The organism is Lysobacter sp. TY2-98, assembly GCF_003367355.1.
Taxonomy (GTDB): domain Bacteria; phylum Pseudomonadota; class Gammaproteobacteria; order Xanthomonadales; family Xanthomonadaceae; genus Cognatilysobacter.
Genome location: NZ_CP031413.1, coordinates 171,349 through 625,155 on the forward strand (window position 1 = coordinate 171,349; position 453,807 = coordinate 625,155).

At 66.8% G+C, this 453,807-nt stretch carries 437 protein-coding genes, 2 tRNA genes, 7 pseudogenes and 4 riboswitches (2 of these 450 cut by a window edge); of the genes and pseudogenes, 169 read left to right on the plus strand and 277 right to left on the minus strand.

Translation table 11 applies throughout. The features are described from left to right. Positions 1 to 359: the 5' end (the start) of a type IV-A pilus assembly ATPase PilB gene (gene pilB, locus DWG18_RS00855; RefSeq protein ID WP_115647961.1), read on the minus strand. It extends 1,342 nt beyond the left edge of the window; 359 of the gene's 1,701 nt are visible here — the first part of the coding sequence; the start codon lies at positions 357 to 359; the stop codon falls past the left edge of the window. Positions 360 to 607: 248 nt separating this feature from the next. Here pilB and DWG18_RS00860 point away from each other — a divergent pair, with 248 nt between their 5' ends. Both DWG18_RS00860 and DWG18_RS00865 read left to right on the plus strand, forming a co-directional pair. Continuing rightward, positions 608 to 1,459, plus strand: a complete 852-nt coding sequence (locus DWG18_RS00860; protein WP_115644635.1) for a glycosyltransferase family 2 protein — start codon at positions 608 to 610, stop codon at positions 1,457 to 1,459. Positions 1,460 to 1,520: 61 nt separating this feature from the next. Continuing rightward, on the plus strand, positions 1,521 to 2,594 hold the full coding sequence (locus DWG18_RS00865) for a glycosyltransferase family 4 protein (RefSeq protein ID WP_162823628.1): 1,074 nt from the start codon (positions 1,521 to 1,523) through the stop codon (positions 2,592 to 2,594). 39 nt (positions 2,595 to 2,633) lie between these two features. Here the strand turns inward: DWG18_RS00865 and DWG18_RS00870 are convergent, their stop codons facing one another. The 13 genes and pseudogenes from DWG18_RS00870 to DWG18_RS00930 form a co-directional block, all read right to left on the minus strand. Further along, on the minus strand, positions 2,634 to 3,545 hold the full coding sequence (locus DWG18_RS00870; RefSeq protein WP_162823629.1) for a glycosyltransferase: 912 nt from the start codon (positions 3,543 to 3,545) through the stop codon (positions 2,634 to 2,636). Positions 3,546 to 3,719: 174 nt separating this feature from the next. Next, positions 3,720 to 4,460 carry a glycosyltransferase family 2 protein gene (locus DWG18_RS00875; protein WP_115644638.1) on the minus strand — a complete coding sequence of 247 codons (741 nt, stop codon included), beginning with the start codon at positions 4,458 to 4,460 and terminating at the stop codon, positions 3,720 to 3,722. Then, positions 4,457 to 5,665, minus strand: coding sequence for a glycosyltransferase (locus tag DWG18_RS00880; RefSeq protein WP_162823630.1), 1,209 nt, complete (start codon positions 5,663 to 5,665; stop codon positions 4,457 to 4,459). The genes DWG18_RS00875 and DWG18_RS00880 overlap by 4 nt, the downstream gene beginning before the upstream one ends. After that, positions 5,662 to 6,309 (minus strand): DapH/DapD/GlmU-related protein, encoded by a 648-nt coding sequence (locus DWG18_RS00885; protein ID WP_115644640.1) that lies wholly within the window; start codon positions 6,307 to 6,309, stop codon positions 5,662 to 5,664. The genes DWG18_RS00880 and DWG18_RS00885 overlap by 4 nt, the downstream gene beginning before the upstream one ends. Then, positions 6,306 to 7,403 carry an aminotransferase class I/II-fold pyridoxal phosphate-dependent enzyme gene (locus DWG18_RS00890; protein WP_115644641.1) on the minus strand — a complete coding sequence of 366 codons (1,098 nt, stop codon included), beginning with the start codon at positions 7,401 to 7,403 and terminating at the stop codon, positions 6,306 to 6,308. Before DWG18_RS00890 ends, DWG18_RS00885 begins: the two co-directional genes overlap by 4 nt. 9 nt (positions 7,404 to 7,412) lie before the next feature. Continuing rightward, the gene (locus tag DWG18_RS00895) at positions 7,413 to 8,762 is read right to left on the minus strand and encodes an oligosaccharide flippase family protein (protein ID WP_115644642.1); all 1,350 of its coding nucleotides are present in this window, start codon (positions 8,760 to 8,762) and stop codon (positions 7,413 to 7,415) included. Next, the gene (locus DWG18_RS00900) at positions 8,759 to 9,697 is read right to left on the minus strand and encodes a GDP-L-fucose synthase (protein WP_115644643.1); all 939 of its coding nucleotides are present in this window, start codon (positions 9,695 to 9,697) and stop codon (positions 8,759 to 8,761) included. The genes DWG18_RS00895 and DWG18_RS00900 overlap by 4 nt, the downstream gene beginning before the upstream one ends. Positions 9,698 to 9,701: 4 nt before the next feature. Further along, entirely contained in the window at positions 9,702 to 10,811 is a 1,110-nt protein-coding gene (gmd, locus tag DWG18_RS00905) for a GDP-mannose 4,6-dehydratase (protein ID WP_115644644.1), read from the minus strand. Between the two features lie 314 nt (positions 10,812 to 11,125). Continuing rightward, a pseudogene (locus tag DWG18_RS00910) lies at positions 11,126 to 11,206 on the minus strand (prepilin-type N-terminal cleavage/methylation domain-containing protein); the annotation flags it as partial. Positions 11,207 to 11,518: 312 nt separating this feature from the next. Then, a complete protein-coding gene (locus tag DWG18_RS00915; protein ID WP_115644645.1) occupies positions 11,519 to 13,324 on the minus strand; it encodes a hypothetical protein in 1,806 nt (601 codons plus the stop codon). 131 nt (positions 13,325 to 13,455) lie between these two features. After that, a complete protein-coding gene (locus DWG18_RS15635; RefSeq protein ID WP_115644646.1) occupies positions 13,456 to 13,809 on the minus strand; it encodes a prepilin-type N-terminal cleavage/methylation domain-containing protein in 354 nt (117 codons plus the stop codon). Between the two features lie 239 nt (positions 13,810 to 14,048). Further along, a complete protein-coding gene (locus DWG18_RS00925; RefSeq protein ID WP_115644647.1) occupies positions 14,049 to 15,479 on the minus strand; it encodes a sigma-54 dependent transcriptional regulator in 1,431 nt (476 codons plus the stop codon). A gap of 79 nt (positions 15,480 to 15,558) precedes the next feature. After that, the gene (locus tag DWG18_RS00930) at positions 15,559 to 17,154 is read right to left on the minus strand and encodes an ATP-binding protein (protein ID WP_240318560.1); all 1,596 of its coding nucleotides are present in this window, start codon (positions 17,152 to 17,154) and stop codon (positions 15,559 to 15,561) included. Between the two features lie 172 nt (positions 17,155 to 17,326). On the opposite strand from DWG18_RS00930, the gene sucC reads away from it, so the two are divergent. The 6 genes from sucC to DWG18_RS00960 all read left to right on the plus strand — a co-directional run bounded on the left by sucC (position 17,327) and on the right by DWG18_RS00960 (position 25,923). Further along, positions 17,327 to 18,496, plus strand: a complete 1,170-nt coding sequence (gene sucC / locus DWG18_RS00935; protein WP_115644649.1) for an ADP-forming succinate--CoA ligase subunit beta — start codon at positions 17,327 to 17,329, stop codon at positions 18,494 to 18,496. A gap of 55 nt (positions 18,497 to 18,551) precedes the next feature. Then, entirely contained in the window at positions 18,552 to 19,427 is an 876-nt protein-coding gene (gene sucD, locus DWG18_RS00940) for a succinate--CoA ligase subunit alpha (protein ID WP_115644650.1), read from the plus strand. Between the two features lie 479 nt (positions 19,428 to 19,906). Then, a riboswitch (cobalamin riboswitch) is annotated at positions 19,907 to 20,115 on the plus strand. Between the two features lie 170 nt (positions 20,116 to 20,285). Then, complete coding sequence (locus DWG18_RS00945; protein ID WP_115644651.1) at positions 20,286 to 22,682, plus strand: ribonucleoside-diphosphate reductase subunit alpha; 2,397 nt, start codon at positions 20,286 to 20,288, stop codon at positions 22,680 to 22,682. A gap of 186 nt (positions 22,683 to 22,868) precedes the next feature. Next, positions 22,869 to 23,876, plus strand: a complete 1,008-nt coding sequence (locus tag DWG18_RS00950; RefSeq protein ID WP_115647962.1) for a ribonucleotide-diphosphate reductase subunit beta — start codon at positions 22,869 to 22,871, stop codon at positions 23,874 to 23,876. Then, on the plus strand, positions 23,863 to 24,273 hold the full coding sequence (locus DWG18_RS00955) for an acyl-CoA thioesterase (protein ID WP_115644652.1): 411 nt from the start codon (positions 23,863 to 23,865) through the stop codon (positions 24,271 to 24,273). Before DWG18_RS00950 ends, DWG18_RS00955 begins: the two co-directional genes overlap by 14 nt. Positions 24,274 to 24,294: 21 nt before the next feature. Next, positions 24,295 to 25,923 carry an NAD+ synthase gene (locus tag DWG18_RS00960; RefSeq protein ID WP_205289381.1) on the plus strand — a complete coding sequence of 543 codons (1,629 nt, stop codon included), beginning with the start codon at positions 24,295 to 24,297 and terminating at the stop codon, positions 25,921 to 25,923. 9 nt (positions 25,924 to 25,932) lie between these two features. Here the strand turns inward: DWG18_RS00960 and DWG18_RS00965 are convergent, their stop codons facing one another. Further along, a complete protein-coding gene (locus DWG18_RS00965; RefSeq protein WP_115644654.1) occupies positions 25,933 to 26,205 on the minus strand; it encodes a DUF4242 domain-containing protein in 273 nt (90 codons plus the stop codon). Between the two features lie 124 nt (positions 26,206 to 26,329). Then, positions 26,330 to 27,151 carry an outer membrane protein assembly factor BamD gene (locus tag DWG18_RS00970; protein WP_115644655.1) on the minus strand — a complete coding sequence of 274 codons (822 nt, stop codon included), beginning with the start codon at positions 27,149 to 27,151 and terminating at the stop codon, positions 26,330 to 26,332. Positions 27,152 to 27,299: 148 nt separating this feature from the next. On the opposite strand from DWG18_RS00970, the gene rluD reads away from it, so the two are divergent. From rluD to DWG18_RS00990, 4 genes are read left to right on the plus strand one after another with little or no spacing between them, the layout of a single operon-like run. Continuing rightward, the gene (gene rluD, locus DWG18_RS00975; protein WP_115644656.1) at positions 27,300 to 28,271 is read left to right on the plus strand and encodes a 23S rRNA pseudouridine(1911/1915/1917) synthase RluD; all 972 of its coding nucleotides are present in this window, start codon (positions 27,300 to 27,302) and stop codon (positions 28,269 to 28,271) included. Next, the gene (gene pgeF, locus DWG18_RS00980; protein ID WP_115644657.1) at positions 28,268 to 29,029 is read left to right on the plus strand and encodes a peptidoglycan editing factor PgeF; all 762 of its coding nucleotides are present in this window, start codon (positions 28,268 to 28,270) and stop codon (positions 29,027 to 29,029) included. Before rluD ends, pgeF begins: the two co-directional genes overlap by 4 nt. Further along, positions 29,014 to 29,553, plus strand: a complete 540-nt coding sequence (locus DWG18_RS00985; RefSeq protein WP_115644658.1) for a DUF4166 domain-containing protein — start codon at positions 29,014 to 29,016, stop codon at positions 29,551 to 29,553. The genes pgeF and DWG18_RS00985 overlap by 16 nt, the downstream gene beginning before the upstream one ends. Continuing rightward, positions 29,543 to 29,950: a thiol-disulfide oxidoreductase DCC family protein gene (locus DWG18_RS00990; protein ID WP_115644659.1), complete on the plus strand. Its 408-nt coding sequence runs from the start codon at positions 29,543 to 29,545 to the stop codon at positions 29,948 to 29,950. The genes DWG18_RS00985 and DWG18_RS00990 overlap by 11 nt, the downstream gene beginning before the upstream one ends. On the opposite strand, the gene DWG18_RS00995 is transcribed toward DWG18_RS00990, so the two are convergent. After that, the gene (locus DWG18_RS00995) at positions 29,940 to 31,064 is read right to left on the minus strand and encodes a saccharopine dehydrogenase NADP-binding domain-containing protein (RefSeq protein ID WP_115644660.1); all 1,125 of its coding nucleotides are present in this window, start codon (positions 31,062 to 31,064) and stop codon (positions 29,940 to 29,942) included. The two genes, DWG18_RS00990 and DWG18_RS00995, sit on opposite strands and share 11 nt — an antisense overlap. A gap of 122 nt (positions 31,065 to 31,186) precedes the next feature. On the opposite strand from DWG18_RS00995, the gene DWG18_RS01000 reads away from it, so the two are divergent. Continuing rightward, positions 31,187 to 32,959: an AI-2E family transporter gene (locus tag DWG18_RS01000; protein WP_205289382.1), complete on the plus strand. Its 1,773-nt coding sequence runs from the start codon at positions 31,187 to 31,189 to the stop codon at positions 32,957 to 32,959. A 128-nt stretch (positions 32,960 to 33,087) separates the two neighbouring features. Here the strand turns inward: DWG18_RS01000 and otsA are convergent. The 3 genes and pseudogenes from otsA to otsB form a co-directional block, all read right to left on the minus strand. Continuing rightward, a pseudogene (gene otsA / locus DWG18_RS01005) lies at positions 33,088 to 34,443 on the minus strand (alpha,alpha-trehalose-phosphate synthase (UDP-forming)); the annotation flags it as partial. A 102-nt stretch (positions 34,444 to 34,545) separates the two neighbouring features. After that, entirely contained in the window at positions 34,546 to 36,318 is a 1,773-nt protein-coding gene (locus DWG18_RS01010; RefSeq protein WP_115644661.1) for a glycoside hydrolase family 15 protein, read from the minus strand. Then, positions 36,315 to 37,082, minus strand: coding sequence for a trehalose-phosphatase (gene otsB, locus DWG18_RS01015; protein ID WP_115644662.1), 768 nt, complete (start codon positions 37,080 to 37,082; stop codon positions 36,315 to 36,317). Before otsB ends, DWG18_RS01010 begins: the two co-directional genes overlap by 4 nt. A 157-nt stretch (positions 37,083 to 37,239) precedes the next feature. On the opposite strand from otsB, the pseudogene clpB reads away from it, so the two are divergent. Then, positions 37,240 to 39,813: pseudogene (gene clpB, locus DWG18_RS01020) on the plus strand (ATP-dependent chaperone ClpB); the annotation flags it as partial. 121 nt (positions 39,814 to 39,934) lie between these two features. Here clpB and DWG18_RS01025 read toward each other — a convergent pair. The 3 genes from DWG18_RS01025 to ybaL are packed head-to-tail and all read right to left on the minus strand — an operon-like array spanning position 39,935 to position 42,967. Next, positions 39,935 to 40,534 carry a hypothetical protein gene (locus DWG18_RS01025; protein ID WP_115644664.1) on the minus strand — a complete coding sequence of 200 codons (600 nt, stop codon included), beginning with the start codon at positions 40,532 to 40,534 and terminating at the stop codon, positions 39,935 to 39,937. Positions 40,535 to 40,575: 41 nt separating this feature from the next. Beyond that, positions 40,576 to 41,301: an NAD-dependent deacylase gene (locus tag DWG18_RS01030; RefSeq protein WP_205289383.1), complete on the minus strand. Its 726-nt coding sequence runs from the start codon at positions 41,299 to 41,301 to the stop codon at positions 40,576 to 40,578. A 1-nt stretch (position 41,302) separates the two neighbouring features. Continuing rightward, the gene (gene ybaL / locus DWG18_RS01035; RefSeq protein WP_115644665.1) at positions 41,303 to 42,967 is read right to left on the minus strand and encodes a YbaL family putative K(+) efflux transporter; all 1,665 of its coding nucleotides are present in this window, start codon (positions 42,965 to 42,967) and stop codon (positions 41,303 to 41,305) included. Positions 42,968 to 43,079: 112 nt separating this feature from the next. On the opposite strand from ybaL, the gene DWG18_RS01040 reads away from it, so the two are divergent. From DWG18_RS01040 to DWG18_RS01145, 21 genes are all read left to right on the plus strand, one after another. Beyond that, on the plus strand, positions 43,080 to 44,924 hold the full coding sequence (locus DWG18_RS01040; protein WP_115644666.1) for an ABC-F family ATP-binding cassette domain-containing protein: 1,845 nt from the start codon (positions 43,080 to 43,082) through the stop codon (positions 44,922 to 44,924). Between the two features lie 75 nt (positions 44,925 to 44,999). Continuing rightward, a complete protein-coding gene (locus tag DWG18_RS01045; RefSeq protein ID WP_115644667.1) occupies positions 45,000 to 45,359 on the plus strand; it encodes a zinc ribbon domain-containing protein in 360 nt (119 codons plus the stop codon). A gap of 110 nt (positions 45,360 to 45,469) precedes the next feature. Continuing rightward, complete coding sequence (aspS, locus tag DWG18_RS01050) at positions 45,470 to 47,242, plus strand: aspartate--tRNA ligase (RefSeq protein ID WP_115644668.1); 1,773 nt, start codon at positions 45,470 to 45,472, stop codon at positions 47,240 to 47,242. Continuing rightward, a complete protein-coding gene (locus tag DWG18_RS01055; protein ID WP_115644669.1) occupies positions 47,239 to 47,754 on the plus strand; it encodes a GNAT family N-acetyltransferase in 516 nt (171 codons plus the stop codon). The genes aspS and DWG18_RS01055 overlap by 4 nt, the downstream gene beginning before the upstream one ends. A 67-nt stretch (positions 47,755 to 47,821) precedes the next feature. Further along, positions 47,822 to 48,436: an alpha/beta fold hydrolase gene (locus DWG18_RS01060; protein ID WP_115644670.1), complete on the plus strand. Its 615-nt coding sequence runs from the start codon at positions 47,822 to 47,824 to the stop codon at positions 48,434 to 48,436. A gap of 79 nt (positions 48,437 to 48,515) precedes the next feature. Beyond that, positions 48,516 to 49,247, plus strand: coding sequence for a YebC/PmpR family DNA-binding transcriptional regulator (locus DWG18_RS01065; RefSeq protein ID WP_115644671.1), 732 nt, complete (start codon positions 48,516 to 48,518; stop codon positions 49,245 to 49,247). A 15-nt stretch (positions 49,248 to 49,262) separates the two neighbouring features. After that, complete coding sequence (gene ruvC, locus DWG18_RS01070) at positions 49,263 to 49,790, plus strand: crossover junction endodeoxyribonuclease RuvC (RefSeq protein ID WP_115644672.1); 528 nt, start codon at positions 49,263 to 49,265, stop codon at positions 49,788 to 49,790. Positions 49,791 to 49,929: 139 nt separating this feature from the next. After that, positions 49,930 to 50,526, plus strand: coding sequence for a Holliday junction branch migration protein RuvA (gene ruvA, locus DWG18_RS01075; protein WP_115647966.1), 597 nt, complete (start codon positions 49,930 to 49,932; stop codon positions 50,524 to 50,526). Positions 50,527 to 50,551: 25 nt separating this feature from the next. Beyond that, entirely contained in the window at positions 50,552 to 52,495 is a 1,944-nt protein-coding gene (locus DWG18_RS01080) for a potassium transporter Kup (RefSeq protein WP_115644673.1), read from the plus strand. 40 nt (positions 52,496 to 52,535) lie between these two features. Further along, positions 52,536 to 53,570 (plus strand): Holliday junction branch migration DNA helicase RuvB, encoded by a 1,035-nt coding sequence (gene ruvB, locus DWG18_RS01085; RefSeq protein ID WP_115644674.1) that lies wholly within the window; start codon positions 52,536 to 52,538, stop codon positions 53,568 to 53,570. Positions 53,571 to 53,830: 260 nt separating this feature from the next. Next, complete coding sequence (ybgC, locus tag DWG18_RS01095; RefSeq protein WP_115644676.1) at positions 53,831 to 54,235, plus strand: tol-pal system-associated acyl-CoA thioesterase; 405 nt, start codon at positions 53,831 to 53,833, stop codon at positions 54,233 to 54,235. 84 nt (positions 54,236 to 54,319) lie between these two features. Next, positions 54,320 to 55,117, plus strand: coding sequence for a protein TolQ (tolQ, locus tag DWG18_RS01100; protein ID WP_115644677.1), 798 nt, complete (start codon positions 54,320 to 54,322; stop codon positions 55,115 to 55,117). Between the two features lie 3 nt (positions 55,118 to 55,120). After that, positions 55,121 to 55,558, plus strand: coding sequence for a protein TolR (gene tolR, locus DWG18_RS01105; protein WP_115644678.1), 438 nt, complete (start codon positions 55,121 to 55,123; stop codon positions 55,556 to 55,558). A gap of 2 nt (positions 55,559 to 55,560) precedes the next feature. Beyond that, entirely contained in the window at positions 55,561 to 56,445 is an 885-nt protein-coding gene (locus tag DWG18_RS01110) for a cell envelope integrity protein TolA (protein WP_115644679.1), read from the plus strand. Between the two features lie 110 nt (positions 56,446 to 56,555). Beyond that, a complete protein-coding gene (gene tolB / locus DWG18_RS01115; protein ID WP_115644680.1) occupies positions 56,556 to 57,863 on the plus strand; it encodes a Tol-Pal system beta propeller repeat protein TolB in 1,308 nt (435 codons plus the stop codon). 52 nt (positions 57,864 to 57,915) lie between these two features. Beyond that, entirely contained in the window at positions 57,916 to 58,437 is a 522-nt protein-coding gene (pal, locus tag DWG18_RS01120; protein WP_115647967.1) for a peptidoglycan-associated lipoprotein Pal, read from the plus strand. Positions 58,438 to 58,577: 140 nt separating this feature from the next. Further along, entirely contained in the window at positions 58,578 to 59,402 is an 825-nt protein-coding gene (gene ybgF / locus DWG18_RS01125; protein WP_115647968.1) for a tol-pal system protein YbgF, read from the plus strand. 63 nt (positions 59,403 to 59,465) lie between these two features. After that, positions 59,466 to 60,140, plus strand: a complete 675-nt coding sequence (queE, locus tag DWG18_RS01130) for a 7-carboxy-7-deazaguanine synthase QueE (RefSeq protein WP_115644681.1) — start codon at positions 59,466 to 59,468, stop codon at positions 60,138 to 60,140. A gap of 114 nt (positions 60,141 to 60,254) precedes the next feature. Further along, positions 60,255 to 60,953 (plus strand): 7-cyano-7-deazaguanine synthase QueC, encoded by a 699-nt coding sequence (queC, locus tag DWG18_RS01135; protein ID WP_255417416.1) that lies wholly within the window; start codon positions 60,255 to 60,257, stop codon positions 60,951 to 60,953. Positions 60,954 to 61,200: 247 nt separating this feature from the next. Next, positions 61,201 to 61,276 (plus strand) — tRNA-Lys (locus DWG18_RS01140). Between the two features lie 152 nt (positions 61,277 to 61,428). Continuing rightward, positions 61,429 to 61,617 carry a hypothetical protein gene (locus DWG18_RS01145; RefSeq protein ID WP_115644682.1) on the plus strand — a complete coding sequence of 63 codons (189 nt, stop codon included), beginning with the start codon at positions 61,429 to 61,431 and terminating at the stop codon, positions 61,615 to 61,617. Positions 61,618 to 61,677: 60 nt separating this feature from the next. Here the strand turns inward: DWG18_RS01145 and cfa are convergent, their stop codons facing one another. The 4 genes from cfa to DWG18_RS01165 form a co-directional block, all read right to left on the minus strand. After that, a complete protein-coding gene (cfa, locus tag DWG18_RS01150) occupies positions 61,678 to 62,799 on the minus strand; it encodes a cyclopropane fatty acyl phospholipid synthase (RefSeq protein ID WP_115644683.1) in 1,122 nt (373 codons plus the stop codon). A gap of 442 nt (positions 62,800 to 63,241) precedes the next feature. After that, a complete protein-coding gene (locus DWG18_RS15070; RefSeq protein WP_162823631.1) occupies positions 63,242 to 63,409 on the minus strand; it encodes a hypothetical protein in 168 nt (55 codons plus the stop codon). 904 nt (positions 63,410 to 64,313) lie between these two features. Further along, on the minus strand, positions 64,314 to 65,522 hold the full coding sequence (locus tag DWG18_RS01160; protein WP_162823632.1) for a hypothetical protein: 1,209 nt from the start codon (positions 65,520 to 65,522) through the stop codon (positions 64,314 to 64,316). Next, complete coding sequence (locus DWG18_RS01165; RefSeq protein WP_115644686.1) at positions 65,497 to 66,912, minus strand: MBOAT family O-acyltransferase; 1,416 nt, start codon at positions 66,910 to 66,912, stop codon at positions 65,497 to 65,499. The genes DWG18_RS01160 and DWG18_RS01165 overlap by 26 nt, the downstream gene beginning before the upstream one ends. A 349-nt stretch (positions 66,913 to 67,261) precedes the next feature. On the opposite strand from DWG18_RS01165, the gene DWG18_RS01170 reads away from it, so the two are divergent. Together DWG18_RS01170 and DWG18_RS01175 are read left to right on the plus strand one after the other, a co-directional pair. Then, a complete protein-coding gene (locus DWG18_RS01170) occupies positions 67,262 to 67,855 on the plus strand; it encodes a DUF938 domain-containing protein (RefSeq protein WP_115644687.1) in 594 nt (197 codons plus the stop codon). An 847-nt stretch (positions 67,856 to 68,702) separates the two neighbouring features. Further along, entirely contained in the window at positions 68,703 to 69,083 is a 381-nt protein-coding gene (locus DWG18_RS01175; RefSeq protein WP_115644688.1) for a hypothetical protein, read from the plus strand. A gap of 57 nt (positions 69,084 to 69,140) precedes the next feature. Here the strand turns inward: DWG18_RS01175 and DWG18_RS01180 are convergent, their stop codons facing one another. Both DWG18_RS01180 and DWG18_RS01185 read right to left on the minus strand, forming a co-directional pair. Further along, the gene (locus DWG18_RS01180; protein WP_162823633.1) at positions 69,141 to 69,851 is read right to left on the minus strand and encodes an ABC transporter permease; all 711 of its coding nucleotides are present in this window, start codon (positions 69,849 to 69,851) and stop codon (positions 69,141 to 69,143) included. Positions 69,852 to 69,876: 25 nt separating this feature from the next. Continuing rightward, complete coding sequence (locus DWG18_RS01185; protein ID WP_115644690.1) at positions 69,877 to 70,797, minus strand: ABC transporter ATP-binding protein; 921 nt, start codon at positions 70,795 to 70,797, stop codon at positions 69,877 to 69,879. A gap of 65 nt (positions 70,798 to 70,862) precedes the next feature. Here DWG18_RS01185 and DWG18_RS01190 point away from each other — a divergent pair, with 65 nt between their 5' ends. Together DWG18_RS01190 and DWG18_RS01195 are read left to right on the plus strand one after the other, a co-directional pair. Next, positions 70,863 to 71,372, plus strand: coding sequence for a hypothetical protein (locus DWG18_RS01190; RefSeq protein ID WP_115644691.1), 510 nt, complete (start codon positions 70,863 to 70,865; stop codon positions 71,370 to 71,372). Then, positions 71,372 to 71,623: a helix-turn-helix transcriptional regulator gene (locus DWG18_RS01195; RefSeq protein WP_115644692.1), complete on the plus strand. Its 252-nt coding sequence runs from the start codon at positions 71,372 to 71,374 to the stop codon at positions 71,621 to 71,623. Before DWG18_RS01190 ends, DWG18_RS01195 begins: the two co-directional genes overlap by 1 nt. Before the next feature lie 306 nt (positions 71,624 to 71,929). Here DWG18_RS01195 and DWG18_RS01200 read toward each other — a convergent pair whose 3' ends face one another. After that, positions 71,930 to 73,336, minus strand: a complete 1,407-nt coding sequence (locus DWG18_RS01200) for a hypothetical protein (RefSeq protein WP_162823634.1) — start codon at positions 73,334 to 73,336, stop codon at positions 71,930 to 71,932. A gap of 85 nt (positions 73,337 to 73,421) precedes the next feature. Continuing rightward, positions 73,422 to 74,171, minus strand: coding sequence for a glutaredoxin family protein (locus tag DWG18_RS01205; protein WP_115644694.1), 750 nt, complete (start codon positions 74,169 to 74,171; stop codon positions 73,422 to 73,424). Between the two features lie 62 nt (positions 74,172 to 74,233). On the opposite strand from DWG18_RS01205, the gene DWG18_RS01210 reads away from it, so the two are divergent. Continuing rightward, on the plus strand, positions 74,234 to 74,632 hold the full coding sequence (locus DWG18_RS01210) for a MerR family transcriptional regulator (protein ID WP_115644695.1): 399 nt from the start codon (positions 74,234 to 74,236) through the stop codon (positions 74,630 to 74,632). 154 nt (positions 74,633 to 74,786) lie between these two features. Here the strand turns inward: DWG18_RS01210 and DWG18_RS01215 are convergent, their stop codons facing one another. Then, positions 74,787 to 76,022, minus strand: a complete 1,236-nt coding sequence (locus DWG18_RS01215) for a divalent metal cation transporter (RefSeq protein ID WP_205289384.1) — start codon at positions 76,020 to 76,022, stop codon at positions 74,787 to 74,789. Between the two features lie 363 nt (positions 76,023 to 76,385). Then, on the minus strand, positions 76,386 to 76,829 hold the full coding sequence (locus DWG18_RS01220) for a BON domain-containing protein (RefSeq protein ID WP_162823635.1): 444 nt from the start codon (positions 76,827 to 76,829) through the stop codon (positions 76,386 to 76,388). 135 nt (positions 76,830 to 76,964) lie between these two features. Here DWG18_RS01220 and DWG18_RS01225 point away from each other — a divergent pair, with 135 nt between their 5' ends. Next, a complete protein-coding gene (locus tag DWG18_RS01225) occupies positions 76,965 to 77,255 on the plus strand; it encodes a hypothetical protein (RefSeq protein ID WP_115644698.1) in 291 nt (96 codons plus the stop codon). Positions 77,256 to 77,368: 113 nt separating this feature from the next. Here the strand turns inward: DWG18_RS01225 and DWG18_RS01230 are convergent, their stop codons facing one another. Further along, entirely contained in the window at positions 77,369 to 78,202 is an 834-nt protein-coding gene (locus DWG18_RS01230; RefSeq protein WP_115644699.1) for a universal stress protein, read from the minus strand. Positions 78,203 to 78,584: 382 nt separating this feature from the next. Between DWG18_RS01230 and DWG18_RS01235 the strand changes: the two genes are divergently transcribed. The 3 genes from DWG18_RS01235 (at position 78,585) to DWG18_RS01240 (ending at position 82,080) form a co-directional block, all read left to right on the plus strand. Continuing rightward, positions 78,585 to 81,098, plus strand: a complete 2,514-nt coding sequence (locus tag DWG18_RS01235) for an HAD-IC family P-type ATPase (protein WP_115644700.1) — start codon at positions 78,585 to 78,587, stop codon at positions 81,096 to 81,098. Between the two features lie 170 nt (positions 81,099 to 81,268). Then, positions 81,269 to 81,430, plus strand: coding sequence for a hypothetical protein (locus DWG18_RS15075; protein WP_162823637.1), 162 nt, complete (start codon positions 81,269 to 81,271; stop codon positions 81,428 to 81,430). Beyond that, positions 81,427 to 82,080, plus strand: coding sequence for a BON domain-containing protein (locus DWG18_RS01240; RefSeq protein WP_115644701.1), 654 nt, complete (start codon positions 81,427 to 81,429; stop codon positions 82,078 to 82,080). Before DWG18_RS15075 ends, DWG18_RS01240 begins: the two co-directional genes overlap by 4 nt. 15 nt (positions 82,081 to 82,095) lie before the next feature. On the opposite strand, the gene DWG18_RS01245 is transcribed toward DWG18_RS01240, so the two are convergent. Together DWG18_RS01245 and DWG18_RS01250 are read right to left on the minus strand one after the other, a co-directional pair. Beyond that, positions 82,096 to 82,461, minus strand: coding sequence for a hypothetical protein (locus tag DWG18_RS01245; RefSeq protein ID WP_115644702.1), 366 nt, complete (start codon positions 82,459 to 82,461; stop codon positions 82,096 to 82,098). Beyond that, positions 82,458 to 83,828, minus strand: a complete 1,371-nt coding sequence (locus DWG18_RS01250) for an MBL fold metallo-hydrolase (protein WP_115644703.1) — start codon at positions 83,826 to 83,828, stop codon at positions 82,458 to 82,460. Before DWG18_RS01250 ends, DWG18_RS01245 begins: the two co-directional genes overlap by 4 nt. A gap of 250 nt (positions 83,829 to 84,078) precedes the next feature. Here DWG18_RS01250 and DWG18_RS01255 point away from each other — a divergent pair, with 250 nt between their 5' ends. Further along, positions 84,079 to 84,918, plus strand: a complete 840-nt coding sequence (locus DWG18_RS01255; protein WP_115644704.1) for a universal stress protein — start codon at positions 84,079 to 84,081, stop codon at positions 84,916 to 84,918. 49 nt (positions 84,919 to 84,967) lie between these two features. Next, on the plus strand, positions 84,968 to 85,243 hold the full coding sequence (locus tag DWG18_RS01260) for a hypothetical protein (protein WP_115644705.1): 276 nt from the start codon (positions 84,968 to 84,970) through the stop codon (positions 85,241 to 85,243). On the opposite strand, the gene DWG18_RS01265 is transcribed toward DWG18_RS01260, so the two are convergent. From DWG18_RS01265 to DWG18_RS01280, 4 genes are read right to left on the minus strand one after another with little or no spacing between them, the layout of a single operon-like run. After that, positions 85,222 to 85,761 (minus strand): GNAT family N-acetyltransferase, encoded by a 540-nt coding sequence (locus tag DWG18_RS01265; RefSeq protein ID WP_162823638.1) that lies wholly within the window; start codon positions 85,759 to 85,761, stop codon positions 85,222 to 85,224. The genes DWG18_RS01260 and DWG18_RS01265 overlap by 22 nt on opposite strands. 4 nt (positions 85,762 to 85,765) lie before the next feature. Further along, positions 85,766 to 85,969, minus strand: a complete 204-nt coding sequence (locus tag DWG18_RS01270; protein WP_115644707.1) for a dodecin family protein — start codon at positions 85,967 to 85,969, stop codon at positions 85,766 to 85,768. Between the two features lie 12 nt (positions 85,970 to 85,981). Then, complete coding sequence (locus DWG18_RS01275; protein ID WP_115644708.1) at positions 85,982 to 86,740, minus strand: glucose 1-dehydrogenase; 759 nt, start codon at positions 86,738 to 86,740, stop codon at positions 85,982 to 85,984. A 3-nt stretch (positions 86,741 to 86,743) separates the two neighbouring features. Continuing rightward, positions 86,744 to 87,403 carry a BON domain-containing protein gene (locus DWG18_RS01280; RefSeq protein ID WP_115644709.1) on the minus strand — a complete coding sequence of 220 codons (660 nt, stop codon included), beginning with the start codon at positions 87,401 to 87,403 and terminating at the stop codon, positions 86,744 to 86,746. A 30-nt stretch (positions 87,404 to 87,433) separates the two neighbouring features. Between DWG18_RS01280 and DWG18_RS01285 the strand changes: the two genes are divergently transcribed. After that, on the plus strand, positions 87,434 to 88,006 hold the full coding sequence (locus DWG18_RS01285) for an Hsp20/alpha crystallin family protein (protein ID WP_115644710.1): 573 nt from the start codon (positions 87,434 to 87,436) through the stop codon (positions 88,004 to 88,006). 72 nt (positions 88,007 to 88,078) lie between these two features. Here the strand turns inward: DWG18_RS01285 and DWG18_RS15080 are convergent, their stop codons facing one another. Further along, positions 88,079 to 88,618 (minus strand): flavodoxin, encoded by a 540-nt coding sequence (locus DWG18_RS15080; protein WP_162823639.1) that lies wholly within the window; start codon positions 88,616 to 88,618, stop codon positions 88,079 to 88,081. Between the two features lie 476 nt (positions 88,619 to 89,094). On the opposite strand from DWG18_RS15080, the gene DWG18_RS01295 reads away from it, so the two are divergent. Continuing rightward, positions 89,095 to 89,820, plus strand: coding sequence for a helix-turn-helix domain-containing protein (locus DWG18_RS01295; protein ID WP_115644712.1), 726 nt, complete (start codon positions 89,095 to 89,097; stop codon positions 89,818 to 89,820). On the opposite strand, the gene DWG18_RS01300 is transcribed toward DWG18_RS01295, so the two are convergent. The 3 genes from DWG18_RS01300 to DWG18_RS01310 all read right to left on the minus strand — a co-directional run bounded on the left by DWG18_RS01300 (position 89,786) and on the right by DWG18_RS01310 (position 92,889). After that, on the minus strand, positions 89,786 to 91,765 hold the full coding sequence (locus DWG18_RS01300; protein WP_115644713.1) for an ATP-binding protein: 1,980 nt from the start codon (positions 91,763 to 91,765) through the stop codon (positions 89,786 to 89,788). The two genes, DWG18_RS01295 and DWG18_RS01300, sit on opposite strands and share 35 nt — an antisense overlap. Further along, positions 91,765 to 92,487 (minus strand): response regulator transcription factor, encoded by a 723-nt coding sequence (locus DWG18_RS01305; protein ID WP_115644714.1) that lies wholly within the window; start codon positions 92,485 to 92,487, stop codon positions 91,765 to 91,767. The genes DWG18_RS01300 and DWG18_RS01305 overlap by 1 nt, the downstream gene beginning before the upstream one ends. An 81-nt stretch (positions 92,488 to 92,568) precedes the next feature. Further along, positions 92,569 to 92,889 carry a hypothetical protein gene (locus DWG18_RS01310; RefSeq protein ID WP_115644715.1) on the minus strand — a complete coding sequence of 107 codons (321 nt, stop codon included), beginning with the start codon at positions 92,887 to 92,889 and terminating at the stop codon, positions 92,569 to 92,571. A 49-nt stretch (positions 92,890 to 92,938) separates the two neighbouring features. On the opposite strand from DWG18_RS01310, the gene DWG18_RS01315 reads away from it, so the two are divergent. Continuing rightward, positions 92,939 to 94,042, plus strand: coding sequence for a CHAD domain-containing protein (locus tag DWG18_RS01315; protein WP_115644716.1), 1,104 nt, complete (start codon positions 92,939 to 92,941; stop codon positions 94,040 to 94,042). A gap of 190 nt (positions 94,043 to 94,232) precedes the next feature. Here the strand turns inward: DWG18_RS01315 and DWG18_RS01320 are convergent, their stop codons facing one another. The 3 genes from DWG18_RS01320 to DWG18_RS15445 all read right to left on the minus strand — a co-directional run bounded on the left by DWG18_RS01320 (position 94,233) and on the right by DWG18_RS15445 (position 96,389). Next, positions 94,233 to 95,000: a hypothetical protein gene (locus tag DWG18_RS01320; RefSeq protein WP_115644717.1), complete on the minus strand. Its 768-nt coding sequence runs from the start codon at positions 94,998 to 95,000 to the stop codon at positions 94,233 to 94,235. A gap of 391 nt (positions 95,001 to 95,391) precedes the next feature. After that, positions 95,392 to 95,688, minus strand: a complete 297-nt coding sequence (locus DWG18_RS15085) for a hypothetical protein (RefSeq protein WP_162823640.1) — start codon at positions 95,686 to 95,688, stop codon at positions 95,392 to 95,394. A 107-nt stretch (positions 95,689 to 95,795) separates the two neighbouring features. Beyond that, positions 95,796 to 96,389, minus strand: a complete 594-nt coding sequence (locus DWG18_RS15445; protein WP_240318561.1) for a hypothetical protein — start codon at positions 96,387 to 96,389, stop codon at positions 95,796 to 95,798. 339 nt (positions 96,390 to 96,728) lie between these two features. Between DWG18_RS15445 and DWG18_RS01330 the strand changes: the two genes are divergently transcribed. Then, positions 96,729 to 98,861, plus strand: coding sequence for a copper-translocating P-type ATPase (locus DWG18_RS01330; RefSeq protein ID WP_115647970.1), 2,133 nt, complete (start codon positions 96,729 to 96,731; stop codon positions 98,859 to 98,861). A 470-nt stretch (positions 98,862 to 99,331) separates the two neighbouring features. Here the strand turns inward: DWG18_RS01330 and DWG18_RS01335 are convergent, their stop codons facing one another. The 4 genes from DWG18_RS01335 to DWG18_RS15090 form a co-directional block, all read right to left on the minus strand. Further along, positions 99,332 to 99,532 carry a hypothetical protein gene (locus tag DWG18_RS01335; protein WP_115644719.1) on the minus strand — a complete coding sequence of 67 codons (201 nt, stop codon included), beginning with the start codon at positions 99,530 to 99,532 and terminating at the stop codon, positions 99,332 to 99,334. An 82-nt stretch (positions 99,533 to 99,614) separates the two neighbouring features. After that, on the minus strand, positions 99,615 to 99,974 hold the full coding sequence (locus tag DWG18_RS15640) for a prepilin-type N-terminal cleavage/methylation domain-containing protein (RefSeq protein ID WP_115644720.1): 360 nt from the start codon (positions 99,972 to 99,974) through the stop codon (positions 99,615 to 99,617). 335 nt (positions 99,975 to 100,309) lie between these two features. Then, positions 100,310 to 100,474, minus strand: coding sequence for a glycoside hydrolase family 47 protein (locus DWG18_RS01345; protein ID WP_205289385.1), 165 nt, complete (start codon positions 100,472 to 100,474; stop codon positions 100,310 to 100,312). Between the two features lie 131 nt (positions 100,475 to 100,605). Continuing rightward, positions 100,606 to 100,770 (minus strand): hypothetical protein, encoded by a 165-nt coding sequence (locus DWG18_RS15090; RefSeq protein ID WP_162823642.1) that lies wholly within the window; start codon positions 100,768 to 100,770, stop codon positions 100,606 to 100,608. A gap of 187 nt (positions 100,771 to 100,957) precedes the next feature. Between DWG18_RS15090 and DWG18_RS01350 the strand changes: the two genes are divergently transcribed. Further along, entirely contained in the window at positions 100,958 to 102,136 is a 1,179-nt protein-coding gene (locus DWG18_RS01350) for a sialidase family protein (protein WP_162823643.1), read from the plus strand. A gap of 200 nt (positions 102,137 to 102,336) precedes the next feature. On the opposite strand, the gene azu is transcribed toward DWG18_RS01350, so the two are convergent. From azu to rnk, 4 genes are all read right to left on the minus strand, one after another. Then, entirely contained in the window at positions 102,337 to 102,792 is a 456-nt protein-coding gene (azu, locus tag DWG18_RS01355; protein WP_115644722.1) for an azurin, read from the minus strand. Between the two features lie 195 nt (positions 102,793 to 102,987). Further along, positions 102,988 to 104,388 (minus strand): oxygen-independent coproporphyrinogen III oxidase, encoded by a 1,401-nt coding sequence (hemN, locus tag DWG18_RS01360; RefSeq protein ID WP_115644723.1) that lies wholly within the window; start codon positions 104,386 to 104,388, stop codon positions 102,988 to 102,990. A 59-nt stretch (positions 104,389 to 104,447) separates the two neighbouring features. Then, the gene (locus DWG18_RS01365; protein WP_115644724.1) at positions 104,448 to 104,756 is read right to left on the minus strand and encodes a hypothetical protein; all 309 of its coding nucleotides are present in this window, start codon (positions 104,754 to 104,756) and stop codon (positions 104,448 to 104,450) included. A gap of 2 nt (positions 104,757 to 104,758) precedes the next feature. Then, positions 104,759 to 105,166 carry a nucleoside diphosphate kinase regulator gene (gene rnk, locus DWG18_RS01370; protein ID WP_115644725.1) on the minus strand — a complete coding sequence of 136 codons (408 nt, stop codon included), beginning with the start codon at positions 105,164 to 105,166 and terminating at the stop codon, positions 104,759 to 104,761. A 363-nt stretch (positions 105,167 to 105,529) separates the two neighbouring features. Here rnk and DWG18_RS01375 point away from each other — a divergent pair, with 363 nt between their 5' ends. Both DWG18_RS01375 and DWG18_RS01380 read left to right on the plus strand, forming a co-directional pair. Then, on the plus strand, positions 105,530 to 105,919 hold the full coding sequence (locus DWG18_RS01375; protein ID WP_205289386.1) for a BlaI/MecI/CopY family transcriptional regulator: 390 nt from the start codon (positions 105,530 to 105,532) through the stop codon (positions 105,917 to 105,919). Further along, entirely contained in the window at positions 105,912 to 107,768 is a 1,857-nt protein-coding gene (locus DWG18_RS01380; RefSeq protein ID WP_162823644.1) for a M56 family metallopeptidase, read from the plus strand. Before DWG18_RS01375 ends, DWG18_RS01380 begins: the two co-directional genes overlap by 8 nt. Positions 107,769 to 107,775: 7 nt before the next feature. On the opposite strand, the gene DWG18_RS01385 is transcribed toward DWG18_RS01380, so the two are convergent. Then, entirely contained in the window at positions 107,776 to 108,372 is a 597-nt protein-coding gene (locus DWG18_RS01385; RefSeq protein ID WP_115644727.1) for an NAD(P)H-dependent oxidoreductase, read from the minus strand. A 266-nt stretch (positions 108,373 to 108,638) separates the two neighbouring features. Between DWG18_RS01385 and DWG18_RS01390 the strand changes: the two genes are divergently transcribed. Beyond that, the gene (locus DWG18_RS01390) at positions 108,639 to 108,881 is read left to right on the plus strand and encodes a hypothetical protein (RefSeq protein WP_115644728.1); all 243 of its coding nucleotides are present in this window, start codon (positions 108,639 to 108,641) and stop codon (positions 108,879 to 108,881) included. Positions 108,882 to 108,893: 12 nt separating this feature from the next. Here the strand turns inward: DWG18_RS01390 and recQ are convergent, their stop codons facing one another. Together recQ and DWG18_RS01400 are read right to left on the minus strand one after the other, a co-directional pair. Then, the gene (gene recQ / locus DWG18_RS01395; RefSeq protein ID WP_115647972.1) at positions 108,894 to 110,705 is read right to left on the minus strand and encodes a DNA helicase RecQ; all 1,812 of its coding nucleotides are present in this window, start codon (positions 110,703 to 110,705) and stop codon (positions 108,894 to 108,896) included. A gap of 223 nt (positions 110,706 to 110,928) precedes the next feature. Continuing rightward, entirely contained in the window at positions 110,929 to 111,462 is a 534-nt protein-coding gene (locus DWG18_RS01400; protein ID WP_115644729.1) for a Dps family protein, read from the minus strand. A 98-nt stretch (positions 111,463 to 111,560) separates the two neighbouring features. Here DWG18_RS01400 and hrpA point away from each other — a divergent pair, with 98 nt between their 5' ends. Beyond that, the gene (hrpA, locus tag DWG18_RS01405; RefSeq protein ID WP_255417417.1) at positions 111,561 to 115,712 is read left to right on the plus strand and encodes an ATP-dependent RNA helicase HrpA; all 4,152 of its coding nucleotides are present in this window, start codon (positions 111,561 to 111,563) and stop codon (positions 115,710 to 115,712) included. A gap of 19 nt (positions 115,713 to 115,731) precedes the next feature. Here the strand turns inward: hrpA and DWG18_RS01410 are convergent, their stop codons facing one another. Both DWG18_RS01410 and DWG18_RS01415 read right to left on the minus strand, forming a co-directional pair. Further along, the gene (locus DWG18_RS01410; RefSeq protein WP_115644730.1) at positions 115,732 to 116,142 is read right to left on the minus strand and encodes a hypothetical protein; all 411 of its coding nucleotides are present in this window, start codon (positions 116,140 to 116,142) and stop codon (positions 115,732 to 115,734) included. Between the two features lie 17 nt (positions 116,143 to 116,159). After that, on the minus strand, positions 116,160 to 116,636 hold the full coding sequence (locus DWG18_RS01415) for a hypothetical protein (protein WP_240318562.1): 477 nt from the start codon (positions 116,634 to 116,636) through the stop codon (positions 116,160 to 116,162). Positions 116,637 to 116,709: 73 nt separating this feature from the next. Here DWG18_RS01415 and DWG18_RS01420 point away from each other — a divergent pair, with 73 nt between their 5' ends. Further along, entirely contained in the window at positions 116,710 to 118,878 is a 2,169-nt protein-coding gene (locus tag DWG18_RS01420) for a bifunctional (p)ppGpp synthetase/guanosine-3',5'-bis(diphosphate) 3'-pyrophosphohydrolase (RefSeq protein ID WP_115644732.1), read from the plus strand. Here the strand turns inward: DWG18_RS01420 and DWG18_RS01425 are convergent, their stop codons facing one another. Beyond that, entirely contained in the window at positions 118,879 to 120,969 is a 2,091-nt protein-coding gene (locus DWG18_RS01425) for a glycosyltransferase (protein WP_115644733.1), read from the minus strand. It abuts the gene before it with no gap. A gap of 132 nt (positions 120,970 to 121,101) precedes the next feature. On the opposite strand from DWG18_RS01425, the gene mrcB reads away from it, so the two are divergent. From mrcB to tsaB, 4 genes are read left to right on the plus strand one after another with little or no spacing between them, the layout of a single operon-like run. Further along, positions 121,102 to 123,570: a penicillin-binding protein 1B gene (mrcB, locus tag DWG18_RS01430; RefSeq protein WP_115644734.1), complete on the plus strand. Its 2,469-nt coding sequence runs from the start codon at positions 121,102 to 121,104 to the stop codon at positions 123,568 to 123,570. Further along, a complete protein-coding gene (locus tag DWG18_RS01435) occupies positions 123,567 to 124,088 on the plus strand; it encodes a hypothetical protein (protein ID WP_115644735.1) in 522 nt (173 codons plus the stop codon). The genes mrcB and DWG18_RS01435 overlap by 4 nt, the downstream gene beginning before the upstream one ends. A gap of 1 nt (position 124,089) precedes the next feature. After that, positions 124,090 to 126,138 (plus strand): ATP-dependent DNA helicase, encoded by a 2,049-nt coding sequence (locus DWG18_RS01440; RefSeq protein ID WP_115644736.1) that lies wholly within the window; start codon positions 124,090 to 124,092, stop codon positions 126,136 to 126,138. A 19-nt stretch (positions 126,139 to 126,157) separates the two neighbouring features. Continuing rightward, positions 126,158 to 126,862 (plus strand): tRNA (adenosine(37)-N6)-threonylcarbamoyltransferase complex dimerization subunit type 1 TsaB, encoded by a 705-nt coding sequence (tsaB, locus tag DWG18_RS01445; protein ID WP_115644737.1) that lies wholly within the window; start codon positions 126,158 to 126,160, stop codon positions 126,860 to 126,862. 42 nt (positions 126,863 to 126,904) lie between these two features. On the opposite strand, the gene DWG18_RS01450 is transcribed toward tsaB, so the two are convergent. Next, complete coding sequence (locus DWG18_RS01450; protein ID WP_115644738.1) at positions 126,905 to 127,783, minus strand: TonB family protein; 879 nt, start codon at positions 127,781 to 127,783, stop codon at positions 126,905 to 126,907. Between the two features lie 4 nt (positions 127,784 to 127,787). Continuing rightward, entirely contained in the window at positions 127,788 to 128,735 is a 948-nt protein-coding gene (gshB, locus tag DWG18_RS01455) for a glutathione synthase (RefSeq protein WP_115644739.1), read from the minus strand. A 172-nt stretch (positions 128,736 to 128,907) separates the two neighbouring features. Here gshB and pilG point away from each other — a divergent pair, with 172 nt between their 5' ends. The 7 genes from pilG (at position 128,908) to DWG18_RS01490 (ending at position 141,048) form a co-directional block, all read left to right on the plus strand. Beyond that, on the plus strand, positions 128,908 to 129,306 hold the full coding sequence (gene pilG, locus DWG18_RS01460; RefSeq protein WP_115644740.1) for a twitching motility response regulator PilG: 399 nt from the start codon (positions 128,908 to 128,910) through the stop codon (positions 129,304 to 129,306). 19 nt (positions 129,307 to 129,325) lie between these two features. After that, positions 129,326 to 129,691, plus strand: coding sequence for a response regulator (locus tag DWG18_RS01465; protein WP_115644742.1), 366 nt, complete (start codon positions 129,326 to 129,328; stop codon positions 129,689 to 129,691). Between the two features lies 1 nt (position 129,692). Next, positions 129,693 to 130,241, plus strand: a complete 549-nt coding sequence (locus DWG18_RS01470) for a chemotaxis protein CheW (RefSeq protein ID WP_115644744.1) — start codon at positions 129,693 to 129,695, stop codon at positions 130,239 to 130,241. A 42-nt stretch (positions 130,242 to 130,283) separates the two neighbouring features. Beyond that, positions 130,284 to 132,293 (plus strand): methyl-accepting chemotaxis protein, encoded by a 2,010-nt coding sequence (locus tag DWG18_RS01475; RefSeq protein WP_240318623.1) that lies wholly within the window; start codon positions 130,284 to 130,286, stop codon positions 132,291 to 132,293. A 115-nt stretch (positions 132,294 to 132,408) separates the two neighbouring features. Continuing rightward, positions 132,409 to 138,681, plus strand: coding sequence for an Hpt domain-containing protein (locus DWG18_RS01480; RefSeq protein WP_115644748.1), 6,273 nt, complete (start codon positions 132,409 to 132,411; stop codon positions 138,679 to 138,681). After that, positions 138,674 to 140,290, plus strand: a complete 1,617-nt coding sequence (locus tag DWG18_RS01485; protein ID WP_162823645.1) for a chemotaxis protein CheB — start codon at positions 138,674 to 138,676, stop codon at positions 140,288 to 140,290. The genes DWG18_RS01480 and DWG18_RS01485 overlap by 8 nt, the downstream gene beginning before the upstream one ends. 11 nt (positions 140,291 to 140,301) lie before the next feature. Beyond that, complete coding sequence (locus DWG18_RS01490; RefSeq protein WP_240318563.1) at positions 140,302 to 141,048, plus strand: chemotaxis protein CheW; 747 nt, start codon at positions 140,302 to 140,304, stop codon at positions 141,046 to 141,048. Between the two features lie 66 nt (positions 141,049 to 141,114). Here the strand turns inward: DWG18_RS01490 and DWG18_RS01495 are convergent, their stop codons facing one another. After that, entirely contained in the window at positions 141,115 to 141,852 is a 738-nt protein-coding gene (locus tag DWG18_RS01495; protein ID WP_115644752.1) for a 16S rRNA (uracil(1498)-N(3))-methyltransferase, read from the minus strand. Next, positions 141,843 to 143,270: an adenosylmethionine--8-amino-7-oxononanoate transaminase gene (bioA, locus tag DWG18_RS01500; protein ID WP_115644754.1), complete on the minus strand. Its 1,428-nt coding sequence runs from the start codon at positions 143,268 to 143,270 to the stop codon at positions 141,843 to 141,845. The genes DWG18_RS01495 and bioA overlap by 10 nt, the downstream gene beginning before the upstream one ends. A gap of 44 nt (positions 143,271 to 143,314) precedes the next feature. Here bioA and nudE point away from each other — a divergent pair, with 44 nt between their 5' ends. The 3 genes from nudE to mazG are packed head-to-tail and all read left to right on the plus strand — an operon-like array spanning position 143,315 to position 145,513. Then, positions 143,315 to 143,863, plus strand: a complete 549-nt coding sequence (nudE, locus tag DWG18_RS01505) for an ADP compounds hydrolase NudE (RefSeq protein ID WP_115644756.1) — start codon at positions 143,315 to 143,317, stop codon at positions 143,861 to 143,863. Continuing rightward, a complete protein-coding gene (gene cysQ / locus DWG18_RS01510; RefSeq protein ID WP_115644758.1) occupies positions 143,856 to 144,689 on the plus strand; it encodes a 3'(2'),5'-bisphosphate nucleotidase CysQ in 834 nt (277 codons plus the stop codon). The genes nudE and cysQ overlap by 8 nt, the downstream gene beginning before the upstream one ends. 2 nt (positions 144,690 to 144,691) lie before the next feature. Next, on the plus strand, positions 144,692 to 145,513 hold the full coding sequence (gene mazG, locus DWG18_RS01515) for a nucleoside triphosphate pyrophosphohydrolase (protein ID WP_115647975.1): 822 nt from the start codon (positions 144,692 to 144,694) through the stop codon (positions 145,511 to 145,513). A gap of 1 nt (position 145,514) precedes the next feature. On the opposite strand, the gene DWG18_RS01520 is transcribed toward mazG, so the two are convergent. From DWG18_RS01520 to DWG18_RS01530, 3 genes are all read right to left on the minus strand, one after another. Further along, on the minus strand, positions 145,515 to 145,721 hold the full coding sequence (locus tag DWG18_RS01520; RefSeq protein WP_115644760.1) for a hypothetical protein: 207 nt from the start codon (positions 145,719 to 145,721) through the stop codon (positions 145,515 to 145,517). Positions 145,722 to 145,793: 72 nt separating this feature from the next. Continuing rightward, on the minus strand, positions 145,794 to 146,096 hold the full coding sequence (locus tag DWG18_RS01525; protein WP_115644762.1) for an Mpo1-like protein: 303 nt from the start codon (positions 146,094 to 146,096) through the stop codon (positions 145,794 to 145,796). 41 nt (positions 146,097 to 146,137) lie between these two features. After that, positions 146,138 to 146,476 carry a DMT family protein gene (locus DWG18_RS01530; protein ID WP_115644764.1) on the minus strand — a complete coding sequence of 113 codons (339 nt, stop codon included), beginning with the start codon at positions 146,474 to 146,476 and terminating at the stop codon, positions 146,138 to 146,140. A 95-nt stretch (positions 146,477 to 146,571) separates the two neighbouring features. Between DWG18_RS01530 and DWG18_RS01535 the strand changes: the two genes are divergently transcribed. From DWG18_RS01535 to DWG18_RS01555, 5 genes are all read left to right on the plus strand, one after another. Next, a complete protein-coding gene (locus DWG18_RS01535; RefSeq protein WP_027081995.1) occupies positions 146,572 to 147,282 on the plus strand; it encodes a response regulator transcription factor in 711 nt (236 codons plus the stop codon). 12 nt (positions 147,283 to 147,294) lie between these two features. After that, positions 147,295 to 148,569 (plus strand): HAMP domain-containing sensor histidine kinase, encoded by a 1,275-nt coding sequence (locus DWG18_RS01540; protein WP_115644766.1) that lies wholly within the window; start codon positions 147,295 to 147,297, stop codon positions 148,567 to 148,569. Positions 148,570 to 148,676: 107 nt separating this feature from the next. Then, the gene (locus tag DWG18_RS01545) at positions 148,677 to 150,212 is read left to right on the plus strand and encodes an efflux RND transporter periplasmic adaptor subunit (protein ID WP_240318564.1); all 1,536 of its coding nucleotides are present in this window, start codon (positions 148,677 to 148,679) and stop codon (positions 150,210 to 150,212) included. Further along, complete coding sequence (locus tag DWG18_RS01550) at positions 150,209 to 150,958, plus strand: ABC transporter ATP-binding protein (RefSeq protein ID WP_115644770.1); 750 nt, start codon at positions 150,209 to 150,211, stop codon at positions 150,956 to 150,958. Before DWG18_RS01545 ends, DWG18_RS01550 begins: the two co-directional genes overlap by 4 nt. Continuing rightward, positions 150,955 to 152,187 carry an ABC transporter permease gene (locus DWG18_RS01555; protein ID WP_115647976.1) on the plus strand — a complete coding sequence of 411 codons (1,233 nt, stop codon included), beginning with the start codon at positions 150,955 to 150,957 and terminating at the stop codon, positions 152,185 to 152,187. Before DWG18_RS01550 ends, DWG18_RS01555 begins: the two co-directional genes overlap by 4 nt. 50 nt (positions 152,188 to 152,237) lie before the next feature. On the opposite strand, the gene DWG18_RS01560 is transcribed toward DWG18_RS01555, so the two are convergent. After that, positions 152,238 to 153,425: a S8 family peptidase gene (locus DWG18_RS01560; protein ID WP_115644772.1), complete on the minus strand. Its 1,188-nt coding sequence runs from the start codon at positions 153,423 to 153,425 to the stop codon at positions 152,238 to 152,240. A 394-nt stretch (positions 153,426 to 153,819) separates the two neighbouring features. On the opposite strand from DWG18_RS01560, the gene DWG18_RS01565 reads away from it, so the two are divergent. The 9 genes and pseudogenes from DWG18_RS01565 (at position 153,820) to DWG18_RS01605 (ending at position 160,602) form a co-directional block, all read left to right on the plus strand. Beyond that, positions 153,820 to 154,797, plus strand: a complete 978-nt coding sequence (locus tag DWG18_RS01565) for an isoaspartyl peptidase/L-asparaginase (RefSeq protein WP_115644774.1) — start codon at positions 153,820 to 153,822, stop codon at positions 154,795 to 154,797. 180 nt (positions 154,798 to 154,977) lie between these two features. After that, entirely contained in the window at positions 154,978 to 155,370 is a 393-nt protein-coding gene (locus DWG18_RS01570) for a diacylglycerol kinase (RefSeq protein WP_115644776.1), read from the plus strand. Between the two features lie 33 nt (positions 155,371 to 155,403). Continuing rightward, positions 155,404 to 156,135 carry a TerC family protein gene (locus DWG18_RS01575; RefSeq protein WP_115644778.1) on the plus strand — a complete coding sequence of 244 codons (732 nt, stop codon included), beginning with the start codon at positions 155,404 to 155,406 and terminating at the stop codon, positions 156,133 to 156,135. A gap of 82 nt (positions 156,136 to 156,217) precedes the next feature. Further along, positions 156,218 to 156,793 (plus strand): annotated as a pseudogene (locus tag DWG18_RS01580) (LemA family protein); the annotation flags it as partial. A gap of 168 nt (positions 156,794 to 156,961) precedes the next feature. Further along, on the plus strand, positions 156,962 to 157,852 hold the full coding sequence (locus DWG18_RS15095; RefSeq protein WP_162823646.1) for a TPM domain-containing protein: 891 nt from the start codon (positions 156,962 to 156,964) through the stop codon (positions 157,850 to 157,852). Continuing rightward, positions 157,852 to 158,340, plus strand: a complete 489-nt coding sequence (locus DWG18_RS01590) for a TPM domain-containing protein (RefSeq protein ID WP_115644782.1) — start codon at positions 157,852 to 157,854, stop codon at positions 158,338 to 158,340. The genes DWG18_RS15095 and DWG18_RS01590 overlap by 1 nt, the downstream gene beginning before the upstream one ends. A gap of 81 nt (positions 158,341 to 158,421) precedes the next feature. Continuing rightward, positions 158,422 to 159,309, plus strand: coding sequence for a prolipoprotein diacylglyceryl transferase (lgt, locus tag DWG18_RS01595; protein WP_115644784.1), 888 nt, complete (start codon positions 158,422 to 158,424; stop codon positions 159,307 to 159,309). Positions 159,310 to 159,313: 4 nt separating this feature from the next. Then, entirely contained in the window at positions 159,314 to 160,108 is a 795-nt protein-coding gene (locus DWG18_RS01600; protein ID WP_115644786.1) for a thymidylate synthase, read from the plus strand. Then, complete coding sequence (locus DWG18_RS01605) at positions 160,108 to 160,602, plus strand: dihydrofolate reductase (RefSeq protein WP_115644788.1); 495 nt, start codon at positions 160,108 to 160,110, stop codon at positions 160,600 to 160,602. Before DWG18_RS01600 ends, DWG18_RS01605 begins: the two co-directional genes overlap by 1 nt. A gap of 47 nt (positions 160,603 to 160,649) precedes the next feature. On the opposite strand, the gene DWG18_RS01610 is transcribed toward DWG18_RS01605, so the two are convergent. The 6 genes from DWG18_RS01610 to lptD all read right to left on the minus strand — a co-directional run bounded on the left by DWG18_RS01610 (position 160,650) and on the right by lptD (position 167,870). After that, the gene (locus DWG18_RS01610; protein ID WP_115644790.1) at positions 160,650 to 161,591 is read right to left on the minus strand and encodes a symmetrical bis(5'-nucleosyl)-tetraphosphatase; all 942 of its coding nucleotides are present in this window, start codon (positions 161,589 to 161,591) and stop codon (positions 160,650 to 160,652) included. A gap of 8 nt (positions 161,592 to 161,599) precedes the next feature. Further along, positions 161,600 to 161,983, minus strand: coding sequence for a Co2+/Mg2+ efflux protein ApaG (apaG, locus tag DWG18_RS01615; protein ID WP_115644792.1), 384 nt, complete (start codon positions 161,981 to 161,983; stop codon positions 161,600 to 161,602). A gap of 47 nt (positions 161,984 to 162,030) precedes the next feature. Beyond that, on the minus strand, positions 162,031 to 162,831 hold the full coding sequence (rsmA, locus tag DWG18_RS01620; protein ID WP_115644794.1) for a 16S rRNA (adenine(1518)-N(6)/adenine(1519)-N(6))-dimethyltransferase RsmA: 801 nt from the start codon (positions 162,829 to 162,831) through the stop codon (positions 162,031 to 162,033). Between the two features lie 231 nt (positions 162,832 to 163,062). Beyond that, positions 163,063 to 164,043, minus strand: coding sequence for a 4-hydroxythreonine-4-phosphate dehydrogenase PdxA (pdxA, locus tag DWG18_RS01625; RefSeq protein ID WP_115644796.1), 981 nt, complete (start codon positions 164,041 to 164,043; stop codon positions 163,063 to 163,065). Next, positions 164,044 to 165,423 carry a peptidylprolyl isomerase gene (locus DWG18_RS01630; RefSeq protein WP_115644798.1) on the minus strand — a complete coding sequence of 460 codons (1,380 nt, stop codon included), beginning with the start codon at positions 165,421 to 165,423 and terminating at the stop codon, positions 164,044 to 164,046. Continuing rightward, positions 165,420 to 167,870, minus strand: coding sequence for an LPS assembly protein LptD (gene lptD / locus DWG18_RS01635; protein ID WP_115644800.1), 2,451 nt, complete (start codon positions 167,868 to 167,870; stop codon positions 165,420 to 165,422). Before lptD ends, DWG18_RS01630 begins: the two co-directional genes overlap by 4 nt. Before the next feature lie 101 nt (positions 167,871 to 167,971). Here lptD and msrB point away from each other — a divergent pair, with 101 nt between their 5' ends. Further along, entirely contained in the window at positions 167,972 to 168,397 is a 426-nt protein-coding gene (msrB, locus tag DWG18_RS01640; protein WP_115644802.1) for a peptide-methionine (R)-S-oxide reductase MsrB, read from the plus strand. 2 nt (positions 168,398 to 168,399) lie between these two features. Continuing rightward, a complete protein-coding gene (gene crcB / locus DWG18_RS01645; protein WP_115644804.1) occupies positions 168,400 to 168,780 on the plus strand; it encodes a fluoride efflux transporter CrcB in 381 nt (126 codons plus the stop codon). On the opposite strand, the gene pepQ is transcribed toward crcB, so the two are convergent. Next, positions 168,781 to 170,106, minus strand: coding sequence for a Xaa-Pro dipeptidase (pepQ, locus tag DWG18_RS01650; RefSeq protein ID WP_115644806.1), 1,326 nt, complete (start codon positions 170,104 to 170,106; stop codon positions 168,781 to 168,783). A 25-nt stretch (positions 170,107 to 170,131) separates the two neighbouring features. Here pepQ and DWG18_RS01655 point away from each other — a divergent pair, with 25 nt between their 5' ends. Continuing rightward, positions 170,132 to 172,774, plus strand: a complete 2,643-nt coding sequence (locus DWG18_RS01655; protein WP_240318565.1) for an EAL domain-containing protein — start codon at positions 170,132 to 170,134, stop codon at positions 172,772 to 172,774. Here DWG18_RS01655 and DWG18_RS01660 read toward each other — a convergent pair. Genes DWG18_RS01660 through rph form a run of 6 tightly spaced genes read right to left on the minus strand, consistent with a single transcriptional unit; the run spans position 172,765 to position 178,611 of the window. Further along, positions 172,765 to 173,124 (minus strand): PilZ domain-containing protein, encoded by a 360-nt coding sequence (locus DWG18_RS01660; protein WP_115644810.1) that lies wholly within the window; start codon positions 173,122 to 173,124, stop codon positions 172,765 to 172,767. The genes DWG18_RS01655 and DWG18_RS01660 overlap by 10 nt on opposite strands. Beyond that, complete coding sequence (locus DWG18_RS01665; RefSeq protein WP_115644812.1) at positions 173,121 to 175,517, minus strand: DUF1631 family protein; 2,397 nt, start codon at positions 175,515 to 175,517, stop codon at positions 173,121 to 173,123. Before DWG18_RS01665 ends, DWG18_RS01660 begins: the two co-directional genes overlap by 4 nt. 38 nt (positions 175,518 to 175,555) lie before the next feature. Then, the gene (gene hemW / locus DWG18_RS01670) at positions 175,556 to 176,737 is read right to left on the minus strand and encodes a radical SAM family heme chaperone HemW (RefSeq protein ID WP_115644814.1); all 1,182 of its coding nucleotides are present in this window, start codon (positions 176,735 to 176,737) and stop codon (positions 175,556 to 175,558) included. After that, positions 176,734 to 177,237: a hypothetical protein gene (locus DWG18_RS01675; RefSeq protein ID WP_115644816.1), complete on the minus strand. Its 504-nt coding sequence runs from the start codon at positions 177,235 to 177,237 to the stop codon at positions 176,734 to 176,736. Before DWG18_RS01675 ends, hemW begins: the two co-directional genes overlap by 4 nt. Beyond that, complete coding sequence (gene rdgB, locus DWG18_RS01680) at positions 177,234 to 177,833, minus strand: RdgB/HAM1 family non-canonical purine NTP pyrophosphatase (RefSeq protein WP_115647978.1); 600 nt, start codon at positions 177,831 to 177,833, stop codon at positions 177,234 to 177,236. The genes DWG18_RS01675 and rdgB overlap by 4 nt, the downstream gene beginning before the upstream one ends. A 40-nt stretch (positions 177,834 to 177,873) precedes the next feature. Further along, entirely contained in the window at positions 177,874 to 178,611 is a 738-nt protein-coding gene (gene rph, locus DWG18_RS01685) for a ribonuclease PH (protein WP_115647977.1), read from the minus strand. Between the two features lie 85 nt (positions 178,612 to 178,696). On the opposite strand from rph, the gene DWG18_RS01690 reads away from it, so the two are divergent. From DWG18_RS01690 to DWG18_RS01740, 11 genes are all read left to right on the plus strand, one after another. Further along, positions 178,697 to 179,545 carry a YicC/YloC family endoribonuclease gene (locus DWG18_RS01690; protein ID WP_115647979.1) on the plus strand — a complete coding sequence of 283 codons (849 nt, stop codon included), beginning with the start codon at positions 178,697 to 178,699 and terminating at the stop codon, positions 179,543 to 179,545. Between the two features lie 87 nt (positions 179,546 to 179,632). Next, entirely contained in the window at positions 179,633 to 180,256 is a 624-nt protein-coding gene (gene gmk / locus DWG18_RS01695) for a guanylate kinase (RefSeq protein ID WP_115644818.1), read from the plus strand. Positions 180,257 to 180,377: 121 nt separating this feature from the next. Then, positions 180,378 to 180,674, plus strand: coding sequence for a DNA-directed RNA polymerase subunit omega (gene rpoZ, locus DWG18_RS01700; protein WP_115644820.1), 297 nt, complete (start codon positions 180,378 to 180,380; stop codon positions 180,672 to 180,674). A gap of 155 nt (positions 180,675 to 180,829) precedes the next feature. Continuing rightward, entirely contained in the window at positions 180,830 to 183,019 is a 2,190-nt protein-coding gene (locus DWG18_RS01705) for a bifunctional (p)ppGpp synthetase/guanosine-3',5'-bis(diphosphate) 3'-pyrophosphohydrolase (RefSeq protein ID WP_115644822.1), read from the plus strand. A 1-nt stretch (position 183,020) separates the two neighbouring features. Continuing rightward, complete coding sequence (locus DWG18_RS01710; protein ID WP_115644824.1) at positions 183,021 to 183,284, plus strand: hypothetical protein; 264 nt, start codon at positions 183,021 to 183,023, stop codon at positions 183,282 to 183,284. Positions 183,285 to 183,346: 62 nt separating this feature from the next. Continuing rightward, positions 183,347 to 183,550 (plus strand): amino acid transport protein, encoded by a 204-nt coding sequence (locus DWG18_RS01715; protein ID WP_115644826.1) that lies wholly within the window; start codon positions 183,347 to 183,349, stop codon positions 183,548 to 183,550. Between the two features lie 103 nt (positions 183,551 to 183,653). Beyond that, on the plus strand, positions 183,654 to 184,034 hold the full coding sequence (locus DWG18_RS01720) for a RidA family protein (RefSeq protein ID WP_115644828.1): 381 nt from the start codon (positions 183,654 to 183,656) through the stop codon (positions 184,032 to 184,034). Between the two features lie 3 nt (positions 184,035 to 184,037). Further along, entirely contained in the window at positions 184,038 to 186,143 is a 2,106-nt protein-coding gene (recG, locus tag DWG18_RS01725) for an ATP-dependent DNA helicase RecG (protein WP_115644830.1), read from the plus strand. 30 nt (positions 186,144 to 186,173) lie between these two features. Beyond that, positions 186,174 to 187,106: a nucleoside hydrolase gene (locus tag DWG18_RS01730; RefSeq protein WP_115644832.1), complete on the plus strand. Its 933-nt coding sequence runs from the start codon at positions 186,174 to 186,176 to the stop codon at positions 187,104 to 187,106. Between the two features lie 95 nt (positions 187,107 to 187,201). Continuing rightward, complete coding sequence (locus tag DWG18_RS01735) at positions 187,202 to 187,447, plus strand: type B 50S ribosomal protein L31 (RefSeq protein WP_115647980.1); 246 nt, start codon at positions 187,202 to 187,204, stop codon at positions 187,445 to 187,447. A 244-nt stretch (positions 187,448 to 187,691) separates the two neighbouring features. Beyond that, a complete protein-coding gene (locus tag DWG18_RS01740) occupies positions 187,692 to 188,993 on the plus strand; it encodes a citrate synthase (protein WP_240318567.1) in 1,302 nt (433 codons plus the stop codon). 199 nt (positions 188,994 to 189,192) lie between these two features. On the opposite strand, the gene DWG18_RS01745 is transcribed toward DWG18_RS01740, so the two are convergent. Next, a complete protein-coding gene (locus tag DWG18_RS01745) occupies positions 189,193 to 189,852 on the minus strand; it encodes a hypothetical protein (RefSeq protein ID WP_115644836.1) in 660 nt (219 codons plus the stop codon). A gap of 116 nt (positions 189,853 to 189,968) precedes the next feature. After that, entirely contained in the window at positions 189,969 to 192,488 is a 2,520-nt protein-coding gene (locus tag DWG18_RS01750; protein ID WP_115644838.1) for a penicillin-binding protein 1A, read from the minus strand. Between the two features lie 244 nt (positions 192,489 to 192,732). Here DWG18_RS01750 and DWG18_RS01755 point away from each other — a divergent pair, with 244 nt between their 5' ends. From DWG18_RS01755 to tkt, 13 genes are all read left to right on the plus strand, one after another. Next, entirely contained in the window at positions 192,733 to 193,791 is a 1,059-nt protein-coding gene (locus DWG18_RS01755) for a pilus assembly protein PilM (protein WP_115644840.1), read from the plus strand. Continuing rightward, on the plus strand, positions 193,791 to 194,492 hold the full coding sequence (locus DWG18_RS01760; RefSeq protein ID WP_115644842.1) for a PilN domain-containing protein: 702 nt from the start codon (positions 193,791 to 193,793) through the stop codon (positions 194,490 to 194,492). Before DWG18_RS01755 ends, DWG18_RS01760 begins: the two co-directional genes overlap by 1 nt. Beyond that, the gene (gene pilO / locus DWG18_RS01765; RefSeq protein ID WP_115644844.1) at positions 194,489 to 195,175 is read left to right on the plus strand and encodes a type 4a pilus biogenesis protein PilO; all 687 of its coding nucleotides are present in this window, start codon (positions 194,489 to 194,491) and stop codon (positions 195,173 to 195,175) included. The genes DWG18_RS01760 and pilO overlap by 4 nt, the downstream gene beginning before the upstream one ends. 1 nt (position 195,176) lies before the next feature. Further along, positions 195,177 to 195,713: a pilus assembly protein PilP gene (locus tag DWG18_RS01770; RefSeq protein ID WP_115644846.1), complete on the plus strand. Its 537-nt coding sequence runs from the start codon at positions 195,177 to 195,179 to the stop codon at positions 195,711 to 195,713. Positions 195,714 to 195,732: 19 nt separating this feature from the next. Further along, positions 195,733 to 197,667 (plus strand): type IV pilus secretin PilQ family protein, encoded by a 1,935-nt coding sequence (locus DWG18_RS01775; protein ID WP_240318568.1) that lies wholly within the window; start codon positions 195,733 to 195,735, stop codon positions 197,665 to 197,667. Between the two features lie 141 nt (positions 197,668 to 197,808). After that, positions 197,809 to 198,810 carry a MoxR family ATPase gene (locus DWG18_RS01780; protein ID WP_240318569.1) on the plus strand — a complete coding sequence of 334 codons (1,002 nt, stop codon included), beginning with the start codon at positions 197,809 to 197,811 and terminating at the stop codon, positions 198,808 to 198,810. 10 nt (positions 198,811 to 198,820) lie between these two features. Next, a complete protein-coding gene (locus DWG18_RS01785; RefSeq protein WP_115644852.1) occupies positions 198,821 to 199,741 on the plus strand; it encodes a DUF58 domain-containing protein in 921 nt (306 codons plus the stop codon). Next, positions 199,741 to 200,190 carry a DUF4381 domain-containing protein gene (locus tag DWG18_RS01790; protein WP_115644854.1) on the plus strand — a complete coding sequence of 150 codons (450 nt, stop codon included), beginning with the start codon at positions 199,741 to 199,743 and terminating at the stop codon, positions 200,188 to 200,190. The genes DWG18_RS01785 and DWG18_RS01790 overlap by 1 nt, the downstream gene beginning before the upstream one ends. Positions 200,191 to 200,309: 119 nt before the next feature. Continuing rightward, the gene (locus DWG18_RS01795; RefSeq protein WP_343195082.1) at positions 200,310 to 201,185 is read left to right on the plus strand and encodes a VWA domain-containing protein; all 876 of its coding nucleotides are present in this window, start codon (positions 200,310 to 200,312) and stop codon (positions 201,183 to 201,185) included. Then, positions 201,182 to 202,867 (plus strand): VWA domain-containing protein, encoded by a 1,686-nt coding sequence (locus DWG18_RS01800; protein ID WP_115647982.1) that lies wholly within the window; start codon positions 201,182 to 201,184, stop codon positions 202,865 to 202,867. The genes DWG18_RS01795 and DWG18_RS01800 overlap by 4 nt, the downstream gene beginning before the upstream one ends. Further along, a complete protein-coding gene (locus tag DWG18_RS01805; RefSeq protein ID WP_115644856.1) occupies positions 202,864 to 204,585 on the plus strand; it encodes a BatD family protein in 1,722 nt (573 codons plus the stop codon). Before DWG18_RS01800 ends, DWG18_RS01805 begins: the two co-directional genes overlap by 4 nt. Positions 204,586 to 204,649: 64 nt before the next feature. Beyond that, positions 204,650 to 205,978 carry a dicarboxylate/amino acid:cation symporter gene (locus tag DWG18_RS01810; RefSeq protein WP_115644858.1) on the plus strand — a complete coding sequence of 443 codons (1,329 nt, stop codon included), beginning with the start codon at positions 204,650 to 204,652 and terminating at the stop codon, positions 205,976 to 205,978. Positions 205,979 to 206,062: 84 nt separating this feature from the next. Beyond that, on the plus strand, positions 206,063 to 208,054 hold the full coding sequence (gene tkt, locus DWG18_RS01815; protein ID WP_115644860.1) for a transketolase: 1,992 nt from the start codon (positions 206,063 to 206,065) through the stop codon (positions 208,052 to 208,054). An 86-nt stretch (positions 208,055 to 208,140) separates the two neighbouring features. Here tkt and DWG18_RS01820 read toward each other — a convergent pair whose 3' ends face one another. The 3 genes from DWG18_RS01820 to DWG18_RS01830 all read right to left on the minus strand — a co-directional run bounded on the left by DWG18_RS01820 (position 208,141) and on the right by DWG18_RS01830 (position 211,607). Next, positions 208,141 to 209,367: a GGDEF domain-containing phosphodiesterase gene (locus tag DWG18_RS01820; protein WP_115644862.1), complete on the minus strand. Its 1,227-nt coding sequence runs from the start codon at positions 209,365 to 209,367 to the stop codon at positions 208,141 to 208,143. Further along, on the minus strand, positions 209,364 to 210,635 hold the full coding sequence (locus tag DWG18_RS01825; RefSeq protein ID WP_162823647.1) for an HD-GYP domain-containing protein: 1,272 nt from the start codon (positions 210,633 to 210,635) through the stop codon (positions 209,364 to 209,366). Before DWG18_RS01825 ends, DWG18_RS01820 begins: the two co-directional genes overlap by 4 nt. A gap of 156 nt (positions 210,636 to 210,791) precedes the next feature. Then, positions 210,792 to 211,607, minus strand: a complete 816-nt coding sequence (locus tag DWG18_RS01830; RefSeq protein WP_115644866.1) for a S1/P1 nuclease — start codon at positions 211,605 to 211,607, stop codon at positions 210,792 to 210,794. Positions 211,608 to 211,724: 117 nt separating this feature from the next. On the opposite strand from DWG18_RS01830, the gene gap reads away from it, so the two are divergent. The 11 genes from gap to DWG18_RS01885 all read left to right on the plus strand — a co-directional run bounded on the left by gap (position 211,725) and on the right by DWG18_RS01885 (position 227,569). Beyond that, positions 211,725 to 212,726 (plus strand): type I glyceraldehyde-3-phosphate dehydrogenase, encoded by a 1,002-nt coding sequence (gene gap / locus DWG18_RS01835; protein WP_115644868.1) that lies wholly within the window; start codon positions 211,725 to 211,727, stop codon positions 212,724 to 212,726. A gap of 168 nt (positions 212,727 to 212,894) precedes the next feature. Continuing rightward, a complete protein-coding gene (locus DWG18_RS01840; RefSeq protein ID WP_240318570.1) occupies positions 212,895 to 213,323 on the plus strand; it encodes a hypothetical protein in 429 nt (142 codons plus the stop codon). 135 nt (positions 213,324 to 213,458) lie between these two features. Further along, a complete protein-coding gene (locus tag DWG18_RS01845) occupies positions 213,459 to 214,634 on the plus strand; it encodes a phosphoglycerate kinase (RefSeq protein ID WP_115644870.1) in 1,176 nt (391 codons plus the stop codon). 1 nt (position 214,635) lies between these two features. Then, positions 214,636 to 215,271: an HAD hydrolase-like protein gene (locus tag DWG18_RS01850; protein WP_115644872.1), complete on the plus strand. Its 636-nt coding sequence runs from the start codon at positions 214,636 to 214,638 to the stop codon at positions 215,269 to 215,271. Between the two features lie 50 nt (positions 215,272 to 215,321). Then, entirely contained in the window at positions 215,322 to 217,358 is a 2,037-nt protein-coding gene (locus tag DWG18_RS01855; RefSeq protein ID WP_115644874.1) for a DUF3857 domain-containing protein, read from the plus strand. Further along, a complete protein-coding gene (locus DWG18_RS01860) occupies positions 217,355 to 219,556 on the plus strand; it encodes a sel1 repeat family protein (protein ID WP_115644876.1) in 2,202 nt (733 codons plus the stop codon). The genes DWG18_RS01855 and DWG18_RS01860 overlap by 4 nt, the downstream gene beginning before the upstream one ends. Before the next feature lie 70 nt (positions 219,557 to 219,626). Further along, complete coding sequence (gene pyk / locus DWG18_RS01865) at positions 219,627 to 221,093, plus strand: pyruvate kinase (RefSeq protein ID WP_115644878.1); 1,467 nt, start codon at positions 219,627 to 219,629, stop codon at positions 221,091 to 221,093. Positions 221,094 to 221,201: 108 nt separating this feature from the next. After that, a complete protein-coding gene (locus DWG18_RS01870; RefSeq protein WP_115644880.1) occupies positions 221,202 to 222,212 on the plus strand; it encodes a class I fructose-bisphosphate aldolase in 1,011 nt (336 codons plus the stop codon). 193 nt (positions 222,213 to 222,405) lie between these two features. Beyond that, positions 222,406 to 223,467 (plus strand): efflux RND transporter periplasmic adaptor subunit, encoded by a 1,062-nt coding sequence (locus DWG18_RS01875; protein ID WP_115644882.1) that lies wholly within the window; start codon positions 222,406 to 222,408, stop codon positions 223,465 to 223,467. Positions 223,468 to 223,573: 106 nt separating this feature from the next. Continuing rightward, complete coding sequence (locus tag DWG18_RS01880; RefSeq protein ID WP_115644884.1) at positions 223,574 to 226,699, plus strand: efflux RND transporter permease subunit; 3,126 nt, start codon at positions 223,574 to 223,576, stop codon at positions 226,697 to 226,699. A 66-nt stretch (positions 226,700 to 226,765) separates the two neighbouring features. Next, a complete protein-coding gene (locus DWG18_RS01885; protein ID WP_115644885.1) occupies positions 226,766 to 227,569 on the plus strand; it encodes a TrmH family RNA methyltransferase in 804 nt (267 codons plus the stop codon). On the opposite strand, the gene DWG18_RS01890 is transcribed toward DWG18_RS01885, so the two are convergent. From DWG18_RS01890 to DWG18_RS15450, 7 genes are all read right to left on the minus strand, one after another. Next, the gene (locus tag DWG18_RS01890) at positions 227,558 to 228,790 is read right to left on the minus strand and encodes a sensor histidine kinase (protein WP_205289387.1); all 1,233 of its coding nucleotides are present in this window, start codon (positions 228,788 to 228,790) and stop codon (positions 227,558 to 227,560) included. The two genes, DWG18_RS01885 and DWG18_RS01890, sit on opposite strands and share 12 nt — an antisense overlap. Positions 228,791 to 228,964: 174 nt before the next feature. Further along, positions 228,965 to 230,134 carry a methyl-accepting chemotaxis protein gene (locus DWG18_RS01895; RefSeq protein WP_115644887.1) on the minus strand — a complete coding sequence of 390 codons (1,170 nt, stop codon included), beginning with the start codon at positions 230,132 to 230,134 and terminating at the stop codon, positions 228,965 to 228,967. A gap of 138 nt (positions 230,135 to 230,272) precedes the next feature. Continuing rightward, the gene (locus DWG18_RS01900) at positions 230,273 to 231,304 is read right to left on the minus strand and encodes a chemotaxis response regulator protein-glutamate methylesterase (RefSeq protein WP_255417418.1); all 1,032 of its coding nucleotides are present in this window, start codon (positions 231,302 to 231,304) and stop codon (positions 230,273 to 230,275) included. Positions 231,305 to 231,327: 23 nt separating this feature from the next. Beyond that, positions 231,328 to 231,939 (minus strand): chemoreceptor glutamine deamidase CheD, encoded by a 612-nt coding sequence (gene cheD / locus DWG18_RS01905; protein ID WP_115644889.1) that lies wholly within the window; start codon positions 231,937 to 231,939, stop codon positions 231,328 to 231,330. A 1-nt stretch (position 231,940) separates the two neighbouring features. Then, positions 231,941 to 232,825: a CheR family methyltransferase gene (locus DWG18_RS01910; RefSeq protein WP_115644891.1), complete on the minus strand. Its 885-nt coding sequence runs from the start codon at positions 232,823 to 232,825 to the stop codon at positions 231,941 to 231,943. After that, a complete protein-coding gene (locus DWG18_RS01915) occupies positions 232,818 to 235,052 on the minus strand; it encodes an EAL domain-containing protein (RefSeq protein WP_115644893.1) in 2,235 nt (744 codons plus the stop codon). Before DWG18_RS01915 ends, DWG18_RS01910 begins: the two co-directional genes overlap by 8 nt. 212 nt (positions 235,053 to 235,264) lie before the next feature. Next, on the minus strand, positions 235,265 to 237,919 hold the full coding sequence (locus DWG18_RS15450; protein ID WP_240318571.1) for a methyl-accepting chemotaxis protein: 2,655 nt from the start codon (positions 237,917 to 237,919) through the stop codon (positions 235,265 to 235,267). A 146-nt stretch (positions 237,920 to 238,065) separates the two neighbouring features. On the opposite strand from DWG18_RS15450, the gene DWG18_RS01925 reads away from it, so the two are divergent. Next, on the plus strand, positions 238,066 to 238,500 hold the full coding sequence (locus tag DWG18_RS01925) for an energy transducer TonB (protein WP_115644895.1): 435 nt from the start codon (positions 238,066 to 238,068) through the stop codon (positions 238,498 to 238,500). 729 nt (positions 238,501 to 239,229) lie between these two features. Here DWG18_RS01925 and DWG18_RS01930 read toward each other — a convergent pair. The 20 genes from DWG18_RS01930 to DWG18_RS02025 form a co-directional block, all read right to left on the minus strand. Continuing rightward, positions 239,230 to 239,718, minus strand: a complete 489-nt coding sequence (locus DWG18_RS01930; protein ID WP_115644897.1) for a chemotaxis protein CheW — start codon at positions 239,716 to 239,718, stop codon at positions 239,230 to 239,232. A gap of 24 nt (positions 239,719 to 239,742) precedes the next feature. Then, positions 239,743 to 241,716 (minus strand): chemotaxis protein CheA, encoded by a 1,974-nt coding sequence (locus tag DWG18_RS01935; protein ID WP_115644899.1) that lies wholly within the window; start codon positions 241,714 to 241,716, stop codon positions 239,743 to 239,745. A gap of 21 nt (positions 241,717 to 241,737) precedes the next feature. After that, positions 241,738 to 242,103, minus strand: coding sequence for a response regulator (locus tag DWG18_RS01940; RefSeq protein ID WP_115644901.1), 366 nt, complete (start codon positions 242,101 to 242,103; stop codon positions 241,738 to 241,740). Then, positions 242,100 to 242,399, minus strand: coding sequence for an STAS domain-containing protein (locus DWG18_RS01945; protein ID WP_115644903.1), 300 nt, complete (start codon positions 242,397 to 242,399; stop codon positions 242,100 to 242,102). Before DWG18_RS01945 ends, DWG18_RS01940 begins: the two co-directional genes overlap by 4 nt. Positions 242,400 to 242,936: 537 nt before the next feature. Further along, complete coding sequence (locus DWG18_RS01950; RefSeq protein WP_115644905.1) at positions 242,937 to 243,704, minus strand: chemotaxis protein CheW; 768 nt, start codon at positions 243,702 to 243,704, stop codon at positions 242,937 to 242,939. Between the two features lies 1 nt (position 243,705). Then, a complete protein-coding gene (locus DWG18_RS01955; RefSeq protein WP_115644907.1) occupies positions 243,706 to 244,476 on the minus strand; it encodes a ParA family protein in 771 nt (256 codons plus the stop codon). Continuing rightward, entirely contained in the window at positions 244,476 to 245,375 is a 900-nt protein-coding gene (gene motD, locus DWG18_RS01960; protein WP_115644909.1) for a flagellar motor protein MotD, read from the minus strand. The genes DWG18_RS01955 and motD overlap by 1 nt, the downstream gene beginning before the upstream one ends. Beyond that, the gene (locus DWG18_RS01965) at positions 245,375 to 246,115 is read right to left on the minus strand and encodes a flagellar motor protein (protein ID WP_115644911.1); all 741 of its coding nucleotides are present in this window, start codon (positions 246,113 to 246,115) and stop codon (positions 245,375 to 245,377) included. Before DWG18_RS01965 ends, motD begins: the two co-directional genes overlap by 1 nt. A gap of 403 nt (positions 246,116 to 246,518) precedes the next feature. Beyond that, a complete protein-coding gene (locus DWG18_RS01970; protein ID WP_240318572.1) occupies positions 246,519 to 247,166 on the minus strand; it encodes a hypothetical protein in 648 nt (215 codons plus the stop codon). Positions 247,167 to 247,359: 193 nt separating this feature from the next. Next, positions 247,360 to 247,629: a hypothetical protein gene (locus DWG18_RS01975; protein ID WP_115644913.1), complete on the minus strand. Its 270-nt coding sequence runs from the start codon at positions 247,627 to 247,629 to the stop codon at positions 247,360 to 247,362. Between the two features lie 755 nt (positions 247,630 to 248,384). Next, the gene (locus tag DWG18_RS01980; protein WP_115644915.1) at positions 248,385 to 249,539 is read right to left on the minus strand and encodes a serine hydrolase; all 1,155 of its coding nucleotides are present in this window, start codon (positions 249,537 to 249,539) and stop codon (positions 248,385 to 248,387) included. A 127-nt stretch (positions 249,540 to 249,666) separates the two neighbouring features. After that, on the minus strand, positions 249,667 to 250,269 hold the full coding sequence (locus DWG18_RS01985; protein WP_162823649.1) for a hypothetical protein: 603 nt from the start codon (positions 250,267 to 250,269) through the stop codon (positions 249,667 to 249,669). 112 nt (positions 250,270 to 250,381) lie between these two features. Beyond that, positions 250,382 to 250,942, minus strand: a complete 561-nt coding sequence (locus DWG18_RS01990; RefSeq protein ID WP_115644919.1) for a lipocalin family protein — start codon at positions 250,940 to 250,942, stop codon at positions 250,382 to 250,384. Between the two features lies 1 nt (position 250,943). Then, positions 250,944 to 252,014: a cyclopropane-fatty-acyl-phospholipid synthase family protein gene (locus tag DWG18_RS01995; RefSeq protein ID WP_115644921.1), complete on the minus strand. Its 1,071-nt coding sequence runs from the start codon at positions 252,012 to 252,014 to the stop codon at positions 250,944 to 250,946. Continuing rightward, positions 252,011 to 252,793 carry a DUF1295 domain-containing protein gene (locus DWG18_RS02000; protein WP_115644923.1) on the minus strand — a complete coding sequence of 261 codons (783 nt, stop codon included), beginning with the start codon at positions 252,791 to 252,793 and terminating at the stop codon, positions 252,011 to 252,013. Before DWG18_RS02000 ends, DWG18_RS01995 begins: the two co-directional genes overlap by 4 nt. Then, positions 252,790 to 253,329 carry a DUF2878 domain-containing protein gene (locus tag DWG18_RS02005; protein ID WP_115644925.1) on the minus strand — a complete coding sequence of 180 codons (540 nt, stop codon included), beginning with the start codon at positions 253,327 to 253,329 and terminating at the stop codon, positions 252,790 to 252,792. Before DWG18_RS02005 ends, DWG18_RS02000 begins: the two co-directional genes overlap by 4 nt. Beyond that, a complete protein-coding gene (locus DWG18_RS02010; RefSeq protein ID WP_115644927.1) occupies positions 253,329 to 254,597 on the minus strand; it encodes a cyclopropane-fatty-acyl-phospholipid synthase family protein in 1,269 nt (422 codons plus the stop codon). Before DWG18_RS02010 ends, DWG18_RS02005 begins: the two co-directional genes overlap by 1 nt. After that, positions 254,594 to 255,385, minus strand: coding sequence for a DUF1365 domain-containing protein (locus DWG18_RS02015; protein WP_115647988.1), 792 nt, complete (start codon positions 255,383 to 255,385; stop codon positions 254,594 to 254,596). Before DWG18_RS02015 ends, DWG18_RS02010 begins: the two co-directional genes overlap by 4 nt. Next, positions 255,382 to 256,695 (minus strand): FAD-dependent oxidoreductase, encoded by a 1,314-nt coding sequence (locus DWG18_RS02020; RefSeq protein ID WP_115644929.1) that lies wholly within the window; start codon positions 256,693 to 256,695, stop codon positions 255,382 to 255,384. Before DWG18_RS02020 ends, DWG18_RS02015 begins: the two co-directional genes overlap by 4 nt. A 1-nt stretch (position 256,696) precedes the next feature. Next, positions 256,697 to 257,641, minus strand: coding sequence for an acyl-CoA desaturase (locus DWG18_RS02025; RefSeq protein WP_115644931.1), 945 nt, complete (start codon positions 257,639 to 257,641; stop codon positions 256,697 to 256,699). Between the two features lie 220 nt (positions 257,642 to 257,861). On the opposite strand from DWG18_RS02025, the gene DWG18_RS02030 reads away from it, so the two are divergent. Continuing rightward, a complete protein-coding gene (locus DWG18_RS02030; RefSeq protein ID WP_115644933.1) occupies positions 257,862 to 258,644 on the plus strand; it encodes a hypothetical protein in 783 nt (260 codons plus the stop codon). Here DWG18_RS02030 and DWG18_RS02035 read toward each other — a convergent pair. After that, on the minus strand, positions 258,641 to 259,294 hold the full coding sequence (locus tag DWG18_RS02035; RefSeq protein ID WP_240318573.1) for a response regulator transcription factor: 654 nt from the start codon (positions 259,292 to 259,294) through the stop codon (positions 258,641 to 258,643). The genes DWG18_RS02030 and DWG18_RS02035 overlap by 4 nt on opposite strands. A 98-nt stretch (positions 259,295 to 259,392) precedes the next feature. Between DWG18_RS02035 and DWG18_RS02040 the strand changes: the two genes are divergently transcribed. Continuing rightward, a complete protein-coding gene (locus tag DWG18_RS02040) occupies positions 259,393 to 261,015 on the plus strand; it encodes an MASE1 domain-containing protein (RefSeq protein ID WP_115644937.1) in 1,623 nt (540 codons plus the stop codon). Positions 261,016 to 261,050: 35 nt separating this feature from the next. After that, entirely contained in the window at positions 261,051 to 262,529 is a 1,479-nt protein-coding gene (locus DWG18_RS02045) for a S41 family peptidase (protein WP_115644939.1), read from the plus strand. A gap of 220 nt (positions 262,530 to 262,749) precedes the next feature. Here the strand turns inward: DWG18_RS02045 and DWG18_RS02050 are convergent, their stop codons facing one another. The 3 genes and pseudogenes from DWG18_RS02050 to DWG18_RS02060 form a co-directional block, all read right to left on the minus strand. Further along, complete coding sequence (locus DWG18_RS02050; RefSeq protein WP_115644941.1) at positions 262,750 to 263,490, minus strand: isoprenylcysteine carboxylmethyltransferase family protein; 741 nt, start codon at positions 263,488 to 263,490, stop codon at positions 262,750 to 262,752. A gap of 175 nt (positions 263,491 to 263,665) precedes the next feature. Continuing rightward, a pseudogene (locus DWG18_RS02055) lies at positions 263,666 to 263,956 on the minus strand (lipid-A-disaccharide synthase N-terminal domain-containing protein); the annotation flags it as partial. A gap of 84 nt (positions 263,957 to 264,040) precedes the next feature. After that, entirely contained in the window at positions 264,041 to 265,993 is a 1,953-nt protein-coding gene (locus DWG18_RS02060) for an LTA synthase family protein (protein WP_115644943.1), read from the minus strand. Between the two features lie 150 nt (positions 265,994 to 266,143). Between DWG18_RS02060 and DWG18_RS02065 the strand changes: the two genes are divergently transcribed. From DWG18_RS02065 to DWG18_RS02100, 8 genes are all read left to right on the plus strand, one after another. Further along, entirely contained in the window at positions 266,144 to 266,848 is a 705-nt protein-coding gene (locus DWG18_RS02065) for a response regulator transcription factor (RefSeq protein WP_115644945.1), read from the plus strand. Between the two features lie 44 nt (positions 266,849 to 266,892). Continuing rightward, positions 266,893 to 268,056 carry a histidine kinase dimerization/phospho-acceptor domain-containing protein gene (locus DWG18_RS02070; RefSeq protein ID WP_162823650.1) on the plus strand — a complete coding sequence of 388 codons (1,164 nt, stop codon included), beginning with the start codon at positions 266,893 to 266,895 and terminating at the stop codon, positions 268,054 to 268,056. A gap of 212 nt (positions 268,057 to 268,268) precedes the next feature. Then, a complete protein-coding gene (locus DWG18_RS02075; RefSeq protein WP_162823651.1) occupies positions 268,269 to 268,997 on the plus strand; it encodes a phosphatase PAP2 family protein in 729 nt (242 codons plus the stop codon). A gap of 25 nt (positions 268,998 to 269,022) precedes the next feature. Then, a complete protein-coding gene (locus DWG18_RS02080; RefSeq protein ID WP_115644951.1) occupies positions 269,023 to 269,823 on the plus strand; it encodes a hypothetical protein in 801 nt (266 codons plus the stop codon). Position 269,824: 1 nt separating this feature from the next. After that, positions 269,825 to 270,556 carry a hypothetical protein gene (locus DWG18_RS02085; protein WP_115644953.1) on the plus strand — a complete coding sequence of 244 codons (732 nt, stop codon included), beginning with the start codon at positions 269,825 to 269,827 and terminating at the stop codon, positions 270,554 to 270,556. Positions 270,557 to 270,593: 37 nt separating this feature from the next. Further along, the gene (locus DWG18_RS02090) at positions 270,594 to 272,021 is read left to right on the plus strand and encodes a glycosyltransferase family 39 protein (protein ID WP_162823652.1); all 1,428 of its coding nucleotides are present in this window, start codon (positions 270,594 to 270,596) and stop codon (positions 272,019 to 272,021) included. 78 nt (positions 272,022 to 272,099) lie between these two features. Beyond that, positions 272,100 to 273,137 (plus strand): YncE family protein, encoded by a 1,038-nt coding sequence (locus DWG18_RS02095; RefSeq protein WP_115644957.1) that lies wholly within the window; start codon positions 272,100 to 272,102, stop codon positions 273,135 to 273,137. A 126-nt stretch (positions 273,138 to 273,263) separates the two neighbouring features. Continuing rightward, positions 273,264 to 273,572 carry a PepSY domain-containing protein gene (locus tag DWG18_RS02100; protein ID WP_162823653.1) on the plus strand — a complete coding sequence of 103 codons (309 nt, stop codon included), beginning with the start codon at positions 273,264 to 273,266 and terminating at the stop codon, positions 273,570 to 273,572. 160 nt (positions 273,573 to 273,732) lie between these two features. Here DWG18_RS02100 and DWG18_RS02105 read toward each other — a convergent pair whose 3' ends face one another. Then, a complete protein-coding gene (locus tag DWG18_RS02105; RefSeq protein WP_240318574.1) occupies positions 273,733 to 274,464 on the minus strand; it encodes a phosphatase PAP2 family protein in 732 nt (243 codons plus the stop codon). 146 nt (positions 274,465 to 274,610) lie between these two features. Here DWG18_RS02105 and DWG18_RS02110 point away from each other — a divergent pair, with 146 nt between their 5' ends. Then, entirely contained in the window at positions 274,611 to 274,904 is a 294-nt protein-coding gene (locus DWG18_RS02110) for a hypothetical protein (RefSeq protein ID WP_115644963.1), read from the plus strand. 6 nt (positions 274,905 to 274,910) lie between these two features. Here the strand turns inward: DWG18_RS02110 and DWG18_RS02115 are convergent, their stop codons facing one another. Beyond that, positions 274,911 to 275,354, minus strand: a complete 444-nt coding sequence (locus DWG18_RS02115) for a DUF1931 family protein (RefSeq protein ID WP_115647990.1) — start codon at positions 275,352 to 275,354, stop codon at positions 274,911 to 274,913. A 76-nt stretch (positions 275,355 to 275,430) separates the two neighbouring features. Continuing rightward, on the minus strand, positions 275,431 to 275,856 hold the full coding sequence (gene trxC, locus DWG18_RS02120; RefSeq protein WP_115647991.1) for a thioredoxin TrxC: 426 nt from the start codon (positions 275,854 to 275,856) through the stop codon (positions 275,431 to 275,433). Positions 275,857 to 275,957: 101 nt separating this feature from the next. Here trxC and DWG18_RS15100 point away from each other — a divergent pair, with 101 nt between their 5' ends. Next, on the plus strand, positions 275,958 to 276,287 hold the full coding sequence (locus tag DWG18_RS15100; protein ID WP_162823654.1) for a hypothetical protein: 330 nt from the start codon (positions 275,958 to 275,960) through the stop codon (positions 276,285 to 276,287). A 105-nt stretch (positions 276,288 to 276,392) separates the two neighbouring features. Here the strand turns inward: DWG18_RS15100 and DWG18_RS02125 are convergent, their stop codons facing one another. From DWG18_RS02125 to DWG18_RS02250, 26 genes and pseudogenes are all read right to left on the minus strand, one after another. After that, on the minus strand, positions 276,393 to 278,195 hold the full coding sequence (locus tag DWG18_RS02125) for a chemotaxis protein CheA (RefSeq protein WP_240318575.1): 1,803 nt from the start codon (positions 278,193 to 278,195) through the stop codon (positions 276,393 to 276,395). An 18-nt stretch (positions 278,196 to 278,213) separates the two neighbouring features. Continuing rightward, the gene (locus tag DWG18_RS02130; protein ID WP_115644965.1) at positions 278,214 to 278,831 is read right to left on the minus strand and encodes a protein phosphatase CheZ; all 618 of its coding nucleotides are present in this window, start codon (positions 278,829 to 278,831) and stop codon (positions 278,214 to 278,216) included. Then, entirely contained in the window at positions 278,828 to 279,220 is a 393-nt protein-coding gene (gene cheY, locus DWG18_RS02135) for a chemotaxis response regulator CheY (protein WP_115644967.1), read from the minus strand. The genes DWG18_RS02130 and cheY overlap by 4 nt, the downstream gene beginning before the upstream one ends. 182 nt (positions 279,221 to 279,402) lie before the next feature. Next, positions 279,403 to 280,176 carry an RNA polymerase sigma factor FliA gene (locus DWG18_RS02140; protein WP_115644969.1) on the minus strand — a complete coding sequence of 258 codons (774 nt, stop codon included), beginning with the start codon at positions 280,174 to 280,176 and terminating at the stop codon, positions 279,403 to 279,405. A 2-nt stretch (positions 280,177 to 280,178) separates the two neighbouring features. After that, positions 280,179 to 281,054, minus strand: coding sequence for a MinD/ParA family protein (locus DWG18_RS02145; RefSeq protein ID WP_115644971.1), 876 nt, complete (start codon positions 281,052 to 281,054; stop codon positions 280,179 to 280,181). After that, positions 281,041 to 282,951, minus strand: a complete 1,911-nt coding sequence (locus DWG18_RS02150; protein WP_115644973.1) for an AAA family ATPase — start codon at positions 282,949 to 282,951, stop codon at positions 281,041 to 281,043. Before DWG18_RS02150 ends, DWG18_RS02145 begins: the two co-directional genes overlap by 14 nt. Positions 282,952 to 283,340: 389 nt before the next feature. Next, positions 283,341 to 285,404 carry a flagellar biosynthesis protein FlhA gene (flhA, locus tag DWG18_RS02155; RefSeq protein WP_240318576.1) on the minus strand — a complete coding sequence of 688 codons (2,064 nt, stop codon included), beginning with the start codon at positions 285,402 to 285,404 and terminating at the stop codon, positions 283,341 to 283,343. Further along, positions 285,401 to 286,546, minus strand: a complete 1,146-nt coding sequence (gene flhB, locus DWG18_RS02160; RefSeq protein WP_115644977.1) for a flagellar biosynthesis protein FlhB — start codon at positions 286,544 to 286,546, stop codon at positions 285,401 to 285,403. The genes flhA and flhB overlap by 4 nt, the downstream gene beginning before the upstream one ends. 9 nt (positions 286,547 to 286,555) lie before the next feature. Next, positions 286,556 to 287,344: a flagellar biosynthetic protein FliR gene (gene fliR, locus DWG18_RS02165; RefSeq protein ID WP_115644979.1), complete on the minus strand. Its 789-nt coding sequence runs from the start codon at positions 287,342 to 287,344 to the stop codon at positions 286,556 to 286,558. A 67-nt stretch (positions 287,345 to 287,411) separates the two neighbouring features. Further along, positions 287,412 to 287,795, minus strand: a complete 384-nt coding sequence (locus DWG18_RS02170; RefSeq protein WP_115644981.1) for a hypothetical protein — start codon at positions 287,793 to 287,795, stop codon at positions 287,412 to 287,414. Positions 287,796 to 287,859: 64 nt separating this feature from the next. Further along, positions 287,860 to 288,129 carry a flagellar biosynthetic protein FliQ gene (locus DWG18_RS02175; RefSeq protein WP_115644983.1) on the minus strand — a complete coding sequence of 90 codons (270 nt, stop codon included), beginning with the start codon at positions 288,127 to 288,129 and terminating at the stop codon, positions 287,860 to 287,862. Positions 288,130 to 288,131: 2 nt separating this feature from the next. Next, entirely contained in the window at positions 288,132 to 288,992 is an 861-nt protein-coding gene (gene fliP, locus DWG18_RS02180) for a flagellar type III secretion system pore protein FliP (protein ID WP_240318577.1), read from the minus strand. Then, a pseudogene (gene fliO / locus DWG18_RS15670) lies at positions 288,989 to 289,303 on the minus strand (flagellar biosynthetic protein FliO); the annotation flags it as partial. The gene fliP and the pseudogene fliO, both read right to left, overlap by 4 nt. 290 nt (positions 289,304 to 289,593) lie before the next feature. After that, entirely contained in the window at positions 289,594 to 289,923 is a 330-nt protein-coding gene (fliN, locus tag DWG18_RS02190) for a flagellar motor switch protein FliN (RefSeq protein ID WP_115644987.1), read from the minus strand. 4 nt (positions 289,924 to 289,927) lie between these two features. Continuing rightward, positions 289,928 to 290,923 carry a flagellar motor switch protein FliM gene (gene fliM / locus DWG18_RS02195; RefSeq protein ID WP_115644989.1) on the minus strand — a complete coding sequence of 332 codons (996 nt, stop codon included), beginning with the start codon at positions 290,921 to 290,923 and terminating at the stop codon, positions 289,928 to 289,930. A gap of 11 nt (positions 290,924 to 290,934) precedes the next feature. Beyond that, on the minus strand, positions 290,935 to 291,435 hold the full coding sequence (locus DWG18_RS02200) for a flagellar basal body-associated FliL family protein (protein WP_240318578.1): 501 nt from the start codon (positions 291,433 to 291,435) through the stop codon (positions 290,935 to 290,937). Positions 291,436 to 291,674: 239 nt separating this feature from the next. Beyond that, positions 291,675 to 293,063 carry a flagellar hook-length control protein FliK gene (locus tag DWG18_RS02205; protein WP_115644993.1) on the minus strand — a complete coding sequence of 463 codons (1,389 nt, stop codon included), beginning with the start codon at positions 293,061 to 293,063 and terminating at the stop codon, positions 291,675 to 291,677. Beyond that, complete coding sequence (gene fliJ / locus DWG18_RS02210) at positions 293,060 to 293,521, minus strand: flagellar export protein FliJ (protein WP_115644995.1); 462 nt, start codon at positions 293,519 to 293,521, stop codon at positions 293,060 to 293,062. Before fliJ ends, DWG18_RS02205 begins: the two co-directional genes overlap by 4 nt. A 12-nt stretch (positions 293,522 to 293,533) precedes the next feature. Beyond that, positions 293,534 to 294,916: a flagellar protein export ATPase FliI gene (fliI, locus tag DWG18_RS02215; RefSeq protein WP_115644997.1), complete on the minus strand. Its 1,383-nt coding sequence runs from the start codon at positions 294,914 to 294,916 to the stop codon at positions 293,534 to 293,536. Further along, entirely contained in the window at positions 294,913 to 295,503 is a 591-nt protein-coding gene (locus DWG18_RS02220) for a FliH/SctL family protein (protein WP_115644999.1), read from the minus strand. Before DWG18_RS02220 ends, fliI begins: the two co-directional genes overlap by 4 nt. Next, entirely contained in the window at positions 295,500 to 296,507 is a 1,008-nt protein-coding gene (gene fliG / locus DWG18_RS02225; RefSeq protein ID WP_115645001.1) for a flagellar motor switch protein FliG, read from the minus strand. The genes DWG18_RS02220 and fliG overlap by 4 nt, the downstream gene beginning before the upstream one ends. Beyond that, entirely contained in the window at positions 296,500 to 298,179 is a 1,680-nt protein-coding gene (gene fliF / locus DWG18_RS02230; RefSeq protein ID WP_115645003.1) for a flagellar basal-body MS-ring/collar protein FliF, read from the minus strand. Before fliF ends, fliG begins: the two co-directional genes overlap by 8 nt. Positions 298,180 to 298,222: 43 nt before the next feature. Continuing rightward, the gene (gene fliE / locus DWG18_RS02235) at positions 298,223 to 298,585 is read right to left on the minus strand and encodes a flagellar hook-basal body complex protein FliE (RefSeq protein WP_115645005.1); all 363 of its coding nucleotides are present in this window, start codon (positions 298,583 to 298,585) and stop codon (positions 298,223 to 298,225) included. An 820-nt stretch (positions 298,586 to 299,405) separates the two neighbouring features. Next, positions 299,406 to 299,786: a VOC family protein gene (locus tag DWG18_RS02240; RefSeq protein WP_115645007.1), complete on the minus strand. Its 381-nt coding sequence runs from the start codon at positions 299,784 to 299,786 to the stop codon at positions 299,406 to 299,408. A 49-nt stretch (positions 299,787 to 299,835) separates the two neighbouring features. Continuing rightward, positions 299,836 to 300,255 carry a DUF3052 family protein gene (locus DWG18_RS02245; RefSeq protein WP_115645009.1) on the minus strand — a complete coding sequence of 140 codons (420 nt, stop codon included), beginning with the start codon at positions 300,253 to 300,255 and terminating at the stop codon, positions 299,836 to 299,838. Positions 300,256 to 300,496: 241 nt separating this feature from the next. Continuing rightward, entirely contained in the window at positions 300,497 to 300,862 is a 366-nt protein-coding gene (locus tag DWG18_RS02250) for a GNAT family N-acetyltransferase (protein ID WP_162823655.1), read from the minus strand. Between the two features lie 149 nt (positions 300,863 to 301,011). Between DWG18_RS02250 and DWG18_RS02255 the strand changes: the two genes are divergently transcribed. Beyond that, positions 301,012 to 302,142 (plus strand): low temperature requirement protein A, encoded by a 1,131-nt coding sequence (locus DWG18_RS02255; RefSeq protein ID WP_115645013.1) that lies wholly within the window; start codon positions 301,012 to 301,014, stop codon positions 302,140 to 302,142. 123 nt (positions 302,143 to 302,265) lie between these two features. Here the strand turns inward: DWG18_RS02255 and DWG18_RS02260 are convergent, their stop codons facing one another. The 36 genes from DWG18_RS02260 to DWG18_RS02415 all read right to left on the minus strand — a co-directional run bounded on the left by DWG18_RS02260 (position 302,266) and on the right by DWG18_RS02415 (position 327,690). Continuing rightward, the gene (locus DWG18_RS02260) at positions 302,266 to 302,589 is read right to left on the minus strand and encodes an Imm70 family immunity protein (protein ID WP_115645015.1); all 324 of its coding nucleotides are present in this window, start codon (positions 302,587 to 302,589) and stop codon (positions 302,266 to 302,268) included. A 237-nt stretch (positions 302,590 to 302,826) separates the two neighbouring features. Continuing rightward, entirely contained in the window at positions 302,827 to 303,168 is a 342-nt protein-coding gene (locus DWG18_RS15105; protein ID WP_162823656.1) for a hypothetical protein, read from the minus strand. 458 nt (positions 303,169 to 303,626) lie between these two features. Continuing rightward, on the minus strand, positions 303,627 to 304,010 hold the full coding sequence (locus tag DWG18_RS02270) for a hypothetical protein (RefSeq protein WP_115645019.1): 384 nt from the start codon (positions 304,008 to 304,010) through the stop codon (positions 303,627 to 303,629). Positions 304,011 to 304,653: 643 nt separating this feature from the next. Then, on the minus strand, positions 304,654 to 304,932 hold the full coding sequence (locus DWG18_RS15580; protein WP_115645023.1) for an excalibur calcium-binding domain-containing protein: 279 nt from the start codon (positions 304,930 to 304,932) through the stop codon (positions 304,654 to 304,656). A gap of 441 nt (positions 304,933 to 305,373) precedes the next feature. Beyond that, positions 305,374 to 305,814, minus strand: coding sequence for a hypothetical protein (locus DWG18_RS02285; protein WP_115645025.1), 441 nt, complete (start codon positions 305,812 to 305,814; stop codon positions 305,374 to 305,376). Positions 305,815 to 306,892: 1,078 nt separating this feature from the next. Beyond that, entirely contained in the window at positions 306,893 to 307,408 is a 516-nt protein-coding gene (locus DWG18_RS02295; protein WP_115645029.1) for a hypothetical protein, read from the minus strand. Positions 307,409 to 307,473: 65 nt separating this feature from the next. After that, positions 307,474 to 307,857 carry a DUF6869 domain-containing protein gene (locus DWG18_RS02300; protein WP_115645031.1) on the minus strand — a complete coding sequence of 128 codons (384 nt, stop codon included), beginning with the start codon at positions 307,855 to 307,857 and terminating at the stop codon, positions 307,474 to 307,476. Between the two features lie 350 nt (positions 307,858 to 308,207). Further along, a complete protein-coding gene (locus tag DWG18_RS15110; RefSeq protein WP_162823657.1) occupies positions 308,208 to 308,654 on the minus strand; it encodes a hypothetical protein in 447 nt (148 codons plus the stop codon). A 30-nt stretch (positions 308,655 to 308,684) separates the two neighbouring features. Next, positions 308,685 to 309,173, minus strand: a complete 489-nt coding sequence (locus tag DWG18_RS15115) for a hypothetical protein (protein ID WP_162823658.1) — start codon at positions 309,171 to 309,173, stop codon at positions 308,685 to 308,687. A 373-nt stretch (positions 309,174 to 309,546) separates the two neighbouring features. Then, positions 309,547 to 309,978, minus strand: coding sequence for a hypothetical protein (locus DWG18_RS02305; RefSeq protein ID WP_115645033.1), 432 nt, complete (start codon positions 309,976 to 309,978; stop codon positions 309,547 to 309,549). A 57-nt stretch (positions 309,979 to 310,035) separates the two neighbouring features. Then, the gene (locus DWG18_RS02310; RefSeq protein WP_115645035.1) at positions 310,036 to 310,581 is read right to left on the minus strand and encodes a hypothetical protein; all 546 of its coding nucleotides are present in this window, start codon (positions 310,579 to 310,581) and stop codon (positions 310,036 to 310,038) included. A 538-nt stretch (positions 310,582 to 311,119) separates the two neighbouring features. Further along, complete coding sequence (locus DWG18_RS02315) at positions 311,120 to 311,446, minus strand: nucleotide pyrophosphohydrolase (RefSeq protein WP_115645037.1); 327 nt, start codon at positions 311,444 to 311,446, stop codon at positions 311,120 to 311,122. A gap of 792 nt (positions 311,447 to 312,238) precedes the next feature. Further along, positions 312,239 to 312,583: a hypothetical protein gene (locus DWG18_RS02320; RefSeq protein ID WP_115645039.1), complete on the minus strand. Its 345-nt coding sequence runs from the start codon at positions 312,581 to 312,583 to the stop codon at positions 312,239 to 312,241. Positions 312,584 to 312,761: 178 nt separating this feature from the next. Next, a complete protein-coding gene (locus DWG18_RS02325) occupies positions 312,762 to 313,193 on the minus strand; it encodes an EamA family transporter (protein WP_115645041.1) in 432 nt (143 codons plus the stop codon). A gap of 81 nt (positions 313,194 to 313,274) precedes the next feature. Continuing rightward, the gene (locus DWG18_RS15120) at positions 313,275 to 313,886 is read right to left on the minus strand and encodes a hypothetical protein (protein ID WP_162823659.1); all 612 of its coding nucleotides are present in this window, start codon (positions 313,884 to 313,886) and stop codon (positions 313,275 to 313,277) included. 28 nt (positions 313,887 to 313,914) lie between these two features. Further along, positions 313,915 to 314,337 (minus strand): hypothetical protein, encoded by a 423-nt coding sequence (locus DWG18_RS15125; protein WP_162823660.1) that lies wholly within the window; start codon positions 314,335 to 314,337, stop codon positions 313,915 to 313,917. An 87-nt stretch (positions 314,338 to 314,424) separates the two neighbouring features. Continuing rightward, the gene (locus tag DWG18_RS02330; protein WP_115645043.1) at positions 314,425 to 314,808 is read right to left on the minus strand and encodes a hypothetical protein; all 384 of its coding nucleotides are present in this window, start codon (positions 314,806 to 314,808) and stop codon (positions 314,425 to 314,427) included. A gap of 31 nt (positions 314,809 to 314,839) precedes the next feature. Beyond that, a complete protein-coding gene (locus DWG18_RS02335; protein ID WP_115645045.1) occupies positions 314,840 to 315,451 on the minus strand; it encodes a hypothetical protein in 612 nt (203 codons plus the stop codon). Between the two features lie 88 nt (positions 315,452 to 315,539). Beyond that, the gene (locus DWG18_RS02340) at positions 315,540 to 315,806 is read right to left on the minus strand and encodes a hypothetical protein (RefSeq protein WP_162823661.1); all 267 of its coding nucleotides are present in this window, start codon (positions 315,804 to 315,806) and stop codon (positions 315,540 to 315,542) included. Positions 315,807 to 315,899: 93 nt separating this feature from the next. Further along, the gene (locus DWG18_RS02345; RefSeq protein ID WP_115645049.1) at positions 315,900 to 316,211 is read right to left on the minus strand and encodes a hypothetical protein; all 312 of its coding nucleotides are present in this window, start codon (positions 316,209 to 316,211) and stop codon (positions 315,900 to 315,902) included. A gap of 57 nt (positions 316,212 to 316,268) precedes the next feature. Beyond that, the gene (locus tag DWG18_RS15130; RefSeq protein WP_162823662.1) at positions 316,269 to 316,712 is read right to left on the minus strand and encodes a hypothetical protein; all 444 of its coding nucleotides are present in this window, start codon (positions 316,710 to 316,712) and stop codon (positions 316,269 to 316,271) included. Positions 316,713 to 318,128: 1,416 nt separating this feature from the next. Next, positions 318,129 to 318,560, minus strand: coding sequence for an EamA family transporter (locus DWG18_RS02360; protein WP_115645041.1), 432 nt, complete (start codon positions 318,558 to 318,560; stop codon positions 318,129 to 318,131). Between the two features lie 69 nt (positions 318,561 to 318,629). Next, on the minus strand, positions 318,630 to 318,947 hold the full coding sequence (locus tag DWG18_RS02365) for a hypothetical protein (RefSeq protein ID WP_115645055.1): 318 nt from the start codon (positions 318,945 to 318,947) through the stop codon (positions 318,630 to 318,632). A 72-nt stretch (positions 318,948 to 319,019) separates the two neighbouring features. Beyond that, a complete protein-coding gene (locus DWG18_RS15135) occupies positions 319,020 to 319,403 on the minus strand; it encodes a hypothetical protein (RefSeq protein WP_162823663.1) in 384 nt (127 codons plus the stop codon). 58 nt (positions 319,404 to 319,461) lie between these two features. After that, positions 319,462 to 319,968 (minus strand): YetF domain-containing protein, encoded by a 507-nt coding sequence (locus DWG18_RS02370; RefSeq protein WP_115645057.1) that lies wholly within the window; start codon positions 319,966 to 319,968, stop codon positions 319,462 to 319,464. Positions 319,969 to 320,063: 95 nt separating this feature from the next. Then, positions 320,064 to 320,573, minus strand: a complete 510-nt coding sequence (locus DWG18_RS02375; protein WP_115645059.1) for a hypothetical protein — start codon at positions 320,571 to 320,573, stop codon at positions 320,064 to 320,066. A gap of 411 nt (positions 320,574 to 320,984) precedes the next feature. Beyond that, entirely contained in the window at positions 320,985 to 321,425 is a 441-nt protein-coding gene (locus tag DWG18_RS02380; protein WP_115645061.1) for a hypothetical protein, read from the minus strand. A 61-nt stretch (positions 321,426 to 321,486) separates the two neighbouring features. Next, positions 321,487 to 321,732 (minus strand): hypothetical protein, encoded by a 246-nt coding sequence (locus DWG18_RS15140; protein WP_162823664.1) that lies wholly within the window; start codon positions 321,730 to 321,732, stop codon positions 321,487 to 321,489. Between the two features lie 212 nt (positions 321,733 to 321,944). Then, a complete protein-coding gene (locus DWG18_RS02385) occupies positions 321,945 to 322,325 on the minus strand; it encodes a GFA family protein (RefSeq protein ID WP_115645063.1) in 381 nt (126 codons plus the stop codon). 90 nt (positions 322,326 to 322,415) lie between these two features. After that, positions 322,416 to 322,847 carry a hypothetical protein gene (locus DWG18_RS02390; protein ID WP_115645065.1) on the minus strand — a complete coding sequence of 144 codons (432 nt, stop codon included), beginning with the start codon at positions 322,845 to 322,847 and terminating at the stop codon, positions 322,416 to 322,418. 906 nt (positions 322,848 to 323,753) lie between these two features. Further along, positions 323,754 to 324,275: a hypothetical protein gene (locus tag DWG18_RS15145; protein ID WP_162823665.1), complete on the minus strand. Its 522-nt coding sequence runs from the start codon at positions 324,273 to 324,275 to the stop codon at positions 323,754 to 323,756. Positions 324,276 to 324,397: 122 nt separating this feature from the next. After that, complete coding sequence (locus tag DWG18_RS02400; protein WP_115645067.1) at positions 324,398 to 324,772, minus strand: hypothetical protein; 375 nt, start codon at positions 324,770 to 324,772, stop codon at positions 324,398 to 324,400. 459 nt (positions 324,773 to 325,231) lie between these two features. After that, complete coding sequence (locus DWG18_RS15150) at positions 325,232 to 325,549, minus strand: hypothetical protein (RefSeq protein ID WP_162823666.1); 318 nt, start codon at positions 325,547 to 325,549, stop codon at positions 325,232 to 325,234. A gap of 520 nt (positions 325,550 to 326,069) precedes the next feature. Continuing rightward, entirely contained in the window at positions 326,070 to 326,597 is a 528-nt protein-coding gene (locus DWG18_RS15155) for a hypothetical protein (RefSeq protein WP_162823667.1), read from the minus strand. 17 nt (positions 326,598 to 326,614) lie between these two features. After that, positions 326,615 to 327,073: a GNAT family N-acetyltransferase gene (locus tag DWG18_RS02410; protein ID WP_162823668.1), complete on the minus strand. Its 459-nt coding sequence runs from the start codon at positions 327,071 to 327,073 to the stop codon at positions 326,615 to 326,617. An 86-nt stretch (positions 327,074 to 327,159) separates the two neighbouring features. Beyond that, positions 327,160 to 327,690, minus strand: coding sequence for a hypothetical protein (locus tag DWG18_RS02415; RefSeq protein ID WP_115645073.1), 531 nt, complete (start codon positions 327,688 to 327,690; stop codon positions 327,160 to 327,162). A gap of 166 nt (positions 327,691 to 327,856) precedes the next feature. On the opposite strand from DWG18_RS02415, the gene DWG18_RS02420 reads away from it, so the two are divergent. Beyond that, positions 327,857 to 328,573 (plus strand): hypothetical protein, encoded by a 717-nt coding sequence (locus DWG18_RS02420; RefSeq protein WP_115645075.1) that lies wholly within the window; start codon positions 327,857 to 327,859, stop codon positions 328,571 to 328,573. Positions 328,574 to 328,656: 83 nt separating this feature from the next. Here the strand turns inward: DWG18_RS02420 and DWG18_RS02425 are convergent, their stop codons facing one another. The 24 genes from DWG18_RS02425 to DWG18_RS15190 all read right to left on the minus strand — a co-directional run bounded on the left by DWG18_RS02425 (position 328,657) and on the right by DWG18_RS15190 (position 346,911). Further along, complete coding sequence (locus DWG18_RS02425) at positions 328,657 to 328,926, minus strand: hypothetical protein (RefSeq protein WP_115645077.1); 270 nt, start codon at positions 328,924 to 328,926, stop codon at positions 328,657 to 328,659. 71 nt (positions 328,927 to 328,997) lie between these two features. Beyond that, a complete protein-coding gene (locus DWG18_RS15160; protein WP_162823669.1) occupies positions 328,998 to 329,414 on the minus strand; it encodes a hypothetical protein in 417 nt (138 codons plus the stop codon). 58 nt (positions 329,415 to 329,472) lie between these two features. Then, complete coding sequence (locus DWG18_RS15165; protein WP_162823670.1) at positions 329,473 to 330,111, minus strand: hypothetical protein; 639 nt, start codon at positions 330,109 to 330,111, stop codon at positions 329,473 to 329,475. 19 nt (positions 330,112 to 330,130) lie between these two features. Further along, the gene (locus tag DWG18_RS02435) at positions 330,131 to 330,760 is read right to left on the minus strand and encodes a CPBP family intramembrane glutamic endopeptidase (RefSeq protein ID WP_205289388.1); all 630 of its coding nucleotides are present in this window, start codon (positions 330,758 to 330,760) and stop codon (positions 330,131 to 330,133) included. A gap of 74 nt (positions 330,761 to 330,834) precedes the next feature. After that, the gene (locus tag DWG18_RS02440) at positions 330,835 to 331,395 is read right to left on the minus strand and encodes a hypothetical protein (RefSeq protein ID WP_115645081.1); all 561 of its coding nucleotides are present in this window, start codon (positions 331,393 to 331,395) and stop codon (positions 330,835 to 330,837) included. A gap of 57 nt (positions 331,396 to 331,452) precedes the next feature. Continuing rightward, a complete protein-coding gene (locus DWG18_RS02445) occupies positions 331,453 to 331,911 on the minus strand; it encodes a hypothetical protein (RefSeq protein ID WP_162823671.1) in 459 nt (152 codons plus the stop codon). Between the two features lie 38 nt (positions 331,912 to 331,949). Further along, positions 331,950 to 332,402 carry a hypothetical protein gene (locus DWG18_RS15170; protein WP_162823672.1) on the minus strand — a complete coding sequence of 151 codons (453 nt, stop codon included), beginning with the start codon at positions 332,400 to 332,402 and terminating at the stop codon, positions 331,950 to 331,952. A gap of 86 nt (positions 332,403 to 332,488) precedes the next feature. Next, positions 332,489 to 332,878 carry a hypothetical protein gene (locus tag DWG18_RS15175; protein WP_162823673.1) on the minus strand — a complete coding sequence of 130 codons (390 nt, stop codon included), beginning with the start codon at positions 332,876 to 332,878 and terminating at the stop codon, positions 332,489 to 332,491. Between the two features lie 30 nt (positions 332,879 to 332,908). Next, positions 332,909 to 333,400 (minus strand): hypothetical protein, encoded by a 492-nt coding sequence (locus tag DWG18_RS02450; RefSeq protein ID WP_115645085.1) that lies wholly within the window; start codon positions 333,398 to 333,400, stop codon positions 332,909 to 332,911. Between the two features lie 406 nt (positions 333,401 to 333,806). Further along, on the minus strand, positions 333,807 to 334,337 hold the full coding sequence (locus DWG18_RS02455) for a hypothetical protein (protein WP_115645073.1): 531 nt from the start codon (positions 334,335 to 334,337) through the stop codon (positions 333,807 to 333,809). Positions 334,338 to 334,819: 482 nt separating this feature from the next. Continuing rightward, positions 334,820 to 335,257, minus strand: a complete 438-nt coding sequence (locus DWG18_RS02460) for a hypothetical protein (protein ID WP_115645087.1) — start codon at positions 335,255 to 335,257, stop codon at positions 334,820 to 334,822. A gap of 2,127 nt (positions 335,258 to 337,384) precedes the next feature. Further along, positions 337,385 to 337,774 (minus strand): Imm41 family immunity protein, encoded by a 390-nt coding sequence (locus tag DWG18_RS02470; protein WP_115645091.1) that lies wholly within the window; start codon positions 337,772 to 337,774, stop codon positions 337,385 to 337,387. Between the two features lie 450 nt (positions 337,775 to 338,224). Then, the gene (locus DWG18_RS02475) at positions 338,225 to 338,551 is read right to left on the minus strand and encodes a hypothetical protein (RefSeq protein ID WP_115645093.1); all 327 of its coding nucleotides are present in this window, start codon (positions 338,549 to 338,551) and stop codon (positions 338,225 to 338,227) included. Positions 338,552 to 338,658: 107 nt separating this feature from the next. Then, a complete protein-coding gene (locus DWG18_RS02480) occupies positions 338,659 to 339,237 on the minus strand; it encodes an isoprenylcysteine carboxylmethyltransferase family protein (RefSeq protein WP_115645095.1) in 579 nt (192 codons plus the stop codon). 424 nt (positions 339,238 to 339,661) lie between these two features. Then, positions 339,662 to 340,444 (minus strand): hypothetical protein, encoded by a 783-nt coding sequence (locus DWG18_RS02485; RefSeq protein WP_115645097.1) that lies wholly within the window; start codon positions 340,442 to 340,444, stop codon positions 339,662 to 339,664. A gap of 96 nt (positions 340,445 to 340,540) precedes the next feature. Next, on the minus strand, positions 340,541 to 340,921 hold the full coding sequence (locus tag DWG18_RS02490) for a hypothetical protein (RefSeq protein ID WP_115645099.1): 381 nt from the start codon (positions 340,919 to 340,921) through the stop codon (positions 340,541 to 340,543). Between the two features lie 477 nt (positions 340,922 to 341,398). After that, entirely contained in the window at positions 341,399 to 341,809 is a 411-nt protein-coding gene (locus DWG18_RS02495) for a hypothetical protein (protein WP_162823674.1), read from the minus strand. Positions 341,810 to 341,960: 151 nt separating this feature from the next. Then, positions 341,961 to 342,263 carry an Imm41 family immunity protein gene (locus DWG18_RS02500; RefSeq protein ID WP_115645103.1) on the minus strand — a complete coding sequence of 101 codons (303 nt, stop codon included), beginning with the start codon at positions 342,261 to 342,263 and terminating at the stop codon, positions 341,961 to 341,963. Between the two features lie 72 nt (positions 342,264 to 342,335). Continuing rightward, positions 342,336 to 342,755 (minus strand): hypothetical protein, encoded by a 420-nt coding sequence (locus DWG18_RS15180; RefSeq protein WP_162823675.1) that lies wholly within the window; start codon positions 342,753 to 342,755, stop codon positions 342,336 to 342,338. A gap of 444 nt (positions 342,756 to 343,199) precedes the next feature. Then, positions 343,200 to 343,493 carry a hypothetical protein gene (locus DWG18_RS15185; RefSeq protein WP_162823676.1) on the minus strand — a complete coding sequence of 98 codons (294 nt, stop codon included), beginning with the start codon at positions 343,491 to 343,493 and terminating at the stop codon, positions 343,200 to 343,202. 970 nt (positions 343,494 to 344,463) lie between these two features. Then, a complete protein-coding gene (locus DWG18_RS02515; protein WP_115645107.1) occupies positions 344,464 to 344,847 on the minus strand; it encodes a pentapeptide repeat-containing protein in 384 nt (127 codons plus the stop codon). Positions 344,848 to 344,864: 17 nt separating this feature from the next. Further along, on the minus strand, positions 344,865 to 345,596 hold the full coding sequence (locus tag DWG18_RS02520) for an alpha/beta hydrolase (RefSeq protein ID WP_115645109.1): 732 nt from the start codon (positions 345,594 to 345,596) through the stop codon (positions 344,865 to 344,867). A 67-nt stretch (positions 345,597 to 345,663) separates the two neighbouring features. Continuing rightward, on the minus strand, positions 345,664 to 346,104 hold the full coding sequence (locus tag DWG18_RS02525; protein WP_162823677.1) for an Hsp70 family protein: 441 nt from the start codon (positions 346,102 to 346,104) through the stop codon (positions 345,664 to 345,666). A gap of 432 nt (positions 346,105 to 346,536) precedes the next feature. Beyond that, a complete protein-coding gene (locus DWG18_RS15190) occupies positions 346,537 to 346,911 on the minus strand; it encodes a hypothetical protein (protein ID WP_162823678.1) in 375 nt (124 codons plus the stop codon). Between the two features lie 646 nt (positions 346,912 to 347,557). On the opposite strand from DWG18_RS15190, the gene DWG18_RS02535 reads away from it, so the two are divergent. Beyond that, positions 347,558 to 348,508 (plus strand): integron integrase, encoded by a 951-nt coding sequence (locus tag DWG18_RS02535; protein ID WP_240318626.1) that lies wholly within the window; start codon positions 347,558 to 347,560, stop codon positions 348,506 to 348,508. A gap of 150 nt (positions 348,509 to 348,658) precedes the next feature. Here DWG18_RS02535 and DWG18_RS02540 read toward each other — a convergent pair whose 3' ends face one another. From DWG18_RS02540 to DWG18_RS02650, 23 genes are all read right to left on the minus strand, one after another. After that, positions 348,659 to 350,125 carry a sigma-54 dependent transcriptional regulator gene (locus tag DWG18_RS02540; RefSeq protein ID WP_115645117.1) on the minus strand — a complete coding sequence of 489 codons (1,467 nt, stop codon included), beginning with the start codon at positions 350,123 to 350,125 and terminating at the stop codon, positions 348,659 to 348,661. Continuing rightward, positions 350,122 to 350,511: a response regulator transcription factor gene (locus DWG18_RS02545; protein ID WP_115645119.1), complete on the minus strand. Its 390-nt coding sequence runs from the start codon at positions 350,509 to 350,511 to the stop codon at positions 350,122 to 350,124. Before DWG18_RS02545 ends, DWG18_RS02540 begins: the two co-directional genes overlap by 4 nt. 19 nt (positions 350,512 to 350,530) lie before the next feature. After that, entirely contained in the window at positions 350,531 to 351,940 is a 1,410-nt protein-coding gene (gene rpoN, locus DWG18_RS02550; RefSeq protein ID WP_115645121.1) for an RNA polymerase factor sigma-54, read from the minus strand. 240 nt (positions 351,941 to 352,180) lie between these two features. Further along, positions 352,181 to 352,837, minus strand: a complete 657-nt coding sequence (locus tag DWG18_RS02555; protein WP_115645123.1) for a response regulator transcription factor — start codon at positions 352,835 to 352,837, stop codon at positions 352,181 to 352,183. Between the two features lie 66 nt (positions 352,838 to 352,903). Further along, entirely contained in the window at positions 352,904 to 353,470 is a 567-nt protein-coding gene (locus DWG18_RS02560; RefSeq protein ID WP_115645125.1) for a PilZ domain-containing protein, read from the minus strand. Further along, entirely contained in the window at positions 353,470 to 353,748 is a 279-nt protein-coding gene (locus DWG18_RS02565) for a hypothetical protein (RefSeq protein WP_115645127.1), read from the minus strand. Before DWG18_RS02565 ends, DWG18_RS02560 begins: the two co-directional genes overlap by 1 nt. Continuing rightward, entirely contained in the window at positions 353,745 to 354,167 is a 423-nt protein-coding gene (fliS, locus tag DWG18_RS02570; RefSeq protein WP_115645128.1) for a flagellar export chaperone FliS, read from the minus strand. Before fliS ends, DWG18_RS02565 begins: the two co-directional genes overlap by 4 nt. A gap of 20 nt (positions 354,168 to 354,187) precedes the next feature. Next, on the minus strand, positions 354,188 to 355,516 hold the full coding sequence (fliD, locus tag DWG18_RS02575; RefSeq protein WP_115645130.1) for a flagellar filament capping protein FliD: 1,329 nt from the start codon (positions 355,514 to 355,516) through the stop codon (positions 354,188 to 354,190). 83 nt (positions 355,517 to 355,599) lie between these two features. Then, entirely contained in the window at positions 355,600 to 355,920 is a 321-nt protein-coding gene (locus DWG18_RS02580; RefSeq protein WP_115645132.1) for a flagellar protein FlaG, read from the minus strand. A 68-nt stretch (positions 355,921 to 355,988) separates the two neighbouring features. Further along, a complete protein-coding gene (locus DWG18_RS02585; protein ID WP_115645134.1) occupies positions 355,989 to 357,134 on the minus strand; it encodes a flagellin in 1,146 nt (381 codons plus the stop codon). 482 nt (positions 357,135 to 357,616) lie between these two features. Then, positions 357,617 to 358,369, minus strand: coding sequence for a flagellar brake protein (locus tag DWG18_RS02590; RefSeq protein WP_115645136.1), 753 nt, complete (start codon positions 358,367 to 358,369; stop codon positions 357,617 to 357,619). Between the two features lie 63 nt (positions 358,370 to 358,432). Continuing rightward, positions 358,433 to 359,623: a flagellar hook-associated protein FlgL gene (gene flgL, locus DWG18_RS02595; RefSeq protein WP_115645138.1), complete on the minus strand. Its 1,191-nt coding sequence runs from the start codon at positions 359,621 to 359,623 to the stop codon at positions 358,433 to 358,435. Between the two features lie 17 nt (positions 359,624 to 359,640). Continuing rightward, positions 359,641 to 361,515 carry a flagellar hook-associated protein FlgK gene (flgK, locus tag DWG18_RS02600; protein ID WP_115645139.1) on the minus strand — a complete coding sequence of 625 codons (1,875 nt, stop codon included), beginning with the start codon at positions 361,513 to 361,515 and terminating at the stop codon, positions 359,641 to 359,643. Positions 361,516 to 361,518: 3 nt separating this feature from the next. After that, entirely contained in the window at positions 361,519 to 362,505 is a 987-nt protein-coding gene (gene flgJ, locus DWG18_RS02605; RefSeq protein WP_115645140.1) for a flagellar assembly peptidoglycan hydrolase FlgJ, read from the minus strand. A gap of 169 nt (positions 362,506 to 362,674) precedes the next feature. After that, a complete protein-coding gene (locus tag DWG18_RS02610; RefSeq protein WP_115647996.1) occupies positions 362,675 to 363,772 on the minus strand; it encodes a flagellar basal body P-ring protein FlgI in 1,098 nt (365 codons plus the stop codon). A 181-nt stretch (positions 363,773 to 363,953) separates the two neighbouring features. Next, complete coding sequence (locus DWG18_RS02615; RefSeq protein ID WP_240318579.1) at positions 363,954 to 364,733, minus strand: flagellar basal body L-ring protein FlgH; 780 nt, start codon at positions 364,731 to 364,733, stop codon at positions 363,954 to 363,956. A 9-nt stretch (positions 364,734 to 364,742) separates the two neighbouring features. After that, positions 364,743 to 365,528 (minus strand): flagellar basal-body rod protein FlgG, encoded by a 786-nt coding sequence (flgG, locus tag DWG18_RS02620; protein ID WP_115645141.1) that lies wholly within the window; start codon positions 365,526 to 365,528, stop codon positions 364,743 to 364,745. A 12-nt stretch (positions 365,529 to 365,540) separates the two neighbouring features. Next, the gene (locus tag DWG18_RS02625; RefSeq protein WP_115647998.1) at positions 365,541 to 366,287 is read right to left on the minus strand and encodes a flagellar basal body rod protein FlgF; all 747 of its coding nucleotides are present in this window, start codon (positions 366,285 to 366,287) and stop codon (positions 365,541 to 365,543) included. 187 nt (positions 366,288 to 366,474) lie between these two features. Next, the gene (gene flgE, locus DWG18_RS02630) at positions 366,475 to 367,698 is read right to left on the minus strand and encodes a flagellar hook protein FlgE (RefSeq protein WP_115645142.1); all 1,224 of its coding nucleotides are present in this window, start codon (positions 367,696 to 367,698) and stop codon (positions 366,475 to 366,477) included. 42 nt (positions 367,699 to 367,740) lie between these two features. After that, positions 367,741 to 368,397: a flagellar hook capping FlgD N-terminal domain-containing protein gene (locus DWG18_RS02635; protein ID WP_115645144.1), complete on the minus strand. Its 657-nt coding sequence runs from the start codon at positions 368,395 to 368,397 to the stop codon at positions 367,741 to 367,743. Between the two features lie 19 nt (positions 368,398 to 368,416). Beyond that, positions 368,417 to 368,824, minus strand: a complete 408-nt coding sequence (gene flgC / locus DWG18_RS02640; protein WP_115645146.1) for a flagellar basal body rod protein FlgC — start codon at positions 368,822 to 368,824, stop codon at positions 368,417 to 368,419. A gap of 14 nt (positions 368,825 to 368,838) precedes the next feature. Further along, complete coding sequence (gene flgB / locus DWG18_RS02645) at positions 368,839 to 369,210, minus strand: flagellar basal body rod protein FlgB (protein WP_115645148.1); 372 nt, start codon at positions 369,208 to 369,210, stop codon at positions 368,839 to 368,841. An 824-nt stretch (positions 369,211 to 370,034) separates the two neighbouring features. Next, positions 370,035 to 370,976 carry a chemotaxis protein gene (locus DWG18_RS02650; protein WP_115645150.1) on the minus strand — a complete coding sequence of 314 codons (942 nt, stop codon included), beginning with the start codon at positions 370,974 to 370,976 and terminating at the stop codon, positions 370,035 to 370,037. A 327-nt stretch (positions 370,977 to 371,303) separates the two neighbouring features. Here DWG18_RS02650 and flgA point away from each other — a divergent pair, with 327 nt between their 5' ends. The 4 genes from flgA (at position 371,304) to DWG18_RS02670 (ending at position 373,784) form a co-directional block, all read left to right on the plus strand. Next, positions 371,304 to 371,756 (plus strand): flagellar basal body P-ring formation chaperone FlgA, encoded by a 453-nt coding sequence (gene flgA, locus DWG18_RS02655; protein WP_240318628.1) that lies wholly within the window; start codon positions 371,304 to 371,306, stop codon positions 371,754 to 371,756. 100 nt (positions 371,757 to 371,856) lie between these two features. Further along, positions 371,857 to 372,171, plus strand: a complete 315-nt coding sequence (gene flgM, locus DWG18_RS15195) for a flagellar biosynthesis anti-sigma factor FlgM (RefSeq protein ID WP_162823679.1) — start codon at positions 371,857 to 371,859, stop codon at positions 372,169 to 372,171. Between the two features lie 3 nt (positions 372,172 to 372,174). After that, entirely contained in the window at positions 372,175 to 372,543 is a 369-nt protein-coding gene (locus DWG18_RS02665) for a flagellar protein FlgN (protein ID WP_240318580.1), read from the plus strand. Positions 372,544 to 372,620: 77 nt separating this feature from the next. After that, a complete protein-coding gene (locus DWG18_RS02670) occupies positions 372,621 to 373,784 on the plus strand; it encodes an ATP-binding protein (RefSeq protein ID WP_240318581.1) in 1,164 nt (387 codons plus the stop codon). Between the two features lie 60 nt (positions 373,785 to 373,844). Here DWG18_RS02670 and DWG18_RS02675 read toward each other — a convergent pair whose 3' ends face one another. The 5 genes from DWG18_RS02675 to DWG18_RS02695 form a co-directional block, all read right to left on the minus strand. Then, a complete protein-coding gene (locus tag DWG18_RS02675; RefSeq protein WP_115645156.1) occupies positions 373,845 to 375,584 on the minus strand; it encodes an EAL domain-containing protein in 1,740 nt (579 codons plus the stop codon). Positions 375,585 to 375,642: 58 nt separating this feature from the next. After that, the gene (locus tag DWG18_RS02680) at positions 375,643 to 377,076 is read right to left on the minus strand and encodes a M28 family peptidase (RefSeq protein WP_115645158.1); all 1,434 of its coding nucleotides are present in this window, start codon (positions 377,074 to 377,076) and stop codon (positions 375,643 to 375,645) included. Positions 377,077 to 377,144: 68 nt separating this feature from the next. After that, complete coding sequence (mscL, locus tag DWG18_RS02685) at positions 377,145 to 377,570, minus strand: large-conductance mechanosensitive channel protein MscL (RefSeq protein ID WP_115645160.1); 426 nt, start codon at positions 377,568 to 377,570, stop codon at positions 377,145 to 377,147. A 16-nt stretch (positions 377,571 to 377,586) separates the two neighbouring features. Continuing rightward, entirely contained in the window at positions 377,587 to 378,297 is a 711-nt protein-coding gene (locus DWG18_RS02690) for a fumarylacetoacetate hydrolase family protein (RefSeq protein ID WP_115645162.1), read from the minus strand. A 2-nt stretch (positions 378,298 to 378,299) separates the two neighbouring features. Further along, the gene (locus DWG18_RS02695) at positions 378,300 to 378,605 is read right to left on the minus strand and encodes a hypothetical protein (RefSeq protein ID WP_240318582.1); all 306 of its coding nucleotides are present in this window, start codon (positions 378,603 to 378,605) and stop codon (positions 378,300 to 378,302) included. Between the two features lie 77 nt (positions 378,606 to 378,682). Here DWG18_RS02695 and DWG18_RS02700 point away from each other — a divergent pair, with 77 nt between their 5' ends. Further along, complete coding sequence (locus tag DWG18_RS02700; protein ID WP_115645164.1) at positions 378,683 to 379,015, plus strand: Rieske (2Fe-2S) protein; 333 nt, start codon at positions 378,683 to 378,685, stop codon at positions 379,013 to 379,015. Here DWG18_RS02700 and DWG18_RS02705 read toward each other — a convergent pair. The 9 genes from DWG18_RS02705 to thiS all read right to left on the minus strand — a co-directional run bounded on the left by DWG18_RS02705 (position 379,012) and on the right by thiS (position 385,787). Beyond that, a complete protein-coding gene (locus DWG18_RS02705) occupies positions 379,012 to 379,386 on the minus strand; it encodes a YciI family protein (RefSeq protein WP_115645166.1) in 375 nt (124 codons plus the stop codon). The two genes, DWG18_RS02700 and DWG18_RS02705, sit on opposite strands and share 4 nt — an antisense overlap. Positions 379,387 to 379,438: 52 nt before the next feature. Next, positions 379,439 to 380,701, minus strand: a complete 1,263-nt coding sequence (locus DWG18_RS02710; protein WP_115645168.1) for an RNA polymerase sigma factor — start codon at positions 380,699 to 380,701, stop codon at positions 379,439 to 379,441. 4 nt (positions 380,702 to 380,705) lie between these two features. Then, on the minus strand, positions 380,706 to 381,116 hold the full coding sequence (locus DWG18_RS02715) for a VOC family protein (protein ID WP_115645170.1): 411 nt from the start codon (positions 381,114 to 381,116) through the stop codon (positions 380,706 to 380,708). 11 nt (positions 381,117 to 381,127) lie between these two features. Next, entirely contained in the window at positions 381,128 to 381,559 is a 432-nt protein-coding gene (locus tag DWG18_RS02720) for a VOC family protein (RefSeq protein ID WP_115645172.1), read from the minus strand. Positions 381,560 to 381,584: 25 nt separating this feature from the next. Beyond that, on the minus strand, positions 381,585 to 382,046 hold the full coding sequence (locus tag DWG18_RS02725) for a YciI family protein (RefSeq protein ID WP_343195074.1): 462 nt from the start codon (positions 382,044 to 382,046) through the stop codon (positions 381,585 to 381,587). A 72-nt stretch (positions 382,047 to 382,118) separates the two neighbouring features. Continuing rightward, complete coding sequence (locus DWG18_RS02730; protein WP_115645174.1) at positions 382,119 to 383,960, minus strand: SLC13 family permease; 1,842 nt, start codon at positions 383,958 to 383,960, stop codon at positions 382,119 to 382,121. 68 nt (positions 383,961 to 384,028) lie between these two features. Beyond that, positions 384,029 to 384,751: a tRNA (guanosine(46)-N7)-methyltransferase TrmB gene (trmB, locus tag DWG18_RS02735; RefSeq protein WP_115645176.1), complete on the minus strand. Its 723-nt coding sequence runs from the start codon at positions 384,749 to 384,751 to the stop codon at positions 384,029 to 384,031. After that, complete coding sequence (locus DWG18_RS02740; RefSeq protein WP_115645178.1) at positions 384,751 to 385,545, minus strand: thiazole synthase; 795 nt, start codon at positions 385,543 to 385,545, stop codon at positions 384,751 to 384,753. The genes trmB and DWG18_RS02740 overlap by 1 nt, the downstream gene beginning before the upstream one ends. A gap of 29 nt (positions 385,546 to 385,574) precedes the next feature. Beyond that, on the minus strand, positions 385,575 to 385,787 hold the full coding sequence (thiS, locus tag DWG18_RS02745; RefSeq protein ID WP_115645180.1) for a sulfur carrier protein ThiS: 213 nt from the start codon (positions 385,785 to 385,787) through the stop codon (positions 385,575 to 385,577). 156 nt (positions 385,788 to 385,943) lie between these two features. On the opposite strand from thiS, the gene DWG18_RS02750 reads away from it, so the two are divergent. The 6 genes from DWG18_RS02750 to DWG18_RS02775 all read left to right on the plus strand — a co-directional run bounded on the left by DWG18_RS02750 (position 385,944) and on the right by DWG18_RS02775 (position 391,798). Further along, complete coding sequence (locus tag DWG18_RS02750) at positions 385,944 to 387,836, plus strand: autotransporter domain-containing protein (protein ID WP_115645182.1); 1,893 nt, start codon at positions 385,944 to 385,946, stop codon at positions 387,834 to 387,836. Positions 387,837 to 387,892: 56 nt separating this feature from the next. Further along, a tRNA-Gly gene (locus DWG18_RS02755) sits at positions 387,893 to 387,966 on the plus strand. Positions 387,967 to 388,027: 61 nt separating this feature from the next. Continuing rightward, a complete protein-coding gene (locus tag DWG18_RS02760; RefSeq protein WP_205289389.1) occupies positions 388,028 to 388,489 on the plus strand; it encodes a RimK/LysX family protein in 462 nt (153 codons plus the stop codon). After that, positions 388,486 to 389,394, plus strand: a complete 909-nt coding sequence (gene rimK / locus DWG18_RS02765; protein WP_115645184.1) for a 30S ribosomal protein S6--L-glutamate ligase — start codon at positions 388,486 to 388,488, stop codon at positions 389,392 to 389,394. The genes DWG18_RS02760 and rimK overlap by 4 nt, the downstream gene beginning before the upstream one ends. Before the next feature lie 307 nt (positions 389,395 to 389,701). Then, positions 389,702 to 390,385, plus strand: coding sequence for a response regulator transcription factor (locus tag DWG18_RS02770; protein WP_115645186.1), 684 nt, complete (start codon positions 389,702 to 389,704; stop codon positions 390,383 to 390,385). Between the two features lie 87 nt (positions 390,386 to 390,472). Beyond that, on the plus strand, positions 390,473 to 391,798 hold the full coding sequence (locus DWG18_RS02775; RefSeq protein ID WP_115645188.1) for a HAMP domain-containing sensor histidine kinase: 1,326 nt from the start codon (positions 390,473 to 390,475) through the stop codon (positions 391,796 to 391,798). Positions 391,799 to 391,941: 143 nt separating this feature from the next. On the opposite strand, the gene DWG18_RS02780 is transcribed toward DWG18_RS02775, so the two are convergent. From DWG18_RS02780 to DWG18_RS02845, 14 genes are all read right to left on the minus strand, one after another. Beyond that, a complete protein-coding gene (locus DWG18_RS02780) occupies positions 391,942 to 392,859 on the minus strand; it encodes a branched-chain amino acid transaminase (protein ID WP_115645190.1) in 918 nt (305 codons plus the stop codon). A gap of 57 nt (positions 392,860 to 392,916) precedes the next feature. Further along, the gene (locus DWG18_RS02785) at positions 392,917 to 393,522 is read right to left on the minus strand and encodes a hypothetical protein (RefSeq protein ID WP_115645192.1); all 606 of its coding nucleotides are present in this window, start codon (positions 393,520 to 393,522) and stop codon (positions 392,917 to 392,919) included. 46 nt (positions 393,523 to 393,568) lie between these two features. Then, the gene (locus tag DWG18_RS02790) at positions 393,569 to 394,207 is read right to left on the minus strand and encodes a hypothetical protein (RefSeq protein WP_115645194.1); all 639 of its coding nucleotides are present in this window, start codon (positions 394,205 to 394,207) and stop codon (positions 393,569 to 393,571) included. A gap of 108 nt (positions 394,208 to 394,315) precedes the next feature. Continuing rightward, a complete protein-coding gene (gene metF, locus DWG18_RS02795; RefSeq protein ID WP_115645196.1) occupies positions 394,316 to 395,137 on the minus strand; it encodes a methylenetetrahydrofolate reductase [NAD(P)H] in 822 nt (273 codons plus the stop codon). Between the two features lie 142 nt (positions 395,138 to 395,279). Beyond that, the gene (locus tag DWG18_RS02800) at positions 395,280 to 395,957 is read right to left on the minus strand and encodes a hypothetical protein (protein WP_115645198.1); all 678 of its coding nucleotides are present in this window, start codon (positions 395,955 to 395,957) and stop codon (positions 395,280 to 395,282) included. 285 nt (positions 395,958 to 396,242) lie between these two features. Continuing rightward, the gene (ahcY, locus tag DWG18_RS02805; RefSeq protein WP_115645200.1) at positions 396,243 to 397,673 is read right to left on the minus strand and encodes an adenosylhomocysteinase; all 1,431 of its coding nucleotides are present in this window, start codon (positions 397,671 to 397,673) and stop codon (positions 396,243 to 396,245) included. Between the two features lie 35 nt (positions 397,674 to 397,708). Beyond that, positions 397,709 to 397,801, minus strand: a riboswitch (S-adenosyl-L-homocysteine riboswitch). Between the two features lie 149 nt (positions 397,802 to 397,950). Continuing rightward, positions 397,951 to 399,558, minus strand: coding sequence for an SDR family oxidoreductase (locus DWG18_RS02810; protein ID WP_115645202.1), 1,608 nt, complete (start codon positions 399,556 to 399,558; stop codon positions 397,951 to 397,953). A 221-nt stretch (positions 399,559 to 399,779) separates the two neighbouring features. Then, positions 399,780 to 400,991: a methionine adenosyltransferase gene (gene metK / locus DWG18_RS02815; RefSeq protein ID WP_115645204.1), complete on the minus strand. Its 1,212-nt coding sequence runs from the start codon at positions 400,989 to 400,991 to the stop codon at positions 399,780 to 399,782. Between the two features lie 110 nt (positions 400,992 to 401,101). Next, positions 401,102 to 401,932 carry a class I SAM-dependent methyltransferase gene (locus DWG18_RS02820; protein ID WP_115645206.1) on the minus strand — a complete coding sequence of 277 codons (831 nt, stop codon included), beginning with the start codon at positions 401,930 to 401,932 and terminating at the stop codon, positions 401,102 to 401,104. A 123-nt stretch (positions 401,933 to 402,055) separates the two neighbouring features. Next, positions 402,056 to 403,048, minus strand: a complete 993-nt coding sequence (gene dusB, locus DWG18_RS02825; protein ID WP_115645208.1) for a tRNA dihydrouridine synthase DusB — start codon at positions 403,046 to 403,048, stop codon at positions 402,056 to 402,058. Between the two features lie 21 nt (positions 403,049 to 403,069). Continuing rightward, positions 403,070 to 404,050, minus strand: a complete 981-nt coding sequence (locus tag DWG18_RS02830) for a ribokinase (RefSeq protein ID WP_115645210.1) — start codon at positions 404,048 to 404,050, stop codon at positions 403,070 to 403,072. Continuing rightward, entirely contained in the window at positions 404,047 to 404,427 is a 381-nt protein-coding gene (locus tag DWG18_RS02835; RefSeq protein ID WP_240318583.1) for a DUF4440 domain-containing protein, read from the minus strand. Before DWG18_RS02835 ends, DWG18_RS02830 begins: the two co-directional genes overlap by 4 nt. Further along, the gene (locus tag DWG18_RS02840) at positions 404,411 to 405,691 is read right to left on the minus strand and encodes a nucleoside permease (protein WP_115645214.1); all 1,281 of its coding nucleotides are present in this window, start codon (positions 405,689 to 405,691) and stop codon (positions 404,411 to 404,413) included. The genes DWG18_RS02835 and DWG18_RS02840 overlap by 17 nt, the downstream gene beginning before the upstream one ends. 82 nt (positions 405,692 to 405,773) lie before the next feature. Beyond that, positions 405,774 to 406,337, minus strand: a complete 564-nt coding sequence (locus DWG18_RS02845; protein WP_115645216.1) for a TMEM165/GDT1 family protein — start codon at positions 406,335 to 406,337, stop codon at positions 405,774 to 405,776. An 80-nt stretch (positions 406,338 to 406,417) separates the two neighbouring features. Further along, positions 406,418 to 406,511, minus strand: a riboswitch (yybP-ykoY riboswitch). A 118-nt stretch (positions 406,512 to 406,629) separates the two neighbouring features. Between DWG18_RS02845 and DWG18_RS02850 the strand changes: the two genes are divergently transcribed. Further along, complete coding sequence (locus tag DWG18_RS02850) at positions 406,630 to 407,604, plus strand: aldo/keto reductase (protein ID WP_115645218.1); 975 nt, start codon at positions 406,630 to 406,632, stop codon at positions 407,602 to 407,604. 51 nt (positions 407,605 to 407,655) lie between these two features. On the opposite strand, the gene DWG18_RS02855 is transcribed toward DWG18_RS02850, so the two are convergent. The 3 genes from DWG18_RS02855 to DWG18_RS02865 are packed head-to-tail and all read right to left on the minus strand — an operon-like array spanning position 407,656 to position 410,235. Beyond that, the gene (locus DWG18_RS02855) at positions 407,656 to 408,807 is read right to left on the minus strand and encodes a PDZ domain-containing protein (protein ID WP_115645220.1); all 1,152 of its coding nucleotides are present in this window, start codon (positions 408,805 to 408,807) and stop codon (positions 407,656 to 407,658) included. Positions 408,808 to 408,824: 17 nt separating this feature from the next. Next, a complete protein-coding gene (locus DWG18_RS02860) occupies positions 408,825 to 409,616 on the minus strand; it encodes a hypothetical protein (protein ID WP_115645222.1) in 792 nt (263 codons plus the stop codon). A 19-nt stretch (positions 409,617 to 409,635) separates the two neighbouring features. Continuing rightward, positions 409,636 to 410,235: an RNA polymerase sigma factor gene (locus DWG18_RS02865; RefSeq protein ID WP_240318584.1), complete on the minus strand. Its 600-nt coding sequence runs from the start codon at positions 410,233 to 410,235 to the stop codon at positions 409,636 to 409,638. A gap of 96 nt (positions 410,236 to 410,331) precedes the next feature. Between DWG18_RS02865 and DWG18_RS02870 the strand changes: the two genes are divergently transcribed. The 5 genes from DWG18_RS02870 to DWG18_RS02890 all read left to right on the plus strand — a co-directional run bounded on the left by DWG18_RS02870 (position 410,332) and on the right by DWG18_RS02890 (position 415,156). After that, positions 410,332 to 411,276 carry an SPFH domain-containing protein gene (locus tag DWG18_RS02870; RefSeq protein WP_115645226.1) on the plus strand — a complete coding sequence of 315 codons (945 nt, stop codon included), beginning with the start codon at positions 410,332 to 410,334 and terminating at the stop codon, positions 411,274 to 411,276. Between the two features lie 10 nt (positions 411,277 to 411,286). Continuing rightward, entirely contained in the window at positions 411,287 to 411,727 is a 441-nt protein-coding gene (locus DWG18_RS02875; protein WP_115645228.1) for an NfeD family protein, read from the plus strand. A 223-nt stretch (positions 411,728 to 411,950) separates the two neighbouring features. Further along, entirely contained in the window at positions 411,951 to 413,054 is a 1,104-nt protein-coding gene (gene gcvT, locus DWG18_RS02880) for a glycine cleavage system aminomethyltransferase GcvT (protein ID WP_115645230.1), read from the plus strand. Between the two features lie 103 nt (positions 413,055 to 413,157). Next, positions 413,158 to 413,550: a glycine cleavage system protein GcvH gene (gene gcvH / locus DWG18_RS02885; RefSeq protein ID WP_115645232.1), complete on the plus strand. Its 393-nt coding sequence runs from the start codon at positions 413,158 to 413,160 to the stop codon at positions 413,548 to 413,550. 1,105 nt (positions 413,551 to 414,655) lie between these two features. Next, complete coding sequence (locus DWG18_RS02890) at positions 414,656 to 415,156, plus strand: histone (RefSeq protein WP_115645234.1); 501 nt, start codon at positions 414,656 to 414,658, stop codon at positions 415,154 to 415,156. A gap of 864 nt (positions 415,157 to 416,020) precedes the next feature. On the opposite strand, the gene DWG18_RS02895 is transcribed toward DWG18_RS02890, so the two are convergent. Together DWG18_RS02895 and DWG18_RS02900 are read right to left on the minus strand one after the other, a co-directional pair. After that, a complete protein-coding gene (locus DWG18_RS02895; RefSeq protein WP_115645236.1) occupies positions 416,021 to 417,367 on the minus strand; it encodes a serine hydrolase domain-containing protein in 1,347 nt (448 codons plus the stop codon). A gap of 218 nt (positions 417,368 to 417,585) precedes the next feature. Beyond that, positions 417,586 to 419,180: pseudogene (locus DWG18_RS02900) on the minus strand (choline dehydrogenase). Positions 419,181 to 419,274: 94 nt separating this feature from the next. On the opposite strand from DWG18_RS02900, the gene DWG18_RS02905 reads away from it, so the two are divergent. Both DWG18_RS02905 and DWG18_RS02910 read left to right on the plus strand, forming a co-directional pair. Continuing rightward, a complete protein-coding gene (locus DWG18_RS02905) occupies positions 419,275 to 420,585 on the plus strand; it encodes an MFS transporter (RefSeq protein WP_115645238.1) in 1,311 nt (436 codons plus the stop codon). After that, positions 420,582 to 421,436, plus strand: a complete 855-nt coding sequence (locus DWG18_RS02910) for a metallophosphoesterase (RefSeq protein ID WP_115645240.1) — start codon at positions 420,582 to 420,584, stop codon at positions 421,434 to 421,436. The genes DWG18_RS02905 and DWG18_RS02910 overlap by 4 nt, the downstream gene beginning before the upstream one ends. 3 nt (positions 421,437 to 421,439) lie before the next feature. Here DWG18_RS02910 and DWG18_RS02915 read toward each other — a convergent pair whose 3' ends face one another. Both DWG18_RS02915 and DWG18_RS02920 read right to left on the minus strand, forming a co-directional pair. After that, positions 421,440 to 421,910, minus strand: a complete 471-nt coding sequence (locus tag DWG18_RS02915) for a hotdog fold domain-containing protein (protein WP_115645242.1) — start codon at positions 421,908 to 421,910, stop codon at positions 421,440 to 421,442. A 63-nt stretch (positions 421,911 to 421,973) separates the two neighbouring features. Then, positions 421,974 to 424,448: an acyl-CoA dehydrogenase gene (locus tag DWG18_RS02920; RefSeq protein ID WP_115645244.1), complete on the minus strand. Its 2,475-nt coding sequence runs from the start codon at positions 424,446 to 424,448 to the stop codon at positions 421,974 to 421,976. Between the two features lie 209 nt (positions 424,449 to 424,657). Here DWG18_RS02920 and DWG18_RS02925 point away from each other — a divergent pair, with 209 nt between their 5' ends. The 5 genes from DWG18_RS02925 to DWG18_RS02945 are packed head-to-tail and all read left to right on the plus strand — an operon-like array spanning position 424,658 to position 430,274. Continuing rightward, positions 424,658 to 425,242 (plus strand): TetR/AcrR family transcriptional regulator, encoded by a 585-nt coding sequence (locus tag DWG18_RS02925; RefSeq protein WP_115645246.1) that lies wholly within the window; start codon positions 424,658 to 424,660, stop codon positions 425,240 to 425,242. A gap of 48 nt (positions 425,243 to 425,290) precedes the next feature. Further along, the gene (locus DWG18_RS02930) at positions 425,291 to 427,093 is read left to right on the plus strand and encodes a phosphoenolpyruvate carboxykinase (GTP) (RefSeq protein WP_115645248.1); all 1,803 of its coding nucleotides are present in this window, start codon (positions 425,291 to 425,293) and stop codon (positions 427,091 to 427,093) included. After that, positions 427,090 to 427,668 (plus strand): 2OG-Fe(II) oxygenase, encoded by a 579-nt coding sequence (locus tag DWG18_RS02935; RefSeq protein ID WP_115645250.1) that lies wholly within the window; start codon positions 427,090 to 427,092, stop codon positions 427,666 to 427,668. Before DWG18_RS02930 ends, DWG18_RS02935 begins: the two co-directional genes overlap by 4 nt. Then, positions 427,665 to 428,687, plus strand: a complete 1,023-nt coding sequence (locus tag DWG18_RS02940; RefSeq protein WP_115645252.1) for a hypothetical protein — start codon at positions 427,665 to 427,667, stop codon at positions 428,685 to 428,687. Before DWG18_RS02935 ends, DWG18_RS02940 begins: the two co-directional genes overlap by 4 nt. A 12-nt stretch (positions 428,688 to 428,699) precedes the next feature. After that, positions 428,700 to 430,274 carry a sulfotransferase gene (locus DWG18_RS02945; protein WP_115645254.1) on the plus strand — a complete coding sequence of 525 codons (1,575 nt, stop codon included), beginning with the start codon at positions 428,700 to 428,702 and terminating at the stop codon, positions 430,272 to 430,274. Here the strand turns inward: DWG18_RS02945 and DWG18_RS02950 are convergent, their stop codons facing one another. The 5 genes from DWG18_RS02950 to DWG18_RS02970 form a co-directional block, all read right to left on the minus strand. Further along, positions 430,275 to 430,952, minus strand: coding sequence for a putative 2OG-Fe(II) oxygenase (locus DWG18_RS02950; protein ID WP_115645256.1), 678 nt, complete (start codon positions 430,950 to 430,952; stop codon positions 430,275 to 430,277). 99 nt (positions 430,953 to 431,051) lie between these two features. Beyond that, complete coding sequence (locus DWG18_RS02955; RefSeq protein ID WP_115645258.1) at positions 431,052 to 433,970, minus strand: TonB-dependent receptor; 2,919 nt, start codon at positions 433,968 to 433,970, stop codon at positions 431,052 to 431,054. A 226-nt stretch (positions 433,971 to 434,196) separates the two neighbouring features. Continuing rightward, positions 434,197 to 437,112: a TonB-dependent receptor gene (locus tag DWG18_RS02960; RefSeq protein ID WP_115645260.1), complete on the minus strand. Its 2,916-nt coding sequence runs from the start codon at positions 437,110 to 437,112 to the stop codon at positions 434,197 to 434,199. Between the two features lie 229 nt (positions 437,113 to 437,341). Continuing rightward, complete coding sequence (locus tag DWG18_RS02965) at positions 437,342 to 438,178, minus strand: hypothetical protein (RefSeq protein WP_115645262.1); 837 nt, start codon at positions 438,176 to 438,178, stop codon at positions 437,342 to 437,344. Positions 438,179 to 438,280: 102 nt separating this feature from the next. After that, positions 438,281 to 439,189 carry an Hsp33 family molecular chaperone HslO gene (locus tag DWG18_RS02970; RefSeq protein WP_115645264.1) on the minus strand — a complete coding sequence of 303 codons (909 nt, stop codon included), beginning with the start codon at positions 439,187 to 439,189 and terminating at the stop codon, positions 438,281 to 438,283. 74 nt (positions 439,190 to 439,263) lie between these two features. On the opposite strand from DWG18_RS02970, the gene mtgA reads away from it, so the two are divergent. Further along, positions 439,264 to 439,989 carry a monofunctional biosynthetic peptidoglycan transglycosylase gene (gene mtgA, locus DWG18_RS02975; protein WP_240318585.1) on the plus strand — a complete coding sequence of 242 codons (726 nt, stop codon included), beginning with the start codon at positions 439,264 to 439,266 and terminating at the stop codon, positions 439,987 to 439,989. A gap of 34 nt (positions 439,990 to 440,023) precedes the next feature. Next, positions 440,024 to 440,974: a glycosyltransferase family 2 protein gene (locus tag DWG18_RS02980; protein WP_115645268.1), complete on the plus strand. Its 951-nt coding sequence runs from the start codon at positions 440,024 to 440,026 to the stop codon at positions 440,972 to 440,974. Here DWG18_RS02980 and DWG18_RS02985 read toward each other — a convergent pair. The 4 genes from DWG18_RS02985 to DWG18_RS03000 form a co-directional block, all read right to left on the minus strand. Beyond that, the gene (locus DWG18_RS02985; protein ID WP_115645270.1) at positions 440,971 to 442,953 is read right to left on the minus strand and encodes an AsmA family protein; all 1,983 of its coding nucleotides are present in this window, start codon (positions 442,951 to 442,953) and stop codon (positions 440,971 to 440,973) included. The genes DWG18_RS02980 and DWG18_RS02985 overlap by 4 nt on opposite strands. Before the next feature lie 7 nt (positions 442,954 to 442,960). Then, on the minus strand, positions 442,961 to 443,380 hold the full coding sequence (locus DWG18_RS02990) for a hypothetical protein (protein ID WP_115645272.1): 420 nt from the start codon (positions 443,378 to 443,380) through the stop codon (positions 442,961 to 442,963). A gap of 73 nt (positions 443,381 to 443,453) precedes the next feature. Beyond that, entirely contained in the window at positions 443,454 to 444,134 is a 681-nt protein-coding gene (locus DWG18_RS02995) for a hemolysin III family protein (RefSeq protein WP_115645274.1), read from the minus strand. Between the two features lie 50 nt (positions 444,135 to 444,184). Next, positions 444,185 to 445,789: a peptide chain release factor 3 gene (locus tag DWG18_RS03000; RefSeq protein ID WP_115645276.1), complete on the minus strand. Its 1,605-nt coding sequence runs from the start codon at positions 445,787 to 445,789 to the stop codon at positions 444,185 to 444,187. Between the two features lie 177 nt (positions 445,790 to 445,966). On the opposite strand from DWG18_RS03000, the gene DWG18_RS03005 reads away from it, so the two are divergent. Next, the gene (locus tag DWG18_RS03005; protein ID WP_115645278.1) at positions 445,967 to 447,061 is read left to right on the plus strand and encodes an HDOD domain-containing protein; all 1,095 of its coding nucleotides are present in this window, start codon (positions 445,967 to 445,969) and stop codon (positions 447,059 to 447,061) included. A 6-nt stretch (positions 447,062 to 447,067) separates the two neighbouring features. On the opposite strand, the gene DWG18_RS03010 is transcribed toward DWG18_RS03005, so the two are convergent. Beyond that, entirely contained in the window at positions 447,068 to 447,985 is a 918-nt protein-coding gene (locus DWG18_RS03010; protein WP_240318586.1) for a M23 family metallopeptidase, read from the minus strand. Further along, entirely contained in the window at positions 447,982 to 449,079 is a 1,098-nt protein-coding gene (locus DWG18_RS03015) for a phytase (protein ID WP_115645280.1), read from the minus strand. Before DWG18_RS03015 ends, DWG18_RS03010 begins: the two co-directional genes overlap by 4 nt. Before the next feature lie 105 nt (positions 449,080 to 449,184). Beyond that, positions 449,185 to 449,285: riboswitch (SAM riboswitch) on the plus strand. Between the two features lie 69 nt (positions 449,286 to 449,354). On the opposite strand from DWG18_RS03015, the gene DWG18_RS03020 reads away from it, so the two are divergent. From DWG18_RS03020 to DWG18_RS03030, 3 genes are read left to right on the plus strand one after another with little or no spacing between them, the layout of a single operon-like run. Then, entirely contained in the window at positions 449,355 to 450,383 is a 1,029-nt protein-coding gene (locus DWG18_RS03020) for a homoserine O-succinyltransferase (RefSeq protein ID WP_115645282.1), read from the plus strand. Next, positions 450,380 to 451,576 (plus strand): cystathionine gamma-synthase, encoded by a 1,197-nt coding sequence (gene metB / locus DWG18_RS03025; protein WP_115645284.1) that lies wholly within the window; start codon positions 450,380 to 450,382, stop codon positions 451,574 to 451,576. Before DWG18_RS03020 ends, metB begins: the two co-directional genes overlap by 4 nt. Beyond that, positions 451,576 to 452,679: a homoserine dehydrogenase gene (locus DWG18_RS03030; RefSeq protein ID WP_115645286.1), complete on the plus strand. Its 1,104-nt coding sequence runs from the start codon at positions 451,576 to 451,578 to the stop codon at positions 452,677 to 452,679. The genes metB and DWG18_RS03030 overlap by 1 nt, the downstream gene beginning before the upstream one ends. Positions 452,680 to 452,688: 9 nt before the next feature. Here the strand turns inward: DWG18_RS03030 and DWG18_RS03035 are convergent, their stop codons facing one another. Next, positions 452,689 to 453,807, minus strand: partial view of a ligand-binding sensor domain-containing diguanylate cyclase gene (locus DWG18_RS03035; protein WP_115645288.1) — the final stretch only. The gene runs 1,947 nt beyond the window's last position; only the last 1,119 of its 3,066 coding nucleotides appear in the window; its start codon lies off the right edge, out of view — the gene reads right to left on this strand; its stop codon occupies positions 452,689 to 452,691.

Below are 453,807 nucleotides of genomic sequence, written 5' to 3' on the forward strand. Positions count from 1 at the left end.
AGATTGGTCTGGAATTTGATTTCATCGAGCGCGTGCGAATTCGTCGGATCGGTAACGCCCACGAATAACCGATTGCCGCGTTTGAACAGCGGCAGGACGCCGTGTTTGCGCAACAGCTCTTCGTTGACCAGCTTGATCGCCGACTGGCCGGGGTCGAACGCGTTCGCATCCAGCAGAGGAACGCCGAACTCGACGGAGTTGGCGGCGGCCATGCTCGCGGCCGAAACGAGCCGGCGATCCGACAGATAGGTCGCGAGCGGCTTCTTTTCGGCGGTCGCAGCGGCCATGGCCTCGCGGGCGACGCTCTCGTCGAGCGCGCCGTCGAGAACCAGACGACGGGCAATGCCCGTGATGCCCACCAGATTGGCGGCGACGGCGGTATTCATGTTGACCCTTTTCCAGCCCCTTTACCGACTCTAGCGCAAAAACAGCATGAAGCTGTGCGGACGCGTCCGCTTTTTGACGGTCCTGACGGGACGGCCTTCCGTCCCCAGAAGCGGGGTCGGTAGGCCAGTTGCCGGCTCCGCAGCTGCTGTCCAACCCTCACGCGTTGCGCACAGGCGCGTGACGCGCCACGCTAGCCGCCGGTCCCCCCTGCAGGTCGCCAATGCGCGTTTCTGTCGTTCTGCCAGCAAAAAACGAGGAACAGGGCTTGGCCCGCACCCTGCCGGGCCTGCGCGCGCTATGGCCGGATGCAGAACTTATCGTGTCCGATGACGGGTCGACCGACCGGACCGCAGTCATCGCCGCGGAACACGGCGCTCGTGTCGTCCGTGCGCCCTACTCAATGGGCAACGGCGCCGCAATAAAGCGCGGTGCCCGTGCCGCGACGGGCGAGGTCATCGTATTCATGGATGCCGACGGCCAGCACGACGGCGTCCATCTTGAGGCACTGCTCGCCAAGCTCAGCGACGGTTACGACATGGTGGTCGGGGCTCGGAATGCGACCGGGCAAGCCAGCCGGGGTCGAGGCCTGGCGAACGGTCTGTATAACAGGCTGGCCAGCTGGATGACCGGCCACCGTATCCTCGATCTCACCTCGGGATTCCGTGCGGTGCGCGCCGATCGCTTTCGCGAGTTCCTGCACCTGCTCCCTAACGGCTTCTCCTATCCGACGACCTGCACGATGGCCTTTTTCCGCAGCGGATATCCAGTGGCGTACGTGCCTGTCCCGGTAGCGCGACGGGTCGGCCGAAGCCACATTCGACCGCTGCGCGATGGCGTGCGCTTCCTGCTGATCATTTTCAAGATCGCGACGCTCTACTCGCCGTTGAAGCTGTTCGCACCGGTGTCCGTGGCGTTCGGAAGCGTGGGGCTTGCGTATTACGCCTATACGTTCAGCACGCAACATCGCTTTACGAATATGAGCGCCCTCCTGTTCAGTGCTGCGGTCATCGTGTTCCTTATTGGACTCGTGTCGGAGCAGATTACGAGCCTCACCTACCGGCGCGACGGCTAGGCATTTGTCGCGGCCACGCATCCTGCTGGTGACGCGAAACCTGCCGCCGTTGCTCGGTGGCATGGAGAAACTCAATCTCCGCATGGTCCGCGGACTGGCCGAGTGGGCCGACGTCGAGGTGGTAGGCCCCTCGGGTGCAGAGTCGTTGCTCGCGCCACTGCCGGTCTGTGAAGTCGCGCCGGCGCCGCTCCGCGCGTTCGTGCCGGCGGCAGCGGTTTCGGCGATCGCTACGGCGCGGCGCGTACGGCCGCAGCTCGTCGTTGCCGGCAGCGGCCTGACCGCACCGATGGTTTGGATGGCGGCCCGCGCCGTAGGCGCCCGAAGCGCAGCCTACGTACACGGCCTCGATTTGATCGCACCTCACGTTATCTACCGATCGCTATGGATTCCTGCGATCCGGGCGATGGACGTCGTGGTTGCCAATAGTCGGAATACGGCCAGCATCGCAATGGCGAACGGCGTGCAGGCCGCACGGTTGAGCGTGGTGAATCCGGGCACCGATCTCGCTTCGCCGCGACCCGGCGGACGGGAACGCTTCCGTTCCCAGTACGGTTTTGGTGATGCGCCCGTGCTGCTATCCGTCGGCCGCCTGACCGCACGCAAGGGCCTGTTGGAATTCGTCACGAACGCGTTGCCCGCGATCGCAGGCGCGCGGCCCGATGTTGTGTTGGCCGTGATCGGCAACGAAGCACCGGACGCGCTGCACCGCGTTGGCGGGGGAAGCGCGGCACTGCTGGAGGCCGCGTCTCGCGCCGGCGTTGCATCCGCTGTGCGACTGCTGGGCCCGTGCAGTGACGACGCTCTCGACGACGCTTATGCCGGTGCTGACCTTCACGTCTTTCCGGTACGTGCCGTCAAGAACGACGTCGAGGGATTCGGTATGGTCGCAATCGAGGCCGCAGCGCACGGCCTAGCGACCGTCGCGTTTGACGTCGGCGGTGTTGGCGATGCGATCACGCCTGACACCGGGGCACTTCTCCCGCCAGAGGACTACCCGCAGATGATTGCCGTGGTCCTGCGACATCTCGAGGGCCGCCACGACCGTGAGCGTTGCCGCAGCTCGGCCGTGGCCTTTGCATGGTCGCGCTTCGACAACGAGATTCGTCAGATTCTCGAACCCCAATGCGGACTTTGACGCAAGTTCGCCTCGACGAAGCACATCGTCAGGCCACGCTTACGACTCCGATGTCGCTGTGCCAACGCAGAAGCTCAATGCACTCACCAGCCGTACCGCGGCTGCTTTGAACGCGAAGGGCATCGGGATGCGTAGCATGTGATCGACGCTGGCGGCCAGCCACGAGAGCCGCGGTTCTGCGATGCGCGCAATCAGCCTTAAGGATGGGTGCCGCCGCGAATCAATCGCGGCATAACCAAGCGTGATGTATGCCTCTGGGAAGCGACGGGCGAATTCGGCCGCCGAAGGTCCACCCGCTTCGCGCATCTTAGCGCTGACACCAACGAGTGTAAGTTCGTCGAGGTGCCTCACACGCGCTCGTCCGGCCCACTCGACGCGGCCCCAGGTCGCGAGACGCAGCAGCAGATCGCGATCCTCGAAGCCGTAGCGTCGGTACCCCGTGTCGAAACCACCGACACGCTGAAACGCATCGCGCAGCACCGCAAGGTTCTGCGAACTTCCGGCGTGTGTAACGCCTTGCGCATGCTGCCGCGCGCGGCGCGCGGAGGCCATCGTCTGGTATCGCGACCAGAATCCCGAGTCGCGGCCGGTGACTTCACCTGTACTTGCAACGGCGCCAGCGGTGAGTACTGCGTAATGGGCTTCGATCATGTGCCTGTCGACAGGCACGCAGTCGCAATCCATGAACACGATGATGCTGCTTCGCACGGCAGCAGCTCCCGCATTGCGTGCTGCTGATCGGCCGGCATTGCGTGGCAGCGACAGCAGCCTCACGCGCTCGTCCGCGCAGCGCTTCAATAGTTCGGCGGTATCGTCATCCGATCCGTCATCAACGAGAACGACCTCGAGCTCGCAGCCGGCGGGAACCACCTGATCGAGTATGGCTTGGGCCGCCGAGACGCCACGTGCGCCGTCCCGATATACCGGAATGACGACGCTAATCATGTCCATCGGTGGTCGCGTCTTGCGCTGGGAGATCGGGCCGGGGACGGGTGATCTCCGGCATCGACGCGCCTCGACAGTCTGTTCCGAGTCGAGATTTCGGACGACCCAGAAATGCGGCCGCAGCATTCAGTCCCGGTGTCCGTGTTCGGACGGCGGCTCGTCTGACACAGGATGCGCATGTCAGTAATGCATCCTCAAAGCACGCGCAACATAGGGTCGCCACATGCGGTCAACAAATACCCAAGATGCCCACATCAGTCCAAGCCGCGGGCAGTCTTTCTGGATACGCCAATATTCCTTCATGGTGACGAGCTTTCTTTTGCGGCTGACGCCGCCGTCCTGGATCCTGACCAGCACCTCGTCCACAAACGTTGCCGTAGTCGACGGCGGCAGCCGTAGCATCCATTCGTAATCTGCCGCGACGCGATACCGCGGGTCGAATAGTCCGACTTGGCCGAAGAGGCGTCGCGCATGCAATGCGCCGGGGTGACAAATTCCCATGCGACGGGCGACACCGCGGTAGCTCCACTGTTTCCCGATCACGCCAAGTGAGCGCCCGTCCGCTGCAACCACTTTCCCCTTGAAGCTGATCAGGTCGCTTCCGCACGACGTGAGTTCGCACAGCCTCCGGACTGCGCCGGGCTCTAATGCATCGTCGGCACCTAGGAATGCAATGTAATCACCTTGGGCCCGCATGACGCCCTTGTTCCACGCGTCATACAGCCCCTTATCCGGCTCCGACAGCCAGAAGCCCAGTTCGCGCTGTCGCGCCGAAAGGACCTCAATCGTACCGTCGTGAGAACCACCGTCGATGACAATCACCTCGGCATCGGCGCCCAGTTGCGAGGTAATGGAATCGAGGCAACGCTCGAGCGTATCCGCCGCGTTATACGTGGCAATGACGATACTGATGCGCGTCATCGCGGCTGCTGCACTCGCGCCTGCAAATACGCGAGAAGCTGGTCGCAGAGGAGTCGTAAGCGACGTTTCCCCGCTTCGATTGCCGCTTCGCGATCAAGGGCGTGGGGTGACGTGGAGAGCAGGGTGGTTGTCTGCGCGACGAGGTCACTTGCCGACCCGGGTACGAAGTATGCGCAGGGGCCTTCCGTGATCTCGCGGTTGACGGGAATGTCGGAAAGAATGGTAGGGATTCCGAGCCCCATCGCCTCGTAACACGCGCCGCCGCCGGGGCCACCTTCATAAAGCGTTGGTTGCCAGAGCACACGGCAGCTGCGGAGCAACGCAAGTTGCTCCGGCTTCGGCACCAGTCCGAGGACATGGAGGCGATCAGCGATGCCGAGCTCGCTGGCGAGCGACACGAGGCCCCGGAAGTGCTCGGGATCGCGGAAGTCGACCGGGTCACCCGTGCACACGAGTTGCCACTCCCGAAACTCATCGATACGGATCAGGCTGGCAAACGCGCGTAGGGCGGTCGCGTGGTCTTTGTGCTTCCAGAAATGGTTACACACCAGCACGAAGTCATCACCGATGGCGTACTTGGCGCGGACGCTCGTTGGATCGCAGTCGAACCATTCCGGAAGCGCATAGGGCGTAAAGCGCATGGCGAGGATTCGCTCGCGCGGGACTCCCAGCAGCGCGACACACTGGTCCGCGACCGCCCTGGAGTTGACTACCAGCCCCCCGGTTGCCCGTGCGATGCGGCGGAACGCCCGGTCGCGACGTCGCCGGATTCTCGGCGAAAACAAGTCGGGCATATCGATGTGCTGAAAGTCGAACACGTAACCGGTCCAGGGCGGCGAACGCTGTGGAAGGGCAAGGAACGATGGGAAGACGATGTCGGCGCCGATACCGTTCGCGTGCCGCGCAATGTCGGCTGCGCCCGTTCCGATCCTTGCACAGTTCGTTGCCCCGATCATCTTCTCGGCGGTAACCAGCAGTGCATCCTGGCTGCCGCGCGCGAGAAGTGCGCGCTTCTGCGGGCTGGCGAAAATTCCGAGGTTGCGCGAAAGGCGGTCGAGCCAGCGCCGCTTCCATGAGGGCTTGGGAAGCGCGTAGTGGATTTCCACGGTGTCCGGGGCGTGGGCCAGTGCCGCCACGATCATGCGGATGAGGTCGAGCCCGCCATTCCATCGGACGAAACCGTGGAGCGGAACGAGTATCTTCATGCCCGAGGCGTCTGCCGCCGGGCAGGCACGCCGATCCACGTTCCCGCTTCGTCGATGTCGCGTGTCACGACGGCGCCGGCTCCGAGTACGCAGCCGGACGCGACACGAACGCCTTCGAGGATGACGCAGCCTGCGCCGACGAAGGTGCCTGCACCGATTCGTGCGTCTCCCGATATGTGCGCGCCCGGGCACGCCGTCACATAGTCGCCCACCTGCGCACCGTGGCCGATGGTGCTACCGGGATTGACCTGCACAAATTCACCGAGCTTGATGCCGGTCGTCAGCGACGCCATCGGATAGATGATGCTGCCGTCGCCCACGAGTGCCGCACCGGGCCTGCTATCCAGACTGGCGCGTGCGTGCGTTACCGCGGGAAAGCGCCAGCGCGCATGTCGGACGCGCTCATGGATACGTTGGCGAATCCGGCAGTCGCCCACCGCGATATATGCCTCAGCGTCCACGTCGGACAGCCGCGAGATAGCGTCGTCCTCGGCCATCCACTCGCCGAATTCCGCAGGGAGGCCGCGCTGGCTGGGTGAAGGTTCGCGTGTGACGAAGATGCACTCGCACGAGCGTGCCGATTCCTGCGCAAGCAGCCACATGAGTTCGCTTGGCACGCCGCCAGCGCCAAAGATCAGCTTCATCGGGCGGAGAAGAACTTGCGGATGTGGTCGCAGATCGTGTCAAGCGCGTCGTCTGGAAGACGGTGCCAGCTGGGCAGGTTGATTCCTCGTGCGGCGATGTCCGTTGCAATCGGAAATGCTTCCTCCCCCGACCGGTACATCGGCATGGTGTGTACGGGGTGGAAGATGGGGCGGGTTTCGACACCGGCTTCAGCGAGGTGGGTGCGAAGTGGATCGCGCAATTCCGCTGTTGGGGTCAACACGGTCACCATCCAGTAGGACGGCTCTTCACCGGTCGTCTGCGCCTGGAAGGTGAGGGGCGTATCCGCAAGGCGTTGGCGGTATGCGTCTGCAAGGCGCCGCTTCATCTCCAGGATCGAATCGATGCGCTCAAGCTGCGCGGCGCCGATCGCCGCGCAGATGTTCGTCATGCGGTAGTTGTAACCGACCACGTCGTGCCAATACTCGCGATCCGGGGCAAGTCCTTGGCCGCGGAGATGGCGCACACGCTCGTCCACGTCCGCCAAGCGCGAAAGCACCATGCCGCCTTCGCCCGTCGTGATCGTTTTATTGCCGAAAAAACTGAACGTGGAGAGCAGGCCGAAGGTTCCGACGTGGGCACCTTGGTATCGCGTTCCTATCGCCTCGGCGCAATCCTCGATCAGCACCAGGCCGTGCTGTTCGCAAACCGCTGCGAGCGCATGCAGGTCGCAACTCCCGCCGTACAGGTGCACCGCCAACACGGCGCGCGTCCGCGGGCCGACGTGGTCCAGAAGCGACGCGGACGATAGCTGCCACGTATCGGCAAGCGAGTCGACAAAGACCGGGGTTGCGCCGACATAGCGGATCGCATTGACGGACGCTACGTAGGTGAGCGTGGGGACGAGCACCTCATCGCCAGGGCCGATGCCAGCGGCGAGAAGCGCAAGGTGGAGGGCGACCGTTCCGTTCGAAACCGCCGCGGCGTGCGGACTTCCGGTCCAATTTGCGAAGGCTTGTTCAAACTCGCCCAGGAAGCGGCCTTTCGAAGAAATCCACGTGCTGTCGATGCAGTCGAGCACGTACTCACGTTCGCGCCCCGAAAGGTCCGGCTGGTAGACAGGTATGCGATACATGCGCAGCTCTTAATAGTGTTTCTTCAGGAAAGCGTTTCGGACAAGCCATCGGCCGAGCAGCGCCGTCGGGAACAGACTGATTGAAACGTAGACGAAAAAAGTTGCCCAGGGGGCCGCAGTCGCACCGAAACGACCGATCGCCCATGCCTTGGCGGCGAGGCACGCGGCAGCCAGCACGAGCGCGACGATGACTTGGTACCGCATGACGCTGGCCGCGTTGAAGAACGTGGAAATCGCCCCGCCCACTGCGTCGGCGACGGTCCAGAGTGCGAAGCCGAGGATCAGGCCTGTACTGGCCTGCTGCAGCACGGCGACTCCGTGTTCACGGCCTAACATCAGTCCCACGGCCAGGATGCTGCCAGCAACGACCGCATACAGCAGCGCGCCGATCACGGAGCGCCGAAGCGTAGTTGACACCCATTGCCGGTGGCCGGCTGCAAGAGCTTGTCGATACGTGGGCCAGAGCGGCGCCCACAGCAGGCCAAGTGACAGGGAAACGATCGAGAAGGCGCGTTGCACGACAGCGAAGCCGCCCGCGGCTTCGGGACCGGCCAAGCGGGTAATCAATGTGAGATCGAGGCCGAAAGCGACAGCGGCCGCCAGCTGCAACACGAAGAACAGCTGTCCCTCCCCGCGGATCCGTGTTTCCAGATCGTGCAGGTTGGCGGCGGAGTTCCATGGAGGCAGTCGCGTCGTCAATTCGATGGTGGACGCCACTGCTCCTAGCAATGGCCCAGCGACCGCCGCTGTTACCAGAAGCAGAAGACTCGAGGTGTGCTGCGCGATAAGTGCGATCAGTGCCAGTGAAGTGGCCTGCGCGAGCGCCTGCCAGCGAAACGCCCGCCCGCCCTCGCCAATGCCCAAAAGAACGCGAGTGGAGAGATTCAACGGAATGCCTACAACGATCGCGCTCGCAACAACGGCCACGCACAGTCGCAATTCGCGCTCCGGAATCTCCGGGAGGTGCAGCAGACGCCCCCATGGCAGCAGGAGCACCAACGCTGCCGAGACGATCGCGACCTTGGCAGCGATCCGTAACAGCGAGCGGCGCGCGGCATCTACGATCACTCCCACTTCTTCGTGTGCTTCTCGTCCGCGCGCGCCGGCAACGAGGTTCATCGCGCCGTTGCCGAAACCGAAGTCGAGAAAGCCGCCGAACGTAGTTAGTGAAACGAGAGTCGCCCAGACGCCGAATCGAAGGGGGCCGAGTGACGCGAGCGCGAGGGGCACCGAGAGCAGCAAATTCCCGGCGCTCGCAGCCTTGGCGACAGCGGACCACGCCCCGTCGCGGAGCAAGTGGCGACCACGGTGTCCGATGAGCGAGGACAGGATGTGCGCGGCGCTCGCTGTCGCTTTCATTCGAGCAACTGGCGGTAAGCCGCCACCGTACGGCGGAGGCCTGTGTCCAGGTCCGTCCGCGCGCGCCATCCCATTGCATCCAGCTTGGATGTGTCCAGCCGTTTGCGTGGCGTGCCGTCGGGACGGCTCGCGTCGAATGTGACCGTTCCCGTGAAGCCACACGCGGCGGCGATTCGCCGCGCAAGCTCATCGATGCTCAATTCCTGCCCGGTCCCGACATTGATGGGCTCGTCGGACTCGTAATGGTGCATCAGGTGGATGAGCGCATCCGCGAGGTCGTCCACGTACAGGAACTCGCGCAGAGGTGTTCCCGTCCCCCACACGACAACCTCGCGATCGCCTGTCTGTACCGCCGAGACGAAGCGACGGATCAGACCCGCGACGACGTGTGAGCCGTCGGCGTCGTAATTGTCGCCCGGACCGTACAGGTTGGTGGGCATGGGAACGATCGCATCGAATCCGTACTGGCGCCGATACGCTTGGCACATGGCGAGGCCGGCAATCTTCGCGATGGCATAGGCTTCGTTGGTCGCTTCGAGGGCGCCCGTCAAAAGCGCATCTTCCCGGATCGGCTGTGCTGCGAACTTTGGGTAGATGCAGGACGACCCCAGAAAAAGCAGCTTGCTTACGCCGTGCTTCCACGCCGAGTGGATCACGTTCGTCTGGATCGCAAGGTTGTTGCGAATGAACTCCGCGGGAAAGCTCGCGTTGGCCTGAATTCCGCCTACGTGCGCTGCGCACAGGAAGACATAGTCAGGACGCTCGTTGGAGAAGAAGTCGTCCACCGCAGCCTGATCGGCAAGGTCGAGCTCGTTGCGCCCCTTGACGATTGGCGGCCGCGCACCTTGCGCGTGGAGTGCGCGCACCACGGCACTCCCCACAAGGCCGCGGTGCCCGGCCACGAAAACCTTGCGTCCCAGGTCGAATGCCGTCATCCGCTCACTCCTGCGGCATGTTTGCCCGGAAGCCAGCGCCCGTCACAAGGGCGTCCCGCTGAGCCAGTTGCAGATCCGCAGCAACCATTTCATTGACGAGGGCCTCGAAACCGATCCGCGGCTGCCAACCCAACTGGATGCGTGCCTTGGTGGCGTCACCGAGAAGGGTGTCGACTTCGGTGGGACGGTAGTAGCGCGGATCGATCGCGACGATCACTTGTCCAACCTTCGCCTGCGAGTCGCTGGTGACGCGGCTGACGACGCCGCGTTCGTCGACGCCAGTACCCGTCCAGGCGACCGTGATGCCGAGCGCCGCCGCAGCCCGCTCCACGAACTCACGCACGGAGTGCTGCACCCCGCTGGCGATCACATAGTCCTCGGGCTGGGGCTGCTGCAGCATGAGCCACTGCATTTCGACGTAGTCCCGCGCGTGGCCCCAGTCGCGTCGCGCGTCGAGGTTGCCCAGATAGAGCTGATCCTGCTGGCCGAGATGAATCCGCGCGAGCGCGCGCGTGATCTTGCGTGTCACGAAAGTCTCGCCACGAATGGGCGATTCATGGTTGAACAAGATGCCGTTGCACGCATAGATGCCATACGCTTCGCGGTAGTTCACCGTGATCCAGTAGGCGTAGAGCTTGGCGACACCGTAGGGCGAGCGCGGGTAGAACGGCGTTGTTTCCGTTTGGGGTGTTTCAGCCACCTTGCCGTAAAGCTCGGACGTGGATGCTTGGTAAAACCTCGTCTTCGACTCGAGCCCCAGGATGCGAATCGCCTCTAGTAGGCGCAGAGCTCCCACACCGTCTGCGTTCGCGGTGTATTCGGGCGTCTCGAACGAAACCTGGACGTGGCTCTGGGCCCCGAGGTTGTAAACCTCGTCCGGCTGCACGTTCTGCAGAATGCGGATGAGATTGGTTGCGTCCGTGAGGTCGCCATAGTGCAGGACGAGGCGCCGGTCGGCGTCGTGGGGGTCCTGGTAAAGGTGATCGATGCGCTCGGTGTTGAACGACGACGCACGCCGCTTTAGCCCGTGGACCTCGTAGCCCTTTGCAAGTAGCAACTCCGCCAGGTAGGCACCGTCCTGGCCGGTGATGCCGGTAATCAAGGCTCGTTTCATATGCGCGCCTAGTAGGAGAGCGCGAGCGTAGCGCGAAGCTGACCGGCGCGCAGCTTGTTTTAGTGACGCCCCGCCCGCCCTAGTGCCCGTCAACAGGAACTGAGCGCGGCCGTTGCGGCACCCGCCGCTGCGCAGATTCCGGGATTTTCGGAGCACGCACGCGCCGCGTAGCGAATACGCTGCCGTGGTTTTGCAGACACCATGGTCGTTCGGCCCTTCCGCGCCTCAATCACCCAGGTAGGCCAAGCTCGCCGCACGCGCCGCCGCCGATCATAGCCATCGCCTTACCGACCGCACCTGTTGACTGCGACAGGAGGCAGCGCGATAGCTAACAAGAGGGCGATGATCGCGACGACGATCATCAACTCGATAAGGGTGAATCCGCGTTGGCGCATGAGCGTGGCCACGCCGAGATTGAGCGTCTTCCAGCAAGATCCGCTCCATCCATAACATGCGCCGCCGCTCGTCGGTGCCCTCCCGATCATCATTGAGCGAAGGCGCCGCTTGCTCCCTTCTGCAATCAAGTCGTCGTATTCGTGACTATTACCTGCACCGCAACTGCGTAGTGCCCTTGCACCGTGTTGGGCTCGTGTGCACTGCGCCCGCGGGCAAGCTCGACACACAGTCGACAGACTCGGCGGCGCTCATGCGGAGCCGGTTCGCCTGCCGCGCTCGAAGCCGCCGGCAGCCTTGTCCGCAGCCCATTGCTAGCGCTGCTTTCCCGTACGCGGTATCTGCCGCAAGCGGGCGACCCAGTCAGCGCTTCCCGCCTCGGTCAGCTCGCGGAACATTCTTTCGGTGTCCGCGTCTCCTTCAGGCGACAGTTCGACCGAAAGCTTCAGGTAGCGCAACGCGTCTGCTGGACTCTGACCGTTGTTATAGATGTATGCGCCGAACCGCCGGTAATCGTTCGCCCCAAAGGATCCGCGCGGAGCGATGGCGTTGATGAGAGCCGTCATGCCCTTGCTGTCTAGCGGAATGCCGTTGTCGGCGTCGTTGAGCATGGTGCTAAGCATGAATTGGACCTGCAGCGTGACCGGCTGCCTTTGCGCGCTCCGCACAAGGTTGTCCCAGTCGCGCGAGGTCACATCCCCTCGCCGCGTCTTGTAAATAACCACGTTCGAGTAGCCGGCGGGCGTACCGGTGCGCCGCGAGGCTGCTTCATTGGCATCGATAGCTTGCTGGTAAAGCGGGCTGCGCGGATCGCCGCGGGAAGCCTCGTAGTACGCGCCGGCAAGCGCGAGCCCAGCGCGTGGCGAGTCAGGTCGAATGGACACCGAATAGCGCGCGAAGCGGATCGGGTCGCCCCACTCGTAAGCACGCAGGATCGTGCAGCCTGTCGTGACGCACAGGGCTAGAGCCGCAAGAGCCCAATCGAGCCGCCGAGATTTGGCGTGCTGCCATCCTAAGGCCCAAAGGTCGCCAACGGCGAGCACTATGCCGATCAGCGGAAACTGGTTGCGGTGTTCGAATACCAGTTCGAGATTGAGTACGTTACTGGTGATCACGTGGCCAGCGAAGAAGAGCAGTATCCCTAGAGAGAACAGGGGGCGGCGGGCGCGCCAGGCCCACGCCCAGACGAGGAGTGCCGCCAAAACGAGCATCGACGCGGCTGTCGTCCACGGATCAAGCACGTTGTGGGACACCGGAAAGGTGTCGTAGTAGAAGGGGAGGTTGGCCGGGGCGGGGAACAGTGCCTGGCCGATGTACATCACTAAGACGCGGGCCTGCGTCAGCAGTCGCTCCACGCTGGAGAACTGCCGGCCTGGCACCGTCTGCTGATGCCAGTTGTGCGGCAGCACATATAGCGTGAACACGATCAGTGATATCGCGCCGAGCGCCAGAAAGCTCCAGCGCAGGACGCGCGATTGGACCGGGATGCGCGCTGTGAACCTCAGCAGCGTCACTTCCAAGGCAAGCGCGTAGAGCGGGTATAGGGCGGCGTCTTCCTTGCTGGCCACGCCGAGCACCATGAACAGTGCTGCGTAGACCGCGTAGCCACGGCTGCGCTCGCCGTTGATCTGCGCCTGACGCATTCGCACGTACGCGATGAGCGCAAGCACGGCAAATAGCGTCACCAACGTCTGCATCCGCTGGACGACGTAGAAGACGGACGACACCTGCAGCGGATGAAGTGCCCAAAAAGCGGCAAGCGCCAGTGCTGCGGCTGCGGCTCGCCGAGGTGGTCGTCCCGCCTGTATCAGCAAGAGGTAGATGAGCCACGCGAGCGCTATGGTGGTCGCCGCGTGGATCGCGAGGTTCGTGGCCTTGAAGGCGCGGGGATCCATTCCGCTCCGCCAACCGTCGAACGCGAACGTGGCCATCGACAGCATGCGCGACCCATGTCCGGGTTGGAAGCTGTAGACCGCGTACGGCACGTCGGCGAGCCTTAGACGTGATAGGTGCAGCGCCGCGTTCTGGACGATGTTCGGTTGGTCATCGAGGATGAAGCCGCCACCGAGGCCAAGCGACAGGGCAGCGATCGCTCCAAGGGCGACCAGCACCGCGCCCATTAGGACAAACCGACCAGGCTCCGTGTTACGCCAACCGTCGAGTCGGGCCATCCGCAGCTGCCTCCACGCACATCACAAAAAAGGAGAGCGCCAATTGGCGCTCTCCATCGAAACGCATGCTTGCGCGTACGTTACGGCAGCAAGCGGCATGTACCGCTGCCGGCCTCACACTTCGAGTCCTTCTTGATGCTGGAATTGCCCTTGACCTGGGCGACGAAGTCCACCGAAGCATTGGAGTTGTACATCGTCGTCGTCATGGTCGTGCCGCTTGCACAGGCCTTCGGGGTGAAGGTCGCCGGCGCACGATTGTCGGCAGCGTCGGCTACCGCGGTGCTCATGTAGGCCTTGCCCTCGGCCAAGCAGGCGCCGTTGGACGAACGCTGCGTGTAGTTGCGGTACTGCGGCAGCGCGATGGCGGCCAGGATGGCGATGATCGCGACGACGATCATCAGTTCGATGAGGGTAAAGCCCTGCTGCTTCTTCATGGTGTATCCCCTAGGAGTGGATTTGGAACTTCACGGACTACTACGGACGACTCGCCGGATCCTTGGTCTGCCGTGCGTGGGTCCGTGCATCCGGACATACGCATAACCCGTGCCAAGGGGGCGTGCCAATCGGGACGGAACGCTTTCGCGGCGCCGGTCACGTTTGGAATGGTTCAGCTGACAACCCCGGTGCCCCTATTTGTCAGCTTCCCGCCGGTGCATGACGCAGTGCGTCAGGCTTATTCGATCCCCAGTTTCTTCAACTTGTACCGCAGGGCCCGGAAGGTGATGCCAAGGGCCGCGGCGGTCCGAGTCTTGTTGTAGCGGTTTTCCTGCAGCGCGTGCTGGATCGCGGCGCGCTCGATTTCCTCGATGTACGACGGCAGCGCGCTGGTCGCGGTGTCGCGGGGATCGAGGTTGCGCGGATCGGCCGCCGCCGGGGCGGCCGGCGGCGGCGCGGCTGCGGGCGCGGCAGGAGTCGCCGGTGGCGCCGGCTTCGGGGCCGACTTGGGCAGGCTCAGGTCGTCGGACTCGATCGTCTCGCCTTCGGCCAGCGCGAGCGCGCGCTCCAGGATGTTCTCGAGTTCACGGACGTTGCCGGGGAACGGATAGGCGTGCAGCGCCTCGACCGCGTCGGACGACAGGTGCGGGATGACCCGATCCTGGGCGGCTGCAAGGCGGCGGAGGATGACGTCGGCCAGACCCGGCAGGTCTTCCGGGCGGTCGCGCAGCGGCGGGACGCGCAGCTCGATGACGTTGATGCGGTAGTAGAGGTCGTGGCGGAAGCGGCCCTCCTCCACCAGCGCCGCGAGGTCCTTGTGCGTCGCCGACAGGATGCGGACGTCGACCTTGACCTCGTTGTTCGAGCCGACCGGGCGGATCGACTTCTCCTGGATCGCGCGCAGCAGCTTGACCTGCATCGGCAGCGGCAGCTCGGCGACCTCGTCGAGGAAGAGGGTGCCACCGTCGGCCGCCTGGAACAGGCCGGGCTTGTCGGCATGGGCGCCGGTGAAGCTGCCCTTCTTATGGCCGAAGAACTCGCTCTCCATGAGTTCGGCGGGAATCGCGCCGCAATTCACCGGCACGAACGGCCCGGAGGCGCGTCCACCCTCCGCGTGGATCGTGCGCGCGACGAGCTCCTTGCCGACGCCCGATTCGCCGGAGATGTAGACCGGCGCCTGACTGCGGGCGACCTTGGTGAGCGTGGCGCGCAGCGAGGCCATGGCCGGTGATTCGCCGAACAGGCGCGACGAGATGCCGGCTTCGCTGGCGGCGCGGCGGCGTTCGTGGAGTTCCAGCGCCTGCTTGACCAGGTCGCGCAGCACGCCGAGGTCGACCGGCTTGCTGACGAAGTCGAACGCACCGGCCTTCAGCGCCTCGACCGCGGCCTCGACGTTGCCGAAGGCCGTGATCATGGCGACCGGCGTGGTCGGGTGCTTCGAATTGATCTCGGAAACGATCTCGAGCCCGGTGCCGTCGGGCAGCCGCATGTCGGTCAGGCAGAGGTCGTATTTGTTGCGGGAGAGCAGGGCGCGGGCGTCGGTGACGTTCGCCGCCGTATCGCAGCGCAGGCCCATACGGCCGAGGGTCATGACCAGCAATTCGCGGATGTCGCGCTCGTCATCCACGACAAGGGCGGTGCGGGCGGGTGCGCTACGGGGTTCGGCCATCGGTTCCTCCGCCGCGCACCTTAGCGGAAGTGACCGCCTGCGGCCACTTCGTCCCCTTTTTGTCAGGGCCGCGGCAGGTTCATCGGCCCAGCGCACTCATGCGGATGCGGAAGCAGCCGCCGACGCCCGGGGTCGGAACGTAGTCGAGGCTGGCCTGGTTGGCACGGCACAGCTCGCGCGCGATGTAGAGGCCGAGACCGGTGCCGTGGCTCGAGGTCGTGAAGAACGGTTTGAACAGGCGGTGGCGGATCGGCTCGGGAATGCCGGGGCCGCGATCGATGACGTCCAGCACCGGCTGGCCGCCGTCCATGGCCGCGCGCACCGTCACCCGCGCCGGCTCGCCGGGCATGCGGCCGTAGTTGAGCGCGTTCGCGACGAGCACGGTCACGGCCTGGTGCAGCTGGCGCGGATCGAACAGCGCATTGATCTCCGGTTGCGTCGACGCACTGATCAAAGTGTCGCTTTCGATGGGATGGCTGACGAGGTAGTCGTCGACGAACTGTCCGGCGAAGTGCACCAGTTCGATCACCACCGGTTTCGCCGGTTCGCGACGCGCCAGGCCAAGCACGTTCTCGACGATGCCGTTCATGCGCACGATGTGCTGGTGGATGATCTCCAGCAGCCGGCGATCCGCCGGGCGAATGTCGTCCGATTCCTCCAGCAGCTGCACTGCGTAACTCATCGCCGCGAGCGGATTGCGGATCTCGTGCGCCAGGCTCGCGGAAAAGCGGCCCAGCGTCGCCAGCGTGATCGATTCGGCGTGCTGCGACAGCAGCGACGTGTCGTCGAGGAACACGAGCGCCTGGTCGCTGTTGGCCTGGAGGCGTGCGAAGCGTGGAATGACGTCGGGCTGATCGGCGGCCACGCGCATCGGCGTCTCATCGACGGCGTTGGACGCGCGCCAGTGCGCGAGGCGACGACCCAGCTCGGGCACCGCCAGCGCGAGTTCGCGGAAACCGTGCAGTTCGTCGCCGACGTCGCCGACCAGTGCGGTCGCGGCTTCGTTCGCGAGGCGCATGCGTCCCATGCCGTCGACCAGCAGCACGCCGGTGCGCAGGCGGCGAATGATGAGTTCGTTGACCTGCGCGAGGTGTTCGTTCTCGGTCGTACGCAGCGCGGCAATCTCGTAGCTGTCGCGCATCTGCCGGCCCAGCACGTTCATCACCGTCGCGAGCGCGGCATAGCCGATCGCGAACATCACCGGCTCGGTGAACGAGCGTCGTGGCGCGCCGTCGATGACGCCCCAGGCGTACTCCGCGAACAGCAGTGCGATGGACACCATCGCGAAGGCGAAGGCGAAGCGCGACGGCAACAGGAGTGACGCCGCGCCGACGTTGAAGAGGATCATCACCGCGATGCCGCTACCGGCCGACGGAAGCGCGTGCATCGCGAGGATGCCGAAGAACAGGTCAGCGGCAACGCCGATGCCCGCGGACAGGCGCACGTCGATGCGGCGCCCGAGCCCCAGCATCACGAGGGACACGAACAGGTAGGTGATGACGACGGAGCGCGCGAGCAGCGCATAGCGCGGCGGATCGAGAAAGCCCGTCGTCGGCCCGAACACCAGCGCCACCAGCAGCGCCGCCTCGAGCACCCGGTAGAGGTTGAAGAGCCGCAGTTCGCGGTAGAGGACGTGGTCGGCGTCGAGCGGGGTCAGCGCAGGTTTGAAGGGCACGGCGCGCGTCCAGCGGTCGGTCGGCCGAGTATAGGTGCCTGATTCTCCGGACGTTCCCCCGGTCAGTCGGGGTGGCCCGGCCCCGCCCGATCGGCGACAATATGGCCCCCTCGCGCCCACCCCGGCCGCGCCGTCAGGCGCGCGAGGCCCCACGTCCATCCTTCGGTGACGCATGAATTTCCACGAATACCAGGCGAAGCAGCTCTTCGCCGACTACGGCATCGCCGTTCCCAAGGGCATCGTCGCCCGCTCGCCCGACGAGGCGGTGGCGGCGGCCAAGCAGATCCCGGGCGACCTCTGGGTCGTCAAGGCGCAGATCCACGCGGGCGGCCGCGGCAAGGCCGGCGGCGTGAAGCTCGCCCGGTCGTACGACGAAGTGCGCGAGTACGCCAAGGCGATGCTCGGCACCAAGATGGCGACCTACCAGACCGCCGGCGTCGAGCTGCCGATCGATGCGGTGCTGATCTCCGAAGGCACGGACATCGCGAAGGAGCTTTACCTATCGGTGCTCGTCGATCGTTCGACGAAGACGGTGACGTTCATCGCGTCGGCCGAAGGCGGCATGGACATCGAGCAGGTCGCCCACGAGAAGCCCGAGGCGATCCAGACGCTGCACATCAACTACGTCGAAGGTCTGCAGCCGTACCAGTGCCGCGACCTCGGCTTCGCGATGGGCCTCAACGCCAAGCAGGTCGGCCAGCTCACCAAGATCATGACGGGCCTGTTCAAGCTCTTCATGGACAAGGACCTCGCGCTGGTCGAGCTCAACCCGCTCGCGATCCTCACCAACGGCGATCTCGCCGTGCTCGACGGCAAGGTCGATTCGGACGACAACGCCTCGTTCCGTCATCCGGAACTCGTCGCCATGCGCGACACGCGCCAGGAAGACGAGACGGAAGTGCTCGCGTCGAAGTACGACCTCAACTACGTCACGATGGACGGCGACATCGGTTGCATGGTCAACGGTGCAGGCCTCGCCATGGCGACGATGGACGTCATCGCGCTCAACGGCGGTTCGCCGGCGAACTTCCTCGACGTCGGCGGCGGTGCGACGAAGGAGCGCGTCACCGAGGCGTTCAAGCTGATCCTGTCGAGCGACAAGGTGAAGGCGATCTTCGTAAACATCTTCGGCGGCATCGTCCGCTGCGACATGATCGCCGACGGCATCATCGCGGCGGTCAAGGAAGTCGACGTCAAGGTGCCGGTGATTGTGCGCCTCGAGGGCACGAACGTCGAAGCGGGCAAGGAGTTGCTGCGCAACTCCGGCCTCGCCATCACCCCGGCCGACGACATCAACGACGGTGCGAAGAAGGCCGTCGCGGCCGTCAAGCACGCCGCCTGAGACTTCCACGTCGCGCGGCCTTGATCCGCGCGACCGACACAGGAATAGAAATCCAATGTCCGTTCTGATCAACAAGGACACGAAGGTGCTGGTGCAGGGCTTCACCGGCTCGCAGGGCACCTTCCACGCGCAGCAGATGCTCGACTACGGCACCCAGGTCGTGGGCGGCGTCACCCCGGGCAAGGGCGGCACGACGCACCTCGGCCTGCCGGTGTTCAACACGATGGAAGAAGCCGTCGCCGCCACCGGCGCCGATGCGTCCGTCATCTATGTACCGCCGCCGTTCGCGGCCGACGCGATCATGGAAGCCGCGGCCGCCGGCATCCGCGTCATCGTCTGCATCACCGAAGGCATCCCGGTGCTCGACATGCTGCGCGCGAAGAACGTGCTGAACGGCTATCCGGAGACGGTGCTCGTCGGTCCGAACTGCCCGGGCGTGATCACGCCGGGCGAGTGCAAGATCGGCATCATGCCGGGCCACATCCACATGCCGGGCAAGATCGGCATCGTGTCGCGCTCGGGCACGCTCACGTATGAGGCGGTCAAGCAGACGACCGACGTCGGTCTCGGCCAGTCGACCTGTATTGGTATTGGCGGCGATCCCATCAACGGCACCAACTTCATCGATGCGCTGAAGTGGTTCCAGGACGACCCGCAGACCGAAGGCATCATCATGGTCGGCGAGATCGGTGGTTCGGCCGAGGAAGAAGCGGCGCAGTTCATCTCGCAGTACGTGACCAAGCCGGTGGTCGGCTTCATCGCCGGTGCGTCGGCGCCGAAGGGCAAGCGCATGGGCCACGCGGGCGCGATCGCCTCGGGCGGCTCGGGCACGGCGGAAGGCAAGTTCGCGGCGCTGGAGGAGGCGGGCGTCACCACGGTGAAGTCGCCGGGCGATCTCGGTGCGGCGATTGCCAAGAAGCTTGCGGGCTGATTGGTTCGCCGAGTTGTTGTTGGAGAGGCCGCCTTCGGGCGGCCTTTCTGCTTTCTGGGGTTGGTGTTGCGACGTGCTGCTGCTGCGGTTGCCTCGCGTGTCCCTGTTTCCTTGGAACGCGCGTCGTTGTTGGATGCGGTTGCGATGGTGCTTGTAGACGGAAGCAACAGCGTTCCGTGCGCTGGCGCGCGCGGGTCACTTTTCTTTGCTGGTGCAAAGAAAAGGTAACCAAAAGAAAGCACCTTCCCCGACGGATCTACAGCTCGCGATCGGGCGAGTTTGTCGCGATCGCCACACTCGGCTCCTGCCTCGGGTGGCGACGGCGCGCGTCCTGCGCGCCGCCCCTTCGGGTCTTCACGATTGGCGCCAGCTGTCGAAAAGAGTCCCCGCGTGGACGTGTTGCCTACAACCCGTCTCTGCGTTGGCGTCAAGAAGACCTGCCTACAAAATATTGTGTTGACGCGCTTGGACATGCCGCATATGTTGTGCCCGTCGAAGGTGCCGCGCCCGCCAGGGCCGGCTTAAAAGGGAATCCGGTTCAAAGCCGGAACTGCCCCGCAGCGGTGAGTGGAAACGACCCGCGTCATTGGCACTGGCCCCAGCGGCTGGGAAGCGACGCGCAGTAGGTGGCGACTCCGGTCGTCGTAGTCCACGAGTCCGAAGACCTGCCTCGATCGGCGGCCGCGTGCCGCCGTTGGCCAGGCGTCCTCGTGGGAGGGACGGGTCGGTCCGCGGAGCTCGTCCGCTACCTTCCGTCTCCAACATGTCGATGCCGGCTCGCCCGAGGGGGCGGGGGCCGGCGCAGGACGACGCGTGCGCCGCTTTCGCTTCCTCTCCATCGCCACCGGAGAGGAAAAAATGACGACCGAAACACTCACCGACGTCCAAGCCGACGCGCTCGACACCGACCAGCCGGGCTTCGCGCTGACGCCGCCGCATGCACCGGGGACCATGACCGTCACCAAGCGCGACGGCCGCCGCGAGCCGGTCGACGTCGCCAAGATCGTGCGCGCCGTGCAGCGCTGCAGTGCGGGACTCGCCGACATCGACCCCATGCGCGTCGCGCTCAAGACCATCGGCGGCATCTACGACGGCGCGACCACGCGCGAGCTCGACGAGCTGTCGATCCACACCGCCGCGGCGTTCACCGCGGAAGAACCGCAATACTCGCGCCTCGCCGCGCGCTTGCTCAGCGCGTACATCGACAAGGAAGTCGCCGGGCTCGGCGTGTATTCGTTCTCGCAGTCGATCGTGCTCGGCCACGACCTCGGTCTGATCAACGACCGCGTGCGCGACGCGGTCGAGGCCAACGCACGCAAGTTCAACGACGCGATCGATGCGACGCAGACGCAGCGCTTCGAGTACTTCGGCCTGCGCACGCTCTACGACCGCTACCTGCTCAAGCATCCGCACAAGCGCCACGTCATCGAGACCCCGCAGCACTTTTTCATGCGCATCGCGGTCGCGCTGACCGATAGCGCGGCCGGCGCACTGCAGCTGTATCGGCTGATGTCCTCGCTGGACTACGTGCCGAGCTCGCCGACCCTGTTCAACTCCGGCACACGGCACGAGCAGCTGTCGTCCTGCTTCCTGCTCGATTCGCCGCAGGATTCGCTGACCGACATCTACGAGCGCTACGGCGACGTCGCGCAGCTCTCGAAGTTCTCCGGCGGCATCGGGCAGGCTTACCACCGCATCCGCGCGCGCGGTTCGCTGATCCGTTCGACCAATGGCCGCAGCAACGGCATCGTGCCGTGGCTGAAGACGCTCGACGCGTCCGTCGCCGCGGTGAACCAGGGCGGCAAGCGCAAGGGCGCCGCGTGCATCTACCTCGAGACGTGGCACGCGGACATCGAGGAGTTCCTCGAGCTGCGCGACAACACCGGCGACGAGATGCGTCGCACCCACAACCTCAATCTCGCGAACTGGGTTCCGGACCTCTTCATGCGCCGCGTCGATGCGGACGGTGACTGGTCGCTGTTCGATCCGAAAGCGGTGCCGGAACTGCCGGACCTGTGGGGTGACGCGTTCGACCGCGCCTACGAGCAGGCTGAGCAGCAGGAACTCGCGAGTCGCACCGTCAAGGCGCGCGAACTCTACGCTCGCATGATGAAAGTGCTGGGCGAAACCGGGAACGGATGGATGACGTTCAAGGACGCGTCCAACCGCACTTGCAACCAGGTCGGACCGGGTCGCACCGTGCATCTGTCCAACCTTTGCACGGAAATCCTTGAAGTCACCAGCGCGGACGAGACCGCGGTCTGCAACCTCGGTTCGATCAATCTCGCGCAGCACGTCGGCGAACACGGGTTCGACTTCGACAAGCTGGCGGAGACGGTGCAGGTCGCCGTTCGCCAGCTCGACCGCGTGATCGATCTCAACTTCTATCCGATCGAATCTGCGCGTCGCTCGAACCTGCGCTGGCGTCCGGTCGGGCTCGGCGTGATGGGCCTGCAGGACGTGTTCTTCAAGCTGCGGATGCCGTTCGATTCGGCGGAAGCGCTGGGACTGTCGACGCGCATCGCCGAGCGCATCTACCTGCATGCGCTGGAGGCGTCGTGCGACCTCGCGGAACTGCACGGCGCGCATCCGTCGTTCGCGGAGACGCGTGCAGCGGCCGACGACCTGCAATTCGACCTGTGGAGCGTGACGCCGACACAGTCCGTCGCGTGGGAGGCGCTGAAGGCACGCATCGCGCAACACGGCCTGCGTAACTCGCTCCTCATCGCCATCGCGCCGACCGCGACCATCGCGTCGATCGCCGGCTGCTACGAATGCATCGAGCCGCAGGTGTCGAACCTGTTCAAGCGCGAGACGCTGTCGGGCGACTTCGTCCAGGTCAATCGTTATCTGGTCGACGAGCTGAAGAAGCTCGGGCTGTGGACGCAGACCGTGCGCGACGCGATCAAGCTCGGCGAAGGTTCGATCCAGTCGATCGAGGCGATCCCCGCCGCGCTGCGCGACGTCTATCGCACCGCGTGGGAGCTGCCGCAGAAGGCGCTGATCGATCTCGCCGCCGCGCGCGGGGCGTACATCGACCAGTCGCAGTCCCTCAATCTCTTCATGGAGAGCCCGAACATCGGGCGCCTGTCGTCGATGTACATGTACGCGTGGAAGTCGGGCCTGAAGACGACGTACTACCTGCGTTCCCGGCCGGCCACGCGCATCGCGAAGGCGACGGTGAGCACCGTCGCGCCGCAGGCCGCCGTCGCCTGTTCGCTCGAGAACCCCGAGGCCTGCGAGGCCTGCCAGTAAACGACTCATGCGCCGGCCGCGGTGACGCGCCGGCGTCTTCCCTATGCAGGGGCGCGCGGAAGACGGCAGGAGCCGTCGAGGGAACGCCGGCGCAATGGATCGCGCGCTTGGACGCGACGCAAGGACGTCGTCCGCCGCCCCTGCACCTTATTCATGCGACGCAGTGCGTCGCCGTCGGACATCACCATGACTGGACGCCTGCTCGACCCCGGCTTCGCCCTCACGCTGCGCCCCATGCGCTATCCCGCGTTCTACGACATGTACCGCGATGCGGTGCGCAACACGTGGACGGTGGAGGAGATCGACTTCGGCATCGACGTCAATGACCTGCGCGACAAGCTCACGCCGGCCGACCGGCATCTCATCGAGCGACTCGTCGCCTTCTTCGCCACCGGCGATTCGATCGTCGCCAATAACCTTGTGCTGAACCTCTACCAGCACGTCAACGCGCCCGAGGCGCGCATGTACCTGTCGCGCCAGCTCTACGAGGAAGCGCTGCACGTGCAGTTCTACCTGACGTTGCTCGACGCTTACGTGCCCGACGTAGAACGGCGCGCGGCAGCGTTCGACGCGATCGAGAACATCCCGTCGATCCGCGCCAAGGCCGACTTCTGCTTCCGCTGGATCGATTCGATCCAGGGCCTGCAGCGCCTCGAAACGCGCGGCGATCGTCGCACATTACTGCTCAACCTCATCTGCTTCGCCTGCTGCATCGAAGGCCTGTTCTTCTTCGCCGCGTTCGCCTACGTCTGGTTCCTGCGCTCGCGCGGGCTGCTGCCGGGTCTCGCGGCCGGCACCAACTGGGTCTTCCGCGACGAGTCCGGCCATATGGCATTCGCGCTCGAGGTGATTCGCACTGCACGCGACGAGGAGCCCGACCTGTTCGACGTCGCGATGGAGCGCGACGTCCGCGCCATGTTGCGCGAGGCGGTGGATGTCGAAGCCGCGTTCGCGCACGACGTGCTGGCCGGTGGCGTGAATGGCCTGTCGCCTCGCGAGATGCGCCAGTACCTCGAATACGTCGCCGACCTGCGTCTCGCGGCGCTGGGCATGACGCCCGAATTCGGCAGCCGCAATCCGTTCGCCTTCATGGACTTGCAGGACGTGCAGGAACTCACCAACTTCTTCGAGCGCCGCGTGTCGGCCTACCAGGTCGGCGTGAGCGGACAGGTCGCGTTCGATGACGCGTTCTGAGGCACCGCGCGAGGCGCGCCTCTGGGAAATCGTGTTTCCCGATCACGCCAACCATCTCGGCACGCTGTTCGGCGGACAGGCGCTGGCGTGGATGGACAAGGCGGCGTTCATCGCCGCCACGCGCTATGCACGCCGCACGGTGGTGACCGCCCGCTCGGAACAGGTCGATTTCCACGTGCCGGTGCGGCAGGGCCAGCTCGTCGAGCTGGTCTCGCGCGTGGCCGACGTCGGGCGGAGTTCGATGCGCATCGAGGTGGAGCTGCACACCGAGGACCCGCATGCCGGCACGCGGCATCTGTGCACGCGTGGCCACTTCACCATGATCGCGCTCGATGCCAGCGGCCGGCCGGCGCCGGTCGAACCGCTCGATGACGGGGCCGCGCACGCGCCTGCGTAAAATCGGCCGCTCTGGACAGGAGTGGCCATGGCCCTGCGAATCGCCCTCGCGCAGTTCGACTTCCCGGTCGGCGACATCGCCGGCAACACCACGCGCATCGAAGCCTTGATCGCTCAGGCGCGCGACACGCACGGCGCGCAGCTCGTGGTGTTCCCGGAGCTTGCGGTCTGCGGCTACTCGCCGGAAGACCTGCTGCTGCGGCCGAGTTTCCTCGCCGACAGCGAGAAGGCGATCCGGCAGATCGCGGCGTCGACGCGTGGCATCACCGCGGTCGTCGGCTGGCCCGAAACCGCGGGTGCGATCGTCTACAACGCCGCCAGCGTTCTGCGCGACGGGCGCATCGAACGCACCTATCGCAAGCGCGAGCTGCCGAACTACCAGGTGTTCGACGAACGCCGCTATTTCTCCGTCGACCCGAACGGCGAGACCTGCGTGGTGGACGTCGAGGGCGTGCAGGTCGGCGTGGTGATCTGCGAGGACCTCTGGTTTCCCGAACCGCTTGCGGCGACTGTCGCCGAAGGCGCGCAGCTGGTCGTCGTGCCGAACGCGTCACCCTACGAGCACGACAAGCACGCGACGCGCGATGCGTTGCTGGCCGAGCGCGCGACCGAATCGGGTGCGGCGATCGCGTATCTCAATGTCGTCGGCGGACAGGATCATGTCGTGTTCGACGGGGCATCGGTCGTGGCGGATGGCGATGGTCGCGTGCATCCGGCCGCAGGCGCGTTCGACGATCAATGGCTGCTGGTCGACTTCGACGTGGCGACGAAACGCTTCTCGCCCGTGCGCTGGATGATCGAAGACGACGAAAGCCGCGAAGGGCTCGCTTGGCGCGGCATCGTGCGGGGCACGCGTGACTACTGCCGCAAGAACGGCTTCGAGAAGGTCTGGCTCGGGCTCTCCGGTGGCATCGATTCCGCGCTGGTGCTCGCGATCGCCGTCGATGCGCTGGGTGCGGAGAACGTGACCGCCGTGCGCCTGCCGTCGCGCTACACCGCGGGTATGTCGAACGATCTCGCCGCCGAGCAGTGCGAGCGGCAGGGTGTGCGCCTGCTCACACTGCCGATCGAGAAGCCGTTCGAGGCCTACCTCGCGACGCTCGCCTCCACTTTCGAAGGGCGTGACGTCGACGTCACCGAAGAGAACCTGCAGTCGCGCATCCGCGGCGCCACGCTGATGGCGCTGTCCAACAAGTTCGGCGGTCTGCTGCTCACCACCGGCAACAAGAGCGAGTACGCGGTCGGCTACGCGACCATCTACGGCGACATGTGCGGTGGCTACGCGCCGATCAAGGACGTCTACAAGACCGACGTGTTCGCGCTCGCGCGCTGGCGCAATACGATCGATGCGGTAATCCCGCAGCAGGTGATCGACCGTCCGCCGTCGGCCGAATTGCGCGACAACCAGAAGGACCAGGATTCGTTGCCGCCCTACGACGTGCTCGACGCGATCCTGCAGCGGCATGTCGATGGCGAGCAGTCGCGCGACGAGATCGTCGCCGCCGGGTTCGACGCCGCGACCGTGGAGCGCGTGCTCAAGCTCGTGCGCACGTCCGAGTGGAAGCGCCATCAGGCGGCGCCCGGTCCGAAGATGACGCCGCGTGCGTTCGGCCGCGAACGCCGTTACCCGATCAGCAACGGCTATCGCTGACCGCGCCGTCTACTCGGCGGTGGTCGCGTCGATGACGTTGTGGACGCGCGACACGCGGTTGGCCGGGAAGCCGCCGCGACGCGCGTGTTCGCGCACGGTGTCTTCGTCCGGCGCCACGTAGATGCAGTAGACGCGGTCACCGGTCACGTAGCTTTCGACCCATTGGATCTGCGGGCCCATTGCCTGCAGGACGCCGCAGGACGTGGCCGAGATGTCTTTCAGCTGCTGCTGCGTGAGATCGCCCGCGCCGGGGATGTCCCGCTCGATGACGTAACGTGGCATGCGCCTTCTCCGTGGGTGGGGCGCTGCAGTCTCGCGCCGTCGCGGCCCAGGTCGGCGTCCGTCCGTCGTCGTAATGAAAACGCCGCCCGAAGGCGGCGTTTTTTGTGGAGCCTGGCGCGAAGCGTCAGTGGCCGACCGTCGAGGTGTCGCCACCGAACGGATTCAGGCGACGCAGGTGGCTCGGGTAGTCCGGCCACTGGCCCTTGAGGAAGGCGTGGTTCGGATCGGCCTTCTGCAGCTCGGCGCGCGCGCCGTTGGCGAGCTCGGTATTGCCGAGGTCGGTGTAGGCGGCAGCGAGCGTCGCGATCGCATCGGCCTGGTACGCCGACCGCGGGTAGTTCTCGAGCACGTACTTGGCGCGGTCGATCGCGGCGACGTCGGCACCGCGCTTCAGGTAGTACAGCGCCGTCTCCACCTCGTAGCGCGCGAACATGTCGCGCAGCTTGGCCATGCGGTCGCGCGCGTCGGCGGCGTAGCGGCTGTTGCCGTAGCGCTCGACGACGATGCCGAAGTCGTTATAGGCCTGCTGCGGCGTCGCGAGGTCGCGGCGCGCCGGATCGAGGTGCCACACGCGCTGCAGGAACACCGCATCGCGCGAGGAGTTCACCAGGCCGCGCAGGTAGTAGAGGTAGGCGATGTTGCGGTTGGTCGGATACGTGCGGATGAAGCGGTCGATGGTGCTGACCGCGTCGTCGTGCTGGCCGGCCTTGTATTGCGCGTAGGCCGTCTCGATCAGCGCCTGCTCGGTGTACGGCCCGTACGGGTACTGGGCGATCAGGCGCTTGTAGGTCTCTTCGGCCGACGACCAGTTGCCATTCGTCATCGACTTGTGGCCCTTCTGGTACAGCGTTTCCACCGGGACGCCCTCGTTCGAGTCGTCCTTCTTGCGGAACTTGGAGCAGCCGGTGCCGGCGAGGAGCGAGACCGCGAGGACGGCGACCGCCATGCCACGGAAGAGGGACACGTGCGACGGGCGGAAGGCGGAGCTTGAGCTCATGGGATCGACGGATGCCGGATCGGGAGACAGGAAGGCCGGATAATAGCAGGCCCGTCTTAACCGACCCGCGCTGCCGGGCCGTAGGAAAAAGCTCCCGATGCCCGACACGATCACCCTCGAAGCCCTCGTCCCCGATGCCAGCGCCGGGCGCCGCTTCGACGCCGTGCTGGCCGAGCTGTTCCCCGAGCATTCGCGCTCGCGGCTGGCCGGCTGGATCAAGGCGGGGCAGGCCCGCCTCGACGGCCGCGAGGTCCGCCCCCGGGATCCGGTGCGCGGCGGCGAGCGGGTGACGGTCGAGGCCGAGATCGGCATCCAGACCGACGCCCCGGCCGAGGACATCGCCCTCGACGTGCTCTACGAGGATGCGGACGTGATCGTGCTGAACAAGCCCGCCGGGCTGGTCGTGCACCCGGGCGCGGGCAATCCGGCGGGTACGCTGGTGAATGCGCTGCTGCATCGCGACCCCGCGCTCGCCGCGCTGCCGCGCGCCGGCATCGTGCACCGCCTCGACAAGGACACCTCGGGCGTGATGGTCGTCTCCCGCACGCTGCAGGCGCATACCGCGCTGGTCGACCAGCTCTCGGCGCGACAGGTGCATCGCCAGTACCTTGCCGTCGTGGTGGGGGCGCTGGTGTCGGGCGGCACCGCGAACGCACCGATCGACCGCCATCCGCGCGATCGCCTGCGCATGGCGGTGCGCGAAGACGGCAAGGACGCGATCACGCACTTCCGCCTGCGCGAACGCTTCCGCGCGCACACGCTGCTGGAATGCCGCCTCGAGACCGGGCGCACCCACCAGATCCGTGTGCACATGGCGCACCTCAAGCATCCGATCGTGGGCGATCCACTGTACGGCGGGCCGCTCAAGCTGCCGCGGGGCGCGTCGCCGGAAACCATCGAGGCGCTGCGCGGGTTCCGGCGCCAGGCGCTGCATGCGGAGACGCTCGAGTTCGTGCACCCGGTGTCCGGCGAGTCGATCCGCTGCACCGCGCCGGTGCCGGATGACCTGCGCGCGCTCGTCGACGCCCTGCGCGTCGATCAGCGCGAGCACGAGGACCGCGCACGGTGACGGCCTTCCTGCACGCCGACTGGCCCGCGCCACCTGGCGTGCAGGGGCTGACGACGCTGCGCTTCGGCGCCGGACGGTCGCAGGCCCCGTTCGACACCTTCAACCTCGGTAACCGTCATGCCGCGGACGGCGACGATGCGGCGACGGTCGACGCCAATCGCGCGGAACTGGTCGATCGACTTGCGCTGCCATCGCGCCCACGCTGGCTGCGGCAGGTGCACGGTATCGACGTGGTGCGTTTCGCATCGAGCGACATCGCGAGCGACGAGCCGCAGGCGGATGCATCGGTGACGTCCGACCCCGGCGTCGTGCTCGCCATCCTCACCGCCGACTGCCTGCCGGTGCTGTTCGCCGCGCGCGACGGCTCGGAAGTCGCGGGCGCGCACGCCGGCTGGCGCGGTCTTGCCGATGGCGTGCTCGAGGCGACGATCGCCGCGATGCGCACGTCACCCGATGGCGTCGTTGCGTGGCTCGGTCCTGCGGCGGGGCCTGCTGATTACGAGATCGGCGTCGATGTGCACGACGCGTTCGTCGATCGCGATCCCGGCGCGGCGACCGCGTTCGCTGCGACCCGCGCCGGCCACTGGCGCGTCGATCTGTATGCGCTCGCGCGTCGCCGTCTCGTCGCTGCCGGCATCTCTCCCGATGCCATCCACGGCGGCGAGCTGAGCACGATCGGCGAACCGGCGCGCTTCTTCTCGCACCGGCGCGACCGTCGCACCGGGCGCATGGCGTCGCTGGTGTGGATCACTCGCTGATTCCCGACACGCTGTTCGGTCGCCTGCTCGGCGAGGCGTACGTGCGCCTGCCCGCGACGGTGGCCGCCTTGCACGCTCGCGATGGCGCCCAGCGCTATACGGGCGAGGTCGACGTCGCGCGCGGCACGCGTCTGCTCGCGCGCGTGTGCGGGGCGGCAACGCGGCTGCCGCCCGCCGGCCGCGGCCGTATCGACGTCGACATCGTGGCCGACACGCAGGGTGAAACCTGGACCCGCCACGTCGCCGGCCACGCCATGCGGTCGCGCCTTCGCGCACACGACGGACGTCTGCGCGAAACATTGGGCCTGGTGACTTTCGATTTCCGCATCGGCTGCGACGACGGGCGCCTGCACTGGACCGTCGAGCGCGTGCGCGTTTTCGGCGTCGTGCTGCCGCGCACGTGGTTTCGCGATGTGGCGGCGGTCGAGTACGAAGAGGATGGACGCTACCGGTTCGATGTCCGCGCCGGCCTGCCGCTCGCCGGGCTGCTCGTGCACTACCGGGGCTGGCTCGATGTCGACTGAAACGCCGATCATCGTGTTCGATGGCGTCTGCGTGCTCTGCAATGGCTGGGTGCGTTTTCTCCTGCGCCACGATCGCGAGGCGCGCTTCCGGTTCGCGGCGATGCAGACCGATGCGGGGCACGCGCTGCTCGTCGCACATGGGCTGGATCCCGTTGATCCGGTCTCGTTCCTGCTCGTCGACACGGACCGCGCATGGACGGACACCGATGCGATCGCGCGCGTGCTCGCGACGCTGGGCGCGCCGTGGTCGATTGCCGCGCTGTTGATGCGGATGACGCCGCGCGTGCTGCGCGATCCGGCCTACCGGTTCCTCGCACGCCACCGCTATCGCGTGTTCGGCCGCCACACCGCCTGCGCCTTGCCGCCGCCCGACGCGGTCGCGCGCTTCATCCGTTGACGAGCACCTGCGTCGACGCTGCGATCGGCAGGTGATCGAGCGCCGCCATGAACTCGTGGAGATCGAAGAGGTCGACGCAGGCGCCTGCGCCCGGCGGCGGCGATGCATGCCGCCAGCAACGTGCGAGCACGACGGCTGCGGTCGCCGGAATGTGCGGCCCGCTGCCGTCGCGGGCGACGATCGTCCAGCGCAGCCGGAGCGGTTTGCCGTCGGGGCTAGTGCCCACGAGATCCACCGCCATCACCCCCGTATCGCTTCCGGCGTCGATCCAGCGATTGCTCAGCTTCAACAGCGCAGTTGCATGGCGTTCGAGGCCGCGCACGATGCGCGCGCGCACCGCCCACGACACCAGCCACAGACCGAAGTGCATGCGTCGCAGTTCGAGTCCGGCGCGGAAGTCGCAGTGGCGCAGGTCGGGATAGCGATGCGGTAGCACGTCGAGATCGGGAACATCGCAGCGCGCGAGCCAGCGTGTACCGGCGTCGTCGAAGCGCAGGCGTCGCAACGACTGCCAGCCATGCACCGCGCGGCGTTGCCCGTCGACGAGCGCGGGGAACGGCCGGCCGACATACCCCAGGATCGCGCGCGTGGTCGCCAGCCCGCGCTCGGTCCGGTTGCCTGGACTGATCGCGGACTCGACCGACTCCAGTCGCGCGAACCGCGGCGCATGCGCCGCGACGACCGCAGCCGACAGTCCCGGCACGCTGCTCGCACCGCTGACGAGTCGCACGCCGCGCGCGCGTGCCTGCGCGTCGAGGCGATCGATCCCGGTGACGAATTCGCGCCCGTCCGCCAGGTCGATGTAGTGCGCGCCCACCGCGATCGCGGCGTCGGCGACGCGGTAGTCGCGGCGCTGGAACGGGCCGGCGGTGTGGATCAGCAGCGTGGGCGCGAGCGCAGCGATGTCGTCGACGAGATGCGGTGACTCGACGTCGAGGCGCGTGGGGATCAGCCGCGCGCCCCCGGCCGCGCCGACTCGGTCGGCCAAGGCCTGCGCCCGCGCCAGATCGCGTCCCGCGAGCAGAAGGTCGACATCGTCGCGGGCCAGGGCTTCCGCGATGCGGGATCCGAATTGACCGTAGGCCCCGATGAGCAGGATGCGTTCGCGCGACATCCGCACAGCTTAGAACGCTGCCGGCGCGGGGTACGGATGGCGCACGATCAAGCGGCTGCATGCGCCGTTGACGCGGCGGGGTGCATAAGTGCGGCGCCGGATCGTCCGGTCAGGGGAACGCGTTGGCTGCCGAGACGTCCACCATCCACCGCGCGTTGCCCGTGCTCGTCGGCGCGGCGCTCGTCCTCGCCTTCCTCTACTGGGCGAAGGTGATCGTGATTCCGGTCGCGCTCGCGATCCTCTTCACGTTCCTGCTGACGCCGCCCGCGCATTACCTCGAGCGCCGGGGTGTGTCGCGCGTGGTGTCGAGCGTGCTGATGACCGTCCTCGCGCTGGCGCTCGCGATCGGCGCGGGCGTGGCGGTGACGCGGCAGATCGGCAGCCTACTGGATGCCTATCCGCGCTACGAACCGAACGTCACCGCGAAGATCGAGCAGTTGCGCGCGCGCGGGCGCACCGGACTGCTCGACAAGCTGCAGGTCGTCACCGAGCGCATCTCGGTGCAGCTCGACCGCCGCGGCCCCGCGCCGATGACGCAGGCCGAGCGCGAAGTCGCACGCGCGCAACCGGTTCGCATCGTGCAGCAGGAACCGGTGCGACTGTCGCAGCTGTGGGCCATCGCCAGCCCGCTGCTGGAGCCGCTCGCCGGCCTCGGCCTGGTCCTCGTGCTGGTGATATTCATGCTGATCCACCGCGAAGACCTGCGCGATCGCGTGATCTCGCTCGTCGGCGTCGACCAGCTCGCCGACACCACACGCGCGCTGGAGGACGCCGGTCAGCGGGTCAGCCGCTATCTGCTGATGCAGCTGATGGTCAACAGCGGCTACGGGGTGTCGGTGGCGATCGGGCTGTGGGCGATCGGCGTGCCGTATGCGCTGCTGTGGGGCTTCTTCGCGGCGGTGCTGCGCTACATCCCGTACCTCGGCTCGTGGCTCGCGGCGTTCATGCCGGTGGCACTGAGCCTGCTGATCACGCGCGAGTGGACGACGGCACTCCTGGTGGTCGGGCTGTTCGGCACGCTGGAACTGATCACCAACATGCTCGTCGAGCCCTGGGTCTATGGCCGCGGCATGGGCGTGTCGCAGGCCGCGCTGCTGATCGCGGTCGCGTTCTGGACGTGGCTTTGGGGACCGATCGGGCTGGTGCTCGCGTCGCCGCTGACGGTCTGCCTGGTGGTGCTCGGACGCTACGTGCCGTTTCTCAAGTTCCTCGACACGCTGCTCGGCGATACGCCGCCGCTCGCGCCCGCACATCGGTTCTACCAGCGCCTGCTCGCGCAGGACGAGACCGAGGCCGCCGACCTGCTCGACGACTACGCCGCACTGGACGGCCTCGATCGCGCCTACGACGAGATCGTGGTGCCGACGCTGGCGCATGCACGCGAGGACCTGCGTCAGCGCCGGCTGCAGACGCCCGACCACGGGCGTGTGGTCGACGAGATCCACGCATTGGTCGACGCGCATCGACGCCTGATTCGTCCGGACGACATGGTCGGCGGCGATCGCATGCGGGTTCTCGCCATTCCATTGCGCGACGCGGTGGACGACGTCGCCGTGGCGATGCTGGGCAAGCTGGTGGACATGGGACGCGTCGACTGGGTCGCCGCGTCGTCCGCGGTGCTCGCCTCGGACGTGGTGGAGTCCATCCGTTCGGCGCAGGTCGATGCGCTCGTGCTGGTGTCGGTGCCGCCGGGCGGGCTGGCGCACGTGCGTTACGTCATCAAACGTCTGGGGACGGAGCTCGGCAATCTCCCGCTGGTGGTGGTCCGTCCGGGCCTTGCCGACGACGCGCAGGTACGACTCCGGCGCGAGCTTTCCGAGCTCGGCGTCTCGCGTCTTGCCACCACGCTGGCAGGCGCGGCGTCGGAACTGCGCAAGATCGCCGCGCTGCGCTGAGGCGCGCGTGGCGTGGACGCTCAGTGGTGGCGCAGGTCGTGTGATGCGTCGGCCTTGCGACGACGCAACGAGCGGCGCTCGTGTGCGCGGGGCACGTTATCGTCGACGTCGACGCGGTCGTCCCCGCGTAGCGCCCGGAGATAACTCCGGCACCAGTGCGTGATGTCGTGCGTCTTCAGGCGCTGGAACATCCCCCGCCAGCGCTCGCGTCGCTCCTCGATCGGCATGGTCATCGCCTGCGCGATTGCATCGCCGGTGCCGTCGAGGTCGTAGGGATTCACGACGAGTGCGCCGTCCAGCTCACGCGCGGCGCCCGCGAACGGCGACAGCAGCAGCACGCCGGGATCCTCCGCATCCTGCGCAGCGACGAATTCCTTCGCGACGAGATTCATGCCGTCGCGCAGCGGCGTCACCAGTCCCACCTTCGCCAGCCGGTAGAAGCCGGTCAGCGTCGCGTGCGGGTAATTGCGATTGACGTAGCGCACCGGCGTCCAGTCGGGCTCGGCGAAGCGTCCGTTGATGTGGCCGGAGAGCTGTTCGAGTTCGCCGCGCAGCTGCCGGTACTCGGCGACGCCGCCGCGCGACACCGGCGCGATCTGCAGGAACGTCAGCTGCCCCCGCTGCTGCGGATAACGCTTGAGGTAGTTCGCGAACGCCTTGAAGCGTTCGGGCAGGCCCTTGGAATAGTCGAGGCGGTCGACGCCGATCGCGAGCGCGCGACCGGACAGGCTCGACATCAGGCGTTTGACGCCGGGCTTGGCCGCCGCTTCCCGCGCGAGCTCCGCGATGCGCGGCGTGTCGATGCTGATCGGGAACGCGCCGGCGCGGAAGCGGCGTCCGTTCGGTGCTTCCAGCAGGCCGCGTTCGATCACGCGGCCGCCGCCGAACAGGCGCACGTAGTCCTGGAAACGTTCGAGATCGCGTTCGGTCTGGAAGCCGACGAGGTCGCAGGACGAGAAGCCGTCGAAGAGACGCTGATGGCTCGGCAGGGCCGCGAGCAGATCCGACGACGGCATCGGCACGTGCAGGAAAAAACCGATGCGACACTTGACGCCGCGGTCGCGCAGCAGGCGCGCGAGCGGGATCAGGTGGTAGTCGTGGATCCAGACCAGGTCATCCTCGCGGAGCATCGGCGCGAGCTTGCCGGCGAACAGCGCGTTGACGACCTGGTAGCCCTCGTAGGTGTCGCGGTCGTAGTCCACGAGGTCCATGCGGAAGTGCAGTAACGGCCACAACGTGCGATTCGCGAAGCCGTTGTAGTAGTCCTCGTGGTCCTGCGCAGACAGGTCCATGGTGACGAATTCGATGTTGCCGTCCTGCTGTTCATGCAGACGGCCCGACGCATGCGGATCGATCTTTCCGCTCCAGCCGAACCACAGGCCGCCGTCCTCGCGCAGCGCGTCGAGCAGCGCGATCGCGAGTCCGCCGGCGCGGGATTCTTCCGGAAGTGCGACACGATTGCTGACGACGACGAGGCGACCCATGCGATACCTGCGCTGCTGCTCCAGCCGGCGATCGCCGGCGCGACGCAGCATGCACGGCGGCATTTCGAGAGTGCGTGATGGCCGCGACCCGCAGGCGGAACGCTAGGTTTCAGAGTCCCACGGTCGACTGAGCCGCATCGCGGCATTGATCAGGCCGACATGCGAATAGGTCTGCGGGAAGTTGCCCCAGAGCTCGTTGCCTTCGAGCGACAGGTCTTCCGACAGCAGCCCCAGCGGATTGCGTCGCGCGAGCACGCGTTCGAACATCTCTCGCGCTTCGTCGATGCGGCCGATCGCCGCAAGTGCGTCCACGTACCAGAACGTGCAGATGGTGAAGCTGGTTTCGGGCACGCCGAAATCGTCGGGCGCGACGTAGCGCAGCATGCCGTCGCCACGACGCAGCTCACGACCGACGACGTCGACCGTCGCGGCGAAGCGCGGGTCGTCGGCGCGGACGAAGCCGAGATCGACGAGCAGCAGCAGTACGGCGTCCATGCGACCGCTGCGCGTGCCTTCGACGAACACGCCGCGCGAAGGGTCGAACGCGAGCTCGCTGATGCGCGCGTGCATGCCGTCGGCGCGTTCGCGCCAGAAGCGGGCGCGTTCATCCAGTTTCAGGGCGACCGCGATCTTGGCGAGGCGGTCGCACGCCGCCCAGCACATCACCGCCGAGTAGGTATGCACCTCGACCCGGCCGCGGAATTCCCACAGGCCCGCATCCGGTTGATCGAAAAGTTCGAACGCACGTTCGCCCAGCCGCTCCAGGCGCCGGAAGTGCGTGCTGCCGCTCGGCAGGTTGAGGCGTCGGTCGAGATACATCTGCGTCGACGCGAGCACCACGCTGCCGTAGACGTCGTGCTGCGGCTGCACCCAGGCGAGGTTGCCGCGCCGCACCGGGCCCATGCCGCGGTAGCCGGTCAGTGCCGGCATCTCTTCCTCGTGCAGTTCGCGCTGCAGCCCGATTCCGTAGAGCGGCTGCAGGTGGCCGTCCTCCGGAATCAGGTTGGAGACGTAGCGCAGGTATTCCTCCATCGTGCGCGTCGCACCGAGGCGGTTCAGCGCACGCACCACGAACGCGGAATCGCGCAGCCAGCAGTAGCGGTAATCCCAGTTGCGCTGGGTGTCGGCCGCTTCGGGAATCGACGTCGTCATCGCGGCGACGATCGCGCCCGTTTCGTCGTACTGGCAGAGCTTCAGCGTGATCGCGCTGCGGATGACCGCGTCCTGCCACTCCAGCGGGACCGACAGCGCGCGCACCCACTCGCGCCAGTAGTCGACCGTCTTCTCCAGTGCCTCGTGCGCGTAGTCGTCGATGGCGCGGGTGAAGGTCTCGTCCGGGCCGAGGATGAAATTGATCTCGCGATCGAGGAGGAAGGGAATTTCCTCGCGGACCATGCGCACGGGCGCGTCGGTGTTGAGGCGCAGGGTGAAGCCGGGCAGCACGAAGCGCATGTGGTTGCTGCCCCACGTGCTCTCCGGCACGCGCGCGCCGTAGTCGGCGAGGGGGCGCAGTCGCACCCGCACGCGCGGTTCGCCCGAGAGCGGGCGCACGGTGCGGATGAGCATCACTGGACGGTAGAAGCGCTTGTACTGCTTCCAGCGCGGCGCGAGATCGATGATCTCGACGGCGCCGCCGCGCGCGTCGCGCAGCACCGTGCGCAGCACCGCAGTGTTCTCGATGTAGTGCTGTTCGCTCGACACCATGCCCTCGAGCTCGATCGCGAAGTCGCCGCCATCGATGCGCGGTGACAGCAACGAGCAGAAGGTCGGGTCGCCGTCGAAGGCCGGCACGCAGGCCCAGACCACGCGGGCCTGCGGGTCGATGAGTGCGCCGATGCTGCCGTTGCCGACCAGGCCCAGGGACAGCGTGCTCATGCGATCGTTCCGAGTCGCATCGCGCCGTCGGCGATCCACTGCCGCAGCGCGGAGGTGTCGGCCAGCGTATGCGTGGCCAGGCTCGGCACGCGGTCGCCGACGCGCACCGACAGGCCACCGAGGCGATTCGCCGCGGCGAAGCCGTCCTCGTCGGTCAGGTCGTCGCCGGCAAAGACGGGCGTGCGGCCGTCGAACGGCGCGACGCGCATCAGGCGGTGCACGGCATCGCCCTTGTCGGCGTGGGCCGGTCGGAGCTCGACCACGCAGTTGCCGTGCTGCAGGCGGTAGCCGGGAAGATTGGTGAGCGCTGCCGCGGCGATCGCCTGCAGCGGTGACGCCGCTGCAGGCGCCGCGCGCCAGTGCAGGGCGAGGGCGATGCCCTTGTCTTCGACGCGTGCGCCGGGGTGCGCGCTGGCGATCTGTTCGGCCGCTTCGCGCGCGCGCTGCAGATCCGGCGGCGGGTCGAGTGCAGGCGCGTGCTCGATCGCCTCGCGCAGTTCGAGCCCGTGCAGTCCGGCCGCCGGTGCGCGCAGGGCCGGGAATAGCCGATCGAGCTGCGCGATGCGGCGTCCGCTCACCAGCGCGAGCGCGCCGTCGAGCGCGCTCGACAGTCGCGACAGCGCGTCGCCCAGGCCGTCGGGAACGTGCACGTCGTCGGGGTCGTCGGCGAAATCGAGCAGGCAGCCGTCGACATCGAGGAACAGCGCCCAGTGCGGTTGCACGGGCGGCGGGGCGGGCAGGTCCAGCGGGGCGGTCGCACTCATCCGGCGGAGTCTGGTGGGCGGCGCGTAAGGAGCGGGTGGACGGCGCGCATTTGACGCGCTGCTGAGCGGTCGCGCGCGACGCTTGAATCACCGGGCATAGTCCGCATCTATCGGACATCGCGGTCGATGGCCGCCCCCGGTTTCCGAGGACTCTCCCATGCGGATGGACAAGCTCACATCCCGCTTCCAGCAGGCGCTCGGCGACGCGCAGTCGCTGGCAGTCGCGCGCGATCACAGCGTGATCGAGCCGGTGCATCTGATGGTGGCACTGCTGGACCAGCAGGGCGGCAGCACCCGCCCCTTGCTTGCGCAGGCGGGCGTGAACGTGGCGGCGCTGCGCGAGCGCCTCGGCGAAGCGCTGGACAAGCTGCCGAAGGTGACCGGGCAGGCGGGCAACGTGAGCCTCGGCAACGATCTTTCGCGCCTGCTCAACGTCACCGAGAAGCTCGCGACGCAGCGCGGCGATTCCTTCATCGCCAGCGAGCTGTTCGTGCTGGCGGCGCTGGAGGACAACGGGGACCTCGGCCGGGCGCTGAAAGCCACGGGCGCGACCAAGGAAAAGCTCGAAGCGGCCATCGACAAGCTGCGCGGTGGCGAGAAGGTGCAGGACGAGAACGCGGAAGACGCACGCCAGGCGCTGGAGAAGTACACCGTAGACCTGACCGCGCGCGCCGAGAGCGGCAAGCTCGATCCAGTGATCGGCCGCGACGAGGAGATCCGTCGCACGATCCAGGTGCTGCAGCGTCGTACCAAGAACAATCCGGTGCTGATCGGCGAGCCGGGCGTCGGCAAGACCGCGATCGTCGAAGGCCTCGCACAGCGCATCATCAACGGCGAGGTGCCGGAAGGCCTGCGCGGCAAGCGCGTGCTGTCGCTCGACATGGGCGCGCTGATCGCCGGTGCGAAGTACCGCGGCGAGTTCGAAGAGCGGCTCAAGGCTGTATTGAACGATCTCGCCAAGAACGAAGGCCAGATCATCCTCTTCATCGACGAGCTGCACACGATGGTCGGCGCGGGCAAGGCCGACGGTGCGATGGATGCCGGCAACATGCTCAAGCCGGCGCTGGCGCGCGGCGAACTGCACTGCATCGGCGCGACCACGCTCGACGAATACCGCAAGTACATCGAGAAGGACGCCGCGCTGGAACGTCGCTTCCAGAAGGTGTTCGTCGGTGAACCTTCGGTCGAGGACACCATCGCGATCCTGCGTGGCCTCAAGGAGCGCTACGCGGTCCACCACGGCGTGGAGATCACCGATCCCGCGATCGTCGCGGCCGCCACGCTCTCGCATCGCTACATCCCCGACCGCCAGCTGCCCGACAAGGCCATCGACCTGATGGACGAAGCGGCGTCGCGCATCCGCATGGAGATCGACTCCAAGCCGGAGGAACTCGATCGCAAGGAGCGTCGACTCATCCAGCTCAAGATCCAGCGCGAGGCGCTGAAGAAGGAGAAGGACGCGGCGTCGAAGCAGCGCTTGGCGGACCTTGAAAGCGAAATCGCCACGCTCGAGCGCGAGTTCAACGACCTCGAGGAAATCTGGAAGGCCGAGAAGGCCACCCTGCAGGGTGCGACGAAGATCAAGGAGCAGATCGAAGCGGCAAAGCTCGAACTCGAAGCCGCGCAGCGCCGGCAGGACTACGCGCGCATGTCGGAGATCCAGTACGGCCTCATTCCGGAACTCGAGAAGCAGCTGGCCGCTGCGCAGGAAGCCGAAACCAAGGGCTTCAGGCTGCTGCAGGACAAGGTCACCGCCGAGGAGATCGCGGAAGTCGTCTCGCGCTGGACCGGCATTCCGGTCAGCAAGATGCTCGAAGGCGAGCGCGAGAAGCTGCTGAGGATGGAAGAGCACCTGCACACCCGCGTGGTCGGGCAGGAGGAAGCGATCAAGGTCGTGTCGGACGCCGTGCGTCGTTCACGCGCCGGCTTGAGCGATCCGAATCGCCCGAGTGGCTCGTTCCTGTTCCTGGGCCCCACCGGCGTCGGCAAGACCGAGCTGTGCAAGGCGCTCGCCGAATTCCTGTTCGACTCGCAGGACGCGATGGTGCGCATCGACATGAGCGAGTTCATGGAGAAGCACGCCGTCAGCCGCCTGGTCGGCGCGCCTCCGGGCTATGTCGGTTACGAGGAGGGCGGTTACCTCACCGAAGCGGTGCGTCGCCGCCCGTACAGCGTGATCCTGCTCGACGAGGTGGAGAAGGCGCATCCGGATGTCTTCAACATCCTGCTGCAGGTGCTGGACGACGGCCGCCTCACCGACGGCCAGGGCCGCACGGTCGACTTCCGCAACACGGTCATCGTGATGACGTCCAACCTCGGCTCGCACCAGATCCAGGAACTTGCGGGCGACGACTCGCCGGAGGCCTACCTGCAGATCAAGGCGGCGGTGATGGGCGTGGTGCAGGCGCACTTCCGTCCGGAGTTCATTAACCGGCTCGACGACATCGTCGTCTTCCATCCGCTCGACAAGGCGCAGATCCGCGAGATCGCGAAGATCCAGCTGCGCGGGCTGGACAAGCGCCTGGGCGAACGCGGTCTGAAGCTCGAAGTCACCGAGGAAGCGCTGGCGCTGCTCGGCAATGTCGGCTTCGATCCGGTGTACGGCGCGCGTCCGCTAAAGCGTGCCATCCAGCAGCAGCTCGAAAACCCGCTCGCGCAACGCATTCTTGCCGGCGAGTTCGTGAGTGGCGACACGGTGCGCGTCCGCACCGAGGGCGGGCATCTCGTGTTCGACCGCGTGACGTCGGAGCTGCCTGGCATGCCGCCGTCGCGCGGCGCAGACGGGCCTGTTCCGCGCGCGCTGCATTGATCGGACCTGAAGAGGCCGCGGGACACCGCGGCCTCTTCGCTTGCTACTTCGACGCCTTGAACTTCAGCGCGCCGTCGTAGGCCGGCCATGCGATCGACGTGTCCCCGCGGACATTGATCGCGACCGGCGTGCTCGTGGCGCTATCGGTGGTCACCGACGTCATCAGCGCCGGCATGTACCACTCGACGAGGAACGTCATGTCGCGATCGATGATGGGAAGCATCGTCAGGGTCGTCGTCTTGCCGGGCTCGATCGTGAACTTCACGACGTCGGCGTTCACAAACGCGCCCTTGGCCAGCACCTTCTCCGGGCTGAAAGCCGTGTGCATTTCAAGGCCGATACCGGTGAGCGAGTACTCGCCGGGCGGAAGCGCGAGCGTCTCGCTGCGGCCGTAGCGCGTCATGTGCGCGATGTCGAAATCGATGAAGCGCTTGTTGACCATCGTCACCACCATCTGGTGATCCTTCAGGCCCCATTCGATGCCGCCGGATTCCAGCTGCGACTGGATCTTCGGTTTGAGCGTCACTTCCGACTGGAACGGCTTGACGTCGAGCACGAGCGTGCCGGTCACGTCCTGGGCGAACGCCGGCGCGGCGACGGCGAGCAATGCCGCGAGCGCGGCGGTCTTGAACAGACTGAGCATTCGATCCCCTGGTGATGCGCCTCCCCGGCGCCGCCGGGATTCTAGACGGCACCCAGCGAATCGACGAATCGCAGGAGGCCCATGCTTGCCGGCATCGCCCAGTAGTCGTCGACATCGTGCGTGAGCGCGCTTCGCGACGGATTGATCTCCAGCACCGGCACGCCGCGCCGTCGCGCCAGGGTGGGTAACGACGCCGCGGGCTGCACGAGTCCCGACGTGCCGACGACCACCACGCGATCCGCACCCGCGGTCGCCGATACGGCTGCATCCCACGCCCGCTCTGGAAGCGCTTCACCGAACCACACGACATCGGGGCGGAGCGGTCCGGTGCAACGCTCGCAGCGTGGAGGCGCCTCGCGCCGGCCGTCGTCCGGCCCGTCGTACGGCGCGACGATGGGGTCGGGTTCCCGCCAGGCGCCGCAGTCCGCGCAGCGCGAACGCAGCAGCCGTCCGTGCAGATGCTCGACCCGCGTGCTGCCTGCGCGCTCGTGGAGGTCATCGACGTTCTGGGTCACCACGTGCACATCGTGGCCGAGGCATTCGAGTGTCGCGAGCGCGTCGTGCCCGGCGTTCGGCCGCGCACGCAGTACCTGCGCGGCGCGCCAGCGGTACCAGCCCCAGACGAGGTCGGGGTCGCCCCGGAATGCTCCGGGCGTCGCGAGGCGCTCCGCGTCGAAACGCGACCACAGACCGGTGAGTGCATCGCGGAACGTCGGCACGCCGCTTTCCGCGGACATGCCGGCCCCGGTGAGCACGACGAGCTTCACGTCAGGCGGTGGCCGGCGGCAGCGAACGCTCGCCGCGGAACGCGGGCAACGCTCCGACCATCTCCGCAAGGCTGTGCGCGAGTTCGCGTTCGGCCATCACCGCGCCGTCGGCGCCGCGTTCGAGCAGGTACTTCACCCCCGCATCGGAATGCGCGCGGGCGATCACGCTGATCGTCGGATTCAGTTCGCGAAGGCGTTCGATGATCTCGCCCGACTCGAACGCGTTCGGAATCGCGACCAGCGCCATCTGCGCACGATCGGGGCGAGCTTCCGACAGCACCGCCGGGTTCGCCGCGTGACCGCGCACGGCCGGGATTCCGGCGGCACGCGCGCGTTCGACCAGTGGCAGATCGTCGTCGATGACCACGAGCGGAATGTCGTGTGCCTGCAGCAGCGGCCCGAGTTCGCTGCCCACGCGCCCGTAGCCGATCAGGATCACGTGCGGACGTTCGCCATCCGGCAGTGGCGGTGATATCACCTCGATCGCCTCCGGCTTGCCGCGCTCGCGGCGCGCCTCGATGCGGTCGTGCAGGGCGAACAGCAGCGGATTGACGATGATCGAGAGAATCGCTGCAGCGAGGATCAGGCTCTGGCCGTCCTTGGACAGCATGCCCAGCGACACCCCGAGGCCGGCGAGGATGAAGGAGAACTCGCCGATCTGCGACAGGCTGACCGCGAGCAGGCGCGCCGTGCCGCTCGGCTTGCCCAGCAGGCGCGCGACGGCCCACGCCGCGATGCCGTTGCCGACCACCACCACGAGAAACGTCGCGAGCACGTTCACGGGTTCGGTGACGAGGATCATCGGGTCGAACAGCATGCCGACGGAGACGAAGAACAGCACCGCGAACGCATCGCGCAGCGGCAGCGTTTCGTTCGCGGCCTGATGGCTGAATTCGGATTCGCTGAGGATGACGCCCGCGAAGAACGCGCCCAGCGCGAACGACACGCCGAACAGGTGCGCGGATCCGAACGCGACGCCGAGCGCGATCGTCAGCACGCACAGGGTGAACAACTCGCGCGAGCCGGTGGCGGCGACGCGTTCGAGGATCCACGGAATCACGCGCTTGCCGACCAGAAGCATGAACACCACGAAGCCGCCGACCTTCGCGATCGTCGTCAGCAGCGCGCCGCCGAGGCTGCCGCCTTCGCGGCCGCCCAACGCGGGCAGCAGCACCAGCGCCAGCACCATCGCGAGGTCCTCGACGATCAGCCAGCCCACCGCGATGCGCCCGCGCGAGGTGTCGAGCAGTCGTCGCTCTTCGAGGCCGCGCAGCACGACGACGGTACTCGCCACCGACAGCGCGAGCCCGAACACGATGCCGGTCACGTTCGGCCAGCCGATCAGGCGCGCCAGACCCCAGCCCAGCGCGGTGACCACAGCGATCTGCACCAGCGCGCCCGGCACCGCGATGTTCTTCACGTCCAGCAGGTCGCGCAGCGAGAAGTGCAGGCCGACGCCGAACATCAGCAGGATCACGCCGATCTCCGCCAGCTGCGGCGCCAGCGAGGCGTCGCCGATGAACCCGGGGGTGAACGGGCCCATGAGCACACCGGCGAGCAGGTAGCCGACGAGGGGCGACAGGCGCAGGCGGTGGGCGAGCCCGCCGAACAGAAAGGCGAGGGCGAAGCCCACGACGAGCAGGGCGATGAGCGAGGTGTGGTGCATGGGGTCGTCGGCAGTGGGGAAGTGGCGCGGCGGCCGTTCAGCACCTTAACCGTCGTGCGTCTCCGTGATGTGGGCGCCAGGTCGGGCTCGGACGCCCCGGTACAATGTCCGGATGATCGGATTTCGTGATTTCGCCCTGCGTCGCGGCGAGCGGCTGCTTTTGTCCAACGTCGACCTTTCGCTGCATGCCGGCTGGCGTGTGGGCGTGGTCGGCCGCAACGGCACGGGCAAGTCCTCGCTGTTCGCGGCGCTGCAGGGCGAGGTCGAGCCGGACAAGGGCGACATCGACATCCCCGGCCGCGCGCGCATCGCCAGCGTCGCGCAGGAAACGCCCGCGCTCGACGACACCGCCCTCGACTTCGTGCTGTCCGGGGACGCCAAGGTGCACGCCGCGATCGCCGCCGAGCGCGAGGCCGCTGCACGCGAAGACTGGGAAGCGGTCGCTGAAGCGCACCACGTCCTCGAGGAGGTCGGCGGTTACGACGCCGAAGCGCGTGCGGCGAAACTGCTGCACGGCCTCGGTTTCTCGTCGGAGACGCACGATCGCGCGGTGAAATCGTTCTCGGGTGGCTGGCGCGTGCGCCTGAACCTCGCGCGCGCGCTGATGACGCCCTCGGACCTGTTGCTGCTCGACGAGCCGACCAACCACCTCGACCTCGACGCCGTGTTGTGGCTCGAACAGTGGCTGCTGAAATATCCCGGCACGCTGTTCGTGATCTCGCACGACCGCGAATTCCTCGACGGCCTATGCAGCCACATGCTGCACCTGCATTCGGGCACCGCGAAGCTCTACACCGGCAACTACACCGACTTCGAGCGCCAGCGCGCCGAACAGCTGCGTCAGCAGCAGATCGCGCACGAGAAGGAGCAGGTCGAGCGCGCGCACCTGCAGAAGTTCATCGACCGCTTCAAGGCCAAGGCGTCGAAGGCCAAGCAGGCGCAGAGCCGCATGAAGCGCCTCGCCAAGCTCGCCGGCACCGAGGCCGTGCGCGCCGAGCGTTCGCTGCACATCGATTTCCCGGTGCCGGACAAACTGCCGCATTCGCTGCTCGGACTGACGCACGCGAACTGCGGCTATGGCGACAAGCAGATCCTGCACGACATCACCTTCCGCCTCGAAGCGGGTGATCGCATCGCGCTGCTCGGCCCGAACGGCGCGGGCAAGTCGACGCTGGTGAAGTCGCTGGTCGACGAGATTCCGCTGCTCGCCGGCGAGCGTGGCGGCCATCCCGACCTGCGTATCGGCTACTTCGCGCAGCACACGGTGGAATCGCTTCGCGAAGGCGAAACGCCGATCGAGCATCTGCAGAAGCTGGCGCCGGGTGTCGCCACGCAGCAGCTGCGCGACTTCCTCGGCAAGTGGCAGTTCCCCGGTGACCGCGCGTTCGAATCGGTCGACGGCTTCTCCGGCGGCGAACGCGCGCGCCTCGCGCTCGCGATGATCGCGTGGCGCAAGCCGAACGTGCTGCTGCTCGACGAACCGACCAACCACCTCGACCTCGACATGCGCGAGGCATTGGCCGAAGCGCTGGCGGATTTCGACGGCGCGATCGTGCTGGTCTCGCACGATCGCCATCTCATCGGCCTGGTCTGCGAAACGTTCTGGCGCGTCGCTGGCGGCGTCGCCCAGCCGTTCGATGGCGACCTCGACGAATACGCCGTGTGGCTGCGTACGCGGGAGAGCGAGCCGGCGAAGGCTGCGGCCCTCGCACCCGTCGCTGCAGCCGCACCGCAGCCCGCCACCGCGAAGGCCGCGAAGAAGGCCAACCCGGTCAAGCTGCAACAAGCCGAAGCGCGCGTCGCCGAGCTGGAGGCGAAGCTGCAGTCGATCGACGCGCAGCTCGCCGACCCCGCCAGGTTCGCCGAAGCCGGCAAGCTTGCGGCCGACCGCGCCGTGGCCGCGACGGCGCTCGCCGAAGCCGAAGCCGCCTTCCTCGCACTCTACGACGCGGCCTGACGCTCCCTTTCCGCTTGAAAACCCGCCTGCGGGCCCCATCGTCGGGCTCGAGGTTCCAACGAAACGACACCGCGCATGCCCATCTACGCCTTCGAATGCGCCGCCTGCGGCCATGACTTCGACCGCCTGCAGAAGCTCAGCGACGCGGACCCGGCCGACTGCCCGCAGTGCAGCGCGCCGCAGGTCCGCCGTCGACTGACCGCACCGCAGTTCCGCCTCGCCGGCGGCGGCTGGTACGAGACCGACTTCAAGAAGGATGGCGACAAGAAGCGGAACCTCGCGGGCGACGGCGGGTCGTCGTCCGGCAGCGCGTCCTCGGGCGGTGCGTCGTCGGGTGGCGGCGACGCCAAGCCGGCGGCTCCAGCGTCTGGCTCGTCGGCTAGCTGCGGTTCGACCTCAGGCAGCAGCTCGGGCGGCACGTCCGCGGCGAGCTGAATACGTCGGCATCGAACGGTCGACACGCGTCGGGCCGGGTCCGCAGCCCGCGCGGACGCTAAACTAGCCGGCTCATCCGCGCCCGCTTCCGGGGCGCCGCCGGAGTGTCCATGCGTACCCAGTTCTGCGGCCTCGTCGACGAGCGCCTGATCGGCCAGACCGTCACCCTCTGCGGGTGGGTCAACAGCGCCCGCGTCCAGAGCCACCAGACCTTCATCGACCTGCGCGACCACGAAGGCGTCGTGCAGGTGCTCGTCGAGAGCGACCAGCCCGAGCTGTTCAAGGCCGCGGCGGCACTCGGCAACGAGGACGCCGTGCGCGTCACCGGCACCGTGCGCGCGCGCTACGCCGCGAATGACAAGATCCGCACCGGCCGCGTCGAGATCATCCCGACGTCGATCGAAGTGCTGAACAAGGCCGACCCGCTGCCGTTCCACGCGCACGAGAACGCGGGCGAGGACATCCGCCTCAAGTACCGCTACCTCGACATGCGCCGTCCCGAGATGCAGCAGATGATGCGCACGCGCATCAAGCTTGTCGCGGCGCTGCGCCGCTACCTCGACGAGCGCGGCTTCCAGGACATCGAGACGCCGATCCTCACCAAGGCCACGCCCGAAGGCGCGCGCGACTTCCTCGTGCCGGCGCGCATGCATCCGGGCGAGTTCTACGCGCTGCCGCAGTCGCCGCAGCTGTTCAAGCAGATCCTGATGATGGCGGGCTTCGACCGCTACTACCAGATCGCGCGCTGCTTCCGCGACGAAGCGCTCCGTGCCGACCGCCAGCTCGAATTCACGCAGCTCGACATGGAGTTCGCGTGGGTGTCCGAGCGTGACGTGCAGGACATGGTCGAGGAGATGATCCGCAGCGTGTTCCGCGACGTCATTGGCGTCGAACTCGATGCGGAATTCCCGCGCATGACCTATGCCGAAGCGATGCGTCGCTACGGTTCGGACAAGCCGGACCTGCGCATCGCGATGGAGTTCACCGACATCGCGGAGCTGGTGAAGAACTGCGAGTTCAAGGTCTTCACCGACTGGGCGAACCACGCCGACGGTCGCGTCGTCGCGCTGTGCGCAACGGGCGGCGCGCAGCTGTCGCGCAAGCAGATCGACGAGCTCGGCGCGCATGCCGCAAAGTACGGCGCGAAGGGGGTCGCGTGGATGAAGGTCGAGGACGCGTCGAAGGGCCGCGACGGCATCAATTCGCCGATCGCGAAGTTCCTTGACGACGCCACGCTCGACGCGATCCTGCGCGCGACCAAGGCGAACACCGGCGACGCCATCTTCTTCGGCGCGGCGACCTACAAGTCGGCGTCCGATTTCATGGGCGCGCTGCGCCTGAAGCTCGGCAAGGATCTCGGCCTGGTGCAGGACGGCTGGAAGCCGCTGTGGGTCACCGACTTCCCGATGTTCGAGTGGGACGAAGAGGAGCAGCGCTACGTCGCGCTGCATCACCCGTTCACCGCGCCGAGCGTCGACGACGAGGCCGACCTGCGTGCGAACGCTGCGACGGCGGTGTCGCGTGGCTACGACATGGTGCTCAACGGCAACGAGATCGGCGGCGGTTCGATCCGCATCCATCGCTCGTCGATGCAGTCGGCCGTGTTCGACCTGCTCGGCATCGGCCGCGAGGAAGCCGAGCTCAAGTTCGGCTTCCTGCTCGAAGCGCTGCGCTACGGCGCGCCGCCGCACGGCGGCATCGCCTTCGGCATCGACCGCATCGCCGCGCTGATGGCCGGCACCGAGTCCATTCGCGACGTCATTCCGTTCCCGAAGACGACGTCCGCGCAGTGCCTGATGACCGGCGCGCCGTCGCCGATTCCGGACGCGCAGCTGAAGGAAGTGCACATCGCGGTGCGTCCGCGCGAGGCCAAGGCCGAGTGATCATCCGCCGCGCGACCGTCGACGATGCGGCGACGCTGTCATCGCTCGCGACGGCGACGTTCGTCGAGACGTTCGGCCATCTGTATCCGGCCGAAGACCTGCAGGCGTTCCTCGACGACGCCTACGACGTCGGCAAGCAGGCGGTGATCCTGTCGCATCCCGACTACGCGGTGTGGCTGCTCGAAGCCGACGGTCGTGCCGTCGGCCATTGCGCGGCGGGTCCGTGCGGACTGCCGCATGCGGAGGTCGCGCCAGGCGATCGCGAACTCAAGCGCCTCTACGTGCTGCGCGACTTCCAGAACGGCGGCGCCGGCCGTCGCCTGATGGACACCGCGATGGACTGGCTGGAACGCGACGGCCCGCACACGCTGTGGCTGGGCGTGTGGAGCGAGAACCTCGGCGCGCAGCGCTTCTATGCGCGCTACGGCTTCGAGAAGGCGGGCACGTACGAATTCCCGGTGGGCCGCGTGCGCGACCTGGAATTCATCTTGCGACGTCCTGCGCGCGCCTGAGCGTCGTCACTGCAAAGTTCGGCGTCGCCGGCTTGTGTCATCCCCGTGTCGCCCCGATGTGGTCGTCATGACGACTTCGCGCGTGCTTCTGGTCCACGGCCTGTGGATGCGCCCCGCGTCGATGGCGATGCTCGCGCGTCGACTCGCGCACCAGGGCTTCGACGTCGACTTCATCGGTTACGCGAGCACGCGCGACAGCCCCGCCCATGCGGTCGAGCGCCTCGCGACGGCTGCGGCGAAGTCGCCATGCCATGTCGTCGGCCACAGCCTCGGCGGGCTGGTGACGCTGACCGCGCTGGAGGCGGAGCCCGAGCTGCCCGTGGAACGCGTGGTCTGCCTGGGCTCGCCGCTCTGCGGCAGCGCCGCGGCGACGGGAATGGCGCGGCTGCCGGGTCTCCGGCGCTGGCTCGGCCACAGTCATGGCCTCCTGCGCGACGGTTGCCGGCCGTGGCGCGGGCGCGCGGCGGTCGGATCGATCGCGGGAACGCTTCCGCTGGGGCTCGGCCGCGTGGTGGGGCGGCTGCGCGGGCCCAACGACGGCACCGTCGCGGTTTCCGAAACCCGCCTCGAGGGGCTGGCCGACCATCTCGTCGTCCGCGCCACGCACAGCGGGCTGGTGCTGTCGCCCACCGCCGCCCGGCAGACGGCCGCCTTCCTGCGCGATGGTCATTTCGAGCACTGAACAGGCGCGGGCGCGGCCGATGGCGAGCGGCTGATCCGGTAAAATCTTCTCCCCGTTTCCTGTTGTCCGGACGTGCCCGATGGGTCGTGGTCCCTCGATCGAAGCCCGCAAGAACGCCGTGGACGCGGTCCGCGGAAAGATCTTCACCAAGGTGATCCGCGAGATCGGCGTCGCGGCGCGCATGGGCGGCGGCGATCCTTCGGGCAATCCGCGCCTGCGCGCGGCGATCGATCGCGGCCTGCAGGTCAACATGTCGAAGGACGTGATCGAGCGCGCGATCAAGAAGGCGACCGGCGAACTCGAAGGTGTCACCTATGAAGAGATCCGCTACGAAGGCTATGCGCCCGGCGGCGTCGCGGTGATCGTCGACTGCCTCACCGACAACAAGATTCGCACCGTCGCCGACGTCCGCCACGCGTTCTCGAAGTTCGGCGGCAACCTCGGCACCGACGGCTCGGTCGCCTTCATGTTCCACAAGCGTGGCGTGATCTGGTTCGGCGCCGGGGCGGACGAAGACCGCATCACCGAAGCCGCGATCGAGGCCGGCGCCGACGATGTCGTCGTGTATCCCGAAGACGGTTCGATCGACGTGCTCACCGCGCCCGAGTCGTTCGCCGAAGTGAAGGCCGCGCTCGAAGCCGCGGGCCTGGTGCCGGGCGAAGCGCAGGTGACGTTCCGCGCCGAAAACGACGTCAAGGTCGAGGGCGACACCGCGAAGCAGGTCGCGAAGCTGCTCGCCTGGCTCGAAGAGATGGACGACGTGCAGCACGTCTACTCCAACGCCGAACTGGGCGAGGACGCGTACGCCTGACCGGCGCGCATCGACGTGACTCGCATTCTTGGCATCGATCCGGGCTCGCAGCGCACCGGCGTCGGCTTCGTCGACGTGGACGCGCGCGGCAAGTGCACCTACGTGTCGGCGCACACGCTCAAGCTGCTCGACGCCGAGGATTTCCCCAAGCGCCTCGGCCTGCTGTGCGACGGCCTCGATGCGCTGATCGACGAATGGAAGCCGCAGCACGTCGCGATCGAAACCGTCTTCATGGACAAGTCGGCGACCAGTGCGCTCAAGCTCGGCCACGCGCGCGGGGCGGCGATCGCGACGGTGGTGCGTCGCGGCCTCGAAGTCAGCGAATACGCGCCGCGGCTGATCAAGCAGTCGCTGGTCGGGCGCGGCGCCGCCGACAAGCAGCAGGTGCAGCACATGGTCCGCCTGCTGCTGAACCTGCCTGAACAGAAGATCCAGGCGGACGCCGCCGACGCACTGGCCGTCGCGCTGACCCACGCCCACATGAGCGCGACGTCGGGGCGCACCGGCATCGATCTCGCCCAGCTGCGCCGGCGCGGCGCCTGAGACCGCGGCATGACACCGTCGACGTCGAAACGGGCGCACAATGCGCGCCGCCGCACAGCCGGCGCAGGGGATGGGGCATGACCGCACGGGTTCACGAGATCGGACGCATCGCGCGCTGCACGGCCGCGGGAGCGCGCGCGTGATCGGTCGTCTTCGCGGGGTGCTCGTCCAGAAGCAACCGCCGTGGCTGCTCGTCGAGGTGGCCGGCGGCATCGGCTACGAGCTCGAGGCGCCGATGAGCACGTTCTACGACCTGCCCGAAGCCGGGCGCGAGGTCGTGCTCTTCACCCACTACGCGCAGAAGGAAGACAGCGTCGCGCTGTACGGCTTTCTCCGTGAAGGCGAGCGTCGTCTCTTCCGCGACGTGCAGAAGGTCACCGGCATCGGCGCGAAGATCGCGCTGGCCATTCTTTCCGCGGTGAGCGTCGACGACTTCGCGCGGCTGGTGCAGGCCGGCGACGTCACCGCACTCACACGCATCCCGGGCATCGGCAAGAAGACCGCCGAGCGCATCGTCGTCGAACTGCGTGACCGCGCCGCCGATCTCGCCGGCCTCGGCGCGGCGCTTGGCGTGAACGCCGGCCTGCCGGCCGATCCGCAGTCCGAAGCCGTCGTCGCCCTGCAGCAGCTTGGCTACAAACCCGCCGAGGCCGCACGCATGGCGAAGGACGCCGCGCAGCCCGGCGACGACACCGCGACCATCATCCGCAAGGCGCTACAGTCCGCGCTCCGTTGAGCGAAGGACCGTTCGAGAACGCTCCATGACCGCTTCTGCTTCCACGGCTTCGCCTTCCAATGGCGTCGGCGACACCAGCCATTCGCATCACGGGCACGGGCATGCCGGACTGGCGACGCTCGTCGTCGGCGCGGTGGGCGTGGTGTTCGGCGACATCGGTACCAGCCCGCTCTACACGATGCAGGAAATGTTCCTGCCGCATTACGGCCTGGTGCCGGACGCGCACACCGTGAAGGGCCTGCTGTCGCTGGCGTTCTGGGCGCTGATGCTGGTCGTCACGCTGAAGTACGTCATCGTCATCATGCGCGCCGACAACGAAGGCGAGGGCGGCATCATGGCGCTCACCGCACTCGCACAGCGATCGCTGAAGCCGGGTTCGCGGCTCAACTACACGGTCGGCATTCTTGGCATCTTCGGCGCGTCGCTGTTCTTCGGCGACGGCATGATCACGCCGCCGGTCACCGTGTTGGGTGCGCTCGATGGTCTGCGCGTGATCTCGCCGGCGTTCTCGCACTTCGTGATGCCGGTCGGCCTGCTGATCCTGTTCGCGCTGTTCGCGTTCCAGCGCTTCGGCACAGAAGCCGTGGGCAAGGCCTTCGGCCCGGTGATGATCGCGTGGTTCATTGCACTCGCGGTCCTCGGCGCGCACAACATCGTTCGCTATCCGACGGTGCTGTCGGCGCTGAATCCGTACTGGGCGTTCGACTTCTTCACGACGCACGGCACCCATGCGCTCTTCATCCTCGGCGCGGTCGTGCTCGCGATCACCGGCGGTGAAGCGCTGTATGCCGACATGGGCCACTTCGGCAAGAAGCCCATCCGCTGGGGCTGGTTCGCCTTCGTGCTGCCGGCGCTCGTGCTGAACTATTTCGGCCAGGGCGCCGTGCTGCTGCAGAACCCGGCCGCGCGTTCGAATCCCTTCTACATGTCGATGCCGGACTGGGCGCAGATTCCGATGCTCGGCCTCGCCACCGTTGCCGCCGCGATCGCGTCGCAGGCGGTCATCACCGGCGCGTATTCGGTGACGCGCCAGGCGATCCAGCTCGGCTATCTGCCGCGCCTGTCGATCAAGCACACCTCGCGCCAGACCATCGGCCAGATCTACGTGCCGTCGATCAACTGGATGCTGCTCGGCGCGGTCGTGCTGCTCACGCTGTCGTTCCAGAGCGCCACGAATCTCGCCACGGCGTACGGCCTGTCGGTGACGGGCACGATGCTGATCGACACGCTGCTGCTCGCGGTCGTCGCCTACACGCGCTGGGAGCGTTCGCGCCGGTGGGTGCTGCCGCTGTGCGGCCTGTTCCTCATCATCGACGTCGCCTTCCTCATCGCGAACGGCGGCAAGCTGTTCACCGGCATCGGCGCGTGGGTGCCGCTGATCATCGGCATCGGCTCGTTCACGGTGATGCGCACCTGGCGTCGTGGCCGTGCGCTGCTGCACGAGGAGATCCGCAAGGAAGGCATCCAGCTCGACGTGTTCCTGCCGGGCCTGATGCTGTCGCCGCCGGTGCGCGTGCCCGGCACCGCGATCTTCCTCACCGCCGACCGCGGCGTCGTGCCGCAGGCGCTCCTGCACAACCTCAAGCACAACAAGGTGCTGCACGAGCGCAACGTGTTCCTGACGATCGAACCGATGACGGTGCCGACCGCGCCGAAGGACAAGCGCCTGAAGATCGAGTCGATCGGCGAGAACTTCTACCGCGTCACGCTCAAGTTCGGCTTCATGGAAACACCGGACGTGCCACTGGCGCTGATGCGCTCCTGCGACAAGGGTGGCATCCACTTCGACCCGATGGACACGACGTATTTCGCGAGCCGCGAGACGGTCGTCGCCAGCAAGCACCGTGGCATGCCGTTCTGGCGCGACAAACTCTTCGCGCTCATGCACCGCAATGCGGCGCCGGCGACGACGTTCTTCCGCATTCCGGGCAACCGCCTCGTCGAGCTGGGCGCGCAGGTCGAAATCTGAGCGTCGCACCGCGTGATCCGTGCCGGGCCATAATCCCGGCATGACCGACACCCGCCTCATCGCCGCCGGCGCCACGTCCGAAGACGCCGTCGCCGAAGCCTCGATCCGCCCCAAGCGCCTGGACGAGTATCTCGGCCAGGTGCCGGTGCGCGAGCAGATGAAGATCTACATCGAGGCGGCCAAGGGTCGTGGCGAGGCGCTCGACCATGTGCTGATCTTCGGGCCTCCCGGTCTCGGCAAGACCACGCTGAGCCAGGTCATCGCGAACGAACTCGGCGTCAACCTGCGACAGACGTCGGGCCCGGTGATCGAGAAGGCGGGCGACCTCGCCGCGCTGCTCACCAACCTGCAGCCGCACGACGTGCTGTTCGTCGACGAGATCCACCGTCTTTCGCCGCTGGTCGAGGAAGTGCTCTATCCGGCGATGGAGGATTTCCAGCTCGACATCATGATCGGCGAAGGCCCCGCGGCGCGCTCGATCAAGATCGACCTGCCGCCGTTCACTCTGATCGGCGCGACCACGCGCGCGGGCCTGCTGACCGCGCCGCTGCGCGACCGCTTCGGCATCGTGCAGCGCCTGGAGTTCTACAGCGCGGAGGAGCTGACCAAGATCGTGCAGCGCTCGGCGCAGATCCTCGGCATCGCCTGCACGCCGGACGGCGCGGCTGAAATCGCACGCCGCTCGCGCGGTACGCCGCGTATCGCGAACCGCCTGCTGCGCCGTGTGCGCGATTTCGCGCAGGTGCGCGGCGACGGCACGATCAGCCGCGACACCGCGTTCGATTCGATGTCGATGCTGAAGGTCGATCCGGAAGGTTTCGACGAACTCGACCGTCGCCTGCTCGGCATCATCATCGAATCGTTCGATGGCGGGCCGGTGGGCGTGGAATCGCTGGCCGCGGCGCTCAGCGAAGAACGCGGCACGCTCGAGGACGTGGTCGAGCCGTACCTGATCCAGCAGGGCTACGTGATACGCACCGCGCGGGGTCGCATGGCGACACCGAAGGCGTACCGGCACCTCGGATTCACGCCGCGCGCGAAGGCGAATGATCTGTTCGAGCCGCCCGCGGTCTGACGGCGGCGACGTGCCGGCTACGCCGGCGACTGATGCCCGATCGTGCGCTGCATCGACACAGCGCTGTCGAGCGCGAAGCGCCGCGCCACTGTGCGCCGGCGCGTCGAAAAGAGGCCGCGCACGCGATCTTTCGCGACGTGCCACCTGCGTAGCGGCGCGTCGATACCGTCGCTGGCTGAACCCGCCAAGAACCATGCGGTCGATCCCGTCGTCACACCGCGGGTAGACTGGCCCGCCCCCGCCCGCACCGCACGGAGCGCATGTTCAGCCTGCCGGTCCGCATCTACTGGGAAGACACCGACGCCGGTGGCGTCGTGTACCACGCGCGCTACGTCGCCTTCCTCGAGCGCGCTCGCTCGGAATGGATGCGTGCGAACGGGCACGGGCAGGCGTCGCTGCAGGCCGAAGGCCTCGTCTTCGCGGTGCGCGCGATGACCCTGGATTTCCTGAAACCGGCACGCCTCGACGACGCGCTCGACGTGACCTGCGAACTCGCCGAATGCCGCCGCGCCAGCCTGTCGTTCCGACAGACGATCGCGCGCGACGGCGAGTGTCTGCTGACGTCGACGGTCCGCATCGCCGCGCTCGACGCCGCGACGTTCCGTCCCGCACCGATCCCGTCCGGGCTGCACGCGCAGCTCGCCGCCCTCGAGTCCACGAACTGACATGGTCCGCCGCACGGACCGGAGAGCCCGCATGACCGCATCGCATCGCCCGCACGTTACCGGTTCGACGCCGGAGTCCGCCCGATGAGCGCGTTGTCGCTGATGCTGCAGTCGAGCCCGAGCGCGCTGCCCGACGCCGCGCCCGCCGCGTCGCAGCCGCTGGCCGATGTCGCGCAGGCCGCCACGGCTGCGGCGCCGGCAACGCCGTCGCTCGACTTGCTGCATCTGGTCACGGCGGCGAGCCTGCCGGTGCAGTTCATCATGCTGCTGCTGTTCGTCGCGTCGATCGCGTCGTGGATCATCATCTTCCGCAAGGCGGCGCTGCTGCGTCGCGCCAAGCGCGAAGCAGTGCAGTTCGAAGAGCGCTTCTGGTCCGGCGCCGAACTCAACAAGCTGTACGAGGGCGCGAGTGGCCACGGTCGCGATGTCGGCGGCATGGAAGCGATCTTCGAAGCCGGTTTCCGCGATTTCAACCGTCTTCGCCAGCGTCGCGGCGCCGACAACGACGCACAGCTCGAAGCCGCGCAGCGCGGCATGCGCGCGACGACGTCGCGCGAACTCGATTCGCTCGAGCACAACCTCGAATTGCTGGCCAACATCGGTTCGACGTCGCCGTACATCGGCCTGGTCGGCACCGTGTTCGGCATCATGGTGACGATGCATTCGCTGCTCGCGAGTTCGCAGCAGGTCGGCATCAAGGACGTCGCGCCGGGCATCTCCGAAGCCCTGCTCGCCACCGCGATGGGCCTGTTCGTCGCAATTCCGGCGGTGTGGGCCTACAACCGTTTCGCGACGGCCGTCGAACGCCTGGCGAGCCGCTACGAGGCCTTCTCCGAGGAGTTCTCGTCCATCCTGCAGCGGCAGGCGCACCTCGAGGGCTGATCCATGTCGCTCTCGATGAGGCGGCACCGCCGCCGCAAACTCAAGTCCGAGATCAACGTCGTGCCGTATATCGACGTCATGCTCGTGCTGCTCGTCATTTTTATGATCACCGCGCCGCTGTTGAACCTCGGTGTCGATGTCGACCTGCCGAAGTCGAACGCGAAATCGCTGCAGCAGAAGTCCGAGCCGGTCGTCGTGCAGGTCGATGCCGACGGCAACTACTTCCTCGCGGTGAAGGCGGGCAGCAACGAAGCGGTGACCGGTGCTCAGCTCACCGCGCGGCTGTCGACGATCGTCGCGCAGAACCGTGACGCACAGGTGCTGATCGGCGCCGATGCCAAAGCGAGCTACCAGACCGTCACCGATGCGATCGACCTGCTCAAGAAGGCCGGCGTCGAGAAGGTGTCGCTGATCAGCTCACCGAAGGGTTCGACGAAGTGAGGATGCGGCCGGCCGACGACGCCACCGCGGTCGCGCTGGCGATCGCGTTGCACGTCGCGCTCGCGCTGCTGCTTTGGTTCGCGATGCGACCGAGCGAGAACGTGCAGGCGAGCGCAGGTGGCATGGCCGCGGATGTGGTCGACGTCGGCCAGCTGTCGGCGGCGATGCAGCGCACGCTGCGTCATCGTCCCGAGCCCGTCGAAGAGCCGCTGCCCGAGCCGGTGCCGGAGGAACAACCGGAGCCCGTCCCGGAGCAACAGCCCAAGCCGCAGGAACAGCTCGCGCAGCCGGACGACGTCGATCAGCAAGCGGTCGTCGAGACGCCGACGCCGCAGAAGGCGATCGAGACCAAGCCGCAGGAAGAAAAGCATCGCCAGCAGCAGGCCGACCTGACCAATCCAGCGGACGCGCAGGCCGACGCACAGCAGAAGCTCAAGGCGGAGCGTGAGGCGCAGCTCGCCGAGATCCGCAGGCGTCGTGCGGCGGCGTCGCGCGAAGCGTTGGCGGCGGAGGAGCGTCTCGCGCAACTGACGGCGCCGCGCGGCGGCTCGGCCGCGCAGCAGGCGGCGCAGGCGGACGCGCAGGCCAGCGGCAGCGGACCGGCGGACGACGGCCTGCTCGGCCGCTATGCCGCCGCATTGCAGGAGGCCATCCGCGCGAAGTGGGTGCGGCCGGACAACATCCCGTCCGGCGCGATGTGCCGCCTCGTGATCCGCCAGCTGCCCGGCGGCGAGGTCATCGACGCGCAGGTCAGTTCGCCTTGCGTCTATGACGAGGCGGGACGGCGCTCGATCGAAGCGGCGGTCCTCAAGGCGCAGCCGCTGCCGTACGCGGGCTTCGAAAAAGTGTTCAAGCGCGAGCTCACGCTCAACTTCCGCGCACCCTGACGCGGCGGGCCCTGCGGCCGCTGTCAAGACGCTAAACGGTTCAGGTGTGAGCTAGGATTCACGAACGGGCTGGTACCTGTATGGCCCCCTGCCGAGCGTGAGGAATCGCGATGGGTCGTCTCGTGTGGTTGCTGGTCCTGTGTTTTGCCTGCCTGCTGCCCCTGGCTGCGGGCGCCCAGCAGCAGGGTCTCGAGATCGACATCGTCGGCGGCAATGCCGCGGCGCTGCCGATCGCCGTCGTCCCGTTCCAGAACGGCACCGGCGATACGGACGAGGCCGCCATCGTCGCCGCCGACCTCAACCGCTCCGGCCAGTTCAAGTCGCTGGCGGTCGACGCGCTGCCGGAGCGCCCGGCCCGCAGCGAAGAGGTGAACTACCCGGCCTGGCGCGCGATCAACCAGGACTACCTCGTCGTCGGCCGCGTGCTCGATGCCGGCGGCGGTGCGTACCGCGTCGAATACGAGCTGCTGGATGTCGCCAAGCAGACGCGCCTTCTCGGCTTCGCGCTGACCGCGCGCTCGGGCCAGATGCGCGACGTCGCGCACCAGATCGCCGATGCGATCTACGAGAAGATCACCGGCGTGCGCGGCGCGTTCTTCACCCGCATCGCGTACGTCACGCAGAGTGGCGCGGGCAACGGCGCGCGCTACGCGCTCGTCATCGCCGACAGCGACGGCTACAACCCGCAGACGGTCGTGCGCTCGGCCGAGCCGCTGATGTCGCCGTCGTGGAGCCCGGACGGGGCGCGTCTCGCGTACGTCGGTTTCGAAGGCGGCAACTCGGCGATCTACATCCAGACGATCGCGAGCGGCGCGCGCGAGATCGTCGCGCACTTCCGCGGCATCAACGGCTCGCCCGAATTCTCGCCGGACGGCCGTCGCCTGGCGATGACGCTGTCGCGCTCGGGCAATCCCGAGGTCTACGTGATGGATCTGGGCAGCCGCGCGCTGACACAGATCACCAACCACTATTCGATCGACACCGAGCCGACGTGGAGCGCGGATGGTTCGCGCCTGTACTTCACCTCCGACCGCGGCGGTCGCCCGCAGATCTACAGCGCGTCGGCTTCCGGCGGCAGCGCGACGCGCGTCAGCTTCCAGGGCTCGTACAACGCGAGCGCGACCGTGTCGTACGACAGCAAGAAGATCGCGACCGCCCAGGGCGCCGGCAACACCTACCGCATCGCACTGATGGATTCGAGCCTCGGCAGTGCGCGCTGGAGCCTGCTGTCGCCGGGCAACCTCGACGAATCCCCGAGCTTTGCGCCGAACGCGAGCATGCTCATCTACGCCGCGCGAGAAGGCGGCCGCGGCGTGCTCTACGCGGTGTCGGCCGATGCCCGCGTCCGCCAGCGCCTCGTGCTTGCCGATGGTGACGTCCGCGAGCCGGCGTGGGGCCCTTATCGCACGCCGCGTTGAGCGTCGTGAGCCGTAACCCCGATCGAACAACCACGAGGAACGACCCATGCACGTGAAATCCGCCAGCAAGCTCCTGATCGTCGCCGCGATGTGCACCCTCGCGATGGCGTGCTCGAAGAAGGTCAAGGAAACGCCGCCGACCGACACCGGCACCGTCGGCACGACGCAGCCGGCCGTCGACAACGGCCCGACGACCGCCGGCATGTACGGCCCGAACGATCTCGATACCGATTCGTGCCTGCGCCAGCGCGTCGTCTACTTCGACCTCGACCAGGACGCGCTGAAACCGGAATTCCAGGCCATCGTGAACTGCCATGCGAAGTACCTGCGCGATCGTCCGTCGTCGCGCATGACGCTGGACGGCCACGCCGACGAGCGCGGCAGCCGCGACTACAACCTCGCGCTGGGCGAGCGTCGCGCGAATGCGGTGTCGTCCGCGATGCAGGCCGCGGGTGGCCAGTCGTCGCAGCTCACGACGAACAGCTTCGGCGAAGAGAAGCCGGTCTGCACCGCGTCGGGCGAAGAGTGCTGGTCGAAGAACCGTCGCGTCGAGATCAGCTACAGCGCGCGTTGATCGACACGCATCGTGATACCGGACGGGCCGCCACGCGCGGCCCGTTCGCTTTCGGCGACCCGCGTTCATCGACGCGACAGTCGCAGCCTCGTTCCGCCGCGGCATACTCGGGCGGACGATCGGACACTGGGGACACCGTCATGACCGCACCGCGCGCACTCGCGCTCGCCATCGCCCTCGTGCTCGTCGCGCCGTTGCCGGCCGCGGCGCAGCGCGCCAGCCTCGCCGACCGCGTCGCGGCGCTCGAACTGCGTGCGGCGAATCCGCAGAACGTCGACCTGGTGAACCAGATCGCCCAGCTGCGTACCGAGATCCAGGCGCTGCGCGGACAGCTCGAGGAGGCGCAGCAGGCGAACGAGCAGCTGCGCAACTCGATGCGCACGCAGTACCTCGATGTCGACGGTCGACTGCAGCGTCTCGAGGGGTCGGCAACTCCCGCACCGGCTGCGCCGGCGGTGACCGCGCCCGCGCCGGCCAAACCGAAGCCCGCCGCAACGAGCGGCGCCAAGCCGGCCGCGTCGACCGCCAAACCCGCGAAGCCGGCCGCGCCGATCGCCGCCGCGGGCAGCGCCACGCCCACGGGTGGCGAACTCGCCGCCTACAACACCGCGTTCGATGCACTGAAGGCGGGCAGCTACGCCGATGCCTCGCGCCTGTTCGCTGACTTCCTCGACCGCTATCCGGGTGGGGTTTATGCGCCTAACGCCCTCTACTGGCTCGGCGAGAGCTACTACGCCACGCACAACTACGCAGAGGCGATCGGGCCGTTCACCCAGCTGCTCGACCGCTTTCCGACCCACGACAAGGCGCCGGGCGCCCTGCTCAAGCTCGGCCTGACCCGCCAGAACCTGCACGACGACGACGCGGCACGCGGCGCCTATGCCGACGTGGTCGCGCGGTATCCGGGCACAGACGCAGCCCGGTCCGCCGCCGATCGCCTGCGCGCGCTCGGCCCGGGCCGCTGAGCGCCTGAACGCCGCGCCGTGGCCGTCCGCCGGCGCGGTCAGGCAGGGCGGTAAAATCGCGGCATGAGCGCCCCCGTCACTGCGGTCGCTGCAGCCCCCGAACGGCTGCGGCTGACCGAGATTTTCCTGTCGCTGCAAGGCGAGTCGAATTCCGTCGGCTGGCCCACCGTCTTCGTGCGCCTCACCGGCTGCCCGCTGCGCTGCCAGTACTGCGACACCACCTATTCCTTCCACGGCGGCGACTGGTGGGAGATGGACGCCATCCTCGCCGAGGTCGCGCGCTACGGTGTGCGCCACGTCTGCGTCACCGGCGGCGAGCCGCTGGCACAGAAGCGCTGCATCACGTTGCTGCAGCGCCTGTGCGACGCCGGCTACACCGTGTCTCTGGAGACATCGGGTGCGCTCGACATCGGCGGTGTCGATCCGCGCGTCGTACGCGTCGTCGACATCAAGACGCCCGGATCTGCGGAAGTGCATCGCAACCGCTGGGAAAACATCCCGCTGCTGACGTCGCGCGACGAAGTGAAGTTCGTGATCTGCTCGCGCGAGGACTACGAGTGGTCACGCGGGATCGTTGCGGAGCATGCGCTGTCGTCGCGTTGCGAGGTGTTGTTCTCGCCGAGCTTCGCCCAGGTTTCGCCGCGCGAACTCGCGCAGTGGATCGTTGACGACCGTCTGCCGGTGCGCTTCCAGCTGCAGCTGCACAAAATCCTGTGGGGCGACGAACCCGGGCGCTGAGCGTCTGCGTTGTCGGCGCGCGATGCCGCCCAACGCATCGTCCAGGCTTTCGTCGACGTCGCAGATTCCGAAGCACTTCCGATCCACCTCGATCCACGCAGGTTGTCCGTGACCATTTCCGATTCCCGACCGGCTGACGCGAAGCGCGCCGTCGTCCTCCTTTCCGGCGGCATGGACTCCGCCGTCGTCGTCGCGATGGCGAAAGCGCAAGGTTTCGACGTGTACGCACTCAGCGTGCGCTACGGCCAGCGCCACACCTCCGAGCTCGACGCCGCCGCCCGCGTCGCCACGTCGCTCGGCGCGGCTGCGCACAAGACCGTGGTGGTCGACCTCGGCACGATCGGCGGCTCCGCGCTCACGGATGCCAGCATCGACGTGCCGACGGCGGGGGATACCGGCGACACGATTCCGGTGACCTACGTGCCGGCGCGCAACACCATCATGCTGTCGATCGCGCTGGGCTGGGCCGAGGTGCTGGGCGCGAACGACATCTTCTGCGGCGTCAATGCGGTGGACTATTCGGGTTATCCGGATTGCCGACCCGAATTCGTCGCTGCGTTCGAGCGCCTCGCGAACCTCGCGACCAAGGCGGGCGTCGAAGGCGCGGGTCTGCGCGTGCACGCGCCGCTGCAGTTCATGAGCAAGGCCGACATCGCGCGCGAAGGCATGCGCTTGGGCGTCGACTTCGGACTGACCGTTTCCTGCTACCAGGCCGACGCCGACGGCCGCGCCTGCGGCGCCTGCGACGCATGCCGCCTGCGTGCGCAGGGCTTCGAAGCGGCGGGTGTGCCGGATCCGACGCGTTACGCTTGAGGCGCTCGCCTCGAGTCGTTGGAGCGCGCCACGCATGAAGCTCATGGCTGTGTTGCCGGCGGCACACGGCCCCACGGAACTGTCGGACCAGCCGGTGCCCGCCCGGGTGCGATCAGAAGTCGCGCTGGATATATCCGTGCTCCCAGACCACACGGCTCGCGCTCGCGCTTTGCGAATCTCGCCGGGCGTTGAACGGGAGCCGAGCCGGGCTGTGGCACAATGCCGCCCCCGCTTGGTGCGGGCCCGTGGGTCGTTAGCTCAGTCGGTAGAGCATCGGACTTTTAATCCGCTGGTCGTTGGTTCGATTCCAACACGACCCACCATTTGGTCTCGTCTCTCACGGAGACAGATGCGGCTGGCCTCAGCCGTCGACGACCCGCCTTGATCAGCGGTAGGGCAGCGGGTCCCGGGTTGTTGCGCTGCTTGCGTACCGTGGACTGTTCGTTCTTCCTGCCCAATCCCCAGTCACGTCTCCGTGCGATGCATATCGCTCGAACCACTCGATGGTCATGCGCTCGAGGACATCGCCGTTGCGCGAATCGCGGTGGCGGGCGGCGCTGCCGTCGCACAGCGATTGCGAAAGCACCCGCTCGCCGCGCCGGCGGTGGCCAACGTTCCGCTCGCGCTGTTCTACCTGATGACGAATCCGCGTCGTAACGGCTAAGCGGTCCTCGCGTTGACGACACGGCGCGGCGTGACCATCCGGTCGGCGACGCCGCCGCCCTTACCGCACCGAGCGATAACCGCCCGGCACGCCGTTTGGCGACAGCACCAGCTGCCAGAGTTGCGCCTGGCGTACCCGGAACGCCGCCATGCTGGCCGACAGGTAGTAACGCCACATGCGGCGAAATCGCTCGTCATAGCGTGCAGGCAGGCACGACCACGCCTCTTCGATGTTCGCCCGCCATGCGCGGAGCGTGCGGTCGTAATCGGGGCCGAAGCTGTGCCAGTCCTCAAGGACGAAGCGCCCTTCGAACGCATGGGTGATCTGTGTGGCCGAGGGCAGCATCGAGTTCGGAAAGATGTAGCGCTCGATCCAGGGGTCGGTGCGATGCGTCGAGACGTTCGAACCGATCGAGTGCAGCAGGAGCAGGCCGTCGGGTTCCAGGCGATCGCGGACAGTCGCGAAGTATTCGGCGTAGTTTCGGTAGCCCACGTGCTCGAACATGCCAATGGAGAACACGCGATCGAACTTCGCACCGACCTCGCGGTAGTCGCAGAGTTTGATGGTGACCGGAAGCCCCTTGCAGATCTGTTCGCCGTACTCGGCCTGCTGGCGCGAAATCGTCACGCCGACGCCGGTGATGCCGTAGCGAACGGCAAAGTATTTCAGCGCTTCGCCCCAGCCGCACCCGACGTCGAGCACGCGCATGCCCGGCTGCAGGTCGAGCTTGCGGGCGATGAGGTCGAGTTTCGCCAGCTGCGCGTCATCGAGCGTCTCCGCTTGGGCCCAGTAACCACAGCTGTAGACCAGCCGGGCACCCAGCATGGCGGCGTAGAGATCGTTGCCCAGGTCATAGTGGACCTCAGCGACACGCATGCGACGCAGGCCGGCCTGTGCGTTCCGGAGGCGCGCCACGAACTCGCGCCGGACTCTCGCACTGAGTATCTCGACTTTCATGTCGAGTTCGGCGGCCAGTAGACGCGACAGGCAGTCATCGAGCTGGCGCGCATCCCACCAGCCGTCTACATATGTTTCACCAAACGCGAGCGAGCCACCGGCAAGAACGCGACGGAAGAACGCGGCGTTATGGACGTCGATGTCGTGCGGCGCGTACCCGCCGACGGCGACGCCGGCGGGGCGAAGTAGCGCCTCGACGCGTCGTCGAGCCCACGAATCGGGCAACGCAGAATTGGTCCGCAAAGTCACTTCGCGCGCGACGCCACTCACGGTGCCTCCAGGTCGAGCTGCTACGTCGGACGACACTTATGGTGTCGAAGTGTCCATGCTCCGACCGCGCGCACGTTGACGCCCATCAGTATTTGGACGGCAGCTGGAGACATGCCGGATGGCGTGGACATACGAACTGGTATGCGTGGAGCCGAGATTTTCACCGGCGCTTATCGAGCGGAACATGCAGGTTGGCGGTCAAGCCGCAGCCAGTACTGCATGAGAAGCAGCAGGCGCCGCGTGGAGAAGCTGGCGCATTACGCCGCCGAGCGCCATTTCGAGAGGCGCATGTGGCCGTAGGCACGGCAACCAGCAGGTCGGCGTTCTCCTCGTGCGCCGCCGCAGCAGAACAGCGCCGGTCGGCTCGCCGATATCGCCATCAGCCGCATCCTCGTGATCAAACTGTGCCGCGACATCCGCAGCGACAGGCCGACGGTCGGTCAGCCTTCGGCCGCGCGCGCACCATCGCCAGACTCGAACGCCCGCGGATGATCGACCACTCGACGTCGAAGACGTCCTGCCAGTCGTCGTAGTGGATGCCGGCGTTGTTGATCAGCACGTCCACCGGACGGATCGCCTTCCGGACGGGGGGGCCGCGTCCGGTTGTCCGACATCGAGTTGCACCGCTCGTGCGGAGTCGCCCGGTGCGGCCGCCCACTGGTTGACGTCGCGTTGGAAGTGGGCTTCAGCGACCACTCGCACTTCACGAAGGTGCTCGCGGCTGCGTTCGGGAACACACCCGCGCGGCTGGCAGCGCTTGGCGAGTCGGTGAGTGGCCGTATCGATTACGTCCGCTTTTGGCCGGAAGCGGACATCTCTCGGCTCCGAGCCGGTCCCCGCACCACCGCCATGCAAACCCCGACCGCCTGCAGCTTGAGCGCGCCCGTGCGGACTCGCGTGGCCTCCAGGCGCGGCTATCCGCCGCAGTCATCGAAGTAGCGGGGCTGTCCTTGTGTGCGATTTCGCACACAACGGCTTCACGCCGTCGTGACGAAGATTCGCGCGGACGACTTGTGGTGACCCTGTGGCCAGGCATTCCGACCAACTCATCGCAGATGCGCTGGCTGCACTTTGTGCCGGCGACATGGGCGGCGCCACATTGACGGTCGATGAGCTCGAAGCTCTCGGGCTCATTTCGCGTGCCGGAGACTCGCTGCAGTGCACAGCGGACGGACTTCTGATGCTTGCCCTGAAGGCGAAGGGCGCATCCGACGCGGCGGGAGCCGAGCTCGCTTAGGCCGTCGCGTCCGTCGGCCGCAAGTCGACGGGAAAGCCGCGCGGGTGGCCGTTTACGAGCCAAGGCGGACGTTCGCGTGCCCGAAGCTACGATGTTGACGAGGCCGTCTGGGTTTGGCCGACAGCAGACCTCGGCATTTGCGATCCCGTCTTTGAGAGGTGACCGCCGACCAGAGCCCACGCCGGTTCAGTAGGTCCTCCGATTGCCGATGGCCCTGGGTTGACGGGCTCCATCACTGGCCCGAAAGGCTTCCTGCATCTGCAGCGGTGTGCCCGGGCGACTTAGTCACGCAGTCGCGCGGCGTGAGCGGCCCGGGTGCGTCGGCACGGATCGCCACACGCGATGTTGCGGCTGCAAGCAGGCGCACATAGGCGTCGGTATAGACCGATGCGCATCGCTGCGACAGATGCGACCACTCGGGAATGTCGAGCCCCTGCAATTGCGGATGGTCGTCGACGTGGATGCCGACCGCTTGCGCGCGTGCAAGTAGCGCGTCCCAGCCGAGCCGCCGCGGAATGCGCTGTTCCTCGCGAACACGCAACGGGCCGGACGATGGCGGTCGCACGAACACGACGTCGCCGCCGCGCGCACGGATGCGCGCCACCGCGGCCTGCGTCTTCGCAAGCGTGGACTCGATCGTCTTCGCATCGACCGGCGGACGCGGCGGACGTCCGGGCATGTCGAGCCAGGCTTGGCGTGCTTGCGCACGAAGGTGGGAGTCAGTCTCGATCTTGGACCACAGCGACGCCTGTCCGCGCTCATCGACCTGGATCAGCTTCCACGGGCGGTAGTACCACGACGCGCCGCCGCGTCGCTGCCCGCGATCTGTGGTGTAGACGAGCGTGCTGAGCCGGTATGCCGGATCGATGAAGGCGAAGTTGCGCTCGAGCACCCGCGACAGCAGGTAACCGGTGCGTTGCGACGGCATCTCGCTGTGGGAGCGATCGAGCGCGCGCTCCCCGTTGCCAATGCCATCGCGGAAGTACGACATGTCGGCCAGGCCGACGATGAGCAGACCGTGGAAATGCGGGTCGTTGGCGACGTCCTCGAGGAACGGTCGCGCGTTGGAGCCCGGTAGAGCGAGCTGCAGTGGACGCACGCCGGTGAGTTGCTGGAAACGGTCGAGGTCGGTGTCGAACAGGATGCGCGAGTCGCCGACGATCGCCACCGGCAGATCGCCCATGTCGATCTGCCGGCGCGCCGCGGCCCAGCCGGACGGTTCGATCCCGTAGTCCCCGGCGCGCAAACCGACACGCCGCATCTGCCACTCCCAGCCGGCGATCGCGATGACCGCGAGCAAGACGGCCGTCGCGGCGATGCCACGCCACGGCCGGGGTGGCACGGGACGAACCGGTACCGGCTGCGCTTCGCCCGGGCGATCCGCAGCAGTGGCGCGCACCGCATCGGGCAGCGCTTCAAAACTGGAAATAGATGAAGGCATTGCCTTCTCCCTGTTCGACCACCACCGCGAACGCCATGGCCGCCCAGCCGACTGCGATGGCGGGCGCTGGGATGCGTGCGACCACCGCTTCGAGCGTGGTGTCGCGCATGCGCCAGTGCACGGCCACGATCGACGTCATGATCAGCGCGACGGCGACCAGCTCGCACGCCGACAGCAGCGGCATCGGATGCGGCGTTGCGCCGGCCATGCCACGCAGCATCGTGAACGCGCCTTCGAAGGTCTTCGAGCGGAAGAACACCCACGTCACGTTGATCAACGCGTACGTCAGCAACCCGAGTCCGAAGAAGGTAAGCGGCCCGGGTCGCCAGTGCCCGAATCGCGAACGCAGCATGCGTTCACCGGCGAGGTACAAACCATGCAGCCCGCCCCAGGCGACGAAGGTCCAGTTCGCGCCGTGCCACAGGCCACCTAGCAGCATCGTCAGCATCAGCGCGATATAAGTGCGCGCGGGACCGTGGCGGTTACCACCCAGTGGGATGTAGAGGTAGTCGCGAAGCCACGACGACAGGGTGATGTGCCAACGTCGCCAGAAGTCCGAGAACCCGATAGCCGCATAAGGGAACCGGAAGTTGTCGGGCATCGCAAAGCCGAGGCACATCGCCGCGCCGATCGCCGTCGTGGAATAGCCGGCGAAGTCGCAGAAGATCTGTCCGCTGAAGGCGAGCGTGCCGATCCAGGCATCGAGAGCGCCCGGCGCCGTCTTCGCGTCGAACACTCCTTCCGCGGGCGGTGCGAGGAAACCGTCTGCCAACACGACCTTCATGAAGAGACCGAGCGTCATCAGCGCCAGGCCGAAGCGGATCGCGTCGCCGCTCGCGCGGCGCGGCTGCTCGAACTGTGGCACCAGCTCGGTCGGCCGCATGATCGGGCCGGCAACGAGGTGCGGGAAGAACGTCACAAACAGCGCGTAGTCGAGGAAGTTGCGCGCGGGCATCGCGCGGCGCAGGTACACATCGAGCGTGTAGGACAACGTGGCGAACGTGTAGAACGAAATGCCGACCGGAAGCACGATGTCGGACTTCGGCGGCTGATAGGCGACGCCCAGCGAGTGCATCAACGCGGCGAAGTTGTCGAGCGCGAACTCGCCGTACTTGAACCATGCCAGCATGCCGAGGTTCACCACCACCGACAGCAGCATCCACGCCTTGCGCGCAAGGGGTCTCTGCGCGTGCACGAGGCCCTGCGCGGCGTACCAATCCACTACTGTGGAAATCCACAGCAGGATGATGAAAGGCGGGTTCCACGCGGCGTAGAACAGGTAGCTCGCGAGCAGCAGATTGACTTTCTTGGTCGTCCAGCCCAGCGGCAGCGAATGCATCGCCAGCACGAGCACGAAGAACACCGCGAAGGTGAGCGAGTTGAAGACCATGGGCGGGCTCCGGCGCGTGGCGCGCCGAGCCCTTATAGGGCAGCCACGTATCGCACAGCGGCCGCCCGTCGGGTGTCGGCGTTAGCGATTTGTTACACACCGCGCGCGAAACCGTCCAGGGAGCAGGCCACCCGGCACCTCGGCCGCACCTACAGCCTGGCACCGGATAGCGCGCGGCCTTACACCGACGCCGCCACGCCGCCACGCCGACCTCGGCGCATCGGGGTGGAGACTGCCGACGGCTGTTCTCGAGCCCACGAGCACGCAGGTGGCCCAGCGCAACGACCGCTCATGGCCGGGCGGACATTGGCGTACTCGCCGCACACGGGGGCTGCGGCATGCTGGCGACATGACGACCAAGCCTTTCGCGCCCGCCTGCGAGCGCAATCGTGATCCGATCCTCGATGTGCTGCGTACCCGCTTCTTGGACCGCCGCAGCGTGCTCGAGGTCGGCAGCGGCACCGGCCAACATGCCGTGCATTTCGCTGCGGCGATGCCATGGTTGTCGTGGCAGTGCGCCGATCTCCCTTCGCAGTTGCCTGGTATCCGGCAATGGTTGGACGAGGCGAAACTTTCCAATACGCCGACGCCGATCCCGCTCGATGTATCTGGGCCTTGGCCGACGGGGCCGTACGATGCGGTGTTCAGCGCCAACACGCTGCACATCGTCGACTGGCCAGGCGTCGAGAAGTTCTTCGACGGCGTTGAACGCGTACTCGACAATGGGGGTGTGCTCGTCGTGTACGGCCCCTTCAACGAAGACGGCATCTACACGAGCCCAAGTAACCGCGACTTCGATGCTTGGCTAAAAGCGCGTGATCCGCGCTCAGGGATCCGAGATGTTGAGTCGGTGCGGATCCTCGCGGGGAACGCTGGTCTGCGGCTTGTCGACGACGTGGCCATGCCGGCGAACAACCGCTGCCTTGTCTGGCAGCGCGGCTGATGTCTTTCCAACGCTGGTTTCGGCCCAGATGTTCGGGGGATCGCCTCTAGCCGTCCGTTCTCCTGCAGCGCCGCTGATTGTGGAATGCCGACGTCCGCTTCCGACCCAGAGCGGACGCCTACCGGGACCTGTCGCAGCAAGCTCCCCGCTATTGCTTGCCGCGGCAAGTCGACAACTGCCAGTTCTCGATTTGGACCACTTGGGAATTCCTTGGACACGCGCCGCGCGCCACGATGTCGACAGCTAGCGTCACGCACGGTCCAATGAGGGAAGCGTGTGCCGCGCACGCAGTGACTACCACACTACGGGTGCCTGCCGTTCTTTAAACGCCATGCGGACGGGAAGCGCGAACGCGGTCAACCGACAGGCAAGGATGAGCATGCCGGCTTGCTGAGGAGTGCTGTCGCGCTGGTCGCTTTCCCTCACCAATCACCTGAGCCAGCGCCTCGGCAGCGGCGGGACCCGCGGAGCATGTTGTCGCTCGCCCGGCCTAGACACGTGTCGAGCCGCAAACGCCTTCCTGATCACACTTTCGGATCTCCAGGGCGTAGAACTGACCTCGATCAAGCGGAGCACACCGTGCGGGGCGACACTGCGGGGAAACGCCGCCCACGAGCCAGCGCTGCCCTGCAGGACCATCGTGCGAAACAACCATCCCGTGAGCGGGCGTGAGATTTGGTTGCCCCACGGAACGCTCCAGGTGCCGCCCACGGATATGCGTGCCTGTATCACGTTCGTTAAACGGGCGTCCGGCGAGATCAGCGGTCGCCGAGCCTGAGCGACACGCGCGGCTCGTGCTTAGACCGCGCGCCGGGGCGTAGACAACATTTGGTTCGGGAAAATTGGCATGGCACATCAAATCGTCATCCATGACAGGTTCGTCGAGGTTATACACAGCGGCGACGTCGGCTATCCGGAGCGTCTCTCCGCGCTACAAGCTGCGAAAGCCTTGAAAGAAATCCGGCCGGGCATGCCATTGCTGATCAACTTTCTTGGCGCACAGTTGCGCGCACCGCTCACGAATGAAGAGCAAGAGGTGCGCGAACGCATCGATTACACGACTCGTGTCGCCATGGATTCTTTTTTTGCTCATCGACGCGTTGCCATCGTCGGAGGTGATGAGCCGAACGTGCGCCCGGCGTCGGTCGCGGCTCAGATTCGACGATTGACGTTCCGTGCCTTTAGCGAACGCCAGGAGGGTCTGTGGTGGCTGCTTGAACCGGCCTGAGCCACAACTCGCTCGAGCAACCGCTTCTGGCCGAAAGCGGACATAGCTCTGCGTCGGTCAGCGCAGCAGCCGCCTCTGCGTATCCAGGACCATCAGCACGCTGCACACCGCGCCGCCTAAGACGCCTACGATGAGTGCGGTTGTGGCCGCGTTTCCCGATCGCGCCAGCGCATTCGTTGGGATGAGCCATGGAAAGTATGGGCCTAGGTCCGAGCCGGTCGCGGCGACGGCGACGAATGTGCCGCCAATGCCGAGCACGAGCGGTGGCACGAAACTGCGCCAGCGCAGGGCGGCCCAGAGTTGAAGCGCGACGAGGAACCAGGCACTCGCGAACATTCGCGCCAGCAAGCCGGCGAACGCGCGGAAATCGGGCGACCCCGCAAGCGATCGACCGGGCGTAAGTGCGTCGGCGATCAGACCACTCACGGGGGCCAGCATGCCGAGTGCAAGCGTCATCGCCGCACACAGCAGCAGCGCAACGACGAGTTTGGCAAGCAGAACCGACGCGCGCGGCACGGGCAATGCGAGCAGGTGATTCCAGAAGCGCGGCCCGTGCTCCATTTGTGCGATGAGCACGGTCAGCGCGGTCACCGACATGGGCAGCATGAAGAATCCCCACGTCGCCGCGTTGCCGGTGAGGTACATCGACCACGGCAGGTCCTTTCCGCCCTGGCGATTGAAGATGATGGCCATCAATACCGCGACGAACAGCGGCGCCGCCGCGCACAGCAGCAGCGCGAGCGAGCGTCGGAGCTTGGCGAACTCCACGACGATGCAGTTCAACAGCGACAGGTCATGCATGGGCGGCGACCGGCGCGAGCGTGAGTTCATGGAACATCTCCTCGAGGCAGGCCGCGCGTGCGCCCAGGCCATGTACCGGAATGTCGTGGCGGACCAGCAACGCATTGAGCTTCGCGAGTTCCGATGCCTGCGCGGAGCCGTGCACGAGCACGCGGTCTCCATCGACACGCACGTCGAGCCCCGTCCTGTGAAGAAGTTCGCGGGCGATCTCGGGCTGGTCGGTCTGGATCTCGATGCGCGCGCCATGGCGCCGGCGCAAATCGTCCACGGTGCCTTGAAGGACAAGGGCGCCGCGATCCATGAGGCCGACGTGGGTCGCGATCTGGTCGATCTCGCCCAGCGCATGGCTGGAGACGAGGACCGTGACTCCCTCGCGCTCGGGCAGTTCGCGCAGCACCAGGCGCATGTCCCGCACGCCGTGCGGATCCAGCCCGTTGGTGGGCTCGTCCAGCACGAGCAGGCGCGGGCTGCCGAGCAGCGCCCGCGCCACGCCGAGCCTCTGGCGCATCCCCAGCGAGTACGCGCCGACCCGGCGACCGGCATCGCCCGACAGGGAGACGATGCCGAGCACGCGATCGATCGCACTGCGGGGAACGCCCAACAGGCGCGCAGTGATCGCGAGGTTCTCGCGGCCGGTCAGGTGGTCGTAATGGCACGGCGTCTCGACCATCGCGCCGGTGAGGCGCGCGGCCTGCAGGCGCTCGCGTTGCACGTCGTGGCCGAACAGCGAGATCGCGCCGGCCGTTGGGCGGAGCAACCCCAGGATCATCCGGATCGTGGTGGTCTTGCCCGCCCCGTTGGGGCCGAGGAATCCGTAGATGGCGCCGGTGGGCACGTCGAGGTCGAGGTCGCGGACCGCCTCGACGCCGCCGAAGCGGCAGCCGAGGCCCCGGGCGCGGATAGCGACTGTCATGCGGGGGCCTACCGGGCGTAGAATTTAAGTTAGAGCTTAATATATTTAAGTAGGACTTAAAGTCAATGACCAGCAAAGACCTCAAGCGGCTCCAACAGCAGAGCCGCTGGCTGAGCACGGTGGCCGGCCTGATGTTTCTCGGACTCGCGGCGTTGGTGGTACTGCCGCTGCTGGCGGTGATCCAACGGAACGACCTCACCCTCGATGAAGTCCTGGGCCGCGGCGTCTGGATGCAGTGGTTGCCCACCATTCCGTACCTGTTCGCCATCGTCGCCATCCGTCGGGGCTTCGCCGTGTTCGCTCGCGGCGGTCGGGTGGGCATTGCGATGGGTGTTGCCTGCCGGCGTGCGGGATGGGCCCTGGCGATCGGCGCGGGCTTCAGCGCCTTCGGCGTGCCGATGCTGGCGCGCGCGGGGGACGCGCATTCGCGAACGCTGATGAACTTCGACCCGGCCTACGTGGCGATCGGCGTCGTCGGGCTGGCGCTCGTGCTGTTGGGCGGTCTTCTGGATCGCGCCTCATCGGCGGAGGCGCGAGTGGAATCCCTCGAGCACGAGTTGCAGGAGTTCGTCTGATGCCGGTCGGGGTCACATTGGACGCGGTGCTCGCCGCGCGACGGATGACGGCCAAAGAGCTGGCGCGTCGCGTGGGACTGAGCGAAACGCAGCTCTCGATGCTGCGTACCGGAAAGGTTCGCGGCATGCGCTTTTCGACCATGGCGGCCCTGTGCGCCGTTCTCGAGTGCCAACCCGGTGATTTGCTGTCCTATACGTTCGATGCATCCGACGTCGGCGGTGCGGTCAACGACGGAGTTCAGCCGAAGTGATCCGCGGTTGTGCTGGTGGCTTTGGCTGGTCGTCACCGGTCAACGCTGTGCCACATGCCGAGCGTCCGTTTCCGACCCAAAGCGGACATCGGCGCTTATGCAGAGTGCGAAACAAAAAAGCCCCGCCGAAGCGGGGCTCTTCCGTCCAGAGGTGTCGTTAGCAGCAACCCATCGGGCAACCCGAGGCGGCCCAAGCGGCGAATGCGGCCGAGAACAGCGCAACACCGACCAGAATCTTCTGAAGCTTCACGGATCACCTCCTTTCGAGTGGACGTGGAGGGACGGTAACGGATGTGCGGCTAACCCTCAATCCAACTTCAGCCGCACAAACGTCATAGCTCCCGTCGGCCGACGGCTGCCGTACAGGTCGTTTAACTGTTCAGGTACGAAGTTGAGCGCGTACAGACCGCCGACGCCGAATAGAACGTGCTGCGCGACACGGAAGTCACGCACGGCACCGATCGAAACCTTGCCGACTTGGTACGCAGGGCCATGGCCATCATCCGCGTCCACGAGCTCGCGGTTTTCGGTGCTTTCCCCGCGCCCGAAGTACGTCCAGCCGCCATGCTTCAGCGACGCCTCTACCGCGTAGGCGTCATCGTTGAAGTGTTGGCCGTGATGTTCGATCGACTTGCGTCCCCACGCCGCGGTGCCAGCGAAGCGCCATCCGGTGGCGAACTCGCGAGCGTACAGCGCGCTCGCCGACCATCGATCCTGATCCACGCCAGGTTCAAGCTGTTCGGGATCCTTGAAGCGTCCCCAACTGACTTGCAACGCGAGTGAGTCAATCGGGTTCCACGACGCGCGGAGGGCGGTCGAATCGATCGCGCCGGTCTCGATGTTCCAGCGATGCTCGTCCGGCTCGCGCGCGTTGAATCGGCTGACCTCGAACTTGGCCTTGTCCACGACCACGCCCGCGGTCACTACGCCCATGCTGATGTGCGTAGAGTCCAACCAGTGGTGCGTTATCGGTGCTTCCGGTGATTCCATGATCGCTTCACGATGCATGAAGGCAGGCGGACCGAATGCGGGCTCGCCCGGAAGACCGCCGTAGACGAACACCGAACTGCGCGGACCGATGTTGTGCGAGACCGACGCAGCCAACTCCATGAAGAAGTCGTGCGGGTGCTGACGATCGACAAGCCGATCAACGCCGTTCGCTGTTTCACCGCTCGCGAGAAGAAGCGGATAGCCGCGCGCGCCCATGAGTGGGTCCGGGCTCAGCATCGCCCGCAATTGAAGCGTCCCGTCGCCCAGCGGGCGCTGCGCCATGCCCATCACCATTCCTGACGCGAACGAGCCGCTGTCACCGCGCGGTCCTGACTGATCGTCGTAGACGGCATTGACGACGCCATGCGCCATCAGCATCCAGTCGCCACGCATGGCGTGAAGTCCGCTGTGCCCGGACGCATCCGGCTGCCACGAGGTGCCCGACGCTTCGCGACTCGACGAGTACGGGCCAAGCGCCCCCGCCATACCGTGCATGGAGTGACCGGACGCACTCATACCCGGCATGTCGCCATCGGCCGTCATGTCGTGGCCCATAGCGGAATGGTCCATTGTTGAATGGTCCATGGACTGCGCCGTCGGTTGCGTTGGTGCAGGCACGGTCGTAGTCGTGGCTGGCGGCTCGCCGTGATGGTCGTGCTGCGCGAGCGAGGGAAATGCAGCGCTGGCAGCCATGGCCGCAGTGAGTACCGCAGTGATCTTCATGAGGGAATCTTCCGCTGGCGCGCAGTGGCGCATTTGTGAAGCCGGCGCTCGCTGTTGAGGCCGTCTGGGTTGCTGAAAGAAGGCGCTACATCAGGCGCGCGAGCATCCACATCGCCATGCCGACCATCATCAGGTTCTCGGCAAGCGACACCGCACCGAGCGGGACGCGACTGTCACCGCCTACGCAAGCGCACTTGATTTCGCGCTTGTCGATGTAGACCGCCTTGATGACGGACGCGGCACCGATGCCGCCAATGAGCAGCGCAACGGGAATGGACACGGCGTGCAGCACGCCCGCAACCATCAGCACGCCCGCCGCCGCCTCTGCGAACGGGTAGATGTACGCATAGGGCACCCACCGCTTCGCGAGTAGGTCATAGCCCAGAAACATGCTTGAAAAGCGCTCGACGTCCTGCAACTTCAGAAGCGCGAGCACACACATGGACAGGCCGACGAACCACTGCAACGCCTGCCAGGTCATCGGCTTTTCGTACGCGGCTTGGCTCACAGCCACTGCCATCAACGCCGTCATGGCGAAGACAGCCAATACTGGCTTGTAAGTGGTCGCTTTAGGATCGCGTACGGTCTTGCCGAAATGGCGGCGCAGGTCGTCGTATCCCCCGATGCGCTGGCCACCTGTGAACGCTTGCGGCGTGGTGGCTACGCCGTGCTCGGCCTTGAAGGCATCGACCTGCTCGCGCGTGGTCAACCAGCGATCGTCGACGGTGAAACCGCGCCGGCGAAGCAGGTCTAGCGCCTTGATGCCGAACGGGCACGTGTGGGTCGGCATCACCATCCGATAAAGGGTGGCGCGACGGCTGGTTGGTGCGTTCATCGAATGCCTCCATGAAGCTGTGCGGACAGGCTACAGTCCGTACCTTGGTACGGAGTCAAGCGATGGACGGAATGACGATTGCCGGGCTGGCGCGCGCCGGCGGTGTGGGCGTCGAAACGGTGCGCTACTACCAGCGACGCGGACTGCTCGGCGTACCGGAGCGCGGAATTGACTCCGGCATCCGTCGGTATGGCAGCGATGACGTACGCAAGCTCCGCTTCATCCGATCCGCACAATCGGCTGGCTTCACTTTGGAGGAGATCGCGTCACTCGTGGAAATGGATGCGGTTGCTGACCGCGGGCCCGCGCGAGCGTTGGCGCTGCAACGCATCGAGGCACTTGATGCCAAGATCGCGGAGCTAACCGAGGCGCGCAACGGTCTGGTTCGCTTGGCTGCGCGCTGCGGTGGCAAGGGTGCAGGGCCGTGCCCGATTCTTTCGGCGTTCGAGCCTGAGGGTTAGCGCGGGAGAGTCACGGCAACGTCGGCTTTCGACCCAAAGCGGACTTCCACCTGGGAACGCCGCCATTGGTGAACCCGGACATGTCCATGGCACGCCTGAGCGTGTCGGTTCGTCTGCCGCGAGCCACCGGGCGAAGCTGAGCCCCTGCAAGGTTTCACCGCGGGAGTACGTCCAACCAGTTCAGGCCCAAGGCCGCTACGCAGGCGACGATCAGGCCGACGCTCGTCCAGCCCGCCACCGCTGTCGCCGCTCCGGAGCGTCCGTTGCCCATGATTCGGCGGTCCTGCGTGAGCAACTGCAGTGCCACGACGTGGAACGGCAGCATCACGGCATTGACGACCTGGCTGCTGTAGATCAGCGGAATCAGCGGCAGGCCGGGTAGGGAAACGATGCTTGCCGCCGCGGCGACCAGGACCACGAACGCGACATAGAAGATGCGGAAATGGCGGGTGTCCAGGTCCAGCGACGCCGGTGAGCCGACGCCTTCTGCGATGGAATAGGCCGTGGCCAATGGCACCACGGCGGCTGCCAGCAATGCCGCGCCCAGCAGACCGGCGCCGAACAGCGCTTTCGCGAATGAACCGGCGAGCGGCCGCAGTGCGGCGGCGGCGTCACTGGCGTCGTTGATGTGGACGCCCGCGCGATGAAGCGTCGCAGCGCATGCGACAGCGATGGCGAGGCCGATCAGACCCGTCAGCAAGGAACCGATGACGACGTCGACACGCTCCCAGCGCAGCTGCGCGAGCGTGATCTTCTTGTCCACCGAATACGACTGGATGAAAGCCAGCCCCCACGGGGCGAGTGTCGTGCCGAGAGTTGCCGCGACGGCGATCCAGCCGGTGGAGTCGTTCGGCAGGGTCGGGGTCAGTGAGCCGTGCAGCACGCGCGACCAGTCCGGCTTCGCGAGAACCCCGTCGATCAGATAAAGACCGAGCGTCGCGGAGATCAGCAGCAGTACGCGCTCGACACGGTGGAACGATCCGAGGACGACGACCAGCGAAATCAGCAACGCGGAGACCGGCGTGCTGACCCATGTCGGAATGCCGACGAGCGAACACGCGGCGGAGATGCCCGCGTACTCGGCGCAGATCGTCCCGAAGTTCGCGAACACCAGGCCGACGAGTGCCGCATATCCGTATCGCCGCCCCCATCGTTCCCGGATGATGCCGACGAACCCTTTTCCCGTTGCGGCGCCGAGGCGCATGGCCATCATGTGGAACTGGATGAGAAGCACGGTCGAGGCCGGGATGATCCAGATCAAGCGATAGCCGTGATCGGTGCCGAGGACGGAATACGTGGTGATTCCGGCCGGGTCATCGTCGGAGAGCCCAGCCAGCAAGCCGGGGCCGAGTACCGCCATGAACGCCGCGAACGCGCTGGCACCCTGCATTCGAAAATGCGCGAAGCGCAGGGAGATGCCGCGACGATGGTGTGCTGTCGCATGCGGCGGCGTCCGCGCCGCGGCGTGCAGGCGGCGAATCAGGCCAGGCCGGTGCTTCGCAGTCCTCATCTCGGAACAAGTGGGCGTGTGCCGTTTCCTGACGTGTCGGATCGCGTTCGAACATTCACCGCGTGGCATCCATTCCTGGCGCGCGACGACCACTGACGTCGTCGTCCCGTGCGCCCGCGGCCTTGCCGGGTGGAACCCGCGCGGCCGCGACGCCGCCACGTATGCACCAGCGGCGGCATGGAGTTGAAGATGGTCCATCAACGGCGTTGAACCCGTCGAAGGCACCGGATCGGGCCGCTCGCGTCACCCAATGACGAGGCGATCGACGACATGCCTCACGCCCGGCGCCGACCACGCGGCGCGCTCGTCGGGCACGGTGCCGTCCCACCGCAGGAGTGCGAGGGCGCGATGGACGATGTCTTCGTCCGTCGGGCCGTCGGCCGGCCGATGCACGTCGACGGTGTCGACGATGGCCTTGGCGCCTTTGACGCGCCACGTGGCACGTTCGGCTGCCATCTTTTGTGCGTACGACTCCACATGCCCGCCCAAGGTGATGACGCGGGCGGCCGCCGCGACACCGATGCGGCTGCCGTCGACGCCAGGCTCGAAAGCCAGCTCGTCGAGCACGGCTTGCTGCTGGTCGGCATCGGCGAAGTGGTCTGACATGGCAGTGGTCGCTCGTGCGAGGAGACGCCTTGCGCCATTCCACGTCCAGCCGTCCCACTCGATGTTGACCGGCGTCAGCAACGGACCGCGACGGCTTCGAATGCGAATGCTGATTCGGTCAGCAACTCCACGAGCCGGGCCGTCCACATTGAGCGGCAACGCGCTCGGCCGAGGTCACGGCCTTTGCCCGCGCACCACCCGACAACGAGGCTTCAGATGACCACGGCAACGACACGACGCGGAAATACGGCAGGCGGCACGATCCGCACCACGCTGCGCGCCGGCTCGCGCGCCGCACGCGAGACGCTGCACGACGTGGAGGGTTCGCTGGATCGCGGCGCACGGCAGGCGAGAAAGATCGAGCGCGCCGCGTTCGACCGGGCGGAGAAGTTTGGCGGCACGGTCGTGCGGCGCGTTCGCGAGCGACCGCTGACCGCACTGTCACTGGCGGGTGTCTCCCTGGCGCTTTTCTACTTCATGACCAAGCCGCGTCGCACCGATCAGTAATCGGTGTGTGCGGCTTTGCGTCAACGGCATCGCGAGCGGGCCGCCGAGCACTACCGATCGGCAGCGGTGCGTAGCGCCTCACGGGTCGCGCTCCGCTCAACCGGGTTCTCGTGCTAATGCCGCATCACCATGGGAAGCGGAGCGTGCTCGAGCAGATGCCGGGTAACGCCGCCCAGAATCCATTCCGAAAAGCGCGTGTGGCCGTACGCGCCCGTGACGAGCAGGTCGGCTTGCTCCTCACGGGCGGCACTCAATAGGGCCGCGCCCGTCGGCTCACCACCGTCACCGATGTCACCAAGTTGCCGGATCCGCGCGTTGGGTCGGTGCCGCGCGAGCCACGGAGGGAGTGCAACGGTCGGCCAGACCTCCGCCGCTCGACGGTCGTTACCCACCAGCACGACGACGTCCCGAGCGTGCTCAACGAACGCGCGAGCGCCGTGCAGTGCGCGTGCGGCGCCGGGCGTTCCATTCCACGCCACGGCGACGGTGCCGGCCAGCCGGGCGGGGTCGGTGCCCGCAGGCACGATGAGCGTCGGCAGGCGGTTCGACAGGACGATTCGCGCGACACCGGCGGGCCGGGCCCACCAATCGTCGTCGCGGGACGACCGCTGTGTGACGTAAAGATCGTGCCAGGTCGCGATCCTCGACATGACGTGCGTCGCATCACCCGCTGAAGCCATCCATACCGCATTGCGCACGCCGAGGGACGACGCCCAGGCGCTGAATGCCGGTGCGTTTTTTTCGGCCTCCTCGACCAGGCGCTCGGCTTCGAGTGTCGCCGCGGCATCGAGCATGCCGGGGTCATAGGGCGCGAGCGGCAGCAGGCCCATCGGCACCACGTGAACCGCGGTCAGCGAGCCGCGGAACGATGCCGCGACTCGGGCGGCGATCTCGACGTCGAACCCTGAGCCATCCGCGCTCGTCGAGCGCACGAGCACATCGAGCATGGCCTTGCCCTCAGCGTAGGTCCGTCTGCACCTTCTGCAATGTGCCTTCGCGGCTTACTGACGCGCGTCAGTGAACGACACGTGCTCGAACTGCCCACGGACAGAAGCGAGAAGACCGGCCGCCGTGGCGGGTATCAATCCACCACACGGCGCAGATGCGAAAGAGCCGCACCGCGAGCAGCGGCGGGTGAGCGAACTGAGCCGGCATGGACGACGCCCGAAGGGATGATTCGCAGTGGGGTCAGCTCTGCGCAGACGGAACCTGATTCACGTCAGCTGTCGGACGGCGCGATGCGTCGAAAGTGGTGAGGCAAGCGGCCACGCACCCATTTCTCGCCACGCGTTCGCCGCACCGTCCTTCACGACAGCGGAGGTTGGGCGAATGTCCATTACCCAGCGCCCGTCGCCGCCGCTCGTGACGTCGAGCCCGGCGCAGTCGCGGTCGGGCCTTTCGACAGTCGAAGCCGCCCAACGGCGCGCTCGCGATGGCGCCAACGTGATCGAGGCCCACCAGTCGCGTCCCCTGGCGACGGCGATCCGCGCAGCGGTGGGCGAACCGATGCTGCTCGTGCTGATGGCAGCGGTCGCCATCTACGCGCTGCTTGGCGCCGCGGGAGACGCCGCGGTGCTCGCGGTGTCGGTGGTGCTGGTCGTCGCACTGACGGTGTACCAGAGCTGGCGTGCTGAGCGCGCTGTCAGCGCTCTGCAGGAGTTGGCCGCATTCGAGGCGGTGGTGCGGCGGGACGGGCGCGTCATGAAAATCCCGGCGCGCGACGTCGTCGTCGGCGACCTCGTGGAAGTGGCGGAGGGTACGCGCATCGCGGCGGACGGAACCTTGTTGCATGCCGTCGACCTGCAGGTCGACGAATCGCTGTTGACGGGTGAGTCGGCGCCGGTGTCCAAGACTGCCGGCGCGCCCGATGCCGCGGTCTTTTCCGGAACGTTCGCCGTTCGCGGGCAGGGGACCTTCGAGGTCACCGCGATCGGATCGGCAACGCGACTGGGCCAGATCGGCCGTCTGCTCGCGAAGCAGGAGCGCGAGCCCAGCCCGATGGAACGCACGATTCGCCGCCTCGTGCGGCGATTTGCGGTGCTCGGCCTTCTGTTGTCGGCCGTGCTGGTTGCCGTCCAAATGGCTCACGGCGTCGGCCTGTTGCGCGCGCTGCTCGCGGGGCTGACGCTGGCCATCGCCACGATTCCGGAAGAATTCCCCGTAGTCCTCAGTGTGTTTCTGGCCCTGGGGGGATGGCGGATGGCGCGACAGAACGCGATCGTTCGCCGGCCTTCGGCAATCGAAGCGATCGGGTCGACCACGGTTCTGTGCACGGACAAGACCGGCACGCTCACGGTCGGGCACATGGCGCTGCACTCCGTCTGGCTCGATGACCGCGAGCATGTTCTGCAGCCGGGCGTCGAACCGCCGCCTTCGGCTCGGGCCATCGTCGAAACCGCAGCACTCGCGACGGCCACGCCGACGCACGACCCGATGGACCGCGCGCTGCTCGATCGGGTGTCAGCGCAGCCTGCAATCGTGCTCCGGCACTATCCGTTCAACGCGGCCATCCGGCTCGCCGCGAGCGTCACCGCGCAGGGATCCGTGGCGTGCAAGGGCTCGCCCGAAGCGGTGTTGAGCCTGTGCGATCGCGATGATGCGTTGACGTCGTCCGTCAGTCAGGCGATGGAACGTTTGGGAGCGCACGGCCTCCGCATGCTTGGCGTCGCGGAAGGCTATGTGGCGCCCGGCGCCTTGCCGGACTCGCCTGCATCGATGTCACTTCATTGGCTCGGGCTGGTCGCGTTCGAGGATCCGTTGCGAGCCGAGGTGCCGGACGCGGTCCAGGCCGCACAGGCCGCCGGCGTCCGCATCCTCCTTGTGACCGGCGACAGCATCGCGACGGCGTGCGCCATCGCGCAGCAGGCAGGAATCAAGCCGTGCGACAACGCGCTCAGCGGCGCTGCGATGCGAACGCTGAGCGACGACGATCTGCTCGAACGGCTCCGACTGACCTCCGTCATCGCGCGCGTACAGCCCGAGGACAAGTTGCGGCTTGTGCGGGTGCTGGCGCGTTCCGGTGAAGTGGTGACCATGACGGGCGACGGCGTGAACGACGCGCCTGCGCTCAAAGCGGCCCATTCGGGCGTCTCCATGGGCAAGCGGGGCACGGACGTCGCGCGCGAGGCCGCGTCGATCGTGCTGGCCGACGACAACTTCGCAACGATCGTGGGTGCCATCGCTGCGGGACGTCGAATACAGCGGAATCTGCGAGGTGCGATCCGCTACATCATCGCCGTCCACGTGCCCATCGTCGGCGTTGCGCTGCTGCCGGTCATCGCGGGCGGGCCGATGCTGCTCACCCCGGTGCACGTGCTGATGCTCGAGATGTTGATCGATCCCGTGTCCAGCCTGATGTTCGAGCAGCTGCCGGCGGATGCCGCGATTCCACGCCGTGCGGGCGCTGCTGCGGAGAGCCCGATGATGTCGCTGCCCTCGCTGGTTCACGCGGTGCTGCTGGGTACGGGGTCGCTGGTGGGCGCTGCACTGGTCTATCGATGGGTGCACCACCTCGGGTCGGGCGTGGCCACAACGCTCGCGTTCTTCGCGATCGTGGCCGGCAACCTCAGCATCCTCGCCTGGAGCGGGCCGTGGTTGCGTACGAAACAGGCACGAAAGGTGTTCGTCCTCGTGACCGCCTCGGTCTTCGCGGTACTCGCACTACTCGTCGGGTACCTGCCGCTCGCTCATGTGCTCGGTTTCGCAACCGTGCCCATCGGCTGGGCGTTGCTGAGTGCGCTGGCTGCGGTCGCTGCAGTGGGTGCAGCGGGCATCGCGACGATGGCGTTTCGTTCGGCATTGCGGCGCGCGTCGGTTTGGCGTGCTCGCGCGTCTCTCTCGTAAGCGCGCAGAGCTGGCTTCTACACGGAGGCGACTGCAGTTCGTCGGCGAACCTCGCCACGGCGCAGCCTGCCTCGAGCGCGGTGGGCGACGGCGATGCACCAAGACGTCGAATCGGAAGCCGGTAGCCGCCGGCCAGGCCGGAACGAACAAGATTCGTGCAGTGAATTCGCATGCTCGTCGAGCGGGCCGTCGCCTTCGAAACCGATGCACTCCTGCACGGGCCGGTGCTTGCCGACGGCGACAGGGCGCTGCAAATGCTGCCGCAGGTCATGAAGCGGGCCCGCAGCGGAAACCTAATCAGAATCAGCCAACAAATGCAGGTGCTGCGATGACGACGCCGGCCGACCGGAGCATCCGGAAGCAGGTTCTCGACGAGCTCGACTATGCGCCCGACATTGATCAGGTGAATATCGGCGTCACCGTCGATGCGGGCGTCGTGACGCTGAGCGGATTCGCGCAGACATATGCCCAACTGCTGGCGGCGGAGGAGGCGGCCTGGCGCATTCGCGGCGTACAGGGTGTGGTGCAGAACATGCACGTCCGGCAACGCTTCGAGAGTCCCACCGATGCCGACATCGCGCTGCGCGCGATCGCAACACTCCGGCGGCAGTGCACAGTTCCCGAATCGGTACGCGTGCGCGTCAGCGAGGGGTGGGTGACCCTGCATGGCCAGGTCGACTGGCACTATCAGCGCGCGAACGCCGAAGCCGCCGTACGCACGCTTGCGGGCGTCCGCGGAGTGAGTAACCGGATCGGTCTACGAGCGCAGGGCGCCGATGCCTCGGTTCGCGACCGCATCGTCAGCGCCCTGCAGCGCAATGCGGAAGTCGAGGCGAGCCGGATCAAGGTGGACGTCGACGACAAGGCGACCTGCATCCTCGAAGGCACCGTGCACGATGTGTCGGAACGCATGGCCGCGGAGCACGCGGCGTGGGCGGCGCCGGGCATCAAGGCGGTGGTCGACCGCATCCAGATCGCCTGACGGCGCAACCGCGATTCATCGTGCTGCAGTCATGAAGTACGCATAGACGCCGAGATTCCATGCGACCAGCATCGCCAGCTGCACGCCGAATGCGGCGAACACCAGAAGGAACGCGTCCGGGAGGTGGAGCTCCTCGGTGTCGCGAGTGAGTGGCGTGACGAGCGCCGCGGCCGCTGCCAATGTCACGAGGTACACCGGATTCAGCGCGGAGCCGAGCGAGCCCGCCTCGGCGAGCCATGCGTCGATCGCGGTTGCGAACCAGAGCGTGAGCGCGACGACGAGGCCACGCAGGACCAGGCGCCTTGCCGGTCGCGTGACATGCGACCGCCACGGGCGTGTCGGCGATGAGGGCGCGTGCGACGCCAGCGACAGAACTCTCATAGTGGTATCTCCTCGCCGTGATCTGCCACGTGGATCGGCCAGCCCAGATCGCGCTGCACGCGCAGTCGCAGCGCATCGGATGCGCTCGGCTCCCCGTGCGTGAGGTAGATCGCGGCCGAAGGCCTCGGGCCATCGCGTAGCCACTGCGTGATTTCGTTCGAATCGGCGTGCGCCGAAAAACTCTTCAGCTGCACGACCTCGGCGTTGATTGGCACATCCCGACCGAAGATGCGCAACACGCTATCGCCGGCAACGAGTCGGGCGCCGCGTGTGCCGGCGGCCTGGTAGCCGGAAAGCACGATCGCATTGCGCGCGTCCGGCGCGAAGGCCGTGACGTGATGGAGTACGCGTCCGCCCGTCAGCATGCCGCTTGCCGAGAGAATGATCATCGGGCCGTGCTGTCGATTGAGCGCCTTGGATGCCTCCGCGCTACCCACGAACGTGACGCGATCGAAGGTCTGCCGGCAGGCCTCGGCATCGAGTTTGTGATCGGCCGGGTGTCGCCGATAGAGGCCGCTCGCCTGTTCGGCCATCGGGCTGTTGAGATACACCGGTACGGGGTGGATCGCGTCGCGCTGTCGCAAGCGTGCGATGTGCAGGAGCAGCTCCTGTGCCCGACCGACCGCAAAAGCCGGGATCACGACGACACCGCCGCGCCCGGTTACACGGTTGATGACCTCCGCGAGTTCGTCCTCCGCATCGACGAACGGATGCACGCGATCGCCGTATGTCGACTCGCAGACGAGTGTGTCGCAAGCCGGATGCGGCGCCGGCGGCGGCAGTAGCGCGTCGACCGGTCGACCGAGGTCGCCGGAAAAATGCACGCGTCGATGATCGAGCGTCAGCGTGATCTGTGCGGCGCCCAGGATGTGCCCTGCGCGGATGAAGCGTGCAGTCCCGCCGGGAATCTCGATGTCCTTGTCGAACGACACCGGCGACAGATGCCGGAGACTCCGGCGTGCATCGGCCTCGGTGTAGAGCGGAAGCGGCTGCGCATGCTTCGAATAGCCCTTCTTCGCGGCGAACCTCGCTTCTTCCTCCAGGAGGCGGCCGCTGTCGGGCAGCAGGAGTGCGCAGAGATCGCGCGTCGCTTCCGTGCACAGCACCTTGCCCTGGTAGCCCTCCTGGATGATGCGGGGCAAGTACCCGGAATGGTCGAGATGCGCGTGGGTCAGAAGGACGAGATCGATGCTCGACGGCGGCACGGGGAACGGCCGGCGATTACGCTCGCGCAAAACCTTGTAGCCCTGGAAGAGTCCGCAATCGACGAGCAGGCGGTGGGCGCCGACGTCGACCAGGAAACGGGATCCGGTGACCGTGCCCGCGGCACCGAGGAAGCGCAGCGTGGGAACCGACGGCGTCGACATGTGCGCTCCAGGTGGTGATGTCGACGCTGCGCGCAGACCGGTCACGGAATCCTGATCCAGGTCAGAGACGAGGCATCCCGCGCACGACGGCGTAGCGCCTTCCATTTGACGGGCGGCTCGTCCAAGCGGGCCCGAAGCTGACTGCGATCAGCTTTCGTGTCGGCACGCGCAACACACTGCAGGCAACCGCCCGCGCCGCGCGTACTGCGAGTGCGTCGGCCGGACGACACGCGTGCGAGGAGACGCCGCCATGATCCGCGACATCCTGCTTGCCCTCACCGATACCGCCTCGGACGAAGTCGCGCTGGAAGCCGCCGTGTCACTGGCGCAGTCCACCGACGCGCGGCTGACGGTGGCGGTGCCGCTCGACCGACCGCTCGCGACGGTGGCGTCCTATGGCGTCACTCCCGTCGTGCTGGAGCAGAGCCTGACCCTGCAGCGTGATACGGCGGAGGCACGCGCAGTGCGTTTTCGCGAGACGTTGAAGTCGCGCGACATCGTCTTCGACGTTCACGTGGCCGAAGCGCACACCGCGGCGGTGCCGCATCTCCTGGCGCTCGAGGCGCGCTACGCGGATCTCGTGGTCGTTGCCGCCGCAGGCCCCAAGACGGCCGACACGCCGGCGCTGCATGCCGCATTCGCCACGTTGCTCTTCGAATCCGGTCGGCCGGTCCTGACCATTCCGCACGACGGTGACGTGCGTTTCCCGATACGCCGCGCCGCAGTCGCGTGGCGGCCGACCCCCGAAGCCGCTCGCGCCGTCCATGACGCGCTGCCTTTGCTTCCGAAAGGCGCGCACGTCGACGTGCTGGTGATCGAGCCGATGCTGGGTGACCGCGACCACGGACAGGAGCCAGGCGCCGACATCGCTGCGCATCTGGCTCGACATGGGCTGGAGGTCAGTGTGCAGGTGCACCCGACCGCTCGGGGCGGTGTAGGCAACGACCTGCTTCTGACGGCGGTGGAGTCGCGATCGGACCTGATCATCTGCGGCGGCTACGGTCATTCCCGCGCACGTGAATGGGCATTCGGCGGTGCAACGCGCGAGCTGCTGTGGCGCAGCCATGTGCCTGTCCTCTTCTCCCACTGACGGACAACGCGCTCCGCCGGCGAGGTGGAATCTCCACGCGCGCGCAGCGATGCATCACGTCGACGGCGTGATCGTGCAAGCGCGCTTGCGTGCGGAACAGCTCACGCAGGGTCGTGATAGCCGGCTTCTGCACGAACACATGCTTGGCGAACTACTGCGCCACCAGGAGCATCTCGCAGAGCTGCATGAACGCATCGACGCGGCGGACGCCGAGGCGCGCGCCGGCCTGTGGCAGGCGTTCTTCCTGTGCTATGACGACTTCATCGCCGTACTCGAGCGCGACCGGCGCGAGACGCCGCACCGTCAGGACACGTCGAGTTCGTAGATCACCTGCCGGGCGTCATCGGGATCGGTTCGCGCGTGTGCGCCGACCGCACGAGCGAATTCGCGCATGTGCTCGTTCGAGACGGCATCGATCGAGTAGAGCCGGCGAATGCCCCGCTTGGCAGCCAGGCTGCGCAGTGCCTCAAGCAGGCGATGGCCCAGGCCGCGCCGCTGCCACGCGTCGGCTACGGTGATCGCGCATTCCGCCGCCCGCCCGCCCGACGGCGCGATACGCGCGACGCCGATGATCTCGAGGCCACGTTCGCCCGGCAGTGTGGCGACGACCGCAAGTGGTCCTTCCGCGTCCTCCGCCATCAGGAGTTGCAGCAGGCCTTCTCCGACGCCATTCATCGTCGTGAGAAAGCGTTCGCGCCGCGTCTGCGGCGACAGCCCTTCGATGAATCGCCGTTCCGCCGCGGCGTCGGTGGCCTGCAGGGTGCGGATGGTCGCGGCATGGCCGTTGCCGAGATCGACCGTGGCGAGAGTGGAAGGCCGCTCGATGCGTGTGGGCATGCTCATGACGTCACCGCAACAGGAAGCTGACACGCAGACGGACACGCCATTCTGTGATCTCGCCGCGCTCATTCGTTTGTACGTTGATGTCGCTCACCCACGCGCCCTGCACGCCGTCCAGCGTGTCGCTCGCGCGTTTGAGTCCTTGCGCGACGGCGTCCTCGATGCTCTGGTCCGAGGCGGCGTTGATCTCGATGACTTTCGTGACGGCCATGGCGCGTCTCCATCAGCGGGCGGTGTAGCCGCCGTCGATGACCAGCTGTGCGCCGGTCATGAAGGCGGATTCGTCGGAGGCGAGATAGACCACGCCCCAGGCGATGTCGTCCGGCTCCCCGACGCGCCCGATCGGATGCAGCTGCGCCAGATCGCGGCGCGCGGCGTCCATATCCGTCGCGCCGGTGTCGCGCATGTGCCCTTCGACCATCGGCGTCCAGATGTAACCGGGGTGGATCGAATTGACGCGGATGCCACGCGATGCGTAAAGCAGCGCGTCCGTCCGCGACATCAGGGCCACGGCACCTTTGGAGGCGTGGTAGGGCGGTACGTCGGGCGCACCGACGAGGCCATAGATCGATGAGAGGTTCACGATGCTGCCGCCTCGGTCCCACATGTGCGGGACGGCGTGCTTGGTGCAGAAGAACACCCCTTTGACGTTCACGGCCTGCACGCGGTCCCACTCGTCCTCGGTCACTTCATGCGTCGGCTTGTTGGTGCCTGCGATACCGGCGTTGTTGACCAGCACGTCGAGACTTCCAAAGTGTTCGACGACCTCCGCGATCGCGCGATGCACGGCGATCTCCGTGGCCACGTCGACCGACCAATAGCGTGCGCGGTCGGCCAGGCCACGCATGGCCGCGGGCGGAGTGATCGCGAGATCGAAGACCGCGACCCGCGCACCCTCGTCGACGAGCCGCTGCGCGCATGCCGTACCGATGCCGACCGCGCCCCCGGTGACGATGCACACCTTGTTCTCGACGCGCCGCATGACTCAGGCGATCGCGAGGCGATCGATGACGGCGCGCACGCCAGGTGCCGACCAGACCGCGCGCTCGACCGCGGCACGCTCCGCCCAGTTGTCCACGTGGCCCTCGAGGGTGACGGTCGTGCCGTCCTTCACCTCGACGCGGATCTCCTTGGCTTCGATCTCCGCGCTTCGCTTGAGGGCTTCGACGATCAGCGGCTTGATCGACGCCGCTTGCGCGGCCGGTTTCAGCTCGATCAGGTTGTTGATGCCGCGTAGGCCCCGGAGGTGGCGCAGGCAGCGCTCGGCATTGGTGCGCTGGTGCTGGGTTTGCACGTCGCCCTCCAGCGTGATCCATCCTTTGCTCACGCGAACATGGATGCCCTGCGGCACCGTGGTATCCCACTTCAGCTGCGCAACGGCGTGTTGCGCGATCTCCTCGTCGCTGGGCGCATCGCCAAGGTAGTGGACGTCGATATTCTGGACGACGGCCCTGACGCCCTTGACCCGCCACGTAGCGCGCTCGGCGTCGCACTTCTGTGCGTAGGTCTCGACGTGACCCGACAGGGTGACGACGCCCTGATCCGCTGCAACACCGATATTCGCGCTGTCGATGCTCGGCTCCCAATCGAGCTCTTCCATGACGGATTGCTGGATGTCCTTGTCGCTGTACAGAGGGGTCGTCATTGCTCGGCTCCCGCAACGGCGTGCGTGGTGATGAGCCTCATCCGATCACCCGACGCGCGTGCGGTGTTGACCCGCGTCAGCATTTCGCGGACGCCGTGCAAAGCTGATCGGGATCAACACGCACCACACGTCGGCGCGAATGCTCGTTGCACCTTCAGCCTGGGAGAACCTGCCATGCGCACTGCACTTGAGCCGATGCGGCACCTGCTCGAGCCGCTCGATGACGATCTCGACCGCCTGTACCGCCGTCTGGGGCGGCTGCTCGATCGGGACATGGGTTCGCTCGGACTCCGCAGCGACATTCGCGAAGAAGAAAGTCGCTATCTCGTCGATGTCGACATGCCGGGCGTCAGGAAGAGCGACATCGACATCTCGATTTCAGGCAACGCCGTCACTGTGCAGGCGGAGTTCAAGAACACCGAAGACGCGAACTCCAGCAAGCGACTGCAGCAGGAGCGGTTATCCGGCGAATGTTTCCGGTCGTACACATTCCCGGCCGAGATCGACGCCGCGCACGCCAGCGCGTCGTTCGATCATGGTGTCCTGAGCCTTACGCTGCCGAAGGCGACGCAGACCAAGGCACAGCACGTCCGCGTGAGTTGACGCACGGGAGCCTAGTCAGCAGCCTCCGCGCAATGACGCAGGCTGCGCGGAGCGCAAGTGGGCTGACCGATATCAGCCGGCGTGGGGCGTGGGGGCGTGCGACGGCTGACCGGCGCCGCGGTCGAACGTGCTGACATGCCCGCGTTGCGCGCGGCGCACGAAGCGCTGGACCTCGGCATGCCGGACGACATCGGGCACGGCACCGACGCGTTCGGAATACGCCGCCACTGCGCGTGCACCTGCCAGGCGTTCCAGGTCCTCGACCGCAGCCGATTCCGTCGCGCCACGCTGCGTGCAGAAGAACGCGAGTCGCGGCGCGCCACGACCGACGGTTGCGACGTAAGCACGCGCGACAGGTGCAAACCGGCCCATCCAGATGGGTGCGCCGACGAACACCAGGTCGTACTCGCTCGGGCGACGGGTCGCCGCCTGGAGCGACGGGCGCAGGCGCAGCGCCGCCTCCACGCCACAGCGGACCCATCCCGGCGGCCGCCCGCTGCGCGTTGCCTCGGCGAGCTCTTCGATGTCGGCGCCGGTCATGTCGCGGATCTCGTGCGCGAGTCGACGCGTATTGCCGGTGCGCGAGTAATAGACGACGAGCGAGCGGGCCATGGCTGTCCCCGGTGGAAGTGCCGGACGAGAGGCGGCCGACGGGGCGATCGCGCGCGGCCCGAATTCCCGACGGACCCGGCGTGACCGGGCCCCGGGGCGATCCGTCGCCGGGGCCGGTGACCCGACACCCGCGACGCCAGTCGCGGGTGGATCACGACCGGCCGACACAGGGCAAGCCTGGGCGGGCGGGTGATCCCTGCCGGTTCGGACGCCACCCCCTTGGCGGTGTACGTCCGCGGTGCCGGCGCGCCGAGCGTCACGACACGCGGGGAAGGGGCTGTCGGACCCGTCCACGCGGCCGGTCGCACGAGCGTCGGTGCCTCTCGTACCGACACGGCAAGCATCGCGTGCCGACGCCATCGAACGCTGACGTGCATCAGCAACTGCCCTGGTGTTACACGCTGTTACAACCCGCAAACGTTCGAATCGCTACTTGCGCGTCGACGCGCCTAGAGTCTGGCGTGGAGGTACAGGCCATGGCCGATGTCATCGCACTGCACGAACGCCGCGTCGAGCCGGTTGCACCCCGGACCCTCGACACGGACTGGGACACCGATCGCGCGACGCATCGTCGCGTACGGCGCAAGCACATGCTCTATCGCAGCGGGCAGGTCGCGAGGACTGCGTACGTCGTCCACGCGGGCATTTTCAAATGCACGGTGCTCGACGAACACGGGCGCGAACGTGTGACCGCCTTCGCGCTCAAGGGCGACGTCCTCGGCGTGGAGGCGCTCGCCAGCGGGCGTTACGCCGCGGATGTGATGGCACTCGACGTCGCCGACGTGATCGAGTTGCCCCAGTCCGACCTGCTCGATCCCGTGCGGGGACTGCTCCCGCAGGTTGCGGGAATGATGTCGACCGCGCTGGCCCGTGACTGGAGCTGGATGCTTGCGCTTCATGCGCTCGATGCCGAGCAGCGCGTCGCCTACTTCCTGCTTGACCTGAGTGCGCGTCTTTCGAAACGCGGCTACAGCGCGGACGAGCTGATGTTACGGATGACCCGCTACGACATCGGGAGCTTCCTCGACATCGCGTCGGAGAGCGTCGTACGCGCGCTGACGCGACTCGAAGGCGCCGGGTTGATCCGCGTCGACTGCAGGAACATCACGATCCTGGATCGAAACGCGCTCGTGCGCCTGCTCGCGCCGGACGACTACGCAACGCGGGCTACTCCGTCTCCTCGACGCGAATCTGTTCACTGAGTGCGGCGCGGACGGCCCGCGCAAGTTCCTCCCGACGGTAAGGCTTGGGCAGGAGCGTGAACCGGTCCAGGCCGTCACGCACCGCGGCGTCCGGATGGCCGGATGTCAGGAGCACGGCCACATCGGGTCGGACGCGGCGAGCCTCGTGGCCGAGCTGGGCGCCGGTCATCTCGTGCTCGAGCGTGAGGTCGCTGAAGAGCAGACGGATATCGCCGAGCGTCTCCACGCACTCGAGCGCCGCCTCGGGCGATGGCGTTGCGATGACGTGGTAGCCCAACGATTTGAGCATTCCCTCCACCGTCGCACGGACCGCGTCGTCGTCCTCCACGACCAAGACGATCTCGTTACCGCCGACCACGACCTCCGGGGCCGTAATTCCTGCCGCTTCCTGCTCGCTCGCGGCGGGCAGGTAGAGAGTGACTGTCGTGCCGCGGCCGGGGGCGCTTTGAAGATGGACGTGCCCACCGCTTTGCCGGATGAAGCCGTAGACCATGCTGAGGCCCAGTCCGGTGCCGTGACCGGACGCCTTGGTCGTGTAGAAGGGCTCCCACGCGTGGGCAAGAACCTCTTCGGTCATGCCGCATCCCGTGTCGCGCACGGCGAGCGCGATGTACCGGCCTTGGGGGAGCGGGCCGCGGCCGTCGCCAGCGATCCATTCGTCCGAAATGGTCACTGACACCTCACCCGCACCGTCGATGGCGTCGCGTGCGTTGAGGATGAGATTAAGCACGACGCTGTCGAGCATGGACGAATCGACGCGCACCGGCGGCAGATCGGCGGCAGCGTGAACCGTCAGCCGGATCCGCTCCCCGAGCGTCGCGCGTGCGAGTCGTTCCAGCTCGCGCATTTCACGTCCGAGCGATATCAGCATGGGACGCAACCGCTGCTTGCCGGCAAACGAGAGCAGCTTGCGCGTCAACGACGCGCCTTGGTCTGCCGCCCGCAAGGCGGCGGCCAGCAGTTCGCGCGGCTCGCCCTCGTCACTTACGTGGGCTTCGAGCATCTGCAGGTTGCCGGAGATCACCGTCAGCAGATTGTTGAAATCGTGCGCAACGCCGCCGGTCAGTTTGCCGATCGCTTCCAGTCGCTGCGCATGCGCCAACGCCTCCGCGGAACGTTGGCGCTGGAGCATCGACGACAGCATCGTCGCGGTGGTCTGCAGGAGCTGCTCGGCATCGCTGTCGAACGCCTCGATGTCGCGCGAGAACGCGGTCAGCGCCGCAGCGGCGGTGCCGTCGGCGAGGAGCAGGGGATAGGCCAGGCCGGAGCGCATGCCCTCCGGCGGCGTCGCCGCGCCCAGCCGATCGCCTTCGACGCGGACGACCTGACCCGGCTCGAGCGACGCGAAAAGCGCCTCGGACTGTGCCGCAAGCCAGTCGTCCGGCGGCGCGGTCAGGCCGATGCCCGTGCATCGACGGATGCCTCTCGAGTCCCGGGTCAATACCCAGACCGGCCCGACGCCCATCGCTTCGCTGAGTTCGCGCGCGACCTCGTTGAGGATCTGGCCCACCTCGCCCGTGCCGACGATCAGCGGGCCGATGACCGCGAGTGCCGCGTCGTGAATCGAACGCCGTTGCACGCGTTGCGCCATTGGCGTGTCCGACACGTCGCGGATCGACGCCAGCACCTGCATGTGTTCACCGAGATGCAGCGGATTCAGCGCGATCTGCACGGGAAACTGCGAGCCGTCCTGTCGGCACCCCATCAGCGCCATGTGCGCTTGGCCCATTGCACGCTCGCGTGGCTGTCTGCGGAAGCCCCGCCGGTGACGGCGATGCTGGTCGCTCAGCTCGGGGGGAATCAGCTGCTCCACCGATCGGCCGACAAGCGCGGGCGCTTCGTAACCGAACAGGCGGTACGCCATCCGGTTCGCCATCAGGATTCGCCCGTCGTCGTCGACGATGACCAGCGCATCGGGAATCGCATCGAACAGGGCGGTGTGCATCACGCCACCACGGACGTGGGTACTTCCGCCAGGCGATAACCGACGCCACGCACCGAACACACGAGCGCAGGCCTCGCGGGATCGCGCTCGACTTTCTGCCGCAGGCGCGCGACCTGCACATCGATGGCGCGGTCGAACGGGCCGGCCTGGCGTCCACGCGTCTGGCTCATCAATGCATCGCGGCTGACGGGTTGCAGCGGATGCCTCAGAAGCACGGCGAGAACGTCGAATTCGCCCTCCGTCAACGCCAGAGGGGCGCCGTCGCGTCCCGTCACCGTGCGTCGCGCGAGGTTGACGCGAAGCCCGTCAATCGACAGTTCGGCGTCGGTGCGCGGTGGGGCGCCACGTCTCAACGCAGCGTTCAGTCGCGCAAGAAGCTCCCGCAGGTCGAACGGCTTGTCGACGAAGTCGTCGGCACCGGACTCCAGGCCGAGTACATGTTCCACCGTTTCCGAGCGCCCGCTGAGGATGAGGACGGGCCCGGACCACACCGCGCGAACTTCGCTCAACGCGGTGAGTCCGTCGCCGTCCGGCAAGCCGAGATCCAGCAGCATGGCGTCGAAGGCCGAGGTCGCCAACGCGCGACGCAGTCCCGCCAACGACGATGCCACCTCGACACGCATGCCTCGGCCCCCGAGATACCGGGTGAGAAGCCCCGCCACCGCGGGGTCGTCATCGACGACCAGTACGGTCGGGGACGCTGGAGTGCACGAAGCGGCCATACGACATGACGAGCGACGTCTGCCGTTGACTCTAGGTCCGACCCGCCGTGCGCAGATGCCGCCTGTCGGCGGCGCTGCGATTTAGCCGCGCGTCGAGCGGCGCCGTGCCAGGAAGACGTTGTACAGCGGCACACCGACGAGCGCGATGTACCAGCCCCAGGCGAAGGCGAAGATCGCGCCCTCGAGCAACTCGCCCGGTGGTGGCGCCTGCGTGCCCGGGATGAATTCGTGGATGAGTGCCTGCGTCATCGGCATGTGCGGATCCAGCAGGTAGGCGACCGCGATGATTCCGTAGGTGATGAGGAAGAACACGCTCAGGGCGGCGCCCACCGCGATGACGTCGAATCGCTCATGTTCGCGCGATGCGAGTGGCCGCGCTTGTGATGTGATGGTCGCGCTCATTGGACAGCTCCCGAAGTAGGCCTGCGACCATCCTGGTCGCGAGATCCGAGTGGAACATGACGCTGGTCAGGATCGCGCGCGACTGCCGTTCGAGGCGCGAACGTCGAAGCTGATCCGTGTCAGTAACGTGGCTTGCATGCATGAGCCACTGGTCGACGCGCATTCCGCGTCCATCCGCGGAAGGGACGACGATGAAGCCATGTTCACGCTGGCCGCCGCCGCTGCGGGTCGGGCTGTCCTCGGCGCAGGCGGCGCCGCAATGCTGACCGCACCGTCTGCCGCGGCCACCTCATGCCGGAAGTTGACGCGTCCTTCCGGCAGTGGGGCCACCTTGTCCGACATGAGCGAGCATGACGCCCCGGTGGGTCGGCGCCTCCAGCGATACGTGGCCGAACAGTTGCATCTGGCCATGTCCGAGCTCGAGCTTCGCGGCCACGAATCGCGTCGAGGCATCCATCAAGGACGGAAGGCCGTGCGGCGCGCACGCGCTGCGCTGTTGCTCGCGTGGCCGCATCCGCAAGGCGGCGTCGCGCTTGCGCTCGATGAGCTGAAGTACGCCAACGACCGCACGTCCGACCTGCGCGACGCGCACGCGCTGCTGGGCGCATTGAAAAGTCTCGAACGAAGCGCCAGCGACAAGACGGCAAATGCCCTCGACGCCGCGCGCAAGTACCTGAAGCGCACCCGCGCTCGACTGGAAGCTGACGCCGACAGCGCCGCGCGGATGGCATCGGCTCGCGGCCAGATCGCGTCAGTCGCCGAGGTTATGGCCGACTGGCCATGGGAGGACGTCGCGATGGCCGACATCCGCACGGCGGTTGAAGCGACGACCACCCAGGTCGCGCTCGCGCGGGCTGCCGCAGTAGCGGACCCGTCGCCCAGAAAGATTCACAAGTGGCGGCGCCGATTGCGGCGACTCGTTCAACAACGTGATGCCTGTGTCGCACTTGGCATCGACATGCCTGCAGACCCGGTCTCGGAGTGCTGGGCCGAGCAACTTGGCCGCCTGCAGGACGACAACGTTCTCCTGGCGAGCACCGCGTGTGGAAGCAAGTTGAGTGACCGGAAGCGAAAACGCCTTCGACGCGTGCTGCGCAAGGCGCGTAACACGCAGCGGGATCGGCTGCTTTCCGTCAGCCGCCTCGTCGGCTAGCGCGACGTCGTCGCCAGCATGCGTGCTCGCGCGCTCCTCAGAATCGACCCGCAGCCCGCCGGTTGATCAGGCGAGTTCCCGCGCCGATGCGCCCGACGCGGTGGCGGGAAAATTCGAGGGATTTTTTTCCGCATGCACGACGCGACGAGACGATCCTGCGAGTCACGGTCGTCAGCGCCGATGTGCAAGCTCAGCTGGCTTTCAGCGCAGCGGCCAGCGCAAGCAGATCGTCGGGCGCGACCCGGATGATGCCGTGGCGTGCGCTGTCGATGTCGGCGATGAGAAAGAACGCGATCGAAATGACGAGAGGCAACGCGATCACCACGAAACGCTCCCGTTGCGGATTCTTCGCGCCCTCTCCAAGCAGAACATGCCCGCAGATCGCCATCGAAAGCATCAGGCCCCACGCTGCGCGAGGGATTCGGTTCGACCACGCGAACTGTGTGTATCCCCGCCGATTGATGACGTCGTTCATGCCGATCACCGCAGCCAACGCCGGCGGCGTCGGATTGTCGTTCGCGGCCGCTTCGACGATCGACCACATCGCGTTCTCGACGGTGGCGGTCCGTTCCCCCAAAGCCGCAAGTGATGCGTCGTCACGCGTCGAGTAGAACGCGATGCGCAGGTCGGTGTAGTCGCGAAGGCGCGCGCGCAGGCTCCGGGCGGCTGCGGGTCCGAGAAGACCCACCCGGAGGTATTCCGTCCCGATCGCATTCGCCTCTTCCTCCTCGAACATCTTGCGCTGGTCATATCGCGCTACGGCCATGGCGAAGGCGAAGCTGACGACAAGGCCGAGCAGTGTCAGCGTGCCGCCGATGACGATGGCGAAGTCTGCTTCCTCTGCGTGGGGCGATCGTCGCTTTCGACGACGACCGATCGCGACGCCCGCGTACAACGATCCCGCCAGCAGGGCGAGGCTTACGAAAAACACGAGCAGCGGGTAATCCGAAATTCGCATTCTCGAGGCAGACCGCGTTCCGCGTCGTCAAGCGGGCCGTTGGCGGTCGGGCCCGGTTTGCGGGTGCGCCCGGCGGTGTTCGCTTACGCCGCCGACGCAGCCCCGCAGTCCGTCGTTCGCACGGCGGGTATCGGCATTGTCGTTGGCGCATCCCGCCCGATGCTGATGCGGGTCAGCATCGGTCGTAGCGGTCGTTCGACGCCATGCATCGAAGCTGACGAGCGTCAACTAAGAACACTGCTGCCCTCGGCCAAATACGAGGCGGCAACATGATTCACTCGGGGCTGCAACGATGAAACCAGTGGAGTCGACGTCAGCGCCTGCGACTTTCCCTGCGGATTCCTGCGTACCGCCGTCGCGACATGAGCGTGTCGCCGTGACGGCGTTCGGCTCATTTGGATCGACCGTCGTTCTTCAGGCCGGTAAGGACGCCGGACCGATCGTATGCACAGACGCGAACCATCGACTCGGCAAGGTGGTCGTGCTCCACAGGTGTGCGTCGCCATCCGTTTCGCGACGGCGGAATTTTCGACACTTCAAACGTGGAGTAGAGGGCGCCGCGCGGCTGTGTCCCGGCGCGCGTCGGCCCGCGTCTGGCGGCCGGGAAATGGATATCTGTATTGCCCTCGGCCGCCCCTTGCCCGAGCGCCTCCACGCCGCATTGCGGGTTGCGGATGCAGTCGCGCATGCCGCGATCAGTCTGGCGTGCCACCGCGAATGACGATGGGTGCTGTCAATGCCGCCGTCGAACTGGCCGAAAACGCGGCCTACCTCACCCTCGACGGTGCGGGTCGGCTAGTCGACGACGTTGCGGACGCGAGCGCCGGCGCGGCGGGTGTCGTGCACGTCATCGACGCCGATGAGCCCGTGCGCATCTCGCTCGCGCGGCTGCTCACGGACTGCGGGTTTGAAGTGCGGTTGTATCCATCGGTGGGTCACTTCCTGCTGTCCTCGCCGGGATCTCAGGTACCGCAGTGCCTGATCGTTGAAATGCGCCTCCCTGGCCCGGGCGGCCTTGACCTGCAGCAGTCGCTTGCGCACGACCCGTGCGCGCCCCCATTCGTGTTCCTTACGGCGTCCGACGACATCGCCGCTGCGGTGCAGGCGATGCGCGGAGGCGCGGTCGATGTGCTTTCCAAGCCGGCCTCCAGAAGCGTTCTGCTGTCCGCGGTCGAAGCGGCCATGCGTCGCGATCTCGAACAACGCGACCGCGCGGCCCAAGTAGCGCGAGCGTTCGATCGTGCGTCTACGCTGACATCGTGCGAGTGGTCTGTGCTCGAGGCTGTCGTGTCCGGACGACTCAACAAGCAGATCGCGGACGACCTGCGAATGTGCGAGCGAACAGTGAAGGCCCACCGTGCGCGCCTCATGGCGAAGCTTGGCGTTCATAGCATCGCGGGCCTGGTTCGCATTGCGGCCGAGTTTGGCGTGGAGGGCGGCCGGAGTTGGCGTGTTCCCGCCGCGTGCCGGAGGGACGCCGCATCCAGAGGGTCGACGCTCCACGTCCGGCCATCGGTCCCCAGTGCCGCTAACGAAGACCGGAGCTCGTTGACGGTCGGCCGGAGGTGCGGGCCTCGCTGAGTGACCGGCTCACGTGCAGGCTCGCGTAAACGCAGCGCGTATATCGCGAAAGGGCGGTGCCATCCCATGCGCGGCGACACAACGTCGGTGAAGCATCAGGGGAGGCCCGTTGCCGACCTGGCGGTCGGCACGCTCTACATCTGCCCGATGCATCCGGAGATTCGGCGTGACGAGCCCGGCGTGTGTCCCATTTGCGGCATGGCGCTCGAGCCCGCCATGCCCTTGGCGAGCGATGCGCCGTCGCCGGAGCTCGTCGAGTTCACGCACCGCTTCTGGTGGACGCTGCCGCTTACCGTGGTTGTGCTGGTGCTTGCGATGGCAGGGCATCGGATTTCCGGCATGCCCCCGTCAGTGCGGAGCTGGATCGAACTGGTGCTGGCGACGCCCGTCGTCCTGTGGGCCGGCCGCCCGTTCTTCGTCCGCTGGGCCCAATCGATCCGCAATCGGGCGCCGAACATGTGGACGCTCATCGGCACCGGCGTGGGCGCCGCATTCGTCTACAGCCTGATCGCGACGGTCTCGCCGCAGCTGTTTCCGGAGGCCTTCCACGCGGAAGGACGCGTAGGCGTCTATTTCGAGGCAGCCGCTGCCATCGTGTCGCTGACGCTCTTGGGCCAGATACTCGAGTTGCGCGCGCGCTCGCAAACGTCCGGGGCGATTCGCGCCCTGTTGGGACTCGCACCCCGCACCGCCCGTCGCGTCATGGACGATGGGACCGAAAACGACGTGCCGCTTGAGGACGTGCGCGTCGGAGAGCGCGTGCGCGTACGGCCGGGCGAGAAGGTGCCGGTCGATGGCGTGGTCGTCGATGGTCACTCGAACGTCGACGAATCGATGCTGACCGGCGAACCGGTGCCGGTGGAGAAAGTCCGGGGCGCGACCGTGATCGGCGCGACGCTCAACACGACCGGCAGCCTGCTCATCGAGACGCGCGCGGTCGGGGCGGGCAGCGTGCTCGCACAGATCGTGCAACTGGTGGCGAACGCGCAACGCTCTCGCGCTCCGATGCAGCGGCTGGCCGACCGGGCCGCGCACTGGTTCGTACTCGCGGTTCTCGCGATCGCACTCGTGACACTGGTCGTGTGGGGACTTGTCGGGCCCGAGCCGTCGTGGACTTACGGGCTATTGAACGCCGTGTCCGTGCTCATCATTGCCTGCCCGTGTGCGCTTGGCCTCGCGACCCCAATGTCCGTGATGGTGGCAACGGGGCGCGCGGCGCGGGAAGGGGTGCTGTTTCGCGATGCCGAGGCGCTCGAGCGGCTGCGGGCGGTCGACACGCTGATCGTCGACAAGACCGGCACACTCACGGAAGGGCGGGCGCGGTTTGCCAACGTCCTCGCTTTCCCCGGCCAACGCGACGACGATCTCCTTCGCCTTGCGGCGTCACTCGATGCGGGCAGCGAACATCCGCTGGCGGCTGCGATCGTTGCCGAGGCCCGCGGTCGCGGGCTTTCGCTGCAGCCGGCCGACGGCTTCGAGGCCGTTGCGGGGTTAGGCGTGCGCGGGCGAGTCGACGGGCATGCGCTCCTGTTCGGCAACGCACAGCTGATGCTCGACAGCAACATCGAGATCTCCGCGCTCCTCGACGATGCCGAGCAACTGCGTGGACAAGGCGCGAGCGTCATGTTTCTGGCCGTTGATGGGCGCGCCTGGGGCCTCATCGCCGTGGCCGACCCGATCAAGCCGAGCGCCGGGCCGGCGCTGCACGAGCTGCGCAATGAGGGACTTCGCGTCGTCATGGCGACGGGCGATGGTCAGACGACTGCACAGGCGGTTGCGAGAACGCTGGGGATCGACGAGGTACACGGGGAGGTCCGGCCGGAGGACAAGGCGCGCCTGGTCGACGAGCTCAGGAAGAACGGCGCCACAGTCGCCATGGCCGGTGACGGCATCAACGACGCCCCCGCGCTTGCGGCGAGCGACGTCGGCATCGCGATGGGCACCGGCACCGACGTCGCGATGTCGAGCGCACACGTGACGCTCGTCCGCGGCGACCTTCGAGCAATCGCACGGGCCCGCCGGATTTCGCAGGCGACAGTTTCGAACATGCGCCAGAACCTCACGTTCGCACTCGCGTACAACGCCCTTGGCGTTCCGCTTGCGGCGGGCGTCCTCTATCCGTGGACCGGCTGGCTCCTGAGCCCCATGGTGGCGGCGCTCGCGATGAGTCTGTCGTCGTTCTCGGTGGTCGCGAACGCACTGAGGCTCGATCGTCTCGGAGAGACGACCACGACCGGCGCCCCGGCCACGCCGCTGGGAAAGGACGCGTCGTGCCACTGAGCGACGTACGTGCAATGCAGGCGCGAGGAACGAAAGGGTAGCTGCGCGATGCGGGCCGCGCGCTCGAATCGTCCAGCGCATTCCCCAGGCAGTTCCGCGCCAACGTTCACGGCGTGCGGGATGTGACTGATTGCGCTGGCGCCCATTCCTCTTACGGCGTCCCATAATCTTGCCGAACAACTGCGCACACAGATCCGCTCTTTCATCCGCTGGTCGACGGCTCGAATCCATTACGACCTACCACTTGTCGGCTGCCGCGGCGGGGCTGTCAACGCCGACTAGCGCGCTGACGACGGTCGACGGATGTCCGCTTCCGACCTGAAGCGCACCTGCCCCCCCCAAGGAGCGCCGCCATTGTTGAACTCGGAGATGTCCAAGGCACGCCTGAGCGTGTCGGTTCGACTGTTCGTCGGCCAACCAGCGAAGCTGAGCCACTGCAGGTCTTCACCGCGGGAGCACGTCCAACCAATTCAAGCCCAACGCTCGTCCAGGCCGCCACCGCTGTCGCAGCTCCGCAGCGTCCGTCCGCCCATGATTCGGCCGTTCTGCGTGAGCAACTGAAGTGCCACGACGTGGAATGGCAGCATCACGGCATTGACGGCCTGGCTGCTGTAGATCAACGGAATCAGCGGCAGGGCCGCATAGGTTTCCAATGCCCTGTCGTCGGGCATTCACCCTGCGCCGTCTCACTAGGCCGCGTCGACCGACGGCGCCCATCATGCGCCGGCATGGTCTACCGCAATGGAACGACCTTCAGTTGAGCGCGCAGCTGTCGCTACCTGATTCGCAGCTCGTCGTCCGGAGCGCCGTAGGCGCTCCCTTGTTCATTGGGGTAAAGGTTTTGACGACGTTGTTCGAGTAGTCGGTCGGACTAACGGTGATCCCGCTAGACACCGGACTACAGGCGATGGCGACGAACGCCGCGCCGGTACGACCATCTGCGGCTTCGGCCACTGCGGTGTTCATCCACACCTTCGCTTCGGCGAGACATGCGCCATTAGCGGTGTGCTGGGTGTAATTGCGGTACTGCGGAAGCGCAATCGAGGCGAGGATGGCGATGATCGCGACCACGATCATCAGCTCGATGAGTGTGAAGCCCTGCTGCTTCTTCATGACGGTGTCCCCCTTCTCGAACCGCGAGGCGTGGCTGGCGGTGCGGCGAGGAACAATCTAGGGGGCCCCAAACGCGATTGGACGCCCTTGGTCGGCGATTTTCGGTTGTGGGATCGCGGTCACGCACAGAACCGACAATGCCATGTCCGCGATTGTCAGGTTCTGACCCCGATTGTCGTTGGCTGACGCGCGCCGGGGCCCGGCGGTCGGCTCGGGAGTGCGGGTTGCGCGAAATGGATTCGACGGTGTGCGGGCAGGCGGCCGACCTCGCCCGACTCGTCCGCATCAGCGTTGGTGCGACCTGACCTCCCGCGTCGGCGGATGCGCCTCGGTATTCAACACCACCCGGTCCAGATCCAGCGTGCCAGGGGCGCGAACAGCAGGTAGAAGTACTTGAAGGTTTCGGCCAGCACGAAGCTCTCCATCTCGTCGGCCTGCTTCCTGGTGGTCAGTAGCTCATCCGCAAAAACAGGCGCGAGCTTGCGAGGTCGCTCGATCATCAAGAAGAACGCCGACGTCCCGACCAGCAAAGCCAAGTGGCAGCCGCGTGTGCCGCGGTGGCGGGCGAACCGGGTACCGTCCTACCATGGGGTTCAGACTGGAGCTTCACCGGGGCCGCGCGATACAGCGGTCAGCAGTTCAATACGCTGGACAACAGCGACGTGAACAGCCACACCTGCTTCGGCGCCAGCGGTTCCTCGTGGTCCACGCACGCGTGCACTGCCGGGCGAACGCGCACGGGAGCGGCGCGGTCGGCGTCGACAACCTCGGCGATCGCACGTACTGGAACGTCCATCCATACAACCGGCGCACGCTGACCCTGGAGATGCGATATGACGACTGATCTCCGCCGAGGCGCTTTCGCGCTCGCCGTCGCGTCGCTGCTGTCCGCGTGCGCGAAGCCGGGCGCCGATACGGCTGCGACGTCGACGCCCACCGCAACGACGCCGGCGACCAGGACAGCGCCGCGAAGCGCGGTCGCGATGTCGCCCTGGACCTTGCCGATCGACGCGGCGCAGCAACCCGACCTTGCCGTCACACCCGACGGCTCGTTGCTGATGTCATGGATCGAGCAGACCGGTGACATGCAACGGCTGTGGTTCTCGCGATGGCGCGACGGGCGCTGGAGCGCGCCGCAGTCGATCGCGCAGGGCGAGGGCATCGGCAACGGTGCCGACACGCCGCACCTGCGGCAGACACCGGATGGCGCGCTGTGGGCGACGTGGCTGCGCAAGCGCGGCAGCGGCCACGCGCGCGACATCGTGATCGCGCGGTCGGCCAACGGGGGCCTGACCTGGTCGGCGCCGGCACCGGTGAACACCGATGGCACCGCGACGGAACACGGTTTCGCGTCGTTGTGGGCGGACGGGCCGGCTTCGCTCGGGGTCGCATGGCTCGACGGGCGTGAAACCGGCGGCGAACACGCTCACGACATGCACGCGATGCACGGCAGCGGCGGACACGGCGGCATGCACGACGCCGGACCCGAGCACGCCACCATGCTGCGCACCGCGGTGTTCGACGCGCAGCTCGCGCGTCACGACGAGTCGGTCATCGACACGGCGACCTGCGACTGTTGCCAGACCGATGTCGCCGTGCTCGCCGATGGCCCGCGCCTGGTCTATCGCGATCGTGCGCCAGGCGAGATTCGCGACATCGCGCTGCTCACACACGCGGGAAAGCGCTGGTCGTCACCGACACTCGTGCACGTCGACAACTGGCGGATGCCGGCGTGTCCGGTGAATGGTCCGGCGATTGCGGGTGATGCGCGCGATGTTTCCGTTGCCTGGTACACGATGCGCGGCGACACCCCGACCGTGCGTTTCGCGCGCAGCGCGGATGGCGGCGCGACCTTCGGCGATTCGATCGACCTCGCGTCGGCCGCCGACGTGCAGGGCCGTGTCGACGTCGCGCTCGACGCGACCGGTGCATGGGTCGCGTGGCTGACCGAAGCATCGGAGGCGCAGGCGTTGCATCTCGCGCATGTGCCGACAGCTGCTGCGGCGCCCGATCGAACGATGATCGCAGCGACGCTCGCCGGACGCGGCCGCGCCACCGGTTGGCCGCGACTGGTTGTATCGGACGGCACGCTGCACGCGGTGTGGACGGACGTCCACGACGGTCATCCGGTATTGCACGGAGCGACGATGCCGGTGCAGTGACGCGCGAGCGACGCTGTCCAGGCTGCACACACACGCGCCGCGCGGGGCGAGAGAAAGCCGCGGATGCTCGCGTCCCACGACTGCACGGCGCGTAGTGCGGACGGAAGTGCGCGGCCACGCTTCGGCGAGGTGCATGCACGCAAAAAAAAAACGGCGAAGGAAGATCCTTCGCCGTCGAGTTTGCTGCGTGGAGGCGCGGCCTACTTCGTGACCGTCAGCGTGCCCTTCATGATCGCGCTGTGGCCGGGGAAGGAGCAGAAGAAGGAGTACGCACCGCCGGCGGTGAGCTTCTTGCCGGGGAAGGTCGTCTTGGTGCTCGCACCACCGCCGACCATCGGCGTCGCGGCGATGATGCGCGCGTCGCCCTTCGGCAGATAGTGAGCGGCGGCGCCTGCAGCCATGCCGGCGGCCGCGACGGCCGGCATGTCGGCCGTCTTGGTGATCACGACGTCGTGGCCCATCGAGGTGATGGGCAACGTGCCCGTGTGCTTCAACGTGATGGTGATGGTGGGGCAGGCGGCCGATACCGTGGCGGCTTTCTGGTCGAACTGCATTTGATCATTCGCCTTGAGCGCGATCGTGCAGTTCGGCGCCGCTGTGGCGGCGCCTGCAAGACCGACGAGCGTGGTCGCGAGCAGGACGTGCATGGTTTTCATGATGGACTCCGTGGGATTCGCAGGGAGGGCGCGTGCGCATGGTGCGCGCAAACGGCGCGTCGCATGTTGATTCGGGTCAAATCGGAAAGCGGCCTGGAGCATGATTCAGGATGCGACAACACGCCGCTGCGATGAGTTGCTGATCGTCTCGGCTGCGGCCTGCTTCGCGCGCGCATTAACGCGACGCCCCCCATGTCAAATCGCGCGCGAGAAGCGCGGGCGGGCAACGGCGGCCGCCTTGTCCAGATAGGCGTCGAAGCACATCGCGATGTTGCGCAGGAGCATGCGCCCCTGCGCGGTCGCGCGGATCCCATCGCTATCCAGCTTCACGAGCCCGTCGGCCTCCAGCGGCGCGAGCTTCGCCATGCTCGAGCGGAAGTAGTCGCCGAAGCGGATGCCATAGCGGCGCTCGAGGGCACCGATCTGAATCTTTCCCTGGCACATCAGTGTCTGGATGAGGTCGGCGCGCAGCCGGTCGTCGTCGGACAGATGCAGTCCGCGGAACACCGGCAGGCGGCCGTCGTCGAGTGCGATTTCCCAGCTCGCGAGATCGCGCGGGTTCTGGCTGAAGGTGTCGCCGATGTGGCTGATCGCGCTCACGCCAAGGCCAATGAGGTCGCTGTCGGCATGCGTGGTGTAACCCATGAAATTGCGATGCAAGCAGCCGCGCGCCTGCGCCTGCGCGAGGTCGTCGTCGGGCAGCGCGAAGTGATCCATGCCGATGTAGACGTAGCCGGCCTGCGTCAGGCGCTGGATGGCGAGCATCAGCAGCGAAAGCTTCGTGTCGGGCGACGGCAGATCGGTGGCGTTGACCTGGCGTTGCGGGCGGAACAGGTCGGGCAGGTGTGCGTAGCTGTACACCGCGAGTCGATCGGCCCGCATGGCAAGCACGTCGTCGAGCGTCTGGCCGAAGCCGTGCAGCGTCTGCCGGGGCAGGCCGTAGATCAGGTCGATGTTGACCGAGCGGACGCCGTTCTCGCGACAGGCCTCGACCACCGCGCGCGTCTCGTCGACGCCCTGGATGCGATTGACCGCGCGCTGCACGGCCGGATCGAAATCCTGCACGCCCAGACTCGCGCGATTGAAGCCCGCGCACGCGAGTTCGGCCACCTCCGCCGGCGTGATGAAACGCGGATCGAGTTCGATCGAAATGTCGCGATCGGGCGCGTCGGACACGCGGAACTGCCGCTGCAAGCGATCCACGCACTCGCGTAGCTGGTCGGTCGACAGGAAGTTGGGCGTGCCACCGCCGAAATGCAGCTGGATGACGTCGCGGTCGCGGTCGAACAGCTGAGCCACGAGCGTGATCTCGCGATACAGCCGCGCCAGGTAGACATCGCCGCGTGTGCGATCGCGCGTGATGACGCGGTTGCAGCCGCAGTAGAAGCACGGGCTCGTGCAGAACGGCACGTGCACATAGACCGACAGGCGACGAGGGATCGGATCGCCGTTGCTGGCGTCGATGGCGGCGCGCAGGTCGGATTCGCCGAAACCCTCGCGGAACTGCGGGGCCGTCGGGTAGGAGGTGTAGCGGGGGCCCGGGCGGTCGTAGCGCTCGAGCAGTTCGCGGTCGATGGAGGCGTCGTTCGTAGCCACGGACGACACGCTATCGAGCCGGCCCGCATGCGGACTTGATCCGGATCAATCGCGGCGCGTCAGCTGCTGACGCGTCGCACCAGCTCGCCCTGCAACGTGCCGCCGCGGATGCGCACGATGGCGTGCACCGCCGTGCCGGGTGCCCAGTCGCGCTGCAACTCCTGCAGCTCGTGCGGCGTGGTGGTCAGGGTGAGATGCAGCGCTTCGTGTGTCGGCGCGCAGCCGGGGCGCGACCACGGCGCCAGTCGCACGCGCGCGGTCCAGTGTGCATCGGGCATCGCGCGTTCGGCGCAGACGCCTTCGGCCGCGACCGTGCCAGTGACCCGCACCGTCGACGCATGCAGGTGATGCAGGAAACGGGGGAACACGCCTACTCCGGCAGGCCGGCGGCTTCGGGCTGGTAGAGCACTTCCTTGACGCGCAGACGCGACGTGCGGCCACCCGGCATCTGCCAGTCGATCGCATCGCCCGCGCGCAGGCCGAGCAGTGCGGCGCCGACCGGTGCGAGCACGGAGACGTAAAGCGGCGAGGCGGCGGCGACGTCGGGATACACCACGCGTACGGTGCGCGCGGTGCCGGTGCTTTCGTCCTCGACGACGACGCTCGAATTCATGGTGACGACGTCGGCCGGAACGTCCTGCGCTTCGCGCACGTCGGCCCGCGCGATCTCGTTCTCGAGACGCTCCGCACCATCAGTGCCGGCGAACATGGGCGATGCGAGCATCGCTTCCAGTCGCGTGGCGTCACGAACGGACATGATCAGGCGCGGCGTGTCCATGGCGGCTCCCGAGTGGTGCGCGGCGAACGACGAATGAGCGCGAACCGTAGGTGCGCATCGCGCGTGGGGTCAATCGATCGCGTGGCTCGGCGACAGCGGATGTTCAGATCGCGCACAACAACGCGTCGTGCATGCGGTGGGCGATGCGACAGCGCGCGCATCGGGCGTGAGGTTTTGCGACGCAGCACGAGGCAACGCGTGCGCGACAACACGCAACGGCCAGCAACCAAGCAGCTGTTGCCGACTGACCCGTCGAGCCCAACGGACCGCCCGTCGGCTCATGACCAATGACCTAGACAAGATGGTCTAGACAAGCCGGTCTAGTCGATGCAGCATCGCCGCACGATCCCCGCGAGTCCGCCCGTGTCCGAAGCCCGCCGCAAGCTGCCCAAGCCCACACCCGCCGAACTCGAGCTACTGCGCGTGCTGTGGACTCTCGGCCCGGCGACGGTGAAGAACGTGCACCGCGCGCGTCAGGCCGAGCGGCCGGACATCACCTACGCGACGGTGCTGCGGCTGATGCAGGTCATGCACGGCAAGGGCCTGCTGCTGCGCGACGAGAGCCAGCGCTCCCACGTCTACAGCGCGGTGCAGAAACCCGACGCGCTGCGCACCGGCCTCCTCGGAGACCTCATCCAGCGCGCGTTCGCCGGCTCCGGCAAGGATCTGGTGATGGCGGCTCTGAAGGTGCATGTATCCGCCGAAGAGCGCGAGGAAATCCGTCGTTACCTGCGGGAGACCGGTGATGAGTGAGGCCTGGATCGACGCCGTGCCGCTGCTCGGGCGCGCACTCGTGCATTTCCTCTGGCAGGGCGCGCTGATCGGCGTCGCCGCGGCGGTACTGCTCGCTGCCATGCGTCGCTCTCGACCGCAGGCGCGCTACCTCGTCGGCTGCATCGCGATGCTGGCCTGCGTGCTCGCGCCGATCGCGACCATGATGCGCGTGTCCGACGTGGCGCCGGTCGGCGATGTCGTTGTCCGTGCGATCGCCGCGCGGGGCGTCGATACCGTGTCGACCTCGCCGACGGCGATGTTCGATGCGCTGATGCCGTGGCTGGTCGCGATCTGGGCCGGCGGCGCGGTGATGTTCGGCGCGCGCACGCTGGCCGGCCTCGCGTGGATCGAACGCCTGCGCCGTCACGCGCAATGCGACCTGCACGGTGTCTGGCAGGACCGGGTCGATGCGCTCGCCGGCCGCATGCATCTGCCGCGGGGCGTGACGCTGCGATTCGTCGACGATCTCGCATCGCCCATCACCGCCGGCTGGTGGAAGCCGGCGGTGCTGATGCCGGCGGCGCTCGCGACGCGCATGCCGGTCGCGCTGGTCGAAGCGCTGCTCGCGCACGAACTCGCGCACATCCGTCGCCACGACTACCTGGTCAACCTGCTGCAGGCCGTCGTCGAGGCGCTGCTGTTCTATCACCCGGTCGTGTGGTGGCTGTCGCGCCGCGTGCGCGCCGAACGTGAACTCATCGCCGATGCGCTCGCCGCCGAAGCGATCGGCGAGCCGCGCCGTCTGGCGGTCGCGCTGTCCGAACTCTCCGAACTCCACGCGGCGCCCCTGCCACGTGCCGCTCTTGCCGCCCGAGGAGGCGAACTCATGCCGCGCATCCAGAACCTGCTGCGTCCCGCGACGCCCGCCGCTGGTGGTCGTCTCGCCATTCCCGTCATCGCGCTCGTCGGGCTCGGCCTTGCGGTGTATGCGCAGGCCAGCGTCGCGCCGCAGGGGGCTGCTCCTGCCACGTCGACAACGCCGATTGTTGCCACCGCGCCCGCCGCGCGTGCATTGCCTGCGCCCGTCGCGGTGTCCGGTCCCGTACTCGCGCCGGCAGCGAATGCACAGGCCGCAGCCGACGCGGCGAGCGCATCGATCGCGCGAGATCCGTCGCCGAGTCGCGACCACGACATCGTGACGCGCGACGACGAGCACGAGATCGAACGTACCGTCGAACACGCGATGCTCGCGCAGACTGACGCGATGAAAACGGTGGCCTCCGCGCACGTACCGGATCTCGGTTCGCTCAATGTGGGCGACGATGCGATGACGTTCGATCGCAACGGCCGGCGCTATCGTGTGACGGATCCAGGTCTCATCGCTCGCGTCAACGCGGCCTGGCGCGACACGCAGGCGATCGGCGAGCAGATGAGCGCGCTGGGTGATCGCATGAACCAGCAGGGCGAGGTCATGAACCGCATCGGCCAGTCCATGAGCGCCGAAGCGAACAATCCCGAACGCAGCCAGGCGATGGCCGATGCCGAAATCGCATTGAACAAGGCGGCGAACGAATACGGGCGTCTCGCGGCGCAGGCAGCGCTCGCGGACAGCGACGCCACGCTCGCCGCACGCCTGCAGAAGCTGCAGGGCGAGATGGATCGCCAGAGCGCGATCATTTCGACGCAGGCCAAGCTCGCCGCCGCGCCGATGGCGGATTACGAGCGCCGCATGGCCGAAGCGTCGAAGCCGATGCACGAACTCGAGCAGCAGATGAAGCCCCTCGAGCAGCGCATGCGCGTCGAGACCGCGGCCGCGCGGCGCAAGACCGACGCGCTGATCGACGAAGCGATGTCGCGCGGTCTCGCGCAGCCGATCGAAACGCGCTGACGAAGCGTTACGCCGGCGGGACGCGCGGCATGCGTGCTTCCGCAGCGGCGAGCAGGGCGGCGACCGTGCGTTCCAGGCTCTGCACGTGCGCGGGCGACAGCAGGTCGCCCGCCGCGTCGAAGGCTTCCATGGCGCGCGCGACTGACACCATCGATGGCAGCACGCTCGCGCCCAACCCGAGCTCGAGCGACTGCCGCAGCGCCATCAGCCCGCGATAGCCGCCCAGGCCGCCCGGCGACGCTGCCGCCAGCGCGAAAACCGGGCCGCCGAACGCGGCGGGGATGCCGCCGTCCTCGCGCACGCGCGAAATCCAGTCGATGGTGTTCTTGGTCAGCGGCGGAATGCTCGCGTTGTATTCCGGCGTGACGATGAACACGCCCGCGGCGGTGCGGAATAGCGCGTGCAGCCGGCGTGCGGGTTCCGGTACGCCGTGTTCGGCTTCGAGATCGCCGTCGTACAGCGGCATCGCGTAGTCGCGCAGGTCGACATCGACCACGTCCGCGCCCTTGGCACGCAGTTCGCGCACCACCAGCGCTTCGAGTCGACGGTTGAAGGAGCCGGTGCGGTTCGAGCCGGGCAGGACGACGATGCGAGGGGCAGGCATGAGCGGCTCCCGTGGTGAAACGTCGAGCGTGCCACGCCGTCGCAAGATGCGGCGCGCCTTACGAATCCACCGTCGCGCTGCGCGGCCGGTTGGCGTGCGGCTGCTTTCGTCGTGACGATGGCGCATGGGGTGCCGCCGACCGTCCGTCTGGCGGAGGTCGCCACCGGTCCCGTCCGCCATGACCGTTCAGCCGCACAGGGGTTTCCCCCGATAGCCTGCCGGGCCGGGATACCAGTACGGTCCCCTCGTCGCTCAAGGGAACGACCGTGAAGCTCGATCTGTACCGACGCAGCGATGGTGCGCTGGTCGTGGTGCCCGCACGGTTCGCGCCCGACGTGCCGGTGCTCGCGCCCGGCGGCCTGCGTTACATCCGCACCGTCGATCGCGAACTCGCGACGCTCGGTGACGCGCTCGTGCTCGACATCGGCCTCAACGGCTATGCGGTCGCGCGTGGCGCGGACGAGGCCTTGTTGCGCAGCTGGCCCGGTGTGGATCCGCTGACGGCGTGAGGTGACGTGGCGTCAGGCCGCGTCGAACAGCTGCTGCAGCACCGCCTCGCCGTAGCGGTCGAGCTTGCTGCTGCCGATGCCCGGGATGCGTGCGAGTTCGTCGAGATCGGCGGGGTCGCCCTCGGCGATCGCGCGCAACGTGGCGTCGTGGAAGATCACGTAGGCCGGCACGTTCTGCTCTCGCGCGGTCTGCGCGCGCCATTCGCGCAGCGCCTGGAAACGCGCCAGCGATGCGGGATCCAGGTCGAATGCTTCCGCTTCGGAGGTGCGGCGATCGCGACGCGAACGCACCGCCGCCTTCGGTTCGGTGCGAAAGCGCACCGTCGTCTCGCCGCGGAGCAGCGGACGCGCAGCTTCGGTCAGGCGCAGCGCGCCGAAATGCTCGACGTCCACATCGACGAACCCGCCCGCCATCAGCTGGCGGAACACGCTGCGCCACTGGCGGTCATCAAGGTCCTTGCCGACACCGAACACGCTCAACACGTCGTGGCGGAACTGCGCGACCTTGTCGGTACGGACTCCACGCAAGACATCGACGAGATGACCGACGCCGAAGCGCTGCCCGGTGCGGTAGATCGCCGACAGCGCCTTGCGCGAGGCTTCCGTGCCGTCCCAGCTCTCGGGTGGCGACAGGCAGTTATCGCAATTGCCGCAGCCGCCCGCGCGCTCTTCCCCGAACCAGCGCAGCAGCGCCTGGCGTCGGCAGTCGGTGCTTTCGCAGTAGCCGAGCAATGCGTCGAGCTTGCGCAGCTCGAGGCGCTTGCGCTCTTCGCCCGCCTCGCCCTGTTCGACCATCTGCCGCAGGCTGACGACGTCGCCGAGCCCGTAGCTCAACCACGCCTCCGACGCGCCGCCGTCGCGGCCCGCGCGGCCAGTCTCCTGGTAATAACCTTCAACCGACTTCGGCAGATCGACATGCGCGACGAAGCGCACGTCGGGTTTGTCGATGCCCATGCCGAATGCGATGGTCGCGACCATCACGATGCCGTCTTCCTGCAGGAAACGACGCTGGTTGGCCGCGCGGATGGAAGCGTCCATGCCGGCGTGGTACGCCAGCGCCTTCATGCCGGCCTTGCACAGCTGTTCCGCCACCGATTCGACACGCTTGCGCGAGAACGCGTAGACGATGCCGCTCTGGCCCGGATGCCGCGCGAGGAAGTCCAGCAACTGGCGCGTGCCGCCGCCGTCCTTGGGCACGACGGTGTAGCGGATGTTGGGCCGATCGAACGAACTGACGAACTGCTTCGCGTCCTCGAGTGCGAGGCGTTCGACGATCTCGCGCCGCGTCGGTGCATCGGCCGTCGCGGTGAGCGCGATGCGCGGCACGTCGGGCCAGCGCTCGTGCAGCACCGTGAGCTGGCGATATTCGGGGCGGAAGTCGTGGCCCCACTGCGAGACGCAGTGCGCCTCGTCGATGGCGAACAGCCCGAGTTGCGCGCGATCGAGCAGCGACAGGAAGCGCCCGGTGAGCAGGCGCTCCGGCGCGACGTACAGAAGATCGAGTTCCCCCTGCAGCAGCTGGCGCTCGATCATCGCTGCGGTCTCGGCGTCGAGCGTCGAATTGAGATACGCGGCGCGCACGCCGACCTGGCGCAGCGCCTCCACCTGGTCCTGCATCAGCGCGATCAGCGGCGAGACCACGATCGCCACGCCGTCGCGCAGAAGCGCGGGGATCTGGTAGCAGATCGACTTGCCGCCGCCGGTGGGCATCAGCACGAGTGCGTCGCCGCCCTGGGCGACGTGGTCGACGATGTGCGCCTGCTCACCGCGGAAGGCCGTGTGGCCGAAGATGCGGTGGAGGAGGTCGAGGGCGGTGTCGGGCATCGCGGGGGCGGCTTCGGTCGTGACGGAAAGATGGGGTCGCGACATCGAGCCGCCTAGCGGAGCGCGACGCGTTCCGGCGTGGGAATTATCCGGTCTTCGGGTCTCAGGGACTGAAGCGGCGCCGATAGGCAGGGCAGGTCGCACCGTCGCGACGCGGCCGCGACCATGCAAATAAAGAGGGGCCGGCATTGCGCCGGCCCCTCGCGTGATCCGTTCAGCTCGTTCACTGCAGCAGCGAACGCAGCATCCACGCGTACTTCTCGTGCGTCTGCAGGCGCTGGGTCATGAGGTCGACGGTCGGATCGTCGCCGGCATCATCGGCCCGCTTGAGCACGGTTCGCGCGGTGCGGCAGACGCCTTCGTTGCCGGTCACCAGCTGGCGCACCATCTCGCGCCAGTCCACTGTCTCCGTCAGGCCGGGCTCCTCCGGCAGCGAGCTCAGGCGGATGAACTCCGCGTACGAGCCCGGCGCGTTGAAGCCCAGGGCGCGGATGCGCTCGGCGATGTCGTCGAGCGCCGCCCACTGCTCGGTGTACTGCGTCTCGAACATCACGTGCAGCGCATTGAACATCTGGCCCGTCACGTTCCAGTGGAAGTTATGGGTCTTGAGGTACAGCGTGAACGCGTCGGACAGGTAGCGCGACAGGCCTTCGGCGACCGCCTTGCGATCGTCTTCCTCGATCCCGATATTCACTGCGGGCATGCTGCCGGCGACCTGCACGCCGCCATTGCCGTTCTTCCCGGTTTCCTTCTGCATCTGCCTTCTCCGACGTCTTGCCGTGACTCCCGCCAAAATAGGGAGCCGCCCGGCCGTTGTGAAATCGAAATTTCGTCTTGAACCGATCCACGCCCTCTATCGATCCGCGTGACCTCCCGCTCGCGCGCCGCCGCCTCGATGACGCGATGACGCGTGATCGCGGCCGTCTGCACGGCCTCTGGATGCGCTGGAACCAGTCACCTGGCGACATCGCCCGTCGCGATGCCTTCGAGCGTGCGCTCGCGGCGTCGGTAGCGCAACGCGAGGCCCGCGCGCGCAACCTGCCGACCGCGACCGTCGACGCGGCATTGCCGATCGCGGCGGAGGCCGAGCGCATTGTCGACCTGATCCGTGAACACCCGGTCGTGGTGATCGCTGGCGAGACCGGTTCGGGTAAGACCACGCAGATCCCGAAGCTCTGCATCGCGGCCGGGCGTGGCGTCGCCGGCATGATCGGTTGTACGCAGCCGCGCCGGATCGCCGCACGCGCAGTGGCGCGTCGCGTTGCCGAAGAACTGAAGGTGCCGATGGGTGGCGCGGTCGGCTACCAGGTGCGCTTCACCGACAACGTCGGCGAGGACACCGTGGTCAAGTTCATGACCGACGGCATCCTGCTCGCGGAAATCCAGTCCGACCGCTGGCTGTCGCGCTACGACACGCTGCTCATCGACGAAGCGCACGAGCGCTCGCTCAACATCGATTTCCTGCTCGGTTATCTGAAGCAGCTGCTGCAGCGTCGGAAAGACCTCAAGGTCATCATCACCTCCGCGACGATCGATACCGCACGCTTCGCCGCGCATTTCCAGAATGCGCCCGTGGTGAGCGTCGAAGGACGCGGCTATCCGGTGTCGGTTCGCTATCGCCCACTCGAAGGCGAGTCCGACGCCACGTCGCGGACGCGGCGCGCGCCGTTGGCGGACGAGTCCTCGCGCGATGGCGCGCGCACCGTCAACGAAGCCATCGTCGCGGCCTGCGACGAAATCAGCTCCGAGGATGCACGCGGCGACGTGCTGATCTTCCTTCCGGGCGAGCGTGAGATCCGGGACGCGCACCAGGCGCTGGAGCGTCGCAAGTACCGCCACACCGAAGTGCTGCCGCTGTATGCGCGTCTGAGTGCGCGCGACCAGGATCGCGTCTTTAATCCCGGCCCGCAGCGCCGCATCGTGCTCGCGACCAACGTCGCCGAGACGTCGCTGACGGTGCCGCGCATCCGCTACGTCGTCGATCCCGGCTTGGCGCGCGTCAAGCGCTACAGCCCGCGCGCCAAGCTCGACCGCCTGCACATCGAGCCGGTCAGTCAGGCCAGTGCGAACCAGCGCATGGGTCGATGCGGCCGCGTCTCGGAAGGCACCTGCTATCGCCTGTATGCCGAGGCCGATTTCCAGTCGCGCCCGGAGTTCACCGACCCCGAAATCCGTCGCGCCGCACTTGCGGGCGTGATCCTGCGCATGCTCGCGCTCGGCCTCGGGCGCATCGAGGATTTCCCGTTCCTCGAACCGCCGGACCCGCGCGCGATCGCGGATGGCTGGCAACAGCTCGCCGAGCTCGGTGCGGTCGACGTCGATCGCAAGCTGACCGAGATCGGTCGTCTGATGGCGCGCATGCCGGTCGACGTCAAGCTGGCGCGCATGCTCGTCGCCGCCAACGCGCACGGCGTGCTGCGCGAGTTGCTGGTGATCGCCGCGTTCCTCGGTATCCAGGATCCGCGCGAGCGTCCGTCGGACCAGCGCGCCGCCGCGGACAACGCGCATGCCGAATTCGCCGACACGCGTTCGGAGTTCGTCGGCATCCTCAAGCTGTGGGACGCGTACGAGACGGCGCATGCCGACCTCACCCAGTCCAAGCTGCGCGCGTGGTGCGAGAAGCACTTCCTCGGCTTTCTGCGCATGCGCGAATGGCGTGAGCTGCACCGTCAGCTGAAGCTGATGGCGGAGGAACTGGGCTGGTCGGCGGGCCGTGCCGATGCGCCGGTGACGAGTGCGGGGCTCGCGTCGCCGCGTGCAGCGAATCGTGACAAGGCGGCGCGGCCGACGCGCAGCCACGGGGGGTTGCCCGTCGCCGCGCGAAGCCAGCCAACTTCCGCGCCCGCAGCGGCAGCGGCAGCGGTCGGCGCCTCCTCGTCACCAGCGAGCGGCGACGCGGAGATGGCGGCCGACAGCGGCAAAGCGGCCGCACATCACTTCACCAAGTTGCACCGCGCAATCCTCGCCGGTCTGCCGACGCAAGTCGGCCAGCGCACCGATCGCGGCTACGACGGCCCACGCGGTCGCAAATTCCAGCTGTTTCCCGGGTCGTCGCTGGCGAAAAAACCGCCGCCGTGGGTACTGTCCGCCACGCTGCTCGACACCGAGCGCGTGTGGGCGCTGACGAACGCGTCGATCGAGCCGCAATGGGCCATCGACGAACTGCCGCACCTGCTTGCGCGCCGGCAGAGCGATCCGCGCTGGTCGCGCTCGCAGGGGCGCGTCATCGGCAGCGAACAGATCTCGCTGTTCGGTCTCGTGCTCGCGCCGAAACGACCGATCCACTACGGCGCGCTGTTCCCCGAGGAGAGCCGGGTGATCTTCGCGCGCGATGCGCTGGTCACCGGCGAGATCAATACACGTTCGGTGTTCCTGAAGAAGAACCTCGCGACGTACCAGAAGGCCAAGGAGGAGGAAGCGAAACAACGTCGCGCCGGCCTGGTCGTCGACGAGGAATGGATGGCACAGTGGTACCTCGATCGGCTTCCCGCACACGTGCACAACGCGCAGGCGCTGGACGCGTGGTACGCGAAGCTGCCGGCGAACGAGAAGGCCGCGCTGGAGTGGTCGCTCGATGACCTGATGATCGGCGAGGCGACCACCGCGTCGCGCTTCCCGCCGTTCCTGCGCATGGGCGACGTGCAGCTCGCGGTGAAGTACCGCTTCGAGCCGGGCGCGGACGATGACGGCATGACGATCGCGGTGCCGCTGCACCTGCTCAACGCACTCGATGCACCGCAGCTGTCGTGGCTTGCGCCGGGCTTCGTCGCCGACAAGGCCGCCGCGCTCATTCGCTCGCTGCCGAAAGCGCAGCGGCGCAACTTCGTGCCTGCACCGGATTTCGCCAAGGCGTTCGCGGAGGCGCACGGCGCGTGGGCGAACGGCCGTCCCACCGAACCCGACGACATCACCGGAACGCTCGCGCGTTTCCTGTCGAAACTCACTGGCGTGCAGGTGATGGCGATGGAGTTCGACGCGGCGTCGATCAAGGCACATCTGCGGACGAACCTGCGCCTGCTCGATCGTGACGGCCGGCGCGTGCTCGCGGAGTCGCGCGATCTCGACGATCTGCGCGATCGCTTCGGCGCGCTCGCCGCGGACGCGTTCGCGGAGAAGGCGTCCAGCGGCCTCGCGCAGGACGGGCTGGCGACCTTCCCGGCCACGCGCATTCCCGACAGCGTGCGGGGCGCCGGCGGCATTCCCGCGTTCCCCGCATTGCAGGACGACGGCGCGACCGCGTCGTTGCACGTGTTCGCCCAGCGCGTCGAAGCCGAGCGCGCGCATCCCGCTGGCGTGCGCCGCCTGCTGCGCCTCGCCTTCGTCGATCGCATGCGTCAGGCGCGCAAGCAGTTGCCGGTATCGCCGAAGACCGCGCTGCTGTACGCGGCGATCGAGTCGGCGGCACCGCGCACCGGCGAAGCGGCCACGCTCAAGGAAGGCGACAGACTGCGTCTCGATCTCGTGGAAGGTGCATTCGACGCGTTGACGGACGACGGACTCGGCGCGATCCGCGATCCCGATGCGTTCGATGCGCGCCGCGAGCAGGTCGCCAAGCGCCTGTTCGCCGAAGCAACCGACCGCCTGCGTCAGGCCGAGGCGATTCTCACCGCGGTGGCCGATGTGCGCGCCAGGCTCGAGGCACCGCTGATGGGCTGGGCCAGCGGCAATCTCGACGACATGCGCGCGCATCTCGCCTCGCTGACGCCGCCCGGCTTCCTGCGTGACACGCCCGCGGCGCTACTGCGCGAATACCCGCGCTATCTCAAGGCGCTCTCACTGCGTGCCGAGCGTGCGCTGCGCGATCCCGCACGCGACCAGGCGCGCATGCTCGAGCTTCGACCGTTCGTTCAGGCGCTCGAAGCGGCGAATGCCGACGACCTCGCATGGCAGGAGTTCCGCCAGGACCTCGAGGAACTGCGCGTCTCGCTGTTCGCGCAGGAACTCGGTGCGCGTGGCGGGGTGTCGCCCAAGAAGCTCGCGCAACGGCTGGCGCAGTTGGCGCGCTGACGTCAGCGTTAGTGCAGTCTCAGAGCGATGGCGTTGCGCGCACCGCGCCACGCACGGCGATTGCAAACATGATCACAAGGATCAGTGCCCCCGCACCGAAGGCGCCACGGCACACGACCTCAGACGTCGCGATCCGCGCGCCGAACGCCAGCGTCGTGCACTGACGCGGTCCACTGCCGAACGCGATCCAGCCGGGCACGATGATCATTGCGCCGAGCAGCACGCAGACCAGCCACCGCACCAGGCCCTCGAGCCGCAACGCCTGGCCGACCAGGCAGCGGCCGGCGAGTCCGAACAACCCGAGCGCGGTGAAGACCACCCAGGCGGGCGCCTTCAGTTGCTCGGGATGTCCGTGCACCAGCGCCGCCATGCCGGCGGCGACGATCACCAGTCCGATGCCCACCGCGATCGGCGGGCGCGTCGTGCCCATCGGATCGCAGCGCGCGCTTACTTGACGCGCATGACCTTGGCGCGCGTGCCATATCCCTGCACGGCCATGTACCACGCGTTGCCGATCACGCTCGGCGAAATCGTGACGTTGGGATGGGTCAGGCGAACGCCGGCGAGCGTCGCCGAATCGATCTGGCGCCAGACCTGTCCATTGTCGAGCGTGTAGGTGCGACCCTGCTCGAAGCCACGGAACTCACCCGTCACCGCGCTCTTGATCGGATCGGTCGAGCCGAAGTTGAAGAAGCCGCGGTTGTCGTCCTCGACCTTCTTCTTCGCGCCGGCCGCGGCCTTCGCCGTTTCTGTTTCGATCGTGCGGCCGAGCCAGGTGTTGAGGTGTGCGAGTTCGTCGGGCGAGAGCTTGTCGAGGCCTGCGGCCTTGAACTCCTCGGGCGACATCTGCTGCTGGATCGGTGGCTGCGCTGCGACGGCCGCGCCGGTGCAGGCGAGGGCGACGGCGAGGACGAGGGCACGCATGCGAGCTGGAGCCATGAACTGTTCCTCCGGGCGGATGCGGGCTAGTGTAGACCGCTCCGATTCCCGTCTCCGCATGAACGCGCCGTCGCCCCCGCCGACGCATCCGCTCGCCGACGCACTCGCGCACCCTGCCGCCACGGTGCTGGCGGCGCCGCTGCGGACGGCGCTCGAATCGGCGGCGGTGGCGCCCGTCGGCACCGCGGCGTGGGCGCTGATCGAATCCACGCTCGGCTCGCTGGCCACGCTGGGCGGCGACAGCGACATGGTCGCCGCCACATTGGTGCATGACTGGCCCGGGCTGGCCGACGCATTGGATGCAGGATTCGGCGCGCGTTTCCCCGCCGTCGCCGCGCTGGTCGAGAGCCAGCACGCCGCGGAGCCCGTATCGGACCTGCACGCGCGCCATCCCGACGGCCGCGGCAGTGAAGGTCTGCGACGCCTGCTGCTGGCCATGGTGCGCGACCTGCGCGTCGTGCCGATCCTGCTCGCGCGGCAGCTCGCCCGCCTGCGTCTGGCGAACACGCTGCCCGAGGACGAGCAGCGCGCGCTCGCCGCACTCACGCGCGACATCCACGCGCCGCTCGCGAACCGGCTCGGCATCTGGCAGCTGAAGTGGGAACTCGAGGACCTCGCGTTCCGCTTTCTGGAACCGGCGACGTACCAGCAGATCGCGCGTCTGCTCGACGAGAAGCGCGTCGCGCGCGAACGCTACATCGAGGACGTCAAGCAGACGCTGCGCAACGCGCTCGACGCGCAGGGCATTCGCGCCGATGTCGCAGGCCGGCCCAAGCACATCTATTCCATCTGGAAGAAGATGCAGCGCAAGAACGTGCCGATCAGCGAGCTTTACGACCTGCGCGCCGTGCGAATCCTGGTCGACGACCTGGCCGCCTGCTACGCCGCGCTCGGCATCGTGCACGCGACCTGGGCGCCGATTCCCAGCGAGTTCGATGACTACATCGCGCGTCCCAAGCGCAACGACTACCGCTCGCTGCACACCGCGGTCGTCGGACCGGAGGGCAAGACGCTCGAGGTGCAGATCCGCACGCACGACATGCATCGTCAGGCCGAGCTGGGCGTCGCTGCGCACTGGAAATACAAGGAGGGGGGCGGGCCGGGCGGTTCGAGCGCGAATGCCGCCGCCGCGTTCGAACGGAAGATCGCGTGGATGCGTCGCCTGCTCGACGCCGCGGGCGAGGAGGGCGCGCTTGCCGGCGAACTCGACAGCGAACTCGTCGAGGACCGCGTCTACGTGCTGACGCCGAAGGGCGAGGTCGTGGATCTGCCCGCGGGCGCGACGCCGCTCGATTTCGCCTACCACGTGCATACGGAGGTCGGGCATCGCTGCCGCGGCGCGAAGATCGACGGCCGCATCGTCCCGCTCGATCACAAACTGCGCAGCGGCGATCACGTCGAGATCCTCACCGGCAAGGTGTCGGAGCCCCGGCGCGACTGGCTGGTCGCATCGAACGGGTTTCTCGCGAGTGCGCGTTCGCGCGAGAAGGTGCGCACCTGGTTCAACCGCCTCGATCGCGAACGCAACGAGCAGGCCGGTCGCGACATGCTCGAAAAGGAACTGCGCCGGCTGTCGATGTTGAATGCCGACCTCGCGCCGGCACGTGAGCGCTTCCACGCAGAGAGCGACGACGACCTGTACGTGCTGGTCGCGCTCGGCGACGTCGGCCCGCATCAGGTCGGACGCGCGCTGCTTGAGCACGAACGCGCGGCGCGGGACGCGGCGATGCCGGTCGCCCCTTCCACGATCGTCGCACCGGAGCGTCACAAGCCGCGGAGTCGCGACGGCGAGTTTACGGTCGAAGGCGTGGGCAACCTGCTCGTGCAGCTTGCGCGCTGCTGCCAGCCGCTGCCGGGGGAGGGGATCGTCGGCTACCTCACCAAGGCGCGCGGCGTCAGCGTGCATCGGCCCGACTGTGCGGCGTTCGAGCGCCTCGCCGCGGCGCAACCGCAACGCGTGTTGCCGGTGGAGTGGCGGCGCGCCGGCAGTTCGTACGATGTCGATGTCGAACTCGTGGCGATCGACCGCAAGTGGCTGTTGAAGGAGGTCACGAACGTCGTCGCGCAGAACGGCGTCGGTGTCAGCAGCCTCAACACCGAACACGATCGCGGTGGCGCGCGGGTCACGCTGCGGCTTCGCCTGCGCGTTGCCGACTACGGCCAGCTGTCGACGGTGCTCGGCAAGCTTTCGGCGCTGCCGGGCGTGGAGCAGGCCCGCCGCGCCTGATCAGTCGAGCTTCAGCGCGCGACGCACCGCGTCGCGTGCGGCGTCGGCGGAAAAGTGGCGACGCACGTTCTCGAGACCATTTGTGGACAGGCGATTCCACAGCGCCTCGTCTTCGTAGGCGCGCAGCACGGCATCGGCGAACGCCTGCGGCGTATCGGCAACCAGGACGTCCTCGCCGTCGCGCAGGTGCATGCCTTCCACCGCGCAAGAGGTCGCGACCACCGGTTGGCCGTGCGCCATGCTCAGGTTGACCTTGCCCTTCACGCCGGCCCCGAAACGCAGGGGCGCGATCGACAGCCGCACGTTGTCCATGAACGGCGCGAGTTCCGGCACGTGACCGTGTAGCTGAATGCCGTCGATGCTGGCGAGCGCGGCAATTTCCGCGGGTGCATCGGCGCCAATGCAGTGGAAAACCAGATCTCCGCGTCGCGTGCGCAGCAGCGGCCACACCTCGCGCGCGAACCACATCACCGCGTCGACATTCGGCGGGTGTCGGAAGCCGCCGACGAACACGAGGTCGTGGCGCTCTGCGAACGACCCACCGGCGCCGGCCACGTCGTGCACGTTCGATACGACTTCGATGGTGGCGCCCGCGGCTTCCACGCGCAGCAGATCGCGCTCGACCGAGCTGACCACCAGCGTGACGTCGCTGCGGCCGATCACGTCGAGCTCCGCCGCACGCGTGCGTTCGGCGGCACGAAGTGCGATCGAGTCGTTCGCCAGTTCCGCCGCACGCTTTTCGCGCAGGAAGTGCAGGTCGACCGTGTCGAAGACGACGCGCGCACCCGGCATCGCCTTGCGCACGATCGGCAGCACGGACCGTGCGACCGGGTGGCGGCACAGCCATGCGGTGTCGAAGCGATGCCCATGACGACGCAGCCACGCCGCGATGCCGCCCGTGGACGCGGTATCCCACGCCTCGACACCAAGCGCGCGCAGTCGCGCCAAGGCAGTATCGTCATGACCGGGACCGATCTGCACGAACGCGACATGCGCGCCCGCGTCGAGCATCAGGCGCATGAGGTTCACGAGGCGCAGTGAACCCGAATCGCGCTGGGGATCCGGCAGGTATTCGTCGACGACGACCACCGCCCGTCCGCGACCGAATGCAGCAACGTCGGGATTGCCGCCCGGTGCCGGCTGCGACGCGAGCGCATTGCGCCACTTCTCCGCGAACTTCGATTGGTTTGCGATCTGGTACGCCTTCATGCCGCGCCGCAGGTCGGTGCCCGCGGTTACGCCCTCGCAGTGCAAGACGACCGATGCCGGCTGATAGCGCACCGCGCGGCCCTGCGCACGCACCGCGAAGGCGAGGTCGGTGTCTTCGAAATACGCAGGGCGATAGCGGACGTCGAAACCGCCGATGGCGGCGAACAGCGCGCGGGGGATCGACAGTGCTGCGCCGGATACGTAGTCGGTTTCGCGCATGACCTCGAAGCGCGGATCGCGAGGTTCCTCAAATCGCCCGTAGTTCCACGCGCTGCCGTCGGCGAACACGATTCCCCCGGCTTCCTGCAGGCGCCCGTCCGGATAAACCAGCTTCGCGCCCACGATGCCGGTGTCGGGATGGGTGTCGAACGTGGACAGCAATGCCTCGAGCCAGCCCGGCTGCGGAACAGTGTCGTTGTTGAGGAAGACGAGCACGTCGCCGCGCGCGACGGACGCGCCGTCGTTGCAGGCGTCGATGAAACCGCCGTTCGCCGCGCGTCGCACATGACGCAGGCCGGTGATCTGCGGCATCAGCGTCGCGGTGGCATCGCTCGACGCGTCGTCGACCACGACCACTTCGTGGGGTGTGGACGGCGGGTGTTCGGCGAGCGCGCGCAGGCAGGTGAGCGTGTGCTCGACCTGGTTGAAGACCGGGATGACGATGCTGGCCCGTGGGGCGTCGCTGGTGGCCAGCGCGAACGGCGCAAAGGGGCGGGACGCCGGGTAGTAGAGCGCTGTGGACCGCGGACGCGGCGTCGGCCGCACGTGGTCGCCGATGCGGCGAAGCGTCGAGGCGAGGCCGCGCTGGCGCAGGCTGGTGCTGGCGCGCCGTGCCAGCCCCATCGCGCGTACGAGCGAAAAGCGCAGTCCGTCCCAACTCATCGGCTTGCGCGATTCCTCATCCGGAGCAGGCTCCAACTGTGCGTGAACCGCGCCGCGGGCGCGAACGGTGGCGTCGGGCGCCTGCGCTAGACTCGCGGCAGGCGGGCGCCAGGCCCTTCATTCTCGCATTCCGTGGCCCGAATCGATTACGACGAAGACGACGACACCGCCGACACCGGCGGCCAGCCCGGCTGGCGCCGCCGCCTGTTCACCATCGCGCTGGTGCTCATCGGCCTCGCGCTGGGCTTCCTGATTCCCTACGTCACCTATCTGAACCACGAGGTGGGGCAGCGCTTCGGCCAGTTGCGCTGGCAGCTGCCGACGCGCGTGTATGCGCGACCGCTGGAAGTGGAGCCCGGCCTCGTCATGGACGCGGCCACGCTCAAGACCGAACTCGACGCCGCGGCCTATCGCCCCGGCGACGGCGTTCGCGAGGGCACGTACACCCAGCAGGGCGGGCGCTGGACGATCGCGTCGCGTGGCTTTGCGGACGTCGACGGCCAAGTGCCCGCGCGTCGCGTCGAGGTCATCCTGTCGGGCGGCAAGGTGATGAGCGTGCGCGACCCGGCGTTGCATCGCACGCTGCGCGCGCATCGCCTCGATCCCGCGCGCATCGCGACGCTGTACGGCCAGAAGCAGGAAGAGCGTCGCCTGGTCCGGATCAACGAAGTGCCGGACCTGCTCGTCACCGGGCTGCAGGCGGTCGAGGACCGCGACTTCAACCATCACATCGGCATCGACTTCACCGGCCTCGCGCGCGCGGTGCTGGTCAACCTGCGCAGCGGCGAGAAGCGCCAGGGTGCGAGCACGCTGACGCAGCAGCTTGCGCGATCGGGCCTGCTCGGCATCGGCCAGGAGCAGACGTTCACCCGCAAGTTCAAGGAAATCATCTACGCGCTGCTGATCGACGCGCGTTACGACAAGAGCGTGATCCTCGAGGCCTACTTCAATCAGGTCTACCTGGGCCAGCACGGCTCGCAGGCGATCCGCGGAGTGGCGGCGGGCTCGGAGTTCTGGTTCGGCCGCGACCTCAACGACCTCAGCACCGAGCAGATCGCGCTGCTGATCGGCATCGTGCGCGGCCCGTCGTATTACGACCCGCGCGTGCACGCCGATCGCGCGCTGGAACGCCGCAACTTCGTGCTCGACAAGATGCTCGAGACGCAACTGATCACGCAGGCCGAGCACGACCGCGCCTCGAAGGCGCCGCTCGGCGTCACGTCGAATCCGACAAGTCTTGCGCCCAATCGCTTCCCGGCCTATGTCGACCTGGTGCGTCGCCAGCTCGCGCGCGACTTCCCGTCGGAAGGCCTCGTCGGCGCGGGTCTCAGCGTCATGACGGCGATGTCGCCGTCTGCGCAGGCGTACGCCGAAGGCGCGGTGACGAAGACGTTGAAGAGCCTGCAGACGCCGAAGCGTCCGGAGCTCGAAGCGGGTGTCGTCGTCACCGACGTGCATCGCGGCGAAGTCGTCGCGGCGGTCGGTGCGCGCGAATTCACCGAACACGGCTTCAATCGTGCGGTGGAAGCGCAGCGTCCGGTCGGTTCGCTGCTCAAGCCGTTCGTGTACTTGCTCGCACTGGCCGAACCTTCGAAGTGGTCGCTGTCGAGTTATGTCGTGGACGCGCCGATCACGGTGAAGATCCCCGGCAGCAAACCGTGGTCGCCGGGCAATTCGGATGGTCGAAGCCATGGCACCGTGCGGGTGGTCGATGCGCTCGCGCTGTCGATGAACCAGGCGACGGTACGCGTCGGCATGCAGGTCGGGCCGCAGCGTCTGGCCGATCTCATTCGCACGCTGGCGGGCATCGAGATCGCGGGCAACGTCAATCCGTCGCTGATCCTCGGTGCGGTCGACGAGAGCCCGTATGCGATGGCGCAGCTCTACCAGTTCCTCGCTTCGGGGGGGCAGATCCAGCCCTTGCGCGCGGTGCGCGGCGTGCTCGACGCCAACGGTCGCGCGCTGAATCGCTACGACAAGCCGTCGGCGCCCGCGCAGCCGGGCGATGCGACTGCCGCGAAGCTGGTGACGTACGCGATGCAGCAGGTCGTCAATCGGGGCACGGCGCGTCCGCTGATCGCCGATGGCCGCGGCAATCTGTCGCCGGCGGGCAAGACCGGTACCTCGAACGACGGTCGCGACAGCTGGTTCGCCGGTTTCACGGGTGACCACCTCGCAGTGATCTGGGTCGGCAACGACCAGAACAAGATGACGGGCCTGTACGGTGCGACCGGCGCGATGCGCGTATGGTCGTCACTGTTCGCGCGCCTGCCGTCCGCGCCACTGCACGTGCCCGACGACGGCCTCGACTGGGAGTGGGTCGCGGGCAGCAACACCACCGACCCCGGTTGCCCGGGTTCGGAGCGTTTCCCGTTCGTGCCGGGTTACGCGCCAGGTCGCGTGCCTTGCCCCTACGGCTCGCCGAACGCGCCCTCGGACGTCAGCCAGGAAGCCACCGACGCGCAGCAGGACAGCGGTGGCGGCTTCTGGGATTCGCTGTTCGGTCGCAACAAGTCGAACGAACCCGATCCGGCTAAGCGTGTTCCGCCGCCGGCGGACGCCCCGCCCGCACCGCCGGCGCCGGCGGGCAACGGTCGATGAAGCGCGCGTCGCTCATTGCGGTGCTGATGCTGGTCGGCTGCGCGACGGCGCCACCGCCTGCGCCGCCCGCACCGTCGTACGACGCAGCAGCGATCGTCGCGGGCGTGCGTGCATCGGGCAAACCCGTCGCGACCGAAGTGGAAGTGCATCCGCCGCAGGATCCGCTGGTCGCCGACCTGCGCCAACAGGCGCAGCGCGACGAGCAGGCCGGGCGTATTGCGGAGGCCGCGGCGGCACTCGATCGAGCGCTTGCCGAGCGTCCACAGGATCCTGCGGTGTTGCAGGAGCGCGCGGAAGTCGCGCTGCTCGAACGTCATATCGACGCCGCTTTCGATTTCGCCCGGCGCGCGCATGCCGCTGGGCCCACGGTCGGCCCGCTGTGCCGTCGCACGCTGGAAATGCTGGTGCAGGTCGAAGGCCTGCGCGGTGCCGCGGGCGATGCCGGTGCCGGCCCGCGTGCCATGGACTTCGCGAAGCAGCGCGACGCCTGCACGGTGAAGCCGCCGCCGCGGTACTGAGATGACGTCCAACCGCCTGGCCGATGCGAGCCGCGCGGCGCTCGCCGATGGCGGGCTGCTGGCGTCGGAGATTGCGAGTTTCCGTGCGCGCCCCGCGCAGCAGGACCTCTCCGCGGCGATCGCCGAGGCGTTCGACGCGCGTGGGACGTTGCTGGCCGAAGCCGGTACCGGCACCGGCAAGACGTTCGCCTATCTCGTGCCCGCACTGCTGTCGGGCAAGAAGACCATCATCTCGACCGGCACGCGCGCGCTGCAGGACCAGCTTTATCACCGTGACCTTCCGCGCGTGCGCAATGCGCTCGGCGTTGGCCACACCAGCGCGCTGCTGAAGGGTCGTGCGAATTATCTTTGCCACTACCGTATGCGGCAGGCGCAGGGGGAGCCGCGTTTCAGCAGTCGCGAGCAGGTCGCGCAGTTCCAGCGCATCGTCGCCTGGTCCGGGCGCACGCGCATGGGCGATCTGGCCGAACTTGAGGATCTTCCCGAAGATTCGCCGCTGCATGCGCTGGTGACGAGTACCGCGGAAAACTGCCTCGGCACCGAATGCCCGTTCTATGCCGATTGCTTCGTCGTCGCGGCGCGCCAGCGCGCGCAGGCGGCGGACGTCGTGGTCGTGAATCACCACCTGCTGCTCGCCGATCTCGCGCTCAAGCAGGAAGGCTTCGGCGAAATCCTGCCGGGCGCCGAAGCGTTCGTGATCGACGAAGCCCATCAGCTGCCCGAACTCGCCGCGCAGTTCTTCGGCGAGTCGCTGAGCGCGCGCCCGCTGGTGGAACTCGCGCGCGATGCGCTGCTCGAGTGCCGGCAGGTGACGGGCGCGATCGCGACGATCCAGGCGCCGGCGAGCGATCTCGAATTGCGCGTGCGTCAACTGCGCAGCGCGATGGACGAGCTGCCCGTGCGCGGCACGCGCCGGCGCGCGCATGAAGTGCCGGCAGTCGAAGCGGCGTTCGACGCGTTGGACGATGCACTCGCCACGATGCAGGACGCGCTGCGCCCGCTGTGCGCGGGCTCGCCCGGTTTCGACAGTTGCCTCGCGCGTGCGAACGAGTTCCGCGAGCGCCTGTCGCGCTGGCGCAACGAGGCGGACCACGATGCGGTCGACGTCGACGCCGCGGATGACGAAGACTCGAACGACGAAGATCCGTCGAAGAAGCACCGCAACGACGGCAGCGTGCTCTGGTACGAACTGACCGCGCGCGGCTTCCGTCTGGCACGCACGCCGCTCGACGTCGCTGGCCCCCTCGCGCAGCACCGCGCACGCACGCAGGCCGCGTGGATTTTCACGTCCGCGACGCTCGCGGTCGGTGGTCGTTTCGAGCACTTCTCGATCAAGCTGGGCCTGTGGCAGCCGCAGACGATGCTGGCGCCGAGCCCGTTCGACTGGAACACGCGGGCACTCTGCTACGTACCGAAGAATCTGCCGGAACCGGCAGCGCGCGACTACACGAGCGCCGTGGTCGATGCCGTGCGGCCGGTACTTGAAGCCTCGGGTGGACGCGCGTTCCTGCTGTTCGCTTCGCATCGCGCGCTACGCGAGGCGGCCGAACTGTTGAAGGACGGTCCGTGGCCACTGTTCGTGCAGGGCGAGGCGCCGCGCTCGATCCTCCTCGAGCGTTTCCGCGCATCCGGCAACGGTGTGCTCCTCGGCGCTGCGAGTTTCCGCGAAGGCGTCGACGTCGCCGGCGACGCGCTCAGCGTGGTCGTCATCGACAAACTGCCGTTCGCCGCGCCGGATGATCCGGTGTTCGAAGCGCGCCTCGACGCGATCCGCCGCAACGGCGGCAATCCATTCCGCGACGAACAGCTGCCGCAGGCGGTAATCGCGCTGAAGCAGGGCGTCGGCCGGCTGATCCGCACCGAAACGGACCGCGGCGTCCTCGTGCTTTGCGATCCGCGCCTCGTGACCAAGCAGTACGGCGGCGTTTTCTTCAATTCGCTGCCGCCTTTCCCCAAGACCCGCAGCGTGGCCCACGTGCAGGCGTTCTTCGGGCCTTCCGAAGCCGGCGAGGGCGCGTCGTCGCAACACCCCCTGCTCGGCATCGCCTGAAGCTGCGACCATTCACGCCATGAAACTGCTCGCCTTCGAAACCGCTACCGAAGCCTGCTCCGTCGCGCTCGCGATCGACGGCGAGATCGTCGAGCGTTACGAGATTGCGCCGCGTCGTCATGCCGAGCTCGCGCTGCCGTGGGCGGATGCGCTGCTCGCCGAGGCCGGGATCGCGCGCGCGCAGCTCGATGCGATCGCGGTCGGTCGCGGCCCGGGTGCGTTCACCGGCGTGCGCCTTGCGATCGCGATCGCGCAGGGCGTCGCACTCGGACTCGATCGACCGCTGGTGCCGGTGTCGACCCTCGCTGCGCTCGCGTTGCCCGCAGTGCGCGCAAATCCCAGCGCGTGCGTGCTCGCGGCGATCGATGCGCGCATGAACGAACTGTACGTCGCACGGTATCGCGCGCTCGATGGTGATCTGGAGCTGCTCGGCGAAGAACAGTTGCTCACAGCCGCTGATGTCGTGATCGACGGCGCCGACTGGCGCGGTGTCGGTACCGGTTTCGCCGCGCAGGAACGCGCGCTGGCCACCCGCTTCGCGTCGCAACTCGTTGCGGTCGATGCTGCCGCACTTCCGCACGCCGCCGACATCGCACGCCTGGCGCTGCGCAGCTTCGAGCGTGGCGGCGCGATCGCACCCGAACGCGTCGAGCCCGCCTACCTGCGCAACAACGTGGCGCTGACGCTGCTCGAACAGCAGGCGCTCCGCGATTCGCGTAAATGACACGCGCACGTTCGCGTCGTTACGCGAACGCGCCGAGCGGACTCAGTCGTCGACCATTCGCCCTTCCGGACGGAACCACCACGTACGCGTGACGTGCAGGATGTCCGGATCTTCTTTGGTGCGCGGCAGCGGCGCATAGGGTTCGGCGAGGCGCGCGATGCGCGTGGCGGCCTGGTCGAGCGCGGGAATGCCGCTCGACTGCACGATGTCGGTGCGTTCGACGCTGCCGTTGCGACGGATCGCGATCGTGATGACGACCTGTCCCGACAGGTGATGACGGCGGATCTCGTCGGGGTAGTTGAGGTTGCCGACGCGCTCGACGCGATCCACCCAGTCGCGCAGATACGTCGCCCACACATATTCCTGCGTGCTCGCGGACACGAACTTTCGCTTCGGGCGCTTGGCGTAGCGCACCGAGCGCAGCTGGATTTCCGCGGCGAGCCGCGCCATGCGCTCGTCGCGTTCGATGCGTTCCGCCCCAACGGGTGCAGGCACTTCGGTCGGCGTCGGATTGATCTGCGCCTGCGGCATCACCGCCGGGCCGCGGGTGCTGCTGACGATGCGCGCCTTCGGCGGCGGTGCGGGTGCGGGCGACTGCGCGCGCAGTTCGCGCGGCGCGACACCGGGTTCGGGCTGTGGCGACGCACCGCTCTGCGCTTCGTGCGGTCGTGAAGTCTTCTCGTGCTCGCCGCCGCCCTGGTTGTTCGCCTGCGCGAGGAAGTCCGCCTGCTTCGGCGTCAGCGCGCTCTGCGTCTCGGTGAAGATGACATCGAGCGTGGGCACGACCGGTGCGGCCTTTTCCGGCGCGAACCCGATCGCGAAGATCACGAACAGGTGCACGCCCAGCGAGACCGCCATCGTCCAGCCGAGCCGATGCGTCTCGATCAGCGGCGGATCATGCGCAGGGCCGAGCGTGGTCATGCGCTCAGCGGACCTTCGCCTCGATGGCGTCGAACAGCAGGCCGGCGATGTTGACGCCGAACTGCGCATCGAGTTCGCGGATGCAGGTCGGGCTGGTCACGTTGACTTCGGTGAGGTAGTCGCCGATCACGTCGAGGCCGACGAACAGCATGCCGCGCGCCTTCATCTCCGGGCCGACCTGCGCCGCGATCCAGCGATCGCGGTCACTCAGTGGGCGGCCTTCACCACGACCGCCGGCCGCGAGGTTGCCGCGGAACTCGTCGCCCTGCGGGATACGCGCGAGGCAGTAGTCCACCGGCACGCCGTCGACCAGCAGGATGCGCTTGTCGCCGTCGGTGATCTCGGGGATGTAGCGCTGCGCCATCGCGAAATGCTGGCCGCTCTCGGTCAGCGTCTCGAGGATGACGTTGGTGTTCGGGTCGCCGTGGCGCGCGCGGAAGATCGAGCGTCCGCCCATGCCGTCCAGCGTCTTCAGCACCGCCTCGCCGTGGTGGGCGATGAAGGCCTTGAGCTCGGCGGCGTGGCGGCTGACCAGCGTCGGCGGGCAGCACTGCGGGAATTCCAGCGCGGTCAGCTTCTCGTTCATGTCGCGCAGGCCGCGCGGGTCGTTGACCACCAGCGCGCCCGCGCGCTGCGCCAGGCCGAGTACCTGGGTGTCGTGCAGGTAGTTGGCGTCGACCGGCGGGTCCTTGCGCATCAGGACGACGTGACCCGTACCCAGCTCAACCTGTGATGCATCTCCCAGTTCGAACCACCCGCGCGGATCGTCGACGACGTGCAACACCGAAACGCGCGCCATCGCGCGACCATCGTGGACCGACAGGCCGCCCGGCATCACGTACAACAGCCGGTGGCCGCGGCGCTGGGCTTCCAGCAGCATCGCGAAGGTCGAATCCTTGGCGATCTTGATGGAGCCGATCGGGTCCATCACGACGACGATGTCGAGGGGCATGGTTCAAGCCGCGGTCGGGACTGCCGATGGTAGCAGCGGGTCGGGCCGGGCCTGACCAAAAGTGTCCAGTTCGTCAGTTTCGTTGTGACGAAAATTGCCTGCTTGACAGCCCTCGCAGGGCTTGAAATAAAGGCTTTACGCGCCACCAGACGTGGCGCCGGGGGATTTACGAATGCAGGATGACGCCCGCAACGGCAGCCTGGGCGGCCTCAAGGTCATGGTCATCGACGACTCGAAGACCATTCGACGCACGGCCGAGACGCTGCTCAAGCGCGAGGGCTGTGACGTGGTGACCGCCTCGGACGGCTTTGAAGCGTTGGCGAAGATCGCCGACCAGAACCCGCAGATCATTTTCGTGGACGTGATGATGCCGCGCCTGGACGGTTACCAGACCTGCGCGCTCATCAAGAACAACCAGAGTTTCAAGTCGACGCCCGTGATCATGCTGTCCTCGAAGGACGGCCTGTTCGACAAGGCGCGCGGCCGCATCGTCGGTTCGGAGCAGTACCTGACCAAACCGTTCACCCGCGAAGAACTGCTCGACGCGATCCGCAAGCACGTCAACGCCTGACCGGGGGGGAAGGGCACCAATGGCACGTATTCTTCTGATCGAAGACTCGCCGACCGAGTCGGCGGTCATGACCCAGCTCCTCGAACGCAACGGCCACCAGGTGATGACTTCGGTCAGCGCCGAGGACGGCATCGAGACCTGCCGCCGCGAACGTCCGGACCTCGTCCTCATGGACGTGGTCCTGCCCGGCATGAACGGCTTCCAGGCCACGCGCGCGCTATCGCGCGACGCCGAGACCAAGACCATCCCGGTGCTGATCGTCAGCACCAAGGGCATGGACACCGATCGTGCCTGGGGCCTGCGTCAGGGCGCCAAGGACTACATCGTGAAGCCGCCGCGCGAGGATGAACTCATCGCGCGCATCAACGAACTGCTGGGCGCCTGACATGAACCTCGCGATGAGCCCGTTCGACGTGCTCGTCGACTACGAGCGCCGCTCGCTCGCGCACGTCGCGGGCCTGCCGGAACAGCTCGACGCGCCCGGTCTGTGGCGCGGGGTCGGCTATCGCATCGGCTCGCGCCGCCTCGCCTCCGAGTTCGGCGAGGTGCGCGAAATCCTGACCGTCCCGCAGATCACGCCGGTGCCCGGCACGCAGCCTTGGATGCTCGGCGTCGCCAACGTGCGCGGCCAGCTGCTGCCGATCGTCGACATGAAGCAGTTCCTCGAGGGCGAGCGCACCGTGCTGCACGAAAGCATGCGCGTGCTGCTCGTTCGCCAGGGCGGCGGCGACGTCGCCGTGCTGGTGGACGAACTGTTCGGCCAGCGTTCGTTCGTCGAAGAGCAGATGCTCGACGACGAGGCGCTCGAACCGTTCGCGCAGGGCCGCTACGCGCACTTCATCGACCGCGCCTACCACCTGGGCGAGCACGACTGGGCTGTCTTCAGCCTCGACCGCCTCGCCCGTACTCCCGAATTCCGACAAGCCGCCGCCTGACGGCCCAGCACGAAGACCTGAGGTTCAACCATGAGCACCACGATGGATAACGTCGCCGGCAAAGGCCGTGACATCAAAGTCAACACCTGGGTCACGGCGCTGATCGTCTCGCTGGTCGTGCTGGGCGCCAACGTCGGTTACGCGTCGTACAAGGCCGGTCGCCTCAGCGGCGCGAGCTCGTCGGCCTCGGAACTGCAGGTGCTCTCGCAGCAGCTCGCGGTGCGCGGCACCGAGGCCGTCGGTGGTAATGCGGAGGCGTTCAAGGCCTTCCGCGATACCAAGGCGCGCATCGAAGACGACATCAAGAACCTGCAGACCACCTACGGCGATGACAGCCGCGCCGGCAGCGCGATCAGCAACGTCGCGTCGACGTGGGCACCGATCGGCAAGAACGCGGACACGGTGCTGCAGTCGGAACAGGCGATCGTCGAACTGGCCGGCCACGCCGACAAGTTCAACCAGAGCCTGCCGAACTTCCAGGCCTCGCTCGACGAACTCGTCCGCGCGATGTCGGCCTCGGGCTCGCCCTCGTCGCAGGTCTACATCGCACTGCGCCAGGTCGTCGTTTCCGGAACCATGGCCCGCCGCATCGCGGAAATCCGCAGCGGCGGCCAGGGTGCGCAGGTCGCCGGTGACGCGCTCGGCCGCGACGCCAACCTCTTCTCGACGGTGCTCGCCGGCCTGCGCAAGGGCGACGACGCCAACCGCATCCTGCCGCTGACGTCGGGTCCGGCGGTGGCCCAGCTCGGCCAGGTCGAACAGCAGTGGGCGGTGATGAAGAAGGACCTCGACGCGATCACGGCGAGCTCCCGCAACCTCATCGGCGCGCAGCGCGCGGCCGACGAGATCACCAAGAATTCGGGCCAGATGCTCGATGCGTCGCAGAAGCTGTTCGGCGCGTTCACCTCGATCGGTTCGATCAAGGACACCAGCCTGCTGGGCAACATCTGGATCTCGATCGTCGCGGGTGTGCTGACGATCCTCTCGCTGCTCGGCCTGCTCTACGCCCTCAACAAGCAGCAGCAGAGCCGCTACCAGGCCACGAAGGAACTCAACGACCGTAACCAGGAGGCCATCATGCGCCTGCTGGACGAGATGGGTTCGCTCGCAGAAGGCGACCTGACGGTGAAGGCGACGGTCACGGAAGACATGACCGGCGCGATCGCGGACTCGATCAACTTTGCAGTCGAACAGCTGCGCAGCCTCGTGCAGACCATTACCGATACGTCGGTGCAGGTCGCGGCGAGCGCGCAGGAGACGCAGGCCACCGCCATGCAGCTCGCGGAAGCCGCGGAGCACCAGGCGCAGGAGATCGGCTCGGCCTCGGAACGCATCAACGAAATCGCGGCGAGCATCGACCAGGTTTCGAAGAACTCCGCGGAGTCCGCGGAGGTGGCGCAGCGCTCGGTGCAGATCGCGACGAAGGGCGCCGGCGTCGTGCGTCAGACGATTCAGGGCATGGACTCGATCCGTGACCAGATCCAGGAAACCTCGAAGCGAATCAAGCGCCTCGGCGAGTCGTCGCAGGAAATCGGCTCGATCGTTGAACTGATTAACGACATCTCGGAACAGACGAACATCCTCGCGCTGAACGCGGCAATTCAGGCGGCTTCGGCCGGTGAAGCGGGCCGCGGCTTCGCGGTCGTCGCCGACGAAGTGCAGCGCCTCGCAGAACGCGCATCGAACGCGACGAAGCGAATCGAAACGCTGGTCCAGACGATTCAGAGCGATACCAACGAAGCGGTGTCGTCGATGGAACAGACGACCTCGGAAGTCGTCGCCGGTGCACGCCTCGCGGAAGACGCGGGTACCGCGCTGGGCGAGATCGAAAAGGTTTCGACCGACCTGTCGAACCTCATTCAGGGCATCTCGACGGCGGCACAGCAGCAGTCGTTCGCCGCGTCGAGCATCACCCAGACGATGACCTCGATTCAGTCGATTACGGCGCAGACCTCGCAGGGTGCGAGTCAGACGGCGGCGTCGATTGGAAACCTCGCGCAGCTGGCGGCCGACCTGCGTCGTTCGGTCGCCGACTTCAAGCTCCCGGCCTGATCGCGAACGGACCACCCGAAGAAATGACTTTGCACGCACCTGACCGCCGCTGCCGCGCGACCGCGCTCCTTCGAGGGAGCGCGCCGCGCACGGACGCCCAGGCGCGAGGTGCACGATGATCGCGATGCGTGAAGTGATCGACACGACGACCCTCGGCTGGATCAAGCCGGAACTCGACGAAACCCTGCGCCTGGCGCGGCAGGAGATCGAAGCGTTCCTCGAAGATCCCACCGACTCCGCGCGCATGCGCGCCTGCGCCACCCACCTGCATCAGGTGCGCGGCACGCTGCACATGATCGAGCTCGACGCGCCCGCGATGGTCGCGACCGAGATGGAGAAGCTCGCTTACGCGCTGCAGTCGGGTGAAGTCGCCGACCGCGACGAAGCCTGCGCGGCGCTGCTGCGCGGCGTCGTCCAGCTGCCGGACTACCTCGAGCGCCTGCAGGGCGGCCATCGCGACATCCCGATCGTGCTGCTGCCGCTGCTCAACGAGCTGCGCGCCGCGCGTGGCGAAGCGGGCCTGAGCGAAAGCGTGTTGTTCGCACCGGACATCGACCGTCCGGTGCCGGCGGGCGGTGCGGCCGATGCTGCGGTCGATACACATGCCGCGGCCGAGCGTTTGTCCGCTGCGCTGGCGAATTGGCCGGAGACCGGCGACCCGTCCGACGCACGTGCTCTCGTCGACGCGATCGGCGAGCTGATGCGCGCCAGCGCCGATGAAGCCCATCAGCGCATGCTGTGGGTGGCCGAAGGCGTCGCCGTGTCGATCGCCGAAGGTGCGATGCCGACCAGCCGTGGCCTGCGTCAGGCGTTCAGTGCGCTCGAGCGTGCGGTGCGCGAGACCGCACAGGACGCAATGGCACTGCCGACCGAGGATCTCGCGGCCGACGCCACGCGCCAGCTGCTCTATCACGTTGCTCACAGCGGGGCCTCGCATCCGCGACTGGACGACATTCGCGAAACCTTCGATCTCGATGCGCAGCGTCCCAGCGAAAGCGAAATCGCGCACGCGCGCGGTTCGCTGAGCGGCCGCAACCGCGCGCTGCTCGACACGGTGTCGGCGGCGATCAAGGAAGACCTGATGCGCGTCAAGGACGCGCTCGACATCCACCTGCGCACCGGCCGCATCGACGTGGCCGAACTGCGCCCGCAGGTCGACGCGCTGACGCAGGTCGGCGACACGCTCGGCATGATGGGGCTGTCCACTGCGCGCGGCGTGGTGATGCAGCAGCGCGACGCGATGTCGGACGTCGTCAACGGCCGCCGTATCGCGGACGAGCACGCGCTGCTCGATATCGCGGGTGCACTGCTGTATGTCGATGCGTCGCTCGATGACCAGGTCTCGCGCCTGGGCCTCGAAGACCAGGACGACGGCGACAACGCGCTCGCGCGCGAGTCGCGCAAGGTGCTCGACATCGTCGTGCGCGAAGCGATCGCCAATTTCGGTGATGCGCGCCAGTCGTTCGTCGCGTTCGTCGAGACCGGCTGGGATCACGCCGAACTCGCGGAAGTACCGCGCCTGCTCGACGAAGTCGCCGGCGCCATGCGCATGGTGCAGCTGGCGACGCCGGCCGAATACCTCGATGCGATCGCGCGCTATTCGCAGCGCGAGCTGATCGATCGTCGCCACGTGCCGACCAGCGCCGAACTCGACGCGCTGGCCGACGCGCTCGCGAGTCTCGAATACTTCCTCGAAGCCCTGCGCGACCACCGTCCGAACCGCGACGGCATGCTCGACATCGCGCAGTCGAGCCTCGAGTCGCTGCACTACTGGCCGGTGCCCGCCGCGCCGGTGCAGGTCGAAGCCGCGCCGCCCGTGGCCGCCGAGCCGGCGGTGGACGCCGCGATCGCCGAGACGTTGCACCCGGAATCCGTCGATGCATCGGCTCAGCCGATCGTCGCCGAGAGCGAAGACGAGACGGTGCTCGCGCACATCGCCGAGACGTTCGCGGTCGTCGATCTGCAGGCACGCGAAGAAGAGACCCCGGTCGTGCACGAGCCGGTGGCGATCGATGCCTCGGCGATCGACGCGATCGAGCCGGTCGTGGTCGCGCCGATCGGCGCGGTTCACGGCGGCTTCGAAGCCAACGCCGACATCGACGATGACATCCGCGAGGTCTTCCTCGAAGAGCTGTCGGAGGAGATGGACAACCTCGCGTCGCTGCTTCCCGCGTGGAAGGCGATGCCCGAGGAGATGGAGCGCCTGCGCCCCATCCGCCGCGTCTTCCACACGCTCAAGGGCAGCGGCCGCCTCGTCGGCGCCAAGGTCCTCGGCGAGTTCAGCTGGAAGATCGAGAACATGCTCAACCGCGTGCTGGATGGCACGCGTCCGCCGAGCCCGGCGGTAGCATCCATCCTCGAACATGCGGTCGGCACGCTGCCGCAGTTCCACGCGGCGCTCGCCGGTACGGCGTCGGTGACAGCAGACCTCGCAGGCTTCGAAGCGATCGCCGATCGTCTCGAGAAGGGCGAGGAAGTGTTCTACACGGCCGGCGAGTTCGCGGCGCCGGTCGCCGCGCCGGTCGAGCCGGTGGTCGAAGTGGCTGTCCCGATCGCGGTCGCGCTGCCGGTCGAAGATCCGGGTGAGCCGGCGTACGTCGATCCGGTGCTGCTGGAAATCCTCGCGACGGAAGTCGACGGCCATCTCGCGACCATCGACGACTGGCTCGAGAACGCGCGTCGCCAGCCGCAGCGCGCGGAAGATCGCCTGCAGCGTTCGATCCACACGCTCAACGGCGCGTTCGCGATGACGGAGGTGCCGGTGATCCCGGCGATCACCGGTCCGACCGAGGCCTACATCAAGCGTCTGCTCGCGGCCGGTACGAGCGCGACGCAGGAAGGCGTCGAAGCGATCGCCGACGTCGCCGACGCGATCCGCACCACGCTCGCCCGTCTGCAGGCCGACCGCCCGCACGTGCCGCGTTTCGAAGGACTTGCCGAGCGCGTCGTCGCGCTGCGCGATAGCCTCCCGGACGCGCGCCAGGCGGCGCCGATCGATCCGCTCGACGCGTCGGCGGCAGAAGACTTCGAACAACTGGAAGCGGCGCAGGCGGAAGCCGAGCGCGTCGCCGCGGAGCAGGCCGAGCAGCGGCGCATCGCCGAGGAGATCGCGCGCGTCGATGCCGAGCGTCTCGCTGCGGAGCAGGCGGAGGCGGAATACGCGGAGCAGGCGCGTCTTGCCGCGCACGCCGAAGCCGAGCGGCTCGCGGCCGAGGAAGCGGAAGCGCAGCGCATCGCTGAAGAAACGGCGCGTGCGGAAGCGGAACGCATTGCTGCCGAAGCGGCCGAAGTGGAGCGTCTGGAGCAGGAGCGTCTCGCCGCCGAACAGGCAGAAGCCGAACGTGTCGCCGCGGAACAGGCGGAGGCGCAGCGTGTCGCCGCTGAAGCTGCGCAGGCCGAGGCCGAGCGTCTTGCCGCGACGCAGACCGAAGCAGAGCGGGAGGCTGCGGCCCAGGCTGAAGCCGAACGTGTCGAGCAGGAACGCATTGCCGCCGAGCTGGCCGAAGCAGAGCGTCTGGAGCAGGAGCGCGTCGCGGCCGAACAGGCCGAGGCCGAACGTCTCGAGCAGGAGCGCGTCGCGGCCGAGCAGGCCGAGATTGAGCGCCTCGCGGCGGAGCAGGCGGAAGCCCAGCGTCTCGAACAGGAACGCATCGCCGCCGAGCAGGCCGAAGCCGAACGCCTTGCGGCCGAAGAAGCCGCGCGCGCCGAAGCGGAGCGGATCGCGGCCGAACAGGCGGACGCGCGTCGCATCGAAGAAGAGCGTTTGGCCGCCGAGCGCGCCGAGCGCGAACGCATTGAAGCCGAGCGGGCGGAGGCCGAGCGTCTCGAACGCGAGCGCGTTGAAGCCGCCGAGCGCGAGCGGGCGCGCATGGAGTCGCAGCGTGCCGAAGCCGAGCGCCTGGAGCGCATGGCGGCCGAGCAGAAGATGGCGGAGCAGGTCCGCGCGGCGATCGCCGCGGCGTCCGCGGCCGCGCACTCCGGTGCGGCGATGCCGGCAAGCGTCGTCGACGAAGCCGACCCGAACACCGGGCTGGACCTCACCGGCCTCGATCCGGAACTCGTCGACATCTTCGTCGAGGAAGGCGCCGACCTGCTCGACCACTCCGACAGCCTGCTCGCGCAGCTTCGCCAGCAGCCGGATGACCGCGAAACGCTGGTCGGCCTGCAGCGCGACCTGCACACGCTCAAGGGCGGTGCGCGCATGGCCGGCATCATGGCCGTGGGCGAACTCGGCCACGTCATGGAGTCGCTGCTCGAGGCGGTCGTCGATCACCGCAGCGAACTCGGTCGCGACGGCGTGTCGCTGCTCGAGAAGGGCTTCGATCGCCTGCACGGTATGGTCACCCGCGTCGGCGAACGCCACGCGATCGGCATGCCGTTCGCGCTGATCGCACAGTTCGAAGCGCGTGCGCGCGGCGAGCGCCTGCCGATGCCGGCCTACGAGCCGCAGCACGAAGAGGCCACGCCGGAAGTACCGCTGCCGGTCGCGGAGCTCAAGCCGTTGTCGGCGCCGATCGGCGAACAGCCCGCGCTCACGGACGACGACGACATCGCCGTGCGTGCGCCGCAGGAACAGGTGCGTATCCGCGCCGACCTGCTCGATCGCCTCGTCAACTACGCCGGTGAGGTCGCGATCTATCGCGCCCGCCTGGAACAGCAGCTCGGCGCGTTCCGGTCGGCCATCGCGGAAATGGAAGCGACGAACACGCGTATGCGCGACCAGCTGCGCCGTCTCGAGATCGAGACGGAGGCGCAGATCGTCGCGCGCTATAAGCGCGAGGACGCCACCGAGGCGACGTTCGATCCGCTGGAGCTCGACCGCTTCTCGACGCTGCAGCAGCTGACCCGCGCACTGTCCGAGTCCGCGGCCGACCAGACCTCGCTTCAGGCGACGTTCGACGACCTCACGCGTCAGTACGACACGCTGCTGTTGCAGCAGTCGCGCGTGTCGTCCGAACTGCAGGAAGGCCTCATGCGCACGCGCATGGTGCCGTTCGACGGCCTGCTGCCGCGTCTGCGCCGCGTCGTCCGCCAGGCGTCGGGTGAAACGGGCAAGCACGTGCTGCTCAAGCTCGAAGGCACGCAGGGCGAGCTCGATCGCAACGTGCTGGAGCGCATGACCGCGCCGCTGGAGCACATGCTCCGCAACGCGGTCGCGCATGGCCTCGAGTCGCCGGAGAAGCGCGCGGCCGCAGGCAAGCAGGAAGAAGGCACCATCCGCATCGCGGTCCGTCGCGAAGGTTCGGAAGTCGTGCTGGAAGTCGGCGACGACGGCCGCGGCCTCGATCGCGAAGCGATCCGACGTCGCGGCATCGAACGCAACCTGATCCGCAGCGATGCGGTGATGGCCGAGTCCGACCTCGACATGCTGATCTTCGAGCCGGGTTTCTCGACCGCCGACGAGGTCAGCCGCCTCGCCGGTCGTGGCGTTGGCATGGACGTGGTCGCGTCCGAAGTGCGCCAGCTCGGCGGCACGATTGATATCCGCACGACGAAGGGCTCGGGCACGACGTTCACGCTGCGCCTGCCGCAGACGCTCGCGGTCACGCAGGCGGTCTTCGTGCGCATCGGCGAGACCGCGTTCGCGGTGCCGATCGCCTCGGTGCGCGGCGTCGGCCGTATCTCGCGCGAAGAACTCGCGCAGGCGATGCAGAACGAGGACGGTGGCACCTACCGCTACGGCGGCGAGGACTACGCGGTGCACGACCTCGGTCGCCTGCTCGGTCAGTCGTCGGCGAAGGCCGAGGGCCTGCTGCAGGTGCCGCTGCTGCTGATCCGCGCCGGTGAACTGCGCGCCGCCGTCACCGTCGACCAGGTCATCGGCAACCGCGAAATCGTGGTGAAGCCGGTCGGCCCGCAGGTCGCCTCGGTGCCGGGCATCTTCGGCGCGACGATCATGGGCGACGGTCGCGTGGTCGTGATCCTCGACATCGCGCCGCTGGTGCGCCGCCAGGCCACGCTGCCGCGCGACTTCCAGCCGGTGTTCGTTCCGGTCGAGAAGCGCGCCGTTCCGCTGGTCATGGTGGTCGACGACTCGGTCACGATGCGCAAGGTCACCGGCCGCGTACTCGAACGTCACGGCTACGAAGTCGCCACCGCGAAGGACGGCATCGACGCACTCGAACGCATGGCCGAGCGCGTGCCGGACCTGATGCTGCTCGACATTGAAATGCCGCGCATGGACGGCTACGAGCTTGCCGGCGCGATGAAGGGCGATTCGCGACTGCGCGACGTGCCGATCATCATGATCACGTCGCGTACCGGCGAGAAGCACCGCCAGCGTGCGTTCGAACTCGGCGTCAATCGCTACCTCGGCAAGCCGTACCAGGAACCCGAGCTGATGCGGAACGTCAACGAGCTGCTCGAGCAGGTGCATGCGCATGAGTGACACCAGCCGACGCGTCGCCCTCCTGGCGCGTCCCGGCGCCGCGCGCGACAGCGTGCGCGGCGCACTGCTGGAAATCGGCGCGGACATCGTCGCCGAGGAAGATCCGGGCGCATCCTCACCCGATGCGATCCGCAGCGTGTCGCCCGACGTGCTGATGATCGTGCTCGATCCCGTCAGCGAAGGCGCGCTCGACCGTTACGACAGCATGCTCGGCGATCCTTCGATCGAGGTGATGTTCGAAGAGGCCGACGTCGCCGCGTCGCGCGACGGCTGGGAGGCCGCGCGCTGGCGCCGCCACCTCGCCGCCAAGCTGCATCACCGCCAGGACGTGCTGCCGCCGGTCGCCGGCGCGGACCTCGTGCCCGCGGTGGATCCGCTGACGGTGCAGCTCGAGGAAATGATCTCGACCGACGACCCGGAGTTCCCGCCGGTCGCACAGATCGCGGTGCCCGAAGGCGCGACGGGCGGCGAAGACTTTTCCGTATTCGATCCCGCGGCTGCGGACGCGGACGAGATGAGTGTCGAGGAGTACGTGCTGTCCGTGCACGGACTCGAACTTGATCCGAGCGCGATCGATGCACCGCTTCCGGAAACGGCCGGCATCGAACTCGAAGCTGTCGGCTTCGACGGCGCTTCGCTCGACGCGCCGAACTTTGAAGGCGTGCAGCTCGAGGGCGTGGGGTTCGACGGCGGTTCGATCGAGGCCACCCGTTTCGAGGGCCTGCCACCGGTCACCGGCCCCGACTTCAGTGCCAGCGATTTCGATCCGCTGCTCGCAGAGCTCGATGCCGAACTCCCTGATCTCTCGCTGCCCGATGCGCCCGCGCTGCCGGAGTCCGACTGGCAGGGTGGGTTGGTCGATGACTTCGCCGTTGTCGAAGAGGTGTCGTTCGATGACGTTCAGGCTGAAACGGCTTCGCCTACGGCTGCCGTGCCGCCGCCGCTGCCGCCGATGGGTTTCGGTGAGCTGAGCCTCGCGGACGACGCCGCGCCGATCGCGACGGCGCCGACCGGCGCGCTGCGCTCGCACGATCTTGGCGAACTCGAGCGTCGCATCGCGTCGCTGGAACTGGTCGACGATACGAAAGCGACGTCGTCCGGCGCGGTGCTCGTACTCGCCGGTATCGGCGGCCCCGACGCGGTCCGTCAACTGCTCGGTGCCTTGCCGGCGCGCTTCAGTAAGCCCGTGCTGATCCGCCAGCGCCTCGATGGCGCCCGGTACGACAAGCTGGTTGCGCAGCTCCAGCGCGCCGCCGCGTTGCCCGTCGCGCTCGCGCAGGCGGGCGATCCGATCCAGAACGGCCAGATCTACGTCCTCGGCGACGACATGGGTGTGTCGGAGGACGCGACGGCGTTCGCGACCGGCGGCCTCGCCACCCTCGTCGCGCGCATCCCTGCCGAGAAGAGTGCCGTGCTCGTCTTCAGCGGTGCAGACGCCGAAATGGCCGACGCGATCGCCGACCTCGGCAAGCGCGGCGCCTTCATCGGCGCGCAATCCGCAGATGGCTGCTACGACGCCACCGCCGCCTCCGCGGTGGCCGCACGCGGCGCGGTCACCGCGCCGCCCTCCGAACTCGCTGCACAACTCGCCGGCCGCTGGAGCCGCTGAGAGGTCCCGTCGTGTCCAAGAAGAAAAACCGCCACCGCCGTCCGAACCCGCCGTCGCGCGGGCCAGTCGCCATCGCGCCGAATGGCCAGCCGGCCGATGCCGAGAGCGCGTCGGATTTCGACGAAGCCGACGAGATCGACGACGCCGATGAGGTCGACGCCGCGGAGGCGGATGTCGATTCGGTCGTCGACGTTGTGTTGTCGCAGGCCGCCGCGATGGGCAGCGTCGGCCCGGACGCGCACGCGAACGACCCGATCGCGCCTGCGCCGGTTGCGCCCTCGCCGAGCTGGGGTCAGCAGGAAACGGGCGACATCCGCGGCGTGCTCATCCAGGTGGCCGGTGGCCGTCTGCTGCTGCCGAACGCGACGATCGCCGAGGTGCTGTCGTACGCCGAGCCGGAAAGCGATCCGAGCGGCGTCGACTGGCTGCTGGGTCGTTTCCGCTGGCGCGGCTGGCAGATTCCGCTGATCGCGTTTGCGCGCCTTGCCGGGATCGGCGAGGACAAGCCGGGCCTCGGCTCGAAGGTCATCGTGCTGAAGGCGTTCGGTGGCGACCGCCGCATCCCGTTCTTCGCGATCGTGACGCAGGGCTTCCCGCGCCTCGTGACGGTGTCACGCGCTGCGCTGGAGGTCGAAGCGCAGGACGGCGACCTCCCGTTGGGCGTGCAGGCCTACGTGCGTCTCAACGACGAGCCGGCGCTGCTGCCGGATCTGCTGCAGATCGAGGAACGCCTGCGCGAGGTGCGCGAAGCGGCCTGACCGGCGCCCGCGCATTACGCAAGGAAAGGCCGCCTCCGGGGCGGCCTTTTTGCATACGGAGACGACTCAGACGAGATCGCCGAAGCGCGCCTGCAGAGCGGAAATCGCAGAGAGGCCGGCCGTTTCCGTGCGCAGGATGCGCGGGCCCAGACGCAGGCCGTCGAAGCGCGCGGCATGGAGCTGTTCGCGGTCGAGCGGCGACCAGCCGCCTTCCGGTCCCACTGCGATGCAGATCGACGCGGCATCGTCCAGCGTCATCGAGCGCAGGGAATGCGTGCCTTCCGGATCGAGCAGCAAACGCATCGCGTGCGGCTCCAGCGCCGCCAGCGCTGCTGCGAGCGACAGCGGTGGCGCGACTTCCGGGACCACCGCACGACCGCACTGCTCGCAGCCCGAGACCACCACATTGCGCCAGTGATCCAGGCGCTTCGCCGCACGCTCGCCGTCGAGCTTCACGTCACTGCGCTGCGACCATACGGGCAGGATCGCGTGCACGCCGAGCTCGGTCGCCTTCTGCAGGATCAGGTCCATCTTCTCGCCCTTGGCGACGCCCTGCAGCAGCGTGATGCGCAGCGGCGATTCGCGATCGACGCGTGTTGCTTCGCCGATGCGGAGCCGCGCGTCGCGCTTGCCCGCCGCAACGAGTGTCGCCGCGTAGTCCTGGCCATCACCGTTGAAGACGATGCAGGCGTCGCCCACGCCGAGTCTCAGCACGCGCGTGAGGTGCGCGGCGGCGCCTTCGGGCAGCGTGATCTCCGCGCCGGAAACCAGCGGTTGCGGGACGTGGACACGGGTCAAGCGCATGTCGGGCCTCCGAACGCGGCGTCGATGGCGTGGCGCGTGGTGTCGGCGAGCAGGTCCAGTGCGTCGTCGTCGATGCAGTAGGGCGGGAACCAGTACAGCACGTCGCCCAGCGGGCGCAGCAGCACACCGCGGGCGATTGCTTCCCGGTAAGCGCGCAGGCCGCGACCGCCCGCGATCTCGACGGCGGTACCGTCATGCGCGTCGACGTCCGCGGTCATTTCGATCGCGACGACCATGCCGGTCTGGCGCACGTCGACCACGCGCGGATGCGCGCGGAAAGCGTCGGCGCGCTCAGCGAGCTTGCTCGCGGTTCCGACGTTGCGCGCGATGACGTCGTCGCTTTCGAAGATGCGCAGCGATGCGAGCGCCGCCGCGCAGCCGAGCGGATTGCCCGTGTAGCTGTGCGAATGCAGGAAGGCCCGCTCACGGCTGTCGTCGAGGAAACCGTCATAGATGCGTTGCGTCGCCAGCACCGCCGCGAGGGGCAGGGAGCCGCCGGTGAGCCCCTTCGACAGGCAGAGCAGGTCGGGCGCGATGCCGGCCTGTTCGCACGCGAACATCGTGCCGGTGCGGCCGAAGCCCACCGCGATCTCGTCGGCAATGAGGAAGATGCCGTGCGCGTCGCAGAGCTCGCGTACGCGTCGCAGATAGGCCGGATGATGCATCCGCATGCCGCCCGCGCACTGGATCAGGGGCTCGAAGATCAGTGCGCAGACATCGTGGCCGTGTTCCGCGAGGAGCGTCGCCAACGCATCGGCCGCGCGATGCGCACGTTGTTCCGCCGTCTCGCCCGCGGTGGCGAGAAACGCATCCGGCGATGGCGCGAACAGCGCCTCGGCGAGCAGTGGCGCGTAGACGCGGCGGTACAACGGAATGTCACCCACCGCGAGCGCACCGAGCGTCTCGCCGTGGTAGCTGTTCTCGAGCGCGATGAACTTCGTGCGTCGCGTTTCGCCGGCGTTGCGGAACCAGTGGAACGCCATCTTCAGCGCGACTTCCACGCCGGCCGAGCCGTTGTCGGCGAAGAAGACCCTGCTGAGCGGCGCACGGCCGACCTGCTTCGGCGCGATCGCGATGAGGCGCTCGGCGAGTTCCACCGCTGGCGCGTGCGTGCAGCCCGCGAGGATCACGTGCTCCAGCGTGCGCGCCTGCTGTGCGATCGCCTCGGCGATGCGCGGCTCGGCGTGGCCGTGGACGCAGGTCCACCAGCTCGACACCGCATCGAGGTAGCGACGCCCGTCCATGCCGACCAGCCATTCGCGCTCGCCGCGTTCGATAGGGAGCAGTGGGAGCCGATCCGGGTGCTCGCGCATCTGCGTGCACGGATGCCAGACGACGTCGAGGTCGCGGCGGCGCCATGCGTCCGCCGGGCTTTCGCCCGCCCCTGCTAGGATCGTGTCGTGATCGAGCCTGTTCATCCCGCCATTATCCCGCGTCGCGCCGGCCCGTCGCCCACAGCCCCATGAAGACGCTGCCGACCATCCATCACGTCACCGAGCACGACGCCGGGCCCTATCGCATGGAGCGGCTCGACCTCGAGTTCAGCAACGGCGAGCGGCGTCAGTTCGAGCGCCTGCACGGGCGCGGACACGGCGCCGTGATCGTCGTGCCGATGCTCGACGCCGATACCGTGCTGCTGGTGCGCGAGTACGCCGCCGGCTTCCATCGCTACGAACTCGGTCTGGTGAAGGGCCGCATCGATGCCGGCGAGTCGCCGGAACAGGCGGCCGACCGCGAGCTCAAGGAAGAGATCGGCTACGGCGCGCGTTCGCTGCTGCGCCTGCGCGAGCTGTCGCTGGCGCCGACCTACATGAGTCACGCGACGCAGATGGTCATCGCGCGTGATCTCTACGAAGAGCGTTTGCCGGGTGATGAACCCGAGCCGCTCGATGTCGTGCCGTGGAGGCTCGATGCATTGCACGAGCTCATCCTCCGCGACGATTTCTCCGAAGGCCGCTCCATCGCGGCGCTGTTCATCGCCCGTGAGTGGCTGAGGTTGAACCATGCCTGATGCACCACTGCGCGAGGCCGTCATCGCGCTGGCCGTCGACGCTGCGCGCCAGATTCTCGCAGTCTACGAAGCCGACTTCGATGTCGAGAGCAAGAAGGATCATTCGCCGCTCACGGAGGCGGATCTGGCCTCGCATCGCGTGATCGCCGAGGGCCTCGCCCGCCTGACGCCCGACATTCCGGTGTTGTCGGAAGAAGCCGAGCACAAGGTCGACGCCGACATTCGTCGCGCATGGCGCCGCCTGTGGATCGTCGATCCGCTCGACGGCACACGCGAGTTCGTCAAGCGCAACGGCGAGTTCACCGTGAACATCGCCCTGGTCGAGGACGGTATCGCGACCTGGGGCGTGATCCAGGCGCCGGTGACCGGAGTGATCTGGCACGGTGGCGCGACGCATGGCGCCTTCCGCAGGGAGCGCCTCGATGGCGGCGATCACGCGATGCACGTCCAGTCGCCCCCGGGCATGCCCATGCGTGTCGCCGCGAGTCGTTCGCACAGGGACGGTCGCAGCGAGGCGTTCATCGACGCGATGCGCACGCGCGGTGACGTCGAGCAACTGAATCTCGGGTCGTCGCTCAAGTTCTGCCGCATCGCCGAGGGCGGCCTCGACCTTTACCCGCGCTTCGGCCCGACGTGCGAATGGGATACGGCCGCGGGGCAGGCGATTCTGGAAGGCGCGGGCGGGCAGGTGGTGGATCCGCGCGGTCGGCCGCTGCGCTACAACGTGCGGGACACGCTGCTCAACGGCGACTTCATCGCGATCGGCGATCCGCAACTGCCGTGGCGCGAGTGGACGGCCGCGGCACAGCAGGCGTCGTCGCCGTGACGATGCCGGGTGATGCGCGTGACGTCGCCACGCTGCTCGCGATCATGGCGAGGTTGCGTGATCCCGACGGTGGCTGCCCATGGGACGTGCAGCAGACGTTCGCGACCATCGCGCCGTACACGATCGAGGAGGCCTACGAAGTAGCCGATGCCATCGAGCGCCATGATCTGCACGAGCTGCGCGACGAACTGGGCGACCTTCTATTGCAGGTCATCTTCCATTCGCGCATGGCGGAAGAGCAGGGCGCGTTCGCGTTCGGCGACGTCGTCGAATCGATCAACGGGAAGATGGTGCGACGCCACCCGCATGTGTTCGGCGACGCCTCGTTCGAGGACGCCGAAGCGCAGACGGCCAACTGGGAAGCGATCAAGCGCGCGGAACGCGCGTCGAAAGGTCACGACGATCACTCTGTCCTCGCCGGCATCGCGCGCGGGCTGCCGGAATGGCAGCGTGCAGTGAAGCTGCAGAAGCGCGCGGCAACGATCGGCTTCGACTGGCCGGGCCCCGCACCGGTCATCGACAAGCTGCACGAGGAGATCGACGAGGTGCGCGTCGAATTCGCAGCGCTGGCGGGCGGCGACACGCAGGCCCACGACCGCCTCGAAGACGAGATCGGCGACCTGCTGTTCGTCGCGGCGAATCTGGCACGGCACGCCAAGGTCGATCCGGGCGTGGCATTGCGTCGCGCGAACGCGAAGTTCGAACGCCGCTTCCGCGCGATGGAGCGGATGGCGGCCGACGACGGCGTCGACCTCGCGTCGCTCGATCTCGACGCGCAGGACGGCTACTGGAATCGCGCGAAAGCGGAAGAACGCAACGCCTGAGTCAGTGCGGCGTGTGTTTCCAGCCGGCGCGCGACATGCAGGCTTCGAATGCCGTCGCGCGTGCATCCGCATCCGCGATGCCGGACGCCTCGCCCTTGCACTGGGCCTGGATCGACGCATCGGGCGAGTCGTGGAGCGAGGCCCAGTCGCCATCGCTGGCGCAGGCGCTGAGCAGCAGAACCGGTACGACGAGGACGACGCGCTTCATGTGCGACCTCCGGAGCGGACGGCCACAGCGTAGGTCGCGCGGTGCCGGTGTGTGGCGCCGTTCGGCGGCCGGTCAGAGCTTCACGCGCCCCGTGAGGATGTCCTTGAACATCACCCAGTCGCCCATCAGCGAATAGAGCGGATGCTTGAACGTGGCCGGCCGGTTCTTTTCGAACATGAAATGGCCGACCCACGCGAAACCGTAGCCGCACAGCGGTGCGCCGATGAACCAGCGCGCGTCGCGCGTGACGATCGCCGTGACGACGAACAGCAGCACGCCCAGGCTGCCGATGAAATGCAGCCGCCGGCTGACCGCGTTGGCGTGTTCGGTGAGATAGAACGGATAGAACTCGCGGAAGCTGGCGAAGCGGCGCATGGCGGACCTCCGGAACCCGTGTCGATCATGCGCCGGCGTCGTCATTCGAGGAAGATCAGCCAGCCGGCGACGACGATCAGCACGAAGCCCGCGATGTGGTTCCACCGAAGCGGCTGGCCGAGATACCAGATCGAGAAGACCGCGAAGACGACCAGCGTGATGATCTCCTGCATGCCCTTGAGCTGCGGTGCGCTGTAGACGTTGCTGCCGATGCGATTGGCCGGCACCTGCAGGCAGTACTCGAACAACGCGATACCCCAACTGGCCAGGATCACCCACTTCAGCGGCGCGCTCTTGAACTTGAGATGCCCGTACCAGGCGAAGGTCATGAAGATGTTGGAGCCGAGCAGCAGGAGCGGACTGAGGATGCGTGCGTTCATCGAGGTCAGGGGGAGTTGAGGGGATTGGCGGGTCTTCACAGCGTCTAGACTGGGCGGCGGGCACCTTTCACAAAACTGAAGGAGGGCTCCTCACCATGCAGACCAATCGCGACGGCGGCCTCGTCCTCATCATCGAGGACAACCGCAATATCTCCGAGATGATGGGCGAATACCTCGAAAGCCGTGGCTTCGAGGTGGACTACGCAGCCGACGGCCTCGACGGCTACCGGCTGGCGGCCGAGAACAGCTACGACGTGCTCGTGCTCGACCTGATGCTGCCGCGCCTGGACGGCGTGGAAGTGTGCAAGCGGCTGCGTGAGGAAGCGCGCAAGTCGACCCCGGTGCTGATGCTGACCTCGCGCGACACGCTCGACGAGAAGCTGACCGGCCTGTCCGCCGGCGCCGACGACTACCTGACCAAGCCCTTCGCGATCCAGGAGCTCGAGGCCCGTCTGCGCGCCCTGATCCGCCGCGAGCGCCGCCAGGTCGGTGGCGAAGTGTTGAAGGTCGCCGACCTCGTGCTCGACCCGGCCAGCCTGCGCGTCACCCGTGGCGGCGTCGAACTGCAGCTCTCGCCGATCGGCCTGCGTCTTCTGACCATCCTGATGCGCGAGTCGCCGCGCGTGGTGAGCCGCCAGGAAATCGAACGCGAGATCTGGGGCAATGGCCTGCCGGATTCCGACACGCTGCGCAGCCACCTCTACAACCTGCGCAAGACGATCGACAAGCCGTTCGACAAGCAGCTGCTGCACACCGTGCAGTCGGCCGGCTACCGCATCGCCGACATCTCGCAGCCGCCGGAGTAATCCGGCGACCGCATGGCGCACGGCCTACCCCGCAAGATCAAGGTCGCGTTCATCGTCCAGGCTCTCCTCGCGAGCCTGGTGATGGCGCTCGGCATCGCGTGTGCGGAGATCGGCGTTCGCCAGGTTCTCTTGCACGAGCGCTTGGCCGACGAGGCAGCGAACGCGTGGGAGCAAGTGGCCGCCGGGCCGCGCGGATCGCTGCCGCACAACGCGCGCATGGCGACCTACTTCGTGCCCGCAGGCCGGCCCGCAACGGGCGTGCCAGCCGACGTACTCGCGGCGCCACCGGGGTATCACATCCCCTACTGGGGCGCGCCCGCGTCCCTCGTGGAACAGCGGCGCGACGGCACGCTCTACGTCTACTTCGATCCGGAATTCAGCGACAGCGCGATTTTCTGGACCGGCGGCCTGAGCTTGCTGCTCGCGCTGCTGGTCACCTACGTCTCCGCGTGGCTGACCTACCGGACGTCCAAGCGCATGGTCGCGCCGGTGAGCTGGCTCGCCGGCGTGGTGGCGCGCTGGGAGCCGTCGTCGCCGAATGCCGGCGCCCTGTCGCCGCAGAACCTGCCGATCGATGCAGGCATGGAAGTGCGACGTCTCGCCCACGCGCTGCGCGGCATGTCGGGCCGCGTCGGCGAATTCGTCGAGCGTGAGCGCCAGTTCACGCGCGACGCCAGCCACGAGCTGCGCACGCCGCTCACCGTCATCCGGGTGGCGTCCGACATCATGGCCGCCGACAGCGAGCTGCCCGAGCGTTCGCGTCGCGCGGTCGGACGCATCCAGCGTGCCGGGCAGGACATGCAGACCGTCATCGATGCGTTCTTCATCCTCGCCCGCGACGCCGAAGTCGAATCCGAGAGCGAGCGTTTCGACGTGCACGAGGTGGTCGATGACGAAGTCGAAAATGCGCGTGCGCAGGTCGGGGACAAACCCGTCGAGGTCGTGGTCCGTGATGAAGGCGGCGGCGTGATCGATGCGCCGCGCCGCGTGCTGTCGCTGATGGTGGGCAACCTGCTGAGCAATGCGGTCCGCTTCACCGACGCGGGGCTGGTGGAAGTGGTGATCAGGCCGGACCGCATCGAAGTGCGCGATACGGGCGTCGGCATGACGCGCGAAACGCTGACCAAGGCATTCGACGCGTTCTATCGTCACGACCGCGACAGCGCCGATGGAATGGGGATCGGGCTGTCGATCGTTCGCCGACTTGGCGAGCGGTTCGGGTGGCCGGTCGAGCTGGACAGCACGCCGGGCGAAGGAACAGTCGCGACCATTCGGCTCCGTGGCTAATCCTCTCTATTGATGTCAACCGCGGGCGCGCGCGTGCGTTTCCGGTCGTTGACGCCCTTTTGCATTTCATCCCCGACATTCCCCGAATGAGTCGAAACGGTTCCGCTGTGCCCCGTCCCGCGCGTCGCCGCGGCCTCTTGGTCCTGATCACGCTGCTCGTGCTGGCTGCGGCCGGCGGATGGGCGTGGAAACATCACAAGGCGTCGGCCGGCGCGGCGGACAGCGGTTACCGCACGGCGAAGGTCGACCGTGGCGACATCCGCGTCGTCATCTCCTCGACGGGCCAGCTCAGCGCGATTTCGACGGTGGTGGTCGGCTCGGAAGTGTCGGGCAAGGTCACCGACGTCTACGTCGACTACAACGATCACGTGCGCAAGGGCCAGGTGCTCGCGCGTATCGATCCGAGTACGTACGAGGCGCAGATCGCGCAGGGCAGCGCACAGATCAGCGCGGCACAGGCGAATGCGACGGAAGCCGCGGCGGCCCTGCGTAACGCCGAGATCGATTACCAGCGCAAGGCGCAGCTCGGCAAGGACAAGCTCGTTGCGCAGTCGGACGTCGATCTCGCGCGCAGCACGCTGGAACGCGCACGCGCCACGCTCGCTGCCAGCCGCGCGCAGATCGCGCAGCAGCAGGCGGGCACGCGCACCGCGCGCGTGAACCTGGGCCGCACCGAAATCCGTTCGCCCGTCGATGGCGTGGTGCTGACGCGCAGCATCGAGCCCGGGCAGACGGTCGCCGCGAGCCTGCAGGCGCCCGAGCTGTTCAAGCTCGCGGAAGACCTGTCGAAGATGAAGATCGAGCTCGCCGTCGACGAAGCCGACATCGGGCAGGTCACGTCGGGCCTGCGTGCGACCTTCACCGTCGACGCGTATCCCGATCGCAAGTTCGTGGGCCAGGTGTCGCAGGTGCGGCTGTCGGCGACGACGACGAACAACGTCGTGACGTATCCGGTCGTCATCGACGTCGACAACAGCGACGGCAAGCTGCTGCCCGGCATGACGGCGAACGCGGAGATCGAGGTGAGCAGTCGCGACAACGTGCTGCGCGTGCCCAACGCGGCGCTGCGCTACAAGCCGACCGACGAAGAAGCCGCGGCGATGCAGGCGAGCGCGCAAGGCGGCGCACAGCAGCCCGGCGGTGGTCGCATGGGCATGACCGAGGATCTGCAGAAGCTCGCGACGTCGCTCGGTCTGAAGCCCGAACAGAAGGCCGCGTTTGATGCGGCGGTCGAGCAGATGCGCCAGCGCCAGCAGGCGCGTACGGCGCAGGTGCAGCAGCAGGGTGGCAGTGCGCTGTTCGGCGGCGGTCCCGGTGGCGGTCGCGGCGGCCCCGGCGGAAGCGGCGGGACTCCGCGAGGCGGCGACAGCGGGGCGATGCGTCAACGCATGGCCGAGCGCATGTCGCAGCAGTTCGCTTCGTTCCGCGTGACGCTCGACGACAGCCAGCAACAGCGGTGGGACCGCGGCATCGACCAGTTGCTCGCCGCGCGTCGCGCGCCGCTGTACCTGCTCGTCGACGGCAAGCCGAAGATGACGATGGCGCGCCTCGGTGCGAGCGACGGCTCGTACACCGAAGTCTCCGGCGGCGGCGTCAAGGAAGGCGATACCGTGATCACCGGCGCGGAGCGCAAGACGAAATGACCGATGCCGTCATCGAGACGCGCGGCCTCGGCAAGGTCTACTCCCCGGGCAGCGAGGCCGAAGTGGTGGCGCTCCACGGTGTGAACCTGGTGATCGGTCGCTGCGAATTCGTCGCAATCATGGGGCCGTCGGGGTCCGGCAAGTCCACGCTGATGAACCTGCTCGGCTGCCTCGACACGCCGAGCGACGGCGTCTATCTCTGCGACGGCGTCGACGTGTCGACGCTCGACGCCGAACAGCGCGCGCAACTGCGTCTGCGCACCATTGGCTTCGTGTTCCAGGGCTTCAACCTGCTGACGCGACTGGATGCGCTCGAGAACGTGGCGATGCCGCTCGGATACGCGGACATCGCCAAGGCCGAGCGCCAGCAGCGCGCACGGGAAGCGCTCGAAGCCGTCGGTCTCGGCGCGCGCATGCACCACAAGCCGACTGAACTGTCGGGCGGTCAGCAGCAGCGCGTCGCGATCGCGCGTGCGTTGATCAATCGCCCGCCCGTGCTGCTCGCCGATGAACCCACCGGTGCGCTCGACACCAGGACCGGCGAGGAGATCCTCGCGCTGTTCAAGACGCTGCGCGACGACGGCCATACCGTGGTGCTGATCACGCACGATCCGGAAGTCGCCGCGCACGCCGATCGCGTGTTCGTGATGCGCGACGGCGAACTGCACGCGCAGACCGATGAAACGCGCGTGCCCGACATCGCGCCACCGGCGCACGCCGGCCCGTGGACCGAGGGCGCGACATGAGGTTCGCTGAAACCCTTCGCACCGCGACATTCTCGCTGCGCGGCAACTGGCTCCGCAGCGCGCTGACCTCGCTGGGCGTGATCATCGGCATCGCCGCGGTCATCGTGATGGTGTCGGTCGGGCAAGGCACGCAGGCGGAGATCGACAAGCTGGTGTCCGGCCTCGGATCCAATCGCCTCGACGTCGGCCCGGGCGCGGGTCGCGGCTTCGGCGGCATCCGCATGTCATCGAGTTCCTTCTTTACGCTGAGCGAGCAGGACGCGGACGCGATCCGCCACGAGATTCCGGAAGTGCAGTACGTCGCCGGTTCACTGCGTGGCAACACGCAGGTGGTGTTCGCCGAGAACAACGCGTCGACGTCGTGGCAGGGCGTGCAGCCGGACTGGTTCTCGATCAACGACTGGCAGATGGCGAGCGGCGACGGTTTTTCGCAGGCCGATTACTCCGGCGGCAAGTCGGTGATCATCGGCGAGACCGTGCGTCGCGAACTCTTCGGCGACGAGGACGCGGTGGGGCAGACCATCCGCCTCGGTCGCGTGCCGTTCACCGTCGCCGGCGTGCTGAAGTCGAAGGGGCAGGGCGGGTTCGGCCAGGACCAGGACGACCTCGTCGTCGTGCCGCTCGAAACGGCGCGCCGTCGTCTGATGGGCGCGATGGGTCTGCCCGCGGGCGCGGTGATGCAGATCGCGGTCGGCGTCGGCGACGCCAAGGATCTCGACTACGCACAGGGCGAGATCGAAGGCCTGCTGCGCCAGCGCCACAAGATCCAGCCCGGCGACGAGGACGACTTCAACGTGCGTAACATCGCGGAAGTCGTGGCCACGCGCACGCAGACGACGAAGCTGATGTCGCTGCTGCTCGGTGCGGTCGCGAGCATTTCGCTGATCGTCGGCGGCATCGGCATCATGAACATCATGCTGGTGTCGGTGACGGAGCGTATTCGTGAGATCGGTCTGCGCATGGCGGTGGGCGCGGGCCCGCGCGACATCCAGCGCCAGTTCCTCGCCGAGGCGATGCTGATCTCGCTCATTGGCGGTGCGTTCGGTATCGCGATCGGCGTGCTCGGCGCACTCGCGGTCGGCAAGTTCGGGTCATTGCCGGTGAAGCTCGACAGCAGCGTGATCCTGCTCGCCGCGGGCTTCTCGATCGCGACCGGCCTGTTCTTCGGCTTCTATCCGGCGCGCAAGGCGTCGCGTCTGGATCCGATCGAAGCGCTGCGTTCGCAGTGACACGAAAAGGAAGGCGACCCGAAGGCCGCCTTCTGGTCACGCGATGACGCTCAACGCGAATACAGCAGGATGTTCGGCGAACCGCTGCCCGGGCTGGTGACCTTGCCCGTGGTGCCGTTCGTCGTCAGCCAGCTGCGCACCTGCGAGGGCGTCGCCGACGGCACGCGCTGCAGGTAGAGCGCGGCGGCGCCTGCCACGTGCGGCGACGCCATCGACGTGCCGCTGATCGTGTTGGTCGCCGTCGTGCTCGTGTACCACGCCGACTTGATCGAGCTGCCCGGTGCGAACAGGTCGACGCAGCCGCCGTAGTTCGAGTAAGACGCGCGTGCATCGGTCGAGGTGGTGGCGCCGATCGTGATCGCACCGGCCGCACGCGCCGGCGAGTAGTTGCACGCGCTCGCGCTGTCGTTGCCCGCGGCGACGACCACGGCCACGCCCGAGTTCGACAGATTGTTGACCGCGGTATCGACGGCCGACGACGCACCACCGCCGAGCGACATGTTCGCCACCGCCGGCTTGATCGCATGCGTGCGCACCCAGTCGATGCCGGCGATCACGCCCGAGTTGGTGCCCGAGCCGCTGCAGTCGAGCACGCGCACCGGAACGAGCGACACCGACTTCGCGACGCCGTAGGTCGAGCCACCGATCGTGCCGGACACGTGCGTGCCGTGGCCGTTGCAGTCGGTGGTGCCGCGACCGTCGCTGATCGCGGTGTAGCCGCTGCCGACGCGACCGCCGAACTGCGAATGCGACGACAGGATGCCGGTGTCGATCACGTAGGCGTGCACGCCCGAGCCGGTGTAGTCGTAGGTGTACGTGCCGCTGAGCGGGAGCGAGCGCTGGTCGATGCGATCGATGCCCCAAGTGGCGCCGCTCTGCGTGGCGGTCGCCGTCACCGTCGCGTCTTCCTCGATGAAGGCGACGCGCGGATCCTTCAGCATGCGGGCGACCACCGCTTCGGGTGCGTGCACCACGAAGCCTTGCACCGCATTGCGATAGACCATGCCGACATCGCCGCCGAACTTCGCAGCGAGATCGACGGTTGCGTTCTCAGCGGCCTTGGCAAGGCCCGCTTCGCGTGCAAGCCCGGCCTGCAGCGGCAGGCGCGACGGATTGAGTACGACGATGTACTGGTTGTCGATGCGGTTCTTTTCCGCACGGACGAGAGTGCCGGCGCTGGCGGCGGTGGACGTGAGGGCCAGCGAGATGGCTAACGCGAGGACGCACTTGCTGTTCATTGCTGCTCCATCAGAGGTGGGGGAAAGCCCGCATCGGCATGACGCGGGCCCGAGCGCCGGGGGCAGGTCCGGCGCGGCGCTGACAATCCGAATGCGGGTTGAACGCTGTCAACTCCCAGTGTCCGAAAAAGCTGAAGAACTGCGTTTCCAGCTTTCGCGATGGAGCTGTCGCGTAACGCAAACTGCCTTAAAACAGGTCATTTGCGTCAGAAAACGGTCATGAACGACTGCGCCGCGCGTCTTCAGCGACGTGATGTTCCCGTCAAGATTCGTGTTGCATTGCAACGCCGGGACCGACGCTCGCAAGCGGTGCCGAGCGGCCGTTATGCTCGGCCGATCCGATCGGAGCCCGACCATGCGTCGCTACGCCCCTCTTCTGTTGCTCGCACTCGCCATGAACGCCCACGCCCAGACAGCGCCTTCGACCGCGCGCACCGCCCTCGTCATCCACGGCGGCGCCGGTTTCGTCCCCAAAGAGACGCTGAGCGCGGCGGACGAGAAGGACTATCGCGACACGCTCAATCGCGCGCTCGATGCGGGCAATGCAGTGCTGCAGAAGGGCGGGGCAGCGATCGATGCGGTCGAGGCCGCGATCCTCGTCATGGAGGAGTCGCCGCGCTTCAACGCGGGCAAGGGCGCGGTGTTCAACGCCAAGGGCGGACACGAACTCGATGCGTCGATCATGGAAGGCCATACGCGTCGCGCAGGCGCGGTGGCGGGCGTCACCACCGTGCGCAATCCGATCAAGCTCGCGCGTGCGGTGATGGAGCGCAGTCCGCACGTGATGCTGGCCGGCGCCGGCGCCGAGGCGTTCGCCGATACGCAGAAGGACATCGAGCGCGTGCCGAACACGTGGTTCGACACGCCGATGCGCAGGAAGCAGCTCGAGGAAGCGCAGAAGAAGGAGGCCGCGCAGAAGGCCGCGGTCATCCAGGGCGACGACGGCAACGTGCGGCGGTATCTCGGCACGGTCGGCGCGGTGGCGCTCGACAAGGCCGGTCACATCGCCGCCGGCACGAGCACCGGCGGCATGACCAACAAGCGCTGGGGTCGCGTGGGTGACTCGCCGATCATCGGCGCCGGCACCTGGGCGGACGAACGTTGCGGTGTGTCGGGCACGGGCTGGGGCGAGTTCTACATCCGTGCGAATGCAGCCCGCGATATCTGCGCGCGCGTCGAGTACACGAACGTGCCGCTGCAGAAGGCGGCCGAGGAAGTCATCAACAAGATCATTCCGGCGATGGGCGGCGACGGCGGCGCGATCGCACTCGACCGCGACGGCAACATCGCGTTGCCGTTCAACAGCGGCAGCATGTTCCGCGGCTGGATCCGCCCGGACGGCAGCCGCGGCGTCGCCATCCACGAGGACTGAGCCGACCCGGGCGCAGCGTCGTGCCACAGCAGCGCCTGACCGCACGGCCAGGCAGCCCCGCCGGACGCCCGTGATCGCATGCGACAATCCGGACGGGCGCTGACCGGGGATCCGCGCCGCATCGTGCAGCCGCAGGGACGGGCGGTGCCCCGGCCCGACCGTCGACACGAGAGCATCTCCATGGCCGACACCGTCGGACACCTTCCGCGGCATCCGCTGCGCATCATGAAAGCCGCGAAGTGGTCCATCCAGGGCCTGTGCGCCGCCTGGACCCACGAATCCTCGTTCCGCCTGGAAGTCTGGCTGTTCGTCGTGCTCGCGCCGCTGGCGTGGTGGCTGGGCCAGAGCGGCGTCGAACGCGCGCTGATGATCGGCTCGATGCTCGCGGTCATCGCGGTCGAGCTGCTCAATTCATCGATCGAAGCGGTCATCGAGCGCTACGGCGCCGAGTTCCATGAGCTGGCCGGCCGCGCCAAGGACATGGGTTCGGCCGCGGTGTTCGTGATGATGCTCAATGTGTTCGTCACGTGGGGCGCGATCCTCGTGCCGCGCTTCTCCGCCCACGCCGCGTAAACTGCGCGGCCGCGCAAAGGACGGAAGCCCGTGATGGAGATGCTGCTCGACCCCCAGACCTGGATCACGCTGGTGACACTCAGCACCGTCGAGATCGTGCTGGGCATCGACAACCTGGTCTTCATCTCGATCGCGGTCAGCCGCCTGCCGTCCGTTTCGCGCGATCGCGCACGCCGTTTCGGCATCGCCGTCGCCTGCATCACCCGGATCGGCCTGCTGCTCACGCTGGCGTGGCTGGCCGGCCTGACCGATCCACTGTTCCCGCTGTTCGGTCGCGGCATCTCGGTGCGCGACCTGGTGTTGATCATCGGCGGCCTCTTCCTGCTGGTGAAGGGCACGGGGGAGATCCGCGACCTCATCGTCGGCGAAGGCGAGGAAGCGGACGTGCGCACCAAGCCGGCGGCGTCGTTCGGGCTGGTGATCGCGCAGATCGCCGTCATCGACATCGTGTTCTCGCTCGACTCGGTGATCGCCGCGGTCGGCATGGCCAGCCAGCGCATCGTCATGGTGTCGGCCATCCTGCTGGCGGTCGCGGTGATGCTGCTCGCGTCCAAGCCATTCGGGCGCTTCATCGACGAGAACCCGTCGATCAAGATGCTGGCGCTCGCCTTCATCGTACTGGTCGGCGCGTACCTCATCGCCGAAGGCTTCGGCATCCACATTCCGAAGGGCTACATCTATGGCGCGATGGCGTTCTCGGCCCTGGTCGAGAGCCTCAACCTCGCCGCACGTCGGCGCGCCAGCGCGCGCCAGCTCGAGCCCTAGCGCCGACGGCCGTCACGTCGTATTTATTGCCGCTGCCGGTAGTGTTGCCGCCGGTAGCGCCGATCCCACGACGAGGCCCCCCATGCGCAAGCTGATCTCCGCATTCCTGCTGCTCACGCTGACCGTGCTGCTCAGCGGTTGCGGCTACAACACGATCCAGCAGAAGGACGAAGCGGTGAACGCCGCCTGGTCGCAGGTGCTGAACGTCTACAAGCGCCGGGCCGACCTCGTGCCGAATCTCGTCGCGACGGTGAAGGGCTACGCGAGCCACGAAGAGCGCGTGCTGACGGAGGTCACCGAGGCGCGCTCGCGCGTCGGCAGCATCAACGTCAACGCGAACGATCCGAACTCCCTCGCGCAGTTCCAGGCCGCGCAGGCGCAGCTGCAGAGCGCGATCGGCCGCCTGCTGGTGGTCAGCGAGAACTATCCGCAGCTCAAGGCCGATCAGAACTTCCTGCAGCTGCAGGCGCAGCTCGAAGGCACGGAAAACCGCATCACCGTCGAGCGCCAGCGCTACATCCAGACGGTGCAGGACTACAACACCTACATCCGCCAGTTCCCGACCAACATCACCGCGAAGATGTTCGGTTACAAGCCGAAGCCGAACTTCACGGTCGAGAACGAAGCGCAGATCTCGAATGCACCGACGGTCGACTTTTCGACGCCGCCGCCGGTGAATACCGCGCCGGCACCCGCAGCGCCTGCGCCGGGTGCTCCGCAGGCCCTGCCGCCGGCGACGTCGCCGCAGCCGTCGACGCAGCCCAACCCTGCGCCGACGACGCCCACGACCACGCCTGGCCCGCAGACGCAGGGCTGATCGGCGCCGATGCGCGCGCGTGCGCTCCTCGCCGTCGCGATCGTCCTCTTCGCGACGGCGTTCGCCGCGATCGCGCAGCAACTCGCGGCGATTCCGCCGCTGACGTCGCCGGTGGTCGACACCACCGGCACGATCGACGCGACCACCCGCGCGCAGCTCGAACAGCAGGCGCTGGCGCTGCAGAAGCGCAAGGGCGCGCAGCTGCAGATCCTGATGATTCCGACGACGCAGCCGGAAGACATCGCGCAGTACGCGACGCGCGCGTTCGACCAGTACAGGCTCGGCCGTCAGAAGACCGATGACGGCGTGCTGGTGATCGTCGCCAAGGACGACCACCGCGCACGCATCGAAGTCGGCTACGGCCTGGAAGGCGCGATTCCCGACGCGATCGCCAGCCGCGTCATCAACGAATACATGGCGCCGCACTTCAAGCAGGACGACTACGCGGGCGGCCTGACCGAAGCGACGAAAGTGCTGACGCAGATCATCGATGGCGAACCGCTTCCAGCACCGATGGCAGGGCAGGACAACGCGGGCGATCGCGTCGCCCGCCACGGCAATCCGATGCTGGGACTGATCGTCGCGTTCTTCGTCGCCCAGTTCGTGCGCGGCCTGTTCGGCGGCACGCCGGCGGGCGTGCGCGGCCTGATTGGCGGGGGCGTGGCCGGCGGCGTGGCATGGCTGCTGTCGCATATCGCCTGGATCGGCGCGATCGGCGGCCTGCTCGGCTTCATCCTCTCGCTCGCCGGCGGACGACGGGTGCGTTATGCGCGCGACGCCGGCTTCGGCGGCTGGGGTGGCGGAGGATTCGGCGGGGGCGGTTTCGGCGGCGGCGGTGGAGGCGGCTGGGGCGGGGGCGGTGGCATGAGCGGAGGCGGCGGCGCCTCCGGGAGCTGGTGATGCGCGCGCTCCGCCATCTGTTCGCGCCGTCGTCGGCCCGCGTGTTTCCGCCCGACGCGCTGGAGCGCATCGCCGGTGCGATCGCCGCCAGTGAGTCGCGCCATACGGGCGAGATCTGTTTCGCGGTCGAAGCCGCGCTGCCGGTGCGCCTCGCGCTGGTCGACCACGCGCCGCGCGAACGCGCACACGACGTGTTCACCCGCCTGCGCGCCTGGGATACCGAGGCCAACAACGGCGTACTCGTCTACATCCTGCTCGCGGACCGCGCGATCGAGATCGTCGCCGACCGCGGCTTCAAGGGCCGCGTCTCCGACGAGGACTGGTCGACGATCTGTCGCGGTCTCGAGGCCGCCATGCGCGACGGCGATACCGAGGGCGGCGTGATGCGCGCGATCGAGGCGATCTCGGCGCAACTCGAACGCCATTTCCCCCGGCCCGCCGACTACGTCGACACCAACGAGCTGCCCGATCGCCCGCACATGCTGTGAGGCGCGGCGGGTCGATCGGCCCATGACGCGGCGGCGTTCAGCGGCGACAATGGCGGTCACTTCCGCCGTCGGCCCGACCTGATGACGTATCTGCACGACATCGACCCGATCGCCCTCCACCTCGGTCCGGTGCAGGTGCACTGGTACGGGGTGATGTACATGCTCGGCTTCATCGCTGCCTGGGTGCTCGGCCGTCGCCGCATCCGCGCGGGTCGCCTGCCGGGCGTGGACGACCAGGCGTTCGGCGACATGCTCTTCTACGGGATGCTCGGCGTCGTGCTCGGCGGACGCATCGGCTACATCCTGTTCTACGCGTTCGGCGACTTCGTCAAACACCCGCTGATGATCGTGCGCATCTGGGAAGGCGGCATGAGCTTCCACGGTGGCCTGCTCGGCGTCATGACCGGCGTGTGGCTGTGGTGTCGACGTCGCAACATCCACTTCATGGACGCGATGGATTTCCTCGCGCCGCTGGTGCCGCTGGGCCTCGGCTTCGGTCGCATCGGCAACTGGATCGGTGGCGAGCTGTGGGGCAAGCCGACCGGCGGAAGCTGGGGCGTGATCTTCCCGCGCAGCCTGCCGGAACCGTATCTGCACATGCCGATGCAGCAGCTGCGCGACCTGCACGCCAAGGGCGTGCTCGACGTATTCGCGCGCCATCCGTCGCAGCTGTACCAGGCGGTGCTCGAAGGCGTGGTCATGGCGTCGATCCTGTGGTGGTTCTCCAGCAAGCCGCGTCCGCGTTACGCCGTCGGCGGCCTGTTCGCGCTGCTCTACGGCACGTTCCGCTTCCTCGTCGAATTCGTGCGCGTGCCCGATGCGCAGCTCGGCTACCTCGCGTTCGGCTGGCTGACGATGGGGCAGGTGCTGGAACTCCCCGTGATCGCCTTCGGCCTGTGGTGCCTGTGGCGCGCGCGCCGTTCGCCGACGCTGCAGCCGCAGCCCGTCGTCGCGACCGACGCAGGCTGATCGCATGCGCGCCTACCTCGACCTGCTGCAGCACGTCCTCGAACACGGCACGGTCAAGGCCGACCGCACCGGCACCGGCACGCGCAGCGTGTTCGGCTGGCAGATGCGCTTCGACCTCAACGAAGGCTTTCCGCTCGTCACGACGAAGAAGCTGCACCTGCGCTCGATCATCCACGAGCTGCTGTGGTTCCTGAAGGGCGAAACCAACATCGCCTACCTGCGCGACAACAAGGTCAGCATCTGGGACGAGTGGGCGGATGCCGAGGGCGAACTCGGTCCCGTGTACGGCAAGCAGTGGCGGCGCTGGACCGGCAGCGACGGCAGCGAGATCGATCAGATCAAGTGGGTGGTCGAAGGAATCAAGCGCAATCCCGATTCGCGCCGCCTGATCGTCAGCGCGTGGAACGTCGCTGATCTGCCGCACATGGCGCTGATGCCCTGCCACACGATGTTCCAGTTCTACGTCGCCGAAGGCAAGCTCAGCTGCCAGCTCTACCAGCGCAGCGGCGACATCTTCCTCGGCGTGCCGTTCAACATCGCGAGTTATGCGCTGCTGACGCACATGGTCGCGCAGGTCTGCGGGCTCGGCGTCGGCGATTTCGTGCACACGCTGGGCGACGCGCACCTCTACTCGAACCACGTCGACCAGGCCCGCGAACAGCTCACGCGCACGCCGCGCGCATTGCCGAAGCTCGCGCTCAATCCCGACGTCACCGACCTGTTCGCCTTCACCTTCGACGACATCGCGATCGAAGGCTACGACCCGCATCCGGCGATCAAGGCGCCTGTCGCCGTCTGATGCGCATCTCGCTCGTCGTCGCCTACGACCGCAATCGCGCGATCGGCGTCGACAACGCGCTGCCGTGGCATCTGCCGGACGATCTCAAGCGCTTCAAGGCGCTGACGCTGGGCAAGCCGATCCTGATGGGGCGCCTCACGGCGGAGTCGTTGGGTCGCGCGTTGCCGGGGCGTCGCAACCTGGTGCTGACGCGCAGCGGCCGCGCGCCGTTCGACGGCATGGACGCGGTTTCGAGCATCGATGAAGCGATCGCGCTGGCGCGGGCGGATGGTGCAGCGGAGATCGCGGTCATCGGCGGAGGCGGCGTCTTTGAAGCCACGCTGCCCATCGCCACGACCTTGCATCTCACGCGCGTGGACACCGCCGTCCCGCGTGCGGACGCGTACTTCCCCGTGTTCGATGCGACGGAGTGGCGCGAAGTCGCGCGCCTGCACCACCCGGCGGACGCGAAGCACGTCTTCGCGTTCGATTTCGTGGATCTCGATCGGATCTGATCGCACTGCCGTCGTATGACCGCGGCACCGCTCATGCAAAGCGCGACTCAGTCGGTCTTCGGCGCCGCGTCGTTGCGGGGCGGACGCGGTCCGCGGTCACGATCGCGATTTCCGCCATGCCGATGCCGGCCATCACGCCCCGGCGAACGCGGCTTCGGCGGTTGCGCCGGCACGTCGCGACCCGGCACCTGCGCGAGTTGCAGTTCGTCCGTGTCGAGGCGGATCGCGGTCAGCTTGCCACCCCAGACCGCGCCGGTATCGATGGCATGCACGCCGTGGCCGATGAAGAGGCCGAGCGTCGACCAGTGGCCGCAGACGATCTTCAGATCACGCGGCGCGTGGCCCGGCACGGAGTACCACGGGTACAGGCCGACCGGCTGCGTCCCCGGCGCGCCCTTGTCCTCGAAGCTGATGCGTCCACGCGGGCTGCAGAAACGCATGCGCGTGAACACGTTGATGATCGCGCGCCAGCGGTCGATGCCCGCAAGGCGCGGATTCCACGCGGGCGCGTCGCCATAGATGTGCTTGAGCAGGCGCGTGTACTGCTCGCCGTGCAGCACCTTCTCGACTTCGCGCGCATGGCGCTCGGCCATCGGGATCGTCCACTTCGGCGCGATGCCGGCGTGCAGCATCGCCCAGCCGAGCGCGCGGTCGACGTGCATGAGTTTCTGCCTGCGCAGCCAGCCCAGCAGTTCGTCCCGATCGGGCGCGGTGACGATGCGCTGCAGGTCCGGATTGACCTTGCGCTGTTCCTCTTCGCGACGCTCGCCGATCGCGAGCAGCGAGAGATCGTGATTGCCGAGCACCACCACGCTCTGCTCGCGCAATGAATGCACGAGCCGCAACGTCTCCAGCGACTGCCCGCCGCGGTTGACGAGGTCGCCGCAGAACCACAGGCGGTCCTTCGCGGGATCGAAGGCGATGCGTTCGAGCAGGCGCTGCGTCGCGTCGTAGCAGCCCTGGAGATCGCCGATGGCCCAGACCGTCATGCCGTCGCTCAGTGCAGCGTGCGAGGCACGGTCAGGGTGAACGCGGGAATCGGCGCTTCGAACTGCGTGCCGTCGTCCGCCTGCATGCGATACGTGCCGTGCATGGTGCCGAGATCAGTCTCCAGCACCGCGCCCGAGGTGTACTCGAACGCCTCGCCGGGCTCGAGATGGGGCTGCTTGCCGACGACGCCGTCGCCATCGACTTCGCGCACCTGGCCATGGGCGTCGGTGATGATCCAGTGGCGACCGAGCAGCTTGGCCGCCACCGTGCCGCGGTTCTGCACGCGCACGGTGTAGGCGAAGACGTAGCGGTCCTGCTCGGGTTCGGATTCGCTTTCGACGTAGTGCGCCTGCACTTCGACGCCGATCGCGTGGGAATTTCCGTCGTTCATCCGCCCGAGTTTACGTGCCCGGGCGAGCGGGTGAAACCGCGCAGCCGTCACGCGCCGTTGCGCGCGAGCAAGTTGGCCAGCGCGATGAAGCCCTCGACCGGCACCTGCTCGGCGCGATGCTGCGGGTCGATGCCGGCCGCGGCGATCGCCTCCGCGTCGCAGACGTTGGAAAGCGCGTTGCGCAGCGTCTTGCGGCGCTGGCCGAACGCATCGCGCACCACGCGTGCGAACAGCGCGCGGTCGATGACGGTGATTTCCGAATCGGGACGCGGCACCAGCCGCACCACGGCCGAGTCGACCTTCGGCGGCGGATTGAACGCGCCCGGCGGCACGTTGAACAGCGGCGTCACCCGGCAATAGGCCTGCAGCATCACGCCGAGGCGCCCGTAGACCTTGCTGCCTGGTCCGGCGGCCATGCGGTCGACGACTTCCTTCTGCAGCATGAAATGCATGTCGCGCACGACGGCCGCGTGGTCGAGCGCATGGAACAGGATCGGCGACGACAGGTTGTAGGGCAGGTTGCCGACCAGTCGGATCGTGCCGCCCGCGGCGAGCGCGGTGAAGTCGACCTGCAGCACGTCGGAATGGATGACGTGCAGCGTGCCGCGGCTCTGCGCGGCCTCCGTCAACGGCGCGATCAGGTCGCGGTCGAACTCGATGACGGTGAGTTCGTGGTGGCGCTCGAGCAACGGAAAGGTGATCGCGCCCTGGCCGGGGCCGATCTCGACGAGGCGGTCGCCGGGCTGCGGATCCACGGCCTGCACGATCTTCGAGATGATCCCGCGCTCGTGCAGGAAGTGCTGGCCGAGGCGCTTCTTCGGCGGTTCGGTGAACGGGGTGGTCGTCATCGGGCGATTATCCCGTACTGGAGCGGCGGGTCAGGCCGATGCGCGTTTGGGTGGACGGCCGGGGTGGCAGACCAGGCACCGACTGGTCCTGCGGGCTCGTGGCGGTGGCTTCGCGTTTTCCGATCGGCGTGAGTGATCGTGGGTGCGAGCACCGTCGTCGTCACGACGCATTTCCGTCGTGCCCCGCCGCACCAGCGCTGCGTATCGACGTCGCAAGACGGCCTACAGCGATCAGCTGGCGCGGCGATGCGAGGCGAGCTTCGCGCAGAGATCCGCGGCTGCAAACAGACTCGCAGGGTCGGCGCGCCCGGTGCCGGCGAGATCGAGGGCGGTGCCGTGATCGACCGCGACACGCGGATAGGGCAGGCCCAGCGTGATGTTCACCGCGCGCTCGAAGCCGCTGAACTTGAGCACCGGCAGACCCTGGTCGTGATACATCGCCACCACCGCGTCGAAGTCCGCGAGCTTCTGCGGGAGGAAGGCGGTGTCCGCGGGCAGTGGACCGACGAGATGCAGACCCGCATCGCGCAGGCGCGTGATCACGGGCGCGATCACATCGGTCTCTTCGCGACCGAGGTGACCGTCTTCGCCCGCATGCGGATTGAGGCCGAGCACCGCCACGGTCGGCGCGGCGATGCCGAAATCGCGGCGCAGCGCGGTGTCGACGATGCGCAGCGTGCGTTCGAGACCTTCCTGCGTGATCGCATCCGGCACGGCGCGCAATGACAGATGCGTGGTCGCCAGCGCGACGCGCAGGGATTCGTGGCCGAGCATCATCACCACGTCGCAGCCCGCCTGATGCGCAAGCAACTCGGTGGTACCGGAGTAGGCGATGCCGGCCTCGTTGACGATCGCCTTGTGCACCGGGCCGGTGACGAGGCCATGCAACCTGCCGTCCAGAGACGCGCGAGCTGCTGCAGTGAGCGCGTCGATCACCGACGGCGCGTTCGCAACGTCGAGTCGCCCGGGCTCGACCGGCCGTGCCACTGGAATCGGCACGATGCCAAGCGCGCCGGCGCGCGAGGCGTCGGCGTCATCGGGATCGACAAGTCGGAGAGTGGTGCCGGCGCGTCGCGCGGCGGCTTCGAGCACGCCGGGATCGGCGTATGCGATCAGTGCGGCGTCGCGCGGCCTTTGAGCCAGCGCGACGCAGAGTTCGGGCCCGACGCCGGCCGGTTCACCCGGGACCAGCGCGAGCCGCGTCGAACTCACTCAGCCGCCGGACGCCGGCGCGGGGGGCGTGGCTGGCGCGGTAGCAGGCGCCGCGGCACCGACGCGCACGTCGACGTAGGCCTCGCCGCGCAGTTCGCGCAGGTAGAGGTTCCACTGGTCTTCGAGCTTGCGACGGCCGAGTGTTTCGGCGACCTGCGCACGGCGGTTCTGGTCGCCGACGTTCGACTCGCGCGAGCCCAGCCGCTGCAGGACGTGCCAGCCGGCCTGCGTACGGAACGGCTTGGAGATGCCGTTGTCGTTGAGCAGCGTGACCTGTGCGCGGAACTCCGGGCCGAACTCGTCGGCGGTGAACCAGCCGAGGTCGCCGCCCTTGCCGGCCGAGTTCTGGTCCTGAGAATTCGCCTTCGCGAGTTCGGCGAAGTCGGCGCCGCCGGCCAGACGCGCGGCGAGCGTGTCGGCTTCGGCATGCGCCTGGTCGTCGGTCTTGCCGCCGCCCACGCGGATCAGGATGTGGCGGCCGTGGTACTGCGTGACCATCTGCGCCGGGGCGCTGGAGGCGTCGCGCACTTCGACCAGCTGCAGCAGCTGGAAGCCGCTCGGGCCGCGAATCGGATCAGTGACCTGGCCCGGCTGCAGGCCGTTGACCAGCGCCGCGAACGCGCTCGGGATCTCATCCGCCGCGCGCCAGCCCAGGTCGCCGCCTTCCAGCGCGTTCGGGCTATCGGAATAGCGTACCGCCGCGGCCTTGAAGTCCATCTCGCCACGCCCGATCAAGGCCTTGATGCCGTCGACCTTCTTCTGCGCGGTCTCGATCTGCTCCGCCGTCGCGCCGTCGGGCAGCGACACGAGGATGTGCGCGAGGTGGTACTGCTTGCCCGACTTCGCCGACGCGGCGAGGGCGGATTCGATTTCGGCTTCGCTGACGTTGACGCGGCTCTGCGCGAAACGCTGGCGCAGGCGCTGCAGCAGGAGTTCCTCGCGGATCGAGGTGCGGAAATCGGCGTAGCTCGAACCGTCGGCGGTCACGCGCTGACGGAGCTGGTCGACGCTGACGCCGTTCTGCTGCGCGACCGCGGCGATCGCCTGGTCGACTTCCTCGTCATTGACGCGGATGCCGGTTTCCTGCGCGCGCGCGACCTGCAGCTTGGTGAGGATCAGGCGCTCGAGCACCTGGCGTTCCAGCACGTCCTGCGGCGGGAGCTGGTTTTCCTTGCCGGCGTACTGCGAGCGGATGTTGGCGACGGCGCGATCGAGTTCGCTGCGCAGCACGACGTCCTCGTTCACCACCGCGGCGATGCGATCGAGTTCCTGCGTCTGCGTCTGCGCGAACACCGGCAACGGTGCGACGGTGGGCGCCACCACCAGGGCGGACAGCAGGCACGCGAGCAGGGTCTTCACCGGGCGGGAGGATGTCGTCATGGGGTCGAGTCGGAAGTCGTGGAGGTGCCGTTTTGGACGGGCGGACTCACCGTCTGCGGCGGGACGAGATACAGGTCGTCGCGGTCGTAGCCGAGAATAGCACGGCGCAATACGCGGCTTGCCTTCTGTCCGGCCGAGCCCAGGCCCTTCAGTTCAACTTCCAGTTGGATTGAGTTGTTCAGGTCACCGGTGCGGTCGCGCAGGTAGCGGCGGCCGACGGCGCGGACCGCGAGGCAGCAGCTTTCCCACTGGACGCCCGCGATCTCCTCGAGCGGCTTGTGATCGAGGATCGAGTAGTAGTACCGGCCGACGACGCTCCAGTTGTCGGTGATCGGATACAGGAAGGACACGTCGGCCTGACGCACGAGATCCGGCTGGCTGCCCGCCACCGCAGGGTTGAACGTCGTGTTGCGGCGGTAGCGGTAACCGAAGTTGAGGATGCCGCGGTCGCCGACGAGGTAGCGCGCACGCAGCGACGCGAGATCCTGACCGCGGATCTTCGGATCCCACTGGTAGGCGCCGTTGATCAGCCAGCGATCGCTGGGCGAGAAGCTCGACTCCAGCACCCACGCCGACTTGCCCTGCGACACCGGCGACTCGGCGCCGTCGATGATGACGCGGCTGTCCTCGAAGTAGCGGATCTGGCCCAGGCTGACCGACAGGCGCTCGCGACCATCCGACTCGCTGATGAAGCGCGTGGTCGCCGCGACGGTGAGCTGGTTGGCGTCGGTCTGGCGATCCGGCCCGGTGTAGCGGTTGTCGCGGAACAACTGGCCCCAGCTGAACGTCATCGGCGCGGTGTCGAACAGCGGAATACCGTTCTGGTCGCGATACGGAACGTTGAGATAGAACAGGCGCGGTTCGAACGTCTGCAGATAGCGCGTGCCGAGTACCGAGGTGCTGCGGTCGAAGTACATGCCGGCATCAAGAGTGCTGATCGGCAGGCTGCGCGACGGCGAGAGATCGGTGAGCGGCTGGAGCGCGCGCGTCTGCCAATCGTTGTCGAGCTGCCAGCCCGTGTAGCGCCATGCCAGCTTGGGATGCACGAACCAGCTCGCACCGTCGAAGTTGGCGGCGACGTAGGGTTTGAGGTCGAGGCGCGAGCCGTCGAACTGGCCGTTCTGGCCGGAGTACGTGACGTGTTGGAAGCGCACCATCTCGCCGTCGACACCTGCTTCCAGCCAGCGCCCGAACGGCTGCGCCCAGTGACCGTACAGGCGCGGCAGGCGGTCGTAGGGCAGGTTGGCGTCGCTCAGCGTGTAGTCGGCGAGCTGGTAGTGGTCGGCGGCTAGGCCGGCATTCCAGTAGCGCCCGCGACCGAACACGCCGGTCTCGCTGTGCACGAAATAGCTCGAGACGCCGTACAGGCTGTTGCTGAAGTCCTCGAGGTAATGCGTGTCGCTGACCCAGCCGAGGTTCGCGCTCGCGTAGAACGTCGAGTTGATGTTGTGGATGGCGGTCAGACCGAACTGGCCGCGGTTGCTGTCGGGCAGCGTCGCGCCGGGAATCGGGTTGCCATTGAGATCTTCGAGGTAGCGTTCCGGACGACGACCGGGCAGGTCGTCCTTCGGCATCCACGCGCCGTAGACGCTGCCGCTGCCCTGCTCGTAGAGCCAGCGGAATTCGGCGCCCAGGTGCAGGCCGCGCTTGCTCATGTAGCGCGGATACAACGTCGCGTCGTAGTTCGGCGCGATGTTGATGTAGATGGGCTGCTTCCAGTCGAAACCGTTGCGGTTCGAGCTGGAGATCGACGGGTACAACAGGCCGGTCTGGCGACGGTCGTCCGTCGGGAACGCGAACCACGGCACGTACAGCACCGGCACCTTGCCGACGCGCAGCGTGGCGTTGTGCGCGACGCCGCGGCCCTTCGCGAGATCGATGTCGATCTCCTTCGCACGCAGCTCCCATGCACGCTGGCCGGGATCGCAGGTCGAATAGGTGCCGCCGTACAGCGCGCCGTTCTGGTCCTTGAGCGCGATCTTCTCGGCACCGCCGTTGCCGCGACGACGCATCAGCTGGTACTGCAGGTCGTTGATGGTGTGGGTGTCGGATTCCTGGTTGCCCTCGGCGCTCTTGGCGACGATGCGCATGCCCGAATCCTGGTACCGCACGCTGCCGTCGGCCTTGTAGTCGCCGGACGTCTGGTTGTAGATCAGGCGATCGGTGCCGAGGAACTGGTCGCCGCGACGCAGCTGCACGTTGCCCTGCACGAGCGTATCGGTCGACTCCGACCCCTGCAGCGTGTCGCCCTCGATGTCGGTGGGCTGGGTCACGCGGGTGGCGGTGTCGCCGGACGCCGGCGTCGCCACGCCTTCGAACGCGGGCACCGCGTCGCGCAACGGGCACAGGCTCCAGTCCTCCTTCTCCTCGGCGGCCATTGCGGGGAGCGCGATGGCGATGCACAGCGATAACGGGAGCAGGCGGAGAGTGGGTCGCACGCGGGGCATTCCGTCTAGGTGAATGGCGTTTCGGCCATCGGGCGGGTAGCTTGCCGTATCCCCGACGGGGCGGCAACGCGGCAGGATCGGGGTTTCCCGGTGGAGGCGACATGAGTTCGGATGACGCGCAGAGCGCAAACGCACCGGCACACACCGACGAGGAGTGGCGCGCCAAGCTGACGCCCGAGCAGTACGCGGTCTGCCGATGTTCGGCCACCGAGCGCGCGTTCACCGGCAAGTTCTGGAACCACAAGGCCGCGGGCAGCTACACCTGTGTGGCCTGCGGCGCGCACCTGTTCCTATCGGTCGACAAGTACGACTCGGGCAGCGGATGGCCGAGTTTCGTTCGGCCAGCCAAGCCCGACGCGGTGTCCGAGCACGCGGACGCGAGCCACGGCATGCGCCGTGTCGAAGTGAAGTGCGCGCATTGCGAGTCGCACCTCGGCCACGTGTTCCCGGACGGCCCGCCGCCCACCGGGCTGCGCTACTGCATCAATTCGGCCGCGCTCGATTTCGAGCCCGAGCCGACGGGCTGAGCATGCGCGAACTGCTCCTGGTCGGACTCGGCGGTGCGATCGGTGCGATGGCGCGTCATGCCGCCGGCGCCGCTCTGCTGGCGACATCGAGTGCGTGGAAGTTTCCGGTCGGCACGTTGGCCGTGAACGTGTCCGGCTGTCTTCTGATCGGCGTGTTCGCCGCGTTCGCCGAGATGCTGCCGGGACTCAACGGCCCCGCGCGGCTGTTCCTGGTGACGGGCGTGCTCGGCGGTTACACCACGTTCTCGGCGTTCGGCCTCGAGACCCTGCTGATGCTGCGCCGGGGCGACACGATGCTCGCGACGGGCTATGTCGCCGCGAGCATCGTGCTGGGCCTGGCCGCGGTGTGGCTCGGCATGAAGGCCGTCCTGCTTGTGCGCTGATCAGGCGGCGGCGAACGCGTCGCGCGTCAGGTTCAACGGGGCGCCGTCGGTGCAGGCCACGTCGTCCTCGATGCGGATGCCGCCGAACGGGCGGAATGCCTCGACACGCGACCAGTCCACGCTGTCGGCATGAGGCCCGGCGCGCAGGTCGTCGAGCAGCATGTCGATGAAGTACAGGCCGGGCTCGATCGTCACCACCATGCCTGGCGCCAGCGTGCGTGTCAGGCGCAAGTAGGGATGGCCTTCGGGTTTCGACAACGTCGCGCCGCCCGCGTCGTCCGAGGCGAAACCCGCGACATCGTGCACCTGCAGGCCGATGCCGTGGCCGATGCCGTGCGGGAAGAATGTGCCGCTGACGCCTGTTTCCACGGCAACCTCGGGCGACACACGCAGCACGCCGTGATCGCGCAGCACGCGGGCAAGCGCGAGGTGCGCGTCGAGATGCAGTTGGCGATAGTCGAAGCCCGAACGCACCTGCGCGCACATGCGCTGCTGGGCGGTGTCGACGTCGTTGATCAGCGCCTGGAATTCGCTCGCGTGGTCGCGCGCATAGGTGCGGGTGATGTCGCAGGCGTACCCGCCGAACGAGGCGCCGGCATCGATCAGGAAGCTGCGGATGTCGGCGGGTGCATCGCGATCGAGCTCGGTGTAGTGCAGCACAGCGCCGTGTTCGTTGAGCGCGACGATGTTGCCGTAGGGCAGGTCGTTGGCGTCCTGGCGCGCGGCCGCGCAATAGGCAAGGTGGATGTCGAATTCGGAGCGCCCTTCGCGGAACGCGGCTTCGGCGGCGCGGTGCGCGCGCACGCCGATGCGCGAGGCCTCGCGCATCATCGCGATCTCGTACGGCGTCTTGAATGCGCGGTGGTATTCAAGGTAGGCGACGACCGCCGGCGGATTGTTCGGGGCATACTCGCCCAGCGCGCTCTGCGGTTCGCCGACGATCGCGCACCTGCCAGGAGGGGGCAGGTGGGAGGCGGCTTCGTCCGCGGTCCGGATCACGACGATGTCGAAATGATCGACCCACCAGCCCTTCGGCGCCTGCGGAACGACATGCCAATAATCGCGGGGCTGCAGATAAATCAGTTTCGGCCGTTGACCCGGAGTAGCGACCAGCCAGCTTCCGGGGTTGCGCACGAGCGGCAGCCAGGCCTTGAACTGCGGGTTGACCGCATAGGGATAGTCACGGTCGTCGAACGCCTGGTAATGCAGGGTGCCGCTGGGCACGACGAGGTGGTCGAAGCCACCGCGTTCGAGCGCGATGGCAGTCCGGGCCTGCAGCACTTCGATGTGACGGGCGTACAGGGACGGGAGCGAAGGATCGGTCATGTCGACAGGATCAGGGGGCGACGACGTGGATTCTGACCCATCCGCCCGCCGGGCGCCGGGCGCCGGCACACGGCGGCCGCGGCGCGCGTGGGCGGCGAGCCTGCTGGCGTTCGGCGTCGGCATCGCGTTGACGATCGCGCTGCTGGGCGCGCAACTGCATCGCGCGCGCTTGCAGCGGGCGCAGCAGCTCGATGCGCTCGCCGATGGCGAGATCGGCGCGTTGCGGGAGCAGCTGCGGTCCTACGACCTCGCACTGCGTGCGCTGCAGGCCGGGTTCCTGGCGCGCGAGGTGGATTTCACCGGCTTCGACCGGCTCTATCGCACGCTCAATCTGCGCAAGCGCCTGCCGGGGCTGCAGGCCGTCGTGTATTCCGTGCCGCGTCCGGGCGCTGACGGCATCCATTACCCCACGCTCTACGTCGCACCGCTGGATGGCAACGAACGCGTGCTCGGCCTCGACGTGCGCACGCAGCCGGCCAATCTGGTGGCGCTGGAACAGTCACGCGACACCGATCGCCCGGTGCTGTCCGCACCGTTTCGCCTGGTTCAGGACCCACCGGGCCACGCGCCCGACGGTCTGCTGTTGCGCCTGCCCGCCTACAGCCCCGGTGACGTGCCGACCACGCTGGAGGCGCGTCGCGCACGCTTCGTCGGTTCGCTGGCGATGTCGTTCCGGATTTCGCGACTGACGCAGGACGCCTTCCGCCCCGAATGGCGCCGCGCGTTGCACCTGCGCGTGACCGATGTCGACGCGACGCCGAACGCGCTCGTGTTCGATTCGAGTCCGGGGCATGCTCCGGCGGGCGACGCCTGGCACCAGACGCACACGATCGCGTTCGCGGGCCGCCACTGGCGCGTCGAGATGCACGACGCGCTCGACGGCCATTTCGACGTTCGCGAAAGCCTGCCGCTGCTGATCGCGGGCATCGCCGGCAGCGTGCTGTTCGCGCTGTGGATCGCCGCGCTCGCCGGCGCCCGGCAGCGCGCGCTGGAAGTCGGCGAGGCGATGAGCCGTCGCTACCGCGAGAGCGAGGAACGCTTCCGCGTCGTCAACGAACTGCTTCCCGCGCTCGTGCTGCTCGTGCGCGAGGAAGACGGCAGCGTGATGTACGCGAACCAGGCGGCGCGCATCCGGCTCGGAGAAAACGTCGACGGTGCGCAGATCGAAGCCCTGTTCGAGGACGCACACCGCCGCGCGGAGGTGATGCAGGCGGAGGATCCGGGCTGGGATGGCGTCGAAGCGATGTTGCGCAGCACGAATGGCGATCGCTTCTGGGCCAGCGTGTCGATGTCGCGGGTGCGCATCAACGGACGCTGGAAGCGGCTGGTCGTCGCGTCGGACATCTCCCAGCAGCGTCAGCTCACCGAGCTGCTGAGTTACCAGGCCTCCCACGATGCGCTCACCGAACTGTTCAATCGTCGCGAGTTCGAGCGGCACGTCGAGCGCACCCTCGCGCATTCGGGGTCGGGGACGACGCGCTATGCACTGCTCTACGTCGACCTCGACCAGTTCAAGCTGATCAACGACACCTCCGGCCACGCCGCGGGTGACCAGCTGCTGTCGCAGCTCGCGCAGGTGATGCGTGAGCAGCTGCGCTCGGGTGACGTGCTGGCGCGTTTGGGCGGCGATGAATTCGGCGTGCTCGCCTGCGACGTGCAGGACGAAGCCGCCGCGCGCCTCGTGGCCGAGCGCCTGCGCCAACACATCGACGGCTATACCTTCGTGTGGGAGCAGTCGAGCTACGGCATCACGGCAAGCATCGGCGGCGTGCTGCTCGATCCGTCGAGCTCGCTGAAGGAGCTGTTCGCCCAAGCCGACAGCGCCTGCTACATGGCGAAGGAAGCGGGCCGCAACCGCGTGCACTTCTTCTCGACCGGCGACAACGCGATGGCGCAGCGTCGCACCGAAATGGAGTGGGCGCATCGCTTGCGCTGGGCGCTCGAGTCGCAGCGCTTTCGCCTGTATTTCCAGGAAGTGCATCCGCTGGCCAGCCTCGCCGGCGGCACGCGCATCGAACTGCTGCTGCGCCTGCTCGATGAGGACGACCGCATCGTGCCGCCGGGGGCGTTCATTCCCGCAGCAGAGCGTTACGGCCTGATGCCGAACATCGATCGCTGGGTGGTCGAAACCGCGCTGGCGAACATCGACCGCCTGCATCCGGAAGGACGCGGTCTGTCGATGGTGGCGATCAATCTCTCTGGCGCCACGATCGAGGACGAGTCGTTCGTCGAACGCATCCTCGAACTGATCACGCGCTACGACATCGATCCACGCAGGCTCTGCTTCGAGATCACCGAGACGCTCGCCGTGCGCAACCTCGCGCAGGTCTCGCGTTTCATGGGCCAGCTGCGCAAGGCCGGCTGCCGCATTTCGCTGGACGACTTCGGCGTCGGCATGTCGTCGTTCGGTTATCTCAAGAACCTGCCGGTCGACATGATCAAGATCGACGGCAGCTTCGTGCAGGATCTCGCCAGCGATCCGATGAGCCACGCGATCGTGCGTGCGGTGACGGACATCGGCCATCAGCGCGGCATGCAGGTCGTCGCCGAATGGGTCGACAGCGACGCCATCATCCGCGCGCTGACGGAGATCGGCGTCGACCACGCGCAGGGCTTCGCGCTGCACCGGCCCGAGCCGGCGCAACTGCATTACTCGGATCAGACGTAGGTCGCGCCGGGGGCGTCGATCCAATCGCGCAGGCGTTCGATCTGGCCGTCGTCGAGCGACAGGAAGCGGAAGCCGGTCCACGCCTGGCCCGGCGCCGACGCATCGTTCTGCCACAGCAGGTGCGCGCCGACTTCAAACGCGTGGCGGTTGCCGGCACGGTCGGAGAGCACGAAGCGCAGCTGGTAAAGGCAGTCCTCGTACAGCGGAGCGTTCGCGAGCAATAGCAGCCCGCTTTCGGAGACGTTGCCGAGCTGGCCGATCGCCTTTTCGGTCATGTCGTCGATGACGTCGACGCGATCGTCGACGCGACGACGGCGGGCGCGGCGAGCTTCGTCCGCAAGCGTGTTCATGCAGTGCGCTCCCGCGGACGGACCGGTGCCTGGCTGGTGCCGAGTGCCTGCAACGCGGCGCGCCAGGCGCGATCGATCAGGCGGCCTTCGCCGGCGGTAACGACCTGCGCGCCGCCTGCGGCGAGATCACGCGCTAGCGCATCGAGTCGGCCGTCGGCCACGCGCTGGCCACGCGGATTCACGAACAGCGTCTGGCCGGTGACCTCGCTAAGCCACGACAGGCGACGACGCATCACCGCGCCACGTTCGCCCGGCAGATCGAACCAGGCGCCCGGCGGCAACTCACGCACGCGACGTGCCTGCGCTTCCGCGTCGGCATCGAGTGGTTCGCCGCCGTCGCCGTCCATGTCGGTGTCCTCGCCGAGGCGAGCGCGTGACTTGAGGCGCATCGTCAGCTCGGTGCGCGTCGCCGCGTCGTCGCCGTTCGCATCTTCGGTGCCGGTGAGGATGCGCGCGATACGCGCGGCGTCATCGGCGTGATAGCCGACGGTCGACAACCACTGATCGACCAGCAGCACGAGATCGGGGCCTGCGCTGGCCTTGCCCGCGGCGGCTGCGACGAGCTCGTCGGTGGCTTCGATCAGCGACGTCCACTCCCCACTTTCTTCACCTCGGCGAAGGTGCGCGAGCGTGAGCACGTCGGCCCAGGCATGGCGCAGCATGCCGCGGTGGAAGGCGGGCAGTTTGGTGGATTTCAGCGCGGTGTCGATGACATCGCCGGCGCGGCGGCGCGCCACGGCGAGCTTGTCCTTGCCGCGCGCCGCCTCGACGTTGCGGCGTTCGGCGATCTCCGAGCGTCGCGCCACCGCCTGCTGTTGCTGTTCGAGAGCGTTGAGCCCGCTGCGGAACGCGCCGGCGACGTCGGAGGGCGCGCGCGCGATCGCGTCGACGATGCGTTCGAGGTGCAGCAGAAGCTGCGGATCGATGTCGTCCGGTGCGTACCAGCGCGCGCCGGATTCGGCGACCGCGTTGAGCACTTCGCGCGCGGGATGCGCGGCGCGCAGGAAGAAACCGGGATCCGCGAGCGCGAGGCGCAGCAGCGGAAGATGCAGGCGATCGAGCATCGCCTTCGCCGGCGAGTCCGGGCGCACCTCGCGTTCGAGGTGCGAATTCATCAACGACAGCAGCTCGAAAATGTCGGCGTCTTCGCGCGAAAGCGCGACCGCCTCGCCCTGGCGCTGCCGCGCGTGCAGCAGGAGCCACTGGCGAATTCCGTCGACATCGAGACCGGCGACGTCGTCGCCCGCGGACGCGAGCAGCTCGAGTGCGATCTGAGTCGGCAGTTCGGGGCGTGTGGAGAGCGGGCGGTTGCCGGCGCCACCCGCGACGGCATCGCCGCCACCGAAGCTGCCATCGCCACCCGCAAAGCCCGCCAGTGCGTTGCCGCCACCCGCGCCGCCACTGCCCGTAGCGCCGGCGAAACCGCCGCGACCGCCTGCGCCGGTATTCGAGCCTGCGTCGCTCGCGCCCGGTGCGCCCCCTTCTTCGCCGGGCATGAAGCCGGTGCGGAAGCGGTCCGCCATCGAGCGGCGCGAGGCGAGCAGGTCCTGCAGCATCTGGAACGTCGGTGCATCGGCATCGCTCGGTGCGGCGCCGGTCCAGCCCGTGTGCGGGCGTTCGCGCTCCGCGGCAAGCGACGCATCGCTCGGCGGCGCGACGCGTGCCCGCGGCCGCAACGGTACGAACGACAGGCCCGGCATGATGCGCTGGCGCATCAGCAGGTCGTTGATCGACTCGGCGACCGCGGGGTATTCGCCCAGCACCAGGCGGTCGAATTCGCGCAACAGCATGACGCGCAGCCCGAGCCCGAATCCGTTTGCTTCCGCGGCGGCGAGCATGAGCTCGCAGAGTCGACGCGGCCCCACGGGCAGGCGGCCCGGCTCGTAGGCCGGCGATTCTGCGAGCACGGCGAAGCGCTGGCAGAGCAGGTGGATGGGCAGCGGCGCGCGCGATTCCTGGCGCATCGCGATGGCCTTGAGTTCGGTCTCTTCGTTCGCCTCGTCGTGTTCGACCAGACGAAGTTCTTCGAACGTCGGCATCAATGGACGCGCGTCCGGCGTGCGATGCTGCTGGCGCGCGACGGTGCGCAGGCCGGCCAGTTCCACGTCGACGTTCCGCGCGAACTGCGCGATGAAGGTGGCCTGGCGGCGCGCGAGCAATTGCGTCTGCTCGATCAGGTCCGGCGTCAGCGCCGGTCGCGCGCCGGTGTCGCGCATGTTGTGGCCGAAGCGATTGTCGAGGTGCGGCAGGACGCGGTCGAGCGGGTCAACCACCAATTCGTAGACGGCGGCGTGCGTGGCTTCCAGGGCGTCCCTGACCCGACGCGGCAGCGACGCGGCGGCAATCGCCTCCGCGGACGGAATCCGCCGATGGGGTGGAAATGGGACCGACACCTAGGTTCTCCCCCTCGATTGAGACGATTCAAACACGCTCACGCGCCGATGTCAGCTGCCACCTCGACATCGAGGAACAATTCGAGCACGTCGTTCGTGAACCGCCGGCCTGCTTCGGTCGGCCATACGCGCTCGCCGTCGTGAGATAGCCAGCCTCGCGCGACGGCTTCGCCGATGGGGGCATCGATCGCGTTCCGCGGCAGGCCGGTGCGGGCTTCGAACTGGGTCCAGCTGAAACCTTCGTGCAGGCGCAGGGCGTTGAGCATGAATTCGAAGGGACGCCGCGCCGGCTCGATGCGCTCGTCGCCACCCAGCGCAGCCGCGGTGCCGGCGGTGGCCAGGTACTGCGTCGGGTGTTTGTGCTTCCAGCGACGCAGGATGGTCTGCTCGGCGCCGAGCGTGATCTTGGCGTGCGCCCCGGCGCCGATGCCGAGGTAGTCGCCGAATCGCCAGTAGTTGAGGTTGTGCTCGCAGCGATGGCCGGGGCGCGCGTAGGCGCTGGTCTCGTAGTGCGCGTAGCCGGCGTCGGCGAGCATGGCCTGGCAATGCTCCTGCATGTCCCAGGCGAGGTCGTCGTCGGGAATGTTCCTCGGCGGACGCGCGGCAAAGACGGTGTTGGGTTCGAGCGTGAGCTGGTAGTGCGAGATGTGCGTGGGCGCCAATGCGAGTGCACGTTCGACGTCGCGCTCGGCCATCGCCAGATCCTGCCCGGGCAGCGCGTACATCAGGTCGAGATTGACCTCGCCGAAACCGGCGTCCTGCGCCTGCCGGATCGCGGTGGCGGCCTGCGTCGAATCGTGGATGCGGCCCAGGCGTTCGAGGCAGCCGTCATCGAAGCTCTGCACGCCGAAGCTGAGGCGGTTGACGCCCGCGGCACGGTAGTCGGCGAGCTTGTCGTATTCCGATGTGCCGGGATTCGCCTCGAGCGTGATTTCGCAATCGGGAGCGAAGCGCAGGCGCGAACTCGCCTGTTGCAGGAAGCGGTCGATGAGCGCGGCCGGCATCAGGCTGGGCGTGCCGCCGCCGAAGAACACCGTGCGGATCGTGCGCCCCCAGACCAGTGGAAGGTCGAAGTCGAGGTCGGCGATCAGGGCGTCGACGTACTGCGTGAGCGGAAGCTCACCGCGACCCTGGTGGGAGTTGAAGTCGCAGTACGGGCACTTCTTCACGCACCACGGCACATGCACGTAGAGCGAGAGAGGCGGAGTGACGAGGGTCATGCGGGTGAGGCGTCGTGAGGTTGTCGCGTCGGCCCATGTTCGGGCATGCCCGCCAATGCGTCGAGCAACGAGGTGTCGATCCGTGTGCGGCGTCGCCCGTGCACGATCAACCACAGTGCCACCGCGCGCACGGTGGGGTGCGACGGCGACGGACCCATCAGCACCAGCCCGACGCCCGCGGCCTCGCGTTCGAGTCGTAGCCGGCACCATGGCAGCACGATCCGGTGATAGCGCACGCTGGCGACCTGCCGCGCGGGCAGCACGCGGAACGCGTAACCGGTGGTGGCGTCGCGCAGGGTCACGGTCGGGCCGTCGAGCACCGCCCACTGCACGCGCGACATCACCGCAAGCGCGAGGGCCAGCAGCACCATCATCGCCACCATCGGTCCGCCGAACGCACCCGCGCCGAGCGCGAGCCCGACGATCGCCGTGCACGCCCCTACGATCGCGCCGACACGCGACTGCCAGCCGACCACCAGCTCTTCGCGAAGTGCGCTCATGTCGCTCTCCAGTCCGCCAGTTGTGCGCGCAATGCGTCGACCGCGCGGCCGCGATGGCTCACGCGCGCCTTGATCGACGGGTCGAGTTCCGCGGCCGACACGCCGCGTTCGGGATCGAGAAATACCGGGTCGTAGCCGAATCCGCCGGCGCCGCGCGCCGCGTCGAGGATGTGCCCGTGCCAGCTGCCCTCGGCGATCAACGGACGCGGATCCTCCGCGTGCCGAAGCAGGACGATCACCGCATGGAAATAGGCGCCGCGCTCGCTGTCCGCGCGATCACGCAGTGCGTCGAGCAGCTTGGTGATGTTCGCGGTCGGGTCCGCCTGGGGGCCGGCGTAACGCGCGGAATAGAGACCCGGCGCGCCGCCGAGCGCATCAACGCACAAGCCCGAATCGTCGGCGAGTGCGGGCAGGCCGGTGACACGGGCGGCGTGGCGCGCCTTGATCAACGCGTTCTCGACGAAGGTCAGACCGGTTTCGTCGGCATCCTCGACGCCCAGCGCGGACTGCGGCACGCAGTCGAAACCCAGCGGCGCGAGCAGGCGCTCGAACTCGGCAAGCTTGCCGGAGTTGCTGCTGGCGACGACCACTTTCATGTGCGTCATCGTGACGCCCGGCGGGTGTACGCCGGGTGGATCAGCGACCCAATGCCGCGCGCTGGAACGCGACGAGTTCGGCGATGCCCGCTTCGGCGAGATCGGTCAGCGCGTTGAGCTCGTCGCGTCGGAACGCATGGCCTTCGGCCGTGCCCTGCAGCTCGATGAAACCGCCGCCGTCGTTCATCACGACATTCATGTCGGTGTCGCAGTCGCTGTCCTCGGCGTAGTCGAGATCGAGCACGGGCACGCCCCGGTACACGCCTACGGACACCGCCGCCACCGCGCCGACGAGCGGATCGCGCTTGATCTCGCCGCGGGCGAGCAGCCACTGCACGGCGTCGGCCAACGCGACATACGCGCCGGTGATCGCGGCCGTGCGCGTGCCGCCGTCGGCCTGGAGGACGTCGCAATCGAGGGTGATCGTGCGTTCGCCGAGCGCGCGGCGGTCGACGCAGGCGCGCAGCGAACGGCCGATCAGGCGCTGGATCTCGAGCGTGCGGCCGCCCTGCTTGCCGCGCGAGGCTTCGCGGTCGTTGCGGGTGTTGGTCGAGCGCGGAAGCATCCCGTACTCGGCGGTCACCCAGCCTTCGCCCTTGCCGCGCAGGAAACCGGGCACCTTGCCCTCGACGCTCGCCGTGCACAGCACGCGCGTCTCGCCGAACTCGATCAGGACCGAGCCTTCGGCGTGCTTCGTGAAGCCGCGGGTGATGCGGACGGGGCGCAGCTGGTGGGGCGCGCGGCCCGACGGGCGGGCGAAATCAGCGGTCGCGCTCATGGGCGGCGATATCCGGGCGACGGCGCGTGAGCGTACCATCCACGCCCCGCGGCCCTCGGCACCGAACTCCATGTCCATCCGCAGCATGACCGCCTTCGCGAGCGGCGAAGCCACCACGCCGTGGGGCACGCTCGCCTGCGAGCTGCGTTCGGTGAACCACCGCTTCCTCGAGATCGCCACCCGCTTGCCCGACGAGCTGCGCGCGCTCGAGCCCGCTCTGCGCGAACGCATCGGCGCGCGCATCAGTCGCGGCAAGGTTGACGTGACGATGCGTCTGCGCGCGGCCGAGGGCGGCGGCGCGCTGCAGGTCAATCGCGAGCGCCTCGCCGAACTCGCGCGGCTGTCGCGCGAACTCGAAACCGACTTTCCCGGCCTGCGTACCGATTTCTCGCAGCTGCTGCAGATCCCGGGCGTGGTGAAGGGCGAGGGCGTCGACACCGCTGCGCTGCACGCCGAGGCACTGGCGCTGCTGGACCGTACGCTCGATGAATTCGTCGCCTCGCGTGAACGCGAAGGCGCGAAGCTCGCGCAGGCGATCACCGATCGCCTCGACGGCATCGCGACCATCCGCGAAACCGTGCGCGAATGCATCCCGGCGATCCGCGAAGGCCAGCGCACGCGCCTGGAAACGCGCCTCGCCGACCTGCCGGTGCCGGTCGATCCGGGCCGCATCGAACAGGAGCTCGTGCTCGCGCTGCAGAAGCTCGACGTCGATGAAGAGCTCGATCGTCTCGACGCCCACCTGTCGGAAGCGCGCCGGGTGTTGAAGCTCAAGGAAGCGGTCGGCCGTCGCCTCGATTTCCTGCTGCAGGAGTTCAATCGAGAGGCGAACACGCTGGGCAGCAAGTCGGTCGACAGCCGCACGTCGTCCGCGGCGATCGATCTCAAAGTGCTGATCGACCAGATCCGCGAGCAGGTCCAGAACATCGAGTAGCCGACGCCGGCCCGGACCGCCGCTCCGTCGGAGCAGGTAGGATTCGGCAGCCCGGCCCCGCCGATACCCGCAGACCAGAACCGGCCCATGCGTGGAACCCTCTTCATCGTCGCGGCGCCTTCGGGCGCGGGCAAATCCAGCATCGTCAATGCGGTGCTCGCCCGCGATCCGAACATCTCGCTCTCGATCTCGTTCACCTCGCGCGCGCCGCGTCCGGGTGAGCGGCATGCCGAGCACTACCACTTCGTCGGCAAGCAGGAGTTCGAGGACATGGTCGCCGCGGGCGACTTCTTCGAGCACGCGCTGGTGCATGGCGACTGGAAGGGCACGGCGCGTCAGTCGGTCGAGCCGCAACTCAATTCCGGCCGCGACGTCCTGCTCGAGATCGACTGGCAGGGGGCCCGCCAGGTCCGCGCCCAGGTGCCGGACGCGATTTCCGTCTTCATCCTCCCACCCTCGCGCGCCGCGCTCGAGGAGCGGATGCGCAAGCGCGGGCAGGACAGCGAGGACGTCATCGCCCAGCGCCTCGCCGCCGCGCGCGAGGAGATGAGCCACTACGGCGAGTTCGACTACCTCATCGTCAACGAGGACTTCGAGACCGCGGTGGCCGAGATGTGCGCGATCTTCACCGCGAGCCGCCTGCGCCGCGATCCGCAGGTTGCGCGGCACCAGCGACTGATCACGGCGCTGCTGGTCGACGACCCGTCCTGAGCTGCCGTTTCTCGGCTAACTGACTGATTCCAAAGGAAAGGCTTGCCTCGACGGCGGGGCAGCCCTACACTGCGACCCCCTTTCGCATCACGTGGCGCGCCGTCCGGCCGCCGGGAGCCCCATGGCCCGCATCACCGTAGAAGACTGCCTGAAGGTCGTCGACAACCGCTTCGAGCTGGTCATGATGGCCTCCAAGCGCGCCCGCCAGCTGGCGAACGGCGTCGACGCACAGCTCGACAACGAAGCCAACGACAAGCCGACCGTGCTGGCGCTGCGCGAAATCGCCGCGCGCCGCATCGACAACGAATACATCGACGCCGTCGAGAAGGCCGAGCGCGAGCGCAAGGAGCGTGAAGCGCTCGAGTGGGCCGCCGCCGAGGTGGTCGCCGATGACGACATGTCGAAGGGCGACGACTGATCGTCGTCACTCGCATCGAGATGAACGGACCCCGCTTCGGCGGGGTTCGTCGTTTCTGCGCCTCGTCACGCTTCATGGCCCGCGCCGAAACCAGCGGCCGGTTGGGCGCGCGGGAAACGTTGCGCAGTGGGGACGCGGACGTATAGTCGGTCGTAATGAGTTCGTTCGATCGCGTCGCCAGCCCGAAGACCGTCGCGCCTCCGCCGGTATCCACCGACGAGGTGCCGGAGTACGTCCTCGAGCTCGAGCGCGCCGCGTCCTATCTCACCGACGAGCAGCGCGCACAGCTGCGCAAGGCCTGGCGGATTGGTGCCGCCGCGCATGCGGGGCAGACCCGCAAGTCCGGCGAACCGTACATCACGCATCCGGTCGCCGTGGCGAAGGTGCTGGCGGAGCAGGGGCTCGATGTCGAGACACTGATCGCCGCGATCCTGCACGACACGCTCGAGGACACCGAGCTCAGCCACGAGCAGCTGACGGAGGAATTCGGCCCGACGGTGGCGGAGCTGGTCGACGGCGTCACCAAGCTCGACAAGCTGCAGTTCCGCGATCGCCAGGAAGCCGCCGCCGAGAGCTTCCGCAAGATGCTGCTGGCGATGTCGCGCGACCTGCGCGTCATCCTGATCAAGCTCGCTGATCGTTTGCACAACATGCGCACTCTTGGGGCGCAGAACCCCGAGTCGCGCAAGCGCATTGCGCGCGAGACGCTGGAGATCTACGCGCCGATCGCGCAGCGCCTCGGCATGAACCTTTTCAAGGCCGAGCTGCAGGATCACGGTTTCCGTGCGCTGCATCCGTGGCGCCATGCCGTCATTTCCAAGCGCATCCGCACGCAGCCGGTGATGCGCCGCGAACTGCTCGCGCAGATCGAGGCGCAACTCGCCCAGAAGCTGGCCAAGGAAAAGCTCATCCACCGGCTGGTGAGCCGGGTGAAGTCGCCATGGAGCATCTACACCAAGATGCGCACGGAGCATAAGAGCTTCCGCCAGGTGATGGATGTCTTCGGCTTCCGCGTGGTGGTGCGCAATGTGGGCGACTGCTACCGCGCGCTCGGCGTGTCGCACGCGACGTACAAGCCGCTCGACTCGCGCTTCCGCGACTTCATCGCGATTCCCAAGGCGAACGGCTATCAGTCGCTGCACACCGTGCTGTTCGGGCCGTACGGCTCGCCGGTGGAAGTGCAGATCCGCACGGAAGAGATGGACCTCGTCGCCGAACGCGGCATCGCGGCGCACTGGTCGTACAAGTTCGGCGGTGACGGCTTCAACAGTGCGCAGAACCGTGCGCATCACTGGATCACGAATCTGGTCGAAAGCCAGCGGTCCGCCGGCTCGTCGCTCGAATTCCTCGAAAACGTCAAGGTCGACCTGTTCCCTGATGAGGTCTACGTCTTTACGCCGAAGGGCGACATCCTCTCGCTGCCACGCAATTCGACCGCGCTCGACTTCGCTTACGCCGTGCACACCGACATCGGCAACACATCGGTCGCGGCACGCGTCGACGGCAAGCTGGTGCCGCTGCGTACGAAGCTCGCGAGCGGTCAGCGCGTCGACATCATCACGGCGCGCTCGGCGACGCCGAAGCCGCAATGGCTGGAGTTCGTCGTCACCGGCAAGGCGCGCACGGCGATCCGCCAGCAACTCAAGCAGCTCGAGCACGAGGATGCGGTGCAGATCGGGCATCGCATGCTCGACCGCGCGCTCGAAGCGCTCGACACCTCGCTGGAGCGCGTGCCCGCCAATCGGCTCAACGCGTATCTCACCGAAAATCGTTATCCGCGCCTGGAAGCGCTGCTCGCCGACATCGCACTCGGCAATCGCATGCCGTCGCAGGTCGCACTTACGCTGGTGCGGGAGCGTGGCGCGAACCTCAAGCCGCGTGCCGAAGACCTGATCGACGGCGTGCAGGACAAGATCCTGATCACCGGCAACGAGAAGGGCGTCATCTCGTTCGCCAGCTGCTGCCTGCCGGTGCCGGGCGACGAGATCATGGGCTATCACACGGCGGGCCGCGGTATCGTCGTGCATCGCCTCGATTGCCCGAACGTTGCCGACTATCGCAAGTCGCCCGATCGGTGGGTGCCGATCGGCTGGGATCGCGAAGTGCACGGCGATTTCCACGCCGCGCTCAAGATCGAAGTCGACAACCGCCCCGGCGCGCTCGCGCAGATCGCGGCGGCGATCGCCGAGGCGAAGGCGAACATCGATCGCGTCGAATACATCGAGCGCGACGCGAACGTCGCAGTGCTGCGCTTCGGCATCGAAGTCAGCGACCGCCGCCACCTCGCGGACGTGATGCGCAAGGTGCGCAAGCTGGCCGTGGCGCTGGGCGTGCAGCGCATCTGACGTGTCGAACATTGCGCAGTTGCTGGAGCAGGCGGCAATCGAAGTCCGCCAGTGCGCGGCGTCGGCGACGCGCGTCGGGCTGGAGTCCGGCGAACTCGAACAGCTCGCCGATCGCCTGATGCAGGCCGCGAAGCTGCCGGCCGACCACGCGGCTGCGTCGCTGGCGGTGCTCGCGCGCGTGTTCGGCGATGACCGTGACGTCTGGGCATCGATATCGCCAGCGTTCGTCGCGCTGATGGATGCCGTGCGCGCAGGTGCCCAGTAGATGGATACATCGCGTGCTCGGACAGAGGGCAATCCACCGGTCGCCGCGCGCGACCCGTCCGCATGAACACGACGCTGCTGCTGCTCGGCGTGCTGCTGAGTTCCGTCGGACTCGGCTATTTCATCTACGGACGCAAGCAGGGCGCGCCCCCTCCGCTGGTCGCCGGCATCGTGCTCATGGTCGTCCCGTACTTCATTTCAAGTGCGCTGTTGCTGGTCGCGGTGGGTGTCATCGTCGCCGCGGTACCGTGGGTGATGCGCGGCTGACCCCGTCGTGCGTGCGCCGTCGCGCATGGTGCGACGCCCACGCCGACAATCGACGCCGCCGCACCGCGTACCATTCCGCGCACATCCCCACGTCACGACCGCCATGCGCCAGCCGATCCATACCGACCGTGCCCCCGCCGCCATCGGCCCGTATTCGCAGGCGGTGCGCGCCGGCGACACGGTGTTCCTGTCCGGCCAGATCCCGCTCGATCCGGCGACGGGTGAACTGGTCACTGGCGATATCGCCACCCAGGCGCGCCGCGCATTCGACAACTTGCGCGCGGTCTGTGAGGCCGCCGGTGGTTCGCTCGACGGCGTCGTGCGCCTCGGTCTCTACCTCACCGATCTCGGCGACTTCGCCGCGGTGAATGCGGTGATGGCGGAGTACTTCCAGGCGCCGTATCCGGCCCGCTCGACGATCCAGGTGTCCGGCCTGCCCAAGGGCGCGCACTTCGAGGTCGACGCCATCCTCGTCCTCGGCTGATCGATGCCCCGCGCGGCGCGACCGACGCCTGCTCTCGCGCCGGCCGGCGATGCGCCGCTGACGTCGCTGCGTGGCTGCGGGCCGGCCCTCGCGGAAAAACTCGCCTCACGCGGGCTCGCCACGCTGCAGGACCTGTGGTTGCAGTTGCCGCGTGGCTACGAGGACCGCACGAAAATCGTGCCTGTCCGTGACCTCCAAGCCGGCACCGCCGCGCAGGTCGAAGGCGTGGTCGAGGCGGTCGAGAAAGGCTTTCGCTACCGACCGATGTTGCGCGTCGCGATCTCGGACGAATCGCACGCGACGCTCGTCTTGCGCTTCTTCCATTTCCGCGCCACGCAGGTCGCGCAGTTCCAACCTGGCACGCGGCTACGTTGTTACGGCACGCCGCGCCTGGGTCCGCAGGGGCTGGAGATCGTGCATCCGAGCTATCGCGTAGTCGAAGCCGACGAAGTGCTCGGCAACGCGCTGGATCCGGTGTATCCGCAGATCGAAGGCGTTGCGCCGGCGACGCTGCGGCGCCTCATCGGGCTCGCGCTGGAGCGGCTGCCGTCGGACGATGCGCTGGAACTTCTGCCGGTGTCGTGGTGGTCGGACCTCGGCCTGCCGTCATTGCGCGAAGCACTGGTCACGGTGCACCGACCGTCGGCCGACGACGACATCGCCGCGCTGTTGTCGGGTCGCCATCCGGCGCAACGCCGGCTCGCGCTGGAAGAACTCCTTGCACATCACCTGAGCCTGCGCGGCCAGCGACGCGCGCATCGCGCACGCATCGCGCCTGCGCTCGATGAAGCGCGCGAAGCGATGCGTTTGCGCGATGCGCTGCCGTTCGCATTGACGAATGCGCAGGCGCGCGTGTTCGACGAAGTCGCCGTCGACCTCGCGCAGCCGGTGCCGATGCTCCGACTGGTGCAAGGCGACGTCGGATCCGGCAAGACGGTGGTCGCCGCGATGGCCGCATTGCTCGCCGTCGGCACCGGCAAGCAGGCCGCATTGATGGCGCCTACCGAGCTGCTCGCCGAGCAGCACCTCAACAACCTGCGCGGCTGGCTGGAGCCGCTCGGCGTGCGCGTGCAGTGGCTTGCGGGCAAGGTCACCGGCAAGGCGCGTGCAAACGTGCTGGCCGACGTCGCATCGGGCGCGGCGCAGGTCGTCGTCGGCACGCATGCGCTGATGCAGCAGGGTGTGACGTTCCGCGACCTCGCGCTCGCCATCGTCGACGAGCAGCATCGCTTCGGCGTGCACCAGCGGCTTGCACTGGTCGACAAGGGTTCGCTCGCGCACGGCACCGTGCCGCACCAGCTGGTCATGACGGCGACGCCGATCCCACGCACGCTCGCGATGGCGGCGTACGCCGATCTCGACGTGTCGACGATCGACGAATTGCCGCCGGGCCGTACGCCGGTCACGACGGTGGTGCTGGGCTCCGATCGTCGCCCCGAACTGGTCGAGCGCATCCGTCGTGCGTGCGCCGAAGGTCGGCAGGCGTACTGGGTCTGTACGTTGATCGACGAAAGCGACGAGGTCGTGGCCAAGGCCGCGCAGACGACGTTCGACGAGCTCACCGCACAGATTCCCGAGCTGCGACTCGGTCTCGTGCACGGGCGCATGCGGCCCGCCGAGAAGCAGGCGGCGATGCTCGCGTTCAAGAACGGCGAGACCGACCTGCTGGTGGCGACGACGGTGATCGAAGTCGGCGTCGACGTGCCGAACGCCTCGCTGATGATCATCGAGAACGCCGAGCGCCTCGGCCTGTCGCAGCTGCACCAGCTGCGTGGGCGAGTCGGGCGGGGCAGTGCGCAGTCGAGCTGCGTGCTGCTCTACCAGCCGCCGCTGTCGCAGATGGCGCGCGAGCGGTTGTCGACCATGCGTGAGACCAACGATGGGTTTGTCATCGCCGAACGCGATCTGGAACTGCGCGGACCGGGCGAACTGCTGGGCACGCGACAGACCGGTCTCGCCGAATTCCGTGTGGCGGACCTGCAGCGCGATGCCGACCTGCTGCCGCGCGTGCAGGCGCTCGGCGAACGCGTCGCCGAGCGTGCGCCTGATCTCGCCGCGCGGGTCGTGGCGCGTTGGGTCGGCGGTGCAGTGCGCTACGCATCCGCGTGACACGACGGCCGCCTTCTGCATAATCGGTCGATGAACGATCTGATTCCGCTTCTCATCGATACTGATCCCGGCGTGGACGACGCCCTGGCCCTGCTGATGGCCTTCAACGATCCGCGCCATCGTGTGGTCGGCCTGACCATCGCCGCGGGCAACGTGGGCCTCGAGCACACCGTTTCCAACGCGCTGAAGCTCTGCGAAGTCGCGAACGTCGACGTACCGGTGTTCGCCGGCTGCGACTCGCCTCTGCTGCATCCCGCGCGGGACGCCGCCTATGTGCACGGCCGCGACGGTTTCGGCGACACCGGCTATGCAAAGGCGACGAAGCAGGCCGAGGCCGAGCACGCGGCGCTCGCGATCCTGCGGCTCTCGCACGAGCACGCCGGTCGCCTGCTGTTGGTGGCGCTCGGACCGCTGACGAACATCGCCGTCGCGCTCAAGCTCGATCCGACGCTGCCATCGCGCATCGGGCGTTTCGTCGTGATGGGCGGCTCGGTCACCGCGCACGGCAACATCACGCCTGCGGCCGAATTCAACATCGCGTTCGATCCCGAAGCCGCACGCATCGTGTTCGAAGCCTTCCCGCACATCGACCTCGCGGACTGGGAGGCGACGATCGCCCACGGCTTCGCGCATGAGGAGATCGAGCGCTGGCTGCAGGCGGAGCATCCGAAGGCGCGCTTCTACGACGCGATCTCGAAGCAGACCCGGCTCTGGTCCAGCGATCGGCGAGGCGATCACTGGCACGCTGCGGACGCGCTGGCGATGGCCTATGCACTGGAGCCGGAGGCGGCTGCAGAACTGGTCGACCGCCCGGTCGTCATCGAGCTGGAAGGCCGCCACACCCGCGGCGCGACCGTCGTCGACTGGAACCGCCAGGACGGCGCGCCGGACAACTGCCGGATCCTGATGCGCTACGACCAGGCCCGGTTCGAGCGCCGCATGCGCGAGGCGCTGGGCGCCTGAAAGCCGTTCAGCCGACCCGGCCGTCACCTGGCTTGCACGGGCCGGGCGAGGTCTCTATACTGCGCGGCTCCCCGAATCCCTTAATGGTGCATGCCATGAAGACCGGCATCCATCCGGACTACCGCGAAGTCGTCTTCCAGGACGTCACCACGGACTTTTCGTTCCTCACCCGCTCGACGATGCCGACCAAGGAATCGATCAAGTGGGAAGACGGTAACGAGTACCCGCTGATCAAGGTCGATATCTCGTCGGCCTCGCACCCGTTCTATACGGGCAAGCACAAGATCGTGGATACCAGCGGTCGCGTGGACAAGTTCCGCAAGCGCTACGCCCAGAAGTAATCGCGTCGCGGGTCCGCCCGCACCGATGTCGCACAACGGCCGCCCTTGGGCGGCCGTTGGCGTTTCCGGTGTCCGCTGCCCGTCATCCGCCGGGGCTTTCGCGGCGGCGGCTTCACGCCATTGGACGAAGGACACAGCCTGCCGACGCAGGCGTATGTGCGATAATCCGCGGCTTGCGAATCGATCGCTAAAGAACCTTCTCCTCCGCGCGGCGACAGCGCCGCATGCCTCCCAGGAGCGCTCCGTGTCCGAGAACAAATCCGGCCTGCAGCAGGTCAGCGTGACCGCCGGCGATGCCACCGTGACCCTGCCCGTGCAGCACCCCGTTCTGGGCGCGCCGTGCATCGACATCGCCAAGCTGCCGAAGGAAACCGGCTGCTTCACCTACGACCCCGGCTTCACCGCCACCGCCAGCTGCAAGTCGGCGATCACGTACATCGACGGCGACGCCGGCGTGCTGCTGTACCGCGGCTACCCGATCGAACAACTCGCCGAGAAGTCGAACTTCCTCGAAGTCGCGTACCTGCTTATGAACGGCGAACTGCCGAACGCGCAGGAGTTCGCGTCGTTCGAGCACGAGGTCACGCATCACACGATGATGCACGAGGCCTTCCGCACGTTCCTCTACGGCTTCCGCCACGACGCGCATCCGATGGCGATGCTGGTCGGCATGCTCGGCTCGATGGCGAGCTTCTATCACAACGATCTCGACCTCGAGGATCCGGCGCAGCGCCGCCTCGCCGCGATTCGCCTGATCGCGAAGGTGCCGACGATCGCCGCCGCCTGCCATCGCTATTCGATCGGCTGGCCGATCCGTTACCCCAAGAATTCGCTCGAGTACACCACGCGCTTCCTGCACATGATGAAGGAAGTGCCGGCCGAGCCGCTCGAGCTCAGCCCCGTCGCCGCGAAGGCGCTGGACCTGCTCTTCATCCTGCACGCCGACCACGAGCAGAACGCCTCGACGTCGACGGTACGCCTGGTCGGTTCGACTGGCGCCAACCCGTACGTCTGCGTCGCCTCCGGCGTCGCAGCGCTGTGGGGACCGGCGCACGGTGGTGCGAACGAGGCGGTGCTCAAGATGCTCGCCGAGATCGGTCGCCCCGAGAACGTGAGCAGCGCGGTCGACAAGGCCAAGGACAAGAACTCGGGCTTCCGCCTGATGGGCTTCGGCCACCGCGTCTACAAGAATTACGACCCGCGCGCCGCACTGGTGCGCAAGATGACGCACGACGTGCTCGGCGAGCTGGGCGTCAACGACCCGCTGCTCGAAGTCGCGATGAAGCTCGAAGAGGCTGCGCTGAAGGACGAGTACTTCGTGCAGCGCAAGCTCTACCCGAACGTCGACTTCTACTCGGGCATCATCTACAAGGCGCTGGGCATTCCGGTCGAGATGTTCACCGTGATGTTCGCGATCGCGCGCACCGCGGGCTGGGTCAGCCACTGGCTGGAGCAGCAGGAAGATCCAGAGAACAAGATCGGTCGTCCGCGCCAGATCTACACCGGCGCCGCGCAGCGCGATTATGTGGACGCATCGAAGCGCTGATGCCACGCGAAGTTGTTGCGAGACCTCGAAGCCGCGGCATGTCCGCGGCTTCGTCGTTTTGGGACGTCAGCCGACCGCGTAGCGACGACCTGTTGCCGCATCGTGCCGCGACACGCTGAGGAAAGTGCCAGCGGACGGTGCGACGTTAACGATGCCGGTCACGGGCAGCGCTTCGTACGCGCATGATCAGAGCGCGCGCCTACTCCAGCCCGCGCTCGAAATCCTCGATCTCCGCTTCCGCGACGATCTCCCGCAGCTGCGCGAGATTCGCGCGCCGCATCGGCTTCTCGTTGACTGGCGACAGCGGCGCCTGCCGCAGCACATCGTGCGGGAGCACCGTCACGTCGAAGGCGAGGCCTTCGGCGCTGAACACCCACACCGGAAAATCGCCGTCGCGGTGACGATCCAGGCGCAGGCGGCGATTGCGCGACTGCGCGGGCACGTCGTGTTCGACGAGGAAGCGATGCACCGCTTCGGCGTCGTCCGCATGCAGGTGGAGCATCACGGGCGAACGTGCGTCCGACGTGCCTTCGAGAACTGGCCCGACCAGGCGCGGATCGAACGCACGGAAGAAGCGGAGCGCTTCGAGTGCGGCTTCGCGACGCCGACGCAGCTCACCGATGCTGTCGCGCCCGAACAGGCGCTGGTACTGACGCAGCGCCGCCTCGATCTCGGTGTTGCGCGGCAGCGACGCGTCGTCATGGATGCCGAGGCGTTCGGCGGCCTTGCGCTTGGCCTGGTGGTAGTCGGCGATGCCGCTCTCGGCCATGAGGCGCGCAGCTTCGCCGGCGAGGCGTTCGCGACGTTCGCGGAGGCGGGACTGCGCGTGCTGGTGGGCGTGCTGACGGGCAGGGCGCATGGCGAGGCTCCGTGGCAAGCGAGGCGAACAGTCCGCCGCCGGCACGCGCCGGCACCTGCACGCTAGCACGCCCATGTCGACGCCCGTTGTCGCGGCGTCGACATCCGTTCAGACCATCAGAAGATGTCGAACGACTCTTCGGAGTTCGTGTCCTGATGGTCCGGCGTCGGCCCGTAATCGATGTCGTTCTGCATGCGCTCGAGGTCTTCGGCCTTCACCCATTCGGTGATGCCGCCCGTTGCACCCGGCAGAAGGCGGCCGCCCGGCCCGACCGCGACCTTGACCATGCCCTCCGGCGGATCGTTCGGCTGGATCGGCTGGTCCTTGAGCGCGACGCGCATGTAGTCGATCCAGATCGGCAGCGCGGCGCGACCGCCGTACTCCCGGTAGCCCAGCGACTTGAAGTCGTCGCGACCGACCCAGACCGTGGTGATGTACGGGCCGCCGAAGCCGGAGAACCAGGCATCGCGATGGTCGTTCGTCGAGCCCGTCTTGCCACCGACGTCCTCGCGGTTGAGCACGCGCGCCGGCGTACCGGTACCGCGCAGCACGACGTCGCGCAGGATGGAAACGATCTGGTAGCCGATGCGTTCGTCGATCGCGCGCGGCGCCAGCGCCATGCCGGTGGTGTCGACCTTCTTCGACTTCGATGCGTCAGCGGTCGAGGCGGGCTTCGCGTTGGCATCCGTGGGCGCAGGCGCGCCGGGCGTCGGGCCGAGGTTGAAGCCGTCGACCACCGCGTTGGGCGCCTGCACGGTCGGAGTGCCGCCCGCGTTCGCGATGACCGTGCAGCCGTGGCAACCGGTGAGCGGCTTCTCCTTGAAGATCACCGCGCCGTTGCGATCCTTCACCGTGTCGATGAACCACGGCGTGATGCGGTAGCCGCCGTTGTAGAACGCCGCGTAGCCACGCGCGACCGACAGCGGCGTCAGCGACGCGGTACCCAGCGACATCGACAGGTTCGGCGGCAGCGAGGCTTCGTCGAAACCGTAGTGGCTGATGTACTTGCGTGCGTAATCAACGCCGATCGCGTCGAGCAGGCGCACGGACACCAGGTTGCGCGACTGCACCATCGCCTCGCGAAGCCGCATCGGGCCGGCGAAGTTGCCGGTGTCGTTCTGCGGGCGCCACAGGTGGCCGACACGATCCTTGAACACGACGGGCGCGTCGAGAACGATCGAGGCCGGATTGAAGCCGCGCTCGAACGCCGCCGAATACACGAACGGCTTGAAGCTCGAGCCGGGCTGGCGCTTGGCCTGCACCGCGCGGTTGAACTTGTTGCCGGCGAAGCTGTAGCCACCGGTCAGCGCACGCAGCGCGCCGTTCATGGCGTCGATGGAGACGAGCGCGGCCTGCGCCCTGGGCAACTGGTCGAGGCGGTACGCCACCGGCGCGGCGGGGTCGGCCGGCTTGGTCGCATCGGCAGGCTTGACCCGGCTCACGCGCACCATGTCGCCGCGCTTGAGCGTCGCGTAGCTGGCGTTTTCCCAGGTATGCGCGGCGTCGAGCGTGATCGTGCGGCCGTCGGCGAGCGCAACGTCGGCGCTGCCCGCCCGCGCGGCGAGCACGACGGCGGGCAACAGGTCACCCTGCGCCGGGAATGCCGCCAGGTGGCGGGCCGCGGCCTTGGCGTCTTCGGCGTCGGTCAGGTCGAAATGGCGTTCCGCACCGCGCCAGCCGTGGCGGCGGTCGTAGGTATGCAGCCCTTCGCGCACGGCGGCGTCCGCGGCGGCCTGCAGCGTCGGATCGATGGTCGTGTAGACGTGGTAGCCCTTGGTCAGTGCCTCGGGGCCGTACCGCGTGAGCATTTCCTGACGGACCATCTCGGCCACGTACGGTGCATAGACCTCGACCGGGCGTTCGTGCGGCGTGGCGTGCATCGGCACGGCCTTGGCCTCGGCGGCCTGGCTCGGGCTGATGAACTTCAGTTCCGCCATGCGATCGAGGATGTAGTCTCGACGCACCTTCGCGCGGGCCGTGTTGCTGATCGGGTTGGCCGCGGACGGGAACTTCGGAATGCCGGCAAGCGAGGCCATCTCGTCCAGCGACAGCTTGTCGAGCGGCTTGCCGTAGTAGTACTCGGCCGCGGCGGCGACGCCGTAGGCGCGGTTACCGAAGAAGCTGACGTTGAGGTAGAGCTCGAAGATCTCGTCCTTGCTGAGCTCGCGCTCCATGCGCATGGCCAGCAGCATTTCCGCGAGCTTGCGGGTGTAGCTGTATTCGTTGCTCAGGAAGAACTGGCGGGCGACCTGCTGGGTGATGGTCGAGCCGCCGGGGACGCGCTTGTCGTGAGTCGTCGCCAGCAGCCAGACGGCGCGCAGCACGCCGGTCAGGTCGACGCCGTGGTGCTCGTAGAAGCGCGAGTCCTCGATGGCGATGAACGCCTTCTTCTGCAGGTCGGGGACCTTCTCGATGTCGACCGGGTAGCGGCGGGTCTCGCCAAACAGGGCCATCAGGCGCCCGTCCTTGGCGTAGACGTACATCGGCTCCTGCAGCTGCACGTCGCGCAGGGTCTCCACGTCAGGCAGCTTCGGCGCGATCACAGCGTAGAGCGCGCCGGCGGCGATCAGGCCGAGAACCAGCAGGCCGGCGCTGGCGAAGAGCGCCCAGCGGAGGAGGCGTCGGATACGGGGCATCGGGGGAACGTCGCGTAAAGAAATCGATAAGCCGAGTATAGGGGACGCCCTGCGAAGCCGTGCCCGGCACGGCGTCGGAAATCCGGCAAGTCCCCGTCCCAACCGTTCATCCAGCCGGTGACGGGTTTTTGTCGGGGACATCACGAATCGTGATGACCCGGTTGCCACACGGTGAAAAGTCCGTTATCTAGGCAGTGCCGCGAGGAAGTGCGTCTAAATCGCCAGCGGCAGGGGAGATTCGATAGTGGGCGTGATCACGAAGAGCCAGCCGGCCTTGGTTGGCGTGGATATCAGCTCGACCGCCGTCAAGCTGTTGCAGCTCACCCGAGCCGGCAACCGCTACCGCGTCGAGCACTATGCGGTGGAACCGCTGCCGCCCAATGCCGTGGTGGAGAAGAACATCGTCGAGGTCGAGGCGGTGGGCGAAGCCATCAAGCGCGCCGTGGCCCGGTCGGGTACGCGCGCCAAGGGGGCTGCCGCGGCAGTCGCCGGGTCGGCGGTCATCACCAAGGTCATTCCGATGCCGTCCGATCTGGACGGTGACGAGCTCGAGGCCCAGGTCGAACTGGAAGCGGCGAACTACGTGCCGTATCCGATCGACGAAGTGAACCTCGACTTCGAAGTCCTCGGCCCGATGCCCAACACGCCGGACACGCTCCAGGTGCTGCTGGCGGCGTCGCGCTCGGAGAACGTCGAGATCCGCGCCTCGGCGCTGGAACTCGGTGGCCTGACGGCGCGGGTCATGGACGTCGAGAGCTTCGCGATCGAGAACGCCTTCGCGCTCCTCTCCGAGCAGCTGAAGACGCCGCGCGACGGTCTCGTCGCCCTCGTCGACTCCGGCGCCACCATGACCACGCTGTACGTGCTGCGGAATGGCCGCACGATCTACAGCCGCGAGCAGGTCTTCGGCGGCAAGCAGCTCACCGACGAGGTGATGCGCCGTTATGGCCTCTCGTACGAGGAAGCCGGCCAGGCCAAGCGCCAGGGCGGCCTCCCCGAGGGCTACCAGACGGAAGTGCTGGAGCCTTTCAAGGAGGCGATGGTCCAGCAGATCAGCCGCCTGCTGCAGTTCTTCTACGCGGGCAGCGAATTCAATCGCGTCGACCAGCTCGTCATCGCCGGCGGTGGCGCCTCGATCTCCGGCATCGACCGGATGCTCGAGGACCAGATCGGCGTGCCGACGATGGTCGCCAACCCGCTCGCGAACATGACGCTGGGGCCGCGCGTGCAGCCGCACGCCCTCGCGCAGGACGCGCCCTCGCTCATGATCGCCTGCGGGCTCGCGCTGAGGAGCTTCGACTGATGGCACGCATCAATCTCCTCCCGTGGCGTGCCGAGCGCCGCAAGCAGCGCCAGAAGGAATTCGGCGTGATGCTGGGCGTGACCGCCGTCGGTGCGCTGGTGCTCGCGATGGGCATCAACATGTACTTCAGCAACCAGATCGACGGTCAGAACGCACGCAACGCGTACGTCCAGCAACAGATCGACGACGTCGACAAGCAGATCACCGAGATCGCCGAGCTCAACAAGACGAAGGCGCGTCTGCTGGCCCGTAAGGAAGTGATCGAGAAGCTGCAGGCCAGCCGCTCGCAGATGGTCCATCTGTTCGACTCGCTGGTCCGCACGATTCCGGACGGCGTCGTGCTCACCTCGATCAAGCAGGATGACCAGTCGCTGACGCTCGAAGGTCGTTCGCAGTCGAATGCGCGCGTCTCGACCTACATGCGCAACCTCGAGGGCTCGGGCTGGATGACGGACCCGCAGCTCTCGGTCATCGAGGCCAAGGGTGAGGACAAGGGGCTGCCGTACCAGTTCAGCCTGAGCGTGAAGCTCGCCGACCCGAACGCGCCGCGTGACACCGATGGCGATGGCGTTCCGGATGCGGAGCCGGCGGCTGCGCCTGCGGCGAATGCCCCGGCGACGGGTCCTGCGCCTGCCGCAGCTCCGGCCACGCCGGCCCCGGCACCTGCTGCCGCGTCGACCACTCCGGGAGGCAAGTCGTGAGCCGGAAAATGGATCTCAAGAGCCTCGACTTCAACAACATCGGCTCGTGGCCTCGCCAGGCGAAGATGATCTTCTGCACGGTGATCGGCGTGCTGATCGTCGCGTTGGCCTGGTTCCTCTTCATCAGCGACAAGCGCGATGAGCTGACGAACCTCGAGCACACCGAGGCCGATCTCCGCCAGACGTACGAGAAGAAGCAGGGCGAAGCCGCGAATCTGGGCGCGCTGAAGCAACAGCTCGTGCAGATGGAGGCGCAGCTTCAGCAGATGCTCCGCCAGCTGCCGAGCAAGAACGAGATGCCCGACCTCATCGTCGACATCTCGCAGACCGCGCTCGCGACGGGCATCACCAACGAACTGTTCCAGCCGGGTGACGAACAGCCGAAGGACTTCTATGCCGAGAAGCCGATCGCGCTCCGCATGGTAGGCACCTATCACCAGTTCGGTGCCTTCATGAGCGGTGTCGCATCGCTGCCGCGCGTGGTCATCATGACCATGCACGACATCTCGCTGAAGCCGAAAAACGCGCAGGCCGGCAATGGCGAAGTCGGGAGCAACGGTCTGCTCGAGCTGTCCGGCACGGTCAAGACCTACCGCTACCTCGACGAGGAAGAGGTGGCCAAGCAGGCCGCAGCGGCACCGGCCGCGGGACAGCCGCCGGCCAACGGCGCGAAGGGAGGCTGACATGCAGACGATGCGATCCTTGATCGTCCGGAGTGCCGTGCTCGTCGTCGCACTCGCGGGCTGCGCGCGCGGCGTGACCAGCACGCCGGGTGACGCGCCGAATCTCGAAAACTGGGTGGCCCAAGTGAAGGCGCGTCCCGCGCCCCCGCTGGACCCGCTCCCGGTGATGCAGCAATTCGAAACGTTCGAGTACGCCGCGCAGTCGCTGCGTGATCCGTTCAGCCGGGCCTTCACCGACGAAGGCAACGGCAACGGACCGCGCCCGGACTCGGCGCGTCGCAAGCAACCGCTCGAAGCCTTCCCGCTCGACAGCCTCGACATGGTCGGTTCGCTGGGCAAGGGAGGCGGTCTGACCGCGCTGGTGATGGCACCCGACAAGGTGACCTATCGCATCCGGCCGGGCGATTACATGGGGCAGTCCGACGGCCGCGTCACCGGCGTGTTCGAGGACCGCATCGAGCTGGTGGAACTGGTGCCTGACGGGGCGGGTGGCTGGCTGGAACGTCCGGCCACGCTGTCACTCGACGACAACAAGTGATGTTGAGGGGATGAGGATCATGACTTCTAACAATGCCCAATCCGCAAGGACGGCCCGTCCCCTGATCGGGGCCCGGCTCGCGGGACTCGCCCTCGGCATGCTCGCCGCGCTCGGCAGCGTCCAGGCCGCACCTCCGGCGCCCGCGGCGCCGGTGGCTCCGGCTCCGAGCCTCGATCCGGCCAAGCAGTTGCCGGGTACGGTCTCGGTCGCGGACATCGACTTCAAGCGCAGCGAAGACGGCTCCGGTCGTCTCGTGGTGCACTTCAGCGGCGAAGGCGCAACGCCCGATCTGCGCAAGACCGGTTCCAATGTCATTGTCGACATCGGCAACGCGCAGCTGCCCGCCAACCTGCGCAAGACGCTGGACGTGAGCGACTTCGCCACGCCGGTCACGCGCATCGATCCTCGCAACAGTGGCGCCGGTACCCAGCTGGTGCTGGACACCAGCGGATCGTTTGATTCGATGGCGTACCAGACGGGTCGCGACTACATCGTGGAGATTTCGCCGAAGTCGGCCACGAGTTCGCGCGCTGTCGGCGGCACGGCGGACGTCAAGGCCGCGGCGGCGCAGATTTCGGCTGCCAATGCCTCCGCGCGCTATTCCGGCAAGCCGGTCACGTTCAACTTCCAGGACGTGCCGGTTCGCACCGTCCTGCAGCTGATCGCGGAAGAGTCGGGTCTCAACATCGTCGCGGCCGACACCGTGCAGGGCAACGTCACCCTTCGCCTCATCAACGTGCCGTGGGACCAGGCGCTCGACATCGTTCTGCAGGCCAAGGGTCTGGACAAGCGTCGCAATGGCAACGTCGTCTGGATCGCGCCGCAGGCCGAGATCGCCAAGTACGAACAGGACCGCGAAGACGCTCGTATCGCGATCGACAACCGCACCGACCTCGTCACCGAGTATGTGCAGATCAACTACCACAACGCCGATGCCATCTTTAAGGCACTGACAGAAGCCAAGGGCATTCAGAGCGGCGGGCAAGGCTCAGGCGCTGGTAGCTCGCAGACCGGCGATACCGGCTTCCTGTCGTCTCGCGGCCGCTTGGTCGCGGATGAGCGCACCAATACGCTCATGATCAGCGACATCCCGAAGAAGGTTGCGGCGATGAAGGAGCTGATCCGCGTGATCGACCGTCCGGTCGATCAGGTGGTCATCGAGGCCCGCGTTGTTATCGCGACGGATACATTCTCCCGCGAGTTGGGCGCGAAATTCGGTATCAGTGGTGCATCCGGCAAGACTGGAGATCGCAGTTCGCTTGGTTTCGGCGGTTCGGCGGAAGCGTCTTCCGAGAATGCGAAGTCGCGCTACAACACGCTCGGCACGAGCGAGGCCCGGACGATCACGCGCACGCTCATGACGAATCTCCCGGTGAGCAACCCCGCGGGTGCGATCGGTCTGTCGATCCTCAATGCCGGTTATCTGCTCGACGCCGAGTTGTCGGCACTCCAGACGGAAGGGCGAGGGGAGGTCATTTCCAACCCGCGCGTCGTCACAAGCAACCAGCGCGAAGCCGTCATTACGCAGGGTAAAGAAGTGGGATACGTAACTCTGACGCCCGCTGCCGTCGGCGCGGTTCCCACGCCGAACGTCCAGTTCAAGGACGTGGTGCTGCAGATGCGCGTCACCCCGACGATCACGAATGACGGGCGCGTCTTCCTCAACATGGCGGTCAAGAAGGACGAGGTCGAAGGCTTCATCGACACCTCGATCGGCCAGGTGCCGCAGATCAGCAAGCGCGAAGTCAACACCGCGGTGCTGGTCGAAGACGGTCAGACCGTTGTGATCGGCGGCGTCTACGAGTTCACCGACCGCAAGGACCTCACCAAAGTGCCGTTCCTCGCCGACATCCCGTGGCTGGGCAACCTGTTTAAGAAGAACGGTCGCACCAAGGACAAGGCCGAGCTGCTGATCTTCGTGACGCCGAAGGTGCTGCACGTCGCCCAGCGCTGAGCATCGCGCGACTATGTTCAACGGACGGGGCCCTTGCGGCCCCGTTTCCGTTTAGGGCGTCCGGTTCGACGTGAAGATGCCGTTGGAACTCCGGACGCTTGAACCGGTCAGAATGCCGGCATGAACGCGCAGGAACACTCCATGGATCCGGCTCCGGACGCTGAGCGTCTGCATCGTCTTCTCACCGGGCTGCGCGAGTCGCTGCAGGCCGAGATCGTCGGCCAGGCGACGCTGGTGGAACGATTGCTGGTCGCGCTGCTCGCCGACGGACATCTTCTCGTCGAAGGCGCCCCGGGCCTCGCCAAGACCAGCGCGATCCGCGCGCTCGCCGCGCGACTGCATGCCGACTTTGCCCGCGTGCAGTTCACGCCCGATCTGCTGCCCGCCGACCTCACTGGTACCGAGGTCTGGCGTCCGCAGGACGGGCGTTTCGAATTCCAGGCCGGTCCGATCTTCCACCACCTCCTGCTCGCGGACGAAATCAATCGCGCGCCGGCGAAGGTGCAGTCCGCGCTGCTCGAGGCGATGGGCGAGCGGCAGGTCACGGTGGGTCGCGCAACGTATGCGCTGCCGCCGCTGTTCCTCGTCATGGCGACGCAGAACCCGATCGAACAGGAAGGCACCTTCCCGCTGCCGGAGGCGCAGCTCGACCGCTTCCTCATGCACGTTCGCATCGGCTATCCCGATGCCGAGGTCGAAACGGAGATCCTTCGACTCGCGCGTGAGCGCGCGCGCGACGGACTTGCCGCGACGGCGCCGTCGCCGAGCGCGGCCATTGAACGCCTGTCGGTCGATGATGTCTTCGCCGCACGTCGCCACGTGCTGTCGTTGCACGTGGCGCCCGCGGTCGAGCGCTACCTCATCGAACTCGTGCTGGCTTCCCGTGATGCGCAGCGTTATGACGCCGCGCTCGCGCGACGCATCGCCTGGGGCGCGAGCCCGCGCGGTTCGATCGCGCTCGAGCGCTGCGCTCGCGCACATGCCTGGCTCGCAGGCCGCGACTACGTGACGCCCGACGACGTGCGCAGCGTCGCGCCCGACGTCCTGCGCCATCGCGTGTTGCCGAGTTTCGAGGCGACGGCCGAGGGCTGGGACGGTGGCCGCCTCGTCGGCGAATTGCTGGCGCGGGTGCCGCTGCCCTGACCGCGCCGCCATGCGCACCGATTCCACCATCACAGTTGCCGACGGCGTCACGCCCACCATCGCGGAACTGGTCGCGCTGCGCGGCATCGCATCGAGTCCGCGCCATCTGCGTCGCGTGCGGACCGCGCACGCCGGCCTCGCGAATTCGCCGATGCGCGGCCGCGGCATGGAGTACGCGGAGTCGCGCGAGTACACCGTCGGCGACGACGCACGCCACGTCGACTGGCGGCTGACGGCGCGCACCGGTCGCGCGCATACGAAGGTTTTCCACGCCGAGCGCGAGCGGCTCACATTGCTCGTCGCCGATACCAATCCCGCGCTCTATTTCGGCACGCGTGTCCGGTTCAAATCCGTGCAGGCGGCGCGCGCGGGCGCCGTGATCGCGTGGAATGCGGTGGGCGAGGGCGATCGTGTCGCCGTCGTGCGCGCAAGCCCGCGCGAGGCGCCGGTCTCGCCCGCGGGCGGCCCGCGCGGTGCATTGCGCGCGATCGACGCACTCTCGCGCTGGTATTCGCAGCGCCCGGACGACGACCTCGGCCTGCCGGCGGCACTCGAACGCGCGCAACGCCTGCTTCGTCCCGGTGCGCGGGTTGTCGTGCTCGCCGATCCCGCCAGTCTCGAGGCCGTGCCGCTGCATCGGTGGAGCGCGCTTGCCCGCCACCACGACGCCGCCATCGTGCTGCTCAACGATCCGATCGAGACGATGCCGCCGCAGATGCGGCTGCCATTTTCCACCGGTGATGCGCGCATCGAAGTGGCGCTCGACGACCGCGTCGTGCGCGAGCGCTGGCTGGCCCGCTTCGCCGCGCCGTTGCAGCGTGCGACGGAAGCGCTGCCCGGCCGCGGCGTGCGGGTGATGGCGCTGTCGACCACCGATCCCTCCGATGCGTGCCTCGCACTGCTGCGCGGCCGCGTTGCGCAGGTGGCCTGATGGCGGACGGGCTGATCCTGCGCGATGTGCATCGGCCACCGGCGCCGTCGCTGTGGCCGCTCGCACCCGGTTGGTGGATGGTGCTGGCGGCGGTGATCATCCTCGTCGCGGCCGTCGTGTGGTTCCATCGCGCACGCGCGCGCCGTCGCGAGATCGCCCTCGCCTTGTTCGATGCGGAACTCGCCGACGCATCGTCGCCGACGACGCGTCTCGCACGAAGCTCGGAGTTGCTCCGTCGCGCATCGCGGCGTGTGCGCGCCGATGCGGATCGCCTCGAAGGCGATGACTGGCTGCGTCTTCTGGAGACGCCGAAGCTTCGCTTTGTAGACGGGCCCGGACGATTGCTGCTCGACGGTGCGTTCCGTCCGAGCGTCGATGCGCGCAGCGCGGATGCGGCCGTCGATCTGGCACGTGCGCGGTTCGTCGAGCTGATGGGGCGTCGCGCGTGATCGGTGTGCGCGAAGCCTTCGAGATGCTGCAGTGGCCGGCGTGGTTGTTCGCGATCCCGCTGCCGTGGCTGGTGGCGCGTCTCGTCCCGCCGCCGCGCAGCGATGGTGCGGCGTTGCGGATGCCCGCGCCCGAGCGGCTGCGCGAAATCGTCGGCCCGGCGATCGCACGCGGCGCGCGGCGTGGCGTCGGCATTCTTGCGGGAATCGCATGGATCCTGCTCTGCGTGGCCGCGGCGCGACCGCAGGAACTCGGCCCACCGGTACAGCCACCGGCGAAGGGACGCGACCTGATGCTCGCGCTCGATCTGTCCGGCAGCATGAACGAACCGGACATGGAGCTCGGCGGCAACGTCGTCGATCGCCTCACTGCGGCGAAGGCGGTGTTGTCGGACTTCATCGATCGCCGCGCGGGCGATCGCCTCAGCCTGCTCGTCTTCGGGCGCCAGGCACACGTGCTTACGCCGTTCACGCTCGATCGCGAGACCGTGCGCGACCAGCTCGCCGACAGTGTGGTCGGGCTTGCCGGGCAGGAGACCGCGATCGGCGACGCGATCGGCCTTGCGACACGGCGACTGCGCGACCAACCCGCGGGCGAACGCGTGCTCGTGCTGCTGACGGACGGCGTGAACACGGCGGGCATGCTCGATCCACGCAAGGCGGCACGCATCGCAGCCGATGCAGGCGTTCGCATTCACACCGTGGCGTTCGGTGGCGAAGGCGGCCTGTCGCTGTTCGGGTTCCGGATTCCCGCACCGGGCGGTGACGACGAGATCGACGAAGCGGCGTTGCGCGACATCGCGGGCACCACCGGTGGACGCTTCTTCCGTGCACGTGACACGCGCCAGCTGGCCGGCATCTACGCCGAGATCGATCGGCTCGAGCCCATCGCGCAACCGGGGCGCGCGGTACGTCCGCACATCGAGCGCTACATGTGGCCGCTCGCCGCTGCGTTCGTGTTCGCGCTGCTCGCCGCGCTGCAGTGGAGGCGCACATGATCGCGATCGGTCCCGTCAATCTGCTCCGTCCCGAGTGGCTGTACGCGCTGCTCGCGCTGCCGCTGCCGTGGTGGTGGCTGCGACGTCGGCGCGCGGATGGCGCCGCGTGGCGACGCGCGGTCGATCCGCATCTGCTGCCGCATCTGCTCGTCCCGGGTCGCACTGCGACCCACCGTATCGTTGCGTGGCTGGCCGCGATCGCATACGTGCTGCTGGTGGTCGCGCTCGCAGGCCCCGCATGGCGTCAGGTCGAGATGCCGGAGTGGCAGTCGCGCGAACCGCTGGCGATCGCAGTCGATCTGTCGAGCGCAACGGCGGCGACGGACATGCCACCGACACGCCTCGCGCAGATGCGCGCACGGCTGACGCGCCTGCTGCAGTCACCACGCAGCGGGCCGATCGCGCTGGTCGCGTTCGCGGACGACGCGTTCACGGTCGCGCCGTTGACGGACGACGCCGCGAACGTCGCCTTGTTCGTCGATGCGCTGGAACCTTCGGTGATGCCGGTCGATGGGCAGTCGCCGGCGCGCGCGATCGCGCAGTCGCGCGAACTCATCGAGCGCGCCGGATTTCCGCGAGGCCGCATCGTTCTCGTCACCGACCACGCCGACAGCGCGTCGCAACGTGCCGCCCGCGATGCACGCGCCGCCGGGATCACGGTGTCGGCGCTGGGGCTGGGCAGTGCCAGCGGCGCGAACGTGCGGACGCCGGGGGGTGCGAGCATCCATGTGCAGCTCGACGAAGGCTCGCTGCGCGACCTCGCCCGCAGCGGAGGCGGCGAGTACGCACGGCTGGCGCTGGATGGCAGTGATGACGCGGTGTTCGCGACGGGCGAAGGTGTCGCCCGCCGCGCGCGCGAGGGCGGGCGCGCATGGGCCGACGAAGGTTTCCGACTGGTGCCGCTGGTAATGCTGCTCGCACTGATCGTCGTCGCGCGACGACCGCGCGCAGCCGCGTTGCTGCTCGCCGTCGTGCTGCTGCCGCGGCCGTCGCTCGCCGCCGATCTCTTTTTCCGTCCGGACCAGCGCGCCTGGCACAACGTCGACCGCGGCGTGGAGGCGTACCGACGTGGCAAATTCGATGCAGCGGCGGCCGACTTCGCCAAGGCCGACACGGCGGACGCGCATTACAACCGTGGCAATGCACTCGCGAAGGCCGGGCATCTCGAAGAGGCGGTGTCGGCCTACGACGAAGCGCTGCGCCGACAGCGCGGCATGCCCGATGCAGTCGCCAATCGCGCGGCGGTGCTGAAGGCCTTGAAGCAGCCGCCACCGAAGGGCGGCCAGCAACAGCAGGCGGGGCAGAAGGGCGGTGCGTCGTCGCAGTCGCAACAGCCGCGCAACTGCGCACCCGGCGATGCGGCGTGCAAGGGACAGTCCTCGTCGAAGACGCCGTCGAACGGATCACCGCAGAAGCAGAACGCGGCGTCGCCGCCGAAGCCTGCCGATGCGACGCGCCAGGCGCAGGCCGACGCGGCGCAGCGCCAGCGCATGCAGCAGGCGCTGCAGCAGGCGAAGGCGAACGGCGAGAAGACGCCGGAGAAGTCGCTGACACCGCAGCAACGCGAGCGTCGCATGTCCGACGAGGCCGCGTTGATGCGCGTGCCCGACGAGCCCGGCAATCTTCTGCGCGAGAAGTTTCGGCTCGAACACGAGCGTCGTCAGCTCGGGGGCGGACGATGAATCGCATCCTCCACGCGCTGTTCGCGATCGTCCTGCTCGCGCTTGCAGGTTCCGTGAGTGCCGAAACGCGCGCATGGCTCGATCGCGATCGCATCGCGCTCGGCGAGGCCACGACGCTCAACGTCGAAACCGATGCGAACGCGGCGCCCGATTACGCGCCGCTGCTGCGCGACTTCGATCTCAGCGGGCAGGCGAGCCAGCAGCAGGTGCAGTGGGTCAACGGGCAGCTCAGTCGACGCAGTCTCTACGCCGTCGCATTGCGCCCGCGGCGCGATGGCCTGCTCGGCATTCCGGCATTGCGCGTGGGCGGGCAGGCCACCGCGCCGCTCACGTTGCTGGTGACGCAGGCGCCGACCTCGACGGCGGCATCGGGCAATGCCGACGTCTTCATCGAAAGCGAAGCGGACTCGCAGGACCCGTACGTGCAACAGTCGGTCGGCTGGGTCGTGCGTCTGTATTCGGCGATTCCGCTGATCGCCGGGCAACTCGATCAGCCGGAACCCGCGGGCGCGAGCCTGCAACGCGTCGGTGATGACGTGCAGTACCGGCGCACGGTCGGCGGTCGCTCGTACGTGGTGACGGAACGCCGCTTCATGCTGGTGCCGGAGCGTAGCGGCGAACTCGTTGTTCCGCCCGCGCGATTCGAAGGGCGCGGCACCGGCAATGCGCTCGACCAGTTCTTCGGCGACGGCCAGACCGCGCTGAACGCCGTCGCGCGTCCGCGCATCCTCCACGTGCGACCGATTCCCGCGAACGCGCCGACGCCGTGGCTGCCGCTGCGCGGGCTGACGATGCGCTACGTCGAACTGCCGACGACCGCGCGCGTCGGTGCCGCGGCGAACGTCGTCGTCGAAGTGGAGGCGGATGGCGCCGGCGCCGCGCAGTTGCCGGACCTGCGCATCGGCGCGGCGGGCAGCGCGCAGGTATTTCCCGAACGTGCGCAGTCGGACGAGTCCATGGTCGATGGGCGTCCGCACGTGCGCGAGCAGCGACGTTTCTCGATCGTGCCGACGCGCGAAGGGCGGCTCGTCGTGCCCGGCCCGCGCATCGACTGGTGGGACAGCCGCGCCGGCGAAGCGCGATCGACGCAGCTGCCGCCCATCACGCTGCAGGTCGCACCCGGTGCAGTCGCGCCGCACGATGCGCCGTCGACCACGGCGTCGCCATCCGGCGTGCCGTCGGGACGGGCATTCGATCGTCGATGGGTGCTGATCGGCATCGCTGGCATTGCCGTGGCGCTGCTGGTCGTCGGCCTTGCGTGGCGGTCCGCGTCGATGCGCAGGCGCGAACTCGCGGCGAGCGCATCCGCTGAAATGTCGACGGGTGCTGTGTCGCCGCTGTCTCCGGGCCAGCCAGGTACATCCTCCGCGCCCGGCGCCAATTCACCACTCGAGCCGCAGCGCCCGGCGTCGTCTGTCGCGACATCCGGATTGCCCAGCCTGTCGCGCGCACTCGAGCTGGGTGACCTCGCCGACATCGAGGCCGTGCTGCGCCAGCTCGCCGGCAATGACGCGCCCGATCTGGATGCCGTCGCCGCGCGCCTGGATGACGCGACGCAGCGCGACGCGGTGCTGCACCTGCGTCGCGCGCGCTGGGGCGGTGGCGATCCCGCCGAAGCGCGCGCGCGGCTACGCAGCGCCTTTGCGACCGGGCCGTGCTGGCACACCGCGCAGGCCCCCGCGCGCGACGTCCTGCCTCCCCTGTATCCGCGGACCTGACGACGGTGATCGACGGGCGGGCGCGACGCTTTGTTAAGCTCGCACCGCTTCGACGGAGACCACCATGCACGCAACGACTTCCGCCCCTCGGCGCGGCCTTCCCCTGCACGTCAAGGTGCTGCTGGGTTTCGTGCTGGGCGCCGTCATCGGCCTCGTCGTGCACGCCACGATGCCGGACGCTGCTTGGGTCGAACACCTGACGACGTACCTGCTGAAGCCGTTCGGCCAGATCTTCCTCAACCTGCTGTTCATGCTGGTCGTCCCGCTGATGTTCTCGGCGCTGGTGCTCGGCGTTGCGGAACTGGGCGACATCGCGAGCCTCGGCCGGCTCGGCTGGCGCACGCTGATCTACACCGGCGTGGTGACGGGCGCAGCGGTCGCGATCGGCCTGGTCTGCGTCAACCTGCTGCAGCCCGGCACGCACATGTCGCCGGAGCTGATCCAGAGGGCGATGAGCAGCAATCTCGCCAAAGCCAGCGAGATCGCGACGCAGGGCAACCAGCTCAACATCATGGATCTGCTGGTCAACATCGTGCCGCACAACATCGTCAGTGCGATGGGCGATGACAAGCAGAAGCTCGGCATCGTGTTCTTCGCGCTGATGTTCGGCATCGGCCTGGTGATGCGTCCGACACCGGGCACCGAAGCCTTCAAGAACGCGCTGCACGGCCTGTTCGAGATCTGCATGCATCTCATCGGCATGTTCATCAAGCTCGCGCCGTACGCGGTGTTCTGCTTCATGTTCATGCTGTGCGCCAAGCTCGGCCTCGACGTGCTGCTCAGCCTCGGCTGGTTCGTCATCACCGTGCTGTTGGCGATCTTCATCCATGGCTTCGTGGTGATCCCGCTGTGGGTGCGCTTCATGGGCGGCATGTCGCCGATCGCGTTCTTCCGCGGTTCGCAGGAAGCCACGCTCACCGCGTTCGCCACCGCATCGTCGAGTGCGACGCTGCCGGTGACCTTGCGCGTCGCCGAGGAAAACCTGCGCCTGCCGCGCAAGGTCTCGCGCTTCGTACTGACGGTGGGCGCATCGGCCAACCACCACGGCACGGCGCTGTTCGAAGGCATCACCGTGCTGTTCCTGGCGCAGGTCTATGGCCTGCACCTGGGCATCGGTCATCAGCTGATGGTGCTGGTGTTGTGCATCCTCGGTGGTATCGGCACGGCGGGCATTCCGTCGGGCTCGCTGCCGGTGATCGCGATGATCTGCGGCATCGTCGGCCTGCCGGCCGAAGGCATCGGCATCATCCTCGGCGTCAACACGTTCCTCGACATGTGCCGCACCGCGCTCAACGTGACCGGCGATCTCGCCACCGCGGTCGTCGTCTCGCACCGCAGCGGCCACACCGACGTGCCGGAAGCGCTGCCGAGCGAAGGCGGCGTCGGCCACTAGGCGAGCGGCCGGGCAGGGCGCGGCTTGGGATGGGAGAATAGCGGGCTCCGCCGCCCGCTCCGGTGACCCCGGATTCCCCGCCCGATGACCACGCCGACCCGCCGCGACCTCGCCAACGCCGTCCGTTTCCTCGCCATCGACGCGGTTCAGGCCGCCAATTCCGGTCATCCGGGCATGCCGATGGGCATGGCCGACATCGCGGAAGTTCTCTGGAACGACTACCTGAGCCACAACCCGGAGAACCCGGGCTGGTTCAACCGCGACCGTTTCATCCTGTCGAACGGCCACGGCTCGATGCTGCAGTACGCGCTGCTGCACCTGACGGGTTACGACCTGTCGATCGACGACCTGCGCAACTTCCGCCAGCTCGAATCGAAGACGCCGGGCCACCCCGAGAACTTCATGACGCCGGGCGTCGAGACCACGACCGGTCCGCTCGGCCAGGGCTTCGCGAATGCCGTCGGCCTCGCGCTCGCGGAGAAGCTGCTCGCGCAGCGCTTCAATCGCGACGGGCACCAGATCGTCGACCACCGCACTTGGGTGTTCATGGGCGACGGCTGCCTGATGGAAGGCATCTCGCATGAAGCGGCGTCGCTCGCCGGTACTTGGGGCCTGCACAAGCTCGTGGCGTTCTGGGACGACAACCACATCAGCATCGACGGCAACACCGACGGCTGGTTCACCGACGACACGCCCAAGCGCTTCGAGGCCTACGGCTGGAATGTGGTGCGCGGCGTCGACGGGCACGACGCGGCGTCGATCAAGAACGCGATCGAGCAGGCGCTGAAGTCGAATGACAAGCCGACGCTGATCTGCTGCCGCACCACGATCGGCTTCGGTTCGCCGGCGAAGGCGGGCAAGGAGTCGAGCCACGGTGCGCCGCTCGGGAAGGACGAGATCGTCGCTACGCGCGCGGCACTCGGCTGGACGGCGGGCGACTTCGAAGTGCCGCAGGCGATCGCCGACGCCTGGCGTGCGAACGGCAAGGGCCTTGCGCGTGAGGCGCAGTGGCAGAAGGCGTTCGACGCCTACGCCGCCGCGTTCCCGACCGAAGCCGCGGAGCTGTCGCGTCGCATTCGTTCGGAACTTCCGGCGAATTTCGTCGCCGATGCCGATGCGTACATCGCGAAGCTTCAGGCCGAAGGCCCCGTTGTCGCGTCGCGCAAGGCGTCGCAGATGGCGATCGAAACCTTCGCGCCACTGCTGCCGGAGCTCGTCGGCGGTTCCGCCGACTTGGCGCATTCGAACCTCACGCTGTGGAAGGGTTCGAAGTCGGTCGCGACCGACGACCCGAACGCCAACTACATCTATTTCGGTGTGCGCGAATTCGGCATGTCGGCGATCTGCAACGGCCTGGAGCTGCATAGCGGCTTCATCCCGTACGACGCCACGTTCCTCGTCTTCAGCGACTACGCGCGCAACGCGGTGCGCATGTCGGCGCTCATGGGCGCGCATGTCATCCACGTCTATACGCACGACTCGATCGGCCTCGGCGAGGACGGCCCGACGCACCAGCCGATCGAGCACCTCGCCTCGCTGCGCTACATTCCGCACAACGACGTCTGGCGTCCCTGCGATGCGGTGGAATCGGCGGCGGCGTGGAAGCACGCGATCGTCCGCAACGACGGCCCGAGCTGCCTCGTGTTCTCGCGTCAGAACCTGCCGCACCAGCAGCGCACCGCGCAGCAGGTCGCCGACATCGAGCGTGGCGGCTACGTGCTCAAGGATTCGGTCGGCACGCCGGAGCTGATCCTGATCGCGACCGGTTCGGAAGTCGGTCTCGCTATGCAGGCCGCGGAACAGCTCGGCGACACGGTACGCGTCGTGTCGATGCCGTGCACGGACATCTTCGATCGCCAGTCGCCGGAGTACCGCGAGTCGGTGCTGCCGAACGCCGTGCGTCGTCGCGTCGCGATCGAAGCCGGCACGGCCGATTTCTGGAGCAAGTACGTCGGCCTCGACGGTGTGGTGATCGGCATGCACGGCTTCGGCGCCAGCGCGCCGGCCGAGAAGCTGTTCCCGCATTTCGGATTCACCGTCGATGCGGTGGTCGAGGCGGCGCGCGCGCTGCGTTGATTGCTGCAAACAGCGTGCGGGCGTCAATCGGCACGTCGCAAACGAAAACGGCGCCTTGATGGCGCCGTTTTTTCATAGGCCAGGCCTCAGGCCGGTGCGACGCGATCCAGCAGGAACGACGCCGGCGTCGAACGGCCGATGTGATAGCCCTGCGCACGATCGCAGCCGAGGGCGCGCAGCACTTCCAGCGTCTCCGCGTCCTCGACGCCTTCCGCAACGACCTGCAGGTCGAGCTGATGGCCGAGGTCGATGATCGCGCGCACGACGCGCGCGGAGCGCAGGTCGTGGCGCATGTCGGCGACGAAGCTGCGGTCGATCTTGAGTTCGGTCGCCGGCAGCTGCTTGAGATAGGCCAGCGACGAATAGCCGGCGCCGAAGTCGTCGATCGAGATCGCGAGGCCGGCGTCGCGCAGCGTGTGCAGCATGGCGATGCTGGTCAGCGGATCTTCCATCAGCGCGCTTTCGGTGACTTCGAGTGTCACCGCGTCGGGCGGCATGTCCCAGACCGCGAGCGCGCCGGTGATCTGCTGCACCAGGTCGCGTTGGCCGAACACGCGCGGCGAGATGTTCACCGAGAAGCGAAGCCGCTGTTCGCTCGAGCGGATCGCGGCGGCATGACGGAACGTTGCGTTGAGGCTCCAGCGGGTCAGCTCGGCGATGAGGCCGGTGTCCTCGGCAAGGCGAATGAACACGTCGGGGCGGATCGGGCCGCCGTCGGGATCGTGCCAGCGTGCGAGCGACTCGTAACCGCAGACCGCATTGCGGCGCAGGTCGAGGATGGGCTCGAAGTGCGCTTCGAGACGGTTCGTGCGCAACGCATCATGCAGCCACTCGTAGGGCACCATCGCGCGCTCGGTGCCCGGGCTGTAGAGCGCGCACCGCTCACTCAGGCGCTTGGCATCGCGCAAGGCGATCTCGGCACGGCGCAGCAGTGTCGTGGCGTCGTTTCCGTGTTCCGGAAACAGGGCGACACCCACCGCGACTGGCGTCATCACCGCATGCTGCGCGAACAGCAGTGGCGTCTCGAACGCACGCACGGCGCGCGTCGCCGCGAGCATCGCGTGGCCGGGATTCATCAGCCCCGGCAGCAGCACGATGAATTCGTTCTCGGCGACCTGGTCGAGTTCGTCCTGCGGTCGCAGCAGTTCGCGGATGCGCTCGCAAGCCGCGCGACCGACGGCGTCGCTGGCCTCGTAACCGTGCACGAGGCGGAATTCCTGCAGGCGCTGCACGCGAACCAGCATCACCGCGAACGACGACGCGCCGGCTTCGATGCGCGCGTTGAGCCGATGGGACAGCTCCGCGCGGTTCAAAGATAAAGTTCCTTGACGTCGATGCCGGCGTGGTGATCGGCGAGCGGACGACGGATTTCGATCGCGCTGTCGGCCGACAGCAGATCCAGCGTCCGGAAGCCGGATAGCAGCCTGCCGTCCGGATCGGTCAGCACCAGCACGCGCGGCCGCAGTCGGCGTGCGGCGTTCTGCGACATGATCGCGACGATCTCGCCGGTGTTGAGTTCCGCGAGTGATCCTGTGGGATACACGCCCAGGCAGCTGATGAACTGCTCGACGAGTTCCGGGTAATAGCGCGTCACGCGATCGCGGTAGAGGTCCTGCAGCGCGATGTGGCGCGCCATGGCGGGCGCGTGCGGACGGTCACTGGTCATCGCGTCGAAGCTGTCCACGATCGCGGCGATGCGCGCATGCAGCGGAATGTCGCCGCCCGAACGACGCGCGGGATAACCGGTGCCGTCGGCGCGCTCGTGGTGGCCGCGCACCATCTCGATGACGGTGGCGCTGAAGCGGTCGTCCTGCAGCATCTGCGTGCCGAGTTCGACATGGCGACGCACGCGTGCCATCGACAACGGATCGAGGGGGCCTTCGCGCTCGAGCAGCGGCTGCGGCACCTGTGTCTTTCCGATGTCCATCAGCATCGCGCCGGTCGCGAGTTCGACCAGGTAGTCCTCGGGCAGACCGAGGTGGCGCCCGAACGCGGCGGCGAGCATCGCGCAGTTGAGGGCATGCGAATACGCGTAACCGTCGTGACGGCGAAGCGCGTTGAGCCAGAACATGGCATCCGCATTGCGCAGCACGCTGGCGACGACGGGGCGTGCCGCGGCGTGCGCGACCTCGGGCTCGATGGGCTTGCCCGACTGCGCCTGTTCGACCAGCTCGCTGATGGTGGTGGCGGTGTTCTCGAGCGCCTCGCGCGCGCGCGGCACCTCGTGTTCGAAATCGACGGTGTCGCGGTAGGTCGCGCTGCCGAGGCGCGGGTCACGCGTCGGCGCAGGCGTACTGACGGAGGCGCCGTTGGGCGTGATGTCGCGGTCGGTCGTCATCTGGCTGGCGGCGCTGGACAGCGCGCTCATTCCGGAAAAGCTGCGCGCATAGCCGCGCTGGGTGAGCTCGACGTCGATCCAGACGCGGCGACAGTAGTTGCGCAGTGTTTCGATCTGCGACAACTCGTGGACATAGAAGCCCTGCAGCGGGAAGGGCGTTTCGGTCCACGGGCGATCGAGCCGGCACACGAACATGCCGAGCCGTACCTGGTCCGCTTCGATCTCGCGCTCTTCGATCTGCATGCGCCCCCGTCGACCGTCCTCCGGGGACGTCGATCCCCCAAGAGTAAACCGCCGCAGGGCACTGGCAAGCATTCGAACCGCCGGACGGCGTGCGACCCATGCGGGCAGCGTGCGATGCCGACCGGGCGCGTCAGCAACCGCCGTGGGACGTCAGCCTTACGGGGCGAGCGCGGCGTTGAGCACTTGGGCGAGGTGCGTGCCGCCACGGCGCAGCTGTTCGTCGATCAGCGGTGTAAACGTCGCCGCGTAGGCAGCGTCGATCTGCGTGCCCGACGGATACACGCCGGGTCGCGTGGCGATGCGGCACGACGTCTGCGCCCATGCCGGTGAATCCGGCGGAAGCACGTGCGTCGGAATGTCAACCACCAGCGGAAGCGCGCGCAGCTTGGCGAGATAGGCCGCTTCGTCGAGGCCGGTCAGCTCGATCAGGCCGCTGTCCCACAGTGAATGCAGGTTGCTGCCCTTTTCGCCGCCGTCGGCGGTCGGGATGCGCACCTGCACCGTGTTGCCGCCCTTGTCGCGTGCGAATGCCGCATGCAGGGGCTGGTGCACGTCGCCGATGAAATGCACGACGAACTTGAGCGCCTGACGACGCGCGTCGATGGACTGCGAGTGGTCGGCAAGGATCTTGGTCTGCGCGCGGATGGCTTCGATCACGCAGTCGCCGTTCGGGCAGTCGCGCGGGGGCTCGTAAGTTCCGCAGCCGTTCTCCGCGATGTCCGCGTAGTGCCACTTCGCGCTGCGCTTGCCGAGATCCGGATCGTTCGCGCGCAGAGCGTCCGCCCAGTTGGCGATTCCGGCGAGCGTCGGTTCGGCCTCGCCCTTGAGCAGGACGTCGACTTCGTGACGCGCGGCGGGCGTGAGTTCGTCCGCAGCGAGGTCGGCGACGAGGCGGTGTCCCATCGCGCCCCAGGCGAAGGCGGGCGAGGCGATGGCGCAGAGCAGGGCGGAAGCGAGGAGGCGTCGGATCATCGCGGAATGGTACGTGACAAGCCCCGCGCGGACGGGCACCGCCTGATGGGCCGTTCAGCCGCCCTGCTAGAATGCGCGACTGTTTCCCGGCCGTTTCGGGCCCCGCAGGAGCTCTCCATGACGATCAAGGTAGGCATCAACGGCTTCGGCCGCATCGGTCGCAACGTGCTGCGTGCAGCCGTGCAGAACTTCGGCGACGACATCCAGATCGTCGGCATCAACGACCTGCTCGAGCCCGACTACCTCGCCTACATGCTGCGCTACGACTCCGTGCACGGCCGCTTCAAGGGCGACGTGTCGGTCGAGGACGGCGCGCTGGTCGTCAACGGCAAGAAGATCCGCCTGACCCAGGAACGCGATCCGGCCAACCTCAAGTGGAACGAGATCGGCGCCGACGTCGTCATCGAATCCACCGGCCTGTTCCTCGACAAGTCCACCGCCCAGAAGCATCTCGATGCCGGTGCGAAGAAGGTGATCCTGTCGGCGCCGTCGAAGGACGACACGCCGATGTTCGTCTACGGCGTCAACGAGCGCCGTTACGCGGGCGAGGCGATCATCTCGAACGCGTCCTGCACCACGAACTGCCTCGCGCCGCTGGCCAAGGTGCTGAACGACAAGTGGGGCATCAAGCGCGGCCTGATGACCACAGTGCACGCCGCGACGGCGACGCAGAAGACGGTCGACGGCCCGTCGAACAAGGACTGGCGCGGCGGCCGCGGCATCCTCGAGAACATCATCCCGTCGAGCACGGGCGCGGCGAAGGCCGTCGGTGTCGTGATTCCAGAGCTCAACAAGAAGCTCACCGGCATGAGCTTCCGCGTGCCGACGTCGGACGTGTCGGTGGTCGACCTCACGGTCGAACTCGAGAAGAACGCCACCTACGCCGAAATCTGCGCGGAAATGAAGGCGCAGTCCGAAGGCGCCCTCAAGGGCGTGCTCGGGTACACCGAAGACAAGGTCGTCGCCACCGACTTCCGCGGCGACGCACGCACGTCGATCTTCGACGCCGAAGCCGGCATCGCGCTCGACCCGACCTTCGTCAAGCTCGTCGCGTGGTACGACAACGAGTGGGGCTACTCGAACAAGTGCCTCGAGATGGTGCGCGTGGTCGCGAGGTAAGCCGTCGCGAAGTACAGTCAACGGACCCCGCGGAAGCGGGGTTCGTCGTTTATGGGGTCGGACTAATCCCACGCGACGCCGGGCGATCCTGCCGTGGCGCGACCGGTGTCTCGCTTGCGATACTGCCGCGGCGCACCCCGCGCCATCGGGGACCCACAAGGAGATTGCATGTCACGCAAGACGCTCGCCGCCTGCATGGTGGCGCTGATGGCCCTGTCGGCCGTCGCCACGGCCGAAGCCAAGAAGAAGGACGCGGACGAACCGCCGAGCCGCGAAGTCAAGGGACGCCACGATGTCGAGGGCGAGATCGTCGGCAACGAGATTCCGGGCAGCCCGTTCACGAAGCTTGAAATCGGCATGTCGATGAAGCAGGCGAACGACGTCCTCGGCGACAAGACGACGCACGGCGCCGACTGCGGCGAGTACATGACCGGCAAGTCGTTCATCCCGTTCCATTTCGGCGGCGACAAGGTCCGCACGGAATGCGCGATCAAGGGCCTGGGTCGCCTGGTCTTCACCAACCAGTCCGATTTCGACGGTCAGAAGGTGCTGATCAAGATCGAGTACGACGCGGCGGAAGACGGCTACCGCGAGTAATCGCCGCCGTTGCGCCAAGCGAAGCCCCGCCCGTGCGGGGCTTCGTCGTTCCGGGACGGCCGTTTTCCGCGGCGGCGCCGACCGGCGACAATGACGGACTGCGCATCCGCGCCGTCGCCACTCCCGGGAGCCTCCATGTCCATCCTCCGCATGTCCGACCTCGACCTCGCCGGCAAGCGCGTGCTGATCCGAGAAGATCTGAACGTGCCGATCGCCGACCGTCGCATCACGTCCGAGCAGCGCATCATCGCCGCGCTGCCGACGCTGCGCATGGCGCTGGAGAAGGGCGCGGCGGTGATGGTGATGTCACATCTCGGCAGGCCGAAGGAGGGCGTGTTCAGCGAGGGCGATTCGCTCGCGCCTGTCGCCCAGCGCGTGTCCGAACTGCTCGGCGTCGAGGTGCCGCTGGTGCGCGACTGGACCGGCGGCGTCGATGTGCAGCCCGGCCAGATCGTGATGCTCGAGAACTGCCGCATGAACGTCGGCGAGGGCAAGGACGACGAGGCGTTGTCGAAGGCGTACGCGGCGCTGTGCGACGTGTTCGTCATGGACGCCTTCGGTACCGCGCACCGCGCGCAGGCATCGACCCACGGCGTGATCCGCCAGGCGAAGGTCGCGTGTGGCGGCCCGCTGCTGATGGCCGAACTCGATGCGCTGGCGAAGGCGCTGCAGGAACCGGCGCGCCCGTTGCTGGCGATCGTCGCGGGTTCGAAGGTGTCGACCAAGCTCGAACTGCTGGGCAACCTCGTCTCGCGCGTCGACCAGCTGATCGTCGGCGGCGGCATCGCGAACACCTTCATCGCGGCGATGGGCCATGGCGTCGGCAAGTCGCTGGTCGAGCGCGACCTCATCGACACCGCGAAGGCGATCATGGCGCAGGCCAAGGCGCGGGGCGCCGAAATCCCGATGCCGGTCGACGTCGTCGTGGCGCCGGAATTCAATGCGAATGCACCGGCAACGGTGAAGACGGTCGACGCGGTCGGCGATGACGACATGATCCTCGACATCGGCCCGAAGACCGCAGCGCTCTACGCCGAACTGATCCGCAATGCCGGCACCGTGGTGTGGAACGGCCCGGTCGGCGTGTTCGAGTTCGACGCGTTCGGCAAGGGCACCGAAGCCCTCGCGCGCGCGATCGCGTCGAGCAAGGCCTTTTCGATCGCCGGCGGTGGCGACACGCTCGCGGCGGTCGACAAGTACGGCATCGCCGACGACGTCAGCTACATCTCCACCGGCGGCGGCGCGTTCCTCGAATTCCTGGAAGGCAAGACGCTGCCGGCCGTGGCTGCGCTCGAAGCGCGCGCCGCCTGACATGGCGACGCTGTTCTTCGACCTCGACGGCACGCTGATCGACTCGGCCGTCGGCATCACCCGCTGCGCGGCGCACGCATTCGAGCGGCTCGGCGAGCCCGTGCCGGACGACGCAACGCTGCGCAGCTGGATCGGCCCGCCGTTGCGCGTCAGTTTCGCGCCGTTGCTGAAGGATGATGCGCGCGTCGAGCAGGCCGTCGAGCACTACCGCGAGCGGTACGAGACGCACGGCTGGGCCGAGCACACGATCTACGACGGCATCGCTGAGGCGATCGAAGCGCTGTACGCCGCCGGGCATCGCCTCGCGGTCGTCACCGCCAAGAACGAACCGCATGCACGCAAGATCATTGCGAGCCTGCCGTTCGGCCATCGCTTCGTGGATGTCATCGGCGCGACGCTCGATGGGCGGCTCAGCCACAAGCCCGAACTGATCGCCGAAGCGCTGGACCGCCTCGGCGCCGACGCCCGCGACTGCACCATGATCGGCGACCGCCGCATGGACATGGAGGGTGCGGTGCACCACGCCATGCGGGGCATCGGCGTGCTGTGGGGATTCGGGAGCGAGGAGGAATTGCGGAAGGCGGGCGCCGACATCGTGGTTGCGCGCCCCAGCGGATTGGCGGAAGTCGCCGCATAATTCCCCCTGGGGACGGCGCCGTTCGGCACCGTGCAGGGCAGGGGAATTCGATGCGCAAGTGGATGGGAGCGGCGCTGCTGGCGTCGCTGGCGGTAGCGGTGCACGCGGAAGAGCATGTGCGCGGGCAGTACCGATTCTCGACGGCGCCCGCACCGGCGTTCGTACGGGTCGGCGACGTGCGATCGGCATGGCCGGCGCGGACGCCCGGAGCGGACGACGGACGTTGGCGGTTCTGGATGTACGACCGTCAGATCGACCATCGCGCTGGCGCTGAGCGCGCCTACACCGATACCGTGTACGAGCCGTTGTCCGCCTCGATGCTGGGCGAGGCGGGTCGATTCCAGATCGACTTCAACCCCGAGTACCAGACGCTGACGATCCACCGGGTCGAACTGCGCCGGGATGGGCATTGGTCGTCACGCCTGGATCCGGCGCGCATTTCGCTCGCACGCCGGGAAGGCGAATTCGAGAAGGACCTCGCCGACGGCGGCGTGACCGCGCTCATCGTGCTCGACGACGTCCGCGTGGGCGACGAAGTGCGCATCGCCTATACGGTGGATGGCCGGAATCCGGTGCTCGCGGACCAGGACACCGACTGGTTCTACGCCGCCTACAGCAGCCCGATCCTCGATCTGCGCAGCCGCATGCTGTTCGATGCCGGCACGCGTCTGACCGTGCATCGCGAGAACGGTGTGGAGGCACCGCGGATCGAAACCACGCCCGAGGGCGTCGTCGCGTCCTTCGAGAAGCATGGGATCGCCGCGATGGAGAATCCCGGCGACTACCCGCGTGGCTACCAGCCCTACCCCGCGTTCCAGATCGGCCACGAGCAATCCTGGGCGGACGTGGTCCGCTGGGCATTGCCTCTCTACCCCGAGGCGGGTAATGCGCTGCCGCCGGATCTTGAAGCGCGGATCGCCGCGTGGCGCCGGATCGACGACCCGATCGCCCGCATGACCGCGGCGCTGCGCGCCGTCCAGGACGAAGTGCGCTATTTCGGCCTGGAGATGGGCGAATCGTCCCATCGCCCGCATGCACCGGCCGACACGTGGACGCGGCATCTCGGCGACTGCAAGGACAAGGCCTATCTGCTCGCGACGATACTCGGTCGCCTGGACATCCCGGCCGTCCCAGCGCTCGTCTCCAGCAGCAACGGCGCGGCGGTGCGCGACTACGTGCCCTCGGCCGACGTCTTCGACCACGTGATCGTGCGAGCGCGCGTTGGCGCCGAAACGGTATGGCTGGATGCCACGATCGACCAGCAGGGCGGTGATCCGCGCGCGGTCGACCTCAGCGCCCTGGGTGCAGCACTTCCGATCGATCCTTCGACCATCGCAATGGACGCCGTTGCGCCACCGGCAAAGATCGCCGACGCGATCGAGTCGATCGAACGCTTCGAGCTGGCGACCGCGGGCGAGGCCGCGCGGCTCGTCGTCGAAACGACGTATCACGGTGGCGATGCGGACAATGCACGACGGCGCTTCGCGTCCGAGCGCGTCGATGAAACCGCGCGTCGCTACGCGGACTATTACGGCAAGCGCTATCGCAAGGTCGAGCCGGATGGGCCCCCGAAGATCACCGACGACCGCCAGGCGAACGTCGTCGTCGTGCGGGAGAGTTACCGGTTGCCTACACCCTTCGTGGACGCGAGCGGCAGTACGCGCGCAGTCGACCTGTATGCGGATGCACTCGACACGGCGACCGCGCTGCCGTCACGCGTCGATCGCATGGGGCCATTGCATGTCGGCGGGCGTGGTCATTACGTCCACCGCATCGAAGTCGTTGCCCCCGCGCAATGGAGTCCGCTGTTCTCCACCGACAGCATCCGTCGCACATCGGATGCCATGGAGTATTCGAGGGTGGTCGAGCGGAAGAGCGGCACGACGAGCATCGAGTACACGCTGGATACGAAGCAGCCCGACCTCGATGGGGCCCGAGTGGCCCAGCACATCGACATGTTGCGCTCGCTTCGCGACGACCTGTCGGTGCGACTCCGCTTTCAGACCCCCGCCGCACTCGACGCCAGCCAGCGCGAAGATCGGCTGAAGGCGCTGCTCCGCGACGCGATGAAGGAAGATCACCAATGAGACAGAAAATCCTTGCCGCGGCCACGCTGCTCGCGATCACCGGCCTTGCGCGGGCCGCCGCGCCGTTCGACGCCGCCGCGGCGTGGTCGGACTTCTTTGCGCACGCCAAGTACAGCGAAGTCAACGAGGCGTATCACGTGCTCGGCGCGGTGGGCTACGACGGCACCCGTGTCGATGCGGACAGCTGCCGCGACGCGGGCGACCGGCTCGACGCGGCACTGAAAGGGGCACCGGTCGGCGTCGCGCTGCACCACGCTGCGATGATGTGCGCGGAATCGCGTGGTGATACGGCACGCGCCGATCGCGAACTCGAGACGCTTGGTGCCCTCACGCGCCATGCGCTCAGCCAGACCGGTCGTGGCGCGTGGGCGCCGCCGCTTCGCATCGTGCGTCCCGAAGACGTCATGGCGTTCGTCAGCGCGGCGGGCTACGAGGAGCGCTATGCCTATTACACCGACCTCCACGTGAGGCAGGGCTACCCGCGGACGGTCGCGGTGTTCGATCCCGACAGCAAGCGCGAACGCGAACTTACCTTCGACTGGGTCGACACGCTCGCGCAGCTCGAAAGCGAGAGCAAATTCCGTGGCTACCCGGCCGATCGCTACGCCATCGCGCACGCCTTCCTCGAGGCATGGAGTGGCGAGGACGTCGCATCGGCGGACGCGCTCAGTGCGCGCGAAGCGTGGGGCAAGAGCGACGCGCGCGCCAAGCGTGATGCACTGAAAGCCGGCGCGGCGCGCGGCGGTGTGCTGGCGATGCAGGGGTGGATGGAAGTCTGTTCGACAAAGCCGTTCGCCGGTTGCGAGGACGGGCTGGTCGATGCGCTGCTGCCGATGGCCGAAAAGGGGCAGGCGCTTGCGCGCGCGGAACTCGCCCAGGCCTATCTGCATGGCGTTGGCGTCAAGAAGGACGAGGCCGCCGCGCTGGCGCTCATCGACGCAGCCGATCGCGCATCCGACAGCCTGGCCGGAACGGTGCTCGCGGCGTCGTTGATGACCGTGCACGGCGAGGCGTGGCCCGCGTGGCTTGTCGAGCGCGTCGGCAAGGCCGAACGCGGGGGTGTTCCCGCAGCACGCGCACTCGGCATCGCCCGCCGACTCGGAAGTCTGAAGGCCATGCCGGTGGGCGACGATCGCGCGTTTCTCGAGGCACCTGAAAACAACCGCACCGGGCGAGGTCTCGGTCTTCTGGCGACGATGGCGAGCACGCTGAAGTCGCCCGAAGCGGACGCACTGCGCGCACGTGCAGCCGAGGCGGGTGACCCCGAGTCCAAGCGGATCGTCGCTTTGCAGCGGATCGGTACGCCGGGCGCGGCGGACGCCTCGCTCGCGATGCTGCGCGATGCAGCGCTGGGTGGAGATGACTTCGCGGCAAGGATGATGGCCGCCCAGGACATGGCCGATGGGCGATACGAATCGGCCAGCAACTGGCTACTCGGCAGCGTGATCCATGGCGATGTGGATGCGGCCCTGTCGCTGGCATCGCTCCAGGAGCAGGACGTCCCGGGTGTCGGGACCGTCGCGGACGCGGCGTCCACCTATGAGGAACTGTCGGGCACCGTTCCGGCTGCGCGACGCGCGCTCGCTTCGCTTCTGATCGACGGGCGCGGGGTGGCCAAGGACGCGGCACGGGCACGTCGCCTGCTCCTTCAGGACGCCGAGCGGGATGACGCATCCTCACAGATGCAGCTCGCGCGCGCGTATCTGCAGGGCAGTTTCGGCCGCGAGGATGCGTCCAGCGCGGAGTCGTGGATGAAGAAGGCGGTTGCTACGGGCGATGTCGACGCCAAGGCGGCGTACGGTAGTTGGTTGCTGTCCCAGCCGGGCGCATCCGCACGCGAGCGCGGCATGGCGCTTCTACACGAGGCCGACGCGGCCGGATCGATGGCCGCGACGAACGACCTCGCGTGGCGACTCTGCGTCCATCCTGAAGCGTCGCAGCGTGATCCGAAGGCCGGCCTCGAAGCCGCCAAACGCCTCGGCGATCCGCGGCTGCTGTCGCCCGGCGTGCGGGATACGTTGGCCGCGTGTCACGCGGCGACGGGTGATTTCATCGAGGCGATACGACTGCAGGGACTCGCGCTGGACGGAATACCGTCGACAAAGGCGTTCGAAACCACACGCGTGCGCATGCAGGCGCGCCTCGATCTGTACAAGGCCGGCAAGCCGTACGTCGAGGACGACCTCAAGCAGCTTTGAAATCGATTGCCGCGCCCGCGGTCATTGCGGCGTGCTAGGTTTCGGCGATCGTTCCGCAACCAGCCGCCGCATGAGCCACACGACGCGTCGTACCAAGATCCTCGCCACCCTCGGTCCCGCCACGGATGCGCCTGGCGTGCTCGACCGCTTGCTCGAAGCGGGTGTCGACTGCGTTCGCCTGAACTTCTCGCACGGTGATCCGTCGGGGCAGGTGGCACGCGCGCAGGCGGTGCGTGAAGCAGCGGCACGCGTGGGACGCGAGATCGGCATCCTCGCCGACCTGCCGGGCCCGAAGATCCGCATCGAGAAGTTCGAGAACGATCGCGTCGAGCTCAAGGCCGGTGATCGCTTCGACCTCGTCGCGCGCAACGACGCGCCGCTCGGCAACGAGCGCGAAGTCGGTGTCAGCTATCTCGGCCTGCCGGGCGATGTCGTGCCGGGGGACGTGCTGCTGCTCGACGACGGCATGGTGCAGCTGCAGGTCGAGCGCGTCGAAGGCGAGCGCATCATCAACACGGTGCTCAACGATGGCGTGTTGTCGAATCGAAAGGGGTTGAACAAGCAAGGCGGTGGCCTGTCGCTCGGTGCGCTGACGCCCAAGGACGAAGAGCTCATCAAGGTCGCCGCCGGTATCGGCGTCGACTTCATCGCGGTGTCGTTCTGTCGCAACGCGCAGGACATGCACGACGCGCGCCGCATCGCACGCGAAGCGGGCTGCGACGCCGCGCTCGTGTCCAAGATCGAGCGCGCCGAAGCGATCGAGAACCTCGCCGAGATCGTCGACGCCAGCGACGTGGTGATGGTCGCGCGCGGTGATCTCGGCGTCGAAATCGGCGACGCCGAACTGCCGGGCCTGCAGAAGAAGATCATTCGCGAGTCGCTGCTGCGCAACAAGGTCGTGATCACCGCGACGCAGATGCTGCAGTCGATGGTGGACAGCCCGATCCCCACGCGCGCTGAAGTGCTCGATGTCGCCAACTCGGTGATCGACGGCACCGACGCGGTGATGCTGTCGCAGGAATCGGCAGCGGGTAAATATCCCCTCAAGGCGGTGCAGGCGATGGATCGCATCTGCATGGGCGCCGAGCGTCAGTTCGATCACGACACGAACTTCGAAGCGGCGCCGCGCGGCCTTGATCGTTCCGACCAGGCGATCGCGATGGCGGCGATGTTCCTGTCCGAACACATCGGCGTGCGGGCGATCGTCGCGATGACCGAATCGGGTGGCACCGCGCGCTTCCTGTCGCGCTTCCGCTCACCGGCGCCGATCATCGCGCTGTCGACCAAGGACGACGCGCGCCGTCGCATGGGCCTGATGCGCGATGTGACCGCGCTCGGTTTCGACAGCACCGGCATGTCTGCGGGCATCGCCGCGCGCGCGGCGGCGAAGATGCTCTTCGACCGCGGCCTGCTCGAGGATGGCGACCGCATCGTGTTCACCAGCGGCGAGATCATGCATCAGCACGGCGCGACCAATACCCTGCGCCTGCTGCAGATCGGGCCCGGGGGCAAGGCCGAGGGGCTCGGGGAGCTGTAGTCGGGCGCCGCTGGCGGCCTGCCGAGCGCCGCGCCGGTTCCGCCGCTGAAATCGTAGTCAGCCCGGCCGGTATAATGCCGGCCCCTGTATTCCAGCGCGCACGGACCCATGAGCATCGAACAGCTTGCCGAGACCGCCCAGGCGATGGTTGCCCCGGGCAAGGGCATCATCGCGATCGACGAATCCAACGCGACCTGCGCCAAGCGCTTCGCGGGCGTCGGCATCGAGAACACCGAGGAAAACCGTCGCGCCTACCGCGAGCTGCTGCTCACGGCGCCGAACATCGGCCAGTACCTGTCGGGCGCCATCCTGTTCGACGAGACGATCCGCCAGTCCACCAAGGACGGCGTGCCGTTCACCGAGGTCATGATGCAGAACGGGATCATCCCCGGCATCAAGGTCGACAAGGGCCCCGTGCCGCTGGCCGGCTTCCCCGGCGAGGTCGTGACCGAAGGCCTCGACGGCCTGCGCGGCCGCCTCGAGGAGTACTACAAGCTCGGCGCGCGCTTCGCGAAGTGGCGCGCGGTCATCAACATCGGTGACGACATCCCCACCGGCACCTGCATCGAGGCGAACAGCCACACGCTGGCGCGCTACGCCGCGCTCTGCCAGGAGCAGGGCCTGGTGCCGATGGTGGAACCCGAGGTGATCATGGACGGCAGCCACGACATCGATACCTGCTACGAGGTCACCGAGGTCGTCCTGCGCTCGCTGTTCGGCGCGCTGTACGAGCAGAACGTGATGCTCGAGGGCACGATCCTGAAGGCGTCGATGGTCATCCACGGGACACAGTCGCCGGAGAAAGCCTCGATCGAGGAAGTCGCCGCTGCGACGCTGCGCTGCCTGAAGTCGACCGTTCCAGCCACGCTGCCGGGCATCGTCTTCCTGTCGGGCGGCCAGTCCGACGCCGACGCGACCGCACACCTGAACGCGATGAACGCCGCCGGCCCGCACCCGTGGCCGCTGTCGTTCTCGTACGGCCGCGCCATGCAGCAGGCCGCGCTGAAGCTGTGGTCGCAGGACATGCAGGGCAACTATGCGAAGGCCCAGCAGACCGTGTTCGAGCGGGCCCGCGACAACGGCCTCGCCGCGCTCGGCCAGTGGCAGGCCGCAGCCTGACGTCTCGGCCGATCGTGATTCGGAGACGCCGGCCTTGCGCCGGCGTTTTCATTTCCGGCGCGCGCGGCCGGTGCGTTGACCGCCGCCGTGCAACACCGAGGTTCCAAACGCGTCACCCCATCCAGTACCGATGACACGGGTGGTAACACGGGCGCTGGCTAGAATTCCCGGTCCCCCCGCTGTTCGGATCCGCATGCGAGCGATTCTGGTGTTCCCGGCCCTCGTGGCGGCCCTGGTCCTGACGGGCTGCGGCGACCGGGCGAACGCCGCCAAGGAAGGCAGCAAGGGCGGCGGCGATCGTCCGGTCGCGGTGACGACCGAAGTCGTCCGTTCCCAGCCCTTCGTCGACACGCTTCAGGCGCTCGGCACCGTCCGCGCGCGCGAATCGGTGACCGTCACCGCGAGCGTGTCGCAGAAGGTCGCGGCCGTGCATTTCGACAGCGGGCAGATGGTCAAGGCCGGTGCGCCGCTGATCACCTTGGTGGTGCAGTCAGAGCAGGCGCAGCTGCGCGCCGCGGAGGCGGCTGCGAAGGAAGCGACCGATCTGTACAACCGTCAGGCCTCGCTCGCCGACCAGCAGCTGGTCGCGCGTTCGCAGCTCGACACCCAGCGCGCTACGCGCGATGCCGCCATCGCCCGCGTCGCGCAGATGCGCGCGCAGCTGGCCGACCGCGTAATCCGCGCGCCGTTCGCGGGCGTGCTCGGCCTGCGCCAGGTCAGCCCGGGCTCGTTGGTCACGCCGGGCACGGTGATCACCACGCTCGATGATCTGTCGACCGTGTACGTCGATTTCCCAGTCCCGGAAACGCAGCTGGCCCAGGTGTCGCCCGGCGAATCGCTGACCGGTCACGCCGCCGCATATCCAGGCCGCAGTTTCGACGGCACGGTCGCGACGATCGATGCGCGCATCGATCCCAACACGCGCGCCGTCACCGTGCGCGGCCAGTTCCCGAATGCCGATCGCGCGCTCAAGCCCGGCATGCTGCTGCAGGTCGACGTCGCGCGTGCCGAACGTCCCGCGCTACTGATTCCGGAGATCGCAGTCGTGCAGGTCGGTGACGACACCTATGTCTATCGCGTCAAAGGCGGTGCCGCTGAACGCGCCGACGTCAAGGTCGGCACGCGCGTGAACGGCCGCGTCGAAATCGTCTCGGGCCTCGCGGCCGGCGACACCATCGTCGTGGACGGCACCGGCAAGTTGAAGCCGGGTGCGAAGATCAAGGACGTCTCGAAGGCGCCGCGCAAGGTCGCGTGACGTCGCGCCTAGTGCGCGCCGCGGCCGCGTTGCGGCATCGCCCACGGATCGGGTGCCTCCTGTTTTCCCCGCCCGCGCGTAATCGCGCCGAGCCCGAGCTTCCGCGATGAACCTGTCCGATCTCTCGATCCGCCGCCCCGTCTTCGCGACCGTGATGAGCCTGCTGCTCATCACGCTGGGCGTGATGGCGTTCAGCCGCCTGACGCTGCGCGAACTGCCCGCGATCGATCCGCCGGTGGTGTCGGTGGACGTGACCTACCCGGGCGCGTCGGCGAGCGTCGTCGAAACGCGCATCACGCAGGTATTGGAAGACGCGCTGTCGGGGATCGAAGGCGTGGAGTCGATCGACTCGCGCAGCGTCAACGGGCGTTCGTCGATCTCCATCGAATTCACGCTGTCGCGCGACATGGAAGCCGCCGCCAACGACGTGCGTGACGCGGTGAGCCGCGTGACCGATCGCCTGCCCGAGGAGGCGGACGCGCCGCAGATCGCGAAGGTCGAGAGCGACGCCGACCCGATCATCTGGCTCAACATGAGCAGCAAGACGATGAACTCGCTGCAGCTGTCGGACTACGCCGACCGCTACATCACCGATCGTCTGGCCGCGCTGGAGGGCGTCGCCCAGGTGCGCATCGGTGGCGAGCAGCGCTACGCCATGCGCATCTGGCTCAACCGCGATGCGATGGCTGCACGCAACATCACCGTCGACGACATCGAGAGTGCGCTGCGTGCCGAGAACGTCGAGCTGCCCGCTGGCCGCATCGAATCGCAGACGCGCGACTTCACGCTTCGTGTGGCGCGCAACTACCAGAAGCCGGTCGACTTCGCGCAGATCCCGCTGAAGAAGGGTAGCGACGGCTACGTGATCCGCCTCGGCGACGTTGCTCGCGTCGAGCTCACCACCGCCGAGCGCCGCGCGTACTACCGCAGCAACGGCGAGAACAACATCGGCCTCGGCATCATCAAGACGTCGACGGCGAACAGTCTGGACGTCGCGCGCGCCGCGCGTGCGGCCGCCGACGAGATCCGTCCGACACTGCCGGCCGGCACCGACATCTTCGTCGCGTTCGACACCACCACGTTCATCGACGCCGCGGTCGACCGCGTCTATCACACGCTGGCCGAGGCGATCCTCCTCGTGCTGATCGTGATCTGGCTGTTCCTCGGCAGCTTCCGCGCGGCGCTGATTCCGGCGGTGACGGTGCCTGTCTGCCTCATCGCCGCGTTCATTCCGCTCTACGCGTTCGGCTATTCGATCAACCTGCTGACGCTGCTCGCGCTTGTGCTGTGTATCGGACTGGTGGTCGACGATGCGATCGTCGTGCTGGAAAACATCCAGCGACGTGCGGATCTCGGCGAACCGAAGCTGGTGGCGGCGGCGCGCGGCACCAAGCAGGTCGCGTTCGCCGTCATCGCGACGACGGCGGTGCTCGTCTCGGTGTTCCTGCCGATCGGTTTCATGCAGGGCAATACCGGGCGTCTGTTCCGCGAGCTGTCGGTCGCGCTGGCGGGTGCCGTCGCGTTGTCGGCATTCGTCGCGCTGACGCTGACGCCGATGATGTCGTCCAAGCTGGTGCGTCCGCACAGCGAGGAGAAGTCGAATCTGGCGACGCGCTGGGTGAACAACCGGCTCGAGGGCGTGAGCCTGCGTTACCGCCGCTTCCTCGATCGCTCCGTGGACCGCCCGTGGATGTTCGGCGCGCTGATGATCGCGGCGCTCGCAGCGAGCTTCGTGCTGTTCAAGATCGTGCCGTCGGAGCTCGCGCCGGCGGAAGATCGTGGCTTCTTCCAGGTGATGATCACCGGCCCCGAGGGCGCCGGCTTCGACTACACCGTGGGTCAGGTGCAGCAGGTCGAGAAGATCATCGCGTCGCACACCGGCGACGGAAAGACCATCGCGCGCTACAACCCGCGCGTTCCGGGCGGCTTCGGCGCCAGCGAGGAAATGCACACGGGCCGCATCGCGGTGTTCCTGGAGGACTGGGACAAGCGCAAGGCCAGCACGGCCGACGTCGCCGACAGCCTGAAGAAGGAGTTCGCAAAGCTGCCGGGCGTCAAGGTGGCGGCGCAGGTGAGCGGCGGACTCGTGCGTTCGCGCGGCCAGCCGGTGAACATCGTGCTTGGCGGTCCCGACTACGCGCAGCTGGTGAAGTGGCGCGACGCGCTGCAAGCGCGCATGGAGCAGAACCCGGGCTTCTTCGGCGTGGATTCGGACTACAAGGAAACGCGCCCGCAGATGCACGTCGAGATCGATCGCGGTCGCGCCGCCGATCTCGGCATCAGCGTGACCGACATCGGCCACGCCCTCGAAACAATGATGGGCAGCCGGCGCGTCACCACGTTCGTGCAGAACGGCGAGGAGTACGACGTCATCGTGCAGGCGGACCGTGTGGCGCGTGCGTCGCCGGCCGATCTGCAGCAGATCCAGGTGCGCGCGCGCGACGGTGCGCTGGTGCCGCTGTCCAACCTCGTCACGCTCAAGGAAATCGCCGAGCCCGGCAGCCTCAATCGCTTCAATCGCCTGCGTGCGATCACGATCAGCGCGGGTCTTTCGCCCGGCTACCGCATGGGCGACGCGATCAAGTTCCTCGACGATGCGGTCAAGACCGAGCTGCCACCCGAAGCGCAGATCGACTGGAAGGGTGAGTCACGCGAATACCAGCAGGCCGGCGGCGCCGTCGTGTTGACGTTCGCGCTCGCACTGCTCGTCGTGTTCCTCGTGCTCGCCGCGCAGTTCGAGAGCTTCATCCATCCGCTGGTGATCATGCTGACCGTGCCGCTGGGCGTGCTCGGTGCGCTGCTGGGCATCTGGATCACGCACGGCACGCTGAACCTCTTCAGCCAGATCGGCATCGTGATGCTGGTCGGTCTCGCGGCGAAGAACGGCATCCTGATCGTCGAGTTCGCCAACCAGCTGCGCGACGAAGGCCGCACGATCCATCAGGCCATCGTCGAAAGCGCGAGCGTGCGCCTGCGGCCGATCCTGATGACTTCGATCGCGACCGTGGTCGGCGCGGTGCCGCTGGTGCTCGCCGGCGGTCCCGGCTCGGCCAGCCGCGCCGCGATCGGCGTCGTGGTGATCTTCGGCGTCTCGTTCTCGACGCTGCTCTCGCTGTTCGTCGTCCCGGCCTTCTATGTGCTGCTCGCGAAGTACACGCGCTCGCCGGAGGCTGTGTCGCACGAACTGGAGGCGCTGGAAGCCAGTACGCCGCAGGTCAGCGGCCACGCGTGAGGCACCGGCGGCCACGGCCGGTCCCGCATCGACGACAATGGCACCCGTGAATCACGAGCCGCGCCCATGAACCGACCGTATCCCCCGCATGGGCGACCGCCTCGCGACGACGCGCCCGAGCGCGCGGTGCGCGACGAGGTGCGGCTGTACGGGCTCAATGCAGTGCGCGCGGTATTCGCGCGGCGGCCGGAGGCGATCCGCAAGGTCTACCTCGCCGAAGCGCGCATTCCGGCGTTGCAGCCGCTGCTGAAGTGGTGCGTGGCGAATCGCGTCGGCTATCGCGTGGTCGACGACATCGACCTACAGAAGCTCGCCGCGAGTTCACACCACGAAGGCGTCGTCGCTGACGTGCTGCGCGATGCGCCGATGCCGCTGTCGACCTGGCTGCGCGATCTGCCGGCGGGTCCGCAGTGCGCGCTGTGGCTGGACGGCGTCGGCAATCCGCACAACCTCGGTGCGATCCTGCGTTCGGCCGCGCATTTCGGCATTGCCGCGCTGCTCATTCCGAAGGAGTCGACGCTGTCGCTGTCCGGCGCCGCCGCTCGGGTGGCGGAGGGCGGGGCGGAGTCGGTGCCGATGGTGCGCTTGGGTCGCGCCGACAATTCGCTCGCGCAGCTGCGAGGCGCAGGTTTCCGCCTTGCCGCGACGCTGGTGCACGGTGGCGACGACCTATTTGTCGCGCCGTTGCCCGAGCGCCTGGTGTATGTGATGGGCGCCGAAGGCGAGGGCATGGATCGCGATTTCGCGGCCGCATGCGACCTGCGCGTGTCGATTCCGGGCAGTGGCGCGGTCGAAAGCCTCAACGTCGCCAGCGCGACGGCGGTGCTGCTCGCCGAATGGCGGCGTCGCGTCGGGCGTTCAGCCCTGTAAAACGCCGACCCGCGCGTCGCTTTCCTGCGGCAGTGGCAGCACGGCTTCGACCGTCGTGCGTCCCGGGCGGCTGTCGAGTCTCAACGCGCCGCCGACCAGCCGCGCGCGTTCGCGCATGGTGATAAAGCCGAGCCCGGCGCGATGGTCGGCGGGAATCCCGCGACCGTCGTCCTCGATGCGCAGGCGCAGTTCCACGTCGTCGCACTGGAGATGCAGCGCGACGCGACCGGCGCTCGCATGGCGCAGCACATTCGTGAGCGCCTCCTGCGCGATGCGGAAGCACGCGAGTTCGACGTCGCGCGGCGGGCGGCAATCGAGCGGCGGAATGTCGAGTTCGATGCGGGGCAGCTCACTGCGGAACAGCGCGCCGGCCTGCCAACGCAGTGCGGCTTCGAGACCGAGTGCGTCGAGCTGCGGCGGACGCAGCAGCAGCGAGAGGTCGCGCAGCTTCGCGACCGTCTGATCGGCGATCTGGCCGATCTCGTGCGCGGTTTCGGTGACGACGGACGTACGCGGCGGATCGGGTTCGTGCATCAGCGAGCTCGCACATAGCTTGATCGCGGTGATCGCCTGGCCGATGTCGTCGTGCAGCTCGCGCGACAGCGACGCGCGCTCGTCTTCCTGCACGCTCATCAGGCGACGCGTGAGGGTTTCGAGTTCAGCGCGCTGCCCGTCGAGGCGGGCGGCCAGTGCGCGATCCGCGCCGAGATCGGTGAACTGCACGAGGCGCAGCGTCGCACCGGCGAGCACTGCATCGCGTGCACAGACGCGCGCTTCGAAGGGACCGTTGCCGCGCCGACGCAGCAGCGCGTCACGGTCCCCCGGTGTGCCGTCGAGGATCGCGCGTGCGTCATCGCCGTCGACGAACAGCGTAGCGGGGTCGATGACGCCGACTTCGCCATCCCCGAGCCCCAGCATTTCCCGCGCCGCGGGATTGGCCGCGTGCAGCCGGCCATCGACCACGAGCAGTACACCCTGCGGGAGCGTCGCGGCGAGGTCGAGCAGGGAGCGTTCGCAGTCGGCGGCGGGATCACCGGTCGACTCCAGCGCCCGTCGCATCGCGGACGCCGCGAACGCGGCCGCGGCGAGCACGCCGACCGAGACCGCGGCACCGGCGCGGAGGTCAAGGTGCAGGGCGTAGGGCACGCCGAGGGCGATGAGCAGCACCGGCGCCAGATGGAGCGCGGCCTGCACAGGGGAGCGGTGCGGGGGCACGTCCATGGGCATGGCGGGAGTGTGCCCAGCCCGCGTCGAGGCGTCGACCCCGGGCGGCATTGGACGTTCGGCCGGCGTTCGGCCGCGCGAAGGCCCTAAAAACGATCGGGGCCGCGCACCGGTGTGTCCGGCGGCGGCCCCGAAGGGTGTCGCGATCAGGCGCGGATCTGAACAGCTCGATCAGAACAGCTCGATGCCGCCTGCATCCATGGACTGCTGCATCACCGGCTTGTGCGGCGGGCGTTCCCACTCGCCGCGCATCGAGGCGATACGCTGGGCGATCTGGCCGAGCGCGCGCTGCACTTCGACGTCGTGGTGCGGACGATGCAGGAGTTCCTGCAGCGCAACGGCTTCGCGGTTGATGGAAGCCAGGCGATCGAGGTGCACGTTCGCGGCGCCGAGGGCCTGCGTCGCGATGTCTTCGAACTGCAGCGAACGCACCGCTTCGCCGACGGAGCCATCGATCGAACGACCGCAGTCGGAGATCTCGCGCATGCCGTTGCTCAGCGAGCGGTTGATGCCTTCCACGCGTTCCAGCATCGACGCCGCTTCGCCACGTGCGCTGCGGGCACGGTCCATGTCGCGCGAGGCCATCATCGTCACGGTGTCGCGCACCTTGGCGATCGCGTCCTTCGACGAATAGGCGAGCTTGCGGATCTGCTCGTTGAACGCCGTGCTGCGCTCGGAGAGGTTGCGCACTTCGTCGGCGACGACCGCGAAGCCGCGGCCCGCTTCACCGGCGCGCGCCGCTTCGATGGCTGCGTTGAGCGCGAGAAGATTGGTCTGGTCGGCGATCGACTTGACGTCTTCGAGCAGCGCGAAGATGCCGTCGAGGTGCTCGGCCATCGCATCGATGTGCGTGACCGTGTGGCTGCTCTGGCCGGACACGGCCTCGAGCGCTTCGACGAGCTGCTCCATCTGCTGGCTGGCCTGCACCGCGAAGCGCTGCACGTCGACGCCGCCGCCGTTGTCACCGGTGCGGTCGACGATGCGCGCCACGATCTGGCTCTGCTCGCGCGACTTGCGGTTGACGGCCTCGAAGCTCGTGCCCAGCTTGGCGACGGACTCGCGGATGAGGTCCTTGGTGCGGTCGAGTTCGTGCTTGCTGCCGCTGATCTCGGTCGAGACGAAGGAGCGCAGCTCGTCGAGCACGCGGGTCTGCTCGCGGATCATCGAGATCTGCTTGCCGCCGCTGTGGCTCATCGACCACGCGAAGGCGAGCCAGGCGCCGAACATCGCGACGAGCGCGCCCCATCGCACGGCGGCCGGCCAGTCGAGGCCCACGGCGAGCATGACGAGGAAAGTGAGCGCGACCGGCGCTGCGATTCGGATGAGTACGCGGGAGTCCATCTCGGCTCTCTGGAAGAGGGTCAATTGCGATAACGGCACTGCGGGATGCGGCTTTAGTGGTGCATGTCGCGAATTTCGACGTGCTACCCGCGTATCGCGGCGCCGTAACGCCGCACGCGGTCGAACGGATGAATCGGTTCAGTCGCGATCGGTCGCGGCCAGCAGCCGCTGCGCCACATCGCCGAGCGGGACCACGTCCTGCGCGGCACCCCGCGCGACCGCCGCACCGGGCATGCCCCAGACCACGCTGGTGGCCTGGTCCTGCGCGATCGTCGCGGCACCGGCATCGCGCAGCTTCAGCAGGCCGCGCGCGCCATCCTCACCCATGCCGGTCAGCAGTGCCCCGGCGGCGTTGCGGCCGGCATGCGCGGCGACCGAATCGAACAGCACGTCGACGCTCGGACGGTGGTTGTTGACCGGCGTGTCTTCGCTGACGCGGCACAGCCAGCGCGCGCCGCTACGCTGCACGCGCAGATGCAGGCCACCCGGCGCGACGTAGGCATGCCCCGGCATGATCTGCTGGCCGTCTTCGGCCTGCAGCACGGTCATCTTGCTGTTGCGGTTGAGGCGTTCGGCGAACGGCGCGCTGAACTGCGCGGGGATGTGCTGTGCGATCACCACCGCGGGCGCGTCGGCCGGCATCGCCGACAGCACTTCGCGGATGGCCTCGGTGCCGCCGGTGGACGCGCCGATCGCGAGCAGGCGGTCGGTGGTGCGATACGACGTGATCGCCGCATTCGCCGGGCGCGGTTCGATGCGGGCGACGCGCGCGTGCGCGGCGGCATGCACCTTCTCGCGCAGCACGGCCGCGTACTCGTTCATGCCGCGCGCGACGTCGATGCTGGGCTTGGGGACGAAGTCGACCGCGCCGAGCGCGAGTGCGTCGAGTGTGACCGTCGCACCGGCCTGCGTCAGTGACGACACCATCACCACGGGCATCGGCCGCAGGCGCATCAGGTTCTGCAGGAAGGTCAGGCCGTCCATGCGCGGCATTTCGACGTCGAGCGTCAGCACGTCGGGATTGAGCTGCTTGATCTTGTCGCGCGCGATGAACGGATCGGCTGCGGCGCCCACGACATGGATGCCCGGGTCCGCGGACAGCAACTCCGTCATGAGCTGACGGATGAGCGCCGAGTCGTCGACGACCAGCACGCGGACCGGTCGGCCGATGGCCGCCGCCGTGCCCAGAGCACTCACGAAAACAGTTCCACGCTGCCGGCGACGGGCGTATGCGACAGCCGGCCGTACAGGGCGCGCTCGGCCTTGACGATTTCCTCGTCGCGCGTGACCGGCAGGTGCCGGACCAGCGCTCGGCCGGTCTGCACGAAGAAGCAGACCTTGCGGGGATGGATGTCGCCCAGGTCGCGGGCGACGATCGGAATGTCTTCGGCGCCGAGGTAATCGACCACGAAGCGCGCATTGCGCGTGCCGATCGGATCGCTGGTGAAACCGCGCAGCACGTTGCCGCCGCCGAACACTTTCGCCTGCAGGCGCGAACGGCGTGCGCCGCGCTTGAGCAGGTCGTTGATCAGCAGTTCCATCGCGTGCGCGCCGTAGCGCGCACTGCCGTCGGACTTCGCGGCCATCGACGCGGGCTCCGCATCCGGCAGCATGAAGTGGTTCATGCCGCCCACGCCGAGCGCCGGGTCGTAGATGCACGCGGCGACGCACGAGCCGAGCAGGGTGACGATCGCCATCGCATCGCCGCTGACGCGGTAGTCGGCCGGCAGCAGGCGATAGGCGTGCGTCTGCAGCGCCTCGTCGTAGTAGGTGCCGGGATCGGCGATGGCGAGCGCGGCCCCCACGTCAGCGCCGCGGCATGTAGATGGTGCGGCCACAGCCGGTGAACAGGTCGGCGGCGTGGTTGAAGCTTTCCGAGTGGCCCGCGTAAAGGCGGCCGTCGGACGACAGTAGCGGGCGCATGCGAGCCAGCACCTGGTACTGCGTCGGCTTGTCGAAATAGATCATCACGTTGCGGCAGAAGATCGCCGTCAATCCGGGCACGACGCCATAGCTCGGATCGAGCAGGTTGAGCGGCTCGAACTCGACGAGCTCACGAAGCGCCGGCTTGACCCGGCACTGGCCCGCGTTCGGCCCGCTGCCGCGCTGGAAGAACGTCTGCTTGCGCTCTTCCGAAAGATTCGCGATGCGATCGATCGTGTAGACGCCGCGTTCGGCCGTCTCCAGCACCTGCGTGTCGATGTCGGTGGCGAGGATGCGCACCGGTGGCGTCATCGTGCCGAAGGCTTCGCAGGCGGTGATCGCGAGCGACCACGGCTCTTCGCCGGTCGACGCCGCCGAGCACCAGATGCGCAACGGTTCGCTGCCGCGCTGGCGTGCATGCACTTCGCGCAGCTGGGCGATCAGCGCTTCGAAGTGGTAGGCCTCGCGGAAGAACGAGGTGAGGTTGGTGGTCAGGCAATTCACGAACGCCTGCCACTCATCCGCGTCGCCACGGAATTCGAGCAGGTCGAGGTAGTCGCCGAAGCGCGTCAGTCCGTGCGTGCGCAGGCGGCGGACGAGGCGGCTGTAGACCATGTCGCGCTTGTGCGGCCCGAGCGAGATGCCCGCGCGCTGGTGGATCAGCTTGCAGATGCGCGCGAAGTCGCGATCGTCGAACTCGAAGGCGCGTTCGAGCGACGCGCCGACGGGGAGTTCTTCGCCCCGGCGGCGCACGGATGCGTCAGCCATCGTGCTGCTCCGTGAGCAGCCATGGCGCCTGCATCGGGTTCGACGTCTGCGCGGCCAACCACTTCTCGAAGGCCTGCGGCGCGAGCGCGGGCGAGTACAGGAAGCCCTGTGCCGCATTGCAGCCGATGCCGCGCAGCAGTTCGGCCTGCGCGTGGTTTTCCACGCCTTCCGCGGTGACGTGCAGTTCCATGTTGCGCGAGATCAGCACGATGGAGCGCACGATCGCGGCGTCGCCGCGGTTGTCGAGCATGTCGCGCACGAAAGAGCGGTCGATTTTGACGCGGTCGATCGGGAAGCGCTGCAGCATCGACAGCGACGCGAAGCCCGTGCCGAAGTCGTCGAACGAGAGCTTGACACCGCGGTCGCGCAGCGACGCCAGCGCACGCGAGGCATTGTCGTCCGGCTTCAGTGCGATCGTCTCGGTGATCTCGAGTTCGAGCTGCTCGGCCGGCAGGCCGGTCTCGCGCAGCGCTTCGTCGACGTCGTGGCGCAGGTCGGTCTCGTGCACCTGGCCCGGGAACAGATTGATACTGATCGCGATGCGGCGACCGCCGACTTCCGGCCACGAGGCCGCGTCACGGCAGGCCTGGCGGATGATCCAGCGGCCGACATCGTTCGCGAGTGCGCTGCCGGCGAGCACGTCGAGGAATGCGGCGGGCGCGAGCAGCCCGCGCTCCGGATGGCGCCAGCGCAGCAGTGCTTCCGCGCCGAAGGTGAAGCCGTTGGCGAGGTCGATCTGCGGCTGGTAATGCAGCTCGAATTCGCCGCGCGCGAATGCGCGACGGAGTTCGACTTCCAGCAGGCGACGGTCGATCACTTCGCGGCGCATGCCCAGGTCGTAGCGGCACCACTGCCGGCCGCCGCGCGCCTTGGCCTTGTACAGCGCGAGGTCGGCACGTGCGATCAGCTCGCTCGCGTTCGGCAGGCTGTCCTCGCTGTGCAGGTCTTCGCGCACGGCGAGGCCGACGCTGGCCTCGAGATGGATCGGCGAACCCGTCACGTCCATGGGCTCGTTGACGGCGAGCAGCATGCGTTCGAGATGCACCGGCAGGTCGACGGTGTCGATGTCGGTGAACAGCACGCCGAATTCGTCGCCGCCGAAGCGGCCGACCTGCGCGTTCGCCGGCAGCGTCATGCGCAGGCGTGAGGCCGTGGCCTGCAGCACGATGTCGCCGGCCGCGTGGCCCAGCGTGTCGTTGATGGTCTTGAAGTTGTCGAGGCCGAGCAATGCGAGCGCGACCGGCGTTTCGGTCGCTTCGAGTCGCGCGGTCAGCGCTTCGACGAGTGCGGTGCGGTTGGGCAGGCCGGTCAGCGCGTCGTACAGCGCGAGCTGGCGCAGCGTGGCCTGCTGCGCCAGATCGTCGGTGATGTCACGCAGGATGATCGCTTTCCCGTGACCCTGGCCGAGACGCCACGTGCAGCGCGTCGCTTCCAGCGCACGCACGTCGCCGTTCGGGCCGAATGCATGCAGGCGACACTGCGGCGCGCGGCCGAGCAGCGCATCGCCATCCTCGGCGTGCAGCCACGTGTGCGAGGCGAGCGCGTCGCTCTGCAGCTGCGAGGGAAACAGCACTTCCACCGGCATGCCGCGCATGCGGCGACCGCGAATTCCGAACAGCAATTCCGCCGCGCGATTGGCGAGGGTGACCTGGCCATGTTCGTCGGTGACGATCATGGCGCTGAAGCCGGCCTGCATGATCTGCGTAGCGATGCGGTTTCGACGCTGCAGGCGGTGGCGCTCGATCAGGCGTTCGCCGAGGCCCGCAACGCGCGTCAACGCCTGCACGACGTCACGACCGGCCGCGGCGCGCGCGCTGCGATCGGCGATCGCCAGCGTGCCGACATGACGGCCGTGTTCACCGAGCAGCGCCTGCGCGTGCAGGAAGCGAATGCCCGGATAGGCGGCGACGACCGGTTCCGACACGAAGCAGGCGTCGTCCGCGGCGTCGGGCACGGTCAGGCGGGGCACTTCGGCATTGAGCGACGCGCCGAGTGCGAGCAGCGCGGTGTCGAGGCTGGCGTCGAGTCCGAAACGGGCGACCACGCGCGGCCGTGCCTCCCCATCGGACAACGCGATCCACGCGAATGGCGCATCGGCGACGCGCGCGGCGAGCGCGACCAGGTCGTCGAATTCCTCGCCCCACGCGTACGCATCGAGCGGAGCGTCCGCCGCGAGCGGCGACGACACGTCGAGGGAGTCGTTCGCGGGGGAGGGAATGAGCGCCATGGAGATCCTTCGATGATTCGTCCTGCGCAGCCGTGCGACACGGACCTGCGCCATTGGTTTAACGGCGATTGGCGGGACGACTTGAACGAAGCAGGCCGCATTCGGCCACGCGAAATGCCGAAGCGGTCACGTGTCGGGCAGGCCGCTGGTCGGCCGCCCCAAAACACGAACGCCGGCACGAGGCCGGCGTTCGCATCGACGGGGCAGGGCCGTCAGAACTCCTGCCAGTGCTGCTCGCCGTTGCTCTTGGCGGTGCTGCGACGCGCCTTCGGGGCGACGACGCTGGCGGCCTTGGCGACCGGTGCGATGTGCGCCTTCGCCGGCTCTGCCGCACGCGCCAGCGCCGCGCTGACTTCGGCCTGCGCCTCGTCGAGACGGAAGGCGGCAACCGTTTCCACCAGCTGCACGGCCTGCTGCTCGAGCGAGCGGGCGGCGGCGGAGGCTTCCTCGACCAGCGTGGCGTTCTGCTGGGTCGACTCGTCCATGTGCAGGATCGCCTGGTTCACCTGCTCGATGCCGCTGGTCTGCTCCTGCGACGCCGCGGAGATGTCCGCGATGATGTCGGAGACGCGCTTCACGCTCGTCACGATCTCCTGCATCGTCTGGCCGGCCTGGTCGACCAGCTGCGTGCCTTCGCCGACCTTCTCGACCGAGTCGTTGATCAGGCCCTTGATCTCCTTGGCAGCCTGCGCCGAACGCTGCGCAAGCGAGCGCACTTCGGAGGCGACGACCGCGAAGCCGCGGCCCTGCTCGCCAGCGCGCGCCGCTTCCACCGCCGCGTTGAGCGCGAGGATGTTCGTCTGGAAGGCGATGCCATCGATGACGCTGATGATGTCGACGATCTTGCGCGACGCCGCGTTGATCGCGCCCATCGTGCCGACCACCTTGCTCACCACCGTGCCGCCCTGCTGCGCGACGTCGGCCGCGCCGATCGCGAGCTGGTTGGCCTGGCGCGCATTGTCGGCGTTCTGGCGGACCGTGCTGGTCAGCTCTTCCATCGACGACGCGGTTTCTTCCAGCGACGCAGCCTGCTGTTCGGTACGCGCCGAGAGATCACTGTTGCCCGAGGCGATTTCGCCCGCAGCGGTGTTGATGAGCTGGCTGCCCATGCGGATCTGGCCGACGATGCCGGACAGCTGCTGCACGGTGCGGTTCGCATTGCGTGCGAGGTCGCCGAACTGGCCCGGCAGATTCTCGTCCGCATGCTGCGTGAGGTCGCCGTCCGACACCGCGGCCAGCAGCGAACCCACTTCGCGCACGCCGTGGTCGGCGCTCTGCATCAGCGTGTTGAGGTTGGCGACCATCTCGGCATAGATGAACTCGTAGGCGTCGGCATTGCCGCGCTTGCTGAAGTCGCCGGCGACCGCCGCGTCGACCAGCGTCTTGATTTCGCCGGTGACCTTGAGCATGCCCGCCTTGACCGCGTCCATCGACTCGGTAATGCGCGCTTTCTGGCCCGGATAGCGGTCGATGTCGCGCGACAGGTCGCCCTTGGCGTACTGGCCGACGAGGTCCATGACCTTCATCTGCACGTCGATGTGCGAGCCGACCAGCGTGTTGAGGTCGTCGGCCATCACGCCGTACGAGCCCGCGAACTGGTCCGCGTCGATGCGGTAATCGATGTTGCCCGACTCGTGCTGGTTGAACATGTCCTGCTGCGCCTTGGCGAAGCCGCGCAGCGCGCCGACCGCGTTCTCGATGCTGTCGCCGATGACGCGCAGCTCGTCCTGGCTGTCCACGCCGACCTTTTCCGGGAACTGGCCCGCAGCCAGCAGCTCGGACGCGTTCTTGATCTTCGCCAGCGAGTCGCGGGTGCTACGGCTGAAGCCGAGGAACAGGTAGGCCGCCACGCTCAGCGACAGAAGGACGACGAGGATGACCGAGAGCGTCTTGTTGCGCACCGCGGCAATCTGGTCGGCGGTGGTGTCGTCGAGCGAGGCGAACATCGCTTCGGACGCCTTCTGCACTGCCGCGCGCATGGCATCGTTGTTCGCAGCCATCGCCGGAATCGGCATGTCCTGCGTTTCGGCGTCGACCACGTTCTTCTGCACGAACGCCTTGTTGCCGTTGATCGCGGCGATCGCGGCCTTCAGTGCGGGCGACACCTTGGTCGCATTTTCCTTGTCGAACCGGGTCAGCTCTTTGTGGTCGAGGTCGATGCGGTCGAGCAGGAACTGCTCCATGTTGCCGGCGGCGGCGAAGCTCGCGCGGTCATCGGCCCAGATCGACTGCTCGCCGAGCACGTGCACGGCGGTGAGGCCGTAGCTCGAACTCGCTTCGCCGAGCAGCGGCAGCCAGTCGACGACGGCGCGGCTCGAGTAGAACGTGGCCGGATTGGAAGACAGGCTCAGGCCACTGGTGACGTCGATCTGCTTCACCAGCAGGCGCGCCTGGCGCAGCGCCTCGGTGTGTGCGTCGACCATCTTGGCCGCGTCGGTTCCAGGCTGCAGCGCCTTCGCCCAGGCCGCCTTGAACGTGGCGATCTGCGCGTCGAGCGGCTTGCCGCTGAGGCGGTCGTCCTGCCACGCGGAGACTTCGGTCAGCGCCTTGTCGATGGCGGTCTGCGCCGAGGCCATCGCTTCGGCCGACACCGGCACCTTGTAGAGCTGGCGCATCGCCAGCGCACGGTGCAGCTGCATCGCAGCCATCGCATCGTCGAGCGAGCGGATCGGCTTCGACGCACTCGCCGCGAGCTTGGCGGCGGACATCTCCGTGTAGGCGGACTTGGCGATGAAGCCCGTCAGCACGGTGCAGGTCAGCACGAACGCGGCGCCGATGACGATGGCCTTCTGGGTGAAGCGGAGCTTCGACATCAGGCGCGTGGCGGGTGCGAGGGCCCGGTCGGCGAAAGAAGAGTTGAAACGCATGACAGCCTCGGCGGTAGACCCTTCGTGGGTCGGCTACGTGCGTCATCGGCTTCGCGGGGTTGAACTTTAGTGATCCGCGTCGGACTTCCGGCGCGTCGGAAAACCCGCGCCGGTGCGGCGGGGCGGCCGACAGGCGGCGTTATGCGATGCGCATCAAGAACCTGCAGATCCGGTCGCTGGATTCGGCGCGCGGCGCTCAAGAACACCGCGCCATGGCCGTTGTCGGGGTCACGGCGCCACGTACGCGCCGCGTCATCCGTGTCAGGAGAAAAATAATGAACCGTTCCTTCGCGTTCGCGATCGCGTTGGCCATGGGCGCAGCGCTGCCGGCCCAGGCTGGCGACCTTCAGCCCATCAAGCGTGTCGAGCCGGCCTACCCGCCGGAGGCCGCCCGCGCCGGTACGACCGGTTACGTCGACGTCGAGTTCGAAGTCGATCCGAGCGGCAAGGTCGCTGCGGTGTCGGTCGTCAGCGCCAAGCCGACGCGCACGTTCGAGCAGTCCGCCGTCAAGGCCGTCCGCCAGTGGCAGTTCGCACCGGGCGGTGGCAAGGGGAAGGTCCGCCTGAACTTCTCGCTGTAAGGCGTCGGTTCGGCGTCACAGGGCGCTGGCTGCGGTTGGCGCTCGCGGGGCCGGTGTTAGCCGGATCCTGCAAGAACCCTTGGCCGGTCGCGAAAGTGACCGGTTTTTTGTGCGTGGGGTTTGGGTGTTTGTCGTCGAGCGACTGGTCACTCTTGCGGGGCCTGAGAGCCGTGCGATGCCAAACTCGAAACACGCGCGTTTCAGTTGCTTCGACTGACGGGCTCGTTTCGAGTCGCTAGGTCAGCTAGTACCCAAGGGCTGGATCGCATCGCGTATTGCGGGGGCTTATGGGCCGCGTTTACGCCGATGTCAAAGGCGTTACGTCCGTTGGCGCGGCCGAGTTACTTTTCTTTGCTGGTGCAAAGAAAACATAACCAAAAGAAGGCGCTTTCCTCGACGAATCTACAGCTCGCGACGTCGAGCTCCTCTCGATCGCCACACTCGGCATCCTTCGGCCCGCCGGAGCGCGGCGGGCGCTCACCGGCGCGCGAACCTACGGTTCGCAGGCGGCGCCGGATCGCCAAGTGGCGACGGCCGACATCGTGTCGGCCGGCCCTTCGGGGTCTCTACGGTTTGCGTCGCGAGTCGCCGCTCTCGTAAGGGCAGAAGCTCGCTATCCGTGGCGGCGGACTCCTGATGACGGCAGCCTGGAATACTTCGTCGGCTGCGCTCGAACAAAAAAGGCCGCCGTTTTTCACGGCGGCCCTATTGCTTGTGACGTCGCTTGGCTTACGCCGCGATCGCCTGCTCGACGAGCCCCATCTCTTCGCTCGTCATCAGCCGTTCGATGTCGAGGAGGATCAGCATGCGTTCGTCGACCACGCCGAGGCCGGTGAGGAACTGGCGGTCGATGGCGGAGCCGAGGTCGGGGACGGTGCGGACCTGCGAGGGCTCGAGGCGCAACACGTCGCTCACGCCGTCGACGACGATGCCGATCGTACGTCCGGCGACGCTGAGCACGATCATCACTGTGGTGTCGTCGTAGGTCGCGTTCGACAGCTGGAACTTCAGGCGCATGTCGACGACGGGGACGATCAGGCCGCGCAGGTTGATCGCGCCCTTCACGAAGTCGGGCGCGCCCGGCAGGCGCGTGACCTGGTCGTAGCCGCGGATCTCCTGCACCTTCAGGATATCGACGCCGTACTCCTCGCTGCCGAGGGTGAACGTGAGGTACTCGTGGTCGGTGATCGCCGCGACGTCTTGGTTATCGGTGCTCATGATGCGTTCCTGTGACTGCGCGGTTTACGCCGCGTCCTTCATGCGGATGTGCTGCGCGAGGCCGTCGGCGTCGACGATCAGCGCGACGCGGCCGTCGCCGAGGATCGTCGCGCCGGACACGCCCGCCACCTTGCGATAGTTCGATTCGAGGTTCTTGATCACGACCTGCTGCTGGCCGATGAGTTCGTCGACTTCCAGCGCGATGCGCTTGCCTTCGCTCTCGACCACGACGGCGATGGAAGGTGTGTCGAGCATCGCGCAGGTGCCCGGGCCGAACCCGTACTGCTCGGACAGGTTGACCATCGGGATGTAGTCGTCGCGCAGGCGCAGTACGCGATCGCCCCCACCAATCGTGCGGACTTCGTCGTCCTTCGGCTGCAGCGATTCGATGACGACGTTGAGCGGTAATACGAACACTTCGCTGCCGACCGCGACCGTCATGCCGTCGAGGATGGCGAGCGTGAGCGGCAGGCGGATGGTCATCGTCGACCCCTTGCCCGTCACGCTGCGGATGTCGACGCTGCCACCGAGCGCCTGGATGTTCTTGCGCACTACATCCATTCCGACGCCGCGACCCGACACGTCGGTGAGCTTGTCGGCGGTGGAGAAGCCGGGGTGGAAGATGAGTTCCCACACCTGCGCGTCGGTCGGATTTTCGGCGAGCGGAAGATTGCGCTCGATCGCCTTCGCGAGAATCTTGTCGCGATTGAGGCCGCGGCCATCGTCGGTGACTTCGATGACGATGTGCCCGCCCTGGTGCCTTGCGGTGAGCGAGATCGTGCCCGTCTCGTCCTTGCCCGCAGCGCGACGATCCTCGGGCGACTCGAGGCCGTGGTCGATCGAGTTGCGGATGAGATGCACGAGCGGATCCACGATCTTCTCGATCACGCCCTTGTCGAGTTCGGTCTGCTCGCCGACCGTCTTCAGGCGCACCTTCTTGCCCAGGCGCGTCGCGAGATCGCGGACCATGCGCGGGAAGCGCGAGAACGCGAAGTCGACCGGCAGCATGCGGACGGACATCACCGCTTCCTGCAGGTCGCGCGAGTTGCGCTCGAGCTGGTTGATCGCAGCGAGCAGGCCTTCGAACTGCACGGGATCCAGGCCTTCCGCGCGCTGCTGCAGCATCGCCTGGGTGATCACGATTTCGCCGACGAGGTTGATCAGTGCGTCCACCTTGGTGACGGCCACACGGATCGAGCTCTCGGCGCCACCGCCGCTGGCGGTCGGTGCATGCGCGTCGTTCGACGCCGCGGTCTCGACCGCGACCGGCGCGACGTCGACGTCAGCGACTTCGGGTTCGACCGCCTCGATCACGAGATCGCACTGGTCTTCCACCCACGCGAACACGTCGTCGATGGCGGCGCGCTTGACGGTGCCCGGCAGTTCGAACGACCAGCCGAGATACGCATTGACCGGATCGAACGCGCCGAATTTCGGCAACGTGTCTTCGAGGCAGACGATGTCGCGCGCGCCGAGGTCGGCGAGTTCGCGCAGCATGCGCAGCGGATCGTTGCCGCTCATGAAGAGCGACTCGAACGGACGGAAGTGGATGCGCCAGCACTCGGGGCCGTCGCTCTTCGGCTTCGCGGCCGCGGCGGTCGGCATCGGCGGCGCGACGCCGGTGAGCAGCGTGTCGAGCTCGCGCTTGCTGGCGTCGATCGCCGGCTGGTCGAGCGCGCCACCGCTTTCGGCGTACTGCAGCATGCCGCGCAGCACGTCCACGGACGTGAGCAGCACACTCACCGCGGCGGAATCGAGATGACGCTTGCCGGCGCGTGCTTCGTCCAGCAGCGTTTCCATCACGTGCGTGAAGTCGCTGATGTACTTGAAGCCGAACGTGCCGGCGCCGCCCTTGATGGAGTGGGCGGCACGGAAGATCGCGTTGATGGTGTCGGCGTCGGAACGACCGGACTCCATGCCCAGGAGGCCGGACTCCGCGATGTCGAGACCTTCGCGGCTTTCCTCGAAGAACGCCGCGTGGAACCGGCTCATGTCCATGGGGACAAAACTCCTGCCGGCTTAGCCGAGGACCTTGCGGACCGTGGCGAGCAGCTGCTCCGGATCGAACGGCTTCACGAGCCAGCCGGTCGCGCCCGCGGCGCGGCCTTCCTGCTTCTTCTCCGGGCCCGACTCGGTGGTGAGCATGAGCAGCGGGGTGAAGCGGTAGTCGGGCAGCTGGCGCAGGTTGCGGATCAGCTCGATGCCATCCATGCGCGGCATGTTGACGTCGGTGACCACCGCATCGAAACGCTTGGTCTTCGCGATGTCGAGCGCGGCCTGGCCGTCCTCGGCTTCGCTGACGTTGTAGCCACCCGACGACAGGGCGAACGCGACCATCTGCCGCATGGAGGTGGAATCGTCGACGATCAGCAGTTGCGCGCTCACGCAGTTTCTCCGTTTACAACTTCAGTGTTTTCGACGCCCAGGCTCACCGCGAGCGCGAGCTGGCGCGCGGCATTGACCAGGGCAGGGGATGCGAGGGTGAAAACCGTGCGGCGACCGGCGCCCGCGCGATCGCGCACGAAGGCATGCAGCAGCTGCAGCCCGGCGGCGTGCACGCGCTGCACCTGGTCGGCGACGATCGAAACGGGTTCGTCGTCTTCGAGATGGGGCAGCAGCACCTGCTGCAGATCGCCCACGTGCTCGATGCCGAGATCGGATTGGAGGCTCAGTTCGGTCATGACACGCCTCGCCGCGGAAAGGGTTACGACCGGTTTAACGGCCTCGGCGCGGGTGACTTGAGGTGCGCGGGGTGGGGGTGTTGTGGGAGCCCGGTCGCAGTTCGTTGCGGGCGTGGGGCCGGGTGGCCTGGCCTCAGGCCGGGCCGCGCTGGTGCGGCGGAATGCGGTCGTCTGCAAGCGAGACACCCGTCGCGTTGCTCCGCGGATGAAGCGACACCAAAGGCGTTTCGTCCGCTGACGCGGCCGAGGCACTTTTCTTTGCTGGCCCAAAGAAAAGTCCCCCAAAGAAAGGGCCTTCCTTGACGGATCTACAGCCCGCGATCGGCGAGTGCGTCGCGATCGCCACAGTCGGCAACCTGCCTCGGGTGGCGACGGCCGACGTCGTGTCGGCCGCCCCTCCGGGGTCTTCACGATTGGCGATAGCCCTCGATGCTTTCCGAAGGCTAGAGAAGCTGACTGAAGGGCTGTCTCGGGAGCTGCGCGGCCGCTGACGGCGTCGAAAGCGGAGCAGAGCTGCTCCTCGATCAACCGTAGTGCTCAGTCAAACAACGCATCCGCATCCAGCAGCACCGTCGGCGCATCCGTCACACGCGCCACACCGAGCGTCGGCCCGGGATCCGCGCCCAGCAGCGGTGGTTCGACGTGTTCGCGTTCGAGCGACACCACGTCCTCGACGCAGGTCACCAGCACGCCGATCAGCTCGTCGTCGCGCTCGATCACCACCACGCGCGAACGCTCCTCGATGTGCACGGAGCCGACGTCGAGCCACAGCCCCAGGTCGAACACCGGCACGATGCGACCGCGCAGGTTCATCACGCCCAGCACCGAATGCGCGGCGCCGCGCATGGCGACGACCGGCGCGACGCGGACGACTTCCTGCACCCGCAGCAGTTCGAAAGCGTACGAGTCGTTCGCGACGCAGACGCGCAGCCAGCGGTTGCCGCCGGTCGCGGTACGTGCACGGCCGGGCGGTGCGGCGACCGGCACGCGCGGAATCGGTGCGATCGGTGCCGTGGCGGCGAACGCTTCCAGCGACGGCAGTGCACGCGCGGGCGACGGCGCGGGGGCCGGATGCACGACCGGCGGCTCGATCGGCGCGACCACCGATGCGACGAACGCGGGCTCGATCGCGTCGTCGAACGCGGCCGTTTCGACCGGCGAAGGGCTCTCGATCGCTTCGACCGCGCGCATCAGGGCTTCGGGTTCGAGCGCCGCGGGCGATGCCGGCAGGTCCGCAGCGGCCACGGCCGCAGGAGCGGGCTGGGTGCCGAGCAGTTCGTCGAGATAGGCGTCGATGGGGGCCATGTCAGGCGGCCTCGCACTGAAGAGAAAGGGGGTCGAGGAGCCACTGCAGCGCCTCGCGGTAGGCGTCGGCGCCACGGCTCGCGAGCTTGGGGCCGGTCGCGACCGCGCTCGCGTCACGCAGGCGCGTGTCCAGCGGGATCGCGTCGGGGCTCACCTGCTCGCCGTAGGTCTCGCGCAGCTGTTCGAGGCTGTTCTGTCCCGAGCGCGTGCGCTTGTCGTGCAGCGTCGGAATGATCGCGCGCGGCAGCGGCCGACGACGCGAGCGTTCGACCATGTCCGCGGTGCGCAGCATGTCGCGCAGGCCGTGCAGCGCGAGCGGATCGGTCTGCGTGGGCGCGATCAGGCGATCGGCCGCGGCCAGCGCGTTGACCATGAGCAGGCCAAGCGTCGGCGGGCAGTCGAGCAGTGCGTAGTCGTAGGTATCGCGTGCCGCATGCAGTGCGCGACCGAGCGCGAGGCCGAGCCCCGGCTGCGTTGCGCCGCGACGCTCGAGCGTCGCCAGCGAGGGCTGCGCGGGGCAGATCACCAGGCCTTCGACGGGGGTTCCGTGTGCAAGGCGCGACAGCATCTGCGTCGCATCGGTAAAGAGTTCGTACGAACCACGCGGCGGCGGCTCGACGGGAATGCCGAACGCATGCGACAGCGACGCATGCGGATCGAGATCGACGAGCAGCACGCGGAAGCCGGCGTCGGCGAGGCCGCGTGCAAGGCAGAGCGTCGTGGTCGTCTTGCCGACACCGCCCTTCTGGTTGGCGACTGCCCAGGTCTGCATCAGCCGGTCCTCCCGTCGCGGTGGATGTCCTGCGCATCGGCGACGCGCACGCGGGTGTCCGCGCCGGTCACGGCATCGGCGCCCTGGCCGGCCGGCAGGATGACCAGCAGCACGCGGCGGTTGGCGTTGCGGCCTTCGACGGTCGCGTTGTCGGCGATCGGCTGGAATTCGGCGTAGCCCGTCATCGACAGCCGCGACGGCGCGATGCCCGCCTGCACCATCACGTGCAGCACGCTGGCCGCGCGCGCGGCGGAAAGCTCCCAGTTCGACGCGTACAGCGCGTTCGCGATCGGCTGGTTGTCGGTATAGCCCTCGACGCGCAGCGCATTCGGCTGCCCGCGCAGCACGTCGGCGACCTTGCGCACGGTGTCGACCGCCAGCGTGTTCGGCAGCGCGGAACCGCTGGGAAACAGCAGGTCGCTCTGGATTTCGACTTCGAGGTAGTCGCTGCCCTGGCGTACGTGCACGAGCTTCTGCTGTACGAGGCCGGAGAGTGCATCACCGATGCGATCACCGAGGCCGCGCAGCTGCGCATGCGACGCGCTTTCACGCGTGGCACTCGGCGCTGCGGAATCGGTGTTGTTGTTCTCGTGCAGGCGCGGCACGTTCACCGGCGCGCTGCGGGTCGGACCGGCCGCACCGGCGGTGGCGAGCGACGGGCGGTCGTAGTCGGAACCGCGCAGCTGCGTGCGGCCGAGCTGCACCGGCGCCATCGACTTCGGCGGTCCGCCGAACGCGGTCGACAATGAATCCGCGACCGCGCGGTACTTGCCCGCGTTGACCGACGAGATCGCGTACATCACGACGAAGAACGCGAGCAGCAGCGTCACGAGGTCGCCATAGGGAATGGCCCAGGCCTCGTGGTTGACGTGCTCCTCGTGGGCGAAGCGGCGCGCCATCAGTGCAGGTATCCCGTCAGGCGTGATTCGATGTTGCGCGGGTTCTCGCCCTGCGCGATTGCGACCAGGCCTTCGATCAGCATTTCGCGCTCGGTGGCCTGCGCGTTGATCACGCCCTTGAGCTTGGATGCCATCGGAAGAAGCATCAGGTTCGCCGAACCGATGCCGTAGATCGTCGCGGTGAACGCGGCGGCGATGCCGTGGCCGAGATGGCCCGGATCGGCGAGGTTCTTCATCACCGCCATCAGGCCGAGCACGGCGCCGATGATGCCGAGCGTGGGCGCGTAGATGCCCATGCCTTCGAACACCTTGGCGGCGGCCATGTCGCGATGCTGCTGGCTCTGCAGTTCGATTTCGAGCGTCTGCCGGATCTGCTCCGGCTCACTGCCGTCGACCACCATCTGCAGACCCTTGCGCAGGAAGTCGTCCTGTACGCCCGACAGTTCCGGCTCCAGGCCGAGCAGGCCCTGGCGGCGCGCGGTATTGCTCCAGTCGACGATGCGGCGCACCTGGGCGTGACCGTCGCGCGCCGGCGGGCTGAACACCCAGCGCACGATCTTCATGGCGCGACGGAACGTCGCCATCGGCGTCTGCACGAGAATCGCTGCGAGCGTGCCGAGAATGACGATGACGAACGCCGCGGGCGACCACAGCCCGGCGAGCCCCGCGCCCTTGAGCACGCTGCCGCCCAGCAACGCGGCAAGCGCGAGCACGACGCCGATGAAGGAGAGCCTATCCATCGGTGTTGTTAACGGGCGGAACGCGGCAGTTCTTGAGCTGTCCGCGGCTGGGGCATCTGTGATCGAGCGCACGCGGTGCGAGGAGCGCGACCACCTCGGTGCGGCGAATGAAGCCCCTCGGACAAGGGGCACGAGATCAGAACACGACCGATGGAGCAGGGCTGCGGCGGTGCCGCTTCATCGGGCTGTGCCCGCGATCGCGTCTGCTGCCGTGCGCAGCCCGTCGGGGACACCTGGCGGCGATGCGTCTCGTCGATCGCGCCCATATAGGTGCGCCCGAACGGATTCAGACAGTGGAAGGCGAGGCCCGATCACCCCAGTGCCCTGTGGGCGTCGAGGCTCAGCGCGCGAGCGAGGTCATCCGTGGGATCGCACGCGAAGACACGAAACGCCCATGCGGCCTTCAGCGGCGGGCGGACCGTGCGTGTCTTCCACTGCTGTGTTGCGCAGTCTCGCGACTTTGCACGAACTCCGGGAAGACCTCGGCCAGCGGCGTCGTGTCCGGCAGGATGTAGAACACGCCGCCCTTTTCGAACGTCGGGCGGACGACCTGCTCGTAGAACTCCGGCGATACGTTGATGCAGCCATGCGTGACGCGGTTGTCGTCCGGTGACGCGGATGCGAGGCGCTCGGCGCGCTTCTCAGAGGGGACGCCCGTAGCGGTCGGGTGCATGGAGACCGAGGAATCGTAGTCCACCCACAACACGCGGCCGGCGTCGATCGAGGGGCCGAACCCGCCCACGAAGCGACCGGCGGGCGTCGTGCGATCCCGGCCCGGAATTTCGGCAAGCGCGAGACCTGCCACGCCAGGGGCCGAGTGATCGCCGATCGCCGAGCCGAACAGACCGGGCGCCGCGCCCAGAAGACGGCCGTCGCCACGGAACACCAGGACCTGTGCAGCCGCCTTGTCGATGATCGCGAACGGATAGCCTTCGCTGTCCTTGGTGGCGACGACCCAGCCGGCCAGCTCGATCACCGTGCTGGACACGTCCTGGCCTTGCGGGAGCTGGTCGACGGCTTCGACCGGTGGGGTGCCGTCGTCGGCAGCCACCGCGCCGAAGCTCGCGAATGCCAGCGCAAGCGTCAGCGCACCGCAAGCAGCCCGGATCGCAGCGTGTGTGGACGTACGGATGGGACGGTTCCCCAGGTAGATCGAAGACTCGCAACAGCAAAAGACGCCGGTGGCCAGCGAAGGCCACCGGATCGTCGATTCAGGCTGTTCGTTGTGGATCGTACAAACGCGATCAACCGCGCGGCTTGCGACGCGGAGCCGTCTCGAGCTGCTGCACGCGGCCCTCGATCGCATCCAGCCGTTGATTGGCGCGCTGCGCGGACTGGTTGGCGGCGTCGGCACTCTGGGCCGCACTCTGCACCTTCGAATCGAGCTGATCGAGGCGCGAATTGATCCGCGCAAAATCGTCATCGTAGGTCGCGCAGGCGGCGAGGCTGAGCGCGGCGACGATCGCCAGTGCCAGCGGACGGGCCATCACGAGATGTTGCTTGGACAGAATCATTCCAAACCTCCTTCGTCTGGGGGATATTCGAAATGGAGCGGCCTTCCTGGAGCACTCATGATCCGCATACAGCTGACGCTCGAATACGTCGATGGACTGTGAAGATGGGTTGTCGCGGGCAGCTGCGCTCTCAATCCGGCAGCCTGCGCCAGATCTGCAGCGTCCGGTCGCCAGCGCGGCGTTATCCACGGTCGCCGGAAAGGGGTGAGCGCCAGCCGCCGGAAGGTGCGCGGCGCTGGTCGAGGGCGGAAGTTTCCGGGAGTGCTCGCGAGTCATCGGCGCGGGAACGCTCGACCGGCGCGCTAACGCGCCCAAGTCGGTTTCCGTATTGATCCTGTCACTTCCAGCGAGGCAAGTTCAGACCGCCATCGCGAGCACCGCGTTGTCGGCGGCGTGTCGTCCTCGTCGCACCGTTTACTCGGTTGAAATGCACGACCAGCAGTGCGAGGTTAGACGCTAGGGAGTCTGCGCTCGCACGCGCGCGGTCCTCGTGACGGATTCGCCGACGAAGATGGGTTGCTTGCGGTGCCGACAACGGGGTTACGGCAGCGGTCGACCGCTCCGCCACCTGCATTGCACCGGCGCCACCGACAGCAGCTCGCTCACCATCGCCGACAAGCGCGCTCCGCATTCTCGAGCTCGATCGCTGCTCTGGTCGCGTTGGGATTGACGGTGACGACGCGCTGCGGATCCCGGAGTCGGCACGCGCCAGTGTCGCGATGCGGCGGAAAGCAGACCGCGATATCGCGTCGCCCTCAGTTCGCGACGCTGCGCACCACGTCTCCGATGAACTCGTTGACTGCGATCGCGGTGGGCAGCTCGTCGTAGGCGCCCGCCGTGGTCGCCACCGCGAGATCGAGCTGTGGCACGACGAAGAGGCGTTGACCGCCGTTTCCGAACGCGGCGTGCCACCTGATCGGGCGTCCCCGCCAGGAGACAGTTCCGGACCACCACTGAGCGCGATAGCGGAAATCGGCCACGTCAGTCCGCAGCCCCGGTGCCCACGCATCTCGAATCCAGTCGGCAGGGACGAGCTGGCGCCCGTTCCAGCGACCTTCCTCGAGCGCGAGGCGCCCGAACTTCAGTAGGTCGCGCGGACGCAGGCGGAGCCCGTTGAACGCCATCGGGCGCCCGGGCGTGTCCCGCAACCACGCCCACCGCGTGATCCCCATCGGTGCGAACAGGCGTTCATTCGCGAACTCGTCGAGGGGTTTGCCCGTTCCGTCGGCGATGAGCTGGGCGAGCAGGGCGGTGCCGCCGCCGTTGTAGTTGAATCTGGTGCCCGGTGCAGGCTTGATCGGCCGGTCGAGTACGTAGGTCGGCACGTCCGTTTTCCAGAAGAGCTTCAGCTCGTCGTTGAGGCCGGGCCGCCCCTCCGTCCACTCCAAACCGCTGCTCATGTCGAGAAGATCGCGGACACGGATGCGCCGTGCGTTGTCAGCCGCGACGCCGTCCAGGTGCGGGAAGCTGCCATCGAGCGCTGCATCGGGTGCGGGCACCTTCCGCTGCTCGAACGCGACGCCATACAGGAGCGACGTGACAGTCTTTCCCACCGATCGCACGTCGTGCAACGTGCCCGGGCCGAACGACTGGCGTGTGGAGAGCAGCGAGTAGACCGAGCGATCCGGGCCGCCCTGGTACATCTCGAGCACAAGCCGACCATGACGCTCGACGAGGATCGCGTGCACGTTAAGTGGCCGGTCCATCAGGCGTTCCGCCGCGGTGACGAGCGCTTGTTCGTCGAAGCCCTCGGCGCGCGGCGTCGACAGTGTCCAGCCGTCGCTCAGCGCAACGGGTCGTGGGCCGGTTCGCGGGTCGACAGGACGCAACCGCGTGACCCAGGTCAGCCATGCCGCTGCCACCAGGCCGAGGGCCACGAGCGCGGCGACTCGGCGCGAACGAAGCTTCACGATGGCGGGATACCCGAAGAGCGACGCCGTCAGTCTATGCGGGCTGCATCAGCGCCTGTGAGCCATTGGCGTCCGTCCGACGGTGGAGCGACGTCCACCGTCGAACGGGCTTCCGCACTGGCTCGGATCAGCGATCGGGTTCGATGAATGACGTATCGACGCTGGCCACGCCAATCGGCAGGCCGGGAGCGAATGCGCTGACGTTGAACACAGAGTTGAGCGCCGCCGCCGCGTCGGCCGCGAGTTTCGCCTGCACACCGGACAGCCGCAGCTTGCCAGCGTACGCGCTGCGGTTGACCTGCGGTGCGGACGTCGGCGTGAGATCGAACAGGTTGAGGCGGCCGAGCAACGTGTCGTCGACCTTGACGAGTCCGGTCAGCACGGGCGACGGGCCGGTGGTGTCGATCACGAAGCTGCTGATGTTGACGCGGCGCGCGCCGGCGATGAGGTTGAGCCCACCGTCGTGCACGATCTCGCCCTTGACCGTTCCCAGATCGATTTCACCGGTAGGGATGGGCAACGCTGCAACGGCACCACTCAGGCGCGCGGGATAGCTCGCCGACGCGGCGACGCCGAGACTGGCCAGCGCGCCGGTGAATGTCGGGCTGAGCTGCACGGTGGTCTGGCCGCCGGTGGTCGAGACGGTGGGTGCGGCGAAGGTCGTCATCGGAAGCGCGAGCGCGGAGACCAGCAGCAACCGGCCGATCGTATTCAGGACTCGAGTACGCATAACGGTTTCCTCGTGCGATGGGGGAGGCCAGCGCAGTGCGCATGGCCGCGGGAGCGTCGCGCCGAGTCCGCGTCCGCTCCAGCGCACAAGCACCGAAACGCGACCCGTACATCTACGGAGTGGTGGCTCGCTCCGCGTCCACCGCCGGCTCGGGCCAGCGCTGCGGCACCTTGCGAAGACCTTCGAGCGTGTAGCCCATCGCCTGCAGTCGTTGCACCGCATCCGCGTACGCGGCGTCGGAGATCGTCGGCGTGCGCGCCATGATCCACGCGTAGTCGCGCTTGTTGCGGGCGATGATGGTCAGCGAATAGTCCGGGCTGAGGTAGGCGATCACGTACTCGGCCTGGATCGGCCACACGAACTGCATGCCCCAGACCGCGTTCGACGTGCCGGGGCGCACCGTGCCGACCGGCTGCATGACTTTGACCGGGCTGTCGAAACTGCCATTGCGGTAGCGGAAGTGCGTCTGGATGCGTCCATCGCGCCGGAGCATGTACGACTCGATGGCGTTGTACGCATTGCGCTCGGGGTACGACGGAATGTGTGCGATGACGTACCAGTCGCCCATGAAGTGCGACAGGTTGACGTTCGCGACGGGCTTGAGCGGTCGCGACGCATGCGCGCAGCCGGCCAGGGCGAGCATCGCGAGAACGAACGCACGCAGGGTTCGCATGTCACGCCCCCCGCGAAAAGCGGTAGTGGGCGACGTGCCACTCCTGGCCGCCGCGATATCCGAAAAGTTCGGCGCAAGCCATCCAGAAGATGCGCCAGCGCTGGTTCCAGAGCGGCGCCGCATCGCCGTAGGCCTCGCGCAGGCAGGCCATGACCGGGTCGCGTCGCGCATCGTGATTGGCCAACCAGTGGTTGGCCGTACGCTCGTAATGGCGACCGTCGACCAGCCAGCGACGCTCCAGCCGCAGGTGCTGCTGGAAGTGCAGCAAGGTGTCGGCCGCAGGCATCAGGCCACCCGTGAAGAAGTGACGGCCCATCCAGTCGTCCTGGCCGTCCGTCTCGAACGGATAGAGCAGCGTGCGGTGGCAGAACACGTGCACGAACAGCTGGCCGCCGGGCCGCAGCCACGTGGCGATGCGCGACAGCAGCAGGTCGTAGTTGCGCATGTGCTCGAACATCTCGACCGACACGCAGCGGTCGTACGCACTCGCCTCCAGGTCGAGGCGGTTGACGTCGCGCGTGATGACCTGGACGTTGTCGAACCCGCGAATAGCGCACTGCTCGAGGATGTATTCGCGCTGGCCATGGGAGTTCGACACCGCGGTGATGCGTGCCGCCGGAAAGCGCTCGGCCATCCACAGCGTCAGCGAGCCCCAGCCGCAGCCGAGTTCCAGGATGTCCTGGCCGTCCACGAGTCCGGCACGCTCGGCATACAGCAGCAGCATCGCCTCCTCGGCCTCGTCGACCGTCTCCGTGCCGGTCGGGTAGTAGCAGCACGAATATTTTCGGCGCGCGCCCAGGCACGCTGCGAAGAACGACGCCGGAAGCTCGTAATGCTGGCGGTTCGCCTCCTCGGTGTGCAGCGCGAGCGGGCTCGCACGCAGCCCGTCGAGGCGTTCGCTCATGCGCTGCGACTGCGCCTCGAGGCTGCCGCGGAGTTCGTCGCGCAGGCGTTGTTCGCACAGCCGGCGGATGCCGATCCGGATGAGCGGATCGGGCAATACGCCGCGTTCGGCGAGCCCGAGCAGGCCGTCATCGGGACGATCGGAAACCGCATCCATTACGGTGTTCATGGCGACTCCTTCGGAAACCATGGAAACAGCATCGGTGTGCTGCGCTGATAGGCGCGGTAGTCGTCGCCGCGCGTGCGCAGGGCCTGGCGCTCGGTGTGCGGAATGCCGCTCAACCAGCGCAGGAACACGTACATCGTGATGGGGCCGGCCCAGGCCAGCCATGCGATGGGCGAGCCGACCGCGAGCAGGACGTACGTGAACCAGTGAAGCCACTCGAAGAAGTAGTTCGGATGCCGGCTGTACTTCCACAGGCCGGTCCGCAGCGTCCGTCCACGATTGCGGGGATCGGCGCGGAAGCGCGCGAGCTGCGCATCGGCGACGGCTTCGCCGCCGACTGCGAGCAACCACGTGATCATCGCTGCGAGGAGAATGGGCCACGCAGGTGTGATCGGTGTGCGCGCGACCGCAACGAACGGCAGCGCGAAGATCACGACCAGCAGGGCCTGCGCCTGGAACACCGCGAACCAGCGCGCGCCGTGGTCGCCCCAGCCGGCGCGCAGTGCGGCGTAGCGCCCGTCCTCGTGTTCGCCACGCACGCGCCGCCACAGGTGCGTGGCGAGACGGAACCCCCAAGTGCCGCCGAACAGCGCGAGCGCGATGCGTGGCGCGAGCGCACCGTCGCCGAGTACGGCGAGCACCACCGCGCTCGCGCCGACGCCGCCGGCCCAGACCACGTCGACGATGCCGGCGTCGCGCCGGCGTTGCTGCCAACGCCACGCGAACGTCTGCGCAACCGCCGCGCCCGCCCACACGATCAGCAAGGCAGTGAAGACGCTCATCGCATGTCCCCGGCAAAGCGCGACGCGTGCGCCTGTTGCTGTTCGCGCAGGCGACGGGCGAGCACCAGCAGCAGGCACGACGCGCACGACCAGCCCACCGCGAGCGCGACGAGCGCGGGTTGCGGTTCTTCGAACGTCACCGCGCCAAGCCGCTGCGCGGCGACGTAGGAGGCGGGGCCGCCGACCGCACCCAGCACGGCCGCCTGCATCGGCCCCAGTCCCTTCAACGCATGGTCGAGCGTCAGCGCGAACGCCGCCCACATCGCAAGGATCCATGCCGGCGCAGGCAGCCCGGGCGTCGTTGCCGCATACGTGACGGTGCCCGACGCCGCGAGCGCGCCATCGAACAGCGCACCCAGCACGAGCGAACACGCGACCAACCGCACGTCGGCGGCGCGCGTGTGCGACGCGCGCACCTGCAGCGCGACGAACAGCGCGCATGCCACGACACCCGGCGCGGCGCTGCCGTGCGCGGCGCCGAGCACGGCGGCCCACCACACCCACTGGAAACCCGCGAAGGTGGCGAGGCGTCGCATCAGGCCTCCACGACGTTCACGGGCGTCGCGGGTCGGTAGCCCGGTCGCGCGAACAGCATCTGCGCGACGCCGATCGAGCGTTCGCGGAAGCCGCCTTCGCAGTAGGCGAGGTAGAACGTCCACATGCGTACGAAGCGCTCGTCGAATCCGAGCGCGTGCACCTGCGGGAGCTGCGCGAGGAAGCGCGTGCGCCAGGCGGCGAGCGTGCGCGCGTACGACAGGCCCATGTCCTCCAGGTGCAGCAGGGCGAGGTCGCTGGCCGACGTCTTCGCCTCCATCAGCGCAGCGATCGACGGAATGAACGAGCCCGGGAACACATGGCGCTTGATGAAGTCGACCGAGCGCACGGCCTGCGCGTAACGGTGGTCTTCGATGGTGATCGCCTGCACGAGCGCGAGGCCCTCCGGGCGCAGCCGGTCGCGCAGGCAGGCGAAGTAGGGCTGCAGGTTGCCGGGGCCGATGGCTTCCACCATCTCGATGGACACCAGCTTGTCGTAGACGCCGTCGAGGTCGCGGAAGTCGCGTAGCAGCACCTCGACGCGATCCTGCAGGCCGGCATCGGCCACGCGCTGTCGCGCAAGGCCGTATTGCTCGCGCGACAGCGTCGTGGTGGTGACGTGGCAGCCGTAGTTGCGTGCAGCGTGCAGGGCGAAACCGCCCCAGCCGGTGCCGATCTCGAGCACGCGCTCGCCCGGGCACAGCTGCAACTTGCGGCAGATCGTGTCGAGCTTGCGGGTGGACGCGACGTCCAGCGTGTCGTCGTCGCGCTCGTAGAGCGCCGACGAATACATGAGATCCGGCGACAGGAACAACCGGAAGAAGTCGTTCCCGAGGTCATAGTGCGCGGCGATGTTGCGACGCGCACCCGCGCGCGTATTCGCCCGCAGTGCATGCGTGGCACGCAGCATCCATCCCGCCACGCGCGCTGGTCCTCGCTCGGCCGCGTCGAGCAATTCGCGGTTGCGCACCAGCAGGCGCACCAGGCCGACCAGGTCGTCGCAGCTCCACCAGCCGTCCATGTATGCCTCGGCCGCACCGACGCTTCCACCGGCCGCGACGGCGCGATAGAAGCGCGCGTCGTGCACATGCATCACCGGTGTCGCGGTGTCGCGCGCGGCATCGCCCAGCAGCGCGGAGCCCCACGCGTCGTGCACCATCACGCCGCCCGACGCGAGCGCGCCGAGCTGGCGCCATACCCGCGCGCGCAACAGGCGGTCGAGCGCGCCGGGCGGTCGCGTGGAACCAAGGGTCTGCACGGTGTCGTTCATGCGTGGGCGTCGTTCGTGGGGTGATCGTGGACCGGGGTTCGCTTGAGCCAGAGCCGCAGCGCCTGCCAGTGGATCGCGCCGAGCACCTGCAGCGTCATGGCGGGATAGCGCCAGAGCACGCGCGACAGCGCGGCGCGGTCGAGCGGTCGCCGCTGCATCGCCAGCGTGGCGTCGAACTCGCGCGTATCGCCGTCGCATACGTCCATATGGACGTGCAGCGACGCCCCGGGGGGCGTGAACGTCCATGCATAGCGGCGCTGCATGGCCATGAACGGCGATACATGGAAGGTCTTGTCGAACTGCCAGTGCAGTGCGCGGCCCCGGCGTTCGGCCTCGGTCACGTTCAACACGTAGGCATGGCGTTCGCGCCACGGCGTGTTGGTGATCTCGGCGACGATGGTATCGAGCGCGTGGCCGTCCGCGGCGTAGCAGTAGTAGAAGCTCACCGGGTTGAACACGTGGCCGAAGTAGCGCGCGTGCGTCAGCAACCGGATCGGACCGTCGACCGCCGTCCCCGTAGCGCCGCGGATGCGGTCGCGCACGGCGTCGGCAAGCGGCATCGAGGACGGACCGAGGTAGTCGCTGCGACGGAATTCGGCGACGTTGCGACGGCGCGTCGACCACAACGGATGTCGACGCAGCACGTCGTCGACCTCGTCGAGGTCGAGAAAAAGTTGCGCCATGCGGTAGTCGAAGGCATGCGCGCGCGGGCCAAAGCGTCGATGGCGCACGCGCCCTTCGTACAGCGCGCTGCGTCGCGACCCCACGTCGTCACCGCGTGCGCTCATGGCGCGCTCCACGCCGGGTCGGGGGACGCCGCGATGACCGCACCGCGCGCGCCGGCAGTGTCCGCCGAGCGCCACGGTGCGCCGAGCGCCTCCGCTACGTCGACCGCGCTGCGCACGCCGTCCTCGTGGAAACCCCAGCCCCAGTAGGCGCCGGCGAACCAGGTATGGCGTCGCCCCTGGATCTCGTGGCGACGGGCCTGCGCCGCGACCGCTGCAGTGGTGAACACCGGATGGCTGTACGCGACGCGCTTGAGGACGCGCCGCGGATCGATGGCATCGTCACGGTTGAGTGTGACCACCAGCGGCGTACGCACGGGCAGACCCTGGAGCAGGTTCATGCAGTAGCTGACGGTGCAGGGCTGCGCGGGGTCGGCGTCGACATGCGCGTTCCACGCGGCCCAAGCCTTGCGACGTCGCGGCAGTAGGCGCGCGTCGGTGTGCAGCGCGACGTCGTTGTGCTGGTAGCCGATCGCCCCGAGCACGTCGCGCTCGCGCGCGTCGGCGTCGGTCAGCAGGCCGAGGGCCTGGTCGCTGTGGCAGGCGAGCACGACGCGGTCGAAACGCTCTTCCCCGGCCGCGGTGTGGACGAACACGCCGTCGTCGTCGCGACGCACCGCCCGCACGGGTGTCCGCGACCGCACCGTTGCGCGCCACGATGCCTGCATCGCCCGCACGTAGCGCGACGAGCCACCGGTGACGACGCGCCATTGCGGCCGCCCCGTCAGCTGCAGCATCTGGTGGTTGGCCATGAACTGGACGAGATGGCGCGCGGGGAAGCGCAGGACATCGCGCACCGGCGCGGACCACAGCGCCGACGCCATGGGCACCAGGTGGTCGTCGCGGAAGGCGTCGCCGTAGCCTTCGCATTGCAGGTAGTCGCCGAGCGTGGGGCCGGCGTCGTCGCTCGCAAGGAGCGACGGCGCGCTGCGGTAGAAGCGGCGCAGGTCGGCGAGCATCCGCCAGAACCGTGCGGACACCAGGTTGCGGCGCTGGCAGAACAGCGCGTCGAGCGACGTCGCGTTGTATTCGAGCCCGGTGCGCGCGTTGTGCACCGAGAAGCTCATCGTCGTCGGTTGCGTGGCGACGCCGAGTTCGTCGAACAGTCGGGTCAGCAGCGGGTAGTGCACCGGGTTGTGGACGATGAAACCGGTGTCGACCGACAGCGTGTGCCCGTCGACGACGACCTCATGGGTATGCGTGTGTCCCCCGAGATAGTCCGCGGCCTCGAACAGCACGACCTCGTGCACGCGCGAGAGCAGCCACGCGCTGGCGAGGCCGGAGATGCCCGAACCGATGACGGCGATGCGCATGTCAGGCCCGCGCCTTGGCGTGCACCCAGGCGGGCACGCGCTTGACGTCGTGCACGAGCCCGAGCGCGGCGAGCAACTCCAGGCCGTACCAGGTAAGGTCGATTTCCCACCAGTAGAAGCCCTGGCGCGCGGTGCCGGGGAAGAAGTGGTGGTTGTTGTGCCAGCCCTCGCCGAGCGTCACCAGCGCGAGCAGCGGGTTGTTGCGGCTGTCGTCGCGCGTTTCGAACCGTCGCGAGCCGAAACGGTGCGCGAGCGAGTTGATCGTCACCGTGACGTGGAACAGCGCGACCGTCGACACAAAGAAGCCCCAGACCACGAGTTGGGAGCCGCTGGTGCCCAGCCCGGGGGCGACGCGCGCGAGCAGCGCGCCGACGCCGTACAGCAGCGCCATGAGGGCGAGCGGGACGGCGACGTCGAAGCGGTCGAGCCAGCGCAGCTCGGGGAAGCGCGCCAGGTCGGGCACGCGCGCCAGGTCGGTGGCGAACGCACGCCGCGTCAGGAACCAGCCGACGTGGCTGCGCCAGAAGCCGTGCACGCGCGGCGAATGCAGGTCGCGAGGCGAGTCGGCGTTCGCGTGGTGGTGGCGGTGATGCGCGGCCCACCACAGCGGGCCGCGCTGCACGCACGACGCGCCCAGCACGGCGAACACGAACTGCACGGCGCGTGACGTGCGGAATGTGCGATGGGAGAAGTAGCGGTGGTAGAAGCCGGTGATCGCGAACATGCGCACCAGATACAGCGCGATCGCGACCGCCAGTGCGGTCGCCGATACGCCGGTCCAGACGATGCCCACGCAACCAAGGTGGAGCGCGGCGAACGGAAGCGCACGCAGCATGTCGATCCGGTCGGCGCGCGGATCGTCCGCGACGGGCACGCCCGCCGCACCGTCGAACCAGCGAAGGAGCGAGGCGACGGCAGCGGTGCGTGCAGTGGGAAGGGAAGTCATGGAGACGGCACGGGCGGCGACGGCCGCTTTATGGCACGCCATCGCGTGCCGCCACATCCGTAGATTTGCGTAGGCCACGCACGCGCTTCGGAAACTACTGCGATCTCCGGCGTGGATTTGCGTACTTGTACGGAGGGCTGGCGCGCGGCGCGGCGATAACGTCCTCCGCCACGTGGCGAGGCGCACTCGCCACGCATCCCCCACAACGCAGAGGTGACGCATGAAAGCGATGGTGATCGCAGCGCTCGCGCTCGTTGCCTCCCCCGCCGTTCACGCAGCGGGGCCGGAAGCGGGTCGCTGGTCGTTCACGCTGTTCGGCGGGGTCGACACCCCGGTCAGCGGCGATGTCCACACCGGGGCGACCGTGGATGTCCCCGACCTCGGGCCGCTCAATCCGGCGCTCGCCGGTGTCGCCGCACAGCTGCGCATCGGCTCGCGCAGCCATGCACGGGTCTACGACATGGCGACCGTCGGCGGGCTCAGCGTCGCGCGCGCGGTGAGCGACCGGCTCGAATGGTTCGGCGACATCCGCCAGACGCGCGCATCGCGCGGGCGCCTGCAGGTCGGCGATGCCTTCGTACCGGCACTCAATACCGCGCTGCCCGTCTACGGCGGTTTTTCGGCGTACAAGGCGACTAGCATCGAGGGCGGCGCACGCTGGTATTTCATGGAGGCCGGCGCGGCACGCCCCTACGTCGCGGCGCGGCTGGGCGCGACGCGCACCGACGACATCAAGGCCACCTTCGAAATTCCCGACGCCGGCATCACGATCCCCGATGCGCCGTTCTACTCGAGCAACTGGGCGGTGAGCGCAGGCGTCGACCTCGGCGTCAGCGTGCCGGTCTCCGCGCGTGGCAGCTTCGTCGCCGAGACGGGCATCCGCTATGTCGATTCGCTCGACGGCGACGACAGCGCGATCGGACCACTTGGGCTCGCGTCGATCAACGACACCGGGCGGCGCGTGTCCGTGCCGCTGACCGTCGCGCTGCGTTGGGACTTCTAGGCGAGCGGTCGCAGTTCGTGCGGCGCGGGCGTCAGTCCGTACTCCTCGGCCTTGCGCACCAGTTCGACGGTGCTGTGCACGTCGAGCGCCTGCATGATCGCGTAACGGTGCGACTCCACGGTGCGCACGGAAACGCCGAGTTCCGCGGCGACCTGCTTGGAGCGCAGACCCGCGCACACCAGCTGCAGCACCTGCCGCTGCTTGTCGGTGAGCACGTGCTGGCGGCCGCGGGCCGGTGCGGCGATGACGTGCGCAGCGAGCGTCGGCGTGATGTAGGTACGCCCGCTGCGCACCGCGTGGATCGCGCGCAGCAGTTCCTCGCCGGCCGAGCTCTTGAGCACGTAGGCCGACGCGCCGGCACGGAAGGCCTGCTCGGCCAGCGCGGGCTCGGCGTGCATGGTCAGGAATACGAAGGGGACGTCGATGCCCTGCTCACGCAGTTCACGCACCACGCTCAGGCCGTTGCGATCGGGCATGGCGAGGTCGCTGACGACGAGGTCCGGCGCGTGCTGGCGGACGGCGTCGAGCAGCGCGGTACCGCTGGCGACGCAGGCGACCAGGTCGCACTCGTCCTGCAGCAGGCGCTGCAGGCCTTCGGCGACCAGGCGGTGGTCATCGGCGAGCACAACGCGTGGGCGGTCGGACGACATCTGCGGCATCCTGTGCGCGGTCGAGTCGGGCGGCGCATCGTCGCGCCGTCGCGAGATTACTCCACGTCCAGTGGCCATTGCCCACCCGGGGGACCGGCATGAGTGCACAGGCGTCGTCGATGCGTTCGGTCGGGCTGGGCGCGCTGGTCGCGGCTTCGGTGGCCTGCTCGCAATGGGCGTCGATGCTGCTGTGGATGCCGAATCCTCGCAGCCACATGGTGTGGTTTCCGGGCGCGGTGCTGTTGAGTGCGTTGCTGCTGCAGCCGCGGCGGCGCTGGTGGATCTGCCTGCTGGCGACTGCCGTGGGCGAAGCGGCAGCGTTCGGTGCACTCGGGGTACCGCCGTTGGCGGTGATGACGGCGATGCTGGGATCGCTGGTTGCCACGCCGCTGGTCGCCGCCGCCCTGCACGCATTGGGCCGGCGGCTGCAGTCACCCCTCGAAGACTTCCGGCTGCTCACCGCGTTCGTGCTGACAGGCGGGCTCGCGCTGCCGATGCTGAGCGCGGCATGGATCGCCTATGCGATCCGCGGCACCGTGCTTGCGCCCTATCTGTCCGACTGGCCGAACGTGTCGCTCGCGCAGAGTCTGGGCAACCTGATGCTGGTCCCGGCCGTGGTGTGGCTTGCGATGCAACGGCGGCAGCGGGTGCCGTTGGAGGCGAGCCGCGCGCGCCTTGCCGTCGGTGCGGCGCTGCTCGTGCTGCTGTGCCTCGCGTGGACGTCGCCACTGCCGATGGAACGCCTGCAACCGGCGCTGCTGGTCGCGCCGGTCCCATTCCTGATCTGGGCGATGGTGTGCTTCCGCTCCTTGGGCGCGTCGCTCGCGATGCTGACGGTCGGCCTGCTCGCCATGCATTTCAGCGCGGCAGGTATCGGCCCCTTCATCCGCGACGACCTGGCGACCACCACCGTTGCGGTGCAGCTTTGGACGGTGTTGCTCACGGTCGCGCTGCTCTACATGACGGTCGTCGTCGAGCAGCACGCCACGCGCACCTACGCCCTCCAACACGCGCACGGTCGGCTGCAGGCGATGACGGTGCAGCTCATGCGCGCGCAGGAAGACGAGCGCGCGCGCATCGCCCGAGATCTGCACGACGGCATCAACCAGTCGATGGCGTCGATCGCCATCCGCCTCAGCATCGAGCGACAGAACGCGCAGGGCCCGGCGCGCGCGCTGCTCGCCGAACTGCAGGCGGCGGTGACGGAGGTGTCGGAGGACGTACGGCGCATGTCGCATGCCTTGCATCCGAGCCTGCTGCGGTACGCCGGTCTCGCGCCGGCGCTGCAGGCGCTGTGCGATGCGCAGCCGTCCACGACGCGCGTGCAGGCCCAGCTGCAGGACGTTCCGGACCTGCCGCTCGACGTCGCCACGGCGCTGTATCGCATCGCCCAGGAAGCGCTGCACAACATCGAGAAGCATGCCGGCGCGAGCGAGGTGCAGGTCGGGCTGGAGCGCGAAGGCAGGCGTGTGCGGCTGCGAATCGAGGACGACGGCATCGGTCTGCAGCAGGGAGCGGCCGCCCCGGCCCAGGGCCTCGGTCTGCTGAGCATGCGTGAACGCACGCGTGAGATCGGTGGGGCGTTGCACATCGGCTCGCGCACCGCGGAGCGAAGCGGAGTGGTCGTTCTGGTCGAGGTCGACTGTCCGCTCACGCGCGACGACCGTGTGCCCGCATCGGGCGCGCGCGTGTACTCGTCGACGGACCGCATGGACTCCTGAGCCGTGCTGTCCCGGGTCTACTGAAGGAGCATGTCATGCGTTTCGCACCGCTTCTTGCCGCCGCAGCGCTGTTCGCCATCGCCGCAACCCCTGCGGCGCCGGCAGTGGAAACGCGCATCGAGGGCGCTGGGCTTGTGCACGATGTCGACCTACTCCAGTCGGCCTACGAGCGCCTGCATCCGGGCCTGTATCGGTCCACCACACCCGCCCGGATGGCGCGCGACTTCGACGCGCTGCGCGACGAGCTGCGCGGTGGCGCCACGCTCGCTCAGGCGTACATGGCGTTCTCGCGCCTCGCGGCGCAGGTGAAGTGCGGTCACACGTACACGAACTTCCACAATCAGCCGGAAGCGATCCGCAGCGCGCTGTTCGAAGCCGGCCGCGGACGCGTGCCCTTCCATTTCCGCTGGGTCGACCAGCGCATGATCGTGGTACGCGCGGCCGCGTCGGCGCCTGATCTCGCGCCGGGAACCGAGGTTGTTTCGATCAACGGCGTGCCCGTTCGCGAAGTGCTGGCGGCACTACTGCCCTACACGCGGGCTGACGGCGCCAATGATGCCAAGCGCATCGCGCAGCTGCAGGTTCTCGGTGACGAGAAGTACGAGCCGTTCGATGTCTTCTTCGCGCTGGCGTTTCCTGCGCCAGGCGACATGTTCGATCTGGTCGTGCTGCGCCCTGGCGAAACGACACCCCAGCAGATGCGAGTTCCCGGCCTGGCGTGGCCGGAGCGCCTCGCGATGCGCCCTGCAGTGCGCGAGGGCGGGGCGCCCTGGCGGCTCGACCGCACGCGATCGGGTTTCGCGGTGCTCGACATGCCGACGTGGGCGCTCTACGACACGCCATGGGACTGGAAGGCGTTTCTGACCGACACCTTCGTCCAGCTGGAACGGGATCATGTTCCCGCGCTCGTGATCGACCTGCGCGCGAACGAGGGCGGCATGGACATTGGCGACGGGCTGCTCGCGCATCTCATCGATCGACCCGTCCAACGCCCGTTCTACCGCCAGCTCGTCCGCTACCGCAGCGTGCCTGCCGACCTGAGGCCGCATCTGGATACCTGGGATCGCTCCTTTGATGACTGGGGTGCGGACGCGATCCCGTTCGACGTGCGCTATTACCAGCTGACCCGCTGGCATCCGGCATCGCCGGGTGAGCCCATCGCGCCCGAGGCACCGCATTACTCCGGGCGCGTCTACGTGCTGACGTCCGCAACGAACAGTTCGGCGACATTCCAGTTCGCGCAACTGCTGCACGCCAGCGGACGCGGCACCCTGGTGGGCGAACCCACCGGCGGAAACCTGCGCGGCATCAACGGAAGCGCCTTCTATTTTCTGCGCCTGCCGCACTCGGGCATCGAACTCGATCTGCCGCTCGTCGCGCAGGTTTCGGACAGTCCACAGCCGGACGGCGGCGTGGCACCGGACATCGTCGCTGTTCCCGATCGCGCGTCGATCGCGGCGGGTCGGGATGTAGCATTGGAGGCGGTGGCAAAGGACCTCGTTTCGCATCGCTGAGCCGCACGCCGGCATACGCGACCTCGTTGCGCGATGTCGACCCGTGTCGGCTTCGAGTCCGGGCTCTGCGTGACATCTGACGGGCCGCAGCGTGAGTTCGCACGGGAGCGCGTGCAGCCAACTCCGGCTCCATCGCGCGCGAGGCATGTTGCCTGCGCGGACCAACGCCCATGCAGTGAAACGCAGAACCCGCGCGTGACTGGGCGACGGCGTATCGCGCCTAGCGCCCCTGAACGCGAAGAATGCTTGTTCGCCTCTTGAGCGTGCGGAGGATCAGCCACGCAGCAAGCCCAACGAGAACTGCGATGGTCCAGATCGGCCCGACGGAGAGGCGTCCCTGCACGGTCGACTCGGACGCCACGTCAAGCACGAACATGGCGAGCGCCACGCTGAAGACGTTGTTGTATTCGCGACGCAATACGTTGCGGATCGAGAAGGGCAGGCTTGGTTTGGACCAGTGGCGAAGGGTCGGGATAAGTGCTGGCGTCCGAGCAGCCCAGATCTCGTAAGCGCTACCGAAGCGTTCCGCGAGGAATGCTTCCTCGGCCAGCATGATCCTCTCGTGGTAGAGCCAGAACCCGAGGATGCACACCGCGGATGGCCACGGGTCGTGCAGGAACGCGACGGTGCCGACGAAGATCAGGAAGTTACCGATGTAGAGCGGGTGCCGCACGAGCGAATACAGCCCGGTGGTATTCAGCGCCTCCGCTCGCTGTTCGCGTGCGTTGCGGCCGGAGGTGTCCTTCGGGACATGCCCCACCACCAACGCGCGCACCAGCAGCCCCAGCGCGGCGAGCAGGGCACAGCAGAACTGCCAGACGTCGTCGTCAAACTTGCTGCCGCCCAGGTAGTGGTAGTGCCCGACGCGGAGCAGCAACAGCGCCAGGGCCGCGACCGGTGGGTAGCTGCGCCACCGGAACAGCCACGCACCCTGGCGCTCCATGGCGGCACGCAACATCATGAGAACGTCGGATACCGCGCTCGACGTTGGACTTTCACCTCACGCCGTGTGTTCGCCGCGCACAGGGGCAGACCACTGCTCACGACGTCGCGTCTGCGGTGCCCTCGATCTGGAGGGTCGTTCGGCCGTCCCGGCTTCCTCCATCCGCCGCGTCCGTCGCGCGCTGCCGCGGTGATCGGATGTCGAGGTAGAGGCTGTAAACGGACGTCATCGCCGGGAACAGGTTCTGGAGTACGCCGACCGAATCCTGCTTGGCCGAGAGCGTGAAGTAGGCGAGCGAGAGTGCGCTGCCGGTAACGCTCATGATCCAGAAGAGCCGAGGGATGACCGGACGTCCGGCACGCCGTGACGCCAGAAGCTGTACGGCCCAGCGCAGGCTGAACATGCCGGCGCCCAGCCAGCCGATCAGCTTCCATGGCGATGCGTGCAGTCCCGTCCATGCCAGGGCTGCAATGGGCGTGTTCATCGCATCGTGAATCACGGACGGCCTCGCGGGTGGAGTGGAGAATGACGCCGAGCGCTCGTCCCGGCGCAGGTGTTCATCGCATGGCTAGCGCGCGGATACAGCGGGGAGCGGTCGGAACGGTGTCCGCATCTGGCCGCTGTGGAACGCCGCAGCGGCTGACTCGTAGTAGCTGATGGCGTCCAACGTCAGAACCGGGTCGTCCGGCACGACCGGCTGGGATTCGTCCGCGGTCAGCGCAGGTTTCAACGTCGCGACGCGACGGTGCGGCGCCAACTGCACGAGGCGGTTCGGCGTCAGATAGCCGAGGAGCTGGTACGTTCCGATCAGCGCGCGCTCAGGACGCGACTGCGCGACGTCCACGCCGTAGAACCGGCTGCGATAGTCCATCCCGAGCAGGCCCAGCAGGGTGGGCGGCACGTCGATCTGGCTCATCAGGCCATCAACGCGACCCGGCGCGATATGCGCCGGCGAGTAGACCCACATGGGGATGTGATAGCGGAATGCAGGCAGGTCAGCCTTGCCGGCACTGAAAGCGCAATGGTCTGCCGTGATGACGAAGACCGTGTCGCGGAACCACGGGTGGGTGCGTGCACGTCGAAGAAAGTCTCCGACCGCCCAGTCGGTATACCGGACCGCGCCAATGCGGGACTTCTGTTTGAACGCGCCGCGACCTTCCGGGAACGTGTAGGGCCGATGGTTGGACGTGGTCATCACGTGCGCAAAGAACGGTCGTCCCGCTGCAGCGCTTCGATCGAACGTCTTCATCGCCATCGTGTACAGGTCTTCATCCGAGACGCCCCACACCGTGGCGTGGTGGACGGCGTCGCTCGGAACCTCGGCGCGGTCATGGATCGTGTAACCGTTGTGGCCGAAGAAGTAGTTCATGTTGTCGAAGGCGCCGTACCCGCCGTAAATGAACGATGAGTCGTACCCCTTCGCGTTGAAGACGCTTGCCAGCGAGAACAGATGTTCGTTGCCGGGACGCTTCACGATCGACTCTCCGGGCGTGGGCGGCACGGAAAGCGATAGCGCCTCGAGACCACGGACGGTGCGCGTGCCCGTGGCATAGAGCTGGGTGAACAGCAGGCTTGCCGGTGTCAGTCGATCGAGATTGGGCGTGAGCGATTCCGCCCGCCCGTACGTGCCCGAGAATTCGGCCGAGAAGCTCTCGATGCTGATCAGGACGACATTGAGCCGCTGCTCCGGCGTCGCGTTGTGGATCGTGCGGTCCATGCCGGTCGGCGCGTCGAACGTCGCGTCAGGCGTTGCGACCGTCCTGCGAACGTGCGCGTCCGCATCCGGCTGCGCGACCGTGCGGTAGTACTGGTCGTAATCCAGTGACGGATTGCGATACGCCGCGAAGAACTCGTAGATGCCGTTGCCTTGGAGCGCGTCTGCGTAGTGGTTTCCCGTCGGCCACCGTGTGTCGGCCGTGACCAGCCAGGTGCCCAGCGCAGCGGCGGCACCCCAGATCGCCAATACGGTCCAGCGCGTCCGCCACGGGGTGAGATCGTGTCCGCCTGCGCGCCAGCGCCGTGTCCCGACGAAGATCGCGAGCGTGGTGCCCGCGATGCCGGCGAGGATCGGGCCGACGGCATAGGACTCCCGAATGTTGCCGAGGACTTCGGTGGTATAGACCAGGTAGTCGACGGCGATGAAGTTGAAGCGGCTCTGGAATTCTTCCCAGAACGTCCATTCCGCAACGGCGACGAACACCAGCAGCGCCAGCAGGAGCAGACACAACGTACCGATCGCGGCCCGCCCGGGCCTCGATGCGCCCCAGCCCGCGGGAAGGAGCGTCAGCAGAAGCACGAGCGGGAGGCCGACGTAAAGACAGGTCAGCAGATCGAAGAAGAAGCCGATCGCGAAGACTTCCGCCACGACGGCTGGCGAATGGGGAATGTCGCCCCACGCGGCTGCGAGCAGGACGACTCGGGTCACCGTCGAAATGACCAGGAAGCAGCAGGCGAGCCAGAAGAGTGGGCGGAAGCGGCCCGCGAGCAGGTAGGACGGTGGTGCCAAAGGCAAAGACGGCATGAGAGCGATCCGAAACGACCGAAAAAGCATGGGTCGAGGTTCGTAAAAACCGCTCAGGCCAATCTCAACTCGCCGTTAAGACGCGCTCATGAAGGTACGGCGCCCGCGTTCGCGTGGATCGTCGTCGCGCTCGTGTGGCAGGCTTCGGCGATGGCATCGACTCCTTTCCCCACAGCGGCCGGGCTGCGTGTGCTGCTGGTCGAGGATCAGCACGATATCGCCGCCAACATCTGGGATTTCCTGGAACGGCGCGGTTACAAGGTCGACCATCGTGCAGACGGCGCGAGTGGGCTGCAGCGCGCGATGCACGACGATTTCGACGTCATCGTGCTCGACCTCGGCCTGCCGCGCATGGACGGCCTGGAACTGTGTCGTCGCCTGCGCGAAGCCGGGCGTGGCACGCCGATCCTCATGCTGACCGCCCGCGACACGCTCGAAGACAAGCTGCGCGGCTTTGCGGAGGGCGCGGACGACTACATGGTCAAGCCGTTCGAGCTGCGCGAGCTGGAGGCGCGCCTGCGCGCGTTGCATCGCGCCCGTCATCCGCGCCTCGGCGGGCCGCTCCTCGAATGCGGACCGTTGGCCTACGACCCGTCCGAAATGGTGGCCCTGCGTGAGGAGCGGCGCATTCCGCTGACGCGCCTGCAAGGCCTGTTGCTCTCCGTACTTCTCGAGGACGCGCCGAAGATCTCCACGCACACGCGCTTGCTCCAGGCGGCGTGGCCGAATGGAGACGGCGACGTCGCGGCACTGCATACACAGATCTACGAGCTTCGCGGCCTCATCGATCGACCGTTCTCCACGCAGCTTCTGCAATCGATACGCGGCATCGGGTACCGAATCTGTTGTCCATGACGACTCAACCATTGCCACTGCGGAGGCGGGTCACACTCGCCTTCATGCTGCTGGGCTTCATGCTCAGCCTGTCCTTTGCCCTCAGCACCGTCTTCATTACCGAAGACTACGAACAGTTGCTCGCAAGCGAGATCCTGCGTGGCCAGGCGGAGGACTACAGCCTACGTCTGTCCAACGGATTGCCCGCGCAGCTGCCGCAGACGCATCGGCTTAGCGGATACCTCGGCCATCCGCCCGTTCGCTACGCCAACTTCGGGTTGGGTGTCCACGAGGATCCGCTGCAGGACGGCGTGCACGTCGGCGTGTTCGACATGCCCGCAGGCCGCATGTTCTTCGTCATCAACCTGGGCGACATCGAAACGCTGGAACAGCATCTCAATCTCGCGCTGGCGACCATTGTGGCTCTGGGCACGCTGATATCCGGCTGGCTGGGTTGGCTCCTGGCGCGACGCGCGCTCGCTCCCGTGTCCGCCTTGGCCGCTGCGGTCGACCGACTGCCCACCACCGCCGTTGCCACGCAGCTCGCGGCGTCGGCGAGTCCGGATGATCTGGGGCGGCTGGCCGAAGCGATTGATCGCTACCAGGGACGATTGGTCGATGTTCGGGAGCAGCAGAAGGCTTTCTTTGCGGACGCGAGCCACGAGTTGCGAACGCCGGTCGCGGTCGTGCAGGGCGCGGCGGAACTCCTTCGCGAGGATGCGGTGGGATTTTCAGAACTCACGCCGCGGCTCGATCGGCTCGATCGTGGCATTGGCGACCTGATCGATCTCCTCGACGTGCTGCTGAGACTGGCGCGTGGCAAGCACGACGAGCCCGAGGCGATCGAGGCGGTCGACTGGACGCGGGGCGTCGTTACGTCCGCGCTGTCGCGATTCGCCCCCGACCTCCACATCGAAGTCGCGGGCCCGGCGACCGTTACATGGACCGTTTCACGGCACGAAGCCGCCCTGCTGTTGCGGGCCATCGCACGCGACATCGTGCCGCCGGGCGCATCCGGGACGCTCAACGTCTCGATCGAGCCGGAAGGCCTCTCGCTATCGACGGTGGGCGAGCTCGGTACGTCCAATGCGCGCCGGCCGCGTGGGCCGGTCAGGAGCGATCGGGCGGTGGGCGGCGGGCTGGTGGGCCGACTCGCCGGCGCTCACGGATGGCGAATCGATGCCAAGCCGGGTCGCGCTCATGTCACGTGGGTGGACTCCGCCGTTTGAATCCGTGCGCGTCCCGGCAAAAGGTACTTCGCGCGCGCGGTTAACGGCCGCCTGAGATTCGCCTCAGCGCCCCTTACGTTCTGCTGGCGAGACTTGCGGCTCCATCGTCAGTGGATCATGCGTGCAAGTCATCGTCGACGTCCCGCCCGGAGGCGGCCCGGCACATCAGGTTCACGTTTCGACGTGCGGGCGCGGCAATGCTGCATAACTTTGTGGAGGAAGGCGCCGAGCTGAGCGCCATCGTGATCGGCTCGTTCGCGGCGGTGTCCCTCTTCAGCCAACGTCACGTTCGTTGGGCGCGAGGGTTCCGGCATGGCTGGTTCCTGATCCTGCTGGTGATCGCCTCGATTGCCGTACTCACGCAGGTGCTCGAGGAAGTTCTCGGCCAGGAAAGCACGGCGATCGATCGCGCCATCCTCGAATGGATACACGGGCGCGTTCCCGCTGGCGCGCTCGGCTTCTTCAATGCCCTGACGTGGACCGGCTCCTCGCGTGTCGTCGTGCCGGTCGCTTCGCTCCTTGTCGTGGTCGCCCTGTGGCGTAAGCAGCGGTTCGAGGCGCTGCAAGTCGCGTTGACGACCGCGCTCGCGGGCCTCGTCATCTACTTCGCCAAGACCGCCGTCGCGCGCCCGCGCCCCGATCTCTGGTCGACGCAGTGGTTCTGGGGCTCGAGCTTTCCGAGTGGTCACACCCTGATCTCCGCGGCGCTCGCGACATCGCTTTGCCTTTGGATCGCTCGCCAGTGGCCGCGGGGACGCATTGCGGCCCTGGTTGCAGGCACGACATGGGTAGCGCTCGTCGGGTTGTCCCGTCTTGTGCTCGGCGTGCATTGGCCGACGGACGTCGTCGCCGCTGCATGTGCCGGCCTTCTCGTCGCCGCGGGCGTCAACGGCGCGCTGGCGTTGGTTGCAGTGCGCACCCGAAAGCCCCGCTCCGTCTAACCCATTTGGCTTCCCACGACCCCGTATGAACTCGACTGATCTGCGCGACACCCTCAGCAAAGTTCCCGCCATCACCTTCGGCTTCTGGATCATCAAGATCCTCGCCACGACGCTCGGTGAAATCGGCGGTGACGCGGTCACCATGTCGTGGCTGGGCGAAACCACGCCCAACGCCGCGGTCGGCATCCTGCATTCCGGCTATCTGGTCGGCACCGCGCTGTTCGCCGCCATTTTCGCGATCGCGGTTGCGCTGCAGATCCGCGCGCGCGACTTCAACCCGTGGATGTACTGGACGACGATCGTCGCCAGCACCACGGTGGGCACCACACTCGCGGATTTCGCCGATCGCTCGCTGGGCATCGGCTACACGGGCGGTTCGACGCTGCTCCTCGCGCTCCTGCTCGCCTCGCTGTTCACCTGGTATCGCACCACGGGCACCATCGCTGTCGACAGCGTTCGCGACGCTCGCAGCGAACTGTTCTACTGGCTGACGATCACGTTCTCGCAGACCCTCGGCACAGCGCTCGGTGACTGGGTCGCCGACACCCAGGGTCTCGGCTACGTGGGCGGCATCGCGATCTTCGGTGGATTGCTCACGCTGGTGGCGATCTTGTACTTCGCCACGAAGATTTCGCGCACCGCGCTCTTCTGGGCGGCGTTCGTGTTGACGCGACCGCTCGGCGCGGTCGTCGGTGACTTCCTCGACAAGCCCGTCGCCAAGGGCGGGCTGGAGCTCAGTCGCTATACCGGCTCGATCGCGCTTCTGGTTGCGATCGGCCTGTGCATCGCGCTGTTCCCGCAACGACCGGCGACCCGATCGCACTGACATGGCGCGTGCGACGCGAATCGCGGTGGCACTGCTCCTGTCCGCCGTCGCGGCACAGGCCGAAGCCGGGCCTCCGCTCATCACGAACGATCCCGACACGCCCGGACCGGGCGTGTGGGAGATCAACCTGGCGGCCACGGGGATCAGCGGAGCCGGTGTGCTGGGGCTGGACGCGCCGGATCTCGATCTCAATCGCGGTGTCGGCGAACGCGTCCAGCTGTCGATGCACGCGGCGTGGGCGCACGAGCGTGACGGGAACGGATGGCGGAGCGGCCTGGGCGACGTCGAGTTCGGCGTGCGCTATCGCTTCATGGACGCCGAAACGTCGGGCATGTCGCTGGCGATCCAGCCGCTGTACACCCGCAGCTGGTCTGCCGCCGCGCGGCGGCGCGGCCTCGCGTCGGAGCACCCCGAATGGGTCGTGCCGGTACAGCTCGCTCGCCCCTTCGGGGCGTTCAATGCGGGCCTCGAGGTTTCGCGTCACTTCATCACGAGCGAACCCGATGCGTGGCAGGCCGGCGTTTTTGCTGGACACGACTGCTGGGGCGGGGAGTGCCTCGCCGAGATCAACTCGACGCGTGTCGACCATGCTGGAGCGCGCACGACGTTCAACCTGGGCAATCGCCACCCGATCGCCGATGGCGTGGACTTTCTCGGGTCGGTAGGGCGACAGTACGGAGGCCGGGAGGCCGCGGCAACGGTGTTTTATGTCGGCGTCCAAATCATCCGCTAGGTACGACTGGACGCGACACACTGCCGCGGTCGCGGCGGTGCTCGTCGTCCTTGCGCTCGCGTTCCTGGGCAGCCGCGGCTTGTGGGATCCGGACGAAGGCCGCTACACGAACGTCGCGTTGAACATGCTGGCCCGCGGCGATTGGCTGGTACCGCATCGCAGCTTCGAGGTGGCGCACTGGACCAAGCCGCCTCTCGCCTATTGGGCCATTGCGACCGGTTTCAGCATGCTGGGCGTCTCGACATGGGCGGCGCGCCTGGCGCCCGCACTGGCGTACCTCATCAGTGCGTTTGCAGTTGCGCGCATCGGACGGCGTCTGGTTCCGGGGCAGGGGCCGCGACCGGCACTCGTCTTCGGCACCTTGTTGCTGCCCGCCGTGGCCTCGCAGCTCGTCACGACGGATATGGTGCTCACCGCGTGCGAGAGCCTCGCCATGTGGGGCTACGTCGAACGCCGGTGGGGCGACGGACGTCAGCGGTGGCTGCTCCTCATGTACGCGGCGTTCGGGCTCGCGTTCCTGACGAAGGGTCCGCCCGGGCTGCTGCCCGCGCTGGCCATCATCGCCACCGAGTTCTTGGTGCCGCAGCCGCGACGGATCCTGTCGGCATCCGGGATGGCAGTCTTCGCACTGGTCGCATTTCCGTGGTTCATCGCCGTTGTCGCCACGTCACCCGGGCTGTTGCACTACCTCCTCACCCAGGAGGTCGTCGGTCGGGTTGCCAGCAACGACTTCGGGCGCCATGGCGAGTGGTACGGGTGGGCCGTGGTGTACGGCCCCGCGCTTGTTGTCGGCACCTCCCCCTGGCTCCTCCCATTGCTGAGATCGCTGCGGACGGCCCGCGCCGAATTCCGTGGCGAAATGCGGGACGGTCGACGCGTCCGCGACGACGTGGTGGTGTTCCTCGCGACGTGGATCCTGCTGCCGCTCATCGTGTTCTGCATTGCGCGATCGCGTTTGCCCTTGTACGTGCTGCCGATCATGGCGCCGATCGCGCTGCTCGTCGTGCGGACGTATGCGAACGGCGGCCGCGCCTTTCCCACGCGCCTCCTGATCGCCTGGTGCGTCGTGTTGTTCGCCATCCGCGCGGCGGGCGGCTTCATTCCGTCGAAACAGGACGCGCGCGCGCTGGCGAGTCAGATCCAGCAGCGTCTGGATGGCCCGGTGAGCCAGGTCGTCTTCGTCGATGACGTTCCACGCTACGGGCTCCGACTCCATCTGGGTGTAGAGGTCGAGAGCGTCGCGCTACATGCCCCGGCCAATCACCCGAGTCCGGATGTTGACGAGACGATGGACCGTGAACTTGCCACCCGCGACGCGCTGGATGGAATCTGGTTGACGCCCGAGGCGCATTTCCCCGCAGTGCTGGCGCACCTGCGTGCGACGCACTTCGACGCCCGTCCCCTCGGCACGCCGCTTCAGGGGCGAGTGCTATTTCGCATCCAGCGACACGCGGCGCTGCCCTAGAACGCTGAGCCCGAGCGAAGCAATCGGGACATCGGGCGCTCGTCGACTTCCCATCCACGCATTCTTTCAGGAGCTCCCATGCATCGCGCCTTGGCCCTCGCTTGCATCATCGCCCTCGGTGGCTGCGCCACGTCCGCCGCACGCAACGACGCGTTGGGTGTGACCGCCACGTGGGCGGTATCCGGCGATGGTCGCTGGGATCTCCTGGATGTCGATTCGGGCGCACACCGCCTCTATGTCAGCCGAAGCAACCGAGTCCAGGTGTTCGACACGACCACGGGCGCCATGACCGGTGAAGTCGCGGATACGCCCGGCGTGCATGGCATCGCCATCGTTCCGTCGCTCGGTCGCGGGTTCGCGACCGACGGCTCGGCCAATCGCGTCACGGAATTCGATCTCGCCTCGCTGGCGCAGGTGCGCTCGATCGCCGTGTCCGGCGCGTCCCCCGACGCCGTCATCTACGACACCGCGAGCAAGCACCTCTTCGCATTCAATGCGCACAGCAATAGCGCTTCGGTGCTCGACCCGGTCGCGGGCCGGGAAGTCGCCACGATCGCATTGGCCGGCAATCCCGAGCTCGCCGCCAGCGATGGCAGAGGTCACGTGTACGTCAATCTGGAGAGCCGCGGCGAGGTCGTCGACATCGACACGTCCACGTCAAAAATCGCGCACATCTGGGCGCTGCCGGATTGTGAGGAGCCGACCGGCCTCGCGATGGACGTGACGCACGCCCGCCTTTTTTCGGCGTGCGCCAACGGCCAGATGGCGGTCACCGATGCTCACGACGGTCACGCCGTTGCGCGGATTCCGATCGGCGATGGCCCCGACGGCCTGGTCTTCGACGCAGCGCTTGGCCGCATCCTCGTTCCGAACGGGCGCAGTGGCACGCTCACCGTGATCCAGGAGCTCGCTCCCGACCGTTACGAAGTCGCTCAAACCGTAACGACGGCGCAAAGCGCCCGCACCATCGCGCTGGATCCGGCAACGCACCGTGCCTACCTGCCCGCTGCCTCATTCGGGCCGAAGCCGGCGGGTGACGAACACGCGCGCCCTCCCATGCTGCCGGGAAGCTTCCGGATTGTCGTGGTGGCGCCGCTCGCGGCCGGTTCACCTTAATCGCGACCACACGCTAACGGGAGGCTGAGGCCCGCTTGATGCGGTGTTTCCTGAGCAGCGGTCATCGTGCCCGCTCACACTGGGAGCGAACCGATGACGTTGAGATCCGTACAGATTCTGGCCGCCGTGGTCGCGCTGCTGACGAGCGGCGTCGCCGCGGCGACCACGCACTCGACACCTGCGCTCATATCGAAGTCGCGCGCGGAACACTTTGCACTCGGACGCGTGCACGACGGAAAGATCCGAAGCGCCGAACTCGAGACGGAAAAGCACCGCAAGGTGTGGTCCTTCGACATTGCGCGCGCCGGTCATGCGGGTATCACTGAAGTGCTCGTTGATGCGCACTCCGGGAAGATCGTCAGCGTCACGACCGAAACGCCCAAACAGGAACAAGACGAGAAACAGGCCGAGGCGAAGGAAACTTCGCATCACTGATCCCGCAGCAGTCGGCTTTCCATGGGCGCCGGCGACTGCGGCGCCCTTCCTGTTTGCGCATTCGCTCGACGGAACGACCGATCAGCGGCGCACTTCGGCTTCTGCACGGGACGGGCGACTTGGGGTGGTGGCAACGACGACCGCCCAAGTGCGCGGGACTTTAGATCGGTTTGACATATCCGACCATCACGCCGTGCCCGGGCATCACGCTCATGATCAGCGGTGACTGCCGCCGGTGCGCCCAGGTTCCCCACGCCACTCCAACGCCGGCACCGACCAGTACATCGCTCTGCCAATGCCCGTGGACTTTGACTCGCGCAATGGTGTCGTAGACGGGTAGTGCGGCGAGTGCGTACACGGCGGGATGGTCATGCCCGTACTCCGCGATGAAGGGCGTGACGACCGTCGATATCTCGGCGACTTCGCCGCTGGGAAAGCTCTGGTGACCGTGGCCGCTGAAGAACGCATTCGGGTCGTCGGTCTCGCTTGGGCGTTCCCGGCTGAAGGCGTATTTCATGACCGTCGTCGTGCCGGCGGTCAGAACCATTGCATCCAGGCTCTGCGCGAACGTGCGTCCGATGCGCGAGTCGCGGTCGGCGACGAACGCGCCGCCGACCACCGTGAGTGCAGCGCCCATCGCCAACTTCTTCTGATAACTGCGGTCCCAGAGGCCCGAGTCGTCGTACGGAACCTTGTGGTCGATGCCGAACGGCCCGCCGCCCGCGACTGCGGCAGTGGACGTCATGGACAGCACGAGACCGAGCGCGAGATCGCGAAGCTTCATGGCAACCCTCCCGCTGTGCGCCGGCTGCAGTAATGCTTCGGCGTTCGCTCGCGAAATTCGCGCACGTGCTGCTATCGGCCCGTGAGTGGATCGCGAAGGCGATGCCATGTTGTCGTGCCGTCGTCCTGTCGAATCATGGCAACGGCCTGAACCATGCCGATTGCCAATCGGTGTCGACGGCTGCGGCCCACCCGTAGGCGATGCTGACGCCACTGTGCTCGACGCGTGACCGAGAACCTTCGACGCGAAAAAACATGGCGTCGCTGTTCCCCGCAGGCATCTGGGTCCAGGGCATCTCGGGCGCCGTCCATGCGGTCGGCGGCGTCGTGCTGCTTCTCGTTGATGCAAGCCTCATCACGTCCGCGGCGCTGTACATCAACGCTCCGAACTCGCCGAAGCTCCGCGCGACATCTCACGATGCTTCTGCGCCATTCCGCGGTCGGCCTGTCCACGCATCCGAGCTTCGCGTCGATGACCGCGCATGCGGACGGCTGGCTCGCCCATCCACGCGCGTCCTGCGGCTGGCGCACATCGTCCGCCAGGCGTGACGGCCGCTAAAGCAGCAGGTCGAACAGGCGATACGCCCGTTCCCACTCCTCGGTCGCCGGATTCTTGAGATCCTCGTCGATGACCTTGAAAGACTCTGCAAGCGCGACGCATAACGCTCCGGCGATGTCGGGAAAACTCGCCTCCGTTTCGTCTCCGATGGACAGGTCGCTCGGCGGCAATTGGATCAGCCCGCCCAGGTACTCCGTGAGCTGCAGCTCGGCGTTCATCAGCCGGAAACGGTGGATCGTCTCCTGGAGCCCCTTGGTGATCGGCAGATCCCAGGGCTCGACCACGTCGCGGTCATTGGCCTTGGCGTTGGCTTCCCCGCGTACGACAAGATCCACGACCTTGTGACGGACAAACTCCTCGAGTCGTCGAACGTCAGTCTTGTCGAGATCGAGACCGCCCGCTCGGCGGAACAACTTCTCCAACCTGTGAATGGTCGCCATGGCGCACCTCGCCTGCGAGACGGCCACCATGTACTCAACTGCCCGGCCCGGCATTGACGTTCGTCAAGGCAGCCCTCTAAAGCGCCTTCTCGACCCAGTCGATGATCGCCGACGTCGGCATCGCCCCCGAGGTGCGGGCGACCTCGCGCCCTTTCCTGAGCATCACCATGCTCGGAATGCCGCGAATGCCGTAGCGCCCGGCAATGGCAGGTTCCGCCTCGGTATCGAGTTTGCCGAGCCGCACGCGCGGCTCAAGCCGTGCCGCCGCCATCTCGAAATTGGGCGTCATCATCCGGCACGGACCGCACCACGCCGCCCAGAAGTCGATCACGATGGGCAGGTCGCTCTTGAGCGCGTGCGATTCGAAGTTCGCGCCGTTGAGCTCGACGACTTTGCCCGCGAAGAGCGGGCTGTGGCACCTCCCGCATTTCGGGTGGCGGTCGAGACTGGCGCGCGGAACGCGGTTCAGCGATGCATCGGTCGGACAGGCGACGATCAGCATCTCGACAGCTGTCTGCGGGTCGCGATCGACGGTCGAATCCGACATCGGAGTCTCCTTGCCGCTTCGCGGCAGGCGGGGCGCAACCGCAGCGGCTCCCTGGCTTGGCCAATCTGCAGCGGGGAGGCGCGTTTGTGCGCATCGACAACATGCGCCTTCCGCATCCAAACCGCCAGCGGCTGAGCTGCTCGCGCGTGCCGAAATCGCACATCCGGCGCAGCGGCCGAGTCCGAGCGGTGGCCCGCTGCGCGCGGCGCAGCCAGCCTGATGAAGGCAGCGGCATGCATCTGCGTTACTCGTCCTCCGAGTATTGCGGCGATGACGCAGACGGACGAGGAGGGGGCCTAGCCGAGGTCGCACGGTTGACCCACGTGCAGACGCTCGACGAGAACGCAAATTCGCTCGAGACCCGCAAGCGCCGCAGTTGCGAATGAAGGCGTCGACGACGACGCGAAGTTACTGGCGGAATTGCACTGTCGACCGCCAACGAAAAAGCCCGCGAATGCGCGGGCTCTCTTTCGATCACGCGGTCGCGGCGATCAGCCGTTTACGACTGCGCGCCGCGTGCGCACGCCGGTGTCGTGCAGTGAATCGACGTCGAGGATCAACGCCATGCGGCCGTCGCCGATGAGGCTTGCGCCCGCGTAGCCGGCGAGGCCGCGCAGCGTGCGGGGCAGGGCCTTGATGACGACTTCCTCGCGGCCGCGCACGCGGTCGACGAGCAGCACGAAGCGCTGTTCGCCGGCCTGCAGGACCACGCCGGTCGCAGCGCCCTTTTCGGATGGGTCGAGGCCCAGCCAGGTGCGCAGGTCGAGTACCGGCGTCGGTTGTTCACGCAGGTCGAGCACGCTCTGGCCGTCGATCCACATGGCGTTGCCGCCGGTGTGCGCGAGCACTTCGACCACGCGCACCAGCGGGAGCGCGTAGACGTCGCCGTCGATCTCGACGAGCAGCGTCGGCAGGATGGCGAGCGTCAGCGGCACCTTGATCGCCATGCGCGTGCCGCGACCAATCTCGGACTGGATCTGCACGGTGCCGGCGAGTTCGCGGATCTTGCTCTGCACGACGTCCATGCCGACGCCGCGACCGGAAAGATCGCTGACTTCCGCCTTGGTCGAGAAGCCCGGCAGGAAGATCAGCTGCAGGCATTCGTCGGCGCTGAGGCGTGCAGCGGCTTCGGCGTCGATCAGGCCCTTGCGGATCGCGCTTTCGCGGATCTTGTCGGGATCGATGCCGGCGCCGTCGTCGCGCACTTCGATCATCACGTGATCGCCTTCCTGCTGCGCGGAAAGACGCACGTTGCCCTGTTCGTTCTTGCCCGCGGCGCGACGCACGTCCGGCGCTTCGATGCCGTGGTCGATCGCGTTGCGCACCAGGTGCACCAGCGGATCGGACAGGGCTTCGACGAGGTTGCGATCGAGTTCGGTTTCCGCACCGATGACTTCGAGTTCGACCGACTTCTTCACCTGACGCGCCACATCACGCGCCAGTTTCGGGAAGCGCGAGAACACGCGGCCGACCGGCTGCATGCGCGCCATCATGACCGCCGACTGCAGGCGCGATGTCGCGGCGTCGAGCGCGGTGACGGCGCGATCGAGGTCTTCGTCGCGAAGGCGCGGGCGGATCGTCTTCAGGCGATTGCGCGCCAGCACGAGTTCGCCGACGAGGTTGACCATCGCGTCGAGACGGCGCACGTCGACGCGCACTGTGGTCTCGCCGGCATCGTTCGCCGCCGGGCTGCGACGACCGCCCGCAACGGGTTCGGGACGCGCGATCTGGGCAGGAGAGGGCGCAGGGGCGACCGCTGCCGGTGGCGGTGCTTCGGACACCTCCACGGCGCCGGGAAGCGCCCCCTTGCCATGGAACGCATCGAGCAGTGAATCGAAGTCGAGATCGTCGAGATTGTCGGGCAGATCACTCGCGGCGATGACCGTTGCAGCCGCGGCAGCGTGGCCGCGTCCATCGACATGCATGCTGTCGATCAGTCCCTGCGGAACGTCCGGCAGCGCGCGGCCCTGGCCGACGCATTCGAGCATGTCGGCGAGCAGGTCGATCGCCTGCTGCGCGCCGTCGAAGGCGAACGCATCGAGCGGCTGCGAACCGTTGCGCGCGACATCGAGGCGATCCTCGACGGCGTGGCACAGCGTCACCATCGGCGGGAAGTCGAGGAAGCCCGCGCCGCCCTTGATGGTGTGGAAGCCGCGGAAGACGGTGTTGAGCGCGTCGCGATCCTCGGGCGAACGCTCGAGGACCACCATCTGTTCGCCGAGCTGATCGACGATCTCGCGGGCTTCGACGAGGAAGTCCGCGCAGATCTCGGTCATGCCTTCGGTTGCGCTCATACCGTCAGGTTCCGTGCGTTACAGGCCGAGCGACGACAGCAGCTCGTCGGCGTTGTCCTGCGTCGCGGGCGACGGGTCGATGCCCGTCACGGCGGGGCCGTGGCCGCGATTGGTGTTGAGATGCAGTGGCTCATGTGTGCCGACGATGTCGCCGAGACCGACGTGCACCGCGCGAACGAGTTCGACCACGCGCAGAATGATCTGCCCCGTGAGGTCCTGATACCCCTGAGCGATCGACATCTCGGAGAAGCGCGAACGCAGGCCGGCGAGCGCGGTGCGCTGGTCGTCGGTTTGCGGCTCGGGCAGCGCGTTGAGCAGGCGGCCGCATTCGTCGATCAGGTCGAGCGTGCGCATGCTCGAGGATTCTGTGAGCTGCACGACGTGCTCGAGACGCGCGCAGGCGTCGGGCAGCGATGCCGCGCCGGCGCCCCGACCGTCGTCGCCAAGGGCGACGGCGAGTTCACGCGCGAGACGCACGATGCCCTGCACCAGCGGCTGCGTGCGCCACGAAACGAGACCATCGATGGCAGCGCGGCAGGCCGCATCGTCACCGCTCTCGATCGCGCGTAGCGCCGACTGCAGCGTTTCGACGATGGCGTCGCGCTCGGGCGAAACGACCGCGACCGCGGCGTTCATGCCGCGGCCTCGATGCGCTCGAAGATCTTCGCCAGCTTGTCCTGCAGCGCACCGGCGGTGAACGGCTTGATGACGTAACCGTTCACGCCCGCCTGCGCGGCTTCGATGATCTGCTCGCGCTTGGCTTCCGCGGTGACCATGAGCACCGGGATCTTCTGCAGCGCGGCGTCGGCGCGGATGTGCTTGAGCAGGTCGATGCCCGGCATGCCCGGCATGTTCCAGTCAGTGATCACGAGGTCGAACTTGGCCTTGCGCAACTCGACGAGCGCGCTGTTGCCGTCTTCGGCTTCGGTGGTGTCGAAAAAGCCGAGGTCGTTGAGCAGGTTCTTGACGATACGGCGCATCGTCGAGAAATCGTCGACGATCAAAATCTTGATGTTCTTGTCCATGGACGGGTTCCGGGCGGTCCTTGGGGAGCTATCGGCTCGTGGGGGAAGTTCTTGAATCGCGCCGCGCCGACTTTGAGGGGCGGGGCGCTGCAGCGCTTCGCAGTCCGAAGGGGGTGCGCTCGCGCAACTGCGAAGCGCATCACACCGCGGCGGCCGGACGTCGACGCCGGCCCGCACAGCGCTTACGCGTCGACGTGCTCCGACGCCGTATCACGCCAGTCGCCGAGGCGACCGCGCAGGCGCAGCATCGCCTGGCCGTGGATCTGGCAGACGCGCGATTCGCTGATGCCGAGCACCGCGCCGATCTCGCGCAGGTTCATCTCCTGCTCGTAGTAGAGCGACAGCACCAGCTGCTCGCGCTCGGGCAGGTTGCCGATCGCCTCGCCGAGCGCCTGGCGGAACACGGTGTGCTCGAGTTCGCGCGCCGGGGTGACGTTGCAGCTGGCCGCGAGGCGCGGTTCGCCGTCGAAGTCTTCCATCTGCTCGTCCAGCGAGAGCAGCTGGCCGCGCGAGGCGTCTTCGAGCATGTGGTGGTAGTCGTCGACCGACACGCCGAGCACTTCGGCGATCTCCGCCGAATTCGCCGCGCGACCGTTCGCCTGTTCGACCTGGCGCGTCGCCGCGACCACGTCGCGATAGCGGCGATGCACGCTGCGGGGCACCCAGTCGCCGCGACGGATCTCGTCGATCATCGAGCCGCGGATACGGATCGAGGCGTAGGTCTCGAACGCGGCACCCTGGTCGGCCTGGAAGTTCTTGGCGGCCTCGATCAGGCCGAGCATGCCGGCCTGGATCAGATCGTCGACTTCCACGCTCGCCGGCAGTCGCGCCGCGAGGTGGTGCGCGATGCGGCGCACGAGTTCACCGTGGCGCACGACAATGGCGTTGGCGTCGAACCCGTCGCTCGCGCTGCGGGTCTGCTTGTAGGCGTTGGCCTTCACTGCAGTGGCGGTCATGCTCATGCGGTCGCGCTCCGCGCCGTCGGAATCAGGCGTTCCATGAAGAATTCGACGTGGCCGCGCGGGCCCGCCGGCGTCTGCCACTTCTCGGCGCGCTTGGCGATTTCGCGGAAGGCCATCGCCGAGGGCGCGGCGGGGAACGCGTCGACCACCGCTTCCTGGCGCTGGATCGCGCGTCGCAGCCATTCGTCGCGCGGAATCGCGCCGAGGTAGTTCATCGTCACGTCGAGGAACTTCGACGTCACGCGTTCGAGCTTGTCGTACAGCTGGCGGCCTTCGCTCGGATGACCGACCTGGTTGGCCAGCACCTGCACGCGGGTGACACCGCGCTCGCGCGACAGCACCTTGATCAGCGCGTAGGCATCGGTGACCGATGCGGGTTCGTCGCAGACGACGACCACCACATCCTGCGCGGCCTGGCAGAACGTCAGCACGCTGTCGGCGATGCCGGCGGCGTTGTCGACCACCATCACGTCGATCGGCATGTCGAGCTGCGAGAACGCGTGCACCAGGCCGATGTGCTGCGCGGGCGTGAGTTCGGTCATGTGGCGCTTGCCGCTGGCGGCGGGCACCACGAGCAGGCCGTTCGGACCTTCGATCAGCGTGTCGGCGAGTTCGCAGCGGCCGGCGAACACGTCGCTCAGCGTGAAGCGGGGCGACAGGCCGAGCATCACGTCGACGTTGGCGAGACCGAGGTCGGTGTCGAGCAGCAACACGCGCTGACCCGAGTTCTGGAGCGACATCGCGAGGTTGACGCTCACCGACGTCTTGCCGACGCCGCCCTTGCCACTCGCGACCGCGATAACGCGGACCGGACCGGCGGGATCGTTGGCGGAGGCCATGCGCGTGGCGGCGATGGGATCAGGCGACGACATGGCGTTCCTCGGTGGCGAGCGGGTTGTCGGCGGCGCGACGGAGTTTTTCGATCTGGAGCACGAGTCGCGAGGCATCCGCGGCTTCGAGGTCGGCCGGCACCTGCTGGCCTGCCGTCGTATATGCAAGGGACAGACCATGCTTGATCGCGACGGACACCGCACCGCCGAGGCGACCGGTTTCATCGAGCTTGGTCAGCACGACGGCTTCCGGCGCGGCCATGCGGTAGCGGCGGACCGCTTCCGACATGTCCTGCTGCTGCAGGTTGGCCGGCAGCACGAGCAGCGAGCGCAGGTTGCGCGTCGCGCGCAGCCAGGTGACCTGGCCGAGCAGCGCCTTGTCGCGCGCCGCGTAGCCCGCGGTGTCGACGAGCACGAGCGGGTAGTCGACGAGCTGGTCGAGCGCGTCGGTCAGGCCTTCGGGGCCTTCCGCTTCGCAGACGGTGATGCCGAGCTTGCGACCGAGCGCGTGCAACTGCTCGCGCGCACCCGGACGTTCGACATCGGTGGTGACGAGCGCGACGTCGCGGGCGCGATGGCGCTGCGCGAAACGTGCGGCGAGCTTGGCGAGCGTCGTCGTCTTGCCGGCGCCGGTCGGGCCGATCAGCGCGAACACGCCGCCGTCTTCGAGCGGTTCCGAACGCGAAATGGTGAGCATGCGCGCGAGTTCGGCGAGCAGCGGCGCCTTGACCTTCGCCGGCTCGAGCTTGGGATCGATGCGCGACGCGATGGTCTGCGCGAGCGTGTCGTCGATGCCGTAGGCCTGCAGTGTTTCGAACGCGAGCGCACGCGCCGGCGAACCGCGCAGGCGCTCGAGGCCGAACTGGCCCATCTGGCGCTCGATCATCTGGCGCATCGAGGCGAGCTCGTTGCGCATCGCGACGATGGTCGGATCTTCGGACTGGTTGACGACGAGCTGCAGCGTCGGCGGCGCAGCGACAGTGACGATCCGCTGCGGCGCAGCGGCGACGACCGGAGCCGGCGCCTGCACCGCGGCCATCTCGGCGAGTGGATCGAACGCGTCGACAAAGTTTTGCGGTTGGCGGGGCACGGCAACCGGTGCGGTGGTGACGAGTTCGGCGAAGGTCGGCTCGGAGGTCGCGATGGTTTCGATGATCGGCGTGACGACCGCGACCGGCTCGACGGCCGGGGCCGGCGTCGCGGCGACGGGCGCCGGGATCTCGACGATCTCGGCGTCGATCGGTGCCGCCGTTTCGACGGCGGCGACCGGCACTTCGATCACGTCGTCGAGCGATGCGGCGGCTTCGACGTGCGCCTGGGCGCGCGTCTGCACGTATTCGGCTTCGGCCTGCGCCATCTCGGTGGCGCGCGCACTGAAGGTGGCGGTCGCTTCCTCTTCGTCGGTGAGGCGACGGAGCAGGGCGCGGAAGTCGTCGCCGGCGCGGGGGGCTTCGACGTGCTCGGGCTTCGGCAGCGGTGCGGCTTCGACGGCGGGCGTCGACTTGCGCAGGAAGGCCGACAGTGCGGGCGCCGGCTTTTCGGCGTCGGCCATCGCCGTGCGCGCGCGCTCGGCCAGGGCGCTGCGCGTGGCCGCAGCCTGCGGCGTGTTGCCGGCGAGCGCGGCGATCATCGCGTCGGCGCGGGAGATTGATTTCGGCTCGGCCGGCGCGGCGGCGACCGCTTCGAGCGCGCGGGTCGGCAGGGACGCCGTGGCGAAGGCGGGCAGCGCGTCGAGCGCGGTAGCCGGACGCTCCGGTTCCTCGGCGGCGTTGCGCAGCGCCTGCTGCACCAGCGCCTCGTCGTAATCGGTAGCGGCGACGATCTCGATGCCACCGTGCACCGGCTTGTTCGACAGGATGACGGCGTCGGGGCCGTGCTCCTCGCGCACCATCTTGAGCGCGGTGCGCATGTCGGGGGCTACGAAACGCTTGATTCTCATTGCGTCGGTCTCGAAACGTGTGGCCGGTGGCTGACGTGAGGAGATGTGCAATGGCCGTGCCAGAGGGCTACGACGGGAAAGCGTCGGACTTGAGCGGCAGTCGCAGACGATTTGTGCGACGTGGGTTGCGGTTTTCGGGCGCAAGGGGCGGCTGCCTCGCTGACTGCGCGCCGCGGCAAGGGATCGTCGCCGTGCGGGTGCTCGCGGAATCGGACGGTCGCCGCCAGCGTTCGTGACGCGACGTCTCTGCCCGTCAGCCCAGCGTCGGGAGTCCTATGTGACGGGGTGGCTCATCGGCGGTCGTGCCGCCGACTTCCGCGCCTGTTCGAATTCCCGCCCGCCGCGGAACGGCGACGCCCACGCGGCGGTGCCGCGTAAGCGCGCACTGCTCAGCCGATGGAACCGACCAGCCGGAGACGCTTGTCTTCCGGTACCTCGCCATACGCCAGCACCGCGAGCTGCGGGACGCTGTGGCGAACCAGCCGGGCGATCGACGTGCGGATGGTCGACGGCACCAACAGCACGGCCGGCTCGCCTTTGCCCTCCTGACGACTGACACAGTCGCTGAGGTTCTGATGCAGGCGCTCGGCCAGGCCGGGTTCCAGCGCGGCGCCCTGGCCGCTCACCGAATCCTGCAGCACGCGCTCGAGTTGCGGCGCCAGCGTGAACACCGGCAACTCCGCGTTGAGTCCGTTGAGTTCCTGCACGATGAAGCGGCCGAGCGCGGTGCGGACGACGCCGACCAGCTGCGCGGGATCCTGCGTCATCGCGCCGTGCTCCAGCAGCGCTTCCACGATCTGCCGCATCTGCCGCAACGGCACCTTCTCGAGCAGCAGCGACTGCAGCACGCGCACGATGGTCGAGAGCGGCAGCAGTTTCGGCGTCAATTCCTCGACGAGCTTCGGCGACTGCTTGGCGACGTTCGCCAGCAGCTGCTGCACTTCGTCGTGACCCAGCAGTTCCGACGCCTTCTCGCGCACGAGGTGCGAGAGATGCGTCGCAACGACGGTCGCGGGATCGACGACCGTGTAGCCCAGCGACTCGGCATGCGCGCGCTGCGTCGGCGCGATCCACACCGCGTCGAGCCCGAACGCGGGATCGCGCGTGGGAATGCCTTCGAGCTGTCCGAACACGCGGCCCGGGTCGAGCGCCATTTCGCGATCGGGTTGCAGCTCGCCATTCGCGACCGGCACACCGTGCACCATGATCCGGTACGCGTTCGGCGCGAGTTCGAGGTTGTCGCGCACGTGCACCGCGGGAATCAGGAAGCCGAGGTCCTGCGTGAGCTTGCGACGCACGCCCTTGAGGCGCGCGAGCAGTTCGCCACCCTGCGTCTTGTCCACCAGCGGAATCAGGCGATAGCCGACCTCCAGCTGCAGCGGCTCGACCGGGCGCAGTTCGTCCCAGGTGAGTTCCGCATTCGGGGACGGCGCCGGCGCATTGCCGAGTGCGTCTTCAACCGGCGGCGCGACCTCGGCCTGCTTCGCGTTCTTGTTCATGCGCCATGCGACGTAGCCCATGCCGGCGGCCGCGATCAGGAAGAACATCGGCATGCCCGGCACGAGACCGACGAGACCGAGGATGGCCGCGGAAACGGTGAGCGCGCGATGGTGACCGAACACCTGCTTCTTCACCGTGTCGCCCATTTCCTGCTCGGTGGTCGCACGCGTGACGAGCATGGCCGTCGCAGTGGACACCAGCAGCGCCGGCAACTGCGCGACCAGGCCGTCGCCGATCGCCAGAAGCGAATACGTGCTCGCGGCCTGACCGAAACCCAGGCCGTGCTGCAGGATGCCGATCAGCATGCCGCCGACGAGATTGATGCCGAGGATGAGCAGGCCGGCGACGGCGTCGCCGCGCACGAACTTGCCGGCACCATCCATCGAGCCGTAGAAGTCGGCCTCGTTACGCACGTCCTCGCGACGCGCCTTCGCTTCCTCGCGCGTGAGCAGGCCGGCGTTGAGGTCGGCGTCGATCGCCATCTGCTTGCCGGGCATCGCGTCGAGGATGAAGCGCGCCGACACTTCGGAAATGCGGCCCGCGCCCTTCGTCACGACGACGAAGTTGATGATGGTGAGGATCGCGAACACGACCAGGCCGACGGCGTAGCTGCCGCCGATCACGAACTGGCCGAACGATTCGATGACGTGGCCCGCGGCGGCTTCGCCTTCGTGGCCGTGCAGCAGCACCACGCGCGTCGACGCGACGTTCAGCGCGAGGCGCAGCAGCGTCACCATCAGCAGCACGCTGGGGAAGATCGAGAACTCGAGCGGACGCTTGACGTAGACGACCGCCAACAGCACCACCAGCGACAGCGCGATGTTGATGGTGAAGAAGGCGTCCAGCACGATCGGCGACAGCGGCACCGTCACCATCGCCAGCATGCCCAGCACCACCAGCGGTGCACCGGCGCCACCTTTCAACGCCTGCATGATTCCAGCAGCGCGACTCATGCGTTATCTCCGACCGGATCCGGCGCACCATCGGCGCCCACGTCGACCTGCACCAGCTGCGGCATCGGCCCGCGCGACGGGTGCCACTTGCGCAACTGGAAGATGTAGGTGAGCACCTGCGCCACCGCGGCGTAGAGCTTCACCGGAATTTCCTCGTCGACCTTGCACTGGCGATACAGCGCACGCGCGAGCGGCGGCGCTTCGACCAGCGACACCTTGTGCTGGCCCGCGAGTTCGCGGATGCGCAGCGCCATTTCGTCCACGCCCTTGGCGACGACCTTCGGTGCGCGCATGCCGCCGGCTTCGTACTTCAACGCGACGGCGTAGTGCGTCGGGTTGGTGATGATCACGTCGGCCGTCGGCACCGCATCCATCATGCGGCGGTTCGCCATCTCGCGCGCCGCGTGGCGCATGCGCGCCTTCACTTCCGGGTTGCCGTCGGATTCCTTCGCTTCGTCGCGAAGTTCCTGCTTGGTCATCTTGAGCTTGGCGCGCCAGGCGAAGCGCTGGTAGGGCACGTCGATCGCGGCCAGTGCCGCGAGCGCGATGATCAGCGCCAGGAACAGGCCGAGCACGGTGTCGACGCCGTTGGCGACGGCCATTTCGAGCGACTGCTTCGGCATGTCCATCAGCCGCGACATCGAACCCTTGATGACGATCGCCGCGATGCCGCCGATCAGCAGCAGGCGCAGCAGCGCGCGCCCGAGTTCGGTGAGCGACTCCTTGCCGTACATGCGCGACAGGCCCGCCATCGGATTCAGGCGGGTGAGGTCGGCCTTGAACGCGGCGCCGGAAAAGCGCAGGCCGCTCATCAACGCCGGTGCGACGAAGCAACCGGCGAGCGCGGCGAGGATCAGGGGCGACACCTGCATCAGCAGGGCCGCACCTGTCTTCGCGGCGTATACCGGCAGGCGATTCGGATCGTTGATCAGGCTCGGATCGAACTGCAGCGCGTTGCGCATCCAGTCGCGCGAAGCCGCGCCGATGTGCGGACCGGTGATCTTCAGCGCCAGCGTCGCGCAGCCCAGCACCGCCACGTTCGCGAGTTCCTTGGAGCGCGGCACATCTCCGCGCTCACGGGCTTCCCGCAATCGCTTTTCTGATGGGGCTTCGGTGCGGTCTTCGTTGTCGGTCTCGGACATCGGAGCAGGTCAGCCGGTGAGGGCCCGGGCCGCCTCGAAGGCGTCGCCGAACAGTCGTTGGACAGGACCCTGCAATTCCCTTGCCAGCGCCATCAGCAGCACCAGCCCGACCAGCAGCGCGACCGGGAAACCCAGCGACATCGGGCTCAGCTGCTGTGCCGCCTTGGAGAGCACGCCGATGGCCACGTTCACCGCCAGCAGCGCCATCATCACCGGCAGTGCGAGCAGCAGGCCGGCACGCAGCGCGACGCCGAAGAATTCCGGCACGGCCTGCACGAACGCGCCCCAGTCGGGAATCGGCGCACCGACCGGCATCGAGTGGTAGCTGTCGAACAGCAGCTGGATCAGCGCGAGGTGGCCGTCGGTGGTGAAGAACACCAGGCCGAAGCTCAGGAAGAACCACTGGGAAATGACGGGCGACGCCGTGCCGCTGAGCGGGTTCGCCATCGTGGCGGACGCCAGTCCCATGCCTTGGCTGACCAGTTCACCCGCGACCTCGCCCGCCTCGAACGCGATGCGCAGCATCAGGCCGATCGCGACGCCCGTCGCGAATTCACGCCCGACCGCGAGGAACGTCGCCGCATTGACACCCGCCGGGGGCGGCGCGGGCAGCATCTGCGCCAGTGCGGCGGAAATCGCGATCGCGAGCACGAGTCGCGCCCGCGCCGGCACGCCGTGCCCACCCACCATCGGCAGCACCTGGATCGCCGCGCCAATGCGCAGCGCATACCAGAGCACGCTCGAAAGCATGCCGAACAGGTTCAGCCCGTCGGCCGTGGTGAGGGTGACAGCATCCATCGCGGACGTTGGATGCAAGGCGTGTTCCGCGGGTGCGCGGGTGGGCCGGATGAGCGGCCGTTTGGGGCTAGGGCTTCGTGAGCATCTCGACCACGACGGGATACCGCGCCTGACCCGGGACAAGCGGCGGCGGACGGAGCGTCAGTGCGGCGAAGGTGCGTGCAAAGCAGCGAGCGAGGGGGCTCGCCGGGCGGACGTCGATATTTGACGCACGGCCGCTTCGGTCGACATCCGCAACGAGCACGAAGTCACCGCCGCGTGCGGGGTCATTTCCCTTCGGCACACACGGCACGAGCGCGTGATGAATCGCTGGCACCATCGCGGTGTCGTAGATGAAGCCGGGGCGCGTGGCGACGGCTGCTTTTGCGGCGGTGATCCGCGCATCGAAGTCGGGCGCGGCAATCGCGGCGTTGCAAGCAAGCAGCGTGGAGCACAGCAGTAGCGTCTTCATCGGCGTCACCGAATGGAGTCGCGGCAGAGTGGCGTGTCGCAGCTGAATCGGCCTGCGACGAAGGTCAACCGATGAGCTGCGGAATCCGCGAAAACAGATCCGCCGTAAACGACACCAACCGCCCCAGCAGGAAGTGCCCCATCACCGCGATCGTCGCGGTCAAGGCAATCGCCTTGACCACGAAACCGATCGTCTGCTCGTTGATCTGCGTCGCAGCCTGCACCACACCCACTGCGACACCCACGCCGAGCACGGCGAGCAGCGGCGGCGCGCCCAGGACGAGGGCCATCTCCAGTCCCCGCGTGATTTCCGACATTGCGACTTCAGGCGTCATGGCTAACCCACCGGATTGAAGGAGCCGGCGAGCGAGCCGACCACGAGCACCCAGCCGTCGACGAGCACGAACAGCAGGATCTTGAAGGGGGCCGACACGATCATCGGCGACATCATCATCATGCCCATCGACATCAGCACGCTGGCGACGACAAGGTCGATGATCACGAACGGGATGTAGATCAGGAACGCGATCTCGAACGCCGTCTTGAGCTCGCTGGTGAGGAACGACGCGGCGAGCACGCTGAACGGCACGTCGTTCGGCGTCGCGTACGGGCCGGTGTGCGACAGGCCCGCGAACGTCATGAGGTCGGTGTCGCGCACCTGCGCCAGCATGAAGGCGCGGAACGGTTGCGACGCCGCGCCCCAGGCGGATTTGAAATCCATGTGGCCGTCGAGGTACGGCGCGATGCCGGCCGTCCATGCGTGATCGAACGTCGGCGTCATCACCATGAAGGTGAGGAACAGCGCGAGCGCGAGCAGTACCTGGTTGCTCGGCGTCTGACCGGTGCCGAGCGCCTGCCGCAGCAGGCCCAGCACGATGATGATGCGGGTGAATGCGGTGATGCCCATCAGCGCTGCCGGCAGCAGCGTGATGCCGGTCATCAGCAGCAGCACCTGCAGCGGCATGCTCACCGGCTGGCCGCCGACCTGGCCGACATTGATCGACGGTAGCGGCTTCGATGGCGTTGTGGCAGTGGCTGCCGATTGCGCGGTAGCGGCCGGCGCCTGCGTCGCAGCAGCGACCTGCGCGGTCGGTGCAGCCTGCGCGTGTGCGGTGTTGCCGAGCAGCGCGAACGCGAGACCGACGACGAGGGCGAGTGCGCACAGCGCGCGCATCAGGCGTTCGAGCGTGACGCTCATGACTTCTTACCGAAATGCTGCGCCAGCACCTGTGCGAACACGGACGGTGCCGTCGATTCGGCGACGGGCAGCGGATGCTCCAACGTGTGCAAGGTCCGTACCCCGCCCTGACCGACGCCGACCAGCAGCTGCTGGCCGCCGACGTCAAGCACCACTGCGCGCTCGCGCGGGCCGAGCGCGACGCTCGCCACCACCTTGAGTTGCGACGACTGGGTGCCGCGGTTCATGCCGGGCATGCGCTTGGCGAGCCAGCCGAGGCCGAGAATCAGGCCGATGACGAGCAGCAGCGAAAACACCGCGCCACCAATACTGCCGGCGTCCGTCGATGAATGCGTTGCGGGATGCGCGACCTGCGCGGTCGTGGTCGTGCGCAGGGGGAATGCGACCTTGTGCGGTGCATCGACGACCGGCGCCGAGGTCGTTGCTGCGGGCACCGTCACCGCTGCGCGTGTCGCAGGCGGCGTCGTTGCATTCACGGCCGTCGCATCCTTGGGCGTGGCTGCGGCCGTCGTCGGCTTCGCATCCGTCGCCTGCACGTTCGCCGCCGCCTGCACGGGCGCTGCGACTGTCACGAGCTCGTCCATGGCCGGTCCCACACCGCTCACTTGAGGCGCTTGATGCGCTCGGACGGGCTCACCACGTCGGTGAGGCGAACACCGAAGCGGTCGTTGACCACCACGACTTCGCCCTGCGCGATCAGCGTGCCGTTGACGTAGACGTCCAGCGGCTCGCCTGCGGCGCGCTCGAGTTCCACGACCGAACCCTGGTTGAGCTGCAGCAGGTTGCGGATCGGAATGCGCGCGCGGCCCACTTCCAGTGACAGCGTCACGTTGACGTCGAGGATGACGTCGAGATTGAGGTCGGCGCCCACACCGCCTTCGGCGGTGAGCGTTTCGAAAGCCGCGGGCGCGGCAGCGTCGGAAGGCATCATGGTGTTAGCCTAGGGAATCGAGGGGAATCAGCGACCGCGGCTGGTTCACGTGGGTGATCTTGATGGCGTTCTTACCGTTGTGCGTGCCGAATTCGCCGGCGAACAGCGACGTGCCTTCGACTTCCAGCGACAACTGCTTGGGCAGGTCGATCGGAATGACGTCGCCGACCTTGAGCTTGCTCAGCGCGCGCAGCGAAATCTGGCGTTCGGCAAGGTTGCTGCTGATTTCGACGTCGGCGTCCTGCAGCTGGTTGCGCAGTGCACGCGTCCAGTTCTCGTCCTTCTCGATGCGGTCGCTCTGCACGCCGGCGTCGAGGAGTTCGCGGATCGGCTCCAGCATCGAATAGGGCAGGGCGACATGCAGCTCGCCGCCGCCGCCTTCGAGTTCGACATGGAAACGGCTGACCGCGATGTACTCGCGCGGCGAAATGATGTTGGCGAAGTGCGGGTTGACCTCGGAGTTCACGTATTCGAACTCGACCGGCATCACCGGCGCCCACGCTTCGGTGAGGTCGGCGAAGGTCTGCTTGAGCAGGAGCTGGATCACGCGCATTTCGGTCGGCGTGAACTCGCGGCCTTCGATGCGCGTGTGGTACTTGCCCAGGCCGCCGAAGAAGTTGTCGACGGTGGTGAACACTAGGCGCGGTTCGAACACGATGATGCCGGTGCCACGCAGCGGCTTCATCTTGATCAGGTTGAGGTTGTTCGGCACCTGCAGCGAATGCATGTACTCGCCGAAGCGGATCAGGTCGATGCCGCGCACCGAGAGATCCGCGGAGCGACGCAGCAGGTTGAACAGGCCGATGCGCCACGTGCGTGCGAAGCGCTCGTTGATCATCTCGAGCGTCGGCAGCCGGCCGCGGACGATCTTGTCCTGGCTGGCGAAATCGTAATTGCGCGCCTCGCCCGGTGCGGCCGGCGGCTCGACTTCGATCGCACCCGCATCCACGCCGTGGAGGAGGGCATCGATCTCGTCTTGTGAAAGCAGGTCGGAGCTCATGCGCGGATCCCTTACTGGGTGACCAGGCTCGTGAAGATCACGGCGTCGACCTTGCCGGGCACGCCTTCGGTCTTGAGCACGCTGCGCACTTCGGCGAGCGCCTTTTCCTGCAGGCGTTCCTTGCCGCTGCGCTGCGCGAGCTGGTCGGCGGTCTGCTGGCCGAACAGCAGCAGCAGGCGATTGCGGATGGCGGGCGCCTGTTCCTGCAGCGCGGCCAGCGTTTCCGGGTCGCGCGTGGCGAGCTGCACGTCGGCCTGCAGGTAACGCACGGTGTCGGTGTCGGCGAGGTTGACGACGAAGGAGGGATCCATCGCGAAGTACTGCGTCGGCAGCTTCTTGATGTCGGCCTTCTTCGCGTGCGCGGCGCTGGCGGTCCACCACCACGCACCCGCGCCACCGCCGCCGAGCAGCAGCACGGTGGCGGCGACGATGACGATCAGCTTCTTCTTGCTCTTCTTGGGCGCGTCGGCGGCTTCGGGGGCGGCGGCCGGGGCTGGGGCTTTGGCGGACACGTCGAGACTCCAGGGGTACGCCCGCATCGTGCAAGGGGCGTGCCGGGACGCTGGAGGCGATCTTGACGAGGTTTTGACGCCGGCCTGAATGGGCTCGCGTCGGAGAGTCGACGGGGCGCGTTCAGCCGGTGGCGAGCAGTGTCGGCCAGTCCGCCGCTCCGCGCTGCTCACGCTCGCTAAGTGCCGTGTAACTGCCCAGCGTTGCTAGGAACGGCTTCGAACGTGCCGCTATCGACGACCTACGCGTATTCGTCGATCAACCCACGCGCCCGCAGCGTGCGGACGGTCGTCACCTGCGGCTGCGCATCCCCACCGAGTTCGGTGCCCGCGCCGAACGGTGCCGAGCCTCCGTTCGAGCGGCTGTCGCCCGACTGGCGACTGCCTGCGCCGACCTCGGCATGGCCGAGTTCCATGCCCTGACGGCCGAGCAGGTCGCGCAGACGGTCCATGCCGGACTCCAGCGCCTGGCGGACGTCGGGATGGGCGGCGTGGAACTGGGCGTTCACGCGGTGCCCGTCCATCTGCAGGCGGATATCGATCGGGCCGAGGCCGTCCGGCGTCACGCGCACTTCGGCGTGGTCGAGGCGCTGGTCGGCCATCCACGTGATGCGCTGGCTCATGCCGTCGTCGAAATCGGCGTCGAGCGCGAGCGGCGCGGCGGTCGGCATCGCGACGATGACATCGCGCACCGCGGCCAGTGGCGCGTCGGCGCCCTTGGTCATGAGCGGGTTGAAGGCGATCGACGGTGTAGCACTCGATGCGCTGTCGGTGGACGCCCCGCTGCTGCCGCGATCGCTCTTGGACTCGGCAAGTGCGGCCAGCGCGGCGAAGGCGTCGGCCGCGGGTGTTGCAGTGGCGGGCAGGCTCGACGCGGCGTCGGCGTCGGCGCCGGGCATCGACAGCGCCTGCAGCAGTGCCGCACCGGACGCGATCGGCGATGCGGCATTTGTCGTAATCGCAGTGCCCGCGGTCGGATCGGCAGGCGTCACCGCGGTGGCGGCGGTCGCCGTCGCGGCGAGCGCGGCATTCGGTCGCGACACCGCGGCAGTCAACGCAGACAACGCGGCGTCGCCCGAGGCGGAGTCAGCGGCGACGGCGGTCGGCTTCGGCGCCGCCGCGGCCCAGTCGCCGGTCAACAGCGCGAGCATGCGATCGGGCAGGAAGTCCGCGGGTGTGGCGGTGTCGCTTGCCGGCGGCGTGGCGGCGTCAGTGGACGTCGTGGTCGCGGCGGTCGATTGGGTGTCCGTCGCTGTCGCGTCGGCAGCGGTGTCCGCATCGCCGTCACGTCGTGCACCGCGACGCGCGGCGGCGGCGTTCGCGCCGTCATGCGCTTTCGCGTGTGCGGGCGTGCGTGCTGCGCGGTCGCCCTGCGCGGTATCGCGCGTATGTGGCGTGTTGTCGTCGTGCGCGGTCTCGTGCGACTTCGGGTGGTGGTCGAGCGGGCGCGATGCATGCGCGTCGTCGGCTCGCTGCGCGCGCGGGGCGTCGTGGCGCATCTCCGCGTTCGCCTTCGGCGCCTCGCCCGTGTCGAACGAGAATTCCGGCGCATCCTGCGACGTCGCCTTTGACGGCGTGCGCGCGGATGCGGCGCCGGCAACGGCCTGCATCGCGGAACGATCGATATTCATCGCGATTCGCCTTCCGCAGCGCCGAGCGCCGGCGCGCGACGGCGGCCGGCCAGGTCGTCGAGTTCCTTCTGCGTGCGCTTGTCGGCGACACGCGATTCCTCGGTGCGATAGCTCGCCGCGAGCTTCTGCAGCACGTGCGTCTCGCGGCTGGCGAGCATCAGGCGCGCGCGTTCGACTTCGGTCGCCTCGCGCGAGCGGTCGACGATCTGCATCTGCTGCGCGACCGCCTGCTGCAACTTCGACTGGAACGCGACCCGGTTCGCGAGCAGCGCAGGATTGAGCGTCGCGCCCTGTTCCGGCGTCGATGAATATTCGGCGGCGTAGCGCTGCAGGGCTTCGAGTCGCGCCTTCTGCTCGACGTGCGAGGCCTCGCGCGCGGCAACCTGCTGCGCGACTTCGTCCTGCTGGCGCTGCTTGATCTGGATGATCGGATCGAGGCGTTGGGAACGCGGTGCCATGGGGGAGTCCGGTTAAAGCGGAAGGCCGTTGCCGTCGTCGAGCAACCGCATCAGCGCGGCCTTGCTCTGCTCGACGTTCGATGCGTCGCGGACATCCTGTCCCAGGAATTCCATGATCGCCGGCCAGCGCGCGAGCGCTTCGTCGACGGTCGGGTCGCTGCCGCGCTGGTAGGCGCCGATCGCGATGAGGTCGCGCTGCGTCGAGTAGGCCGACATCAGGCGCTTGAGCTTGCGGATCTGTTCGCGCCACGGCGCGTCGGTGATGTCCTGCATCACGCGCGACACCGACACTTCGACGTCGATCGCGGGGTACTGGCCGGCATCGGCGATGCGACGCGACAGCACGATGTGGCCGTCGAGAATCGCGCGCGCGGCGTCGGCGATCGGCTCCTGCTGGTCGTCGCCTTCGGTCAGCACCGTGTAGAACGCGGTGATCGAGCCGCGGCCATCGGCGCCGTTGCCCGCGCGCTCGACCAGCGCCGGGAGCTTGGCGAACACGCTGGGCGGATAGCCGCGCGTGGTCGGCGGCTCGCCGACCGACAGGCCGATCTCGCGTTGCGCCTGGGCGTAGCGGGTGAGGGAGTCCATCAGCAGCAGGACATGCAAGCCCTGGTCCCGGTAGTACTCGGCGATCGCCGTCGCGCGCAGGGCGCCGTGTAGGCGCGCGAGCGGCGGGCGGTCGGCCGGCGCCGCGACGACGACGGAGCGGCGCAGGCCTTCCTCGCCCAGGGTCGCTTCGACGAAATCGCGGACTTCGCGGCCTCGCTCACCGATTAGGCCGACCACGATCACGTCGGCCGCGGTGAAGCGGGTCATCATGCCGAGCAGCGTCGATTTACCGACACCAGAGCCGGCGAACAGGCCGACGCGCTGACCGCGACCGATCGGCAGCAGCGCGTTGATCGCGCGCACGCCGACGTCGAGCGAATGCGTGATCGGCTCGCGCATCAGCGGATTGATGGAGTGGCCGGCGAGGCCCATGTGGCCTTCGGCACGGATGGGGCCGCGACCGTCGAGCGGCACGCCGTCCGAATCGATGACGCGGCCGAGCAGGCCTTCGCCCACCGCGACCTCGCCCTGCTGGCGGCTGGGCACCACGCGCGCGTTGGGCAGCAGGCCCTCAAGATGCGCGGTCGGCATGAGGAAGGTGCGGTCACCGGCGAAGCCAACAACTTCCGCATCGACCCAGCGACCGCCGGCGACTTCCACGCGGCAGCGCGAGCCCATCGGCGCGGAACACCCGCTGGCTTCGAGCGTCAGGCCGACCGCCCGGCGCAGCACGCCTTCGCGCGCGAGACCCGCATTCGCGACGACCAGGTCGGTGTTCGAAAGGCGCGCGGCAAGCCGCAGGTTGCGCGCTTCTTCCCACTGCGCGGCGGCGATGCTGGCGGTCATGCGGCGTCACCCTTCGGTGCATCAAGCATGGCGTTGAGGCAGGCCTTGAGCCGCGCGTCGAGCGTGCCGTCGATGCGCATGCTTTCGCTGTGGAGGCGAAGCTCGCCGCGGGCGAGGGTGGTGTCGCCGGTGAGGCGCGTGCCGTCGAGCGTCATCAGGTGCGGCATCAGCACACCGAGATCATCCGGATGAAGGCGCAGTTCGACGTCGCGCGAGCTGCTCCCCACCGCGTCGAGCGCATCGCGCACGAGGTCGGCCAGCAGCGTGGGATCGAGGCGGTACGCGTGTCCGACCAGCGTGCCAGCGACACGCGTGGCGAGATCGATCAATGCATCGCTCACTTCGCCATCGAGGCGCGCGAGCGGACGCGTGAAGCTGTCGAGGATGCCTTCGATCTGCGCGATCTGCCGACGGATTTCCGACTGGCCGGTCGCGTAACCGTCCGCCTGCCCACGACGGAAACCGTCCTGGTAGGCGGCGTCGGTGATCGCCTGCAGCTCTTCGACGCTCGGCGGCTGCGGCACGTCGGCCGCGACCACCGGCTCGAAGCCCGGTGCGATCCAACGCAGCACCGCGGCCTCGCTCATACGAACGTCTCCGCCTTGGCGATGAGCTGGATCGTGCCGTCTTCCGCCATCTTGCGGACGATCTGCAGGATTTCCTTCTGCGCGGCTTCGACATCGGCAAGACGCACGGGGCCGCGCGCTTCCATGTCGTCCTTGAGGATTTCCGCCGCGCGCTGCGACATGTTGCCGATGATCTTGTCCTTGACCTTGGTGTCGGCGCCGCGCAGGGCGACCGCGAGCTTCTCGTTCGGCACCTCGCGCAGGATGCTCTGCATCGCGCGGTCGTCGATGTCGCCGAGGTTGTCGAAGACGAACATCAGGTCGCGGATCTGCGTGGACAGCGTCTCGTCCATCTGGCCGATGGCGCCGAGGATGGCTTCGTCCTGACCGCTGTCCATGAAGTTGAGGATGTTCGCCGCGCACTTCACGCCACCGAGCGCGGACGACTTGATGTTCTGGCTGCCGGCGAACTGCTTGGCCATCACGTCGTTCAATTCGTTGAGTGCGTGCGGCGGCACGCCATCGAGCGTGGCGATGCGCACCAGAACGTCGCTCTTGACGCGCTCGGGGAAGCACTTGAGCACTTCGGCGCCCTGGTCGGGATCGAGGTGCGACATCACGATCGCGATGATCTGTGGATGTTCATTGCGGACGAGTTCCGCGATCGCGCGCGGCTCCATCCACTTCAGCGTGTCGAGGCCGGACGTATTGCGGCCGAGCAGGATGCGATCGATCAGGCTCGACGCGCGATCCTCGCCCAGCGCCTGCACGAGCACCGCGCGCACGTATTCGTCCGCGCCGGAACCCAGCCCCGACGGCTGCTGCAGCGTGTCGACGAAGTCGTCGACCACGTCCACCACCTGGTTGCGCGTCACGCCGCCCACGGACGTCATGGCGACGCCAAGCTTCTGCACTTCCTTCGCGGACATGTGCTTGAGCACTTCGGCCGCCTGCTGTTCGCCCAGCGTGAGCAGGACGATCGCGGCCTTCTGCGTGCCGGTGAGTTGTTGCTGCTGATCAGCCATCGGACGCCACCATGTCGCGCACGACCTGGGCCACGCGCTTTGGATCGTTGGTTACGGCGGCGCGCGCCGTGGTGATCTTTTCATCGAAATGCATCGCCGCGGTCGGCAACGCCGGATCGCCCCCACGCGCGGCGCGCGGATTCGACGCCTGCTCGAGTTCTTCGGCAACGATCGTCGCCACCGTCGACTGCGCCGGAATCACCGGCTTGGGCTGCAGCATCTGGCGGAACGCCGGGCGCAGCACGGTGAAGATGAGCACGATGACCGCGATGCCGCCCAGGATCGTGCGCAGCAGGTCACGTGCATGCGGGTCCTGCCAGATCGGCGTGGAATCGCCGGCATCGCTGCCAACATCGCGAGCGAACGGCGAGTTGACTACCGACACCGCGTCGCCGCGCGCCTGGTCGAAACCGATCGCCTGCTGCACCAGTGTCTGGATGCGCTGCTGCTCGGCCGGCGTCAGCGCGCGCAGCTTCTGCTTGCCGTCCTTGTCGGGCTGGCCGGCCGGCACGTTGTCGACCAGCACCGCCGCGGTGACGCGACGGATCTTGCCCGGCGCCTGGCGGGTATGCGTCAGCGTGCGGTCGACTTCGTAATTGCGGACTTCGTTGCGCGTGCCCTGCGCGCCGGCCGGAATGTTCGGCTTGGCGGCGGTGTTCTGCGCGGTGTTCGGCGCGGTGCCGGCCGGGGTCGGCGTATTGCTCGCGCTGCCCGGCACGCCCTGCGCCGGTGCGCCATTGCCGTTCGCCGCGGCCATCGCACCGATGTCGCCGCTCTGCGACAGCTGTTCGCTGCGCACCTGCGCGTCGGGACCGTAGGTTTCCTTCGCTTCCTCGGTCTCGTTGAAATCCATGTCGACGCTGACCTGCGCGCTCACGCGGCCCGGGCCCGTCATCGGCTCGAGCAGCTGCTCGATGCGCTGCACGTAGACGGCTTCCTGGCGGTGCTGCTGGTCGAACTGCTGCTGGCCGATCGCTTCGGCCGAGGTCGGATCGCGCGAGGTGAGCATGCGACCGAACTGGTCGACGACGGTGACCCGGTTGGTGGGCAGGTCCGGAATGCTGGTCGAGACCAGATTGACGATGGCATCGACCTGGTTCTGTTCGAGCGTCGCGCCCGTGCGCAGCTGCAGCACGACGGACGCGCTCGCGCTTTCCTTGTCACGCGTGAATGCGCTCGGCTTGGGCAGCGCGAGGTGCACGCGCGCCTCGCGCACCGGGCGCAGGTTCGAGATGGTGCGGGCGAGTTCGATTTCCTGGGCGTGCTGGTAGCGCGCGTTCTCGACGAACTGGCTGGTGCCGAAGCCCTGGTCGCCTTCCATCGCCTCGAAACCCTTGTCGCCGCCCGCGGGCAGGCCGGCGGACGCGAGCGCCATCTTCGCTTCGCCGATCTTGTCGGTCGGCACGGCGAGCGCACCGGTCGTGGTGTCGATCTTGAACGGGATCTGCGCGGTGGTGAGCAGTTGCGAGGCGTCTTCGGTCGACTTCGCGTCGAGGCCCGCATACACCGGCACGTAGTTCGGCTTCTGCGTCCAGAAAAACAGCCAGAGGCCGGCCGCGATCGCCGCCGCGACCAGCGCGATCATGCCCACCTGGCGGATGGCCGGGATGTCCTGCAGACGACCCAGCTTCTGCAGGTTTTCGGAGGATTTAGGTAGCGCGATCACGGACATGGTGCGGGTCTCTTACGGTTCGATCGTCGGGTCGTGGAGGCCGTCAGATCGGCATGTTCATGACGTCCTGGTACGCCTGCACCAGCCGGTTTCGAACCTCGACCGTGGCGCGGAAGGCGACCTGGGACTGCTGCATGGCGACCATCACGCGGGCAAGGTCGGCCTTGGGATCGCCCATTTCGAAGGCCTGCTGCAGCTGGCTGGCGTCGTTCTGGACCTTGCTGACGTTGTCGATGGCGTTCGACATCGCCGACTTGAAGCCGCCGCCGGACGCACCCTCGACGCCACCGGCCGCGGTACCGGCGGTAGGCGCGATGCCGTTGCCCGAGGCGACGTCCGACATCCCGCGCATCCGCGTCTCGTGGGCGCGGATCTGGGAGAGGATCGAGGAAATCGCGTCGGTCATGGCTTGGCGGCTCGTCACGGGGACTCGACCGGCTCAGGCAAACGCCGTGCCACGACGCCGCCGGGAAACCGGCGGTGGGTGGAAGAGGGAGTGCTGCGGGCGCTGCCGCGACAGCCAGTTACTGCACCTGAGCGGCCGTGGCGGCGCGGCGGCGGCGCGGGTCGGCGCGCCGGAGTTAGTAACGGCAGCGCGCGGGACGTGGTGAAGCGGCAGTTGCGACGACGGTTGCCTGACGCCGACTAGGCCGCGGGGTGCGCGGCACGGGCAAGCGGGTCGGCAGTGGCCGGTAGAACGGAAGCACTCGACCAGTTCAGCCTGCCGGGCGGGATCCTGACGGCCCGGTGTTGGCTCCTGTCGTCCCCGCGGGCGCCGCCCCGGGCGAGCGGGGCAGGGACTTGCGGCCGGCGTCAGGGATCGGAGACCCGAAAGTCGCCAAGTCCCCAGGTCGCCACGTCCGAGTATCGGGTTGGGGCGGCTCGGGCGCAGCGCAACTATCCATGCAACGCATCGCTGAGGCGTCAGGTCGAGCAGAGCCGCGGTGTCGCAAGGTGGCGAGCCGCATCTTAAGCGTGCCGGCCGGCTTAGCGACGAGTACGCAGCCCAGTTCACGCGTCTTCGCCGCAACGGCGGCGTGCCAGTCCGAGCGTGTCCACTCAGCCCAGTCGCCTCAGGCGCGGCATTGGGGCGGACGAAGCCAGCCACGTGGTGACTGCCGCCATGCGTGCGAGCGTCGATTTGCCGGCGCCGGCCGGGACCGATCGACAGAACGCACCGCATCGCGACAGACGCATCCGGATTCGCAGCCGCGTCCCGAGCGGGATCACTTCCCCTGCGGCGGCTCCCACAACTCGACCTTGTTGCCTTCCGGGTCGATCACCCAACCGAACTTGCCGTACTCGGAATCGTCGGTGCGATCGAGCACGTTGCAGCCGTTCGCGCGCAGCGCGGCGAGCAGCGCATCGAGATCGTCGACGCGGTAATTGATCATGAAGGGCGCATCGCTGGGCGCGAAGTGCGTCGTGTCGGCCGAGAACAGGCTCCACGCCGTGGTGCCCGACGGATTCTCCGGCGTGCCCCAGCGCAGCGCTGCGCCGCCCCAAGACTGCACGTCGATGCCGAGGTTGTCGCGATACCACGCGCCCAGTGCCTTCGGGTCACGCGCCTTGAAGAACACACCACCGATTCCCGTTACGCCTGCCATGGACCGTCTCCCTTCTTTTCCGTTAAATGGATCACGCCGACGTGCGGGTTTAGCGCAGCGCCTTGCGCCTGACAAGCTTCAGCGCCGACCACGTCGCATCGACCGCACACACCTTGACGTCGACTAGGCCGAGCGGGAACGCGAGTTCGCGCACGCGATCCTCGCTCAGATCGGTCGCAACGCGTGACGCCTTCTTCGGCCATGACACCCAGAGCATGGCGTCGGGCGCGAGAGTGGGCGCGATATTCGTTACCCACAGCTTCAGCGCATCGAATGACGTCGCGAATACATGGACGAGCGACGTGCGGGCGTTCGGTGTCGTATCGAAGACAACACCAACGGGCAATTCACCGAGCAGCTCAACGTAGTTCGACGGCGCCGAGTGCACGTGCGCAACCATGCCGGCTTTGTAGCCGAGCTTTGCGGCAAGGGACTTGCCGGAATAGCCGGTCGAGGATGTCGCCGTCATGGGGAAGGGCGCGCACGGTGCGAGAACGGTTGTTGTATCGCGCTACGTCGTCGCTCGAACTTGGAAGTCTGCCTGTTGCCGGTCACACAAGCGCATGTTGCATCGCTCGATGCGAAGCGAAGGACAAGCGCATCGCGTACGTCGCGTGCGGGTCGTGCGCTGATCTTCAACCGACGCACACTCAACGCGTCGTGCATGCGTCGTCCCGCGAAGCGGTATCGGCTTGCACGAATCGTCAGGCCTAAGGCGGCGCAATCACGAACGACAACAGATGCGCCGAGCCCTGAACGGCCTGGGCGCCCATGCTCTCATACAGGCGGATCGCACGAACGTTGGCGGGCCGAACGCCCTGAATGACGAACTCGCGACAGCCCTTCTCGCGTGCTTTGGCTCGAAGCTGCTCAATCACCCGCGTGCCGTAGCCCTTTGATCGGTGCGCTTTGTCCACTTCAATCTTTTCCAGAACGAACCGCTCCCCAGGCTCGAACCAGCCATAGGCCCGCCCGGCGAACTTGCCATCGATGAGCGCCTCGATGACGTAGTGCCGGCGTTGCCCACTTTCCTCAAAGCGCCAGTCCGCTTGGAGATGAAGCTCGTTCGTTTTCAAATTCGTTTGCCTTGATGATGGCTGCTGAAACCTAACAGCTGAGTTCAGCCGCTCCGCGAAGCGGTGTCGGCTGGGCCAATTGTGAGGCCAGAGCTCACGCCCGCCGAGCTATACCTCGGTGGCCGTGTCCGACGACCTACGGTGGCCGCATGAAGGACCTCAAATATTTCGATGCGCACCGGCGGGCGACCTGGCTGGAGCTGTTCTTCGACCTGATCTTCGTCGTCGCCCTGACCGATGTCAGCGAACTCCTGAGCGAAGCGCACGAACGCCACATCACGGCGCAGCAGTTCCTGCACTTCGTGCTGATGTTCCTGCCGCTTTGGTGGATCTGGGCGGGCCACACGATCTACGCCAACCGCTTCGACACCGACAGCCGCCAGCACCGCCTGTCGACACTGCTGATCATGTTCCTGCTGATCGTGATCTCCGCGCAGGTGTCGGCCGGCGTCCAAGACCATTACGCGCTGGCCGTGGCCTGCTACTGCGGGGCGCGGCTGATCATCGCCGGGATGTATTTCGCTTCCAAGCGCAAGCACCACGACCGGGGTGGCATCGCAACAACGGTGGGCACCGTGTTCGCGGTCGGCGCCGCGATCAGCCTTTGCTCGGTCCTGCTGGAGCCGCCGTGGAGCTACCTGATCTTCTATGCCGGGATCGTGTTCGACATGGCGGCCCTGGTGCTGCTGAACCGGCGGCTGCACGTCGTGCCGGCGCACACGCCGCACCTGATCGAGCGGGTCGGCCTGCTGACCATCATCATGCTGGGCGAATCGGTGATTGGTATCTCCGCGGCGCTGGCGGGCATCGCCTGGGATCGCTCCAACGTCATCGCCGCGGTCAGCGGCTTCGTCATGGTGTCGGCCATCTGGTGGATCTACTACGACAGCTTCCACCTGCTGGAACACCGCAAGCTGGCGACCGGGCACTCGATCCTCTATTCGCACTTCTTCCTGTTCATCGGCCTGGCGATCCTGGCCTCGCTGATCCGGCACGCGATCCTGGACGACCTCGACCCGCGCGACTTCCGCGAGCTGGCCGCCGCAGGCACCGTGCTGTTCTTCCTGGGCAAGCAATACGGCTACTACATGGAGGTGCCCGAGCTGCGGCCTTACCTGCTGACCAACACCGCGGCCGTGTTCGCCCTGACGGCCGTCGTGTTGGTGTTGCCGCTCGGGCTCGACAGCATGCTGGTGGGCCTCACAGCGACGATGATCTGTTATGTGCTGCTCAACTTGCGCTACCGCCACCTGGTGGGCGGCGGGCAGGCGCCCGCCTGAGCCGCTGCCTGCGGTCTTGTCAGATGTGGAAGGATTTATTGATCGTGCGGTGCATACGTATCGGCGGTGCGCCTGACACCTGAGTTAGCCGCGCCGCAAAGCGGCGTGGGCTTGGACGAATTGTTAGGCCTTGCCCCGGAACAACTCAGGCAACGACCCATAGGTAAAGATCTCGACGGCGTGGCCGAATTCGACTGCACTTTCTACCGACCAGATTAGACCGCCCCGCAGAAGGTTCTGCCCGTTGATGGTGACGAAGAACTCCGCGGCGTTCTGCGCATTTGCTCCGAGTGTGTAGTGCGGACTCGGCGGCAAATGTGGCTTTTCGATATCCCACACAACCCGAGACACCGGGAGGGCGGTGAGTTCCCGATCGATCGTGTGCAACTCGTCGAGTGCGGCGCGAGATTCGTCGGACGGCAGGAAGCCTTGGTAGAGGTTGCCCATACACACGGAATCGTGAGCCCCAACCGGCAGGTTCCAGATTGGCGGCGACGGTGGAGAAGAGCCCGTACAGCACCGTATTGGCCCCGACTTCTGTAACGACGCGTTCGGCGCGAATGGCTACGCGATCCGGAAGCGATGCAGCCGGCCGGTTTTTGCGCAGGAAGCTAAATAGTTTCATGCAAGGCCTAACACCTGAGTTAAGCCGCGCCGCGAAGCGGCGTCGGCTTGGACGAATTGTCAGGCGTGTGAGCCGAGGTGTTCAAGCACCTTCTCCCAGCATCCCTCGACTTCTTGGACGATCCAAGCCGGACCAACTTTACGCGCGGGGCCTTCCGACGGCCGGATGTGCGCGACTAGCCATTCCCGTGGTCGTCCAGCCCACTCACCCGCCACAGACTGCGGGTTCCAGTAAAGAACCGGGAAGACTTCGTTCCACAGCACGCCTTCCGCCTCATCCCGGGTCGCGCCCGATCGGCGCACGACTCGAGCTGCGTGCTGAAACGTTATTTCGTCGAGCTCCGTATCCAGGAAGAAATCGGAAAACGCTTCCCACAGGTCCATCCGAGCACGTGCATCCATCGCTGCTTCCCGAACCGCCTAACACCTGAGTTAAGCCGCGCCGCAAAGCGGCGTCGGCTTGGACGAATTGTTAGGCGTCATCCGCCCACCTTGGCAACTTGCTCAGCCTGCCGAAATAGTAGGCGAGAAAAGCGCCAGCGACGCCGCCGAGGACTGCCGCAAGGGTGAGGGCGACCGTGCACATTAGCGCGCTGGCCGGGTGCAGCTTGAACCAGTGATTTGTAGCAAACGCTGCTGCGATTAGCGGCAAAAGAGAGAGGAGCCAGACCGCCACCCCGACGATGTTCTTTTGGCCGCATGCGGTGCACGTAATCGGATAAGACGTGCCGAAGAAGTGCCAAGGGCTAAGCTCAATTGGCGCTTTGCACGACGCACATGCGAAGAACTTTGCCATGACGCCTAACACCTGAGTTAAGCCGCGCCGCGAAGCGGCGTCGGCTTGGACGAATTGTTAGGCGTTACCCATTGATCTGGTTAACGCACGCCGGTCTGACTTGTTTGGCTGTGGTGACAGGCTCGTACTTGCCTGCGACATCGCGCAGGACGGCAACCCGGCACATTGAGCCGTTCTGACTGAAGGCCACTCGATAGCTCGCGCCCGACTCGGGAACGAAGCTTTCGGTCAGGGTGCATGTCTCGGCATCGGTGATTCCGATCGCGCCCGCCTGATACGCAAAAGTAACGACCGCCGGGTTGCCCGCTTGCATGGTGCGGCTGACCCCGGAGTGCGGATCGCCTTTGCCTTGCACCGCTGTGGTGGTGAATGTTGCCAGACGCGTGCCGTTGGGGCTGGCTTCGCAACTCTCGGAGGCGAAATTCTGCACGAGCACCCAGGCACCCATGGGAATGCCTGACGCCGAGAAAGTGACAGTGGCCGTCTCGCCCGACGTGGGCGATGCGTAGTGCGTGGCACAGCCGGTTAGGAGAGCCAATCCGGTCGCGAATACTGCTTTTCTCATCACTCCCCCTGAAAGTTTGATGTAACGCCTAACACCTGAGTTAAGCCGCGCCGCGAAGCGGCGTCGGCTTGGACGAATTGTTAGGCGGCAGCTTACTCAGCGAACCAGTGCGGTGGGTAGTAGCTCAGGAAAATTGCCCGCAGCGCCGCGCGAAAGGAGATTTGGCTGAGCGCAGCGAGGGCGACACAGAGCACGAAGGCGCCGAGAGCTATGCCGAGCAGGCCGCCACCCAGCAGGACCGCGAGCGCGAGAAATAGGAATTGGACGCTGCCCGGCTCAGACCCGAGAGGTGCGCCGGGAGTTAAACCCCGCGCTAGCTGCGCTTCGTGCGCCCATGCAACCGCGGGCCAGAAGCCGAGAAGCAGACCAGCGAGTAGGAACGCGGCGATCAGATGCCGATAGCCCGCCCTCAGACGGTAGATATCCAGCGAACGGGACCAAAGTGAGCTCACATCTGCCGCCTAACACCTGAGTTAAGCCGCGCCGCGAAGCGGCGTCGGCTTGGACGAATTGTTAGGCCTTGCGCTCAGCGACACCACTGCTGCTCGCAAGGCACACCATCGCCGTCCCCATCCATTTGTGTATTGGGGCAATGTTGCGAAAAAAATGTTGCTTCCTCGCACGAATGCATCTGAGGACAACGCGTTCGACCATTGCAGGCGTAGCGCGAATCCTTCTTTTCTTGGGCTGACGTGACTGAATCCGCAGCCGGCGCTGCGGTTGGCGCATGGGTAGCGAAACGGCCGCGTTTGATTTCGCGATAGCCATAGGCCGCTACGACAGCGAGTAAGAGTACGAGCAGCATATTCTTCAAAGTGCTTCACTCCTGCCTCGCACGGCCTAACACCTGAGTTAAGCCGCGCCGCGAAGCGGCGTCGGCTTGGACGAATTGTTAGGCCAAGCTTGAACCCGCCGAGAACCGTGAGCAACCCGGCGCGAAATGACGTCCGAAGCGAGAGCCGCGGTCTGGAGTCTGGACACGCGACGGCGAGCTTTTCCCGCGTTCGTCCGAAGCCGAGGCGCATTCCGCCCGCGAGCTGGAGATGCGGTTCGGGGCAAATCGGTACTTTAGGGAGAATCAGTATCCGACCGCGCACGACTCGGAGAGTGAGGAAACGGTCGCGGCAGAGCGAGCGCGGCGAGACGCTTCCGGAGCGAGCTGTGCGACGCGATGTAGTTGCCGAAGCAGCAGGCGTCACATTGCGATGCCGCGCTTACGACAACCGACCGAGGCCTAACACCTGAGTTAAGCCGCGCCGCGAAGCGGCGTCGGCTTGGACGAATTGTTAGCGCCCAGCCGTGACCAAGGCCAGCGTGGTTGTGCGAAGAAATGGGTGGCAAGCCCACTGAAGACGCCGTACGCCAGTATCAGCCAGTCACCGGCGTACGCCAGAAACACGAGCCCCGGCGCTGCCCCGATAACGCCTGCGATGAAATATGAAGCACGACCCGCACGCTGCGCGGCTGCATACAGAGGAGCACCGTAAAGGAGCGCTGGTAACAGGCCGAGCACAAAGGCGTATAAGGCGAACAGCAGCCACAGGGAAAAGGCGGCGGCTACCAAAGAAAAAGTGTTTGGCATAAATCGGGCGAGCGCCAACAGCCCGCTCGCAAACACACTGCCCGTAGCCAGCCCACCCACCGTGGGAGCAACCAGTCTTGCCCAGCTGCGGAGGAACTTGCCCATGGGCGCTAACACCTGAGTTAAGCCGCGCCGCGAAGCGGCGTCGGCTTGGACGAATTGTTAGGCCACGCCCCGGATTCGAGAACTGCGCGAGCGAAACCTAACTGCCAGCCGCGATAGTACGACGCCCCGAGATAAGGATGCGAAGGCCGGCGCACGGCCGAAGTTGACAGTGGCGAGCGCGACGTGTGGACGCGGCTGCTACACGAAAGCCACGCGGCGGAGCGAACCAGCGCAGCGGGGACGACAGATGCGAGAAGCTCGCATGGTGTGGTTGCCGGAAGCCGATCAGCTGGCGAGAGACAAGGCCGGCTTTGCCAACGATTTGCACGCTGCTTGGAATCGCAGTGCGTGGCCTAACACCTGAGTTAAGCCGCGCCGCGAAGCGGCGTCGGCTTGGACGAATTGTTAGGCCGCGTACGGGTGACGAGCAACCACCCAAGGCAAGCCGGCACACCAACAGCATATCCAGCACAGAACAGGATCCCGGCTGTAGCCCAGTCTATGACTCGCTCACCTGTAGCCAGCGCCCATGCTGAGACGGCTATAGCGAAAACAGCACCAACGAACGTGCCTGCGGCTGCGGCGCGCACTGCGAAACCTCGCCAGTGCGCGGAAAGTGCGAGGACGACGTTCGCAAGTAGGACGATCGGGCTCACGAGGGACAAGCCGACGATGAATATGACAAGAAGCAAGCCAGCACTCATAGCGGCCTAACACCTGAGTTAAGCCGCGCCGCGAAGCGGCGTCGGCTTGGACGAATTGTTAGGCCTCAGACCGAGACGAATCCGGCTGCCCAACCTTGCTCATCCGAGTCTACTTGGTACTCGGTCGCATGAAACCCGGGCTCGTCGCCACAGCCATTGAGGTTGACCTGCGGTTGCTCGCAGAAGCCAGGCTGCGCGCGAAACCGGTTGGCGGCCATAACCGCAGCTGCTTTAGAGCTGTACACGCCCAACACCTTTACGTTACCGACGCCGGGCTCAAGGGCGTGGACATGCTGCAGCAACCAGACACTTCGCATGAGGCCTAACACCTGAGTTAAGCCGCGCCGCGAAGCGGCGTCGGCTTGGACGAATTGTTAGCCCTTGACCGGCGGGCGGTGGGAGCCTGCATTCACGTGTGCCGACGAATAGAACTCTTCGCCGTACAGTGACCGGTACTTCACGTGCACGTTCAAGGCGCCGTACGCTGTTCCGTAAAGATCATGCCCTTCGTAAGGCTCTACTTCCGTGAGTTCGACGAGTACTAACTCCGACCCCGGGGCAAAAAAGTCGCCTGGCGTCATCCGCACGAATGTGCCGATCTTGCAGCCATTGATTCCTGACGCTTTCAGCAGTGGAGCGATGTCGGATTCTTGTTCGAACTGCTGAACACGGCCGTTCACCGAATAAGAAAGGTTCAAGATTTCGGCCGGGCCCAATCCATTGTTGAAAAGAGTGATGCGTATTCCGCTCGGACTGGAGTTGCGCTTGAAAGCCAAGTGGGGACGCACTGACATCCGGCGGTCTCTCGCAGCGCCGCGTGCTTGAGTGACCGACAGCCCGAACGACGATAGGGCGATGATCAAGGCGGCTGCGTCGATGGCATCACTCATGGGCTAACACCTGAGTTAAGCCGCGCCGCGAAGCGGCGTCGGCTTGGACGAATTGTTAGGCGCCACTACCACGCGGCACCCCGGCACTTTTCTACCCGACTCCAAATTTCCTCCGGCGATTGATTTCGCCAGACGCCACCGAGCAGATCCTTAAACGCGGGATTCTGGCGGGCCATGAGCTCGATGCGATCGATGAAGTATTTCCCATCGTATGCGATGAGATCTTCCAGTGGGCCTGCAGCGAGGCACGAAAGAACCCGGTCGTTCGGCGCCTTGCCCAGCACCACAAGTACGAACTCCCACAGCTCCTCGGCGAAGTCTCGACGAAGACAATGCATCGTTCTTTCGGTGGCCCACCAAAGCGGGTGATCAGTGTCGATCTCTTGTTCCACCGAGTGCAGCTCGATGTATGCGTCTGCCCAGGTTTCGACCTCTACGGAATCTTCCATGTGGCGCCTAACACCTGAGTTAAGCCGCGCCGCGAAGCGGCGTCGGCTTGGACGAATTGTTAGGCCCCAGACGATTTGCGAGTGGGCCCGCCGAGCCAGATCCTACGCCCGCTGAAGACGGTCAGTGCGAGCGCTACGAGGCCGATTGCAGCCCACACCTTGGCCCAGCGGAGATGGAGTGCTGTCTCGTACGGTGGTACGTAAGCCGCCCAGCCATGGAACACGACTAGATTGAGGGACCAAAGCGCAAGCGCGAAAGACAGAAGGAACGCCACCCAGAGAGCGGCATATCGCGCCACGTTTTTGGGCTCAAGTCGCATCGTCGCTTCTACTGGGGCCTAACACCTGAGTTAAGCCGCGCCGCGAAGCGGCGTCGGCTTGGACGAATTGTTAGGTGCGCGACCGGTGATCTTCACGCACAGCCAGACGTCGGCAAGTAATGCAGCGGCGGGGGACAGGGCAAGAAGTACGCCAAGTATCCCGGTATGGGAGGAAGGAGACCCGACTAGGACTGCTGAGGTTGCGACCAGACTTAAACACGCGAGAAAGGTGTCACGCCAAGGGTGCGCGGTACCGAGCACCCGGAGTAGCAGAGCAAGCGGGAGAAGTAGAACCATGGACACGAGGAAATCGCCGACATGCACGGCGGAGAGCAAGCCTTCGCCGCGCAGGCCAGTAGCCCATAGCGGATGGAAGACTAGTCCTGCGGCGGCGATGTGAGGCCACGCGTAGAGCAGGCCGACTGCAGCAAGAGCGCCGCCGACGACAGCAGTGATGGACTTGAATAGCGGATGCATTTTTCTCTCCTCGCGCACCTAACACCTGAGTTAAGCCGCGCCGCGAAGCGGCGTCGGCTTGGACGAATTGTTAGGCCCCGACAGCGGAAAGCAGGGGTTCGTATTCTTCCAGCCTTGCTCCCTTTCGGCAGCGGATGCGGCGTGATCTCTAAGCAACAGTTCAAGGGGCACTTCGAATCGTTCGGCCGAGTAGCGAAGAGCTAAGTTCCAGTGCGGCCCGGAATCATTGAAGCCCCGGTACGTTTCGTAGAGGTCAAACCGCGATGGCGCGAAACCGACGGCGCGACGGACCACTTCGGCTTGTTCCTTGCTAAGGCGGAACACGTACGGCGTGTAGATGTTCGTTTCTCGGAAATGCGCGAGATGGCATGTGCGGAATCGATCCGCGGCAGCGCGCTGCTCAGGCGTGAGCGAGAAAGTCAGTACCTTTCCCGCGTAGCGCCCATTCTTGAGTGGCACGCCGTCGGCCAGCACAACGCCGGGAACTACCAACGCCATCAAGCAGATGAGAATTCTCATTCGGGGCCTAACACCTGAGTTAAGCCGCGCCGCGAAGCGGCGTCGGCTTGGACGAATTGTTAGGGCGCATATATCTGACTATTGCGGTCGGGGCAATGTGGAGCAGCCTCTCGGTAACGCCGGTTGAGGACCTCAAGCCAGTAGCGCTTGTAAGCGTTGTCGCTTGCCATGCGAGTAAACGGATATACGACCGGCATGACGCGATTGACCATTCGCGGAGGGTGACACTGGACCAGGGCCGGTATCAGTAGAAACGGCGCAGCCAGGTACGCAGCGGCGAGAAGTAGAGCGATCAGTAGGAGACCACGCCCTGAGAGCCTACGCTTCTTGCTTGCACTCGCGGAACTCTTACCCATGCGCCCTAACACCTGAGTTAAGCCGCGCCGCGAAGCGGCGTCGGCTTGGACGAATTGTTAGGGCCCGGGCTGCGACCCACGGAACCTGCTAGCAAGACTGCGCCCAGCGCTGCCACGGCAGCGATGACCGGGCGCCATTCGCTCTCGCTTGGGAGTGCGATGGCTCCGACTGCGACAGCAAGAACACCTGCGCCCAAGCCGAGCCGAATGGCAGTGCGCGCCGCCGCTGATACAGAAAAGAACCTGCCACCCAACAGAAGCCTGGCCAAGCCGGCAACCAGCCCGGCCAAAGCTGCCGCGCCGATGGCACCAAGCACGGGCTCGTGAAGGGTGACCGACAACAGGGCGAGCACGGGCAGCACGAGAACAAGGCTGGCGCAAATCGCTACCAGCCCGAGCAGGCAGCGGACTGCTGTTTGGTCCATCAAGGTAGCGATCTTGTTCAACACGGGGCCTAATACCTGAGTTAAGCCGCGCCGCGAAGCGGCGTCGGCTTGGACGAATTGTTAGGGCTCAAGACGCTGAGCCCACGGGAGCCGTGCTGCGAGCGCGAAACCAGCAGCCATGGCGGCATGCGATACCAGAAAGGTAAGGACCAGCTCGCCGAACCTAACGTTGCTGGACCAATGCATAGCCAAATACGCGAGAACGCCGAAGATCAGCGAGATGCCGGCTGACGCCAGGAGCAAGTTAGGAGCAGTGGCGAGCCTGCGGTGATGGAGGTAAACGAGCGCTGGCACCCCGACCAGAGAGATTCCAAGCACAGCCATAAAGGCTGCCGCCACCCAAGTATTTAGAAGATCTCGTAGTAGCACAGCCCAATAGCGCGCCGGAGCGATATGCCAGACGCGGGACGCTTCCTCCGGTGATACGTAGCCCGTAGCGGCTACCAACACTCCGAGGACGGCGAGGGCGCCGACGTAGCCTGCCGCCAGACGCCAAGCCGACAGCCCGGGCTGCCGCGCAAGCGCAATGGCGATGGCAGGCAGCCCGAGAAAAAATAATAGTCCGGGGATTGTCGTGACTGCCGCAGCGAGGAACATTGTTTCCATGAGCCCTAACACCTGAGTTAAGCCGCGCCGCGAAGCGGCGTCGGCTTGGACGAATTGTTAGGCGCCACCCGCTGATTTCCATGTGGCCACCTTGACAGCAACAGAAGTAACGATGCCCGACGGCGCGATTGTGAAAGTTGCGACATAACCCTTCAGCGTGTGATCGCGAGCCCAGACGGCCCATTTGCATTCGGAGCCGGTCCCTGTGGGCTTACATGCCTGTGGGTTGCCTGCCGAAGGCAACGTGTTCGCAGACGCCCTCGTGCCCACCAGGCGCTCCGCGGAGGCTTCCACCCGTTCGAGTGTTAGGTCTTCTGCGTCGTTGATGCCTTCCAGCTGCAAAGCCGCTGCTAGGTTGAACCACGCTGGAGTGCACGCACAAATGTCTGAGCTCCACGTTGATCCGGCAACGCTGCAGGCGGAGAGAGCGGCGACGAGCGGTAAGGAGAGCTTGGAAGTCATGTGTGGCGCCTAACACCTGAGTTAAGCCGCGCCGCGAAGCGGCGTCGGCTTGGACGAATTGTTAGGCGGCTACCAGTTACTTGGCGAGCTCGCCTTCTACGTATTCACAGATCTCGCGAGTGTTCCTGATGAACTGCTCTTCAAGATCGACGCCACACTTGTTGGCCAGAACCATGATTGACCACAAGCAGTCGGACAACTCGTGGCCGAGCTTGGCCTGATGGTCCTCGATCGTGCGGACGCCCGCGTGCGCCTGGACCAACTTCGCGAGATCGCCGACGTCTCCCATGAAGCCGAGCGCCAATTCCTGAGTGGTCCACACGCGACCCCAGCGCTTGACCTCGAGTTGTTCGTAGAGGGCGTTGAGCTTAAGGGCTTGTTGTTGGAGGTCGCTGAAGTTCATTTCATGCCGCCTAACACCTGAGTTAAGCCGCGCCGCGAAGCGGCGTCGGCTTGGACGAATTGTTAGGCAGCATTATCGCCACCATCGGGCTGCGGGCTCTACCAGTTCTCGCTCGGCGGGATCTGTAGGCCCGTGAAGACGGATTTCCCATGCCTCGGACGGTGTAAGCAAGCGGAGGCCGCCTAAGTGTTGATCACAGCTTCGCGGATGTGACCCGTCGACGAGCGAGATGCCGTACACGAGTCCATCTTCGACTCCGACGCAAAGGCACGGATGGAAAAAGCCATCCTCGTAGATCTGGCCAGGCGCGATCTGAAACTCCACCGGCGTGTCACTTTCCATGCTGCCTAACACCTGAGTTAAGCCGCGCCGCGAAGCGGCGTCGGCTTGGACGAATTGTTAGGCGGCAGCTTAGCCAATGACGAGCTCTACGCCCATGAGGTGTAGGAACTCTGCGCCATTTGGCCTCAGGACTTCCGGACCAGCCAGCTTGCACGCACAGGTGATGTGAGCACCTTCGGCCTGGAGCTTCGCCAGCGGCCGACGGGAGCCCTTGAGCGCTCCCCAGAGCCACACCAGCTGATCATTGAGGCCCGTTCCCACTCCAGGAGGACACACCAGCACAACGTCCTCTCCGTCGAGACGGCTGAAGGGCACAAGCGCCTTTGTACTCTCGCTGCGAGCGCCTAGGTTTGATATCCGGAGTTCGACTTGACTGCCCATGCCGCCTAACACCTGAGTTAAGCCGCGCCGCGAAGCGGCGTCGGCTTGGACGAATTGTTAGGCCCCAGGCTAGCGAGCCAGACGCGGTAAGAACGACGTATCCATGTAGTACCGCTTGGAAGATGCTCGATCGACATACACGGTGATCTCGCCTGTACCCAGAAATTCACTTGGGTCGAACCCAATGCTCCAGCTCTTGTAAACGTGCATTTCTTTGCTAGAGGGGTCCTGCGCTTGAGCGACGATGCGGAATGGGTTCCTGCCGTTCACCTCGAGGGACGTGTCTAGCTGCACTTGAATGACTCTGGCTTTTACACGGCGGCCAGTTCGCATCATCTCACCGATGAATACGATGCGGCGATAGCGGAAGATGGCCATACCAACGCCAATGGCTACAAAGACGAGACCGACCATCGGCCCAATCCAGCTGCCGGTTGCAACGCCCGAGACTAGGGCAACGGCTAAGCCACCTCCCACGAAAATGAGTGTCGAGCGGTCGATTACGTCGTCTACCACGCCGCGATGTCCTCGGTCTGGGGCCTAACACCTGAGTTAAGCCGCGCCGCGAAGCGGCGTCGGCTTGGACGAATTGTTAGGTTGCCGGCCGATATGCGACGACGAGCAACCCGGAACCCACTAGTACGCAGCCAAGAATAACGCGCGGTGTGATCTGTTCCTTGAGTATGAGCCAGGCCAGCAGAACCGCGACGATGAAGCTCGCTTTATCAATAAGCGCGATGGTTGAGACCTCGCCTTGCTTTAGGGCCTTGTAGTAGAAGATCCACGACAAAGACGTGGTGACGCCGGAAACACCAAGCCAGAAGAGATTGTGCGGAGCCAGAGACTTCAGCTCCGCAGGCGCGACGAACAGCGCCGCGAAACCGATGACGAATACCGCGACGAACATGGTTCGAACAGCGAGCCCAAGTTCGCCCGAAATTCCGGCAAGGCCCATCTTGGCGATCACGGAAGTGAAGCCAGCGAAGATCATGGAGATGACGGCGTATGTAACCCACTTGTCCATGCTCTCTCCTCGGCAACCTAACACCTGAGTTAAGCCGCGCCGCGAAGCGGCGTCGGCTTGGACGAATTGTTAGGCCAACAGCTACGTGAGTAGCAGTAGCGTTGGAGCAGCTTGAAAGGTCCAAGAAAATGCAGACCCAATCGAGCTAAAGAGCCGTTGAGTCGCTTCGGGCGCAAATGCCGCAGATACACACAGCGAAGTGATCGATCCTGCGAAGTATTGGATCCAATCCTTTCGACCCATGCGGCGCGCGCCCTCCTTGATCTCATCAAGACGCCGATGAATTGCTTCAAGTTGATGCGGGGTGAATTCGCCGCCCTGAGCAATATCGCTCTTGACCGCTTCAACGCTCGCATCGATCTTGAGCAATTCTTCCTCGGTGAACGGCGAGTTCAGCGGGTCGCTTGATGTGAAGGCCGCTGCTAACTTGGGTTCGGGACCCAGCCGCGTTAGTAGCAGCTCGGCCCGATTAACGGCGAGCGACATTGCGCGGACTTCGTATGTGTCGCCGGCGGGCGCTTGGTAAAGGCCGGCATCGCCCGTTCGCAATTCAAATTCAGCATTGGGATGCCCTGGGTAGCCTACGACGATCTCGGCTTGTCCCTGGAACAGCGAGCGAGCGCTCACGACAATGTCTCCGATATCCGGAAGAACACTCGTATTTGCTGCGAGAACAACTTTCGTGCGCTGCATAACTATCCCGGTTGGCCTAACACCTGAGTTAAGCCGCGCCGCGAAGCGGCGTCGGCTTGGACGAATTGTTAGGCCCCGGCCGGCTGTTGCGCTGCAACCAGCTGGCGGGAAGCAACGCCACGAGCTCCAACGTGCCGCGACCGGTGTCGAGCCAGCCCCAATGTGCGAGCACTGACCACACCATGCGGCATGCGAGTGCCAGCAACAGAATGCGGAAAGCGCGGCGGTAATGGCCAAAGCCCAGCGCGGTGCCGGCCCAAAGGTCTACGACTGCCGACACAAGAATCGGAACCGCTCGAGGCGCACTTGCGTGCCATTCAAGCGGGTGGAAGCCGAGTTCTCCAACACCGACGGCGACACCGAAAATACCGGCAAGGGTCAGCAGGGTGCTAACGAGAACCGTGAACGGACCGTTCGGCGTAGCGGGCGGGCGTTCGACCTGAGCTTCCATGACTCCTCGCGGCTGCCTGAGATTACCTGCGGGGCCTAACACCTGAGTTAAGCCGCGCCGCGAAGCGGCGTCGGCTTGGACGAATTGTTAGGGCTCAACCGAGACTTTGCCCGACTTGTCCACAAGCACGTTCACCGTGCCTTCCTTCTGTGTGGACAGTACCCAGACCTTGAAGGCGAGCACCGTGGTGTCACCCTCGCACAGCGGCTCGACGTACTGAATATTCTTGCCAGCGAGCGACTTCTGCACAGCGGCATCCTGATCAATCTGAGCACCGTTGACCCAAGCACGGAGTGTAGATGTGAACTGCGGCTCGCGGTTCTTCTCGATCTGTATCTGGCCCGACAGACCGCCCGGGCACGCATAGCTGAAGGTGGTCTGGGAGTGCACCGCACCCTTGATTCCGGTAGCGGCAGCCGCGCCAGTGAGGGCGAGTAGCAGGGCTGTGGCAACAATCTGCTTCGACTGCATCGGAGCTCTCCTTTGAGCCCTAACACCTGAGTTAAGCCGCGCCGCGAAGCGGCGTCGGCTTGGACGAATTGTTAGGCCTGCCCGAGTGGGACATCCACATGCCGCACTCGGTCTTGCTGCGCGCCCAGCCATGTGGAGTGCGCTCGAGCATCACGGTGCCACCGTTACCGCAGAGCCGGCCGCAGACAAACGAGTAGTTGAGCGCAGCGCGCTGGCCGGACCGCTCGAAGGTGACTGTGGAAAGCGTGAGCAATGCGTGGGAGAAGCCCTTCTCTACAGCTTCGTCGACGGGCACGCCCCGCGCAATCAGCTTGCCTGGATCCATTGCTCGCAACTCCCCAGGCTTGATGAGACGAACCTGCCGTAGCGCGCGAAGCTGGACAGCGAGCGGCGCGCTGGTTTCTGCCACCTCCCACTCGCCGCCGCCACAGGACGAAATGTCTTTCAGATCTTGTGGCGATAGTGGTTTAGCGCTTGCTGCCACGTTGAGGGGCGCTTTGCTCTTGCCGTCCCACGAAGCCAAGAATGCTTCATACACCTTGGCCGTTTCGGCCTCCCGGTTGGCATCGTGGGCGTACGTTGAGGGACTCAGCGCAAAGGTCATGGCAATCGCCGCGATGGCTCGCCGCAGTTGAATATCCATACACGACTCCGTTGATGTCGCTGGCAGGCCTAACACCTGAGTTAAGCCGCGCCGCGAAGCGGCGTCGGCTTGGACGAATTGTTAGGCCTCAGACAGCTAAGGCCACGAGTTGCAGCAGCATTCCGAGCGTAATCATGGCAAAGCCGAGCCGGTTGAAGAACTTGGCTCTCCACTTGAACGCGTTGAACTGCGGCTCCCACTCTTCTCGGGGGACGGCGCGTTCGCCATCCACCGGCGACGACTCCATGGCCAAGTTCCCGTAGAAGAAGACGTTTCCGACCTTTTTGGCAGGAAAGCCATAGAAGAACAGTAGAAATGAGCCAATGAGCGACAGGATGAGCGCGATGACGTTCAAGCACGCAGCCATGTGACTTCCCATGAGGCCTAACACCTGAGTTAAGCCGCGCCGCGAAGCGGCGTCGGCTTGGACGAATTGTTAGGCGGCAGCTTAGCCAACGACAAGCTCCACGCCCATCAGGTGGAGAAACTCCGCGCCATTGGGCTTGAGGATGAAATGCGACGGGCCGCTGTAGTGACACGTAATCACTGCGCCTTCTGATTGCAGCTTGGCCAATGCCCGACGCCCGGGCTTGAGTGCGCTCCAGAGCCACACCAGTTGGTCATTCAGGCTTTCGCCAACGCCGGGTGGACAAGTGACCACCACTTCGTCGCGCTCGACGCGGCTAAACGGCACAAGCTCCTTCGTGCTCTGAACGCGAGAGCGGAGATTTGCTATTCGGACGGTGACCAAACTTTCCATGCCGCCTAACACCTGAGTTAAGCCGCGCCGCGAAGCGGCGTCGGCTTGGACGAATTGTTAGGCCTCACCGGGAAGGCGGTAGATGACCAGTTCGGTACTGTGAGCGGTTTGGCCGACACACTCGGCGCGGTACTGCACGCCCGGCTCCACGAGAACGACGGTTTCACGGGTCATCGTGAACGGAAACAGGTAGCACTTTGCTGCGACGTGATAGTTGCCCGCCGGGACGACGACCGAACCGAAATCTTTGAGATTCTCAGAGCGCGAGGGTTGATCTGCCCAGATGCGAATCAGCGTAGCCACAGAGCCTTGACCTGCGGGATTTACAAAGGCGCGAACCACCCCGCTTGCCTTTTGCTCCTGCTTCTCATCCTTCGAGGCAGCACGGATGGTGCCGGTGCTTTCCGCGGCAACATCCGGGCTCCAGACGAGCGCGGGTTTGTCTGCCGCGAGAGAAGTTCCGACTACTGCGCCTGCGAGCAATGCAACGAATCGCTTCACCACGTTCCCCTTGAAATTTGAGTGAGGCCTAACACCTGAGTTAAGCCGCGCCGCGAAGCGGCGTCGGCTTGGACGAATTGTTAGGGCTCATGAGCCGGTGGCCGACCCAGAAGCCCAGCGAGGCGCTCGCACCGAGCAATGAGCTCACGCATATAGCGCCCGCGGAAAAGGCCCATTCAAAGCGTGAAGCACCAGGATGACCTGGCAGGGTGAGTATTGCTGCAACTAAAGCACCCGACGCCGTGCCGTAGCCGACCAGCGATCGAAAGCGATAACGCGAGCGACGTTGGAGCGAAGCTACGATGCGTAGACCCACGCTCAAGATCAAGACGAGTGAAGCCAGGAAGAAGACAGCGAATACGGGCAAGCCACCAATCTTAGGCGCCATAGGGAGCCAAGGAAGTACCAGCGTACCCACCCCGGCTGAGCTCGCTGAGCCGAGGAGCACACCTGCAGGCACCGAAAGTCTTTCCCACATGAGCCCTAACACCTGAGTTAAGCCGCGCCGCGAAGCGGCGTCGGCTTGGACGAATTGTTAGGGCGCACCCGCGGAAACGAGACGTAACGCGCCCACGGTGTTCATGCGCTGCTGCAGCGTATCCGCCGGGACGCCAGGCACGAACACATGCATCTTGTAACCAGTTCGCTCATTGAGCACGAGAAGCGCGTGCCGGGTTGCACTGCCGCGTGCAACGGACCACATGACCGGCTTACCTGCCGCGATCCCGGGCTGGAGCGGGCTGAGCTTTGAATGGCTGAGCGGGTTGTCAGTGCCGAGGTATAGCCCGAATGCCACCGTGCCGGAAGTTCGGAGCGCATAGCACACGTCGTAGCCTGGGCCAGAGTCGTGCCGCCAGTGGAGTGCCGAGCCCGCGGGCAAGTCCGGGCAGGAAGACTTCGCCTGCACTGGCAAGTGGAGGGCTGCTATCAGTGCGGCTGCGAGTACGATTTTCTTCATGTGCGCCCTAACACCTGAGTTAAGCCGCGCCGCGAAGCGGCGTCGGCTTGGACGAATTGTTAGGCCCTAGAGCCCGCCATTTGCAACTGTTGAACCTATTACACTCGAGTCTGCCATGCAGGCGCCGTAAGAAGCTCGACGGGACTCGGTGCGCTACAGTTCGCTGCACATTCGCCCTTTGAAGACACGCTTGGCCGGGCAGCTGCCGAGACGCTTGATAAGCGCCTGCCCACGGTCCGCACACTTCATGACGCCCGGGTGCAGGCCATCATCCGTTTCGAAGTGGCCCATACATGCGTCGTAAGCCCAGTGCACGGCGCTGCCAGGTATTTCGCATTGAGTCGCGGCCTGAGCAGGTGCTGCCGTAAGAAGAAACGCGAGTGCTAAGAGAACTCTCATCTAGGGCCTAACACCTGAGTTAAGCCGCGCCGCGAAGCGGCGTCGGCTTGGACGAATTGTTAGGTTGCCGGCCGATATGCGACGACGAGCAACCCGGAACCCACTAGTACGCAGCCAAGAATAACGCGCGGTGTGATCTGTTCCTTGAGTATGAGCCAGGCCAGCAGAACCGCGACGATGAAGCTCGCTTTATCAATAAGCGCGATGGTTGAGACCTCGCCTTGCTTTAGGGCCTTGTAGTAGAAGATCCACGACAAAGACGTGGTGACGCCGGAAACACCAAGCCAGAAGAGATTGTGCGGAGCCAGAGACTTCAGCTCCGCAGGCGCGACGAACAGCGCCGCGAAACCGATGACGAATACCGCGACGAACATGGTTCGAACAGCGAGCCCAAGTTCGCCCGAAATTCCGGCAAGGCCCATCTTGGCGATCACGGAAGTGAAGCCAGCGAAGATCATGGAGATGACGGCGTATGTAACCCACTTGTCCATGCTCTCTCCTCGGCAACCTAACACCTGAGTTAAGCCGCGCCGCGAAGCGGCGTCGGCTTGGACGAATTGTTAGGCCTCATCTTCGCGGGGCTCATAGGGCTCTTGGATCCACTCGCAGCCAGATTCCTGCCGAGTCGCACACCAGCTCGGCGGCATTTCCGCCAGCTCGCCAATGGTCGGGTCATTCTCGACCATGCAGCCCAGGCAGACGAGCTTGAGATCCTTCGCATCGAGCGTGGTGCCGCACAGGAACTGCCAATCACCGTCGGGGTCGTGATAGACCTCGCGGATTGGCTCTAGGCCCTCTAGAACCTGGCGAGTGGTGAATACGCCAGTTTCGACGGGAAGACTGAAGGGCCAAGACTGGAATGCGTGAGGGTGGCTCATGAGGCCTAACACCTGAGTTAAGCCGCGCCGCGAAGCGGCGTCGGCTTGGACGAATTGTTGGCCGGCCAGCGACTACTTGAGGGCAGCCGACTCAATGGTAAGTGCAAACGGATCAGGCTGACCCGGAGCAGGCGTTACTCGCCCGGTAACAGTGACGGAAGCGCCGGTACCCAGCAGCCTCACCACCTGGTTGAGGAACACAATATTGGGCGTGGAAACGTGGTGGGCCGACTTGAAAGTATCTTCCGGCCCCATTGCAAGAAGCAACGCTTGCGATGGGCACGCCTGGCTGTAGAGACCGACCCTCTGCTTGTACATGCGCGCGGTGCCGCTGAGCGTGACGCTCTTGCCGACATAAGACGATGGGTTTGCGACCACTGCGCACAGCGGATCTTCGGGTGCGCGAGCGCAGCCGGTGAGCAAGATTCCTACTGCAATTGCAAGAACACTTTTCATGGCCGGCCAACACCTGAGTTAAGCCGCGCCGCGAAGCGGCGTCGGCTTGGACGAATTGTTAGCCCTCGCTTCGGGCGATGCTATCCGGCGCGGTGGATTTGGGTTCGCGCTTAACCACGCTAATGACGCCGTTGTTTTCCAGGACAGCGTAGTGCACATCTTCCACCGAGGTGCATCCCGCCTGACGCAGCGCGCTGTGCAGCTCGTGGCTGGTCAAGTGAGCCTTCGCGGCGAAGTCTTCGTATAGCTTGCCGTTATGGATGATCACCAGCGGGCGCCCCTCGATAAGAGCCTCGAGCCGCTTGCTCTTGAAGGTTACGAGTCCCACCAAGTAATTCGCGGCAACCAGAGTGACGGTAGAAATTAGCCCGCCCAAGAGAGAGCTATCGCCACCCACCATGGAATTTTGGACGGCGTTGGACAGTACAAGCAAAAGCACGAGATCGAACGGCGCGAGCTGGCCAATTTGACGCTTGCCGCTAATACGGATGATTGCGAGCAGAAACGCGTAGACCGCTACTCCCCGCACGACGAATTCCCACCACGGGAGTGTCAAATCAAACATGGCTTTCGGTTCCCAGTAGAAGTTCGGTGCGTGGGCTAACACCTGAGTTAAGCCGCGCCGCGAAGCGGCGTCGGCTTGGACGAATTGTTAGAGGGCTAGCCGAAAAGCCCGTTTGCATAGGCTTCCTTGGCCCGCCCCATCTGGCTGTTGAACTCTGCCGTGCACTTTAGCGCCATTTCGTGGGCGACCCGATCGTTCTCGATGGACGCCCGAAAACGAGGAGCGTGGTGCGCGAATCCGCTGCGCCCAGACTTGTCGCGCCACTCGAAGATCTCCTGCCAGAGAGAATTTGCATTCCTTTCCGCGCCAATGAGGTTTGGAAGGAACTCTGTGAAAAGCCCGTGGTATGAGCTAAGCGCCTGTTGCACTTCGGGCGGCTCGTGCGACAGCACGAATTGCGCGAGTTCGATTTCTCTACGAGCTGAAGAAAAGAGGTTCCGACTCTGCTCGATGTAAGAAAGGAGTTCTGACTTGTCACGCTCAAACGCGAGAGTGGTTTCCAGTTGGTGGGCATTGACCGTGTGGGCATAGGCCTTCCAGCTGATCGCGGCGGCAACCAGGCTGATCAACAATGCTAGTGCTGCAATGACGTTTGAAGCGTCCATAGCCCTCTAACACCTGAGTTAAGCCGCGCCGCGAAGCGGCGTCGGCTTGGACGAATTGTTAGGCCAAGCTTGAACGGGCCGACGGCGGCGAGCAACCCGGCACGGGATAACGGCCGAAGCGAGAACCGCGAGCTGGAGCCAAGACGTTCGGCGGCGAGCTGTTTCGCACTGGCACAAAGCCAAGGCGCATTCCACCCGTCAGCTCGGCAAGCGGATCGGGGATGTCGGTACTTTAGGGAGAATCAGGAGCCGACCGCGCACGAATCGGAGAGCGAGGCAACGGTGACGGCAGAGCGAGCGCGGCGAGTCGCGTACCGAAGCGAGCTGTTGACCGCGAGCGACTCAGCAACGCAATGAACTGGCCGGCGCAAAAGCGCGATTACAACAACCGACCGAGGCCTAACACCTGAGTTAAGCCGCGCCGCGAAGCGGCGTCGGCTTGGACGAATTGTTAGGCGCCAGTCCAGCGACGCCCTGCAGCAAAGCAATATAGCGGGCCGGCTGCATTTCATAGAAGTCGATTGCGACGACGTAGGCCTTGCCACAGTTGCCACACCGAGCAGTCGAAAAGTATCCGGAGCGACCATTCGGGAATGCCGCCCAGGCAAGCGCCTTAGGCCCGACGAACTCCAGCGTGCACGAAAAGGTAGAGGCGATGTGCCGCTGGTCTTCGAGCGGTAACGACCTAAACCATTCGGTGCCAGCGCTGACCGCCGACAGTACATTGCGTTCAACGGTGTGGCCGCACGCTTCGCATTGGAAGGCGAGGCATGCATGTTTCTCGCGCATGCCGTCATGGAACGGATGACGGTCTTGCGAGTAGACGAGAAGTGGCGGCTCGAGATCTATCATGGCTGGCGCCTAACACCTGAGTTAAGCCGCGCCGCGAAGCGGCGTCGGCTTGGACGAATTGTTAGGTTGCAGAGGAATGCAGAGCTGCAACCAGCGATGCCGCCGATGCTAGCGTGATTGGCTCGGTGGTGATGGGATTTGCGAGCTGGAACACCGCGCGCTCAACAGGCGCTCCCGCAAGAGCGATGTCTTCCCGACACTCGATAGCATTAGCCCAGTCCTCGACGTCTTCGGCAGCGATCTCGCCAGCGCAGAAACGCGCGAGCACACCTGCAATGTGCTCGGGGAGCAGCGTGACTAGCTCCACCTCTGAGTCCCACGGGTATCGCGCGAGCCGAGCACCCACAGCCGCCAGCGGTTGCCGGAGAGTGATGAGATCTTCTAGTGCGGCGCGCCTTGAATCTTCCACTGCAACCTAACACCTGAGTTAAGCCGCGCCGCGAAGCGGCGTCGGCTTGAACGAATTGTTAGGCGGCACCTGCGATATTGCGGGCGCCACCCGCGGGAAGCTGCACTGTTTCAATCCAGGAATTTCCACGTATCGGCGCCATCGAATCGCCGGACAGTGACTGACGCTAGCAGCGCGGGTTCAAAGTTGCGAAGGTTCACCCCGTGGCGAGCGCCGGGCGTGGGTTCGATAGGTTCCCAGTGGGTGGCGATGCCGCAGTTCTTGCAGCGGAAATTGCTCAGGCTGCGATCACCCCACACGTAGCTCTCCGTATTCTCCGGATGCCCTTGGATAGAGACGGTGCCGAGCTCGTAATAGGCCCAGATGCCTCCCGTGCGCCTGCACAAGGAGCAATTGCAACTCGTGGCGGTTTCTGGCGCCGCCGGAAGGCTGAGGCGCACAGCGCCACAGTGGCACGAACCACTCAGCGAAAGAGGCTGTTCGTTGCTCACGCGACGCGTCTCCTTTCCTGTGCCGCCTAACACCTGAGTTAAGCCGCGCCGCGAAGCAGCGTCGGCTTGGACGAATTGTTAGGTGGCGATTTAGAGATCTTCAATAGTCCGCTCCAAGTCCCGCTGCATGTGATCCAAGGCCGGTGCCACAGAGCGAACCAGTGCTTCGCCGCGAACATTGCCGCGGACGATCCAAACCTCACGATCCTCGTGGAGGACGGCGGTGACGCCCTCGGCATTCTGCAATGCCTGAGTCACTGCCTCGTGGAGCATGGACTGGGTTGGCTCTTCGCGCGCGAATTCCGCCGCGTTCACGAAGACTTGCCACTCTTCTTGAGCGCCTTCTAGCCTACTCGCGCTAACACCGAGCACGTCCTCCTCGGTTGTAACGCGGTGCCACTCTTCAAGAACCGAGCTGTCAGCCGGCGCGATCTTCTCGACCTTAATGTCTCCGCAAGACGACGCAGCCGCGCACCCGGCAAAAAGTAGAGGCACTAGCAATGAAGCGAAAAATCTAAGCATGTCGAGCGAAGTACTCCTTGAGCCACCTAACACCTGAGTTGACCCGCGCCGCGAAGCGGCGTCGGGTTGAACGAGTTGTTAGAGCCCACACGGAGATGCCGAGCCGGCTCCAACTTATGAGCGAAGAATGCCACGGCCGGCGACCGCGAGTGGCTCGCGCACGCTGGCAGCTAAGGGCGGGGCGCGGAAATGGACGAGTGCTAGAGCGAGGCACGCGGCTGGCGATAGGGATGCGGCACGCAAGCCGTGATGGAGCAGGGCGCCGCTGGGTGGAGCGAGAAGCGTCGAGCCGCCAGACAACCACTACGACCTCTAAGAAGAGTCGGTGGTGGGCGCTAACACCTGAGTTAAGCCGCGCCGCGAAGCGGCGTCGGCTTGAACGAATTGTTAGGCGGCACCTGCGATATTGCGAGCGCCACCCGCGGGAAGCTGCATTGTTTCAATCCAGGAATTTCCACGTATCGGCGCCATCGAATCTCCGGACAGTGACTGACGCTAGCAGCGCGGGTTCAAAGTTGCGAAGGTTCACCCCGTGGCGAGCGCCGGGCGTGGGTTCGATAGGTTCCCAGTGGGTGGCGATGCCGCAGTTCTTGCAGCGGAAATTGCTCAGGCTGCGATCACCCCACACGTAGCTCTCCGTATTCTCCGGATGCCCTTGGATAGAGACGGTGCCGAGCTCGTAATAGGCCCAGATGCCTCCCGTGCGCCTGCACAAGGAGCAATTGCAACTCGTGGCGGTTTCTGGCGCCGCCGGAAGGCTGAGGCGCACAGCGCCACAGTGGCACGAACCACTCAGCGAAAGAGGCTGTTCGTTGCTCACGCGACGCGTCTCCTTTCCTGTGCCGCCTAACACCTGAGTTAAGCCGTGCCGCGAAGCGGCATCGGCTTGGACGAATTGTTAGATGACTACCAGAGATCCCCGTCGTATAGCCGAACACTTCTAGGCTGGCTCCGAGGAAGCAACTCTATTTCGTGATCAGTGTATTTCTGCGTAGTCCGTATATGCGTCGCTATACGGCCGTCAATTGACCATGGCTTCTTGTGTTCCTTCCCGAGCTTTTCTTCAATGAGAAAGCAGTTGGCCATGGCGAAGCTGGAAGCTTTTATAACAATGGCCCGAGGCTGATCGGCAATCTGACCGTCGAATATAGCCGGGCGGAAATGATCTAGCTCAGGAAATGTCTTCCCTTTAACCGCAATGGCGTAGCACCTTCCTATTCTGTCGATCTTCTTCTTAAGCTCGTTCGCCTCTCGAATAATGCCGTCTGCATTCGTTAAGTGTTCATCTGCATACGCAAGAAGAAGGACGGAATCATTCCACAGGTATGTGTGAGCGTGGAGAGGCATCATGTGCGATGCGTAATTGGAAGCGAGCGCGTGCAATTCGCGCATCTTTTGTGCTGCTGAGCCGTCGTCCTTCGATGCCAAGGACTTAATCCCAATAACATCGATTAGTGTCACAACGCAACGCCGCCAATCTGCCATAGTCATCTAACACCTGAGTTAAGCCGCGCCGCGAAGCGGCGTCGGCTTGGACGAATTGTTAGCGCTCAGCCTACAACGGCGCCGAGCTTAAAGATCGGCAGGTAAAGCGCAATGACGCAAGCCGGCACGAGGACGAACAGGCTGACGACGCCCAAGATGAGCGCCCGGCGTGCACGGCTGAGAGGCGCGCCGCGAAACGCGATTGCTGCAACGGCAGCGGGCACCAGCCACAACCAGTTGTGGTGCGCGAAAAGGAGTTTGGTTAGAGCCGGAAGATCAGCCCCGAACGCCGCAAGTGCATCGCGAAAATGCCCGACGACAAGAGAGGACACCGCGGCAGGAAACGCAGACAGTACGACTCCGACGAAGACGAGCCCGAGAGACGGCGCGGGTGCCGTCGCGGCTGGAAAGGTTTCGGGGGAGCGATACGGATTGTTCATGAGCGCTAACACCTGAGTTAAGCCGCGCCGCGAAGCGGCGTCGGCTTGGACGAATCGTTAGGGGGCAAGCTGACAGACCGCCACGGGCAATGGCCCGTACACCTTTTGTGTTCCCGCAAAGCCGCCCCGCTCGATGACATATGCCGATCGCGTTTCGGTACTGAGAACAAGCCAGTGCGCATAGCCATCCGCCACGTTGCCCTGATCTGACAACAGGCGGCCTGAGCGTTCGGCGAGCTCTCCGGGGAGCGACGCCGCTACCGGCCAAGCTTGATTCACACCGGTAGGGTGAACGAATGGCTGCAACCGGGCCGCTGTGCACTCGAGATACGGCGACGGCTCCGGGGACCTGCCAAGCTGGGTCGCCAAAACGAGTGCCACAAGTGCGTTGATCATATCCATGCCCCCTAACACCTGAGTTAAGCCGCGCCGCGAAGCGGCGTCGGCTTGGACGAATTGTTAGGCCCCACCGATTCTGGAGCCTTCGTAGGCCGCTGCCCACGCCCGCCAACGCAGCTTGCTGGACAGCAACAGATACATCGGCGGAAGTATCGCTGGCACTAGGCCGAACACCCAAGGGCTAAGCCCGAAATCGCGTGCCGCGCGGGACATGTACCAACAGGCCGCCCAGTGAAATGGCAGGAATACAGCGAACGACGTAGCGGCGCCGGAATGCGCGACAAGAATGACAGCAATGACTGCGAGCCAGCCAAGTAGCCACAGACGCGCACCGAGGATCAGCGGTTTGCTCTGAATTCGAAGACTGGAAAGCTTCATGTGGGGCCTAACACCGGAGTTGACCCGCGCCGCGAAGCGGCGTCGGGTTGAACGACTAGTTAGGCGCAACGATACCGCCGCGGAGCACGATCTAGAAGCCACGATAGAGGAGGGCGCCGCGACGGTGCCTACCTGAGCCTTCCGGGGCAGAGAGGCCCGCAACAGAAATCGTTGGCGCCAGCGACTTGGCGGCAGAGGCGATCACGGAGCAAGAAGGTATCGGGCGCTGCGATCGTGCCTGCCACTGATGCAAGCCGCGAAGGCGCCGACTGACAACTGGGCGCGATCGGAAGGAGCCGAAGACAGCTTGGAATCGGTGAGCTGCGCGCGAGAGCGGGCAGCGATGCGATGAGCTTGAGATGCATGGCCGCGCGGGAGACATGAGTGAAGCCGCGTGCAACGCAGGCGGCGCAACGCGCCGAACTCTCAAAGCATTTTCAGCTGATGCCTAACACCTGAGTTAAGCCGCGCCGCGAAGCGGCGTCGGCTTGGACGAATTGTTAGGTGCCACGCCTGACACCTACCGAATTAAGCCAGCCAAAGTTTCGCGAAGATCCCAGGATCGCTCGTACACCTCTTCCGCGAATTTCAACAAATCAATCTTGCAGCGCCACCGCTTGCCGCCCAAAAAGCCATTGAGCTCCACGGACGACTCCTTTACCGGGTTACGGAATGGCTCCGTGCCTTCGTAAGTTGAGTGGTACACGGCGTAAGAAAACGTCAGATGATCAGCATGGATAAGCTTGTTCGCGCATTCGCGCAAGGTCCTTCTCCCATGACCTTCGAGCATCTCGATGCAGGTAGTAGGGAGATCCGCCGGGTCATCGAGCATGTATCCGCTAGCTCTATCAAGGAGCAGGCGAAAGTTGACGGCCAGTTCAATAGATTTTGTAGAAAGCGTGTCTTCGAAGTGTTCGTCAAAGTCCACATAGAGTGTTGGGCGGCCTTTGCCAGAAACTGTTGCCGCGACGTGGTAATTGGCGTGTATCGCCGTCGCGAGTTCGATGCAAAGCTTTTGAATACCTGAAACGCTATGACCTAGCTCCATGGCACCTAACACCTGAGTTAAGCCGCGCCGCGAAGCGGCGTCGGCTTGGACGAATTGTTAGGCGCCGCAGCAAGCTCTTTCTTGAACCGGTAGCTGGTCAGCTCGTAGCCGGCGGCCTTGTAGAACGCGTGAGCTTGCTCGAGCTGCACGTTACTGGTGACTTCGACCAGACCGCAACCGCGCAGCGCCAGCTCCGACTCCGCCGCCGCAACCAGGAGACGGCCTAGCCCGAGGCCGCGATGGTTCGCCGCCACCACGAGCGCGGAGATACGACCCACCGGCGCTGGGCGATGCAGGACGGGCATGACGTTAAGCGTGATGACGCCACGCACGGAGGCTTCGAGCGCTACGACAAGTGCGAGATCTGCGACTGACCCCAAGCGCTCCACAACGTCTGTGGGCGAGCACGGAAAGCCGAGCTGGCCGAACAGCTCCGACAGCGCGCCCGAATCTTCAGCGCGGGCGGGTCGAACCATCGGCTGCGAGCTACTTTCCATAGGCGCCTAACACCTGAGTTAAGCCGCGCCGCGAAGCGGCGTCGGCTTGGACGAATTGTTAGGGCTCACCGCCGGAATTCGGCGGCAATTGGCGCTGACATGAGTTTTGCCGCAATCCAGCTGAAGAGACCGCCAAAGGTAAGCGCGAAGATGACGCTGATAACGCCAATGGCCACAAAGAACGGGCCCATGTCGGGCGTACCTTGCGTTGCCGCGGCGGCAAACTGCTGGCGCATGGAAGAAAACATGCTGAACTGAATGACGACGCCCACAATTTGCCATGCGACCGCCAGCACCATGAGGCCAACAAACGTGAGGCGTGCCCAGTTCCAGCGGCGCAATAGCCCGATTGAGCTGAGAAGCATGAGCGCGGAAACGGCCAGGAAGGCGAGAAGCACGACTTGGAAGTGACCGAACATGAACGAAGCGAAGGGCGGCATGCCTGGTGCCGGCGCTTGCATTGCGTCGGCGAATTCCGGAGTGCGGAACATCGTTTGGAACATCACATTCTGCAAGACAGAGATTACGGTGCCGAAGCCCGATAGGACGATGAAGATCCAAGCAACGACGGTGACGAATTTGGATGGTTGCTGCATTGCCGACACAACATGCCCCTTAATGATTGATGTGAGCCCTAACACCTGAGTTAAGCCGCGCCGCGAAGCGGCGTCGGCTTGGACGAATTGTTAGGCGACGGCCTATCTGCCCGGACGTGTAGGCGCCATGGGACAATTTGCCGATTCCGTTGCGAGACCACCGAGAATGACTTTGCTGCGACGCGCCCGACTGGCCGGTCTGTGGCTTGCGCTAGCGCCTTCCCTAGCGCTGGCTCACCACGGGCAGGATTTCCTCATACTCGAAAGCCCGGCCGTGCCGCACCCCGGGAACGTGTATTTGCTCGCTAACGCCCATGCTGCCCTAGAAGGCGGCGCGGACGAGCAGGCGGGCATGGAGCCTGCGTTGCTGGTAGGAGTGACCCCGCGCGTTTCGTTCGAGCTGCATGCGCACGCGGAAAAGCTAAGCGGCTCTTCTTGGGCATATGAGGCGACCGCGCCGGCGGTGCACGTGTTGTTGACTGACCCAGCCAACCATCACGGACTGAAAGTTGGGATTGGAGCGGAGTACGAGGTGGCGGCCCATCAAGACGGCCGTGACAACACCGAGGTACGCCTGTCGTTTGAGGACGGCGATGAGGCATTGAAGTGGGGTGCAAACCTGATCGCGAGCCGGGAGCAGGGCGGCTCCGCCGAATTCGGCGGAGCGTTTGGCGTTCGGCGGGCCGTACGTGACGGCTTTGCGCTCGGCGCCGAAGGGCAAACGAGCTTTGAGCGCGCCGCTGGTAGCGAACTGCTACTGGGCGCGTACTTTGAGCACGAACAAACCTGGGCTTTGAAGCTGGGTGTGGGCGGCGTGCGCGACGAGAGTGGGCACGTTGCACCGACCGCCCGATTGGGACTCGTGTTGCGACTCAAAGGTTGAAGCGCAGGATGCGTAGTCTGGGGCCTAACACCTGAGTTAAGCCGCGCCGCGAAGCGGCGTCGGCTTGGACGAATTGTTAGCGCTCAGCCGATGAACCGCATTGCCGCCCCTACGAGGACGAGAATCGCTCCCACCACCGTACCGTAGCGGCCCGCGTTGTTTCGAGTGAGCGTGTCAGTGCCATTCGTGTATACGCCATGAGCAAGCAGGGCGAAACCAATGGCCGAGAGCGCATCTTGTACAGCGTGACCGTAAAAGATGAAGTCGGCCATGCGAATCGCGGCGACTACCACGAATACGGTGAGCATGATCTTGGCGTGTCCGCCGATCGGTGCTTTTGCTACGGAATCCATAACTCTCCTTGTATGAGCGCTAACACCTGAGTTAAGCCGCGCCGCGAAGCGGCGTCGGCTTGGACGAATTGTTAGGTGGCCAGCACTGCACAGATGCCTGCCCACCGTGCCGCCAGCTTACGGGTAAGACCAACGGTGGAAACGAGCAGAGCCACCGGAAGGACTGGCCACCACCATTGGCTGACAAACCGCGATGTAGCAACAAGCCAACTGCCGTGAGGCTGGCCCATTTCCTGTAGTTGTGGAGCGACAAATACGACGTAAGCCTGCACCGGAATAGCCACGACCGCGACGACCAAGTACACCGAGCCATAGACCAATGCAGCAACCGTGGCGGTGAATAGCCAAGGACGTTCTAGGCGATTGCGGCGGCTAAAGGCGCGCCTGGCCGGCCAAAGTAGCGGAGCGAGCGCCAGAAGAAGGTAGGCGAAGGCCGCGACTGCCAAGAGGGCGACGAACTTTGCTCCGAGCGCTTCGATGATTTCCATGGCCACCTAACACCTGAGTTAAGCCGCGCCGCGAAGCGGCGTCGGCTTGGACGAATTGTTAGGCCGCACCGATCCACCCCGGAGGCAGCTTTAACGTGCGGTAGCGGTTGCGCGTTTTGGTAGGTATCGCTCGCTTGAAGTACTGCTCCTTCGGTCTGAACGGAGAGTCAGCCAGCACGCCGCTAAGCCACTCGCGATGCTGCAGATCGTTCCATGCAAAGGGAAAGACAAACTCGGGCTGAAGGAATATGCCTTGATAGTCGTCAATGACGAACCCCAGCGACGATCCTGCGATGGCGTTGTCTGGAACGCCAAGCCATCGGAAGTCGAACACAGGATAGAAGCTGAAGCTCGAAGCAGTCTTGCGATGACTTTTGTGCGCCTGAAAAAAGAGCTCGACCGCAGCGGGAAGCTGTAATGGGCTTAGATTCCATCGATACCAATGATTGTCGGATTCGACCGGCTGCCCAAACAATTGTTCCGCTCTTTGCAGAGACGGGAAAGTCATCTTCTCCCCGCCGTACCCGAGAGAACCCACTGATTCGGTGCGAGTGTTTTCCCGGAACGCACCATGAGTGTGACGAGCGAGGAATTGTAGTGACGCTTCCCAGGCGGCCAGCGGATCCCGGCGCCTTGGGCTGTGGCCGAACGCCGCAGACTTTGGGGGCTCGTAGATGAGGTGCTCAGTCATATCCATGTGCGGCCTAACACCTGAGTTAAGCCGCGCCGCGAAGCGGCGTCGGCTTGGACGAATTGTTAGGCATCAGGCTACGCGACGTAACGTGCCGCACCGTGTAAAGACCGGTTATATCGATCACGGTGTGTACGACGATGGCGACGACAAGACCAGTAAAGTGCGCGATCGCACCGAGTACAAGACTGACGGCGAACAAGCCCGCGGCCTGAAAGAGAACGCGCCGGTTCAGGCCGTTGAAGCGGTACGCCTTGGTGTGTGCCAGGACAAAGAGGGCCGAGGACAGCCACACGCCGAGCAGTGTCTGCAGGGCGCCGCGAAATAGGATCTCTTCTCCGATGCCGGCTGCGGGTGCCAGAAGAACGGGATTCCAGCCGCGGAGATCCAGGCGGCTATAGCTTTCGATCGTGTGTTGGGCGATCGGACGCTTAGACGCCAGCTTGTAACCAACCCAAGCATTCAGGCAGGCGGCCGCACTGAGGCCGAACGCAGCGATTGCTTGCTGGGTAACGGAAAGGCGAGAAGCGAATAGCGACAGGAAGGACGTTCCCGTAGCAACGCAAATCAGAAGTGCCGCCACGACCATGAGCACGCACAGCAACCACTGGCGGCGAAGCCCCACCTTCTTTTCGGATGTTTCGCCTGCCGACATGGTTCCTCCTGATGCCTAACACCTGAGTTAAGCCGCGCCGCGAAGCGGCGTCGGCTTGGACGAATTGTTAGACCTTATGGCGACGGAGGCGCGGCCTGTGCTTTCAGAGCCTGCGCCATGCCCTCGAGCTTGCCAGAGAGTAGTAGCCGCCACGTATTCTGGTACGGCTTTAGGCTTACCACTTCCAGCTGGGTAACCTGCAGTGACCCGGCTCCCGCAGTGTTCCGCGTGACAAGGTGCACGACCTCACCTTCCTTGACGCTTCCGAGAATTTGCGAGTCGCCGACCTTTACGTTCATGGCCTTCATCTGACCCTCGGCGAAGCCCATAAGGGCGCGCATGAATTCCACGGGGCTCATGGTTTGGACGGACTGTGCGCTAGCCGAGGGACCGAAGAATGCGGCTCGAAGGTTTTTCGCTGCGGGGGTCTCGCCGCTCAGCACCGGCAGAAGCATCGACTGGAACCTGGCGAGCTCGTCCGGGTGGATGAATTCAGGAACAGCCGTCATCCCCTTGGTGCGCACTGCCTCGACGTAGCCGCGCTCCACTTCTTCCGGACTCTCAGCAGCCGACACCGTCGGGGCGGCACCGAAAAGTACGAGAGCAAGGATGGCGGTAGCGATGATGTTCTTCATAAGGTCTAACACCTGAGTTAAGCCGCGCCGCGAAGCGGCGTCGGCTTGGACGAATTGTTAGGCCCCGGCTGAACCCGAGCGAGGCCGCCAAAGCGACAGCAGGAAGCCCACGAGCATGATGCCAGCAAGCGCCATGTTGATGGCGGCACCGGGCGCAGCGATGCGCTCGATGGGCCAATAGGAACGCAGCGCCATGCGGCCGAATTGCTCGACGAGAAGCGCGAGAAACGCCAAAGACGCGAGACTGCGATAGCGCAGCAATACGATGAGGCACAGCAAGCCGAGCACCAGCTGGCAGAGACCCCATGCGGCGAACGCAAACAGGAAGGCTGCGGCACCGGCCGAACCAAACGTATCGAGTGGCACTCCATCTGCCGTGCGCGCAACCTGCGGCGCATTGAGCATGACGTTCACGCCCATAGGTATCTTGAGCAACATGATCCACAACAACCAAAGGCCGACACGCTGGCCTGGATAGTGGTTGTCGGCGACGCGAGGAAAGAGCCTTTCCAACATGCTGCCTCCGATGCGTGTTCCGGGGCCTAACACCTGAGTTAAGCCGCGCCGCGAAGCGGCGTCGGCTTGGACGAATTGTTAGGCGGCGGATAAAGCTGCACGACGTTCTCCGCGAATGCCGGGAAGGCTACAGCCGGCCACCATTCTTCAAGGGCCGCCGAGCCCGGCAGTAGGCGGCTGAGACCATCGGCAAGGCTCCGCCAGCCAACGGCATCTTCCGGAACATCCAGCGCGCGTTCGCCGACTAACTCAAAACGCAGCCAGATCGTGTCCCACGTGAAATTGTCCTGTTTCCAAGCCACCACGCGCACAATTTCTGACCACGTTGCGTGTTCCTCGGAGACGGACTTGGCGAGGAAGCCTCGGTAGGACTCGTGACGTAGCAACACGCCTTGCTGATCAGCTTGGACCGCCCATTCATCAGCGGGTGCGCCACGCCAAGCCCTTCGGCCGGCTTGCCAGCGGTAGCGGAGAAATTCACCGAGACTCATACGCGTTGATCTATCTCCGCCGCCTAACACCTGAGTTAAGCCGCGCCGCGAAGCGGCGTCGGCTTGGACGAATTGTTAGGCATCACCTACGAAGCCCGCTTTTCAAGTAGCTCCAGGTATTGCGTACAAATCTCGAGCTGCTTTATGGCTGGCTTACTGGTGAGCTTCTCTTCGTAGTCTTTAACCATTGCGGCGTTATAAGCATCAAGTGAGCCCCAGCCTTTCGGCGGGTTGGCGGACGCTGTCGCATGGCCGCGCTCGACCGACGCGCGATTCGCTGCCGACCAAGCATCTGCCGCTGCGCGCATCCGAGCTTCATCGCCGATCGCCGGGCCACAAATCGTGACTGTCGGCTCAAGCCCGACACTTCTTAAGTAGTTCATCCAGTCGCCGAGCTCCGCGTCCGTTGGTTCGGCTGCAACCGACGAGCCGCTGATCGAGAGCAGGAGAAAAAGGGTTGTGATAAGGGATCTCATGAAATCTCCAAGTGATGCCTAACACCTGAGTTAAGCCGCGCCGCGAAGCGGCGTCGGCTTGGACGAATTGTTAGGGGGCAAGCGACGCATTACACGAACCAGCCAAAGCGCGACGCCGAGCGCGAAAAGGTTGACCCCGAGAATCCACGGCTTGTCCGACTGCAGGAGCGAGTAAGTGAATGTGCTGCCGAGGAAAAAATTGGCGTTGAAATTCAGAGGGGAGGCTTGCACGCTGACGGTTAAGTGAAAGCCGTTTGCGAAGAAGTAACCGAGAACCGGCGACGAGAAAACAGGTACTTGAACCAGCCAAAATATTAGGTTCTTTCGTTCCGCGTCTGGTGATCCTTCCAGCATACGCACGCCGCACCAGAGGCCCCATGCGTATAGCGCCGCGAAGATCAGCGAGAAGAGCCACTCAATCGGATTGTGCTGCTGCGCGACGACAGACGTAACGGCGGCGATGCCGATCGCTCCGCCGCCTACGCCAAGAATTCCGATGACCCGGCGCTGCCAAACTTTCATATTGCCCCCTAACACCTGAGTTAAGCCGCGCCGCGAAGCGGCGTCGGCTTGGACGAATTGTTAGGCCTTAGCTACGTGCTGATAGACAACGAGAGCCGAGACCCAAGCGAGTACGAATGCTACATGGGCTAGGCCGCACACCGTGGCCCGCCAGCGGTAGGGAGAGCTCGGGTTAACCGCCGCGGCCCAAAGGCCTGCGACCGTTCTGGGGCGCAAGCCGCGGATCTCGCGGGGCAATAGCCAACTGCCTACAAGCGCAACGGCCCACGCGGCAATCCCCGCAAGCACGCAGCCGATAAAGGCGGCAGAAGACGGATCCAAATTCGCCATTACGTTTGGTCTAAGGCCTAACACCTGAGTTAAGCCGCGCCGCGAAGCGGCGTCGGCTTGGACGAATTGTTAGGGCTCACCGCCGGAATTCGGCGGCAATTGGCGCTGACATGAGTTTTGCCGCAATCCAGCTGAAGAGACCGCCAAAGGTAAGCGCGAAGATGACGCTGATAACGCCAATGGCCACAAAGAACGGGCCCATGTCGGGCGTACCTTGCGTTGCCGCGGCGGCAAACTGCTGGCGCATGGAAGAAAACATGCTGAACTGAATGACGACGCCCACAATTTGCCATGCGACCGCCAGCACCATGAGGCCAACAAACGTGAGGCGTGCCCAGTTCCAGCGGCGCAATAGCCCGATTGAGCTGAGAAGCATGAGCGCGGAAACGGCCAGGAAGGCGAGAAGCACGACTTGGAAGTGACCGAACATGAACGAAGCGAAGGGCGGCATGCCTGGTGCCGGCGCTTGCATTGCGTCGGCGAATTCCGGAGTGCGGAACATCGTTTGGAACATCACATTCTGCAAGACAGAGATTACGGTGCCGAAGCCCGATAGGACGATGAAGATCCAAGCAACGACGGTGACGAATTTGGATGGTTGCTGCATTGCCGACACAACATGCCCCTTAATGATTGATGTGAGCCCTAACACCTGAGTTAAGCCGCGCCGCGAAGCGGCGTCGGCTTGGACGAATTGTTAGGCGACGGCCCGCGCTGTTGCGATGCAGCAGCTAGCACGACTAGCCGCCCTGACCCATTCGGCTTAGCGATTGTCACGAAAGCTCCGGCGAAGCGCTTCTTGATACTGCGCCAAGGAAAAGCCTGGGCAAGCAGATGCAAGAGACTCGACAACCGAAGGCCACTCACCGACAGGGCTGGTTTGGGTCTCGGGCACATGATCCCACGCTCCGGCCGCCACCTCGCGCACGAGGCGATCAGCTTCCTCAGCAAGCTGCAGTCTTGCCACATGGGCCTGCTTGGTCATTGGTCGTGCCCGATCACTGAAGACTTCCTCCGCCGCCTAACACCTGAGTTAAGCCGCGCCGCGAAGCGGCGTCGGCTTGGACGAATTGTTAGGTGCCTGCCCTATTACTGGATCGAGTTGAGGATCATTCCTTCAAGGACGCCCTTGGAGTTGCAGGGAACCGTAAACACGTTGTTCTCGAAGCGGCGGGTCTCTGAAAACTCCGTGTTGACGCTCACAGTGGGCTTGCCCGCAGAGCGACTGACAAATACGTTGAAGTTCGCCCGACGGCCCTGAACCATAAAAAGCCCCGGCTTACCACAGTCCGCCATCGAGTCATCAAAGCGCGCGGCTTCGGCGTAAATGACGCCGCTGTCCTTCGCGATATTTTTTACTTGGATATTGCGCGACGCAAATGCCGCGACGATCTGCTCCCAAACCTCGTCGTAGCTCTTGTCGTAGGTCCGCGAGTTACTAACGGAGTAGTTGGCCGGCGCGGTTGCGCAACCCGCAAGCATGGCCACTAGCGATGCACCAAAAACCATCTTGAACGCATTCGACATGACACTCTCCCCTGGGTGAGTTGAAATTGAACCACGCCAGCGCTGGTGCCACAAAGCTGGCACCTAACACCTGAGTTGACCCGCGCCGCGAAGCGGCGTCGGGTTGAACGAATTGTTAGAGATCACACGCCGATCCATTGGCTTGCCGACCCCACATGCCGAAGTGTGCCACGTGAGCTGATTGCGAGCTGCGGCCGTGAGCAGAGTGATGCGGACCGCACTCTGCGAGAGCTAAAGGTCAACCCAAGCCGGGCGGAGCAGGGCAGTAGCGAGCAGCCATCTTGGAGCGCGCTCGGCGGGGAGCCAGAGTGTCCGCAATGCGGCCATGAACGCGACGACGAGGTTGGAACCAATTCGCCGGAACCAATTCAAGAAGCGATGTGCTTCCCAGTGTGAGCGCTAACACCTGAGTTAAGCCGCGCCGCGAAGCGGCGTCGGCTTGGACGAATTGTTAGGGGGCAAGCCCCGCCTCTGCGTGTACATGGTACGGCGGCTGCTTGACTCGGATGGCCTCGGGCACAGGCTCCGAATTGGAATTGCAGTCAATTTCGACGAACGAGAGGTTTCCGGCCGCATCCGAGAAGAGCACGATCTCGAGAGACTTTCCGGAGGGCTCAAGGCACAGGGCGCTTTGGAAGAACGCCCCACCGCCTCGGCCGGGCAACGCGAGCGGCGCGAGACCCGCTTCGGCAGGAACGGCAACCGCAAAGCTGTTGCACCCGCACTCGCAGAACTCAGAGAACCACGCGGCACCGAGCTGCGCTGCTAGCCGTGCCGGCTGCGGGAACCCAGCGTGAGTGACAAGGAACTCTTTCCAGAACTCCAGCCGCTGAGCATCCACCGCTGCCCCCTAACACCTGAGTTAAGCCGCGCCGCGAAGCGGCGTCGGCTTGGACGAATTGTTAGGCAGTGTACCCAAGCGCCGCCATGACGATGGAGACAACAAAGAGCAGCGCCACCGGCACGACGCCGAATAGCGCGGCAAGCCATAGGGCCAGGCGCCGAAACGGCGCCACTATTGCAGCAGCCAAGAGCCCCGCGCCCACGCAATATGGCAGTGCTCCGCGGGCGAACATGTTGGAGAGCGACGGACCTGTGCTTCCGAGTAGAGCGAGGCTGACGCCCCAAATTGCTACCGGCACTGAAGTGAAGCCGACGAACGCGCCTAACGCGCAGTGGCGAACACGCATGGCGGGGCCGACCACGCTGCGCACCTCAGAAGACGGCGCTTGGTACAAATCTCGGTCCACTGCCTAACACCTGAGTTAAGCCGCGCCGCGAAGCGGCGTCGGCTTGGACGAATTGTTAGGCGCCCGCCGCGCCGCTCGCTTCCCTTGAACGTGGACATTTTGTGGTGTTCGTTGGAGGAACAGCCTGCCGCAATTTTGGATCAAAAGCGTATTCCTCGGACGCTTCACTTGGCGGCCTTCCCCAAGAGACCTTGAGTCTGGTGCCGGCGACGGACCATTTGCCGCGAAAGGTCTCGCTGCTGATCAGATAATTGTCGCGAATGGTGACCAGCGCTACTCCATTCTTCAGAAACGCAAACTCGCCCTCCCAGTCGCCGACTTGGTAGCAGAGAGGCGTGAGCGATGACCCCCGCGCCAAAGCGCTAGGGCCCGGAGCTAGCGAGACGGCTACAACTGCGAGCAACCACGCGACGGACTTCATACGCCTAACACCTGAGTTAAGCCGCGCTGCGTAGTAGAGGTAAACATAGGGCAAGCTTTATCTGCCCTATGTTTGCCGGAACGAAGCGGCGTCGGCTTGAACGAATCGTTAGGCCCCGCCCAAGTTCGACAACTCTGCCAGCGGACGCCCAACTGCCAGCCGCGATAGTACGACGGCCCGTGGTAAGGATGCTGCGGCCCGCACGCGACCGAAGGTGAAACCGACGAGCGCGAGGCGTGGACGCCGAACTGGCCGTGAGCGACGCGGCGGGACCAGTGAGCGCAACGGGGACGCGCTTGCTCAAGTGCAACATGGAGCTGCCACCCGCGAGCCGAAGAACTTGGTGCTCGATCAACCGGGCTTTGCCGGTGAACTACACGCTGCGTGGAACCGCAGTGCGGGGCCTAACACCTGAGTTAAGCCGCGCCACGAAGTGGCGTCGGCTTGGACGAATTGTTAGCTGCCAGACGACAGCAGCGGGTTGCGCTCATCGAAGCCGGCTGAGAGGTCGGGCATTTCACCGGCGAAGAAGCCCTCAAACACCAACTGAAACCGCTCTTTAGCCTCGTAGAGCTTCTCGGGCTCCATGTTTTTGATTGTGTAGACATCGTTCGGATCGAGGTGTGCAGCTAAGAGGCTGAAAGTAGCGCTGAAGAGCCGAAATGCTCGCCGGCGTAGCTCCGGATCGGAGCCGACCGCGCCGACAAGTTGAAACAGCGCCCATTCCACTTTCCAGTACTCGTCCTGTGACCAGGTTGCATCCTCGTATAGGCATGCCCTGAAGGAAGTTTCGTCGAACTCGCCGGACCACGGGTGGTTTCTCGCAATTACCGTGTAGGCATCCATGGCAGCTAACACCTGAGTTAAGCCGCGCCGCGAAGCGGCGTCGGCTTGGACGAATTGTTAGGCCAAGCTTGAACGGGCCGAGGGCAGTGAGCAACCGGGCGCGAGATGACGCCCGAAGCGAGGGCCGCGATCAGGAGCTTGGACACGCGACGGCGAGCTTTTCCGCGTTGCCCCGAAGCCGAGGCGCGTTCTACCCGTGAGCCGGAAATACGGTTGGGGGCGAGTCGGTACTTTAGGGAGAATCGGTGTCCGACCGCGCACGACTCGGACAGCGAGGAAACGGTTGCGGCAGAGCGAGCGCGGCCAGACGTTTCCGGAGCGAGCGTTGCAACGCGAATTAGTTGCCGAAGCAGCGAGCACCACGTTGCGATGCGGCGCTTACGACAACCGACCGAGGCCTAACACCTGAGTTAAGCCGCGCCGCGAAGCGGCGTCGGCTTGGACGAATTGTTAGGCCCCAACCCCGACCGCTGAGGTTGGAATGCCCAGGTATTGCGCCAACGAGATGGCCCGAGGCGCGATCTTGAGCGGAGAGTCTGCATCAAACGGGGCGGGCTCGCCGCTTAAGTTGTACAGCGTCTTGGCACACGCTTCCTCAAAAGAATACTGGGCAGATCTCACAAGATCATCGCGTTGCTCAGCCTCCAAGCTTTTGGCGCGGATCCGTTGGAAGAGTTCATGGCAATCCTTCCACCGTGCCGGGTTGTCGGCCTTTTCGGCGAGCTCTAGCAACGTGCCGCGATCTTGGCACTTGGGCTCAAACAACCACACGAGCATTAGGATTTCATCTGCAAGATGTCCGCAAGCTTCCATTGGGGCCTAACACCTGAGTTAAGCCGCGCCGCGAAGCGGCGTCGGCTTGGACGAATTGTTAGGCCCCACCGTCAAAGAACCGCGGGGATCAGCGCCTTCGTGCGCTGGCGATATGCCGCGTAAGCAGGACCGAAATGCTGGCCAAGCCAAGTCTCCTCTAGGCGCAGTTTGCGCCAGAACGATACGAAGACAATGGCCACGGCCAATAGGCCGCGCCAATCCCCGACCATGACCGCGTTGCCGAGAAACAGCAGCAGAAATCCGGTGTAGATCGGGTGCCGGATGAAGCGGTATGGCCCTTGCTGGATGAGTTCGTGATCGTGCTTGAGCTGGACGGTAGCGCTCCAATTCCTGCCGAGCAGCATGCGAGCGTAGATGCAGAGTAGGGCGCCGGCGACGGCGAGACCGAGCCCGACCGCATAGACCGGAACGGTGTGCGGCACAAACTGCTCGCGAAGCAACGAGTGGCCGAACCAAGGTCCTGGGCCGAGCAACAACACCGCGACCAGCAACGGCAGCCAGTAGGCGGCCACGCGCACCGCAAGTGACTCCTGTGACGCGACACCTTTGGCTGAGCGCGCGGACCACAACCAATAACCGATCACCACCAACCACGTGATCCGGAGTGCGTGTTCAAAAAACGGCGGCATCAAACTCTCCTGTGGGGCCTAACACCTGAGTTAAGCCGCGCCGCGAAGCGGCGTCGGCTTGGACGAATTGTTAGGCCACGCCCGATTGATTGCAGCGCGCACTAACACGAGCCGGGATTGTAGGCCCGGGATCCCGCCACTCGTCGCCCGCAAGTGTCTCGATCGGTGGGAAATCGGTCTGGCACCATTGGCGCAACTGCCTACTCGAGAGCGAGCACGTGAGCACTAACGACCTGTGGGCGTTTCGGGGAGACAAACCTCGGCTTGTAGCGTTCGTAGCCCGTGAGATCCGGCTCGTTCTGGTCGCCGCGCTGGTAGCTCTTGGATATTTTCTGCGGTAGCGGCGAATTTCTGGTGCGGGGCCTAACACCTGAGTTAAGCCGCGCCGCGAAGCGGCGTCGGCTTGGACGAATTGTTAGGCCCCCTAGAGGTGAGCGATGAGCGCATTGATGTTCTCTAGCAAGGCGTCGTAGTCAGCCTTGTACTGAGGATTGCGGACCTCTTTGGGTCGCATGACCAAGCCCTTTTCTGCGGCGTGGAGCGTGTCGCCCTCCCTGCGGTGCCAAATGAGCTGGGTGATGTCCGCCATCATGGACTTGGCAGCCTCGACATTCCGAGGTGCATTTATGCAGTACCGCCACGAGCCTAAGACGATATCCATGGCCGAGCTAAGGTGCGACGCGTTAATGCTTGTTGACGAAAATAGTGTGATGCGATCTAGGAGGACGGCTGGATCGTCAGGGAAGGAAAGCCCGCCCGAAAACTTCTGGGCCAGATAGCTAAATTCCATCCCGTCAGGCAGGCGGTCCATGGCGACAATGCCATACGATCCTTCCACGGTAAGGAAGTAGTTGAATTTGCCTATGACGTGATCCGCGCCCCACTCAACGACCTGTTGAATTGGCTGATTTCGAGCAATCTGGTGGTGCACCACGTATGCGATGAACCTGCAGCTGTGGGCTATGCAAGCGGCAATTACTTGACGCTTTGCATCAGTAGCTTCAGCTAGGGTGACATGCTCGGGCCGGCTGTTCGTATCAAACTTCAGTGCATCTGCCGGCGCGTATGAATGGTTGGACCGAATCTCAGCGATCGCGGCGTGTAAAGCAGGCACGCTACTCATTGGAACAATGAGGCCGCCATACACGAAGAAGCGCGCGTCATCGGAGTGCGCTCTATTTGTTTCGTCGGTCAGGAGAATGAACATGGGGGCCTAACACCTGAGTTAAGCCGCGCCGCGAAGCGGCGTCGGCTTGGACGAATTGTTAGGCGGCTCAGCCCACGACTGCCACATTTTCACCTGTTACCCGACAGCCAAGAAGCCCGCCGGCCCTTCAATCTGCCACGCCTCGTAGCCGCTCGAATCAGCGATTACCTGGAACGTGAGGTTGCCGAGCACGACGGTCAGATCTCTGGTGCCGGCGGATGCCAGCAACGACGACACAGGCTTACCGACAAGGGCTGCCGCGAGCTCAGGGATGGCGCGCACCGGTGATGCCCGCCCAAAAAGCTGCCCCTCGTCGCCGCTGGTGAGCACTAGGCAGTCATCCGACAGAAGGCGCCAGAGCGACTCAACTTGGATGCGATACCCACCGGAGAGCCTAAGCACGCACGGCAGGGCCTCCCACTGCTCGACGGCCTCGACGGTGAGGTTCAAAAGCTGCGCTGTCCACGAACTGTCCATTAGCCGCCTAACACCTGAGTTAAGCCGCGCCGCGAAGCGGCGTCGGCTTGGACGAATTGTTAGGCCTTAGCGGATCCATGCCAGCGTTTGGCCGAGATAACAGTTGCCCCGCATGGCCAGATGACCGGCGCTAACGGAAGTTTCGAAATAGCGGACCTGATCGCCGGACCGAAGCCTGGCGCGAAGCTCCTGCCAGCCGAGCTCGCCAGAAGCTTCACGTTCTACCGACGTAACCGATACGAGTTGGCCCAGCTTAACCACGTTCTTGGGCATGGAAGCACACACGAAAGGTTCAACAGCTCGCTCAGGGGTGGACCAGCGGACGTAGCTGCCGACGGCGAGCGCTGCTAAGCCGGCCAATGCAGCGCTTAGCGCCGCGACGCGACGAGCCTTTGGTTGGAGTGCCATCGAAGTTGGTCTAAGGCCTAACACCTGAGTTAAGCCGCGCCGCGAAGCGGCGTCGGCTTGGACGAATTGTTAGAGGGCACCGACACGACTGTGCCAACTGTGAGTTTCGGCCAGACGGCCACGGTACTCCCGCTCTGCAGTCGTGACGAGCGAATTTACGTCGAAGTTGAACGAGACGACTCTTTTGCGATTGGTAGCTAAAAGGTCAGTGCGGATATCCGCTTCCACTATGGCTTTGGAGATTGCCGCGATCGGTATGCTCAGCTGTTCCAAGCGCGCCGAAAACCACGCCTGCAGTTCATGGGCGATGAAGAGGTGCGGCTCGGCACCGCTGGAGTGGGTTGCGTGACCCCTAAGTACATCGATCTCAAGCCTGCCATCTGGCAGGTTGGCTAGTGATTCCAAGTCGTCGCCCATGCGCCAGCCAACGAGCATCGGACAAAGAGTGTTGGCGATGTCTTGCAGCACTTTGCGACGCACTGGCACTGCCCTCTAACACCTGAGTTAAGCCGCGCCACGAAGTGGCGTCGGCTTGGACGAATTGTTAGCTGCCAGACGACAGCAGCGGGTTGCGCTCATCGAAGCCGGCTGAGAGGTCGGGCATTTCACCGGCGAAGAAGCCCTCAAACACCTACTGAAGCCGCTCTTTAGCCTCGTAGAGCTTCTCGGGCTCCATGTTTTTGATTGTGTAGACATCGTTCGGATCGAGGTGTGCAGCTAAGAGGCTGAAAGTAGCGCTGAAGAGCCGAAATGCTCGTCGGCGTAGCTCCGGATCGGAGCCGACCGCGCCGACAAGTTGAAACAGCGCCCATTCCACTTTCCAGTACTCGTCCTGTGACCAGGTTGCATCCTCGTATAGACATGCCCTGAAGGAAGTTTCGTCGAACTCGCCGGACCACGGGTGGTTTCTCGCAATTACCGTGTAGGCATCCATGGCAGCTAACACCTGAGTTAAGCCGCGCCGCGAAGCGGCGTCGGCTTGGACGAATTGTTAGCGCCCATGCTACTAGCGGACCGGTGGCAAGGTGACGACGCGAACTTGAGATATTTGCCCGACACCTGGGTTACGCCCGTGCGAATCAAAGTAGACGATCGGACCGTACGTGGCGAAATAGGCGCCGCCCACTTCAAAAGTGTCTTGAACGACGACCAGGCGGTATCCGCGTCCGACGTAGTGCTGGCCCAAGAACTGCTTGACCTTAGGCGGCGCCACGCTACGGGCGTGGACAGGGCGGCTGCCAGCCAGGACGGCGCAGACGTCCTCTTGTGCCTCAAGGATCGCCCGGCGGGCGTCGGCGGGCAGGTCACGATCCTCCATGCCGGCAATGGGGCTGCACGGCGTGAACCGCTGACGCGACTCTGCATCTTGTTTGGGGGCGCAGCCGAGTAGTGCAGTTGCCACCACAAGTGCCAAGAAGGGCTTCATGGGCGCTAACACCTGAGTTAAGCCGCGCCGCGAAGCGGCGTCGGCTTGGACGAATTGTTAGGCCTACAGCGACTTAGGGTCAGGGAAGTCTTCGTAGCCGGCATACATGGCATACCCAGCGTAGCTCGCGTAAGGGGCGTATCCGCCGCGCCTACCGTACGGGCTAAAGCCATAGCCTTGCCAGCCCTTCTTGCTGAGGCACGTGCTAAGCCAAGTGTCATTCATGACTTCGCCGAGGTAGTTGCCTCTTGGGCCATAGATGTCTGTGCCCTGCAGCTTGCCGACGTGCTTTCCGTCGTACGTCCAAAGGTCTTCGCCTTCGAGATACCCGAAGCACTTACCGCTCCACGTCCACATCCAGACCATAGCGATCTCCCCATGTAGGCCTAACACCTGAGTTAAGCCGCGCCGCGAAGCGGCGTCGGCTTGGACGAATTGTTAGGCCTACGGTAGCAACTCTTCGGCCCCAACGCCGCTCGGCCACGTTTCCGGCTGAAAGGAAACAACCGCAGAAGGCGCGAACGATTTAAGTTCACCCGCTAGAGCACGGCCGGTGGAATTGAACGCCTCGAGCTCCGACGCATTCCACTCTTTGCGGTTCCAGTACCGCTCTATCCAAGCATCGAATGCGTCACCGAGCGCCTGAGGCAGTGAGAGATCGGCGTGTTCGACCATGCCGTGGCGAAATGGCCCGATATCTCCATCCGCCCAGATGCCGGATGAGCCGTAGTCAGCCATGACGCGAAGCTTCGGTTGCGATGACATTTGTTCGGAGGCCTAACACCTGAGTTAAGCCGCGCCGCGAAGCGGCGTCGGCTTGGACGAATTGTTAGGCGCAACGATACCGCTGCGGAGCACGATCTAGAAGCTAGGACAGGGGAGGGCGCCGCGACGACGCCTGCCTGGGCTGCCGGGAGCGAAACGCCCGCGATAGGAATCAACAGCGCCCGCGAAGTGCCACCCGACGCGACGGCGGAGCGCGAAAGATCGGGCGCTGCGGTCATGCCCGCCGAGCACGTGGCCAGCGACGCTGCCGGCTGGCAGTTGGGCGCGATTCGGTGTGACCGAAGACGGCTTGGAATCGGTGAGCTGTGCGCGACAGCGGGCAGCGATGCGATGAGCTTGAGATGGACTGCGGCGCGAGAGATTACGAGTGAAGCCGCGTGCAACGCAGGCGGCGCAACGCGTTAACCTCTCAGAGCATTTTCAGCTGATGCCTAACACCTGAGTTAAGCCGCGCCGCGAAGCGGCGTCGGCTTGGACGAATTGTTAGGCGCAACGATACCGCTGCGGAGCACGATCTAGAAGCTAGGACAGGGAAGAGCGCCGCGACGACGCCTGCCTGGGCTGCCGGGAGCGAAACGCCCGCGATAGGAATCAGTGGCGCCCGCGAAGTGCCACCCGACCCGATGGCGGCGCGGGAAAGATCGGGCGCTGCGGTCATGCCCGCCGAGCACGCGGCCTGCGACGCTGCCGCCTGACAGTCGGGCGCGATTCCGTGTGACCGAAGACGGCTTGGAATCGGTGAGCTGCGCGCGAAAGCGGGCAGCGATGCGATGAGCTTGAGATGGACGATGCGCGAGAGATTGCGAGTGAAGCCGCGTGCAACGCAGGCGGCGCAACGCGCCAACCTCTCAGAGCATTCTCAGCTGATGCCTAACACCTGAGTTAAGCCGCGCCGCGAAGCGGCGTCGGCTTGGACGAATTGTTAGGCCTCAGCCGGAACAAGGCTGCCGAGCCCAATACAGTTCTTCTGAGTGCAACCGTACCAGACGGTTTCATTGAACTCGCATTCGCCCTGCAGATTATCCGGACCGAAGGTGCAGTCCTCGAACCGACAGTCGACGAATCGGCACCCGGAGAAAATGGCTCCGCGAAAGGCGCAGCCGGTAAAGGTGCAGCCAACGAACAGGCCCAAGTTGAAATGTGGCCAGTACCAATCAATTCCGTGAAGAGTGCAGAACAAGAAGGCCGAGCCGATGTGGCCCCCTTCGATCGACGGAACGGCCAGTTCGCAGTAGCGCAAGACAGAATCATCGAGGAGCTTCGACAGCTCCGATGCTTCTGTGACGAGCGCTTGTTCCTTCAACATGAGGCCTAACACCTGAGTTAAGCCGCGCCGCGAAGCGGCGTCGGCTTGGACGAATTGTTAGGGCCCAAGCCTAGCGCAAACGCAGCAACGGCCTGAGCACTCTGTTGCGTTGCAGTTTGAAGTAGGAGATGCGGACCTAGGAGCGCGATTGTTTGGCACGAGGGTAGCGACTTCGCCAGCTCGGCGGAGGCTGAGGCTGCCAGCAGGCGATCGTTGTTGGCAGTGAGCTGCAGGACCGGCACGCGAATGCGGCCGAGCAGCTCCGAGACATCAACGCACATAGCCGCGGCCGCACGTAAGCGAAGAACAGCCGGAGTGACGGACTGCAGAGCTGCCGCGAGCTGGGCCTGCAAATGCGGCGTAGCCCACGCGCCGAGGAGCGCCCAAGACAGCAGGGGCATCGGTGGCCGCGCGGGTGCAAACCGGACTAACGGAGCGAGGGCTGAGATACCGCGCACGGGCGCGCGGGCAAACGTGGTGGAAAGAACGAGCCCGACGAGACCTGGGGGTGGTGCCGCAGCGATGCGAATAGCCAAAGGACCAGAGAACGATTCGCCGAGCAACACGAAAGGCCGCGACGACGGCAACTGTGCTCGAGCTAGCGGCTCCAACTCGTTGTAGCCGAGCGGGCGATCGCGTGGATACGCGATTGCATGAGCAGGAACGCCACGCTCGGCAACCGCCGAGCAGAATTCTTCCAGCAAAGAAGTTGTACCGTCGAGCCCGGGAAGAATCACGACTGCGGTCATGTCGCCTCTTGGGCCCTAACACCTGAGTTAAGCCGCGCCGCGAAGCGGCGTCGGCTTGGACGAATTGTTAGGGGGCAATGCGGCGAACCACAAGTGGTGCCCCATTGTGCTGATCTATGGCCCGCAGGCTGATGCCCTGGGCATCTGCGCGAAACTCCACCGCAACGCGCGGTTCGCCGCGGCGGTCAGGCTTGAACCCAGAGATCTGGTAGTTGCCGAGAGTGTGATTGGCCTTGGCTACGGCCGCGCTTCCACGAAGCAGATGGACCGAGATTTGACCTTGTTGATCTTCTGCTGTGCTGAACGTCTGACGCGCGGTACACGGCAGCTTGCAGCCCTGCACCAGCAAAGGGGTGAAGACGCCACCGAGCGTCTCAATACCCACGGGCTCCAGCAGGACCCCGCTGGACGAGATTGCAGGCGAATTCGGCTCGGCGATAACCGTCGCGTCGTTCGCGACGCCACAGCCTGCCAAGAAGAGAAATGCTGCGCCGGCGACTGCCCTCACCTTGCCCCCTAACACCGGAGTTAAGCCGGCGCCGCGAAGCGGCGTCGGCTTGAACGACTAGTTAGAGCCCACGCAGCCGAGATGCTGGCCCCGCTGCTCCACGAGGCAAAAGTGTGGCACGAAAGCGATGACCGCGAGCAAGGCGGATCGGGGCGCCGCAGGCGCGCCGCAAGGCGAGGAAGACTGAGCTGCCGGACCGATGGCCGCCGGCAAGTTGGCGCTGCCGTTCGTAGAACAGCAACGACCTGACGAATACGGAGCAGCGCGAGCTTGCAGCTATGAACCTGCAAACCGATGTGGCCGTAAGCCAAAAAATTTGGAAAAGCGATTCACCCGACAACCGCAATGCAAGCCGGCGTGGGCGCTAACACCTGAGTTAAGCCGCGCCGCGAAGCGGCGTCGGCTTGGACGAATTGTTAGGCCACAACCCCGTTACGACGAGAGCCGCTGAATAAGTTGCGACACTTGAGGGCTAGCGGCGAGTGTGGCCACGTTTGCTGCAAACGCGACCATGCCGGCCGCGCCGCCCCCAACCTTGCGGAGCAAGCTGCTCTTGGCTGCGTGTTCTTCGCGCTTGGCGGGTCGAATGCCCTGAAGTTCATGGAGCAAACGAGCAAGCGCTTGAGGATCAGTGTCCCGAGGAAGGCCGAGCTGTTCCAGTAGGGGAGCATGGCGCAAGATTGCAATGCCGCTGCCGCCGTTCCCCTCTACGAGAAGATCTTCGGCATCGACATGTACATCGCCTTCGATGCGGATGCCGTCGCCGCCATTGTTGCGAGCAACCAGACCTTTGATTCGGATAGTCATGATCTCTCCTTTTGGGGCCTAACACCGATTCTCTTCAAAAAGTCGGGCGGTAAAGACACGCGCCACGTTGCTCGGAAAAGGATCGCACACCAGACCTTAGAAATCAGTGGGTTATCGGAACGTGTGACTTGCGGTCGTCTGACCCAGCAATTCGTACGGCTTGCGCCATCCCAACTCGATACCGCCCGACTGCGGGAGCGGTAAGCCTCCACCGCCCGGATCGGATTGTTCTGACACCCAGAAGCATCACGACCCTAGCGACTACGCAACCAATGCGCTGAACCATTACCCCATCTTCCGCGTCGTGTTGGGGACGTTACGTAGCATGGATGCTTTGGTCGCGCTTTACAGAGGAATCGGTCGGCGCTTGGGGTGGGGCGTGGCGGAGGATCCGCCGTCGGACGACTACCGGTTTCGTTCGACGAACGGCCGATGGCCGGACACACGAACGCATCTCCCGACGTCATCGGCTGCTGGAGGCGGGACGCGGCCCAAGGGCGGCCCGAGGGAGGCGGTCTCCAATTCGCCTGACGCACAACTGCCCGCCACTGAATCCCGGATCCACTGGCTAGGTGATCCTCCAGACGGCGAGGGTGCATCGACACCGACGCGCTTCAAACCGCCCGCCGACGCTGGCGGCAAGCGCCTGCTGGATCTCGTCCGCGAGCGCGTCCGCGTCCGACACTACAGCCTGCGCACGGAGCGTGCCTACGTCAGCTGGGTGCGACGCTTCGTTCTCGCGAACGGTCGTCGTCATCCTCGCGAGCTTGGCGGCGCCGAGGTCGAACGCTTCCTGACGGACCTCGCGGCGCGCGATGACGTCGCATCCGGCACGCAGAATCAGGCGCTGGCGGCGTTGCTTTTCCTGTATCGCGAAGTGCTCGGGCTCAAGCTGCCATGGATGCAGGACGTGGTGCGTGCGAAGCGTCCGCGACGCTTGCCGGTCGTGTTGTCACGTGCCGAAGTCGATCGACTGCTCGGTGCGATGGACGGCCAGGCGCGACTGATGACGGCATTGCTCTACGGCACCGGCATGCGCTTGATGGAGTGCACGCGTCTCCGCATCAAGGACGTGGACTTCGAGCGTGGCGAGATTCTCGTGCGTGAGGGAAAGGGCGACAAGGATCGTCGGGTGCCGCTTCCACAGGCATTGCGCGAGGATCTGCGTCGTGCGATCGAGCGGGCACTGCTGTTGCACCGTCATGATCTCGCGGAGGGTTTCGGCGAAGCGAAACTGCCGCACGCGCTCGCGAAGAAGTATCCGAATGCAGCGCGAGAGGCGGGCTGGCAGTTCGTGTTCGCGTCCGCGAACCGATCGGTCGACCCGCGTACGAAGCGGGCGCATCGACATCACGTCGACGACAGTTCACTGCAACGCGCGGTCAAGAAGGCGCGCACGCTCGCCGGGATCACCAAGCCTGCGACCTGCCATACATTGCGACACTCGTTCGCGACGCATCTGCTCGAAGCTGGACAGGACATTCGCACCGTACAGGAGCTTCTGGGTCACAAGGATCTCGGGACGACGCAGATCTATACGCACGTGCTGGGCCGCGGCGCGGGCGCGGTGCTGAGCCCGTTGGATCGGCAGTTCTGACAACGATCGGGCGACTGAAGTGCGAACTGCATCATGTCGCGCGAGGCTCAAGAGGCTCACGCCGACTAGGTAGGTAACGGTGCGTCACCCTCGCGGTGCTGCATCTCCCCCAGGTAGCGGCGCTCGAGCTTCGCGACTGGTCAGCAAAACTCAATCCGCGTCGCGGTCGATCCCGTATTTGCGGAGCTTTTCCACCAGCGTCGTACGACGCAGACCGAGCAGCGGCGCGGCGTGCGCGACCACGCCGTTCGCCTGCTGCAACGCGGCCTGGATCAACTCGAGTTCGAGCTCGGCCATGTGGCTCTTGAGGTCGAGACCTTCCGGCGGAAGCGTTGCGCGGGGATTGATGGTCGACGGGTCGGCGGCACCCGCGGCCGGCGCAGAGGAGGGCGTCGCACGCGTCGCGGCGATCACCGTGGCGGGCGTCGGATTCGTCATCGCCGGCTCCACGGGGAGCTCGGCGACACCCGCGCGATAGCGCGCCGGCAAGTCCGTCGCACGCACCTGGCTGTTCGGATGCAACACGGCGAGACGTTCGAGCAGGTTGTGCAGCTCGCGCACGTTGCCGGGCCAGTGATAGTGCTTGAGCACGTTCACGGCTTCGCCCGTCAACGCGACGCGGCCGCGCCCGCTTTCGGCGAGCTGCTTGGTGATGGCGGAGATCAGGTCGGGCAGGTCTTCCGTGCGCTCGCGCAGGGCAGGCATTTCGATCGGGAAGACGTTGAGGCGATAGAAGAGATCCTCGCGGAAGCCGCCCTTGGCGATCTGGTCCTCGAGGTTGCGGTGCGTCGCGGCGACGACACGTACGTTGCAGGAATACACCTGCGTGCCGCCCACGCGTTCGAACGTGCGTTCCTGCAGGACGCGAAGCAGCTTCACCTGCATCGCCATCGGCATGTCGCCGATTTCGTCGAGCAGCAGCGTGCCGCCCTCGGCCATTTCGAACCGGCCCTTGCGTTGCGTCAGCGCACCGGTGAACGCGCCCTTCTCGTGGCCGAACAGTTCGCTTTCGAGCAGGTCCGCGGGAATTGCGCCGCAGTTGATCGCGACGAACGGCTTGCCGGCGCGCTTCGATCGCTCATGGATGGTGCGCGCCGCGACTTCTTTACCCGTCCCCGACTCGCCGAGGATCAGCACGGTCGTATCGAAGCCGGCGACCTGGTCGATCATGCGATTGAGTCGCGTGACCGCTTCCGACGAACCGGTCGGCCCGACGCTCTGCTTGTCTTGGCGTTCCTCGTCGTCGATGCGCTTGAGGCTGGCGCGACGCAACGCTTCCTGCAGTTGCGGACGACGGATCGGGTAGTCGAGCGGCCAAACCGAATCGGGGTGCACCAGCGAACGCCACGGCGCGCGCTCGTCGTGGCCGGGCAACACCATCAGCGGTGAGTGCAACGGCTGGCGCGACAACCAGTCGACGAACGCCGACCACGCGCCCGGGTCACCGACGTCACCCGCCACGATCGCGACCCAGTCCGTCGCCTTCGAGCGCGCGAGGTCGAGGTCGGCCGCGTCGGCGACGAGGCGCGGGGTGAAGTCCATGAATTCCAGCAGGGTGGCGACGCGTTCTGCGCGCGCCATGTCGCCATCCACCACCAGGATGCGCGACTCGCTCATTCGGTCGCTCCGACCTCCGCCGCGCGCCCGGCCAACTTCTCGAGCAGCGGCATGACGTCGTGGATGTAGGAGAGCTTGCTGACGAAGGCGTCGGCACCGGCGCGCAGCGCGTGCTCACGGTGTTCGGCATCGTCGAAATGGCTGGCGATGACGACGTAGGGCGGGGCGTCCTGCGCCTTGATCAGGCGCGTGGCCTGAAGGCCCCCCATCTCGGGCATGGCGAGGTCCATCAGCACGACGTCGGGACGCAGCGCTTCGCACTGCGCGATCGCTTCGATGCCATTGCCGGCGGACCCGACGATGTTCACCCAGTCGAGCCGGCGCAGGTGGCGCACGGCCGCGTTGATGAAGCCTTCGTGGTCGTCGACCAGCAGGACGCTCAGCATGCAGTTCTCCTCGGATCCCTCACCGGGCCGCGTATGCGGCCACGGGGCGCTGGCGTGCCCGCGCGGGGGCGATGTCCAGCTGGTCGCGATACTTTGCCACCGTACGACGCGCGATGCGCACGCCCTGTCGCGCGAGCAGGCCGGCGATCGTCTCGTCGGCGAGCGGGGCATGCGGCAACTCGGCGTCGATCAGGCGCTTGACCATCGCCTTCACCGCCGCGCCCGAGACGTCCGCACCCTCCAGCCGCACCGCGAACAGGCGCTTGAGCTCGAAGGTGCCGCGCGGGGTCTGGATGTACTTGCCGGTGGTGATGCGCGAGACCGTCGACTCGTGCATGCCGATCGCGTCGGCGACTTCGCGCAGGGTCAGCGGCGCGATCGCCTCTTCGCCCTGATCGAGGAAGGCCCGCTGACGTTCCACCAGCACCTGGGTCGTGCGCAGCAACGTGTCGTTGCGCATGGCGATGCCGCGCACCAGCCACCGTGCTTCGTCCAGAAGACCGCGGAGCGCGGAGACGTCGCCACTGGCACCGGACAGGCCGGATTCGCAATGCGCGGAGATGCGCACTTTCGGAAGCGTCCTGCCGTTGAGGTTCACGCGCCATTGCCCGCCGAGCTTGCGCACCACGACGTCCGGCACGACGTGATCGTCGTCGCGGATCGAAGGCTCGGGCACCGGGCAGGCGTCGAGCGAGAGGATCAACGCGACCGCCGCGTTCGCGGCTTCGACGCTGCAGTCGAGTGCATCCGCCAGGGCGCGGCCGTCGTGGCGGGCGAGGGTGGCGAGGTGATCGCGGACGATGCGCCCGGCGAGATCGCGTTCGCCGCAGGCGGGCAGGCGATGGAGCTGCGCGACCAGGCACTCGCAGGCGTCGACCGCGCAGAGGCCCGCCCAGTCGCCGTGCAGCAGGCGCAGGCGGACGATTTCCATGGCTTTCGCATCGACGCCGAGTTCCGCGGCGCCCTCAGCGGTCAGGGTGGCGAGCTCGCCTTCCAGCAGGCCGGAGTCCGCGGTGCGGTCCAGCCACCACGCGGCGATCAGCAGGTCGCCGGCCGACCAGTCGAGGCGCAGCTCCTTCAGCAGGCGCAGGCGCCAGTCGCTGAATTCGCCGTCGGCGATCCGGGCGGTGGCGTCGTCATCCCCCACGGTGACGCCGCCACTCATGCCCGACAGGAACTGCGGTTCCGGAAGCTCGTCCCAGGCCGAAGCTTCGAACGATGCTTCGTCCGACGCGGCCTCACGGCTGTCCGCATCGGTCTCGCCGGCCTCGTCGCCTTCGTCGAGTTCCAGCATCGGATTCCGGTCCAGCGCCTGGCGCAGCTCCATTTCGAGCTGGGGGGCGGTCAGCTGCAGCAGCCGGATCGACTGCAGGAGCTGCGGCGTCAGGTTGAGCGACTGCGACATCTGCGCGCGAACCGACGCTTTCATTCGACTCTCCCTGGACCGGTTTCGTTAGTACGGCATGAATCCTGCAGCGCATCGTGCAGGAGCCGTGCCAGACGCCAGATCAGGGCGATCCCGACGCGGCGGCCACGGGAGATGTCGGGGCTGTCGGGGAATGCCCTACGCCGCTGCCGGTATTTCGACGCGAAATGTGGCGGCCTCCGAAAAAGCGCGGCCGGTCCGGTGGGCTAGCTGAACAGTTGCCCGACGAACGGTCGGGCTCGCTCAGGGCGAGGACGCGTCCTTCGACGGCACCCGCGAACTCCACTGCACCGCGGTGCGCACCAGCTCGACCGCGTTGCGGCAGCCGAGCGCTTCCATCAGGCGCGCGCGATGCGTTTCCACGGTCTTGACCGAGATGCCGAGGTCCGCAGCGATTTGCTTGGTCGTGCGACCCGCGCCGAGCGCGGCCAGGATCTCGCGCTGCCGCGGCGGCAAGGTGGCAGGATCGGTGCCCTTGCGCGGACGCGCGCCGGCATCGCCGAGCATCGCCGTCGACACCTGCGGGCTGAGAAAGACGCGGCCGGCGAATGCGGCGCGCAGGGCGATGTCCAGCTCCGCCGGCGCGGCTTCCTTGACCACGAACCCCTGCGCGCCCCGCGCAAGCGCTTCCCGTACGTGGGCACCGTCGTCGTGCATGGACATGATCACGACCGCGGTGTCCGGCGCGACGCGCCGCAGTTCCTCCAGCGTGTCGAAGCCGTTGCGGCCGGGCATGGAGAGGTCGAGCAGCACCACATGCGGATGCAGGTCGCGCGTGCGCATCACGGCTTCGTCGCCGCTCGCCGCTTCGCCGACCACCTCGATCCCGTCGAACGACTCGACGAGCCGGCGCAGGCCGGCGCGGATCAGGGTGTGGTCGTCGCAGATGAGGACGCGCACGCAGCTCGGATCGGGGGAGGTGGCCGCACCTTAGCCGAGCGGCCGGATCGCGCCAAGACGCGGCGCTCAGCGCTGGCGTCGACGCTCGGCGACGGCCCGACGGTGCAGGCGGAACAGATGGCGCTCGAGCAGCGCTTCCAGGCCGGTGGGCAAGGGGTCGAAGCGCAGCCAGGCGCGGGCGCCGTCGGGACCGCTGTCGATCGCCAGCACGTGGGCGGGCAGGAGCAGGGCTTCCGGCAGCGTGTCGGACGGCTGCAGGCGCAGGACGACGGCGTCGCCGACGGCGGGCACGGTGTCGTCGGGGCCGAGGGACACCGCGGCGCCGCGCGCGGACCAGTCGAGTGGACGCACCGGATCGGCAGGCTGGTCGCGCTGCATCAGTGCGCCGACCAGGCCGACCAGCAGGTCGACCTTGGCTTCGAGCCGGCGGACCGCGGGATCGGATCCGGGTTCGGCGTCGTCGTCGGCGCGGGCCTCGTCGACAAGCGCGAGCGCGCGCATCAGCGCTTCACCGCGCGCTAGGGCGGCGCGCTGACGCGCTTCGGGGAGCGGCGGAAGGATCGAGAGCGGCCGCGCGTCCTCGCTGGCGATCGCGTCGCCGAACAGCGAGTCGCGCGCGGCGTCGGCGCTCATCAGGCCAGGTAGGCCTTGATCGCGCGGCCGTCGCGGCCCATGCGCTCGAGCGTGCGCTGCGCGTCGTCGCGTGCGTTGCGCAGCTCTTCGATCAGCGAACGCTGCGCGGTGAGCAGTTCGAGCCACGATTCGCGACAGCTCTTCTCGACCTCGGAACCGGTTTCGAAACTCGCGCGCAGCGCGGTCTCGTGCTCGACCAGCAGCGCGTGGGCGCCGTCGAAATCATTGTTGGCGATGCAGGTGCGGATCGCGTCGGTGGGCAGCATCGGCGTGCTCATGCGCCGGCTCCCATCGTCGCCGCGCGGGCAGGCTGCGCGCCGGGTGCGATCGCGTTCCAGGCCGATTCGATGTCCGCGATGAGTCCATCGCATTCACGCAGCGCGGCGGTGTCGTTGGCGATGTTCGCCTCGAGCAGGCGACGCTGCACGTAGTCGTAGAGCGCGAGCAGGTTCTGCGCGATCTCGCCGCCGGCTTCCATGTTTAGCGAACCGGCGAGGTGGCCGACGATCGTCGACGCCTCGCTGATCGCCTGACCCTTGCGGGCGACGTTGCCGGCGTCGATGCAGGCCGCCGCAAGCTGCAGGCGTTCGCGCAGACCGTTGAACATCAGGGCGACGAGGCGATGCGGATCGGCGTCGAGCACCGCGCTCGACACGGCGGTCTGTCGGTACTGGTTGGCGACGGCGTGATAGCTCATGGCGGTGCTCGGAATCTCGATCAGGAGGGCAGCGACGACAGCTGTTGCGACAGGTACGTGCTGGTCGATTGCAGCTTGCTCACGAGAGCATCGAGCGCGGTGAACTGCGTGCGGTACTGCGTGGTCAGCTGATCGATGTGTACCTCGTAGTTATCGCGCTGCTTCTGCAAATCCTTGAGCTTTTTATTCAGACCATCGGTACGGCTGCTCAAAACGCTGCCGGTGCCGACCCAGGAATCCATCGCGCTGCGCATCTGCTTGCCCAGCGGCGCGCTCGATCCGAACATCTTGCTGACGGCAGCGGGGTCGGCCGCGATCGCGGTGTCGAACTTCGCGCCATCGAGCGTGAGCGAGCCGTCGACGGCGGTCTTGAAGCCCAGCTTCGACAGATCGCCGTACGCGCCCGAGATCATCGAGCGCATGCCCTGCATGATCGAGCGCGGCGTCGCATCGCCGACCAGCGTGCCGGCGGTCTTGCCGTCGGAGCCGGCCTGCGTGAGCGAGCGCATCTGGCTAAGCGCGGTGTTGTACGAACTCACGAACACCAGCAGCGATGCCTTGAGCGAGCTCGCATCGGTGGTGACGTCCAGCGCGAACGGGGTATTCGGCGCGGCCTTGGTGAGCGTGAGCGTGACGCCGTCGAGGCCATCGCTGATCGTGTTCGAGCTCGACGTGCGCAGCACGCCGTCGATCTTCACTTGCGCGTCCTGGGCCGGCGAGAGCTGCGTCATCGTGCCGCCAGTCGTCGCCAAGACGCCGAGGTTGCCGTCGCCGCCACTCGTCGTGATCGTGAGCTGACCCGCGCTGCCGGTTTTCGTCGACGCGATGGTGAGCACGTCGCCCGCGTCGCCGTGCACGATCGTCGCGTTGACGCCCTGCGCGCTCATCTTGGAATTGATGGCATCGCGAATGCCGGCGAGCGTGCCACTGCCGTCGGCGATGTCGATGTCGACCGCATTGCCGGTGCCGACCTGGATGCTCAGGCGGCCGTAGCCGAGTTGCGCGACCTTGTCGGCCGGCGCGGCCTGCAACTTGTGCGCGGTGGCGAGGCGTTCGACGCTGATCTGGTAGTTGCCGAGCTTCGCGGACGACGTCGCGCTCGCGGTGTAACCCGCGTCCGTCGCGACCGTCGCCTTGCGGCCGGGCAGGGCACCGTCGCCGTCGTAGCGCTTGAGCGCGCTCTGCAGGCTCGACATCGCGCTGGTGATCTGGCCGAACGCGGAGATCTGCGCCTGCGCGGTGGTCTGCACCTTGTCGAAGCGCTTGTCGGTCGGCGCGCGCTCGGCGGCGATCAGCTGGCTGACGAGCGTGGTGACGTCGATGGACCCGCCGCCGGAAATGCTGGCCATGAAACCTCCGGTGCGCCACGGTGCGGCGCTTTCCCGGGTTGGTTAACGGCGCCTTCGGGCCGTGCTTTAGCGGCCTTGGCGACTCAGGCGCGTGTGTCGAGCAGCGAACCGGTCAGGGCGAGCCGGCGCGCGATCGTGAGCGCGGTCTCATCGGGAATCTGCAGGATTACCGCGCCGTCGTGATCGAGCACGGAAACGACGATGCGGTGCGACGCGCTGTCCACGCGGAAACGCAGCGAGGTGTCGCTGTCGGCGAGGAGATCGTCGAGCTGCTTCTGCAGCGCGGCGGGCGTGCGCGGTGGTGCGGGTGCCACCGGCGCGGCGTGCGCCAACGACGAAACCCCGGCGCCGGGCGTCGAGGTGGGAGGTAATGCTGCGGGCTTGACGGATGCGATGTCGGACACGTCGCCTTATCCGGAACGACCCGGGATGCATGACGCATCCCGGGCCGAGTTTTCCAGCGGAGAGTCGCTTAGCGGAGCAGGCTGAGGACGCCCTGCGTCGCCTGGTTCGCCTGGGCGAGCATCGCCGTACCGGCCTGCTGCAGGATCTGCGTGCGCGACAGCTCGGCGGTTTCCTTGGCGTAGTCGGCGTCGCGGATACGGCTGCGCGAAGCGGACAGGTTCTCGGAGGTGGTGTTGAGGTTCGACACGACCGAGCTGAAGCGGTTCTGCAGCGCGCCGAGGTTTGCACGCGAGGTGTTCACCGACTTCAGTGCCGCGTCGGCGACGTCGATCGCCATCTGTGCGCCAGCGAAGGACGACACGTTGACGTTGCCGATACCGGTGGTGGTCGAGCTCGTCGCCGAGAAGGCGTTGGCGAAGCCGGCAACCGTTGCGCTGTTCGTCGTACCGGCGATCGTGATCGCGGCGGACGACGAGAGCGTCAGCTGGCCCGAAGCCTGGTCGTACGAGGCGCCGACGCCGGTCTGCGCGGAGACGCGGTTGATCGCTTCGGCGAGCTGGCCGACGCGCTCCTGGGCGCTACCGGCCGCGGTGATCGCGCCGATGTCGGTACCGTTGATCGTCACGCCGCCCGCAGCGATCGCCGTGGCGAAGCCGGTGACCGACGACGCGGCGACCGAACCCGAGTAACGCGTGACGGCGCCACCGAGGGCCGAGGTCTGCACGTTCGCGATCGACGCGACCGTGATCGTCTCGCCCGAGTTCGCGCCGACCTGGAAGGCGACGCCGGCGAACGAACCGTCGAGCAGGTTCACGCCGTTGAACTTGGTGGTGGCCGACACGCGCTGGATTTCCGACTGCAGCTGCGTGACTTCGGCGTTCAGCGCGTCACGGTCCGACTGCGAGTTCGTGCCGTTCGAGGCCTGCACGGCCAGCTCGCGGATACGCTGCAGGTTGTTGCCGACTTCGCCGAGGGCGCCTTCCGCCGTCTGGGCGAGCGACACGCCGTCGTTGGCGTTGCGGGCGGCCTGGTCGAGGCCACGGATCTGCGAGGTCATGCGCTCGGAGATCGAGAGGCCGGCGGCGTCGTCCTTCGCGCTGTTGATGCGCAGGCCCGACGACAGGCGCTGGATGCTGGTGGCGAGGCTGGCACCGCTGGTCGTCAGATTGCGCTGCGCGTTCAGCGACATCACGTTGGTATTAATTGCGGCCATTTCTGCTTGTCTCCAGTTATGTTCCGGCGGGGCGGCGAAAGCCTTTCGAGCCGGTTTCCGCAGGGTTCGGCGGGATTGCCTTCGCCGCTGCTGTGGTGAGTAACGGCATCCCCGGCGCCGGGCTTTAGGCCGCTTTCATGCGTCAAGACGTTTTTGCGCGAGTTGTGATGCGCATCGCGGCCACCGCGCATGCGCGTTCGGCTGCGATGCGGAAAACTTGAGCGGCCGTTCGCACGCGATGCAGATCGAATGCGCGAAATCGAGGGGCGACGTTATCGGCGGCGACGGCGAAAAATTGAGTTTTCGCCGGGATTCGCGCGCATCTGGCGAATTCATGGACGCGGTGTCGCGATCGAGGGTATGTGCGACGACGCGGATGTACCGGGCGCATGACTTGCGCGCTGTGCACGAAGGTCGACACCAAAAGAAAAACGCGACGCACAAGGCGTCGCGTTTCGTCGTGCAGCGCAGCGGTACGCGCGTCAGTCGTCGCGCATCTTCGCCATGTGCATGCGATCGAGCTGCATCACGTAACGCAGCAGGCGCGCCTGGTCCTGCACGGTGAGGTCGACGAAGCTGCAGCCTGCGCGCCAGACGCGACGACCGCGCTGGTCGATGCGCTGCGCATGCTGCACGCGCAACGTCACCGTCATCGATTCCTGGTCCGGCAGTTCGAGGATCACGCCGGGGAACAAATCGCCGGTGTTGATCTCGATGCTGGCGTCGTCGCTGGTGAGTACTGCAAGGCCACCCCCGCCGATGTCGGCGATGCTCGCGCGCACGACGCGACGATCGCCGCCCTCCGCGTTCACCGGAAGAATGCAGGACACCGTGCCCGGCGGCTCGCGACGCACGTACTCGCGACGCTGCAGGTGCATCACCTTGACCGGGATCGGCACTTCGAGCGCGGGCAGGCCTTCGTATGTGCCGGTGCGCGCGGCGCCGGTGGCGAAGCGGACGGTGATGCGATCGACCGAGCTTTCGAAGCGCAGTCGATCGGCGGCGAGCAGTTGTTCGGTGAGCGCCGCATCGCGCGGCACGTCGATCCACATCGACGACGGGCCGACGGCGAGCGCGACGGAGACCGCGTTCTCGGTGCCGGCCGCGTGCACGAGCAGTACGCAATGCTTGTCGACGAGCTGCTTCAGGCAGCCGCGGATGTCCGCGGGGTGATGGAGCATGTACTTCTCGTACAGGCTCTCGCCTTCGGTCGGGGCGGGCGGAAGCTCGCTCATGCGATGGCGTTCCGGGGGGCGGCGTACGGTCGCCACGGGGTCGGGATCAGCATGCGGCCGACTTTACAGCTTGTCGAAGAGGGACATCGACTGTACCCGCAGCATGGTCTTCTGGGCGGCCTCGATGGCGGTCATCTGCAGGCTCAGGCGGGTGCTGGCCTCGGCGTAGTCGGTGTCGCGCAGGCCCGAGAGGGTGTCCTTGAGCGAGAGCGCGGTGCCGGAGCGGTCGTCGGCGGCCTGGTCGAGCGAGGCCAGCCGCGCGCCGGTGGTCGCACGGACGCTGAGGAAATGCTCCTGCGCAGCGGTGATGTCCGACAGCGCGGTCGTCATCGCATTGCCGTTCTGCGCCTTCTGCTGCGCAGTGATCGTCGGTGTTTCCAGCGCGTCGGCCAGGGTCTGGAGCGTGGTGAACACGTCCTGGCGCGGTGCGGACTGCAGGGTGAAGGTGTCGCCCGTCGCGGGCGCGCCGGTCAGGCGCGTCTTGATGCCGGCGACCTGCAGCGTGTCGCCATCGGTGTAGGTGCCGCTGCCGACCACGGTCGCGCCGTCGAGCACGCGCCATGCGCCGGGCGCGGTGAATTCGAGGGTGAGCGTGCGTCCGTTCCAGGCGGCCGGATCGGTGACGCTGGTGGACTGCAGCACGCCGGTGCCGGTGTTCGCCGCGGTGGCACTCGCGCGGATCGTGCCGTCGCCGGTGCGCGCGCGCATGAACACCGCGCTGCCCGGGTCGGCGTCGGCCAGCGCCATGTCGGCGGAGACTTCCACGCGGTTCTGGCCGTCGTCGCCGTTGTAAGTTACGACGCCCGCCGCGTCCGAGAACGGCACGACGCCGTCGCGCTGGCCGGCGAACAGCGAACGTCCGTTGCCGTCGTTGCGGTTCGCGACGTCGATCAGGCTCGCGCGCAGGTGGCGGATTTCCGAGGCCGCCATCTGGCGGTCGTAGTCGGACATCGTGCCGTTGTTCGCCTGCACGACGAGTTCGCGCACGCGCGTGAGGTAGTCGTTGCCGTCGCTGAGCGCGGCTTCCTGTGCCTGCAGGCGGTTCTGCAGCAGGCCGGCGCTCTTCTCGAAGTTGTCGAGCTGCGACACCGCGTAGTCGATGCGCTGCGCCTGCGCCATGCCGGCCGGATCGTCGGCGGCGCGCGTGAGCTTCACGCCCGTCGCGAGCTGTTGCTGCGTCTTCGAGATGTCGGTCTGGTGGCGCATGAGCGCCGCGAGTCCCTGCTGGTACAGGCCGGAGGTGGAGATGCGCATGCGATCGGTTCTCCGGATCAGCGGCGCACGGCGCCGAGCAGCGTCTGGAACATGGTGTCGGCCGCGGAGATCACCTGCGCCGCAGCCTGGTAGGCCTGCTGGTAGCGCAGCATGTCCGCGGCTTCCTCGTCGAGGTTCACGCCGGACACGGAATCGCGTTCGGCGGTGATCTGGTCGTGCAGCACCTGCTGCGCCTCGAGGTTCATCTGCGCATTGGCCGAGTCCGAGCCGATGCGCGAGGTGATGCGCGACAGGCCGGTGGTCATGCCCATCGTGCCGCCGTCGAGCACCGTCTTGTCGTCGAGTGCGGCGAGCAGGCGCGCATTGCTGTTGTCGGTGGACTTCGCCGGCGTGCGCGACAGCGTGAACGAGTCGCCGGCTTCCGGCGTGCCGTCGACCGCCATCGACCAGCTGGTGCCGGCGATCGGCTGGCCCGGCGTGAACACCTGCGGCGCGCCGCCGTCGATGGTGTAGTGGGTGGCGTCGATGAAGTCGATCTGCGCCGTGGTGAACGAGGCGAACTGCGTGGCGTCCGTCACCTGCATCGTGCCCGGCTTGGCGTTGCCGAGGTTCGTCGTGTCGATCTTCGCGGTGAGCGGGGACGCCGCCGCAATCTTGTTCGGATCCTTCTGGATCAGCTGCAGCGAACCCGCGGCTTCCGAGGTCGGGCGCAGCGTGAACTTGTCGCCGTTGGCGGCGGCGCCGCTGACGACCAGCGATACGCCTTCGACCACCAGCGGACTCGCGGCCGTGCCGGTGCCGGTCATCGTCAGCGCTTGACCCGTGCCCGAGCGGAACGCGCTCCAGGTGCCGGCGTTGAAGCGCAGCTCGACGTCCGAACCCTTGAGCGCGCTGACGTCGGTGATGCTCGCAGCGAACGACGCGGTGCCGGTATTCAGTGCGTTCGCGTTGACCGGCGGCGGCACGATCGAGAACAGGTCGGCACCCGCGGCGCCGGTGTAGTCGACGCCCGCGCGGTTCTGCGTGTTCATCGAGACGGCGAACGCGGTGGCCATGCGACCGAGGTCGGCACGCGCGGGGTCGAGCACGCGCTCGCGGAATTCGAGCAGGCCACCGATCTCGCCGGACAGCGAACCTGACGGCAGCTTGACCACGCCGCCCGGCGTGTCCATTGACAGCACCTTGCGATCGGCGCGATAGGGATCCTGCGCGAGTGTCAGCTTCCCGGCGCGTGCGCCCAGCACGAGCGCCTGGCCGCCGCTGAACACGTTCAACGCACCGTCGTCTTGCGGAACGACCTGCGCGCCGGTCAGTGCGGCGAGTTTGTCGATGCGCAGGTCGCGCTGGTCGATGAGGTCCGGGCTCGCGTTCGAGCCGGACGTGGTGATCTGTTCGTTGAGCTTGGCGATTTCGGTCGCGAGCTGGTTGGCGACGTCGACCTGCGCGGCGAGGCGCTGGTCGGATTCGGTGCCCATTGACGTCAGCTGCGAATCCATCGCGCGAAAACGCGCCGCGAGCTGGTCGGCCGAGTCGAGCATGGCGCCGCGCGCGATGCTGGAGCCGGGCTCGGACACCACGCCCTTCACCGTGCCGTAGAAGTTCGACCACGGCGTCGCGAGCCCGGTCGACGAATTGCTGAACAGTCCGTCGAGGCGATCGGCGTAGGTGCTGAGCTGCTTGAGGCGACCGAGTTCGCCGCTGCTGTCGGCCTGGCGCGCGAAGTTGAGGCCGTCGGCAAGACGCTGAAGTTTCTGGATCGACACGCCGGAACCGACGTAACCCGCGCCGACGTTCTGCCCGGGCCGCGCTTCGAGATCGACACGCTGGCGCGAGTAGCCTTCCGTGTTGACGTTGGCGACGTTGTGGCTGACGGTGCCGAGCGCGCGCTGGAAGGCGAGCAGGGCGCTGGTGCCGGTGGAGAGCACGCTCATGGTTTACGCACTCCCCAGTGCAGCGAGCGCGCGGCGCATGGTGGCGCCGTTCGCGATCGCGGTGATCTTGTTGGCGTACGACGGATCCGTTGCATAACCCGCGTGTTGCAGTGCGGACGCGAATGCATGCGCATCCTCGCCGGTGCCGCGTGCATTCGCGTAGCGGCCGCCGCCGAGCAGACGCGCGTAGTCGGAGAAGCTGTCCGCCGGCGTGCTGTAGGAACGGAAATTCGCGCGCTGGCTCTGGCGCACGCCGTCGACGTATTCGTGCGTAGCCGAGGCCACGCTCTTGCCGCTCCAGCCGCCGCCGGCCTTGATGCCGAACAGGTTGTGCGACACGTTGCCGTTGCCGCCGACGAGCTTGCGACCCCAGCCCGTTTCCAACGCGGCTTGGGCGATCAGCGCCTTGGCCGAAACGCCGAGTTCCTGCGCGACCTTCTTCGCATGGGGCCACAGCGACTTCACGAACGCTTCGGGGCTGCTGCAGTCCATCGGCGTGAGCGGACCGCAGGCGTCGGTGCTGGCAGAGGCGGTGGGCGCGGGGACGGGCGTCGTCGGTGCGGACAGGGTGTTCATCGAGACGCCGCTGCTCGACGGTGCGAGCTGCAGCGATTCACCGAGCTTCATCGGTGCAAGGCCCGACGGCGCGGACAGGGGAATCGAGCTGCCTGCCGGGCGCACGAGGGGCAGCGGGCCCTGCACCGCAGGCGTCGACGATTGCCCGGTGCTGCGCTCCAGCTGCTTCATGATCATCGGTGCGAGGCCGAGGCCGCGCCCCTTGCTCAGCTCCTTGGCGAGCTGGTTGTCGTACATCTCACGATACGTGGTGTCGCCGCCGGCGAGTGGATCGCCGCTCGATGTGCCACGCATCGACTTGATGAGCATGCTCGCGAACTGGGTCTCCAGCTCGTGGGCGGCCTTTTCCATAGCCGGCCGCGACGTCGAGGCCGTCTGTGCGTGATCCAGGGCGATGGCGGTTTGAAGGCGCATGTCGGGACCAATGCAAGCGGTGTGCCGGGCGGCGGGGCTTCCTGGGTGGGCGGTGCGGAGTAGAGCGACCGTGTTCCGGTGGTTATCGGCGCAGCGGCCGGTTTCCTTGGACGCGGTGGAACGCGTGACGGCCGTCCGCCTTTCACGGGCGACCGTCAGAAGTCCGTCGTCAGATGACCTCGAGCTCGGCCTTCAGCGCACCTGCGCGCTTGAGCGCTTCGAGAATGGCGACGATGTCGCCCGGCGCCGCACCGACGGCATTCACCGCGCGCACGATGGCGTCCAGCGACGTGCCGCCTTCGAACTTGAACATGCGGCCGCCGGTCTGCGTGGCCTGGATCGTCGACTGCGGCACCACGGCCGTGCCGCCGCCCGCGAACGCGTTCGGCTGGCTGACCTGCGCCGACTCGGTGATCGACACCGTGAGCGAGCCATGCGACACCGCGGCCGGAAGCACGCTGACATTGCCGCCCATCACCACCGTGCCGGTGCGCGAATTCACGATGACCTTGGCGGCGGCCTCGCCCGGTGAAACGTCGAGCGATTCGAGCTGGGCGAGGAAGGCGATGCGATCCATCGCCGGCGGCGCGATCTCGATGGTCACGCCGTCGACCGCGCGTGCATGGCCGGGGCCGAACGTGCGATCGATCGCGCTGACGATGCGCGAGGCCGTGGTGAAGTCGGAATCGTTGAGATTGAGCGTGACCGCGCCGCCCTGCGGATTGCCGGGCACCGCGCGTTCGACGATCGCACCGTTCGGGATCGTGCCGGCGTTGGTCGCGTTGACCTGGATGCGCGAGCCGTCCTTGCCGCCCGCACCGAAACCGCTGATGACGAGCGAACCCTGCGCGACCGCGTAGACCTGTCCATCGGCGCCCTTGAGCGGCGCCATCAGCAGCGTGCCGCCGCGCAGCGAACCGGCGTTGCCGATCGACGACACGGTGACATCGATGTTCTGGCCCGGCTTCGCGTACGGCGGAAGCTCGGCACTGATCGCGACGGCGGCGACGTTCTTGAGCTGCGGATTCACGCCCGGCGGAATGGTGACGCCGAGCTGGTCGAGCATCGACTTCAACGACTGCACGGTGAACTGCGTCTGCGAGGTGCGGTCGCCCGAGCCGTCGAGGCCGACGACGAGGCCGTAGCCGACCAGCGGGTTGCCGCGCACGCCGGCGACCTGCGCGAGGTCCTTGATGCGTTCGGCATGCGCGGGTGCGCCGACGAGCAGCATCGCGACGACCGCGAGGAGCATCTGCAGGCGCGACATGGCGCCACTGCGGAGCGGCGTGCGCGTGACACCGAACTCGGCGTCGCGCGCGGCGTCGAGTTCGAACGGATTGGCCGCGCGCGTCAGCGGAGCGAAGCTAGGCGCAGGCCGTGGGATCGCCACCGGTGCGTTGTGTTGCGCCAACCGACGCCACATCGAAACAAGATTCATCGTCGCGACCTCAGTACGGCATCAGCGCGGAGTTGAAGAAGCGATCCAGCCAGCCCATCGCATTGCTGCGCGACACCGGCCCGCGACCGCCGTAGACGATCTTCGCGTCGGCGACGCGTTCGGAGCTGACGGTGTTGTCGGCCGCGATGTCGGACGTGCGCACGACGCCCTGGAACTGCACGACTTCGTCCCCCTGGTTCAGGCGGATCTTCTTTTCGCCCGACACGAGCAGATTGCCATTGCCGAGGTCCTGCACGACGGTGACCGACACCGTGCCGTCCAGCGAATTGCTCTGCTTGGTGTCGCCCGCGCCGTTGAAACCGCGCTTGCCGTCGACACCGACCTGCAGGATGTTCTTGCCCTTGTACGTGACGCCCTGGCCCGCGATCGTCGGTGCCGACAGGTCGATCGCCGACTGTTTGTTGATCGCCGTGCTGGCCTTGGTCGACGCCGTCGTGGTTTCGACGAGGATGATCGTCAGCAGGTCGCCGACGTCGCGCGCCTTGTTGTCCTGGAACAGGCGCATGGTCTTCGTGCCGGTCGCGCCCGCATTGCTGTAGATCGAGCCGCCGCCGTCGCCTGCGGTCGCAACCATCGCAACCGGCTGCATCGTGGCCTGCTGCTGTTGCTGCGCATACTGCGCACGCATCACCGTCTGCGCGGCCATCTGCGCGTGGATCTGCTGCGACGTCGGCACGGCGGGATCCTGCTGGAACGTGCGCACGTCGCCCATGGCGGTGGCGCAGCCCGTGAGCGAGGCGAGGGCGCAGAGGAGGGCGAGCGTCTTCATCGCGAAGCCTTACAGGTTCTGGTTGAGATAGCCGAGCATGTTGTCGACGGTGGAGATCGCCTTCGCGTTGGTCTCGTACGCGCGCTGCGTCTCGATCATCGACACCAGTTCTTCGACCACGTTGACGTTCGAGCCTTCGACCGAACCCTGCACCAGCGTGCCGAGGCCGGACGTGCCCGGATTACCCTGCTGCGGCGGACCGCTGGCACCGGTTTCGGCGTAGAGGTTTTCGCCCTTGGCCTGGAGGCCGGCGGGATTGACGAAGTCGACCAGCGTGAGCGAACCCACCTGCACCGGCGCGGCCTGGCCTTCGACCTGCGCAGTGACCGTGCCGTCGGCGCCGATCGTCACGCTCTGCGTGCCCTGCGGCAGCGTGATGCCGGGCTGCACGGGATAGCCTTCGTTCGTGACCATCTCGCCCTGCGAGTTGATCTGGAACGAGCCGTCGCGCGTGTACGCGGATGTGCCGTCGGGCATCAGCACTTCGAAGAAGCCGCGGCCGTTCACCGCGACGTCGAGCGCGTTGCCCGTGTTCGAAAGATTGCCCTGCGCGAAGCTCTTCGCGGTCGAGGCGACGCGCACGCCGGTGCCGATCTGCAGGCCCGAGGGCAGCTGCGTCTGCTCCGACGTCGAACCGCCCGGCTGGCGAACGGTTTGATAGAGGAGATCCTCGAAGTTCGCGCGATCGCGCTTGAAGCCGGTCGTATTGACGTTCGCGAGGTTGTTGGAAATGACCGACATGCGCGTCTGCTGCGCGTCGAGGCCGGTCTTGGCGATCCACAAAGCCTGGGTCATGACGGTTCTCTGTTACTTCGAGGAGAGCAGCGAATTGCCGCTGCGGGCGTTCTCGTCACCGCTTTGCAAGACGCGTACCTGCATCTCGAACTGGCGGCTGTACTGGATCATCGACACGAGCATGTCGGTGGGGTTCACGTTGCTGCCTTCGACCGCGCCGCTCACGAGCGACGTGCCCGCCGCCTGCGGCGGATCGGCCGCGCCGGGCTTCGCGCGCATCAGGCCGTCGTCGCCGCGCACGAGGTCGGAGGTCTTGGCCTCGACCACCTTGATGCGGCCGGATTCGGTGATCGTCGACGCGGGTTGTCCCTGCGGAACGATCGAGATCGTGCCGTCGCCGGCGATCGTCAGCGTCTGGTAGGGCGGAATCGAAAGCGGTGCGCCACCGGAGTCGAGAACGGGCAGCCCGTTCGACGTGGTGAGCAGGCCGTTCTCGGTGAGCTTGAGATCACCGGCGCGCGTATACGCGGTGGTCCCGTCGGGTGCCTGCACCGCGAGCCAGCGATCCTGGTGTAGTGCGACGTCCAGTTCGTTGCCCGTATTGATCAACTGGCCTGCAGCGCTGGAGACGCCGGCCATCGTCGGGATCGTCGCTACGCGCGACGAAAGGCCCTGGCCCGTGACGGGCGCCGCCTTCGTCGCGACCAGCTGCTGCTGGAAGCCGACGGTGTCGGCGTTCGCGAGGTTCTGCGCGACGCTGGCCTGCGCGCGCAGCGAGGCGCTGGCGCCGGTCATGGCGATGTAGAGCGACTTGTCGATCATGCAAAGCCCTGCGGGCGGGCGGCACGAGTGCCGATGCAGGAGCTAGGCAAGCGGTGTGCCAGCTACGGCTTCTCCAGCCGCTTGCATGCGATGAACGCGACGAGCGCGCCGCGACCGGCGTCAAAAAAGAACGGCCGCCCCGACAGCAGGCGGCCGATCCATCTCCTCCCCCGAGGAAATTCCGTCAGCGGATGTTGATCACCGTCTGCGTGATCTGGTCCTGCGTCGTGATCATCTGCGCGTTCGCCTGGAAGTTGCGCTGCGCGGTGATCATGTTCACCAGCTGCTCGGTCAGGTCGACGTTCGACGACTCGAGCGCGCCGCCCTGCACATTGCCGAATTCCGCCGTGCCTGCGGCACCGCGCATGGCCTGGCCGGATTCCGACGTCTCCGCCCACGCGTTGTCGCCGAGCGGCTGCAGGCCCTGGGGATTCGCGAAGTTGGTGACGACCACCTGGCCGAGCGCGGTCGACACGCCGTTGGTGTAGCGCGCCTGCACGATGCCGTCGGAGCCGACTTCGATGCCGGTGAGGCGACCGGTGGTGTGACCGTCCTGCGTGAGTGCGGCGACGCTGAAGCTGCTGCCGTACTGCGTCGAGTTGCCGACGTTGAGCGTGATGTTCATCGGCGCGGCACCCGTCGCCGGCGTGTACGCCGGCAGCGCGATGTTGCCTGGCGCGACCGGCGTGGTCAGCGTGCCGGTCGACGAATATTGCAGCGTCTGCGCGCCGCCGACGGCAGTGCCGTCGATCGTCGTGTAGGCCTGCCATTGGTTCGGCGTGGCCGTCTTGACGAAGTACATCGACTGGCTGTGCGCGGCGCCCAGCGAGTCGTACACGGTCATCGACGTCGTGTAGTTGTACGAGGTCGGATCCGCGGCGTTGAACGCGGCGGTGACCGGGACGCTCGCGTTGGCGGGCAGGTTGGTGCCGACCGCCACGTTCGACGTCGCGAGCGGCGGCGAATCGCCGGAATCGAGCTGCAGGTCGGACATGCGGCCCATGTCGAAGCCGCTACCGCTCGCATCGGGCAGGTAGACCTGCAGGCGCTGGCCGGAAGGATTCACGACGAAGCCGTCCTTGTCGGTGCCGAAGTTGCCGGCGCGCGAATAGACGGTGGTGCCGTTCGCCGACAGCGTGAAGAAGCCCTTGCCGTTGAGCGCGAGATCGAGCGCCTTGCCGGTGTTCTCGACGGTGCCCTGCGAAAACTGCTGCGCCACGCGCTGCAGCCGCACGCCGGCACCGACGGTGTTCTTGGACAGTCCGTAGGCCGACGTCGGATACACGTCGGCGAACTCGGCGCGCGACTGCTTGAAGCCCGTCGTGTTCGAGTTGGCGATGTTGTTCGACGTGACATTCAGGTCGGACTGCGCCGCGTTCATGCCGCTCAGCGAAACTCGGAAGCTCATGGATTAACCCCTGTAATGACGTTGCGTGCGACGTGTGTCGGGTCAGCCGATGCGGCGGACGGAAGAGAGCGGTTGCGGGCCGATGCCGCGCAGATTCAGCATCAGGCCATTGGCTTCGATCGACACGCTGTCGACGTGCGACGACACGCGCGTCGAAAGCGCCTGTGTCGACGCACCGCTGCCGGTCGTCGCCTTGATGGTGTAGGTGCCGGCGGGCGCGGTGGCGCCGCTCGATGTCTTGCCGTCCCACTGCCATGCGACGCTGCCCGCGCCGTTGGCTTCGATGGGCACGCGACTGACGACCTGGCCGGATGCATCGGTGATCTCCAGCGTGATCGGGCCGGATGACGTCGCGAGTACTTCGCCCTTCATGCCGGCGCCCGCATCGAGTTGCACGGTGTCGGTATCGATCAACGCGTCGTGGCCGACGAGCGATGCGGCGCGCAGCGTCTGGTCGGATTCCATGACATTCGCGACGGAGCCCAGCGCGTCCTGCATGCCGTTGATGCCCTGCACGGTGGAGAACTGCGCGAGCTGACCCAGCATCTGCGTGCCGTCGAGCGGCTTGAGCGGATCCTGGTTCTTGAGCTGTTCGGTCATCAGCTTGAGGAAGTCGGCCTGGCCGAGCGTTTCCTTCTTGCTGAGCGGCGTCACGCCATAGGACGACAGCGCGTCGGTGGTGGAGCCCACGGTACTCATGCGGAAAGTCCTCTACGGCTCATCGGCCGAGGTTGAGGGTTGCGACCGCGAGCTCCTTCGCGGTGTTGAAGACCTCGACGTTCGCCTGGTAGCTGCGCGAGGCGGAGATCATGTCGACCATCTGCGCGACCGGATCGATGTCCGGCGCGTACACGTAGCCCTTGTCGTCGGCGAGCGGATTGCCCGGCTCGTAGCGCTTGAGCGGCGCGGCATTGGATTCGGTGACGGTCTGCACCTTGACGCCGGCGAGTGCGGGATCGCCTTCGACGGGCGTCGCCTCGAACACGGGCATCTTGGCGCGGAAGGTGTCCTCGGCCTTGCCGGAAATCGAGTTGGCGTTGGCGAGGTTGGACGCGACGGTCGACAGGCGCACCTGCTGAGCGCCCATGGCGCTGCCGGCGACGTCGAAGATGGGCAGGTTGCTCATGGCTTATGCAGTCCTCACTGCCCGGTGATCGCGGTGAGCATGGTGCGCACCTTCGATTCGACGAAGTTGAGCGTCGCGCGGTACTCGAGCGAGGCCTGCGCGAATGCGGCCTTCGCGCGCTCGCCGTCGACGGTGTTGCCGTCGAGGCTGGGCTGCGAGGACGGCGCGTCGAACTGCGCACCAGTCGCGGCGGCGTTGATGGGATCGGTCCCGACGGCGTCGGCAGCGGGCGCCATCGCGGCGGTCAGCGCCTTGGTGAAGTCCATGTCCTGGGCGCGGAAGCCCGGGGTGTCGGCATTCGCGATGTTCGCGGACAGCAACTGCAGCCGCTGCTCGCGCAAGGCGAGGGCGGTGCCGTGGATGCCGAGGAAGGATTCGGTGGCCATGTGCCCCTCCGGGGGCGGGATGTCGGAGGGGATTAGGCAAGGGGTGTGCCAGCGGGTGTGCCGGCGGCCGCTTCGGGCCGAGCCATCGGTACTTGGGGCGGCGGATTACTGCCGCTTGTCGAGCTTGCTTTGGCGGCCCGCACTGGCTCGCCCGCTTGAGCCTTGAAGCGACGGCAAAGGCGTTCCGTTCGCTGGCGCGACCGGGTCACTTTTCTTTGCGGGTGCAAAGAAAAGTAACCAAAAGAAAGCACCTTCCTCGACGGATCTACCGCTCGCGACCGGCGGCACTCTCGAGATCGCCACACTCAGCATCCTGCCTCGGGTGGCGACGGCGCGCGTCCTGCGCGCCGCCCCTTCGGGGTCTTCCCGGTTGATGTGGGCTATTGAGGTAGTGGCCGAAAGCGGCGTCTCGCCGGTTCCCGGACCCCATGTCTGCGGGGGTGCGCTGCCGGCGCGGCTTGCGTCCTGGAGCCTTTCGTAACCCTGCGGCCCAACACAGCGGAAGCGTCTCAGGACCGGGCTCCGCTGGCTGCCGTACGGGCAGGTGGCCGCCGAACGGCTGTCAGCTGTTTGGAAACTCGCTGTGCGACCGCAATCGTGAAGACCCCGAAGGGGCGGCCGACAGGACGTCGGCCGTCGCCACCCGAGGCAGGATGCCGAGTGTGGCGATCGCGAGGGGCCCGCACGTTGCGAGCTGTAGATCCGTCGAGAAAGGTGCTTTCTTTGGTTACCTTTCTTTGCACCAGCAAAGAAAGTAACTCGGCCGCGTCAGCGGACGAAACGCTGTAGCTTCAAAGGCTTACGGCGCCACGGGCGTAGACGACTCACGCCGCCCGGGCCCGCTGCAACGCCACAATCCTCGCCTCGATCCGACTCGCCAGCTCTCGCTCCGAATACTTCGGAACGAAGTCGTCCGCGCCCACCCGCTCGACCATCGCGTGGTTGAACACGCCCGACAGCGAGGTGTGCAGCAGCACATGCAGCGAGCGCAGGGCCGGGGCGCGCCGGATTTCCGTCGTCAGGGTGTAACCATCCATCGCCGGCATTTCGATGTCCGAAATGACCATGGCGTAGCGGCGGTCCGGCGGGGTGCCGCTGTCGGCCAGCTGCACCAGGTGCTCGAGCGCCTGGCGGCCGTCGGACAGCAGGGTTGCGTTGAGGCCGAGTTGGTCGAGCAGCTGGCGGATCTGGTTGCGGGCCACGCGCGAGTCGTCGACGACCAGCACTTCGCGCGGCACGTCGCCGCTGATCGAAAGCGGTTGCACCCCCGCGATTTCCGAGGCACGCGGCGCCGACTCGGCCAGCACGCTTTCCACGTCCAGCAGCTGGATCAGCTCGCCGTGGAAGCGCGTCACGCCCGTCAGGTAATGGCACTCGCCACCCAGATCCGGCGGCGGCTGGATGTCCTCGACCGCGATGTTGACGATGCGTTCGACGCCTGACACCAGGAAGCCCTGCACCGTGCGATTGAACTCGGTGACGACCAGATACGGCGGCTCCGGGCTCCCGGCCGGTGCGGCATGGCCGACGGCGCGGGCGAGGTCGAGCACTGGCACCGTGCGGCCGCGGACGTCAGCGGCGCCAGCGAACGCCGGGGGCAGCTGCGGCAGCGTGAACAGCGGCGGGCGCGGGATGACCTCCTGCACCTTGAACACGTTCACGCCAAAAAGCTGACGCGAACCCAGCCGGAAGAGCAGGAGCGCAAGGCGGTTGTGGCCGGCCAGGCGCGTGCGTTGGTCGATGCGGTCGAGAAGGTCGCGGCTCATGCACGCGTTGTCGGCCTGTCCGGCGCGTCCTTGAGTGGACCGACGTGCGCGCCATCAAAGCTCCGGCACGGCGATTGCTATGTCCCCGGCATGAGACGTTCCGCCCGCCTGTCCCTGCTGATGCGTTGCGCGATCGCCGCGGTGCTCGCGGCCTTTGTGCTGCTGGCGCACGCGGCCGATGGCGTGACGCCGGTGGCGGACATCCTGCGCGCCGCGGAGGCCGCCTTGGGGGGCGGCGCCGGGGCGCAGGTCGAAGCGCGCGTCGACAGCGCGGTGCGCATGCCGGCCTGCAGCCAGCCGCTGCAGGCGGTCGCGATGGGGCCGCGCATGGCCGAGGTCCGCTGTCCGGATCCGTCGGGCTGGCGATTGACGGTACCCGCGCGCGTGCGTCGCGATGCCGACGTCGTCGTGCTGACCGCGCCGGTGCAGGCGGGCACCGCGATCGACCTCGCGCAGTTGACCGTGCAGCGTCGCGACGTCGCGAACGGAAGTGGAGTGGGGATGTCGGACCCGTCGCAGGTCGCCGGGCATATCGCCCGGCGCGCCCTGCCGGCGGGTGCGGTGGTGACCGCCGGGGATCTCGCCGACGGCGCGGGGACGCTGAAGCGCGGGGATCCGGTGGTGATCGTGTCGCGGGCCGGGGGAATCGAGGTCCGCATGGGGGGGCGCGCATTGGGGAATGCGATGTCCGGGGCGGTGGTCGCGGTGGAAAACTTGGAATCAAAGCGGATCGTGCGGGGCCGGCTGGTCGCGGACGGGGTGGTCGAAGTCCTGCAATGACCGCTCGTCTGAACCGCGGCGAAAAAAATGTGGCGGGGGCCTCAAGTCCGTCCACGGGGCGCCGTTACCTGCCCTGACCGCTCATTCCCCGGAGTTCGCCATGACCAGCAAGATCGATGGCCTGAGCCCGTCCCCGGCCCGGGTCGTAGACACCGCAGCGTCGCCCAGCGTGGCGCGTGCGGGTACCGACCGTTCGAAACCTGTTGTTGCCGCGCCGGCAGCGGACAGCGTGCGTCTGACCGGCGAAGCCACCGGCCTGCAGGCTGCGGTGGAATCCCAGCTCGGCCAGCCCGCGCCGCTCGACATGGCGAAGGTCAATGCCGTCCGTGCCGCGCTCGACGACGGCAGCTACCAGATCAATCCGCAGGACATCGCGAATCGACTGGTCGCACTCGAGCGCCAGATGAGGGGATAAGCCATGCTCGCCGCCGCCTACACCGCACCATCGCCCACGCAGGTGGGTGAAGCGCTCGACGCGCTCGAATGTGCACTGCAGGACGAGCGGCAGGCATTGCTGGACAACGATGCCGATGCGCTGTTGCGCTCGACACAGGCCAAGATCGCGGCGCTGCGCCGCGCCGAGTCGCTGCAACCGGGCCATGCCGACGCGATGCGCGTCAGCGCCCTGAGCGAACTCAATCGCGCCAACGGCATCCTGCTCGCCCGACGTCGCCGCGAGGTGACCTGGGCACTGCGTCATTTGGGTCGCGTGGAGAGCTCCGGCGTGTACGATGCCGGAGGTCAGGCGGGCGTTCGCCCGCAGTCGCGATGCCTGGGCGTGGGATGAGCGCGAACGAGACCTCGACACCCGTCACTTCGAATCCCTGGACCGTGCAGATGCGGTGGGCGGCTGACGTCGCCCCGATGGCCGTTCTGCTGCTCGACGATCGCGGCGAGCTCGCCTATGCGAACGCCAGCGCACGCCGCCTCGCTGCGCGTCTCGATCCCGCCGCACACGACGATCCTCATGCCGCGCGCCGGCTGCTGACGCTTGCGAACGACACCGACTGGTCGATCGCCCGCGTGCAGGGCCATTCGCGACGCGATGTGCAGGTGCGGCCCGACGTGATGCTCGCGGTCGAACTGTTCTGCGGCAGCGGCGAGAACGACGGCCAGCGGTTCGTCGCCATCACCGACATCTCCGCGCGCAGCGCGCGTGAACGCGAGCTCCAGCAGCGCCACGACGAACTCGAACGTGCCTACCGCTCGCTGTCAGGCGCGCAGGAGCAACTGCTGCAGAGCGAAAAGATGGCGTCGATCGGCCAGCTCGCCGCCGGCGTCGCGCACGAGATCAACAACCCGATCGGCTACGTGCACAGCAACCTCGGCACGTTGCGCGAGTACGTCTCCGCACTGTTCGCGATGATCGAGACGTATGCGAGCGCGCTCGCGGCGCCCGACCCGCTGATCTACCGCAACGACATCCGTGCGCACCGCGAGAAGCTGGACATCGACTTCATCCTCGGCGACCTGCCGCAGCTGCTCGACGAATCGCGCGAAGGCATCGAGCGCGTCACGCGCATCGTGCAGGACCTCAAGGAGTTCTCGCACGTCGGCCGCAACGAGACGATGCGCCCGTCGGACCTGATCAAAGGCCTCGAATCCACGCTCAACATCGTGTGGAACGACCTCAAGTACAAGGTCAAGCTCGAGAAGATCTACGGCGACATGCCGCTGGTCGAATGCCATACGTCCGAGATCAACCAGGTCTTCATGAACCTGCTGATCAACGCCGGGCAGGCGATCGCCGAGCGCGGCGTGATCACGCTGGCCTGCGGTCAGGAAAACGACGAAGCCTGGGTGAGCATCGCCGACACGGGTTGCGGCATTCCGGAGGAAGCGCTCGGTCGGATTTTCGATCCGTTCTTCACGACCAAGCCGATCGGTCGCGGCACCGGCCTTGGCCTCGCGATCTCGTATCGCATCGTCGAGAAGCACCACGGGCGGCTCGAGGTGCAGAGCATCGTCGGACAGGGCACGACGTTCCGCGTGGTGTTGCCGATCCGGCAGCCGGAGGCGGCGGGCTGAGGTTTCCGCGTTGCCGACTTGGCTGTGTCGACGCAGAAAAGGTCAGCGCGGAAAAGCGACCTAGAACCCGACCTCTTCCCCCTGCATCCGCCGCTCATGCGCACGGAATGCCGCCTGGATGTGCTCGCGCAGTTCGTCGTCGTTCCAGGGCTTGGTGAGGAAGCGGTAGATCGCGCCCTGGTTCACCGCTTCGGTGATGGACGCGAGGTCGGTGTAGCCCGACAGCACCATCCGCACCGTGTCCGGATACAGATCGCGCACGCGGCCGAGGAATTCGGTGCCGCTCATGTCGGGCATGCGCTGATCGGACACGATCACCTGCACGCGATTGCTGGCCAGCAGGTCGAAGGCCTCGCGCACGGAGTTCGCGGTGAGGATCTGGTAGCCGTCGCGACGGAACAGGCGGACGAGCGAACGCAGCACGTTCTCTTCGTCATCCAACAGCAGCAGCGTGCGCTCGGGGCGGGTCTGTGCGAACGCTTCCGGCAGCAGGAACCGCTTGCGGATGAGCTCGCCGAGTGCTTCCGCCGGCTGCGGTGCGCTGAAGATGTAACCCTGGAAGAAGTCGCAGTGGTTGCGGCGAAGGAAGCCGAGCTCGGCTTCGCTTTCGACGCCCTTCGCGCAGACCTTCATGTCGAGGCGATGGCCCATCGCGATGATGCCGCGCACGATCGCGGCCGAACGCGTGTCGCTGGTGACGTTGCGGATGAAGCTGCGATCGATCTTCAGGCGATCGAGTGGGTACTGCGCGAGCGCGGCGAAGGACAGGCCGCCGAGGCCGAAGTCCTGCACGGTCAGCGTCGCACCGAGTTCGCGCAGGCCGACGAGGGTTTCGTAGGTGTGCCGCGCGTCCAATGACAGTGCGCCTTCCGGCACCTCGAATTCGAGGGCGCGGCCCGGCAGGTTCAGGCGATGCAGCAGCTCGCCGATGCGGTCGCGGCAGTCGGGTTGCGACAGCAGCGTCGTCGGCAGGTGCACCGAGATGGTCAGGTAGTCGATGCCTTCGTCGCGCCACTGCGCGAGCTGGCGCGCCGCCGCCTCGACAACCCACGAGCCCAGGCGCGCCGACAGACCGACCCGTTCGACGATGTCTAGGAAACGGTTTGGCCGCAGCAGGCCGTTGCTCTCCGAGTTCCAGCGCAGCAGCGCGGAGAAGCCGGCGAGCGACCCATCGTGGCCGTTGACGAACGGTTGGTAGAACAACCGGAATTCGTCGCGGTCGAACGCATCGGCGAAGCGCTGCGCGAAGCCGTCGTTGATCGGTCCGCGATCGGGTCGGCCGGAATACAGACCGACGTTGTCGAGACCGATCTGCTTCGCGTGGCGCAGCGCGTGCTCGGCGGTGGCGAGCAGGGCGGCCGCGTTCTGTGCGTGGTCCGGAAACACCGCGATGCCGATGGAAATGGTGATCGGCAGCGTGTACGGGGGAATTGACAGCGGCACTTCGAACGCGTCGCGCATGCGTTCGGCGAGCGCTTCGCCATCGGCCTCGCCTTCGCGATAGCCGATGCCGGCGATGAATTCGTCGGTACCGCGACGCCACAACCACGCGTCGGCCGGCATCGCATTGCGCAGCCGCTGGGCGACGGCGGCGAGCACCTGGTCGCCGACGTTCTCGCCCATGTTGCTGTTGATCGAGCCGAACATGTCGACGTCGATGTGCAGCAGCGCCACCTTACGACGGGTGGCCGCTGCGGCGGCGATCGCGGTGGCGAGGGCGGGGCCGTTGGCGCCGAGGCGGTAGATGCCGGTCACCGGATCGACCGGGACGCTGCCGTACTCGTCGTAGCGTTGGCTCATGCGCGCAGTCTAGGCGGTCACACGGGCGCTGCGCAGCGCCCGCGTAAGGACAGCGGCTTCAGTGGCCGGCAGCCGGTGTCTCCGGCGGCTTGGGCGCGCTGCCGAAGCTGCCGTCGGCCGAGGCGGCGAGGTAGGCGAACACCGCGTAGGCCGCGGCGTTCTGCTGGATCGCCGCCGGGTCGATCTTGTCGAAGGTGTCGTCCGGCGTGTGGTGCAGGTCGAAGTACTGCGTGCCGTCCTGCGCGAGCGATGCCCACGCGAGGCCCAACTGCGCGAACGGGCCGATATCCGAGCCCGGGCCTTCGCCCTTGCCCTTCTCGAGGCGCGAGATGCCCAGCGGCGCCAGCGCCGACAGGATCTGCTCGTCGGCTTCCCGCGCATTCTCCGGCAGCGAGCTCGCATACCCGTAAATGCGATCGGCACCGAAATCGCTCTCCGCGCCGATCTGGTGCTTCTTGATATCGGGCAGGTGACGCGTCGCGTACGCGCGACCGCCGTGCAGGCCCTGTTCCTCGTTCGCGAACGCGATGACGCGGATCGTGCGGGCGGGATGCTTGGGCAGCTTCGCGATCATCGCGCCGGCCGCCATCGAGATGCCCACGCCCGCACCGTCGTCGATCGCGCCGGTGCCGAGATCCCACGAATCGAGATGCCCACCGATGACGACGACTTCGTCCGGCTTCGAACTGCCGCGCACTTCGCCGATGACGTTGTACGACGTGTATTCACCATTCCAGCCGCAATCGAGCGCGACGCGGATCTTCTGCGGACCCATCGCGACCAGACGCGATAGCTGCTGCGCATCCGGGGACGACAGGGCAGCCGCCGGAATCGGCTTCACTCCGTCGTCGAAGCGCGTGAGGCCAGTGTGCGGCATGCGATGCGAATCGGTGCCGGCCGAATGCATCACGTAACCGATCGCACCTTTCTGTGCTGCGGTATTCGGGCCGCGCGAACGGATGCGCGAACCCATGCCGTAGTCGTCACCACCGCGCTTGCGCTGCATCTGGAAATCGATGAAGACGATCTTGCCGGCGAGCGAACCTGCCGGCGCCGCTTCCAGCGACTCGAGGTCGGTGAAACGCACGACCTCTCCTTCGACGGTGCCACCGGGGCTGCCGCCGAGCGCGGTCAACTTCATCGGCTGCGAATGCGCGCCCAGGATCTCGCCGCTTTCGCTGCGACGCTCCCATTTGGGGAACGTTACCGGTTCGGCGTACACCTTGTCGAAGCCCAGCGACTTGAACTTCGCCTTCGCCCATTCCACCGCGCGCGCGTCGGCTTCGCTGCCGGCCATGCGCGGACCGACTTCGGTCGTCAGCGATTCGGTGATGCGGTAGGCGAGATCGCTCTGCAGCGCCGTCTCGCGCAGCTTCGACGCCTGTGACATCGCGGCATCGGGAATCCGCACCGGTTTGGCGGCGTCCGCGGCCAACGCGGGCAGCGACGCAAGGGCGAGGGAGAGTGCCGCCACGATCATCCGGGTGCGCATGCGTCGAACCTGCTCGGGGAAACCCCGGAGGGTAGCAATGCGTCAGCCGTGTACGGCCGTGACGTTGGTCATGGTGGTGTGACGGACTTCGCCTTCAGGAGGTCGCGGATTTCGGTCAGCAGCACGACGTCTTCCGGCGGCGCGGCGGGCGCGTCCTCGGCGGGCTTGCGCAGGCGGTTGTAGGCGCGCAGCACGAGGAAGATCACGAACGCAATGATCAGGAAGTCGAGCGTGGCCTGCAGCACCGCGCCGTACTTCAGCGCGACTTCCGGTGTCGCGACCTTGCCGGCCGCGTCGAGCATCGCGGGCTTCAGCACGACCTTCCACTGGTCGACGCGGACGCCGCCGGTCGCCATCGCGATTACCGGCATGACCAGGCCATCGACCAGTGCGCTCACGATCTTGCCGAACGCCGCACCGATGACGACACCGACCGCGAGGTCGACGACATTGCCACGTGCGATGAAGGCCTTGAACTCGTCGAGGAATCGCACTTGGAAGTCTCCGGGATCAGGCGGGAAGGATGCGGCCGTCCAGCACGGCGATGTCGTCGAGCGTGGCGTGGAACCGGTCGCCCGGCACCAGCGCGGCGACGCCGGCTGGCGTGCCCATGAAGATGAGGTCGCCGGCCTTCAGCGCGTAGAGCTTGGACAGCTCGTGCACGATGTCCTCGACCGTCCACACCAGATCGGTCAGCGCACCGTGCTGGCGACGCTCGCCGTTGATGTCGAGCGAGATCGTGTGCTGCGTGTAGTCGCCGACGCGCGCGGCCGGAACGAGCGAACTCACCGGCGCGGAATGATCGAAGGCCTTGCCGATGTCCCAGGGCAGGCCCTTCGCTTTCGCGTTGCCCTGCAGGTCGCGGCGCGTGAGGTCCAAGCCGACGCCGTAGCCGAACACCAGATCGAGCGCGTTCGCCGGATCGATCACGCCGGCCGGCGCGTCCTTGCCGAGCGCGACGACGAGCTCGACTTCGTGATGCAGATCCTTCGTGCCCGGCGGGTAGGGCACCTGCCCGTCGAGCACCACCGCGTCGGCGGGCTTGAGGAAGAACACGGGCGTGCCGCGGTCGGTTTTCGACGTCGGCACCGCCGCGCCCATCTCGCGTGCGTGGTCGGCGAAGTTGCGGCCGACGCAGTAGATGCGGCGGACGGGAAAATGATCGGAGGTGCCGTCGACCGGGATGCGGACCGGCGCAGGAGCGGAAACGACGTCCGCCATGCTCAGCGCGAGAGCAGCGGGCGCGGAACGACGCGGTACGTACCGTCGAGCACGCGATCGCCCGACGGCGCACGCGGCGCACGGCGCAGCAGCTTCCAGCCGAGACCGCCGATGATCATCACCGCGCCGACCGCCACCGCCACCACGAGGAACGCCGCCAGCAGCGCGAGGCCGAATAGCGCCAACACCACGCGCAGTGCGCGGTGGCGCGGCTTGCGCGGCTCGATCACGGTGCGGAACACGCCGCGGACGGGGCGTTCGGCGCGGCCGAGCAGGTCGGAAAGGCGGAGCAGGGTATGCAGGCGCATGAGAAACTCACCGGGTCTTGCGAGCGTCGGAGTATCCGGCGGTCCCCCGGGTACGGTGTGAGGGAAGCGTTAATTTGATGAGCCAGGTTCTCGTTTCGCTCGACGCGCTCGTCGAGGGCCAGCCATCGGAGGCCGAGGCGTTGATCGACGGCGAGCCGGAGTCGCTGATCGTGGTGCGCACCGGCGAACGCGTGGACGCGTTCCTGAACGTCTGTCCGCATGCGGGGCGCCGGCTCGACTGGGCGCCGGGCAAGTTCCTGCTGACCCGCGAGGGCCTGCTGGTCTGCGCTGCGCACGGCGCGTCGTTCTCGCTGCCGTCGGGCGAGTGCGTCGCGGGTCCCTGCAAGGGCGATTCGCTGCGCCGCGTCGACGTACAGGTCGACGCCGGCGACGTCCGTCTCGCCGACTAGGCGCCGACGCGTCGACGCACCGCGTCGATGTCGCGCACGGGCCGCACTTCGATCGCGCCGTAGCGCGTCCAGGGCATCGACTCGGCGATGCGCACCGCTTCGTCGAGATCCGCGGCTTCGATCAGGTTGAAACCGGCGAGGTATTCCTTGGTCTCCGCGAACGGGCCGTCGCTGATGCGCGTTGCACCGTCGCGATGCCGCACGGCGCGGGCGGTCGACGGCAGCTCGAGTTGTTGCGATTGCAGCAGTCGGCCTTCGGTGCGCAGTTCGTCCGCGTTGACGAAGCAGTGGTGCATGTGGCGATCGAACTCGTCCTGCGGCAGCGCTGCCAGGCGTTCGTCGTCGATGTACACGAGCAGGAGGAACTGCATGGGCGGCGTCCGGGCGGCGGTCGCGACATGCTGCGCGCACGCGGCGCGCCTGTCACGCGGCTCCGCAGCGGGCCGCGCGGTCGAGCAGGACGCGGCGCTCGCGCACGTTGCGCGTGAGGGCGGCGGCGCGTTCGAAGTCGATGCGGGCTTCATCGGCGCGACCGAGGCGGTCGAGCAGGTCGGCGCGCACGGCGGGCAAGAGTGCGTATTCGCCGAGGGCGCCCTCTTCGATGAGGCGATCGACACGCGGCAGCGCGTGCTCGGGACCGAACGCCATCGACTCGGCCACGGCGCGATTGAGTTCGACGACGGGTGATGCGGTGACGTCGGACAGCTGCGCATAAAGCGCGGCAATGCGCGCCCAGTCGGTCGCTTCGGTGGACGGCGCACGCGCATGGCAGGCGGCGATCGCGGCCTGCAGCGCGTAGGGACCGTCCGCGCCACCGAGTGCGACGGCGCGATCGAGTTCGGCCAGGCCGTGCAGGATCAGCGTGCGATCCCAACGGCCGCGGTCCTGGTCGGCGAGCAGAATCGCGTTGCCGTCCGGATCGGTGCGCGCATTGAGGCGCGACGCCTGCAGTTCCATCAGTGCGACCAGGCCGTGTACTTCCGCCTCGTCCGGCATCAGTCCGGCGAGCACGCGACCGAGACGCATCGCGTCCTCGCACAGCGCAGGACGCACGAGGTCGTCGCCGGCGGTCGCCGAATAGCCTTCGTTGAACACGAGGTAGAGCACCTGCAGCACCGCATCGAGACGTTCGGGAAGTTCCTCGCGTCGCGGCACCTCGAACGGCACCTGCGCATCGCGAAGCTTCTGTTTCGCTCGCACGATGCGCTGCGAGATCGTCGCGTCACGCGTCAGGAACGCGCGTGCGATTTCCTCGACGGTGAGGCCGCCGAGCAGGCGCAGCGTCAGCGCGACGCGCGCGTCGAGCGGCAGCACCGGATGGCAGGCGACGAACATCAACCGCAGCAGGTCGTCGCCGATGTCGTCGTCCGCGGCCATGTCGGGCCCTCCGTCGCGCGACGTGTCGTGCACATCGAGTTCCACCGCGTATTCGCGTTGACGCTCGCCGTGCAACGAGCGCTGGCGCAGGTGGTCGACCGCACGATGCCGGGCGGCCGTCATCAGCCACGCGGCGGGGTTGTCCGGCACGCCGTCGACGGGCCAGCGCTGCAACGCCTGCACGAGGACGTCCTGCACGATTTCTTCGGCGACGCCGACATCGCCGGTCATGCGGGCAACGCGTGCGACCAGCCGTGGCGATTCCATTCGCCACAGCGTGTCGAGCTGGCGCGCCGCGTCGTTCGTCATGGGCTCAGGCGGCCGCCGGCATCTGCGACGCGTCCATCCAGAACAGGCCCCACTGGTGCCCCTCGGGGTCGTTGAACGCGCGCTGGTACATGAAGCCGGAATCTTCGGCGTCGTGCTCCGTGACCGCACCGGCATCGACGGCGCGCTGGTGGAAATCGTCGACCGCCTCGCGCGAATCGAAGGACAGCGTGAGGAAGTGCTGCGTCGACGTGACGGGATCGCCGGCGTCCTTCTTGGTGAACGACTGGAACAGCGGTCGCGCGAGGAACATCAGCTGCACGCCGTCGTTGAGGCCCACGCAGACGGCCTGTTCGCCGCTGAACTTCGGATCGATCGCGAGGCCGAGCGCTTCGACGAAACGCCTGGTGCGCGCGACGTCGGCGACGGGCATGTTGAGCCAGAGCGGGTGGTTCATGCGCGGTGTCCTCAGTGCGGCGGCTGCGCGGTCGGGCAGTTGACCATCCACGGCTTGCCGAAGCGATCTTTCAGCATGCCGAAGCGTTGCGCCCAGAACGTCGGTGCCAGCGGCATGGTGACCTGCGCACCTTCGGACAGCTTCGCCCAGATGCGCTCCGCCTCCTCGGGGCTGTCGACGGAGATGTTCACTGTGGTCGACCCCGCGGCCGTGCTGGCGTCGCAGCCTTCACCGCCGCCGCCATCCGAACCCATCAGGGCCGCGCCACCGACCTGCAGGTGGATGTGCATGAGCCGGTCGTGCGTTTCCGGCGGCATCTCGGCCGCCATCGGCGATTCGCCGAAGGTCGCTACGTAGACGAACTCGCCGCCGAGCGCGGCGCGATAGAACTCGAAGGCCTCGCGGCAGTTGCCGTCGAAGGCGAGGTAGGCGATCAGTTGCATGGTCGGTCTCCTTGGATAGACGGGATCAGTCCTGTGCGAGCTGCGCGCGCTTGCGGGCGTCACTGTCGCGAAGTTCGTCGGTCGCCGCATCGAAGTCGGCCATCTCCCAGACGGGGCGGATTTCCAGGATGCCGCCGTCGGCATGCGGCTTGGGGCAGCGACGCGCCCACTCCAGCGCCTCGTCCATCGCGCGCACCTGCCACAGCCAGAAGCCTGCGATCAGCTCGTGGGTCTCGGCGAACGGGCCCGCGTGCAGGCGGCGTGCGTCGCCATCGAACGACAGCCGGAAGCCGAGGGACGACGGCTTCAGGCCTTCCGCGGCCAGCAGCACGCCGGCCTTGATCAGCTCGTCGTTGAAGCGATCCATCGCCTGGATCAGTTCGAGGTTCGGCATTTCGCCGGCTTCCGAGGCCCTGCTGGCCTTCACGATCACCATCACGCGCATTGTCGTGTCTCCATTCGACCAGGCGTCATTGCCGGCCTTCATGGAGTACGACGAACGAGGAACGTGGATTTCGACATCGCCGCGCCACCGGCCGACGAACGGTTGAAGCGGCCGTCAGAACAGCAGGTTGATCATCAGCACGGTGACGGCCGTATAGATCAGCGTGAGCGGTCCACCGACGCGCCAGAGATCCCGCGGCGTGTATCCGGCGGGGCCGGTGATCATCGGGATGATCGCGTTCGACGGGGTCAGGAAGTTGTTCGACGCCGCCAGCGCGACGGTGAGCGCGAACGCAGTCGGATTGCCGCCCACCGCCAGCGCGAGGTTGATCGCGAGCGGTACGACGACAATGGTGGCACCGACATTGCCGATCGCGATCGAGAACGCGGTCGTGCCGAGCGCGATGAAGATCTGCAGCACCCACGCCGGCAGCCATTCGGGCAGCAGTGCGATCGTGTGGCCCGCGAGCCATGCCGCCGCGCCGCTCGAGTCCATCGCCCAGCCGAGCGGAATCAGGCAGGCCATCAGGAACACCGTCTTCCAGCTGATGGCCGCGTAGGCCTCGTCGATGTCGATGACGCCCGCGATGAGCATGCCGGCGACGCCGGTCATCATCGCGATCGGCACCGGCAGGCGCGACGACAGTGCGAGCAGCATGGTGATCGCAAAGATCACCAGCGCGGCCTTGAGCTTGTGCGGGCGCGTCTTCGCCTTCGGATAGTCGGTAACGACCACGAGGTCACGCTGCGCGGTGAGTTGGGGCAGGTCGCTCCACAGGCTGTGCAGCACCAGCATGTCGCCGGAGCGCAGCGGCACGTCACGCACGTCGTCGCGGATCACTTCCTTGTCGCGATTGATCGCGAGCAGGCTGACACCGTAACGGCGGCGCAGCTGCAGCTCGCCGGCGGTGCGGCCGATGTAGCGCGAGATTGCCGGCACGACCGCTTCCGAGATGCCCGAACGCGCGGGATTGAACGTGTCGGCGAAGTCATCGAGCCGCGAGCTGACCTTCAGGCCCTTGCGCTGCGCGAAGTCGCTGACCTGCTGCTCGCTGCCCATCACGCCGAGCACGCTTCCCACCGCGATACGCGAATCGGCCGGCGGCGCGAGGCGGCTTTCCTCGCCGTTCTTGAGCGCGAGCAGCAGCGGTGCGCCGAGCAGCTTTTCCGCCTCGCCGACGGTGAGGCCGGCGAGCGCGCTATCCGGCGCCACGGTGAGTTCATAGACGTCACCGTTGATGCCATAGGCATCGGCGAAATAACTCTGCGTGCGGCCGGGCGTCGCGCCCTTGCCTTCGGCGTCGGGCAGCTTGCGACTGCCGTAGTAGTGGAAGTACGCGATCGACGCCGCGAGCAGCGCCAGGCCGATCGGCATCGGCGCGAACATCTTCAACGGCTGCAGCGTCGCCGCACCCGATGGCAGGTTCGCGTTCGCCGCGACCAGCAGGTCGTTGAGCAGGATCAGCGGCGAGTTGCCGACCATGGTCAGACCGCCGCCCATCACGATCGCCGCGGCGATCGGCATCAGGAACTTCGAGAGCGGTAGGCCCGTACGCGACGACAGGCGCGCGGCGACCGGCATGTACAGCGCCATCACCGACGGGTTCTGCATCAGTGGGGAATTGATGCCGGCCGCCATCGTCGTGAGCAGCATCAGGCGCTTTTCGTCGCCGTGCGCACGGCGCAGCAGCCACGCGGCGAGGCGATTCACCGCGCCCGTGCGATCCAGGCCCGCGCCGAGGATCATCGTGCCCATCACGCTGATCACCGCGTTACCGGCGAATCCGTTGAACAGCGATTCGGGATCGACGAGGCCGGTCAGCCCCAGCAGCACCAGCACGACGAGCGCGACGACGTCGGCGCGGATGCGCTCGAACAGGAACATCACCATGGTGAAGGCGGCGATCGCCAGCACCACGACCATGTCCTGCGTCAGCGGGAGTGCGGTGTCGTCCATCGCTCAGCCGACTCGCGAAGACGCGCGATACGCGCGGGTGGCGAGAGGGGCGAGGGCGACCGTCGCTGTCATCCGATGCGGTTGTACACGAGGTCCCAGACGCCGTGGCCGAGCTTCAGGCCGCGTTTCTCGAAATGCGTCTCCGGTCGCCATTCGGGCCGCGGCACATGGCCGCGCGCACCGGCGCTGTTCGCAAGGCCGGGCGTCGCGTCCAGCACGTCCCACATGTGCTCGGCATAGCCTTCCCAGTCGGTCGCGAGATGCAGCAGGCCGCCCGGCGCCAGCTTGCGTACGAGCAGTTGCGCGAATGCGGGCTGCACGATGCGGCGCTTGTGATGCTTCTTCTTGTGCCACGGGTCCGCGAAGTAGATGCGGACTTCCTGCAGCGCGCCGTCGGCGATCTCGTTTTCGAGCACTTCGACGGCGTCGTGGTGGTAGACGCGCACGTTGTTGGTGCCGTCGGCGGCCAGCGCATTGAGAAACCGGCCGACGCCGGGCGCATGCACCTCGATGCCGATGTAGTCGCGCGCCGGATCGTTCGCCGACGCGAAACGCAGGGCCTCGCCGTTGCCGAAGCCGATTTCCATGACGCGCGGCGCGCCGCGCCCGAACGCGGCGTCGAGATCCTTGTGCGCGCCGGTGTAATCGAGACCGTAACGCGGCCACAACTGGTCAAAGGCACGCTGCTGCGCATCGCTGAAGCGCCCCTGCCGCAGCACGAAACTGCGGATGCGGCGGTTGCCTTCCTCGACGGTGAACGGCTTCGCGTGCGGCGCGTGCGGCTCGGTCATCAGCCGATCAGCCCGTCCACCGGCGACGACGCACTCGCGAAACGCTTGCGCGGAATGCGGCCCGCCTTGAATGCGGCGCGGCCGGCTTCGACGGCGAGCTTCATCGCATGCGCCATCAGCACCGGATCCTTCGCGCCGGCGATCGCGGTGTTCATCAGCACGCCGTCGCAGCCGAGCTCCATCGCGATGCTTGCATCCGACGCGGTACCGACACCTGCGTCGACGATGATCGGCACCTTCGCCTGCTCGATGATCTCGATCAGGTTGTAGCGGTTCTGGATGCCGAGGCCCGAACCGATCGGCGCCGCCAACGGCATCACTGCCACGCAGCCGATCTCTTCAAGGCGCTTGCAGAGGATGGGATCGTCGGAGGTGTAGACCATCACGTCGAAACCGTCGCGCACCAGCGTTTCGGCGGCGGCGAGCGTCTGCACGACATCGGGATAGAGCGTGCGCTGGTCGCCGAGCACTTCGAGCTTGACCAGCTTGTGACCGTCCAGCAATTCGCGCGCGAGGCGACAGGTGCGCACGGCGTCGTCGGCGGTGTAGCAGCCGGCGGTGTTGGGCAGGATCGTGAAGCGGTCGGGCGGCAGCACGTCGAGCAGGTTCGGCTCGCCCGGGTTCTGCCCGATGTTGGTGCGGCGGATCGCGACGGTGACGATCTCCGCGCCGGCGGCTTCGGTGGCGACGCGGGTCTGCTCGAGGTCGGCGAACTTGCCGGTGCCGGTGAGGAGGCGGGACGAATAGGTGACACCCGCGATGACGAGCGGGTCGGTCGAGGCGAAATCGGTCATGGCGCGATTATCGCATCGTCACGGCGGGCTCAGCCCCCACCGAGCGCGTGCACGATCTCGACGCGGTCGCCGTCGTGCAGCGCATGACCCGCATGCCGGCTGCGTGGCACGATCTCGCCGTTGATCTCGACGGCGACGCGTCGCTCGCCCAGGCCTTCGAGGTCGAGCAGGCCGCGGAGGTCGGTGGCCGCGGGGACGTGGCGGGTCTCGCCATTGAGCTGGAGGGTAAGGCTGGAGTCCATGCGCGCATTGTCGCCGCGCGCCCGGTGAGGCGCACCCCCGCCGCCGCTCGTCCGGCATGCCCGACGGCGCTTGCGTAACGGGATGTTCACGTGATTGGATGCCGGCCATCCGCCCGCGTACGCCGGCGGTTTCCCAACGTTTTCAAGGACGCAACGATGAAACCTGTCCGTACCGCGCTGGCCGCCGCCCTCGCGCTCGCCGCGATGCCCGCCTTCGCGCAGACCTATTCGCAGACCATCTTCTTCGGCGACTCGCTGACCGACACCGGCGCGTTCCGTCCGGCGCTCGTTGCGCAGGCCGGCCCCTCGGCCGCGATCGCCGGTCGCTTCACGACCAACCCGGCGCTGATCTGGTCCGAGTACCTCGCCGACTTCTACGGCACCTCGGCGAATCCGTATTACCAGTACGGGCTGCCGAATACCTCGACGGCGCTGACCACGAACGCCAGCGGTACCGACTTCGCCATCGGCGGCGCGCGTGTCGCGACCGACACGCCGAACCCGTTCGCTCCGACCGCGCCGCCGGCGATCGCGCCGCGTGTCGCCTCGCTGCAGACGCAGGTCAACACCTACCTCGCCAATAACGGCGGCCGCGCGGATCCGAATGCACTGTTCACCGTGTGGGGCGGTGCGAACGACATCTTCGGCGCCGTGGGCACGCCCGCGACCGCGGCCGCGACGACGACCGCCGCCGCGAACGCGCAGGTCGCGATCGTCAACCAGCTCAGCAATGCCGGCGCGCGCTACATCCTCGTGGCCACCGTGCCGGACATCGGCGCCACGCCGTCGTTCCGCGCGCAGGGCGCCGCAGCGCAGGGCAATGGCACCGCGCTGTCGAACCTCTACAACACGACGCTGTTCAACGGTCTCGCCTCGGGCAACGCGAACGTCATCCCGCTCGACACGTTCCACCTGTTGAGCGAAGTGATCGCCAACCCGGCGCAGTTCGGCATCACCAACACGACGGGCACGGCGTGCCAGCCGCAGATCACCGCGCAGTCGCTGACCTGCAACCCGACGACCTACGTCAACGTCAACGCGCCGTACACCTACCTGTTCGCCGACGGCGTGCATCCGTCGCTGGCCGGCCACCAGATCATGGGCAACTACGCGGTCTCGATCCTCGAGGCGCCGCGCCAGATCCAGCTGCTCACGCACACCACGTCGGTCATCAACCGGTCGCGCGCCGAGATCGTCGGTGGCGAGGCGATGGCGCGTTCGATGGTCGAGGGCGACGCGATGCACTGGTGGGTCAACGCCCGCGGTGACTTCCAGCGCTATGGCAAGGGCGATGTGTACGACGGTCAGGGCCCGTCGCTGACCGGCGGCGTGGACTGGAAGTCGGGCAACCTCGTGTACGGCGCGTTCGGCGGCTTCGGTCGCTCGTCATTCGATTGGGGCCAGCGCGGCGGCGAGTTCGACCAGCACGACGCGACCCTCGGCGGCTACGTCGCCTGGCACAGCGGCGCGGCCTGGGTCGACGGCCAGCTGAGCTACACCCGCACCAACTACGACACCGACCGCCACGTGCAGCTTGGCGTCGCCGAGCGCATCCACCGCGGCGGCACGAACGGCAACACGCTGACGATCGGCGCCGAGGGCGGCTGGGAGTTCGGTACCGGCGCGTTCAAGCACGGTCCGGTGGTCGGCGTGCTCTCGCAGCACATCGACATCGATGGCTTCGCGGAAGACCAGCCCAAGCTGTCGACCTCGCTGGCGTATCCCGACCAGTCGTTCGACTCGCTGATCGGCAAGCTGGGCTGGCAGGCGCACTACGACGGCGGCGCAGTGACGCCGTACGCCCGTCTGACCGTGGACAAGGAATTCGAGGATCAGCCGGAGCAGGCGTTCGCGCGCTCGCAGTCGCTGGGCACCACGGGTGACTACGCGGTCCCGGGCGTCGAGCTCGACGACACCTACTCGACGCTGACCTTCGGCGTGCGCACCAAGATGTTCGGCCTCGACACCAACGTCGGTAGCAGCCTCACCGCGATGCAGAAGGGCGGCAACGACGCCTCGGTGTTCCTGACCGTCGGCGGCGGGTTCTGATCGACCGGCCGCGCGCGTTGCCAAGCGGCGCGCGCGCGGCCTAGACTCTGCCCGCCGCGGGTGTAGTTCAATGGTAGAACTGCAGCTTCCCAAGCTGCTAGCGTGGGTTCGATTCCCATCACCCGCTCCACATTTTCGAAACGGCGACCCGTCACACTGGTCGCCGTTTTCTTTTGCGCCAGGGGAATCCATTGGACACCGCGTCGTCCCGTATCGTGGTCGGCTGGCGTGAGCGCGTGGCGTTGCCGGATCTCGGCCTCGCCGCACTCCGCGCGAAGATCGACACGGGCGCGCGCACGTCCGCGCTCCACGTCGACGCGCAGTGGCGGTTCGAGCAGGATGGCGTCCCGTGGGTCGGCTTCCGCATCAGCCCCGGCGGACGTCAGGTCGTCGAGCTCGCTGCACCCGTGCACGACGAGCGTACCGTGGTGGACTCCGGCGGCCACCGCACCACGCGCATCTTCCTGCGCACCCGCATGCGGCTCGCGGGCGTCGACTGCGACGTCGAGGTCAACCTCGCTCACCGTCACGGCATGCGGTTTCCGATGCTCGTCGGCCGGACCGCGCTCTCCGGAATTTTTACGGTCGATCCTTCACGATCCTTCCTGCACGGCCGCGCTCCGCGACGGTCCAAACTGCCGACGCCCCCATGAAACTCGCGATCCTCTCGCGCAACAGCTCGTTGTACTCCACGCGCCGGCTCGTCGAAGCCGCACGCGAAGAAGGCCACACGGTCCGCGTGCTCGATCCGCTGCGCTGCTACATGCGCATCGCGTCGGAAGGCTTCGCCATGCACTACAAGGGCAAGCCGCTGACCGGCTTCAATGCGGTGTTGCCGCGCATCGGTGCGTCGGTGACGCGATACGGCTCGGCGGTGCTCCGTCAGTTCGAGCTGATGGGCACGTACACGCCGAATCCGTCCGACGCCATCCTGCGCGCGCGCGACAAGCTGCGCGCGCATCAGTTGCTCGCGGCGGAAGGCATCCGTATGCCGATCACCGTCTTCGGCGACAACCCGGATGACACGAGCGACCTTCTGAAGCTGCTGGGTCCGCCGCCGCACGTCATCAAGCTCACCGAGAGTTCGCAGGGCGCGGGCGTGATCCTCGCGGAGAAGCTGTCCGCATCGCGCGGCATCACGGAAGCGTTGCGTGGCCTTTACGCGAACTTCCTCGTGCAGGAATACATCGCCGAAGCGAAGGGCGCCGACCTGCGCTGCTTCGTCGTCGGCGACAAGGTCATCGCGGCGATGCGTCGCCAGGCGCCCGCCGGCGAGTTCCGGTCGAACCTGCATCGCGGCGGGACCGCGGTCGGGGTAAGGGCGTCGAAGGCAGAGGTCGAGGTCGCCGTCCGGGCGACCCAGGTGCTGGGCCTGGGGGTCGCCGGCGTCGACCTGATCCGTTCGGACCGGGGGCCGCTGGTCCTCGAGGTGAACGCCTCACCCGGCCTCGAGGGCATCGAGAATGCGTCGAAAAAGGACGTTGCCGGTGAAATCGTGCGCTTTGTTGCACAGGCGTGCCCGCCAAAAAAGGCGGCTCGAACCGCCCGTAAGAAATAACGAATTACTAACGAAAAAACCGGTATGTCCTTAACCATCGTTTAAGGGTTTCGGGCGTAGCGTGCCCCGACCGCAGCTCATCCCGGGGTGGCTCCTCGGCGGGCCGCGGTAATCGGGGTAACACCTTTTTGCCCGGGCGCTCGCGTCCGGGCACTTTTTTTGGTGCCGCTGGTCGGATGTGAAGACGAAGCATGAACAGCCGTCTGACAGAATCGAGACCATGCACACACGAACCCCCGATCCCCGCGCACACAACCCGCATCCGATGGTCGCGGGCGGTAGCCGGCTCCAGCCCCAGGAAACCTCCATGCGCATCCTTGTGATCGAGGACAACCCCGACATCGCGGCCAACCTCGGCGACTTCCTCGAGGACCGCGGCCACACCGTCGACTTCGCGGCGGACGGCATCACCGGCCTGCATCTCGCCGTCGTGCACGACTTCGACGCGATCGTGCTCGACCTCAACCTGCCGGGCCTCGACGGCCTCGAGGTCTGCCGCAAGTTGCGCAACGAAGCGCGTAAGCAGACGCCGGTGCTGATGCTCACAGCGCGTGATTCGCTCGACAACAAACTCGCCGGTTTCGACTCCGGCGCGGACGACTACCTGATCAAGCCGTTCGCGCTCCAGGAAGTCGAAGTGCGCCTCGCGGCGCTGTCGCGTCGCGGCCGCGGCGTGCAGACGCGCGTGCTCAACGTTGCGGACCTGGAGTACAACCTCGACACGCTCGAGGTGCGTCGCCAGGGCAAGCTGCTGCAGCTCAACCCGACCGCGCTGAAGATCCTGCAGGCGCTGATGGAAGCGTCGCCGGCGGTGGTGACGCGTCAGGAGCTCGAGACGCGCGTCTGGGGCGAGGAGCTGCCGGATTCCGACTCGCTGCGCGTCCACATCCACGGCCTGCGTTCGGTCGTCGACAAGCCCTTCGGGAACCCGTTGATCCAGACCCGCCACGGCATCGGCTACCGCATCGCGGCGCCCGACGGCGGCGCCTGATCGGCTCGCATCCCCTGTGTCGCGCGGCCCTCGTGAGCGGCCGCGCGAACGCATAGACTGCGTCCATCCCGCACGTCCCTGACGACCATGGCGTCCGCCCCGGCCGAGACCCCGCGCGCCCGCACGCGCACCCGCTACCGCCGACGCCTGCGCAGCCGAATCATTCTCGGCTTCGTGTTGCTTGGTTTCGGCCTGACGGCGCTGTTTGCCGTATCGACACTCGCGCTCCGCGACCGTCTCGAAAGCCAGTTGGTTGAGCGCACGCTCATGCTGGAAGCGAACAGCCTCGTTCAGCAGGTGGAAGCTGATCCTGCTGCGCCGAAGTACTTCCTTACTTTCGACGCGAAGACGTGGAGCGATCGCAAGGCTTATACCGTCGACCCGCACTATCGAGATCTAAGTCCCGGAATACATGATGTGCGGCAGCGCGCGCCCGATGGCACTCTGCGCGATTACAAGGTCGCTATCAAGAAGGGACGCTTAGAGAATGGTGAGGCGTTTACGTCGCTTATCCGATACGACGTCACCGAAGCTGCGCAAACGGCAATCAAGCTGCGTCAAGGCGTCGTGTGGACCGTCTTGGCGTTCACCTTGCTGTCGTTTTTGCTCGGCTGGTGGTCGGCGTCGCGCGTGATGAGTCCCGTGCTCGAACTGGCGCGACGATTGAAGAAGTCGCGTGCGGGGCTCGACGAACCGTTGGCGAACGACTTCGCCGATGACGAAGTCGGCCAGCTGGCGGCCGCCCTTGATGAATACTCCGCGCGGCTCACGCACGTCGTGCAGCGCGACCGCGAGTTCAATGCGGACGTCAGCCATGAATTGCGCACGCCGCTCGCGGTGATTCGCGGAGCGATCGAATTGCTGCTCGCACGTCCGGATCTGGATGAAAAGACGCGCAATCGCATGCTGCGCATCCAGCGATCCGAGCAGCAATGCACCGACTTGATCGGCGCGTTGCTTCTGCTGTCGCGCAACGAACGGGGATCGGGCAGCACGGACGTCGCCAAGGTGTCCGAGCAGTTGCTCGATGCGCATCGCGCGCAGCTGGGCGGCAAGCCGGTGACGCTGCGCGTGGAAGGACAACGGGGATTGGTGGTCGACGCGCCCGAGTCGGCCGTCACCGTCGCACTCAACAACCTGATCGGTAACGCCGTGAAGTACACGTCGGAAGGCGAGGTGGTCGTGCGTCTGCAGCCGCTCGCCGTGGACGTGATCGATTCGGGGCCGGGGTTGAGTGCGGAAGACGCTGCGCGACTCTTCGAGCGCGGCTACCGCGGCACGCATGCCGGACATTCGCAGGGTGGCGGCATCGGCCTGTCGATCGTGCGGCGGCTCTGCGAGCTGTACGGGTGGAACGTGCAGGTGAAGCCGGGCGCCGAGCGGGGCGTGGTGGCGACGCTGACGTTCGGGTAATCGTTGCCGCGATGTCACGCGAGAGTGTCTTGCCTGTGCGCATCGAAGTGACATGTGCCGTGCGACCGCTTGCCTCGTGAACGCGCGTTGCGCGCAAATAAAAACCGGCGCTCGAGGCGCCGGTTTTTCTCTGATGCCTTGGCTCAACCCTCGAGCGGTTCAAGCCAGCCGTAACGATCCGGCGTCGTCCCTTCGAACAGACCGAAGAACAGGTCCTGGATGCGCTTCGTGACCGGCCCCGGCTTGCCGGCGCCGACCTGGCGGCCGTCCACCGAACGGATGGGCGTGATCTCGGCCGCCGTGCCGCACATGAAGAGCTCGTCGCAGAGGTAGAGGTATTCGCGCGGGATGTCGCGCTCGATGACGGTGATGCCGGCCTCGCGGGCGAGCGTCATGATCGTGTTGCGCGTGATGCCGTTGAGCAGCGCCGCGCTGACCGGCGTGGTGTGCAGCGCGCCGTCGAACACGAGGAAGAGGTTCTCGCCGGCGCCTTCGCTGAGCAGGCCGGTCGAAGCGAGCGCGATGCCTTCGCCGAAGCCGAGCCGGCGCGCCTCGCGCGCGATCAGCTGGCCCGAAAGGTAATTGCCGCCGGCCTTGGCGCCCGCCGGGATCGTGTTCGGCGCGAAACGCTGCCAGCTGGAGACGCAGGCGTCGATGCCCTGCTCGAGCACGCCTTCGCCCAGATACGGGCCCATGAACCACGAGGCGACGGAAACATCGACCGGCGTTTCCGCGGACAGACCGAAGCCGCCCAGGCCGCGATAGGCCAGGGGACGCAGGTAGGCGCGCGTCAGGCCGTTGCGCAGGATGACCTCACGGCAGGCTGCATTGATCTCGTCCAGCGAGTACGGCAGCTCCATGTCGTAGATGCGCGCGGACGCGAACAGACGACGGTTGTGATCCGTCAGACGGAAGATCGCCGGGCCGTTCGGCGTCTCGTAGCAGCGGATGCCCTCGAACACCGACGAGCCGTAATGCAGCGCATGCGACATCACGTGGGTGGTGGCGTCGGCCCACGGCTTGATCGCGCCGTTGTGCCAGATCCATTCGGGGTAATGCATGCGCGCGAGTCCGGGGTAGGGAGACCGCACATTGTCCCATGAGGTGGAGCCCGGTCGTCAGTCGACCAGTGGAGCGGGAGCCGCAGGCGGGGCGTCCGCATCGGAACGCGTCGCGGGGCGACGGGCCCCCGGCTCGACGATCCACCAGCAATCCAGATACTTCCGCAGCCCGAAGACGGCGCGGATCGGTGTGCTCCCGCGCGCGGAGGTCTGCTCCAGGCGCAGCGCCACCGGCGGACGCGTGGGAACGGTGGTCGGGTAGGGCTCGTTGGGGTTGCCGGGCCAGACGGGCTGCAGATCTACCAGCGGCCGGTCGACCACCGCCTGCAGCCGGTCCATGAGCGCGTAACCCGCGCGCGTGCCGATGCCGTCCCAAAGGTAGACACCCGCCAGCCGGTTGACGTCGTGCGCCTCGACCGCCGACGTCACTTCGAAGGCCAGGTCGCGCAGGGTGCGCGGGCAGGCCGGTCGGTAGCTGCGCAGTTGCGGCGCGCCGCCTTCGGGCGCCGGCTTGGCCTTGCGTTCCTGCGCGCCGATCGCGTCGCAGCGCTGGTCGGTGTAGACCAGCGTGCCGTCCGCCAGGACGCAGTGGCGCACCTGCGCGAACCCGGTCAGCGGGGCCGTGCATAGGAGAAGGGTGATGAGGAGCAGGAGCCGTCGCACCCGCCAAGCCTAAGGCCGGCGCGGCGCGACGTCGCCCCGTCGGCAATCAGAACTTGACGAAGTAGCAGCCCGCGTAGCGCTCGACGTTCAGCTCGAGCATCTGCGGCGCGCTCTTGCCGACCAGCGAAACCTGCAGGATGCCCGCGCGGCCGTCGCCGGTGTCGCGGTCGTTCGATGCGAGCTGCAGGCCGAAACCGATCTGCGCGTCGAAGTACTGCGTCGACATCACACGCTCCTGCGTCAGCTGCTCGAGGTGCTTCATGACCGGCAGCGCCTGCTGCTTGGTCATGCCCGCCCACTGCCAGCTCTCGGCGAGACGGTTGACGTCGCGCATCGCCAGCGAACCCTGGATGTCCATCGCGAGCTGCGTCGGCGTGCGCGCACACCCGTCGGCGAGGGAGCGACGTCCCGTGTTGGCTGACGGTGCGATCGCGTTGCTCTGGTTGACGTCGGCATACGCCTCGGGCTCGCGCGAGGCTTCGCTCATCAGGCGCATGCCGAGGTCCTGCGACATGGCCTCCGGATGCGCGCCGAACATCGCGCACGGCTTGTCGGTATAGACGGCCGTACCGTCAGGCGCGCGACACCGCTGAATGCCGGTGTACGCCGCCTGCACGTCCGGCGAAGCGGGCAGCGTCAGGCCGAGACCCAGCGCGATCGTCAACACGGACATCGGAACTTTCATGGCACGCACCTGCGAACTTCAGTGCGTGAAATGCTGGGAACGATCGCGTCAACGCGAAGTGTGACGAAGGCCCTTTAACTGAATCCGTCACGAACAAAACGCGCGCATTTAGCGCATTTGCGCGAGAACGTTCAGAGTCGGTTTGGAGAGATTCAGCGTGTAGAAGTGCAGCGACGGTGCGCCGCCTTCGACCAAGCGGCGGCAGAGCTGCGCGACGACTTCCGCGCCGAATGCGCGGATGCTTTCCGCATCGTCGGCATACGCGAGCATGCGCTGCTCGATCCAGCGCGGGATTTCCGCACCGCAGAGTTCGGAGAAGCGGCGGATCTGGCTGAAGTTGGCGATCGGCATGACACCGGGCACGACCGGGATGTCGATGCCGGCGCGACGCACGTCGTCGACGAAACGGAAATACGCGTCGGCGTTGTAGAAGTACTGCGTGATCGCGCCGTTCGCACCGGCGCGCACCTTGCCGATGAAGTTCTTCAGGTCGACCTGCGAGTCCCGCGCCTGCGGATGCATTTCCGGGTACGCCGCGACTTCGACGTGGAAGTGATCGCCGGTTTCCTCGCGAATGAAGCGCACCAGCTCGTCGGCATAGCGCAGTTCGCCGGCGCTGACCATGCCGGAGGGCAGATCGCCACGCAGTGCGACCAGGCGTTTCGCGCCAAGGGCACGGTAGAGCTTGAGCAGACCGCGGATTTCTTCCCGCGAACCCCCCATGCACGTGATGTGAGGGACAGCCTCCAACCCACCGGTACGAAGCTTCTGGATGGTCTCCGGCGTGTGGCTGAGAGTGGACCCGCCAGCGCCGAACGTAACGCTGACGTACTCCGGACGGTGCCTCTTGAGCTTGGCGACCGTATTGTCGAACTGGGCCTGCTGCTCGGGCGTCTTCGGCGGATAGAACTCGAAGCTGACGGGAACCATGGCGCGCCCACAAAGGAGATGGGCAGGATTCTATCTTTCTATCGCGATGGATAGAAACAGTCCCTCCCGTTCTCGCGAAACAGGCGAGCCGTGCGGTCGCGGCCCGTCAAGGAACCGGAAGGCGCTCAGGCGTCTCTGCGCGTCACTGCGTGCTGCGGGACGCGTCGGCGACCGCGCCACGCACCAGCCGCCCGGAGCGCGCGTCCAGCGACGCGGCGTGCCCCGTGGTGTCCAGCAGCTGGAACGGTACGCCGCCGGTCTTGAGCTCGTACGGGCTGAACCAGCTCATGGCGCTGGACGGCGTCGACGCCCCGACCGCGATCACGCGCTCGGGGAATCCCGCACGACGCAGCACGTCGTCGGTCTGGCGATCGTTGTGCGCCATCAGCTTCTGCCGGACGACGTCGGGCAGGGCGAGGGACGGATCGAGCGCGCTGCGGTGCAGGCCCAGGCCCGAGTCGAACGTCATCTCGCGCGTATTCGCGGCCGCCCACATCAATGCGCACGCGCTCGCGCAGCGACCGGACACGCGGACCGCGAGCCCGCGCCTGTTCGCCAGCTCGGCGACGCGCAGCGCCTGTGCGCGCATGCCGCCCGGGCCGTTCACGATCAGCCGCTGTGTGTCCGGATTGCGATCGAGCGCCGCGCGGATGTCGCTCTCGAACCGATTGCCGATGACGCCGGTGACGAGCAGTGCGTGCTGCGCTGGCACGACCTGCACCGTCGCGTTGTCGTCATCGACATCCGGTGCACCGGCCGCGCGCGAGGCGCCTGCGGCCAACAGAAAGGCGAGGTTCGCCGCGACAAGAAAACGCTTCACGAGTGCACATTCGATTCCGGATCCCCGGGTCCATCGTCGCGCAACGGTGTACGCACTCCGTGCCGTTCGTCGCGGAATCATTTCGAATTCGGCAACTGAATGTGCGCACGTCCGCAGTTTCACGCTAGTGGTTCACGCGCTTCTCACGCCGGCCGTGTTGCGGAAGACCCGCGCATGGCCTGCTTGCTCCACGCCACGCAATTCAAGCGGCTGCGACGCCCAATGCGCGGAAAGAAAACGGGCGCCGAAGCGCCCGTTTCCCCGTATCGCGATACCGCCGCTTGATCAGTAGCGGTAGTGATCCGGCTTGTACGGGCCGTCCTTGTCGACGCCCAGGTACGCGGCCTGCTCGTCGGTCAGCACGGTCAGCTTCACGCCGATCTTCTCGAGGTGCAGGCGAGCCACTTCCTCGTCGAGCTTCTTCGGCAGGATGTAGACCTTCGGCTCGTACTCGTCCTTCTTCGCCCACAGGTCGAGCTGCGCGAGCGTCTGGTTCGAGAACGAGTTCGACATGACGAAGCTCGGGTGGCCGGTGGCGCAGCCCAGGTTCACCAGGCGGCCTTCGGCCAGCAGGAAGATCGAGTTGCCGTTCTCGAACGTGTACTTGTCGACCTGCGGCTTGATGTTCGTGTGCTTCGCGCCCGACTGGTACAGCGCATCGACCTGGATCTCGTTGTCGAAGTGGCCGATGTTGCAGACGATCGCCTGGTCCTTCATCCGCTTCATGTGATCGAGCGTGATGACGTCCTTGTTGCCGGTCGTGGTGACGTAGATGTCGCCGCGGCCGAGCGTGGACTCGACGGTGTTGACCTCGAAGCCTTCCATCGCGGCCTGCAGGGCGTTGATCGGGTCGATCTCGGTGACCACGACGCGCGCGCCGTACGCGCGCAGCGAGTGCGCCGAACCCTTGCCGACGTCGCCGTAGCCGCAGACCACCGCGACCTTGCCGGCGAGCATCACGTCCATCGCGCGCTTCAGGCCGTCGGCCAGCGACTCGCGGCAGCCGTAGAGGTTGTCGAACTTCGACTTGGTGACCGAGTCGTTGACGTTGATCGCCGGCACCAGCAGCGAGCCTTCCTCGGCCAGCTTGTAGAGGCGGTGCACGCCAGTGGTGGTCTCTTCCGAGACGCCCTTCCAGTCGGCGACGACCTTGTGCCAGAAGCCCGGGCGCTCATCCTTGACGCGCTTGAGCAGGTTCTTGATCACCTGCTCCTCGTGCGAGCCCGACGGGGTGTTGACCCAGTCGGAACCGTTCTCGAGCTCGTAGCCCTTGTGGATCAGCAGGGTGACGTCGCCGCCGTCATCGACGACGAGCTGCGGGCCGAGGCCGCCGGGGAACGTCAGCGCATCGAGCGTGCAGTCCCAGTACTCCTCGAGCGATTCACCCTTCCACGCGAACACCGGCGTGCCCGACGCGGCGATGGCGGCGGCGGCGTGGTCCTGCGTCGAGAAGATGTTGCACGAGGCCCAGCGCACGTCGGCGCCGAGGTCCTTCAGCGTCTCGATCAGCACGCCGGTCTGGATCGTCATGTGCAGCGAGCCGGTGACGCGCACGCCAGCGAGCGGCTTGCTCGGCGCGTACTTGCCGCGGATCGACATCAGGCCCGGCATTTCCTGCTCGGCGATGTCGAGTTCCTTGCGGCCCCAGTCGGCGAGCGAGATGTCGGCGACCTTGTAGTCACCCTCGGTCGAGAAGGTCTTGATCTGTGCGTTCATGGATTGCTCCGTTCAGGAGTCCGGAAAGGACTCGCGTCAAACGGGCGCCGTTACAGGAAAACCGTGCCGAGCCTGATTCCGAAAACACACGCCGGTCGGCGGTCGGACTTGCAGCGCCCCTCGGCAGGGCCCGGGCATTCTATCGCGTCGCGGCCGGCCGCACCCGGCCGACGCCCCAACGCCGGCGGCAGCCCTTGAACGGAGCGGCGTGCGAAGCGGCTGTTTCGACGTGAAGCGAAGAAAGGCCGGCGCCGTTCGCTTCAAGCCCGCTGTGGACTCACCAGTCGGTCGGCCGGTAATCCTTGAGGAACTGCCCCCACACGTGCTCGCCCGTTTTGATGCCGTGGATGATCGGATCGACGATCCGCGCGGCGCCGTCGACGATGTCGAGCGGCGGATGAAACCGCTCATCCACGACCTTGCGCGCCGCGATCTCCACCGGATCCTCGTCCGTCACCCAGCCGGTGTCGACGGAATTCATGTGGATGCCGTCGACCTGGTAATCGGCCGCCGACGTGCGCGTCATCATGTTCAGCGCGGCCTTCGCCATGTTGGTGTGCGGATGACGCGTCGTCTTGAAGTTGCGATAGAACTGCCCTTCGACCGCCGACACGTTGACGATGTGTTTGTCGCGTCCCGGCGTGCGCAACATCAGCGGCTTCAGGCGCGCATTGATGATGAACGGCGCGACCGCGTTGACGAGCTGCGTTTCCAGTAGCTCGACCGCCGGCACCTCGTGCATGAGCAGTCGCCACGAGTTGCGACCGCGCAGGTCGACCTGCTGCAGATCCTTGTCGAGCTGGCCTTCGGGGAAGAGATGCTTCTGCCCGAGCAGTTCGTCGGCGAGCAGCGGCACCTGCGACAGTTCCGCGGCGCGCGTCAGACCCGCGGCGTTGTGCAGCGCGCTTGCGTCCGGTGACATCAGCGACTGTCCGACATCGCCCTCCGGCAGCATCGTATAGCTGCGCAGCCCTTCGTAACGTCCGACGAGGCGACGGATTTCCTCCGGCGCGTCGTGCAGCGCCGCGGTTTCGCCTTCCATCATGTGCGCATAGAAGCCCGGTGGGCGACGCACCGTCTGACAGGCGTTGTTGATGATGAAGTCGAGCTGATCATGCGTGCGGAGCATCTCGCTGCAGAACGCTTCGACGCTCGGTGTGTGGCGCAGATCAAGCCCGAAGATCTCGAGGCGATCGCTCCACTCTGCGAAGTCGGGCTCCTGCGCATAACGCATCGCGGAGTCGCGCGGAAACCGCGTCGTCACGATCAGTCGCGCACCCGCGCGCAGCAGCTTGATGCCGGCCTGATAACCGATCTTGACGCGGCCGCCCGTCAGTAGCGCGACTCGGCCGCGCAAATCCGCGAGTTCGCCGCGCTTGAAGAAGTTGAAGTCCGCACACGGCGGGCAGAGCTGATCGTAGAAATGGTGGACCTGCGTGTACTTCTGCTTGCAGACGTAGCAGGTCAGCACTTCGGGCGATTCGCGCCCGGGCGAATCCACATGCATCGCCGGCGATTCAAGCGCCATGCGATCGGGGCCGCGCGGCGGCAGGTAGTTCGGTGTCGTGAACACGGGCTTGCGGCGGAGCTCGCGGATGCCCGTGCTGTCGAGCAGCGCTTCGGTGCGACGCACGTTTTCGGCGTTGCGCTCGCGCTCGCGATTTTTCTGGCGCTCCTTGCGTGCCTTGCGGTCGGGATGGAACGCCGCGGCGATCGCAGCGTGGAGTCGCGCGCGATCATCGGCGGGCACGGCGTCGAGCACGGTGCGGTCGGTCGCGACCTGCGCCAGCAGGGCGGTCGCGTCGCGGATGCGATCGACCAGGTCGTCGGCGGACGCGGCGCGGGTGTCCGTCGCGTCGGCGCCGGTGGAGTTCGATGAAGTCATGAGATGCCGGGGAAGCGGCCGAAGCGGTGATCGCGCGTCGGCTGGAATGGGCCGAACGCGAGGCGGGATTATCCGATAACGCGATGGGTCGCGGATCCGGTAGCGCCCGCGGTTCCGTGAACGAACCGAATTCCGCGACTCGCAATGCGCCTCGGTTCGCCCGACCCCAAAACGAAACGGGCCGCTTTCGCGGCCCGTCCGTCACGCAATGTCGCCGCGGCTTACAGCCCGGCTTCCTTGCGCAGCGCATCGGCGCGGTCGGTCTTCTCCCACGAGAAGGCCGTCGCCGTTTCCGACTTGCCGTCCTGGCCGGTGTAGGTCAGTTCGTACGGCGCGCGGCCGAAGTGGCCGTAGGCGGCGGTCGGCTGGTACACCGGGTGGATCAGGTCGAGCATCTTGACGATGCCGTAGGGGCGCAGGTCGAAGTGCGCGCGGATCAGCTGCTCGATCTTCTCGTCGGAGATCTTGCCGGTGCCGAACGTGGTGACCGAGATCGAGGTCGGCTCGGCGACGCCGATCGCGTACGACACCTGCACCTCGCAGCGCTCGGCGAGGCCGGCGGCGACGATGTTCTTGGCGACGTAGCGCGCCGCGTACGCGGCCGAGCGGTCGACCTTCGACGGATCCTTGCCCGAGAACGCGCCGCCGCCGTGGCGGGCCATGCCGCCGTAGCTGTCGACGATGATCTTGCGACCGGTCAGGCCGCAGTCGCCCACCGGGCCGCCGATCACGAAGATGCCGGTCGGGTTGATGTGCACCTTGTGCTTCGGCAGCGACGCCAGCCACTCAGCCGGCAGCACCGGCTTCAGGATTTCGTCGTAGACGGCCTCGACGAGGTCCTTCTGCGCGATGTCCGGATCGTGCTGGGTCGACAGCACCACGGCGTCGAGACCGACGACCTTGTGGTTGTTGTCATAGCGCAGCGTGACCTGCGACTTCGCGTCCGGGCGCAGCCAGTTCAGCGTGCCATTCTTGCGAACCTTGGCCTGCTGCTCGACGAGGCGGTGGCTGTAGTACAGCGGCGCCGGCATGAACTCCGGGGCTTCGTCGCAGGCATAGCCGAACATCAGGCCCTGGTCGCCCGCGCCCTGTTCTTCCGGCGACGTGCGGTCGACGCCCGCGGCGATGTCCGGCGACTGCTTGCCGAGCATGTTGATGATCGCGCAGGTGTGGCCGTCGAAGCCGACGTTCGAGTTGTCGTAGCCGATCGCGTTGATCACGTTGCGGGCGAGCGACTCGATGTCGACCCACGCCGACGTCGTGACTTCGCCGGCGACGATGGCGGCGCCGGTCTTCACCATCGTCTCGCAGGCCACGCGGGCGCGCTTGTCCTGCGCGAGGATCGCGTCGAGGACAGCGTCGGAGATCTGGTCGGCGATCTTGTCCGGATGGCCTTCCGAGACCGATTCCGAGGTGAAGAGGTAGCTGGACATCGGCTTATATCCCTGTATTCGGATAGAAAGATGGCCGTGCATGATACAGCCTCGGGGCCAGCCGCGCATTCTGCGCCGGGCCGCGGAAGCGCGGGGTCAACGGGGGTTCATCAGAACACGGTCGCCCGCGCCTGCAGGAACGAATAGAAGAACACCGCGTTCGGATCGTTCTGCACCTGGTGCATCTCCCGCCGCATCGCGTCGACGATGTCCGGCGTGACCGCGCCGGCTTCGAGCAGGTTGTCGGCCGCCGACAGCAGCAGCTCCTCCCAGAAGGCGATCATGACCTTGCGACGCGCCGGCTCGCGGTTGTCGAAATAGAACGTCTTCACTTCGGTCGACACGTCGCGGTAGCCGCCGGCGAGCAGCAGGTTGCCGAGCTTCGCGCCCACGAACGGGTCGCCACCGTGTTCGTGCTGGAAGTCGTTGAACGCCATCCAGTAGCGCCAGACGTTCGGCGAATACGGGTCGAGGAAGAACGAGGAATTCATCACCTCGGTGATGTAGACCGGCGAGCCCGGGTTGAGCACGCGGCGCACCTCGTTGAGCACGCGGGCAGGCGAGGGCACGTGTTCGAGCACCCAGCACAGGAAGGCGGCGTCGAAGCTGCGTGGCTCGAAGGGCAGGTCGGTGGCGTCGGCCTGCTTCAGCTCGTAGCGGCCGCCGAGCCATGGCTTGCCACCGAGATGCTCACGCGCCGCGGCGAGCTGGGGTTCGCTCAGGTCGACGCACGTGACGTGCAGGTCGGGAAAGCGTCGCAGCAGGATCTCGGTCTGCGCACCGACGCCGCTGCCGACCTCGAGCAGGCGACGCGCGCCGCTGTAGTCGATCGTCGTGAAGATCGTCGACTCGGCGAGCCGCGCCTGCTTGAGTAGGCGAGCCTGCTCGGTGCGCGAAAAGCCGTGAAGGTAGACGTGGTCGGTGTCGTCGGTGTCGGTCATCGTGGGCCTCCGTGCGCCACATCATGGACGCGCCGCGCTAAGCGTCCGTGACATCGACGGGTGGGGGGCGGCTTCGTCTGGAACACGATGTCGCGGAAGCGACACTGGAACGCCGCACTGCGCTCAGGCGGCGAGTTCGAGCGGCGCGCCGGCGATCAGGGCGTCGAAATAGTCGCGGGTGAGGCGCAACTGCGCGTCGGCGGTCTCCGCCCGGTTTACGACTGCGCGGAACGCCGCGTTCTCCGGGCGGTCCTTCGCGTACCAGCCCAGGTGCTTGCGCGCGATGCGGACGCCGGAGACTTCGCCGTAGAACGCGTGCAGCGCCTCGAGGTGGCCGAGCAGGACGTCGCGCACCTCCTCGAGCGAGGGCGGCGCGAGCTCTTCGCCCGTCGCGAGGAAATGAGCGACCTCGCGGAAGATCCAAGGCCGGCCCTGCGCGGCGCGCCCGATCATGACCGCATTGCAGCCGGTGCGCGCCAGGACGTCGGCCGCCTTGCGCGGCGAGTCGACGTCGCCGTTCGCAACCACCGGAATCGACAGCGCCGCCTTGACCATCGCGATCGTGTCGTACTCGGCGAACCCGGTGTACTGCTGGTCGCGCGTGCGGCCGTGGATCGCGAGCGATGCGATGCCGGCGGATTCCGCGATACGCGCGATGGTCAGTGCGTTCTTGGCATCGGCGGCCCAGCCCGTGCGGATCTTCAGTGTGACCGGCACGTCCACCGCTTTGACGACCGCATCCAGAATGCGGCCCACGAGCGCCTCGTCACGCATCAGCGCCGAGCCCGCCCAGGCGTTGCAGACCTTCTTCGCCGGGCAGCCCATGTTGATGTCGATGATCTGCGCGCCGTGTTCGACGTTGTGGCGCGCCGCGTCGGCCATCACCTCCGGGATCGTGCCGGCGATCTGCACGCTGATGGGCGCCGGCTCATCGACGTGATCCATGCGATGGCGCGACTTTGCCGTCGTCCAGAAGCGGGGATCCGACGTAGTCATTTCCGACACGCACAGGCCCGCGCCCAGCTGCTTGCAGAGCAGCCGGAACGGTTTGTCGGTAACGCCCGCCATGGGCGCGAGGATCACGCGGGGCGCGATCCCGTAGGGGCCGATGCGCATGCGGCCATTCTACGCGGCGGGTCAGGACGGGGCGGTCGCGTCCGGGAAGCGGGCGTGAACGGCCTCCTTGGACGGCATCGCCGGCGCCGTGCCGGACGTTTCGGTCGACAGGCTCGCGTAGGCGATCGCGTAGCGCGCGTGCGCGGCGAGGGCGAGCGCTGGCCGCGTGGCGAGCGACGCAGCGAGTGCGCCGTTGAAGGCGTCGCCGGCGCCCGTGGTGTCGACCACGGCCACGCGTGGCGCGGGCAGGCGGTAGTGCGAGCTGTCGTCGCCCCGACGGACGACGTCCGCATGCGAAACGAAGACGCCAGCCGCACCGAGAGTCACCACGACGGTGCCCGTCGGCAGCAGCGCACGGCAGAGGGCGTGAAGATCGGCGTCCGCGATGTCGACCAGCGACTTCGCATCGAGCTCGCGCGACAGGTGCGCGCGTACGAGTGCGGCGAATTCCGTTTCGTTCGGTGTGACGATGTCGCTTGCGGCGAGCAGCGATGCATCGACCTGCACGTTGGCCGGGGCGGGGTTCAGCACTGCGATCGCGTTGGCCGAGCGGGCGAAGGCGAACGCATCGATCGCCGCGGCCGTCGGGGTTTCGAGCTGTGCGAGAACCACGGCAGGCGCTTCGCCGGACAATGCCTCACGCACGTGCGCGGCGGTCAGACCATCGTTCGCGCCGCCCGCGACGGCAATGGAATTGCGCCCGTTCGCGTCGACGAAGATGCCGGCCGAACCGGTGGGGGCGTCGCTGCGCGCGTCGCGAAGATCGATGTCGTCGGCGACCGCCAGCGACCGCGCGTACGCGCCGCCGGCGTCGTCGCCAAGAGCACAGACGAAGCGAGTCGCGGCTCCCGAACGCGCGGCCGCAACCGCCTGGTTGAAGCCCTTGCCACCGGGTCCGCTCATGTAGCGCGCGGCCCGCGTTTCGCCGGGTGCGGGGAGTGCGTCGAGCATCCATACGTGGTCGACGTTGAAACTTCCGACCACCACGACCTTCGCCGTCATACGTCCTCCTGCAGGATCGTGCCCTGGTGATACACGGCGCGCCAGCCGTCGGTGTCACGTCGCCACAGCGTCATGCGCCGAGTCACGCGCGCGCCTTGGTGCAGCGTGTACGTCAGCAAATAGGTATCCGCGCCTAGCGCGCGGCATCGAAAACCTTCGCAGTGCCACTCGTCTTCATATCCGCCGCCGGCGTAGCGACGCTCGAGTTCGTCGAGAACGAACGCGCGGTCGTAGCGACGACCGGACGCGCCCGTTTCCCAGAAGTCCTCGACGATCATCCGCTCGAAGTCGGTACGCGAGGTACCGAATTCGGTGCGATGAAACAACGGCTCGCGCGCGATCAGCGCGGCGAGCACGTCGTCAGGGGGCGTCGACATCCGCAGCGCCATGCGCGACAACGCGCGTTGCGACGGCGTTATGGCGGTGACGGAACAGTGGCACGAACAGGATCGCCATCGCGAGGGAATACAGCGCGAACGTCGTCCAGATGGCGTGCCAGTCCTTCGCACCGTTCGCGTCGGTGAAGAAGCGATCGATCATCCAGCCGCTGATCGAGCTGCCGAGCACGGCACCAATACCGTTCGTCATCAGCATGAAGAGACCCTGCGCCGACGCACGGATGCGCGGGTCGCTCTGCTGTTCGACGAACAGCGAACCGGAGATGTTGAAGAAGTCGAAAGCCATGCCGTAGACGATGCAGCTCAGCACGATCATCCACAGACCCGGGCCCGGGTCACCGTAGGCGAACAGGCCGAAGCGCAGGAACCAGGCGATCATCGAGATCGTCATCACCGTCTTGATGCCGAAGCGCTTCAGGAAGAACGGGATGGTGAGGATGAAGAGCGTTTCGGAGATCTGCGAGATCGAGACGATCACCGCCGCGTGGCGCACGCCGAACGAGTCCTTGAACTGCGGCAGCGCTTCGAAGTCCTTGAGGAACGTCACTCCGTACGCGTTGGTGAGCTGCAGTGCGGCACCGAGCAGCATCGCGAAGACGAAGAACACCGCCATGTTGCGGTCGCGGAACAGGCGGAAGGAGGTCAGGCCGAGCGCGTCGATCAGCGAACGGCTCTCGTCACGACCGAGGCGCGGCGGCGCGGCGGGCAGGGTGAACCCGTAGACGCCGAGCAGGAATGAGCCGGCGGCGGCGACGTAGAACTGGTTCGCGGACGACTCGAAGCCCAACCAGCTCGTCGTCCACGTCGCCGCGATGAAGCCGATCGTGCCCCACACGCGGATCGGCGGGTAGTCGCGCACGACGTCCATGCCCTGCTGCTTCAGCGCGTTGTACGCGACCGCGATCGCGAGCGAGATGGTCGGCATGTAGCAGAGCATCGTCGCGAGGATCAGGACGTAGAACTGGTCGGGATTGGCTGCGCGCGGCAGCATGCAGAGGAAGACACCGCCGAGGATATGCAGCGCGCCGTAGAGACGCTCGGCATTGATCCAGCGGTCGGCGACGATGCCCATCAGCGACGGCATGAACAGCGCCGAGATGCCCATCGTCGAAAAGATCTGGCCGAAGCTGGTGCCCGACCACTGGCGGTTCTGGAACCAGTAGGCCCCGACCGTGAGCAGCCACGCCCCCCAGACGAAGAACTGGAGGAAGTTCATCAGCGTGAGGCGGAGCTTGAGGTTCACGGGCGGTCTCGGCGTACGAAGTCGCCGCAGCGTAGAGGCAAAAGCGGCCGTGGTGAAGCCGGCCGCTCAGCCGGGAACCTGACTAGCCGATCCCGCGGACCAACGCCCAGATGCCCAATGCCGCGAACACGGCGGCCGCGGTGAGGCGCGCGGCCTTCAGCGGCAGGCGATCGGCGAAGCGCGCGCCGAGCAGCACCACCGGCACGTTCGCCAACAGCATGCCGAGCGTCGTGCCCGTCACCACCGGCACGAAATCGTGGAAACGCGCGGCAAGCAGGACGGTGGCCACCTGCGTCTTGTCGCCGATCTCGGCGAGGAAAAAGGCGATCGTGGTCGCCGCCAGCGCGCCGTACCTGGAGAGCCTGTCGTCGCCCTCGTCGAGCGTGTCCGGCTTGAGCGTCCACAGGGCGACTGCGATGAAGCTGCCGGCGACGATCCAGCGCAGCACGTCGGGCGTCAGCAGTGTCGACAGCCAGTCGCCCAGCGCGGCGGCGAGCGCGTGATTCAGGACGGTCGCGATGACGATGCCGGCGACGATCGGCCACGGGCGCCGGTAGCGCGCGGCAAGCATGAGGGCGAGGAGCTGCGTCTTGTCGCCGATTTCGGCGAGCGCGACCGTACCGGTCGAAACGAGGAGTGCGTTCAAGGCGGGGTTCCGAATGCGCCGGGCATGCACGAAGGCGAGGCACGGCCCGGCAGGACGCGCATCGCCTTCGGTCTTGCCCCGGATCGCTGGGCGATCCTCCGTACGCCATGGCCGACGGGCCAAGTGTGTTGACGTACGGGCCGTCGAAGCGACGGCGGACTACTCCCCGAGAGGAAGCCGCATTGTAACGAGATGCCGGACCCGCGCGGTGAACGCGCACCGATGCAATCGATTACCGGAACTGCATCACAGGGCGCGCGGGTACGATGCGACGCTCACCTCGGAGACGCCCATGCACTACCGCCGCCTCGGATCCTCCGGCCTGCAGTTGTCCGCGCTGTCCTTCGGGGCGTGGCTCACCTTCGGCAACCAGGTGCCGCGCAGCGAAGGCCGCAACCTCGTCGCCGCGGCGTGGGACCACGGCATCAACTTCTTCGACAACGCCGAGAGCTACGCGAACGGCAACGCCGAGTCGGTGATGGGCGACGTCATCGCCGACCTGCGCCTTCCGCGCGACGGTTTCTGCGTGTCGAGCAAGGTGTTCTTCGGTGCCGCGGAAGATCCGCGACCGACGCAGCGCGGCCTGTCGAAGAAGCACGTGCACGATGCCTGCCACGCAGCACTCAAGCGGCTGCGCGTCGACGCGCTGGACCTCTTCTATTGCCACCGCCCCGATCCGGACACGCCGGTTGAGGAAACCGTGTGGGCGATGGACGCGCTGATCCGCCAGGGCAAGGTGCTGTACTGGGGCACGTCGGAGTGGCCGGCGCATCTCATCCGCGAGGCGCATCGCGTCGCCAAGACGCATCACCTCGTCGCGCCGCAGATGGAGCAGCCGCAATACAACCTGCTGCATCGCGAGCGCGTCGAACTCGAATACGCGCCGCTGTACGCGGAACTCGGCCTGGGGACGACGACGTTCTCGCCGCTCGCATCGGGCCTCCTGACCGGCAAGTACGCGGACGCATCCAAGGACGAGCCCGCGCGACTGGAGCGCGAGGAACTCGGCTGGCTCAAGCGCATCGTCGTCGGCGACGAAAGCGAGCGACGCGTCGAGCGCGCGCGTCGTTTCGCCGAAGCCGCGAAGGCGATCGGCCATCCGCCGGCGACGCTCGCGATTGCGTGGTGCCTGCGCAATCCGCACGTGTCGAGCGTGATCCTCGGCGCGAGCCGCGTTGAACAGCTGCTGCAGAACCTCGCGGCGCTGGAGCTCGTCGACACGCTCGACGAGGTGCAGTGGCAACAGCTCGAAGCCGCGGCCGCATGAAAAAAAGGCGCCGGGAACGCCGGCGCCGATTGGGAAAAAAAGTGAGGTGCCTCAGTCGACGCGCGGAGGCGGCGGCAGCGCGATCATCGCGATCGGTGCCTTGCCCATGTCGAACTGCATGCCCACCTCCGGCCCCGCCGGCGGAGGCGGCGGCATCGGTGCGCCCGGATCGAGCGGCCGCATCGGGCCCATCGGAAAGCGCATCGGCTTCGGCACCTTGATCTGCGCGGTGCCGCTCTTGCGATCACGCAGGTACTCGACGGCGACCGTCGCGTCTTCAGGCTTGGTGCGCAGAACGTCCATCACGTCACGCGGTGTCCTGACGTCGCGACCGTCGACCTTGCGGATCACGTCGCCCGCCTGCAGGCCGGCCAGATCCGCGCCCGCGCTCACGACTAGCACGCCGCGATCGGTGCCGAAGTAACGACCGAGCTGCGCGTCGACCGATGCGAGATTGAGCCCGTTCCAGCGGAAGGCTTCGGCGAGCGCGAGGTGCTCGCACTTGTCGCCGTCCTTGCAGGCGCCGTCGCGGGCGATGCGAACGATTTCGCGATGCATGCCCGGGTCGACGCCCGCCGGGGTGCCCGCCATCGGTTCGCCGTCGGGGCCGCGAACGATGCGGATCTCCCGCACGCCCGGGCCACCCGGACCGCGCATCCCATGCATGCCCGGCATCGGACCACCCGGGCCCATCACCATCATCCGATCGGCGATCTTCGGCGTGACGTTGACCGTCGCCTTCCTGCCGTCGCGCTCGTAGTCCACCTTCACCGGCGTGTGGGTCTTGAGGTCGGCGAGCCGCGAGCGCAGGCCGTCAAGACGCGCCGCGCCGTCCGCACCGGTCAGCGTCCTGCCGTCGATACCGGTGATGCGGTCACCCGCACGCAGTCCAGCGGCGGCCGCGCCGCTGTCCGGCGTGACGCCTGCGACAAGTACACCGCGCGCTGCATCCGGTTCGAGCAGCACGCCGAGCACGGGGCGACGGTACATCCGGTGCTCGATCACCATCGGGCCCTCACCGGGCACGCCGAGTTCCCGAGAGAGTTCAGCGACGCGCTTCGCATCCTGCTCCAGGCGAGTGCGCGCGTCAGCGAGTTCCTTCTCCTTCTGCGCGCGATCGTTCGACTGCGCGAACGCGCCGAACGCGAAGGTGGCGGCCAGCGCGATGGCCAATGTGGAGCGTGTTGCGATGCGTGCGTACATGGTCACCTCTCTCGAAATCAGTCGACGCGTGCGAGCGCGTCTTCGTACGACTCGCCGTGCGCGGCGAGCCAGCGTTGCGTGCCTTCCAGTCCGGCGAGTTCGCGCAGTGCATTGACGCGGCGGCTCCACAGGTCCAGGCGTTCGGAATCGGTAAGCGCGGTCTGCGAGAGCGCGGCGTCGATCACGTGCAGGCGATCGTCGACGTCGCCCGTGAGCATCGCGGCTGCGGCGCTCTGCATGCGCTCGTCGCGGGCGTACGCGACCAGCGCTTCGAGGCGCGCGGATTCGGCGCGGAGATCGTTGAGCGATGCCGATGTCGTCGCTGCGTCCGGCGCGGGCGTTGCGGCGGTGCCAGTGATCGCGGACGGCCTGACTTCCGACGCGCGGTGCGGCGTCGTCGAAGCGACTGCTGGGGCCGCCAACGTCGCAGGCGCGTGCCCGGCCACCGCGATGGCGGGCATCGATGCTGCCGTCGAAGCGCCTGTTGCATCGCCACTCTTATTAGAAGAGTTCGTCGTCGTGCTCTGCGCGGCGCCCGGCGCTGCATCCGCACGCAGGCTCCGCGCATCCGCCGGGCCGGCCGAATCCTGCTGCGCGATCACCGTCGGTGCTTCGCGCGAGGCGGACATGACCAGCCACGCGCCGCCCGTCGCAACGGCGAGCGTCGCGGCGATCGCCCAGCCGGTCGTCGACCGACGATGGCGCGGCGTCGCCCCCGGCAGCGACGCGGCGATGCGCGACCACGCATCGGATGGCGGCGCCTCGGTCGGCAACGACGCGAACGCCTGCGACCAGTCGGACGGCTGCATTGGGTGGGAAGGAAATGAATCAGCCACGAACGGCCTCCTGCGGTGTTTCCAGCAGCGCGCGCAGCCGGCGGCTGCCGCGTGCGAGTTGCGATTTGGAAAAACTGGGCGTGCGCTGCATGAGGTCGGCGATCTCCTCGTGCGTATAGCCCTCGGCGTGGTACAGCCAGAGCACGCTGCGGGTGGACGACGGCAGCTTGTTCATCGCGCGAGACAGCGCGGCGGCGTCCGCCGCGGCCGCGGGCGGCGGCGCGAAGTCCTCGAACTCGTGCTCGCCCATCGGCAGTTCGTCGCTCAGCAGTCGCCGCTTGCGCAGCTTCTGCAGCGCCTCGTTGACCGCCACCTGCCGCAACCAGCCCCAGAACGGACTGCCGCCGCGGAACGAGCCGATGTTGCCGAACACCTTCAGCATGGTGTCCTGCAGCACGTCGGCCGCGTCGTCGCGATCGCCGCAGAGGCGCATCGCGAGGGTGAACACCGGGCGTTCGAACCAGCGGAACAGCTGCTCGAGCGCCGCATGCTCGCCGCGGCGCGCGCGGTCCAGCAGCGACGCCGGCACGTCGATCGCGAAGCTGCTCCGCGGGCGCGGCGCAACGGCGGGCGAGGGGTCGACGGCGGTCATGGCGACGGTCATTCCCTCCTATCGATGCACGAGGCCGGCAAACCGTCGCAGGCGGCGGCGAGGCCTATACTCCGCCCATCAAAAGGGGAGACTGTCATGGGTGGATCGATCGTCGGACTTGTACTCGCGTTCCTCGTCGTCATCGCGCTGTTCAAGACGGTCCGCATGGTCCCGCAGGGCTACGAGTGGACGGTCGAACGTTTCGGCAAGTACACCCACACGCTCGAGCCCGGCCTGCACTTCCTGTTCCCGATCGTTTACGGCGTCGGCCGCAAGATCAACATGATGGAGCAGGTGCTCGACGTGCCCAGCCAGGACGTCATCACCAAGGACAACGCGGTCGTCAAGGTCGACGGCATCGTGTTCTTCCAGGTGCTCGACGCGGCGAAGGCGGCGTACGAGGTCGCGACGCTGGAGATCGCGATCCTCAACCTGGTGATGACCAACATCCGTACCGCGATCGGTTCGATGGACCTCGACGAGTCGCTGTCCAAGCGCGACGAGATCAATACGAAGGTGCTGGTGGCGGTCGACCAGGCGACGCATCCGTGGGGCATCAAGGTCAACCGCATCGAGCTTAAGGACATCGCGCCGCCGCGCGACCTCGTCGACTCGATGGCGCGGCAGATGAAGGCCGAGCGCGAGAAGCGCGCGAACATCCTCGAGGCCGAGGGTTTCCGCCAGGCGGCGATCCTGAAGGCCGAAGGCGAGAAGCAGTCGGTGATCCTCGAGGCCGAAGGCCAGCGCGAAGCCGCGTTCCGCGCCGCCGAGGCACGCGAGCGTTCCGCCGAAGCTGAAGCCAAGGCGACGCAGCTGGTGTCGAACGCGATCGCCGAAGGCAATGTGCAGGCGATCAACTACTTCGTCGCGCAGAAGTACATCGAGGCCTTCAAGTCGCTGGCCGAAGCGCCGAACCAGAAGTTCGTGATGATGCCGATGGAGTCGAGCGGCATCATCGGTTCGATCGCCGGCATCGCCGAACTGGCGAAGGAAGCGATGGACCGCCAGTCGGCGCCGAAGCCGCCGTCGCTGCCGCGCTGAGGCCGCCGCCATGCACTGGTCGTTTGCCGCCACCGTCTGGGCCGTCGTCGCGCTGGTACTGATCGCGGCGGAGATCATCGCGCCCGGCGCCTTCATGCTCTGGCTCGGCATCGCCGCCGCGGCGACGTGTCTGCTGGTCGTCCTCGCGCCGGGGCTCGCGCTGGCGTGGCAGCTGGTCGCGTTCGCGCTGCTGAGCCTGCTCTCCGTCTTTATCTATGTGCGCTTCTTCCGTGGACGCGGTCGCGAGAGTGATCGACCGGCGCTCAACCGTCGCGCCGAGCAGCTGGTCGGTCGCGTGGTGCCGTTGATGGCCCCGATCATCGACGGCCACGGTCGCGTCCAGATCGCCGATGCGTTCTGGGACGTCGAAGGCCCGGATCTTCCGGCGGGCGCACGCGTCCGCGTGATCGGCGTGCGCGGGATGACGCTGGAAGTGCGGCCGCAGGAGTAGGGCGCGTCGACCCCTCGACGGGTCGCACGAATGCCGTGGTCCGACTCGCAGCCCGGGCGGTGATGACCCTCCGGGCTTTTCATTCTTTAGTGTCCGCGATCGCACATCGCGTGTCCGCCGTGCGGTAGCGCATCGGGATTCGGCGCCGACAAGTCGAGGCGCGGTGCGATCAGCCGCTGGCAATCCGCGATAATCGCCGGCTCACCCACGCCGCGATCCCGCCATGACGAACAAGACGGTCCTCAACGAGACCCACCGCGCCCACGGCGCCAAGATGGTCGACTTCGGCGGATGGGACATGCCCATCCATTACGGCTCGCAGATCGACGAGCACCACCAGGTGCGTCGCGACGCCGGCATGTTCGACGTCTCCCACATGACGGTGGTCGACCTGAAGGGCGCGCGCGTGCGCGAGTTCCTCCGCCGGCTCGTCGCCAATTCGGTCGACAAGCTCAAGAAGCCGGGCAAGGCGCTGTACACCTGCATGCTCAACGAGCGCGGCGGCGTCATCGACGACCTCATCGTCTACTTCCTCGACGAGTCGTTCTTCCGGCTGGTGGTCAACGCCGCCACGCGCGAGAAAGACCTCGCGTGGATCCGCCAGCAGGCGGCCGCGTTCGACGTCAGCGTCACCGAGCGCGACGACTACGGAATGATCGCGGTGCAGGGTCCCAACGCGCGCGCCAAGGTGATCGGCCTGCTGCGCGAATCCGATCGTGCGGCGGTCGAGAAGGTCGGCCGCTTTGCCGCGGCGACGGGCATCACCGACGACGGCCTCGAACTGTTCGTCGCGCGTACCGGCTATACCGGTGAGGACGGTTTCGAAGTGCTTGTTCCCGCCGACCAGACCGTGCGCGTGTGGGATCGGCTCGTCGAAGCGGGCGTCAAGCCGGCGGGCCTGGGTGCACGCGACACGCTACGCCTCGAAGCCGGCATGAACCTCTACGGCCAGGACATGGACGAGGACGTCTCGCCCTATGAAGCGGGTCTCGCCTGGACCGTGTCGATGGACGAAGGCCGCGACTTCATCGGCCGCGCGCCGCTCGAGAAGCAACTCGCCGAAGGTACGGCGCGCCAGATGGTCGGGCTGGTGATGGACGAGAAGGGCGTGCTGCGTCACGGCCAGAAGGTCATCACCGCGGCGGGCGAGGGCGAGATTCTTTCCGGCACGTTCTCACCGACCATCGGCAAGGCGATCGCACTCGCGCGCGTGCCGGCGGGCGAGACCGGCGATGTGCGCGTCGACATCCGCGGTCGCGAAGTGCCGGTGCGCGTCGTCAAATATCCGTTCGTGCGCGAAGGCCAGAACCTCGTTCCCGACGCATGATCCGAAAGCGTGCGGACGAGCGGCTGCCGCGTCCGCATCGCTTGGCTAAACTAGCCGCGCATCGCATCCACCCCACGCGACCCCACGACGCACCGGAGCACCCATGAGCGAGATCCCTGGCGACCTGAAGTTCCTCAAGACCCACGAATGGGCCCGCGTCGAAGGCGGCGGCAAAGTCACCGTCGGTATTTCCGACCACGCGCAGGGACTGCTCGGCGACCTCGTCTATGTCGAACTGCCGAGCGTCGGTGACCGCGTCGAAGCGGGCAACGCCTGTGCCGTCGTCGAGTCGGTCAAGGCGGCGTCCGACGTCTACGCGCCGGTCAGCGGCAAGGTGATCGCGGTGAACTCCGCGCTGACCGACAAGCCGGAAACGATCAACGAAGACGCGTACGGCGAAGGCTGGCTGTACCAGCTCGAGATCGAGGACGCCGAGCAGCTCAACGACCTGCTCGAGCCCGACGATTACGCCGAGCAGCTGGACGAAGATCACTGAGCGATCGCTCAGGTGGAATCTCGGGAAGGCCGCGGAAGTCCGCGGCCTTCTTCGTTTTTTGGGGGCGTGCCGACGTCGCGGCGAGCGAGCGCCGCGTGGATGTGCGGAGTCGCGCTCGTCGCGCGCGAGTGCGTCGGCACCGGTCGGCGGTGGCGCGCCGACACTCGTGACGCGCCACGCAGTTCAATGGCGCGCGGGTCGTGATCGCGACGCACCGGCATCGACCCACGCCAGCGCACCGACGCTCGGACACGTCGCGCGAGTGATGGCGCGACCTCATCGATGCGCCCGTTCGCGACACGCGATGCGGTCGCTCAGCGACGTCGAACGATGCGTCGAAGACGATTCGCGACACCGCGATCGCGTCTCGTCGACCGTCCCGAACGCTCCGTCGAGGGCGCCGACAGTTCGCGCAAATTCGCGCAATCGGGGTGGTGCGACGCGCCAGTTGTCGGATTTCTTCGCGCCGCGCACACGCCCGCGAAGCCGTCCGTTCGGCTCCCGTTTGGGGTGCGAGCGCGGGTGTGCGACGTCGCACTGCGTGCGACCGCTTCGTGCATGCGTCGAAAAGAAGTGCCTTTAAACAAGACGTTTTTTTTCGACGCGCGATTCGATGCGCGTTCGTTGCATCGAATCGGATCGCGTCCAGCGATGCGTCATCGTGCGGCGCGGTCGGCGCCCCCGTCCGACCACCCCGAAAAAAATTTCGCCTAAGTTGTTGACACACCAAAAAACCGTGATTAGGTTTCGCCCCAGCAGCGAAACCTGCATAAGCGAGTGGCAAAAAACGACGCGACAACGCGCACCACAAAACGGAACTCCGCCCGGACCTCAAAACCGGTGGACGCAGGATCCGTTTCCCTCGCGAAAACGTTCGACGCATTCCGAAGCAGCCCGATCCGCCGCTGGCGGGCCGGGCTTTTTCATGGGCGCATCGAACGTGCAGAACAGACAGGTGCTGTCGATTTCGGCGGGCGCGAAAGTGTTCCGCCGCTGCTTCCACCGCATCGGTTCCAGGATGCGGTGGCCAGTCGCTGGGCTGTTCCCGCGACGTTGTCTTGAACTGGGCAATACCCCGATAGACCACTAAACGAGGAGCCACCCCATGGCCACGAAGAAAGCCACCAAGAAGTCCACCGCGAAGAAGGCGACCAAGAAGGCTGCTGGCAAGAAGGCCGGCGCTAAGAAGGCCGTCCGCAAGACCGCCAAGAAGGCCAGCGCGAAGAAGGCTGTCCGCAAGACCGCCAAGAAGGCCGGCGCGCGCAAGACGACCGCCAAGAAGGCTGGCGCGAAGAAGGCCGTCCGCAAGACTGCCAAGAAGGCTGGCGCCAAGAAGGCTGTCCGCAAGACCGCCAAGAAGGCTGGCGCCCGCAAGACCACCGCCAAGAAGGCCGGCGCGAAGAAGGCCGTCCGCAAGACTGCCAAGAAGGCTGGCGCGCGCAAGACCACCGCCAAGAAGGCTGGCGCCAAGAAGGCCGGCGCTCGCAAGACGGCCAAGAAGGCCGGCGCCAAGAAGACCGCCAAGAAGGCTGGCGCTCGCAAGGCAACCCGTCGTCGCGCGTCGGCTCCGGCCGCCATGCCGCCGACCCCGGCGCCGATGATCTAAGAAGAACAGAAACACCCGATTACCGCGACAAACCGACTCTCTCCCGCAGCCCAGGCGGGGGAGAGTTTTTTTTTTGACGATCGTACGGCTGCGTCGAATGCCATCGGATCAATTTGGCCGTCGAGCGATCAAGCTGAGCGGGCGATCGGCGCGACGAGCCGATAGAGGCCGCCACGTCCTCGATGCGGCGAGGCGCGGCACCGTGCCCGCGACGCGGACTGGCGTGCTTGCCATCGACGCGCCCGTCGACTGCGGCGCGCGCGCGACGGATGGCAAGCGAAAGGAGCAGTCGTACGGGCGCGCCCTAGCTGCTGCTCGGTCGAGGTGCGTGGGTCGTTGGAGTTTTTCCGATCAGCCAGTGCGCTGTGCAGAACCCCATGTGGATCGAGCGGCGGTCGCCGTCGACCGGAACGCTTCGACCTTTGCCCTGCAGCTCGGGCACGTCTTCGAGAAGGCGGCTGCAGTCGGGATAGGGAAGCGGTGGACCATTCTGCAAGCGCGCCGCATGGGTTGAGCCGCCGCTCGCTCCAACGCGGATCCGACCGGCAGTGCGCGCCGATGAGTCGCCGTGGTGGGCGTGCCGCTGCCTCGCGATCGCTGCTCGCGCCCGGGTGCACGGAAGGACCAGGCACGCCCCCGTGAGGTCACCCTTCAGGACGCCGACGCGCGACGTGATGCACCTGTGCCGTGTTTGCGCACCCGTACCCGCACACGCACACGAACCGCGCGACGCGTGCTTCAGCGAGCGTCCAAGCGCCTTATGCCCGTGCGGTCCGTCGCGAATATCCCGCTAGAACGTTCCCGCACCCCAAAGAAAAACGGCCGGCATTCGCCGACCGTCTTTCAACCCCGAAACTCGCGCACTCAGTGAGGCGCGGCGGTCGACTTCGCGGTGCTGGCGCCCGACTGGTCTTCGTCGTTCTGCACGAACTGGGTCGGCTCGTCGAAGTCTTCCTTCATCCAGCGGCTGCCCTGGATGCCGAGCGCGCGGTCGAGGATGGTCGGCACCAGCGCGGACGGCAGCGAGCTCTCACTGTTCCAGAGCAGGGCGACGCCGAAGTCGCGATCCGGCAGCATCGCTACCGCGCCGCGATAGCCCTGCACGGCGCCGCCGTGGAAGACCAGCGTGTTGCCGGCGTAGTTGTAGACACGCCAGCCAATCGCGTAGCCGGCGGAGTTCAGACGCTCGCGACGCCATGCGGAGGCCCGCATCTCGCCCGGCGTGTCGACGCGCGGCGTGTGAAGCGTGGCGAGCAGCGACGGCGGCAGCACGTCGGGGCGATAGCCCGTGTGCGCGATCAGCCACTGCGCCATGTCGGTCGCGCTGGCGTTGACGCCTGCGGCCGGCAGCACCTGGTAGTACGGCGTCTTCGGCATCACGGACACCCAGCCGCCGCGACCACGCACGTGGGGATGCGCCCAGCGCGGACTCGACTCCAGGCCTTCCATGCCGACGCTCGCGTCGTTCATGCCCAGCGGCTTGAAGATGCGGCGCTGCACTTCCTGACCGTAGAACTGACCCGTCGCCGCGAACACGACGTCACCGATCAGGCTGAAGGCAACGTTCTGATAGCCGTAGCACGCACCCGGCGCGCACGCGAGCGGCACGTTCGCAAGGCGCTGCGTCAGCGTCGAATAGGGGACGTACGACTCGAGGTCGCGATCCAGCGAATTGCGCGGCAGGCCGACGCTCTGGCTCACCACGTTCGCGACCGTCACCGCCTGCGTCGCGTTCGGATCGCTGAGCTGGAAGTTCGGCAGGTACTGCGTGACCTTGTTGTCCCAGCGCAGCGAGCCGTCGGTGACGAGCATGCCCGTCAGCGTGCCGGCGAATGCCTTCGACAGCGACGCGAGACGGAACACGGTGTGCGCGTCGACAGGCTCGGCGGCCGACATGTCGGTGATGCCGTAACCACGCACGCTGACGATGCGGCCCTTGTGCACGATCGCCATCGCGAGGCCCGGCACCTTCTGGTCCGCGACGAGCGACTGCGCCAGCGACTCGATCTGCGCGACGTTGAAGTCGGCTGCGATCGGCAGTGGGTTGTGCACGACCTGCGGCATCGCGGCCGGCGTCGCAACGGGCGGCGTCCAGGTCGGCGGTTGGGTCTGTGCGCCCGCACCCGTACCGAGTGCGAGCGGCAGCAGGAAAGCCAGCGCGCCGACATGCAGACCACGGCGGCGGATGCGGGAAGCAGAGGCTTCGGTCATGTGCGCGACTTCCACGAAACGTTCACCACTGGATCATAACGTCGTCATCAAGTGAAGCCAGAGGAAACACATTCATATTCATGTTTTTCCTCGGAAACAGTGACGTGGAACCGGTCGCTTCGGGACGTTTCGTTCACCGTCGGGCGAACAGCGGCCGCAGACGCGATGGTCGCGCCGCTCCGCGTTCGGCAGTCGTCAGCGATTTGTAAAAAGATCGTTCATGCAGCGTGCGTCGCCTCGTCACGAAGCAGGTCCGCGGCGCGCTCCGCGATCATGATGGTCGGCGCGTTCGTGTTGCCGCCGATGAGGCGCGGCATCACCGACGCATCGATGACGCGCAGGCCGTCGACGCCACGCACGCGCAGCGCAGGGTCGACGACGCTCGCTGCGTCGCTGCCCATCCGGCATGTGCCGACGGGGTGATAGACGGACTCGGCCTTCGCGCGGATGAAATCGACGAGCGCGGTGTCGTCGAGATCATTGCGGCGCGGCACCACCGGGGCGCCCCGATAGGGCGCGAACGCGGGCTGCATCAGCAGCTCGCGCGACAGTTTCGCGCACTCCAGCATCATCCGCAGGTCCAAGCCGTCGGCATCCGACAGGTAGTTCGCGCGGATGCGCGGCGGCTGCGATGCATCGGCAGATGCCAGTTCGATGACGCCACGACTGCGCGGACGCAGGAAGCAGGCGTGGATCGTGTAACCGTCGCCCGGCAGACGATGACGCCCGTGATCGTCGAGCTGCGCGGGGACGAAATGCAGCTGCATGTCGGGCCGTTCATCCGGCGCCAGCGGCGAGCGCACGAATGCGCCACCCTCGGCGATGTTCGACGTGCCGGGGCCGCGACGGCCGCGAAGGAAATAATCGAAGGCGATGCGCGCGTCGCTCACACGATCGTAGGTGACACGCTGGGTGCTCGCGTGCAGCGTGCAGATGTCGAGATGGTCCTGCAGGTTGGCGCCGACGCCGGGGGCGTCGTGACGTACGTCGATGCCGTGCGCACGCAGCGCATCGGCCGGGCCGATACCGGACAGCAGCAACAGCTGGGGCGAGTTGATCGCGCCGCCGCAGAGCAGCACTTCGCGCGCGGCGTCGACACGCTGCACACGGCGGCCGATGGCGTACTCGACACCGCAGGCGCGTCGTCCATCGAACAGCACGCGCGTAGTCAGTGCGCCGGTACGGACCTCGAGATTGGGACGATGCAACGCCGGGCGCAGGTAGGCAACGGCGCTGGAACAGCGCGCCCCGTCCTTTTGCGTCACCTGGTACAGCCCGAAGCCCGCCTGCGTGATGCCATTGAAGTCGTCGTTGCGCGCGAAGCCGAGTTGCGCGCCAGCGTCGACGAACGCGCGCGACAGCGGATTCACGTGGCGCAGATCGCTGACGTACAGCGGTCCTGCATCGCCGTGCAGGGCGCTCGCGCCACGCGTGTTGTGTTCGCTGCGCAGGAAGTAGGGCAAGACCTCGCGCCAGGACCAGCCGGTCGCGCCATCGCGCGACCAGTCGTCGTAGTCGGCGGGATTGCCGCGGATGTAGCACATGGCGTTGATCGAGCTGGAGCCGCCGAGCACGCGTCCGCGTGGCCACCACAGGCGGCGACCGGCGAGCGCGGCTTCCGGCGCGGTGCTGTAGTCCCAGTTGAGGCGCCGCACGTTCACCAGCTTGGCGATGCCCGCGGGCATGTGGATGAAGGGGTGGCGGTCGCGCGGGCCGGCTTCGAGCAGCGCACGCGCACCGACGAGTCTTCGCTCAGGCGGTTCGCGAGCACGCAGCCGGCCGAGCCGGCGCCGACGATGACGTAGTCGTACATGACCCATTCCCGGTGCGTCGACCCAGCATAGCGGGCAGGGTGGCGGTGCGGCCGCGCGGACGGTACGGTGCGCATCCCCGACCGGAAGCGATCGATGAGCGCGGATCCCGAGCAGTCCCCGGCCGAGCAGGGACGCGTGCGACGCGGCGAATGGCCGGCGCTACTGGTCTCGCTCGCCTACTTCTTCTGCGTGCTCACCGCGTACTACGTGATCCGTCCGGTGCGCGAGCAGTTATCCGCGGCGGTCGGCTCGACGCAGCTGCCGTGGTTCTACCTCGCCACGTTCATTTCGACGCTCGCGCTCACGCCGCTGTTCGCCGCGCTGGTGTCGCGCTGGCGGCGTCGCGTGATGGTGCCGGTGGTGTACGGCGTGTTCGTGGCCTGCCTGCTCGGCTTCATGCCGTTCTTCGCGCACCAGGATGCGCTCGACGCGCGCACGCTCGGCATCGTGTTCTTCGTCTGGGTGAGCGTGTTCAACCTGTTCGTGGTGTCGGTGTTCTGGGTGTTCATGTCTGACATCTGGTCGCCGGTGCAGGCGCGCAGGCTGTTCCCGCTGATCGGTTTCGCGGGCACCGCGGGCGCGCTGGCTGGGCCGGTGATCACCAGGTCGCTCGTCGGTGTCGTCGGCATCGCGCCGCTGCTCGGCGTGTCGGCCACGCTGCTGACTGTGGCGACGATATGTTCGATCGTGCTCGGTCGCTGGGCACGCGATGAGCAACGTCCTGAAACATTGGACGATGCACCGCTCGGTGGCGGGATGCTTGATGGCCTGAAGCAGGTCTTCGCCAGCCCGTTCATGCGCAACATGGCGATCCTGCTGATCCTTGCGGACGGCATCGGCACGATCAATTACGCGTTGCTCGCGGACTACAGCGGCGCGACGTTCGCGACTGGCGAAGCGCGCACCGCGTTCGCCGCGACCGTCGACCTGGCGTCGAACGTGTTCACCATGCTCCTGCAGGTGGGCGTGACGTGGTGGCTGATGCCGTTGATCGGACCCGGCCGCGCGCTGATTCTGTGGGCTGCGGTCGCGATGGTGTCGCTGGCGCTGGTCGTGTTCGCATCGGATGCGTACGCGCCGCTGGTGGGAACGATGCCGGCAGTGGCGGTCGCTGCGATCGCGAGTCGCGCGCTGGGCTACGGACTTGCGGAACCGTCGCGGCATGCGCTGTTCACGCAGGTCGCGCGCAGCGAGCGCTACAAGGGCCAGAACGCCGTCGACACGGCGGTGTGGCGATTCGGTGACCTTCTGGTGGCGCTCACGATGAATGGCATGAAGACCCTCGGCGCGAGCGTCGGCGGCGTCGCGTCGATCGGGCTGGCCGCGGCTGCCGCGGCCGCCGCGATTGGCTGGCGCCTGTCACGCGTCCGCGATCTGGTCACGCCGGTGTCGCGCCGCACATGAGGCCGGCGCTCCGTCACTGGGCGCGGCGCCTCTTCTTTGCCTGGGTGGCGATCGCTTTCGCCGCCATCGCTTACGGCGTGTTCGTCGAACCACGCGAGCTGGTCGAGCGTGATTACACGATCGCGATACCGCACTGGCCGGCCGCGTGCGAAGGCCTGCGCCTCGATCACGTCAGCGATGTCCATACGGGTTCGCCGAACAACGGGCTGGAGAATCTGGACCGCGTCATCGCGAAACTCGTCGCGAGCGATTCCGATGCGGTCGTGATGACCGGCGACTACGTGATCCTGAGCGTGCTCGGCGGCAAGTACATTCCCGCCGACGTAAGCGCGCCGCGCTGGCGTGCACTCACCGCGCGCAAGCCGGTCTACGCCGTGCTCGGCAACCACGACTGGTGGAAGGGTGGGCTGCAGGTGCGACGCGCGCTGGAAGCCGCGGGCGTCGTCGTGCTCGAGGACGAATCGACGCGCACCACGATCCGCGGCTGCCCGCTGTGGATCGTCGGCGTCGGTGATTTCTGGACCGCGAAGCACGATGTGCACAAGGCCTTCGCGGGTGTAAACGACGACGCGCCGGCGATCGCGCTCACGCACAACCCAGTGCTCCTCGACGAGATTCCCCTGCGTGCATCGCTGCTGCTGGCCGGGCACACGCACGGCGGACAGATTTCGCTGCCCTTCGTGGGGCAGCCCGCGAAGTGGGGCAAGCCGGAGAACCGTTACATCCGCGGCTTCTATTCCGAGAACGGTCGCGAGCTGTTCGTCTCCCCGGGCATCGGTACGAGCATCCTGCCCATGCGCCTCGGCGTACCGCCGGAGATCTCGCGACTGACGCTGCGCGCCACGCGCTGAGCGTCAGGCGTCGCCCGTCGGTCGCGCCGAAACCCACATCCCGATCACTGCGCGGACCACGATCTCGTTGGAGGGATCGCGCACCTCCACGACCACGGGCACGTCGCCCGTCTGCCGGCTGTCGACGATGCCGCGGACGGTCGCCGTGGCGGTCATGCGCCCCATCGCCTTGCGCAGGTATTCGACCTGCATGCCTTTCGGAATCCATCGCAGCGTCGGGGGCAGACCGGCTTCGATCGCGAGGCCAGCCGCCAGCTCGGCGGCATTGCACAACGCGATCGCATGCACGGTGCCGATGTGGTTCGTGACTGCGCGTCGGTGTCGGAACGAGACCACGCAGCGTCCCGGCTCCAGCGCATCGACGCGCGGCGCGATGCTGGCGAAGTAGGGCGCCTTGAAGCAGACGGCGCGCGAGAACAGCCACGTGCCGAGCGGCCAGCGCGTCACACGGCGATGCAGGGCGAGCAGGTTCATGCGAACTCCCGATACGACGACGGCGGGTCGAGCCCGCCGTCGTGATTCAACATTCCGATGCGATCAGGCCGCGACGCGCTGGCCTTCCGGATTTACCACGGCGGCGTAACCCGACGAGCGCAGTTCCGACGCTTCGAAGTCGTCGACGCTGATCGTGTCGATCGTCATCTCGCGCAGCTGCTCGAGCTGGCGACGCTCGTCCGCCGTGATCCAGCCGCGCTCGACCGCCAGCGTGAGCTGCGACGCGAAGTCATGCGCTTCCACCTCGTGACCCTTGAGCGCCTTCTGGAACTTGCGCTCGATGGGCTCGGCGGCGACGACGGCGGGGAGGTAGCTGTCGATGCGACCGGCGGGGTTGTGCGGACCCGGCGTCAGGAAGGCGCCGCGGCCGATGCGGTCGCGCGCTTCGCCCGGCGTCATCAGGATCGACGCGACCTTGCGGCTGAGGCGATCGCTCGGCGCAACGGCGCGGCGGCCGAACGGGAACACCAGCGCCCACAGCAGCCAACCGACCGGGCGCACCGGGAAGTTGCGCAGCGCGGCCGACAGCGACAGCTCCAGCTTGTGCATCGAGTTGTGGAACGCCCAGGCGAGCAGCGGGCGATCGGCCGTCGGCGCATCCTGGTCGTGATAACGCTTGAGCATCGCGCTCGAGATGTACAGCTGGCTCAGCACGTCGCCGAGGCGGCCCGACAGCGACTCCTTGAACTTCAGCTTGCCGCCGAGCAGCAGCATCGAGGTGTCGGCCATGAGCGCGAGCACCGACGAGTAGCGGTTGAGCTTGCGGAAGTAGCGCTTGGTGTAGTCGTCGCCCGGCGCCGCACCGATCGTCGCACCGGTGATGCCGAACCACAGCGAACGCACCGCGTTGCTGATCGCGAAACCGATATGGCCGAACAGCGCCGAATCGAAGTCACGCAGGCCCTGCGCGCGGTCGGGGTTGTTCGCGGCCTTCATCTCCTTGAGCACCCACGGATGGCAGAGGATCGCGCCCTGGCCGAAGATCATCAGCGAGCGCGTCATGATGTTCGCGCCTTCGACGGTGATGCCGATCGGCGACGCCTGCCACGCGCGTCCGAGGTAGTTCTTCGGCCCGAGGATGATGCCCTTGCCGCCGTGGATGTCCATCGCATCCTTGACGAGCTCGCGGCCCATCTCGGTGCAGTGGTACTTGGCGATCGTCGACGGCACGGCCGGCAGCTCCCCACGCGTCACCGCTGCGGCCGAAGCTTCGGCGAGCGCAGTGATCGTGTACGCGTTGCCGCCGATGCGCGCGAGCGCTTCCTCGACGCCTTCGAAGCGACCGACCGACAGGCCGAACTGCTTGCGGATGCGTGCATATGCGCCGGTGACGCGCGCGCCCAGGCGCGAGCCGCCCGACGCGGTGGAGGGCAGGGTGATCGAGCGACCGATCGACAGGCACTCGACCAGCATCTGCCAGCCCTTGCCCGCATAGGCCTCGCCGCCGATCAGCTGGCGGAGCGGGATGAAGACATCCTTGCCACGGATCGGGCCGTTCTGGAATGGCGAGTTCAGCGGCATCGCGCGGCGACCGATCTCCACGCCCGCCGTGTCGCGCGGCAGCAGCGCGAGCGTGATGCCGATGTCGTTCTTCTCGCCGAGCAGGCCGTCCGGGTCGTACATGCGGAAGGCGAGGCCGATCAGCGTCGCGACCGGCGCGAGCGTGATGTAGCGCTTGTCGAAGGTGAGCTTGACGCCGACGACGCGCGCGCCGTTCCAGTCGCCCATGGTCACGATGCCGTAGTCGGGAATCGACGTGGCATCCGAACCCGCCCACGGGCCGGTGAGGCCGAAGCACGGCACTTCGCGGCCGTCGGCGAGGCGCGGCAGGTAGTAGTCCTTCTGCTCCTGGGTGCCGTAATGCATCAGCAGCTCGGCCGGGCCCAGGGAGTTCGGTACGCCGACGGTGGAGCTGACCACCGACGAGATCGACGCCAGCTTCTCGATCACCTTGTGGTTGCCCAGCGCGGTGAAGCCGAGGCCGCCGTACTCCTTCGGCACGATCATGCCGAAGAACTTGTTGCGCTTGATGTAGTCCCAGAGCTCCGGCTGCAGGTCGGCGTGTACGTGCGTGATCGACCAGTCGTCGACCATGCGGCACAGTTCCTCGACCGGGCCGTCGAGGAAGGCCTGCTCGTCTTCGCGCAGCGTCGGCTTCGGCTGCGAGAACAGGACGTTCCAGTCCGGCTTGCCCGAGAACAGCTGGCCTTCCCACGCGACCGTGCCGGCTTCGAGCGCGACGCGCTCGGTCTCCGACAGCGGCGGCAGGATCTTCTTGTAGAAGCCGAAGAGCGGTTTGGTGACCAGCGCCTGGCGCAGCGCGGGCACGAGCAGCGGGATCGCGATGATCGCGAAGAGGACGGCGGCGACGGCGGTCGCCGTCGAGTTCGCGCCGACCAGCCAGGCCGCGACGAGGCCGACAACGGAGATTGCGACCCACGGCGCGAGGCGCATGCGGTGGTAGGCGGCCACGCCGCCGAGGATCAGCAGGACGAGGAAGGGTGCGGCGATGCTCATTGGAGCGCTCCAGCGGACGGGCGTCCGCGCGGGGTTTCGGGCTGGCGGTGGCGGTCGGGCGCGGCATTCAAACGGCAGCATGAAACACCCGACATACGGGCGAGTATGGTAACGTTTCCCGACCGCTGTCAACGGACATTTCGCGGCCGGAATGTCCGATCGTTGTCCGCATACTGTCCCGGCCGGACCCGTACGGATACACTGCCCCCATGACGACCGAAACGCCGGCCAAGTCCGACCGCACGGGGCGCCTGAGCGCCGACGACTGGGCGCAAGCCGCTCTCGACCTCATCGCCGAACAGGGCGTCGCCGCCGTCGCGGTCGAGCCGCTGGCGCGCCGTCTCGGCGTCACCAAGGGCAGCTTCTACTGGCACTTCCCGTCTCGCGAGTCGCTGCTCGTCGCCGCGCTCGAGCGCTGGGAGAAGACCGAGCAGGAGGCCATCTTCGGCCAGCTCGAGCAGATCGCCGATCCCCGTCAGCGTCTTCGCCAGCTGTTCGACGTCGTGGCGCACGAGGTCACCTCGCACATCATCTATTCGGCGCTGCTCAAGGCGCTGGACCACCCGATCGTCGCGCCCGTCATCGGCCGCGTCTCGCAGCGCCGCCTCGAATGGCTGGCCGCCTCCTTCCGCCAGGCCGGCCTCGACCCGCACGCCGCGCTCAACCGCGCGCGCCTCGCGTACGCCGCCTACGTGGGCTTCCTGCAGCTCAACCTCCAGCTCAACCAGACGCGCCTGCCGCGCGACGAGTTCGAGGCGTTCGTCGAGCACATGATGGCCACGCTGATCCCGTAGGGGATCGCCGCACCCGCTTTCCCATTCGCAATTGAAGGAGGTTCCCGCATGAACGCCCTCGTCCAGGACGTCGACAAACGCACCCCCGAGGTGCAGGGCCGCGGAACCACGCTGGACAGCCTGCGTCGCTGGGTCGACGACGTCGCCGCGCTTACGCGCCCCGACGCGATCCACTGGTGCGACGGCAGCGACGCCGAGAACGCCGCACTCGTCGCGAAGATGGAGAAGGACGGCACGCTGATCCGCCTCAACGAGCAGACGAACCCGGGCAGCTGGCTGCACCGCTCGCATCCGGACGACGTCGCGCGCGTCGAGCACCTCACCTTCGTCTGCACGTCCAACCAGGACGACGCCGGCCCGAACAACCACTGGATGGCGCCGGCCGACGGCCACGCGCAGATGGACGCACTGTTCGACGGCTGCATGGAAGGCCGCACGCTGTACGTCATTCCGTACTGCATGGGTCCGATCGATTCGCCGATCTCGCGCTGCGGCGTCGAGATCACCGACAGCCCGTACGTCGTCGCCAACATGCGCATCATGACGCGCATGGGCGAGGCCGCACTCCAGCGCATCGAGCGCGAAGGCACGTTCGTGCGTGGCCTGCATTCGACCGGCGAGCTCGACCCGAACCGCCGCTTCATCATGCATTTCCCGGAAGAGCTGACGATCAAGTCGTACGGCTCCGGCTACGGCGGCAACGCGCTGCTCGGCAAGAAGTGCCACGCGCTGCGCATCGCCTCGCACCAGGCCCGTCAGGAAGGCTGGCTCGCCGAGCACATGCTGATCCTCGGCATCGAGAACCCGCAGGGCGAGACGCACTACATCGCCGCGGCGTTCCCGTCGGCCTGCGGCAAGACCAACCTCGCGATGCTGATCCCGCCGGAGGGCTATCGCCAGGACGGCTGGAAGGTCTGGACCATCGGCGACGACATCTGCTGGATGCGCCCGGGCCCGGACGGCCGCCTGTATGCGATCAATCCGGAGGCCGGCTTCTTCGGTGTCGCGCCGGGCACGTCGGCGAAGTCCAATCCGAACGCGCTGGCCACGATCCGCAAGAACACCATCTTCACGAATGTCGGTCTGACGGCAGACGGCCAGCCGTGGTGGGAAGGCCTCGACGAAGGCACGCCCGCCTTTGACTGGCGCGGAAATGACTACGATTTCAACAAGGGCCCGGCGGCGCATCCCAATGCGCGCTTCACCGTGTCGGCCAAGCAGTGCCCGAGCTACAGCGAGCACGCGGAAGATCCGACCGGCGTGCCGATCAGCGCGATCGTGTTCGGCGGCCGTCGCGCGTCGCTGGTCCCGCTGGTGTTCGAAGCGCGCGACTGGACGCACGGGGTACTGGTCGGCGCCGCGATGGGCTCGGAGACCACGGCCGCGGCGACCGGCGCCGTCGGCGTCATGCGTCGCGACCCGATGGCGATGAAGCCCTTCTGCGGCTACAACTTCGCCGACTACTTCGCGCACTGGCTGTCGTTCGACAACGGACAGAACAAGCTGCCGAAGGTCTTCCACGTCAACTGGTTCCGCAAGGGCGACGACGGCAAGTTCCTGTGGCCCGGATTCGGCGACAACCTCCGCGTGCTGGAGTGGATGATCAAGCGCGTCGAAGGGCAGGCGGATGCGACGGAGACGCCGATCGGCGCACTGCCGCGCGAGCAGGACCTGAACCTCGACGGCGTGCAGCTCTCCGATGAATCCCGCGCCAAGCTGTTCGGCTTCGACCACGCGGGTTGGACCACCGAGTTCACGAGCATCGGCAACTACCTGCGCGAATACGGCCCGCGCATGCCGCAGGCGTTGCACGAGGAGCAGCAGCGGATCGCCGCTATGCTTGGCGGATGACCGCCACGCAACCGCTGAAACCGGCCCGTTCGTTCTCGGTGGACGGACGGGCCATCCACATCTTTGATGGGCTGCTGCCCAATGCGGGCGCGTACGAGCAGGGTCTCGCGCGCGCCGCGTTCACGCGCACCGAAGTCGCGCGCCCCGACACCGCCGGCTATCGCCATTGGGTGACTGAGACGCGCGTCGACGCGCTGCGCCAGCAGCCCATCTTCCAGCTCACGCTCGACGCGGTGCATTCGCTGCACCCGGCGCATCGTTACGACGTGCATCGCGCGTACACGAACGTCGCCAGCTACGGCGACATGCTGTTCACCCACGTCGACTGCCTGCCCGATCAGAAGGACCTCACCGCGCTCTGGTACATGTGCGAGCAGTGGGACGTGGAGTGGGGCGGCGAAACGGTGTTCTTCGATTCCGCCGATGAAATCGCCGCGGCTGTGCGTCCGTCGCCCGGGCGGCTGGTGATCTTCGACGGCGCGATCAAGCACGTCGGTCGTCCCCCCAACCGCATCTGCTACCACCCGCGCTACACCTTCGCGCTGAAGCTCCTGCGGACGGGCGCGACGGGATGAGTCGCGTGGATTTCGACGAGGCGAGCTGGTTCCCCGTCGACCTGCACGTGCCGGAGCGGTGGTTCGGATTTGCACGGATCGCGCCCGACGTCGTGGAGCGCTCGTCGTTTCTCGACACGCGCATCGAGGCGTCGATCGGCGTGCTCGAGCGCGTGCCGGTCGACCAGCTTCCAGTGCTCCCGCCTCCAGCGCGCGTGGGCTGGTTGTTCCATACCTCGTTCTGCGGATCAACGCTGCTCGCCCGCGCGCTGCACGGGACGGCGCGCACGGTGCTCCGCGAGCCGCTGGTGTTGCGTCGCCTCGGCGACGCACGTCGCGGTGGATGGAGTGTCGATGGTCTCGTCGATCCCGCGGTGCGCCTGCTCGGGCGCTCGTGGAGCGAGGACGGCCGGGTCGTCATCAAACCTACGCATGCGGCACTCAACGTCGGCCGCGAGCTGCTCGACGCTGCGCCCGCGACTCGCGGTGTGATTCTCACCTCGTCGCTGGATGACTTCCTGATCTCCAACATCAAGAAGACGCCGGAGACGCACGCCAAGGTGCCCGAACTGGCCGAGCGTGCGCTCAACGCGTCACCGTTCGGCGCGCGATTGCCCCGGGCCGCATTCGCCGCGCCCGACCTCCTGGAAGCGGTCGCGTTGCAGTGGGCGGCCCAGCGCGAGGTCTGCGCGGAGCTGTTGAATCACGCAGGCGACCGGCTTCGCACGCTGGATGCCGCCGACCTTTATGCGCATCCGGGGGAGATCGCTGTCGCGACTGCCGTCTGGCTTGGCGACGCCCCCGACGCGGCCGCCATTCGCCAGCGCGCAGCCCAGGTTGCGTCCCGCAACGCGAAGGCCATGGACGTCGCGTACGATGCAGCGGTGCGTGCCCGCGAGGCCGCCGCAATCGCGCAGCATTACGCGCGTGAACTCGACGCAGCGCGGGCATGGTTCGATCAACACGTCGCGCCGCATATGTCGGATGCGGCACGTAATCTCGGCTCCCGGTCGCCCCTGACGGCCGCGGCGTCGACCTGACCGGTCTTGACGATGCACCCGAATCAGCTCTGGATGGCCGGTGAGCAGGCCCTCGATCGCAAAAACTTCAAGCGCGCCGAAATCAGCTATCGGCAGGCTCTGGCAATTGACCCGAGGCATGCCCCTGCACTCGTCGGCCTGTCCTCCGCGCTCACTGGATTGAATCGTCACCGCGACGCCCATGACGCGGCGATGGAGGCGTTTCGGTTCCGGCCGCCGATTGCCCCCGTGCTGTTCGGGATTGCGCAACGGCTACGATATTTCCACGAATTCGAAGCGCTCGAGCAGTGCCTCGCGACGCCGTCGTTCGGCCTCGAGGCACCCGCCGACATCATCGCGAAAGCTGCGGTCATGCTGAGCTCGATCGGCGCCCATGACCCGGCGGTCGCGCTGGTCGAGCGGGGTCTCGTGAAGAAGCCGACGGACGCCGCTTGCCTGCACGTCCGCGGCAATTTCCACTACTTCCGCGGCGAGCTTGATCGCGCGGAAGCGTGCTATGAAGCGTCGCTGCGATCGGATCCGCTGCTGTTCCAGAATTCGATGATGCTCGCCGGCGTACGTCCTGCAACCGAGGAACGCAACTACGTCGAGCGCTTCCGTGAGCAGCTCAAGCTTGCGCGTCCCGGCGGGAACGGTGAGATCTATCTGCCGTTCGCACTCCACAAGCAGTTGCACGAGCTCAAGCGTTACGACGAAGCATGGGATGCGCTCGCGCGCGGTTGTGCCGCCAAGCGCAAGCAGATGCCGTATCAGCTGTCGTCGGACCGTGCACTGGTCGACGCGATCGTGGAAACCTGCACGGCGCAGTTCGTGGGCGAGACCAGCAGCGTCGAACAGCCCATCGTCCCGATCTTCATAGTCGGCATGCATCGATCGGGGACGACGCTGCTCGAGCGCATGCTATCCGGCCACAGTCGTGTGGGTGATGCGGGCGAGACGTCGGCGTTCCACGCAGAACTGGAACTGGCCGTTGACCGCGCAACGCCCGCCGGGCCGGATGCTACGTTCATCCACGCGGCGAAGGACGCCGACTTCGATGCGGTGGCACGCGGCTACGCGCGGCGCGCGCAATGGCTCGGCCGCGGCAAGCCGTATTTCACCGAGAAACTTCCGCAGAACTTCCTCAATGTAGGACTGATCGCCAAGACGATGCCCCAGGCGCGCTTCTTGCACCTGGTGCGCGATCCGATGGACACCTGTTTCTCCAACCTCAGGCAGCTTTTCTCCGGCGCTGCGCAATATTCCTACGCTTCGGACGAGCTCGCGGGCTTCTATCTTCTGTATCGGCGCACTATGGCGCACTGGCGACGCGTGCTACCGGGCCGTGTGCTCGACATCAGCTACGACAAGTTGATCGCAGATCCCGAGGCCATGGCGCGTCGCGTCGCGTCGCATTGCGGTCTTGTCTTCGAGGACGGGATGGTCGATATCCAACGCAGCTCGGGCACCGTCGCCACGCCCAGTGCGGGTACGGCGCGTCAGGGGTTCCGCAAGGATCGAGGGCAGGTCTGGCGCAACTACGAGCGCCATCTCGGGCCGCTACGCGCGTCGCTTCAACCGGCTTACGACGAGATATTACCGGTCTGATCAGCCGTTCTTGCTGCCGAACCAGCAGTTGAAGGCGATCGTTATGCGCTCGTCGCTGCCATAGAAAGGCAACACCTCGTGCGATACCCACGACGGAAACAGCACGAGCTGGCCCGCCTTGAGGCGGATGCTCCAGGTGCCGTGGTGGTAGGGCGCCTGCAGCCGAGCATTGCCCGCGTCCAGGAACATGTTGCTGTAGTAGTGCGGGTTGTGGAATCGCAACACGCCCGATTCCGGGTGGGCCGCCGATGGCTCGCCCTCGCTCACGCAATAGACACCCGACCACGACGCCATTGGATGCGTGTGCGCGATCACGAACCCCGGCCTGCGGGTGATGTGGAACCACGTATGCGAATAGATGCGGAAGTTGGCCATCTCCGCCGACGTATAGCCGTTGATCGTCTGGATCGTGCGCCCGAGTTCAGTCCAGCAGAACTCCCGCAGCTTCTGGACGCACGCTTCTGGCCAAGAAAACAAATTGAACTGGCTCTCGAATACACCCGCCTGCTGCTTGAGTGACGGATTGTCATTGGCGAAGCGGGGATCCTTCTCGCGTTCGAGAAGTAGCGCCTTCAGAGCGGCGTTGACTTCGAGATGCTCGTGAAAGCGCGCCTGCGCCAGCGGCACAGCGAACATCGACGCGAGTTCAGCCTGCTCGGGGAGATCTTCGGATGCCATGGGCGGATGTTGCCAACCGCCACCATGTGCTGCAAGGGCGCACAAAAAAAACTACGGCCCCTTTCGGGGCCGTAGCGGGTGTTGCGATGGAGCGCCAGATTAGAACTTCTGGTTGTACGACATGTAGAAGAAACGGCCCGGAACTTCGTACTGCGGATCGAACGTATTGGCGAACGCGTTGAACACCAGCGGCGGATCCTTGGCGAACACGTTGTTAACACCGACCGTGATCTTCGCGTTCCACGGCGCCTTCCAGTACACGGACACGTCGTGATACGTCGTCGCACCGATGTAGTTCCGCGACAGCACCGGATCAACCGCACCCGTGGTCGGGTCCGTCACAGCCGCGTTGCAGAGCTCGCCGAAGCCGTAGTCGTTGTAATAGAACGGGCACGACTCTTCCTGGCGCGAGTAGAAGCGCGTGAACCACGTGGCGCCGAAGTCACCCTTCTCCCAACGCGTCATCATGTTGGCGCGGATGCGCCACTGATTGTTGTTCTGCGTGTAGTTGGCGACGTTGTTGCCGTTGTCGTTGCCGTCGATGATGCCGTCGTTGTTGTCGTCGATCTCGTTGAGCGACTGGTAGGTCGCGTCAAGCGAGAACGACAGCTTGCCCCAGCTCTGCTCCGGCAGCTTGTAGTTCGCCGTCAGGTCCCAGCCTTCGACGTTCTGCGCGCCGATGTTCAGACCGGCGGACAGCAGGTCATTGATCTGACCCGTGCCGTTGCGGTTAAACAGCGTGCAGTAGTTGCTGAGGCCCTGCAGGATGCAGCGATTCAGGATGTCCTGGCCCGAGAAGCTGGTGATGGCGTTACGCAGCTCGATGCGCCACCAGTCCAGCGACACGTCGAACGAACCCGGAACGTACTTCGGGCTCCACACGACGCCGAGGGTCTTGGTGGTCGACGTTTCCGGCTGCAGGTTCGGGTTGCCGCCGACACTGATACGGATCTGCGCATTACCCTGGTCGTAACCGCCGGCCGGGACGCCCTGCGCCGTGCAGCGCGCGCGCTGTTCCGGGGTCAGGATGTTGTAGCGGCCACCGAACGTCGTGGAGCACGGATCGGCGATGGTCGGGAACGAATCGGCGACGCCCTGGTACAGCTCGAGGATCGACGGGCCACGGAAGCCTTCGGCCCAGTTGCCGCGGACCATCAGCTCGTCAACCGGACGCCACTTGAAGCCGAACGCCGAGTTCGTGGTCTGGCCGAAGTTGCTGTAGTCCGAAATGCGCGACGACAGGTCGAACTCGAGCTGCTTGGCGAACGGCACGTCCTTGAGCAGCGGCACCGACAGTTCGACGTAGCCTTCCTGGATCGAGTAGCCGCCGCTGGTCGGCGTACGCGCGTTGCCCGTCGTGTTGCCCGAGGCGATCAGCGCGTCCGGCGAGTCGTAGCCCGACTCCGTACGACGCTCGACACCCGCTGCGAACGCCAGCATGCCGCCCGGCAGCTCGGCGATTTCGCCGGTGATGTTGGCGTAGTAGTCCTTCATTTTGTACGCGGTTTCGTCGTGTGCGACGAACGACGAGTACGACAGCATCTGCGGCGTGATCACGCCCGGCGCGCCGAGCAGGTTGAGCGGCACGCAGCCCGGGATCGCCGCGCCACCCGGCGCGACAACGCAGGTCGGCACGCCATTGCGCATTTCCGACGGACCGAGCGCATTGCGGAGAGCAAGGACGTTGAACAGGCCGTAGGTCGTGTCGTTCTCGTCGTTGCGGCCATACACCATGCCCGCATCCCACGTGAAGTAACGGTTCCAGCGCTCGAACGAACCTTCCAGGCCGCCGTTGAAGCCGAACGTGTCGACGTTCTGGTTGAACGAACGACCGCCCGTCTCGACCGCACGACGCTGGATACGCGTGACGTCCGCGCCAAACGGGTTGTACATGCTGAAGCGGGAGATCGTGATCTGCTTCGACTGCGTATTCGCGCCGGGGCCCGAGCCCAGGACGATCGGCATCGCGGCGAGCAGCTGCTCCGAACGACGGTTGTTGTACGTCGCGGTGATGAACGCGCTGACGTTGTCCGTCAGGTTGACCGAAGCGCGGCCGAAGATCGACTTGCGCTCCTGCGGCGTCAGCAGATAGTTGTCCGGCGCGAAGTTGTAGAGGTCGGCGCCGGTGCGATTGCGCCAGTTCAGACCGCTCTTGCCCGGGTCGTAGGTGAACTGGCCAGCGGTGCCGTTCGGACGGGTTTCGCCCACCGAGCAACCGGTTGCTGCCGAGTAGGTGCCCGTGCAGAGCGCGAAGCGGCCTGCCGGCGTCGTGGACGAACCAAACGCCACGCCGGTGTGATACGTCGGCTCAGCCGAGATCTCGCGATCGCCGGCCATGACCGGCTCTTCCTTGACGTAGCCGGCGCCGAACATGGCGCTGAAACGGTCGTCGGAGGTGCCGATGGTGAAGTCGTAGGACTGACGGAAGCCGTCGCCCTTGTCGAACATGCCGAGGTAGCCGTTGAGCTCGGCGCCCTGGTAGTCCGTACGCAGGATGACGTTGACCACGCCCGCGATCGCGTCGGAGCCGTAGATCGACGAGGCGCCGGCCTTCAGGACTTCGATGCGCTCGACCGCGGCGGTCGGGATGGTGTTGAGGTCGACCGCGCCACCGAGGCCCGTGCCACCGACCCAGCGACGGCCGTTGACGAGGACGAGGGTGCGGTTCGAACCGAGGTTACGCAGGCTGACGCGGGTTTCGCCGTTACCACCGTTGTTGAAGGTGGTGTTGAGGGTCGAACCGTTGGCGGCGAGGTTCTGGATCACGTCGCCGACCGAGGTCAGGCCCTGGGCCTGGATCTCTTCACGGTTGAGCGAAATGATCGGCTGCGAGGTCTCGGACTCGGCGCGGCGGATGCGCGAACCGGTCACTTCGACGCGGCCCAGCTCCTGGGTCTTGGTGTCGGTCGAGGGCGGGGTGGCGGTGGTGTTCTGCGCGTACGCAGCACCCGTACCGGCGGCGCTCACGGCGAGCGCGAAGGTGATCGCGTCCCGGAGCCTGGTGGTCTTAAAGGTCATTCTCTCTCTCTCCAAGTGAGTCTTGGTGTTTCCCATGGGAACCTCCCAGGCGGGCTCGGAGAACCCAATCCGATGAGGTCGGTCCCGATGGTAATCGGGTCCGCCAGAGAATTAAAGGGTCGTTAAGGCGATGCCGCCAAGCGGCTGTCAAGGGCCGCAAGGAGGGGGTCCTGAACGAACTACGGCCCCTTTCGGGGCCGTAGCGGTGTTACGGCGAAGCGTCGGATCAGAACTTCTGGTTGTACGACAGGTAGAAGAAGCGACCCGGGACTTCGTACTGAGGATCGAACGAGTTGGCGAACGCCGTGAACGCGGTCGGCGGATCCTTCGCGAACACATTGTTCACGCCAAGCGTGACCTTTGCGTTCCAAGGCGCCTTCCAATACGCGCTCACATCGGTGTAGGTCGTGCCGCCGATCGAGTTCTCGGAACCCGGCTGCACGATTCCCGCTCCGTTGACAGTGGCCTTGTTGCAGAGCTGGCCGAAGCCGAGGTCGTTCGCGCTGCCGATGAAGCGGCACGGCTCGTCCTGGCGCGAGTAATAACGCGTGAACCAGGTCGCGCCAAAATCGCCCTTCTCCCAACGCGTCATCAGGTTTGCACGGATGCGCCAGTTGTTGTTGCGATCCTGGTACTCGCCGACCACGCTGCCGCCGTCGAGAGCGTCGATGTCGCCGTCGCCGTCGTTATCGGACTCGTTGAGCGATTGGTAGGTCGTGTCAAGCGTGAACGACAACTTGCCCCAGCTCTGCTCCGGCAGGCGGTAGTTCGCGGTGAGGTCCCAGCCTTCGATGTTATTGGCGCCAATGTTCACGCCGCTCGACAACAGCGAGTTGACCACGCCGCCCGCGCTGCGCGAGTACTGATTGCAGAACGGCTGGATGCCGTTGAGGATGCATTGGTCGAGGATGAACTGACCCGAGAAGCGGGTGATCGTGTTGCGCAGTTCGATGCGCCACCAATCCAATGAGACATCGAACGAACCCGGGATGAACTTCGGGCTCCATACGACACCAAGCGTCTTGGTCGTCGACGTCTCCGGTCCGAGGTTCGGGTTGCCGCCGACGCTGATGCGGATCTGCGAGTTGCCCTGGTCGTAGCCTGCTGCCGGCACGCCCTGCGCGTTGCAGCGGGCCTTCTGCGTAGCGTCCAACGTGTTGTACTTGCCGCCGAACGTCGTGGAGCAGGGGTCCTGGATTGCCGGGAACGAGTCCGCGACGCCGCGATAGAGCTCGAGGATCGAGGGTGCGCGGAAGCCTTCCGCCCAGTTGCCGCGAACCATCACTTCGTCGATGGGACGCCACTTGAAGCCGAACGCCGAGTTCACGGTGCGGCCGAAGTTGCTGTAGTCCGACACGCGCGAGGACAGGTCGAACTCGAGCTGCTTGGCGCCCGGAACGTCCTTCAACAGCGGGACCGAGAGTTCCAGGTAGCCCTCGTCGATCGAGTAGCCACCCGAAGTCGCGGTGCGCGCGTTACCGGTGGTGTTGCCGGAGTTGATCAGTGCATCCGGCGAGTCGTAGCCGGATTCGGTGCGGTGTTCGAGGCCGGCCGCGAATGCCAGCATGCCACCCGGCAGCTCGGCGATTTCGCCGGTGATGTTGGCGTAGTAATCCTTCATCTTGTACGACAGTTCGTCGTGCGCCACGAAGGAGGAGTACGCCAGCATTTCCGGCGTGATCGAACCGGTCGCACCAAGGATGTTCATCGGCACGCAGCCTGGAATCACTGCACCGCCGGGAGCCGTGACGCACACTGGCACGCCGTTACGCATCTCGGACGGACCCAGCGCGTTCTTCAGCGCGAGGATATTGAACAGACCGTAGGTCGTGTCGTTCTCGTCGTTGCGGCCATACACCATGCCCGCGTCCCACGTGAAGTAACGGTTCCAACGCTCGAACGAGCCTTCCAGGCCGCCGTTGAAGCCGAACGTGTCGACATTCTGATTGAACGAACGACCGCCCGTCTCCGTCGTACGGCGCTGGATGCGCGACACCGGCGCACCGAACGGGTTGTACATGCTGAACTGGCTGACGCTGACCGTGCGCGCCTGCGTCGCAGTCGTTGCGGTGCCGAGCGTAATCGGCATCGCCGCGAGCAGCTGCTCCGAACGACGGTTGTTGTAGGTCGCGGTGATGAAGGCGCTGACGTTGTCCGTCAGATTGACCGAAGCGCGGCCGAAGATCGACTTGCGCTCCTGCGGAGTCAGCAGGTAGTTCTCGGGCGCGAAGTTATACAGGTCCGCCGGCGAGCTGAAGTTGCGCCAGTTGGTGCCGCTCTGGCCCGGATTGTAGGTGAACTGACCGCTGGTGCCGTTCGGACGGGTTTCGGCAATCGAGCATGCGCCCGTAACCGGGTTGATCGTCCCGCGACACAGGGCGTAACGGCCAAACGGGGTCGTCGTGCTGCCGAACGCGGTGCCCGTGTGGTAGACCGGCTCAGACGAGATCTCGCGATCGCCGGCCATGACCGGCTCTTCCTTGACGTAGCCGGCGCCGAACATGGCGCTGAAGCGGTCGTCGGAGGTGCCGATGGTGAAGTCGAACGATTCCTTGTTGCCGTCGCCCTTGTCGAACATGCCTACGTAGGCGTTGAGTTCGGCGCCCTGGTAGTCGGTGCGCAGGATGACGTTGACCACGCCCGCGATCGCGTCGGAGCCGTAGATCGACGAGGCGCCGGCCTTCAGGACTTCGATGCGCTCGACCGCGGCGGTCGGGATGGTGTTGAGGTCGACCGCGCCACCCAGGCCCGTGCCACCGACCCAGCGACGGCCGTTGACGAGGACGAGGGTACGGCTCGAGCCGAGGTTGCGCAGATTGACGCGGGTCTCGCCGTTACCACCGTTGTTGAAGGTGGTGTTGAGCGTGGAACCGTTGGCGGCGAGGTTCTGGATCACGTCGCCGACCGAGGTCAGGCCCTGGGCCTGGATCTCTTCGCGGTTGAGCGAAATGATCGGCTGGGAGGTCTCGGACTCGGCGCGGCGGATGCGCGAACCGGTCACTTCGACGCGGCCCAGCTCCTGAGCCTTCTTGCTGTCGTCGGCCGGAGCGTTCTGTGCGAACGCCGCGCCCGTGCCGGCGACGGTGCCCACGGCGAGCGCGAGAGTGATCGCGTCGCGGAGCGTGGATGTCTTGAACGTCATTGGATCTCTTCCCCAAAAGTGAATGGTCTTGCCCATGGAGCCCGCCGAACCGAGAGAGGTGATTCGTTAAGGCTTCGTGAGCCTAGCGCCAAAGTATGGTTGTGAACAATATGTTTTTAATCTTCCGATGAGTGGTTGTGTCGCACGCATAGATGAGATGAGGGTCGTGCGTCCACAAACAAAAACGCCGCCCTAGGGGCGGCGTTTATTCCATCAGCGGTAAGGAGAACTAAAGGTCTTGCTGGTACCGGACGTACGGCACCGCGCCTTCCTCTTCGTCACCGTTGCCTGGCGCGAACGGGTTACGTCCGCGGGTGACGACGTTTTCGGCGCCGACGCTGAGCTGGCCGCTCCACGGGGTGCGCCAGCTGAGGCCCAAGTCGAGGCCTTCCCAGCGGCCCGGCTGCATCGGCGAGTCCACGACGCGGCCGATCACATTCGCGCCGAAACGCCCCACGCTGGTGCCGACGCTCAGGGTCTTGATGTCCCAGCGGTCGGCCAGTTCCGGCACGGCTTCCGGCGACACGAGGCGCGCGCGCGCGATGGTGCCGGCGATGGATACCGTGGCCTCGCGACCGATGTTCTTCTCGCCGATCAGTGTGAGCGCGTTCTGGTTGACCCGCGAATTCGCATGGCCGGACGTGAGCCACGCCGGAAGCGTGTCGCGGCTGTTGTTGACGCCGACGCCGACGCGGAGACTCTTGTGCGACACCGTCGCGCCCGCGCTGGTCTGCTTCGCGCCGTGCGAATTGCCGAGCGAGGCGAGCAGGCAGTTGTCGGCGAGCGCGCTGATCGCGCTGCCGATGCCCGACTTGCGATCGCACAGCAGGCCGAGCGTGTCACCCGTGCCGACGCCGAGCGCGCTGTCGAGGCGCGTGTTGCCGAACTGCCACGTCGCGGTCGACACCGGTTCGAGGAGGAGAACCGCCTCGACCTTGCCACTGTCCTGGTTCCATACAGGAAGCGCCTGCGGACGCGGACGGGCGGCCTGCGCCGACGCAACGCCGACGACGGCCAGAAGGCCGACGGCGAGGAGGTTGCGGAACGGGCGGGCTCGGGACGTCACGTTGATTGCGACCGGGGCAGGAACCGGAAAGTTCCGGGCGTGTGAAGGGAGGGTTCAACTATAGGCGATTTATCAATCTTTAACAATCCGCTCGTCGTCCGGTCACTGCGGTCGGTCGGGTGAAGCCATTTCGCGGCGGGCGGTTTCGAACAGGGTGTCGACCTCGTCCGGGCTGAATACGTAGGACTGGCCGCAGAACTCGCAGCGGATCCGGGCCTCGCCGCCGGCCGCCGCCAGTCGCGCCTCCTCGTCGCCGATCGCGACGAGCATGGACTCAACCCGCGCGCGCGAACAGGAGCAGCCGAAGGCCAGCGGCTTGTCCGCCAGCAGCTCGACGCCGTCCTCGTGGAAAAGGCGGTGGAGCAGGTGGACGGCATCGGTGGCGAGCAGTTCGCCTTCCCCGAGGGTGTCGAACAGCGCGCCGATGCGATTCCAGCCGTCTGCATCCCCCTCGTCGCCGGGGAGCTTCTGCACCATGAGGCCGGCAGCGGTGTCGCCATTCGCCGCGAGCAGCAGGCGGGTCGGCAGTTGCTCGGACTGGCGGAAGTAGTCCTCGAAGGCGGCGTCGAGGCGATGTGCTTCGAGCGGGACGAGGCCCTGGTAACGCACCGGTTCGCCGTCCATGCCGTGGTTCTCGATGGTGATCGCGAGGATGCCGCCATGCCCCAGATCGCGTAGGTCAGCCGACACCTCGCCGGGCGCGTCCTCAGCCAGCTGAACGATGCCGCGCAGCGTGCCTGCAGCCGTGCACTCGGCGAACAGCGTGCGGATCGCGCCATCGCTGCGCATCTGCACGGACAGGCGCCCGTCGACCTTGGCGTGGCCTGTGAACAGTGCGGCGGCGGCGCAGGCCTGGCCCAGCATCGTCATCGCGGCGGCGGGGTACTGCTCGCGCTCGCGGATGTGGCGCCAGGTCTCGTCCAGGCGCACGTGTACGCCGCGCACGCCGGCGCGATGGATCAGGAAGCGGACGAGGTGGTCGCGTCCATCTGCGGAAATGGGATCGGTCATGGGGATCGTGGAAACGGCGCTTGGCCGATAATGCCCGGCGGAGCTGCAAGGCGATGCGACGACATGGGGGCGTAATGGGGACGACTCAAGACAAGGGCACGCGCCTGCGACGCTGGCTGCGTCGACTGCTGTGGCTCCCTGTGCTCTTCGCGGCGGTCACGGTGCTGCAGGTGGCGACGCTGCGCTTCGTCGACCCGTGGTTCTCGAGCTTCATGATGATCCGACAGTTCGAGGCCTGGGGCGAGGGCGATTTCCACTATCGCACCGCATACGACTGGCGCGATCTCGATCGCATGTCGCCGAGCCTTCCCGTCGCGCTGGTCGCGGCCGAGGACCAGCGGTTCGCCGACCATTTCGGCTTCGACTTCGCGGCGATGGAAAAAGCCGAGCGCAACAACGCGCGCGGTCGGAAGTTGCGCGGCGGCAGCACGATCAGCCAGCAGCTCGCGAAGAACCTGTTTCTCTGGGGCGGACGCAGCTACGTGCGCAAGGGCGTCGAGGCCTGGTACACGCTGCTCATCGAGGCCATGTGGCCCAAGCAGCGCATCATCGAGGTGTACGCGAACGTCGTGGAGTTCGGCGACGGCGTGTATGGCGCGCAGGCGGCGTCGCGACGCTACTTCGGCAAGGACGCGTCGCGCCTGGCGCCCGCGGATTCGGCACGGCTCGCCGCCGTTCTGCCGGCTCCCAAGCGCTACAGCGTGGCGCGACCCGGGCCGTACGTCGCGCATCGCGCCCGCGCGATCCAGCATCAGATGGCGATGATCGGCGGATCGAACTACCTCGAACGCCTGGATTGAGCGCTTTGCACGGCCGGGCGATTAGGATGCGCGCATGCATATTGACCGCCTGACCGTCGTCGTCGCCGCCTGCAACGAGGCCGAGAGCCTGCCGTTGCTGCACCCGCGGATCGTGGCGGCGTTCGACGGTATCGAGCACCTCGACGGGCGCGTTCTGTATGTCGACGACGGCAGCACGGACGCCACCTGGCGCGTGTTGGCCGACATCGCCGCTCATGACGCGCGCGTGTCGCTGCTGCGCCTGTCGCGCAATTTCGGCAAGGAAGCCGCGCTTACGGCGGGCCTCGACCTGGTGGACGAGGGTGGCGCGCTGATCCTCGATGCGGACGGCCAGGATCCGCCGGAGCTGATCCCGATGTTCGTCGCGAAATGGCGCGAGGGTTTCGACGACGTGTATGGCACCCGGACGATGCGCGCGGGCGAGGGGCTTGCAAAGCGGGCGACGGCGCACGCGTTCTATCGTGTGATCGGACGCCTGTCGCGGACGCCGATCCCGGCCGACACCGGCGACTTCCGCTTGCTGTCGCAGCGGTCGCTCAGCGCGCTTCGCCAGCTGCGCGAACGGCATCGTTTCATGAAGGGTCTCTTCGGCTGGGTCGGCTTTCGACGCGTGGCGATTCCGTATGAGCGCGACGCGCGCCTCGCCGGCGGTAGCAAGTTCAACTTCTGGCGCCTGTGGAATTTCGCGATCGAGGGCATCACCAGCTTCTCGACGGCACCCTTGCGGATCGCGACCTACATCGGCCTCGCGACCGCGGTGCTCGCGTTCGTGTATGGGGTCTGGATCATCGTCAAAGCGTTCGTATGGGGCGATCCGGTCGCCGGCTGGCCGACCATGATGGCCGTGATCCTTTTCCTCGGCGGCACGCAGCTCATCGCGCTGGGGCTGATCGGTGAATACCTCGGCCGCATCTACGACGAATCGAAGCGGCGCCCGTTGTATCTGGTCGACGAATTCCGCCCGGCCGACGCCGACGGCGGCTAGCGCGCGTACTGCCCGCCGCAGTTCGCGTCCTTGCCGCCGCCAAGCTCCATTGTTGCTAGCAGGGCGGCGGGCGGCGCGATGTGACCGAGCGCGATCGCGAGCGCGGCGCGCAGGCCGACACGTGCCATGTCCGGCCGGAAATGCGGCTGTTTGAAGGTGCCGGTGAGATAGAGCGGCGCGCGGAACGACAGCAGGCTGCGATCCTTTGGACGCGGTCGCAGCTTCAGGTTGAGCGTTTCGTCGCGCAGGCTGATGGTGCCTTCGCCGACGATGATCGTGTCCGTAGTATCGAAGGCGAGCGACTTCGCGCTCATCACGCCGTTGTTGACGGCGAAGTCGCCGAACGCGCAACGCACGGGGATCTGCTTGTCGCCGCCGATCATGAACTTCAGCGACTCCTGCACGTCCAGGCCCGCAAGTTCCATGACCAGGTTGCTGATGCGCCCCGAACCCATGCCGATCCCGACGCCGCCGTCCGACGAACCGAGGATCGCGGCGATGGAATTGCCGGTGCCGGCGAGCGTGGCCTCGCCGCCAACCTTGCCGACCGCCTGTTTCACCAGTTCGGCGCGCGGCATCAGGCGACCGAGATTCAAGCCGCGTGCGCTGATCTGCGCGCGCGTGCGGATCGGCGACTCGCGTGCGTCCATGCGGATGGTCGAGCGGATGTCGCCGCCTGCGACGCCGAAGTTCAGCGGTTCGAGACGCAACAGGCCGTTGTCGAGCTTGAGGTGCGCATCCATGTCGTCGAGCGGCAGCGACAGCGAGCTGATCTGCGTCGCGCGCAAGGTCACGTCCGCATCCATCGAGCGCAGCTTGTCGAGGTGATAGGGCTCATTCGGAAATACGCGAGGGTTCGCGGCGTCGCGCGCGGCCTTGGCGGCGAGCTCGGGATTCGTGCTTTCGCCACCCGCGGCGGTCGGTGCTCGACCGATGAAGCCGGCGAGGTCATCGAAGTCGAGGTGGTTCGAGATGAAACGGCCCTTCAGGAACGGACGCTTGCCGCCGGTCACGAAGGTGGCGTCGCCCGACAGGTCGCTGTCGCCGACGCGGCCTTTGAACTTGTCGTAGTGCCATGACGTGCGGCTGCCGTCGACATCGCGCGTGAGTCGGCCGTCGAGTGCGTACGGCGGCGTCGGCGGTGCGGCGAGGCCGAACAGCGGATAGAGGTCATCGAGGTTCTCGCCTGCGAGTGCGAGCTGCAGGTTGAAATCCGCGAAGCGCAGCGGATCGAGCAGCGTGCCGCGTGCATGCGCGCGCGTGCGACCAGCCGACGCGTGCACGTCGACGTGGTAGGGCGTCTCGCGGTTCGCGAGTTGCAACGGCGACTCCGCGCGCCCTTCGAGCGTGAATGGATTGCCCCGCCAGTGACCCGTGCCTTTTGCGGTGAAGGGCGGCGGTCGACCGTCCTTCGCCGCTTCGCTCTGCACCGAGATGCTGATGTCGGTCTTCTTGGGTGGATCGAGGAGTTCGAAGTGGCCGTCGTTGACCCACAGATTGCGGAACTCGACTTTCGTCGTGCTCGGATTCTTCTTGTCGAACACCCAATTGCCGCCGTGCACGCCGGTCTCGAGGTTGACCACGGGCTTTTCCAGCCAGATCCCCGGAATGCGCACCTGGCGCTTGAACAACGGGCGAATCTCGACGCGCGCGGTGATCTTGTCGGTCTGCGCCATCAGCGGGCGCTTCGCCCACGTCGCGTTCGAAAAGGTGACGCGTTCGGCGCTGATCGTCGGCACCCAGCCGAGTTTGACGTCGAGATTTCCGTTGATATGCAGTTCGCGGCCGGTCTTCGCGTGGACCAGCTTCTCGACAGGACGACGGAACCAGTTCCAGTCCCAGAAGATGATGAGCAGGATGATCCCGATCGCCAGCAACGCGAGCAGCGTGCGGAACGGATGACGGACGATCGCGCCGACCGGCGATCCACCGTGCTGGGTCGGTGGCGTTTCGGCCGGTGTGGACGCGGTCGTCGTCATGCCGTGATCAGCCGCCCGCGCAGCGCGAGATCGCGCCCTCGTCCGGGGCCAATTCGCCTTGGCCGTCCTTCATGCGGAACGACAGCGCCTCGCCCTGGAAGTGAAACGCGTCGTCGGGATCGCGTGCGATCTGAACGGTGCGGCCGTCGTTGAGGGTCACGACGGCGACGAGATCCGCGATGTCGACCTTGCTTCCGTTGTCACAGGTGAAGGCCGCAGGCGCGCGTGGGTTGGGTGCCGCAGGTGCATCGGACGTCGTCGCGGTGGCGGAGTCTTCGCCGGTGCGCGTGGACGCGCTGCTGGCCGGCGTTGCCGCATTCGGCGTGTCGTTTGTCGGCGTCGTCGCATCGCCCTTGTCGCGCGAACACGCGGTCAAGGCGAGTGCGAACGTCAGCGCGATGAGCAAGCGGTGCGACGGATGCGACATGGGTGCGTCCAACGGAAGTGGGCGCACATTCTCCGGCCGACAGTCGACGACCGGTGAATCCGTTGCGTTCGGTTCAGACCACCTGGCGCAGCACCGCAACGTAATGGCAGACGCTGCCCGCTACGCAGAACAGGTGCCAGACCGCGTGCGCATAGCGTGAATTGCGCAGGTAGAAGACGGTGCCGAACGTGTAGGCCACGCCGCCCGCCAGCAGCCAGCCGAGCGTGGTCGTGTCGACAGCCTGCATCAACGGGCGGATTGCGATGACCGCGAGCCAGCCCATGGCGACGTAGAGCGCGGTCGATGTGCGCTTGAAACGTCCGGTGAAGAACAGCTTGAAGACGATGCCGGCGACGGCGAGCGTCCAGATCGCGGCGAACAGGCTCCAACCCCATGGGCCACGCAGGTCGATCAGCGTGAACGGTGTGTAGGTGCCGGCGATCAGCAGATAGATCGCGCAGTGGTCGAGCACCTTGAGGCGAGCCTTGACCACCGGGTTGCGGATCGCGTGATAGAGCGTCGACGCCAGATACAGCAGCAGCAGGCAGACGCCGAAGACGATCGCGCTCGCCAGCTGCCAGCCGTCGCCCCACACCGCGGCGAGGGTGACGAGCACGGAACCGGCGGCAAGCGCAGCGATCGCGCCGACGCCGTGCGTCAGCGCATTCGCGAGTTCATGGGTCGCGGTGCGCAGCCCGTCGTTGCGGGGCGGCACGGCGGCCGAGCGGGGGTCGAGGCCGGTGGAGGCGTCCATGCCCGCATCCTAACGTACGGATGCGAATGGCTTGCAACACCGGTGGTCGGTCAGTCGATGCCCACTGCATGGGCGTGCTCGCGGGTGGCGAGGAACTGGACCGCCGGCGCGCGTTCCTGAGCCAGCTGCAGGTTGACGCGGGTCGGTGCGAGATACACCAGCTCGCCCGCTGCGTCGATCGCAAGATTCATCGCGTTCTTCTCGCGGAATTCCTCGAGCTTCTTCGCATCGTCGCAACGGATCCAGCGCGCGGTCGCGACCTGCACCTGCTCGAAGCTGGCATCGACGCCGTATTCGTCCTTCAGGCGATACGCGACGACGTCGAACTGCAGCATGCCGACCGCGCCCAGGATCAGGTCGTTCGACATGAGCGGGCGGAAGAACTGCGTCGCACCTTCCTCGGACAGCTGTGCGAGACCCTTCTGCAGCTGCTTGAGCTTGAGCGGATCACGCAGGCGCGCGCGACGGAACAGTTCGGGCGCGAAGTTCGGGATGCCGGTGAAGCTCAGCGCCTCGCCTTCGGTGAACGAGTCGCCGATCGAGATGGTGCCGTGATTGTGGATGCCGATGACGTCGCCGGGATACGCGGCTTCGGCGATCTCGCGGTCGCTGGCCATGAAGGTCAGCGCGTTGGCGAGCTTCACTTCCTTGCCGCTGCGCACGTGGAACGCCTTCATGCCGGCTTTGAACTCGCCGGAGCAGATGCGCATGAACGCGACGCGGTCGCGATGCATCGGGTCCATGTTCGCCTGGATCTTGAACACGAAGCCGGTGAGTTTGGGTTCAGTCGGCTCGACGTCTCGGCCCGTCGTCGCACGCACCTTGGGCGAGGGCGCATGTTCGACGAAGAAGTCGAGCAGCAACTGCACGCCGAAGTTGTTCACGGCCGAGCCGAAGAACACCGGCGTCTGCTCGCCGCGCAGGTACTTCTCGACATCGAACGGATGCGACGCACCTTCGACCAGTTCGAGTTCGTCGCGTAGCTCCGCAAGCATCTGCGCACCGATGCGCGCCTCGAGTTCTGAATCGTCGATGGACGCGAAGATCGTGGAATCCTGGCGGGTGAAATTTCGGCCCTGCTCGTACAGGTGCACTTCGCCAGTGACGAGGTGCACGACGCCCTTGAGGCGCTGGCCCATGCCGATCGGCCACGTCACCGGCGCGCACTGGATGCCGAGTACGCTCTCGACTTCGTCGAGCAGATCAATCGGGCTCTTGCCCTCGCGATCGAGCTTGTTGATGAAGGTCATGATCGGCGTGTCGCGCAGGCGGCACACCTCCATCAGCTTGATCGTGCGTTCCTCGACGCCCTTGGCGACGTCGATGACCATCAGCGCGCTGTCGACCGCGGTGAGCACGCGGTAGGTGTCCTCGCCGAAGTCGGCATGGCCTGGCGTGTCGAGCAGGTTGACGATGCGGCCTTCGTACGGGAACTGCATCACGGACGAGGTGACCGAGATGCCGCGCTCCTTTTCAAGCGCCATCCAGTCGGACGTCGCGTGGCGCGCGGCCTTGCGGCCCTTCACGCTGCCCGCCATCTGGATCGCGCCGCCGAACAGCAGCAGCTTTTCCGTCAGCGTGGTCTTGCCGGCGTCGGGATGCGAAATGATGGCGAAGGTGCGGCGGCGCAGCGCCTCGAGGGAAACATCGGACATGGCGTCGGCGCGCTAGTCGCGCGGCAGCAGATCGGGGAGGGCCGCGATTATAGCCGGCGGCGCCGGGCACGCCGCCGAAACGCGCGGTGCGTCGCAGTCCCGCGATCCGGTGGCTCAGGTAGATGAAGAACGCCGGCCGGCGGCCGTTACTCCGTCCAGACCACTAGCGTCGAGGGAATGTCGGTGTACATCGTGATCGTCGGTGAGGAAGGCGGGCGTGCGGGCGAGCTCCAGCTCGCACTGCAGGATTTCGGCCTGGACTGGAAGGTCGACTGGCTCACCGGATCCGGCGATGTGGTCACGCTGCCCGCCGATCGCCGCATCGACGTGGTCGTCAGCGACATGCAGGTGGGCCGGATGGCGGGCGCTGCGCTGCTGGAGCAGGTGCGCACGCTGCATCCCGAAGCGGCACGCATCCTCCTGCTCGATCGCGGCCACAGCAGCGACGCGATGCAGGCGCTCGACATCGCGCACCGCTTCCTGCGCAAGCCGCTCGACGCCGGCGAACTGATCGAGGCGGTCGAGAGCGTGCAGGAACTGCGCGACCTGCTCACCAATCCCACGCTCGTGCAGACGATCGGTCTCGTCAGTTCGCTGCCGCCGCCGCCCAAGCTCTACCTCGAGCTCGAACGGCTGATGCAGGACCCGGACGTGAGCGCGGCGGAGATCGCGACGCTGATCTCACAGGATCCGGCGGTCGTCGCCAAGGTGCTGCGCCTGTGCAATTCCGCATATTTTTCCGCGGGCCGTGCCATCACCGACATGCGCACCGCGGTGACGCGCCTGGGGACCAAGATTCTTCAGCGCCTCGTGCTGACCACCGAAGCGTTCGGCGAAGGCACGATGTCGCCGAGCGAGCGCGAGGCGATGCAGGAACGCGCATTGCGGACGTCGCGTCTCGCGAGTCAGTTGCTCACCGGTCCGAGCGCGGAACTCGCGGCGACTGCGGCGTTGCTCGCGGAAGTCGGCAAGTTGCTGCCGGGTGTGAACCGCGGCGGCGCGAACGACAGCGGCCCGCACTACGCCGAAGCCGGCGCGTATCTGCTCGGTCTGTGGGGCCTGCCGATGCCGATCGTCGAAGCGGTCGCGTATCACCATCGCCCGGGCGCGGTGCGCATGTCGGGCTTCTGGGTGCCGGGCGCGGTGCATGTCGCCTGCGCGCTGGTGTCGGACCTGCCGCTCGACGAGGAATACCTGCGCTCGACGTTCCAGCTCGAGCGCCTGCCCGAATGGCGCGAGAAGGCCGAAAAGCTCGCCGCTGTCCCGGCGTGAGGTGCGTCAGCCGCCGCTGAGGTTGAGCGGCCCCTGCGGGCCGCGCATGCGGAAACGGATCGACTCGAGTCGCATGCCGCGATTCACCTGCACGGCGAAATGCAGGTGCGGGCCCGTGGTGAAGCCGGTGTTGCCCGACAGCGCGATCTGCTGACCCGCACGCACGCGCTGGCCGGCACGCACGAGCATGCCGTCGAGCTTGAGGTGCGCGTAGATGGCCATCGTGCCGTCGTCGTGCAGGATGCGGATGAGGTTGGCGCGACCGGCGTAACGCTCGCGATCGAGGCCCGCCTTCGAGAAATCCGATTCGACTTCCATGACGACGCCGTCGCGCGCCGCCAGTACCGGCGTGCCGATCGGCGCGGCGAGGTCGAGTGCGTAGCGATTCTGTTCGTCGTCGTGGCTGAAGCTGCCGCCGAAACCCTGGTCGATATGCCAGCCCGCCATGCGCAACGGCAGCAGGTATTCGACGTCCTGTGGCCGTGCCTTCGGATCGCCGGGCACCACGTCCATGCGCAGTTCGAAGTCACCGGGTGCATTGCTGTCGACCGTATCGAGCAGGCTGACCACGGTGTGCCCGTAGGCGGGCACCACGGTGCGCGCAGGAAGGTCGGGATCGCCGCGCACGTTGTCGGCGCGCGCGAAGTCCAGACGCACCTCGACCGGGCCGGCCAGGCGGTTGTCGGCGATGGCCTGGAACGCGCGACCCACCTGCTGCGTGCGCAGCGACGCGATCGCCGAGGGTTCGGCGACTACCGGAATCACGCGCACGCCGGAAGGCGAGGCTGCCTTGGGGTCGGGCCGGTGATCGCCGTAATGCACCACGCCGCGTGAATCCACCCAGCGATACACCTTGCCGGCATATGCAAGTGGCAGCGCTGCGAGCAGCAGCGTGGCGAGCAGCGTGCGGCCGAACGTGCTCACTGCGCGCAGCGCTCGGACAGGTGCAGCGCAGTCGCAACGTCGCGCAGATCAAATGCGGTGATCGCGCGATCGTCATGCACGGCGTACATCACGCCGTGCGGAAAGCTCGGCGTCGCCGCGGCGTACAGCGAAATTCCGTCGGTATGCGAGGTGGTGCGGCCCTCGAAGGAGCCGACGGGCGCGAGCGTCGTGCGATCGAACACGTGGAAAACCGTGTGCGGCGCGAGCTGGTCGACGCCGACCCAGTAGCCGACATCGGCGTCGCAGGTCCACAGTGCGACGCCCTCCGCTTGCGCGGTGAACGTGCCGGACGCGGTCGAGCGTCCCGTATAGCGGCCGTCGAAGCCGTACTCGCGCAGCGTGGAGGGACGCGCAGTGTCTTCGTCGGCGACGAGCAGCCGATCGTTCGCCGGATCGCCGGCGATGGACTCGACGATGTGCAGTGACGCGGCATCGGTCGTGTCTCCGAACGAGCCGACGAGACGCGCATGCACGCGATCCGGGCCGTCGACATCCACGCGGAAACGCTTCACGCGTTGTGCGAGTTGCGGCAGCGGCGGCACGACATCGAACTTCGCGCCGTCCATGAAGTTGTCGGTGACGTAGACATCGAGATCACCGGGTTCGACTTCGTGGATCCACAGGCCGTACGGGCTGCGCAGGTCGGTGTCGCCGAAGGTCGCGACGCTCTTGAAGTCGGGCAGCGACAGCACCTGCACGCGATGGTTGTCGCGCTCGACGACGAACACGAAGTCGCCATGCACGGCGACCCCGTTCGGCCGGTTGAACTGCCCCGGCGCGGTGCCGCGGCTGCCGACCTCGCTCAGGCGCTCGCCGCTGTCACCGTCGTAGACGACGAGGCGATGCGTCGACTTCGCAGTGACGATCACCCACGTGCGGCCGTCTTCGGTCGACCACGTCGCGGGCGAGTCGAGTTCGTCATCCGGGCTTTCGACCGAGACGAAGCGTTCGGGGACGACGGTGGCGGTCGGTGCCGGGACGGTGGACGGCGGCGGAGTCGAAGTCGCGGGCGGGCGCGTCGTCGCGCAGCCGGCGAGGGCCGCGATCAGCGCGGCGGGGACAAGGAATCGCATGCCGGCAGTGTACGAGCCGCGGCTGGCCGCGACCTGAGCGAACCATTCATCGCTTCATCGCAATGAAGCGATTGACAGTCCGGAAATCGGGGGGCAGACTGCGCCCATCCATCGAGACCGGCGGAGGGACAGGCCCTTTGATGCCGGGGCAACCAGCACGCGAGTGCCAGGTGCCAATTCCTGCGGCTCCCGCCGAAAGATGGTCTAGCGGATTCCCTGTCTGAGCGGCAGGGCGTCGCAGGCTCGATGGCCCCGTTTCCCGCCGGAGCCCCGTCATGAGCCTCGTTTCCGCCCTCTCTACTGCCGACGCCGCGTTCGTGGCCGTCGAATCCGAAGCCGAATCCCTGCTGCCGGCGGCCCGTCGCGGCGAGTTCGATGCCGCGCTCGCGTTGCGTCATGCCGGCCCGCGCCGCGTGAAGCTGCGCTACGAGGTCGTCGGTGATCTCTCGCAGCCGGTGGTGTTCGTCGCCGGCGGCATCTCGGCGCGTCGTCATGTCACCGCCAACAGCGCCGACCCATCGCGTGGCTGGTGGGACACACAGGTCGGCACGGATCGCGCCATCGATCCGACCGCGCGTTGCATCGTGTCGTTCGACTGGATCGGCGCCGACGGCGCCCTCGACGCGCCCATCGATCCCGCCGACCAGGCCGACGCGATCGTCGCGCTCCTCGATCACCTGCGCATCCGTCGCCTGCATGCGTTCGTCGGCAGCTCGTACGGCGCGATGGTCGGTCTGCAGCTGGCGGCGAAGCATCCGTCGCGCGTGCAGCGTCTGGTCGCGATCAGCGGCGTGCATCGCGCGCATCCGTATTCGAGTGCGTGGCGCGCGTTGCAGCGTCGTGCCGTGCAGTTGGGCGCGCTGCAGTGCGATGGTGTGGACGGCCTGGTGCTGGCGCGCCAGCTCGCGCTGCTGAGCTATCGCACGCCGGAGGAATTCGAGGAGCGCTTCGGCGCGGCGCAGGTGGTCGACGGTCGCGTGCACGTTCCGGCCGAGGACTACCTCGACCACGCCGGCCAGAGCTATGCGGCGCGCACGCCGGTCAGTGCGTTCCTGCGGCTTTCGGAGTCGATCGACCTGCAGGATGTCGCGCCGGAAACCATCGTCACGCCCGTCACGCTGGTCGCGATCGAACAGGATCGCCTGGTTCCCCTCGCCGATGCTTACGCACTGGCGCAGCGCCTGCGTGGCGAGACGCGCCTGCGCGTACTGCGCTCGCGCTATGGCCATGACGCGTTCCTCAAGGAGCACGAGGCGATCGCCGCGATCCTGGACGAAGCGCTGGCCACGGAGGTGGCGGCATGAGTGCGTCGGGTCCGACGCGTCCCGCCACCGTCGCCGTGCGTGCGGGCATCGATCGCGACACCGCGTTCGGTGCGGTGACGCCGCCGCTGGTGCTGTCATCCAACTTCTCGTTCGCCGGCTTCAACGCCAAGCGCACCTACGACTACACGCGCAGTGGCAACCCGACGCGTGACCTGCTCGGCGAGGCGCTGGCGGAACTCGAAGGCGGCATCGGCGGCACGATCACGTCGACCGGCATGTCGGCGATCACGCTGGTGCTGCATGCGCTGGTACCGGCGGGCGGGCGCCTCGTCGTGCCGCACGATGCCTACGGCGGCAGCTGGAGGCTGTTCAATGCGCTGGCCGCGAAGGGCGCGTTCGAGCTGGTGACGGCGGACCTGACCCGCACCGGGTCGCGCGACGCGGCGTTGGCCGATGGCGCCGCTGTCGTCTGGATCGAAACACCGTCGAACCCGCTGCTGCGCATCACCGACCTGCGCGCGACGATCGACGCGGCGCACGCGGCCGGTGCGCTCGCGGTGGTCGACAACACCTTCCTGTCGCCGGCGCTGCAGCAGCCGATTACGTTCGGCGCCGACGTCGTCGTGCATTCGACCACCAAGTACATCAATGGTCACAGCGACGTGGTCGGCGGTGCAGTGGTCGCACGGGATGCCGCGGTGAATGAGCGCCTGACGTGGTGGGCGAACGCGCTGGGCCTGACCGGCTCGCCGTTCGACAGCTTCCTGACACTGCGCGGCCTGCGCACGCTCGACGCACGCCTGCGCATCCATCAGGAAAACACCGAGGCGCTCGTCGCACGGCTCGTCGGTGACGACGGTGTGCGCGCCGTGCACTACCCCGGCCTTGCCGCGCATCCGGGTCATGCATTGGCCGCGCGCCAGCAGTCGGGGTATGGCGCGATGCTCAGCGTCGAACTCGAAGGCGGCGAGACTGGCGTGCGCGCGTTCCTCGACGGCCTGCAATGTTTCACGCTGGCCGAATCGCTGGGTGGCGTCGAAAGCCTGGTCGCGCATCCAGCCACGATGACGCACGCGGCGATGTCGCCTGAAGCGCGTCGTGCTGCAGGCATTGGCGATGGCCTCGTGCGTCTGTCGGTCGGCATCGAGCATGTCGACGATCTGCTCGCCGACATCGACGCCGGGTTGGCGCGCGTGCGTCGCGCCTGTCGACGCGAACCGGCGGTCGCCTGATGGAGGCCCTGGCCCGGGCGATCGCGACGGCGCCGCGAAAACGCGCGGCGGTCGCGGCGGAGATCGCATTGCTGGGCGTCGGCACCGTGGGCAGCGCGCTGCTGCAGCGACTCGATCGCCTGCACGGCGCGATCCCGCCCCTGCGCTTGGTGCATGTGGCCAATTCGCGGCGCTCGATCACTACAGGCGACGGCATTGCACCGGCGGAGGCACACGACCGGCTGGCGACTGCGTCGTCATCGCGCGATGCAACGCTGGACGCCTTCGATGGCAGCGCGCCGGCGATCGTCATCGACGCGAGCGGCAGCGAGGCGGTGGCCGCACGACACGCGGACTGGCTTGCGCAGGGCGTGCACGTGGTCACCGCGAGCAAGCTCGGGCAGGGCGTGTCGCTCGCACGTTGGCAGGCGATCCAGTCCGCCCGCCGCGCCGCGCGCACGCAGTACGGCGATGCGGCGACGGTTGGGGCTGGATTGCCACTATTGCGCAGCCTGCGCGCCTTGCACGACGGCGGCGACGCGATCACCGGCATCGCGGGTGTGCTGTCGGGCTCGATGGCGTGGCTGTTCGGCGCGTACGACGGACTGCGCCCGTTTTCGGGCTTCGTGCGACAGGCGCGTGAGGCCGGCTACACCGAGCCGGATCCGCGCGAAGACCTCTCCGGCGAGGACGTGCGCCGCAAGCTGCTGATCCTCGCGCGCGCGGCGGGTTTTCCGCTCGATGCCGATGACGTGCACGTTGATTCGCTGGTGCCGGCGTCGCTCGCGCGCTGCGCCGTCGGCGACGTCGATGCTGCGCTCGACGTGCTCGACGGGCCGCTGCGCGAGCGTTTCGCGCAGGCGTACAAGCACGGCGAGAAACTGCGGCACGTCGCGCGGCTCGACATCGTGGATGGCCGCGTCACCGCGCGCGTCGGCGTCGAGTCCTTGTCGCCCGGCGATGCGCTGGCCGCAGGGCAGGGCACCGACAATCGTGTCGCGATCCGCTGCGACCGTTACGACGCGCAACCGCTGGTGATCCAGGGACCGGGCGCCGGTGCCGGCGTTACGGCCGCGGCCTTGCTCGACGACGTGCTACGCATCGCGCGCAGCACGGCGCTATAACGGGGGGCATCACGCCTCGTCGAGCGTCGCGCCGACCGGCCGGCCGGCAATGCGCCCGATGATGCGCAGCGCATCGCGCGCCAGCATGGCCGACAGGTTGGCGTGCATGTTCTCGACCAGTTCCCTGATGTCGGTCAGCGGCGTCGGTCGGAACGATGCCCAGCCGTTGCGGCCGTTGGTCTTGACGTAATAGAGCGCCTGGTCGGCGAGCTCGATCATCGCTTCCCAGCCGATGCGTGCGCCGTCCTCGCGCACGATCGGATATTGCGAGAGGCCGACCGAACACGTGATCGGCAGTACCAGCCCATTGCCGAGATCGAACGGATGCGTGGCCACTGCCTGCTGGATTCGCTCGCCGATCGTCGCGACGTTGCGCTCGGGCATCGGGCGGAATACCAAGAGGAATTCCTCGCCGCCCCAGCGCGCGACGTAGTCGCCGGTGCGGACGAGGCTCGACAGCACCTGCGCGAACTGCTGCAGCACGAGGTCGCCGGCGCGGTGGCCGTAGCGATCGTTGACCTGCTTGAAGTGGTCGATGTCGACCAGTGCGAACAGCATCGCCTTGTCGTTGACCGGGCCGGCGTGCACCGAGCGGTCGTAGAACGACAGGTCGGCCGGTAGCTGCGCGCCGATGTAGCGGCGATTGCGCAGACCGGTGAGCGGATCGGTGTGACTGGCTTCCTCGAGCTGGCGATTGGCCTGCGCCAGCGCTTCGGTGCGCTGGAGCACGAGCGCTTCGAGTGCCTTCTGCCGCAGCTGGTAGCGGTAGCGCTGCACGCGATAGCCGATGTAGACGACGAGCGCGAGGCCGACCACGCACAGCGCAACGAACCAGCCGGTCTCGTGGAAGCGCGGCGGCACCGAGAATGCGAGCGTTGCCGGCGCCTTCGCCCACACGCCCGCGTTGTTGCTGCCCATCACCTCGAAGACGTAGTGACCCGGCGGCAGGTTGGTGTAGCGGGCGCGGCGCACGCCGGTATCGGCGTCGACCCAGTCGGGGTCGTAGCCACGCAGGCGATAGCGCAACTGCACGCTCTTGGGATCGACGAACGATGTCGCAGTGAATTCGAAAGTGGCATCGCGCACATGGTCGGGGAACGGGTGCGACTGCAATTGCCACGCGTCTTT

Bases quoted from the DNA above. Each gene is read 5' to 3' on its own strand.
- DWG18_RS02095 (WP_115644957.1), top strand. From the start codon at position 272,100: ATGCATCGCGCCTTGGCCCTCGCTTGCATCATCGCCCTCGGTGGCTGC.
- fliJ (WP_115644995.1), bottom strand. From the start codon at position 293,521: ATGGCACCGCGTTCCCAACGCCTCGATCCGATCATCCAGATCAAGCAG.
- DWG18_RS02940 (WP_115645252.1), top strand. From the start codon at position 427,665: ATGAGTCGCGTGGATTTCGACGAGGCGAGCTGGTTCCCCGTCGACCTG.
- DWG18_RS00860 (WP_115644635.1), top strand. From the start codon at position 608: ATGCGCGTTTCTGTCGTTCTGCCAGCAAAAAACGAGGAACAGGGCTTG.
- DWG18_RS01785 (WP_115644852.1), top strand. From the start codon at position 198,821: ATGCGCACCGATTCCACCATCACAGTTGCCGACGGCGTCACGCCCACC.
- DWG18_RS02635 (WP_115645144.1), bottom strand. From the start codon at position 368,397: ATGAGTACCGTGGGCTCCACCACCGACGCGCTGTCGTCCTATGGCGTG.
- DWG18_RS00895 (WP_115644642.1), bottom strand. From the start codon at position 8,762: ATGAAAGCGACAGCGAGCGCCGCGCACATCCTGTCCTCGCTCATCGGA.
- DWG18_RS02065 (WP_115644945.1), top strand. From the start codon at position 266,144: ATGGCATCGACTCCTTTCCCCACAGCGGCCGGGCTGCGTGTGCTGCTG.
- DWG18_RS02020 (WP_115644929.1), bottom strand. From the start codon at position 256,695: ATGCGCATCGCCGTCATCGGTTCGGGCATCTCCGGCCTCGCCAGCGCG.
- DWG18_RS01855 (WP_115644874.1), top strand. From the start codon at position 215,322: ATGCGCAAGTGGATGGGAGCGGCGCTGCTGGCGTCGCTGGCGGTAGCG.
- DWG18_RS02375 (WP_115645059.1), bottom strand. From the start codon at position 320,573: ATGGACGCTTCAAACGTCATTGCAGCACTAGCATTGTTGATCAGCCTG.
- DWG18_RS02370 (WP_115645057.1), bottom strand. From the start codon at position 319,968: ATGTTTGATTTGACACTCCCGTGGTGGGAATTCGTCGTGCGGGGAGTA.
- DWG18_RS02700 (WP_115645164.1), top strand. From the start codon at position 378,683: ATGAGCCAGGTTCTCGTTTCGCTCGACGCGCTCGTCGAGGGCCAGCCA.
- DWG18_RS01590 (WP_115644782.1), top strand. From the start codon at position 157,852: ATGCGCGCGCTCCGCCATCTGTTCGCGCCGTCGTCGGCCCGCGTGTTT.
- DWG18_RS01810 (WP_115644858.1), top strand. From the start codon at position 204,650: ATGCACGCAACGACTTCCGCCCCTCGGCGCGGCCTTCCCCTGCACGTC.
- DWG18_RS15175 (WP_162823673.1), bottom strand. From the start codon at position 332,878: ATGAGATCCCTTATCACAACCCTTTTTCTCCTGCTCTCGATCAGCGGC.
- DWG18_RS02410 (WP_162823668.1), bottom strand. From the start codon at position 327,073: ATGGTTCGACCCGCCCGCGCTGAAGATTCGGGCGCGCTGTCGGAGCTG.
- DWG18_RS01465 (WP_115644742.1), top strand. From the start codon at position 129,326: ATGGCACGTATTCTTCTGATCGAAGACTCGCCGACCGAGTCGGCGGTC.
- DWG18_RS01435 (WP_115644735.1), top strand. From the start codon at position 123,567: ATGAAGCGCGCGTCGCTCATTGCGGTGCTGATGCTGGTCGGCTGCGCG.
- DWG18_RS02480 (WP_115645095.1), bottom strand. From the start codon at position 339,237: ATGCCGCCGTTTTTTGAACACGCACTCCGGATCACGTGGTTGGTGGTG.
- gmk (WP_115644818.1), top strand. From the start codon at position 179,633: ATGCGTGGAACCCTCTTCATCGTCGCGGCGCCTTCGGGCGCGGGCAAA.
- DWG18_RS01260 (WP_115644705.1), top strand. From the start codon at position 84,968: ATGCATCACGTCGACGGCGTGATCGTGCAAGCGCGCTTGCGTGCGGAA.
- DWG18_RS01780 (WP_240318569.1), top strand. From the start codon at position 197,809: ATGGATCCGGCTCCGGACGCTGAGCGTCTGCATCGTCTTCTCACCGGG.
- DWG18_RS15150 (WP_162823666.1), bottom strand. From the start codon at position 325,549: ATGAAGCTTTCCAGTCTTCGAATTCAGAGCAAACCGCTGATCCTCGGT.
- DWG18_RS02545 (WP_115645119.1), bottom strand. From the start codon at position 350,511: ATGCTGAGCGTCCTGCTGGTCGACGACCACGAAGGCTTCATCAACGCG.
- DWG18_RS02750 (WP_115645182.1), top strand. From the start codon at position 385,944: ATGAAACCTGTCCGTACCGCGCTGGCCGCCGCCCTCGCGCTCGCCGCG.
- DWG18_RS02895 (WP_115645236.1), bottom strand. From the start codon at position 417,367: ATGACCGAAGCCTCTGCTTCCCGCATCCGCCGCCGTGGTCTGCATGTC.
- DWG18_RS02585 (WP_115645134.1), bottom strand. From the start codon at position 357,134: ATGGCCGCAATTAATACCAACGTGATGTCGCTGAACGCGCAGCGCAAT.
- DWG18_RS02515 (WP_115645107.1), bottom strand. From the start codon at position 344,847: ATGTTGAAGGAACAAGCGCTCGTCACAGAAGCATCGGAGCTGTCGAAG.
- metK (WP_115645204.1), bottom strand. From the start codon at position 400,991: ATGTCCAGCTACCTCTTCACCTCGGAATCGGTCTCGGAAGGCCATCCG.
- DWG18_RS01955 (WP_115644907.1), bottom strand. From the start codon at position 244,476: ATGCAGACCTGGGCAGTCGCCAACCAGAAGGGCGGTGTCGGCAAGACG.
- DWG18_RS02425 (WP_115645077.1), bottom strand. From the start codon at position 328,926: ATGGATTCCGTAGCAAAAGCACCGATCGGCGGACACGCCAAGATCATG.
- DWG18_RS01185 (WP_115644690.1), bottom strand. From the start codon at position 70,797: ATGACAGTCGCTATCCGCGCCCGGGGCCTCGGCTGCCGCTTCGGCGGC.
- DWG18_RS01285 (WP_115644710.1), top strand. From the start codon at position 87,434: ATGAGCCTCATCCGATCACCCGACGCGCGTGCGGTGTTGACCCGCGTC.
- DWG18_RS01330 (WP_115647970.1), top strand. From the start codon at position 96,729: ATGCATCCGGAGATTCGGCGTGACGAGCCCGGCGTGTGTCCCATTTGC.
- otsB (WP_115644662.1), bottom strand. From the start codon at position 37,082: ATGAGTGCGACCGCCCCGCTGGACCTGCCCGCCCCGCCGCCCGTGCAA.
- flhB (WP_115644977.1), bottom strand. From the start codon at position 286,546: ATGTCCGAGACCGACAACGAAGACCGCACCGAAGCCCCATCAGAAAAG.
- ybgC (WP_115644676.1), top strand. From the start codon at position 53,831: ATGTTCAGCCTGCCGGTCCGCATCTACTGGGAAGACACCGACGCCGGT.
- fliE (WP_115645005.1), bottom strand. From the start codon at position 298,585: ATGACCGACGCGATTTCCTCGATCCTCTCCCAGATCCGCGCCCACGAG.
- DWG18_RS01630 (WP_115644798.1), bottom strand. From the start codon at position 165,423: ATGACGACATCCTCCCGCCCGGTGAAGACCCTGCTCGCGTGCCTGCTG.
- DWG18_RS02060 (WP_115644943.1), bottom strand. From the start codon at position 265,993: ATGCCGTCTTTGCCTTTGGCACCACCGTCCTACCTGCTCGCGGGCCGC.
- DWG18_RS01210 (WP_115644695.1), top strand. From the start codon at position 74,234: ATGGACGGAATGACGATTGCCGGGCTGGCGCGCGCCGGCGGTGTGGGC.
- DWG18_RS01170 (WP_115644687.1), top strand. From the start codon at position 67,262: ATGACGACCAAGCCTTTCGCGCCCGCCTGCGAGCGCAATCGTGATCCG.
- fliR (WP_115644979.1), bottom strand. From the start codon at position 287,344: ATGGATGCTGTCACCCTCACCACGGCCGACGGGCTGAACCTGTTCGGC.
- DWG18_RS02325 (WP_115645041.1), bottom strand. From the start codon at position 313,193: ATGGACAAGTGGGTTACATACGCCGTCATCTCCATGATCTTCGCTGGC.
- pyk (WP_115644878.1), top strand. From the start codon at position 219,627: ATGAGCCACACGACGCGTCGTACCAAGATCCTCGCCACCCTCGGTCCC.
- DWG18_RS01850 (WP_115644872.1), top strand. From the start codon at position 214,636: ATGGCGACGCTGTTCTTCGACCTCGACGGCACGCTGATCGACTCGGCC.
- DWG18_RS01715 (WP_115644826.1), top strand. From the start codon at position 183,347: ATGAACACGACGCTGCTGCTGCTCGGCGTGCTGCTGAGTTCCGTCGGA.
- DWG18_RS15635 (WP_115644646.1), bottom strand. From the start codon at position 13,809: ATGAAGAAGCAGCAGGGCTTTACCCTCATCGAACTGATGATCGTCGTC.
- DWG18_RS02500 (WP_115645103.1), bottom strand. From the start codon at position 342,263: ATGGATGCCTACACGGTAATTGCGAGAAACCACCCGTGGTCCGGCGAG.
- DWG18_RS01230 (WP_115644699.1), bottom strand. From the start codon at position 78,202: ATGCTCGATGTGCTCGTGCGCTCGACGAGCGCGGATGGCTCAGGGTTC.
- DWG18_RS01965 (WP_115644911.1), bottom strand. From the start codon at position 246,115: ATGGATAGGCTCTCCTTCATCGGCGTCGTGCTCGCGCTTGCCGCGTTG.
- DWG18_RS01065 (WP_115644671.1), top strand. From the start codon at position 48,516: ATGGGTCGTGGTCCCTCGATCGAAGCCCGCAAGAACGCCGTGGACGCG.
- DWG18_RS02460 (WP_115645087.1), bottom strand. From the start codon at position 335,257: ATGTCGAATGCGTTCAAGATGGTTTTTGGTGCATCGCTAGTGGCCATG.
- DWG18_RS02985 (WP_115645270.1), bottom strand. From the start codon at position 442,953: ATGACGACGACCGCGTCCACACCGGCCGAAACGCCACCGACCCAGCAC.
- DWG18_RS01880 (WP_115644884.1), top strand. From the start codon at position 223,574: ATGAACCTGTCCGATCTCTCGATCCGCCGCCCCGTCTTCGCGACCGTG.
- DWG18_RS01830 (WP_115644866.1), bottom strand. From the start codon at position 211,607: ATGATCCGACGCCTCCTCGCTTCCGCCCTGCTCTGCGCCATCGCCTCG.
- DWG18_RS01950 (WP_115644905.1), bottom strand. From the start codon at position 243,704: ATGGCCCCCATCGACGCCTATCTCGACGAACTGCTCGGCACCCAGCCC.
- DWG18_RS02365 (WP_115645055.1), bottom strand. From the start codon at position 318,947: ATGAGCCACCCTCACGCATTCCAGTCTTGGCCCTTCAGTCTTCCCGTC.
- DWG18_RS01840 (WP_240318570.1), top strand. From the start codon at position 212,895: ATGTCACGCAAGACGCTCGCCGCCTGCATGGTGGCGCTGATGGCCCTG.
- DWG18_RS02470 (WP_115645091.1), bottom strand. From the start codon at position 337,774: ATGGATGCCTACACGGTAATTGCGAGAAACCACCCGTGGTCCGGCGAG.
- DWG18_RS01295 (WP_115644712.1), top strand. From the start codon at position 89,095: ATGGCCGATGTCATCGCACTGCACGAACGCCGCGTCGAGCCGGTTGCA.
- DWG18_RS01565 (WP_115644774.1), top strand. From the start codon at position 153,820: ATGAACGCCCACGCCCAGACAGCGCCTTCGACCGCGCGCACCGCCCTC.
- cysQ (WP_115644758.1), top strand. From the start codon at position 143,856: ATGCCTGATGCACCACTGCGCGAGGCCGTCATCGCGCTGGCCGTCGAC.
- flgE (WP_115645142.1), bottom strand. From the start codon at position 367,698: ATGAGCTTCCGAGTTTCGCTGAGCGGCATGAACGCGGCGCAGTCCGAC.
- DWG18_RS01425 (WP_115644733.1), bottom strand. From the start codon at position 120,969: ATGAGTTGGGACGGACTGCGCTTTTCGCTCGTACGCGCGATGGGGCTG.
- DWG18_RS02220 (WP_115644999.1), bottom strand. From the start codon at position 295,503: ATGAGCGAGGCCGCGGTGCTGCGTTGGATCGCACCGGGCTTCGAGCCG.
- DWG18_RS00915 (WP_115644645.1), bottom strand. From the start codon at position 13,324: ATGGGCGCGGTGCTGGTCGCCCTTGGAGCGATCGCTGCCCTGTCGCTT.
- DWG18_RS02670 (WP_240318581.1), top strand. From the start codon at position 372,621: ATGGCCGTTCTGCTGCTCGACGATCGCGGCGAGCTCGCCTATGCGAAC.
- DWG18_RS02955 (WP_115645258.1), bottom strand. From the start codon at position 433,970: ATGACCTTTAAGACCACCAGGCTCCGGGACGCGATCACCTTCGCGCTC.
- DWG18_RS15445 (WP_240318561.1), bottom strand. From the start codon at position 96,389: ATGAACGCCAAGCTTCGCCATGAGGCGCGCACGGTGGGCCTTCACTGT.
- DWG18_RS01720 (WP_115644828.1), top strand. From the start codon at position 183,654: ATGCGCCAGCCGATCCATACCGACCGTGCCCCCGCCGCCATCGGCCCG.
- DWG18_RS01235 (WP_115644700.1), top strand. From the start codon at position 78,585: ATGTCCATTACCCAGCGCCCGTCGCCGCCGCTCGTGACGTCGAGCCCG.
- DWG18_RS02960 (WP_115645260.1), bottom strand. From the start codon at position 437,112: ATGACGTTCAAGACATCCACGCTCCGCGACGCGATCACTCTCGCGCTC.
- DWG18_RS01300 (WP_115644713.1), bottom strand. From the start codon at position 91,765: ATGCACACCGCCCTGTTCGATGCGATTCCCGATGCGCTGGTCATCGTC.
- DWG18_RS01930 (WP_115644897.1), bottom strand. From the start codon at position 239,718: ATGAGCACCGATAACCAAGACGTCGCGGCGATCACCGACCACGAGTAC.
- DWG18_RS01305 (WP_115644714.1), bottom strand. From the start codon at position 92,487: ATGGCCGCTTCGTGCACTCCAGCGTCCCCGACCGTACTGGTCGTCGAT.
- DWG18_RS01530 (WP_115644764.1), bottom strand. From the start codon at position 146,476: ATGAACGCACGCATCCTCAGTCCGCTCCTGCTGCTCGGCTCCAACATC.
- flgM (WP_162823679.1), top strand. From the start codon at position 371,857: ATGACCAGCAAGATCGATGGCCTGAGCCCGTCCCCGGCCCGGGTCGTA.
- DWG18_RS02490 (WP_115645099.1), bottom strand. From the start codon at position 340,921: ATGGACAGTTCGTGGACAGCGCAGCTTTTGAACCTCACCGTCGAGGCC.
- trmB (WP_115645176.1), bottom strand. From the start codon at position 384,751: ATGACCGAGCCGCACGCGCCGCACGCGAAGCCGTTCACCGTCGAGGAA.
- DWG18_RS02295 (WP_115645029.1), bottom strand. From the start codon at position 307,408: ATGAGTGATGCCATCGACGCAGCCGCCTTGATCATCGCCCTATCGTCG.
- rdgB (WP_115647978.1), bottom strand. From the start codon at position 177,833: ATGAAAGTGGTCGTCGCCAGCAGCAACTCCGGCAAGCTTGCCGAGTTC.
- DWG18_RS00995 (WP_115644660.1), bottom strand. From the start codon at position 31,064: ATGTCGCGCGAACGCATCCTGCTCATCGGGGCCTACGGTCAATTCGGA.
- DWG18_RS15180 (WP_162823675.1), bottom strand. From the start codon at position 342,755: ATGAAGCCCTTCTTGGCACTTGTGGTGGCAACTGCACTACTCGGCTGC.
- DWG18_RS02000 (WP_115644923.1), bottom strand. From the start codon at position 252,793: ATGAGCGTCTTCACTGCCTTGCTGATCGTGTGGGCGGGCGCGGCGGTT.
- flgG (WP_115645141.1), bottom strand. From the start codon at position 365,528: ATGACCCAGGCTTTGTGGATCGCCAAGACCGGCCTCGACGCGCAGCAG.
- DWG18_RS01945 (WP_115644903.1), bottom strand. From the start codon at position 242,399: ATGACCGAACTGAGCCTCCAATCCGATCTCGGCATCGAGCACGTGGGC.
- DWG18_RS01110 (WP_115644679.1), top strand. From the start codon at position 55,561: ATGCGGCCGGCCGACGACGCCACCGCGGTCGCGCTGGCGATCGCGTTG.
- mazG (WP_115647975.1), top strand. From the start codon at position 144,692: ATGCCGGGTGATGCGCGTGACGTCGCCACGCTGCTCGCGATCATGGCG.
- DWG18_RS02260 (WP_115645015.1), bottom strand. From the start codon at position 302,589: ATGGGCAACCTCTACCAAGGCTTCCTGCCGTCCGACGAATCTCGCGCC.
- DWG18_RS02715 (WP_115645170.1), bottom strand. From the start codon at position 381,116: ATGAACCACCCGCTCTGGCTCAACATGCCCGTCGCCGACGTCGCGCGC.
- DWG18_RS02730 (WP_115645174.1), bottom strand. From the start codon at position 383,960: ATGGACGACACCGCACTCCCGCTGACGCAGGACATGGTCGTGGTGCTG.
- DWG18_RS01025 (WP_115644664.1), bottom strand. From the start codon at position 40,534: ATGCTCAGTCTGTTCAAGACCGCCGCGCTCGCGGCATTGCTCGCCGTC.
- DWG18_RS02390 (WP_115645065.1), bottom strand. From the start codon at position 322,847: ATGCTTAGATTTTTCGCTTCATTGCTAGTGCCTCTACTTTTTGCCGGG.
- DWG18_RS01790 (WP_115644854.1), top strand. From the start codon at position 199,741: ATGGCGGACGGGCTGATCCTGCGCGATGTGCATCGGCCACCGGCGCCG.
- DWG18_RS00990 (WP_115644659.1), top strand. From the start codon at position 29,543: ATGTCGACTGAAACGCCGATCATCGTGTTCGATGGCGTCTGCGTGCTC.
- apaG (WP_115644792.1), bottom strand. From the start codon at position 161,983: ATGAACGACGGAAATTCCCACGCGATCGGCGTCGAAGTGCAGGCGCAC.
- DWG18_RS02130 (WP_115644965.1), bottom strand. From the start codon at position 278,831: ATGAACGCCGCGGTCGCGGTCGTTTCGCCCGAGCGCGACGCCATCGTC.
- DWG18_RS01805 (WP_115644856.1), top strand. From the start codon at position 202,864: ATGAATCGCATCCTCCACGCGCTGTTCGCGATCGTCCTGCTCGCGCTT.
- DWG18_RS02665 (WP_240318580.1), top strand. From the start codon at position 372,175: ATGCTCGCCGCCGCCTACACCGCACCATCGCCCACGCAGGTGGGTGAA.
- DWG18_RS02040 (WP_115644937.1), top strand. From the start codon at position 259,393: ATGAGTGCACAGGCGTCGTCGATGCGTTCGGTCGGGCTGGGCGCGCTG.
- DWG18_RS02070 (WP_162823650.1), top strand. From the start codon at position 266,893: ATGCTGCTGGGCTTCATGCTCAGCCTGTCCTTTGCCCTCAGCACCGTC.
- DWG18_RS01280 (WP_115644709.1), bottom strand. From the start codon at position 87,403: ATGACGACCCCTCTGTACAGCGACAAGGACATCCAGCAATCCGTCATG.
- DWG18_RS00870 (WP_162823629.1), bottom strand. From the start codon at position 3,545: ATGGACATGATTAGCGTCGTCATTCCGGTATATCGGGACGGCGCACGT.
- rimK (WP_115645184.1), top strand. From the start codon at position 388,486: ATGAAACTCGCGATCCTCTCGCGCAACAGCTCGTTGTACTCCACGCGC.
- DWG18_RS02205 (WP_115644993.1), bottom strand. From the start codon at position 293,063: ATGAATATCGATCGTTCCGCGATGCAGGCCGTTGCCGGCGCCGCATCC.
- ybgF (WP_115647968.1), top strand. From the start codon at position 58,578: ATGACCGCACCGCGCGCACTCGCGCTCGCCATCGCCCTCGTGCTCGTC.
- DWG18_RS02300 (WP_115645031.1), bottom strand. From the start codon at position 307,857: ATGGAAGATTCCGTAGAGGTCGAAACCTGGGCAGACGCATACATCGAG.
- DWG18_RS02345 (WP_115645049.1), bottom strand. From the start codon at position 316,211: ATGGAAAGTTTGGTCACCGTCCGAATAGCAAATCTCCGCTCTCGCGTT.
- DWG18_RS00885 (WP_115644640.1), bottom strand. From the start codon at position 6,309: ATGAAGCTGATCTTTGGCGCTGGCGGCGTGCCAAGCGAACTCATGTGG.
- flgK (WP_115645139.1), bottom strand. From the start codon at position 361,515: ATGAGCGTGCTCTCCACCGGCACCAGCGCCCTGCTCGCCTTCCAGCGC.
- flgL (WP_115645138.1), bottom strand. From the start codon at position 359,623: ATGCGCATCTCCACCTCCGGCCTGTACCAGCAGGGACTCGCGGCGCTC.
- fliP (WP_240318577.1), bottom strand. From the start codon at position 288,992: ATGAGCGTCACGCTCGAACGCCTGATGCGCGCGCTGTGCGCACTCGCC.
- flhA (WP_240318576.1), bottom strand. From the start codon at position 285,404: ATGAGTCGCGCTGCTGGAATCATGCAGGCGTTGAAAGGTGGCGCCGGT.
- DWG18_RS02910 (WP_115645240.1), top strand. From the start codon at position 420,582: ATGAGGCCGGCGCTCCGTCACTGGGCGCGGCGCCTCTTCTTTGCCTGG.
- DWG18_RS02320 (WP_115645039.1), bottom strand. From the start codon at position 312,583: ATGGTCGGTCTCGTCTTTGTAGCCATTGGCGTTGGTATGGCCATCTTC.
- mtgA (WP_240318585.1), top strand. From the start codon at position 439,264: ATGGGGACGACTCAAGACAAGGGCACGCGCCTGCGACGCTGGCTGCGT.
- DWG18_RS01550 (WP_115644770.1), top strand. From the start codon at position 150,209: ATGACCGATGCCGTCATCGAGACGCGCGGCCTCGGCAAGGTCTACTCC.
- DWG18_RS02690 (WP_115645162.1), bottom strand. From the start codon at position 378,297: ATGGCGGACGTCGTTTCCGCTCCTGCGCCGGTCCGCATCCCGGTCGAC.
- DWG18_RS02675 (WP_115645156.1), bottom strand. From the start codon at position 375,584: ATGAGCCAACGCTACGACGAGTACGGCAGCGTCCCGGTCGATCCGGTG.
- recG (WP_115644830.1), top strand. From the start codon at position 184,038: ATGCCCCGCGCGGCGCGACCGACGCCTGCTCTCGCGCCGGCCGGCGAT.
- DWG18_RS01265 (WP_162823638.1), bottom strand. From the start codon at position 85,761: ATGAGCATGCCCACACGCATCGAGCGGCCTTCCACTCTCGCCACGGTC.
- fliD (WP_115645130.1), bottom strand. From the start codon at position 355,516: ATGGCCAGCATTTCCGGCGGCGGGTCCATCGACGTCACCACGCTCGTC.
- DWG18_RS01400 (WP_115644729.1), bottom strand. From the start codon at position 111,462: ATGCAGAAGGAAACCGGGAAGAACGGCAATGGCGGCGTGCAGGTCGCC.
- DWG18_RS02005 (WP_115644925.1), bottom strand. From the start codon at position 253,329: ATGCGACGCCTCGCCACCTTCGCGGGTTTCCAGTGGGTGTGGTGGGCC.
- DWG18_RS01860 (WP_115644876.1), top strand. From the start codon at position 217,355: ATGAGACAGAAAATCCTTGCCGCGGCCACGCTGCTCGCGATCACCGGC.
- lgt (WP_115644784.1), top strand. From the start codon at position 158,422: ATGACGTATCTGCACGACATCGACCCGATCGCCCTCCACCTCGGTCCG.
- DWG18_RS00900 (WP_115644643.1), bottom strand. From the start codon at position 9,697: ATGACGGCATTCGACCTGGGACGCAAGGTTTTCGTGGCCGGGCACCGC.
- DWG18_RS02085 (WP_115644953.1), top strand. From the start codon at position 269,825: ATGGCGCGTGCGACGCGAATCGCGGTGGCACTGCTCCTGTCCGCCGTC.
- DWG18_RS01485 (WP_162823645.1), top strand. From the start codon at position 138,674: ATGAGTGACACCAGCCGACGCGTCGCCCTCCTGGCGCGTCCCGGCGCC.
- DWG18_RS02415 (WP_115645073.1), bottom strand. From the start codon at position 327,690: ATGCAGCAACCATCCAAATTCGTCACCGTCGTTGCTTGGATCTTCATC.
- rsmA (WP_115644794.1), bottom strand. From the start codon at position 162,831: ATGACGACCACCCCGTTCACCGAACCGCCGAAGAAGCGCCTCGGCCAG.
- DWG18_RS01555 (WP_115647976.1), top strand. From the start codon at position 150,955: ATGAGGTTCGCTGAAACCCTTCGCACCGCGACATTCTCGCTGCGCGGC.
- rluD (WP_115644656.1), top strand. From the start codon at position 27,300: ATGCCCGACACGATCACCCTCGAAGCCCTCGTCCCCGATGCCAGCGCC.
- DWG18_RS01750 (WP_115644838.1), bottom strand. From the start codon at position 192,488: ATGCCCCGTATCCGACGCCTCCTCCGCTGGGCGCTCTTCGCCAGCGCC.
- DWG18_RS01600 (WP_115644786.1), top strand. From the start codon at position 159,314: ATGCGCGCCTACCTCGACCTGCTGCAGCACGTCCTCGAACACGGCACG.
- DWG18_RS03000 (WP_115645276.1), bottom strand. From the start codon at position 445,789: ATGTCCGATGTTTCCCTCGAGGCGCTGCGCCGCCGCACCTTCGCCATC.
- DWG18_RS02930 (WP_115645248.1), top strand. From the start codon at position 425,291: ATGAACGCCCTCGTCCAGGACGTCGACAAACGCACCCCCGAGGTGCAG.
- DWG18_RS01525 (WP_115644762.1), bottom strand. From the start codon at position 146,096: ATGCGCCGCTTCGCCAGCTTCCGCGAGTTCTATCCGTTCTATCTCACC.
- DWG18_RS01730 (WP_115644832.1), top strand. From the start codon at position 186,174: ATGAACGATCTGATTCCGCTTCTCATCGATACTGATCCCGGCGTGGAC.
- DWG18_RS01870 (WP_115644880.1), top strand. From the start codon at position 221,202: ATGAGCATCGAACAGCTTGCCGAGACCGCCCAGGCGATGGTTGCCCCG.
- DWG18_RS00880 (WP_162823630.1), bottom strand. From the start codon at position 5,665: ATGAAGATACTCGTTCCGCTCCACGGTTTCGTCCGATGGAATGGCGGG.
- DWG18_RS01175 (WP_115644688.1), top strand. From the start codon at position 68,703: ATGGCACATCAAATCGTCATCCATGACAGGTTCGTCGAGGTTATACAC.
- DWG18_RS01610 (WP_115644790.1), bottom strand. From the start codon at position 161,591: ATGACGGTCTGGGCCATCGGCGATCTCCAGGGCTGCTACGACGCGACG.
- fliI (WP_115644997.1), bottom strand. From the start codon at position 294,916: ATGACCGCCAGCATCGCCGCCGCGCAGTGGGAAGAAGCGCGCAACCTG.
- DWG18_RS01875 (WP_115644882.1), top strand. From the start codon at position 222,406: ATGCGAGCGATTCTGGTGTTCCCGGCCCTCGTGGCGGCCCTGGTCCTG.
- DWG18_RS02590 (WP_115645136.1), bottom strand. From the start codon at position 358,369: ATGAGCGAGCTTCCGCCCGCCCCGACCGAAGGCGAGAGCCTGTACGAG.
- recQ (WP_115647972.1), bottom strand. From the start codon at position 110,705: ATGCCCGACACCGCCCTCGACCTCCTCCACCGCATCTTCGGCCACACG.
- pepQ (WP_115644806.1), bottom strand. From the start codon at position 170,106: ATGACCGATCCTTCGCTCCCGTCCCTGTACGCCCGTCACATCGAAGTG.
- DWG18_RS01570 (WP_115644776.1), top strand. From the start codon at position 154,978: ATGGCCGACACCGTCGGACACCTTCCGCGGCATCCGCTGCGCATCATG.
- metF (WP_115645196.1), bottom strand. From the start codon at position 395,137: ATGGTTCCCGTCAGCTTCGAGTTCTATCCGCCGAAGACGCCCGAGCAG.
- DWG18_RS02360 (WP_115645041.1), bottom strand. From the start codon at position 318,560: ATGGACAAGTGGGTTACATACGCCGTCATCTCCATGATCTTCGCTGGC.
- DWG18_RS02400 (WP_115645067.1), bottom strand. From the start codon at position 324,772: ATGAACAATCCGTATCGCTCCCCCGAAACCTTTCCAGCCGCGACGGCA.
- lptD (WP_115644800.1), bottom strand. From the start codon at position 167,870: ATGCCCCGCGTGCGACCCACTCTCCGCCTGCTCCCGTTATCGCTGTGC.
- rnk (WP_115644725.1), bottom strand. From the start codon at position 105,166: ATGGACACGCCGCGCCTGATCATGTCCGTTCGTGACGCCACGCGACTG.
- DWG18_RS01410 (WP_115644730.1), bottom strand. From the start codon at position 116,142: ATGGGCACGACGCGCCCGCCGATCGCGGTGGGCATCGGACTGGTGATC.
- DWG18_RS02380 (WP_115645061.1), bottom strand. From the start codon at position 321,425: ATGATAGATCTCGAGCCGCCACTTCTCGTCTACTCGCAAGACCGTCAT.
- DWG18_RS01890 (WP_205289387.1), bottom strand. From the start codon at position 228,790: ATGGACGTGCCCCCGCACCGCTCCCCTGTGCAGGCCGCGCTCCATCTG.
- DWG18_RS01350 (WP_162823643.1), top strand. From the start codon at position 100,958: ATGTCGCCCTGGACCTTGCCGATCGACGCGGCGCAGCAACCCGACCTT.
- DWG18_RS15640 (WP_115644720.1), bottom strand. From the start codon at position 99,974: ATGAAGAAGCAGCAGGGCTTCACACTCATCGAGCTGATGATCGTGGTC.
- DWG18_RS01450 (WP_115644738.1), bottom strand. From the start codon at position 127,783: ATGACCACGCTCGGCCCTGCGCATGATCCGCCGCTGATCGAGACGCAT.
- DWG18_RS01895 (WP_115644887.1), bottom strand. From the start codon at position 230,134: ATGGACTCCCGCGTACTCATCCGAATCGCAGCGCCGGTCGCGCTCACT.
- queE (WP_115644681.1), top strand. From the start codon at position 59,466: ATGAGCGCCCCCGTCACTGCGGTCGCTGCAGCCCCCGAACGGCTGCGG.
- DWG18_RS02145 (WP_115644971.1), bottom strand. From the start codon at position 281,054: ATGTCGTCGCCTGATCCCATCGCCGCCACGCGCATGGCCTCCGCCAAC.
- DWG18_RS01935 (WP_115644899.1), bottom strand. From the start codon at position 241,716: ATGGACATGAGCCGGTTCCACGCGGCGTTCTTCGAGGAAAGCCGCGAA.
- DWG18_RS01440 (WP_115644736.1), top strand. From the start codon at position 124,090: ATGACGTCCAACCGCCTGGCCGATGCGAGCCGCGCGGCGCTCGCCGAT.
- DWG18_RS01800 (WP_115647982.1), top strand. From the start codon at position 201,182: ATGATCGCGATCGGTCCCGTCAATCTGCTCCGTCCCGAGTGGCTGTAC.
- fliN (WP_115644987.1), bottom strand. From the start codon at position 289,923: ATGATGCCTTCCGACGCTGCCGCGCCCGCGGCTTTCGAAACGCTCACC.
- DWG18_RS02285 (WP_115645025.1), bottom strand. From the start codon at position 305,814: ATGGGCAAGTTCCTCCGCAGCTGGGCAAGACTGGTTGCTCCCACGGTG.
- DWG18_RS02820 (WP_115645206.1), bottom strand. From the start codon at position 401,932: ATGACCGACACCGACGACACCGACCACGTCTACCTTCACGGCTTTTCG.
- DWG18_RS01415 (WP_240318562.1), bottom strand. From the start codon at position 116,636: ATGCGTGCCCTCGTCCTCGCCGTCGCCCTCGCCTGCACCGGCGCGGCC.
- DWG18_RS02420 (WP_115645075.1), top strand. From the start codon at position 327,857: ATGACTTTGCTGCGACGCGCCCGACTGGCCGGTCTGTGGCTTGCGCTA.
- metB (WP_115645284.1), top strand. From the start codon at position 450,380: ATGAGTGCGTCGGGTCCGACGCGTCCCGCCACCGTCGCCGTGCGTGCG.
- ruvB (WP_115644674.1), top strand. From the start codon at position 52,536: ATGACCGACACCCGCCTCATCGCCGCCGGCGCCACGTCCGAAGACGCC.
- DWG18_RS02875 (WP_115645228.1), top strand. From the start codon at position 411,287: ATGCACTGGTCGTTTGCCGCCACCGTCTGGGCCGTCGTCGCGCTGGTA.
- DWG18_RS02330 (WP_115645043.1), bottom strand. From the start codon at position 314,808: ATGCAGTCGAAGCAGATTGTTGCCACAGCCCTGCTACTCGCCCTCACT.
- fliF (WP_115645003.1), bottom strand. From the start codon at position 298,179: ATGTCCGTGATCGCGCTACCTAAATCCTCCGAAAACCTGCAGAAGCTG.
- tolQ (WP_115644677.1), top strand. From the start codon at position 54,320: ATGAGCGCGTTGTCGCTGATGCTGCAGTCGAGCCCGAGCGCGCTGCCC.
- ahcY (WP_115645200.1), bottom strand. From the start codon at position 397,673: ATGAACGCACAGATCAAGACCTTCTCGACCGAGGGTGACTACAAGGTC.
- DWG18_RS02710 (WP_115645168.1), bottom strand. From the start codon at position 380,701: ATGACGAACGACGCGGCGCGCCAGCTCGACACGCTGTGGCGAATGGAA.
- DWG18_RS02125 (WP_240318575.1), bottom strand. From the start codon at position 278,195: ATGAGCGCAACCGAAGGCATGACCGAGATCTGCGCGGACTTCCTCGTC.
- DWG18_RS01470 (WP_115644744.1), top strand. From the start codon at position 129,693: ATGAACCTCGCGATGAGCCCGTTCGACGTGCTCGTCGACTACGAGCGC.
- DWG18_RS15105 (WP_162823656.1), bottom strand. From the start codon at position 303,168: ATGGATGCACGTGCTCGGATGGACCTGTGGGAAGCGTTTTCCGATTTC.
- DWG18_RS15185 (WP_162823676.1), bottom strand. From the start codon at position 343,493: ATGGCTGACTACGGCTCATCCGGCATCTGGGCGGATGGAGATATCGGG.
- DWG18_RS01760 (WP_115644842.1), top strand. From the start codon at position 193,791: ATGGCACGCATCAATCTCCTCCCGTGGCGTGCCGAGCGCCGCAAGCAG.
- DWG18_RS00875 (WP_115644638.1), bottom strand. From the start codon at position 4,460: ATGACGCGCATCAGTATCGTCATTGCCACGTATAACGCGGCGGATACG.
- DWG18_RS01560 (WP_115644772.1), bottom strand. From the start codon at position 153,425: ATGAACAGCAAGTGCGTCCTCGCGTTAGCCATCTCGCTGGCCCTCACG.
- DWG18_RS00970 (WP_115644655.1), bottom strand. From the start codon at position 27,151: ATGGCGGTCGCCGTCCTCGCGGTCTCGCTCCTCGCCGGCACCGGCTGC.
- DWG18_RS01335 (WP_115644719.1), bottom strand. From the start codon at position 99,532: ATGCCCGACGACAGGGCATTGGAAACCTATGCGGCCCTGCCGCTGATT.
- DWG18_RS02335 (WP_115645045.1), bottom strand. From the start codon at position 315,451: ATGGATATTCAACTGCGGCGAGCCATCGCGGCGATTGCCATGACCTTT.
- pilG (WP_115644740.1), top strand. From the start codon at position 128,908: ATGCAGGATGACGCCCGCAACGGCAGCCTGGGCGGCCTCAAGGTCATG.
- DWG18_RS01540 (WP_115644766.1), top strand. From the start codon at position 147,295: ATGGCGCACGGCCTACCCCGCAAGATCAAGGTCGCGTTCATCGTCCAG.
- DWG18_RS01240 (WP_115644701.1), top strand. From the start codon at position 81,427: ATGACGACGCCGGCCGACCGGAGCATCCGGAAGCAGGTTCTCGACGAG.
- DWG18_RS02920 (WP_115645244.1), bottom strand. From the start codon at position 424,448: ATGAGCATCGCCGCACCCTTCCTCGTCCTGCTGATCCTCGGCGGCGTG.
- DWG18_RS02015 (WP_115647988.1), bottom strand. From the start codon at position 255,385: ATGAGCGCACGCGGTGACGACGTGGGGTCGCGACGCAGCGCGCTGTAC.
- DWG18_RS02010 (WP_115644927.1), bottom strand. From the start codon at position 254,597: ATGAACGACACCGTGCAGACCCTTGGTTCCACGCGACCGCCCGGCGCG.
- DWG18_RS02835 (WP_240318583.1), bottom strand. From the start codon at position 404,427: ATGTCGACGCCCCCTGACGACGTGCTCGCCGCGCTGATCGCGCGCGAG.
- cheY (WP_115644967.1), bottom strand. From the start codon at position 279,220: ATGGACAAGAACATCAAGATTTTGATCGTCGACGATTTCTCGACGATG.
- DWG18_RS01205 (WP_115644694.1), bottom strand. From the start codon at position 74,171: ATGAACGCACCAACCAGCCGTCGCGCCACCCTTTATCGGATGGTGATG.
- aspS (WP_115644668.1), top strand. From the start codon at position 45,470: ATGCGTACCCAGTTCTGCGGCCTCGTCGACGAGCGCCTGATCGGCCAG.
- flgJ (WP_115645140.1), bottom strand. From the start codon at position 362,505: ATGCGCCTTCAAACCGCCATCGCCCTGGATCACGCACAGACGGCCTCG.
- DWG18_RS02030 (WP_115644933.1), top strand. From the start codon at position 257,862: ATGAAAGCGATGGTGATCGCAGCGCTCGCGCTCGTTGCCTCCCCCGCC.
- trxC (WP_115647991.1), bottom strand. From the start codon at position 275,856: ATGCTGATCGTCGCCTGTCCGACCGATGCATCGCTGAACCGCGTTCCG.
- fliS (WP_115645128.1), bottom strand. From the start codon at position 354,167: ATGAGCTATCACGCCGTCGCCAACCAGTACCGACAGACCGCCGTGTCG.
- DWG18_RS01690 (WP_115647979.1), top strand. From the start codon at position 178,697: ATGACCGCCTTCGCGAGCGGCGAAGCCACCACGCCGTGGGGCACGCTC.
- DWG18_RS03030 (WP_115645286.1), top strand. From the start codon at position 451,576: ATGGAGGCCCTGGCCCGGGCGATCGCGACGGCGCCGCGAAAACGCGCG.
- DWG18_RS15160 (WP_162823669.1), bottom strand. From the start codon at position 329,414: ATGGAAATCATCGAAGCGCTCGGAGCAAAGTTCGTCGCCCTCTTGGCA.
- DWG18_RS01825 (WP_162823647.1), bottom strand. From the start codon at position 210,635: ATGCAGATCGAAGAGCGCGAGATCGAAGCGGACCAGGTACGGCTCGGC.
- DWG18_RS01245 (WP_115644702.1), bottom strand. From the start codon at position 82,461: ATGAGAGTTCTGTCGCTGGCGTCGCACGCGCCCTCATCGCCGACACGC.
- DWG18_RS02870 (WP_115645226.1), top strand. From the start codon at position 410,332: ATGGGTGGATCGATCGTCGGACTTGTACTCGCGTTCCTCGTCGTCATC.
- DWG18_RS01195 (WP_115644692.1), top strand. From the start codon at position 71,372: ATGCCGGTCGGGGTCACATTGGACGCGGTGCTCGCCGCGCGACGGATG.
- DWG18_RS01845 (WP_115644870.1), top strand. From the start codon at position 213,459: ATGTCCATCCTCCGCATGTCCGACCTCGACCTCGCCGGCAAGCGCGTG.
- DWG18_RS00890 (WP_115644641.1), bottom strand. From the start codon at position 7,403: ATGTATCGCATACCTGTCTACCAGCCGGACCTTTCGGGGCGCGAACGT.
- DWG18_RS15165 (WP_162823670.1), bottom strand. From the start codon at position 330,111: ATGGATATGACTGAGCACCTCATCTACGAGCCCCCAAAGTCTGCGGCG.
- DWG18_RS15190 (WP_162823678.1), bottom strand. From the start codon at position 346,911: ATGACTATCCGAATCAAAGGTCTGGTTGCTCGCAACAATGGCGGCGAC.
- msrB (WP_115644802.1), top strand. From the start codon at position 167,972: ATGAGTTCGGATGACGCGCAGAGCGCAAACGCACCGGCACACACCGAC.
- DWG18_RS01910 (WP_115644891.1), bottom strand. From the start codon at position 232,825: ATGGCTGACGCATCCGTGCGCCGCCGGGGCGAAGAACTCCCCGTCGGC.
- DWG18_RS01995 (WP_115644921.1), bottom strand. From the start codon at position 252,014: ATGAACACCGTAATGGATGCGGTTTCCGATCGTCCCGATGACGGCCTG.
- DWG18_RS02790 (WP_115645194.1), bottom strand. From the start codon at position 394,207: ATGAAAGTTCCGATGTCCGTGTTGACGATCGCGCTGGGTCTCGGCCTG.
- DWG18_RS02170 (WP_115644981.1), bottom strand. From the start codon at position 287,795: ATGAAGACGCTACTGCTGTGCTCCACGCTGCTTGCTTGCAACGCCGCG.
- DWG18_RS01795 (WP_343195082.1), top strand. From the start codon at position 200,310: ATGCCCGCGCCCGAGCGGCTGCGCGAAATCGTCGGCCCGGCGATCGCA.
- DWG18_RS01270 (WP_115644707.1), bottom strand. From the start codon at position 85,969: ATGGCCGTCACGAAAGTCATCGAGATCAACGCCGCCTCGGACCAGAGC.
- DWG18_RS02175 (WP_115644983.1), bottom strand. From the start codon at position 288,129: ATGACGCCTGAAGTCGCAATGTCGGAAATCACGCGGGGACTGGAGATG.
- flgB (WP_115645148.1), bottom strand. From the start codon at position 369,210: ATGGCCACCGAATCCTTCCTCGGCATCCACGGCACCGCCCTCGCCTTG.
- motD (WP_115644909.1), bottom strand. From the start codon at position 245,375: ATGGCGCGCCGCTTCGCCCACGAGGAGCACGTCAACCACGAGGCCTGG.
- DWG18_RS01215 (WP_205289384.1), bottom strand. From the start codon at position 76,022: ATGCAGGGTGCCAGCGCGTTCGCGGCGTTCATGGCGGTACTCGGCCCC.
- DWG18_RS02310 (WP_115645035.1), bottom strand. From the start codon at position 310,581: ATGGAAACAATGTTCCTCGCTGCGGCAGTCACGACAATCCCCGGACTA.
- DWG18_RS02855 (WP_115645220.1), bottom strand. From the start codon at position 408,807: ATGTACGCACGCATCGCAACACGCTCCACATTGGCCATCGCGCTGGCC.
- DWG18_RS01420 (WP_115644732.1), top strand. From the start codon at position 116,710: ATGAACGCGCCGTCGCCCCCGCCGACGCATCCGCTCGCCGACGCACTC.
- DWG18_RS15110 (WP_162823657.1), bottom strand. From the start codon at position 308,654: ATGCATCCGCTATTCAAGTCCATCACTGCTGTCGTCGGCGGCGCTCTT.
- DWG18_RS02445 (WP_162823671.1), bottom strand. From the start codon at position 331,911: ATGTTGGAAAGGCTCTTTCCTCGCGTCGCCGACAACCACTATCCAGGC.
- DWG18_RS02245 (WP_115645009.1), bottom strand. From the start codon at position 300,255: ATGACGGCGACATCCTCGACCGGCTATTCCGGCAAGTCCCTTGCCGCA.
- flgA (WP_240318628.1), top strand. From the start codon at position 371,304: ATGGCCGAGGTCCGCTGTCCGGATCCGTCGGGCTGGCGATTGACGGTA.
- rph (WP_115647977.1), bottom strand. From the start codon at position 178,611: ATGAGCGCGACCGCTGATTTCGCCCGCCCGTCGGGCCGCGCGCCCCAC.
- rpoZ (WP_115644820.1), top strand. From the start codon at position 180,378: ATGGCCCGCATCACCGTAGAAGACTGCCTGAAGGTCGTCGACAACCGC.
- DWG18_RS02915 (WP_115645242.1), bottom strand. From the start codon at position 421,910: ATGAACCTGCTCGCCCTGCATCGCCGTGTGACGCGCTGGCCGCTCGGC.
- DWG18_RS02455 (WP_115645073.1), bottom strand. From the start codon at position 334,337: ATGCAGCAACCATCCAAATTCGTCACCGTCGTTGCTTGGATCTTCATC.
- DWG18_RS01345 (WP_205289385.1), bottom strand. From the start codon at position 100,474: ATGATCGAGCGACCTCGCAAGCTCGCGCCTGTTTTTGCGGATGAGCTA.
- DWG18_RS02610 (WP_115647996.1), bottom strand. From the start codon at position 363,772: ATGTCGCGCCTGCAGATGCTCCTCGCGGTCGTCGCGATGCTGCTCGTC.
- DWG18_RS02995 (WP_115645274.1), bottom strand. From the start codon at position 444,134: ATGGACGCCTCCACCGGCCTCGACCCCCGCTCGGCCGCCGTGCCGCCC.
- DWG18_RS02035 (WP_240318573.1), bottom strand. From the start codon at position 259,294: ATGTCGTCCGACCGCCCACGCGTTGTGCTCGCCGATGACCACCGCCTG.
- DWG18_RS01045 (WP_115644667.1), top strand. From the start codon at position 45,000: ATGCCCATCTACGCCTTCGAATGCGCCGCCTGCGGCCATGACTTCGAC.
- DWG18_RS01675 (WP_115644816.1), bottom strand. From the start codon at position 177,237: ATGAGCGCACTTCGCGAAGAGCTGGTGGTCGGCTGGCAGTCGCGTGTC.
- sucC (WP_115644649.1), top strand. From the start codon at position 17,327: ATGAATTTCCACGAATACCAGGCGAAGCAGCTCTTCGCCGACTACGGC.
- DWG18_RS02270 (WP_115645019.1), bottom strand. From the start codon at position 304,010: ATGGGTGCCTGGGTGCTCGTGCAGAATTTCGCCTCCGAGAGTTGCGAA.
- DWG18_RS03020 (WP_115645282.1), top strand. From the start codon at position 449,355: ATGAGCCTCGTTTCCGCCCTCTCTACTGCCGACGCCGCGTTCGTGGCC.
- DWG18_RS01060 (WP_115644670.1), top strand. From the start codon at position 47,822: ATGACGACTTCGCGCGTGCTTCTGGTCCACGGCCTGTGGATGCGCCCC.
- DWG18_RS01535 (WP_027081995.1), top strand. From the start codon at position 146,572: ATGCAGACCAATCGCGACGGCGGCCTCGTCCTCATCATCGAGGACAAC.
- DWG18_RS15125 (WP_162823660.1), bottom strand. From the start codon at position 314,337: ATGGAAGCTCAGGTCGAACGCCCGCCCGCTACGCCGAACGGTCCGTTC.
- hemW (WP_115644814.1), bottom strand. From the start codon at position 176,737: ATGACCCTCGTCACTCCGCCTCTCTCGCTCTACGTGCATGTGCCGTGG.
- DWG18_RS15170 (WP_162823672.1), bottom strand. From the start codon at position 332,402: ATGAGTCTCGGTGAATTTCTCCGCTACCGCTGGCAAGCCGGCCGAAGG.
- DWG18_RS02850 (WP_115645218.1), top strand. From the start codon at position 406,630: ATGCACTACCGCCGCCTCGGATCCTCCGGCCTGCAGTTGTCCGCGCTG.
- DWG18_RS02315 (WP_115645037.1), bottom strand. From the start codon at position 311,446: ATGAACTTCAGCGACCTCCAACAACAAGCCCTTAAGCTCAACGCCCTC.
- DWG18_RS01320 (WP_115644717.1), bottom strand. From the start codon at position 95,000: ATGCGAATTTCGGATTACCCGCTGCTCGTGTTTTTCGTAAGCCTCGCC.
- DWG18_RS01770 (WP_115644846.1), top strand. From the start codon at position 195,177: ATGCAGACGATGCGATCCTTGATCGTCCGGAGTGCCGTGCTCGTCGTC.
- DWG18_RS15075 (WP_162823637.1), top strand. From the start codon at position 81,269: ATGCTCGTCGAGCGGGCCGTCGCCTTCGAAACCGATGCACTCCTGCAC.
- DWG18_RS15155 (WP_162823667.1), bottom strand. From the start codon at position 326,597: ATGGAGCTAGGTCATAGCGTTTCAGGTATTCAAAAGCTTTGCATCGAA.
- gcvH (WP_115645232.1), top strand. From the start codon at position 413,158: ATGAGCGAGATCCCTGGCGACCTGAAGTTCCTCAAGACCCACGAATGG.
- bioA (WP_115644754.1), bottom strand. From the start codon at position 143,270: ATGAACAGGCTCGATCACGACACGATCCTAGCAGGGGCGGGCGAAAGC.
- DWG18_RS02890 (WP_115645234.1), top strand. From the start codon at position 414,656: ATGGCCACGAAGAAAGCCACCAAGAAGTCCACCGCGAAGAAGGCGACC.
- DWG18_RS01380 (WP_162823644.1), top strand. From the start codon at position 105,912: ATGAGTGAGGCCTGGATCGACGCCGTGCCGCTGCTCGGGCGCGCACTC.
- DWG18_RS02475 (WP_115645093.1), bottom strand. From the start codon at position 338,551: ATGCTCGTGTGGTTGTTTGAGCCCAAGTGCCAAGATCGCGGCACGTTG.
- flgC (WP_115645146.1), bottom strand. From the start codon at position 368,824: ATGAGCAACCTGCCCATCTTCGACGTCGCCGGCAGCGCCATGGGCGCT.
- fliM (WP_115644989.1), bottom strand. From the start codon at position 290,923: ATGAGCTCCGACCTGCTTTCACAAGACGAGATCGATGCCCTCCTCCAC.
- DWG18_RS02440 (WP_115645081.1), bottom strand. From the start codon at position 331,395: ATGAAGAACATCATCGCTACCGCCATCCTTGCTCTCGTACTTTTCGGT.
- DWG18_RS01255 (WP_115644704.1), top strand. From the start codon at position 84,079: ATGATCCGCGACATCCTGCTTGCCCTCACCGATACCGCCTCGGACGAA.
- DWG18_RS15090 (WP_162823642.1), bottom strand. From the start codon at position 100,770: ATGGACGTTCCAGTACGTGCGATCGCCGAGGTTGTCGACGCCGACCGC.
- DWG18_RS02080 (WP_115644951.1), top strand. From the start codon at position 269,023: ATGAACTCGACTGATCTGCGCGACACCCTCAGCAAAGTTCCCGCCATC.
- DWG18_RS02740 (WP_115645178.1), bottom strand. From the start codon at position 385,545: ATGACCGATTTCGCCTCGACCGACCCGCTCGTCATCGCGGGTGTCACC.
- nudE (WP_115644756.1), top strand. From the start codon at position 143,315: ATGAAGACGCTGCCGACCATCCATCACGTCACCGAGCACGACGCCGGG.
- DWG18_RS01975 (WP_115644913.1), bottom strand. From the start codon at position 247,629: ATGATTCTGTCCAAGCAACATCTCGTGATGGCCCGTCCGCTGGCACTG.
- DWG18_RS02045 (WP_115644939.1), top strand. From the start codon at position 261,051: ATGCGTTTCGCACCGCTTCTTGCCGCCGCAGCGCTGTTCGCCATCGCC.
- DWG18_RS15135 (WP_162823663.1), bottom strand. From the start codon at position 319,403: ATGAAAAGTGTTCTTGCAATTGCAGTAGGAATCTTGCTCACCGGCTGC.
- DWG18_RS02865 (WP_240318584.1), bottom strand. From the start codon at position 410,235: ATGACCGCCGTCGACCCCTCGCCCGCCGTTGCGCCGCGCCCGCGGAGC.
- tolR (WP_115644678.1), top strand. From the start codon at position 55,121: ATGTCGCTCTCGATGAGGCGGCACCGCCGCCGCAAACTCAAGTCCGAG.
- DWG18_RS01985 (WP_162823649.1), bottom strand. From the start codon at position 250,269: ATGCGTACTCGAGTCCTGAATACGATCGGCCGGTTGCTGCTGGTCTCC.
- fliG (WP_115645001.1), bottom strand. From the start codon at position 296,507: ATGGCTGATCAGCAGCAACAACTCACCGGCACGCAGAAGGCCGCGATC.
- DWG18_RS02770 (WP_115645186.1), top strand. From the start codon at position 389,702: ATGCGCATCCTTGTGATCGAGGACAACCCCGACATCGCGGCCAACCTC.
- tsaB (WP_115644737.1), top strand. From the start codon at position 126,158: ATGAAACTGCTCGCCTTCGAAACCGCTACCGAAGCCTGCTCCGTCGCG.
- DWG18_RS02435 (WP_205289388.1), bottom strand. From the start codon at position 330,760: ATGTCGGCAGGCGAAACATCCGAAAAGAAGGTGGGGCTTCGCCGCCAG.
- DWG18_RS02950 (WP_115645256.1), bottom strand. From the start codon at position 430,952: ATGGCATCCGAAGATCTCCCCGAGCAGGCTGAACTCGCGTCGATGTTC.
- DWG18_RS02560 (WP_115645125.1), bottom strand. From the start codon at position 353,470: ATGAGCGCCGACGCCGCGCGCGACTCGCTGTTCGGCGACGCGATCGCC.
- DWG18_RS01660 (WP_115644810.1), bottom strand. From the start codon at position 173,124: ATGAACACGCTTGCGGACGAAGCTCGCCGCGCCCGCCGTCGTCGCGTC.
- gmd (WP_115644644.1), bottom strand. From the start codon at position 10,811: ATGAAACGAGCCTTGATTACCGGCATCACCGGCCAGGACGGTGCCTAC.
- DWG18_RS15120 (WP_162823659.1), bottom strand. From the start codon at position 313,886: ATGCAGCGCACGAAAGTTGTTCTCGCAGCAAATACGAGTGTTCTTCCG.
- DWG18_RS02050 (WP_115644941.1), bottom strand. From the start codon at position 263,490: ATGATGTTGCGTGCCGCCATGGAGCGCCAGGGTGCGTGGCTGTTCCGG.
- DWG18_RS01575 (WP_115644778.1), top strand. From the start codon at position 155,404: ATGGAGATGCTGCTCGACCCCCAGACCTGGATCACGCTGGTGACACTC.
- DWG18_RS00925 (WP_115644647.1), bottom strand. From the start codon at position 15,479: ATGGCCGAACCCCGTAGCGCACCCGCCCGCACCGCCCTTGTCGTGGAT.
- ybaL (WP_115644665.1), bottom strand. From the start codon at position 42,967: ATGCACCACACCTCGCTCATCGCCCTGCTCGTCGTGGGCTTCGCCCTC.
- DWG18_RS02540 (WP_115645117.1), bottom strand. From the start codon at position 350,125: ATGAGCGAGTCGCGCATCCTGGTGGTGGATGGCGACATGGCGCGCGCA.
- DWG18_RS01385 (WP_115644727.1), bottom strand. From the start codon at position 108,372: ATGCCTGCCCCTCGCATCGTCGTCCTGCCCGGCTCGAACCGCACCGGC.
- DWG18_RS15080 (WP_162823639.1), bottom strand. From the start codon at position 88,618: ATGGCCCGCTCGCTCGTCGTCTATTACTCGCGCACCGGCAATACGCGT.
- DWG18_RS01310 (WP_115644715.1), bottom strand. From the start codon at position 92,889: ATGAGCGCGACCATCACATCACAAGCGCGGCCACTCGCATCGCGCGAA.
- DWG18_RS01010 (WP_115644661.1), bottom strand. From the start codon at position 36,318: ATGAGCACGCTGTCCCTGGGCCTGGTCGGCAACGGCAGCATCGGCGCA.
- DWG18_RS15450 (WP_240318571.1), bottom strand. From the start codon at position 237,919: ATGCGTTTCAACTCTTCTTTCGCCGACCGGGCCCTCGCACCCGCCACG.
- DWG18_RS02565 (WP_115645127.1), bottom strand. From the start codon at position 353,748: ATGAGCACGCCGATGCTGCCCACCGACGCGATCCGCACCTGCATCGCC.
- DWG18_RS02860 (WP_115645222.1), bottom strand. From the start codon at position 409,616: ATGCAGCCGTCCGACTGGTCGCAGGCGTTCGCGTCGTTGCCGACCGAG.
- gap (WP_115644868.1), top strand. From the start codon at position 211,725: ATGACGATCAAGGTAGGCATCAACGGCTTCGGCCGCATCGGTCGCAAC.
- DWG18_RS15115 (WP_162823658.1), bottom strand. From the start codon at position 309,173: ATGAGAATTCTCATCTGCTTGATGGCGTTGGTAGTTCCCGGCGTTGTG.
- DWG18_RS02105 (WP_240318574.1), bottom strand. From the start codon at position 274,464: ATGGCATCGCCTTCGCGATCCACTCACGGGCCGATAGCAGCACGTGCG.
- DWG18_RS01705 (WP_115644822.1), top strand. From the start codon at position 180,830: ATGAGTTCGTTCGATCGCGTCGCCAGCCCGAAGACCGTCGCGCCTCCG.
- DWG18_RS02485 (WP_115645097.1), bottom strand. From the start codon at position 340,444: ATGTTCATTCTCCTGACCGACGAAACAAATAGAGCGCACTCCGATGAC.
- DWG18_RS03005 (WP_115645278.1), top strand. From the start codon at position 445,967: ATGTCGGTGTACATCGTGATCGTCGGTGAGGAAGGCGGGCGTGCGGGC.
- DWG18_RS02680 (WP_115645158.1), bottom strand. From the start codon at position 377,076: ATGCGCACCCGGATGATCGTGGCGGCACTCTCCCTCGCCCTTGCGTCG.
- DWG18_RS01735 (WP_115647980.1), top strand. From the start codon at position 187,202: ATGAAGACCGGCATCCATCCGGACTACCGCGAAGTCGTCTTCCAGGAC.
- DWG18_RS02725 (WP_343195074.1), bottom strand. From the start codon at position 382,046: ATGAAGGCCGGCAATGACGCCTGGTCGAATGGAGACACGACAATGCGC.
- DWG18_RS01775 (WP_240318568.1), top strand. From the start codon at position 195,733: ATGACTTCTAACAATGCCCAATCCGCAAGGACGGCCCGTCCCCTGATC.
- DWG18_RS15580 (WP_115645023.1), bottom strand. From the start codon at position 304,932: ATGCTGCTCGTACTCTTACTCGCTGTCGTAGCGGCCTATGGCTATCGC.
- DWG18_RS15095 (WP_162823646.1), top strand. From the start codon at position 156,962: ATGCGCGCGCGTGCGCTCCTCGCCGTCGCGATCGTCCTCTTCGCGACG.
- thiS (WP_115645180.1), bottom strand. From the start codon at position 385,787: ATGGACTCCAGCCTTACCCTCCAGCTCAATGGCGAGACCCGCCACGTC.
- DWG18_RS02520 (WP_115645109.1), bottom strand. From the start codon at position 345,596: ATGACCGCAGTCGTGATTCTTCCCGGGCTCGACGGTACAACTTCTTTG.
- DWG18_RS01605 (WP_115644788.1), top strand. From the start codon at position 160,108: ATGCGCATCTCGCTCGTCGTCGCCTACGACCGCAATCGCGCGATCGGC.
- DWG18_RS02935 (WP_115645250.1), top strand. From the start codon at position 427,090: ATGACCGCCACGCAACCGCTGAAACCGGCCCGTTCGTTCTCGGTGGAC.
- DWG18_RS00865 (WP_162823628.1), top strand. From the start codon at position 1,521: ATGGAGAAACTCAATCTCCGCATGGTCCGCGGACTGGCCGAGTGGGCC.
- tolB (WP_115644680.1), top strand. From the start codon at position 56,556: ATGGGTCGTCTCGTGTGGTTGCTGGTCCTGTGTTTTGCCTGCCTGCTG.
- DWG18_RS02140 (WP_115644969.1), bottom strand. From the start codon at position 280,176: ATGACCGCCACTGCAGTGAAGGCCAACGCCTACAAGCAGACCCGCAGC.
- DWG18_RS02970 (WP_115645264.1), bottom strand. From the start codon at position 439,189: ATGACCGATCCCATTTCCGCAGATGGACGCGACCACCTCGTCCGCTTC.
- DWG18_RS02110 (WP_115644963.1), top strand. From the start codon at position 274,611: ATGGCGTCGCTGTTCCCCGCAGGCATCTGGGTCCAGGGCATCTCGGGC.
- DWG18_RS01275 (WP_115644708.1), bottom strand. From the start codon at position 86,740: ATGCGGCGCGTCGAGAACAAGGTGTGCATCGTCACCGGGGGCGCGGTC.
- DWG18_RS01080 (WP_115644673.1), top strand. From the start codon at position 50,552: ATGACCGCTTCTGCTTCCACGGCTTCGCCTTCCAATGGCGTCGGCGAC.
- DWG18_RS01495 (WP_115644752.1), bottom strand. From the start codon at position 141,852: ATGCGCTTGACCCGTGTCCACGTCCCGCAACCGCTGGTTTCCGGCGCG.
- DWG18_RS03015 (WP_115645280.1), bottom strand. From the start codon at position 449,079: ATGCGATTCCTTGTCCCCGCCGCGCTGATCGCGGCCCTCGCCGGCTGC.
- DWG18_RS01520 (WP_115644760.1), bottom strand. From the start codon at position 145,721: ATGAAGCGCGTCGTCCTCGTCGTACCGGTTCTGCTGCTCAGCGCCTGC.
- DWG18_RS02810 (WP_115645202.1), bottom strand. From the start codon at position 399,558: ATGACTTCATCGAACTCCACCGGCGCCGACGCGACGGACACCCGCGCC.
- DWG18_RS01040 (WP_115644666.1), top strand. From the start codon at position 43,080: ATGATCGGATTTCGTGATTTCGCCCTGCGTCGCGGCGAGCGGCTGCTT.
- tkt (WP_115644860.1), top strand. From the start codon at position 206,063: ATGACCACGCCGACCCGCCGCGACCTCGCCAACGCCGTCCGTTTCCTC.
- DWG18_RS02115 (WP_115647990.1), bottom strand. From the start codon at position 275,354: ATGGCGACCATTCACAGGTTGGAGAAGTTGTTCCGCCGAGCGGGCGGT.
- DWG18_RS02945 (WP_115645254.1), top strand. From the start codon at position 428,700: ATGCACCCGAATCAGCTCTGGATGGCCGGTGAGCAGGCCCTCGATCGC.
- DWG18_RS00950 (WP_115647962.1), top strand. From the start codon at position 22,869: ATGACTGGACGCCTGCTCGACCCCGGCTTCGCCCTCACGCTGCGCCCC.
- DWG18_RS02025 (WP_115644931.1), bottom strand. From the start codon at position 257,641: ATGACTTCCCTTCCCACTGCACGCACCGCTGCCGTCGCCTCGCTCCTT.
- DWG18_RS15085 (WP_162823640.1), bottom strand. From the start codon at position 95,688: ATGCGCGACTGCATCCGCAACCCGCAATGCGGCGTGGAGGCGCTCGGG.
- DWG18_RS02150 (WP_115644973.1), bottom strand. From the start codon at position 282,951: ATGAGAATCAAGCGTTTCGTAGCCCCCGACATGCGCACCGCGCTCAAG.
- DWG18_RS02720 (WP_115645172.1), bottom strand. From the start codon at position 381,559: ATGCAACTGATCGCCTACCTCGCCTTCGACGGCAACTGCCGCGAGGCC.
- DWG18_RS01200 (WP_162823634.1), bottom strand. From the start codon at position 73,336: ATGAAGATCACTGCGGTACTCACTGCGGCCATGGCTGCCAGCGCTGCA.
- DWG18_RS02830 (WP_115645210.1), bottom strand. From the start codon at position 404,050: ATGACGGCGAAGGTCGTGGTGGTCGGAAGTTTCAACGTCGACCACGTA.
- DWG18_RS01225 (WP_115644698.1), top strand. From the start codon at position 76,965: ATGACCACGGCAACGACACGACGCGGAAATACGGCAGGCGGCACGATC.
- DWG18_RS01190 (WP_115644691.1), top strand. From the start codon at position 70,863: ATGACCAGCAAAGACCTCAAGCGGCTCCAACAGCAGAGCCGCTGGCTG.
- rpoN (WP_115645121.1), bottom strand. From the start codon at position 351,940: ATGAAAGCGTCGGTTCGCGCGCAGATGTCGCAGTCGCTCAACCTGACG.
- DWG18_RS02695 (WP_240318582.1), bottom strand. From the start codon at position 378,605: ATGCGCCTGCATACCCTGCTCCGCCTTTCCGACCTGCTCGGCCGCGCC.
- gcvT (WP_115645230.1), top strand. From the start codon at position 411,951: ATGACGAACAAGACGGTCCTCAACGAGACCCACCGCGCCCACGGCGCC.
- dusB (WP_115645208.1), bottom strand. From the start codon at position 403,048: ATGCGCATCGGCCCCTACGGGATCGCGCCCCGCGTGATCCTCGCGCCC.
- gshB (WP_115644739.1), bottom strand. From the start codon at position 128,735: ATGCCCCTCGACATCGTCGTCGTGATGGACCCGATCGGCTCCATCAAG.
- DWG18_RS01990 (WP_115644919.1), bottom strand. From the start codon at position 250,942: ATGCGAACCCTGCGTGCGTTCGTTCTCGCGATGCTCGCCCTGGCCGGC.
- DWG18_RS02705 (WP_115645166.1), bottom strand. From the start codon at position 379,386: ATGCAGTTCCTCCTGCTCGTGTACATCGACGACGAACGCCTGGCAGCG.
- DWG18_RS01250 (WP_115644703.1), bottom strand. From the start codon at position 83,828: ATGTCGACGCCGTCGGTTCCCACGCTGCGCTTCCTCGGTGCCGCGGGC.
- DWG18_RS01480 (WP_115644748.1), top strand. From the start codon at position 132,409: ATGATCGCGATGCGTGAAGTGATCGACACGACGACCCTCGGCTGGATC.
- DWG18_RS02925 (WP_115645246.1), top strand. From the start codon at position 424,658: ATGACGACCGAAACGCCGGCCAAGTCCGACCGCACGGGGCGCCTGAGC.
- DWG18_RS02255 (WP_115645013.1), top strand. From the start codon at position 301,012: ATGAAGGACCTCAAATATTTCGATGCGCACCGGCGGGCGACCTGGCTG.
- DWG18_RS02780 (WP_115645190.1), bottom strand. From the start codon at position 392,859: ATGCATTACCCCGAATGGATCTGGCACAACGGCGCGATCAAGCCGTGG.
- DWG18_RS02450 (WP_115645085.1), bottom strand. From the start codon at position 333,400: ATGAAAGTTTGGCAGCGCCGGGTCATCGGAATTCTTGGCGTAGGCGGC.
- DWG18_RS02650 (WP_115645150.1), bottom strand. From the start codon at position 370,976: ATGAGCCGCGACCTTCTCGACCGCATCGACCAACGCACGCGCCTGGCC.
- DWG18_RS02990 (WP_115645272.1), bottom strand. From the start codon at position 443,380: ATGTCGCATCCGTCGCACCGCTTGCTCATCGCGCTGACGTTCGCACTC.
- DWG18_RS02980 (WP_115645268.1), top strand. From the start codon at position 440,024: ATGCATATTGACCGCCTGACCGTCGTCGTCGCCGCCTGCAACGAGGCC.
- DWG18_RS01745 (WP_115644836.1), bottom strand. From the start codon at position 189,852: ATGCGCCCTGCCCGTCAGCACGCCCACCAGCACGCGCAGTCCCGCCTC.
- azu (WP_115644722.1), bottom strand. From the start codon at position 102,792: ATGAAAACCATGCACGTCCTGCTCGCGACCACGCTCGTCGGTCTTGCA.
- DWG18_RS02775 (WP_115645188.1), top strand. From the start codon at position 390,473: ATGGCGTCCGCCCCGGCCGAGACCCCGCGCGCCCGCACGCGCACCCGC.
- DWG18_RS02240 (WP_115645007.1), bottom strand. From the start codon at position 299,786: ATGGCAGGCGTAACGGGAATCGGTGGTGTGTTCTTCAAGGCGCGTGAC.
- crcB (WP_115644804.1), top strand. From the start codon at position 168,400: ATGCGCGAACTGCTCCTGGTCGGACTCGGCGGTGCGATCGGTGCGATG.
- DWG18_RS01925 (WP_115644895.1), top strand. From the start codon at position 238,066: ATGCGCATCAAGAACCTGCAGATCCGGTCGCTGGATTCGGCGCGCGGC.
- DWG18_RS01160 (WP_162823632.1), bottom strand. From the start codon at position 65,522: ATGCCTTCATCTATTTCCAGTTTTGAAGCGCTGCCCGATGCGGTGCGC.
- DWG18_RS00965 (WP_115644654.1), bottom strand. From the start codon at position 26,205: ATGCCACGTTACGTCATCGAGCGGGACATCCCCGGCGCGGGCGATCTC.
- DWG18_RS02615 (WP_240318579.1), bottom strand. From the start codon at position 364,733: ATGAAGACGCTCGCCCTCCTCTGCGCCCTCGCCTCGCTCACGGGCTGC.
- DWG18_RS00945 (WP_115644651.1), top strand. From the start codon at position 20,286: ATGACGACCGAAACACTCACCGACGTCCAAGCCGACGCGCTCGACACC.
- sucD (WP_115644650.1), top strand. From the start codon at position 18,552: ATGTCCGTTCTGATCAACAAGGACACGAAGGTGCTGGTGCAGGGCTTC.
- DWG18_RS01915 (WP_115644893.1), bottom strand. From the start codon at position 235,052: ATGGCGCTCATTCCCTCCCCCGCGAACGACTCCCTCGACGTGTCGTCG.
- DWG18_RS01165 (WP_115644686.1), bottom strand. From the start codon at position 66,912: ATGGTCTTCAACTCGCTCACCTTCGCGGTGTTCTTCGTGCTCGTGCTG.
- DWG18_RS00955 (WP_115644652.1), top strand. From the start codon at position 23,863: ATGACGCGTTCTGAGGCACCGCGCGAGGCGCGCCTCTGGGAAATCGTG.
- DWG18_RS02905 (WP_115645238.1), top strand. From the start codon at position 419,275: ATGAGCGCGGATCCCGAGCAGTCCCCGGCCGAGCAGGGACGCGTGCGA.
- DWG18_RS01475 (WP_240318623.1), top strand. From the start codon at position 130,284: ATGGATAACGTCGCCGGCAAAGGCCGTGACATCAAAGTCAACACCTGG.
- DWG18_RS01885 (WP_115644885.1), top strand. From the start codon at position 226,766: ATGAACCGACCGTATCCCCCGCATGGGCGACCGCCTCGCGACGACGCG.